Here is a 461,373-nt window from a genome sequence, read left to right as displayed (position 1 = left end):
TCGTCGGCATGATCATGAAGGCCATGGGCCTGGGCCAGCCGAAGGACGCGCACGCCGTGTACCACCAGGCGTCCGCCAAGAGCAGCGAGGTCGTGACCCCCGAGCCGGCCGCCGCCAAGGGCTGACTTCCGTCGAGGGGCGGTCCGGCGGTATCGGCGCCGGACCGCCCCTTGCGCGCGCGTGCGAACCGCGCGGGGCAGAATGCGGTGTGTGAACGCCGAGACCCAGCCAGTCGCGCCGCAGCCACGCATCCATGCGGTCGGGGGTGTGCTGCGACGCCTTTGGGTGCCCGCCGGAGTGCTCACGGCCGTCGGCGCGGCCTTCGCGTACGTCGCCGCCGTGGACCCCAACGAGCCCGGCCACTACCCGGTCTGCCCCCTCTGGCGTTTCACCGGCCTGTACTGCCCCGGTTGCGGCGGTCTGCGCAGCGCGCACTCCTTCGCCCACGGGGACATCGCGACCGCCGTCACCGACAACGCCCTCGCGGTGGCCGGATTCCTGGGCTTCGCGGTGCTGTGGACCGTATGGGTGGTGCGTGTGGCGCGCGGACGACCGATGCGCTTCGCCCTCCGCCCCCTGCAGTTGTGGACGCTCGGTGCGGTGGCACTGGTCTTCACCGTTGTCCGGAACCTTCCGTTCGGCGGCTGGCTCCATCCTTGATCGAATGGCGAATGTCCAGGTAATGGGACCGCCGTCAGCCGGATGCGAGAGCTGCGCCCCGCTCCGGATACCATCGCAGTGAACTGCCAGAACACTGAGAACCGCTCGACTGTCAATACATGACTGTCAATAAGTGACTGTCAAACGTTGTCACCGATCGCAACCGTCTGAAAGGGGGCCGCTCGCGTGAGTGTGCTCGACGAGATCATCGACGGAGTCCGTGCCGACCTCGCGGAGCGGCAGGCGCGCGTCAGCCTCGACGAGCTAAAGGAGCGCGCGGCGAAGGCTCCGGCGGCCAAGGACGGCGCGGCCGCCCTGCGCGGTGACGGCGTCAAGGTGATCTGCGAGGTCAAGCGGTCCAGCCCCTCCAAGGGCGCGCTCGCCGCGATCGCCGACCCGGCCGGCCTGGCGGCCGACTACGAGGCGGGTGGCGCGGCGGTCATCTCCGTCCTCACCGAGCAGCGTCGCTTCGGCGGCTCGCTCGCCGACCTGGAGGCCGTTCGCGCCCGCGTGGACATCCCTGTCCTGCGCAAGGACTTCATCGTCACCTCGTACCAGCTGTGGGAGGCACGGGCGTACGGCGCCGACCTGGCCCTGCTGATCGTCGCGGCCCTCGACCAGTCGGCGCTGGAGTCGTTGATCGAGCGGGCCGAGTCCATCGGGCTCACCCCGCTCGTCGAGGTGCACGACGAGGACGAGGTCGAGCGGGCGGTGGACGCCGGCGCCCGGGTGATCGGTGTCAACGCGCGCAACCTCAAGACGCTCGAGGTCGACCGTTCCACGTTCGAGCGGGTCGCCCCCGAGATCCCCGACTCCATCGTCAAGATCGCCGAGTCCGGCATCCGCGGGCCGCACGACCTCATCGCCTACGCCAACGCCGGCGCCGACGCGGTTCTCGTGGGCGAGTCCCTCGTCACCGGCAAGGACCCCAAGACCGCGGTCGCCGACCTCGTCGCCGCGGGCGAGCACCCGGCGCTGCGGCACGGCCGGAGCTGACCGACCACCATGACCGACCGCACCGTCACCACCGCCGACCGGCCGGGGTCCGACCCGGCCCGGGTGACGGGGTGCGCGGGGGCGGCCCGGTCCGGGGAAGTCACCCACACGGGTGATCCGGGGCCGGTAGGCTGTGCCCCGATGTTCTCGACGTTCTCGATCGCCATGACGACGAGGGACCCCTACGCCCGCCTCGCGCGCGGGTGCCGTCCCCGTGGCTGCCGGGCGCCCGCCCGCCGTGTCCACGGGCGCCGGGTCCGTTACGTCATCGGCGACGAGCCGGGCCAGGTGAACGGCATGCGATGGTCCAGGACACGTACGCGCCCCCTGCGGTGAGCTGAGCCGTATCGGTGTGGTGAACGCCGGGTGCCTCGGCCCCGTCGGCCCTCATGTCTGCCGACAAATCAGGCAGCCCCGCTCCGGAGCGGCACGCGTACGTGATCACTGTGAGCCATAGTCCGACCAACGACGGGGCTACGCCCCTGTGAGGTAACCGCATGTCCAGCGAGTTCTTCATTCCCGACCCGGAGGGTCAGGTCCCCAGCGCCGAGGGGTACTTCGGTGCGTTCGGCGGCAAGTTCATCCCGGAGGCGCTGGTCGCCGCCGTGGACGAGGTGGCCGTGGAGTACGACAAGGCGAAGCACGACCCCGAGTTCGCGCGTGAGCTCGACGATCTGCTCGTCAACTACACCGGGCGGCCCAGCTCGCTCACCGAGGTGCCCCGGTTCGCCGAGCACGCCGGTGGCGCCCGGGTGTTCCTCAAGCGCGAGGACCTCAACCACACCGGATCGCACAAGATCAACAACGTGCTCGGGCAGGCCCTGCTCACCAAGCGCATGGGCAAGACCCGGGTCATCGCCGAGACGGGCGCGGGGCAGCACGGCGTCGCCACCGCCACCGCCTGCGCGCTCTTCGGGCTCGACTGCACGATCTACATGGGTGAGATCGACACCCAGCGGCAGGCGCTCAACGTGGCCCGGATGCGCATGCTCGGGGCCGAGGTCATCGCCGTGAAGTCCGGCTCCCGGACCCTCAAGGACGCCATCAACGAGGCGTTCCGCGACTGGGTCGCCAACGTCGACCACACCCACTATCTCTTCGGTACGGTCGCGGGGCCCCACCCCTTCCCCGCCATGGTGCGGGACTTCCACCGGGTGATCGGTGTCGAGGCTCGGCGGCAGCTGCTGGAGCGCGCTGGGCGGCTTCCCGACGCCGCCGTCGCCTGCGTGGGTGGTGGGTCCAACGCCATCGGGCTGTTCCACGCCTTCATCCCGGACACCGACGTACGCCTCATCGGGTGCGAGCCCGCCGGTCACGGTGTCGAGACCGGTGAGCACGCGGCGACCCTGACCGCCGGTGAGCCGGGCATCCTGCACGGCTCACGGTCGTACGTCCTGCAGGACGAGGAGGGCCAGATCACCGAGCCTTACTCGATCTCGGCGGGGCTCGACTACCCGGGCATCGGGCCCGAGCACTCCTACCTCAAGGACAGCGGGCGCGGCGAGTACCGCGCGGTCACCGACGACGCGGCCATGCAGGCGCTGCGCCTGCTGTCGCGCACCGAGGGCATCATCCCGGCGATCGAGAGCGCCCACGCGCTCGCCGGTGCCCTGGAGGTCGGCAAGGAGCTGGGCAAGGACGGGCTGATCGTCGTCAACCTGTCCGGGCGCGGCGACAAGGACATGGACACGGCCGCACGTTACTTCGGTCTGTACGACACGGCCGCCGACGCCGAGGTGGCCGCCGACGCGGCCGACATCGCGGAGATCGAGGGGGACGCCAAGTGAGCGGGAACATTCAGCTGCTGTCGGACACCCTCTCCGCCGCCAAGGCCGAGGGACGGTCCGCGCTCATCGCCTATCTGCCGGCCGGGTTCCCGACCGTCGACGGCGGGATCGCCGCCATCAAGGCGGTCTTCGAGGGCGGCGCGGATGTCGTCGAGGTCGGGCTGCCGCACAGCGACCCGGTCCTCGACGGGCCGGTCATCCAGACCGCCGACGACATCGCCCTGCGCGGTGGCGTCAAGATCGCGGATGTGATGCGTACGGTGCGGGAGGCCTTCGAGGCCACCGGGAAGCCCGTCCTGGTCATGACGTACTGGAACCCGATCGACCGGTACGGAGTCGAGCGCTTCACCGCCGAGCTCGCTGAGGCGGGCGGGGCCGGGTGCATCCTGCCCGACCTGCCCGTCCAGGAGTCGGCGCTGTGGAGGGAGCACGCCGAGAAGCACGGGCTCGGCACGGTCTTCGTGGTCGCGCCCAGCAGCAAGGACGCCCGCCTCGCCGAGATCACCGCGGTGGGCAGCGGCTTCGTCTACGCCGCCTCGCTGATGGGCGTCACGGGTACCCGCGAGTCGGTGGGCGTGCAGGCCCAGGACCTGGTGCAGCGCACCCGGGCCACCGGCACCGACCTGCCTGTCTGCGTCGGACTCGGTGTCTCCAACGCCGAGCAGGCCGCCGAGGTCGCCGGCTTCGCCGACGGCGTGATCGTCGGGTCCGCGTTCGTGAAGCGGATGCTGGACGCGCCGGACGAGGCAGCCGGCCTGAACGCCGTACGGGAACTGGCGGGCGAGCTCGCAAAGGGCGTGCGCCGGGGCGTCTGAACGGTGCGCGCCCCGGCGTGTGCCACGGCATGCGAGGGGGCGCGTGACGTTCGCCCGTTTGTCGTACGGGGGTGGGTGGACGTAACGGGTCATTCGCTCACTCGAACGGGTGGAAGTGGGATCGGGGAGGCGCGGTGCGCCTCCCCGGTTCGTTCTGCGGGATGTGAGCGAGAAGAACCGTGAGGGAAAGCGCACAGCCCGTGAGCGGCTGGCGGAGGAGCGCGAGAAGCAGAAGGCCGCCGAGAAGCGCCGTCGGGTGTTGATCGTGGGCGCCTCGGTGGTGTGTGTGCTGGGGCTGGCCGCCGTGATCGGCGTCGTGGCGGCGAACGCGGGCAAGGACGACGCCGAGGCCTCGGGCCCGGTCGTCGCGCCCTCGGGGGCCAACGGCGAGGACAGCCTCGCGATCCCCGTCGGGGACGCCGGCGCCACGTCGACCCTCACGGTGTGGGAGGACTTCCGCTGCCCGGCGTGCAAGTCCTTCGAGGACGCGTACCGCTCGACGATCCACGAGCTGACCGAGGCCGGCAAGCTGAAAGTCGAGTACCACCTCGTCACCCTCATCGACGGCAACATGGGCGGCAGCGGCTCCCGCAAGGCCGCCAACGCCGCCGCGTGCGCGCAGAACGAGGACAAGTTCGCCGCGTACCACGACGTGTTGTTCGTGAACCAGCCCGCCGAGACCGACGACGCCTTCGCCGGCGACAGCAAGCTCATCGACCTCGCGAAGAAGGTGGAGGGACTGGACACCTCGGCCTTCCGCACCTGTGTCGAGGACGGCACGCACACCAGCTGGGTCGCGAAGTCGAACGAGGCCTTCCAGAAGGGCGGGTTCTCGGGTACGCCCAGCGTGTTCCTCAACGGCACCAACATCTACGCGGACCGGTCGATGACTCCCGCCAAACTGAAGCAGATGGTGGAGGCGAAGGCCAAGGGATGAGGCCCCTGGGCCAGGCGTTGTCGGGTGGGGCCCGTGTGACGTCAAGGGGCGGATAGTACGGCGTTATGGACCCGTTGCCGGGCTGCCTGCCGTCTGCCGGGCCCGGCAAGGTAGCGTCGACCCTGCCATGGAACTTGCCTACATTCCCAGCCCGTCGCGCGGGGTGCTGTACCTCGGTCCCGTCCCGCTGCGCGGCTACGCTTTCTGCATCATCATCGGTGTCTTCGTAGCGGTCTGGCTCGGCAACAAACGCTGGATCGCGCGAGGTGGGCGGGCCGGTACGGTCGCCGACATCGCGGTCTGGGCCGTGCCCTTCGGCCTCATCGGCGGTCGGCTCTACCACGTGATCACGGACTACGAGCTGTACTTCAGCGAAGGCCGTAACTGGGTGGACGCCTTCAAGGTGTGGGAGGGCGGGCTCGGTATCTGGGGCGCGATCGCCCTCGGTGCCGTGGGGGCGTGGATCGGGTGCCGCCGTCGTGGCATCCCGCTGCCCGCGTACGCCGATGCCGTCGCGCCCGGGATCGCGCTCGCGCAGGCGATCGGGCGGTGGGGCAACTGGTTCAACCAGGAGCTGTACGGGCGGCCGACGGATCTGCCGTGGGCCGTGGAGATCACGTCCTCCACGGACGGGCGGATGCCGGGGACGTACCACCCCACGTTCCTCTACGAGTCGCTGTGGTGCATCGGTGTCGCGGTGCTCGTCATCTGGGCCGACCGGCGGTTCAAGCTCGGGCATGGGCGGGCGTTCGCGTTGTACGTGGCCGCGTACTGTGCCGGGCGGTTCTGGATCGAGTACATGCGGGTCGACGACGCCCACCACATCCTTGGGCTGCGGCTCAACAACTGGACCGCGCTGTTCGTGTTCCTGCTCGCCGTCGTCTACCTCGTGCTGTCGGCCCGGAAGCGGCCGGGGCGGGAGGAAGCCGTGGAGCCGGGCGTCTCCGACGGGGACGGGGACGCGGGCTCGGATTCCGTGGACCTTGAGAAGGGCGAGGACAAGGACTCGGAGTCTGTGGAGCCCTCGGGGAAGGCGGAGGAGAAGTCCGAGGCTGAGGCTGAGGCCGAGGACGGGGATCGGGCTGAGTCCGTCGAGAAGAGCTGAGGTTTCGCTCGGGTTGCTGTGATTCGCCGCTCCACGGCGGATGTTCCCCACCCACCCGCTCTGAAAGGGCGGGTGGGTTTTTGGTCGGGCTCAGGGCTGGGCTGGGGCGGTCAATGTTTGGTGTAGCGGTTGGCCAAGGTCAGGGTTCTGTGGGCGCTTTCCACTACTGCTTGGTCGATGAAGCGGCCGTTGGGGAGGGCTTGGGCGCCGGGGGTGGTGGATGCGGCTTCCAGGATTTCCTCGGCTGACTCGATCTCCTGCCGGGTGGGGGCGTAGGCCCGTTCGATGACGGGGAGCTGGCGGGGGTGAATGGCCGCGCGACCGAGGAAGCCCAGGGTGCGGCCGTGGGCGCAGGAGTGGGCGAGGCCGGCCAGGTCTCTGGTGTCGGGGTAGATCGACTGGGCGGGGGCGGGGAGGCCGGCGGCGCGGGCGGCGACGATCACTCGGGAGCGGGGCCAGTCCAGGGCGGTGTCGTGCTGGACGCACAGGTCGGCGCGGAGGTCGGCCTCGCCCAGGGCCAGGCCGCGGACGGCGGGGTGGGCGGAGGCGATGTCGTAGGCGCGTTCGACGCCCAGGGCCGACTCGACGAGGGCGTACAGGGGGATGGCGCCGCCGTCGGCGGGGGCGGTTCGTTCCGCGATCCGTACGACGTCGGCGGGGGACGTGACCTTGGGCAGACGGAGGGCGGAGAGGCCCGGGAGTGGGGTGAGGGTCTTGAGGTCCGCTGCCGAGCGGGCCGTGTGCAGGGGGTTGACGCGTACGTGGACTGGGACCGGCGGGCGCTCCGAGAGGAGTTCGGCGGTGGCCGAGCGGGCGTACTCCTTGCGGTCGGGGGCGACGGCGTCCTCCAGGTCGACGATCACCACGTCCGCGCCGGAGGACAGGGCCTTGGCCACGACATCCGGGCGGTCTCCGGGGACGTAGAGCCAGGTCAGGGGGAAGGCCGTGGTCTGGGGGATCACAGCGCGCCCTCCTCGCGGAGCGCCGTGACGTCCGTCTCCGTCAGGCCCAGTTCGGTCAGGATCGCTTCCGTGTCGGCGCCGTGCGGACGGCCCGCCCAGCGGATGGCGCCGGGGGTGGCGGAGAGGCGGAAGAGGACATTCTGCATGCGCAACGGGCCCAGTTCGGGATCGTCGATGGTGGTGATGGTCTCCAGGGCCCGGTACTGAGGGTCCGTCATCACCTCTCGTACGTCCTGGATGGGAGCGACCGCCGCCTCCGCCTTCTCGAACGCGTCGATGACCTCCTCACGGGTGTGACGGGCGATCCACGCGCCGACCGCCTCGTCGAGGACATCGGCGTGACGGGCACGGTCGGCGCCTGAGCCGAACCAGGGCTCGTCGATCAGCTCGGGGCGGCCGACCAGGCGCATCACACGCTCGGCGACCGACTGGGCCGAGGTGGAGACCGCGACCCAGGAGCCGTCCGCCGTGCGGTAGGTGTTGCGGGGGGCGTTGTTGGCGGAACGGTTGCCGGTGCGGGGCTGGACGTGGCCGAGCTGGTCGTACCAGAGGGGTTGGGGGCCGAGGACCGTGAGGATCGGCTCGATGATCGCCATGTCGACGACCTGCCCCTCGCCCGTGCGGTCGCGGGCGGCCAGGGCCGTCATCACCGCGTACGCCGTCGCCAGGCCGGCGATGGAGTCGGCGAGGCCGAAGGGCGGGAGGACGGGTGGGGCGTCGGGTTCGCCGGTGATCGCGGCGAAGCCGCTCATCGCCTCGGCGAGGGTGCCGAAGCCGGGGCGATGCGCGTACGGGCCGAACTGGCCGAAACCGGTGACGCGGGCGAGGACCAGGCGGGGGTTCGCGGCGGAGAGTTCCTTCCAGCCCAGGCCCCATTTCTCCAGGGTGCCGGGGCGGAAGTTCTCGATGATCACGTCGCTGGTCGCGGCGAGGCGGAGGAGCGTGTCGCGGCCGCCGGGCTTGGAGAGGTTCAGCGTCAGTGTGCGTTTGTTGCGGCCGAGGAGTTTCCACCACAGGCCCACGCCGTCCTTCGAGGGGCCGTGGCCTCGGGACGGGTCCGGCTTGGTGGGGTGCTCGACCTTGATGACCTCCGCGCCGAAGTCACCGAGCATCGTGGCGGCCAAGGGGCCGGCGAACAAGGTGGCCAGGTCGAGGACCCGGAGGGCGGTGAGCGGGGCCGACGGCGTGTCGTTCACTGCGGGCATGGAAGAGCGGTCTCCCGGAGGGTGAGCTGGGCCAGGGTGTCGAAGCCGATGCCGTTGAAGTCGGCGATGGAGGTGGCCAGACGGTTCTTGAGGGGGGTCGTCCAGCGGTCCGGGAGTGCTTCCGGGCAGCCGGCGAGCAGGCCCGCGATGCTGCCCGCCGTCGCGCCGTTGGAGTCGGTGTCCCAACCGCCGGACACCGCACGGCAGATGGAGGCCGTGAAGTCGCCGTCCGCGTCGGTGAGGGCGGCGGTGAGCAGGGCGGTGTTGGGGATGGCGTGAACCCAGTGGTGATCGGCGTAGGTGGTGTGGAGTTCGTCGACGATCGTGTCGAAGTCGGCGTGGTCCACGGTGAGTTGGAGGGCGTACTCGATCGCTCCGGCCAGGCGGGAGCGCGGGGGGACGACGGTCAGTCCCGTGCGTAGGCAGTGGTGGATGTTGTGGCTGCCGGTCGCCGCCTCGGCGATGGTGGCCGCGATGAACATCGCCGCGTAGACGCCGTTCGCCGTGTGGGTGAGGGTGGCGTCGCGGTGGGCCTGTTCCGCTGCGGCGGCAGGGTTGCCCGGGTTGGTCCAGCCGTGGACGTCCGCGCGGATGAGGGCGCCGATCCATTCGCGGAAGGGGTTGCGGTGGCGGGCTGTGCGGGGTGGGTCGATGCCGGTGAGGAGGTTGCGGTAGGCGATGCGTTCGGCGGTGAAGGTGCGGCCTGCGGGCAGTTCGTCGAGCCAGAGGCGGGCGACGTCGGTGGTGGTGAAGTCGGGGCCGTGGCGCCTGAGGAGGAGCAGGTTGAGGAGGGGGTAGTTGAGGTCGTCGTCCTCGGGCATGCCGTCGATGTTCTCGGCGAGGGAGGTGTTGGCCGAGCGGCGGTTCCAGGGGTGGGCCCGGAGGAGGTCGGCGGGGACTCCGCTGGCGGTGAAGTAGGTGGCCAGGGGCCAGTTGCCGGTGGACTGGGCGAGTTGGCGGATGGCGGAGAGGGGGAGTTTCTCGACGGGTTTGCCCAGGAGGCAGCCGGTGGCTCTGCCCAGCCAGGCGGCTTCCAGGCGGGGGAGGTGGGTGGCTGGGGTGGGGGGAGTGGCGCTGGCCTGCGCCGACAGGGTGCCGGCTGCGCCCACCCTCCCCCGCACTCGGCTCCGCTCTCGGCTCCGCTCTCGGCTCCGCTCGAGCGAGGGGACCCCCATCACCCCAGCGGCACGATTGCCCGCAGTGCGGATGGGCCAGTGTGGACACTGAGCCTTGATCTTGCTCAGCTCCGTCGGCTCGTTCTCCGCCAAGCTGCTCGGCAGGTCTGCCAGTTCGTCCAGCAAGTCTTCGGCCAGCAATCGCAGGTAGCGGGAGGCCGGTTGGGGTGAGGCGCCTGCGCGCACGGGGGCCGCCGGGCCGCCGGCCGCTCGCCAGCGGGCGGCGATGGCCGAGGGTTCGCGGCCGTCCTGGGTCGCCTGGCGGAGTTCGTGGGCGAGGAGGTCCTCGGGTTGGACCCAGGTGAGGCGGAGGGGGGTCACCGGGGGGCCGCCAGGGTGGTGAAGGCGGCCTCGTGGGCGCGGCGGCGGCGTACGTCCCGGTCGTGGATCTCGCGGGTGACCTCCGCCAGCGTCGCGGCGGGGGCGTGCAGGTCCAGGCGGCTTGCCTCCGCCACCGTCTTCGCCCAGTCCGGCGGGATCTCGGAGCCCAACGCACCTGCCAGGGCGCCCGACATCGTGGCGATCGAGTCGCAGTCGCGGCCGTAGTTCACCGAGCCCAGGACCGCGTGGCGGTAGTCGCCGCGGGACACCAGCAACATGCCGAGGGCGATGGGGAGTTCCTCGATCGCGTGGAGGCGGGAGGGGCGGCGGGCGCCGAGGGAGGGGGAACGGTAGTCGGGACCGACCGTGTCGAAGGGCACCACCGCGTCGCGGAGGGGGCGTAGTGCCGACTCGAAGTCCGTGTAGCGGGCCGCCACTTCGCACACCGACTCGATCGCCGCCTGCGTGCCGTCCTTCGCCAGGGACAGACAGGCCTCGATCACCGACTCCGCCGTCGCGCCCGGTGCGCACGCGGCCGCCACCGCCGCGGCGAACGCGCCCGCCGCCTCCCTGCCGTACGACGACTGGTGGGCGCCCGCGATGTCGAGGGCCTCGGCGTACGCGCCCCTCGGGTCGGCCGCGTTGACCAGGCCGACCGGGGCCATGTACATCGCGGCGCCGCAGTTGACGATGTTTCCGACGCCGGCCTCGCGGGGGTCGTTGTGGCCGTAGTGGAGGCGGGCGACCAGCCACTTCTCCGCGAGGAAGACACGGTGCAGGGGGAGGGCCTCCGCCTCCAGCTCCGGGATCCAGCGCGGGGTGGTCATCATGTCGGGCACCAGGTGCTCGGCGACGGCGTACGCGTCCAGGTGGTCGCGGACCTTCGCGTAGACCCGTACCAGCGCGTGGGTCATCAAGGTGTCGTCGGTGACGTGGCCGTCGCCCTTGTGGTACGGGGCGATGGGGCGGGCGGTGCGCCAGTCTTCGCCGTTCCAGGGGCCGACGATGCCGTGGATTCGGCCGCCGTGGCGTTCGGTGATCTGGTCGGGGGAGTAGCCCTCGACCGGGCCGCCGAGGGCGTCGCCGACCGCGGCGCCGACCAGGGCGCCGGTGATGCGGTCTTCGAGCGTCGCGGTGATGGCTGCTTCGGTGGTGGATTCGGTGGTTGATTCGGTGGTTGCTTCCGGATGGGGGTCCATGGGGGGCGTCATGCCCGAATCATCCTCCTGGGGTGGCGAGTTCCGTGGCTGCGAGAAGTTCGGCGAGGTGTACGAGATCCGTACCCGTGAGGCGGGGGAGGGCGCAGCCGGAGAGGGTGCGGCAGGCGTCGCGCCAGGCGTCGGGGATGGCGACGCCGCCGCTGAGTGCGCCGGTCAGGGCGCCGGCGAGGGCGGGGGCGGAGTCGGCGACTCGGGAGAGGCAGGCGGCGGCGGGGACCGCCTCGGCGATTCGGCCGTGGGCTGCGGTGGCGAGGGCGAGGGCCACGGGGACGGTCTCGGCGGCGGCGATGCCGTAGCTGTAGACGTGGTCGACGATCTGGTGCTCCAGGAGCGGGACCAGGGCGAATGTTCCTTCTTTTTTGTGCTGTTGGGCGAGGTGCAGGGCGTGGCGGGCGTTGCGGCCGATCTCCGTTTCCGCCGGTAGTTCGGCGAGAGCGGCGGTCGCGCAGTCGTCCACGTCCGCGCCGACGAGGGCGAGCGCCACGGCGGCGGCCATGGCGCGGGCGCCGTGCACGCCGTCGCCGTCCTGGGTGTAGCGGGCGTCGAACTCGGCGAGGTCGGCGGCGAGTTGGGGGGCGCCCGGGTGGGCGACCGCCAGTACGCAGGCGCGTACGCAGGCCGCGTCGTCGAAGTAGTGCGGGTTGTCGTGGCCGGTGGCGGGTGGGCGGAGGCCGGTGGCGAGGTTGCCGAGGCCGGCGCGTACGGAGATGCGGGCGCGTAGGGGGAGTACGGCGGACTCGACCTCGGGGGCGCGTTCGGCGGCCGCCGCGATTTCGCTGGCCACGGTGTTCCAGGAGAGGTCGATGGAGGCTCGTGTACGGCGTTCCAGGCTGAGGTCGCCGAGGGCGGCCGCGTCGCCGGCGCGGAGGAGGGCCTCCGCGGCGAACGCCGCCCATTCCGCGTCGTCGGAGGGGCCGAGTCGTAGGGGTTCCGGGGGTTGGTTGAGCGCGATCGGGACGGGGAGGGTGGTTGTCGCGTTCTGCTCGGCGAAGGTGTCCAGTTCGCGGGTGAGGCGGCGGGTCCACTCCGGCATGCGTGCGGCGCGGTGCCGTGCGGCGGGCCAGCCGGCGGCGTCGCCTGCGGCCAGGCCGAGGAGGAGGCCTTCGATACGGCGGAGGCCTTCGATACGGCGGGGTTGGGGGCGGAGCCTCTCGGCCTCGGCTTCGCGCTCGGCCTTCGTTTTCCCCACCGCACCACCCGTGCGACTTTCGTGGTCGAGTGCCGGTGGCCCCTGCGGGGCGTCCTCACCGCCGGCGGCCGCGGGTCCGGTCGGCTTCGCCGTGACCGTGAGTTCCATCGCGACAGACGTCGACCCCTCTCCCGGCACGGGCATTGCCGTAGGTGTCGTTTCCTCCCAAGGGGCGGGTGGTGTCATGAAGGGGTCTCCGTGGGGTTGTCCGGGGTGAGGGTGAAGGTGGTGGGGGCCGGGGGTGGCCGGGTGTCGTGGTGCAGGGGGGCCGTGGTGGTGGTCCACTTGCCGCCCTCGCTCGGGACCAGCAGTTCCGCTACGTCCAGGACGTGGTGGCCGGCCATCGAGGGGAGGCAGCCGCCTCGGGCGGGGCCGATGGCCGTGGCCCAGTCGGGAGGGATCGCCGAGGTTCCCCGGGTCGCGCCGGCCAACGCGCCCGCCACCGCCGCCGTCGTGTCGGCGTCGCGGCCCATGTTGACCGCGGTGAGGACGGACTCGGTGAAGTCGCCGTCGGCTGCCGCGTAGGCGCCGAAGGCGAGGGCGACGGCTTCGGGCGCCAGGTCGGTCCAGGGGTAGCCGCCGATGACGACCGCGGAGCGGACCGCTCGTTCGCCGCGGTGGGCGCCGGCGACCGCGCGGCGCAGGGAACGGGCGGTCCAGGAGTCGTCGGGGATCACGGCGAGGGCGGAGGCCACGACGGCGATCGTGGGTGCGCCCGCCATCGCCGCTGCCACGCCCGCGGCGACCGCCTGGCCGCCGTAGATGCCCTCGCCCTCGTGGCTCACCGAGCCGTCGATGGCGACCAGACGGGCGGCCTCGGCGGGGCGGCCCGCCGCGAAGACGCCGAAGGGGGCCGCGCGCATCGCCAGGCCGTCGCTCCAGGCGTGCCGGTGCTGGGCGGAGATCGGTGCGGCCAGGCCCCGGCGGAGGTTCTCCAGGGTGCCGCGTTCGCTGAAGCCGGCGCCGCGGAACGGCCCCTCGTCCTGGTCCGCGATCCACTGGTGCCAGGCCGTCTCCACATGCGTGACGGTGAGCGCCGAGCCGTGCCGGGCCAGCAGCAGCCCGGAGAAGATGGCGTACTCGGTGTCGTCCGTGCCCGAGGGGTTCTCCGCCACGTACCCGGTGATGCGGCCCCAGCGTGCGCGGATCTCGGAGGGCTTCATGTTCTCCGCGGGCGCCCCCAGCGCGTCCCCGACGGCGAGCCCGAGCAGGGCGCCGCGCGCCCGATCGCGCAGATCGATGGCGTCCCCGGGCGTCGGGACCGAAGGAACGCAGGCGATGGAAGGCATACGGTCGCCTCTCTGGCCCTACGGGCAGTCCGGCCCTGTGGGCAATGTCTGGCCCATGGGCAGTCGGCCCTTGTGGGCAGTTGATCCGCTGTGAAGATTTCTCTGTTCTGAGGATTTCTGGATTTCTCTTGGAGATCTCTGCCACATCGGAGGCCTCACCGGCGCCCAGAACGCGCTCGTATCACCCGGTCGACATCTGTGCAGGACCATGTACGAATGAGCGGAAACGATTCCTCGAACAGCCGTGAACCCTCGGCCCGTTCCGGGTAAGTACGGCCTTCCTTGCTGGCAGAAGCGATTTTCCGAGCGTACGTTCGACGTATGGCGATCATTGAAACCGAGGCCGCGCTGCACGAGGCGCACCGTGACAACCACACCCACCGGGACGTGAACGGGGGCTGGTTGCGGCCGGCCGTGTTCGGGGCCATGGACGGGCTCGTGTCCAACCTGGCGCTGATGACCGGTGTCGCGGGCGGGGCGGCGGGGCGGGAGACGATCGTCATTGCCGGGCTCGCGGGCCTCGCCGCCGGTGCCTTCTCCATGGCCGCGGGCGAGTACACCTCCGTCGCCTCGCAGCGTGAACTCGTCGAGGCCGAACTCGACGTCGAGCGCCGGGAGTTGCGCAAGTATCCCAAGGACGAGGAGAAGGAGTTGGCCGCGCTCTACCAGGCCCGCGGTGTCGAGCCGGTGCTCGCCCATGAGGTGGCGCGTCAGCTCTCGCGCGATCCCGAGCAGGCCCTGGAGATCCATGCCAGGGAGGAGCTGGGTATCGACCCCGGCGACCTTCCCTCGCCGACCGTCGCCGCCGTGTCGAGCTTCGGCTCCTTCGCGCTGGGTGCCCTGCTGCCCGTACTGCCGTATCTGCTCGGCGTGGGCGGCCTGTGGCCCGCCGTGCTGGTCGCGCTCCTCGGGCTCTTCGCGTGCGGTGCGGTGGTGGCCAGGGTGACGGCCCGTACCTGGTGGTTCAGCGGGCTGCGACAGCTGGCCCTCGGGGGTGCCGCGGCGGGTGTGACGTACGCCCTGGGCAGCCTGTTCGGAGCCGCCGTATGATGGATCGGATGGCTACGTATGCGACGGCCCGCATAAGTAGCCGTTACTAGGCGGTTTCGAATGCTTAACCGCTGGGCATGAGCCGTAAGCACCGCTGGCAATGACGCCTGCTCCGCAATCTTCCGCAGTACCTCCAGTGGTGGGCGGCACCGCCCTCTGCGCCGAGTCGATGGACATCGATCTGTCCGGTTGGCTCCCCCTTATCCCGCCGCCGTGCGCAGTACCCGCTCCGCACTCGCGGCGTCCCGTATGTTGAAACGAAGTATCCAGTTCCCGAGAACCGTTTCATCATGTAACCTGCACGAAATTTTGCCATTCCGCAGAGGGCCAACGTCGTCCCTCGGCACCTGTATATGCCAGATAGACGACGACGGGAGAGCCGATGCGTACGCCGCGCCAGCCGTCCCAGCACTCCGAGAACGGCCAGAACTGGTCGTTCATGGATGCTCGCCCTGCTGCGCAGGGTATGTACGACCCCCGCAACGAGCGCGACGCCTGTGGCGTCGGCTTTGTGGCCACCCTCACCGGCGAGGCGAGCCATGCGCTGGTCGAGCAGGCGCTCACGGTTCTGCGTAACCTGGAGCACCGAGGGGCGACCGGTTCGGAGCCCGATTCGGGTGACGGCGCCGGCATTCTCTCGCAGGTCCCCGACACGTTCTTCCGTGAGGTGGCCGGATTCGAGTTGCCCGAGGCCGGTGCCTACGCCGCCGGTATCGCCTTCCTGCCCGAGGAGGGCGCGGACGACGCCGCCGCCCGTATCGAGGCCATCGCCGCCGAGGAGGGCCTCACCGTCCTCGGCTGGCGCGAGGTGCCCGTCGCCCCCGAACTGCTCGGCGCCACGGCCCGCTCGACGATGCCCGCCTTCCGGCAGATCTTCGTCAGCGACGGTTCCGCCGCGTCTGTCGCCGGCATCGACCTCGACCGCAAGACGTTCGTGCTGCGCAAGCGCGCCGAGCGCGAGGTCGACGTCTACTTCCCCTCACTGTCCGCGCGGACCATCGTCTACAAGGGCATGCTCACCACCGGCCAGCTGGAGCCCTTCTTCCCGGACCTGTCCGACCGCCGCTTCGCCTCGGCCATCGCGCTCGTCCACTCGCGCTTCTCCACGAACACCTTCCCGTCGTGGCCGCTCGCCCACCCGTACCGCTTCGTCGCGCACAACGGCGAGATCAACACGGTCATGGGCAACCGCAACTGGATGCGCGCCCGTGAGTCGCAGCTGGTGTCCGACCTGTTCGGCCCGCAGGAGAAGCTGGAGCGGATCTTCCCGATCTGTACGCCGGACGCCTCCGACTCCGCCTCGTTCGACGAGGTCCTCGAGCTGCTCCACCTCGGCGGCCGTTCGCTTCCGCACTCCGTGCTGATGATGATTCCGGAGGCGTGGGAGAACCACGACTCCATGGAACCGGCCCGGCGCGCCTTCTACCAGTACCACTCCACGATGATGGAGCCCTGGGACGGCCCGGCCTGTGTCACCTTCACCGACGGCAAGCAGGTCGGCGCCGTTCTCGACCGCAACGGCCTTCGCCCCGGCCGCTACTGGGTCACCGACGACGGCCTCGTCGTCCTCGGCTCCGAGGTCGGCGTCCTCGACATCGAGCCCTCCAAGGTCGTCCGCAAGGGCCGCCTGCAGCCCGGCAAGATGTTCCTCGTCGACACCGTCGAGCACCGCATCATCGAGGACGACGAGATCAAGGCCCAGCTCGCCGCGGAGAACCCGTACGCGGAGTGGCTGGAGGCCGGCGAGATCGAGCTCTCCGACCTGCCCGAGCGCGAGCACATCGTGCACACCCACGCCTCGGTCACCCGCCGCCAGCAGACCTTCGGTTACACCGAAGAGGAGCTGCGCGTCATCCTCGCGCCCATGGCCAAGGCCGGTGCCGAGCCGATCGGCTCCATGGGTACGGACTCGCCGATCGCCGCGCTCTCCTCGCGCCCGCGTCTGCTGTTCGACTACTTCACCCAGCTGTTCGCGCAGGTCACCAACCCGCCGCTGGACGCCATCCGTGAAGAGCTGGTCACTTCTCTGCGCTCCTCGCTGGGCCCCGAGGGCAACATCCTGCAGCCGAGCGCCGCGTCGTGCCGCAGCGTCACCCTGCCCTTCCCGGTGATCGACAACGACGAGCTGGCCAAGCTCATCCACATCAACGCCGACGGCGACATGCCCGGCATGAAGGCCGCCACACTGTCCGGCCTGTACCGGGTGAGCGGCGGTGGCGAGGCGCTGGCCGCCCGTATCGAGGAGATCTACGCCGAGGCCGACGCCGCCATCGACAACGGCGCCCGCCTGATCGTCCTGTCCGACCGCCACTCGGACGCCGAGCATGCGCCGATCCCGTCGCTGCTGCTCACCGCGGCCGTCCACCACCACCTCATCCGCACCAAGCAGCGCACCCAGGTGGGCCTGCTGGTCGAGGCCGGTGACGTCCGCGAGGTCCACCACGTCGCCCTGCTCATCGGCTACGGTGCCGCGGCGGTCAACCCGTACCTCGCGATGGAGTCCGTCGAGGACCTCGTCCGCGCTGGAACGTTCCTCTCCGGCATCGAGCCCGAGCAGGCCATCCGCAACCTGATCTACGCCCTCGGCAAGGGCGTACTGAAGGTCATGTCGAAGATGGGCATCTCGACGGTCGCCTCCTACCGCGGCGCCCAGGTCTTCGAGGCCGTCGGCCTGGCCGACGACTTCGTCGAGAAGTACTTCAACGGCACCGCCACCAAGATCGGCGGCGTCGGCATCGACGTCATCGCCAAGGAGGTCGCCGCCCGCCACGCCAAGGGCTACCCGGCGTCCGGCATCGCGCCGGCCCACCGCGCCCTGGAGATAGGCGGCGAGTACCAGTGGCGCCGCGAGGGCGAGCCGCACCTGTTCGACCCGGAGACGGTCTTCCGCCTCCAGCACTCGACCCGCACCAAGCGCTACGACATCTTCAAGAAGTACACGGACCGCGTGAACGAGCAGTCCGAGCGCCTGATGACGCTGCGCGGCCTGTTCGGCTTCAAGTCGGACCGCCGGCCGGTCCCGATCGACGAGGTCGAGCCGGTCTCCGAGATCGTCAAGCGGTTCTCGACCGGCGCCATGTCGTACGGCTCGATCTCCCGCGAGGCGCACGAGACGCTCGCCATCGCCATGAACCAGCTGGGCGGCAAGTCCAACACCGGTGAGGGCGGCGAGGACCCGGAGCGTCTGTACGACCCGGCGCGTCGGTCCAGCATCAAGCAGGTCGCCTCCGGCCGCTTCGGTGTGACCAGCGAGTACCTGGTCAACGCGGACGACATCCAGATCAAGATGGCCCAGGGCGCCAAGCCCGGTGAGGGCGGTCAGCTGCCCGGCCACAAGGTGTACCCGTGGGTCGCGAAGACGCGTCACTCGACGCCGGGCGTGGGCCTCATCTCCCCGCCGCCGCACCACGACATCTACTCCATCGAGGACCTGGCCCAGCTGATCCACGACCTGAAGAACGCGAACCCGCAGGCGCGGATTCACGTCAAGCTGGTCTCGGAAGTCGGCGTCGGCACGGTCGCGGCGGGTGTGTCGAAGGCGCACGCGGACGTCGTCCTCATCTCCGGCCACGACGGCGGTACGGGTGCCTCGCCCCTTACCTCCCTGAAGCACGCCGGTGGTCCCTGGGAGCTCGGCCTCGCCGAGACCCAGCAGACGCTGCTGCTCAACGGCCTGCGCGACCGCATCGTCGTCCAGACCGACGGCCAGCTGAAGACCGGACGTGACGTGGTCATCGCCGCGCTGCTCGGTGCCGAGGAGTTCGGCTTCGCGACCGCGCCGCTGGTCGTCTCCGGCTGCGTCATGATGCGCGTCTGCCACCTGGACACCTGCCCGGTCGGCATCGCCACGCAGAACCCGACGCTCCGCGACCGGTTCTCCGGCAAGGCCGAGTACGTCGTGAACTTCTTCCAGTTCATCGCCGAAGAGGTCCGCGAGCTCCTCGCCGAGCTGGGCTTCCGCTCCATCGAGGAGGCCGTCGGCCACGCCGAGGCGCTCGACGTGACCCGCGCGGTCGACCACTGGAAGGCGCAGGGCCTGGACCTGGCCCCGCTGTTCCACGTGCCCGAGCTGCCCGAGGGCGCGGTGCGCCACCAGCTGATCGAGCAGGACCACGGTCTGGAGAAGGCGCTCGACAACGAGCTGATCAAGCTCGCCGCCGACGCCCTGGCCGCGAACGACGCGACCGACGCCCAGCCGGTCCGCGCCCAGGTCAAGGTCCGCAACATCAACCGCACGGTCGGCACGATGCTCGGCCACGAGGTGACGAAGAAGTTCGGCGGGGCCGGTCTGCCCGACGACACCATCGACATCACCTTCACCGGCTCGGCGGGCCAGTCCTTCGGCGCCTTCCTCCCGCGTGGTGTCACGCTGCGCCTGGAGGGCGACGCCAACGACTACGTCGGCAAGGGTCTGTCGGGCGGTCGCGTCATCGTCCGCCCGGACCGCGGCGCCGACCACCTCGCCGAGTACTCGACGATCGCGGGCAACACCATCGCCTACGGCGCGACCGGTGGCGAGCTGTTCCTCCGCGGCCGTACGGGCGAGCGGTTCTGTGTCCGTAACTCCGGCGCCCTGGTGGTGTCCGAGGGCGTGGGCGACCACGGCTGCGAGTACATGACCGGCGGTCACGCGGTCGTCCTCGGCGAGACGGGCCGCAACTTCGCGGCCGGTATGTCCGGCGGCATCGCGTACGTCATCGACCTCGACCGCGACAACGTCAACGTCGGCAACGTGGGCGCCATCGAGGCCCTCTCCGACGACGACAAGCAGTGGCTGCACGACGTGGTGCGCCGCCACGCGGAGGAGACCGGTTCGACGGTCGCCGAGAAGCTGCTCGCGGAGTGGGACGAGGCCGTGGCCCGCTTCAGCAAGATCATTCCCAGCACGTACAAGGCAGTGCTCGCCGCCAAGGACGCCGCCGAGCGAGCGGGTCTCTCCGAGACCGAGATCACCGAGAAGATGATGGAGGCGGCGATCAATGGCTGACCCGAAGGGCTTCCTGAACCACGGCCGTGAGGTCGCCAAGTCCCGCCCCGTCGACGTACGCCTGAAGGACTGGAACGAGGTCTACGTCCCCGGCTCCCTGCTGCCGATCATCAGCAAGCAGGCGTCGCGCTGCATGGACTGCGGTATCCCGTTCTGCCACAACGGCTGTCCGCTCGGGAACCTCATCCCGGAGTGGAACGACTACGCCTACCGCGAGGACTGGGCGGCCGCGTCGGAGCGCCTGCACGCCACGAACAACTTCCCGGAGTTCACGGGCCGCCTGTGCCCGGCCCCGTGCGAGTCGGCGTGTGTGCTCGGCATCAACCAGCCGGCCGTGACCATCAAGAACGTCGAGGTCTCGATCATCGACAAGGCGTGGGACGCGGGCGACGTCGCACCGCAGATCCCGGAGCGCCTGTCCGGCAAGACGGTCGCGGTCATCGGCTCGGGCCCGGCGGGCCTGGCGGCCGCCCAGCAGCTGACGCGGGCCGGCCACACGGTCGCCGTGTACGAGCGCGCCGACCGCATCGGCGGTCTGCTCCGCTACGGCATCCCCGAGTTCAAGATGGAGAAGCGGCACATCAACCGCCGTATCGAGCAGATGCGCGCGGAGGGCACCCGCTTCCGTACGGGCATCGAGATCGGCCGCGACCTCAAGGCGACGGACCTGAAGAAGCGGTACGACGCCGTCGTGATCGCCGCGGGGGCCACGACCGCGCGTGACCTCCCGGTCCCCGGCCGCGAGCTCACCGGCATCCACCAGGCCATGGAGTACCTGCCGCTGGCCAACAAGGTCCAGGAGGGCGACTACGTCACCTCCCCGATCTCGGCCGAGGGCAAGCACGTCGTCGTCATCGGCGGCGGTGACACCGGCGCCGACTGTGTGGGCACGGCCCACCGCCAGGGCGCGGCCTCGGTGACGCAGCTGGAGATCATGCCCAAGCCGGGCGAGGACCGTGCCCCGCACCAGCCGTGGCCGACCTTCCCGATGCTCTACAAGGTCACCTCGGCACACGAGGAGGGCGGCGAGCGGGTCTACTCCGTCTCCACCACCCACTTCGAGGGAGACGAGGACGGCAACGTCCAGTGGCTGCACCTCGTCGAGGTCGAGTTCGTCGACGGCAAGCTCACGCAGAAGCCGGGCACGGAGCGCAAGATCCCTGCCCAGCTGGTCACGCTGGCGATGGGCTTCACGGGCACGGACCGTGAGAACGGCCTGGTCGAGCAGTTCGGCCTGGAGCTCGACGAGCGCGGCAACATCGCCCGCGACGCCGACTTCCAGACGAACGTGCCGGGCGTGTTCGTGGCCGGTGACGCGGGTCGTGGCCAGTCGCTCATCGTGTGGGCGATCGCCGAGGGCCGCTCGGCGGCGCGCGGTTGCGACCGCTTCCTCACGGGCGCGAGCGACCTTCCGGCACCGATCCGCCCCACGGACCGTTCGCTGATGGTCTGATCCCCTCAGGCCCCACATACGTCCCGTACAACGGCGTACGGGCGGGTTATCTGGGGGGCATGCCCCCCAGACCCCCCGAGACGGCGCCTGCCCGCCAGTCCCCGACCGGACGACTGGGCAGGCGCCGTCGCATGTCCTGTCACTTCGTGGGCGTCACCCAGGTGACGATGACGGCGGCGGCGACCGCGAGGATGCCGAGGACGGCGAGCCACCTGGCCCACTCGATCAACGTCGAAATCTCCCCGGGGCGTTTGTTCTCGTAGTCCAGCAGCCGGGTCGGCTCCCCGTAGAAGTCCGCCCCTGGGCGGCCGTGGGCGGCGAGCACAGTGAGCCAGGAGGCCACGATCAGGGCCACGAAGCCGCCGGCCAGAAGGGAGATCACCGCCCACCGCGGACAGTCCTGCAGCTTGCTCAGGTCTTCCTGCCCCTTGAGGACGAACACCGCGGTGAGCAGCCCGGTGAGCGAGGCCACGAAGTTGCGGTAGCCCTCGGCCTGCTGGAGTGCCGCCGCCAACTGGCGCTCCGGAAGCATGATCTGTTCCAGGCGGCGCTCGGCGTCGTCCAGTTCGTCGCGCGTGTACGTCATCGAGGGGCCCCATCCGTCGCCGTCCAGGAAGCGATGGTTATCCGTGCGCCACAGCCGACTTCCACCCCGTCGGGGCGGCCCGTGTGCAGGGAGGTGCACAGACACAGGGTGCTGAACGGCTGAGGGCCGGGATCCTTGCGGCGGTGGAAGAGACCGCCGCCCTTGGCCTGGGCGTACTGGCCCGCCGAGTAGCGCCGGGTCATGGTGCAACCGCACACCGGACAGGCGCCGGTGGCCTCGTACACCTCCTTGCCGCCGGATTCCTTGCGGGTCCATTGGAAGGTGACAGGGGTGGTGTGGTGCGGCTCGGCGTTGTACGGGTCGAGGGGGCTCACTTGGCTTCCTGATCGGTTTCCTGGGGCGGGAGTTGGAGTTCAAAGAGGCCGGCGTACCGGCCGAGGATCTCGTGGACCTCTGCCTCCGTCAGGTCCGTTTCCTCCGCGCAGAGGGCGATGTGGTCCTGGGGAACCTCTCCCGAGACTGCGGGGGGACGGCCGGTGAGCTGCCCGGTGAGGACGATGACGTCGGCCCAGTGCGGGATGATCTCGCCTTCCTCCAAGGTCGGTTCGCGGACGGTGACGTCCAGGCCGAGGCAGCGGAAGGGGGCGTACCGGTCGTACGTCTTCCGCAGGGTCCAGCCAAAGCGGCCGGCCACCAGGACGAGTTCCAGGGGGCCCAGGGTGCCGGGGCCGAGGAGGCCTGAGTCGAAGGCGATCTGGTCGAAACCGTCCGGGACGAAGTCGGCGAGGGCTTCGGCGTCGGGACCGGTGAAGTCGCCGGGTGGGGGAGGGGCTCCGATGACGGTGAGTGCGGAAAGCCGGTCGATGGATCGAGGAAGCGTGATACCGAGCCTTACAGCGTGGCTGAGGAGGCGTCGGACGATCGGTACGGAGTGGTCGCCGGTGTCCTCCGACATGGAGTCGTTGTCGGGGAGGAGCAGCCGATCGTATGCCTCGACACGCAGGGGGAGGGCTTCCCGCGGCAGCTCGGGAAGGTCGAGGGGAAGGTGCTTCTCCGCTGCTCGCAGCCGGTGCAGGACGCTGGCGAGTGTCTCGTCCGTGGCAGCGAGGTCCATGCAGTACGTGAGGGGTACAGGCCTGGCGTCGAGAACGTGGTACTCGAACACGGGACTGGATATGCCCACCCGCGGAGCGGCTGCCTGCCGTGTCAATGCCTCGTGGTCCCAGGACGGGTCCTTCGCGAGGAGCCCGCAGGCATCGAGTACGGTCACGGCTTCGCGGAACTCGTCGGCGTCTCGCAGGTTCCGGGCCTGACGGGTGTGTAGATGGGCGCTGACGAGTTCCCAAGGTCCGAACGCCTTCTTCTCCTTCTGCCAGTGCTGCATACAACGGGTGATCCACGATGGTGGTGTCCAATCCGTTGCCCCGGTAGGGACATCAGGAACCCGGATGCCGGTGACGGAGGACGACTCGGAGAGAATCCGTGCCGCCTCACCCAGTGAGATGGACAGTTCTTCCGACGCCTGGACCAGTTGTCGCATGGACACGAATCCCTCCTGCCAGGGATTGCCGACGGACAGGTCGACTCTGAGGAGCAGCCGCTCGGCAGCCGTCAGGGCGGGCTCGATTCGTGGCGTGTCGTGATTTCCCAGCACCGTGAAGCCCAGAGGAGCCAGACGGCGGAGTCGGGGCAGCAGTTCCTCGACGGCCGACCCGCCGTCACCGGCCAGGGAGATGCGCTGCTTGAGGTGCGCGATCGATATGTCACCGGAGTACCAGTGGGTTTTGGAGAACTGACCGAGGCTGGCATCGACGGCCAGTACAGCCGCTTCCGCACGAGTGAAACGCTCCCGTGCGAGTGCCTCGTCGAGGTCCGGGACCGACGGAAGAACGGCGCCCAGAGCGTGGAGATGTCGCAGCAAGGACGTGCACTCGCCGAGAGACAATTGGTGCTCGGCCGAGATGAGCAGCATCGGCGCGTGCAGTGCCGGAGGGCGGAGCCCACGTTTCGGTCTGGCCAGGTACGTGGCATAGAGTTCGGCAGCGGCGAGGTTGACTCCCACGGAGAGCTGTGAGCGGATGTCCGCGACCGAGGGGACGTACGCTCCGGTGATGGCATAGCGGCGCAGCGCCTTGACAGCGGCTCTGACCGGAACTCCCGCCTTCGCCGCGGCTGTCAGAGCGTTGGCCCAGCCCCCGCGCTGCGACGAGTCCTCCATGAAGATCAGTGTGTCGAGGCCGGACGGAGTGGGATATCCCTCTGGGCAGAACTCCTGCTTGAGGCGAGGCGTGTGCTCCAGTTGCGTCATACGCCATCGTTTGAACAGAGAACGGACCAGGCTCTGGTTCACAGCTCCCCTGCGTTGAGAGATGATCCCTTCGTCCAAGGGCAGGCAGCCGGTGGACTTCAACGGCAGCCTTTCTCGCAGCATCCGCGTATCGCTCTCGTGCGGTTCCAGGATTGCCGTCACGTCCGCCCGCAGGGCATCCAGCAGCGCGACGGCCAGGCGAGGCTGCTTTGTGGCGAGCTCCCACAGCCACCGCAACGACACCTCGCTCCACTGCGCCGCAGCCTCCGGCACAGCAGCATGCAGCTCATCCAGCACCATCTCCTCGTCGTACGACAGGAGGTTGTTCCGGTCCACGCTCGGCACCGGCCGGTGCTGCTCCCGAAGGTTGGCGACGAACCCGAAGACACGGGGAGCGTCCGAGACCACCACCCCGTCGAGCAGCAGCTGCCCATCCCCCTGCACGAGCCACACATCGGTCCCCGTCACATGCGCCACGGGCCCCCGCCACCGCGCCACCGCCTGAAGCTTCCCCGGCTCCCACGTCCGGCTCCGCACCTCCTTCCGCCGGTCGTCCCGGTCGTACTCCACCGCCCGCACCGCGTAGTCGCTCACCCACAGCACCGACTGCAGCGTCTCCACCAGCAACGGCGGCTGTTCGTCCTCGGCGAGGGCCAGGTACAGCCGGACCCGCGTCCCCCCGTCACCGGGTGCCCCCTTGCCCGGGGTGATGCGGAGCAGACCGGAGCCGGACTGGATCTCCACGCGGGAGGCGCGGTCGAGGGACTCGCGGAGGCCGTAGCGGTTCACGGGGGCCGTGGTGACGACGATCTCCTCGGCGAGCATGAAGTAGCTGAACACGCCGATGCCGAAACGGGAGTTGAGGGCGATGGGGGTCAGCTCGGCGCGGCGCCACTCGCGGCGCTCCTGCATGAACTCGGGGTCCTGCTCGTACCGCTTGCCGGCCCGAGCGAACATCGAGGTGAGCTTGGCGCGGCTCATCCCGGTGCCGTTGTCCTCGCACTGGATGTAAGGGCGCCCCTCCTCGTCCCAGCCCTGGGTGAAGGTGATCTGGCCGGTCCACTCCTCCTCGGTCTCGCCCTGCTTCCGGCCGTACTGGTGCCGCATGTCCCGCAACCGGCAGGCGTCCAGCGCGTTCTGGTACAGCTCACGGACGGCGAGCAGCTTGTCGCCGTACAGCTGCGCGCCCATGAGGAGGGGGCGGATCTCGTCCTCGGCGAGACGGAATCGCTCCAGTGGGGCGGTGTACTGGCCGGGCTCGGGGACCAGTTGCCGGGCGGTGACCCGTCCGGGCAGGCCGCGCAGGAGGGACGGCAGGCTGGAGCGGTGTTCGAGCCAGCGGCCGCGGATCCTGGCCACCGAGGCGTCGGCCCGGGCGGCGAGTTCCTCGACGGCCGCGTGCAGCGCGGGGTGCGGACAGGGGAAGCGGACGTCGAGTCCGTACGCGCCCGCGGTCAGGTCGCCCACCGCGGCGAGGTCGAACTCGTCGGACAGGACCCGTACGGCCTCGTGCGGGACCAGCGGCTCGTGTGCGCCGAGGTGGTTGACGAGCACACTGGACATCCGGCGCGGATCGGCCGACAACAGGCTGGCCGTCCACAGCAGTTGGGCCAGCTCCTGGGCGCGCCATCTGCCGCCGAGTACGGGAGCGAAGTTGTTCCACGCGTCGTGCTCGGAGTCGTTGATACGGGGCCGGTCGCCGGGCTCGACCGTCAGGTGCCCCAGCACTTGGCGGAGCTGTCCGTCGATGCGTTGCAGCGACAGCTCCGAGTGACCGCCGAGCGGCAGCTCCTCGGCGGAGTCGGCGACCACCCGGGCGAGCTTGCACAGCAGGGCGTCGACGGACCGGTAGTCGCCGGTGCGCTCCCACAGGGGATCCCAGTCCGCGATGAAGCGGTGCCGCAGCCAGTGTTCCGCGGCCCGGGCTTCTGCGGTCAGACCCCGCCCGCGCAGTGTTTCGAGGGTGCCCTGCACCTGCTTGTGCGCCCGGCGTACGTCCTCCACGGCGGCGGCGACCAGCTTGCCGTGCTCATCGAGTCGACCGTGGTCGAGCACCTGCCGCAGCTCCTCAAGGGCGACCGCGGTGATGTCCTCGTGCACCAGGGGCGCCGCCAGCAACACCGCCGTTTCGGCGGGTGACAGCAGCACCCGCGGTTCGCTTCGCCGGATGCGCTCGATCAGCCCGACGAGTCGGCGTTCGAAGCGGGCGGGATATGTCAGATCACGCCAGGGGTCGTCCTGGTGGGCCCGCGACTGCCCCACGTCGCGGCCCACGTATTCCGCCAGCTCCACCAGACCGGCCTTGACCCGCTCGTGGACCGCCTCGCTGCCCGAAGTGTGCTCCCACAGCGTGGACTTCGTGACCATCTCGGCCCAGGGCAGCGGCTCCTTGTACCCCTTGCACAATTCCAGCGTGTCGACGGCCTGTCCGAACGGGGCGAGATGCTTGACCGTCGGCGGATCCACCGGCTCGTCGCCGGCCAGCCGCCGCATCTCCAGCTCGGTGTGCCGCATGATCTCGCCGAACGTGGTCGGCGGAGTGTCGGGGGCGAGCGCCTGTGCCAGGGCTCGGGCGAACCAACTGCCGTGCTCCTGATCGGCGTACGAGCGCTGGCCGGCGCCGCAGCTGTAGAGCCACACCACGTCCTGGGCCGGTACCCGGACACCGGACGAGTCGTCGTCCTGAGGCAGTTCCGCCTCCCGGCAGGCGTCCAGGCAGATGACGGCGGTCACGCCCTTCCGCAGGGCCTCCAGTTGCAGTCCGACGGGGTCGGCGCCGAGCAGGGAACTCTGCATCAGGGTCGGGATGCCGTCGGAGCGCGGGTCGCCGGGCTGGGCGTCGGCCGCGAGCAGGAAGTCGTTGCCGCCGCGCGTCACCCCGTGACAGGAGACGTAGACGAAGGCGGTGTCGCCCGGCTCGCAGGAGGCGAAGAAACGGCGCAGGGCGTGCTGGATGCCGCTCTTACCCAGCTTGAACGCGGGGACGCGCCCGGCATGGTGCTCGGTGATGCCGTAGCCCGACTTCTCCAACGCCTCGGCCACGAGCGAGACGTCCTTCTCCGCGCACGTGAGCTCGGCGTACATGTCGTTGAGCTCTGGCTCCTCCGCGAGGGCCGGAGTCGACGTCACCCCGATCAGCAGCGCCCGTCGCCGTCCCTGGAACTCACCTTGCACCGTGCCCGCGGACCCCACCCAGAACTCCCTCGCCGACCGCGCTGATCAGCGACATGATTCCAGAAGTGCCAGGTTTGCGGAGGGTGTTGGAGTCGGCCACGGCGCCACCTCAAGTCGTCATCGCCGCGACCTTCCCCACGGCCAGTACCACCAACAGCACCAGGATCGCCGCGCACGCCCCCGCCTGGATGACGGCCCGGCGGCGGTCGCGTGGGGCGTAGGCGAAGGCGAGGGCCACGAGGCCGCCGGTCAGGAGGCCGCCGAGGTGGCCCTGCCAGGAGGTGGCGACCGCGGAGATGACGAGCCACAGCAGCAGGCCGATCATGAAGCGGTTGACGCTTGAGGGGTCGGCGCCCAGGCGGCGGGCGAGGACGTAGTAGGCGGTGCAGACACCGAAGATCGCGCCGGAGGCGCCGACCGTGGTGTCGTCCGGGGCGAGGAGGAGGACCAGGACGGCGCCGCCGAGGCCGGAGAGAAGGTAGAGGGCGAGGTAGCGGGCGCGGCCGAGTTGGGCTTCGACGATCCTGCCGACGTTCCACAGGGTGACCATGTTCATCACGATGTGGAGGATGCCGAACGTGCCCTCGGTGGGCGGCAGATGGAGGAACTCGCCGGTGAGGAGGCGGTACCACTCACCGTCGATGACGCCTTCGGGTTGGAAGTCGGCCGGGTAGATGTCCTGCCAGACGTAGTGGAGCCCGTCCGGGCCGAGCAGGCCCCGGCCCAGCATCGCGAAGTCGTCCACGATCTGCGGGCGTATCAGTTCGCCCACGTAGGCCAGGACGTTCAGGGCGATCAGGACGTACGTCACCAGCGGAACCGTCGAGATCCGGCCGCCGAAGGCCGTGCGGGCCTGACGGACCGTCCGGGCGCCTTCCTTCACACACTCCGGGCACTGGTGGCCCACCGCGGCGTCGTGCATGCAGTCGGGGCAGATGAAGCGTTCGCAGCGGGTGCAGCGGACGTACGACTCCACCTTCGGGTGGCGGTAGCAGGTGGTGACGGCGGGCTCGGACGGCGAGGGGGACGGGGACTCGGGTTCCACGACCGGCTCCTTGTTGGGTATGGGACTGATGACGAGCCGGATTGGGACGGCGGCGAACAAAATAGCGAACTGTGGGTGGTGGGTGGGGAGGGGGAGGCGTTTGTCGTTCCGTAGCGTCTCTGATCAGCTAAGTGATCCCTGTTTGATCCGCAGGTGGTGGGATCGTTTGGATCGGTTCCCACCGTGGTGGGGTGGCGTGGGCGTGCAGGTGGAATCCTGCGCCCAGTGCTGCCCCTCGTGGCCGGTTGTGCTGTCATCCGATCAACGACACGACTGCGGAAAGGTCACACATTCGATCCACGTACGCTCATGCGGTCGGCAGGCGGCACATCACTAAAGGTTCCCAAGGGAAGGCGTGAGTCGCGGCCCATCCACGACCTCGGTTTTCCGCCGAAGCCTCTTCCGTCGAACCATCCCGTGCCCCGCCTCAGGAGAACGCCCATGCCCGCCATCAGCCTCACCAAGGTGCAGGACACCGCTCCCGCCCTCGTCGGCCTTTACAAGACCGCCGGGGTCTCCCTCGCCAAGCAGGGGCTGGACGGACTGCGGGCCGCCGTCTATCTCGTCGTCGACTACAGCGGCTCCATGAAGCCGTACTACAAGGACGGCAGTGTCCAGGCCCTCGCCGATCGTGTGCTCGGGCTGTCGGCGCACCTCGACGACGACGGGAGCGTGCCCGTCGTCTTCTTCTCGACGGACATCGACGCCGTGACCGACATCGCCCTGGCCGACCACCAGGGCCGTATCGAGCGGATCGTGGCGGGGCTCGGCCACATGGGCAAGACCAGCTATCACCTGGCCATGGACGCCGTGATCGACCACTACCTGGACCACTACGCCGACGACTCGGAAGACTCCGAAGGTCTCAAGGTCCCCGCTCTCGTCGTCTTCCAGACCGACGGCGGGCCGATCAACAAGCTCGCCGCCGAGCGGTATCTGTGCAAGGCGGCCCGGCTGCCCCTGTTCTGGCAGTTCATCGGGTTCGGGGACAAGGACAGCAAGCAGTTCGACTTTCTGCGGAAGCTGGACGAGCTGGCGGTGCCGGGCAAGCGGGTCGTCGACAACGCCGGGTTCTTCCATGCGGGTGCGGACCCTCGGCGGGTTTCGGACGGGGAGTTGTACGACCGGCTGGTCGGTGAGTTCCCGAAGTGGCTGGTGGAAGCGCGGACCCAGGGAGTCGTCGCATAAGCGGGTAAGCGTTCCAGGTGGATGTCACATAAGCGGACTCTCGGATCGTCGGATAAGGAGTGCGACCCGCGTGGCATAAGTGGGGAGTGGGCCCCATTTACAGCAACGGACGTGGGTGCCACTCTGGGACGAGCCGATGGGAGGCGACGCATGGACGGCGTGCGAGCGGTCGGGACGGACGGCGGCGGTGAAAGGAGCGCCGCGGCGAGCGGCCGGCAACGGCGGGGCGAGATCGGAAAAGGCGAGCGCCTCGCGGACTGGACCGACGGGCGGCTCGGGGTGTACGGCATCGCCAAGGCCAACCTGCGCAAGGTGTTCCCGGACCATCCCTCCTTCATGCTCGGCGAGATCTCCCTCTACAGCTTCCTCATCCTGATCCTCACCGGCGTCTGGCTGACCCTCTTCTTCGAGCCGAGCAGCATCGAGGTCGAGTACAACGGCAGCTACGAGCCGCTGAACGGCGTCCTGATGACACGGGCGTACGAGTCCACGCTGGAGATCAGCTTCGATGTGCGCGGTGGTCTGCTGATCCGGCAGATCCACCACTGGGCGGCGGTGGTCTTCGTCGCCGGGATGATCCTCCACATGATGCGGGTGTTCTTCACCGGCGCGTTCCGCAAGCCGCGCGAGCTGAACTGGGTGTTCGGCTGGACGTTGCTCTTCCTCGGCATCATCACCGGTCTGACCGGCTACTCGCTCCCGGACGACCTGCTCTCCGGCACCGGCCTCCGCTTCGCCCAGGGCGCCGTCCTGTCCGTCCCGATCGTGGGGACGTACCTCTCCTTCTTCCTGTTCGGCGGCGAGTTCCCCGGTGAGGACTTCATCGCGCGGCTCTACCCGATTCATATCCTGCTGCTGCCGGGGATCATGCTGGGCCTGGTCACCGCCCATCTGATCCTGGTCTTCTACCACAAGCACACCCAGTACCCCGGGCCCGGACGGGACCAGAAGTCGGTGGTGGGCATGCCGTTCATGCCGGTCTACATGGCCAAGGCGGGCGGTTTCTTCTTCCTCGTCTTCGGGGTGCTGGCCTTCATGGGCGCGATCGCCACCATCAACCCCGTGTGGGCCTTCGGCCCCTACCGCCCCGACCTGGTCACCACCGGCGCCCAACCCGACTGGTACCTCGGCTTCTCCGAGGGCCTGATCCGGGTGATGCCGGGATGGGAGATCAACGCCTGGGGCCATACCCTCGCCCTCGGCGTCTTCATCCCCTTCTCCCTCTTCCCGCTGATCATGATGGCCATCCTTGTCTATCCGTTCATCGAGGCCTGGATCACCGGCGACAAACGCGAGCACCACATCCTCGACCGGCCACGCAACGTGCCCGTGCGTACCGGACTGGGCGCGGCCTGGCTGAGCCTGTACGGCGTCCTGCTGATCGGTGGCGGCAACGACATCGTCGCCACCCATCTGCATCTCTCCATCAACGCGATCACCTGGTTCGTGCGCATCGGCTTCTTCGTCGTGCCCGTCGCCACCTTCATCATCACGAAACGGATCTGCCTGGGGCTCCAGCGCCGGGACCGCGCCAAAGTGCTGCACGGCCGCGAGACCGGCATCATCAAGCGGCTGCCGCACGGCGAGTTCGTCGAGGTCCATGAGGGGCTCTCGCAGGAGCAGCTGTTCACCCTCACCCAGCACGAGCAGGAACAGCCGTACGAGATCGGCCCGCTCGTCGACGCGGGTGGCGTGCGGCGCCGGGTCAAACCCAGCCAGCGGCTGCGCGCCCACCTGGCCCGGGCCATGTTCGGGCCCGGGACACGCATCCCCAAGCCGACGGTGGAGGAGTACCGGGAGGTCACCAGCGGCGACCACCACCACTGAGGGCTTCGAGGAGGTCGCCTCTGCACTCGGCCGGGCTGCCCCAAGCGGTGCGCAGCGCACGGGCCTTGGTCAGCCACAGCGACAGGTCGTACTCCGCCGTGTAGCCGATCGCGCCGTGCAGTTGCAGCGCGGTACGGGCGGTCGTGTACGCCGCCTCGCAGGCGGTGACCTTGGCGGCGGCCACGTCGGCCGGGTCCAGGGTGACCGCGGCCCCGAGGACCAGCGGGCGCGCGAACTCCAACGCCACCTTCGCATCCGCCAGCCGGTGCTTCACCGCCTGGAACGAGCCTATGGGCACGCCGAACTGGGCTCGCTGCCTGACGTAGGCGACGGTCCGGTCCAGGAGGGCGAGCCCCACACCGAGGGCCTGGGCGGCGACCGCGAGCCGGGCCCAGGTGAGGGCCCGGGCGACGGGCGGGTGCGTGGCGAGGAGCTCGCCGCCGGGAGCGAGGGGGGTCAGACGGCGGGCCGGGTCCAGGGACGGCCGGACCGGGCCGTGGCCGGGGGCCAGTCGCAGTTCGCCGGCGCTCAGGGAGAGGAGGGTCGTCGCCGAATCCCCGTCCAGCGCGTACGACCCCGCAGGCGCGAGCGTGGCCATGGCCTCGCCGGAGACCAGCGCCGGCAGCAGGCGCTTCGCCGGGCCCGGGTCGCCTGATCCGGCCACTTCGCAGAGGAGTACCGCCGCCGTGACCGTCTCCACCAGCGGGCCGGGCACCGCGTGCCGCCCCAACTCCACGAAGGCGACGGCCAGCTCGACGGGGAGAGGGCCTACGCCGTTGTACGCCTCCGGGACGGCCAGGGTGAACACGCCCAGCTCCCCAATACGGGACCACAGCGCCCGTCCCGCCGTGTGCTCGCCCCGCGCCCAGTCCCGTACGACCGCGGGGGTGTCGGCGGCGGTCAGCATCGCGTCCAGCGACTCGGCGAACGCCCGCTGTTCCGTGTCGAGGAGGAAACGCATCGGCGGCGGCATCAGCGGCGGCCCTTCGGCAGGCCGAGGAGGCGCTCGGCGATGATGTCGCGCTGGATCTCGTTGGTACCGGCGTAGATGGGGCCCGCGAGGGAGAAGACATAGCCCTCGGTCCAGTCGGTGTCCGCCAACTCGCCCTTCGTGCCGAGCAGTTCGAGGGCCGTCTCGTGCAGGGCGATGTCGTACTCGGACCAGAACACCTTGTTCAGGCTGGATTCCGGGCCGACCGGGGTGCCCTGGAGGAAGCGGGAGGCGGCCGCGTAGGTGAACAGCTGGTAGGCGCGGGCGCCGATCAGCGCGTCGGCCACGCGGTCACTCGTCGACGCCGGGCAACCCCGCCCGCGCCACAGGTCATGCAGCCGGGACGCGGAGGCGAGGAAACGGCCGGGGGAGCGGAGCATCAGACCGCGCTCGTTGCCCGCGGTGGACATCGCGATGTGCCAGCCCTGGCCGGGCTCGCCGATCACGTCCTCGTCGGGTACGAACACGTCGTCCAGGAAGAGCTCCGCGAAGGCCGGTTTTCCGTCGAGGCGGGCGATGGGACGGACCGTGACGCCGGGTGCGCGTAAGTCGAACATGACGTACGTCAGCCCTTGGTGCGGTTTCGCGGTGCCCGGCTCGCTGCGGAACAGGCCGAACGCCCGGTCCGCGAAGGCGGCCCGCGACGACCAGGTCTTCTGGCCGCTCAAGCGCCAGCCTCCGTCCGTGCGCACGGCTCTGGAGGTGAGTGAGGCGAGGTCCGAGCCGGCCTCGGGCTCCGACCAGGCCTGCGCCCAGACGACCTCGCCGGAGGCCATGGACGGCAGGACACGGGCCCGCTGCTCCTCGGTGCCGTGGTCGAAGAGGGTCGGGGCGAGGAGGTTGATGCCGTTCTGGCTCACCCGGCCGGGGGCGCCCGCCGCGTAGTACTCCTCCTCGAAGATCAGCCAGCGCATCAGGCCCGCGCCGCGTCCGCCGTACGCGGTCGGCCAGCTCACCACCGACCAGCGGTCCACGGCCAGTGCGGCCTCCCAGGCGCGGTGAGCGGCGAAGCCCTCCTCGGTCTCCAGGGAGGGGAGCGGCTCGGGCGGGACATGGGTGCGCAGCCAGGCGCGCGCCTCGGCGCGGAAGGCCTCGTCGGCGGGGGAATGGGCGAGGTCCACGGGCCACCCTCCTTCCCTAACAAGTGTTTGGTAGGTTAGCGTGCTGTCATGAAGAACGTCGAGGGTCCGGCGTACGTTCTCGGGCACGGACTGCTCAGCGGACGCACCGCCGTGATCACCGCGGCGGCCGGGGCGGGCATCGGCGGCGCGACCGCCCGGCGCTTCCTGGAAGAGGGCGCGCGCGTCCTGATCAGCGACGTGCACGCGCGACGGCTCAAGGAGTACGAGGCCGAGCTGGCCGGGGAGTTCGGCGGGGAGCGGGTCGGTGCGGTGCCTTGTGACGTGACCGACGAGGCCCAGGTGCTCGCGCTGTTCGAGGCCGCCGTGAGGGAGCACGGGCGGCTGGACGTCGTGGTCAACAACGCGGGGCTCGGGGGGACGTCGTGTCTCGTCGACATGACCGACGAGCAGTGGGCGAAGGTGCTGGACGTGACGCTGAACGGCACGTTCCGATGCGTACGGGCGGCGCTGCGGGTCTTTTGCGCACAGGAACCCGGTGGCGTCATCGTCAACAACGCCTCCGTCGTCGGCTGGCGCGCCCAGGCCGGGCAGGCGCACTACGCGGCGGCGAAGGCGGGCGTGATGGCGCTGACCAGGTGCGCGGCGGTGGAGGCCGCCGAGTACGGGGTGCGGATCAACGCCGTCTCGCCGAGCCTCGCCATGCACCCCCATCTGGTGAAGGTGACGACGGACGAGCTGCTGGAGGAGCTGACCGCGCGGGAGGCCTTCGGGCGGTACGCCGAACCCTGGGAGGTGGCCAACGTGATCGTGTTCCTGGCGTCCGGCTACTCGTCGTACATGACGGGCGAGGTCGTCTCCGTCAGCAGCCAGCACCCCTAGGGAGACGACAGGACCACAATGGAACCGTGCCGACCAAGAAGCCGACCAAGAAGCCGACCACGACGCCGGCCCAGAAGAAGTCCCAGGTGACCGCCGCGCCCGCCCGTCGCCGTGAACTCCTCGACACCGCCGCCGAGGTCTTCGCCGAGCAGGGCTACAACGCCACCACCGTACGCAAGATCGCGGACCACGCGGGCATGCTCGCGGGCAGCCTCTACTACCACTTCGACTCCAAGGAATCGATGCTGGAGGAGATCCTGCGGACCTTCCTCGACGAGCTCTGGGACGGCTACGACACCGTCCTGGCGACCGAGTCGGGGCCGCGCGAGACGCTGGAGGCGCTGGTCACCGAGTCCTTCCGGGAGATCGACCGGCACCGGGCCGCCGTCGCGATCTACCAGAAGGAGGCGAAGCAGCTGGTCGCGCAGGAACGGTTCGCGTTCCTCGCCGAGTCGCAGCGCAGGTTCGAGATGGCGTGGCTGTCCACGCTGGAGCGCGGCGTCGCGGCACGGGTCTTCCGGGCCGACCTCGACATGCGGCTCACCTACCGGTTCGTACGCGACACCGTGTGGGTCGCCGCGTCCTGGTACCGGCCCGGAGGACAGCACAGCCCCGAGGAGATCGCCCGGCAGTACCTGTCGATGGTGCTGGACGGGATCGCCGTACGCACGTAGCTCGTTCAACTCGATCCAACTCGATCCAACTCGTTCAACTCATTGTGGAGTCAGGGGAGTTGCCATGGCCGAGGCCTACATCGTCGAAGCGGTCCGTACGCCCGTCGGGCGGCGTGGGGGAGGGCTCGGCGCGGTTCATCCGGCTGACCTCGGCGCGCATGTGCTGAAGGAGTTGGTGGCGCGCGTCGGCATCGATCCCGCCGCCGTCGAGGACGTCGTCTTCGGCTGTCTGGACGCGGTGGGGCCGCAGGCCGGTGACATCGCGCGGACCAGTTGGCTGGCCGCCGGGCTGCCGGAGGAGGTGCCCGGGACGACCGTCGACCGGCAGTGCGGCTCCTCTCAGCAGGCCGTGCACTTCGCCGCCCAGGCCGTGCTCTCCGGCACACAGGATCTGGTCGTCGCGGGTGGTGTGCAGAACATGACGATGGTCCCCATCGCCTTCGCCTCCCGTCAGGCCGCCGTGCCGCTCGGGCTCACCGAGGGGCCGTTCGCGGGGAGTGAGGGGTGGCGGGCGCGGTACGGGAAGCGGCCGGTGAACCAGTTCGTCGGGGCCGAGATGATCGCCTCCAAGTGGGGGATCAGCCGGGAGGACCAGGAGGAGTACGCGCTCCGGTCGCATCAGCGGGCGGTGCGGGCCATTGACGAGGGGCGCTTCGAGAAGGAGATCGCCGCGTATCGGGAGGTGGCCGTTGACGAGGGGCCGCGCCGGGACACCTCCCTGGAGAAGATGGCCGGGCTGAAGCCGGTGATCGACGGGGGAACCGTCACCGCCGCGTGCTCCTCCCAGGTGTCCGACGGTGCGGCCGCGCTGCTGCTCGCCTCCGAGCGGGCCGTGCGGGAGCACGGGCTCACGCCGCGTGCCCGGGTTCACCATCTGTCCGTGCGGGGCGAGGATCCCATCCGTATGCTCACCGCGCCGATACCGGCGACCGCGTACGCGCTGAAGAAGACCGGCCTCTCGCTGGACGCCATCGATCTCGTCGAGATCAACGAGGCCTTCGCGCCTGTCGTCCTGGCATGGCTGAAGGAAACGGGGGCGGATCCGGAGAAGGTCAACGTCAACGGGGGCGCCATTGCCCTGGGGCACCCACTGGGTGCGACGGGCGCCAAGCTCATGACGACTCTGCTGCACGAACTGGAGCGCACAGGGGGGCGGTTCGGGCTCCAGACGATGTGCGAGGGCGGGGGGCAGGCGAATGTGACGATCGTCGAGCGGGTCTGAGGGGCTGGCGCCTCGCGATTCAGAGCGAGCGGTACACGTCGCGGCGGTGCCGACCTTGACGACGAGAATGATCAACTGTCCGTCATCGATGTGATAGGCCACGCAAAAGTCTCCGACCCGGAGCCGGTACAAGCCGTCGTGGCCGGAGAGCTTCTTCACGTCGGCGTCGTCGCGGTACGGATCGTCACCGAGTCGTGTGAGCGCGGTCAGGATGCGCATCGCGCTGGTGCGGTCGATGACTCGCAGCTGTCGCTGAGCCGTGGCCGTGAAACGGAACGCGTATTTCACTTAGCGCCCTGCTCCCGCTCCTCGCTGAACAGGTCGGCGAGGAGCTCGGCCATGCTCACCGTCGGCTCGTCCAGGTGCTGCATGCCTCCCGGGCCAGCAGCTCGTCGGCCGCTTCCTCAAGGGCGTCGTATTCGGACCCGGCGCGGGCTTCGCGGATGTTCATGGCCTCGGTCACATGTCTGCTTGGGGCAACGCCCGCAGCACCTGATCGGCCTCCTTCATCACCCGCTCCACCAGCTCCGCGCACGACGGCAGGTCGTCGATCACTCCCGTGACCTGGCCGGCCGCCATGACTCCCAGGTCCGTGCGGCCGTCCACCATCGCGGACTTGAGGAGCATGGGGGTGTTGGCGGCGAGGAGGAGTTGGCTCCACGTGAGGTTCTTGCCGTGCCGGGTGGTGCGGGCGTCGTGGAGGAGTCGGCGCCAGGTCAGGCCGGAGAGTTCGCGGAAGGCTGCCGCGTGGCGGATCGCCTGGGAGAGGGTCCTCAGGCGGCCGGCGTTTTCCAGGGCTGTGACCAGGTCCGTGCGGAGCATGCGGTGCGGGAGGCCGTCGACCGCCCGGGTCACGGTGATGTCCTTGACGGTTGCCGCCAGGTAGCGGGCCTTCACCGGGTCCGGCACCGTCGAGTCCGAGGTGAGCAGGAAACGCGTGCCCATGGCGATGCCGGTCGCGCCGTAGGCGAGTGCCGCGACCAGGCCCCTTCCGTCGAAGAAGCCGCCTGCCGCTACGACAGGGATGTCCACGGCGTCCACGACCTGCGGGAGGAGGACCGTTGTCGCCACTTCGCCGGTGTGGCCGCCGCCCTCGCCGCCCTGCACGATCACCGCGTCCGCGCCCCAGGCCGCGACCTTCTCGGCGTGCCGTCGGGCGCCCACGGAGGGGATGACGACGATGCCCGCCTCCTTGAGCTCCGTGATCAGCTCGGGGGAGGGGGCCAGGGCGAAGGAGGCTACGCGTACGCCCTCCTCGATCATGATGCGTACGCGGTCGCGGGCGTCCGTCGCGTCGGCGCGGAGGTTGACCCCGAAGGGGGCGTCCGTACGGGACTTCACCTCTCGTACCGCCGTACGCAGCTGGTCGAGGGTCATGGTCGCGGAGGCCAGGATTCCGAGCGCGCCGGCGTTGGCCGTGGCGGAGACCAGGCGGGGGCCCGCCACCCAGCCCATGCCGGTCTGGACGAGGGGGTGGCGGACGCCTGTCAGGCGGGTGAGTGCCGTTTCCATCAGGCCTCGACCTCGCGGGTGCGGGTGTTGTGGGGGTCGAGTACTTCGCGGATCAGGTGCAGTTCGGCGGGGGTCGGGGCGCGCGTGTACGGCACTTCGTTCGGGATGGTGACGGCGAAGGCGGTCGCCTCTTTGACCTGCTCGACGGTGACTCCCGGGTGCAGGGACGCCAGCCGCATCGAGTGGTCCGCGGTGGCGAAGTCGAAGACGCCGAGGTCGGAGACGACGCGGGGGATGTGGTGGTGGCGTGCGTCGGGGGCGTGGTCGTAGCCCACTCCGCACACCATGTCGACCTTCTCGACGAAGACACGGCGGGAGTGTTTCGGGATCCAGTAACTGGTGGGGTTGTTGAGGGTGTTGACGGGGGCGCCGCGTACGCCGAGCAGTTGGCGTTTCGGTTTCGTCCAGTCGCCTATGCAGGAGATGTTCTGGTTGCCGTATCGGTCGATCTGGCTCGCGCCCATCATCACGTGGCGTCGGCCGCCGGTGACCAGGGCGAGGTGTTGGCGGTAGGGGAGCCAGCCCTCTACGGTGCCGTCCGGGGTGACCAGCAGGGCCTCGCCGTCGGTGAGGAGCAGGTCCGGGGAGAAGGTGTGGCGGGCCAGGCGGGCGCCGATGGAGGGGATCAGGCCCATCGGGCTCGCGAGGATCTCGCCCGCGTCGCGCCAGGCCTCGGCGCAGGCGATCACGCAGTACTCGGCGCGGCTCACTGCGGTCACGTCGCCTCCTTGACCGCCGACTGGTACGCCTGTTCGTCGCCGCTGAGGAAACGAGCCGCGAACTCGGGCCAGGGGGTCGTCGCGTAGGTCTTCTGGAAGGCTTCGTCGCGGGCGTAGTCGGGGGCGCAGGAGGTGAAGTGCGCGCCGCCCGGGGCTTCGATCACGCCTGTCACGACGTGGCGTTTGAGGAGGAGTGAGGGGGGTGGCGCCTCTTTCGTCAGGTCCGCCGTGTCGACGATGCGTTCGCAGGAGACGTACGCCGTGTCGGCGGCCTCGCAGAAGAGGTCGTCGAAGTACGGGTCCGGGCCCAGGTACTGGCCGTTGCCCTGGCGGTCGGCGCGGTTGACGTGGACGAGCGCCGCGTCCAGGCGGAGGGCGGGCATGGCCACGAAGGTCTCGCCGTCGGCGTAGGGGGAGGTGATGGTGCGTAGCTCCGGGTTGACCCGCATCACGTCCGAGCCGATGCCGGCCCTCACCGGCATGAAGGGGAGGCGGTTGGCGGCCGCGTGCAGGCCCCACATGAACATCGCCTCGTCGATCTCCATCAGCTCGAAGGCGCCCCGCTCGCGCGCCGCGCGGAAGTGGGGTTCCAGCGGGATCGAGTCGAGGGTGGCGAAAGCGGCGATCAGTTTTCGGATGCGCCCGGCAGCGGCGAGCATGCCCACGTCCGGGCCGCCGTACGAGACGACGGTGAGATCGGCGATCTCGGTACGGAGCAGCGCTCGCACCAGGGCCATGGGCTTGCGGCGCGAACCCCAGCCGCCGATGCCGAGGGTCATGCCGCTCTCCAGCCGCGAGACGGCCTCGTCGGCGGTCATCGTCTTGTCACTCACCCGGTTCCCCCCTCAGATCCCTTCGTCTCCGGCTTGCCGAAGGTGTCGCGGAGCTCGTCGGCCACTCCGTCGAGGTTGGCCTCGAAGGTGAAGCCCTGTTCGAAGCGGTAACTGCGGCGGACGTCGACGGGGTCGACGCCGTTGATCGCGGCCTTGGCCAACCGGATCAGCCGGGCGTCCTTGGCGGCTATCTCCCGCGCCAACTCCAGGGCTGCGGCAGGCAGTTCGGCGCGTGGTACGACCTTCCAGACCGAGCCGTGCGCCCGTAGCTCGGCCGCCGTCGCCGTACGCGAGGTGTAGTACAGCGCGCGCATCAGGTGCTGGGGGACCAGCCGGGCCAGATGCGTCGCCGCACCCAGCGCGCCCCGGTCGAGCTCCGGCAGTCCGAACGTGGCGTCGTCGCTCGCCACGATCGCGTCCGCGTTGCCCACCAGCCCGATCCCGCCGCCCAGGCAGAAACCGTGCACCGCGGCGACCACCGGCACCTCGCACTCGTACACGGCGGCGAACGCCTCCGCGCAGCCCTGGTTGGCGCCGATCAGCGCGCGCCGCCCCGCGGCCTGGATCTCCTTGATGTCCACCCCGGCGTTGAACCCGCGCCCTTCCGCCGCCAGCACCACACAGCCGACCGAAGGATCACGCCCCGCCCCGCGCACCGCGTCGGCCAGCTCGAACCAGCCGCGCACCGGCAACGCGTTCACCGGCGGGAAGTCAACCGTGACAACGGAAATCCCCTTTTCGGGGGACGAGGTGGAGACACCCATAGCAGCATCAGCTACCTTCCACCTAACGTTTGTTAGGTACGCCTCTTGGGTGGAAGGTAGCAGCGGATGCGGCTCAACGGGAAGGTCGCCGTCGTCACCGGCGGCACGCGCGGCGTCGGCGCCGGCATCGCCCGTGCCCTCGTCGAAGCGGGCGCCGAGGTCGTCGTGTGCGCCCGCCACCCGCCCGAAGTACCAGTCAAAGGCGCCGAGTTCATACCGGTGGACGTCCGGGACCCCGACACCGTCCACCGTCTGTTCGACGACCTGCCCCGGCTCGACACCCTCGTCAACAACGCGGGCGGCACCCCCTACCGGCCGCTCACCGCAGCCGACGCCCACCGCCACGCCCGCGTCATCGACCTCAATCTCACCGCCCCACTCACCGTCTCCCTCGCCGCCTACGAGCACCTCCGCCGGGCCAGGGGCGCGATCGTGATGATCGGCAGCGTCAGCGGCAGCCGCCCGTCGCCCGGCTCGGCGGCGTACGGCGCGGCCAAGGCCGGCCTGGAGCATCTGGCGCGCTCGATGGCCGTGGAATGGGCCCCGGACATACGCGTCAACACCCTCGTCCTCGGCATGGTCCGCACGGAGCTCTCCCACCTCCACTACGGCGACGCGGACGGCATCGCGGCAGTCGCCCGCACCGTCCCCCTGGGCCGCCTCGCCGAACCGTCCGACGTGGGCGAGGCAGCCGTCTTCCTCGCCTCCGACGCGGCGGCGTACATCACCGGCGCCTCGCTCCACGTCCACGGCGGCGGAGAGCGCCCGCCCTTCCTCGACGCGGCCACGGCCAACCAGCAGCAAGGAGAAACGACGTGAACGCACAACGACTCTGCGAGGGGCGCGTCGTCGTGATCACCGGCGCGGGGCGCGGGCTCGGACGCGCCCACGCCCTCGCATACGCCGCCGAAGGCGCCCGAGTCGTCGTCAACGATCTCGGCATCGGACTGGACGGCACACCGGACGGTGCCCCGGCCCCCGACAGCCCGGCCGCCCGGGTCGCCGAGGAGATCCGCGCGGCGGGAGGGGAAGCGATCGCCCACGGCGGCGACATCGCGACGACCGAGGGCGCCGCGTCCCTGATACGCGCCGCACTGGACACGTACGGCCGCCTCGACACCCTCGTCAACAACGCCGGCTTCCTGCGCGACCGGATGCTCGTCAACCTCGACGAGGACGACTGGGACGCGGTCGTCCGGGTCCACCTGAGGGGCCACTTCCTGCCGCTGAAGCACGCCGCCGCGCACTGGCGGGCCGAGACCAAGGCAGGACGGACGCCGGTGGCACGAGTCGTCAACACCAGCAGTGGCGCGGGCCTGCTGGGCTCCGTCGGGCAGGGCAACTACAGCGCCGCCAAGGCCGGCATCGTGGCCCTGACCCTGGTCGCCGCCGCCGAACTCCAGCGCTACGGCATCCAGGTCAACGCCATCGCCCCCGCCGCGCGGACGAGGATGACGGAGAGCACCTTCGCCGAGACGATGGCCGCCCCCGACACCGGTTTCGACGCCATGGCCCCCGAGAACGTCTCCCCCCTGGTCGTCTGGCTGGGCTCAGCCGCGGGCACAGGCGTCACCGGCCGAGTCTTCGAAACGGAGGCCGGCCGCATCACCGTCATGGAGGGCTGGCGCCCAGGCCCCACCACGAACAAGGGCGCCCGCTGGACCCCAACAGAAGCAGGCGAGGCAGCACGGAAACTCCTCGCGGAGGCGCAGCCACCGGGCCAGGTGTACGGGTCGAGCTGAGCAACCACTTTCCCCGGCCTTGTAACCGAGGGGCACCCAAGGGGCGCGGGGCTGTGTCGATTTGCGGCTCCGCCGCGTGGGCGCGACAAGCCGCCACGAACCCGCACACGCCAACATCCCGCCCCCCCACCCCCTCCCGCGCCCCCAAAAACCTACGTGTCACACTCCAAAACCGTCCGACACAACCCACACCGAGCCCGAACCCGCCCCCGAACCGGCACCCTGATCCTCTGATGACAGGTAGGGCAGGGAAACGACACCCTCAACGGCCCCCCGTCCGGCGTGAACGCATACGACACCCCCACACCGAGCCTGCCCCCCGGCCCAGCCGACCGCAGCTCCATCGCATGGCGCCGATCCCGGGCATACCGCCGCCGCCCCACCCACCCCGCCCCGGTCAACGGCGGCTGCTGCTCGTCCCGCCGAGCCCGCTCCCGGCCCTCCGCGTACGCGGAATACGCCTGCGGACTCGTGAACCACACCGACGGATCCTCCCCGAACACCTGAGCCCGCTTCGCCAGCACATATCCGAACTCCTCCGGCGTCAGATACCCGAGCTTCTGCGACGACGCGGCGTCCTCCCGAAACGCGTCGAGCAGCAGCCAGCCCGCCCCCAGGTACGTCGCCGCCGTGTCCGTGAGGATCTCGTTCTCCCGGGTGCCGGAGAACGACAGCCCGAGGCGGTGCAGATAGACGTGCATCACCTCATGGGCGAGGGCCGCGCCGATGTCCCGGCGATGGGTGCGGAAGCGGTCGTTGAGCTCGATGAAGTACTCGGGGCCCGCGGCCAGTTCGACGCTCGCCGCATGCGTCATCTCACGGAAGCCGATGATCATCCGGGCCTCCGGCAGCCGATAGTGCCGGACCAGCTCGCGCGCCACCCGCTGGGCACCGAGATGAAGATCGTCGGTGTCGCAGAACGCCACGTCGACGGGGGCCACACTGGTGTCGAAGATCTGGATCGTGTCGTACGAGAGCCGCTTGTACAGCGCGGTGATCGACTCCCGCACGAGGTCCAGGTGCGGGTAGCCGTGCTCGACCGGTCCGCCGTTCGCCACGTCCGCACCCCCAGAGACGTCTCGATACGTTCCACTCTAAGCCGGTACGGACGCTCCACGCCGGTACGGACGGCAAGCTCGCCGCCCGTCGTGAGGGCAGCCGAGCCATACGCCTCGCGCCCCGACCACGGCCGCCCCGTAGGGTGACGACCATGACCATCAGCAACACCAACGAGGCGAACAACGGGACGCCGGCCAAAGAGGTCGACGCGGACGTGCGCGAGGAGCTCACACGCCTGCGGGACAGCATCGACAACATCGACGCCGCCGTCGTCCACATGCTCGCCGAGCGCTTCAAGTGCACCCAGCGGGTCGGCCACCTCAAGGCCGCGCATCAGCTGCCCGCCGCCGACCCGGCCCGCGAGGCGCAGCAGATCAACCGACTGCGCGGGCTCGCCGAAAGTGCCAAGCTGGACCCGGCGTTCGCCGAGAAACTGCTGAACTTCATCATCGCCGAGGTCATCCGGCACCACGAGCGCATCGCGGACAACACACTGAACGGCGGCACCACAGGCACGACAGGCACCACAGGAACGACAGGCACCACAGGCGCCACAGACAAGTAGGCCACAGGGGGCCGGCACAGGGGAGTGACATCGCGCCCTCCAACGGGCATCCTGCGTGAGCACTCTTCGCCAGACGATGACCACACGCAGTGAGCAGGCCAGGCCATGCCGTCGGAAACCAAGATCCTCATCGTCGACGACCATGAGGACACCCTGTACGCCCTGGAGAGCGCCCTGGCCCCCCTGGGCTACCGGCTGACCCGCGCCACCAGCGGCGACGCGGCACTCAAGGAAGTCCTGCGCGGCCACGTCGGCCTGCTCCTCCTCGACGTACGCATGCCCGGCGTCAGCGGACTCGACGTCGTCCGCTACATGCGCAAGGTCGAACAGACCCAGCACATCCCCGTCATCCTCCTCACCGGCTTCGGCCCCGACGCCGAACTCACCTCCACCGCCTTCCGCCTCGGCGTCGCCGACCTCGTCATCAAACCCATCGACCCCTGGGCCCTGCGCACCAAGGTCCGCTACCTGTACGACGCCCACGCCCGCTCCCGCGCCCTCGAAAGCGAGCTCCGCACCCTGCGCGCCCGCCTCAAGCACCACGAGACCGACGAGACGGGCAAGGGCGGCGCTGACCACCGGGAACACCGGATGCCGGGCGCACGCGACCGGACATAGGTGGCGTACGGTCGCGTACCCGGCCCGCCCCTGTCCCACGCCCAGGGCATCAGGCAGCATGTCCCCCATGTCCGTACTGACGCGCGACGAAGCGCAGACCCGTGCCAAGCTCCTCGACGTCCACCGCTACGAGATCACCCTCGACCTCACGCGCGGCGACGAGACCTTCGACTCCCGTACCGTCATCCACTTCACCGTACGGGGGAAGAAAAAGGCCACGGACACCTTCGTCGAGCTCAAGCCCGCCGAACTGCGCTCCGCCACCCTCGACGGAGAGCCCCTCGACCCGGGAACCCTCGACGGCAACCGGCTGCCGCTCAAGGGCCTCACCGCGGGCAAGCACGAACTGCGCGTCGACACCGCCATGCGCTACTCCCGCACCGGCGAGGGCATGCACCGCTTCACCGACCCCGCCGACGGCGAGACATACGTCTACTCCAACCTGTTCCTCGACGACGTCCAACGCGTCTTCGCCGCCTTCGACCAGCCCGACCTCAAGGCCGTCTTCGACCTCACCGCCACCGTCCCCGAAGGCTGGACCGTCCTCGCCAACGGCATCACCGAGCAGCAGCACGACGGCAGTTGGCGCGCCGCCACCACCCCGCCGATCTCCACCTACCTCGTCGCCGTCGCCGCCGGCCCCTGGCACTCCGTACGCACCGAACACCGCGGCCTGCCCTTCGGCATCCACTGCCGCCGCTCCCTGGCCCCCTACCTGGACACCGACGCCGACGAGATCCTCGACGTCACCCGCGCCTGCTTCGACCGCTACCACGAGAAATTCGAGGAGCCGTACCCCTTCGACTCCTACGACCAGGCCTTCGTCCCCGAGTTCAACGCCGGCGCCATGGAGAACCCCGGACTCGTCACCTTCCGCGACGAGTTCGTCTACCGCTCCGCCGTCACCGACACCGAACGCCAGACCCGCGCCATGGTCATCGCCCACGAGATGGCCCACATGTGGTTCGGCGACCTCGTCACCCTGCGCTGGTGGGACGACATCTGGCTCAACGAGTCCTTCGCCGAGTACATGGGCTACCAGACCCTCACCGAAGCCACTCGCTTCACGGACACCTGGGTCGACTTCGGCATCGCCCGCAAGGCCTGGGGATACGACGCCGACCAGCGCCCCTCCACCCACCCCGTCGCCCCCGAAGCCGTCGACGACACCGCCGCCGCCCTCCTCAACTTCGACGGCATCTCCTACGCCAAGGGCGCCTCCGCCCTACGACAACTCGTCGCCTGGCTCGGCGAGAAGGACTTCCTCGCCGGCATCAACGCCCACTTCACCCGCCACCGCTTCGGCAACGCCACCCTCGCCGACTTCATCGACAACCTCGCCGGCGCCACCGAACGCGACGTCCACGCCTGGGCCGACGCCTGGCTGCGCACCACCGGCGTCGACACCTTCACCCCCAAGGTCACCCGCGGCGCCGACAGCACCTACACCCTCACCATCGACCACGCCGGCAGCCGCCCCCACCACATCACCGTCGGCCTCTACGACCAGGACCTCGGCGACGAACAGGGCCACCTCACCCTCCGCGACCAGATCGAACTCGACCTCCCCCAGACCGCCGAGCAGCCCATCGGCAAACGCCCCGCACTGCTCCTCCTCAACGACGGCGACCTCACCTACGCCAAGATCCGCTTCGACCCCGACTCCTTCGCCACCATCACCGGCAGCCTCTCCGGACTCCCCGACCCACTCACCCGCGCCGTCGTCTGGAACGCCCTGCGCGACGCCGTACGCGACGCCGAACTCCCGCCCACCGCCTACCTGGAAGCCGCCCGCACCCATCTCCCGCGCGAAACCGACCTCGCCATCGTCCAAGGCGTCCTCGCCTTCGCCACCACCCAGGTCGCCGACCGCTTCCTCACCCCCGACCAGCGCCCCGCCGGCCTCACCACCCTCACCGCCCTGTGCCGCGACCTCATCCGCCGCACCGAGGACGGCGACAACCCCGGCCTGCGCCTGACCGCCGTACGCCACCGCATCGACACCGCCGCCCACCCCGACACCATCGCCGCCTGGCTCGCCGACGGCACGGTTCCGGGCGGCCCCGAACTCGACCCCGAACTGCGCTGGCGCCTCCTCGGCCGGCTCGCCGTCCTCGGCGCGGTCGACGACGCCGCCATCGCCGAGGAACTGGAACGGGACCCCAGCGCCACCGGCCAGGAGGGCGCCGCCCGCTGCCGGGCCGCAATGCCCGATCCGGAGGCCAAGCGCGCCGCCTGGGAGGCCATGTTCGCCTCCGACGACCTCTCCAACTACCTCTTCACGGCCACGGCCCAGGGCTTCTGGCAGCCGGAACAGGCGGACATCCTCCAGGAGTACGTGTCGCGCTACTGGACCGACGCGGTATCGCTCGCCGCCAGGCGAGGGCCGGCTATTGCGGATGCCGCCGGGCGGTGGGCGTTCCCGGTGTACGCGGTGGACTCGGAGACGCTTGCTCTGGGGGAGCGGTGTCTTGGTGAGGCCGAGCTGATTCCGGCTCTTCGGCGGAAGCTGGTGGATCAGCTGGATGACTTGGGGAGGGCGTTGCGGGTGCGGGAGGCGTAGGGATTTGCCGGGGCGCGCCGTTGGGGGCGGGGGCGTCTGCGGGCTGACGGCTGAGTGTGGCTGATCGCGCCCACGCGGTGGAGCCGCACACTGACACAGCCCCGCGCCCCTTTGCGGCGCGCCCCTGCTGAGGGCGCGCTCTCGTACCCTCTTTTGGAGGTAATCAACGGCTTTTTCGGCCTCAGCACCCGATTGGCGTACAAGATGGGACTCCCCGTGCTCGGAGGAACCCCATGCCCATCCCGCCCCTCGCCTCAGGCCCCCAAGGACCCGGCGCACTCCGGCCGTTGCTCGACACGGTGCTCGACGCGTTGCGCGAGGGAGCGGACGTGCGGGGCGGGCCCCTTCCCGCCGGGGGCCCGCAGGCGGTCGCCGCGATGGTGCGGGACGCACTCGGTGAGGTGCTGCCCGTCGAAGGTGAACCGGACGCCCTCCACCGGCTCGTCCGCGCCCTCACGGCCGGCACCGCCGACCCCGCCGACCCCCTCTGTGCGGCCCACCTCCACACCCCGCCCCTGGCCGTCGCCACCGCCGCCGACCTCGCCGCGTCCGCGCTGAACCCGTCGCTCGATTCCTGGGACCAGGCCCCGGCCGCCTCCGCGCTCGAAGCCCTGGTGACGCGGGCCCTGGCCGCGGAAGTGCACGCCGTCGACGCCCTGGTCACCACCGGCGGCACCGAGTCCAACCAGCTCGCGCTCCTCCTCGCCCGAGAGGCACAACGACAGGCACAAGGCCACGGAGCGATACGGCTGGTCTGCGGGGAGAACGCCCATCACTCCCTCCCGCGCGCCGCCTGGCTGCTCGGGCTGCCCGAGCCCGTCACGATCCCCACCCCGGCGGGCACCCTCGACCCCGCCGCCCTGGACGACGCGCTCACCCAGCTGCAGGGGCCCCTCCTGGTCGCCGCCACCGCCGGCACGACCGACGCCGGTCTCATCGACCCCCTCCCCGAGATCGCCGAACTCTGCGAGGCCCATGGCGCCCGCCTCCACATCGACGCCGCATACGGCGGAGGCCTCCTCTTCAGCGACCGCCGGCGTGCCCAGCTCGACGGCCTGACCCGCGCCCACACCATCACCCTCGACCTGCACAAACTCGGCTGGCAGCCCGTCGCCGCAGGCCTCCTCGCCGTACGCGACCAAGCGGACCTCGCCGCGCTGCGGCACCAGGCCGACTACCTCAACGCGGACGACGACACCGAGGCCGGCCTGCCCGACCTCCTCGGCCGCTCAGCGCGCACGACCCGCCGCCCCGACATCCTCAAGATCGCCGTCACCCTGAAAACCCTGGGCCGTACGGGACTCGGCGCGCTCGTCGACCAAGTCTGTGACCTCGCCCAGGAATTCGCCGCCCTCATCGAGACACACCCCGGCTTCGAGCTCTATGACCGGCCCACCATCAGCACGGTCCTCTTCCGGCCGGCCGGCGCCTCCGACGACACCGTGGCCGCCGTACGCCGACAACTCCTCCACGACGGCCGGGCCGTCATAGGCCGCGCCGCACTCGACGGCTGCCGCTGGCTCAAGGCCACCCTCCTCAACCCCCACACCCGACCCGGCGACCTCACCGCCCTGCTGAAACTCGTAGAACTCGCGCAGCACCCGCACCCGTAGGCAGCACTCGCAGAAAGAAACACCCCATGAGCACGCCCCCGGGCCAGGAGCCCGAAGCGCCCCGCGACCTGGTCGGCATCGGCATCGGGCCGGCCAACCTCTCCCTCGCCGCCCTCGCCCACTCACTCGCCGAACTCGACACCGTCTTCTACGAGCAACGCCCCGGCTTCGACTGGCACCCGGGCCTCCTCATCGAGGGCGCCACGGTCCAGGTGCCGTTCCTGGCCGACCTGGTGACACTCGCCGACCCGGTCAGCCCCTGGTCGTTCCTCAACTACCTCCGCACCCGCGACCGGCTCTTCCCGTTCTACTTCGCCGAGCGCTTCCACATCCAGCGCACCGAGTACGACGCCTACTGCCGCTGGGTCAGCCAGAGCCTGCCCGGGCTGTGCTTCGGCCACCGAGTCGACTCCGTGCGCTGGAACCCCGAACGCGACCTGTTCGAGGTCAACTTCACCCGACCCGACACCGAGGGAAAGGACGAGATGCCCGGTCGAACGTACGCACGGAACGTCGTCCTCGGCGTCGGCACCGAACCGTACGTGCCCGAACCCCTCAAGCCCCTCGCCGAAGCACCCGGCGTGCCCGTCATCCACGCCGCCGACTACCTCCGCGAGCGCGACCGACTCCTCGCCGCCGGGCACGTCACCGTCATCGGCGCCGGACAGTCCGGCGCCGAGGTCTTCCTCGACCTGCTGCGCCACCGGCCCACCGGACGCGAGCAGCTGCACTGGCTGGGCCGTACGGAGGCGTTCGCGCCCATGGAGTACTCCAAGCTGGGCCTGGAGCACTTCACACCGGACTACACCCACTACTTCCACGCCCTCACCGAATCCACCCGGGACCGGCTCGTCACCGCACAGTGGCAGCTCCACAAGGGAATCAGCGCCCCCACCATCGCCGCCATCCACGACGAGCTCTACCGCCGCACCCAGGGCGGCGACTGGCCCGACGCCGTCCTCACCCCCGGCGTCCTCGTCCGCACGGCGGGCCGCCTCGCCACCACCAAGGTCGAACTCCACCTCGAACACCTCCAGCAGGGCACCCGCTCCCGCCTCACCACCGACGCCGTCGTCCTCGCCACCGGCTACCGCGAACGCCCCCTCGACCACGTCCTCGCCGGACTCGACCCCTACGTTCGCCGCGACAGCCGCGAGCGCCCCCGCCTCGACGAACGGTTCCGCATGGTCCTCGACCCCTCGGTCACCGCCTCCGGCTGCCACGTCTACGTCCAGAACGCCGACCTCCACACCCACGGCGTCGGCACCCCCGACCTCGGCCTCACCGCCTGGCGCAGCGCCACCATCCTCAACACCCTCACCGGCAAGGAGCCCTACCCCCTCCCCAGCCGCACCGCCTTCACCACCTTCGGCCTCCCACCACGGCCCACTCACGCAAGGTAACCGACGAGCAAAGAAGCGCGGCAGGAATGACGGCGGCGTGAAACCCGAACCCGGCAAACTCCCCACCGCCGCCGACCTCAACACGGGCCTGACCACCCTCGCCGACCGCCGTCACGCCGCCGGGCTCACCGCCATCGGCTCCACCAGCGGCCCCTACCTCGGCGACGACCACCCCTTCGACTGCGATCATCGACATCGCCGCCGCCGTCGCGGACCCCGACCAACCACCAGAATCCGCGACGACTTCAACAGCGGCGACGGCCTCCACGTCAACGACGCCGGCGCGAAAGCCATCGCCGACGCCGTCGACCCGTCACCCCTGGAGCTCTAGAAGACCGGCGTACCGTTCCGCGTCAGCTTCCAGTCCACCGACGCGAACGCCGCCGGATCGATCGACCCCTTCGCCTTCACCCAGGCGATCATCGTGTTACGGATCTCGTCCGAGTTCGACCACAACAGCTGGGCCGCGGCGACATGCGGGAAGTTACCGCCGCCGTTGGCCCGGTAGTTGTTCACCGCGAACACGAACTGCTTGTCGTCCGCCAGCGGCGCACCCTCGAACCGCACATTCGTCACCCGCGACCCCGCCGGCTTCGCGATGTCGATCTCATACGTCAGACCACTCACCGCGTCGTAGTTGTAGTCCGGCGTACCGTTCGCGTTCGTCAGCTTCGCCGGGTCGATCACCGCGTCCGCCGCCGTCTGCACGAAGTAGTTCGCCGAGTACTCCAGATACGCCTTCATCTGCGCACCCGTCATCAGACGCGCCTCCAGCGTGTTCTCGAAGACATACAGACCGGCCACGTCCCGAATGGTGACATTGCCCGCCGGAATGACCGCACTCCGCGAGAACGCCGCCGCCTGCGACAACACCGGCAGCGACGAGTACTCCGTCGATGCCAGCGCCTGCTTCACCGTGTCGGCCTGAATGTGGTTGATCAGATCGATGATCGGGACGTCCTTGTACGGCGCCTCCACCGACCTCATCTCCGCGGCGTTCGTACCGATCACCTGGTTGACGTACGCCACGACCTTCTCGTGCTCGTCACCGAGCATCTTCACGATCTCCGGGTCCTCCTCCACCGTGTTGGAGTTGAGAACCTGCGCCGCCACCTTCTCGACCGTCCAACGACCCTTGCTCCACACCAGGTCGAAGTCGAACAGCGTCAGCCGCTGCCCCCACTTCAAAGGCTCCGACAGCACAACCTGCTTGCCGGTCTCCTTGTTGGTGACGAAGTACTCCGGAATCTCCGTGTGCGCATGCCCCACGAGAATCGCGTCGATACCGGGAACCTGCTCGGCCACCAGCCCCGCCGCGTTCTCGATGTACGGCAGCTGATCACCGTACGACGACGTCCCCGACGAACCACTGTGCGCCGACACGATGACGACATCCGCACCCATCGACCGCAGCTTCGGCACCCACTTCGCCGCCTGCTCCTCCAGCCCCGGGAACGTCATCTTCCCCTGCACATTCGCCTTGTCCCAGATCGCGATACCCGGGTTCGTCAGGCCGAGGACCGCCACCCTCACATCACGACCGTGCGGCGTACACAGCCGGTGCATGCTGTACGGCGGGAAGGCCGGCCGCAGCGTCTTCGCGTCCAGCGCGTTCGCGCCCAGCAGCGGGAAACGGCACTGCTCCTGGAACTTCCGCAGCACCGGAATGCCGTAGTTGAACTCGTGGTTGCCCAGCGCGGCCGCGTCGTAGTCGATCGCGTTCATCGCCTGCGCCATCGGGTGCACCGGACCACCCTTGGCGGTGATCGGGTCGACCTTCGCGTAGTAGTACGACAGCTGCGTGCCCTGGATCGTGTCGCCCGCGTCGATCAGCAGCGTGTTCCGGCGGCCCTTCTCCTTACGGACCTGGTTCACCAGCGTCGAGATCTTCGCCAGACCGACGTCGTTGTGCGCCCTGTCGTCGAACTCCTTGTCCGTGAAGTAGTCCCAGTTGAAGACATTGCCGTGCAGATCGGTCGTCCCCATCACGGTGAACTTGTACCGCTTCGGGGCCTTCTTCCCGTCAGCCTGCACCTCCGCGGCCTGCGCACTCGGCGCCACGGCCGCACCGGCGATGGCCACCCCCGCACCGGTCACAGCAGACTTCTTCAGAAACTTCCGGCGATTCAAGGCCATATCGGGGCACTCCTCGGGGAAACGGATCTCAACGCGCGTAGACAGACGCCGCGCAACAAGCACAGCAGAGAAAGACACACGCGATAACGCGCGTAGATTCTGACCCGTACATTCCCCACGGCAACAGACCCCCCAGGTTTCGATCTGGTGACCTGTCACACCCCCAACCGGGCCACTCCTGACAGAGTGGGACGTATGACCACCAGCCCAGAGGAAGCCCAACCCGCCGCCGTCCCCTACGGCACCCCCGACCAACCCCGCATCGCAGTCCGCGGCGAAGCCCACCTCGAAGTCGACCCCGAAATCGCCCGCATCGAAGTCACCGTCCTCGCCCGAGGCAAAGACCGCCGCACCGCCCTCGACGACCTCACCCGCCGCAACACCACCGTCCTCGACCTCATCAAAACCTACGGCGAAGCAATCGAACGCCTCGAAACAGGCGCCTTCTCCATCACCCCCCAACTCAAGGACAAAAGCCGCGGCGAACGCGTCCACGCCTACCACGGCCGCGCCCACATCAGTGCCGAACTCACCGACTTCACCGCCCTCGGCGAACTCACCACCCACCTCGCCGACCTCGACCTCACCCGAGTCGACGGCCCCTGGTGGTCCCTCCGCCCCACCTCACCCGCCCACAAACACGCACGACAACAAGCCGTACACGAAGCCGTACAACGCGCGAGGGAGTACGCCGAAGCCCTGGGCACCACCCTCGCGGCCCTGATCGAACTCGCCGACATCGGCGCCGAGGACAACAACCAACCCTTCTACGCCGCCGCCCCCGCCCGCAGCATGGCCGCCGTCGAAGACGCCCCCGCCCCCCTCGACCTCGAACCCCAACGCCAACACGTCTACGCCCAGGTCAACGCCCGCTTCACCATGCTGCCGCCCCAACTGTGACCAGCCCCCGCACGGTGCTCCGATACGCTCATCGGAGCACCTGCGCGCACACTTCAATACTTGTCAACTACCCTTCACCAAAAGGCCGTTGAGTAGTCACGCACCACCAAACCCCTACCAACGAGTAAGCCATAGGCTCGAAACATGCGCCGAGCAAAGATCGTCTGCACCCTCGGGCCCGCCACCGACTCGTACGACCAGATCAAAGCCCTGGTCGAAGTCGGAATGGACATCGCCCGCTTCAACCTCAGCCACGGCGACCACGCCGAACACGAGGAGCGCTACCACCACGTCCGCAAGGCCGCCGACGAAACCGGACGCAGCGTCGGCATACTCGCCGACCTTCAAGGCCCGAAGATCCGCCTCGGCCGATTCCTCGAAGGCCCCGTACTCCTTGAACGCGACGACACCTTCACCATCACCGTGGAGGCTGGCGTCGAGGGCAACGGCGAAGTATGCGGCACGACGCACCTGGGTCTGGCAACTGATGTCACGACCGGGGAACGCATCCTCGTCGACGACGGCAAGGTCACGCTGGAAGTCACAGCGGTAGACGGCCCCCGCGTCCACACGAAGGTGGTCGAAGGCGGCGTCATCTCCGACAACAAAGGCCTGAACCTCCCCGGAGTCGCCGTCTCCGTCCCCGCCCTCTCGGAAAAGGACGAGCAAGACCTCCGCTGGGCCCTGCGCACGGGCTTCGACATCATCGCGCTGTCGTTCGTCCGATCCGGCCGGGACATCGAGGACGTCCACCGGATCATGGACGAGGAGGGCCGTCGACTCCCCGTCATCGCCAAGGTGGAGAAACCACAGGCAGTGGACGCGATCGACGACATCGTCGCCGCCTTCGACGGCATCATGGTCGCGCGCGGTGACCTCGGCGTGGAGATGCCGTTGGAACAGGTCCCCCTGGTCCAGAAGCGAGCCATCAAACTGGCCAAGCGCAACGCCAAGCCGGTCATCGTCGCCACCCAGATGCTCGAATCGATGATCAAGAACTCCCGCCCGACCCGGGCGGAGGCGAGCGATGTCGCCAACGCGGTGCTCGACGGTACGGACGCGGTGATGCTGTCGGGCGAGACGAGTGTGGGCAAGTACGCGGTGGAGACGGTCCGCACGATGTCGAAGATCGTCGCGGCGGCGGAGGAGGACATGCTGTCCAAGGGCCTCCCACCCTTGACCGAACACAACAAGCCCCGCACCCAGGGCGGCGCGGTCGCCCGCGCGGCGGCGGAGATCGGCGACTTCCTGAACGCCAAGTTCCTGGTCGCGTTCAGCCAGAGCGGCGACACGGCCCGCCGCCTGTCGCGTTACCGGTCGCCCATCCCTCTGCTGGCCTTCACCCCCGACCCGGCGACGCGTTCGCAGTTGAGCCTGACGTGGGGCGTGGAGACCTTCCTCGGCCCGCGCGTGGATTCGACGGACGCGATGGTCGACCAGGTGGATGAGCTGCTGCTGAAGTACGGCCGCTGCAAGAAGGGTGACGTGGTGGTCATTACGGCGGGCTCGCCGCCCGGGGTCGCGGGCTCGACGAACATGGTGCGGGTGCATCACATTGGGGAGGACGACAGTCCCAAGTAGGGGGTGGGGGTCAGTACTTGGGGCCTACGTGCGTGTCCATGAGGGCGACGGAGGCCTTCTTGGCGACGGAGATGTTGTAGGGGTTGCCGTTGCGGGTGCACTGCGTCCACTTGACGCCGAGCTTGTCGAGGGTGTCCGTATAGAGCTGCCGGATGTCGTCAGAGACGTTGGTAAAGAAGTAGCGGGGGTACTCGTAGCGCTTGCGCTCACCGCTGACGAGTCGGGTCGTCCAGTTGGTGATACGGCAGCCGTCTGAGTGGATGAGGCCCCGGACGAACTCCCAGGGGTGGGCGTCGACGATGTCCTGCTGCCAGGGTTCGAGGGTGATCCGGCGCGCGTGCTTTTTGCCTGGGCCGTGCTGGGGGAACATACAGACCCAGTGCCTCGTGTACGAGTTCACCTCGACGCAGCCGGTCTTGTGGCGCTGGCTGACGTTGGGTTGCGGCATCACCTTGCGCATGGCCTCCGCAGCAGCCGAGATTAGGCCGGTCTGGGTTGCGTTGCAGAAGACGGACAGGTGGTGCTGCTTGCGCTTCGAGATGATGTGGCCGTCGCCGAGATAGAGCCCGAGCAGGTAGGCGTACGCCGCTGCATCGAATGTGCGCCCTGTGCATTGGGGGCAGTCCGTTGGCTGCTCGTACTCTTCGCCCCGCTTTCTGCGGTCCTCACTGCGCCACCAGCCGATGGTCCCGCGCGGGATGTTGAGATGCTCCGCGACGACGCGGTTAGGGACGCCCTGGCGCATCAGTGCGACGGCTTGGGCGCGGATCGAAGGACTGTGCTGTTCCATGCGGACACTCTGCGTTACTGATCGGCGCCGCGCGCAGCGAAAAGCGGAGGTCCACGCGAACGTGGACCTCCGCTTCAGAGGTGCCCGGTGTGGGATTCGAACCCACATGCCCTAAGGCACGGTGGTTTGAGCACCGCGAGTCTGACCAGTTCCTCCAACCGGGCAAGCCATACAGCTCGCAGGAAGTGTACCGGGTCTCCGCAGGTCCTTGCCTCTAGGTAGGCTGCAAGGGCAGCAGTACCTGCCCGGCCCGCAGCAAGGAGCCCCCGTGACCGCCCCCGAGTCGCCCCAGCCCGTAGACGCGCCCGACGACGACAAGTCGCACGTGCCTCCGCTGACGACCCGTGTCGTCATCGCCGAGGACGAGGCGTTGATCCGCCTCGACCTGAAGGAGATGCTCGAAGAGGAGGGCTACAGCGTCGTAGGCGAGGCCGGTGACGGTGAGCAGGCCATCGAGCTGGCCCGGGAGCACCAGCCGGATCTTGTGATCCTCGATGTGAAGATGCCCAAGATGGATGGCATCTCCGCCGCCGAGAAGATCGCCGAGGAGCGCATCGCGCCCGTGCTGATGCTGACGGCGTTCTCGCAGCGCGACCTCGTCGAGCGTGCTCGGGATGCCGGTGCGATGGCGTACCTCGTGAAGCCGTTCAGCAAGAGTGATGTCGTGCCGGCGATCGAGATGGCGGTGTCCCGGTTCACGGAGTTGAAGGAGTTGGAGAAGGAGGTCGCCGACCTCACCCTCCGTCTGGAGACCCGCAAGCTCGTGGACCGGGCGAAGTCGATTCTGCAGACCGAGTACGGGCTGACGGAGCCGGCGGCCTTCCGGTGGATTCAGAAGACCTCCATGGACCGTCGTATGTCGATGCAGCAGGTCGCGGAGGCGGTCATTCAGGACGCCGAGGAGAAGAAGGCCGCGAAGGGCTGACCCGCCCGCGTACGTATACATGCGACGAGGCCCGCACCCCCTTCCACAGGGGTGCGGGCCTCGTCGTATGTGGGCCGGAGGCTAGTCCTCGCCGAGGTACGCCTTGCGGACCGACTCGTCGACCAGCAGGTCGGAGCCCGTGCCGGAGAGGACGATCTTGCCGATTTCCATGACGTGGCCCTGGTCGGCGAGGGAGAGCGCCGCTTGGGCGTTCTGCTCGACGAGCAGGATGGTCGTGCCCTGGGACTTCAGCTCGGCGATGGTGGCCATGATCTTCTGCATCATGATCGGGGAGAGGCCCATGGAGGGCTCGTCGAGCATGAGGAGCTTGGGCTGGGACATGAGCGCGCGGCCCATGGCCAGCATCTGCTGCTCACCACCCGAGAGGGTTCCGGCGGCCTGCTTGCGGCGCTCTCCCAGGATGGGGAAGAGGTCGTAGGCGCGCTGGATGTCCTTCTCGATGCCGGGCTTGTCGCTGCGCAGGAACGCACCGAGGCGGAGGTTGTCCTCGATGGTCATGCGCGGGAAGATGTGCCGCCCTTCGGGGGAGTGGGCGAGTCCGAGCGAGACGATGTTGTGCGCGGGGATCTTCTTGAGCGATCTGCCGTTGAACTTGATCTGGCCGCCGGCGGGCTTCAGGAGACCGGACAGGGTGCGCAGGGTTGTGGTCTTGCCGGCGCCGTTGGTGCCGATGAGGGTGACGACTTCGCCGGCGTTGACCTTGAAGGAGATGCCTTTGACGGCTTCGATCTTGCCGTAGGCGACCCGGAGGTCTTCGACTTCGAGCAGTGCGGTCATCGGTCGTTCTCCTTGCCGGGCGCGGCGTCCGTGGAGGCCTCGGCGTGTGCTTCGGCGGCCTCGACTTCCGCGACTTCCTCCTTGCCGGGTGCGTCTTCGAAGGGTTCGCCGAGGTAGGCGGCGACGACGCGTTCGTCGCCCTGGACGGTGGCGCTGTCGCCTTCGACGAGTTTTTCGCCCTGGACGAGGACGGCGACGCGGTCGCAGAGGTTGAAGATGAACCGCATGTCGTGCTCGATGACGAGGACGGCGATGCCCTTGTCGCGGATGGCGAAGACGAGTTCCTCGGTGGCCCGCGTCTCCTGGGGGTTCATGCCTGCTGTGGGCTCGTCGAGCAGGAGCAGGCCGGGCTCGCTGGCGAGCGCTCGCGCGATCTCCAGTTTGCGCTGTTCGCCGTAGGGGAGGTTGCGGGCGAGGTGTTCGGCCTTGGCGTCGAGGCCGACGAACTCCAGGAGTTCCATGGCCCGTTCGCGGGAGGCCGCCTCGGCCTTGTGGAAGCCGGGGCCGCGCAGCAGCGCGGACCACAGGCCCTCCTTGGTCCTTGTGTGGCGGCCGACGAGCACGTTTTCCAGGACTGTCATGTTGGCGAACAGTCGGATGTTCTGGAACGTGCGCGCGATGCCGGCCGCGGTGACCTTGAAGGACTTGGGTGGCAGGACCTGGCCCTTGTACCGGACTTCGCCTTCGGTGGGGATGTAGAGGCCGGTGAGGCAGTTGAAGAAGGTCGTCTTGCCGGCGCCGTTGGGGCCGATGAGTCCGACGATCTCGCCGCTGTTGACGGTGAGGTTGACGTTGCGTACGGCGGTGAGGCCGCCGAAGCGCATGGTGACGCCGCGGGCGTCGAGCACGGTCTCACCGGTGGCGGTGGTGCCCTTGGTGGTGGTGTCGGTGGTCATGGGTCAGGCCCCTGCCTTGCTGAGGACTGTGGGTGCTTCGGCCTCTTCGTGGAATTCCAGCTGGCGGCGCCGGTTGGGGATGAGGCCCTCGGGGCGGAAGCGCATGAGGATCACGAGTGCCAGGCCGAAGGCGAAGAGCTGGTAGTCGCCGAGGAACTGGAGCTTGGCGGGGATGAGGTAGAGCAGTGCGGCACCGACGAGAGGGCCGCTGATGGTGCCCATGCCGCCGAGGACGACCGCTGCCAGGAGGAACGCCGAGTTCGGCGGGACCACGTGGGCGAACTGGTACTGCTCGGGCGTCACCGTGTAGGTCACGTGGGCCTGAACCGTGCCGGCGAGGCCGGCGAGGGCGGCACCCAGTGCGAACGCGATGAGCTTGACGCGGAAGCCGTTGATGCCCATGGCGAGTGCGGCCGTCTCGTCCTCGCGGATGGCGATCCAGGCGCGGCCGATGCGGGAGTCGCTGCTGCGTCGGAAGACCACCACGACGACGAGCGTGATGAGGAGCATCAGGAAGAAGTAGTTGGCGAATCGCGCGATGGTGAATCCGCCGATGCTGTGCTCTTGGCCGAAGTCGAAGCCGAAGATGTTGAGGTTCGGGATCGAGGAGATGCCGTTGGAGCCGTTGGTGATGTCGGGGCCGGAGGTGCCGTCCATGTTGAGGACGGCGAGGCGGAAGATCTCACCGAAGCCGAGGGTGACGATGGCGAGGTAGTCGCCGCGCAGTCGGAGGGTGGGGGCGCCGATGATGACGCCGAAGATCATGGCGACGACGGCGCCGAGGAGGGCGGAGGCCCAGAACGGCAGGTGGATGTCGAAGGGGGAGGAGGGGGAGCCGGAGACCATGGCCGCGGTGTAGGCGCCGACGCCGAGGAAGGCGACGTATCCGAGGTCGAGGAGGCCGGCGAGGCCGACGACGATGTTGAGGCCGAGTGCGACGGTGGCGAAGATCAGGATGTAGACGCCGATGGTCGCGTACTGGTCGTCGGACTGGGTGAAGGGGAAGGCGGCGGCTGCGAGGAACGCGCCGGTCATGGTGATGGTGCGGTGCTTGCCGGTGATCGCCGAGACCCGGGCCACGAGCCCGGACTTGGCGAGGGCGCCGAAGCCGAAGCCGGCGGTGATGAGGAAGCCGACGAAGAGTTCGTCGTATTCGGTGCCGATGCCGTAGGTGAAGACGATCAGGCCGAGGGCCATGGCCGCGACGATGACGAGGATTTCGGCGTAGGCGGGGAGTGTGCGGGCGGGGGCGGGGGTGCCGGTGGCGAAGCAGGCCTTGACGACGGCCCAGGTGTTGCGGGCGCCGAGTTGGAACTCTTCCCAGGCGGTGTCCTCGGGGTCGGCGATCTCGGGTTCCGGCCGGGTGAAGGGCAGGGCGAGGGCGCCGAGGAAGGCGGCGAGGGTGACGATGGCGGCGATGTAGCCGCCGGGTTCGAGGTTGACGAGGCCGCCGAGCTGGATGCTGATCGCGAGGATCGTGTACCAGGCGGTGACGAAGGTGCCGAGTGCGGCGAGTTTGATGGAGCTGTCGGCGCCGGCGGGGGTGAGCCAGCGCAGGCCCTTGATGCCGTAGGAGGCGAGGCCGAACAGGGCGGTGAGGGCGCCGCCGATGAGGACGAGGACCTGGAGGCCGCCGGGGTAGCCGTAGACGGTGAGGTTGCCGGGGAAGGCGGCGGTCCAGGTCCAGGCGAGGAAGGTGGAGATGACGGCGAGGACGCCGCCGCCGGTGGCGAGGGCGCGGCCGATGTTCTCGGGGATGCCGATGGCGCCCTTGGGGGTGCTGTCGTGCTTGGCCGAGGTGGTGGAGGTGGTGGTCTGTGTGGTCATCGGTGTCACGCCCTGTCCGCCACGCGCTCGCCGAGCAGGCCCTGTGGCCTGAACAGGAGCACGAGGATGAGGAGTACGAACGCCCAGACGTCGGCCCAGGACTGGCTGCCGAACTGTGCCATGCCGGGGATGTCGGCGATGTAGGCGGTGGACAGCGCTTCGGCGAGGCCGAGGACGACACCGCCGAGCATGGCGCCGTAGATGTTGCCGATGCCGCCGAGGACGGCTGCGGTGAAGGCCTTGAGGCCGAGGATGAAGCCCATGCGGAACTGGACCTGGCCGTACTTGAGGCCGTAGGCGACGGCTCCGACGGCGGCGAACGCGGCGCCGAGGGCGAAGGCGATCACGATGATGCGGTCGGTGTTGATGCCCATGAGCTTGGCAGTGTCGGGGTCCTGGGCGGTGGCCTGCATGCCGCGCCCGGTGCGGGTCTTCATGACGAAGTACGCGAGGACCGCCATGCTGATCGGGGCGGCGATCAGCAGGAAGATGTCACCGGTCTGGATGGTGACGTTGCCGATCTCGAAGGGGCCGCCCTCGATCTGCGGGAAGTTGATGGACTCCTTGGCCTCCGGGTACCACGCCCACACGGCCTGCTGGAGTGCCAGGGAGAGGCCGATGGCGGTGATGAGGGGGGCGAGGCGTGGCGCGCTGCGCAGGGGGCGGTAGGCGAGCCGTTCGGCGCCGACGGCGGCGAGTACGGCGACGATGATGCCGCCGAGGAGCATGAGGGGGAGTGCCACCCACATGGTGGTGCCGTCGGGGAGTACGTACAGGTACACCGTGATGGCGCCGAAGCCGCCCAGCATGAAGATCTCACCGTGGGCGAAGTTGATGAGCTGGACGATGCCATAGACCATCGTGTAGCCAATGGCGACCAGCCCGTACATGGATCCTAGTAGCAGGCCGTTGACCAGCTGCTGCGGCAGTTCGTTCACCGCATGTCCTCCGAGACTTTCGGATATTCGACGAATGTGACCGGATGTGAGTCCGCGCGGGGCGCTTTGGTGCAGCGCCCCGCGCGGCTCATGAATGTGCGGGTTGGGTCAGCCGGAGTAGGTGCCGGACTTGACCGCCTTCCACTCCCCGCCCTCGACCTGGTACACGGTGAGCTGCTTGTTGGTCGTGTCGCCGTATTCGTCGAAGGCGACCTTGCCGGTCACGCCGTCGAAGGAGACGTTCTGCATGGCCTCGGTGATCTTGGCGCGGGCGTCGTCGGGAAGCTTGCCGTCGTTGTCCTCGACGACCTTCTTCACGGCTTCGATGATGGCCCACGTGGAGTCGTAGGAGTAGCCGCCGTAGGCGGAGTAGGGCTCCTTGTAGCCCGCGGCCTTGTAGTCGGCGACGAAGTCCTTGGCGGAGGGCAGTTCCTCGACGGGGGCGCCGACGGAGGTGGCGTAGTCGCCGGTGCTGGCGCTGCCGCCGAGGTTGATGTACTCGGGGTCGTACATGCCGTCGCCGCCGACGACGGGGACCTTGGCGCCGGCGGCCTTGATCTGCTTGGTCAGGGGGCCGGACTGCGGGTACTCGCCGCCGTAGTAGACGACGTCGGCGCCGGAGTTCTTGACCTTGGTGGCGACCGCGGAGAAGTCCTTGGTCTCGGGGTTGATGTGCTCGGTGCCGACGACTTCGCCGCCGAGCTTCTTGAATTCGGTGGTGAAGGTGGCGGCGAGGCCGGCGCCGTAGGTCTTCTTGTCGTCGATGACGAAGACCTTCTTCTTCTTGGCGTCGTTGTACAGGTACTGCGCGGCGAACGGGCCCTGGATGGCGTCCGTGGTCGCGGTGCGGAAGTACGACTTGTACGGGCGGACCTTCTTGGTCTGCCAGTCGGCGCCCTGGGTCAGCGTCGGTCCGGTGTTGGCCGGGGAGACCTGGACGAGCTTGGCGTCGTCGAAGACCTTCTGCATCGACTCGGCGACGGAGGAGTTCAGCGGGCCGACGGCGCCGAGGATGTCCTTTTTGGCGACGAAGGTGACCGCGTTCTGCTGGCCGGAGGAGGGCTGGGCCTGGTCGTCGAGGGCTTCGATCTTGAAGGTTATGCCGTCGACGTACTTCTCCTTGTTGGCCGTCTTCGCGGCGAGGTCGGCGGAGTTCTTGATGCCGAGTCCCATGGCGGAGAGGTCACCGGTCAGCGGGGCGTCGACGCCGATGACGACGGTGGTGCCGCTGCCGGCGTCCGAGCCGCCGTTGCCCTCGTCGCGCGAGCCGCAGGCGGTGAGTGTGAGTGCTCCCGCCGCCAGCGCGGCGGTGATGGCGATGAGCGAACGTTGACGCACGATCAGTCCTTTCCCTGGCACGGCCCTTCCTGTTTGGAAGGGGCCGAGTCGAGCGCTGGGCCGAAGACATGGCTTCGATTCCGTTGGCGCGGTGACTGGGCGTGACTCTAAGCGTGTGTAGGGAACGTGGAGGAGAGTCTGGCCAAGGCTGTGACGCTCTTGTTATGACACGAGGTAATGCAGAGCGGTACTCAGTGGGTGGATCCGCGGAATTCAGGCTGATTCGCCCTGTCCGCATGCTGAGAACGTGCAGGACCGGCATGGGTGAGGTCAGGGGTGTTCACGTTTTTGGTGATGACGCGGAATCGTTGCGACAGGCGACCTGAAGGGCGTCGGAGAGGTCCCGCGCATAGCGCTCACCCAAGATGAAACTGTGGACTTGTATTGCGCGCGCATTACGTAGAGTTACGTCGAGGAAAGGCAGTCCGGCGTTCTCCGGCACTTTTCCGCAATCTGTGACGCTCATCGTGATGACGATCTTGCGGGTGTGGCCGCTCTCCGTCCGGAACGGAGGGCGGGGATCCGAGGTCAGGGAGAGGTCGTCGTACGGCTGGGTCATCCGCTCGACCGTGACCGGGGGACCGGACTCCACGGTCAGCTCCGTCTCAAAACCGAAACTCCCGCTCGGCGCGCCCTCGGACGGGCTCGCCGGGCCCAGATAGGCGACCGCGACGACCTGGGAGGGGTACGGCGGGGCGGGTGGCGCCGGCGGCTCGGGGCGGGTGGCATACAGGTAGCCGCCGCCCGCGAGGAGGACGACGGCCGTCGTCGAGGCGAGGACGGTACGGCGGTGCCGCGCGTACAAGCCCGCGAGTGGGCCGGGAGGGGGCGACGGCGCAGGCGCGCTGCTCGCCTCCGGGGTGCTCGCTTCCGGGGTGTCCCACGCGCGCGTGCCCTCGCCGGGCTCGACGGGGCCGACCCCGCTCACTGCCAGGGCCCGTTGCTCGGACCGCCCTCGCGGTACCACTCCTCGCAGCCCGCGCGTGTCCGCCGGTCGATCAGCCGCTCCGCGGCCTTGGTGCCCGCGCGTTTCTGCTCGGCCCGGGCGGCGTCGACTACCTTCCGCAGGATCTCGTACTGGCCGTTCGACAGCCCCATCGACTGGTAGTCCCCGTAGGTGTCGTCGTCCAGTGTCTTCCGTGACCAGTACGCGACGACCTTCGTACACAGTTCCTCGGGTGGTGTGGCGGTGGCCGACGGCGAATCGGTCGGGCCCGCGTTCCCCGACCTGTCCGTCGACCCAGGCCCTGCGGTCGACCCGGACCCGTCCGTCGAACCCGGCTGTCCGCATCCTGTGAGCAGAGCGCCGATCAGCAGCGCCGGCCCGAGCGCGGCCGCCCATCCGCGCACTCCTCCCGTTGCCATGCCTTGACGCTAGGGCCTGTCCGCGGGCCGTGCCAGCCTGCGGGGGCGGGCTTGGCGGCCCTGTCGGTGGAGGTGCCTCGTGTCAGTCGGCCCGACCGTTCACCGCCGGCCGCTGTGCGTCGACCGGGCTGACGTCGCGCAGCAGACAGGTCAGCCGGGCCGTGCACACCCGCTTGCCGCTCTCGTCGCTGATGGCGATCTCGTACGTGGCCGTCGAGCGCCCCCGGTGCAGCGGTGTGGCGACGCCGGTCACCAGCCCGGAGCGGACGCCCCGGTGGTGCGTGCAGTTCAGGTCGACACCCACGGCGATCTTGGAGCTGCCCGCGTGCAGCATGGAGCCGACCGACCCCAGGGTCTCGGCGAGCACGGCGGACGCGCCGCCGTGCAGCAGCCCGTACGGCTGGGTGTTGCCCTCCACCGGCATCGTGCCGACGACGCGGTCGGCCGAGGCCTCCACGATCTGCACGCCCATACGGGTGCCAAGGTGCCCCGCGGAGAACATCGCGACCAGGTCGATGCCCAGGGCCGCGTACTCGTCTATGACCTCTTGCGGGAACTTCACGTGGTGCTGCTCGCCCATGGGGCTCCGTTCTCCGTCGTTCAGTGGGCCGTCGGCGGCCTTCGTCGATCATCGGCCGCCGGCGGTCGCACACCGGCCCTGCTGAGCAAACGCTCAGTCGGTCGACGATTGTTCCAGACGGACCACGACGGACTTGCTGGCCGGGGTGTTGCTGGTGTCGGCGGTGGAGTCCAGCGGGACCAGGACGTTCGTCTCCGGGTAGTAGGCGGCCGCGCAGCCGCGGGCCGTCGGGTAGTGCACGACACGGAAGCCGGGGGCGCGACGCTCCACACCGTCCTTCCACTCGCCGACGAGGTCGACGTAGGAGCCGTCGGCGATGTTCAGCTCCTGGGCGTCCTCGGGGTTGACCAGCACGACCCGGCGGCCGTTCTTGATGCCCCGGTAGCGGTCGTCCAGACCGTAGATCGTGGTGTTGTACTGGTCGTGCGAGCGCAGCGTCTGCAGCAGGAGCCGGCCCTCGGGCAGCCGCGGGTACTCCACGGGGGCGGCCGTGAAGTTGGCCTTGCCGGTGGCCGTGGGGAAGCGGCGCTCGTCGCGCGGGGCGTGCGGGAGGGCGAAGCCGCCGTGGCGACCAGCAGTATCAGTCACGCGCGCGTTGAAGTCCTCGAAACCGGGGACCACGCGCGCGATACGGTCGCGGATCGTCGCGTAGTCCTTCTCGAACTCCTCCCACGGTGTACGGCTGTCCTCGCCGAGGACCCGGCGGGCGAGCCGGCACACGATCGCCGGCTCGGACAGCAGTTGCCCGCTCGCGGGCTCCAGACGGCCGCGTGAGGCGTGCACCATGCCCATCGAGTCCTCGACGGTCACGAACTGCTCTGTGCTTTTCCCGTTCGGGCCGACCTGCAGATCGCGCTCGGTGCGGCCGAGGGTCGGCAGGATCAGCGCCCGCGCGCCCGTGACCGCGTGCGAGCGGTTCAGCTTCGTCGACACGTGCACGGTGAGCCGGGCCCGGCGCATCGCCGCCTCGGTCACCTCCGTGTCGGGGGATGCCGACACGAAGTTGCCACCCATGGCGAAGAACACCTTCGCCTTGTCGTCCCGCATGGCCCTGATGGCCCGTACGACGTCGTAGCCGTGCTCCCGGGGCGGCGTGAAGCCGAACTCCCTCTCCAGGGCGTCCAGGAAGGCCGGGGCGGGCCGCTCGAAGATGCCCATCGTGCGGTCGCCCTGCACGTTCGAGTGACCGCGCACGGGGCACACGCCCGCGCCCGGGCGGCCGATGTTGCCGCGCAGCAGCAGGAAGTTGACGACCTCGCGGATGGTCGGCACGGAGTGCTTGTGCTGGGTGAGGCCCATGGCCCAGCAGACGATGGTGCGCTGGGAGGCGAGGACCATGCGCAGGGCCTGTTGGATCTGTTCCTGGGTGAGTCCGGTCGCGGTGAGCGTCTCGTCCCAGTCGGCGGCGCGGGCGGCTTCGGCGAACTCCTCGAAGCCATGGGTGTGTTCGCGGACGAATGCCTCGTCGACCGCGCCGTCCGTCTCGAGGACCAGCTTGTTGAGGAGGCGGAACAGGGCCTGGTCGCCGCCGATGCGGATCTGCAGGAACAGGTCGGTGAGGGCGGCACCCTTGAACATGCCCTGTGGGGTCTGCGGGTTCTTGAACCGCTCCAGACCGGCCTCGGGCAGCGGATTCACGGTGATGATCTTCGCCCCGTTGGCCTTGGCCTTCTCCAGGGCGGAGAGCATGCGGGGGTGATTGGTCCCCGGGTTCTGCCCGGCGACGACGATCAGGTCGGCCTTGTACAGGTCCTCCAGCAGGACGCTGCCCTTGCCGACGCCGATCGTCTCGGAGAGCGCGGAGCCCGACGACTCGTGGCACATGTTGGAGCAGTCCGGCAGGTTGTTCGTGCCGAACTCGCGGGCGAACAGCTGGTACAGGAACGCGGCCTCGTTGCTCGTCCGCCCCGAGGTGTAGAAGAGGGCCTCGTCCGGGGAACCGAGGGCGCCCAGCTCCTCGGCGACGATGTCGAAGGCACGCTCCCAGGACACCGGCTCGTACCGGTCGCCCCCTTCGGGGAGATACATGGGATGCGTGAGCCGCCCCTGCTGACCCAGCCAGTAGCCACTGCGTGTAGCCAGATCGGCCACCGTATGGGCGGCGAAGAACTCAGGAGTGACCCGGCGCAGGGTGGCCTCCTCGGCGACCGCCTTCGCACCGTTCTCACAGAACTCCGCGGTGTGCCGGTGCTCCGGCTCCGGCCAGGCGCACCCGGGGCAGTCGAACCCGTCCTTCTGATTGACCCGCAACAACGTCAGCGCGGTCCGCTTGACCCCCATCTGCTGCTGCGAGATCCGCAAGGTGTGCCCGATCGCCGGCAACCCCGCCGCCGCATGCTTCGGCCCCGCGACCTGCGGCGCATCCTGAACCGGATCACTCTTCGGCGCCTTCCCGGCCATCGCTGCTCCCCATTCGCGTGACATGTGCTTCAGACATGAGGTACGCCACCGATCCTCGCACGGAGGAGGCGGTGGGTGTGGGGGTGGGGAAGCGCTCGGTCCGGCCCAGGATCCCTGCTCCGGTCGCCGGAGGCGGCGGGCGTGGGTCGGCTGTCAGTGGTACGTGGCAGGATCGGGGTCGTGGCAGAGACAGCATCGAAGAAGACCGAAAGCACCCCCGGCGGCAGCCGTCCCCGGCTCATGCTCATGGACGGGCACTCGCTGGCCTACCGCGCGTTCTTCGCGCTGCCCGCGGAGAACTTCACGACCGCGACGGGCCAGCCGACGAACGCGATCTACGGCTTCGCGTCGATGCTGGCGAACACGCTGCGCGACGAGGCGCCCACCCACTTCGCGGTGGCGTTCGACGTCTCTCGCAAGACCTGGCGCTCGGAGGAGTTCACCGAGTACAAGGCGAACCGCTCGAAGACCCCGGACGAGTTCAAGGGCCAGGTCGAGCTGATCGGCGAGCTGCTGGACGCGATGCACGCGGTCCGCTTCGCGGTCGACGGCTACGAGGCGGACGACATCATCGCCACCCTCGCCACCCAGGCCGAGGCCGAGGGCTTCGAGGTCCTCATCGTCACCGGCGACCGCGACTCCTTCCAGCTCGTCAGCGAGCACACCACCGTGCTCTACCCGACGAAGGGCGTCTCGGAGCTGACCCGCTTCACCCCGGAGAAGGTGTTCGAGAAGTACGGCCTCACCCCGTCCCAGTACCCGGACTTCGCGGCCCTGCGCGGTGACCCGTCCGACAACCTGCCCGGCATCCCCGGCGTCGGTGAGAAGACCGCCGCGAAGTGGATCAACCAGTTCGGTTCGTTCGCGGAGCTGGTCGAGCGCGTCGAGGAGGTCAAGGGCAAGGCCGGGCAGAACCTCCGCGACCACCTGGAGGCGGTCAAGCTCAACCGCCGCCTCACGGAAATGGTGCGCACGGTCGAACTCCCCAAGGGTGTCGCCGACCTGGAGCGTGCGCCGTACGACCGCAAGTCCGTCGCGATGGTCCTGGACACCCTGGAGATCCGCAACCCGTCGCTGCGTGAGCGCCTGCTGGCCGTCGACCCGGGGGCCGAGGAGGCCGACGCCGGACAGCCGGTCGCCGCCGGCGTCGAGGTGGACGGCACGGTGCTCGGCTCCGGCGAGCTCGCCCCGTGGCTCACCGAGCACGGCACGGCGCCCCTCGGCGTCGCCACGGTCGACGCCTGGGCGCTGGGTACCGGCTCGGTCGCCGAGATCGCGCTCGCCGCCGCCGACGGAACGGCCGCCTGGTTCGACCCGACCCAGCTCGACGAGGCGGACGAGAACGCGTGGGCCGCCTGGCTCGCCGACACCGCCAGGCCGAAGGTGTTCCACAACGCCAAGGGCGCGATGCGGGTCTTCGCCGAGCACGGCTGGACCATAGAGGGCATCACCATGGACACCGCCCTCGCCGCCTACCTCGTCAAGCCGGGCCGCCGCTCCTTCGACCTGGACGCCCTGTCCCTGGAGTACCTGGGCCGCGAGCTGGCCCCCGCCGCCACCGCCGACGGTCAGCTGGCCTTCGGCGCGGACGAGGGTGCCGAGGCCGACGCGCTGATGGTGCAGGCCCGCGCGATCCTCGACCTGGGCGAGGCCTTCGAGGCCCGCCTGACGGAGGTCGGCGCGGCGGACCTCCTCCGTGACGTGGAGCTGCCCACCTCCGCGCTGCTGGCCCGCATGGAGCGGCACGGCATCGCTGCGGACCGGGCCCATATGGAGGCCATGGAGCAGATGTTCGCGGGCGCCGTGCAGCAGGCGGTGAAGGAGGCGCACGCGGCGGCCGGGCACGAGTTCAACCTGGGCTCGCCCAAGCAGCTTCAGGAGGTCCTCTTCGGCGAGCTGGCCCTGCCGAAGACGAAGCGCACGAAGACCGGATACACCACGGACGCCGACGCCCTGGCCTGGCTCGCCACCCAGACCGACAACGAACTGCCGGTCATCATGCTCCGCCACCGCGAGCAGGCGAAGCTGCGCGTCACCGTCGAGGGCCTGATCAAGACGATCGCCGCGGACGGCCGCATCCACACGAGCTTCAGCCAGACCGTCGCCGCCACCGGCCGTCTGTCGTCCACGGACCCCAACCTCCAGAACGTCCCGGTTCGCACCGACGAGGGCCGCGCCATCCGCCGCGGCTTCGTCGTCGGCGAGGGCTACGAGTCCCTGATGACGGCGGACTACAGCCAGATCGAGCTCCGCGTCATGGCCCACCTCTCCGAGGACGCGGGCCTGATCGAGGCGTTCACCTCGGGCGAGGACCTGCACACCACGGCCGCCGCCCAGGTGTTCGGGGTCGAGCCCGCGGCGGTGGACGCCGAGATGCGACGCAAGATCAAGGCGATGTCGTACGGCCTGGCCTACGGCCTGTCGGCGTTCGGCCTCTCCCAGCAGCTGAACATCGACGCGGGCGAGGCCCGCACCCTGATCGACGCGTACTTCGAGCGCTACGGCGGCGTACGCGACTATCTGCGCCGGGTCGTGGACGAGGCGAGGGCGACGGGCTACACGGCGACGCTCTTCGGTCGCCGCCGCTACCTCCCCGACCTCAACAGCGACAACCGTCAGCGCCGCGAGGCCGCCGAGCGGATGGCCCTGAACGCGCCCATCCAGGGCACGGCCGCCGACATCGTCAAGATCGCCATGCTGAACGTCGGCCGCGCCCTGGACGAAGCCGGCCTCACCTCCCGCATGCTCCTCCAGGTCCATGACGAAATCGTCCTGGAAATCGCCCCCGGCGAACGCGCCCGCGCCGAGGAACTGGTCCGCCGGGAAATGGCCAACGCCGTACACCTGAGGGCTCCCCTCGATGTCTCCGTCGGCGCCGGCCCGGACTGGGAATCAGCAGCGCACTAGCCTCCGGCGAACGGGCCAGGTCTCATCCGGCGTTCGGAAGACCCCGGAAGACCTGGAGCACAGCGAATTCGGAGGACCCGGCGCACAGCGAAGGGGCCCGGCACAGCAAGACGCCGGGCCCCTTCGCGCGGGTCTCGACCTCTGCTGGGCCGAGGCCGGCATCGTGAACCCTCCGAGCGCTCAGTCCCTCCGCCGCCCCCGACAATCCGCCGCTACGGCGAGCAACCTGCACGACGCTGTCCGGCGGGGCCGAACGGGCCCCGCCCTGGCAAGACGCCGCCGAGCTCCTCCTCGCGGAGCGTCGCGTCACCCGCCTGGCCCTCACCAAGGCGCCCCGGGCGGAGCGTCGGCGTAAGGATGCCCGCATGGGTATACGCACGCTTCACCGCCGTACCGCGACAGGTGCCACCCGCTTCCCCCGGGTGCGAACACGCCTTCCCTGGCGGCGCACCCTCCCGTGGACGCCCTACCTCCGCCGGGCGCGCACCCGGATCCCCTGGGCGCTCACCCACCCCCTGCCGGCGCTGCTCGGCCACGTCCCGCCGTACGCCCCGCGCGCCGCCAAGCCCCGCATCCCCAGCGGAGCGCCCCCGCGTCGCCGGGTGGTCAGCGGTGGACCGAGCTGTCCGCCTCCGCGTCGACTCCGGTCGCCGCAGCGGGAGCGGGGCGCCAGACCCTGACCCCGACGCCGTACAGGACCACCCCGACCACCAGCCCCGCGCCCGCCCCGAAGCACACGGTCGGGATCACCTCGTACGGCTTGGCGATCGAACCCCAGTGCGCCCACCAGTAGCTCACCCGCTGCACCGCCGCCACCAGCGCGCACCCCCCGATGACCACGCCCGACACCCACCGGTCGGCCGAGGAGAGCACCGGCACCCCCACGGGCTCGCCCTCCGGCTGCCGGCGCAGCGCACGGACGACGAACCACGCGATGACGACCGCCGCGACCGCCGAGCCCCCGTACTGCAGATACCAGTACAGCGGCCAGCCCGCGATCTCCTCGCCCAGGACGGGAAACAGCCGCATCCCCCACCGGTCGAGATGAGTGAACGCGTCCCAGACGACATGCGTCAGCGCGCCGAGCGCGGCGGAGACATACCACCACAGGGCCAGTGAGGTACTGAACCGTCGCCTTCCCGCCCCGCAGCGCACCAGCGAGGCCGCCCGCGCCCGCCGCCCGCTCGGCAGCAACGCGACGAGCGGCTCACGGAGCATCAGCCACAACCCCACCAGCGCCCAGGTGATGACGATGTCCACGGTGAAGACCCCGGTGAAGGAGTGCGTGACATCGCCGAACTCCATGGCCCCGGGCAGCACGCCCGCCGCGTAGTAGGTCAGGTCGGGCGCGAACGAACCGGCGACGAGCACCGACGGCACCAGTGGTCCACGCCCGGTTCCGTCCCCGCGCAGGGCGGGCAGCACGGCGGCCGCATGGCTCAGCGTGAAGGGCAAGTCGTCCCCCTGTGACGGATTTTGGCCGGCCCGGCGGGCCCGGCGATCACCGGCTGTCAGTATGCGCGACCGGTTGTCCGCGTACGTGCGCGTACATGCCGGACGCCCCGACGGCAGGAAACCGATAAGGCCAATCGGTGAAAATCGGGCACCAACGGGTGCCCGGGCGACGGAAGTTGTCGTAGGGTCGCCTGGGTTGCCGCGCCGTTGAGTGCGGGGGCCGCCGGACATCCGGAAAACGGAGAGCCGGATCGGGGCAACCAAAAGCGGAAGCCCGGAGTCGGTGTATCAGAGCAGGAAAGCAGCTCCGGACAAAACGGAAAAGCACCTGAGGCAGCACCAAAACGGAAGAACGCCAAGGCGATCGACCACCGGGGAGGGTTCACTCAATGGCGGCGCAGTTCGGTTTGAGGCTCCGCAAGGGAGCGGCGACCACCGCTCTGGCCGCGGCCGCGGTCGCGGCACTGGCCGCCTCCCAGGCTCCGGGAGTGACCACCGACAGCGCAGGCAGACAGACCACCGGTTCGCCCTCGCCCGACGCGAGCCCCCAGGCCGACGACGCCGCATCCGACTCCCGCTATTACACGGACCTTCCGCCCCTCGACAGCCCCACCCCGACGCCCGGCACGGGCGACTCCTCGGGCACGACCGCCGCCGGTGAACTCGGCATACCCGCGACCGTCCTCGACGCCTACAAGAAGGCAGAGGCGTCCCTGCGCGAGTCCAAGCCCGGCTGCAACCTGCCCTGGCAACTCCTCGCCGCCATCGGCAAGGTCGAGTCCGGCCAGGCCAGTGGCGGCCGCGTCGACGCCGACGGCACGACGTACACGAAGATCCTCGGCCCGGTCCTCAACGGCGGCGAGTTCGCGAACATCAGCGACACCGACAACGGCGCGTACGACGGCGACAGCACGTACGACCGGGCGGTCGGCCCCATGCAGTTCATCCCCTCCACCTGGGAGTGGGCGGGCCGCGACGGCAACAGCGACGGCGCCAAGGACCCCAACAACATCTACGACGCCGCCCTCGCCGCCGGCCACTACCTGTGCCGCTTCGACTGGGACCTGTCCAACGACGGCAACCTCCGCAGCGCGATCCTCAGCTACAACAACTCGACGGCGTACTACAACACCGTCATCTCGTGGCTGGAGTCCTACCGCAGGGGCAGCCATGAGATCCCGGACGGCACCGGCTCGCTGCCCGAGACGCCGAGCGGCAACGGCAACAACGGCAACAACAACGGCAACGGCCGCGGCGGCCCCACGACGAGCCCCAGCCCGACGCCGCCGAAGACGGAGAAGCCGGGCACCGACAAGCCGGGCGGCGACAAGCCGGGCACCGACAAGCCGGGCGGCGGTTCCACCACTCCGCCGACCCCACCGCCCACCACCCCACCGCCGCCCACGCCCACCGACACGGTGCACCACCTGGAGGACGCCGGCACGGCGGACCTCACCGCGACGGCCGGCGACACCTTCGCCGGGAAGATCACCGCCCGCACCGAGACCGAGGCGGGCAAGGCCGTCGCGAAGGTCCGGGTCCGCTTCACCATCGTCGGCGACACGGACACCACCTTCACCGGCGGCGAGAGCGTCGCCACCATGGTCACCAACAGCTCCGGCACGGCCACCGCCCCGGCGCTCGTGGCCGGCGAGAAGACCGGCGACGTCACGATCCGCGTCACGGTCGTGGGCCGCTCGGTGGCCGCCCTCGACTACACGGCGACCGTCACCGCCCGCCAGGCCGATGCCCTCGCCCGCACCACCACCACCGCGCTGACCTGCGTCCCGGGCGGCGAGTTCGCCGAACAGGTCGAGGTGAAGGCCACCAACAAGGGCGAGGTCGCCGACAAGGTCGCGGTGAAGGCGACGCTCATCAAGTCGGTCCTCGACCCGACCGCCAACGACAAGGGCCCCTACTTCAAGGACGCCGACGGCAAGCCCGTACGCGCCCTCACGGCCCTCGAAACCGACGAGAACGGCCTGCTCAAGCTGCCGAAGCTGTACGCGGACGACACCGTCGGCACGTTCCTGCTCCGCATCGAGGCCGAGGGCGGCGGGATCATCACCGTCGAACTGAAGGTGGAGGCGGCGGCCGAGTCGGCGTCGCCGAGCCCCAGCGCGTAGTCCGGCCTTACGGTCCTTCATGCTCCATACGACATCCGCGGCGCCACTCTTTCGCAGAGGGGCGCCGCAGGTGTGTGCGACCTGTTCTCATCTCACCCGACCGTTGCTACGGTGCCGGATCTGACGAAGTATCAGTTCCGGTCCGCCAGGAGGCCGTACCGGGAGGCCGTAGTCGGGAGGTCCCATGCGTGCCCTCGTCGCCGCCGCGACCGGTCTCGCCCTGGCGTTCGCCCTGGCCTTCACGATCACACTGCTGGGCTCGACGACCGGCGAGACGTCACCGAAGCCACTGCTGACGACCGTGCCCGCACATCCGTGACCACCCGGGAGATCCGGGAGGGAGGCCGAGATGCGCCGTAGGACAGGCCTGATCCTGCTCGCGCTCGCCGTGTTCTTCGCGGCGCTGTCCCCGCTGCTGCGCTGGTACGTCTTCCCGAGCGTGGCGAAGATCCCCGCCAACCAGTACCAGGACATGGTCCTGGAGGCGAAGGACGCGACCCTCCTCGACTACGGCACGTTCACCGAACGCAAGGTCTCCAAGGTCACCATCGTGCAGACCCTCAAGGGCAACGTGGAGGCCTCCGAGAAGATCGAGAAGACGGCCGGCCGGGACGTCGTCGTCTGGGACGGCCTCTCCTACGTCCAGGGCCCCGACGGCGAGATGGTCTCCAGGATCCCCGAGCGCTACATCTTCGACGCCCACACCCAGGAACCCGTCCACGCCACCGGTGAGATGGTCGACGGCGACCCCGTCCGGCGTGAGGGTCTGGAATTCAAATGGCCCTTCCTCACGGAAAAGAGGGACTACGAGTACTTCGACGCCCAGGCAAGGGTGACCGCCCCGATTCACTACAAAGGGACACAGGACTTCCGGGGCCTGGAGGTCTACTACTTCGAGCAGACCATCCCCTGGACCGAGGTCCCCTTCCCCCGGACCATGCCCGTCGACGGCATCACTCGGGAGACGGTCGCCGAGACGGGCACGACCCGCTGGTACACCACGGTCCGCAAGTTCTGGGTGGAGCCCGTCACCGGGGCCCCCGTGTACGGCGAGGAGATCCACAAGGAGGAACTGCGCGGCGGCACACTCCTCGGCGACCGCGACAAGGTGACCGCCTTCGCCGGCCACGTGAAGATGCGCGAGGACTACATCGAGCACACCGTCGACATGGTCAAGTCCCAGCGCCTCCTCGTCCTCCTGATGACCTCGTACCTGCCCTGGGGCTTCCTGGGCCTGGGCGTCCTCCTCCTGGCCCTCGCCCTCTACGTCGAGGCCCGCGGCCGCAGGCCCGGCGACCCCGAGTCCAGCAAGGCGTCGGCGCCCGAGCCGGTCAGCGCCTGAGCCGCGCGTTCGTGTACCGCGTCGGCTCGGCCGTCGCCGGATCCTCCGGCCACGGGTGCTTGGGATACCGGCCGCGCAACTCCGCCCGTACCGCCCTGTACCCGTCCCGCCAGAACGAGGCCAGATCGGCGGTGACGGCGGCCGGCCGCCCCGCCGGGGACAGCAGGTGCACGAGCACGGGAACCCCCGCCAGCACGGGCGACTCCTGAAGCCCGAACATCTCCTGCAACTTCACCGCGAGCACGGGCTGCTCCGGCCGCGCGTAGTCGACCCGCACCCGGGACCCGCTCGGCACCTCGATCCGCTCGGGCGCCAACTCGTCGAGCCGTACGGCCTCCCCGGAGGCCCACGGCAACAACCGATTCAGCGCCTCCCCGGCGTCGATCCGCCCGAGATCGGCCCGCCGCCGGGCCCGGCTCAACTCGGGCTCCAACCAGTCGTCCACGCGCGCGTGCAGAGCACTGTCGGAGACATCGGGCCAGGGCTCGCCGAGACGCGCGTGGAGAAAGGCGAGCCTCTCCCGCAACCGCTCCGCATCCCGCGACCACCGCAACAGCCCGAGCCCCTCGACACGCAACCCCTCGACCAACGCCTCCCGTACGAGCCCGGCCGCGGCGTCCGTCAACGGCCGCACCGCCAACTCCACAGCCCCCAGCCGCTCGACCCACCGAGCCACGACATCCCCGTCACGCCACCGAACCTCGTCCCCCCGGCCGAGCAAGCCCCCGGCCGCCTCCCGGGCGATCCCCTCGTCGACAACAGCCCCAAGCCGTACACGCGCGTGCCCAGCCCCCACAGGCCGATCAGCCACAGCCGCGGCCAGCCACCGGGCACCCCGCAACCCCGACCCCTCCCCGACCTCGGCCCGCGTCCCGGACGCCATCAGATACGACCCCTTGTCCCCCTTGGCCACCCGCTCAGGAAACGCGAGCGCGACAACAAGCCCCACAGCCCGATCGTCGTCGACGCCCGCCGACTCGCCCGCCCCGGAGTACGCCACCTCCGCGACGCTCCGACGTCCAGCCCCAATGCCCCCGACGCCGGCCGCGTCCCCCGAAACCTCCGCACGACCGCTGCCGCTGTCAGCGCCGCTGTGCGCGTCCGCCCTGTCGCTGCCGCCGCGCCTGTCGCTGCTGCCGCCGCGGTTCGCGCCCAACCTCTCCCTGCCGCCGTTCGTGCCCTGCCTGCTACTGCCGCCGCGGTTTGCGCCTTCCCTCGTGCCGCCCTCGTCCCGTGGAGCGTCGGCGTTCGGTTCGTCCGGGAAAGAGTCGTGGGCGGGTTCTGGGTGGGTAAGGGGCCGCGCCGGAGGCTCGGGCGCCGACGCGGCCCGCAGACGCCGTACCTCCGTACGCCAGCGACCGGCGTAGGCGTCACCCCCGCGCCGGACGCCCCGCAGGACCGCGGCAAGGTCGTCGCCGTACTCCCGCGGGGGCTCCTCGCTCAACAGCGCGACGACCTCCGCCGCCCGGTCCGCTCCCACCAGCGGCGCCGCGTCCAGAAGAGCGCGGGCCAGCCGGGGGTGCAGGCCCAGCCGCGACATGCGTACACCCCGCTCCGTGGCCCGCCCGGCAGGGCCCACCGCACCCACCGCCGACAGAACGTCACGCGCCGCCGCCATCGCCCCGCTCGGCGGCGGGTCCAGCAGAGCGAGCCCCGAGGCTTCGGGATCGCCCCAGCAGGCCGCCTGGAGGGCGAACGCCGTCAGATCGGCCACCTCGATCTCCGGCGCCGGAAAACGCGGCAGACGGCCGTCCTCGGCCTCCGCCCAGCACCGGTACACCGCCCCGGGCGCCTCACGCCCGGCCCGCCCCGCCCGCTGCGACCCGGCCGCCTGCGAGGCCCGTACGGTCGTCAGGGCGCTCAACCCGCGCGCGTGATCGACGCGTGGCTCCCGGGCCAGCCCGGAATCCACGACCACGCGTACCCCCGGCACCGTCAGCGACGACTCCGCCACCGAGGTCGCCAGCACCACCCGCCGCCGCTCCGCCCCGGCCAGCACCGCGTCCTGCACGGCCGCCGGCGCCCGCCCGTGCACCTGGAGCACCTCCACGTCACCGAGCCCCGCCAACTGCCCGGCGACCCGCGCGATCTCACCCACCCCGGGCAGGAAGCACAGCACGTCCCCCGACCGCTCGGCCAGCGCCCGCCGCACCACCGACGCCACATGCGTCAGCAGTGCCGGATCCACCCGCATCCCGTGCGGCGGCCGTACAGGGCGGACCGGCGGCGCCCACACCACCTCGACCGGGTACGACACCCCCTCCGCCGCGGCCACCGGCGCCCCGCCCAGCAACCGCGCCCAGCCCTCCGCGTCCGTCGTCGCCGACGCCGCCACCAGCCGCAGCTCGGGCCGCAGCGCCTCGCGCACGTCGATCAGGAACGCCGCCACCGTGTCCGCGTCCAGATGCCGCTCATGACACTCGTCGAGCACGACCACGTCGACGCCCGGCAACTCCTGGTCCCGCTGCAACCGCTGCAGCAGCACACCGGTCGTGACGACCTCCACGCGCGCGTGCCGCCCGACGACCCGCTCCCCGCGCACCGCGTAGCCGACGCTCTCGCCGACCTTCTCGCCCAGCAGCCACGCCATCCGCCGCGCCGCGGCCCGAGCCGCGATCCGCCGCGGCTCGGCGACGACCACCCGCCGCGCCGGCCCGCCGTCCAGGAGCCCCGCCAGCGCCAGCGGCACCAGCGTCGTCTTGCCGGTGCCGGGCGGCGCCACGAGCACCGCGGCCCCCTGCGTCTCCAGGGCGTCGGTCAGACCGGGCAGGGCACCACGTACGGGCAGCGCGTCCAAGGCGTCGTAACGGATCACGCCCCCAGTGTCGTACGCCCGCGAGATCGCCCTCCACGCGCGCGTGGGACTGTTCTTCGCGTCCGTCGTATCCGTCGCGTCAGTCCCGCTCGCACACGAAGATCGCCGTCCCCGGGATCAGCCCCCCGCGCAGCGGTGACCAGCCGCCCCACTCGGAGGTGTTCCAGGCGGGCCACTCCGGCTCGACCAGGTCGACGAGCCGGAAGTCCGCCGCGACGACGTCACGGACGCGGTCGCCGATCGTGCGGTGGTGCTCGACGTACACGGCACGCCCCGCCTCGTCCTGCTCGACGTACGGCGTGCGGTCGAAGTACGAGCCGGAGACGGACAGGCCCTCCGGGCCGGGCTCGTCGGGAAACGCCCAGCGGATCGGGTGGGTCACCGAGAAGACGAAGCGGCCCCCGGGACGCAGGACACGGCGCACCTCCCGCAGCACCCGCACCGGGTCGGCCACGAACGGCAGCGCCCCGTACGCCGAGCACGCCAGGTCGAAGGAGGCGTCCGCGAAGGGCAGGTCGCCCGCGTCGGCGCACACCAGGGGGAATGATCCGCCGATCCGCAGGGCGTGCTGCAGCTGACGGTGGGAGAGGTCCAGGGCGACCGGACGGGCGCCGTGCGCGGCCAGCCAGCGCGAGCACTGCGCGGCACCGGCGCCGATCTCCAGGACGTCCTTGCCCTTCAGTTCCTCGGGCGGCCCGAGCAGCTCCGCCTCGACCTCGTCGAGCCCTTCCGGGCCCCACACGAAACGGTCGTCCCCGAGGAACGTGCCGTGTTCGATCTGGTACTCGTCCGCGTTCCGGTCCCACCAGCCCCGGTTGGCCCGGGAACTCTCCGCGACCCCTGCCTCGCGCCGGGTGGCGTCCGGTTCGGCGGATACGGCGGACCCGGCGGAAACGCTGCCCTCGGGGGTCTCGGCGGCTTCGTGGACATCGGGCTCTTGGATGATCGGCTCCCTCGTCGTACTCTTCCGTAACCTGCGTGGCGCGACCCGCCCCGGCGGTGTCACGGAAGGGGTGTGTCAGGCCTGCGTGGCCTCATGGGACAGGTTTTGTGCCGGGTATGCGGCGTTCCGCCCCGGGTGTGCGCCTTCGCGCATTGACCCTGCCTGGCTGCCCCCGTATGCTACAAGTTGCGCTGCGGGCCTGCGCACCTCAGACGTAGCAGGCTGCGCTCGCATCTGTTGTATGTCCCCTCGGTTTTCGAGGCGTCAACGGAATGTCCTGGTGATTTTCCTGGTGTGACGCTTCCTTGGCTGTCCGGCTTCTTCAGAGCGATACGGGCTCCCGGCGTAGCAGTACCTACGACTTCAATGTCCGTACCGGAGCCCTTTCCCACATGACGAGCAGCACCGAGACCACCGCCACCACCCCGCAGGTAGCGGTCAACGACATCGGTAACGAGGAAGCCTTCCTCGCCGCGATCGACGAGACGATCAAGTACTTCAACGACGGCGACATCGTCGACGGCGTCATCGTGAAGGTCGACCGGGACGAGGTCCTGCTCGACATCGGTTACAAGACCGAAGGTGTCATCCCGAGCCGCGAACTCTCGATCAAGCACGACGTCGACCCGAACGAGGTCGTCGCCGTCGGTGACGAGATCGAGGCCCTTGTCCTCCAGAAGGAGGACAAGGAAGGCCGCCTGATCCTCTCGAAGAAGCGCGCCCAGTACGAGCGTGCCTGGGGCACCATCGAGAAGATCAAGGAAGAGGACGGCATCGTCACCGGTACCGTCATCGAGGTCGTCAAGGGTGGTCTCATCCTCGACATCGGCCTCCGCGGCTTCCTCCCGGCCTCCCTGGTCGAGATGCGCCGCGTCCGCGACCTCCAGCCCTACGTGGGCAAGGAGCTCGAGGCGAAGATCATCGAGCTGGACAAGAACCGCAACAACGTGGTCCTGTCCCGCCGTGCCTGGCTGGAGCAGACCCAGTCCGAGGTCCGCCAGACGTTCCTCACGACCCTGCAGAAGGGTCAGGTCCGCTCCGGCGTGGTCTCCTCGATCGTCAACTTCGGTGCCTTCGTGGACCTGGGTGGCGTCGACGGTCTGGTCCACGTCTCCGAGCTGTCCTGGAAGCACATCGACCACCCGTCCGAGGTGGTCGAGGTCGGCCAGGAGGTCACCGTCGAGGTCCTCGACGTCGACATGGACCGCGAGCGCGTCTCCCTGTCGCTGAAGGCGACCCAGGAAGACCCGTGGCAGCAGTTCGCCCGCACCCACCAGATCGGCCAGGTCGTGCCCGGCAAGGTCACGAAGCTGGTTCCGTTCGGTGCGTTCGTCCGCGTGGACGAGGGCATCGAGGGTCTGGTCCACATCTCCGAGCTGGCCGAGCGCCACGTGGAGATCCCGGAGCAGGTCGTCCAGGTCAACGACGAGATCTTCGTCAAGGTCATCGACATCGACCTCGAGCGTCGTCGCATCAGCCTCTCGCTGAAGCAGGCCAACGAGTCCTTCGGTGCCGACCCGGCCTCGGTCGAGTTCGACCCGACCCTGTACGGCATGGCCGCGTCCTACGACGACCAGGGCAACTACATCTACCCCGAGGGCTTCGACCCCGAGACCAACGACTGGCTCGAGGGCTACGAGAAGCAGCGTGAGGAGTGGGAGCGCCAGTACGCCGAGGCGCAGACCCGCTTCGAGCAGCACCAGCAGCAGGTCATCAAGTCCCGCGAGGCCGACGCCGCTGCGGCGGCCGAGGGTGGCGACACCGCGGGTGCGGCTCCGGCCGCGGGCGGTGGCTCGTACTCCTCCGAGGGTGCGGACACGTCCGGCGCTCTCGCGTCGGACGAGGCGCTCGCCGCGCTCCGCGAGAAGCTGGCCGGCGGCCAGAGCTGAACGCTCACCGCTGAGGCTTAGCCGATAACGCTTCGGGCCCGCATCCTTCCTGGATGCGGGCCCGAAGTGCGTGGGGATGCCGCGCGAAACATGTGCGACATGCGTGTGGCCGGCGGGTTGTCATCGGTCGCTGGGAGGCTTCCTCGGTCGTTCGTTGGCCATCGAGGTGTTCACCAACGGGGACTGACTCAGCCACACCGTCGCCTGGCAGCACGGCGCGTGCGAGTCCGCCCGGAAGGCCGTGAGCGTGCTCCACGCGCGCGTGCTGCGGGCATGGGACGGATTCCGGGAATGCCGGGCCCCCGCGGCGCGTTGTGAAGTACGAACACGAGGAGGAGCGGTCACAGTGCTTGATCCGCAGGGTTTGTACGCATGGGAGCCGAAGGGCCTGGCAGTCGTCGACACGGCGCTCGCCCAGGAGTCGGCGGGACTTGTCATGCTCTACCACTTCGACGGATACATCGACGCGGGTGAGACCGGCGACCAGATCGTCGAACGGCTGCTCGGCTCACTGCCCCACCAGGTCGTCGCCCGCTTCGACCACGACCGGCTGGTGGACTACCGGGCACGGCGCCCGCTGCTGACGTTCAAGCGCGACCGCTGGACCGAGTACGAGGAGCCGACGCTCGACGTGCGGCTCGTCCAGGACGCCACGGGGGCGCCCTTCCTGCTGCTGTCCGGGCCGGAGCCGGACGTGGAGTGGGAGCGCTTCGCGGTGGCCGTCCAGCAGATCGTGGAGCGGCTCGGCGTCCGCCTCTCGGTGAACTTCCACGGCATCCCCATGGGCGTACCGCACACCCGCCCGGTGGGCCTCACCCCGCACGGCAACCGCGCCGAGCTGGTCCCCGGCCACCGCAGCCCCTTCGAGGAGGCCCAGGTACCCGGCAGCGCCGAGTCACTCCTCGAATACCGCCTCATGCAGGCCGGACACGACGTGCTGGGTGTCGCCGCGCACGTGCCGCACTACATCGCCCGCTCGCCCTACCCGGACGCCGCGCTGACCGTTCTGGAGGCGGTCACGGCGGCCACCGGACTGGTCCTGCCCAGCGTCGCGCATGCCTTGCGCACGGAGGCGCACCGCACGCAGACCGAGATCGACCGGCAGATCCGGGAGGGCGACGACGAGCTCGTCGCTCTCGTACAAGGACTCGAGCACCAGTACGACGCCGCCGCGGGCGCCGAGACGCGGGGCAACATGCTCGCCGAGCCCGTCGAGATCCCGTCCGCCGACGAGATCGGGCTCGAGTTCGAGAAGTTCCTGGCGGAGCGGGAGGGCGAGGGCTGAGGCCTTCGCGTTCCTCCTCCAGAGCCGTGGGAGGCCCTGAGTTTCAGGGCCTCCCACGGCTCTGTCAGTGGCAGGGCATAGGCTTCCGGGCATGCTGAAAGTGGGTCTCACCGGCGGTATCGGCGCCGGCAAGAGCGAGGTGTCGCGGCTGCTCATGGAGTGCGGCGCCGTGCTGATCGACGCGGACCGGATCGCGCGCGAGGTCGTCGAACCCGGCACCCCCGGGCTCGCGGCGGTCGTCGAGGCCTTCGGCGAGGGCGTGCTCGCGCCGGACGGCAGCCTGGACCGGCCCAGGCTGGGCTCCATCGTGTTCGCGGACCCCGCGAAGCTCGCCACGCTGAACACGATCGTGCACCCCCTGGTCGGCGCCCGCTCCAGAGAGCTCGAGAACGCCGCCGCACCGGACGCCGTCGTCGTCCACGACGTCCCCCTCCTCACCGAGAACGGCCTCGCCCCGCTCTACGACCTCGTGGTCGTCGTCGACGCCGCCCCCGAGACCCAGCTCGACCGCCTCGTACGCCTGCGCGGCATGACGCAGGAGGACGCACGCGCGCGGATGGCCGCCCAGGCGACCCGCGAGCAGCGCCTGGAGATCGCGGACATCGTCATCGACAACGACGTACCCCTGGACGACCTGCGCCGACGCGTACGGGACGTATGGGCGGACCTCATACACCGGGCACAGCGGACACAGGAGCCCCGGGAGCGGTCCGAACACTCACAGGAATAGCGGGCTCTCAGCGCGCGTTGAACCGTCGCAGCGAGGGAAGGACTCAGCCGTGCCCGAGATCAGCGGTTCCACCGGACGTACCCCGGAGACGCATGTCATCGACTTCCGCGCTGCCGAGCAACTCCTCGCCGCGAGCGACCCGCGGGGCGCGGTGAAACTGCTCGACCGAGTCATCGCCGAGCACCCCGAGAACACGGCTGCCCGGCTGCTGCGCGCGCGAGCCTTCTTCGCAGCCGCTCAACTGCGGCCCGCCGAGCTGGAGTTCACGATCGTCCTGGAGCGCGAGCCGGACAACGCGTTCGCGCACTTCGCCCTCGCCCGTACCTACCAGCGCCAGGCCCGCCCCGACCAGGCGAAGCGGCACTTCCGGCTCGCCGCCGCACTCGACCCGAACCCGCAGTACCTGGAAGCGGCGCGGTTCGACTCCTGACGACTCAGGGGCCTGAGGGGACCTCCGGTGAGGATCCTTACGGGTGGTGGGGGCCCGGTGGCGGGTACGGCGGGATGTCGCGGCCCGGCTGGTAGTGCGGGCCCTGGCGGATGTGGCGCAGGATCATCACCAGATCCAAGGTGACGATCAGCGACAGCGCGCCACAGGCGACGGCCCAGCCGGGCCGGTCGGCGACGGCGAAGGCCGCCGTTCCGGCGATCGCCCAGATCAGACCCCATACGCTCAACCAGAGCCGCATCCGCAGGGCACTGCGTGCTGTCGTCGGTTCACTGCCGGTACGCATCAGGATCATCGCTCCTAAGGCGAACGTACTCTTCGGCTCATGCGTTCTCCAGGAGACGGGGTGGTGTGAAGGGGGAGGCGCCGTGCTGCTGGATGCGTTGCGAACGGACGAGAAGCTCGCCGAGTGGCTGGAGCGGCTGGAGGAGAGCGAGAACGCCGCGGCGGTGGAGGCTCGGCTTCCGGACGCCGACGAGCTGCCCGATGCCCTGGTGGACCTCGCCGTGCCGTACGAGGACGTCAACGACCTGGTCACGCTGCGGCGCGTACTGGCGGACGACGAGGAGGCGACCCGGCTCCTCGAGCGGTGCGTCGGCGGCCTGGTGCGGGACATGGGGAAGATCGGCAAAGGGCTGGGACTCCCGCCCTTCCCGCTGGAATCGGGTCCGCTGGGTCGCTACTTCCCCGTGTACGTCTTCGTCGCCGCCCTGCCGTACGTACGCGCGTACCACCACGAGCGCGGGATCCCCGACGACGTCTCGCGCCGAACCATGGCCGACCTCGGACGCGGCCTGGTGCTGCACCGCCGGCGGTACGGAGCGGGCGGGTTGGTCGCGCCGACCTGGTTCTCGCTGCACTTCCACGGGGAGTTGTTCCAGCTGGGGCGGCTGCAGTTCCAGCGAGCGCGGCTCGGCGGACGCGAAGGCGTCGCGCTCGCGGCCGCAGGACTGCAACTGCGACCCGGGGACCCGTGCCTCGACCTGCACATACCCGACTACGCGGGACCCCTGACCCCGGAGGCGTGCGACCGGTCGCTGGCACTGGCCCGGGAGTTCTTCGCGCTTCACTTCCCGGAGGAGCGGTACGAGGCGGCCTGCTGTCACTCCTGGCTCCTCGATCCGCAGCTGAAGCGGTATCTGCCGGCGGAGTCCAACATCGTCCGCTTCCAGGAGCGGTTCCGGATCAGCTGCGGGAACCGCGAACCGGAGGACCATCTGCCCGTGCGGTTCGTGTTCGGAGACCCTGACCTGCCGCTGGAGACACTGCCGCGCCGGACCAGCCTCGAACGGGCCGTCGGAGACCATCTGCGGGCGGGGCGCCACTGGTACAGCGGGCATGGGTGGTTCGCGTGGTGAGACACCAGCGTGCCTCGACCGTGCATGTTCACCCCATCGGGTGACCGATGGGCGGAACGCCCAAGCACAGACGGGCCGTTGGACGGATATGAGCATTCAGATGCGTGAGGGCTACAAGGGGACCGGACCCGGTGCGATCACCCCGGACGGCTGCGCGGTCGAGCTGTACTCGCGGCTGCCGGTGGGGGACGAGCCGGAGATCATCGCGGGCGTCGCGCCCAGGGGTGCGCGCATTCTCGAACTGGGGAGCGGGGTGGGCCGCATGACCCATCCACTGATCGAGCGGGGCTTCACCGTCACGGCCGTCGACGAGTCGGCCGAGATGCTGGAACGGGTGCGCGGCGCCCGGACGATATGCAGCCCGATCGAAGGGCTCGCCCTGGATGAGAAGTTCGACGTCGTGCTGCTCGCGTCGTTCCTCGTCCACACCGGAGACCCCGAGGTACGCCGCGGGATGCTCGCCACCTGCCTGCGGCACGTCGCGGACGACGGCTTCGTACTGATCCAGCGGGAAGGGGAGGACTACCACACCAACGTGCCACGGGAGCGGGTCGACCCCCGCGGCTTCACCGTCCGCATAGCCTCGACCGAACCGATCGGAGACGGGGTCAACTCCGTGTTCGTCGAGTACTTCTTCCCGGACGGGGAGTGGACCCAGACGTTCCGTACACGGCCGCTCACCAAGGAACAGTTCGAGGAGGCGATGGACGAGGCGGGGCTGAAGGTGGACCGATACCTGACGGAGGACCGGATCTGGGTGAAGGCGGTGTGCCGGTGGGGTGACGGCGGTGCCGGTGGGGTGAAGGCGGTGCCGGTGGGGTGACGGCCGCTGCCGGCGGGGTGGGGGAGAGGCGGGGCGAGGCGGAGGAGGGCGGGAGGGGAGGGGGGAGAGGGAGAGGGGCGATAAAGGCGGCGCGAATTTACGGCGGGCACCGATGAGTTCGGCGCAGTGCCTCGGTCTACCTCTGTGACAGCAACACGGAACTGCTTCACTCAGGAGAACCCCATGTCCGAGACCACCGCTCCCGTCACCCGAGTCGCCGCCTCCGGCGCGAACGGCACCGCTCGTAGCAGGCGTGCCCGGATCTCGTTGAGCGCTCTGCAGATCGTGCTCGCGCTCTTCTACGCGCTCGCGAGCGCGCTGCCCAAGCTGATCGCGCACCCGTCGGCCGCCGAGTCCTTCGAGACGCTCGGCTGGGGCAGCGCGGGGATGTACACCATCGGCGCGCTCGAACTGGCCGGGGCGATCGGGCTGGTGATCCCCGTGCTGGCCCCGGTCGCGGCGGGGGCGTTGGGCGCGCTGATGGTGGGGGCGTTCATCACCCAGGTCGCCGTCTTCGACGGGGAGTACGCGGCGACTCCGCTCATCCTGATGGTCCCGCTCGTCGTGATCGCGTGGGCGCGGCGCCAGGACGCGGCCGGGCTGGTGCGGCTCGTACGACGGGAGGCGTGATCGCCGCTCATCTGATCGCCGCTCACGTGACCGCCGCGGTGATGTCCGCGCGGAGGACAGCGCCGAGGGGCTTCCCGGTGGAGGACGGGAAGTCCCCCGGCGCTGTCCTGCGGCGGCGCAACACGCGGGCTCAGGAGCCGCCGGTCCCGCCGAAGCCGCGGAGGCGCTCCAGGTCTCGGCGGTCGCGTTTGGTGGGGCGGCCGGTGCCTCGGTCGCGGATCCCTGCGGGGGCGGTGGCCTCGCGGGGCGGGGGCGGCGGTGAGTTGTCGATGTAGCACTCGGCGGCGACGGGCGCGCCGACCCGCTTACGGATCAGACGCTTGACGATGACGATCCGCTCATGCCCCCCGGCCTGGCGCAGCCGTACCTCGTCGCCGACGCGGACCGAGTAAGCGGGCTTGACGCGTTCGCCATTGACCTTGACATGACCGCCCCGGCAAGCAGTGGCGCCCATCGAACGGGTCTTGACCAGACGGACCGACCAGATCCAGCTGTCGATGCGCACGGTCTCGCCGCCCACCGGGCGAGCGGCCTCGGCGGCCGCCGCAGCGCCGGAATCCCGGTTCGTGGTGCCCGGGCCGTGCGCCCGCGCGTCCGTACCTTCAGAAGCCATGCCTCGACCTTAGCTCGCCGCCGTGGCCCGGGGAGGCGATGAAGCCGTCGGTGAATTCAGGCAGCGGGCAGTGCGCGGCAGGCAGCGATTGGCGGATTTGTCCCAGCGGTACGTCGCGAGCGAGGCGCTTTGCCGAGACGAAACTGCCAATCGCCGAGCGCCCACGAGATGCGCCCACGAGATGCGCCCACCGCGTCAGGCGATCAGCCAGCCTCCGGGGAGGCGATCACCGGCCGTACCGTGGAGGCATGGGCAGTGGCGACGGCGGTGGGATCGTTCACCTCGGTCACGGTGGTGACCAGGGGCTGGCCGCGCTCGACGCCCGGATCATCGGGTGCCGTGCCTGTCCCCGGCTGGTCGAGTGGCGGGAGGAGGTGGCCCGGACCAGGCGGGCCGCGTTCGCCGACGAGGAGTACTGGGGGCGGCCGGTGCCGGGCTTCGGGCCGCCCGACGCGGCGCTGCTGATCATCGGGCTCGCTCCCGCCGCGCACGGGGGGAACCGGACCGGGCGGATGTTCACCGGCGACCGCTCGGGCGACGTGCTGTACGCGGCGCTGCACGACGTGGGCCTCGCCTCGCGTGGCACGGCGGTCGGCCTCGACGACGGCTTGGAGCTGTACGGCGTGCGGATCACCTCACCTGTGCACTGCGCACCGCCCGCCAACAAGCCGACCCCCGAGGAAAGGGATACGTGCCGGCCGTGGCTGGTCGGCGAGCTGGAGTTGCTGCGGCCGTCGCTGCGGGCCGTGATCGTGCTCGGTGCCTTCGGCTGGCAGGCCACGCTGCCCGCGCTCGCCGCAGCCGGCTGGGACGTGCCCCGGCCGCGGCCCGTGTTCGGGCACGGCATCCACGTACCGCTCGACGGGCTCGACCTCTTCGGCTGCTTCCATGTGAGCCAGCGCAACACCTTCACCGGCCGGCTGACCCCCGCGATGCTCCGCGAGGTTCTGCGTACGGCGGCCAGGGCGGCGGGGTTGAGCATCACCTCGTAGTCGGGGCCGGCTCGTGACCGGCGGAAAAGCGGCTGCCGACCGGGTCGTATGCCGGTTAGGGTCGCGCAATGCCTCTCTATCCCGAGATCGAACCGTACGACCACGGCATGCTCGACGTCGGTGACGCCAACCACGTGTATTGGGAGGTCAGCGGGAATCCGCGGGGCAAGCCGGCGGTCGTGCTGCACGGTGGGCCGGGTTCCGAGGCCAACGCCTGGTTCCCGCGCCTCTTCGACCCCGAGGCGTATCGGATCGTGCAGCTCGACCAGCGTGGGTGCGGGCGGTCCACGCCGTCGGCCGGCGCCTACGAGACCGACATGAGCGTCAATACGACCGCTCACCTCATCGCCGACCTGGAGCTGTTGCGACGGCACCTGGGGATCGAGCGGTGGCTGGTGTGGGGCGTGTCGTGGGGGTCGGTGCTGGGGCTGCGGTACGCGCAGACGCATCCGGGTGCGGTGACCGAGTTGGTCCTCACCGGGGTCGCCTCCGGTAGCGACGCCGAAGTCGCCCTGCTGACCAGGGGACTCGGGCAGTTCTTCCCGGAGGCCTTCGAACGGTTCCTGGCCGAACTGCCTGAGGACGAGCGCGAGGGGAACGCCGCGGCCGCCTACAACCGGCTGCTCGAGTCGCCCGACGCCGAGGTGCGGGCTCGGGCGGCGCGGGCCTGGACCGACTGGGAGACGGCGATCGCGGCGCAGCCGCCCCGTTCCGTCCCGCGCTACGAGAACCCGGTGTTCCGCTACTCCTTCGCCCGTACCGTCACCCACTACTGGGGCAACGACCACTTCCTCGACCAGACCGACCGCGACGGCGTCGTCCTGCGTGACGCTCCCCTGCTCAAGGGCATCCCCGGCACGCTCGTCCAGGGCAGTCTCGACCCAGGCAATCTCCTCGGTGTCGTCTGGCGCCTCCACCACGCCTGGCCCGGCAGTGAGTTGGTCCTCGTCGACGACGTGGGACACAACGCGGGCGCGCCGGACATGGCGCAGGCGTTGGTGGAGGCGACGGACAAGTACGCCAAGAGCTGAGCGTCAGACGATGCGCTGAGCGTCAGACGACGCGGGCCGCCGAGATGGGCCGGTCGGCGACGGCGTACGTCTTCGCGGAGCTGGAGTTGACGCTCCAGCGGTAGCGGGAGAACTCCCCGGTGGTGTCGGAGGCGTAGAACATCATGTGGCCGATGCCGACGCCCTGGAAGTTCGCGCCGTCGACGTCGCTGACCATGCGGGTGTCCGGATACTGGGCATAGCTGGACAGGCCGTATACGCCATGGGGGTCGGATGTCATGTCGACGACCTCGACGGCGTACTGGGTCTCGCCGCTGAAGTTCACCGACCCGGTGAAGACGTCCTTGACCTGCCGGACCATCACGATGTGGCCGGTGTTGTCGGGGTCGCTGCCGTTGTAGTCGACGGCGATCAGGTCGCCGGGCTGCAGGTCGGTGACCTTGCGGATGCGCTTGAAGTGGGGGCCGCCGGTGCCGTCCGTGAAGGCCTTGCGGTAGTCGGCGGCCTCGGGGATGCGGTCCTGGAAGTACTGCGTGAAATAGGCGTCGCTCGCCCAGCCATAGGTGTCCTTCAGCACCCAGGTGATGAAGGAGGAACAGCGGGCCTTGGCGATCCAGCTGGTCAGGTCGTCGGGCGTGCCCCAGGTGACCGTGGACGCGGAGCCGACCAGGTACTGGTTGTTCAGGTCGGCGGTGCGGCCGCTGATGACGGAGATCTCGTCGGCGCTCAGCACACGGCCGTAGGCCCGTACGTCGTCCACCGAGCCCTTGAAGCGGTTCACCGGTGCGCCGTCCCACTTGGCGCGGCCTATGTTGAAGCCCCGCGTGGCGGCCCAGGACAGCGTGGTGGCGGCGCTGCCCTTCAGTTCGCCGTTCACGTACAGGTGGATCTGCGTGCCGTCCCACACTCCGGTCAGATGTGTCCAGACACCGAGCGCGGCCGGGGTGGTGGCGACGGCGGAGACCTTGGTGCTCTGGTCCTCGCTGCGCACCTTGAACGCCCAGGTGCTGAACGCCGGGTCGTACTGGAGGAGGAAGCGGCTGGCGCTGGTGCCGTCCTGGCTGACCGCGGTGTACATGGTCGCCAGGTCGGCGGGTGAGTCGCCGTCCGCCAGGCGCACCCAGGCCGACACTGTGAAGGGGGCCGTGGTGTCGAGGACGGAGGCCGTGGCCGCGTACGCGTTGGACGTGCCGTCGAAGGTCAGGTCGCCGCCGGCGCGCAAGGTCGACCAGGACGCCCCGGAGCCGAGGGTGACCGGCCGCTCGTGGCCGGACCGGTCGGCGCCCGTGCCGTCCAGCGGCCAGTGCCCGAGGAGGCCGCCCGGCAGATAACCGGAGGCCAGGAGCCGCTGGTAGTGCACCATCCGCTCGGCCTCCGCCAGATGCGGGGCTGTGACGGGGGTGAACGGAGTGTTGAGTGGTGCGTCCGCCGCGGCGGTCCCCGGGCTCTGCACCGCTCCCGTGAACGCACCGACGCCCACGATTGCCGCTCCGCTCAACAACCCACGTCTGCTGACCATGCTGCCGTCCTCACTGCCTGAGTTGAAGGGTCGGCAGAGTGTAGGTGGGAGTGGGGGCGGGAGACCCGGGATTTTTGGGCTGTCGGTGGTGCTTACGAGTCCTGGTCCTCGCCGAACAAGTGCCGCACCGTGGAGCGGTAGTTGGTCCGGACGTGGGTGAGCGCGTGTGCCCGGGCGCGGTCCGGGTCGCCGGAGGCGATCGCCTCGTACATCTCGCGGTGTTCGGCGAGGAGTTGGGGCCACTCGGTGTTCTGGCGGGTGAGCCAGCGCAGTCGGCCGGCGACCGGTTCCATGACGGAGATGAGCAGGCTGTTGCCGGCCATGGCCAGGACACCGTCGTGGAAACGGGTGTTGACGTCGGTGATCGTCTCGGCGTCACCGGCGTGGGTCGCGGCCGCCGCCTGGTCGAGCAGGGCCGACAGCTCCGCCAGGGTCTCCGGGGTGGCGCGGGCGGCGGCGAGCCCGGCGGCGTACACCTCCAACGCCTCGCGCAGCTCGAAGAGTTCCGCGACGTCGGCCGGGGTGAGACGGCGGACGACGGTGCGGCGCGGGGTCTCGAAGAGGACGAAGCCCTCGGCCACCAGGGCGCGGATCGCCTCACGGACGGGGACTCGGGAGACCCCGAAGCGGTCCGCCAGCTCGCGCTCGACGAGCCGGTCGCCGGGGCGCAGGCGGCCCGCGATGATGTCCTGCCGCAGGGTCGCGAGGACGCGCTCGCGCACCGCGCCCAGGGGTTCGATCTTCGCTCCTTGCGGAGCCACGGAGCTCATGGGGCAATCTTCGCCGACCCCTGGGGTGTTTTACACGGCGTTAACAACAGCGACATCGGTCAGACCGGTTGACGGGAGGACCATGTCGGCAGTTTGGTATACCAAAGCCCCCCAGTGCTGGTCCGCTCCATCCTCTCCCCGTCTCCCTCGCACCTGGAGGCCCCGTGTCCCTCGCCGACCATGCCGAAGCCACCGGCACCACAGCGTTCGTCCCCGACCCCCGCCTCACCAACGAAGACCTCGCGCCCGCCGAGAAGCGCAACTGGAAGGTCTTCGACCTCTTCGCCCTGTGGATGTCCGACGTCCACAACCTCGGCAACTACACCTTCGCCGCCGGCCTGCTCGTCCTCGGCATGAACGTCTGGCAGGTCTTCACGTCGCTGCTCGTCGGCTTCGTGATCATCTACGTCGGCATGAACTGGATGGGGAAGATCGGGCAGCGCCACGGCGTGCCGTTCCCCGTGGTCAGCCGCATCAGCTTCGGTATCTGGGGCGCCAACATCCCGGCCGTCATCCGGGCGGTGATCGCCATCATGTGGTACGGCATCCAGACCTACCTCGCGTCCGTCGCCGTCAACATCATGCTGCTCGCCGCCTGGCCGGGCCTGGAGTCCTGGACCCACGACTCCTTCCTCGGCCTGCACCACCTCGGCTGGATCACCTTCGTCGCCCTCTGGCTCATCCAGGCGCTGATCATCAGCCAGGGCATGGAGTCGGTGCGCAAGTTCCAGGACTTCTGCGGTCCCGCGATCTGGATCGTCATGATCGCCCTCGCCGTGTGGATCCTCGCCAAGGCCGACTGGACGATCTCCCTCACCTCGACGCCGAACCCGGTCTCCGTGGGGGAGCAGTGGCGGCAGTGGTTCGGTGCGATCGGACTGGTCCTCGCCACGTACGGCACGCTGATGCTCAACTTCTGCGACTTCTCGCGGTTCGCGCCCGACTACAAGACGGTCAAGCGGGGCAACTTCTGGGGGCTGCCCATCAACTCGACCGCGTTCGTCGTCGTGTCGGTCATCGTCACCGCCGGATCCATCGAGGTCTTCGGCAAGGCGATCACCGATCCGGCCTACCTCGTCGCCGAGATCGGCAACACCTGGATCCTGGTTCTCGGCGCTCTGACCTTCGCCATCGCCACCATGGGCGTCAACATCGTCGCCAACTTCGTCTCACCGGCATACGACCTCGCCAATGTCTGGCCGCAGAAGATCACCTTCAAGGTGGGCGGCATGATCAGCACGGTGGCGGCGCTGGTCGTGACGCCGTGGAATCTGTTCTCCAACCCCACCGTCGTTCAGTACTTCCTCGGCGGGCTCGGGGCGTTCCTCGGGCCGCTGTTCGGTGTGATCATGCTCGACTACTTCTGGGTCAAGCGCGGGCGCATCGACGTCGATGCGCTCTTCAACGCCGAGCCCGGCTCCCGCTACTACTACCGGAAGGGCGTCAACCCCAAGGCGCTGTGGGCGTTCCTGCCCGCCGCGGCGGTCTCGGCGGTGCTCGCGCTGGTGTCGTACTTCAGCGCGGTCGCGCCGTACTCGTGGTTCATCGGTACGGCTCTGGCCGCCGGGTTGTACGCGGTGCTGTGCAGGGATGAGCGTGCGGGGGCGGGTTCGGCCTCGGGTGTGGGCTCGGACAAGGCTGTCGAGCCCACTGTTGCGGAGGGCTGAGCGTGCGCATCGTCGTCACCAACTGCAACACCACGCAGGAGATGACCGAGGAGATCGTGCGAGGTGCCCGGGCCGCCGCAGGCCCGGGCACCACCGTGACCGGGCTGACCCCCGCGTGGGGGCCCGAGTCGGCGGAGGGGTGGCTCGACAGTTACCTCTCGGCGGCCGCCGTTCTCGACACCCTGCGGACCTACGAGGAGCCGTACGACGCTGTCGTCATGGCCGGGTTCGGTGAACATGGACGCGAGGGGGCGCGGGAACTGGTGGACGTTCCCGTCGTCGACATCACCGAGGCCGCGGCCCATCTGGCGTGTCTGCTCGGGCGGCGCTATGGGGTCGTCACCACGTTGGAACGTTCGTGCGGGCAGATCGAGGACAGTCTGGAGGCGGCCGGGGTGGGGCGGAACTGCGCCGCCGTCGTCGGTACCGGGCTCGGTGTGCTCGACCTCGACGACTCCGATCGCACGACGCGAGCCTTCCTCGTTGCCGCGCAGCGGGCGAGGGATGCCGGGGCCGAGGTGCTGGTGCTCGGGTGCGCCGGGATGACCGGGCTGCAGCGGGTGGTCGGGGAGAAACTGGGGGTGCCTGTCGTCGATGGGGTGGGCGCGGCTGTGAAGCTTGCGGAGTCATTGGTGTCGATGGGGCTGATGACCAGCCGGGCGGGGAGTTATGCGAAGCCGTTGGTGAAGAGGCGGGATTGGGGGCGGCCTGGGGTGGGCCGGGGGGCCGTTTCGTAGGGCGGGTGGTCGGTTCGCCGGGTGTCTGTGTACGGGCTGGCCACCCGCCAGCCGTCCTCGCGGGCGACGCGCTCGAAGATCCCGATCTTGTACGCGAGACCCTCCGGCTCGCCGATGTCGCACCAGCGGTCGGCCCGGGCGGCCTCCGTCTCGCCTCGCACCAACGGCAGTCCCCGTACGGCGAGATGCAGCGCCAACGTCGATCGCGCGTACAGACGTACGGTGTCCCGCGGGTCCGGCATGCTCCGGTACTGCTCGGTCTCCCGCAGGCGCAGCCACGCGCCGTCGCGTCCGGCGACGAGGAGCGGAACCATCACTGGTGCTGGGGGATCTGTCGCCGCCGTACCATCGCGGTCCGACGACTCGGGTGAGCCGGTCACCAGCAGCGTCAACTCCTCCCCGTCCTCCCTGACTTCGTACCGCGGCAGATACGACAGCCGGGCCAGTCCCAGTGAATGCTTCCACGAGGTGGTCCACAGGCCGCGGCCCAGGTAGTAACGCACGGAGCTCTGCCAGGTCCAGTGCGTGTCGAGACGGAACCCGTGCAACCCCTCGGCGCGGCAGGCCCCGTAGACCGTGTCCAGCGCGGCCGAGGCGAGTCCCTGTCGCCGGGCGACGGGGTGGACGTAGAGCGAGGAGACTCGCAGGGCGCCGCCGCCCATCGGCCAGGTGTCGACGGCGATCGTCCCGGCGGGGCCGTGACCGCTCGGTGTTCTGATCCAGTACCTCCGTCGGAATTCGTCGTCGTGCGTGCACTCCTGCCCGGTCGCACCCAGCCCGAGCCGCAACCGCTTCTCGCTGGACACCGTCAGCGAGTCCGGGTCGACGCAGCTGCCGAGGGCGCCCTCGGCGAGCGAGGCGAGATCCCAGAGTCCGAAGCGGCGGCCTTCACCGAAGGTGACCGGGTACAGCAGAGGAGAGGTCGCCAGGCGCTCATGCACGCGCAGGGCTTGATCGTCTTTCATGCCTCGGAGCGTAAGGAGGACCTCGCCTCAGTCGCCCCGTCCGGGAAGGGACTTCACGGTGCATTTCACTGAAGAGATGGACCCACTCATTGGTCACACACTCGCTTCTCGCACTCATGTGTGAGGGCGGGATACGCCTCGGCGATGGCCGTGCAGATTCGCTGACGCAGTAGCGTGAGGGCTTCCGCGCGTCCGGAGTTCCGCCCGTGCCCGGGCAGGCCGTCGAGGAGCCGGTCGTAGTGGCTCAACCGGTGGAGGGGATAGTCGACCTTCCAGGGATCGAGCGAAGAGCGGTCGCCGGGGGTGCCGGGCGTATCGCCGGGAGGTCGGGCGAGCCTGTCACCGTGGCTGTCACGGCCGCCGTCACGGCCGCCGTCACGGTTCCATCCCGCTTCCTTCTCCTGGCGTGCCTTGTGCTCCATCGCTCGCAGTGCCAGCCTGCCCGGATCCAGTCGGGGCACCTCGATCGGCTCGCTCCTGATCCGCTCCAGGGTCTCCTCCCTCCGCCGCCGTACCGCGGCCCGTACCGCCTCCGACCTGCGCCCCGAAGAGTCCGCCGCCGCCCGGAACTCCGCGCTCCGCTCGGCTGCCTCGACCCGTTCCAGTCGGTACAGCCGAACCTGTGGCGCACCCCTGACCCGCGGATTCACACTGAGCCGGTCCGCCGCCCCGAGCAGCCGGTGCACCATCGCGCCGGTCCATCCCCGCATCCGCAGCCCGGCCAACGACACATACCGTCGGCCGTCCTCCTCGTAGCCGTCCATCGCGTTGCCTCCCCTGCAGCCCCGGCCCCGGGCGCGCCTCAGCGCAGCCCGAGAGCGCCTCGATCGTCACTCTCTGTGACGATGAATTCATTGAAGCGCACGCCACTGACAATCGGCCGAGGCCGCCGGCCGCAGTGCCACCGGCCCGCAGGTGTCGCCGGTCAGCAGGCGGGTTCAGCGGCGCACCGAGCCCAGTGCGGGACCGGTGAGAACCTTCGGTGGCTACGGTTGAGGTCCTGCACGCCGACGAGGAATGAGCCTGTACGGCTACGGAGAGCGAGGGGGCCTGGTGGACGCGGAGTTGACGGCACTGGCGACGGCGGGTGCGACGGCGCTGCTTCAGCAGATGGTGGGCGACGGGTGGGCCGGGCTCCGCGACCGGGTGGTCGCGCTCTTCGCGCGAGGGCGGGACGAGACAGACGTCCAGGAGGACTTGGAGGAGGTCCGCGCCGATCTGGTCGCCGCGCACGACGCCGGTGACTGAGGCCGTCGCCGATGCGCAGGCCGAATGGCGCAACCGGCTCCGGCGCACGCTCCGCGCGGACCCGGCGGCCGCCGCGGAACTCCGCGTGATGCTCGACGAGTTGGCGCCCGCGACCGATTAGGGTAAGGGGAGCGTCACCAACACCTCCAGCGGTGGCGTCCAGCACGGCACCTTCATCCAGGCCGGCAACATTGGGCGCCTGACGGTCGGCGAGCCGCCGCGATGATGGACGGCGGGGTGGAGTTCTCCACCTCGCCCCAGCGGCCCCAATAACCCTTCGAGAAGATCCGCCTCGCCCTGTTACGGTCTTCCACGTGGCGAAACTCAATCAGATCATCGCAGTCGAGAAGGGCGTCAAGGCCAAGTCCCAGCAGGACCTGACGGCTGTTCACCACGGGCTGCAGAAGCCGGCGTTGCTGGCCGGTATCGCGCGTACGTATCAGCCGAAGGACGAGGAGGGCGAGCAGTTGCCGCCCGAGTCGACCCGGGTGCAGGTGCGGGCCGAGGACGTGCTGCGCGAGACCGCGGCGATCCTCACGCGGCTGTTCGATGTGACCGCCACCAAGGACTGGGCCAACTGCACGGCGCGGGCCGATGTGAAGGTTGAGGGGCGGGTGCTCGTCGCCGATGTGCCCGTGGCCTACCTGCTCTTCCTGGAGAAGCAGCTCGGGGAGATCAACACGCTCATACGCAAGCTGCCCGTGCTCGACGCCTCCGAGGCGTGGTCGCAGGACCCCTCCACCGACGCCTGGAAGACCGAGGCCGTACGCACGGTGCGTACGAAGAAGGTGCCCCGTAACCATGTGAAGGCCGAGGCCACCGACAAGCACCCGGCCCAGGTCGAGGTGTACTACGAGGACATACCCGTCGGTTACTGGACCACCGTGAAGTTCTCCGGCGCCCTGCCCGCCCGGCGCGTGAACGAAATCCTCGACCGCGTCGAGAAGTTGCAGCAGGCCGTGAAGTTCGCGCGGGAGGAAGCGAACGGCGTGGACGTCGTCGACCAGCGGGTCGGTGACGCGGTGTTCGGCTACCTGTTCGGGTAGTCTCACAGACTCCCCGGCCGGCCTGTGTGCCGGACGGGGTGCGCGAGGAGCGCAAGCTGAAGCTGAGGCTTGTCGTGACGGAGCGGTCCGTACCCGCCGAAGAAACCAGGTCGGGCCGTGATCAATCTCAGACTATTGCTCCAGACTCAGTATTCGCCGCCGATCGTCGCAACGACCGGGCCCGGGCCCCGGGACGTCGAAGTGCTGGTTCAAGTCCAGCCCGCGCAGCTCGATGCGCGGTGGTCCAAAGGCAGGACGCGGCGACATGACGACTGACCTGGGTTCTCAACCGTGGCGACGTGCCGAATGGGCGGCATCTCAGGGCCCGGGGGCCGGCTACGCCCTCGGGCCCATCTCATTGCGCCCATCTCATTTCCGGCGCTTTCCGGTGCCTTCCGGCTGCTTCTTCCGGCGCTCCCCGAGCTGTTTCCGAGTTGCGTTCATAAAGAACGTGGCCTTTCCATGCATCGTCACATCGCGGTAATGCAGACGTTCCAATCCCGCCGGACATACGACCTACCGTGAAGGGCACCCGTACCCCCGGCCACCGTCGCCCGAGGACACACCCCGCCCTCGTCCGGACAGGAGCCCTGTGTCTCGCCCCGCCGCCCTCGCTCTTCCGCCCTGGCTCGCCCATGCTCTGCGTGCGCAAAGGGCGCCCGTGCCCTGGAACGCGATGATGCGCGGGGCCCTGGCCGGTGGGCCGTTGTTGCTCCTGGCCGTACTCGTCGGCCGGCCCTCCGTCGGGGTCGTCGCCGCGCTCGGGGCGATGCTCGCCGGGATCAACGACCGGCCCGGGAGCCGGCGCGTCTCCATCAAGCGGCTCGGGGTGCCCGCGCTGGCTGGCGCCCTGGGACTGCTCGTCGGGACGTACGCCGGACAGTACGCGCAGACCTACGCCGGACAGTACGTCGGAGCCGTCGCCCTCACCCTGCTGCTCACCTCGCTCGGGCTGCTCGCCGGCGGCATGAGCGCGGTCGGGCCGGTCGCCTCCGGGGCGGGTACACAGGTGCTCGTGGCCGCCGCGATCGGGGCCGGGATGCCGTTGCCGGAGCCGGGGTGGGAGCGGGCGCTCGCATATCTCGCCGGGGCCGGGTGGCTGCTCGTTCTGCGTCTCGTCCTGCCCACCCCCGCGGCGTTCACCGCCGGTGACTACCGGTTCGACGGGGAACGGGACGCCGTCGCCGCCGTGTACGACGCGATCGCCACGCTCCTCGACGCCGTCGGCAGCCCGCACGCGACCGCTCGGCGGGCCGCACTCACCGCCGCTCTCGACCACGCCCAGGACGCGCTCGCCGGGCCTCGGCTGCGCCGGTACGCCAGTTCGTCGGCCGAGCGGCAGCTGCACGCCCAGTACGCCGCCGCGCTGCCGCTGGCCGAGGCGGCGACCGCGCTGGCGTGGGCCGGGGACGCCGTCGTCGGCCGGGCCTCCGAAGGACCCCGGCGGCTGGCCGCCGCCGTGCGCGACAACACGGCCCCCGGGCCGCTGCCCGCGCCCTTCCTCCCCCACGCTCGACTTCGCTCGCGCGGGGGGACCCTCATCGCACCCGCGGTGCGCGCCCTCGACGATGCGCTGCTGTCCGCCGCCGAGTCCTTCGACCGGGGCGGCGACGCCCAGAACGAGCTGCACACCCGGCGCCGTACCGCCGGCTCGCTCGTCCGGCTCGCCCTCGGCGTCGGCGGACGCGAGTACGGGCTGCGGGTCGCCCTGTCCTTCGGTGCCAGCGCGGCCGTGGCGCAGGTACTGGACCACGAGCACTGGTACTGGCTCCCCGCGACCGCCGTGTTCCTGGTCAAGCCCGACCTCGGACCGCTCGTCTCCCGGGTGCTGTGCCGCGCCGCCGGGACCGTGCTGGGGGCCGTGGTCTTCGCCGGGCTCGCCGCCTTACTGCCCCGGCCGGAAGGGCTTGTCGCGCTCGTCGTGGTCAGCGGCGCCCTCATCCCCGTCGCCACCCGGCACTTCGCCGCCCAGACCGCCGTCGTCACCGTTCTCGTCCTCGCCCTCGTCATGGTCGGCGGCGAGCCCCAGGCCTCCTGGAGCCGCATCGGCGAGACGCTGCTGGCCTGCGCCATCGTCCTGATCGTCGGACACCTGCCGATACCCAAGGGGCAGCGCGGAGGGGGCGTACGCGCCCGGCTCACCGAAGCGGGGACGGCCGCGCACGCGTATCTGCTGCACATCCTGAACGAGGCCCACGAACCCGATGTGCCCGGCGACCGCGCGGCCCGCTGGACCCTGCGCCGCGAGGCCTACCGCACACTTGCCCAGGCCCGCACCACCATCGCCCTCTCCGGTGCCGAACTGCCCGCCCTGGCCCGGCACACCGAGGGCACCGACGAGGTCGCGGCCGTCCTCGAACGGCTGGTCGACACCACCACCGCCTGCGCCGTGGACCTCGACGACGCCGGCCGCCTCACCCCCCGGCACACCGAGCAGCTCACCACCCTCCTCGACGAACTCGCCCGACACCAGCGACAGGCCGGCATCAGCCTTCCGGAGGTACCGGGCGTACGGCTGAGCACCGACCTCACGGCCTGAGCGCCCGGTTCGCCACCCCGGCCGCATGACTCCGTCGTACGGTGGCAGGGTGACCTCACCCGCCGCTGATCTCGTCATCACCGGATGCACCGCCCTCGTCCACGACGAGCACGAGGGCATCGCCTTCGTCGAGGACGCCGCGATCGTCGTACGCGACGGGATGATCGAGAGCATCGGGCCGGCGGCGGAGACAGCCGTGGTCGCGACGGTGGAGCGCATCGACGCCCGTGGCCAGATCGCGATGCCGGGGCTGATCAACTGCCATACGCACTCGCCGATGGTCGCGCTGCGCGGAATCGCCGAGGACATGCCGGCCGAGGAGTGGTTCAACGACGTCATCTGGCCCGTCGAGTCCAACCTGACGGCGAAGGACGTGGAGTTGGGGGCGCGGCTCGCCTGCGCGGAGATGATCCGGGGCGGGGTGACGTGCTTCGCCGACCACTACTTCTCGATGGAGAAGGTCGCCGACGTCGTCGCCGAGTGCGGGATGCGCGCGCACCTGGGGGAGGCCTTCTTCTCCTCCCAGGGGGTCCAAGGCCGGGAGAAGTCCCTGGAGTTCGCGCTACGGCACCGGGGCGCGGCCGGCGGTCGCATCACCACCGCGCTCGCCCCGCACGCCCCCTACACCGTCGACGACGCCGACCTCGCCGCGACCGCCGAACTGGCCCGTGAACACGGGCTTCCGGTGCATCTGCACGCCTCGGAGTCCCGCGACCAGACCGACAACAGCCTGGCCCGGCACGGTGTGACGCCCATCGAGGTCCTGGAGCGCACCGGGCTGCTCGGCCTCGAAGCGGGCGTCCTCATCGCGCACGGCACCGGCATCGTCGACCGCGACCTGCCAGTACTGGAGCGCGCGACGGGGCCCGTGGCCGTGGCGACCGCGCCCCGCACCTACCTCAGGTTCGCCTGGCCCACCACCCCGGTGCGCGCCCTGCGTCGAATCGGCGTCCCCGTCGGGCTCGCCACGGACGGGGCCGCCTCGAACAACTCCCTCGACGTGTGGGAGTCCATGGCCCTCACCGCCCTCGTGCAGAAGTCCACCGAGGGCGACCCGCGGTGGCTGACCTCCCGCCAGGCCCTCCACCACGCCACCCTGCAGAGTGCGAGGGCCGTCGGACTGGGGGAGCGGGTGGGCAGCCTGGCCCCCGGCCGGCGCGCCGACATCGTCCTCGTCGACCTCACCGGTCCGCACACCCAGCCCGTGCACGACCTCGCCGCCACCCTCGTGCACAGCGCCCGCGCGGCCGACGTACGCACCACGATCGTCGACGGCCGCGTCCTCATGCGCGACCGCGAGCTCCTCACCGTCGACGTGCCGGCGACCGTGCGCGAGCTGGAGGAGCGGCTGGCGGCACTCACCGACCGTAGCCACGGGGGACGCATCCAGGACTACGACAAGCCACCGGAGTGACACGCCAGGACACACAGAGTCACCGGAACGTGTGGTTTTCGAGAGGTATCTCGCGGTCCGACGTTGACCACGTGTCAACTACGTCTCAGTACCGTCACTTCGCGAGCTGTTCACCGCATGATTGGCGTTTAACTCTATGAATCACGGGGTTATGAACGGCATGGCATGGAGGTGCATGGTGAACGGGCGAATGGTGCTGGGGCGGTTCCCCGCCGGTGGGCCGCGCGGCTCGTGGCCGGCGGAGGAGTTCGCGCACGCGGCCCGGCTGGAGGGTCAGCAGGCCGAGGTCGTGATGGACATCGCGACGGACATGTTCCTGGTCATCGTGCGCGGCGCCGACAGCGCGGCGGCCACCGCGGTCTGACCTCACCCCGCCTTCGGGGCGGGTACCTTCGCCGCGAACTGTTCCGCCTGGAGCGAGTACAGCTCCGCGTACACCCCGCCCGTGGCCAGCAACTCGTCCGGGGTGCCGGACTCCACGAGCCGGCCCTGGTCGAGGACGTGCACCAGGTCGGCGTGGCGGACCGACGCCAGCCGGTGCGTGATCAGAACGACCGTCTGGCCGGTCCCCGCCAGGGCGCGGATCTTCTCGAAGACCTCCAGCTCGGCGCGGGCGTCCAGGGCCGCGGTCGGCTCGTCCACGATGAGGATGCGGCCCTTCCGGTACGCGGCCCGTGCGATCCCCAGCCGCTGCCACTGGCCGCCCGACAGCTCGTGCCCGCCGCTGAAACCGCGGGCCAGCAGGGTGTCGAGGCCGCGCGGCAGGTCCTCGACCACGTCCTGCGCGCCGGCCTCGGCGACCGACGAGGCGAGGCGTTCCTCGGTCAGCGGCGCCGAGGGGCGGCCGATCGCCATGTTGACGCGGGCGGTGAACGGCCACCGCTTGAAGTCCTGCGCGACCATCGCGATGCGCTCGGCGAGCTGCTGCCGGTCGGCGCTCGCCACATCGACGCCGTCCCACATGATCTTGCCCTGGTCGGGTGTGTACAGCCCGGCGAGCAGCTTGACCAGGGTCGTCTTGCCCGAGCCGTTCTCGCCGACGAGGGCCACGATCTTGCCCAGCGGCACGGTCAGCGTCACATCGCTCAGCGCGGGCCGGGCGGCCTTCCCTGGATAGGTGAAGGTCACGTTCTCCACGCGGATCTCACGCGGGTCCTCGGGCAACGGGTCGCCGCCCACCGGGATCGCACGCTTGGCCGCCTCCACGTACAGGCGCTGCATGTCGCCCACGAACAGGGCCTCCTCGTGCAGGGAGTTCACCTCCAGGACGAGCGTGTCGAGGCTGGCGGAGCCGGTGCGGATGGCGATGACCGCTGTACCCGCCACGGACAGCGCCATGGCGCCGGCGAGCAGCAGACCGCCCAGCGTCGCGTACGTCGCCACGGTGGCCAGCCCGGTCCACACGGCCGCGAACAGCCCCGTACGGGCGGCCAGCCGGGCCAGCCGTGCCTGCTCGCCCTCCGCCGTCTCCGACATGGAGCGGAAGTGACGCAGCAGGAACGGGCCGACACCGTGCACCCGGATCTCCGGGGCCGCCTCCGGCTCGATGAGCAGGGAGCTGATCAGATATCCCGCGCGCGCGTGCTGCACCCAGGCGTGGAAGGACTCGTAGCGGCGGCGGGCGATCGTCAGGGCGCTCCAGGCGCTCGGCAGGGTCATCGTGACCAGGAGCGGGAGCAGCGCCGGGTGCAGCACGGTCAGCACGCCCGCCGCCGCGACCAGCGAGATCAGCGCGTTCACCACACGCGCCGCGTACGTGATCATGCGACGGGCCGACTGCGCGCCGTACTTCGCGGTGTCCAGCAGCTTGTGAAAACCGTCGTCCTCGATCGCGGACAGCTCCACGGCCGCCGCCCGCTCCAGATACAACTCGGTCGCCACCCGCTCCACCTTGGGCTCCAGCCGGCCCGTGGCGTACGTCGAAGCGGCCCGCAGCAGCGTGGCCACCAGCGTCACCGCGGCGATCGTGACCAGCGCGGGAACGGCGCCGCGTAACCGCTCCTCGACCGTGCCCTCCGTCATCAGCCGGGCCAGGATCGCGTTCACCGCGAGCAGCCCCACCGCCTGGGCGAGCCCGCGACCCGTCTCGGCGGCCAGCACGGTCCGGGCGGCCCGCCGGTCCGCCTGCCAGGCCAGCCTGAAACTCGACGCGAGCAGCGACGGCAGCCGCCGGATCATCGCGCGGAAGTTCAGCTCCAGGAACGCGTCGGAGTGCTGCGACCACCCCGTGTCGTACCGCAGCGGCCCTCCGAACAGCAGCAGCTCCGACTCCGACGTCTCCGGCTTCCCTCTGTCCCGCGCCTTCCCCACCCGCGCCCTCCCCCGAGTCGTCGCCTCCGCCACTATCGCGGGGAGGGCCGCCCCTTACCAGGGCGCGCGACGGCTCACACCGCCTTGTACACGGAGCACGACGGGCGCGCGGGGACACAAGAAAGCGCGCAACGGGCGCCTTTCAGGGGCGCGGGGCTGTATCGATTTGCGGCTCCGCCCCGTGGGCGCGACCAGCCCCCGCGGCCCGGCAGCCGCGGACAAGACCGCAGCCCCCACCCCATGAGGCGAGATCCAGGGGCGCAGCCCCTGGCACGAACCCCGCCCAACCGGCGGAGCCCTACGCGCTCAAGGGTCGAGACCACGCCGGCGTAGTCCCCGTAACCCGGCACAACGCGAGGTACAGCGGTATCGGCGGCGTATAAGGAATGGTGCCGTCCGGTCGAAGGATCAGCCCGGGAGCGGTCGAACCGTCGGAGACCAGCGCCCCCGTCGTGTAACGGGCCGGCTCGGGCCACTCCAGCGCGTAGTCGGAGTCGGCGGGCACGAGCCACCACCAGTGCGTCCGGTCGGCATAGACACAGCCCACGCGCGGCAGCCGGGGCAGGACCAGTGGTCCGATGCGGGCCGGGGCCGCGACCGCGTCGCAGCCCATGGGGGTGGTCATGCCCTCGGGCAGAGTGAGGGGGCGGACCGTCGCCGCTGCGAACCGCTGGGCACGGCGCAGACGGGTCAGGGTGTCGAGGCTCACCACGCGGGCCACTCTGCCCGCACCGGCCACCTCGGCGGGCCCGTTCGACACGCTCACACCCTCCCCCAGTCTCGACTTCGCTCGACCGGGGGGACCCCCAGGGCTCCCGTCCGACCTCGTTCGACCGGGGGGACCCCCAGGGCTCCCGTCCGACCTCGTTCAGGCGTCGGCCGGGGCAGATGTGCGGCCTCGGCCTCGGCCTCGTCGCCGCGGTCGTCCGTGGTCGGCTTCTTCGCGCCCCAGCCCAGGTCGGACCAGGCCGCCGTGTCCGGGGCCGCGCCGGGGGAGGCGCCGTTCAGGGCGGCCGTACGGGGCACATCCGCCCAGACCAGAAGCCCCAGCCCGGCCGGTTGTGCTCCCCAGGAGCGGCACATGGCCTCTATGAGGAGCAGTCCTCTCCCGTGCTCCTCCTCGGGGCGCTGCGGCGAGGGATGCGGCTCGCCCGGAGCGCAGCCCTCGTCCCGTACCGCTATGCGCACCAGGTCGTCACCGTCGTGCAGCTCGCAGACGATCTGGTTGCTCGCGGTGTGCACGATCGCGTTGGTCACCAGCTCGGAGACGACCAGGGCGGCCGTGTCGCAGGCGTCCTCGCAGACGGCCCAGCCGGTGAGCTGGGTACGCGTCACGCGACGGGCCTGTGCCACGGCACCGGGGTGCGCGGCCAGCTCGAACCGGAACCGGCGCTCGGCTGCTGTTTCGGGGCGCGCCCCGGCGGCCGGACCGGGACCGACACGGTCTCCGGCGGCGTCTGTTCCTAACGGCGCAGGGGGCGGAATCACGTTTGCCACTATCTCCTCGCCGTGAACACTTGGCAAGTGTCACTCTGAAAATTGCAGAGTGCGTAGGACTCTCTGAACGGTCATGGCACACTGCACGCAACAGCACGTGTAGCGGCGCCAGTTGGAAATCCCTCACACATCGTTCGTATGTACGCACAGTGGTCGTGCGTATACGCGGGACAGGTACAAACCGGGCGGGGACTTTCGAAGGGCGCCGCCGGGCTGTCGGGGCCGGATGTGCCGGGCTTCGTCGAAGTCGGGTGAGTGTTCAGGGTGACGTCAGGTCAGATGGAGGTGCGAGATGAGCGAACCGCGGTCCGCGCCGACGGTCGGCCAGGTCGTACTCGGCCGACGCCTGCTGGACCTGCGTGAGCGCGCGGGCATCAAACGCGAGGAGGCCGCGCGCATCCTGCATGTCGCCCCCGCCACGATCCGCCGCATGGAGACCGCCGAGGTCGCCCTCAAGATCCCCTATCTCCAGCTCCTGCTGCGGGCGTACGGCGTCGACGACGAGGAGGCCGAGACCTTCGTCCGGCTCGCCGAGGAGGCCAACAGACCCGGCTGGTGGCAGCGCTACCACGACATCCTGCCGGGCTGGTTCTCCATGTACGTCAGCCTGGAGGGCGCGGCCTCCCTGATCCGCAGCTACGAGCCGCACTTCGTCCCCGGCCTGCTGCAGTCCGAGGACTACGCGCGCCGCGTCATGTTCTCGGGCGCCATCGGCCAGAACAGCCCCGAGGACATCGAGCGCCACGTCGCCCTGCGCATGCAACGCCAGGAACTGCTCACCCGTGAGGACGCGCCCCGGCTGTGGTTCGTGATGGACGAGACCGCCCTGCGCCGCCCCGTCGGCGGACCGGTGGTCATGCGCGCCCAGCTCGACCGGCTGCTGGAGGTCGTGGAGCTGTCCCATGTGACGCTGCAGGTCACCACGTTCGACACAGGACCGCACCCCGGCACGTACGGGCCGTTCGTCCTGTTCCGATTCGCCGTGCCCGAACTTCCGGACATGGTCTACAGCGAGTACCTGACCGGCGCCGTCTATCTGGACGACCGCTCCGAGGTGGCGACCCACCTCGAGGTCATGGACCGCATGGCGGCACAGGCCGCCACGGCACAACGCACGAAGGAGATCCTCCGGGATCTCCGCAAGGAGCTCTGAAGACACCGAATGGATCGCATCAAGTCGCAGTCGCGCACGCACACGCAGTCGCACGGACACGCACAGGCACACGGACACGCACCCGTCTACAACGGCATGCCCGCCCGCGAGCTGGGTAGTGAGGGCTGGCACAAGCCCTGGAGCGGTGGCAACGGCGGCAACTGCCTGGAGGCCATGAAGCTCGCCGACGGCCGTATCGCCGTACGGCAGTCCACCGACCCCGACGGGCCGGCGCTGATCTACACGCCCGACGAGATGAACGCCTTCATCCAGGGAGCGAAGGAGGGGGCGGCGGACTTCCTGTTGTCCTGAGACCTGTTGCGCACCCCTGTTGTTCTCAATCTCCCCATGCTGGGCCTGAGTTGATCACTTACTGCTGCAGAACCCTATGGAGTTCGTCATGAACGGGCGTCCCCCCGTCGAGATCGACACGAGCAGACCCCATCCCGCGCGGATGTACGACTGGTACCTCGGCGGCAAGGACAACTACCCCGTCGACGAGGCGATGGGCAGGCAGATGCTGGCCCTCGACCCCCGGGTGCCGGTGATGGCGCGGGTCAATCGTGCCTTCATGCACCGGACCACGCGGTGGCTGGCCGAGAACGGGGTACGGCAGTTCCTCGACATCGGCACCGGCATACCCACCGAGCCGAACCTCCACCAGATCGCCCAGCGGGTCGCCGCCGACGCGGTCGTCGTCTACTCCGACAACGACCCCATCGTGCTGGCCCACGCGGCGGCCCTGCTGCGCGGTACGCCCGAAGGGCGGACCGAGTATCTGCAGGCCGACGTGCGCAGCCCGGACGCGGTCATCGAGGGCGCCAGGAAGGTGCTGGACTTCGGCCGGCCCGTGGCCCTCTCCCTGATTGCGCTGCTGCACTTCGTCTCCGACGAGGACGGCGCGCACGATCTGGTCCAGGGGCTGCTGTCCGAGCTGCCCTCCGGCAGCTACCTGGTCGTCAGCCACGCCACCGCCGACTTCACCCCGGAGGAGTCGAAGGCAGCGACGGAGAAGCTCAAGGCCGCTGGCGTCAACCTGGCCCTGCGCTCCCGTGACGAGTTCGCCCGCTTCTTCGACGGCCTGGATCTCGTCGAGCCCGGCGTCGAGGTACCCCACAAGTGGCATCCCGAGCTGGGCGAGCCCGTTCCCGGCCAGGACGACGGGGTCATCCCCGGGTACGGGGCGGTGGGGCGCAAGCCGTAACACAGGTCGCTCTTCGGTCTACAGGTACGACCAGATGCGGCGGGGTGCGTCGACGAAGCGGCTCACCGCCACCACCGGGAGCGGCGGCTTCGCGGTCGCCCGCTCCTCCTCCAGGTTCAGTCCGTAGTAGATCTGCTCGATCGACGGCGGCCCGACCGAGAGGTTGCGCCAGACCGCCGCTCCCGGCTCCGCCTGTCCGGTCCGTACGAGGTACGCCGCCGCCATCGTCCCCGTACGGCCGACGCCGGCGCCGCAGTGCACGAACACCGGCCCGGAGGCCTCGGCGACGGTGTCGAGCAGGCGCTGCACCTGCTCCGGCTTCGGGGTCTGCCCGTCACGGATCGGCAGTCGTAGGACGTCGAGGCCCGCCTTGCGGGGCTCGGCCAGCTGGGCCTCGGACAGGTCCTCGGCGCGCAGGTCGACGACCGTGGTGAAGCCGAGGTCGGCGAGCTCCTGGTAGCCGGCGGGGGAGGGTGCGGCCCCGCGCCACAGCTCGCCGGCGGTGCCGACGGGCTGGAAGTTGTGGATGCCCCGCATCGAGTGGGTCCCCGCGGGCGGCGGATTCTCCTCACGCGCCCAGTACGACAGGGCCAGGATGCCGAGCGTCCCGGTGGCCCACAGGGCGAGGTAGCCGAGCAGGACTCCGACGAGGACATGCGCGACGCGGCGACGGCGCGTGCCCGGGCGGCCGGACTGGGTGGGATTCGGATCTGGGCGTACGGGAGAAGGCGCGAGGGTGACAGACATGAACGACCCGGGGGGTTGGGGACGGGGGCGCGGGAAGGGCCCTGCGGGAGAGGGCCTGCTCGGTAGCGTAACCGGCCCTACCGGGCAATCTGTCCGATTGTGTGCTCAATCACGCCTTTCCTATCGCTTTGCTGGATCTGTCGGGTTCAGTACTCGTCCGCGTCGCCGATACCCACCACGGTGAGATGGGCGCGGTCCACGTCGGCGTCCTCCAGGCAGCCGCGCAGTCGCAGCCGGTCGTGGTCGGTCAGGGCGGGCCGGACGACCCCGGCGAACAGGCCGTCACCCAGGTCGCCGAGCGTGGTCCGGCGCAGGGGCACCGACGTGGAGTTCCGGCAGCGCTCCCACGCCTGGCTCGCGGCCATGGACTGCCGCTCGTTCGTCACGGGCACGCCACGCATGTCGACGCGGACCAGCACAGAGGTCGCCTCGGACCCGTTCGCTCCTTCCTTCCTCGTCTGGGTGAGATCGGCGAGCCCGACGACGAGCGAGGCCAGCAGGGCGGCGCCGACGACCCCCACGGTGATCAGCCGGGCCGTGTGCCTGCCGCCGCTGCCGCCGCCCAGCGGTCGTACGTCCTCGAGGTCGGTGTCCGGGGCCGTGTCGGGTGCGGCGAGGACGGACAGCCGACCCGCGAGACGACGCTCTGCCGTGGGTCGCGCGGCGACCGTCGCGATCCGCTGCACCAGCCAGGCGACACCGGCCAGCAGCACCCCGGTGACCATCAGTACGGGCACGAAGACGTACGTACGGCTCGCTGGGTCCTCCAGCCAGCGGAACCGCTCGTCCCGCTCCCGCACGGTCGGCTGCCGGAGCCGGGCGAGCACGTCCTGCTGCCGTCGGTCGCTCTCCCGTATCCGCTCCTCGATCCGCGCGAGCCGCCCCAGCAGCACGATCCCGAGCAGCAGCACCCCGACGATCAGGAGCAGTACCCCGCAGAGGATGGCCCGCTGCCACTGCCATCGGTAGAGGTAGACGACGAAGTAGACCGCCGCGCCGACCGCCGCGGCGCCCCCGAAGAGATAGGCGAGGCGTCTCATCGCGAGCCTTCCGGTCGTGTGCCGCGTGAGCCTTCCGCCCGTACGTCTCGTCCGTCGTGCGAGTCCCCCTCTGCTCGTCTGTCACGTGAGCCCTCCGCCTGTACGTCTTGCATGTCTTGTACGTCGCCGATGGTGCCGTCGACCGTCAGACGGGTGCCGGGTGGGAAGCGGTGTACCGCGTCGGTGGCGCCGACTACCGTGGGTACGCCGAACTCCCGTGCCAGGATGGCGAGATGGGACAACGGGCTGCCGGTCTGTGCGACCAGTCCCGCGAGGCGGGGCAGCAGCGGGGCGAGCGCCGGGTCGAGCGTGCGGACGACGAGTACGGCGTCCGGGGGCGGCGGTCCGTCGCCGCCCCACGCGGTGCCGATGGCCCGGCCGCCGGACACACCCCGGGCGCCGTCGCCGGATTCCTGGGCCGCGTGCTCGGCGACGACCACACCGCCGTCAGCGAGGCGGAACGCGTCTGGGAGTGGTGCGGAGGCGGCCAGAGGGAGCCGTTCTTCGAGGTCGGAGGGCAACGGCCCACCCTCCAGCGCGCTGACGAACTCCTTCCAGCGCAACAGGCCCGCCCGCCGTGCCTCGCCCAGCGCGCCCCGCACGGTCAGCCTGCGAGCCCCTTCGCGCACCAGCCGGACCTGCAGTTCCTGCACCCAGCGGATGCGCAGCCGCAGGGCCTCGCGCGGCGGGAGGGCGCAGACGGAGGAGCCTCGACGAGGGGAGGTGGGGAGGGTGGCTGTGTTCGTGGGGGCGGTCGCGTCCGTCGGGGCGCGTGCCGCGTCCGTCGGGTGGGTGAAGGGCCGTGGCAGTCGTATGCCGTCCCACAGGCTGGGGGCCGTCAGCGCGAGTACCACGGGTTCGGCGGCGATCAGCCGATGATCGGGCAGACCCTGGACACCCGTCTCCGTGAGCGTCGCGAGGGCGGTGCTCGCCGCCGTGACGCGGGGCTCCGGGAGGAGGGCGCCGGCCAGGGCCTCCTGGGCGTGGAGCGAGACGAGGGTGGCACGGGTCCAGCGGAGGGCCGGGACCAGCTCGGCGGTCGGCAGTTCGGCGGGCGGCGGGATCTCGGTGAGCCGCCGGTCGACGTCCGCCACCAGGTCCGTCGCCAGTCCCGGCAACGTCGAGGCCAGCCGCCCCACCCGCCAGGCCGCGCCGAGTCGCCGGGCGCCCGGCGCCGGGTTGAGCAGCGCGAGCCATCGGTGCCTCGGCGGGACGGCGCCGAGCAGCCGCAGGTCCGCCGCCGCCCGGCCGCCGACCGCAGTGACGACCGGCACCGTCCGCAACAGCCGCCGGGGCGCGGTACCGCCGATGTCCAGCGCCACCGCGAGCCCCCGGGCCATGGGCGCCAGCCACAGGTCCTCCTCCAGCGGCTCCAACTGACCCGGCAACGTCTCCGCCACCGGCCCCGGACCGAGCAACCGGGCCCCACGCGGCGGCCGGGCCGCCATCGCCGTGATCGGTCGGCTCTGGAACAGCCACAGCCGCCCGTCGTCGTCGAAGCCGAACTCGATGTCCTGGGGCCCGCCGAAAACCCGCGCCGCGCGACGCGCGAGACGGGCGAGACGACGCAGCTCGGAGGCTGTGAGGAGGGGATGGCCTGTGGGTGTGGGGCTTGACGGCTCAACTTCCGCCGATTCGGTCTCCGTCTCCGCCGTCTCCGTCCGCAGCAACCGCCCCCACCTGCTCAGCCAGTAGCTGGTCCCCGGCTGATCGCCGCTGACCAGTGTGTCGGGCCCGCCTCGCACCGCGCTGACCAGCAGCCGGTCGGTCCGGCCCGCCACAGGGTCCGCGCCGAACAGCACGCCGCCAGCCCGGGCCCTGAGCATCGGCTGGACGAGCACCGCCATGGGCGCGGTGAACCCGTCGGGCTGCCGCGCCGAGCCGGCCACGGTTCGTACCGCCGCCCGGAACTCCTCCCACCCCCGCACATCGAGCACGGAGTCGAACCGACCCGCCAGAGAGGAGTCCTGTGTGTCCTCGTGCGGCGAGGAGGACCGTACGACGAGGGGGTGCGTGCCATGGCTCGACAACTCCTCCCAGGCGCGCACCACGGAGGGCTCGTCGGCGCTCTCGCACGGGTCGCACGGGTCATGCGGGTCGTGCGAGCCCTGTGGGCCCCGTGGGCCCCGTGGGTTGTACGGGATCACGAAGCCGGGCAGTACCGGCAGTCCCGCGCGAGCCGCTCGCGCGAGATGGGCCGCCTTGGAACCGGCGAGCGGGGGGAGCGAGGCAGTCGGCTGGGCCAGGGATACGACGTGAGAGCCGAGTGTGCCGCCGCCCCGGAACGGCTCCCCGTCGCGGGCACCTTCTTCGTGTTCGCCGTGACGTTCGTCGAGCGTCGTCATCGCGCACCCTCCAGGACCGGCCGCCAACAGGGGGGACGCGCGGGAATGGGCCTACGCCTGACGACGGAACGAAGGATGGGGGCAGATCACCGCCAAGTTGTCGGTCCGCCTGGATGGCGGCGGTGAGGCACCTCCTCGGCCAATGATCCCACCCAGGTCGTTTTCCTGTCGAATGGGGTTTATGTCCCCGGCGCGGTCCTGTTCATGTTCATGCTCATGCTCATGGCCGAGCCGTCCCTTCGGCGGCCTCGGCGGCCTCGGCGGCCTCGGCGGCCTCGGCGGCCTTGGGTGGCAGCACCCCGCACAGTGCCTCCACGGCCGCGCCGTACGCGTGCTCCGGGGGCGTCGCGTACCCCACGACGAGCCCGTCCGGCGCCTCGGTGTCCGTCGCCTCCGGGTGCCGGAACGCGGCCAGCCCGTCGAGCGCGATGCCCTGCCAGGCCGCCGCCTTCACCGCGGACCGCTCCGTTCCGGGCGGCAGCCGCAGTACCGCGTGCAGCCCGGCCGCGATGCCGGTGACCTCGATGTGCGGCGCGTGCGCGGCGAGCGCGGAGACCAGCCGGTCGCGCCGCGCCCGGTACCGCTGCCGCATCCGCCGCACATGACGGTCGTACGACCCCGAGACGAGGAAGTCCGCGAGCGCCAACTGATCGAGGACGCTCACCCAGCCCTCCCGCTCACCCTTCACCTCCAGTACGGCGTCGACGTACCGCTCCGGAAGGACCATCCACCCCAGCCGAAGCGCCGGCGACAGGCTCTTGCTGACCGACCCGATGTGCACGACCCGCTCGGGATCCAGTCCCTGCAAGGCGCCGACGGGCTTGCGGTCGTAGCGGAACTCCCCGTCGTAGTCGTCCTCCAGAATCACCCCGCCACGCGCGCGTGCCCAGTCGACGACAGCGGCCCGCCGCGAGGGATGCAACGGCCCGCCGGTGGGGAACTGGTGCGCGGGCGTGAGCAGCACGGCGTTCTCGCGCCCCAGACCGTCCACGCGCGCGCCGTCCTCGTCCAACGGCAGCGGAACGGTCCGTACGGACGCGGCGCTCAGCAGCTCACGATGGAACGCCAGGCCGTACGACTCCACGGCCAGCGGCCCCCGCAGCACCCGGCCGTGGAAGAGGAGGCGCAGGGCGTGCGCGAAGCCGGAGCAGATCACGATCCGCGAGGGCTCGGTGCGCACTCCACGCGCGCGTGCCAGATACTCGGCGAGCGCCTCACGGAGTTCGCCCCGGCCCGCGGGGTCGCCCGGCCCGAAGGCCTCGTTGGGCGCCTGCGCCAATGCCCTGCGATACGACGTCGCCCAAGCCGCACGCGGGAACGACGACGAGTCCGGAGTGCCCTGCCGCAGGTCGTGCCGCGATCCACGCGCGCGTGGAGGCTCTTTTCGGGGTACGCGGGCGGAGCCGCCCAACGGTTCCGCCCGCTCGGCGACCCGGGTGCCTGACCCCTGCCGCGCGGTCAGCCACCCCTCCGCGACCAGCTCCGCGTACGCGTCGGCGACCGTGTTCCGGGCCACGCCGAGGTCCGCGGCCAGCGAGCGATACGGCGGCAGCCGTGTACCGGGAGCCAGTCGGCCGCTGCGCACCGCGTCCCGCAGCGCCCGGATGAGCGCGGCGCGACGCCCACCGGTACCGGACAGCTCGAGATGCAGATCGGCACCGATCCGCTCCGCCGAATTGACCCACGAATCCACCACAGAAATGCACCCTATGGCAGGTCTTTCCGCCCCATAGATTCATGGTCATGACGACGAACACGGCGAATGACACGACGGCGAATGACACGACGGCGAACGAGGCGACGGCGAACGAGGCGACAGCGAACGAAATGACCCGGCGGCTCGACTTCGCGAAGTCCGCGCCGAAGGTCTTCCGCGCCCTCATCGGCTTCGACGCGGCCGCCCGCGAGGGTCTCGACCCGGCACTGGTCGAACTGATCCAGATCCGCGCCTCCCACCTCAACCACTGCGCCTACTGCCTCCACATGCACACCAACGACGCCCGCAAGGCCGGCGAGAGCGAGGACCGACTCCACATGATCCCGGTGTGGCGCGAGGCCCGGCACTTCTTCACCCCACGCGAACAGGCGGCCCTCGCGCTCACCGAGGCCGTCACCCTCGTAGCCGACAACAGCGTCCCGGACGCCGTCTACGCCGAGGCCGCCACCCACTTCGACGACACCGAGCTCGCCCACGTCCTCGCCCTGATCCTCACGATCAACACCTGGAACCGCATAGCCCTGTCCACGGGCAAGCGCGCAGGCACCGACGACCGCTGAGCGGCCCTACGCCGTCATCGGCCGGTCGTACGGGCCGATCGGCGCCGGTAGGCGCTCCGCGCCGGTCAGTGCGCGGTCGACCGCGGCGGCCACCGCCCGTCCCTCGGCGATCGCCCAGACGATGAGGGACTGCCCGCGGGCGGCGTCCCCGGCGGCGTACACGCCGGGGACGTTGGTCGCGAAGTCCGGCCCCCGGGTGATCGTCCCGCGCGGATCGAGGGCCAGCCCCAGTTGGTCGATGAGCCCGTCGTGGCGGTCCGGCCCCGAGAAGCCGAGGGCGAGCAGGACCAGGTCGACGGGGAGTGTCCGCCCTGTGCCGGGCCGGGGCTGCCGCCGCTCGTCCACCTCGACCAGGTGCAATCCCCGCACATGTCCGTCAGCGTCCCCCGTGAAGCGGAGCGTGGACGCCGCGAACAACCGCGCGTCCGCGTCCGCCGCCGGCGCTGTCTCCAGGTCGCGCGCCTCCTCGTGCGCTGCCGAGAGCCGGTACACCTTCGGATACGTCGGCCATGGATCGACGTCCTCGTCGCGGTCCGCCATCGGCAGCGGATAGATGTCCAACTGCGTCACGGACGCGGCCCCTTCCCGTACCGCCGTCCCCAGACAGTCCGCCCCCGTGTCACCACCCCCGACGATCACGACATGCTTCCCGGCGGCCGACAGCGGCGAGGCGGCCAGATCCCCCTCACACACCCGGTCGGCCAGCGGCAGATACTCCATCGCCTGGTGGATGCCGTCCAACTCCCGCCCTGGCACGTCCAGTTCCCGCCAGGCCGTCGCCCCTGTCGCGATCACCACGGCGTCGTACCGGGACCGCAGCTCAGCCGCCCCGATGTCCTTGCCTATGGCGGTCGACGTACGGAACTTCGTGCCCTCCGCCCGCATCTGCTCCAACCGCCGGTCCAGATGCCGCTTCTCCATCTTGAACGCGGGTATCCCGTACCGCAGCAACCCCCCGATCCGGTCCGCCCGCTCGTACACCGCGACCGTGTGCCCGGCCCGGGTCAGCTGCTGTGCCGCCGCGAGCCCCGTGGGCCCGGAGCCGATCACGGCGACCGTCTTCCCGGTCAACCGGTCCGGCGGGCGCGGCGGCGTGAAACCGTCCTCCCAGGCCCGGTCCGCGATGGCCACCTCGACGTTCTTGATGGTCACCGCGGGCTGATTGATCGCCAGGACGCACCCGGCCTCGCAGGGGGCGGGACACAATCGCCCCGTGAACTCGGGGAAGTTGTTCGTGGCGTGCAACCGGTCGCTCGCCGCGCGCCAGTCCTCCCGCGACACGAGGTCGTTCCACTCGGGGATCAGATTCCCGAGCGGACACGCTTCATGGCAGAACGGGATCCCGCAGTCCATGCAACGGTCGGCCTGCCTGCTGATGATCGGCAACAGCGCCCCGGGAACGTGCACCTCGTTCCAGTCCCGCACCCGCTCCTCCACGGGCCGTCGGGGCCATTCCTCGCGTGGCGTGGTCAGAAAACCCTTGGGATCGGCCATTGCCGTCTCCCTCACGTATTGCGTACGCGTACGGCGTGGCCGTACACCGGCGGACTCGGATCGGGTCGGAATCGACATGAGACGTGAGGCCGTACGCCCTCGGGGGGCACTCTCCTCCCGCCACGATACGACGCGGCCCCCCGCACCCGCCTCAGGTGAGCGCCAGCAGATACGACAGCGCCGCCGCGGCCGCCGCGACCATCCGTATGTGGTTCCACCCCGTCCACTCGCTCACATACGTCCGCCAGTACGCGGCGGCCTCCGGCGTGCCCGCGTCCAGCTTGGCGAGCGCCTCGTTGCGCGGCACGTTCGCCACCATCGTGACCCCGAAGCAGCCGAACAGATACAGCGCGCTGCCGAGCAGCAACTCCACCGTGCCCTCGTCCGGCCACAGCACGAACGTGACGACGGCGAGCACGGCGCACAGCACCGCCGTACCGGCGAACACGAGCATGAAGGCCGGAGTCAGGGCGCTCACATTGATCGCCTGCATCGCGGCGACACCCTGCGCCGGCGGCAGAGAGGCCAGCCCCTTCATCACGAACGTCGAGAACGCGCAGAACACCCCCGCCACCATCGTGGTCCCGAGCAAGCCCAACACCGTCAGCACGAAGTACGGCCCGTCGATCATGTCCGCTCCCACCTGATTTCCCCCGATTCAAAGGATCCCGTACGGCGTCCACCGTCACCACACCCCGCTCATCCCGTCGCCCGCCACTCGCGCAGCCTCGCCTCCACCACCCCCGCGATCCGTCGCCGTGCCGCGTACCGTGCCAAGCCGCTCATGAGGAGCTGGTCGTACGGCGTGTCCACATGCCGTACGGACGCGATGACCGCCGAGGTCACCGCGACCTCCGTCATGGCGCGCCCCGCCGCGCTCCGTCCCACCCGCCCGCTGCCTCGGAGGGAGGCGTGTGCGGCGATTTCCCGTGCTCGCTCGGCCGGGCAGGCGGGGAACAGCCGCCGTATCTCCGTCGCGAACGCGTCCGTGAACCGCACGTCCTCCACGGCCCGCCGCCGCGCGTCCCGGGCTCGGCGTCGCCGTCGGACCTCCGCGTCCGCCAGGCAGCGCTCCTCGGCCCGGGCGAGCGCCGCCTCCTCGACCAGGACGCCCTGTCGCTCGTACCGGCTCTTGCGCCGGTTGAACCGCACGACCACGGCCGACAGTGAGCTCTCCTCCCTCGCTCTGCGCGTGAGTGCGGTGTCGCCGCGCGGCAGGAACACCAGATGCCCGAGGTCCGCGCAGTCGAGACAGCGCGGCACCCCCTCTTCCAGCATGAGCAGCCCCACCGGCCCGCCCCGGCATTCCGCGCAGTGCTTCTTCCTGAGTGCCTGCACGACGACAAGTCCGGTACGGGGCGGGGGTGTAGCGAGCGCGGCCATAAGCGGTTGATTCCCCCTGGTGGCCGCATGGTCACGTGGCTTTCGCGTCGGTCTCCCGACCGGTTCGGGCCCGTTTCGACGCGCGCGGCATCATGGGCCGTGTGCGATTCGACGCGATCACCTGGGAGCGGCTCGGCGATCTCCTCGCCGACCGCCTCCTCGACCTGAAGCCGGCCGACGGCGGCCTCTGGCCGCGCGTCGCCTTCGACGGTGCCCCGGCCGCCCATCCCGGCGACCTCGCCGCACGCGTCTCGGAGGCACTGCGCATACGTGGCCGCTCCTCTCTGGTCGTGGGCACCGAGGGCTTCCTCCGTCCGGCGTCGCTCCGCTTCGAGTACGGTCACGAGGACGTGGAGGCGTACTACAACGGCTGGTTCGACACTCCCGCCCTCTGGCGCGAGGTCTTCGGCCCGCTCGAAGTCGGCGGTACGGGTCGAGTCCTGCCCGACCTCTGGGATCCCACCACCGACCGCGCCACTCGCAGTCCCTACGTCCAACTCCGGCCCGGTGCACTCCTGTTGATGCAAGGCCCCCTCCTCCTCAAGAACTGGTTTCCCTTCGACCTGAGCGTCCATGTCCTCCTCTCCCCGAGCGCCCTGCGCCGCCGCACCCCCGAGAACGAGCACTGGACCCTCCCCGCCTACGAGCGCTATGAGACCGAAACCGCCCCGGCCAACACGGCCGACGTCCTGGTACGCGCCGACGACCCCCGGCACCCGGCCTGGAACGGCTGACAGCGGGGCCCGCAAGCACAGGGCTCGTGTGAGCCGGGACCCGTGTCCCCGACTGCTCCGGGTGCGGTTCCTTCCGGGCGCGGCAAGAATGTAGGGCGCCGGGACTTAGCGGTGTGTCCTGCGCCGCGCCGGCCGTCCGGCAACGGGAGGTACTACATGACCACCGCCGGAGACATCATGCACCGCGGTGCCCAGTGGATTCCCGCCCACGAGACCCTGGACCGCGCCGCCCAGCTGATGCGCCAGCTGAACGTCGGGGCGCTCCCCATCAGCGACCGGAACGAACGGCTCTGCGGCATCCTCACCGACCGCGACATCGTCGTCGGTTGTGTCGCCCTGGGCCGCGACCCGTCCAAAGTCACGGCCGGCGACCTGGCCAAGGGGACACCGCGCTGGATCGACGCGAACGCCGACATCAGCGAGGTGCTCCAGGAGATGAAGGGGCACCAGATCCGCCGGCTTCCGGTGATCGAGAACAAGCGCCTCGTCGGCATGATCAGTGAGGCCGACCTGGCCCGGAACCTGCCGGAGGACCAGATCGCCGACTGGGCCGAGAGCGTCTACGCGAAGACCGCGACGCACTGACCCGGCCGCTGCCCGACCGATCCCGCCGGCCCTGGGGTCACAGCCAGCCGTTGCGCTTGAAGCCCCGGTACAAGGTGGCGCAGGCGGTGGCTATGATCCCCAGGACCAGCGGATAGCCGAACTTCCAGTGCAGCTCGGGCATGTGCTCGAAGTTCATGCCGTAGACCCCGCACACCATGGTCGGTACGGCGATGAGCGCCGCCCACGCCGTGATCTTCCGCATGTCCTCGTTCTGCGCGACGCTGACCTGCGCGAGGTGCGCCTGCAGGATCGAGTTCAGCAGTTCGTCGAACGCGGCTATCTGCTCGGTGGCCCGCAGCAAGTGGTCGGAGACGTCACGGAAGTAGGCCTGTATCTCCGGATCGACCACTCGGATCGGCCGTGAGGTGAGCTCGAGGAGCGGGCGGGCGAGCGGGGCCACCGCTCGCTTCAGTTCGAGCAGTTCACGTTTGAGCTGGTAGATGCGCCCCGGGTCGACGCGTGAGCCGTTCGCGGCGAACACATCCGTCTCGACCTGGTCGATGTCCGCCTGCACCTGGTCCGTGACGGTCAGATAGTCGTCCACCACGTGGTCCGCGATCGCGTGCAGCACCGCGGCCGGGCCCTTGGCGAGCTGCTCCGGGTTCGCCTCCAACTCCTCGCGCAGCGGGCCGAGTGAACCGTGCCGCCCGTGCCGTACCGTGATCACGAAGTCGGGGCCGACGAAGACCATGATCTCGCCGGTGTTCACCACTTCGCTGGTCGCGGTCAGTTCCGTGTGCTCGACATAGCAGACCGTCTTGAACACCGAGAACAGCGTGTCGCCGTACCGCTCCAGCTTCGGGCGCTGGTGGGCCTCGACCGCGTCCTCGACCGCCAGCGGGTGCAGATCGAAGAGCTCGGCGATGCCGGCGAACTCCCGCTCCGTCGGCTCGTGCAGCCCGAGCCAGACGAAGCCGTGGTCGCTCCTGCGAACCTGCCGTATCGCCTCGATGACATCGCGGCCGCCGGGGATCCGAACTCCCTTCTGGTATGTCACGCAGTTCACCACCGCGGTGCCCAGCGGGGACCGGGCCGGATGGCTGAGGTCGACGCGGGCGCGACGCCGTGCCAGCCGTGCCACCTTGCGGAGGCCGCCGACCTTGTCGAGGCCGGTGACCTTCCGCAAATTCCCTGCCATGGACATCTGGATCTCCTTGCGTGGATCTCCTCGCACCGCACTTCGTGCCTTCTCGCGCCAGTTTGCCAGGACCGAATGAGCGGCGGGTAAGGCTGTGGGAACGGAACACTCCGCTTCGTTTTCCGGCGACTCCAGCGCTTTCAGCCCCCGCCGGAGCGGACCTCGCGGACTGCGGGAGCGTCGCGATAAGTGACAAGTCCGTCAAATGGGATGATCGCGGCATGATGCGAACCGACGGATATCTCTTCGACCAGCAGCAGACCGAGACAGGACAAGCCGAGACGGGGCAGCGCTCCGAGGCCTTCGCCACGCTCTTCGACCCCACGACGTTCCGGCACATGGAGGGCTTCGGTCTCGGATCCGGCTGGCGCTGCTGGGAGGTCGGCGCGGGCGGCTCCTCCGTGGTCTCCTGGCTGGCCAAGAAGGTCGGACCGACCGGGAAGGTCATGGCGACCGACACCGATCTCTCGTGGGCCGTCCCCTCGGTCACCCGCCCACCGGTCGAGGTCCGCGTCCACCATGTCGGCGTCGACGGCCCGCCGGGTGAGGGCTTCGACTTCGTCCATGCCCGGCTGGCCCTCGGTCACGCCCCGGACCGCGAGCGGGCGTTGCTGTCGATGATCGATGCCCTGCGTCCGGGCGGACGGCTGCTGATCGAGGACGCCGACCCCGCCCTCCAGCCCCTGGCCTGTCCGGAGGAAACCGGCCCCGAGCAGCAACTGGCCAACCGGCTCCGCCAGGCCGTCCGTACGCTGCTCGCCGAACACGGTGTCGACCTGGCACACGGCCGCAGACTTCCGCGTCTACTACGGGCGGCGGGCTTGCGGGGAGTAGAGGCCGACGCGTACTTCCCCGTCGCCTCACCCGGCTGTGCCGTCCTGGAGCTGACGACGATTCAGCAGCTCCGCGCTGCCCTGGTCACGGCGAACCTCGCCACGGACGAGGAGATCGACCGCCACCTGGCCGACGTGGCCTCCGGCACGATGGACGTCGCCGCCCCACCGCTGATCTCGGCGTGGGGACGGAAGGCGTAGGGGAGGCAACGTCCCATGGCAGCGCCCCAGGGCCCAGTCGGTCAGGGAACACCCGAGGCTCATCGGCCTCTCCGCAGTCGACACACCGAGTCTCAGCCGGCCACCGGCGGCCTTCCGCCCACCTTCTCCACCGCCCGCGCCCCTGCCCCGCATCCCTCGACCGCCGCGTCCTCAGCCTCCGCGCCGGCGAGCAGGGCGGCCAGGAACGCCCCGGTGAAGGCGTCGCCCGCGCCGGTCGTATCGCGGGGCACGGCGGGGGTCGCCGGAACCCTCGACCGCACGCTGCCGCCACGGGCGACCAGGGCGCCGTCGGCCCCCTGCTTGGCGACGACAAGGGGAACGTGGCGGCTCAACTTGGCCGCGGCGTCGGCCGGATCGGGCAGCCCGGTCAGCAGAAACGCCTCGTCCCGGCTGGGCAGCAACACATCGACGCCTTTGACGAGTTCGAGGAAACGGTCCACACCCAGCTTCGTGAGGAACCCCGACGACGCCGGATCCACACTCACCGGCACCCCACGCGCGCGTGCCGACTCCAGCGCCGCCGTGACCAGCGCCCGGCTCGGTTCAGAGAAGAACAAATAGCCCGACAGATGCAGCCGCGCGACCCCGTCGAGCAGGGACGGCGACCAGTCGCCCGGGTCCAGCCGGAGCGAGGCGCCGCTGTCCGTGAGGAACGTACGTTCGGCCGCGTCGCCCATGTCCACCAGACAGATCACCGTCCCCGTCGCCGCCTCCGGATCGACGACCAGGTGGGGCCGCACCCCCGAGGCCCGCAGCTCCCGCTCGTGCCAGGCGACCGCGTCCGTGCCCACCCGCCCCAGCAGCCGTACGTCCGCGCAGCCCCAATGAGCCGCCCAGCAGGCCACGTTGGCTCCCGCCCCGCCCGGCAGCGTCCGGATCACGGAGGCCGTGTCCGTGCCCGGCGCGAGCGGTCCGCGATGCCGGGCGACGACATCCGTGACGACGTCGCCCACGACGAGCAGAGCCCCGCCCGCCCCGGATCCGGCCACCGTCACCTCACGCCCCGGCCCAGGCCGCCGCGATCCGCGAAGCGAGCCGTACGTTCCCTCGTACCGCCGCCAGATTGGCCTTCAGGGAGGCGCCGTCGGTGTGCCGCACCAGATAGCTCAGCAGGAACGGTGTCACCGCCTGCCCGGTGACGCCCTCGGCCTCGCACGCCTGCAGCGCCTCGGCGAGCACATGCGCGTGGAGCTCGGGATCGAGCTGCTCCTCCTCGGGCACGGGGTTGGCGACGATCAGCGCCGACTCCGGGCCACCGAGCGCGTCCTGCGCGCGCATGACGTCCGCGACCTCGCCCGGCGACCCGAGCGTCCACTCCACCGGATAACCCGAGTCGGACAGATAGAAGCCGGGGAAGCGGTCGGTGCCGTAACCGGCGACGGCGACACCCAGCGTCTCCAGGCGCTGCAAGGTCGCCGGCACATCCAGGATCGACTTCACGCCCGCGCACACCACCGTGATCCGGGCGCGCGCCAACAGCCCCAGGTCGGCGGACTCGTCCTGGGTCACCGTCCACTCCCGGTGCACACCCCCGAGCCCGCCCGTCGCGAACACCCGGACGCCCGCCAGGGCCGCCAGCAGGGCGGTCGCGGACACCGTGGTCGCGCCGCTCACTCCGGAGGCCACCGCGAGTGGCAGGTCCCGGTGCCCGAGCTTGCGGATGCCGTCCTCGTTGGCGACCCGCTCCAACTGCCCCTTGTCGAGGCCGATGTGCGGCCGCCCGTCGAGCACGGCGATCGTCGCCGGTACGGCGCCCTCCTGCCGTACGACGTCCTCCAGCTCCAGCGCCACCTGCAGATTGCGCGGGCGGGGCAGCCCGTGCGCGATGATCGTGGACTCCAGCGCCACTACGGGTTGACGCGCGTCAACCGCTTCCCGCACTTCTTCGGACACCACCAGCACGCGCTTGCCTCCTGTCTGTCGTTCTCCCTCATCTCTGGCGGACGGCACGCCCGGCCAAACCCCTGCAAGCTGTGGTGCGGGACACCAACACGGGTCACCACGGCCGAGTGCCTCAGAACAAGGGCTCCGGAAGCACCCCTTCCAGTGCCAGCAGCTTCCGCTTGGTCTCCAGACCGCCGCCGAACCCTCCGATGCCACCGTCGCTCTCGACGACCCGATGGCACGGCACCACCACCGGCAGCGGATTCGACCCCATGGCCATGCCCACCGCCTGTGCGGCGCCCGGCTGCCCCACACGCCGGGCCAGATCGCCGTAACCCACGACCGAGCCGTACGGGACACCGGACGACAGCTCGCGCAGCACCTGGCGGTTGAATCCCGAGATCAGCGACCAGTCCAGCGGCAGCTCGAAGTCGTGCCGCTCGCCCGCGAAGTACGCCTCGACCTGGCGTATCGCCTCGGCCAGCTGAGGGGAGCCGGGGGACTCGACGGGCGCGGTGCCGAGGCGGGACGCGAGCCGGTCGAGCGCCTTGTCGCGCACCGCGTCCGTGGCATGGAACACGACGTTCACCAGGCCGTCGTCCGTCGCGGCCAGCAGCAACGGACCGATGTCCGTACCGACGACGGCCCACACGACCTGCTGCTCGTACTGCCCATGGCTGTTCATGCGACCCACCGTACGACCCACCACTGACACACCCGTGGCGCGCGCCTCGGCCCTGGGTCCTCCTCAGCCCTGAGTGGCCCTCTTGATCACGTCCGGCTTGTTCGTGATGATGCCGTCCACTCCGTAACGCGCCACCCGGCGGGCGTTGGCCGCGTCGTTCACGGTCCAGGTGAGGATCTCCAAGGGCTTTCCGTGCGGTCCCTCGAACGCGTGGATCGTGGAGACGTACGCCTGGGAGATGGTCGTGTAGGAGGAGTTGATCTGGTCGGCGAAGGTCGCGTACTCAGGCAGGTCGGCGATGGCCGGGGCGCCGAGGAAGCCGGTCTTCACAGCGGGGCGCAGCTGGTGCACCTTCCGTACCGTGTCCGCGCTGAAACTCTGGATCACCAGCCGTTTCCTGAGGTGCCACGGGCTGAGCCAGCCCTCGTTGCTGAGCACCTTCAGGGTCTGCCGCTCGATGCCGGGGTAGAGCTGGGGGTTCTTGATCTCCAGGACGAGCTTTTGGTGGTTGCGTGACACACGCCTCATGTACTGCTGCAGTGTCGGCACGCGCGCGCCCGCGTATCGGCTGCTGAACCAGCTGCCCGCGTCCAGCCGGGCGATCTCCGCGGCTGTGAAGTCCCGCACGTTCCAGGGCGCACGCCCCGGATAGATCTCTTCGACATTCGTGGTCCGTGCCAGCGTGGCGTCGTGAAGGACGACGAGCCTGCCGTCCTTGGTGCGCTGGACGTCGTTCTCGACCCAGGCGAAGCCCATGTCGTCGGCCTTGTCGACGGCGGCCAAAGTGTTCTCGGGCGCGTAGGCGGATGCTCCGCGGTGCGCGACGACCAGCGGATTGTCGGCGTCGGGGGCCGCCTGGGCGGCGGAAGTGGGGAGCAGGAGGACTGCGGCCCCCATGAACGCGGTGGTCGAGGCGGCAACTGCGCGCACGTGCATGCGTACTCCTCGCGTCGATCGGTCACGGTCAGCTCCAGCGTGACAGCAGAGGGTCAACGGAAGGAGGGTGCAGGATGGCCATGAATTGAATGGAGTTGCCCAAGTCCGCTCACGGGCACCCCACAAGTGGGGCAAGGCCGTGTTTCTTTGCCGGAAATCGTTCGACCATTCCGGTGGGGGTCATACTCTCTGCGACAACCCTGACCGTTGTGGCGGTCCCGGGGGCGGGGGCATGGCAGTAAATCCAGGGACGCGACAGGGCGGGAAAGGCAGCCGCGAATGCAGGGCACGGTCGACGGCTTCAGCTACGGACTCGTCACACCGGTGGTGGCCTATCTCATGGCCTGCCTCGGCGGTGCGCTCGGCCTGCGCTGTACGACGAGATCGATGCTGGCCGACGGCCGCTGGCGCCTCGGCTGGCTCGCGCTGGGCTCGGCGGCCATCGGGTCCGGCATCTGGACGATGCACTTCGTCGCGATGATGGGGTTCAAGGTCCTCGAGACCCCGATCCACTACGACGCGCTCACCACATTCGCGAGTCTCGCCGTGGCGATCGTCATGGTCGGCATCGGGATCTTCATGGTCGGCTCCAAGGGGGCGACCGGGGCCGCGCTGTTCACGGGCGGCACGATCACTGGCCTGGGCATCGCCTCCATGCACTACCTCGGTATGGCGGGAATGCGCCTCAACGGCAAGCTGGAGTACAACACCGTCACCGTGGCCGCGTCGGTCGTCATCGCCGTGGTGGCCGCGATCGCCGCGCTGTGGGCCGCCGGACAGGTCTGCGGGTTCCTGTGGAGCGTGGGCGCGAGCCTCGTCATGGGGGTCGCGGTCAGCGGCATGCACTACACGGGCATGGCCGCCCTCAAAGTCCATCTGCACAGTGCCGCGAGCGTCGTCCCGGCCGGGGACTCCTCGTCCGCCGAGCTGCTCGCCCCGCTGATGATCGGCCCCCTGGTCTTCCTGCTCCTCGCGGGCGTCGTGGTGATGTTCGACCCGTTCATGATCATGGGCAGGTTCCACGCGAACCCCGTCGAGCGCCGCCCCGGCATCCCCGCCCAGGCCGCCGCCCACGACTGCCGCCACCTGGATTCCCGGGCCGGTCACGAACACGGCGAACGGCGCTTCCGCACCCCGCAGAACCGCTGATCGGAGCCCGTTGTCAGTGCGGGGTCGTACGGTGGATTCCATGCGGCCCGTTTCCCAGATCGAACGCACGGTGGCGCCCTTCGAGGTCGTCAGCCCCTACCAGCCGAGTGGCGACCAGCCCACGGCCATCGCCGAGCTCGCCCAGCGCATAGGAGCAGGTGAGAAGGACGTCGTCCTGCTCGGCGCGACCGGCACCGGCAAGTCCGCCACCACCGCGTGGATGATCGAGAAGCTCCAGCGCCCCACCCTGGTGATGGCGCCGAACAAGACGCTGGCCGCCCAGCTGGCCAACGAGTTCCGCGAGCTCCTGCCGAACAACGCGGTCGAGTACTTCGTCTCGTACTACGACTACTACCAGCCAGAAGCCTACGTCCCGCAGTCGGACACCTACATCGAGAAGGACTCCTCGATCAACGAGGAGGTCGAGCGCCTGCGCCACTCCGCGACCAACTCGCTGCTCACCCGCCGCGACGTCGTCGTGGTCGCCTCCGTCTCCTGTATCTACGGCCTCGGCACGCCACAGGAGTACGTGGACCGCATGGTCCCCCTCAAGGTCGGCGAGGAGATCGACCGGGACGAGCTGCTGCGCCGCTTCGTGGACATCCAGTACACGCGCAACGACCTGGCGTTCACGCGCGGAACCTTCCGGGTGCGCGGCGACACCATCGAGATCTTCCCGGTCTACGAGGAACTCGCCGTCCGCATCGAGATGTTCGGCGACGAGATCGAGGCCCTGTCCACGCTCCACCCGCTCACCGGCGAGATCATCAGCGACGACCAGCAGCTGTACGTCTTCCCGGCCTCCCACTACGTCGCCGGCCCCGAGCGCATGGAGCGGGCCGTCAACGACATCGAGAAGGAGCTCGGGGAGCGCCTGGCGGAGCTGGAGAAGCAGGGCAAGCTCCTGGAGGCCCAGCGCCTGCGGATGCGCACCACATACGACATCGAGATGCTCCGCCAGATCGGCTCCTGCTCCGGCGTGGAGAACTACTCGATGCACTTCGACGGCCGCGAGCCCGGCTCCCCGCCGAACACGCTCCTCGACTACTTCCCGGACGACTTCCTCCTCGTCATCGACGAGTCCCATGTCACCGTGCCCCAGATCGGTGCCATGTACGAGGGCGACGCCTCCCGCAAGCGCACCCTCGTCGACCACGGCTTCCGACTGCCGTCCGCCCTGGACAACCGGCCGCTGAAGTGGGAGGAGTTCCAGGAGCGCATCGGCCAGACGGTCTACCTCTCGGCCACCCCGGGGCAGTACGAGCTGTCCCGCTCCGACGGTCAGGTCGAACAGATCATCCGCCCCACCGGCCTGGTCGACCCCGAGGTCGTCGTCAAGCCCACCGAGGGCCAGATCGACGATCTGGTGCACGAGATCCGCAAGCGCACCGAGAAGGACGAGCGTGTCCTGGTCACCACGCTCACCAAGAAGATGGCCGAGGACCTCACCGACTACTTCCTGGAACTGGGCATCCAGGTCCGCTACCTCCACAGCGACGTCGACACCCTGCGCCGCGTCGAGCTGCTGCGCGAGCTGCGCGCCGGCGACTACGACGTCCTGGTCGGCATCAACCTCCTCCGCGAGGGCCTCGACCTCCCCGAGGTCTCCCTCGTGGCGATCCTGGACGCCGACAAGGAGGGCTTCCTGCGCTCCGGGACCTCACTGATCCAGACCATCGGCCGCGCGGCGCGCAACGTCTCCGGCCAGGTCCACATGTACGCCGACAAGATCACCCCGGCGATGGAGAAGGCCATCGACGAGACCAACCGCCGCCGGGAGAAGCAGGTCGCGTACAACAAGGCCAACGGCATCGACCCCCAGCCGCTCCGCAAGAAGATCAACGACATCGTCGCGCAGATCGCCCGCGAGGACGTCGACACCGAGCAGCTGCTCGGCACGGGCTACCGCAAGGGCAAGGACGGCAAGGGTGCCAAGGCCCCCGTTCCCTCCCTCGGGAGCAAGGCGGCCAAGTCCGCCAAGGGCAAGGGCAAGTCCAAGGAGACCGTCCCGACCGACCGTCCCGCGGCCGACCTCGCCGAGCAGATCGAGGAGATGACCGAGCGGATGCGCGCGGCCGCCGCCGACCTGCAGTTCGAGATCGCCGCCCGGCTGCGCGACGAGGTCTCCGAGATGAAGAAGGAACTGCGGCAGATGAAGGAGGCGGGCCTCGCCTGACGGTCGGCGAGGGTACCGAGGGAGCGGACCGGCCTCCGGCGCGGGCGCGCTGTGTTGCAAGACCGACACAAAGTGCGACACGGGCTGCGGCATTGTCAGTGCCGCTGCGTAAGGTGCTGCACATCCGCGGACTCCGCGGCAACAGGGGACAGTTCGAGAGGGGAATCAGCGCGTGACCGTCAACATGACCAAGGGTCAGGCCATCAGTCTGCAGAAGAACGACGGAGGCAGTCTGACCGCGGTGCGCATGGGTCTCGGCTGGCAGGCTGCCCCCAGGCGCGGCCTGTTCGGGTCCCGCACCCGGGAGATCGACCTCGACGCCTCCGCCGTCCTGTTCGCCGACAAGCAGCCCGTCGACGTCGTCTTCTTCCGTCACCTGGTGAGCGACGACGGCTCGGTCCGCCACACCGGCGACAACCTGGTCGGCGGTGTCGGTCAGGGCGGCGACGACGAGGCGATCCTCGTCGACCTGGCGCGCGTCCCGGTCCACATCGACCAGATCATCTTCACCGTGAACTCCTTCACGGGCCAGACCTTCCAGGAAGTGCAGAACGCCTTCTGCCGCCTGGTCGACGAGACGAACGGCCAGGAACTCGCCCGCTACACCCTCGCGGGCGGCGGCAACTACACGGCCCAGATCATGGCGAAGGTCCACCGTTCCGGCGGGAACTGGACCATGACCGCCATCGGCACACCGGCCAACGGCCGAACCTTCCAGGACCTGATGCCCGCGATCCTGCCGGTCCTGTAGGCAGCCGAGGCACCACGCACCGAGCGACACAGGGGGACGAAGTCGATGACGGCCGAGCTGGTCCGGGGGCAGAACCATCCGCTGCCCGAGGTCCGACTGGAGATCCGCGTCTCGGCCGGTACGCCGGTCGTGGCCGGGGCAACCCTCGGCGACGAGGACGGCCGGGTGCACGGAGTGGAGTGGGTGGCCCATCCGGGCGCGCCCACCCTGCCGGGCCTCGAGGTCTCCAAGCAGGCGGCGGCCGACCACCGCCTCGCCGTGGACCTGGAGGCCCTGTCTCCGTCCGTGCACCGGGTGACCGTGCTGCTCGCGCTGCCGCCCGGGACCGGTGGCCCGGTGCGCTTCGGTGCCGTCGCCACCCCCTTCGTCGCGGTCACCGGCCTCGACGGCACCGAGGTCGCCAGCTACACGATCACCGGTCTGGACGCCGAGTCGGCCGTCGTCGCTCTGGAGCTGTACCGCAGGCAGGGCGCCTGGAAGGTTCGCGCGGTCGGCCAGGGGTACGCGGGCGGTCTCGCGGAGCTGCTCACCGACCAGGGCCTGCCCGAGGCCCGGCAGTTGGCGGGCAGCATCCATGAGGCGGTGGCCCAGGGCCTCGCCCGCTCGGTGGCCGCACCTCCACCCCGCCTGCCGGACGCGGGCCGACCCCGGCAGACCGCATCCCCGACGCCGGGCTCCGACCAGACCCATGGCACGACCCCGCAGGGCGTCTCCGGGAACGCCTCGTCGGCGCAGGGGCCCCAGACCACATCGCCGTACGGCACGTCCGGGTACGGGGCTTCCGGGGCGAGGGACGCCGCACGGCCCGACCACTTGTCCGACCAGCACGGCGGCCCGACACCGGCGGACCCGCCCACCGGCACACCGCCCGCCTCGCCCACGGCCGGCGGCCCCGTCAACTACACCCACCCCGGGCGACAGACCACAGCGCCACCACCGCCCCCGCCGACCGCGCACCCCGCTCAGCCCGGGCAGCCCGCCCAGCCCGTCGCCGGGGACGCGACCGGCTGGTCCATGGACGAGCGGCTCTACAACCAGGTGTGGGGCATGTTCGAGGACCTGGCCCGCACCACGGCCGCGTACCGCAGCGCCGTCGACTTCGCCGAGTCGCGCATGGAACAGGAGCTGGACAAGGTCCTTTCCGACCCGCGCAGCCGCATAGGCGGGCAGGGCGACGCCGCGCGCGAGGCCGCCCGCGCCAAGCACGCCGAACTCGTCGACCAGGCCAGGGCCGCCCTCGACCGGGACCTCGCCCAGCTCCGGGCCGAGGCCGACGTCGTCGAACCCGCGCTGCCCACGGCATACGCGAGCTGGGACAACCCGGTGTGGCACGGCTACCGGGTGCCGATGGAGATACCGATGGCCCTGCGCCTGGGCGACCTTCATCTGCCCGAGAGCGAGGACGTACGCATCCCGATGCTGGTCCGGCTGCCGCTGGAGCGCGGCCTGTGGATCGACAGCGGCCCTTCCGGCTCCCACGACTTGGCTGCCGACTCCGACGAACTGCGCGGCGTCGCGCTGGACACCGCGGTGGCCATCGCCGCGCGGCTGCTCGCGGTCTACCCGCCGGGCGACTTCGGGGTGCACGTCATCGATCCGGCCGGGGCCGGCGCCTCCGCGCTCGCGCCGCTCGTCCAGGCCGGTGTCCTCGCCGGACCGCCCGCCGCCGGAGCAGCGGGAGTCTCGGACGTCCTGGGACGGCTCACTCAGCGGGTCGACCTCGTCCAGATGGCGGTGCGCGGTGGCGCCGCAGACTCCCTCCCCCCTGGCTTCGACACAGCCGAGCAGCTGCTGATCGTCAATGACTTCCCGCACGGGTTCGACGACCGTGCCGTGACCCAGCTGCGCTACCTCGCGGACGAGGGCCCGGCCGTCGGTGTCCACCTGATGATGGTCGCCGACCGGCAGGACGCCGCCGCCTACGGGCCGTTGCTCGACCCGCTGTGGCGTTTGCTGCTGCGACTCACGCCCACCCCCGACAACCACCTGGCCGACCCCTGGGTCGGGCACGCGTGGACGTACGAGCCCTCGCGTGTCCCGCCCGGCAGCCGCGTCCTCCAGCAGGTACTGACCCAGGTCGCGGACGCCCGCCGCTCCTGGAACCGGTGACCGCTCACCCCTCCCCAAGACCTCGTAAAGCTGTCTGACCAGCTGTTTTGATACTTTCTTTGCCTCGCCCTTTACCTTTTCTTGGTGAATGGGTATGCTTTTTTGAGCGGAGGGGAGTACTCCCTGCTTGCTGCGGCGTACCCGTCAATACGGATCAGGACAGATCCCGGGGCGTCGGCCCGGCGGCACCAGACGTTGTGGAACGTCCTGGAGGACCGGGTGGAAGAGACCTCCGGTAGCGACGACGCTGACATTTGCCGTTACGTACTGCCGGAGGCGCAGTGGATGTTTCCACGACCCTGTGGGTCACGACTGTTCTGGGCCTTGCCGCCCTCATCGCGGTCGACTTCTTCATCGGCCGCAAGCCCCATGACGTGTCCATCAAGGAAGCCGGAATCTGGACGGTCGTCTGGATTGTTCTGGCCGCCCTCTTCGGACTCGGGCTGCTCGCTTTCGCCGGTGGCCAGCCGGCCGGAGAGTTCTTCGCGGGCTTCATCACCGAGAAGTCCCTGAGCGTCGACAACCTCTTCGTCTTCGTCCTGATCATGGCGAAGTTCTCGGTGCCCTCGCAGTATCAGCAAAGGGTGCTGCTCGTCGGTGTGCTGATAGCCCTGGTGCTCCGCGCGATATTCATCGCCGCGGGCGCGGCGATCCTCGCCAGCTTCGCCTGGGTCTTCTACATCTTCGGCGCGTTCCTCATCTACACCGCCTGGAAGCTGATCCAGGAGGCCAGGGCCGAGGAGGCGGAGGAGGACTGGGAGGAGAACAAGCTCCTCAAGGCCGCCGAGAAGCGCTTCGGTGTCGCCGACCGCTACCACGGCACCAAGCTGTGGATCGAGCAGAACGGCAAGCGCGTCATGACGCCGATGCTGGTCGTCATGCTCGCCATCGGTACCACCGACGTCCTCTTCGCGCTGGACTCGATCCCGGCGATCTTCGGCCTGACCCAGGACCCGTACATCGTGTTCACGGCCAACGCGTTCGCGCTGATGGGCCTCAGGCAGTTGTACTTCCTGATCGGCGGCCTGCTGAAGAAGCTGGTCCACCTGTCCTACGGCCTGTCGGTCATCCTCGGCTTCATCGGCGTGAAGCTCGTGCTGCACGCGCTGCACGAGTCCGGTGTCCACGTGCCGGAGATCTCCATCCCGGTCTCGCTCGGCGTGATCTGCGCCGTCCTGATCGTCACCACGATCACCAGCCTGATGGCCTCCAAGAAGCAGGCGCAGGCCGAGGCCGGGCAAGCGAAGGCCGAAGGCGCCGAGAAGGACAGCATCGAGGCCTGACGGCGGACGACACCGCACAGCGAACACTGGATGGTGCCGCCCCGCACACCGGCGACGCAGACCACCGCGTCGACCGGAGTGCGGGGCGCTGTGCATCCGCAGCGCCCGTTGGCGTACCACGAACCGGCCTTCTGCTCACCCCGCGGTGGCCTCCGCCGCGCCGGCCGTCGCCGCCGGTACCGGCCGTGTCTCCGGCAGCAGCGCGAAGCAGCCCAGGCTCAGCAGCGCGATCCCGGTCAGGTAGGCGCCCACGCCCCAGGGCACCCGGCCGCCCTGCGCCACGGCGGTGGCCACGATCGGGGTGAGGGCACCGCCGAGCACCCCACCGAGGTTGTAGCCCACCGCGGCGCCCGTGCAGCGCACACGGGGCTCGTACAGCTCCGGAAGGTACGCGGCGATGACGGCGAACATCGTGACGAAAGCGAGCATCGCCACCAGGAAGCCGAGGAACATCAGCAGAGGCTCACCGGTCGACAGCAACGCGACCATGGGAAACATCCACAGCACAGTGGCGGTACAGCCCACCAGGCACATCGGGCGCCGCCCGTAGCGGTCGCCGGCCACCGCCGCCAGCGGTGTGAGAGCGCCCTTCACCACCACGGCGCCCATGATGCAGGTCAGCATGACGGTACGGCTCACCCCCAGCCGCTCGGTCGCGTACGAGAGGGACCAGGTCGTCACCGTGTAGAACACCGCGTACCCGATCGAGAGCGCCCCGGCGGTCAGCAGGACGAGTCGCCAGTGGCCGCGCACCACCTCGGCGAGCGGCACGCGCGCGTGGTCGTCGATCTCAAGGAACTGCGGGCTCTCCATGAGTGACGAACGCAGCCACAGCCCCGCCACCGCCAGCACCCCCGCCGCCCAGAACGGCACCCGCCACCCCCACGTGACGAACTGCGCCTCCGTCAGGCTCGCCGACAGCGTCAGCATCACGCCATTGGCCAACAGGAACCCCACCGCGGGCCCGACCTGCGGGAAGCTCGACCACAAGCCGCGTCGCTCGGCCGGCGCGTGCTCAGCCGTCAGCAGCACCGCGCCGCCCCACTCCCCGCCGAGTCCGAGCCCCTGCAGGAAACGCAAGCCGAGGAGGAGGAAGGGAGCGGTCACGCCGATCGAGTCGAATGTGGGGACGCAGCCCACGGCCACGGTCGCGCCGCCGGTCAGCAGCAGTGAGGCGACGAGGACCGGCCGCCGCCCGTGCCGGTCCCCGATGTGCCCGAACAGCACCGATCCCAACGGTCTTGCCACGAACCCGACCCCGAAGGTCGCGAACGCCGCGAGGGTTCCCGCCAGGGGCGAGAACGTCGGGAAGAACAGCGGCCCCAGGACGAGGGCCGCCGCCGTCCCGTAGACGAAGAAGTCGTAGAACTCGATGGCCGTCCCGGCGAGCGAGGCGGCCGCGAGTCGTGGCATGGAGGGCGGTTTTACGGTGCGTGCAGGTTGCATGCCGCTTCAACTACCCACGGTGACCAAGAGTTACGGGGGCGTGCGGAGGCGCGTTCGACGCCAATGTGTCTCAGGAGGCATCCGTGCGGCTCAGTAGGTCACTGTGATGCGCCGGGCGGGACCGTCCACACGGATCACACCGCCGTAGGGGATGACGACTTGGGGATCGGTGTGGCCGAGATCCACATCGAAGACGATCGTGGTGTCGGGGGCGTACGCCCGCATGGCGCGCAGTACTGCCTCGCGCTGCTCCTCCGCGTAACGCGCCGCTTGCTCGGGCGTGTTGCGCTGCTCGAAGGACCACGTCTTGGCGCGGCCCATCAGCAGGGCGGAGAAGCGCTGGAGCAGCCCGCGCTCACCCATGTTCCGCAGGGTGCGGAAGACCTCCTCGGCGCGCGGCAGTTCCTCCGAGGTCTCCAGGAAGAGCACCCCTCCGTCGAAAACGGACACGTCACGCGGCATCTCGCGGTCGGCCATCAGCAGCCAGCCCAAGATCTCCAGACAACCGCCCCAACCGCGGCCCTCCACCACGCGGTCGGCGTTCACCCAGGTCCATCCGGTGCCGGGCCGGGACTCCGGCTCCGCGTCGAAGGTCGCCCGGGCGGCCCAGTCACGCTCGATGTCGTTGAAGCGCTCGGCGGGCCGCAACTCGTACGGCCCCGAGGTGAACAGCGCCGCGCGCAGGGAATCGGCGGACACGGGGTTCATGGCCCCGGGCCTGCCGAGCGTGGTCATCACCATTCCGCCGTGGTAGCCGACGCCGTACAGGAACGCCAGCAGGTTGCTGTTGTCGCTCATCCCGAAGAACGGCTTGGGGTTGGCCCGCAGCAACTCCCGGTCGAGCAGCGGCAGTACGGTGATCTGGTCGTCGCCGCCGATCGTGGAGAACACGGCCTTGACGTCCGGGTCGGCGAAGGCCGCGTGGATGTCGTCGGCCCGCTCCTGGGGCGTCGTGCCCATCTTCCTCGTCGTCGGGTACTCGACCGGTTCGAGGCCGTACTCCTCACGCAGCCGCTCCAGGCCCAGTTCATAGGGCCGCGGGAACAACTCGGGCAGACCGGCCGAGGGCGAGATGACGGCCACGCGGTCGCCGGGCGAGGGCTTCGGAGGGTACGAGGGCGTGGCCATGCGGGGAGACTACGGCCTCTCGCACTGCCGTTTCACCGTGATAAACCGGGTGCGAGCAGCGGTCCTGACGGGCCGCCCACCCCGAACGGACCGGAGGAACCGTGCCCCGCACCCTCGCCAACGCCCCGATCATGATCCTCAACGGGCCCAACCTGAACCTCCTGGGCCAGCGGCAGCCCGAGATCTACGGCTCCGACACGCTCGCCGACATCGAGGCCATGTGCGCCAAGGCGGCGGCCGCGCACGGCGGCACGGTGGACTTCCGGCAGTCCAACCACGAGGGCGAACTGGTCGACTGGATCCACGAGGCACGCCTCAACCACTGCGGGATCGTCATCAACCCCGGTGCCTACTCGCACACCTCCGTCGCGATCCTGGACGCCCTCAACACCTGCGACGGCCTGCCCGTGCTGGAGGTCCACATCTCCAACATCCACAAGCGCGAGACCTTCCGGCACCACTCCTACGTCTCGCTGCGCGCCGACGGCGTCATCGCCGGGTGCGGGGTGCAGGGTTATGTGTTCGGTGTGGAGCGGGTCGCGGCCCTGGCGGGGACGGGGAAGGCGGAGGCGTAAGTCCCGTTGTCCGGGTGAGCGCTCCTTACAGGCGGCCCGCCTCCACGATCCGTCGCAGGAAGCGTCGTGTGCGCTCCTGCTGCGGATCGCCGAAGATCTCCTCGGCGGTTCCGCGCTCCAGCACCACCCCACCGTCCAGAAAACAGACCTGGTCGGCGACGTCACGCGCGAAGCCCATCTCGTGCGTGGCGAGGACCATGGTCATGCCCTCGTCCTTCAGATCCCGGACGACGGTGAGGACCTCGCCCACGAGTTCCGGATCCAGCGCGGCGGTGATCTCGTCGAGGAGCAGCAGCCGGGGCCGTACGGCCAACGCGCGGACGATCGCGACGCGTTGCTGCTGACCGCCGCTCAGCCGGTCCGGGTACGCGCCCGCCTTCACGCCGAGCCCGAGCCGGTCGAGCAGCTCGCGCGCCCGCTCCTCCGCCTCCGCGCGTCCCACCCCGTGCACCCGGCGAGGGGCGAGGGTGATGTTGTCCAGAACGGTCATGTGCGGGAAGAGGTTGTACGACTGGAAGACCACGCCGATACGGCGCCGGACCGCGTCCTGGTCGACGCGCGGATCGGTGATCTCCTCGCCGTCCAGCCATATCGCCCCGTCGTCGATGTCCTCCAGGAGGTTCGCGCAGCGCAGCAGCGTCGACTTGCCGGACCCGGAAGCTCCGATCAACGCCGTCACGGTGTGCGGGGCGACCTCCAGATCGACGCCCCGCAGGACGACCGACCCGCCGAAGGTCTTGCGGACGGACTCCATCCGCAGTACGGGGGCGGTGGACACCTCGGGTGCCTCGGGCACGGCGTCGCTCATAGCGTCCCTCCTTGGGCCCGCTGCCGGTCCATCCGGGCCGTGACCCAGTCGGTGAGACGGGTCATCGGGATGGTCAGGGCGACGAAGACCAGGCCCGCGACGATGTACGGCGTGTAGTTGAGGCTGCGGCCCACGATGATGTCCGCCGCGCGTACGGCGTCGATCGCGCCGCCGATCGAGACCAGACCGGTGTCCTTCTGCAGTGACACCAGGTCGTTGAGGAGCGGCGGCACCTGACGGCGGACCGCCTGGGGGAGCACGACGTGCCGCAGCGCCTGCCGGTTGTTGAGGCCCAGCGAGCGTGCCGCGGCGCGCTGCGAGGGGTGCACGGACTCGATGCCGGCGCGGAACACCTCGGCGACGTACGCGGAGTACGTCAGCGTCAGCGCGGTGCCGCCGAGCAGCACCGGGTCGACGGTCACCCCCTGGAGCCTGAGCGCCGGGACGCCCAGGACCACGATCATCAGGTTGATGATCAGTGGCAGCCCGCGGAAGAAGTCCGTGTACGCGGCGGCCAGCGCCCGCAGCGGGAAGAAGACGGGGCCGCGCAGGGTCCGCGCGACGGCGATCAGCATGCCGAGGACGAGCACGGCGACGCCGCACACCAGCAGCAGCCGGACGTTGAGCCAGAGCCCTTCGAGGACCTTGGGGAACGCCTCGCGCGCGTACTCCGCGCTGAAGAACGTCTCCTTGGTGCGCGGCCAGCCGGGCGCGTTGACGACGACGAGATAGAGGACGACAGCTGTGACCAGGGTCGACAGGGCGGCGATGGCGGTGGCACGGCGGGCCCGGGCGCGCTTGTAGCGCTCCCGGCCGAGGCGCCGCTGGGAGGGGACGTATCCGTCGTCCGCGCGGGGCGCGTCTCCGCTGTCGTCGGCGCCCTCCGGGCCCGACTGCTCCTTCACGACCGTCACTTGAGTACCGGGGCGTCGACGGCGTCGGAGAGCCACTCCTGCTCGATCTTCGCCAGCGTGCCGTCCTCGCGCAGGGCGTCCACGGCGGCCGTCACACAGGACGTCAGGGCGCTGCCCTTGTCGAGGACGAGACCGAACTGCTCCGGCGTACCGCCCTGGTTCTCGAACTGCCCGACGATCTTCGCGTCCGTCACCTCGGCCGAGGTGATGTAGAAGGCGGTCGGCAGGTCGACGACGATCGCGTCGATCTGGCCGTTCTTGAGCGCGGACTTGGCCTGGTCGTTCTTCGCGTACGCGGCGGCGTCCTGGCTCGGCTGCACCACGTCGTTGATGTAGTTCAGGCTCGTGGTGCCGACCTGGGCGCCCAGGTGCAGGCCCTTGAGGTCCGCGATGCTCGTCGCCTTCGCGGCCTTGGAGTCCTTCAGCGCGATGAGGGCCTGGCGCACGTCGTAGTAGCCCGACGAGAAGTCCACGGCCTTCTTGCGCTCGTCGCTGATCGACACCTGGTTGATGTCGAAGTCGAAGGTTTTCGCACCCGGCGCGAAGGCCTTGTTGAAGGGCACGGTCTGCCAGACGACGTCCGCCTTGTCGTAGCCGAGCTCCTTGGCCACGGCGTACGCGACCGCCGACTCGAAGCCCTCGCCGTTCCTGGGGTCGTCGTCCTTGAACCACGGCTCGTACGCCGGGGAGTCGGTGGCTATCGTCAGCTTCCCGGTGGCCTCCGTGCTCAACTGGCCCTTGGCGCAGGACGCCCCGGACGCGGAGTCGGAGGCAGAGCCGGAAGCAGCCTCCTCCGGCTGCGGAGCGCAGCCCACCGCGATGGTGGCGAGCAGGGCGACGGTAGTGGCGGACGCGGCACGGCGCGGACGACGTGGGGCTCGGAGGGCAAGAGGCATGGCGTGAGATTGACAGCGCGACATCCCGTTTGTCGAGGTCACGTCGACAACTGTCCGCATATTGGGAACGTGTGTTGCAATTTTGTGAACGCTCGGCAGGAGGCCCGGAGAACGCTTGCGGCAGCAAGTGCGGAGAGCGCTCGCGGTGGAACGCGGGCGGGGCCGCCGGCCGAGGGCGGGGATCGGGAGGCCGGCGGCCCATCCACACAGGAGCCGTCATCCCGTGCGGACCTGCCACCAGTGGACTACGCCAGGGCGCACGCCGGGAGCGCGCGCGTGACACCGGCGCGTGTGTTCGATTCACACGGGGTGCGTGCGGGAGTGCCCGCGCGCCCTCCCGTACGCCCTCCCGCAGGTCTCACCAATTGACCTACGGCACGGGGGAGTTCACCAGCCCCGCGCGTGCCATTCCGGCAGCTGCGGGCGCTCCGCGCCGAGCGTCGTGTCGTTGCCGTGGCCCGGGTAGACCCACGTCTCGTCGGGGAGCACGTCGAAGATCTTCGTCTCCACGTCGTGGATCAGACTGGCGAACGCCTTCGGATCCTTACGGGTGTTGCCCACATCGCCCGGGAAGCCCTAGGGTCCTCTCTTCTGAACACTAGGACGCTCCCGCGCCGCACCCTCGTCTTCCTGTACGCGCGGATCTCCGAGGACCCGCGCGACCGTCGACGGGGAGTCAACCGGCAGATGAGCGACCTGCGGACGTTCTCCGAGGAGAACGGCTGGGAGGTCGGCGGCGAGTACGTCGAGAACGATGTGAGCGCGCACTCGGGTGAGGAACGCCCCGAGTACGACCGGCTTATGGCCGACGCCATCGAAGCCGCCCGGGAACCGGGCGTTCGGGTCATCGTGGCCGGCTACCACCCGTCTCGCCTGTGGCGGCGCCGTGTCGAGCGCGCGCAGGCGATCGAGGACTTGCGGCACGCGGGGTGCTGGGTGGCGTTCGAGTCGGGTGGCCTGTTCAACATGGCGAAGGCGTCGGACCGGTCGCAGCTTGCGAACCTCGGAGAGTCCGACACCGCCGAGTCCGAGGTGAAGAGTGAGCGGGTGGCCCGGGCCGCCCTCGAACGCGCCCAGGAGGGCCGAGCGAACGGCGCCGTGGCCTACGGGTGGCGGCGTCAGTACGAGTGCGACGCCCGGGGGCAGATCAGCGGGTTCCATGACGTCGAGGACCCGGTACAGGCCGGGGTTGTCCGGGAGATCGTCACCCGCCTGCTGGCCGGAGGAAGTCTCCTCGGCATCACGGCTGACCTGAACGAGCGTGGTGTGCCGTCGCCCGGTGCCGGGATGCAGCTCAAGCGGCGGGCTGTCGGGCAGAACGCGGACGGGTCGCTGTGGAACAAGACCAGCGTGAAGAAGCTCGCGCTGCGGCCGGCGAACGTGGGGCTCCGCGTGCACCAGGGCGTGGAGTACAAGGCGGCATGGCCGGCGCTCATCACGGACGAGCAGTACGCACAGCTGCGGAACCTCTTCGCGGAGCGGGCCGTGGTGCGGGAGCTGCCGGGGGCGCGGAAGCACCTGCTGACGTGGGGCGAGGTCGCCACGTGCGGGCCGTGCGGGTCGGTGCTCCGGGTTGCGCTGAAGGGGAACGCGTCCCGGGGCAGGAAGCAGCCGACGTACGTCTGCGACGCGAGCGGCTGTGTCGGCCGGAATGAGGAAGCGCTCGACCGGTACGTGGGGCGGGTGGTTGGGGGGGTGCTGTCGCGGCCCGAGGCGGCCGAGGTCTTCCGCGGTGACGACTCGGCGGCCCTGGCGGCCCTTGAACGGGCAGAGGGGTTGAAGGCGCGCCAGGAGGCGGCGGCGGACGACTACGCGGACGGGATCATTACCCGTGAGCAGTTGCGGCGCATCACGGCGAAGCTGGCGAAGCAGATCACGGACGCGCAGAACGAGGCGCGCCGGTTGCGGCCGGCCTTCGACCTCGACGCTTTCGACGGCCTTGTGGGGCCTCGGTCGGCGGAGACGTGGGAAGCGCTCGAGGTGCCGCAGCAGCGGCGGGTCCTGGACGGCCTGGGCCTGCGGTTGAGGGTGCATCCGGTGGCGCGGCGCGGCCCCGGGTTTGACCAGAGCACCATTGAGCTCCACTGGGCGCGGACGGGCGACTGAGCACGCGGATGCCGTGCGGGCCCGGCACGATCATTCGGACCCTGTTGGCGAATTGGCCGGACCCGCCGGAACGAGTCTGCGCTGAGAGGTGAAGCCGCACGGCAGTGGTCGAGTCGGAAGGTTCCGCGAATTCGCCAAGAGCGTCCGGGGTCGGTCGGGCCCCCGGCCGTACCTCACGGCGTGATGTTCAGAGCTTCCTTGGCTTGCCTCCGGAACTTGGCGATCAGTAACTCGTAGAAGTTGATCTCTGCGCGCAGGAGATCCACCTCGGTTGGCGAGGGACTCTCCGGGTGGTCGGGGTCGATCTGCTCCTTCGCTTCCCTGGCGAACAGTTCGAGGCCAGCGCTCAGACGGTGCGCCGAGTCATTGATCTCGCTCGCCCTGTCGGCGATGTCGGACGGACCCTCGAAGGCGACGCGTTCGTACGCGACAGCCAGACCATGCAGCCGCTTGGGCGCCCTCTTGTAGAAGCCCTCACCCAGATCGTCAACCGGGGGGACGTCCCCCACCCATGTCCCGTCGAACATGTCGGCCTGGGGATTACGAGCCATAGCGACGCCGGCAGCGGTCACATTGCGGTTCTCGGACCGAAAAGCCTCTTCGGTCAGGGGGGCGAACGCCCGTGCGGCATCGAGGAAGCCGAGGTACGCGTCCTTGCGGCGGTCGTGGACCCAGTTGTCCCGCAGGGACTTGGCCTGGTGGCGCTGGCCCCTCATGGCGACATAAAGCGCGCCGGAGAACGCGATGCACGCGGCGATGACGGCCCCGGTTGCGGTAATGAAAGGTGCTTCCACAGTCTTCCCCCTTGGTGTTCTGGACAGTGACATCGTCGCCAGAACCCCGCGAACCACAACACGAGTTGAGCAAGTTCAGAGCCCAGCGCCCGCCGGGTGACCCGCGAGCGCGCAGGCCCGGGCCGGAATTCGGACGCTGTTGGTGAATTGCCCGGACTTGCCGGAACGAGTCTGCGCTGAGCGGTGAAGCCGCACGGCAGTGATCGAACGGGACGGTTCCGGAGATTCTCGCCAACAGCGTCGATCATTCGCTGCCAAACCCTCTGAGAACCATGGGAATCACGACGAACCTCTGCAGGTGAAACGCAGTCCTCTTCTCGGCGGTGATCGTCACCATGCGAGCCGGGTCAGAAGGCTGGGAGCTCCGAGCCCGGGGCAACGAACAAGGTCACGGGGGCGGTATCGGATTCCCGCTGACCCGCACCGTCGAACCGTCGGCGGGAAGGCGTCATTCGTTCGTCTCTCCATCATCTCCGCTCAGATGAGCTGCACGTGCACGTTCCCATGTCTGCCGTACCCGTTGGGCCTGACGGTTCACTCGCCGCCCCTCCCACCAGCGGGGAGGAGCTCCGCGTTGGTAGGAACGCCTGATGACCTCGTCAAGCATTCGGCCCAGTTTTCCGGCCTCGTCGACGAACGCCGAACCCCCGTCGGCCCGGTCACCGACATAGTGGTTGATCCAGTCAGGCACGCGAGCCATGGTGCGCAACCCTTCATCCAGGCCCCACAGCTGATAGCGCACCCGTGGACGCACGGTCTTCACAGTCCTGGTCACCGCATTGGCCTTGTCCAGCCAGTTGCGCCGCCGTTGCGCTCCTCCGTCGGTCGTCGCAATAACATTCAGCTCGTGGGCCACCGCTATGGCTTGGGTTATCGCACTCGCCAGTTCGTTCAGATCGCGTGCCAGTAATTCACGGTGCGCCACACGCATCTCGGCCCGTCGACCGAACATCGCTGTCATGTACAGATTGACCACGGAGACAAGTGCAGCGATCAATGCGGCGATCAGCGTTACGGCGTTGCTCGACATCGACATCCCCCAAGACATAGGCAGGGAACAGTGTTCTGAACAACTACCTTCTGTCGTACGCCATTTCGCCTCAACACGCCGAGTAGAGCACTTACACACGACGAGGCCTGAGAGGATGTTTAGAGGTGGATTGCGGTGTTAAGTCGTCCTTGCGGTCAACAGCCTTCGGGGCGATTCGCACCCTACATGCGCCTTCACGGCCTTCCAGGGGGCGACCTGTGCGCCCGCTTGATCCGCTTCTCGGTACTGGATTCCGTCTGGTTTAGCAATGGGGTGCAAGCTCCCTCCCTGTAGGGAGCTTGCAGGCATTTCGGGCTGTGCGCATTGGCAATGAAAATGACAAAACGGATCGAAATGCCCATTACGAATCAACATCAAACGCCCACTGATGCCAGCCCATCCGGCGTAGCCGGTCCGCGAGGCGCTGTCGTGCCTCAGCCCCGTCTGCTCCGGTTCGTCGGGGCAGATGCTTCACCGGGCCGTGTTGTGCCGTTCGGACTCGGTGGCCTGGAAGCGGTAGGACTCGGTGCCGGTCTGGATGAGTGTGACCGCCGCCGAAACGCGGGCCCGCGCCGCCGAAGCCGAGGCCCGCGAGGAGGCCGCGAAGACCGCCAGGGAACAGGCCCTCGTGGACCGCGCCGAAGCCCGAGGCCCGCGCCTCCGAAATGGCGCTGACCGCCGCCGAAACGCGCCGCCGCGACCGACTCGGTTTCGGCGGTCGCGGCGCGCTCCGCGGCGACCAGCTCGGCCCGCGCGCGCGTCTCGGCCTGGCCTGGGGATGGACTGCGGAGTGGTGGGAGGTTCCGCTGCCTGCCAGGTGAACCTCGCCCAGCAGACCGCAGCCCATGGAACAGTCCCCCCGACTCTGGCGGTCACTGCTGCCGGCGTCGGTGACGGAGTTCTGGAGGCCACCGTCCGTGGGGCATGCCCCTCCCCGAGCGCGGACGGGCCTGAACGCGCGACTGTCCCCGCTTCGGTTTCGAAACGGGGACGAGCACCCTCGCATGGTTACCAGCCTCGTGTGCGCCACTCCGCGAGGTGGGGCCGCTCCGTGCCGATGGTGGTGTCGTTGCCGTGGCCGGGGTAGACCCAGGTCTCATCGGGCAGGACGCCGAATACCTTGGTCTCCAGGCCGTCCATCAGGGAGTTGAACTCTTCCGAACGTGTTGTCCGCCCAGGCCCCCCGGGGAAGAGGCAGTCCCCGGTGAACACATGGGGATGCCCGTGCGGGTCGTCGTAGACCAGGGCGATCGAACCCGGCGTGTGTCCCACGAGATGGCGCGCGGTGAGCTCCACGCGCCCCACCCGGATCGTGTCCCCGTCGTCGACGAGTACGTCGGTCGCCACCGGGATGCCCTCGGCATCGTCCCGGCCGGCGTACGTACGGGCGCCCGTGGCCGCCACCACCTCGGCGAGCGCCTGCCAGTGGTCGCCGTGCTGATGCGTGGTGACGACGGACGCGATCCCGTCGTCACCGATCAGCGTGAGCAGCGTGCCGGCGTCGTTCGCCGCGTCGATCAGCAGCTGCTCGTCGGTGGCCCGGCAGCGCAGCAGATAGGCGTTGTTGTCCATCGGGCCGACCGCGACCTTGGAGATCATCAGGTCCCGCAGCTCGTGCACATCCGCAGGGCCGCCGACCTTCACTGCTCCGCTGTACGTCATGGCTCTCAGCCTATAGCGGGGGCAGAGCCGGGAGTGTGCCTCCGTCGACCTGTAGGGCCGAGCCGTCGCGGCGGCCGGCGAGCCAACCCAGCAGATCGGCCCGGCTGCCGCTGACCGTGAGGTGATGGCCGCTTTCGAGCTGTTCCGGGGGGACGGACCCGATGGCTCCGGTAGGGATCAGTCGCCCGTCGTCCTGCTTGATCACCAGCGTGGGCACACCCGGGTGGTTGCGGAACCGCTCGGTCAGGAAGTTGATCTCGCGCTGCGCGAACTCCTCCGGCAAATCCTCCAGCTCGTACCCGATCCCCAGATCCACATGATGGATCTCCACCTCGATCCAGCGCCGGAACGGCACCCGGGACGCCGAGTCCGTGACGCCGTTGCGCAGCTCGACCGTGCGCGACCAGTCCGCTGGGACGGACGCGGCGTCCTGGAAGCGGTTCGCGCTCTGACGTACGTCGGCGAGCTGCGCCTCCAGGGGGCGTGGCGCGTCGCGCTCGATGTCGGTGTCCCGGGCCTCCTCGGAGACGTACATGGGGCGCCCTTCGAGGACGTTCACGAGGGCGTCCGCGTTGCGGGCGAGATGGGCGAGGACATGGCCGCGGGTCCAGCCGGGCAGCCGTGACGGCTCGGCGACGGCGGCGTTGTCCAGCTTGGCGGCTGCGGTGAGGAGCCGGTCGGTCGCTTCGCGTACAGAGGCCAGGTCACGTGCGTGATCCATCATGACGCCGACCCTAACCCCGCCACTCCATCGGGTGAAGGTGGCGGACCGCGGCCCAAAATCGAATGCGCGTGCTATATGGTCAAGTCCTGCGTCGGGCATGCTGGAAGGCCCGGGATTGTTGTGGAACGGGGAAACAGGACCGGCGCTGTCAGTGGCTCCCCCTAGTCTGTGAAGGACCGGGGGCTCCGCTCCTGCTCACTTCACTCAAGAAAGGTGCGGACCGGCGTGGCCGACCGTCTCATCGTCCGTGGCGCGCGCGAGCACAACCTGAAGAACGTCTCGCTCGACCTGCCGCGTGACTCGCTCATCGTCTTCACGGGCCTGTCGGGGTCGGGCAAGTCCTCGCTGGCCTTCGACACCATCTTCGCCGAAGGGCAGCGCCGCTACGTCGAGTCGCTCTCCTCCTACGCCCGCCAGTTCCTCGGGCAGATGGACAAGCCGGACGTCGACTTCATCGAGGGTCTGTCCCCGGCGGTCTCCATCGACCAGAAGTCGACCTCGCGCAACCCGCGCTCCACGGTCGGCACGATCACCGAGGTCTACGACTACCTGCGGCTGCTCTTCGCGCGCATCGGCAAGCCGCACTGTCCCGAGTGCGCCCGCCCGATCTCGCGCCAGTCGCCGCAGGCCATCGTCGACCGAGTGCTGGAGCTGCCGCAGGGCAGCCGCTTCCAGGTGCTCTCCCCGCTGGTGCGCGAGCGCAAGGGCGAGTTCGTCGACCTCTTCGCCGACCTCCAGACCAAGGGTTACAGCCGCGCGCGGGTCGACGGCGAGACCGTCCAGCTTTCCGACCCGCCCACCCTGAAGAAGCAGGAGAAGCACACCATCGAGGTGGTCGTCGACCGCCTCACGGTGAAGGACTCCGCCAAGCGACGCCTCACCGACTCCGTGGAGACCGCCCTCGGCCTCTCCGGCGGCATGGTCGTGCTCGACTTCGTCGACCTCCCCGAGGACGACCCCGAGCGCGAGCGCATGTTCTCGGAGCACCTGTACTGCCCGTACGACGACCTGTCCTTCGAGGAGCTGGAACCCCGCTCCTTCTCGTTCAACTCGCCCTTCGGTGCCTGCCCCGAGTGCACGGGCATCGGTACGCGCATGGAGGTCGACCCCGAGCTGATCGTCCCGGACGAGGACAAGTCGCTCGACGAGGGCGCCATCCACCCCTGGTCGCACGGACACACCAAGGACTACTTCGGCCGCCTCATCGGCGCCCTGGCCGACGCGCTGGGATTCCGGACCGACATCCCCTTCGCCGGTCTCCCGCAGCGGGCGAAGAAGGCCCTCCTCCACGGTCACAAGACGCAGATCGAGGTCCGCTACCGCAACCGGTACGGGCGTGAGCGCGTGTACACCACGGCCTTCGAGGGCGCCGTCCCCTTCGTGAAGCGGCGGCACAGCGAGGCCGAGAGCGACGCCAGCCGCGAGCGCTTCGAGGGCTATATGCGCGAGGTGCCCTGCCCCACCTGCCAGGGCACGCGTCTGAAGCCGATCGTCCTCGCGGTCACGATCATGGAGAAGTCGATCGCCGAGGTCTCCGCCATGTCCATCAGTGACTGCGCGGACTTCCTGGGCGAGCTGAAGCTGGGCGCCCGCGACAAGAAGATCGCCGAGCGCGTACTGAAGGAGGTCAACGAGCGGCTGCGGTTCCTCGTCGACGTAGGCCTGGACTACCTCTCGCTCAACCGCGCGGCCGGCACGCTCTCCGGTGGCGAGGCCCAGCGCATCCGCCTGGCCACCCAGATCGGCTCCGGCCTCGTCGGCGTCCTGTACGTGCTGGACGAGCCCTCCATCGGTCTGCACCAGCGTGACAACCACCGGCTCATCGAGACCCTGGTCCGGCTGCGCGACATGGGCAACACGCTCATCGTCGTCGAGCACGACGAGGACACCATCAAGACCGCCGACTGGGTCGTGGACATCGGCCCCGGCGCCGGCGAGCACGGCGGCAAGGTCGTGCACAGCGGCTCCCTGAAGGAACTGCTGAGCAACGCCGAGTCGCAGACCGGGCAGTACCTGTCGGGCAAGAAGGCCATCCCGCTGCCGGACATCCGCCGCCCCCTCGACCCGACCCGGCAGCTCACCGTGCACGGCGCCCGGGAGAACAACCTCCAGGACATCGACGTCTCCTTCCCGCTCGGCGTCTTCACCGCCGTCACGGGGGTGTCCGGCTCCGGCAAGTCGACGCTGGTCAACGACATCCTGTACACCCACCTCGCCCGCGAGCTGAACGGCGCGAGGAACGTACCGGGGCGGCACACGCGCGTGGACGGCGACGACCTCGTCGACAAGGTCGTCCACGTCGACCAGTCGCCCATCGGCCGCACCCCCCGGTCCAACCCGGCGACGTACACGGGCGTCTTCGACCACGTCCGCAAGCTGTTCGCCGAGACCACCGAGGCGAAGGTCCGCGGCTATCTGCCCGGCCGTTTCTCCTTCAACGTCAAGGGCGGCCGCTGCGAGAACTGCGCGGGCGACGGCACCATCAAGATCGAGATGAACTTCCTCCCGGACGTCTACGTCCCGTGCGAGGTCTGCCACGGCGCCCGGTACAACCGGGAGACCCTGGAGGTCCACTACAAGGGCAAGTCCATCGCCGATGTGCTGAACATGCCGATCGAGGAGGCCACGGACTTCTTCGAGGCCGTCCCCGCGATCGCCCGCCACCTCAACACGCTGAAGGACGTCGGTCTCGGCTACGTCCGCCTCGGCCAGTCCGCGACCACCCTGTCCGGCGGTGAGGCACAGCGCGTCAAGCTCGCCAGCGAGCTGCAGCGCCGGTCCACCGGGCGCACGGTCTACGTCCTGGACGAGCCGACGACCGGTCTGCACTTCGAGGACATCAGCAAGCTCCTCAAGGTGCTCTCCGGCCTCGTGGACAAGGGCAACACGGTCATCGTCATCGAGCACAACCTCGATGTCATCAAGACCGCCGACTGGGTCGTCGACATGGGCCCCGAGGGCGGCGCCGGCGGCGGCCTCGTCATCGCCGAGGGCACCCCCGAGCAGGTCGCCGGGGTCCCGGCCAGCCACACCGGCAAGTTCCTGCGCGAGATCCTCGGCGCCGAGCGCATCAGCGACGCGGCCCCGATGAATCCCTCGAGCAAGGCCTCGGCCGGCAAGACGGTCGCCGCCAGGTCGACGGCCAAGAAGACGGCGACGGCCCGCACGACGAAGGCCGTCAACAACACGGCGACCAAGAAGGCGGCCACGGCCACGAAGAAGACGGCCCCCGCCAAGAAGACGACCACGCGGGCCCGCAAGGCCTGAGAGCGGATCGGTGACAACGGGCACAGCGGGCCGTAGAGCAACAGGCCCCGCCAAGTCCCGAGAAGGTACGGAAAATGCGGCGCCCCGCGGCAACTCCCCGCGGGGCGCCGCGCGTTCCCTCATCAGCCGCCCTGGTCCTGCGGTGACCGCCCATCTGTCATCCGCGGCACGATGCCCCGCTGCACGCTCCGAACGTCGCCGCCCTTGCCGACGAGTTGACGGTCACGGCGGGAGCCGCGTTCACCGAGCGGCTGAACGCCGTACCGGCCATGTCCCTCCGCAACGGGACCGAACTCGTCGAACATCCGCAGACGGGGCGGTTGCGCCTGTCGTACGAGACGCTCGCCCTGCCGGACGACGGCCGGCGCCCTCATGGCCCATCTGCCGGCCGACGAGACCACCGCCACGGCCCCGGACCGCCTCAACGGCCGCAAGCCGGGCGCCCTACGGGCGGTCAGCGGCTGACAGGCCGCCCTGCCGGCCGGGGGTTCGCCTGCGGGAACGCGGCCTAGATCTCGCCCACCTCCGAGGCGTACGGCGGTTCCGCGCCCGCTCGGGAGCAGGTGATCGCGGCGGCGCGGGCGGCGAAGCGCAGGAGGCGGGTCCAGTCGGCCGGGGTCAGAGCGGCGAGGGCGGTCGGGGAGAGGGCGTTACGGGTGGAGAGGCCGTGGAGGAGGGCCGCGTTCACCGTGTCGCCGGCGCCGATGGTGTCCACGACGTCGATCTTCTCGCCCGGTACGGAGTGTTCCGCGCCGTCGCGGGTGTAGGCGGTCAGGCCGTCTCCGCCGTGGGTGATCACCACGGCCGAGGGGCCGGAGGACAGCCACTGGCTCGGGGTGCCGCCCAGCCACTCCGCGTCCTCCTCGGAGAGCTTGAGCAACGACACCGACGGCAGCCAGCTCTTGAACCGGGCCCGGTAGGCGTCCGCGTCGGGGATCAACCCCGGCCGGATGTTCGGGTCGAGGGCGGTGAACACGCCCTGGGCGGCGGTGCGGTGCATCAGCTCCTCGTAGGCGCTCGCGCCCGGTTCCAGGACGAGAGAGCAGGTGCCGAACGACACGGCCCGGGTGCCGTCGGGGAGCCGGTCGGGGGCCTCGAACAGCCGGTCGGCGCTGCCCTCGACGTAGAAGGAGTAGCGGGCCGAGCCGCCCTCGCCGATCGAGGCCAGGGCGAGGGTCGTCGGCTCCGGACCGCGCTGCACGGACGCCACCTCGACGTCCGCCTCGCGCAACGCGTCCAGCAGGGCCTCGCCGTAGACGTCGTACGACACCCGGGAGCAGAAGGCGGTGGGGGAGCCGAGGCGGCCGAGCGCGATCGCGGTGTTGTACGGGCCGCCACCGCGGGCCGGCCGCAGGTCCACCAGCGCGCCCGTGCCCCGGGGGACCAGATCGATCAGGGCTTCACCGGCGACGACGATCACGGCACGGATCCTTTCTCGGGTATCTCGGCCGGAAGGTATCCCAGACGCTTGTTGCACCGCGAGGGCCGGCCTCCCGGGAAGCGGCCGCCCTGTTCCCTCGGGCCTCACCCTCGGCCGGCCCGACCCCTCACTCCCAGTCCCACCCGATCCCCACCATCCCCGTCCGTACCCGTGGCTCGACGAGGTGGACCGAGCGGTGCAGCCGGCTCAGGGTGAGGGACTGGCGGCCGCTGCGGGGGGCCGCGGCCGAGTGCTGGGTGAAACGGTGGCAGCGGACCGGCAGTGCCCGTTCGTCGAAGCGCACCTGGAGGGCGTACTGGCCGCCGGCGGTGCGGAAGCCGCGGACGTACTCGGTGGAGACGCCCGCCGTGCCGTCGTCGAAGCCGTAGCGGAAGAGGAACGTATCGCCGCTGAGCAGCCGCGTGTCGAAGAGGAACTCGGCGACGAGGACCCCGGTGTCGTTGTCCCAGCGCACCCGCCCCCTGCGGCAGTTCTCCAGCGCGCGGACCGCCATCCGCTCCGGTGCGCAGCCCGGATCGCCGTGGTGGACGGCCACATAGCGGTCCACACCGTCCCTGTGGGCGCGCACGATGTGCTGGGACTCGCGCCCCAGCAGCTCCCGGCACGCGCCGACCCGTACCCGCTCGTGATGGCCGACGGTGTGCACCCCGCTGTCGAGCGGCACCTCCAACTCGCCGAGGAGGCGCTCCAGGACCCCGGAGGCCTCCACCACGGCCCGGTACGAGCGGCCGGCGGGGCGTTCCGGCCCGGCGTGCTCGTCCGCGTCGCCGAGCAGCCGTATCAGCGACTCGTCCGGCAGTTGGAGGATCTCCTCCAGGGCCCGCACCGCGCGCAGCGACTCGGGGCGCTGTGGACGCCGGGCGCCCTGCTGCCAGTAACTCAGGCTGGTGACACCGACCTTGACCCCGTAGCGCGACAAGTGGTGCTGCACGCGCTGCAGCGGCAGCCCGCGCGCGGCGATCGCGGCGCGCAGCGCGACATGGAAGGGGCCGCCGCGCAGGACCGACTCCACCTCGGCTGTGGCGTCTTCTGTCGTGGCTACCTCGGCTGTGGCGTCTTCTGTCGTGGCTACCTCGGCTGTGGCGACTCCCGTCGTGGCGACGTCCGCGACATCCGGGACGTCGGCGACCGCCGCGACGTCCGTGTGTTCTGTGACGTGCCGCATGCAGGGGCCTTTCTGTGAGGGCGCGACGGCTGGTCGGACCGCGCGGGCCGATCGGGGCGTCCGGTGGACGCGCGGGGATCCCAGGCCTGCCGGATGTCTTCACATCCGTACGACGGCGTTCCTGTCCCCGAGTTCCCCCGCATTGAAGCGTGTTGACCAAGTCCCGACAACACCTGGCGCGTGACATGGCCGGACACCACCGTCAAGATCCTCAGGTCGCCAAGGACCCGCAGTCGGGCCCCAGCAGGTCGCGCAGGGCCTGTCCCGAGAGCTTCGACTTGTGGAGGAAGCCCCGGGCGGGGCTGGCGGCGACGAGTTCCTGGACGTCGTCGAGTGGGTGTGTGGAGGTCAGGATGATGACGCAGGACGCGGTGCGCGCGAGCCGCGGCGCGAGCTCCAGTCCGCTCTCGCCGCCCAGGTCGATGTCCAACAGGACGAGGTCCGGGGCCAGTTCCACGGTCCGCGCGAGCGCCTGCGCGCCCGTGGAGGCCACGCCTACGACACGGATCCCGTCGCGTTCGAGCAGCGTGCGGGCGACCTCCAGAAACCGGGCACTGTCATCGACGATGAGACAGCGCATGGACATGCTGTCAGCCTCCCAAGGCGCTGATGGGCACACATTCCGGCTAGCGGGAAAGTGTCGCCGGGGCAGGATTCCCGTTAGCCGGGATGTGCTGAATGTGCTGAAGTCCTTTGCCGAATCGATCAGTTCATGTTCACTCAGGGAATCGAAAGCGCCACGAGCAGTAGCATGTCGCTGCTCTGGGGGCCGGGGCGTCCGGTCGAGTGGGGGTGCGCCATGAAGACACCGCGCGGAGGTGTCGGCAGACGCCGGTTCCGTCGTGCCCTGCTGTCGGGGATGTCGGCGGCCGCCTTGCTGCTGGCGGGGTGCAGCGCCGGTGACGGGGACCGGCAGGGCGAGGAGGACAAGGCGGCGGGCGACACGACCTGCGACGGCAGGATCGAGGGCACCGCGCACATCACGATGTGGTTCCACGCGGGCCAGAGCGGTGAGCAGAGCACCCTGCGCAGCCAGGTCGAGGAGTTCAACAAGGCCCAGCGGCAGGTACGGGTCGAACTGGTCACCCTGCCCGAGCAGCGCCCCTACACCGAGCTCGTGCTGTCCGCGGCGGCCAGCGGTGACCTGCCGGATCTCCTCGATTTCGACGGCCCGAACCTCTACAGCTACGCCTGGTCCGGCAAGCTCAGGCCGATCGACTCCTGCGTGCCCGCCGAAGTCCGCGAGGATCTGCTTCCCTCGATCCGGGAGCAGGGCACGTACGACCGGCGGTTGTGGGGCGTCGGCACCTTCGACTCCGGGCTCGGCCTGTACGTACGGCCGTCGGTCCTCGAGGAGGCGGGCGTCCGAATCCCCAGGGGCATCGAGGACGCCTGGACCGCCGACGAGCTGACGGGCATCCTGCGCGAGCTCCGCGCCGAGGGCTACGAGGCGCCGCTGGACCTGAACTTCCACGACTCGAAGCTCGCCGACGAGTGGAACACCTACGCCTTCGCCCCGGCCGTCTGGTCGGCGGGCGGCGACCTCATCGACCCCGAGGAGTTCCGCACTGCCGACGGCTTCCTCAACGGCCCGGAGACCGCCGGGGCGCTCACCACCATGCAGAGTTGGGTGGAGAAGGGGTACGTCGACCGGGGCAAGGACGAGAGCGCGTTCGTAAAGGGCCGCAGCCCCATCTCCTGGATGGGCCACTGGAAGTACGGCGAGTACAGCGAGGCGCACCCGGGCGACATCGCGCTCGTGCCGCTGCCCGACTTCGGCACCGGCACCGTCACCGGAATGGGATCCTGGCAGTGGGGCATCCCCTCGGGCGCGGCCGACGGCGACGCGGTGTGGCGCTTCCTCGAGTACCTGTTGCGGCCGGAGCAGGTACTCAGGATGAGCGAGGCGAACGGCGCGATCCCGGCGACCGAGAGGGCCGTGAAGATGTCGGCGCCGTACGACGAGGACGGCCCGGAGCGGTTGTTCATCGAGCAGTTGCGCGGCGGCGTCGCCCGGCCCCGGCCGCAGACCCCCGCGTACCCGGCGGTCACCCAGGCCTTCGCCCGCGCGGTCGCCGAGGTCGTCTTCGCCGGGGCTCCCGCGAAGAAGACACTGGACCAGGCGGTCGAGGACATCGACAAGGACCTGGCCGCCCACGACGGCTACCCGGAGAGCAAGCCGTGAACCGAGGACACGCCGGCGAGGACCCGCAGCGAGGACCCGCAGCGAGGACCCGCAGCGAGGACCCGCAGCGAAGACGCCTGCACTGAGGCCGCCGCACGCAAGACGCCTGTACCGAAGACGCCCTCACCCGAGATGCCCTCACCGAAGACGCCTGTACCGTCCGCGAGTTCATCGGCATGCTGAGGAAGCTGCGCAAACCGGTCCACGAGGGACCGTCGGCCCTCCGGATACCGTGGGCCGACACCGCAGAGTCGGGCAAGGGCGGGGACACGTGGACGTGAACAAGGACTCCGAGACGCCAGGGGGCACCCACGGTCGGCTCCGCGCCGCCAGGGACTCGGCCGATTGCCTCAGCCACGGCACGGCGGAACCGCACGACCCGCCCACCGCTCCCTGAGGCCGGCCATGCGCCGCTCACCTGCGCAAGGACGAGGCCCGGCTTTGCTCCGCCCACGCCCTCAAGGGCAGGGCGCCGTGCCGTTCCTGTCCCGCCTCCGCGTCGGCCCCAAGCTGATGCTGCTCGTCCTGCTGCCGGTCACCTGCCTGCTGGTGTTCACGGCCCTCGCCGCCGTGGCCCAGTGGGAGGAGGCGCGGACCCTGCGTCACTTCGACGACGCCATCGAGGTGTCGTTCGCGACCGGAGGGGTCTCCGACGCCGTCGCACACGAGCGGATCGCGGCCGTGCGGGCCCGGCTGCGCCCCGGACCGGGCACGTTGCGCGAGCGCTTCGAAGCCGAGCAGGCCACCGACAGCGCGCTGCGAGGGGCCTTCGGGCACGCTGTCGAGCGGCCGGAGGCCGACGTCGCCGGTGTCCTCGACGCCGTCCGCCGGCAACTGCACGCGCTGCGCGTCGAGACGGGCACCACCTCGCTGGAGGCGCCGGTCGTGGCCAGGAGGTACAAGGGCATCGAGACCGATCTGATCGACACCGTCGCCACCCTGGAGTCCGGGCGCCCGACCAGGGCCGCGGGCCGTGCGGCCGACGCCCACATCGCGCTGCTGCGGGCCATCGCCGCCGCCGAACGGGAACGGGCCGAACTCGCCATCCTGTTCGACGCCCCCGCCGGTGAACGCCCCACCGCCGCCGGCCGCTGGACCGAACTGGAGGACGCCCAGCTGCGGGCGTTCCGGCAGACCACGTCCCCGGAGCTGCGGTCCGAGCTGGACAGCGTCGTCTTCCAGGGCCCCGGACGCGCCGTGCGCAAGGTCCGCGACATGCTCGCCGACGCCGACCCCCGGCCCGCCGACTGGCCCTCGTACGACCGCTGGTTGGCCGACTCCGAGAGCTACGTCGACGATCTGCGCGGCATCCAGGAGCGGGCCGAGCGTGAACTCGCCGTCACCGCCGACCGCGAGCTGAGCGCCACCCGGACGCGGGCCTTCACCGAACTGGGCGTCTCCCTGGCCGTCCTGTTCCTCGTCACTCTCCTCGCGCTTGCCCTGCGCCGCTCGATCACCCGTCCCCTGGGGCAGGTGGCCGCCGGCGCCCGGGCCCTGTCGGACGGCGACCTCTCGTACGACATCCGCTACGCGGGACGCGACGAGCTCGGGGACGTCGCCGACACCTTCCGTGAGCTGCGGGTGACCACCGAACGGCTGGCCGAGCAGATCCGGGCCATGAACACGGCGATCGACGCGAACCGGCTCGAACACCGGGCCGACGTCGACTCCTTCGACGGCACCTGGGCCCAACTGCTGGGCGGCATGAACGGCACCATGGCCTCCTTCGCCGCCGCCCACGGGCGCCGCAGACGGGCCGAACAGGAACTGGAGGGCATCTTCAACCTCTCCCTGGACCTGCTGTGCATCAGCGGCATCGACGGCTACTTCAAGCGCGTCAACCCGGCCTTCGAACGCACCCTGGGGTACGTGAGCGAGACGCTGATCGCCCGGCCGTTAATGGAGTTCGTCCACGACGACGACCGGGACCGCACCCGGGAGGCCATAGAGCGGCTGGCGGGCGGCGCCGAGGTCGCCGAGTTCGTGAACCGGTACATCCGCGCGGACGGCACCGAGTGCTGGCTGCAGTGGAGCGCACGGCCGGTCCCCGAGGAAGGCCTCATCTACGCCGCAGCCCGCGACGTCACCGAGAGCCGCCGGGCCGCCCTCGAACAGACCGCGCTGCGCCGGGTCGCCACCGCGGTCGCGCGCGGTGTGCCGCCGTTCGAGGTGTTCGCCAAGGTGGCGGAGGAGGTGGGGTCCCTGCTGAGTACGGCCGCGGCCGTACTGCGCTACGAGCCGGACGGTGCCAACAAGGTCCTCGGTATCGCGCACGCCGACGTCGAGCTGAGCGCGGAGGACGCCCGCCTGGTAGGGAGTGAGGCGGCGGCGCAGGTGGTCGACGAGGTGGCCCGCACCTGGTCCGCGGCCCGGGTCGGCAGTGCCGTGGGCGCGCCCATCGTCGTCGAGGGGCGGCTGTGGGGCGTCGTCGTCGCGGCCTCGCTCCTGGACCCGCTGCCCGAGGGCACCGAATCCCGGCTCGCCGACTTCACCGAACTGATCGCCACCGCCGTCGCCAACGCCGACAGCCGCGACCAGCTGAGAGCCTCACGCGCGCGTGTCGTGGCCGCCGGGGACGCCTCCCGGCGCCGTATCGAACGCGACCTGCACGACGGTGTCCAGCAGCGCCTGGTCTCCCTCCAACTGGAGCTGCGGATGGCGGAGTCCCTGGTCGAGGACGCCTCGTCGGAACTGGCCCGGCAACTGGCACACCTGGGAAAGGGCCTCGACGACACCTTCCAGGACCTCCTCCAGGTGGCCCGGGGCATCCACCCGGCCGTGCTCTCCAAGGGCGGCCTCGGCCCCGCCCTGCGCGCCCTTGCCCGCCGCTGCGCCATACCCGTCGAACTCGACCTGCGGCTCTCCACCGCCCGCTTCCCGGAACAGGCCGAGGTGGCCGCGTACTACGTCATCTCGGAGTGCCTGACCAACGCCGTCAAGCACGCACGCGCGAGCGTGGTGACCGTGGCGGCCGAGGACCAGCAGGGTGTCCTGGAACTGATCGTCCGCGACGACGGCGTCGGGGGAGCCGAGCCGGACAAGGGCTCGGGGTTGATCGGACTGATCGACCGCGTCGAGGCGATCGGCGGCCGGCTGACCGTCGCCAGCCCGCCGGACAGCGGTACGACGATGACGGTACGGCTCCCCGTCACACCGCCGCCGGATACGGAGAGTCACGCATGACCGCCCGGCGCGTACGCGGCGGAGTCCTCTTCAAGGGGGGAGTCGGGGACTCGGCACGCGTACGGTCCGGGCGGTCGGGTCGGACGGCGGAGACTGCCGTCTGACTTCGAGCATGGCGCTCAAACGTTCCGGTGTCCTCCCGGCCTTCCCCCAACTAGGCTTCCGGCTAGCCGTAAGTCCCCAGTTCGGGCAGGCTGTTGGGACGAACCGGACAGGTCGGGCAAGGGGGAAGGCCGAGACCATGGACGCCGATCAGCATCCAGGGCGCGGACGGGTGGTGCTCGCCGATGACGACGTGCTCCTTCGGGAGGGACTGGCGAGCCTCTGCGAGCGCGTCGGCTACGAGGTGGTGGGGCAGGCCGGGGACGCCGACGGGCTCATGGACCTGGTCGAGGCGGAGCAGCCGGACATCGCGATCATCGACATCCGGATGCCGCCGACCCAGTCGACCGAGGGGCTGAAGGTGGCCCGCGAGATCCGGGAGCGGTATCCGGCGGTCGGGATCCTGGTCTTGTCGGCGTTCGTCGAGGTCGAGGATGCGTTGGAGCTGCTGGCCGGTGGGCGCAGCATCGGGTATCTGCTCAAGAGCCGGATCACTGTCGTGGACGAGTTCCTGGAGACGTTGGACCGGATCCGGCGGGGTGGGGCCGTGGTCGATCCGTCCCTGGTGCAGGAACTGGTCGCCGCGCAGCGGCGGGATGACCCCTTGTCGATGCTGAGCAATCGGGAGCGGGAGGTTCTCGGCCTGATGGCCGAGGGGCGGTCCAATGCGGGGATCGGGAAGCGGTTGTGGGTGACTGAGGGCACGGTCGAGAAGCATGTGCGGAGCATTCTGGGCAAGCTGCGGTTGCCTGAGGAGCCGGATGATCACCGGCGGGTGCTGGCTGTGCTGACGTTCTTGGAGACGCGCTAGTTTTTTGGGGACGCGCCAATAGCTCAGGGCTTCATGTCGTCCGGCGGCTGTGGGTCCGTCGTGGCCGGTCGCGCCCACGCGGCGGAGCCGCATATCGATACAGCCCCGCGCCCGTTCAGGGCGCGGCCCCCTTGTTGTCACTCCCCGCCAGTAGGGTGTGGAGCATGGCCGATCCCTCCAGCTATCGCCCCAGTCCGGGGCAGATCCCGGACTCTCCCGGGGTGTACAAGTTCCGTGACGAGCACCGTCGGGTGATCTACGTCGGGAAGGCGAAGAGCCTGCGCCAGCGCCTGGCGAACTACTTCCAGGACCTGGCCGGCCTCCACCCGCGCACCCGGACGATGGTCACCACGGCCGCCTCCGTGGAGTGGACGGTGGTGTCCACGGAGGTCGAGGCGCTGCAGCTGGAGTACTCCTGGATCAAGGAGTTCGACCCCCGGTTCAACGTCAAGTACCGCGACGACAAGAGCTACCCGTACCTCGCGGTCACCATGAACGAGCAGTACCCGCGCGTGCAGGTGATGCGCGGTCACAAGAAGAAGGGCGTCCGGTATTTCGGGCCGTACGCGCACGCGTGGGCCATCCGTGACACGGTCGATCTGCTGCTGCGGGTCTTCCCGGTGCGCACCTGCTCGGCCGGTGTCTTCAAGAACGCGGCCCGCACCGGCCGGCCCTGTCTGCTCGGCTACATCGGCAAGTGCTCGGCGCCCTGCGTGGAGCGGATCTCCGCCGAGGACCACCGTGAACTGGCCGAGGACTTCAGCGACTTCATGGCCGGGCGCACGGGCACGTACATCCGGCGCCTCGAGAAGCAGATGATGGACGCGGCCGAGGAGATGGAGTACGAGCGGGCCGCCCGGCTGCGTGACGACATCGAGGCCCTGAAGAAGGCCATGGAGAAGAACGCGGTCGTGCTCGCCGACGCGACCGACGCCGACCTGATGGCCGTCGCCGAGGACGAACTGGAGGCGGCCGTCCAGATCTTCCACGTACGCGGCGGACGCGTGCGCGGCCAGCGTGGCTGGGTCACCGACAAGGTCGAGGCCGTCACCACCAGTGACCTCGTCGAACACGCCCTCCAGCAGCTCTACGGCGAGGAGACGGGCGACTCCGTGCCCAAGGAAGTCCTCGTCCCGGCGCTGCCCGACCCCGTCGGACCGGTCCAGGAGTGGCTCACCGGGCGCCGCGGGTCCAACGTCTCCCTGCGCATCCCGCAGCGGGGCGACAAGAAGGCGCTCATGGAGACCGTGCAGCGCAACGCCCAGCAGTCCCTCGTCCTGCACAAGACCAAGCGCGCCTCCGACCTCACCACCCGCTCCCGTGCCCTGGAGGAGATCGCAGAGGCCCTCGACCTGGACAGCGCCCCGCTGCGGATCGAGTGCTACGACATCTCCCACCTGCAGGGCGAGGACGTCGTGGCGTCGATGGTCGTCTTCGAGGACGGGCTGGCCCGCAAGAGCGAGTACCGGCGCTTCCAGATCAAGGGTCGTGTCGGAGACACGCAGATCTGGCACGGCGAGGGCCAGGACGACGTCCGGTCCATGCACGAGGTCATCGCCCGCCGCTTCAAGCGGTACCTCGCCGAGAAGGAGAAGACCGGCGAGTGGGTGGAGGACGCCGACGAGTCCGCAGAAGCCGGGGATGGCCTCGGCGGCCCCGCGAACGGCCTCAAGGACGACGACGGCCGCCCCAAGCGCTTCGCCTATCCGCCCCAGCTCGTCGTCGTCGACGGCGGGCAGCCCCAGGTGGCCGCCGCCCGGCGGGCCCTCGACGAGCTGGGCATCGACGACATCGCCGTGTGCGGCCTCGCCAAGCGCCTGGAGGAGGTCTGGGTGCCCGGCGAGGACGACCCGGTGGTCCTGCCCCGCACCAGCGAGGGGCTGTATCTGCTCCAGCGCGTCCGTGACGAGGCCCACCGCTTCGCCATCACCTACCAGCGCACCAAGCGGGCCAAGCGCTTCCGGGCCAGCCCCCTGGACGACGTACCGGGGCTCGGCGACACCCGCAAGCAGGCCCTGCTCAAGCACTTCGGCTCGCTCAAGAGGCTGCGTGCCGCGACGATCGACCAGATCTGCGAGGTCCCCGGCATAGGCCGCAAGACGGCCGAGACGATCGCCGCGGCCCTCGCCCAGGCGGCTCCGGCCGCACCCGCCGTGAACACGGCCACTGGGGAGATCATGGAGGATGAGGAGCCCGGTACGACGGCGGACCCCTCTGGGGAGCCCGTGGCCGCGGGCTCCCCGGACCGGCGGCGAGGGCAGGAGACATGACCGAGCACGACGAGCGCCCAGAACTCCCGGAGCGCCCAGAGCGTCCGGAAGCACAGCACCAAGAGCACACAGCGGAGCGCGGGGAAGCCCAGATCGCGGCGGGTGACCATGCCTCGCAGCACCCAGCGCCACAGGAAGACGGAGCACACGTGAGTACGGGCATCGAAACACCCGGGGTCCCCGAGGCGGCCATCCCCGAGCTGGTCATCATCTCCGGTATGTCCGGCGCCGGACGGTCGACGGCCGCCAAGTGTCTGGAGGACCTCGGCTGGTTCGTCGTCGACAACCTGCCGCCCGCGCTGATCCCCACCATGGTGGAGCTCGGCGCCCGCTCCCAGGGCAACGTGGCGCGGATCGCGGTCGTCGTCGACGTCCGCGGCCGCCGCTTCTTCGACAACCTCCGCGACTCCCTCGCCGACCTGGAGACCAAGAACGTCACCCGGCGGATCGTCTTCCTGGAGTCCTCCGACGACGCCCTCGTCCGCCGCTTCGAGTCGGTGCGCCGCCCGCACCCCCTCCAGGGCGACGGCCGCATCACCGACGGCATCGCCGCCGAGCGCGAGCTGCTGCGCGAGCTGCGCGGCGACGCCGACCTGGTGATCGACACCTCCAGCCTGAACGTGCACGAGCTGCGGGCCAAGATGGACGCCCAGTTCGCCGGCGAGGAGGAGCCCGAGCTGCGGGCCACCGTCATGTCCTTCGGCTTCAAGTACGGCCTCCCCGTCGACGCCGACCTGGTCGTGGACATGCGCTTCCTGCCCAACCCGCACTGGGTCCCGGAGCTGCGCCCGTACACCGGCCTCAACGAGGAGGTCTCCGCGTACGTCTTCAACCAGCCCGGTGCCAAAGAGTTCCTCGACCGCTACACCGAGCTGCTCCAGATGATCGCCGCCGGCTACCGCCGCGAGGGCAAGCGGTACGTGACGATCGCGGTCGGCTGCACCGGAGGCAAGCACCGCTCGGTAGCCACCTCCGAGAAGCTCGCCGCCCGCCTCGCCTCCCAGGGCGTCGAGACCGTGGTCGTACACCGGGACATGGGGCGCGAGTGACCGGACGTGCTGCGCTGCGGCTGAGCAGGCTGCGCCGGGTCACCCCCGAGGGCCGCGCCGACCGGCCCGCCGAGGCGAGGGGGGCGAGGCCCCGCCGCCGGGGCGCCCAGCCCAAGGTCGTCGCGCTCGGCGGCGGCATGGGCCTGTCCGCCTCGCTCGCCGCCCTGCGCCGGATCACCGGCGACCTCACCGCCGTCGTCACCGTGGCCGACGACGGCGGCTCCAGCGGACGCCTCCGCGACGAGCTGGGCGTGCTGCCGCCCGGCGACCTGCGTAAGGCCCTGGCCGCGCTGTGCGGCGACGACGACTGGGGCCAGACCTGGGCCCGCGTCATCCAGCACCGCTTCCAGTCCCAGGGCGCCCTGCACGAACACGCGGTCGGCAATCTGCTGATCGTCGCCCTGTGGGAGCAGCTCGGCGACCATGTCCAGGCCCTCGACCTGGTCGGCAAGCTGCTGGGTGCCCAGGGCCGCGTCCTGCCCATGTCGGCCGTACCGCTGGAGCTCCAGGCCCTGGTCAAGGGCCACGACCCGGCCCGCCCCGACGAGGTCGACACCGTACGGGGGCAGGCCACCGTCGCGCTCACGCCCGGCGATGTGCAGTCCGTGCACGTCGTGCCGCACGACCCGCCCGCCGTGCCCGAGGCCGTGGCGGCGGTCCGCGACGCCGACTGGGTGGTGCTCGGCCCCGGCTCCTGGTTCTCCTCGGTGATCCCGCACCTGCTCGTGCCCGAGCTCCTCGACGCCCTCACCGAGACCAAGGCCCGGCTCGTGCTGTCGCTGAACCTCGCCCCGCAGCCGGGAGAAACCGATGGCTTCTCCCCGCAGCGTCATTTGGAGGTTTTGGCACGACACGCCCCTAAACTCGCCCTGGACGTGGTGCTGGCCGACGAGGCCGCCGTGCCCGACCGCGACTCCCTGACCGACGCCGCCGAACGGTTCGGTGCCGCGGTCGAGCTGGCGCCGGTGGCCCGGACCGATGGATCTCCGCGGCACGATCCGGAGCTGTTGGCCGCCGCGTACGACCGTATTTTTCGGATGCATGGAAGGATCGGCCCATGGCGATGACGGCAGCGGTGAAGGACGAGATCTCCCGGCTACCCGTCACCCGGACCTGCTGCAGAAAGGCGGAGGTCTCGGCGATCCTGCGGTTCGCGGGCGGGCTGCACCTGGTGAGCGGCCGCATCGTGATCGAGGCGGAGCTGGACACCGCGATGGCGGCCCGCCGCCTGAAGCGGGACATCCTGGAGATCTTCGGCCACAGCTCCGAACTGATCGTGATGGCCCCCGGTGGCCTGCGCCGGGGCTCGCGCTATGTCGTGCGCGTGGTCGCCGGCGGCGACCAGCTGGCCCGCCAGACGGGTCTGGTGGACGGCCGGGGCCGCCCCATCCGGGGCCTGCCCCCGCAGGTCGTCTCCGGTGCCACCTGTGACGCCGAGGCGGCCTGGCGTGGTGCGTTCCTGGCACACGGCTCCCTCACGGAGCCCGGACGCTCGTCCTCCCTGGAGGTGACCTGCCCGGGCCCGGAGGCGGCCCTCGCACTGGTCGGCGCGGCCCGGCGGCTGTCGATCGCCGCGAAGGCCCGCGAGGTACGGAGCGTGGACCGGGTCGTCGTACGGGACGGGGACGCGATCGGCGCGCTCCTCACCCGCCTCGGCGCCCACGAGTCCGTGCTGGCCTGGGAGGAGCGGCGGATGCGCCGCGAGGTCCGCGCCACGGCGAACCGGCTCGCCAACTTCGACGACGCCAATCTGCGCCGCTCGGCCCGCGCAGCCGTCGCCGCCGGTGCCCGCGTGGGCCGCGCCCTGGAGATCCTCGGTGACGACGTCCCCGAGCACCTCGCGGCCGCCGGCCGGCTGCGCATGGAGCACAAGCAGGCCTCCCTGGAGGAGCTGGGCGCGCTCGCCGATCCGCCGCTCACCAAGGACGCCGTCGCGGGCCGGATCCGCCGGCTGCTGGCCATGGCCGACAAGCGCGCCTCGGACCTGGGCATCCCGGGGACCGAGGCCAGCCTCACCGAGGACATGGCTGAAAACCTCGTCGGGTGACGACCCGTCAGTAGATCGGCGGACGGTTCAACACGCCGGTGCCGACGCCCAGTTGGGCGGTCGGCACCGGCGTTTCGCATCCGGCGTGAAATCCTTGTGTGGCCTGTGTTACACCCTTGACTTGATCCAGAACTGACATGAGCCTGGCGTCAGTTCGCCACTGTGGCGAACCACTGCAAGGGGGGCTCATGAGACCAAGAGCTGGAACGATCCTTGCCGCGGGCGTGCTCCTGCTCGGTGGCGGCGCAGGACTCGCACCGCTGGCGCAGGCGGCCGACAGCGGCACTTCCACCGACGCGGACGAACTCAAGGTCTTCCGCGCCGAGGTGACGAAAAAGCAGGTACCTCTGCTGCTGGCGGCCGGGCAGGACGGCCATGAACTCAGCGAGACGGTACCGGAGAAGGGCACCGCGGCGGTCGAGGTCTACCTCACCGACAAGCAGGCGGAGGCCCTGGAGAAGCAGGGCGTCGACCTCGACGAGCACCAGCTCACCAAGAAGGCCCAGGCGCGGGTGGCCGCCGCCGGTGACGGGGTCTACCGCCCGTACAGCGGCGCGGGCAACATCAAGGAGGAGATCATCCGGACGGGCCGGGAGAACCCGTCCCTGACCAAGGTGGTCTCGATAGGCAAGTCCCTCCAGGGACAGGACATCCTCGCGGTCAAGGTCACCAAGAACGCGAAGAAGACCAAGGACGGTGCCAAGCCCTCCGTCCTGTACCTGTCCAACCAGCACGCGCGTGAGTGGATCACGCCGGAGATGACCCGGCGGCTGATGCACCACTACCTGGACAACTACAAGACGGACAAGCGGATCAAGAAGATCGTCGACACCACCGAGCTGTGGTTCGTGATCTCCGCCAACCCGGACGGCTACGACTTCACGCACCGGCCCGACGGCAACCGTCAGTGGCGCAAGAACCTGCGGGACATCAACGGCGACGGCTCCATAGCGATCGGCGACGGCGTCGACCTCAACCGCAACTTCGCCTACAAGTGGGGCTACGACGACGAGGGTTCGTCCCCGTTCCCCACCAACGAGACCTACCGCGGCGGCGGCCCCAACTCCGAGCCCGAGACGCGGGCACTGGACGCCTTCGAGAAGCGCATCGGCTTCGAGTACGGCATCAACTACCACTCGGCCGCCGAGCTCATCCTCTACGGGGTCGGCTGGCAGGTGGCGAGCCCCACCCCGGACGACGTGCTCTACGAGTCGCTGGCCGGTACCCCGGAGAAGCCCGCCATCCCCGGCTACCGCCCCCAGCTCTCCTCCGAGCTGTACACCACCAACGGTGAGGCGAACGGGCACGCGTCCAACGTCAACGGCGCGGCGTTCTTCACCCCCGAGATGTCGACGTGCCAGACCGCGTCGAACATCGACCCGGACGACGCCTGGAAGCCCGAGGACTGCGCCTCGGTCTTCACGTTCCCGGACGACGAGAAGCTGATCCAGCAGGAGTTCGAGAAGAACATCCCGTTCGCGCTCTCCCTCGCCGAGTCCGCCGTCAGGCCCGACCAGCCGAAGTCCTCGGTCGGCATCGACGCCCCCGACTTCACCCCGGCGCCCTTCACCACGTCGTACTCGCGCGGCGCCGACCAGGAGATCTCCGTCGTCGTACGCAAGTCCGTGCGCGACAAGGAGATGAAGTACCGCGTCAACGGCGGCCGCACCCACGAGCGGACGCTCAAGGCCTGGAAGGGCGGCGAGACGTTCGGCGGTGAGGACAACCTCTACTTCGACGAGTACCGGGCCAAGGTGCGGCACGGCGAGCCCGGCGACAAGGTCCAGGTCTGGTTCACCGGCAAGACGAAGAGCGGCAAGCCCACCCGTAGCGAGCGCTTCACGTACAAGATCGCCGAGCGGCCCAAGGCCGACACGCTCGTCGTCGCCGAGGAGGGCGCCACCGCGACCCAGGCGCGGACCTACGTGGACGCGCTGAAGGCCAACGGCAAGAAGGCGCTCGTCTGGGACGTCGCGACCCTGGGCGCCCCCGACGCGCTCGGCGTACTGAAGCACTTCAAGCGGGTCGTGCACTACACGGGCGCCGTCCGCCCGGGCGTGGCCACCCAGCTCGAACTGCGCGCCTACCTCAACGAGGGCGGCAAGCTGATCGAGTCCGGTGAGAGCGCCGGCGGCGCCGTCGACCTCGGCGGCGGCACCCTGTCGAACGACTTCAGCCAGTACTACCTGGGCGCCTACAGCCGTACGTCCCTGCCGAACGCCACCTCCTTCGCGGGCAGCGGCAGGCTCGGCGGCTTCACGGGAGCGCTCGGCGGCGCGCCGGGCAACCCGCTGGACACCGCCGGATCGTTCGGCCTCACCTCGGACGCCCTGCCCGTGGAGACGTTCCCGCAGTTCAAGAGCGCGGGGGCGGGCCAGTACCCCGGGACCGTCAACCCGTACGGCCCCTATGAGGGCGCGTCCATGGCCGCCGTCACGCACTCCGACTACGCCTGGAACCGCCTCACCCGCACCATCGACCTCACCTCGGTGAGCGCCGCCGACAAGCCCACCCTGCGCACCCAGCTCCTGTGGAACACGGAGGAGGGCTACGACCACGCGGTCCTGGAGGCGCACACGGCCGGGGCGGACGACTGGACCACGCTGCCGGAGGCCGGCGGCGCCACCTCCACCGCCGTGCCCACCGAGTGCGAGGCCGGGTACCTCATCAAGGCCCACCCGGCCCTGAAGCGGTACCTGACCGCGGGCTCCGGCAGCTGCGCGCCCACCGGCACCAGCGGCTCCTGGAACAGCTTCACCGGGGCGTCCGACGGCTGGCAGCAGGTCGAGTTCGATCTGTCCGCGTACGCCGGCAAGAGGGTCGAGGTGTCGCTGAGCTACATCACCGACCCCGGCTCCGGCGGTCGCGGTCTCCTCGCCGACAACGCCACGGTCGTCACCGGCGGCACGGCCGGTCCCGTCGAGGGCTTCGAGACCTCCCTCGGTACCTGGGCCACCCCCGGCGCGCCCGAGGGCAGCCCGGCGGTCGTGAAGGACTGGGGTCTGTCGGGTGAACTCTTCAAGACATACGGAGCGGTCACCACGGACGACACCGTGCTGCTGGGCTTCGGCCTGGAACAGGTCACCTCGGCGGTCGACCGCAAGGCACTCCTCGGCAAGGCACTGGCGGCCCTGAAGGGCTGAGGAAGCAGAAGGCGAGAACCGTGAGAATCCGGATGAAGCGCCCCTCCTGAACGTCTGAAATCAGATGATCGGATGGGTGCTCAAAAGGTAATCACCTTGCAAAACCTGGGCGGTCCGTATCCCTACTGGCGGGTACGGGCCGCACCGCCATGTATAGGGCATCTCGATGTCACCGGACGGGCCCTGGGGAGGTAGGGTCGTAGGCGGTCGGGGACATCCCATACAGCTCGCCGGCACTGAGCCGGCGTACCAACGAGGAGATCGGTTCGTGACGATCCGCGTAGGCATCAACGGCTTTGGCCGCATCGGTCGTAACTACTTCCGCGCGCTGCTGGAGCAGGGTGCAGACATCGAGATCGTGGCTGTCAACGACCTGGGTGACACCGCGACCACCGCTCACCTGCTGAAGTACGACACCATCCTGGGCCGTCTCAAGGCCGAGGTGTCGCACACCGCCGACACGATCACCGTCGACGGTCACACCATCAAGGTCCTCTCCGAGCGCAACCCCGCGGACATCCCGTGGGGCGAGCTGGGCGTCGACATCGTCATCGAGTCCACCGGCATCTTCACGAAGAAGGCCGACGCCGAGAAGCACCTGGCCGGCGGCGCCAAGAAGGTCCTCATCTCGGCTCCGGCCTCCGACGAGGACATCACCATCGTGATGGGCGTCAACCAGGACAAGTACGACGCGGCCAACCACCACGTCATCTCCAACGCGTCCTGCACCACCAACTGTGTGGCGCCGATGGCCAAGGTCCTCGACGAGGAGTTCGGCATCGTCAAGGGCCTGATGACGACCGTCCACGCGTACACCAACGACCAGCGCATCCTGGACTTCCCGCACAAGGACCTGCGCCGCGCCCGCGCCGCCGCCGAGAACATCATCCCGACCACCACCGGTGCCGCGAAGGCCACCGCCCTGGTCCTCCCGCAGCTCAAGGGCAAGCTGGACGGCATCGCCATGCGCGTCCCGGTTCCGACCGGCTCGGTCACCGACCTGGTCATCGAGCTGGACCGCGAGGTCACCAAGGACGAGGTCAACAACGCCTTCCAGAAGGCCGCCGAGGGCCAGCTCAAGGGCATCCTCGAGTACACCGCGGACCCGATCGTGTCCTCGGACATCGTGAACTGGCCGGCCTCCTGCACCTTCGACTCCTCCCTGACCATGGTCCAGGGCAAGTCCGTCAAGGTCGTCGGCTGGTACGACAACGAGTGGGGCTACTCCAACCGCCTCGTCGACCTCACGGTCTTCGTGGGCAACCAGCTCTGATCGGCAGAGCAGGCACTTGATGTGACGGCAGGGCTCGGGCGGCGCAGTGACGCGCCGCCCGGGCCCTGACTCACGTGCAGATCAGCCCTCTTAAGATCACGAGCACCACGAGTCCTCCCTCAGGAGCCCCTTTCCATGAAGACGATCGACGAACTCCTCGCCGAAGGGGTCACGGGCAAGCGGGTCTTCGTCCGCGCCGACCTCAATGTGCCGCTGTCCGGCACCACCATCACCGACGACGGCCGCATCCGCGCCGTACTGCCCACCGTGAAGGCGCTGGCCGAGGCGGGCGCTCGCGTGGTCGTCGCCTCGCACCTGGGCCGCCCCAAGGGCGCCCCGGACCCGGCCTTCTCGCTCGCCCCGGCAGCCGCCCGCCTCGGTGAACTCCTCGGCGTCGAGGTCCAGTTCGCCACGGACACGGTCGGCGAGTCCGCCGCCTCCACCGTCGCGGGCCTCACCGACGGCCAGGTCGCCGTCGTCGAGAACCTGCGCTTCAACGCCGGTGAGACGGCCAAGGACGACGCCGAGCGCGGCGCCTTCGCGGACCGGCTCGCCGCCCTCGCCGACGTCTACGTGGGCGACGGCTTCGGTGCGGTGCACCGGGGGCACGCCTCGGTCTTCGACCTGCCGGCCCGGCTGCCGCACTACGCCGGGTACCTCATCGCCACCGAGGTCGGCGTCCTGAAGAAGCTCACCGAGGACGTCCAGCGTCCCTACGTGGTCGCCCTCGGCGGCGCCAAGGTCTCCGACAAGCTCGCCGTCATCGACCAGCTGCTCGGCAAGGCCGACCGCATCCTCATCGGCGGCGGCATGGCGTACACCTTCCTCAAGGCCAAGGGCCTTGAGATCGGCAGCTCCCTGCTCCAGGAGGACCAGCTCGGCGCGGTCGCCGAGTACCTGGAGCGCGCGGAGAAGACCGGTGTCGAGCTGGTCCTGCCCGTCGACGCCGTGGTCGCGCCCGCGTTCCCGGACCTGAAGAGCAAGGATCCGGCCGACGCCACCGCGGTCGTCGCGGACGCCATGCCGACCGACCAGATGGGCCTGGACATCGGTCCGGAGTCCCGCAAGCTGTACGCCTCGAAGATCGCCGACGCCGCCACCGTCTTCTGGAACGGCCCCATGGGCGTCTTCGAGCACCCCGATTTCGCCGAGGGCACCAAGGCGGTCGCCCAGGCACTCCTCGACTCCCAGGCCTTCACGGTCGTCGGCGGCGGAGACTCCGCCGCGGCCGTGCGCATCCTGGGCTTCGACGAGAACGCATTCGGCCACATCTCGACCGGTGGCGGCGCCTCCCTCGAATACCTCGAGGGCAAGACGCTCCCCGGCCTCGCCGCACTGGAGGACTGACCTTTGAGCACGCGTACGCCGCTGATGGCGGGCAACTGGAAGATGAACCTCAACCACCTGGAGGCCATCGCCCACGTCCAGAAGCTCGCCTTCGCCCTCGCCGACAAGGACTACGAGGCCTGTGAGGTCGCGGTCCTGCCGCCCTTCACCGACCTGCGCTCGGTCCAGACCCTGGTCGACGGCGACAAGCTCAAGATCAAGTATGGTGCCCAGGACCTCTCGGCCCACGACTCCGGCGCCTACACCGGCGAGATCTCCGGCCCGATGCTGGCCAAGCTCAAGTGCACCTTCGTGGCGATCGGCCACTCCGAGCGCCGCCAGTACCACGACGAGACCGACGAGATCGTCAACGCCAAGGTCAAGGCCGCCTTCAAGCACGGCCTGACCCCGATCCTGTGCGTCGGCGAGGAGCTGGAGGTCCGCGAGGCGGGCAACCACGTCGCCCACACCCTCGCCCAGGTCGAGGGCGGCCTCAAGGACGTCCCCGCCGAGCACGCCGAGACCATCGTGATCGCCTACGAGCCCGTCTGGGCCATCGGCACCGGCAAGGTCTGCGGCGCCGAGGACGCCCAGGAGGTGTGTGCCGCCATCCGGGCCAAGCTCGTCGAGTTGTACGGCCAGGAGCTGGCCGACCAGGTCCGCATCCAGTACGGCGGCTCCGTCAAGGCCGGCAACGTCGCCGAGATCATGGCCCAGGCCGACATCGACGGCGCCCTCGTCGGTGGCGCGTCGCTGGACGCGGACGAGTTCGTCAAGATCGTGCGCTTCCGCGACCAGTGAGCCGCCGGGGCGCGGCCGGTGTCGAGAGGACGAGCGCGCGGAGGCCCGAAGGGCTGAGCACGGTCGGCCTCTCGACACCGGATTGAGCGCCCCGGCGGCGAACCGAAGAGCAGCGAGTATGCGGTAGCGGCGGAACGTCGTACCCTTGCGGGGGCATGGCGCTGCCGCCATGCCCCTGTCGTCCATCCAGATCCGAGGAAGTTGGTCCAGCCGTGGTTATGGGGTTCTCGATCGCCCTGATCGTCTTCAGCGGCCTGCTGATGCTGCTGGTGCTGATGCACAAGGGCAAGGGCGGCGGCCTCTCCGACATGTTCGGTGGCGGCATGCAGTCGTCCGTCGGCGGCTCCTCGGTCGCCGAGCGCAACCTCGACCGGATCACCGTCGTGGTCGGTCTGCTGTGGTTCGCGTGCATTGTCGTACTCGGCATCCTGATGAAGGTCAACAACTGACCTGCGTCACGGACGCACAATCCGTACGTAAAGCCCCATGCTGGGTACGCGACTTCGAGCGCGGCTTATCATGGGGCTTGCGTCTGTGTGCGGGATGTAACTCCAATCACTGGACGCGCGTTGGGCCTTACGTAGACTGAGGCGCTCGCAGCGAAGCGAAACGCCGACTCGCTTCGCCGCACCATCACGCAGGGAGTTACACCGTGGCAAGTGGCAACGCGATCCGAGGAAGCCGGGTCGGGGCGGGGCCGATGGGCGAAGCCGAGCGCGGCGAGTCCGCACCCCGGCTGCGCATCTCCTTCTGGTGCTCCAACGGACACGAGACCCAGCCGAGCTTCGCCAGCGACGCGCAGGTCCCCGAGACCTGGGACTGCCCGCGCTGCGGCTTCCCGGCCGGACAGGACCGGGACAACCCGCCGGACCCACCGCGCACCGAGCCCTACAAGACGCACCTCGCGTATGTGCGGGAGCGCCGCAGCGACGCCGACGGCGAGGCCATCCTCGCCGAGGCACTCGCCAAGCTGCGGGGCGAGATCTAGAAGTCGACACCGGCCGGGCACCAAAGGGTGCCTGGCCGGACGCGTTTACGGCGGCTGTGGCGCTCGACCATGCCCGGATCGCTGCCTGGATCGCCTGTTGATCGCGCCGGCCCTGGTGGACGTATCTGTTGTTGTGCTCTGTTGTTGTGCTCTGTTGTTGAGCCGGGCGACGACGAGGCGACTGTTTCTGTTTCCTTGTGCTCCATTAAGTTGGACCGGCAGCGGGGCAAGGCACGCAGGCAGGACCAGGTAGGAAAGAAGGCTGAAGTCCGAGATGAACGCAGGAAGCCGTACCAGGCTCAACCAGAGGCCCGAGTGGACGGCGCTGGCCGAGCATCGGGAGCAGCTGGGTGATGTGCAGCTGCGAGAGCTGTTCGCGGCCGACCCCGGGCGTGGCGCCGGGTACACGCTGGAGGTCGGCGATCTGCATGTCGACTACTCCAAGCACCTGGTCACGGACGAGACGCTGCGGCTGCTGCGCGAGCTGGCCGCCGCGACCGACGTGTTCGGGCTGCGGGACGCCATGTTCCGCGGCGAGAGGATCAACACCACCGAGGACCGGGCGGTGCTGCACACCGCACTGCGCGCCCCGCGTGACGCGGTGGTCGAGGTCGACGGCGAGAACGTGGTGCCGGGCGTGCACGCGGTGCTCGACAAGATGACCGGCTTCGCCGAGCGCATTCGCTCCGGCGAGTGGACCGGCCACACCGGCAAGCGCATCAAGAACATCGCCAACGTCGGCATCGGCGGCTCCGACCTGGGCCCGGCGATGGCGTACGAGGTGCTGCGCTCCTACACCGATCGCGACCTGGTCGTCCGCTTCGTGTCCAACGTGGACGGGGCCGACCTGCACGAGGCCGTACGGGACCTGGACGCCGCCGAGACGCTGTTCATCATCGCCTCGAAGACGTTCACCACGATCGAGACAATCAGCAACGCCACCTCGGCGCGCGACTGGCTGCTCACCGAGCTGAAGGCCGGCTCCGAGGCCGTCGCCAAGCACTTCGTGGCGCTGTCGACGAACGCCGAGAAGGTGTCGGACTTCGGTATCGACACGGCCAACATGTTCGAGTTCTGGGACTGGGTCGGCGGGCGGTACTCGTACGACTCGGCGATCGGGCTGTCGCTGATGATCGCGATCGGTCCGGACCGCTTCCGGGAGATGCTCGACGGGTTCCGGATCGTCGACGAGCACTTCCGCACGGCGCCCGCCGAGTCCAATGTGCCGCTGCTGCTCGGCCTGTTGGGCATCTGGTACGGCAACTTCCACGACGCCCAGTCGCACGCGGTGCTGCCGTACAGCCACTACCTGTCCAAGTTCACGGCGTATCTGCAGCAGCTGGACATGGAGTCCAACGGCAAGTACGTGGGCCGGGACGGGGTCCCGGTGGAGTGGCAGACGGGCCCGGTGGTGTGGGGCACGCCGGGGACGAACGGGCAGCACGCGTACTACCAGCTGATCCACCAGGGTACGAAGCTGATCCCGGCCGACTTCATCGGTTTCGCCGAGCCGGTCGCCGAGCTCGGTGACCAGCTCAAGGCTCAGCACGACCTGCTCATGGCCAACTTCTTCGCCCAGACCCAGGCGCTGGCCTTCGGCAAGACGCCGGACGAGGTGCGGGCCGAGGGCGTGCCGGAGGAGCTGGTGCCGCACAAGACGTTCAAGGGGAACCACCCGACGACCACGATCCTGGCGAAGGAGCTCACCCCGTCGGTGCTCGGCCAGCTGATCGCGCTGTACGAGCACAAGGTGTTCGTCCAGGGCGCCGTCTGGAACATCGACTCCTTCGACCAGTGGGGCGTCGAGCTGGGCAAGGTCCTCGCCAAGCGTGTCGAACCGGCGCTGACCGAGGGAGCGGAGGTACCGGGGCTGGACGCGTCGACGCGGTCCCTGGTCGCCAAGTACCGGGAGCTGCGCGGCCGGTAGAGGACTTGGTGGTTGTGGGCAGACGGGCGGCGCCAGCCGTCCGCCTGCGACGTCCTCGGGCCGGGCCAGGCGTCCGGCAGGGGTCTGCCGCAGCAGGTTCCGGCGCTGCTCCTCCATGTCCCGGGCACCGAGTTCATGGGTTCGGTGACCGTGCGAAACCGACCAGACCCGCCTTCGCCGCCGCGTAGTTGGTCTGCCCGGCGGCGCCGTGGAGGGCCGCCGTGGAGGAGATCAGCACGATACGGCCATGGCCTTCCCGGAGCATGCCACGCACTGCGCGCTGGGCGGCGCAGCTGAGGTGCCCCGAGCCTGACGGACTGACGGACACGGACCCACGTAGGGTCGGATTCTTCGGGAATTTCGCGCTGCTGACCTTGCAGGCTCCGGTCTTTTTGGCGGAGCCTTTCACCGAGCCCCTGTTGAGGGCGTCGCCCCAGCCGTCGTATGCGGTGACCTCGACGAGACGGTTGTGGGATCCTCCGGCGCCTCCACTGCGGCGCCATGCCCCGGAACAGGCTCATCAGCCGCGTACGCGGTGCTCAGACAGCTGACAAGCAACCCGAGGATGACAGCCCTGAAGACAGCTTCCTCGATCGCAAGTTGTTCCCCCTGATGTTCGATAGACGGCGCGAACACAGCCCTGCTCGTGGGGCGTTCACGCCGGGTCGAAGGGGATCTAAGCAGCCGCAGACCCGGCCGCTCGCGCAGCTGCGCGCGTGGTGGAAGACGAGCGCGATCCTCACCTTCGGGGTGGCCGTCGACGTCATCAACTCCCTCCTCGAGCACGCCCGTTCCGCAGCCGCAGCCGCAGCCGCAGCGATCCGGGCCCGGGTCACCGCCGTGGTCGACGTCGCCCTGGCAGCCGTCCACGTCACCGCGATGGTGTTCGTTCTTCCACCGCCGACACCTGCTCGCCGAAGCCAGCCGTCACCTCGCCCTCGTCCTGCGCGGCCGCCGCCGCGCCCCGGGCCTGGACGAGGAAATCGTGGACGCCGCCATCGCCACGCACTGCCTGGACATCAGCGAGCCGAAGACACTGCGCGGCCGTATGCCGGCCTACCGCCTCTACACCGTCCGATGGACCCTGGCCGACCCGCCCACCCGCCGCCGCCCACAGACGCCGAACCCGATCCGAGCCACCGGCCCCCGGCCGGCCCCGGTGACCCGGACACGCCCCGCCCGCCCCTGGAACCGGGGGAGTGGGACATCCCACGCGTCCCGCTGCTCTACGACCGCGCGGTCATCGCCTCCACCGTTCTCAGCGCCCGGCTGCGTGCCGCGCGCCGCACCGGCCGCGCCCTGTACGGCGACGTCGTGGTGCACCAGCAGGCCCGTGAGCCCGAGCAACTCCTCATCCCGTTCCCGGACGCCGATGCCGAGCCTCGGTCGGCGCTCGACATGGCGGCGCTGCGAGCCCTTAAGGAGTCCCGCACGGACGTGGAAGCCCTCGATCTCACTGCCGACCTGGCACGCGGCCGGCCCCCGCCTCGTCATCATCACCCTCGGCGAACGCGGCGCCCTCGCCGACCAGCGCCCCCTGCTGGAAGAGGCGTTCCCGGGCGCCGCGATCCGCTCCTTCGGGTCCACACCGTCCACCGGCCGCGGACCGTCACCGAGGTCGTCGACGACGACTCCTCGGAGACCATCACCGAACCGGGCAGACCCGGACGGCTGGTCGTCACAGATCTGGGGTGCCGTCTGATGCCGGTGATCCGTTACCCCACCGGTGACCGCGGGGAGTGGGTGGACCGCGGGGCCGGGCGGTTCAGACTGCTCGGCCGCTCCGACGAGTGAGCCCCATCACCCTGTACCTGGAGGATCTGCGTGCCCTCGTGCAGCACGTGGCCCAGGGCCGGTTCCTCATCGGCAGGCAGGTGGTGCAGCGCCGCAAGGACGCCAGGGACGAACTCGTCCTCCGGATCGCGGGCGCCCCCCCGGGGACGGGGACACGGCGGGCAAGGCCATCGCCGCCCGGCTCGACGAGATCCGTCCGATGTTCGCCGAACACGTCGAGGCGGGGTTGATCAATCCGCTGACGGTGGAATGGGTCCAGCCCTCCGGACTCGCCGCCAATTCCCGTACCAGTAAGCTGATCCAGCTCATCGACGAGCGCCTCGCACTGAAGCATCGGGCGCCCCCATGACGGGAGACAACAGCACGTGGACACCACCGAACCACGCACGGCCGAAAACCTTGCCGCACGCTTCCACGACGTCGACTCGTCCGGCGTTCCCGAGGACTTCATCGCCTATCTGCGGAAGATGGAGGAGAGCGAGAGCGGCCGCGCCGTGCGGGAGGTCACCTACCGCGCCCTGGAGGCCGCCGAGGGCAAGGGAGCGGACGTCGGGGCTTCCCACCTGGTGCTACTTCCTCTGGAACCTCTAGATCCCAGTCTCCAGGTGTCCACGATCAAGGGGAAGCTTCACTCCCGCAGCCATCCGGCGGATCGGCCCCAGGAGACTGCAGACATGGCTGACCAACCGTCGCGTCATCCACGCTGACCGCCTCGCCGCCACCGCAGTCCAGGCCGCCGAGCGCCAGCACACCAGCCTGCCCGGAGAGAAGCTGACCGCCCAACTGGTGCCCGCTGGCGATGGAGGTGATGGCCCTCAACCAGCAGGTCGCCGAACTCGACAAGGTTATCGAGGCCCGGTTTCGCGACCACCACAACTTCGACGTGATCACCAGCATGCCCGGCCTGGGCATCATCCTCGGAGCGGAGTTTCTGGCGGCCACTGGCGGCGACATGACCGCCTTCGGCACTCCGGACCGACTCGCCGGCTTCGGAGGCGTCGCGCCAGTGCCACGCGACTCTGGGAAGATCAGCGGAAATCTCCGGCGTCCCCAGCGATACAACCGTCGTCTCCAGCGCGTCTTCTACATCTCTGCGCTGTTCAGCCTCCGCACGTGCGAGGAATCCCGCCGGTTTTACGATCGCAAGCGAGCCGAAGGCAAGCGCCACACCCAGGCCGTGCTTGCCCTTGCCCGCCGCCGAGTCAACGTCCTCTGGGCCCTGTTGCGCGACCAACGGTGCTACGAGCTCACGCCGCCAAGCACTCTCGCGGCTTGACAAACCGCATTAGGAATCACTGGTGGCGGAGGACGAACACGGCTTCATCGTCGACCACCAGCTCCAGCGTGGGAACCCACCCGACGCACCGCAACTGGTGCCGTCGGTGGAGCGCGTCACCACGCTGACCGGCCGTCCGCCAGGCACGGTCGTCGCCGACCGTGGCTTCGGCACCGCGGCCAACGACCGCGCGCTCGAGGAACTCGGCCTCCAGCGGATCGGCCTCCAACGCGCCGGCAAGCCCGGAAAAGCCCGCTGTGAGTACGAACGCAGCCGCTCATTCCGACGGATGCGCAACTGGAGAGTCGGTATCGAAGCCCGGATCAGCCACCTCAAGCGCACTTTCGGACTCCGCCGCACCCGCCTGCGTCGCCTGGACGGCGCGCAGACCTGGACCGGACTCGGGATCTTCGCCTACAACCTCCAGTGGGTGGCCGTCATCAGCCGATGACACGACACCACACGCAGGAGACACCACCACGGTCCGAACTTGGCATCGCCTCTCAGCTGGACAAACCCTTTTCCAGGAGCAAGTAGCTAGGCCGGGGACGCCAGCTCCGCCCTGCTGCTCACCCCCAGTTTGCGGCCGGCTTGCTCGATGAGTCCGGTCACGTCGTGCGGGGTCAGGAGCAGGGCCTGGGCGATCTGACGGTCACTGTGACCTGCGCGGAGCAGCTCGACCAGCCGGTGTTCGGTCGGGGAGAGGCTCGGGGCCGCCGGTGGAGCCGGCTTCGGGCGCACTCCTGCCGCGGCGAGCGCTCCGCGTACTTGGCCGGCCAGCAGGACGCTGCCGCAGGTGTCCGCGAGGTGGAGCGCCTGGGTGAGGGCCTGGCGGGCCTCGTCGGTCTCGCCGCCGCGCATGAGGGCGGTTCCCAGCCCGTAGTGGGCGCGGGCCAGTTCCAGTCGGGCGGGGGACCGTTTCAGCAGGGCCACGGCCTCGCGCAGGAGGGCCTGCCCTCTGTGTCCGCCGTGGATGACGCCCAGACAGCGTGAGGCCACCCCGATCGCTCGCTCGGTGCCCCACCGGTGGGCCAGCTCCAGTTCCTCGGTGGCCAGTTGGAGCGCGTCCGTCCGCTGTCCGAGCGTGAGGTGCAGCAAGGCCGCCCGCGACCGCCAGGGCACCCAGGCCAGGCTCATGACCTGTGCCCGGTTCTCCTGCGCGCCGTACTCGTGCAGGATGGCGAGGGCGGCGGCCGGGTTGCCCCGCGCCGCGTGCAGGCGACTGCGTGCGAGGAGCGCCGGGCCCTGCCAGGTCCAGCCCACCCGGTCGAAGTCGGCGTCCGCGGTGAGCACTGCCGTCGCCGAGGTCAGGTCGCACCGCTCGATCAGCGACTCGCCCACCTGGGTTGTCATCGACAGCCTGACCCGAGGCTCCAAGCCCTGGTCGGCCGTGGTGGCGGGGTGTCCGAAGTCAGCGGTGAGCGGGAGCTGTCGGCCACGGCGGGCCTGGACGAGCAACTGCCAGGTCATCGCGGACGAGACCATCAGGAACGAGCCCCATCGGCCGCCCATGTCGCCGACGCGGTCGAATCGCGCGACCGCGTCGTCGAGCCGGTCGGTGGCCACGAAGGCCAGCCCGGCGAGGCTCACGAACATGTGGGACGCGTCCGCCGCGACCAGTCCGCCTCGCAGGGCCCGGTCGAGGAGGTCGTTGGCGACCTGGGCACTGGCCTCCCCGGTGGTGGCCCAGGCGGACAGCGCGGCCAGGACCACGCACTCACCAGGGGTGTCACCGGCCAGCTTGTGGTCCCGCAGCCGTCGCGCGTGCCGGCGTGCGGCGGGGAGCGTGGACAGCTGGTCGTAGCCGATCAGCAGCATCTGTGCCTGAAGGAACCACGACACCTCACGGGCGAGGCCGATGCCGTCGTCGGTCTGCCCCAGATCGTCCACCGCGCGGGCGAGGACGTCGACGGCGCGCTCGTGCTCGTGGCTGAGGAACAGCGCGCTGGCGAGCAGAGAGGCCGCCTCGGCCAGCGCGTACGGGTCGGCTAACGCCGTCGATGCCTGCGTCAGGTGGTGCCTGGCCGCGCCGACGTCGATCTGTATCTCGTCCTTGCCCAGCTCCAGCAGCAAGGGGCCGCGCTCTTCGACGGGCACCGGCTCGCGCAGAGCCCGGCGCAGATAGGCGGAGGTGACCTCCGGAGCCCCTCGGCCACGAGTCGCCCGCGCCGCCTCCCGCAGGGCGTCCACCCACCAGCTTTCACCGCCCGGTTCGGCCAGCAGCAGATGGGCCGCCACCAGATCGTCGGCCGCGCCGTCGCTCCGCAGCAGTTCGGCTGCCCGCGCGTGACCGGCGGCCAGTTCCACCGGCCCCAGGACGGCTTCGGCGACAGCGGTGCGGACCAGGGCATGCCCGAACCGCACCGGCTCGCCCGGCGCCAGCACACCGATCTGCCGCAGCCTGCGGCCGAGCTCCCGTGCCGTCGACTCGCCCAGCCCCGCCAGCTCGGCAGCGACCTTCCAGGTGGCCTCGTCCCCCAGCACGACCAGGGCCCGCGCCAGGCAAAGGACCGGCTCCGGCTCGTCGGCCAGCCGCTTGACCACGGTTCCGGCCAGGATCCGGCCCCGGAACTCCTCCACCAGATGGGCCTGATCGTCGGTGGCCCCGACCTGGTTGTCGGCCAGGGTCCGCAGCAACTCGTGCAGCAGCAGGGGGTTGCTTTCGGTGGCCGAGGCACACGCGGCGACGAACCGTGGTTCAGCGGGCCCCAGGCTCGCCCGCACCAGGTGGGTCACACTGTCGATGTCCAACCCGGGCAGGCCGACCAGACGGCAGTACGGCTGTCCGGCGATCCGCTCCAGCATCGGCTCGGCCCCGGCCCCGTCCTCCGGCCGCCCCGCCAGCACCAGCAGCAGGGGCAGACCCCGCAGACGCCGCGCCAGGTACTCAAGCCACCGCACCGACGGGACATCCGCCCAGTGCACGTCATCGACCACCAGGGCGACCGGCCCCTCGTCGGCGACATGCACCATCAGCCAGTACAGGCTGTGCAGAAGGCCCAGCGACGCCTCGGGCGACAGCTCACCGGTCCCCTCCACACGCAGCGCGTGCGACGCCAACTGCGCCGGACCCGCCAACAACCGAGCCCGCCCCTCGTCGCCGGCTCGGGCCAGCAAAGGCTCGACCAGCTGCCGCAGCACCGCGAAGGCGAAGCCCTGCTCCAGCTCCGCCCCGCTCGCGGACATCACCAGCATCTCCCGCGGCTGCTGGAGGCTTGCCCACGCATCCAGCAGCGCGGTCTTCCCCATCCCCGCGCCCGCCCGTACCAGCACCACGCCGCCCCGGCCCGCCCGTGCCTCACCGGCCGCACGCTCCAGGACCATCAACTGGTCCCGACGACCGAGCAGGCCGGACGGCGCCGTGCCGTCGTCGGCAGGAGGAATCGTCTGCCTGCCGGGGCGGCCCGCCGCGAGCAACACGGCGGCGTCGGCGTCACTCAGCCCCAGCGCCGACACCAGCGACTGCGCCGTGCGGCGCTGCGGACGCGCCCGCCGGCCGCGCTCCAGATCCCGGATGGACCGGGCCGCCATCCCGGCGGCCTCGGCCAGCTCCTCCTGTGTCAACCCCGCGGCCCGGCGAAAGACCAACAGCATCTCACCGAACGTCGCCAACTCCCCTGCCCCCCGTACCGCCCCGCCTCACGGGACGATCCCCTTCGAGTCCTGCCCGAAGCATCCGGGCGAGGACTCCGAGGCCTCGCCGTTCAGCGGATGGTACTCACCGGCGACCACTGCTTGCCGGTCGCCCTCCCTTTCGAACAGGCGGGTCGGTGAGGTGCTGGTGGGGTGGACGTGGGCGACGCTGATGCCGTCCGCGAAGTGAGGGGGGAGGGTGGGGGAGCGACTTTCGGTAGTGGTCGTCCATCGCGTAACGGAAGACTTCCATCGTGCAGCAGTCGATAGACCGTTGCGAGATACAGCCGCCTTCCCGGCGGCGATATGGGTCATGTCATCGACGAGCTTTTCCCGGGCGCGTCCGCGGTGAAGTTGCGGCCGACGAGGTCCGGCACGCGGCCGGCCGCAGCCTGAGTGGGGTTGAACCTTCTCGGCCGTGGCAGGCAGGGCGCCAGGCCCAGTTCGCGCATGAGGCGGCGGACCAACTCCCCTCGGCCCAGCGGTCGGTCGCCTGCTCCCAGGGGTCGCCGGGCACGCTGACGGTCCACCCTCCGCGCCTGGCTCCGCCGACCCCGCCACGGGCCTGCTGGACGAGGTGGGCGGCTTCGGGGGCCAGCCAGCCGGAACCCGGACGGGGAGCGCGGCCGATAGGCGCCTCGCCGGAAGAACACGTGTGATCCGCCGGCGAACGCCTCGGCGCCCGGACCGCGGGCAAGGGGGTCGGCGGCAGGCCCGGTGTGGACGCGCATGGCGGACAGGTCGGCCCGCAGGCCGTGCTCCGAGGCCGTTCACGGACGACACCTGTACTCGATGAGGAGCGGCTGCTGCTTGACCGCGTGCTGAAGAGCACGGGGGCGGAAGGGGCGACCAGGAAGAACAACGGGAAGGACCACCGGAAGAACCGCGCGGGAACCTTCCGGTGCCGGAGCCGGTCCCATCGCCCCTGCCGGCCGGACCGGAGGCGGCGGCCCGCCCGAGGGACAGGGATCGGGCCGCCCTCGTTGTGCGAAGGGGGAACTTCACCGCGCCAGGAACGATGGCCCGCGCATGGTCCCGCCCAAGGCTCTCGTCGCGCTCGACCGCGTCGGCGTTCACGAGGAACTCACGTGGTGAGCCCGCTGCCGGAGCAGCTGCGGCGAGCTGCCGGCTCTCGTCCCGACAACAGCCTCCAGCGGGGCCGAGAGCCTCGTTCCCTGCGGTCGTCGCGGTCGTCGCGGTCGTCGCGGTCGTTGCGGTCGCACAGTCGTGAAGTACGCGTGGGGCCCGAGTTCCCGTGGAGACTGCCGGATCACGCCGTCGCCAGTACTGCCGCTTTCAATCAACTGCGCTCTTCACACGGCTGTTTGCCGACTACGTTGACGCTCGCTGATCTGGGAGAGACACCGTTCGGCCAGCAGCTGGACTCCGGGGGAACCGTGTTGCAAGGAATAGTCGTCGCATGTCCGACCTCAGCGGCGGAAGACCGGTGAGCGTCGGCGGACCGTTGGTCGTACCGGTCCACCTCGGCGCACTGTGTCTGGCCGACGATCTCGATGTGCGGGGACCGGACAACGACTTCACCCGGCTCCCCTACCGGGATACGGCCACCGGTCTGGATCGGAACGAGGATCTCCCTTACCTCAGCGAGATCATGGTGCGGACCCCCTTCCAGGGGGCCGGGTGGTCGACTGCCCATCGGCGATCTCACCAGGAGCATCGCCGCGGCGCTGGGAGTCGAGTCGCTCGGATTCGGCGACTTCGCCCGGCAGATGATCGAGACGGCCGAGCGGGTGACCTTTCTGAGCTCCTGACCGATTCCGCGACCGCGCCCCCTTCACCCCTCGCCTTTCCCGCGGCCCGAACCGTCCTGGCCCGCGCCCGGAGTCGGCAAGGCGTGCACCCCACGTCCCCCGCCCGCGTACCCGCGTCGCCCCGCCCGGGCGGGAAGACCTCCTCAGACCCCGAGAACGGAACTCCGACATGACCACCTTCCACGTCGCGGTCGACCACCCGGACCCCGACACCCATGACGTCACCACCACCTATCTGGGCACCGTCGACCAGGCCCACGTCGACCGGGTACGCGCCATCGCCGCCCTTCCGGGCTCCGATCGCCACGTCAAGGAACACCCCCGGCACGAGGGCGCCTTCATGGTCCTGCGCGACGACGGCGGCCTGGACGTCTACGAGCCCACCGGCCCGGCCGAGCACGCCGCACACGAGCCCGACCCGCTGCCGAAGACCCACGACGAGAGCGGTGAGGGTTTCGTAGGGACTCTGAGCGGCGAACGCAGCCTGGGCGTTCTGCCGCACAGCGCCTCGGGCCCGGCGTACATCGACGGCGTGACCCGCTTCGGCGCGCAGCGCATCGGAGGACCGATGGACACCCCGCTCGAGCCGCCGCGGGCCGTGTGGCACACCACCGAATCCCCGGCCGGCGGCGACTACTTCATGTCCGTGGCCGCCTACCTGATCCGTGCCGGGGCGGAACCGCAGGTGATCTACTGCCCTGTCACCGACCGGCTGGGCCAGTTCGGGCCCCTGAACCTGTCGTCGAGAGCGCTGAAGAACCACGGCACGAAACGCACGAACCGAACCGGCAGGGTCTGCATCCAGATCGAGGTGCTGGGACGTGCCCGCGCTCCGTGGACGAAGGGTTTCGACCCGAAGACCAAGCCGAACTTCCGGAGGCTGCTCACCGCGATACGCGCGCACGGCATCCCGGACGTGTGGCCCGTCGGGGCCCCGCCGGCCACCGCGGCCGCCGCGACGGAGCGTCCCAGAACCACCTGGGAGAACAAGGGCGGCCACTACGGACACTCCCAGATCCCCGGCCAGAACCACTGGGACCCCGGGGCCATCGACACCGAGATCGTACCGGGCAGGCCCCGCTCCGCCGGCGGGGGAACCACTCCGGACACCGGGCCCGGTACCTACACCGTGAAGGCGGGCGACACCCTGACCTCCATCGCGGCCGCGCACCGCACGACCGTGAGTGCTCTGCTGTCCCTCAACGGCATCAAGGACGCCGACCAGATCTCCGTGGGGCAGAAACTGAAACTGCCGACGGCGGCCCCGGCGAAGCCGCCGACACCGCGGTACGAGCCGTTTCCGGGGACGGCGTTCTTCCACGCCGGCCGCCGCAGCCCCCTGGTCACCGCTCTCGGAAGGCGCCTGGTGGAGCTCGGCTTCGGCAAGCACTACACCTCCGGTCCCGGACCCGAATGGTCGGAGGCGGACAGGCGCAACGTCGCTGACTTCCAGCGCTCCCGGCCCGAGCTGGCGGGCGACGCGGACGGGATCCCGGGCCCCAGGACGTGGGCCGCGCTGAAGATCCCGAAGCTCTGAAGATCCCGAAGCTCTGAAGCGTGCCCAGCCCGACGCACCGGCGCCTACGTGCCCGCCGCGGCAGCGGCGGACGCCTGCTGCAGACGGCGGATGCTCTCCCACGGGATACCCCCAGCGACAGTGCCGGGGTGCGGGCCGCCTGTCGCGGATGCGCATCAGGTGATGGCCGATGGCAGACCCCCTCCGGGCGTCAGCGCCTCCGCGAGCCACTGGGGAACATCACAGTCGGGAAGATTTTCACCCGCGGGAAACGAAAAGTACCTCGTACTGCTGATCTGGGACGACGCACGCCAGGTCCCTGAGCATGCGCAGCAGGGCGCTGGTCGAAGTCGGCGCCGGTCAGGGGCTGTCCGTCGGGCCGGGCACAGTCAAGTTTCAATATCCACATTGGACATCACCACGATTTGAGGGGCCTTGTGTCGTCGCCTGGTGCGCCTGTGCGCGAATCAGTCAGAAGAGGGCGGATCGAGCTGTTCGACGGTTTCCGTCTCCAGGTGGAAGGCACCTGGATCCATCCCGTGACCAATGGCCAACGACTGCTGGCCTTCTTGAGTCTGCTCGGGCCCGCCCCACGGACCGTCGTCGCCGGGACCCTCTGGTCAAACGTGCCCGAGAACCGAGCGCTGGGCAGCCTGCGGACCACCATGTGGCGGCTCAACCACGCCGTACCCGGACTGATCGTGGCGGCGCGGGGTCAGCTGGCCCTGGCCGAGTTCGTCAGGGTCGACGTGACCGAGTTCGTCGCTACCGCGGGCGCCCGGTTCCGCCACCCCGGCGGTACCGGACTGCACGCGCCGGAATTACGGCTGCGCGAGCTCCTACCCGGCTGGGACGACGACTGGGTGATCTTCGAACGGGATCGGCTGCGCCAGCTCCGCCTGCACCAGCTTGAGGCGGCCGCAGCCGATCTGTGCGCTCTGGGAGGCTATGCGATGGCGCTCGACGCCGCGCTTGAAGCGGTCCGCAGCGAACCACTGCGGGAGAGCGCACGCCGCGCTGTGATAGGGGTCCACCTCGCCGAGGGCAACTTCGCCGAGGCACTGCACGAGTACCAACGGTTCCGCGCTCTGCTGGCGGAGCAACTGGGCGTGGAGCCGTCCCTGGACCTCACCGACCTGGTGTTCCGGCGAGAACCTCTTCGGAACCGGACGAAGATGGCTCCGATCTGATGGGGCGGCTTCTCTTTTCGGTTGGAGGACACGGACCTCTGCCCCGACTGCACCATGGGGCGGCTGGACGCGCAGTCACCCCGGATCCCACGCTGCCCCCGCTGTGTTTTGCCCGGTCCTGCAAGAGGGCCGCCGGCCTCCGGGCCGGCATGACTGCTCCCCCCTGTCGAACGGATGAGAACGGATGACCTGGGGGGTGGGGTCACCGGGTCCGGGCGGCGCCGTCGGAGACGCTGATGAGCGCCTCTGTGTGTCAAGCGATCGTGATGTGAGCCTTGTGACGGTCGCGGTTTGAGGGTGCGATAGACAACATTCGAGAGGCGCCGTTTGAGGGCGCTGCGTGCCTCCGCCGGTGTCTTGCCCTCGGCGATCTTGCGCAGGTAGTACTCCTGTCCACGGCCGCCGTCGCGAATCGGGCAGACAGCGACCATGCGCGGCACCGAGTTGAGGGCTCGGTTTCCCCCGGTGTTGAGGCGGTGGCGGGTGTTCTTCCCGCTGGAGGCGTCCAGCGGGCCGTACCGGTATGGCTGGCGAAGTGGTGCTCAGTAGGAAAGCGCGTGACGTGGCCCAGGCGCGATGTTCGACACCGAAGACGTGGGCGTGTTCCTCGGCCTGGACGTCGGCGAGACCACTCACCACGGCCACGGGCTCACCCCGGCCGGGAAGAAATTCCTCGACAAGCAGCTGCCCAACAGCGAGCCGAAACTGCGGGCCGTCTTCGACAAGCTGACGGCGAAGTTCGGCATCGTCCTGGTGATCGTGGACCAGCCCGCCTCGATCGGCGCCCTGCCCCTGACCGTCGCCCAGGCCACCGGCCCCTGCCCGCCCGGTGAAGAACCGCAGTGGCAGGCCCGCGTCCGGGTCCTGGCCGTCGACCTCTTCGTCCCCGGCGACGTCGTCGCCCGCGACCTCGAGCGCCTCGCGGCCGCCACCAAGTTCCCCGCCGCCCTCCTCGGCGTCACCATCGAGGACACCAGCACCCGCGGCATCCTCCGGCCGCGCAACGTCTCCGGCGACCTCGAGGTCATTCGCACAGACCGAGGCGACGCCGACGCCGGCGCCGCCAAGATCGCACGTGCCCGCGCCCTCGTCGGCCGCCGCGTCCTCGTCCACAAGGACATGGAGGGCCTTGCCTCCAACCCCATGCACAAGGTGCGGGGCGCCGTGCGTCTGATGGACCTCGGCCCCGAACTGGAGGCGATCGGCGAGGACGAGGCGAAGAACCACGTCCTCGCCGCCGACGGCGACAAGGACGCTGCCCTGCACGTCTGGAACGGGGCTGGCCTTCCCGAGCGCGGCCCGGTCTCCGCCGAGCAGCTCGGGCGGGCGCTCGCGGCGGTGCCCGTCACGTGACACCCGGTCGGCACCCCGTCAGGCGACCGCGCATGGTGGCCACATGGACTTCGCAGAGCGCCGCACCGGTCGAGCACTGCCCCGGCCAGCTGGAGCTGTTCCCCCCGTCCGTATGACCTCGGTCAAACACTCCGTCACCACAGGTTTTTCACGGGGTACTTGTCATCCATGGCCGGTGCCGTGGCCGTCACGGGGCCGGTGACGCATCAGTGACGGAGCGGTGACGCAGGCCTCACTACGGTCACGCCTGTCCGGGCCTGCTCCCGGACTTCCCGGTACACCCTTCGACAGACCCGAGATGGGGCAGCATGGCGGTTCAGACTTCCTACCCCGGCGTCTACGTCACCGAACTACCGAGCGGGGTACGAACCATCACCGGTGTCGCGACCTCGGTCACCGCCTTCGTTGGCATGACCCGGCGCGGCCCTGTGAACGAGGCCACCGTCATCAACAGCCTGGCCGACTACGACCGCGTCTTCGGCGGGTTGTACAAGGGCAGCACGGTGAGCTTCGCCGTCCGCGACTTCTTCGCCAACGGTGGCGGGCAGGCGGTTGTAGTCCGGCTGGTGAGGACGGACAAGTCCGACGGTGAAAAGAAGCCCGCACCGGCCGAGGGTGAAAAGAAGCCCGCACCGGCCGAGGGTGAAAAGAAGCCCGCACCGGCCGTCGACGAAAAAAAGCCTGCACTGGCCCGGCTGACACTGAAACCGCAGGCTACGACGGACAAGACCGCAAAGGCCGCACCGGCCCGGCGGACACTGACGGAGGCCCCGGAAGACCCGAAGCCTTCGCAGCCCCCGAAGCCCATCGTCCTGCAGGCTACGGACGTAGGAGCCTGGGCGAACGACCTGAGAGCGACCGTCGATCACGACACACCTCCGATGGTGGCCAAGCAACTCGGGGTGGAGCCAGAGGACCTCTTCAACTTGGTTGTCAGGCTTGGTGACAAGGGCCCGCAGGAAGTCTTCCGCAACGTCACCGCGGTCGAGAGTTCCCGGCGGGTGGACGCGGTGCTCCTGGCCGAGTCGCAACTGGTACGGGTAGATGGGGACTTCGACCCGGTTCGTCCTGACCTAATCCCGGACCACAATTCTGCCATTGTGGACGATCCGGACAAGGGTGAGGATGGAGCTGCTCTGGAGCCTGGCGACTACTTCGGCGGTGACACGAGCTCGAACCACGAAGGGCTCTACGCGCTGGACCATGTCGATCTGTTCAACCTGCTGTGCATCCCGCCGCCGACCTTGGACGGGAACACCGACCCCGGCGTCTACCAGGCGGCGCAGACCTACTGCGCGAAGCGCCGCGCTGTGCTGATCGTCGACCCGCCCAAAGACATGACGGTCGCCAACGCGGTCAGCGCACCTTCCGGCAAAAAGAGCAGTCTGGACAATCTCGAGCTCACCGGCGAGGCGGCCCGTAACTCGGTGCTCTACTTCCCCCGGCTGATGCAACCGGATCCGACCGACCGGGGCCGGATCGGCACGTTCGTCGGCTGCGGCGCGATCGCCGGAGTGATCGCCCGCACCGACGCGACGCGCGGAGTGTGGAAGGCCCCCGCCGGTGTCGACGCGACCCTCACCGGGATCTCCGGCCTCGAGGTGAACCTCACCGACGCCGAGAACGGCATGCTGAACCCGCACGGCATCAACTGTCTTCGGACGTTCCCTGGAACCGGCACAGTGCTGTGGGGCGCGCGGACCCTCCGTGGCGCGGACCACCTGGGCGACGAGTACAAGTACCTCCCGGTCCGCCGGCTCGCCCTGCACATCGAGGAGAGCCTCTTCCGCGGCACCCAGTGGGTGGTGTTCGAGCCCAACGACGAACCGCTGTGGGCGCAGATCAGGCTGAACCTGGGTGCGTTCATGCACAACCTGTTCCGGCAGGGCGCGTTCCATGGCACCACCGCGCGGGACGCCTACTTCGTGAAATGCGACCGCGAGACCACCACACCGAACGACGTGAACGCAGGCCAGGTCAACATCGTCGTCGGCTTCGCGCCGGTGCGGCCCGCCGAGTTCGTGGTGCTGCAGATACAGCAGATCGCCCAGGCCCAGGCCTGACAGACACCGAGAGCGGACAAGAATGGCCCAGTTCACTGTCAACGCACAGCGCTTCGACCCGTACAAGAACTTCAAGTTCCGTGTGCGGTGGGACGGTCTCTATGTCGCAGGCGTCAGCAAGGTGGGTGCCCTCACCCGCACCACGGAAGTGGTGTCGCATCGGGACGGCGGGGACCCCAGCAGCAGCCGCAAGTCACCGGGCCGCACCGACTACGCCGCCATCACTCTGGAACGCGGCGTCACCCACGACCCGCACTTCGAGCAGTGGGCGAACAAGGTGCACATGCACGGCGCCGGACTGGCCTCGGAGCTGTCGCTGCGGGACTTCCGCAAGGACATCGTGATCGAGGTCTACAACGAGGCGGGCCAACTCGCCATCGCCTACAAGGTGTTCCGCTGCTGGGTGTCCGAGTACCAGGCGCTGCCCGAACTCGATGCCAACGCCAACGCCGTCGCGATCCAGCACATCAAGCTGGAGAACGAGGGCTGGGAACGCGACGTGGACGTCCCGGAGCCCACAGAGCCCACCTTCGCCGGCTGATGAGCGGCCTCGACCCAGCCTGGACGATCACCGCGTGGGAGCGCGGGGTGCGGGAGGACACGCTCGACCGCGCCGTGACCCTGCTGGCCTCGGCGACCGGGCTGTCACGCGACCAGGCCGAGTCGGCGGACGTGGGCAGCCGTGACGCGGTCCTCGTCGATGTCCTCAGCAGGTTCACGGGCGGGGTCGTGCAGGCGTGCGTGAGGTGCACCGGATGCGGTGAACGGCTCGACGTACCCCTGGACCTGACCGCGTTTCCCAGGACGCCGTGGCGTGAGCCCGGCGCCCTGCTGGAGGCGGAGGTCTCGGGCTCCGGGGTGCGGTTCCGGCTGCCCAGCACCGGCGACCTGCGTCTGCTCCGGGGCCGTGACGCGGTGGCGGGCAGGCGGCTGCTGCTCGCCCGCTGCGTACAGGCCGAGGCCGGCAGTGGCGAGGACCTCGACGAGGAGACCGCCGCCGCGGTGGAAGCGGCCATGGAGGAGGCAGCCCCGGGCGGCGCGGTGACCGTCCGTACGGGCTGCCCCGACTGCGGGGCGGAGACCGCCGCGGCCCTGGACATACCCGCCCTGCTGTGGGCCGAGGTCCAGGCTCAGGCGGTCGCCCTGCTGCACCAGGTGCACGTCCTGGCCACCGCCTACGGCTGGACCGAGCCCGAGGTGCTGGCCCTCAGCCCGGCGCGCCGCGCCGCGTACCTGGAACTGGTGAGACAGTGAGCGGATTCCTGACCCACCTGGTGGAGCGGACCCTCGGGCTCACCCCCGTGCTCGAACCCCGGCCGAGAGGGCGGTTCGAGCCGGTGGCGGACGAACTCCCGGGCTGGGATGAGGGCGAGAACCCAGGGGACGGGCTCGCCGCCGTCGCGCCTTCTGCTCCTGCTGCGGGTGGCGATCGAATCGGCGCAGCCCCTTCTGTTCCGACAAGTGTTGCTCCTGCAAGTACTGCCCCTCCTGTTTCCGGGACCACTGCTCCTACCGCTGCCGCCCCTTCGGCGTCCGCAGGTGTTGCTTCTACCGGCGTCGCCTCTTCGGCGTCCGTAGGCGTTGCTTCCACCGGCATCGCCCCTCCTGTTTCCGCGAGCACTGCTCCTACCGCTGCCGCCCCTTCGGCGTCCGCAGGTGTTGCTCCGACCGGCGTCGCCTCTTCGGCGTCCGCAGGTGTTGCTTCTACCGGCGTCGCCTCTTCGGCGTCCGCAGGTGTTGCTCCGACCGGCGTCGCCTCTTCGGCGTCCGTAGGCGTTGCTTCTACCGGCGTCGCCTCTTCGGCGTCCGCAGGCGTTGCTTCCACCGGCATCGCCCCTTCGGCGTCCGTAAACGTTGCTTCCACCGCCACCACCCCCTCGACATTCGTGGCAACAGGCATGCCTGACCCGGAACGGGAAGCTGTGCCCCCACTCGCGGCAGCCTGGGATGCCCTTGCTGGAGCGAAAGGGGCGCCCTTCCAGCCGTCGCCGGAGCGGCCGGAGATGAGCATCGGCGCACAACTGCCCCCCACCCCCACGTTCTCGGTCCCGGTCCCGGTCCCGCAGATCTCGCCTCCTCCACCCGCACCACTCGCGCCGGAACCCCGGTGGGCCGACGCGCCGGCCCCACTGCCACCGGCATCCCACCGTCCCGTCGTGCTGTCGACCCGCGCGCGAGAACTCACACTCGACGCCGCGTCACCGGAGCGCTCGCCGACGTCATCCGTCGACTCGGTCCGTGCCGCCGACCTCCGCGTGCCCGGGGAGCGTTCGCTCAGGGATGCCGTACGTGATGCCATACCGCCGGTGTTCCGGTCTGCGGAGCAGCCGCCACAGCCGCCCCGGGTGACGGTGAACATCGGGCGGGTGGAGGTACGGACCACACCGGAGCCCGGCCGGTCCGCCGAGTCCCGGCCCCGGCCGCCGCGCCGGGCGCAACCCGACCGTGCGGCCCGACCGCTGTCGCTGGGTGACTATCTGGCCCGCCGTACGGAAGAAGGAGGGCCGCGATGAGCAACCACCTCGCGGTGGCCATGGTGACCGCCGCACTCACCCGGACACTGGTCGAGGCCCTCGCCGACCCCTCCTTGGGCGGTGTGGAGAACACCGCGGTCACCACCCTGCGCCCCCAGTCGCTGGCGGCGACCGATGCGCAGGCCCGGGGGATCAATGTCTACCTGTACCGGGTCACCCCCAACGGCGCCTGGACACTGGCCGATCTGCCGACCCGCGGTGCCGACGGCCAGTCACTCGTGGCGCGTCCTCGGCAGGCGCTCGACCTGCACTATCTGCTGACCTTTTCGGGTGACGAATCCACCCTGGAGCCCCAGCGGCTGCTGGGCCTCACCGTGAGCACGCTCGCCTCACGGCCGGTGCTGAGCCCGGAACTGATCCGCCGGTTCGCGACGGATGCGGTCCCCCCCAATGACTGGCAGCAGCACTCGGACCTGGCGGATCAACCGGACTCGGTGCGCTTCAGCCTGCAACCGATGGACCTGGAGGAGTCGACCAAGCTGTGGTCGTTGCTCTACCCCTCCTCCTACCGGCTGTCGATCGCCTACCAGGCGACGGCGGTCCTGATCGAGGGCCGTGAGGTGCCGACAACTGCCACACCGGTGGCGACCCGCACGATCGACGTGCGGTTGAAGCCACGGAAGGAGTGAGGCGACGTGGACTGGCTCACCGCGAACCAGCGGTATCTGGTGGCCGCACTCGATGTGCTCCGCCTCCGGCTGAGCGGCGGGGACGGCCTGGAGGACGCCGCCCGCCACCGTGACGACCTCCGAAAGGCGATGCCCGCGCCCCCGGCGCTCGAGGACATCGAAGACGGTTTCGAGCTGTCGGACTTCGAGCGGGATCTGCTGCTGATGTGCGCCGGCGTCGCACTGGACACGGACTTCGCCCATGCCTGCGCCGAGGCCCAGAACGCACCGGAGCGCACCTGGGCGACCTTCGGCCTGGGCCTGGCGAAGCTGGCCAACCCGTACTGGACCGCGCTCACTCCGGCGGGGCCGCTGCGGCGCTGGCATCTGGTCGAACTCACCCACCCGGAGACACCGACCGTCAGCGCCCTGCGGATCGACGAGCGGATCCTGCACGCCCTGACCGGGGTTGCCTACCTGGATCCCAGGATTCAACCGCTCACCGTGCGACTCCCCGAGCCGGGTCCGCTCCCTGTGCCGCTGAGGGAGGCGGGCGAGCAGGTGGCGGCCCACTGGTCCCGGGCCGAGTCCGGTTGTGTTCTGCTCTACGGCCGACCGGTCCCGGATCTCAGATCGGCCGCGGTCGGGGCCTGCACGGAATTCCACGCCTCGCCCGTCTGCCTGCGGGCCGCCGACCTCCCCAAGGCCCCGGAGGAACGGGACCTGCTGGCGCGACTGTGCGAGCGGGAGACCGTGCTGAACGGGACCGCCTGGATCATCGAGGTCGACGACACGGTCCCGGACTGCTCCCGCCTCGCCCTCGACCTGGCCGACCGACTCGACGTCCCTACGGTCGTGATCTCACGCGAGCCGATCGTGGGCTCGGGTCCTCGCGTGGAGGTGGGCCCGGCTCGGGCGGACGACGCACGGGCTGTCTGGCGCGAGGCCCTCGGTCCGGCCGCGGCGGGCCTCTCGGCCTGGATCGACCGTGTGGCGGGGCAGTTCGATCTGGGCCTGGAAGCGGTCGACACCGCGGCGGCGGAGGCACTGGCCGCGCCCGAGGCGGGCGCCGCGCTGTGGGATGCCTGCCGGCGGCTGGCCCGCCCCTCGCTGGACGGCCTCGCCCAGGGGATCGAGCCCCGCGCCCGCTGGGCGGACCTGGTCCTGCCCGACCATCAGCTTCGCGTCCTCCATGAGCTGACCGCCCATGTACGGCACCGGGTCACCGTCCTGGAGGACTGGGGCTTCGCCGCCCGTACGGGTCGTGGGCTCGGCACCGCGGCGCTGTTCTCGGGGCCCAGCGGCACCGGGAAGACCCTGGCGGCGGAGGTGATCGCCGGGGAGTTGCGTCTCGACCTGTACCGGGTGGACCTGAGCCAGGTGGTGAGCAAGTACATCGGGGAGACCGAGAAGAACCTGCGCGGGGTCTTCGACGCCGCCGAGGCGGGCGGTGCGGTGCTGCTCTTCGACGAGGCCGACGCGTTGTTCGGCAAACGGAGCGAGGTCAAGGACAGCCACGACCGGTACGCCAACATCGAGGTCGGCTACCTGCTCCAGCGGATCGAGGCCTACCGGGGGCTGGCCGTCCTCACCACCAACCTCAAGGACACCCTCGACCCGGCCTTCCTGCGGCGGCTGCGCTTCGCCGTCCACTTCCCCTTCCCGGACGCCTCTGCCCGGGCCGAGATCTGGCGCAGGGCCTTCCCCCCGGAGACCCCCACCGACGGCCTGGACCCCGCCGCCCTGGCCCAACTCTCCGTCCCCGGCGGCACGATCAGCACCATCGCCCTCTCCGCGGCCTACCTCGCGGCGGACTCCGGCGAACCGGTCCGTATGCACCACCTGCTGGCCGCCGCCCGCACCGAGTACGCCAAGCTCGAACGCCCCCTCACCACCACCGAGGTCACCGGATGGACGACGACGTAACCATCCACATCGACGCTCTCACCATCGACCTCACCCCTGACGCCGTGGCCGCCCTCCTCACCGGTGACCACGACGTTCTCGTCCCGGCGATCCTGGCAGCTCTGCGCGACATGCCCAGCGGAACGCGCTGGAGAACCGTCAGCGAAGGGCAGTCCTAATCTTCCATATCCGAATCCGACTCGTCACCGCTTTCCCCCAGCTCGTTATCCGAAGCCGAGTCATATGCCTGATCCGAGATTTTCACCCCCTTACTGTTCATCCTGACGGCCTTGCTCATACCTTTGATGCCCAGCTTGCCACCCCAATCATCGAGCCATTTTTCGAACTCGTCAGCGCTTGCTCCCAACATGTTGGCGAGTTTCACCAGTCCGGGGGCCGCGGTATGCCAATACCCACCGGGGTGGCGGTTGAAATCGATATCCATGCCTCCTCGAGCAACGGCATAATCCAGAGTTGCCGAGCAGAGTGTACAAGGCCGCTTTTTCCCATATATGTGAGCTTTTCCATCGAATTCCGATCGCTGGAGGGCAAGTACCAGCTTCTGCTCAGCATGGTAGTCTCCCGCCTCCGTCAGAAAGATTATCTTCCCAGTACCACGAGTGCTCTTGATCAGATCACCGATCGAGGAGCCACTCGCCTTCATGATCGGATTGGCCAGGGCCGACTTCTGCAGCCTATGAACCATGTGCTCGGCCCCCTTTCGTGGCTTCCTGGAATTTTTCGGGTCAATCAGCTTGGAGATCTTTTCGGCAGAGTTCTCGGCCCGCGAGTCACCCTGGTTCTGAACCCGAGAGAGAATACTGCGGAGTGGATTTCTGTCAATTTTACCCTCTATGTAGGAATTGAATTCATTGATCAACTTCTCTGCTAGCTCGAAAGTCGAAGAATCCATGTTGCTGGCTACGACTATGCGCTCGTTCACATACATTGCCTGAAACTCCTGCTCCTCCTCGTTCAGTCGGTTCTTGACATACCAGAAGAACTGTGCAGAGAGGTGTCGGAGGATCTGTCGGTCCGGAAGTTTCTTGAATGATTTGGGGCCTCTCACGTTAACCTTCCTCGTCCACATGCCGGCTCCTGAGTGCCCCTTCACGAGCTTCAGAGCCGCAATTCTCCGCTTTATGCCCGCCACGCTGGCACGCCGACGCCTGGGCTTTTTATCCTTCCGTGAATGGCCCTTCGCTCGCTGAATGATGTACGCCCCGGACGATCTCATAACCGGTGCCCTGCCGCCCCCGGCACTCGGCTTCCGTTGCAGCACGGTCGTAGCCGGGCCGGCCATGGCACGCTGGGCGTTGGCGTCCGCCTCGCGTTCGAACCGGTCGGAGGGGTCGCTCACCCGCAGCCCGTCGCCGTGGTCGTTGCCCGCCACGGGACCGCTGCGCTGCTGGAGTACATGGATGAGTTCATGGGCGATGGTGCGCCGGTCCAGAGCGCCTGGACTGGCGACGATGTGTTCGCCAGAGGTGTAGGCACGGGCGCCGACGGCCGTTGCGGAGCGTTCGGCGGCTGGGTCGGAGTGGATCCGTACGGTGGAGAAGTTCGCGCCGAGGCGGGTCTCCATCTCCTGGAGCAGTGGTTCGTCCAACGGGCGTCCCGGGGCGCTCAACACCCTCTGGACCTGTGTGCTGGGGGCAACCTCCGTGTTCGCGAAGGAGTACCGGAGCCCCGAGACGGCAGGGGGCGGCCCGGGGGCGCGTGATTCCTCGGGGCGGTTCGGCACCGAGGTCGACTTGGGTACGCGCTGCAGAGCCTGGGATCTGCGGAGGGACATGGCAGGCCTTCTTTCGGTCAGCTGGCGCCGAGGCGGATGAGCCAGAGAGTGGGGGCGTTGAACTTCACCGCACCGCCCCCCCCGTTCGGCTTCCGGCATCGCATGACAAGCTCGACCCCGCTTTCGCCGCTCGGTATCGAGCATTCCGCGATTGCCACGATCTGGGTCCAGATCGACGTGTTGCCGCTGACGGTAGGGGAAACAAGCCCCATGCCCCAGAAAAGGTCGTTCGTGGCCTCGTGCCCAAGAATTTTCCCGTTGACCCTGATGGCCACGTCCAGAGAAACATTTGAGGCATTCGAGAGCCCGTGACCCTGCCCGACCAGCAGGAACGACGTGTCGGTCTCGACGTTGACAGTCTCCTTGGCCACCATGTGCCAGTCCCCGGACGTTCTTTCGTTCTCCCACTCCAACCCCCGCTGCATCTGGATACCGATCAACTGGCTGTTGAGTTTGGCGGCGTCGACGAGGCGGACCGTCTCGGAGGCGAGGATGTTCCATTCCTTGGAGCGGATGAGGTCACCGGGTTGCTTGTTCGTGAGGTTCTCGTCGAGGGACATGGCTCTCCTTAGCTGAAAACGTTCTCGTCGAATGTCGAGTCGTCGAAGGCACTCTTGACGCGGGCGCGTTCGATCCAGAACCAGAAGGTGAAGTCGGCGCCGCGGACGTCGTCGACGGTGGGAAGGACCACTTCGGTGGTGCCGTCGGGGCGGGGCCGGGTGAGGGCGAGGCCGTTGAGAAGGCGGTCGGGGTGGTCCTTAGCGGTGAGGGCGCGGCCGTTGAGGGTGAGGCGGCAGCGGATGCGGTCGGGCATCTCCTTGTCGAGCAGAAGTGACTGCAGGCGTTTGACAAGGAAAAGGTCCGGTATCCAACGCAATGCGCTACCGGCGTTCTTCAAGACGCCGGCGAGGTCGAAGGACTGGGTGCCCAGGAATTGGCCGGGTGGCAACCGCCAGGCGTCCCGCTCGGCGGGGGACAAGGGGTAGGGCAGGTCGAGGGTGACGGTGAGCACGGATTGGTCGGTGGCGGGCACGGGGGCCGGGACATCGTCGAAGCCCACGACGACAAAGCTGCGGAGGAAGTCGTCCGTGGCGACGCTGGTGTCGTTGCCCAGTTCCCCGTCGTTGGTGTCCTCGTCCATTTCGTTCGTTTCCTTGCGCGGCAGCAGCCGGACGTGCTTCACGTGGAGGCCCGGTGCGGCCGCGGCGAGCGGAGCGAACAGCGCACGGTAGTCGGACACCCGGGTCCACAGACCGCTGACGCGGTCGAGCAGGGCGATGGCGGCGGTGTGGTGCTTGATGCCGTCCGGCAGCTGATAGACCGGGACGCCGTCCTCCCCGCGGGGCCATTCGACGTTTCCGGGGATGTCGGAGTCGAGGTCGGTCAGGGAGAGGGCGGCGGTCCTGGCCGGGATGAGCCAGTAGTCGCCGGTGCGATGGAAGGCGCCCGGCTCGAACTGGACCTGTACGCCGTCCTCCAGCTCGATCCAGTCGCCGGTGATCGGCACCGCGCCCGGGGAGTCCCAGCGGCGTACTACGGCACCGGGGGAGCCGGACAGCCCGAGCGGGTTGCCCACCCAATGAACAACCTTCAGCTCGGTACCAGACACCTCGCCCAGTTGGGCCAGGGCGCCGTGCTCTCCCCGACGGGTGCGGGCATGGTTGGTCACTTCCACCCACTGGCCCATGGAGAAGCCGAGCGCCTCGTCCCGGCCGGGGGAATCGACAGTGATCGCCTGAGGGGACCAGCCGACCAGCCGTGCGGCGACCGTGCCGTTGTCCCGGGACCATACAAAGGACGGGCTGCCGTCGCTGCCCTCGTGGATCTCCACCCGGTACAGCTGGTTCTCCACCCGGCGGTAGCCCGCGTGCGGCGGGACGACGCCCGGCGTGGGGCCGGCCTCCGGCGGCTGCGCCCGCGCGCGGAGCTGCCCGCGGGTCCTGCTGTCGCGCGGTTTCCAGGGTTGGGCGACCTTGTCGGGGGTGGCCTCGGGGTTGGCCATCTGCTCCAGGCGGACCTGCCACACCGTACGGCTTCTGGTGCCCGTGTCCGGGCCGCCGAGGGCGACCTCGCGCAGTTCGGGCCGCTCCAGGGCGGTGAGGTGCTCCCGCCAGACGTCCAGATAGGCGACGAACCGGCCGTCGGCGTCGGGCAGCCCCAGCTCCGGCAGGTCGGGCTGGTTCTCCAGCTGCACCGGGTTGTCGTTCTCGCAGAGAATGCCGTCGACGTAGTAGCGGCCCAGGGACAGCCACAGGTCCTCCGGAGGGCAGTCACGGGGATCGGCGCCCTTGGGATCGGTGATCGCGAATCCGGCGGCGCCCCGCGGTCCGCCATGGGCGCCGATGGCATCCCGCGCGGTGGTCTCGTCGTGGTGGAGCTGGATGTCCAACTGCTCATTCCAGTCGGCGTCAAGCTGCACCCGGCCCTGCTGCATGAGCACGCCGCGGTAGTGGTTCCCGCTGCGGAACGTCCGCCGGGTGAAGTCGCCCTTCATTGCTGTCCTTCCAATAAAGCGTCAGTCGGGTCAGTCGGGTCGGCAAAGAAGACACCCGCTTCCAGACCGAAGCGGAGATAGCGGTCGAGCTGCGCGGTGAGGTCGGCCATCCACCACGGTTGGTGCAGAAAGTGGAAGGCCCCCAGTTCGCCGCCGTCCTCCGCGCCTGTGGCGATTTCGCTCGGGCAGTCCGCAGCCAGTCGGCAGAAGCCGGGGGCTCCCTGCTGTTCGGAGATGAAGCTCGGGGCCACCCGGGCGGCGGCCGCCGGGTCGGCGGGGTGGCAGCGATAGCGCCGGGAGACGGCGGACTTGAGCGGGGCGTAGCTGTACCGCAGATAGCCCTGCTCGTGCTCGCGGCCCCTGCGGACCTTGATGCCGCCGTGCAGGATGCTGTCACTGGCCGTCAGGGTGCGGGCGAGCGTCATTCCGAGGATCGTGCAGGCCTCGATCTCGACGTCTGCGGGGGCAGCGTCCACCGCCGCCCGGCCTCCGTACAAGATGCTGTCCGACAGGCGGAGGCCGGGCAGTGTGCGGCGCAGCGATACCCCTGCGCAGACGGTGCGGATCAGTCGTACGGTCAGACGGGGGTTGTCGGTGGCCCGCAGTTGACCGGTGAGAGTGCAGTCGGCGACCACGAGGCTGTCCAGGTCGCCGGGCCTGGCAGTGATCCCCCCTTCGACCGACAGGCCGTCCAGGATCAGTTCGCCCGGGCGGGCGGCCCGTCCGCGGGGGGCAACCACCTCCAGCGAGCCGACCAGGTGCGGCCGGGGTCCGGCGGCGGCGAAGGGGCCCGGGGCGGAGGCGGGTGTGTCCGGTGGCTGGGGGAGGAGGCCGGACGGCCAGTGGGCGGCGACCAGCAGCAGCCGGTTGCCCGGGGGGATCTCGATCGCCCGCTTGCCCGTGAGGTTCTCTTGGTAGGTGGCGCTGTCCATCACCACGATGACCCCGGTCTGGCCCGGTGCCTGATCCGGCCGGGTGTTCCAGGCCTGCACGGCCTCGTGGAGGGTGGCGACCACCCGCCCGTAGGAGGGCTCGCGTCGGTCCTGGGCGTGGTTGCGGCTCACCCCGATCTGCCAGTCGACGGTGTCCGGCCAGGGTGTTCCGGCAGCCGAGAGCGCGGCGGCGAGGGTCGCCCGCCGGTCGTGGGGACCGGCCCCGATGTCGCCGGGGCTCCCCTGGTTGAAGTCGACCCGCACCCGGTCCGGCTCCATCCCGGGCGGCAGGGTGAACCTGCCCAGCAGCGGGTCCACGGCGACCCATGGAGGGCCGTCAGTGGTCTCGGGCGGCCGGGTCCATTCGCTGAGGTCGGCGGCGATCAGCCGGTGGGGTTCGGGCAGGCCGATCCGGAACACCGGGTCGGGTCCGGAGACAAGCCGCTCCATGTGCTGATGGAGCGTCAGGCGGTGCAGTGGCGCCGGAATCTCCGTCTCCCGGGTGGGGCCGCCACGTGGCCGGGTGAACAGCGGCAGGTCGCGGCCTGCCGGGTCGAAGGTCCAGCGGCCCGCGGCGGCGTCCACGGTGCGGGCGTCGACGTCGGTGTACGGGTGGGAGCTGAGCCGCCACAGATGGAGCCCGACCGCGCCGAGGTTGTAACGGCCCCGCCCGCGGTCGACATGGCGGACGTCGGCGGTACGGGCCACCTGGTCGAAGGGGGTGCCGAGCAGCTGGAGCCGCCCGGTGTCCCGCAGGTCGGGGGTGCGCAGATTACCGAGGCGTGGATGGTTGACGTGCTGGGTGGTGCCGAGCAGTTGGAAGTACTCCACGACCTTGGCGGGCAGCCCGGTGATGTCCTGGGCCAGCTCTTCCAGGGTGGCGGGGGTGCCCTTGCGCCGCCGGTGGCGGAGGGTGTTGGCGATGAAGGCCCGTCTGGGCGCTGCTCCGTCCGGTGACGCGGCCACGGGTTCGACGCCGAGCAGGTCGCCGAGGTAGGGCAGCACCCATTCGGCACAGGTCTCCACGAACCAGTTGTCGTAGAGGCCGTCGATGTCCTCCCGCAGTCTGCGCAGTTCCTCCTCGACCGGTTCGAGCAGGGCGCGCAGCGGGTGGCCGAGTTCGGCGTCGCGGTTGCGGTGCACGGCGGGCAGCAGGTCGTACACCGGCCGGTCCTCGCTCATGACGTCATCACCTCCACGGAGAGCTCCTTCAGGACCAGCAGTTCGGCGGGGACGGCCGTGCCCGAGGCGTCGAGGCGGGCTCCGCGAGCGGGCAGCAGGGGTGTCACTGCGACCGACCCGCCCGTCAGGTGGAGTTCGGTCAGGTTGGCGGCCACCACCCCGGGGACCCGCTGGGTGGTGGCGATCGCTTCGGCGGCGGTCACGGGCTGGGCGAAGTCGCGTCGCTCGAAGGAGTACAGCTCTGCCAGGGCGTGCTCGACCGCGCTGGACACGGTGTCCGGTTCACGGTCCGGTGCGGGCAGGATCGCGACGGCGAGGGTGAAGGGCAGCTCCAGGTAGCTGTCCAGGCCGAGTCGGCGGCCGGGGAGGCCGTCGGTTTCGAGGGCTGCCCGCAGGGCCGTCAGGGTGTCGTCGGGGACGGCGCCGTCCGGGGCCGCCATGGTGAGGTGGAGGAAGGGCATCGGAGCCGGGCGCAGCACGGTCGCCTTGGCCTTGGCGATCCCGGTGAAGTTCCGGGCGAAGGCCTCGTGGTCGTCCAGGGAGACGACCCGGTCGAAGGTGCGGACGGTCAGTGGTGCCCGGGTTCGTACGTCGTCCGGCCGCTCGGGGGCCGTACCGCCGGTCGCCGCCAGGGGGTTGTCGACGGCGCGGATGCCGAGTGGCCGTTTCACGAGCAGGGAGAGGGAGCCGGCCCCGACGTTGCCCTGGGGGCCGATGCCGGTGCGGTAGGTGGCGCGGACGTTCTCCTGTCCGGACGGCAGCCGGGCGCCGCGTTCCCCGTCGCCGAAGACCACGGTCGCGGTGGCGTCGTCCTGGATCCGCACCACATAGGACCGGTCGTGCGGGCCGAGGGGGAACAGGGAGGGGGCCTCGGTCCAGGTGACGCCGTCGACCTGGACGGCCAGGGTGTCGCGCACCCCGCTCGCGGTCGGCGCGGAGACATGGGTGAGGTCCTTGTGCAGCAGGGTGAACCGCTGGTGGGTGGCTCTGCCGTCACCGCTGCCGAGCACCTCTTCGGTGGTCTGCCCGGCGGTCGCGGCGACGACATTACCGAGCAACAGCACCGAGGCCGGGACGAGTGGGTGCTCCAGGGGCCGGTCGAGGACGATCGAGGTGCCGTCCTCCGCCACCGTGTCGATCAGGTGGACGGCGGTGGACGGGACACCCTGGTCGGTGGTGCCGGTCACCACGACGGGTGCCCCGGGTTTCAGTGTCACGGGCCGTTCGAGCCAAAGGCCGGGTCCGGTCACCAGCGTCGTGTCGGGTTCGTCGGCGAGTTGCAGTTTTTCGGACTGGGTGTGGACCACGGTTGCGCGGCGGTCGAACGGTGACACCTTCCCGGTGCCGCGCAGCCGCAGCCGGGTGGTGGTGGAGGTCAGGGTGAAGTCCGCTGCGGCGGACTGGTCGGCCTCGACGACCTTGTACAGCTCGTCCTGCACTCCGGGTGCCCGGAGCACCAGCCAGGAGCCCGGGAGCAGCGCGGGATGAGCGGCATCGAGTTCGATCACCGGGTCGTCATCCTCTTCGGGCGGGTCGGTGAGGGCGAAGCCGGGCCACTGTGTGGCGGAGGCGAGGTGGGCCTGGTCGAGCTGGGCCTGGTCGAACTGGGCCTGGTCGAACGCGGCCGTACCTCGCGGGCCGGCTGCCGCGAGGTAGCTCTCCCGGACCGAGGTGGGCATGGTCCGCCAGTCGGGCGCGTTGTGGCCGAAGAACGAGGCCCGCAGCCGTAGGGCGTATACCTCGACGCCCTTTGAGGTGGGCATGTTGAGGTCCTGGTCCCAGCCGACCACGGTGGTCGGCGGGCGTCCGGTCGGGTCGGTGGGCAGCGGCTCGACGGTGCGCAGGATGCGGAACTGCCAGGCGTGATGCATTGCGGTGGAGCGGATCAGCAGGGCGTCGCCGGGGCGCAGTCCGGTGGTGGTTCCGGCCAGGTGGAGGCGGGTGGTGCCAAGGCCGACCAGCTGCGGGCGGCGCAGCCGCAGGCGGATCGCGTTGTGCTCGGCGACGGCCTGGAGTTCCGCCCCGGTCTCGAAGGTCTGCGGCAGTTCTCCCTGGCCGGGGATGCTCTGCACCGGTGTGCCCGCGGGTACGACGGCGCGGCCGGGCGTCCCCGGGGTGTCCTCCACGGTGAACGAGAGGTAGGCGGAGGCTGCCGCTCCGGGTCGCAGCTCGTAGCCGATCGAGCGGGCGAGTTCCCGTACCGATATGCGTTCGGTGGCGGTGCGTAGAAAGCCCTCGTTGGCGATCCGCTCCTGGTAGAAGGCCACCATGTCGGCGACCGAGGCCCAGGCGTCCAGCAGGGCGACGGCGGGGTCGTCCGTACTGTGCGTGGTGAGTCCGGGCAGCCGTCGCGACACCTCGGCCAGGCTCCGTGCGAGGGTGTCGCCGTGGGTGGTGATCCGGTACGAGAGGGCCGGGCGCCCCGGCGGGTTGGGCACCCCGGGAGCCCCGCCGGGTACGGGGGTGCTCATGAGCCGCCTTCCATGACGAAGTCGATCCGGCCGTGCTCGGGCAGGTTCGGGTCACTGGGGCAGCGAGCCACCTCGTGCGGCCCGATCGGGATCCGGCCCTGCCTCAGTTCCCCGGCGGGCGGGTGTCCCCAGCGCCCGAAGCGGTTGGGTTTGGGTGATGTGTCGTCGGTGTCGATCCACAGCACCCCGTGCACACCCATGGCTGCCTCCACCACCTGGCTCAGATGGACCGGCGCGCCGAGGGCGAAGCGGTCGGGGTGGAAGAAGCCGGGTGTGCCGTCCGATCGCTGTCCGGCGGTGAAGACGTCCTGCAGGGCCCGTTTGACCTCTCCGCGGGGGTGGCCGGGAGCGACCCGTACGGTGATCACGATGTCCAGCGCCACCGGGACGGCAGCGGTCACCCGGACGTCCTCCCCGGCCATCCGGTGGCGCTCCAGACGGCTGCCGACCTGTCGGCGGAAGTACTGGTCGGGGGTAATGCCGCCGGTGCGGTCGACGGTGACGGTCTCGGTGTACCAGGAGCCGGTCCAGCGCCGGGTCGCGACCGCCTGCCGGACCTGCGGTTGCTGTCCGGCGACCTCCGCGTAGTCGTCGTCGGTGACCGCCCGTTGCTGGACCCGGAACGCCTGCGGTGCCCACTGCCGCACCTGTTCCACCGGCTCGGGGTCGGCTCCGCCCCGGGCGGGCATCGGGTTGCGGACGGTGACGCCGCGGAGGGGTTGCGCCAGCTGGGTGAGCGCTTCCCTGCCGACGTTGCCCGCCCGTCCTCCGCCGGTCCGGTAGACCGCCGTGAACGTGGCCCCGGGTGCGGGGGCGCGGCCGTGCACACCGTCGCCGAAGCGCAGGTGGGCTCGGCCGTCGTCGTCGGTCTCCACGGTGCATTCCGGTGCGAAGCGGCTGCCGGAGAGCAGATCGGGCACCACGGTCCAGGAGGTGGCACTGTCCTTCAGTTCGACCATCACGGGCACCGCCTCGGCGGGGCGGATCGTGAGTGCGTCCGTGGCGGGCCGTGCGGTGGCCTGCCGGTGGTCGTAGGGCACGGCATGGGTCAGCCCGGTGTGGACCAGCCGGGGTCGGTACCGCCCCCGGGTCGGCACCTCGGCGGGGGTCAGCGGTTCGGGGCCGACCAGGGCGCCGTGCTCGGCCAGTACGACGTTGCCGCGGACCACGGTGGCCCCGACCGTGGTGTCGCCCCCGCCGGGGAAGCGCCACAGTCGCAGGGGGAAGGGCGGTGCGTCCTCCTGGTCCCAGCTCACCCGCAGCAGATCGGTGTCGGAGACCCGATGGGGCAGCGGGTCGGCGTTGAGACGTACGGCCCAGCGGTGGGACGGATCGGCGCCGGCGGGGTCGCCGCCGCTGCCGAGCACCTCCTCGAACAGCAGCACGTCCCCGGCGCGCAGTTGGAGCGTTGTGTTGCTGCCGACCAGGGTTGTGGTGGTGGCTCCGGCGGGCAGGACGCTGCGTTCCTCGTCCGCGGTGTAGATCTCGATGGTGTTGCGGGCGGCCCGGAGTTCGACGGGGTGCAGGGTGTGGAAGACCACGCTGCCGTCATCGGTGGCGACCTCGGTGCCACTGTTCAGTCTCGCCCCGGCCATGGATTCGTCGACCTGGACCGCCAGCCAGGTCCTGGCCGCGGCTCCTTCGTGCATCCGATAGTCGAGCAGCCGGGCGTGGCGGCGCACCGAGACCCGGCGCCGGGCGGTGCCGAGGTAGGCCTCGGTGGCCACGGCGTCCTGCGCGTAGGCGAGTTGGTCGCCGAGGTAGGCGAAGAGCTCGACCAGGGTGACCGCCGGGTCGGCGGGCCCGCGGTCTTTCCAGCCGGGCAGCAGCAGCGACAGCCGGTCGAGCAGCAGTCGGCGCAGCCCCGCGTAGTCCCGGTGGAGGTAGTCGATCGGCGAGGTGGAGACGGGTGCGGTCGGCAGGGGGCGCGGTGGGCGGGGATCGGAGTCGTTCGGGACGTCGGCTTCCGTCACTGGGGCAGCCTCCGGGTGAACACAGCGGCGGTGGGCCGGTCCATGGCGCGGGTCCGGTAGCTCACCGTCACCCGGAGGGTGGCCTCCTCCGCGGTGATGTCCACGGCCTGTACCTCGACGAGGTCGCCCAGCCACTGCTGGAGCGCACCGTGCGCCATGAGCCGGGTCGCGGTCGCCAGTTCGCCGCCGGTGGGTTCGAATACGAGTCGGTGGAGGCCGCTGCCGAAGGTGGGACGGTTGACCCGTTCGCCGGGGGCGGTGAACAGCACCTGTTCGATCAGGTCGCGAATGTACTGCTCCTCGTCCACCAGGGCGGTCCTGCCGCCGGGGCCGATCCGGAAGGGGAAGCCGATGTTCACCTCAGGTCCCCTTCACCCTGGTCTGGGTAGCCGACACGGTCAGCGGGGTGGCGGTGGGTGTGCACTGGGCCCTCCCGTCGGACAGCACGGCGGGGACCCCGCCGATCCGCACCCGGGTGGCGGTGGACACCCACTGGGCGGTGAGGCAGGGACCGGGGGGTTGCAGGAGTGTGCAGCCCGCGACCGTGTACGGTGCCACCGCTGTCACCGTCGGCATTCCGTTGACCAGCACCCGGGGCTCGGTCTTGGTGGGCTGCGCGGGCCCGGAGTGCGCACACATGACCGTCGCGCCGAGATGCAGTAGCTGACCTGGCATCAGATGACCTCCAGGGCACCGTCGTTGACCGATACGGAGGCTGCGGTCAGCTTGACGCTCGCGGCTCCGTTGGACAGTTCGATTCCGGCGGCCGTCAGGGAGATGGTCAGCGGCGTGGAGACCGCGGGTGGTCCGACCACCAGGGTCACACCACCCGATCCCGGCAGGTCGTTGACCGTGAGGCTCAGTCCGTCGGTCTTGAACACCTTGGTGGTGGGGCCGGCGCCGGGTGCCTGGCCGCTTCCCCAGAAGCAGCCGCCCCAGATCGGCAGAGCCGGGTCGCCGCCCTCGAACTCGACCCAGACATCGGCGCCGATCGGGGGGACGGCGAGCAGACCGACGCCTGGCCCGGCGTACGGCACGCTGGGCATCGCCCACAGGGCTGTCGCGTCGCCGAGCACATCGGGGCAGCTGACCTGGAGGCGGCCCCGCACCATCGGGTCGGCGTTGTTGCTGACCTTGCCCCGGTACTTGCCGAAGTACTGGTTCATGATGCTCCTCCGTTGCCCTGTCCGGTCGGTCCGGACCCGTTCACCCGCTCCTGGCGCTTCATGGCCGCACCACCGGAGTGGTGGAGCCGACGCCTTCCCGGGTCAGCGTGAACTCCTGGGTGTGCCGCCCCCGGGCGATCGAGTGGGTGACCTGCTTGACGTGGTACAGGCCGTCATGCGACCAGCCCGCCCCTCGTACGCCCACCAGGCCCCTGGCCGGGAGCAGTGCACCGTAGCGCTCGGTGTCGAGTCGGCCGGTGACCGTGAGCGAGCCGTCGTTGGACGCCTCGGCCCTGCCCTGAGCCTGGCTGAACGCCTGCGGGGCGGTCATACCGCTCCCCTCCAGCAGGGTGGTGCGCAGATGCCGGTTGACCAGCCAGTCGGGTTCCGCCGCCAGTGGCGGCCGGGTGCTGCCGACACTGCGGACCTGGATCACCGTGTCGGTGAGCCGGTCCTGGACCCGGCCGCGGACCTGGGTGGCGGCCAGGGCGTCGGACCTGAAGGCAAGCTGCTCGACATTGGTAGCCGGCCCGAAGTCGACCGAGAGCGCCGGTGCCGGTCTGCCCACCCGGGTCGGTGGACCCCAGTAGGCGGTACTGGTGAGCGGTAGCGGGCCCGGGGTGATGTGGAAGACATAGCCGAAGCGCCTGGCCATCGCGGTGAGTTGGGCGAGGTCCGTGCCCCGCTGGACCGGGATGTGCTCGATCGGGAGCGACAAGTCGATCACCGGCGGCGGGACCACTCTGGGCACCAACCCGTAGCGTGCGTACCTCAGGATCAGCCGGGCGGCGATGGCGGCCTCGTCCTGCGCCGGATACTCCGCGGTCCGCTCCTCCAGGTCCATCAGCACGCCGAGGTCCTCCCCGGTGACGGTGAAGGTGGCGGAACCCGAGGTCGAGCCCGGGGTGAGCTCCCGATGAGTGATGACCCCGTCCATCAGCACCGTGGGCGTGCCGTGCAGCGTCAGGACGAGCACCACGCGGTCGAAGGGCTGCAGATACCGCTCGGTGAGCAGCGGGTGATCGAGCGCACCCGCCGGACCGCCGCGTCCGGCGGCGATGACCAGCTGGAATCCGGATCTGGCACTGTCGGACATGGTGACCTGCACCTGCTGGAGGTTCTCCACCAGCCGCGGCGGCGCGGGTACGGGCACCGTGGGGCCGAGGAGCACGGTGAGGTAGGTGCTCAGCAGGGCCATGCTCTCTCTCCTTCCACAGGTTTCCTTCCACAGGCCGGTACGGCGGCAGGGGCGCGGTCACGCCAGGGGGAACGGGATGGGGATCCGGGTTCCGATCCGGTCGGCGGCGGTGAGCTCGTCCGGATGGATCACCGGATGCGCGTCGCAGATCCGCCAGAACTGGGTGGGGTCGCCCAGAGCGGCGGCGGCGATCGTGTCCGGTCGGTCCCCGAGGGCGACCGTGTGCTCGGCGAGCGTGTGCGCACTGCCCGGCATGGGGAGCAGCCTGCGGCTCAGGCAGCGGACCTCGCGGCTGCCGCCGGTGCCGTCCGGGACGGTGGCGGTGACCACGTCCAGCGAGGCGTACCGGCTGGTCGGATCGGTCAACGGAACACCCCTCCGATGCCGCCGGTCACGCCCCGGCCCGCCGCCGACCGGGCGGAGAGCGTGGCCATGGCCTCCTTGGCGATCTGGTGGGCCAGGAAGAGATGGTGTCCTGGACTGGTGACCGACAGATCGCTGTAGGAGAGCACCCGCAGTTCCAGGTCCGCCCGGGCCCGGATCGGGTTGAGCTGGGTGTCGTACGCCTGCTCGGTGATCGAGAAGGAGGTCAGCCGCACCGGGAGGACCCGGCCGACTCCCCAGACCAGGAGGGTGAGCGATGCCTCCATCGGTATCAGTTCGATGGTGCCGACCGCCGTCAGTGCCAGGTTCTCCAGGAGCACCGAACTCTTGGGGTAGAGCAGCATTTCGAGCGCTGCCAGCTGGGGATGGATGCCGAGGAGCGCGGCCTCCGGATCACCGTCCGCCAACTGGTCGGTGGCGTCCAGCTCGACCGCCAGGCTGATCGTCTCGATCGGGGCCCCGGTGAGGCGCAGCGCCTCACTGCGGGCACCGCCGGTCCCGTCGTCGCCCTCCGGTGTCCGGGCGACCAGTCGCCGGGTCATTTCGTCGGGGTTGTACTGGAACACCACCAGGCCGGCCAGCGGGTTGGCCGGGTCGACCCCGACCAGCGCGCCGCGGGGAGTCCGGACCGCGTCCGTACGCCCGGTCATCGGCGCATGCCGTTGTCTGTCCGCATTGCGTGATCGTGGCCGACCTCGCGTCACTCCGGCGTCACTGCCGCGTCACCGGCCGACGGCGGGCGAGTCAGGGACAGGACACCGGGCTTGGCTGGGTCCCGAGTTGTTCCAGCTGACGTACCCGGTCATGGATGCGCTCCAGCCCGCCCATGCCCAGCCCTGGCATGCAGGTAATTGATCTGCCAGGCGACTGTGGTGGTCGTGATACGTGGTCGGGCCGGCCGGCGAGGCCGGCATAGGGCGCCAGGAGGATCGAGGGCGTCGGGAGGATCGGGGCAGGGCACGGGAACCCGCTGGACGACGTTGTTGGCGAACCCACCCAGGTTCCAGGGCTGTTCCACCGTGGTTGCCGAGACCGTCTCGGCCGTCCGGCTGCTGGCCGTGCTGGCCGTGCTGGCCGTGCTGGCCTTCGCCGTAGTCCGGCCGCGAGGCTGGCCGGAAGCGGCGGGCGCCGTCCCCGCGGTGACCCTCGCCATGGCGGTGGGCAGGCCCGTGACTTCGCACGAGGCATGGCAGCAGACGCATAGCCTGCTGCCGGTCGTGGTCTTCCTCGTTCTGATCCTCGTCCTGGACCAGCTCTGCGCCGACGAGGGCCTGTTCGAGGCGGCCGGCACCACCGTTGCCCGCCGGTGCGGCTCCGGTGGAGCAGCGCGTTGACGATCTTCCGTTTCCCGTACCGGCCCTCGTGCGAGGCGCGGGTGCTGCACCACGAGGTCAGACGGCGGCCTGATTCGCCAGGCGCCAGTCCTGGGCGCGGCTGCGTTCGGTCCAGAAGGCGGCGTAGCGTCCGCTGTGGTCGAGCAGTTCGTCGTGTGTTCCGGATTCGGCCACGCGGCCGGAGTTCCCAGAAGTAGCGGATCCGAACACGCTGTTGAAAACGAATTCCACCACGAATAACGTGGTGTCGGTCGCGGTGCAATCGGGATGCGGTGGAAGGCGAGAGCGGATGGAGATTGATCACGTCGTGCTGGCCGCCCGGACCAGGGCCGACGCCGAGCAGGTGCTCAGCCGGGCCGGTCTGGGTATCGCCCGCGGCCGGACCATTCCGGGTCTCGGACTGTCCAACCTCGTCGTACCACTGCGGCATGGCCAGTTGCTGGAGATCCACTATCCGAACGGTGAGGCTCCCGCGCCCGGCGCCCCGCCGCTGCTGGAGTTCGATAAGGAAGCCCTTGCCGCGCATCCCTCAGTGCCTCTCGTCCCGATGGCATGGCTGGTGGCGGTCGAGGACGAGCAGCGGCTGCGCGACCTTGCCGCCGCGAACGAGATGTCCGTGGTCGAGGTGCCCGCGGAGGGCCCGGGCTATCCGCCCTACACGCTTGCCGGCTTCGGCCAGAACTTCGACCGGCGCTTCCTGCCGTGCCTCATCCACTGGTCGCAAGGCCATGCTGTCCTCAGTGCCGCGCACCGCCGACAACCGGTGGGCATCACCGGCATCGAGGTGGCCGGCCCGGCCGACGTCATCGAAGGCTGGTGTGGAGTAAAGCCCAACGGCCTGCACACCGTGCCCGGCACCGCGGGTCCCCTACGGGTGGAGGTCGGCTTCGAGGACGGGGAGCCCCTCATGTTGGGCCTTGCCGAGTAGGTCGGAGTTCGCCGCGGTGGACGAGCGGAACGGGCGAGGAGCGGGGCATATGCCGCCGACCCCCGTCATGGCATCGCGAGCGCCCCTTGCATCGAGCGCCTGCGCAGCAACCGACAGGTGTCGGCCGCCCTGAGCTGCATCACCGCCGCTGTCGTCGGCGTCATCGCCAACCTTGCGCTGAACTTCGCCGAACACGCCCTCTTCACAAGCCTGGCCTTGCCGCCCGCCCTCACCGGCCTGCCCGGCACCTGAGCCCCGCCCGACCCCAAGGTCTGCCGTACCCGGTTGCCCACAGGGCCTTGCCGCTTCTGTGGATAACATTGCTCGACTCGGCGCAGAACGCTGCTTACTGGCTTCGATCACTTCCAGCAGCAGTGATCCTGAGGGCAGGGTGCTTCTGGAAGGTTCATGAAGATGTGCGTCACCGTCATGGCACCGCGCCCATGCAGTCACGCCTTGAGTAACACACAGCCGTGACTGACGTGCGACGGCGGTGCCCTGGGCAAACCCGGCCACTCCTGCCAGGCCGCCGCCGACCCGACCCGCGTCCCTGGCGTTGGCGACCGGCTGCGACTCGAGCGGTGCTGCGGTACCGCTTTACGGCGCGGCGCCGCTCTCAGCCAGTCAGCGCGCCTCGCTCGCCGTGGTACGCGACGCCACCGCCGCCTCACCGGCATGGTGACCCTGGACGACCTGCGCGCTCTATCTTCAGCCGCAGGTGGCCTGACCTCCACCAGGCCGTGGTGGTCGGCGACGACGTCGACCCGAACGACATACTGCTTGGGGCGAGAGTGCTCGACGGCGGCCACGCCGACGTCGCCCTCAACGCCGAGACGGGTGCGCGGCCTCCTCGTCGAGGGCGCCGAGCGTCTTCAGATACGCCGGGAAAGCGACGTACGAGAAGAACGCCGCCCAGGCCGTGGCGTTGCGCAGATGGAACTGACGGCGTGCCGCTGGAACGCTCTCCAGTCCTTGGGCCGGGCGTCCACGGCCCCACGCAGCCGGGCCAGCGCGCGCGTTGTGCAGCTCCAACTCCCCGGCGTCCCGGCCCTGCTCCTGGGCGCGTACAAATAAGGACTGCTCGCAGAGGGCGATAGGCGGAGTCGTCTCGATCATGGCATCGCGCGACAGGATCCGCGGATTGGTGCCCCGCAGATAGTCCTTGATCTCGCCGGTCCGGGCGCTGAGCGGCAGTGCGGTGAAGAACTCGTCCTCGTCGAGATCGAGCGCGTCGGCCAGGTGCTGGTTGATGTCGCCGTCGATGGCGAGGAACGGCGCGCCGGAGCGTGCCAGGTGACGGGAGAAGAGGACGGACAGGGTGGTCCAGCCGCTGCAGCCCTTGTCGGCGAAGGCGATGCGCATGGCTAACCGCCACCGCTACTGGACATGGATGCCAAGAGCGCAGGTTGGCAAGGGGGTGGTGCGAGTGTCAAATGACGGGCCCGCCAACTCTCCTTCCATTACCGAGAGTTGGTTCGCCGAATCCGGTGGGGGTGGGCCGGTCGGCCTGGAGGGCCTCGATGCGGGCGCCTGACTGTGCTATAAAAATGGAAACCATTTTCAATAAATTGGGGAAGGGCGCGGATATGAGTGACGCGGCACGCGGCCGTAGGAGCCGTCCGTTCACCCTTGTCGTCTGCGCGTCGTGTCACGCCGAGACCAACGGGCTGATGGACGGGCTGCGTCGCGCCGTCCGGGGCTGCCCCCACGGGGTCATGGTCTCCACCGGTTGCCTGGAGAAAGTTCTGCACTGCCGGTCGGACCGCGGACTGCACGCGGCCGTGCAGCCATGTACGGCGGATCGCAAGCCGGTCGGGGCCGTCGTACGGCTCGGCCCGCTCGTCACCGGGGCCGACGCCGAAGCGGTCGGTGCCTGGCTGAGGGCCGGGATGCCCGACGACGGTACGCTGCCCAACCGGCTCCGCGCGGCGCCCGCCCCGCAGCAAGTCGCCCACCTCAACTGAGGAGCGACGGCGTGCAGAAGGGCCTGTTGAGCGTGGTCGCCGGCAACACCCCCGACATCCGCGGCGTCGGAGTCGAGCAGTTGCTGCGGCTGTCTCCGCGCGCCGTGCTGCTGGCCGTGTCGATCCAGGGCCAGGAGACGGGGTACCCGATCGTCCAGCGTTTCCTGTCGAGCGTCGACGCGTCCGTGCGGGAGGCAACCTGGGGGGCGACGGGAGATCCTGTGGTGATTCTCCGTCAGGACTTGATGTCTCTACGGCGCTGTTCGGGCCCGGTGCACGTGGTTCTCGCCCTGCCCGGGGACGTCGATGTCCTGCCGTTCCTGGTGGAGTTGTGGCGTGCCCGCGTGGCGAGCGGCTCGCTGGGGGACTACTACGAGCCGGCACCCGTGGTGGTCGGAGTCGAGCCGTCGTCATTCATGGTGGACGTAGGTTGCGTTCATCAGGCGGTACGGCTGTGGAGCGGGTGCGAGCGCGGTGAGGCCCTGAGCCCGGCCGAGGCCGCCGTTCGCCAGGTGGAGGCGGCGGACGTACTGCTCGTGCCGGCTCCTGCGGGCGGCGACAGCGAACAGGCGTCTGCCGCAGCCGCGTTGGCCTCCCAGCTCAACCCACGTGCCCGCCTCGTAACACCTTTGGACATTGACGGAGCCGGACCCGAGCTGCCGGCCTCGCTCGTCCGGGCCGCGCCTCCTGGCGCCGAGGCCGAGTGGCAGGCGCGACTGGAGCCGGTGACGGTTCCCTCTACGCGATACGGCGCCGGCCGAGGAGTGGAGACGGTGCTCTGGCGGGCCCGCCGCCCCCTGCACCCCGGGCGGCTGGCGGACGCGCTCCCCACCGCGATGCGCGGTGTTGTCCGCGGCCGAGGCCACCTGTGGCTGTGCAGCCGTCCCGGCTCCGTCGTGACCTGGCGTTCGGCCGGGGCCCACCTGGAGTTGAGGGAGGCAGACCGCTGGCTGGAGCCGGCGGACGCGCGCGCCTGGCAGGCAGCTTCCCCGCAGCGGCGCGCCCTCGCCTCCTGGTTCTGGGACGACTACTACGGCGAACGCCGCAACGAGATCACCCTGACCGGAACCAGCCTCGACGGCCCGGCGATCCGCTCCGCACTGGACGCGGCCCTGCTCACCGACGCCGAGCTGTCCCTGGGCCAGGAGGGCTGGACTACGGTCCCGGACCCGCTCCTCGGCAGTGCCGGTACCCGGTGACCGTGTGCGTCAGGGCAGGTGGACCAGGCTGAGCCGGTACTCCTCGACCTGAGGCAGATGCTGGGCGGCGAGGCCGCTCAGCATCTCCTGGGTCGCCGCCGGAAGGTCGTTGTACATCGGGATGGGAAGGCTGCTGAGCGTATGGGAGGCCAGTACCTGTGCCCCGGGCTGCCACTCGGCGAGCCCCGCCGGATCGGCGCACGTCCACTGCATCCGGGCCTCCACCTTGCTGAGCGCGTCGTGCTGGTCCTGGGTGCCGACGATGCCGGGGCCGGCGGCGGTGGGCGGAGTCGGCGGGGTTGGCGCCGGTGAGTTTGTGGATGCGTTCCAGACGGTAGGCCAGGGCGCGCACGCTGAGGGTGAGGCGTAGGGCGGCCTCGGCGGAGACGCAGCCGGAGTCGAAGTACGCGGTGAGGGTGTCGAGGAAGGGCCGGGGTCGCTGCGGCCGTAGAGGAAATCGTCGATGAACTCCCGGCGGCCGGCCTCTTCCTGGCGTACGGCGACAAGCTGGGCGCGTTCGTTTCCTTCGGCGAAGGCGTCGATGACCTGCTGCACGGCGGCAAGTGAGTCGTCGGCGGAGCCGGGCGTCCCCGGCCAAGTCGTGCGGGCAGCGGTCAGATGCGCGTTGATGAGGGCGCGCAGCCCCGTGGCCGGCCTCGGTGGCCTGCTCGCCCAGGGTGCGGCGGGAGGCGATCTCGTCCCGGGTGAGGCATCGTCCGGTGGCCGATACCTGGCCAGGATCTCGGCGTAACCGGCCAGATACTGCTCGGGAATCTCCCGGTCTGTCACGTCGTCCCCTGGCTTCTTGACGCGCCGGTGACGGTCTCTTAGCGGTCATCGGCATGCAGACCCTCATGAACACTGCCGGGGACCGGCAATGCGCGGCAGGGATCGGGTCGTGCAGCATGGCTTGTGGGGAGCACGGCGGATGGTTTCGGTGCCGGACACCGGCAGGTGCCCGGCATCGAGGCCCGGAACGACCGTGCGCCGTCGGAGACGACTGATGCGCGCCGTGGGCGGAGGGGGACCGGGAGATGCGGATACTTCTGTCAGCGGCCACGGGCATGCCCACGATCCTGCTGACCGCTGCCCTCGTCGTGGTCGTCTGTTTCTGGCTCCTGGCCGCCGTGGGCGTCGCCGGCGTCGACAGCTTCGACACGGACGTGGACCTTCGGGCGTGGCGCATGGGCGGGGTGCCCGTAACGGTCGCCTTCTCGCTGCTGACGGTGCTCGCCTGGTCCTTGAGCGTTGGAGCGGCGGCTCTGCTCGTAGTGTTCGCGCCCCCGGCACCGGTCGCCGGGATGCTGCACTTGGTCGTACCCGTGGGGGCGTTGTTTGTGGCGTGGCCAGCAACCTGCCTGATCGTACGGCCGCTGCACCGCCTCTTCCCGGATGAACCGGGGCCGTCCGTGCCGAGCGAGGCTCGCATGGGCGCCCCTGCCGCGCTGCAGCAGGCCCGCGGCCGGGATCCCTACGGGAGCGTGTCGCGCGACGCCGTGCCCCATGCGCGGAACTGCGCCGCCTGACCCGAAGCGCCGCCGGATCTCACCTCCGGCCTCTCTTCCTCACGCTACAACTCCCTTACGCCTCAAGGACGTATGCCATGGTCACCAGGATCGTGGGCGTCGGCGTGCTCGTCGCCGTCTGTCTGTTCGCTGTACTCGTCGTCGCCCGCCTGTTCCGCAAGGTGGAGCAGGGCAAGGCGCTGATCGTCTCCAGGATGCGGAAGGCCGACGTGACCTTCACCGGGCAGGTCGTGCTGCCGGTGCTGCACAAGGCCGAGGTGATGGACATCTCGGTGAAGACCATCGAGATCACCCGGGCCGGCAAGGAGGGCCTGATCATTTGATCAAGACCCGGACAGACCCACTCGCGAAAGCGCGAGGTTAACGGCTTCAGCGCTGGAGCGCTTCGCGAGTACGGCAAGCGCACGTCGTTCATCACGCCAGACGGCGGCGATCTGTACTGCGTACTGGAAGGTCGGATTGCCCTGGACGACCTGTTGGGGCAGAAGAAGCGTCGCGCGAACCAGACTGGAAGCTGTTCTTCCTGGCACAGCTGGCACTGTCTTGAGTCCATTGCGTTTCCTGCCTTGAGGCGGCGAGCTTGACACGGGGACGCACTCGCCTGTGTAGAGGCGCCGGAGCAGGGAAACGCCGTGGTGCTGTGCGCCTCGTCTGCCGACTGGTCGGCGCCTACCGGCCCCGGCAGTGGGGAGCCGGACGAACCGTTCCCGAGCCCGGTTGACCAACGCTTGGGTCTTCCCGGGCCGGACGCATCGAACGAGGCCGCCCAACCACATTGGTAACTCAAGGCAGTTGTCGTTCAGATGCAGATGAGGCTGAGCCACCCTGTTCTTCACTGTTCCCACCGTGATCGCCCTCTTTCGCCGTCGCCCGGAAGGTTGGTCGTGCAGAACATCGTCCTCGCGGGGTGTTCATCGAGGGCCTGTTGTCTGGGACCTGGTCTGGAGGCTGCCCTTGCCACCGGCGTCGTCTGCGACGAGGGCTCGACCGTGTTCGTCGGCCTCAACGGCCTACGTTTGCGGTGCGGACCCCAAAAGCCCTGGTGCACGCCCTCTATTACGCCATCGAGCAGAGTGAGCTGTGTGCCCACCCTCTGGAGCGGAACCGTCGGAGGGTGCCGAGTCGGTGGCCGTGGTGGACCCCGCGGGCACCAGCTGGGACGGCCACGGTGTCATCAGCTGTTGCTTCCTGCTCGTTCCCACGACACTGAACGGGGCTACCGGGCAACCAGCAGTGTCAGGAGGCCATGGACGAAGCTGTCGTCCCGGAAGCCGATTTCTGCCGCATCCGCAGGGCTGCGCGGCGCAGAAGCGTCGTGCAGGCAAGGCCGATCATGTTCGACATCGTATCGAGGACCTGCGGCGATGAGCAGCTGGGCGACGGCGACGAGCTCACTGTGGTCCAGTGTCCCGGCGGTGAGATGACGTCGGATCACACGGCCGAGCAGGTCCTCGCCAGGTTCCTCCTCCTTCGCCGTGATGAGACGGTCCAGGTAGGCGGACATCGCCGCGTAGGCGGCGCCGATCTCTTCCCGACTGTCAACGGTGGAGGCGATGGGCGCGCATGTGCTGCTGAAGAAGTCGAGATCCTTCGCCGGAGCACCGAGGATGCCGGCGATCATGAGCGCGGGCAGAGGGAGGGCCACCGCTTCGATGAAGTCGGGGGAGGAGTGCGCTCGGCCAGTTCGTCGAAGAGCCGCTCGGCGGTGCTTCGGATGGCGGGGCGCAACTGCTGGATCCTGCGATGGGTGAACTCCGGGGTGACAGCGCGCCGGAGGCGTCCGTGGTCGGGATCGTCCATACACAGGAACGACACCTGGCTGGGTCCGGGCGGCAGCGGCGAGACCCGGGGCAGGCCGGGGTTGCACAGGGCAACCCACTAATAGAAGTGATCGTCATTTTATGGCTGTCGGTTTTCAGTCACCCTTGCGAGATCTGTAACGGCGTGTATGGCCGATAAGTGCGCCGATGTACCGCGCGATGTCGATGCGCAAAAGGCGCGTATGTGGCGTGGTGGGCCTCGCGGTGGATGTCCGGCTTGTGTTTCGGCCAAGGGCGGCGGCGTGTACAGCCTTGCGTCGGTGGCCAGTTCAGATGAAAATGACAATCGTGTTTAACTAGCCTCCGGAGGGTTGCAGTGTTGGATCCGTACGAACGCTCGGCCGAGTACCTCGACCTCATGATCGCCGGGACGTGGCAGTCCCTTGGCCCGGCGCTGGCCGAAGCGCTCCAGCAGGTGAAGGCGGGGCCCGGACCGGTAGTCGATGTCGGGGCTGGTACCGGCCGGGGAGTCCAGGTGATCTGCTCCGCGCTTCCGGGAGACGACCCTGTGTTGGCTGTCGAGCCCTCTTCCGCCATGCGTGCCGTGCTGCTGGCGCGCGTCCACGATGACCCTGAACTGCGCGAGCGGGTCACGGTGCTGGCGGAGGATGCCGCACATGCCTCGCTCCCTGACGGCCTGCGCGCGATGGTCGCGATGAACGTGCTGGGACACCTGCCGCCGGCCGAGCGGCGGGCCCTGTGGGCGAGCGCCTCACGCCGACTCGCACCCGGCGGCGCACTCATCGTCAGTGTCACTCCGCCCTTCGCGCCCGAGCAGGTTCCGCGCACCCGGATGGCTTCGGCGGCCGTGGGCGCCCTCCACTACGAGGGGTGGGCCACCGCGGAGCCCTCGGGGGAGGACGAGATCACCTGGCGCATGGACTACCGCGTCCTGCGGGACGGTATGCCGCTGTCCGAGGTCACGGTCGACTACCGCTGGTGGGTGGCGAGCGAGAACAGGCTGGCCGAGGAGGCCGCCGAAGCCGGGCTGGACATGCGGCTCGTAGGGAAGCCCGATGTCGGGCTGCACCTCCTCACGCGCACGGGTGAGTAATGCCTGATGTTCGTAATGACCCATCACACCGTCCATATTTTCCACGGAGCGGAGGCCGGATGAGTCAGCTCGTCCCTGCCGAAGACACCCTCGCAAGCACCATCGAATGTATCGGCGAAGTCCTCGGCATACAGAGCGACTTGATCACGCCGGACACACCCTTGTCGGCTCTGGGACTCGAGTCGTTCACCGCTGTGCGGCTGCGGCGCCGGATCCGCGAGCGCACCGATGCCGATCTTCCCCTCACGACCTTCCTCAACGGCGCCACGGCTCAGGACATCGCGAACCGGCTCGCCGCCGAAGTGCGGGAGGCACCTGCTCAAGAACAGGCTGGGAGACCGGAGGAGCAAGCAGCGCCGGGCGGCACGCAGGCCCCCGCCTTCACCGGAAGTCCGCAGGACGACGGCGGGCCCTTCCCCCTGACGCCCATTCAGGCGTCGTACTTCGTCGGCCGGCAGGAAGGGCTGCCCCTCGGAGGGGTGGCCACCTTCTACTACTACGAGTACGACCGCGTCGCCGGGGACCCCCTCGCGGATCTCGGGCGCCTCGAAGCAGCCTGGAACCGGCTGATCGAGCACCACCCGATGCTCCGTATGACCGTGGACGAACGCGGACGGCAGCGGATCCTCGCCGATGTCGGGCCCTACCGGATCGGCACCACCGACCTGCGGAACGCCTCCCCGGACGACGCCGACCTCTCACTGTCCCGCCTTCGCCACGAGCGCTCGCACCAGGTGAGGCCGACCGGAACCTGGCCGCTCTTCGACATCCACGCGGCGCTGCTGCCGGACGGCAGGACACGGCTTCACATCGGCGTGGACGTGCTCATCACCGATCTCGCGGGCTGGATGCTCCTGATGCGTCAGTGGGGTCGGCTCGTCACGGATCCCACCGCGCAACTGCCGGTTCCGGAAACGGACTTCGCGCACATGCAGCGGGCCCGTACGACCGATCCGGAATGGTCCGCACGGCGGGCACGCGACCGTGCCTACTGGTCCGAGCGCGCTCCCCGACTCCCCGATGCCCCGCGCCTTCCTGTGCTGCGCGAGGCGGAGGACACCACGCCTCCCCGGTTCGTCCGGAGTGCTGCGGCCCTCGACGCGCCGACGTGGGCCGCCGTCCGTGCCCGCAGCGCGGAATTCGGCGTCACGCCGACCGCCACCCTGCTCGCCGCCTTCGCCGCCCTGCTGGGCCGCTGGGGAGCCGGTGACCGAATATGCCTCAACACCACCCTGTTCGACCGGCCCGAGACATCGGGTGAGGCGGCTGACGCGGTGGGCGACTTCACCACGACCGCCCTCGTGGGCACACCTCCCTTCAAACCCGGCCGCTGGGAAGGGTTCGCGGGCTACGCCGCGGAGGTCAACCGATGTTTCTGGGAAGACCTGGACCACCGTTCCGTCTCCGGGGTGGAGGTGCTCAGGGACCACGTCCCCGCACGGAGCTCCGACACCGCCCCCGCTCCCCGTTACCCGGTGGTGTTCACCAGTGGGGTGGGCCTCTGCGGTGACGACGAGCCGCCCGCCGCGTGGATCGGCGAAGAGGTCTACGGCATCTCCCAGACTCCTCAGGTTCTCCTGGACCACATCGTGTGGGACGAGGGCGGCCGGCTCCGGCTCGCCTGGGACTGGGTCGACGGCGCGTTCCCGGCCGGTTACGTACAGGCGCTGCTCGACGCCCATGTCCGGCTGCTGAGCAGACTGGCGGAGAGCGCCGCATGGCGGGACCCGGCACTGGGCTGGGACCCGACCTTCCGTCCCGAGGAGCCCCTCGACGTCGCGCCCTTCCCCGACGCGGGCCCTCTGCTGCACGCGCCGGTGCAGGAAGCCGCCCGACGGTACTCGCAGCGACCCGCCCTGCACGGGGCCTCCGGTGCCGTCACGCACGGCCGGCTCGCGGAGAACGCCGCCGCCACGGCCGCGCTCCTGACCGCCCATCAGGCCGGGCCCGGTGATCTCGTGGCCGTGGCCTGCGAGAAGGGCGTCGCGCAGATCACGGCAGTCCTCGGGGTCAGCGCCGCCGGGGCGGGCTACCTGCCCATCGAGCCCACGTGGCCCGACGCCCGGGTCGCCGCCGTCTGCGAACGGGCCGGTGTCCGGCACGCGCTGGTCGGCCGCGGGGTGAAGATCGCCTGGCCGCCGGGTGTCACCGTGCATCGCCTGACCGCCACGGGCAGGCCCGCACGCCGTGCCGCCTCCGACGACCTCGTGGCCGCCAAGACGCCGAGCCCGGACGACCTCGCCTACACGATCTTCACCTCCGGCTCCACGGGCAGCCCGAAGGGTGTCGAGATCCAGCACCGCGCGGCCCGCACCACCATCGACGACATCGTGGACCGGTTCGGCATCGGCGCCGACGACCGCGTACTCGCCCTGTCCGCCCTCAGTTTCGACCTCTCGGTCTTCGACATCTACGGAGTCCTGGGCGCCGGCGGCTCCCTGGTACTCCCCGACCCCGCCCGGCAGCGTGACCCGCAGCACTGGCTGGAGCAGGCGGGACGTCACGGCGTCACCGTGTGGAACACCGCCCCAGCCCTGCTGGAGATGCTGGTCGAGTACGCGGAGCTGGAACCGGAAGCGGCCGCCGAGGCCCTGCGCAGCCTGCGCCTGGTGATGCTGTCCGGCGACTGGATCCCCCTGACTCTGCCCGAGCGGCTGCGCAGACTCGCCCCGCAGGCCGAGTTCATGAGCCTGGGCGGCGCCACCGAGGCGTCGATCTGGTCCATCACCTACCCCGTGGAGAACACCGACCCGAACTGGCGCAGCATCCCCTACGGCCGGGCCCTGCGCGGCCAGTCCTTCCACGTCCTGGACGAGCAGGGTGCCCCGTGCCCGGTCGGTGAGGCCGGTGAACTGTTCATCGGCGGTGACGGGCTGGCCCGCGGCTACGCCGGCGATTCCGTCCAGACCGCCGAACGCTTCGCGATCCACCCGGTCCTCGGGCAGCGTCTCTATCGCACCGGCGACCTGGGCAGGTGGACGGTGGACGGGACTATTGAATTCCTCGGCCGCGCCGACCGGCAGGTGAAGATCCGGGGGCATCGCATCGAGCTGGGTGAGATCGAGTCGGTGCTGAGCCGGCATCCCGGCGTGCGGCAGTGCGTCGCCTCGTCCGTGCGGGGACCTGACGGGCGGCCGCGGCTCGTCGCCCATCTGTCACCGAAGGGAACCGCCCAGGCTCCGTCTCCCGAGGACTTGGCGGCCGCGCTGCGAGAGCGGCTGCCCGAGTACATGATCCCCAGCCGGTTCGTCGTCCTGGACCAGCTGCCGGTCACCGCCAACGGCAAGATCGACCATGCGGCCCTCCCGAGCCCGTATCGCGGGCAGGAGGTTCGCAGCGCCGGGCGGCCCGAGACCGCGGAACCCGCGGTCGCCGCCGAGCCGAGATCCGCGGCAGACGTGCCGTCGGAGGAGGCCGGTACCGAGTGGGCCGCCATCGCGCTCGACGAGGCCGCCGCGCTCGGGCTCGAGGCCGCGATCGTCCTCAGGCCCGGCGTGCTTCCCCCCGACCAGGCCCTGGAGGCGACCGCGTACTGGCTGCGACGGGTGCGGCAACTGCCCGGGTCGTCCCGCCTCGAGCCACGGATCGCCGCCGGGGGACTGGCCGAGATCGTCCAGCGTCCGGCTGCCCCGGGCACGGCAGTCGCCGGACCGGTCCCTTCTCCGGGCGCCACGGCCTCCATCGCCCCGGCCGACCCCGTGCGGGACGCCACCGTCTCCGTCCCGCCTGTCGCGCATCATGCCGACCCGGTGCGGGACCAGGCCGTGCTCGACGACGTCACGTCCGTCTTCGCGGATCTCACCGGATCCCCGGTCCAGGCGGACAGCACCTTCGCCGCCCTGGGCGCGACCTCACTCACCCTGGTCCTGGCACATCGCCGGCTCTGCCAGGGCATCGCCCCGCGACTGGCGCTGGGCGACATGTTCGCGCACGCCGACGTCGGCTCGCTCGCCGCGCGGATCAGCGAATTGCACCGCCGGACGCCTGGTGCGCAGCCTGGGACCGTTGAGGCCCCGGCGGGGGGCGGCCCGCGTCACACGGCGCCCTCGGACACCGGTACCGCCGACCTCGTAACCCAGACACGCCGGGCCTCGCGGGTCGCCGCGCGTGCCCTTGCCCGGGAGACCGCCGGATGACCCAGTCCCCTGAACAGAGCTGTCCGTCCGAACAGAGTTACCCGTCGCGGGCGGTGGACCGGGGAGACGACGAACTGATCGCCGTCACCGCCCTCGACTGCCGTTTCCCGGGCGCCCCGGACACCGAGTCCTTCTGGGACCTGCTCGCGGCTGGACGCAGCGGGCTGACCCGGCAGACGGAGCAGGAGCTGGCCGAGAGCGGTCTGCCGGCCCGGCTGCGGCGCAACCCGGCGCATGTGCCGGTGAGTGGACTGATCGACGGCCAAGACCTGTTCGACCCGGAGCCGTTCGGGCTCACCGATGCCGAGGCCGCCCTGATGGATCCTCAGCAGAGACTGTTCCTGGAGGCGTGCTGGCGGGCGCTGGAACGGGCCGGGCACGGATCGGGCGTCGGGGCAGGTGCCGTGGGAGTCTTCGCCGGTGCGGCCCACAGCGACTACCTGACGCGTCACCTCGCCCGCCGCTACGCCGACTCCGCCGCCGACCCGGTGGGCAGTCTCCAAGCGGCGATCTCGGGCGTCGGCGACTACCTGCCGTTGCACGTCGCCCATCGGCTGGCCCTCACCGGACCGGCGATCTCGGTCGGCACCGCCTGCTCCACCTCGCTCGTGGCGATCCATCTGGCGGCGCAGTCCCTGCTGGCGGGGGAGTGCGACACCGCCCTGGCCGGCGGCTCCTCGCTGATCGTCCCGCAGGGCAGGGGCTACCTCCATGTCCCCGACGGAATCTTCTCGGCCGACGGGCGAGTGCGCCCGTTCTCCGCGGAGGGCACCGGCATCGTGCACAGCCAGGGGGTGGGCGTCGCCGTACTGCGCCGCCTGGCGGACGCCCTCGCCGACGGCGACCCGGTCCTCGCCGTCCTGCACGGGTCCGCGGTGAACAACGACGGTGGGGACCGCACCGGTTTCACGGCGCCGTCCCCGCGCGGACAGGCACGCGCGATCTCCGAAGCCCTCGCCCTCGCCGGCGTCACACCGAGGACGATCAGTTACGTCGAGGCCCACGGAACCGCCACCCGACTCGGCGACGTGGTCGAACTCGCGGCCCTGAAGAGGGTCTTCGGCGAGAACGGTCCCGCGTGGTGCGCCCTCGGCTCCGTCAAGAGCAACATCGGGCACGCCAACTCGGCGGCCGGCATCGCCGGCTTCGCCAAGACCGTGCTCGCGCTGCACCACGGCGTGCTTCCCCCCTCCCTCGGTGCCCTGCCCCTGAACCCCGATCTCGAACTGGAGAACTCCCCGTTCACCGTGCCGCACCATGCCGACTCATGGGCGGGACCTCGCTACGCGGGCGTCAGCTCCTTCGGTATCGGCGGCACGAATTGCCACGTGGTGCTGGGGAGTGCGCCACAGCGCACCATGGCCCCCGCCGACCACCGTCCCCAGCTGGTCCTGCTGTCCGCGCACCGCGACGACGCTCTGGAACGTTTGACCGGCGCCACGGCCACTGCCCTGGACCAGCCGGACGTCGATACCGCCGACGCCGCATACACCCTGCACACCGGCCGCGGCGAACAGGCCCACCGGGCCGCCGCGGTGCTCGGTGAGACGCCCGGCGACACCCACCGGGCCCTCGCCTCCGCGTCTCGGCGCGCCGTCCCGCCCACGCGGCCGAGAATCGTCTTCGCCTTCCCCGGCGGCGGCGCCCAGTACCCGGGTATGGGGCGTGAACTCCTCACCGAGGAGCCGGAGTTCGCCCGCACGGTCGAGGAGTGTGCCAAGCTCTTCGACGGGCATGGCGACGGCACCGGCCCTGGTCTTGTCCCACTCCTGGCCGCGGATCCCTCGGACGAGGATGCCGGGAAGCTGCTGCGGGATCCCGTGAACGGGCTCCCGGCACTGTTCACCGTTTCGCTCGCCACGGCGCGCACGCTGCTCTCCTGGGGCATCGAGGCGGACGCGCTCATCGGCCACAGCCTCGGCGAATACGCGGCCGCCGTCGCCTCCGGAGCCCTCCGGCTGGCGGATGCCGTCACCCTGGTCGACGTGCGCTCCCGCGGCATGTCCCGCACCGCGGGCGGAGGCGCGATGCTGACCGTCGCCCTGCCCGAGGACCAGGTCGTGAAGCTGCTCGGCGACCATCCGGACCTGGACCTGGCCGCGGTGAACGCGCCACGGTCCTGCGTGGTCTCCGGACCCGCCGAGGCGGTGACCGCACTCGAGCGCCGGCTGGCCGCCGAGAGCGTCCACACCGCACGGCTGCACCTGGACGCGGCCGCCCACTCGCGGCTGGTCGATCCGGTGCTGCCCGCGCTGCGCGCCGCCGCCGAGGCGACCGTACCCACGGTCCCGGCCGTGCCGCTCGCCACGACGCTCACCGGACAGCTGCTGCTGACCCCGCCCGGGCCCGAGCACTGGGTGCCCCATCTGCGGTCCGTCGTCAGGTTCTCCGACGCCCTGACCACCGCGCTCGGCACGGGACCGGCGATCGTGGTCCAAGCGGGTCCCGGCAGCGGCCTGTTGCAGCTCGTCCGCCAGCACGGGGCGGCGAACGTCGTCGCCACCCTGCCCACCGTGCCGGGGCGCGACGAGCGCCGTGGAGCACGGGCCGCCCTGCTCACAACCGCGGGCGAACTGTGGACCCACGGCATTCGGCTCGCCCCCGAGGCCCTCCACCGGCCCGGCCGGCGCCGGATCGCCTTGCCCGGTCTGCCCTTCGACCGGCGGCGCCTGTGGATCGACGAGCCCGACGACGTACGGCCCGGCCACACGCCCATGCCGTACGCGATCGCCGCCGAACCCGACGAGGAGGAGCCGTTCCAGGTGCCGGTGTGGCACCGGACGCCGCCCGTCGACGCACCCGAGCGACTGGAGGGCCGCTGGCTCGTCGAAGGCGACCCGGACTCACCGCTGCTGAGCAAGGTCCGCGAGGAGCTCGCCGCCGCCGGTGCCCGGCCCGTCACCCTCGCGCAGGCAGCCGCCGAACCGTCACTGCCCTGTGTGGGCCTGGTCCTCGTCGACACGCATGACGAGGACGGCGAGCACACGGACGACCGGGCCCACGAGGAGGCGTCCGCCGATCCGGCCGACCGAGTCACCGAATCGGTGCTGCGGTACGCGCGGCTTGCGCGAGCCGCCGCCCCCTGGGCCGGCAGCGCCCGCCTGCTCCACGTCAGTGTGGGCGCGCACCACGTGGAAAGCGGCGACCGTCCGATACCGGAGGGCGCCGCATCGCTGGCCGTGCCCCGCGTCCTCGCCCAGGAATTTCCAGGACTGCGCTGGCGTACCCTCGACCTCCCGGCCGGACCGGCACGCGGCGAGGACGCCCGGAAAGTGTGCGTGGAGGCAGCTGCCCTCGCTCACGGCGAGCCGAGCGGTGTGGAGGCCGCATACCGCGGCGGACACCGCTGGGTCCGCGGCGTCACGCCCTGGCACCCCACGGCATCCGAACGGGCGCGGCCCGGCGGAACCGCCGTCGTGATCGGCGGACTCGGCGACGTCGGCATGGCCCTCTCCGCTCATCTCGTACGCAACGGCTGGCGAGTCATCGTCACCGGCCGCGACGGACTGCCCTCCGACCCGGTACCGGGAACCCCGCAGGCCGAGCGGGCCGGGGCCGTACGGCGGCTGCGCGAGGACGGCGTCGAACTGGACGTACGGGCCGTCGACGCGGCGGACCCCGACGCCACGGCCGCCCTTCTGCGGACCGTGTCACAGCAGTACGGGCCACTCGACCTGGTGGTGCACGCGGCCGGTGTCGTGGCCTCGGCCGCGGTGGCCCCGCTGCGTGCCGTGGAGGAGGAGACCGTACGAGCGCACGCACGGGCCAAGGTGTCGGCGGCGATGGCGCTGCGGTCCGCCCTGCGCGGGCTGCCTGACGACCTGCGCCCCGCGAACGTTCTGCTGATGTCGTCGGCCACCACCTTCGTCGGCGGCCTGGGACTGGCCCCGTACGCCGCGGCCAACCGCTTTCTCGATGCCTTGGCCGAACGGGAGGACGCCGAACGGAAGGGCTCCGGCGAGCGCTGGACCAGCGTGGCCTGGGACGGCTGGCGGATAGGCCCCGGCGGCACCGAACGGGTGGTCGCCTCACGCCATTCGATCGGTCTGCGGGACGGAATGCGCTCCGTGGACCGGCTGCTCAGCCTCGCCGAAGAGGGCCGCGCCCCCGCGTCCCTGGCGGTGTCTCCGGCCGATCTGGCCGGCCGTACCGCAGACGTCCCGACCGTCGCACCGGGCCGGGAGGCATCGGGCGGCACCTCGCAGCAGGCAGGATCCGCGCCCCGGGGCGCCGCCGAAGAAGTGCTCGCCGCTCTGTGGTCCGAACTGCTCGGCTTCCCCGTGACCGACCGCGACGCCGACTTCTTCGCCCTCGGCGGTCATTCCTTGCTGGCCACCCGCATGCTGGCCAGGCTGCGCGACGAACGGGGAGCCGAACTACGCCTTCAGGACCTGCTGACGCGTCCCACGGTCGCGGCCCTCGCCCCCCTGATATCCGCGCCCGGCGGAGCGGCAGACCCCGGCGGCGATGAGCCGGAAACACCGGCCGTACCACCGGAGACCGAAACCCGCACCGCGCCGAGGCAACCGACCGGTGCCGTGAGCGAGTTCCCGCTCACCCGGGTGCAGCACGCCTACTGGGTCGGCGGCTCGGGAGGCTACCGTCTCGGCGACGTGCCGTGCTCGTTCCACCTGGAATACGACTGCCCAGGCCTGGACACCGCACGCTACGAGGAGGCATGGAACCGGGTGATCGCCCGACACCCCATGCTCCGCGCGGTCATCTCCCCCGAGGGACGCAACCGGGTACTGGACCGGGTGCCCCGCTACCGCATCCGCGTCCAGGACCTGAGCGGGCTGGGCGAGGAAGAGCGTGTCCAAAAGCTCGAACAGATCCGTACCCGCCTCGTCCGCCGGGAGCCGCGTCCCGGGCGCTGGCCACTGGTCGACATCAGGGCGGCCCGCCTGCCCGGCGACGTCGTGCGCCTGTTCGTCAACGTGGACGTCCTCGTGTGCGACACCGCCAGTTACCTGATCTGGGACCGTGAACTGTGCGCCCTGTACCGGGACCCGGAGCTCCAGCTCCCACCGGTACGCACCACGTTCGCCGAGTGCGTGGCCGCGCTGGAGCAGCGCGCCGACTCCCCGGAACGCGCCCGCGCCGCGGCCTACTGGCGGGCGCGGATCGACAGCCTGCCCGGTGCGCCCGCGCTGCCACTGCGCGCCCCGGAGGCCGATACCCGTCCCCGCTTCGGACGCCGCAGCGCACGGCTCGAACCGGACGACTGGGCGTCACTCAAGGCCGAGGCGGCCCGGCGCGGCCTCACACCGACCGCCGTCCTGCTCGCCGCCTATGGGGACGCTCTCGCCGACTGGTCGGGTCAGGACAGGTTCGCCCTCACGCTCACCCTGTTCGACCGGCCGTCCGATCTGCCCGGCGCGGACGAGGTCGTCGGGGACTTCACCTCTCTGATGCTCCACACGGTGGACCGGTCGCACGACACCTCCTTCGCCGATGCGGCCACCCGTGCACAGCGTTCGCTCTTCGAGGATCTGGACCACCGGGAGTTCTCCGCCTTGGAGTTGCTCGCCGAGAAGTCCACCCGCACCGGGCACACCGAATCCGTGCCCGTCGTGTTCACCAGCGCGCTGGGCCTGTCCGGGCCGCTCGGCGGAGGCCACGACCTGGACTGGGCCGGCACTCCGGTGTACGGGGTGAGCAGTACACCGCAGACCTGGCTGGACCATCAGGTGCTCGAACAGCACGGCGCGCTGCTGCTCCAGTGGGACGTCCTGGAAAGCGAGTTGCCCACCGACGAGGCGGACAGGGCGTTCACCTCGTACGTCGCACGCATACGCCACCTGGCTCAGAGCCCTGCCGCCTGGGAAGCCGACGCTCGGCGGTCGGCGGGTGCGGAACCAGGCGGGCGACAGGCGCCCGCCGCCCTGGAACATCGCGCGGCGACGCAGCCGCCGAGGCGGCAGCCGACCGGCCCCGCTTTCCTCAACAGCCCCGATGACCTCGACACCGCACTGCTCCTGCGCGACGGCAACACCGACCGGCCGCTGTTCCTGGTCCACCCCTCCGGTGGCGACGTGCTGTGCTACGGCGAACTGGCCAGGCTGCTCATGGACGGGCGGCGCGTCGTGGCGCTCGCCGATCCGGCACTGACCGGGGGCACGGCAGCCGAGGACATCGCCGGTCTGGCCGACCAGTACCTGGCGGCCCTGCGCCCGTACCAGGCGAACGGCCCCTACCTCCTGGGCGGCTGGTCCATGGGCGGCACGCTCGCCCATGCCATGGCCTGCGAACTGGAGCGTCGGGGAGAGCGAACCGATCTCCTCCTGATGATCGACTCGAATGTGCCGGACCGCATCACGCCGCTCGGCGGAGCGGGCCCCGACGAGGACGCGACGATCGCCGCCGTGCGGTATCTGCGGTCGCTGGAGGCGTTTCTCGACATGGACCTCGGCCTCGGTGCGGACGAAGCCGTCCAGCTGCTCCGTACGCCGTCCCCGGCTGCCCGGTCCGTGGTGGCCGCACGGCTGCGTGAGGCCGGCCTGGTCGGCCCCCGGGAGACCGCCGAGGTACGCCTGGGGGTCTTCGAACGCCACCTCCGTGCCCTGGGCGATCACAAGGCGGGTCGGCTCGCCGACCCCGACACCCGGTTGCTGCTGTTCCGTGCCACCCGGCCGTCCCCGAGCAACGCCGGAGTGGGCATGGGAGTCGACGACGCCCCCGACCTCGCCTGCCTGGGCTGGCTGCCCCATGTGTCCGGCCCCGTCGACGAGGTGGGCGTCGACGGACACCACTACTCGCTGCTGACCGGTCCGGCGGCAGCCCGGATCGCCGCACTGACCGACCGGGCGCTCGCCGCCGTATCCGCCGGGCCGCCCGAGACCAGCTGAGCCGGGCCGGCCGCGTCGGACATCCGCCTCCTCACAGGGAAAGCACGAAACGAACGATGAGACTCAACGCGCCCTCGCGCGCACACCAATCCATTCCTGCGACCCGGCGCGCTCTCCTCACCGTGGCCGGGGCCCTGCTGTTGACCGGATGCTCGTCGTCCGACAGCCCCGGTGACGCCGCCGCGCCCACGGGCAAGCCCGTCGACGGCGGAACCCTCCGCTACGCCGTGACCGGTTCGCCCGCCACGGCGAGCAACGACCCGCACGGCGGCCTCGGCAACGAATCCGACCTGCTGCGCTTCGCCCTCGCCTACGACGTGCTGACCGTCCCCGGCAAGGACGGCGAGCCCAAGCCACGACTGGCCGTCTCCTGGAAACCGAACAAGGCCATGAACCGCTGGACGTTCACGCTCCGGGACGACGCGCAGTTCACCGACGGCCGCCCGGTGCGAGCCGCCGACGTGCTTTACTCCCTGCGGCGCATCGCGGACAAGTCCGCCGAGAACTACGGCCGGCTCGCCGACTTCGACATGAAGGCGTCCAGCGCCGACGGCGACCACACCGTGGTCCTGGCCACCCGCGCGCCCATGGCTCAGGCGGCCAAGGCCCTGGAATCCGTCAGCTTCATCGTCCCCGAGGGCACGAAGGACTTCTCGAAGACGGTCCCCGGCTCAGGTCCCTTCAAGGTGCGGACCTCCGGGGCACAGACGGCCGTACTGGTCCGCAACGACCGCTGGTGGGGCTCGCGCCCGCATCTGGACCGTATAGAGATCCAGGCCATCGCCGACCCCCAGGCCCGAGCCAACGCCGTCACCTCGGGGCAGGCCGACGTCGCCGGAAGCGTGAGCCCCGCCGCCGTCAAGAGCGCGGGAAACAGCGGCGGCCTCCAGGTCGTACGACGCAAGGGCGTCACCGAGTATCCGTTCATCATGCGGATGGACACCAAGCCCTTCGACGATCCGCGGGTCCGAGAGGCGTTCCGTCTGGCCACGGACCGCAAGGCCCTCGTGGACACGGTCTTCCTCGGCTACGGGCAGATCGCCAACGACCTGCCCACCCCGTACGACCCCTCCTACCCCGGCGATCTGCCGCAGCGCGTCCGCGATGTCGCGAAGGCCAAAGAACTGCTCCAACAAGCGGGTCACGCCGACGGGTTGACCATCACCCTGCACACCACGACCGCGTACCCCGGCATGGACACCGCGGCCACCCTGTACGCGCGGCAGCTGTCCGAGATCGGCGTGAAGGCCAACGTCAAGGTCGAACCGGCCGACACCTACTGGACCGCCGTGTACGCCAAGAAGACGTTCTACACCGGCTACTACGGCGGCATCTCCTTCCCCGACCTGGCGCGGGTCGGCCTGCTCTCCACCTCCCCGACCAACGAAACCGCCTGGAAGAACAAGAAGTTCGACACCGGCTTCACCCGGGCCATGGGAACGCTCGACGCCGACCGGCGCAACACCCTGCTCGCCGACATCCAGCGGGACCTGTGGAAGGACGGCGGCTACGTCGTGTGGGGCACCGGCGACGGGCTGGACCTTGCGGCCCGCGGCGTGACCGGACTGCCCGACGGGCCCGGTTTCCAGCGGATGTTCATCGACCAGGTGTGGATGGCGAAGTGACCCTCCGCCCGTTTCTGCGGCCGGTCCTGCTCACCGTGGCGGCGACGGCTGTCGTCTTCACCGCCACCGAGCTGCTGCCCGGCGACGCGGGCGACCTCCGGCGCGCGGGACGGGCCTCCGAGCAGGACATCGCGGACGAACGCGACCGGCTCGGCCTCGACCGGCCGGCCGCGGTCCGCTATATCGACTGGCTGTACGGTGCGGTCCGCGGCGATCTCGGACGGTCCCTGGTGAGCGGCCGCACCGTGACCGGCCTGTTCGCCGAGCGGCTTCCCGCCACGGCCGCCCTCGTCGTCTTCGCGCTGGCCGTCACCGTGCTGCTCACAGCGGCCGCCCTGACCGTCGCGTTTCTGCGCGGCGGCCACGGTGGCGCCCTCGCGACCGGCCTTGCCGCCGTACCGCAGTCCGTTTACGCGGCCGTACTCGGCACGGTCTTCGCCGGGATCCTGGGCTGGCTGCCGGCCGTGTCCCTGCTGCCGCCCGGCGGTTCGCCGTTCGACGCGCCCCAGGCGCTGGTGCTGCCCGGCGTCACTCTGGCGCTTCCCTCGGCGGCGTACGCCACCGCGCTGCTCCGCGGAACGCTCGTCGACACCCTGCGCCGGCCCCATGTGAGCGACGCCCGCACGCGCGGCGTGCCGCCGGCTCTCGTGCTGGCCCGGCACGTCCTGGCCTTCCTGCTGATTCCGGCGCTGCGGGTGACCGCTCTGGTGGCCGGCGGACTGATGGCCGGCACGGCTCTGGTGGAGACGATGTTCGGCTACCCCGGCACCGGCAGCCTGCTGGTGTCCGCGGTCGCCGTGCGCGACGTACCCGTGGTGCAGGCCGCCGCGTTGCCCCCCGTCGTCGTCCTGCTGCTGTGCATGCTCGTCGCCGACCGCCTGGCCGTGCTCCACTCTGGGCGGAGCGGCTCCACCGATCACGGCAGCGGTCCAGCCGTCGCGGCGGCTGTCGGAGGGCGAGCCTGATGCGCTCCTTCACGACCGGCCCGGTTGCCGCTGCCCCGGTCACAGCAGGGGCCGTCGCGCTCCTGGTACTGCTGGGGCGATACGCCGCCCCGCACGACCCGGAACAGCAGATCGGCTCACCCTGGTCACCGCCGGGCTCGGCGGCTCCTCTGGGGACGGACGGCCTCGGACGCGACGTGCTGTCGCGGGTGCTGCACGGGGGCACCGAGCTGCTGACCATCTCGCTGCTCGCCGCGGTGGTGGCCGTGAGCTGCGGCACCGGGCTCGGCCTGGCCGCCGGGTGGGCAGGCGGGCGCACCGCCCGCGCGGTGGCCTGGCTGTGCGACCTGCTCTTGGCGGTCCCCGCCCTCGTCCTCGCCCTGGTGCTGGCCGTCGCACTACCGGGCGGGACGGCGGTCGTGGTGGCGTCCGTGCTCAGTGGCACGCCGCTCACCGCCCGTGTGGTGGCCGGCGAATCGGCCCGGCTGCGCACCAGCGGCCATGTGCACGCCGCCTTGGAGCGGGGCGAGACGGTACCGTCCGTCCTCGCCCGAGAGGTGCTGCCCGCACTGCGCGGCCTGGTGACGGCCGACGCCGGACTCCGGCTGGTGACGGCACTGCAGATCGCCGCCGCGCTCGCCGTACTCGGGCTCGGGCCCCAGCCGCCGGAACCCGACTGGGCGCTGATGCTGAGCGAGAACCTTCCAGGTGCCGCGCTCAACCCCGTGGCGCTGCTGGCGCCCGCCGTGCTGCTGGCCGGCTGTGCCTGGGCCCTGGCCGCCGCGGCACACCGGGCAGGGCCGGGAAGGGACGGAAGCCCATGACCACCCCAGAGCGCGAGTCACCGCTGCTCGCGGCGGACGGGCTGACCGTGCACCGGGCGGCGGACAGTGCCCTCGTCCTGCCGCCGACCGATCTGCGCGCCGCATCCGGACAGGTCGTCGTCATCACCGGGTCCTCGGGGGCAGGCAAGACCACTCTGCTGCACGCTCTCCTCGACACCCTCCCGGCGGGGTTGCGCCGGTCCGCCGGAACCGTGCGCTGGCAGGGCACGCTCCTGAAGCAGGGCCACCCCGCCCGCACATGGCGCCGTATCCGGTGCGGCCTGCTGGGCCAGGACCCCGGCGCCGCGTTGCATCCACTGTGGCGCGTCGGACGCCTGATCGGCGAGGACCTCGTCGGCGACCGCGGTGCCCGAGCGGCACGCGTCGCTGAGCAACTCGACCTCCTGGGCCTGCCGCCCGAGATCGTTTCCCGCCGCGCGGGCGAACTCTCCGGTGGCCAGGCCCAGCGGGTGGCGCTGGCCCGCGCGCTCGCCGCGGACCCGGCTCTCCTCGTCCTCGACGAGCCGACATCGGCCATGGACCCGGCCACGGCGGCCCTGGTGAGGCGGGCCGTCGCGGCCCGGCGCGGCTCACCAGGCCGCTGCGTGGTCCTGGTGACCCACGATGAGCGCCTCTTCGGCGAACTGGCGGACGTGACCGTCCGCGTTGCACCGGCCCCAACGGCCGGTGTGCCCCGCACGCCGTCGGAAGCCGGCCGGTCTGGACCGGGGGTGCTTCCCACACTGCCGCATGCCGACCGCGGCGATCCTGTGGCCGCATCCTCGCCTCTCGTAGGAGACGGCTCCCACACCCAGGCACCTTCCGAGGCCAAGAGCGTCGAGCGGCAACGGGCGCCCCATGTCACCGCAGCGCCCCGGCAGGCCATGGCCCTGTCGGCCCGGGGCCTGCTGCTGACCACCCCTGATGGGACGGTGCTGCTGGAGGACGGCGATCTCGACCTGCCCGCCGGAAGCGCGACCGCCGTGGTCGGCACCTCGGGCGCCGGCAAGACGACGTTGCTGCACGCACTCGTGGGCCGCCGCCCCGCGGCCGCCGGGACGCTGCTGCTGCACGGCACACCGTTGCCGAACTCCACCCGGCACCGCAGCCGGGACCAGCTCCGCGCCGTGCAGCTCGCCGGACAGAGCGCCGTCGACGAACTCAACCCCGCCCAGCGCGTGGGCCGGGCCGTGTCCCGACCGCTGACCGTGCTGCACGGCCAGGACCGGGCCGCTGCCCTGGCCGAGGCCCAGGCGGTGCTGACGGCCGTTGGGCTGCCCCCCGGTAGTGCGGCACGTCGTCCGCACATGCTCTCCGGCGGCCAGCGTCAGCGGGTCGTTCTCGCCAGGGCCCTGGCCGCGCGCCCCGACGTACTGCTGCTCGACGAACCCACCGCTTCCCTCGACGCCGACACCGGCCGATCCGTGCTCGACCTGCTGGATCGAATTCGCGAGACAGGGATCGCGATCCTGGCTGTCACCCACGACCCGGCCGTGGCGGCACGCGCGGACGACGTGCTGGAGATGCGGGACGGCCGCCTCCTCGCGATTCCCCCTGCTTCCCTCGGCTCGCCTGTTCCTTCCGCCCACTCGCCCGCCGCGCCCGCGCGACCCAGCACCGAACGAACGGAGCCTCCCGTTGTCCGATGAAGCGACCACCGACACCACCACCGACGCATCGCAGATCACCGCTCTGATCGCCGACCACCCCTGGGTGGCTGACGCACGCCCCGCACCCGACGGAGTCCTGCTGGTCACCCCCCATCCGAGCGCGACAGCCGTGCTTCCCGCACCAGGCCCCCTGGTCCGCGAGCACCTCGCGCACTGGGCGGAGGTGTACGAGTGGGTGTACGAGACGGGTGAGGGCCGGCACGCCGACGACCTGGACCTGTCCGGCTGGCGCTCCTCCGACACCGGAAAGCCGCTGCCGGCCGCCCATATGCGGGACTGGGTCGACCGCACAGTCGACCTCGTCCTCTCCCAGCGGCCCCGTCGACTGCTCGAACTCGGTTGCGGTACGGGCCTGTTGGCCCACAGACTGCATGCGCGGCTGGACGGCTATGTCGGCACCGACGTGACCGAGGTGGCGGTCGCCCGGCTGCACGCCGCCGGACTGCCCCGTACCGCCTTTGTGCGAGCGGCCGCCCATGAGGCTCAGGCGCCCGCGGTCCGGCAGGCGATGGACCGGGTGTTCGGCCCCGGCGTCCGTCCCGACTGCGTCCTGCTGAACTCCGTCACCCAGTGCTTCCCCAACCTCGTATACCTGACGGCGTTCCTGCATCACGCGGTGGCCGCAGTCGAGGACGGCGGCACGGTGATCGTCGGCGACATCCGCCACTCTGGACTGCTCGAAGACCATTTCGACCGGGTCGAGAGGGCGCGCGACCCCGAAGCGGCCGACGCGGATATCGCCGCGCGGGTCGCCTCGGCCGTGGCGGGGGACGAGGAACTGTCGTTCGCTCCAGAAGCCGTACGCGAGATCCTGGCCGCCCAGCCCCGTACCGTCCGGATGAGCGTCCATGCCCGCACGATGGCCGAGGACACAGAACTCACCCGGTACCGCTACGACCTCGTCCTGCATGTCGGCCCCGCCGCCGGCCTCCTGGACGCGTCCGAGGTGCGCCGACTGCCGTGGCAGGGGCTCGCGGGCCAGGAGCTGCCGACGGTACTGCGCGCGGCGCTGACACCCGGGCCCGCCATCCTGTACAGCATCCCCAACGCCCTCCTCGTGCCGGCCCCGGACGCCGTCACCCCCTACGACCTGCGACAGGCACTGGCCGGTACGGACGCTGCCGTGCTGCTCGACTCGGGCGACCCCAGGATGCTCGCCGTGGCCGCGCCCGCCGACTGCGCCACGGCCGCGTCCCACGGCCCGGTTCGGGCACCGGTCGGCCGCCTGGCCCACGAGCCGCTGCCCGCGTTCGTACGGCGCCGACTGCCGGAAGTCCTGCGCGACCAGGTCCGCCGTACCGCACCCGGCACGGTACCGCCGAAGATCGTGGTGGACGACGCGTCGGCGGGGGAGACGCGATGAGGGTGACGGATATGGCCGACGTCCTGTCCGCACTGCCCGAGGTCACCGCCTGGCAGTGGGTGCCGGGCAGCGAGGGTGACACCCTGCTGGTCGCCGGTCCGGTGGACGACGCACGGACAGACGGCCGGGCCACGGACACCGGCTGGGCCGAGCAGGCCGTGGTCGACGCCGGCGCCTCCGGCGACGCCGCCGTGACCGGTACCGACCTCGCGGAACTCCCCGCCCTGATGCGCCTGCTGGACGAGACCGCGCTGTTGACCATGGCCCGCGTGCTGGACCGCACCCGTCTCTTCCGCGACGCGGCGCCGCACACGGCCGCCGAGGTCGTGGCGGCGCTGGGTACGGCACCCCGCCACGCCTGGATCGTACGGCGCTGGCTGCGCACCCTGGCCGAGGAGAGCCGACTCGTCCTTGACCCGACGACGGGCCACTACCGAGAGCTGACCGCGCCCAGCCGCGCGGAGTACGCCCATGCCCGTCGCACCCTGGACGATGCCCGCAGCGGCATGGGCTACCCGGAGTCCATGACGCGATTCTTCTTCGCCGCGGCCGACCGGCTCCCCCTCCTGCTCCAGGACCGCACGAGCCTGCAGGAAGTGCTCTTCCCCGAGGGCGAGACGGACACGGCCGAAGGCAACTACCGCGACAACGTGCCGAGCCGGTGGGCCAACCACGCCGCCGCCGACCTGATCGCGCGCGAGGCCCGCCGACGAGAAAGAAGGGAAATCGGCGGTCGGCCGCTGCGTGTTCTGGAGGCGGGAGCAGGGGTGGGCGGCACCACGGAAGCGGTGCTGAGCGCTCTCGGCTCCACTCCGGTCGACTATCTGTTCACCGATGTGTCCCGGTTCTTCCTTCAGACCTCGCGTACCCGCTTCGGCACCCATCCCGGCCTGCGTCAGGCGCTGTTCGACATCAACCGCGATCCGACGGCGCAGGGCTTCACCCCCGCTTCCCACGATGTGATCCTCGCGGCGAACGTCCTGCACAACGCGCGCCACGTCGGCTGTGCTCTCGCCGCCCTGCGGGAACTGCTGGTGCCGGACGGCCTGCTGGTGCTCGTCGAATCCTGCCGGGAGCACTACCAGGCACTCACCTCGATGTACCTGCTGATGTCGCCGCAGGCGGACGAGGAGGGCTGGTTCACCGACCTGCGGGCCGGTCAGGACCGGGTCTTCCTCACCGAGGGGGAGTGGGTGCGGCAGCTGGACGCGGCCGGATTTCGGCCCCTGCCGGTCCTGCCGCCCGACGGGCACCCCCTGACCGCCCTCGGCCAGCACGTCGTCGCGGGCCGCGCCCGACCCGGCCACGGCAGGCCCGACCCCGGCCGCGTCACACGGGCGCTCGCCCAGCTGCCCGAGACGGCCCGCCCCGTACGCGTCCACGCCGTGGACCGCGTTCTGCCCACCACCACGTCTGGAGCCAGTCGTTGACTTCTTCGCCCCCAGTTCCCGCACCTGACGCCCTTGACGACCTCGTGCAGTCCGTACGCGGTGTCTGGGCCGACGTCCTGGAAACGGACACCGCGTCGACCCCAGCCGACATCAGCTTCCTGAGCCTGGGCGGAGACTCCGTGCTCGCCGTGCGCATGGCAGCACTGATCCGCAAGCGGCTGGGCGTGAACCTCGCCCTGTCGGACGTACGCGTCGAACACACCGCGGCACATCTGGCGGCGCTCCTCCACGAGCGCGGCACCGCGGGCGGACTGCCCCGCAGCCTGTCCCTGGACCTCCAGCGGCGAAAGGATCCGGACGCGCCCTTCCCCCTTCTGCCGCTCCAACAGGGCTACTTCGTCGGCCAGCAGGACGCCTGGGAGCTGTCCTACCGCTCCGCGCACCACTACGTGGACATCGGCCTTGAGGACATCGACAACGAAGAGATCGCCGAAGCACTCCAGGACGCGCTGGAGCGGCTCGCGGAACACCAGTCCGTACTACGGGCACGCATCCTCCCCGACGGCAGGCAGCGGATCCTGCCCCTCGACGACCCCGCGGCCATGCCGCGGCTGCGCGTGACCGATCTCAGCACCGCGGGGGAGGAGGAGATCGCCACCGCACTCGCGGAGATCCGGCGGGAGATGAGCACCGAGGGCCCCGACCCGGCCGCAGGCTGCGGACTCGACATGCGGCTCACCCTGCTCCCCGGAAACCGCGCCCGGTTGCACTCCTCCACCAGTCTGCTGATCATCGACGGCTGGTCGTCCGGAGTCTTCTACCGGGATCTGTTCGCCCTCGTCTCCGACTACAACGCCGTACTCGCCCCGCTGGAGGTCGACTTCGGAGACTACGTCACGAGCCTGCGCGACCTGCCCGACACCGAGGAGTGGCGCGAGGACCGGGACTGGTGGTGGAACCGCCTAGACGACTTCCCGCTGCCTCCGGCGCTGCCTCTTGTGGCCGATCCGGCCGATGTGCGGCCGACGTTGATGGGCACGCGGCAGGCCGTGCTCGATGCCGGGCGGTGGGCCGCGCTGCGCGCCCACTGCGCCGAGCACGGTGTCACTCCCTCCGCCGCCATGTTCGCCGTGTTCTCCGCCGCCGTGGCCCGCGCCTGCGGACACCGGCGCTTCCTGCTCAACACCCTTCAGCTGAACCGGCTGCCCCTGCACCCGGACGTGCCCCGGCTGGTGGGAGCCTTCTCGTCCACCATGCTCATGCCGGTCGAACTGCCCGAGAACCCCGTCTTCTCCGATCTGGCGATCAGCGCCCAGCAGGCCGTCTCGGACGCGCTCGCGCACCACCTGGTCTCCGGGGTCGAGGTCTCCCGGGAGCTGGGCCGCCGCCGTGGCACCCGGCGTCCGGTCGCCCCGGTGGTCTTCCAGAGCACTCTGGGAGTGGACGCGGCGCTGGGCAGCGAGGTCCCCCATGAGGCAGGTCCGCTCGGCCGGATCGATCTGCTCAGCCATCACCAGCAGCTGAGGACCCCTCAGGTCGCCCTGGAAATACGGCTGTTCGAGTTGCGCGGCGAACTCGTCATCGTCTTCTCGCTGGTGGAGGAGCTCTTCGCCGCCGAGGACGTGGACCGCATGTTCCAGGACGTGGTGAGCACCGTCGAATCCCTGGTGGAGAAGGAGGCATGGTCGGCCCCCGTCACACTCCCCAGCACATGGGACGCACCGCAGTCGGACACCGTCGGTACGGCGCCCGGCGGACGGCTGTCCGTCCCGTCGGCCCAGGAGGTGTCCGTCGAGGAGCCCGGGCCTCCCCGCGACGATCTGGAGCTGGCCGTCGCGGCGGAGTGGGCCGAGATGCTCGAGTGCGCGGTGACCGACAGAGCGTCGGACTTCTTCGCACTGGGCGGGGATTCGCTGCTGGCGGTACGGATGCTCGGCGTACTGGCCCGCAGGGGTGTCGGACGGGTGACGCCGCGCCGTTTCCTCGAACGACCCACGGTGGCCGGTCTCGCCGATGCGGTACGTGACGGCGGACCGGCCGCCGCGGGATGACCACACGCGGCGAGGGCGGCCGCCGGACGACCGTCCGCGGCGGGAGCACCCTGGCGCTCCCGCCGCGGGGCGGGTCAGCCGGCGAGCCCCGCGTCCTCGCGGAAGAGCTCCTGATCCAGCCAAACGGCGGCGCGCGCTCCGTCGGCGGCCCCTGTGATCACAAAGGTGAGCGCGTCCGGGAGCGCCTCCAGGCGGGCGGCATCACCGGCCGCGTAGACGCCGGACACGCTGGTGCGCTGAAACTCGTTCACGCGGATGCAGCCGTCGGGCAGCATCTCGCAGCCGAGTTGCTCGGCGAGTGCGGAGTGCTGCCTGGTGGGGGCCCGGTGGTAGACGGCCTGGCGCTCCAGGACCCGTCCGTCCTCCAGGACCAGCCGCACCTCGCCCTCCTTGCCTTCGATCCGGGAGACCGGGGTCTCGTCGACGGCGATACCGGCGGCGGCGAGCCTGCCCGCCGCCTGCTCGGGCACCGGATGCCCGTCGGTGCACACCACCACGTCGTCGCTGAACCGGTCGGCGATGTACAGCGCCTGCATGACCTGCGGCAGCTCGCGGCCCAGCACGGCGATCGTCATGCCCCGCGTCTCCCAGCCGTGGCAGAAGGGACAGTGGTAGACACCCCGGCCGAAGAGTTCGCCGACTCCCTCCACCTGGTCCAGGACATCGACCTGCCCGGTCGCAAGGATCAATTTGCGAGCCGCCACCCTGCTGCCGTCGGCGAGCGTCAGCGTGAACCCGTTCGCCTTCTCCGCCGCGGCCGTGGCCACCAGCGCCTCCCGGATCTCCACGCTCGGGTAGGCCGCGAGCTGCTCACGGCCTATGCGGCGCAGTTCGGCCGGGGACGCGCCGTCACGGCTGAGGAACATGTGCATTTCGGCGGCCGGTGCGTTGCGTGGTTCACCGCTGTCCAGGAGCAGCACGTTGCGGCGCTGACGGCCCGACACCAGTGCCGCGTTGAGACCGGCGGGGCCCCCACCGACCACGACTACGTCGTACGACATCGTTCTCCTCTGCCCAGAGTGATCACGGTCCACTGCCCAGCATCTTAATGATAATAGTTTTCATTTGTATGTGATGGGGCGTAACTTTCCACGACGAAGGGCGAACTCATGGACTCCACGGCGGCCATCGGCATCCTCGGCGGCTACGGAGCCGTCGGAACCGCAGTAGTACGCCGGCTGTACCGCGCGGGTATCGGCCCGCTCCTGGTGGCCGGCCGGGACCCGGCCCGTGCCGAAGCCTTCGTCGCATCGCTCGACGCGGCCGGGGCGGCTGTCAGTGTCCAGGCCGTCGACCTCTGGGACGCGTCACTGGACTCGTTCCTCGCCCGCTGCCGGCTCGTCGTCAACTGCGCGGGCCCGTCCTACCGTGTGCTGGACACGGTGGCACGGGCAGCACTGCGCCACGGCGTGGACTACGTGGACGCGGCCGGCGACGACCCCCTCCATGCCCGGCTGAGCGCACAGGGCGGCGGCGCCGATGAGTGGGCGGCCGCGAACCGCACCGCCGTCCTCTCCGCCGGAGCGCTGCCGGGACTGTCCGGGCTCCTGCCGCGCGTCCTGCTGGACCAGGCGGCACGGCCGGTCCGGCTGGAGGGATACCTCGGCGGCGTGGCAGCGCTCACCCCCGCCGCCGCGGGAGACGTGCTGCTCGCCCGAGGCCCCGAACACGGCATCCCCTCCGCGGCCTGGGAGGACGGACAGACCCGCGACCGGGCCCTTGAACCACGGCGCGGCCTGACGCTCCCCGCCTTCCCTCGGCCGGTCACCGCCTTCCCCTTCCTGTCCACCGAGGCCGCCCGACTCGCGCAGGCCGCCAGGATCCGCCGGGTGCACTGGTACACCGTCTTCGGCGGTGAGCACCTCGCCGAAGAACTGGCCATGGCCTGGGCCATGGACGACACGGAAACGGCGGGTCTGGTGCAGGCCGCAGACGCGGACGTACGTCGCCACGGCTCCTGGTACGGGCAGGAGTTCCGCCTCTGGAACGGCACGGACGAGGGGCCGCCCACCCGCACCCTCACTCTCCGCGCCGAGGACTCCTACGAACTCAGCGGCTTTCTGTCCGCCACCGCCGCACATCACGTCCTCGCCGGCCATGTGAAGCCCGGTGTTCACTTCGCAGCAGATGTGCTCGACCCGCTGTCGACTGCCCAGGCCCTGGCGACGGACCCGGTGGCCAAGCTGGACATGGCGTGATCCCGGGTCGGCATCTCGCCGCACCGTGGTAGTCGTCCGGCACGGCGGCGCTGGTGCATGCTGTGCCCCAGACGCGTGGGTCGGGCAGGTTGTCAGCGGTAGGCGTGGACGACGGCGTGGCCCTTGCCACGGCCGGTCATCCACTCGTTCACGGGCGTGGTGATCAGGAAGGCGCCGCGAAGCCGCCCAGGAAGGCCGACCAGAACAGCCCGTCGGAAAGGTGAGCGTCCAACGCGCCTTGTGTGAGGGCGAATGATGGCATTGGCGATCAGCTCCATCACGGCGATGGAAACGGTGTCGGCGGCGATCGCCACCTTGATCGCGGTCTGGAAGTCCAGGCTGGCACGGCGCACGGCGCACAGCGTGAACGAGTAGCCGGACACCGGCCCGCGGAGGGGCTCGCGCCGCAGCGTCAGCCCTCCACCCGCCCCCGTGCGCGCCGGGACGGTGTGAAGCCGTACAGGTCGAGCACACCGGGCGGGTCGGCGAGGCCGGGCCCGCCCTGTTCGATCCAGGCGGTGATGTCGGCGGTGGCGTCCGTGTCGTTGACCAGGCCGAGCCACACGGGCCGCCCGCCTGCCGTGCGGCCGGCGGCCGAGGGCTGCACGATGACGACGTTGGCGTGCTCGCAGGCGTCGAGGCAGTCGGTGACGCGGACCGTCGCGGTGCCGTCGAGGGCCCGGCGCAGGCCGCGCAGCTGAGCCGCGTGGTCGAGACCGGGGATCTTCGGTGTGCCGCAGCAGCACCCCCGGCACACGGTGACCGTGCACCGCGGCGCCCCCGTCGACGGGTCGGAGGCGGCAGCGGCGGTACGGCGGGAGCGCCTGCTCACGCGGTGTCCTTCCCGGGGCTGGTCCAGGCGGCCTCGCGCAGCAGGCGCAGGCCGTTGAGGCCGACGATGACGGTGGAGCCTTCGTGCCCGGCGACGCCGAGCGGAAGCGGCAGCGTACCGATCAGGTCCCAGGCGACCAGTACGGTGATGAACGCCCCGGCAATGACGAGGTTCTGGGGCACCAGGCGCCGGGCGGTGCGGGACAGCTGTACGACGGCGGGGATGGTGGCGAGTTCGTCGCGGACCACGACGGCGTCGGCGGTCTCCAGGGCGAGGTCGGAGCCGGCCTTGCCCATGGCGATGCCGGTGTGCGCGGCGGCCAGGGCTGGAGCGTCGTTCACGCCGTCACCGACGACCAGAACCTTCCGGCCTTCCTGCCCCCACTCGCGTACAGCGGCCACCTTCTCCTCCGGCAGCAGCCCGGCGCGGACATAGGTGATGCCGACCTCGGCGGCCAGGTGCCGTGCGGCGCGTTCGTTGTCGCCGGTCAGCAGGGTCGGGGCGCGGCCGGTCAGGGCGGTGAGCGCGGCGATGGTGGCGGCGGCATCGGGCCGCAGCCGGTCAGAGATACCCAGCAGCGGGCCGGACCCCACACCTTCGCGCCGGTTCGCCACACGGCAGCGGTCTGGTATCCGTGTCCTCCGTGGAAGTCTGCCTCCACGTGGGCAATCGGGCCGCTCCGACCAGTAGCTCAAGGTCTGCTCGAAGGCCGGGGACATCACCGTGAATAATTGACCCTCAGGCCCGGCGCCATCGTGGCCGGTAAGCAAACCACTCGGCTCCTCGAGGAGGTGTTCGGTGACAGGCACCAGCCCCATGCGCTGCCGGAGCGGGGCGACAGCCGCTTCCCGAATCCCGGCAGTCTGGCTCCTGAGCAGGTCGAAACTTCCCATGACGGCGCTGAGCTCATACGGCATCCCCGCAGGGTAGCCGCACAGCCGCCCCCACGGAGGTTCGGTTGAAAACGCCCCGCGGCAGGCGTCACTTCAGGCGCTGGTGGTGGGGCGGCCGTCCCGGCATAGGGCGGGGGCGCACGGCGGATGAGCATACGCAGTGTGAGGATCGCAGCGGACAGGCAGAGGGAGAAGTCCACGACCCGGCTGCGCTTCTTGGTACAGCGCCGGGGAGTCGCACGGAGGTGGTTCCGGGAGTCACCTTTGCTGTGAGGCGCTGCCACCAGGTCCGGTACCGCGCCGCCGTCGCTACCACCGCCGCATCCGAAAGCTCCCGCAACCTGGCGGAACGTCAGCCCAGGACACTCGGTCTGTCGTGCAGCGGGTGTGGACATGACAGTCCAGTGCCCTCTTAAATGCCAGGACAAGATCAGCGCTGCCCCCAGCGCTGCCCCCAGCGCCACTCCCGGTGCCCCATGTGCCACCCCCCGGTGCCCACCCCCACACGCGCCCCCACGGCGCCTTGTTCAGGAGACACAAGACACTGATGAGTTGGATACGGCAGCACGTCCGAGGTTCCCGTCTCGCCACCGCCGGCATCGCCTCCACCGCCACACTTCTGGCCGGCTTACTCTCCCCGGCCGCCGACGCGGCCGACGGGCCGACCCGTGCCACCGCGCTCGACAACGCGGCGAGGGTCCTCGCCGACCGGGCCGCGGCCCTGGGCCTCACCTCCGCGCAGGACACCTCTGTGAGTGACGTAATCGTGGACAAGGACGGCGCCCAGCACGTTCGCTACGACCGTACTTACCACCAACTCCCCGTGCTCGGTGGCGACTTCGTCGTCCACATGGCCCCCGACGGCACATACCGCAGCGCTGATCGGGCGACGAGGGCGGCGATCTCGCTGCCGAGCACCACCCCGAAGGTGTCGGCCCCCAAGGCGGCCGACGTCGCCGTGAACGCTCTGCGCGCGGCCAACCTGGGCGACGCGCTGAAGCAGGTGAAGGCCGAGCCCCAGCTCGTCGTCGACGCCCTGCACGGTGCCCCGAGACTGGCCTGGCGCACGAACGCCACCGGGCTGGACTCGCTCGGCAACCCGGTCGCCCGCGCGGTGCTGACCGATGCCCGCACCGGTGCCCACATCGACGCCTGGGACACCATGGAGACGGCCACCGGCGACGGCAAGTCCCTGTACGGCGGCACGCTCGCGCTGGAGACAACCCTCTCGGGATCGACATACCAGCTCAAGGACCCCACGCGCGGCAATACTTACACCGCTGACGCGGCCAACAAGACCGACGTGTGCAGCGGCGGTACCTGCAGCAGCCGCACCCCCGTGTCCCTCTTCACGGACGACGACAACCACTGGGGCACGGGCACGACAGCCGACCGCTCGACAGTCGCTGTCGACGCCCAGTACGGCAGCGATATGACCTGGGACTACTACAAGGACGTCTACGGCCGCAATGGCATCGGCAACGACGGCAAGGGCTCCTACAACCGCGTCCACTACGGCAACAATCTCTCCAACGCCTTCTGGAACGACGACTGCTTCTGCATGACCTACGGCGACGGTAACGGCACCCATTTCGGGCCGATGGTCGGGCTGGACGTGGCCGCCCACGAGATGTCCCACGGCGTGACCTCGAGAACCGCCAGACTGGTCTACTCGGGCGAGTCCGGCGGCCTGAACGAGGCGACGTCCGACATCTTCGGAACGCTGGTCGAGTTCTACGCGGGGAACGCGCAGGACCCCGGCGACTACCTGATCGGCGAGAAGGTCGTCCGCTCCGGCTTCCCGCGGGACGCCCTGCGTTACATGGACAAGCCGAGCAAGGACGGCAGCTCCGCGGACTACTGGAGCCGTTCGGTCGCCAACCTCAGCGTCCACTACTCGTCCGGCGTCGCCAACCACTTCGCCTACCTCCTCGCGGAGGGCAGCGGAGCCAGGACGATCAACGGGGTCACCTACAACTCCCCGACGCACAACGGCTCGACCGTCACGGGCATCGGCCGCGCCAAGCTCGGCGCGATCTGGTACCGCGCCCTGACCGTCTACATGACGTCCTCGACGAACTACGCCGGAGCGAGGACGGCCACCCTGAACGCGGCCCGCGACCTCTACGGCGCGGGCAGCACGGAGTACAACACGGTGGCGGCGGCCTGGAGCGCGGTCAATGTGAACTGAGCGTCAACGTGAACTGAGCGTCAACGCGAACTGAGCGTCACCTTGCGCCGGACGCGTCACGTGGCCGCTCCGGTCCCGAGCCCGGGCCCGGAGCGGCCGTCGGCTGGTGTACCCCCACAGCGTGGACATCCGGGGGACCGCCGGACCCCACTCATGGGGCGTCCCTGCCCGGGGCATCGCGCAGACCCGGCCCCTGTTCGCCCCGGGGACGATGGCGCGGCTCGACGTACCAGGCGCCGCGCGGCTCTCATCCGGCACCTCTCACGTCCTGTTGGACGGCCTTTCACGATCGAGGGCGGTCGGCACCGGACGTACGGCCGGGTGGGCCATCCCTGCGCCCGCGCTGTAGCGCCCTCGGGCTGCGGGGCGGTATCGACTCGCACTCCGCCGCGGGTGCGCGAGCAGCGGCCCTACGCACCCGCGGACCGGAACGGGCTGACCCGGCGGAGCGCTACGGCTTCGGCAGGGTGCACCCGGCGGCGCTCAGGTCCAGCTGGTTGTCGGTCGTGAAGCAGGCCGGGATCTGGTAGGTCTGCTGGCCGTAGTTGATGCCCTTTCGAACGGTGACGTTGCCCCTCTGGTCCACCTCGCAGGGGTTGTTCAACGTGCAGGACGCGCCGTTCTCGTTGCCGGTGTTGTGGACCGCGACGACCTCACCGGTGGCCTGGTCGATCACCGGCGAGCCGGAGGTGCCGCCGATGGTCTGGCAGGCGGAGGTGTAGCGGACCGAGTCCTTCCAGGTCCACTTGCCCTCCTTGAGGCGGTGCACGAACCCGTCGATGTTGCAGTCCAGGAGCTTCTTCCAGGCGCCGGACGCCACGGTGACGGCGGTGCCGGCGGTCGGGTGCGTGTCCCGCACAGTCAGCGCCGACACCCCGTACAAGGTCTTGATCGCCGCGTAGGTGGTGGTGAGCTGGTAGATCGACACGTCCGTGTCGGTCATCGTTCCGTACGCGAGCTTTTCGGCCTTCAGCGTGGCGACCTGGGCGCCTGAGGAGTCGAGCAGGCTGAACGGCCGGTTGGCCGGCCGATTGGTGATGACCTGACCGGGGTCCAGCAAACTGCTGCAGTGGCCGTTGGAGAGCACCAGCGCCGGGTCGGTGTCCACGGAGTTCGGGAAGCGGACGACCGAGCCGGAGCAGTTGCTGAGCGCCACGGTGCCGGCGAGGCTCACGGCCTTGAGCGTCGGCTCGGCCGCCTTGGCCGCGGGCTTGACGCCGACGGGCGCCGCGACCGCGGGCGCCGCGACCGCTCCGGCGACGGCCAAAGCGAAGATCATGGCGACGAGAGGCTTTCTCACGTGGGGGGTCCCCTTTTACGAAAAGGCGACCGGAAACCTTCCGGCCGCCGCAGGTTTGTCATGCGCATTGTTGGTGTAGGGGTGGAAGAGATCAAGGACCGTCTTTCAGCCGCGAGGACAGCGCGGACAGCGCGGACATCAGCAATATCGGCGACATCGGATCCACAACTCACGGGGGCGCCACCCTTGCCTACCGGAGTTCGGCTCGGCACCACGCCGCCCCGGTGCCCTCATGAACTGCTCGCCGGACGGGCCGGTCACCGGCAGCGTGTCGGGCGGCTGCGTGGAGGGTGCGGTGTACGACCTGTGCCGGCAGGTCATCAGGGACGTCGTACCCGTACTCGAACGGTACGGGGTGAGTGACGACGCCGCCGGAGCGGTCGGCCTGACCTGCGGCGGCACGATCGAGGTGTACGTCGAGCATCACCGGCTCCCGGCTCGTACTCCGCCCCCGCGATCGCCGTCTCGTGGTGCTGTACTGGGGCGCTGCGGTTCGGCTACTGATCTGGCGTGTCCGCAGTCGGCGCGAGGTCGGTGGTGCTGAACCAGACGGACCCGTCGCCGCCGTCCACCGGTTCTCCACCGAGGCCGAGCCTTCAGGTGCTGATGTCATGCCTGCGCTGCGGCAGCTGGCCTCCCCGCTGAGGACTACCGGCTGTCCAGAGCGTCAGCGCAGCATGTGAAGCTTCGCGCATGACATGGAGCAGTGAAACCCCGTCGTGGCAGGACGTGGTACAGGCCTTGCGGGATGCCTCAAACGCCGAGGAAAGCGTACGCCTGGGTGAAGGCATGGGGGATGAGGAGATGGACGGCTGGGGTGTTCCAGTGCCCGAGCCGATCCGGGAGATCTGCCGCCGGGCCGGGGTGCTTCAGGTCGGCGGCCATGGTGAGTTCGGGGCTGCGTACCGCTCCGGGGCCGTCAGCGGTGGGGCCGTGTGGCGGTGCGGAAAGCCCGGCTCGTTTCGCGTCGTCCACACCAACGCATGCGCGGAGACCTACTACGTGGACATCGATCGCGTGACGGGCGCGTGGGGCCCGGTGTTCAAGTTCTGGGAGGACCACGGTGCCGAGCTGGTTGCGCCGTCGCTTCAGCACTGGCTGGTGACCGTGACAGAGCTGGTGAAGTGCGCCGCAGAGGATGCAGAGCACTTCGACAGCTTCTCCACCGCTTTCCTCAACTGGTTCTCCGGAGACTTCGCCGATGCCGGCGACGAGTTCCCCGAGGATTCGCCGGCTGCCCTGGCGCGCGCGGCCGGACCCGTGACCGCGATGCCTATCACTGCCGAGGCAGCGCGTGCCTCGGGTGATGCGGTGCTTGCGGACGTCGGCTCTCGGCTGCCCGAGGGCGCGCTCGTGGCCGACCTGCGCGGGGCCGCCGGACCGACGGAGATTCCGTTCGGCCGTCACCCCAGGTGGCCCGGAGGTACTCCCGTCTACGCACGCTTCCACAACGGCACGATCCTCACGGCCGGCGGCGAGCCCTGACCATCGGGGTGGGTGGCGTCCCTGGCGGTGAGCCAGGGACGCCCACCTTCGCCCAGATCGCGGTCCGCACCAGGGCCTGTGCGGAGTCGTGATCAGCGTGCCGGTGGAACATTCGTGTGGTGAGACGCGAACTGGGCGATGATGACTGGGTGTTGGTGGAGCCGTTGCTGCCGATAGGCGGGTACGGGCCGTATCCGCACCGGCTGCGGGACCAGTTCGAGGGCGTGATCTGGCGGTTCCGTACCGGGAGCCAGTGGCGGGAGATGCCGGAGGAGTTCGGGCCTGGTCAACGGTCTACGACCGGTTCTGCCAGTGACGTGACACCGGGGTGTTCCAGGCTCTCATGGAAGGGATGATCGGTGAGGCCGCACGGCGTGGACAGGTGGGCCTCTCGCTGGTCAGCGTGGACTCCACGACCGCCCGTGCGCATCACGACGCGGCGGGCGCACGGCTGAGCGAGGACGTCCTGGCCGCCCTGGAGCAGGCCACCGAGCAGTCAAAGGGGGCCACAGGAAGGGATAAAAGGATCAAGAAGGTGCGGAAGGTGTCGAGGCGGCCGACCTCGCCCGTGCCAGCGGCGCCGGGTTCGCCGACGGCGCCCGCGCACGGCTGAAGGCCGCCGCCCTGGGGCGTTCGCGGGGCGGGCTGACCAGCAAGGTGCACCTCTCATCCGAACGGCGCTGCTGTCCGCTGTCCTTCGTGCTCACCCCCGGGCAGGCCGCCGACAGTCCGCAGTTCATCCCCGTCCTGCGGGGCATCAAGGTCCGCGGCCCGGTGGGCCGGCCGCGCACCCGGCCCGACGCGGTCGCCGGCGACAAGGCGTACTCCTCCCGCCGTAACCGCACCCACCTGCGCATACGTGGGATCAAGGGGGGCCATCCCGGAGAAGGCCGACCAGGCCGCCAACCGGAAGAAGAAGGGCCGCCGCGGCGGACGGCCCGTGACCCACGACGCCGGGCTCTACCGCGACCGCAACACCGTCGAGCGCCTGATCAACAAACTGAAGGCGTGGCGCGGCATCGCCACCCGCTACGACAAGACCCCCGAGAGCTACCTCGCAGCACTTCACCTCCGCGGCGCGATCGTCTGGCTCCGCAGTCTCCGCCCACCGGCACCAGTGACTGGCGCCGGACGCTAAAGAGCGCGCTTGAACCCGTCGTGACTGCGCGCGAAGCCCAGCCCGCCATAGAAGCGGTGCGCATCCTCGCGCCGCTTGTTGCTGGTCAGCTGGACAAGCGCGCAGCCCCGCGTGCGCGCCCGCTCGATCGTGCGCTCCATCAAGATCCGTCCGAGCCCGCCGCCTCGACGGTCCGCGCGGACCCGCACCGCCTCGATCAGGGCCCGCTCGGCCCCGCCCTTGCCCAGGCCCGGGATGTACGTCACCTGCAGACAGCCAACCACCCTGCCGCCATCACCCTGGTCGTCGACGCCTTCGACCAGGACCAAAATTTCGTTACGCGGGTCGGCGTCGATCGCCGCGAAAGCATGCTCGTACGCCTCATCAACTACGAGCGTCGCCGGGTCCATCACCCTCTCCTCGTCAGCGAGCAGAGCGAGCACCGTGGGCAGGTCGGCGCGTGTCGCGGGGCGCAGCGTGAGAGCGGTCGCGTGGACGGATTCAGGGGCAGCTGGCATGGCACCGACCATAACCGCCCCCTCATCGGGACCTTCCACCCTGTTACGAATCCCGCGATGGCGGCAAGACGTTCAGCGAACGCCTGCCTGTGTCCGCCACGGTCGGGCACTGAACGCCGGGGCGTGCGGCGTCAGGGGCTATGCGAAGAGCTGGAAGAACAGGGGGAAGGTTCCGAGGATTCCGAGGGCGATGAGCGCGAGGCTGATGACGAAGGCCCGCACGGTTTCGAACGGCTTGTTGCGCAGTGCGACATAAAGGACGGCCCAGGCCAGCAGCCACACGACTACGGCCAGGATGGTCTTGCCGGACAGCGGGCCGACCGAGTCGCTCCACTCCAGGCCGTCGTGCACCGTCGTGCTGGCCTCGGCGAGCGTGGTGAGAAGCCCCAGTGCGGTGGCTCCGACGCCTGCGGCGATGATCGCTGCCGAGATCGGCCCCTCCACCTTCTCGCTGAGGGGAAAATCCTCTTCCCGTCCGCCTCCGGACGGTGTCGCCGCGTTCCTGGCTTCCATGCCCGCGGCCTCCTTTCAGAGCCTGGGTCACTGCTTGCAGAGCCTGGTCACCGGACGGGTTCCACCTTGGTGATGAAGGCGCCGAATGCCCCGGCCACCGCCGCGAAGGCGAAGGCGAGGACGAACAGGGTGATGGTGGTGCGGCGGACCCGGTTGTGCCGGATCAGGCCGGGGCCGTAGTACCAGACGATGAAGACGACGGTGGTGGCCAGGATCGGGCTGAGCCAGGCGATGTGTTCCTTCCACTCCATGCCGAATTCGTGCCAGTCCGCCGTGTCCGGGTCGGCGAGCAGCTGTGACCTGGGGCTGTCGGGGGTCTTCTCCCGGTACCAGGGATAGACGACCCAGGTGCCGGTGATCACGGTCGCCCATGCCGCCACCGCCATGGCGGTGACCCCGATCCGCACCCGCCGCATCCGCTGCACCACTCCCACTCGCGTCATCAGGGCGGGCTTGAGGCTGTACAGCTCGGCGAGCCCGCCGGCGAAAGCGAGCAGGAAGGCGGCGCCGAGGATCATGCCGTGGACGAGGGTCCACCACTCGCGCTCGGTGAAGTTCACAGCCCATCTCCTGTTCGCACTCGGAGCCGACGCTGCCGTCGGTGTACCTCTCCGATTCGACGCCGATAGAAAAGTGACAATTTGCCCCTATAAGAGAGCGGTGATGACGTTATCGTCATGGTTCAGCTCAGCTGTGCGGGCGCGCCGCGACTACCGTGAGGAGAGGCAGGCCACCGTTGTGCCAGGCCAGCCGACTCCCGGAGGGAGGCCCTCGGTGTCAGCACAAGCGCTCGACGCGAAAACCGTGGCTGCTCTCGTCAGCGACGCCGCAGCCGCACCGTCCATGCACAACGCTCAGCCGTGGAAGTTCCGCTACCTGCGCGGCGCCCGCGCCTTCCACGTCCGGTCGGACCCCGAGCGGGCCATGCCCCATGCCGACCCCACCCACCGCGCCCTGCACATCGGATGCGGCGCGGCCCTGTTCAACCTGCGCGTCAGCGCCGCTCACGTGGGTTGGGAGCCGACCACCCGGCTGCTGCCGGACCCGGCGGACCCGGAGCTGCTCGCGCTGGTGGAGCTGGCCGGTCCCGTACTCCCGGAGACCGACCTTGCGCCGCTGTACCCCGCCATCCGCCGCCGGCACACCAGCCGCTATCCGTTCTCGGACGAGGACATACCCCAGGCCGTACAGGACGCCCTCTGTGGTGCTGCCCTGCGGGAAGGAGCGCGGCTGCTCTTTTCCTCCGAATGGCACGCGGAAACCGTGCTGGACCTGGTCCACGATGCCGAGGGACGTGACTCGCTGGACCCCAGCCAGCTCGAGGACCTCGTCCGCTGGACCCGTATCGGCCCCGACACCGCTGCCGGGTCGGCCGACGGAATCCCCGACTACGCCTTCGGCCCGCGCAAGCGGGACGGAAAGGCCCCGGTACGCGACTTCGCGGGCCGACGCGCCGTGCCCGGCCGCGATGTGGCCACATTCGAGAGCAAGCCACATCTTGCCTTGCTGGGCACCACCGGCGACCGGCCCGAGGACTGGCTGAAGGCGGGGCAGGCGATGGAGCGCGTCCTGCTCGAAGCAACCCTGGACGGGCTGGCGACCTCGCTCACGTCCCACGCCCTCGAGTGGCCGGAACTCCGCTGGGCCGTGCGCGACCCGCAGTCGGCGATGGGGTTCGTCCAGATGGTGCTGCGCCTGGGATACGGCAAGCAGGGTCCCGGGACGCCACGTCGTCCGGTGGAAGACGTGCTCGACATCGAGCCGTAGGGGTGTTTTCAGCGTCGGCGATGCCGATCAGGCCTGCCGCCTGTCCGTCGATAGCGGCGATGACGACGGTGCGGCCGGTGTCGGCCAGTTCCGCGCGGCGGTCGGCCAAGGGGCCGAGGTCCACCCCTTCGCGCAGCGCCAGGCGGCGGTTGCCGACCGCGACCCGGTTGCCGTCGACGACGGCGGTCGAGCCATGGCCGGGGACGTTCTCGAAGTGCCGGGCGCTCGCGGGCCCCACAGCACGGGCGTCGGCATGGCGTACGACGGCTTCGGCCAGCGGATGCTCGGACTCGCGCTCCACCGCCGCGACGAGCCGCAGGAACTCTGCCTCATCGGTGCCGGGGGCGGTGACCACGTCGGTGACTTCCGGTTCGCCCTTGGTCAGGGTGCCGGTCTTGTCCATGACGACGACCTGGATGCCGGCGGATGCCTCCAGCGCGACGGCGTTCTTGAACAGCACGCCTCGTTTCGCCCCGAGGCCGGTGCCCACCATGATGGCCGTCGGGGTCGCAAGTCCCAGGGCGTCCGGGCAGGTGATGACCACGACGGTGATCGCGAACAGCATCGCGGCGCCCAGCGGGCGCTCCGTGGCCGGCAGCCAGACCGCCAAGGTGACGGCGCCGCCGATCAGGGCGACGAAGACCAGCCGGAACGCCGCCCGGTCCGCCGGCCGCTGCCCCGGTGCCTTGGAGTTCTGCGGCTCCTGGACCAGCTTGACGATCTGGGCCAGGGCGGTGTCGGCACCGACCTTGGTGGCGCGTACTCGCAGTGTGCCGTTGGCGTTGATGGTCGCGCCCACCACCTGCGCGCCGGATGCCTTGTGCACCGGCAGGCTCTCGCCGGTGACCATCGACTCGTCGACCTCGCTCTCGCCCTCCTCCACGACTCCGTCGACAGCGATCTTGGCTCCGGGGCGGACCAGCAACAGGTCGCCGACCACGACCTCGGCGGTGGTACCTCGACCGGCACCCCGCCGCGGAGGACGAGGGCCTTGGTCGGGGCGAGATCCAGCAGTGTGCAGATGGCGTCGTTGGCGCCGCCCCGGGCGCGCATCTCGAACCAGTGACCCAGCAGCACGAAGGACGCCAGGACGGTGGCGGCCACGTAGAAGACGTCGCCGCCCCCGGTGAGCGTGATGATCAGGGAGTACAGCCAGCCGGAGCCGACGGCGACCAGCACCATCATGTCCAGAGTGCGGGCGCGCAGGGCCCGCACTTCCGGTCCGGTCCGGTCCGGTCCGGTCCGGTCAGGGCCGGCCCGGACCGGTGTGGTGGTCGTGCTTGTGCAGCGGGTCCTCGTCCCGGTCGTCGCGGTGCTGATCGTGGCCGCCGTGCATGCCCTGACCGTGCATGCTGCGCATCATGAAGAACATCATCAGCGGGCAGGCGGCGACGAGGGCGAGCCAGACCAGGCTTTCCAGGGACGCGCCGACGATCAGTGCGCCGACGACGACGATCGCGGCTGCGAGGGCGTACATGCCGTAGTTGCGCTTGTCGTTCATCACGGGCCTCCTTCGGCGGAGGGCTGTGGGCCGCAATGGGGCGGCCGGGGTTTCAGGTTTTGGGGAGAGGGCCGGAGTGCAGCGCGCTCAGGCGGCGCCGGTACTCCTCTTCGTCGATCTCCCCGCGGGCGAACCGCTCGGCGAGGATCTGCTGCGGTGTGGGTGCGGCGGTGGGGGTGTGGGTGTGTTCGTGGGGCCGGTTGGCGGCACGGAAGACCAGCACGAGGGCTGTGATGATCAGTGCCCAGAACGCGACCATGCCGATCGACATCCCGAACCAGCCCCATCCGCTCATGTCGTGGGCGTGCCAGAACATCATTGCCACTCACCTGCTTCGGCTTATCGACGACCGGGCGCTGGATGGGCTCCCGGGGACTTCTTGCCCTCACGTCCATCGTCCCCCTGGCTGGTGAGGCGGTCTGGGGCCGGACGGCCCATGACCAGTGGGCCGTTCAGCCCCTACCTGGCAGGGGTACCCGAGCGCAGGCTGGACAGTGACCCTCCAAGGGAGGCGAGAAGCCCATGGGTGCCATCGATGTCGTTGTGATCTTGGCGTCGGCCGTGCTGGTCGCTGCGCTCGGGTGGTACTTCTTCGGGCCGCGCCGGGCCGGTGCCGCCCGGCTGGAAGGCGGCGTCCAGCGGGTCGAGGTGACGGTACGGGGCGGCTACAGCCCCGACGTGATCAAGGTCCGCCAGGGCACACCGGTGGAGTTGGTCTTCGACCGGCAGGAGGCCGGCGAGTGCACCTCCCGTGTGGTCTTCCCCGATCTCAAGGTCGGCGCGGGCCTGCCCGCCCACACCCGCACCACCGTGCGGCTGAACCCGGAGCGGCCGGGTTCCTTCGGCTTCGCGTGCGGCATGAACATGATCCACGGCACGCTGCTGGTCGAACCCGCGGAAGGCTCCGCACCGCCCGCCCCGGACGGTCACAGTGCCACGGCTGCCTCTGCTCCTGTGGTCGGCGGGCCGCCGTCGACGGGTGAGGAACGGACGGCGGCCGAGGCGGAGGCCGCGGACGGCGCCGAGCGGCAGACGGAGATCAAGGACCTCACCCGAAGGGTGCTGACCGGCGCCGTGTTCACCGCCCCGGTGCTCTTCGCCGTGATGGCACACGAGCTCTTCGGCGCGGACTGGGTGCCCGGCTGGATGCTGAACCACTGGCTGCAACTGGCGCTGATCACCCCGGTGATGTTCTACACCGGGTGGCCGATCCATATGACGGGCTGGCTGACCCTGCGCCACCGCGCCGCCGACATGAACTCCCTGATCACTCTCGGCACCAGTGCCGCCTACGGGTACAGCCTGCTCGTCACCCTCGCCCCCGGCCTGCTGCCGGAGGACCTGCGGGAGGTCTACTACGAAGCCGTGGGCGTCATCCTGACCCTCATCCTGCTCGGGCGGCTGCTGGAGGCCCGTGCGAAGGCGGGCACCGGCGAGGCCATCCGTGCGCTGCTGGGACTGCAGGCCCGTACCGCCCGCGTGGTGCGCGACGGCACCGAGAGCGAGATACCCATCGAGGACGTCGTGGTCGGAGACGAGATCGTCATCCGGCCGGGGGAGAAGATCCCCGTCGACGCCGAGGTTCTCTCCGGCTCCTCCGCGGTCGACGAGTCGATGGTCACCGGCGAGCCGATACCCGTGACCAAGCGCACCGGGGACACGGTCATCGGGGCCACCGTCAACGGCACCGGGTCTCTGCGGGTGCGGGCGGCCAAGGTCGGCGCGGACACGATGCTGGCCCAGATCATCCGCTTGGTGCAGCAGGCCCAGGCGTCGAAGGCCCCCATCCAGCGGCTCGCCGACGCCGTCTCGGCGTACTTCGTGCCCGCGGTGATCGCCATCGCGATCGGCACCTTCGCGGTCTGGTTCACCCTGGGGCCGTCGCCCGAGCTGACCCTGGCGCTGGTCTCCGCGGTGGCGGTACTGATCATCGCCTGCCCGTGCGCGCTGGGCCTGGCCACTCCGCTGTCGGTGATGGTCGGTACGGGCAAGGGCGCCCAGGCCGGCATCCTCATCCGCTCCGCCGAAGCCCTGGAGACCGCGCACAAGCTGGACACGGTGGTCCTGGACAAGACCGGCACCGTCACCGAGGGCAAGCCGGTCCTGACCGACGTCCACACCGCCGAGGGATTCGACGAGACGCTGCTGCTGCGGCTGGTCGCGGGAGCCGAGGCCGACAGCGAGCACCCGCTCGCGCAAGCCATCATCACCGGCGTCCGCGACCGCGGACTTCGCCCGCCCGTTGCGACCGGCTTCGACTCGGTCACCGGCAAAGGCGTCCAGGCCACCGTCGACGGACGCGCCGTCCTGGTCGGCACCGCCCGGCTCCTGGGCGACGTCGGCATCGACACCACCGCCCTGAACCTCGTCGCGGCCGACCTGTCGGCCGAGGGCAAGACCCCCGTGCTCGCAGCGGTCGACGGATGTCCCGCGGGTGTGCTGGCGGTCGCCGACACGGTCAAGGACGACTCCGTATCCGCCATCGCCGCCCTCCAGCGCCTCGGCATCGACGTCGTCATCATCACCGGCGACAACGCCCGCACGGCTGGGGCGATCGCCGCCCAAGTGGGCGTGGACCGGGTGCTGGCCGAGGTGCTGCCCGAGCACAAGGCCGACGAGATCCGCCGCCTGCAGGGCGAAGGCCGCACCGTCGGCATGGTCGGCGACGGCATCAACGACGCCCCCGCCCTGGCCGCCGCCGATGTCGGCCTGGCCATCGGCACCGGCACCGACGTGGCCATCGAGGCCGCCGACATCACTCTGATCTCCGGCTCGCTGAGCGGAGTCGTCACGGCGATCCGCCTGTCGCGGGCGACCATGCGCAACATCCGACAGAACCTGTTCTTCGCCCTGGTCTACAACGCTGTCGGCGTCCCGCTCGCCGCGGGTGCCCTGTACCCGCTGTGGGGCCTGCGCCTCAGCCCGATCATCGCCGCCGCGGCCATGGCACTCAGCTCCCTGTCGGTCGTCACCAACGCCTCCCGGCTACGCCGCTGGCACACCCAGCCACTGCCCGACGCCCAGCCCGCGAGCGTCCAGCCCCGGGTCGAGTCCGCCGCCGACCGCGCCCCGGCCGGGAGCACGGCCACCACGGCTGATCACGGGCACCACCACCCCGCCTCCAGGGGTGACGGCGACGGCATGGTCACGGACCCCGTGTGCGGCATGCGGCTGGACAAGGCGACCGCTGCCGAACAGCGGCAGAGCGAGCACGGCACCTATTACTTCTGCTCCGCCCACTGCGCCGCCACGTTCGATGACGACCCGGACCGCTATACGGCCCCCACGTCCGGCGGTATGCACGAGGGGAGGTGAAACCCAATGACCACCGTTCCGGCCACCCCTCACCACGCGCACGAACAGCACACCGACGCACCCGGTTACACCAGCCACAAGTACGAACAGCACACCGCCGCACCCGGTTACACCAGCCACAAGACCGACCACCTGGCCCGCCTGAGCAAGATCGAAGGCCAGATACGCGGCATCTCCCGCATGGTCACCGGCGACCGCTACTGCATCGACGTCCTCACCCAGATCAGCGCCGCCAGCCATGCTCTGCAGGAAGTCGCCCTGGGCCTGCTCGACGACCACGTACGCGGCTGCGTCACCGACGCCGCCCGCACCGACACCACCCAAGCTGAGGAGAAGTTCGCAGAACTCAACGACACCCTGCGCCGCGCACTGCGTCTGTAGCCACCGTCGCAACGGGTGTTCCCGTGCCCCGCCGTTCCAGTCGCCCACTTACCCCCGCCCGGGTGTATCGACGCGGGACCGGACGTTTCAGCTCAGCACGGATGGAAGCCATGGCGACAGCCGCTCACCGAGGAGGCGCCGCTGGGGGTGCACTGCTCCGGTGGACAGGCGCTGCCGTCATCGCGCTGGTGGCGACGCCTGCCGTTCTCGTCCACCACGAAACAGCCGCGCCGTCCCCCACGTGCCGCCTGCCCGGGCTTCCGGCACGAGCAACATGGCGGCCATGCACCACGAGGTCACACCAGCGATGCCCGTCCACCCCAGCGGGCACGCCCTCGCCTCCGGCGTCACAGCCCCCGCCGCGGTCCACGACGACGGGGCGTGCTCCGGCACAGCGATGCGCACTGCACCGCCGCCGGCATCGACAGCACGAAGCTCGTGCCTCCACCTCTCCACCGGCTGCGCTCCGGCCATCGATCTCCTGGGTGCTGGAGATCCACCCGGCACTGACTCGGAGGAGAGTCCTGGCGATCCGACTGGCGCTCCTCCAACGCGCGGACCCGTCCGGCCAGCAGTTCGACTGCACCGTGGGCCACGCTGCTGGAGAGCCTGGCCACAGAGGTGGCACGTGTCCGGATCGACTTCACGCAGTACGCCGAGGCCTACTACTTCCATGACGGCGAGGACCACTCGTCCCTGGCGGCCACGATCGGCTACGCCGCTGACCTCGCTCATAGCGGACGAACGGCCCGGCGGCCGGACGTCGCCTGACCGGGGACCTGCTCGCGGGCGCGCTGGAAGACCTCGCCGCCACCCTTGACCAGCGTTTTCTCCACACGGGCGGAACACCGGCGGAACACCGGCGGACGTCTTCGCCGCGTACGCCGCGGACCATGGGCGCGGCCTCATCCCATTGTGATCACTGCGCCCGGGCAGTGTTGAGGCCCGTGCTGTGCTTTTCCGAGCCGTGGGCGAGCGCCCGACGAGGTACCGCATGTCCGCTTCCGGCATGCGTACGGGGTGCGAAGAATCCACACTGGCCTGAAGGAGTGCCGGGCGGGGCTGCCTGGCGCTAGGGGCTCTCCCCGCGCAGATCAAGAGGCTCGAAGGAGATGGCCATGACCACTGCACGAGAGATCATGCATCCCGGTGCCACCTGCATCCAGGAGAGCGAGACGCTGGAGGTCGCGGCGCGCCGGATGAGCGAGCTGGACGTCGGTGCCCTCCCGATCTGCGGGCCGGACGACCGGCTCCACGGGATCATCACCGACCGTGACATCGTGGTGAAGTGTCTCGCCAAGGGCAAGGACCCGAAGACCATGACCGCCGGCATGCTCGAGCAGGGCAAGCCGATCACGATCGACGCCGAGGCGGATACGGACCAGGTCCTGCGGGCCATGGAGGAGCACAAGATCCGGCGGCTGCCGGTCATCGAGAACCATCGTCTGGTGGGCATGATCAGTGAGGCGGATCTCGCACGACGCCTGCCGGAGGAGCAGGTGGGGCACTTCGTCGAGGTCGTCTGCGCGACGAAGTGACCGACCATCCCCAAGGCGCAGTCGGCCACGACCCGCAGAACAACGTAGGGAGGTCTGACCGAGTCGCATGGGTCCCGGGTCGGCGAGTACGGACGGCGACGGGGTTGCACCCGCCGACGTCGCACGATGACGCATCTGCGAGGCGAACGGCCTGATGGAGCGCGACGAAGAGCCCCAGGGGGCCGAGCCGCACATCCCTGACCTCGGGCGTGGACTGGATGCCGAACTGGAGCGGATCGCCGGGCAGTTGCAGGAGCTGGCACGCGCCAAGGACCGGTTGCAGGGCCTGCTGGACGCCGTCATGGCGATCAGCCAGGAGCTGGAACTGCCCGTGGTACTGCGCCGGATCATCACCACCGCCATGGACCTGGTCCATGCCCGCTACGGTGCCCTTGGCGTCCTCGATGAGGAGGGCGAGCAACTGGCTCAGCTCATCCCGGTCGGCCTGACCGAGCAGGAACGGGCCGACCTGGCCGATAGCGAGTTCCCACACGGCGTCGGCCTGCTCGGACACCTGATCCACAACCCCGAACCCCTCCGAGTGGCCGACATCCCCTCTCACCCGCTCTTCGCGGGCTTTCCGGCCGGCCACCCGACGATGCACACCCTGCTGGGCGTCGCGATCAGCGTCCGCGGCGAGATCTACGGAGACCTGTACCTGTGCGACCGGCACGACGGGCAGCCCTTCGACGCCCACGACGAGGACATCGTCGTCGCGCTGGCCGGCGCCGCCGGTGTGGCCATCGAGAACGCCCACCTGTTCGAGCAGCTCCGTGCCGGCGCCGAACAGTTTCAGCGCTTGCTGCTGCCGACGCTGCCCGACCTGCGGCCGTTCTCCGGCGCCGCCGTCTACCGGCCCGCCAGCGCTCCCGCGCACCTGGGAGGGGACTGGTACGACGCTCTCCTGCTGCCCGACCACGCCTGCGCAGCCGTCATCGGTGACGTCGTCGGCCATGACCTGCACGCGGCGGCCGCCATGGCTCAGACCCGGAACATGCTGCGCGCCCTCCTGTACGACCGCCGCACCCCGCCCAGCGCAGTCCTCGCCCAGCTCGACCGCACCCTCCACGCCATCACCGCCAACCCCGTCACCACCGCCTGCCTGGCCCGCATCGAACCCGAAGACAACGCCTGGACCCTGCGCTGGAGCACTGCGGGCCACCTCCCGCCCCTCCTGATCACCCCCGACCGGCACGCCGAGTATCTGCACGCCGACCCCGGCGTCCCGCTCGGCGTCGACATCGGCCAGCCCCGCCCTGACCACACCCACCCGTTGGCTGCGGACACCACCGTGATCTTCTTCACCGACGGATTGATCGAGCACCCGGCCCACCCGATCGACACCGGTCTGGAGGCCCTCGTCCAACTCGCCACCACCCACGCCGACCTGTCGCCGGACGGGCTCGTCCAGACCCTGGTCGCCCACCACCCCAGCGACGGCCACGACGACATGGCCGTTCTCGCACTCCGCACCCCACGGGGCACGCCCGGCCGCTCGTGACGTGCCGCCCAGAGTCAGGTACCGGGTTCCGCACGGAGATCCGGGGGACTCGCGGCTCAGCAGAACTGCGAGCCCATGTCCCCCCAACGCCTCACCTGGGACGAACACTTCGAGTTGATCGGCCTCGCCTGCGCCATGACCAGCGAGGCGCACAGCATCGTTGTCCGGGCGTCAGTACGGGGTTCAGGTACCCATCGCCGGCCGCGCCGGCGGGACGCTGTCATGTCGAGGCTACGCGTACCGCGGTGACCTTGTACTCGAGGCGGGATGTGACGGTGTCCGCGTGGTCGGAGGTGAGGCGGTTCACTCCGCTTGCCGGAAAGTGGAAGGAGCAGAAGGCCTGACCGGGGACTGTCTGTTCGCTGACGCGGGCAATGAGCCGCGCCTGGCCGTGCCGGCTCTCCACGGTGAACTGCCTGCCGTCCCTCACGTCGTACCTGGCGGCGTCGTCTGGGTGGAGGGAGAGGAAGTCGACCGGATCGAGTGCGAGGTTGCCGCCGCGGCGGGTCATGCTGCCGGAGTTGTAGTGGGCCCAGCGCCGTCCGGTGACCAGGACCAGCCGGTAGTCGTCGTCGGGCTGTTCACCGGGTGGGAGATAGGGGGCCGCGGCAAGATGGGCCTGCCCGTCCGGGGTGGCGAACCGCTCGCGGTAGAGCGTGGCCTCGCCGGGGCGGTCGGGGTCCGGGCAGGGCCACGGGGTGGCGCCTTCCCGGTCCAGTCGGTCGTGGGAGAGCCCGGCGAAGACGGGGGCCACGCGTCCGCACTCGCCCAGCGCGTCGGCCGGAGTAGTACAGCGAAGGTCGACTCCCATCAGCGTGGTGAGGGCACGTACGACCTCGAAGTCGCTCCGCGCCTCTCCCAGCGGGGGCACGGCGGGACGCACCCGCTGGAACCGGCGGTCGAAGTTGACGAATGTGCCGTCCTTCTCCAGCCAGGAGGCGACAGACAGCACGACATCTGCGTGGCGGGCCGCTGGCCGGCCTTCCACTCGGTGGCGTACTCCTCGAACCGCATCGCGCCGTACCGGGCGATCCGCTCCACCTTCGCCTGGCCCGGTCGCGAACCCGGACTCCTCCAACTGCTTCCCGGCCGCCGACCGATACCGGATCTTGTACGAGTGAGGGCACTTCGACCACTGCGACCGCGGATGCTCGCACTTCTTGGAAAAACGACCCCGTCCCACGAACCAGGGCTGAACTGATGGCCGCTGGGCGGAAGGCGGTTGGCGTACCGGTCAGTGAACAGTGCCGCGGGGTTGGAGCATGACCAAGCCGGCCCCAGCGGTGGCCGAGGTACTCCGCGATCAGGCCGGTCAGCGGGAAGCTGAGCCCGGCCCCGGTGGCCTGACAGGGGCAGGACGAGCGCTCCATGATGCGCCCGGCAAGGGCCCCACCGCGTTCGGTCGTTGCCGTACTCGTGAGCCCATTGCCACCGCCTGAACCGAGTGCCGTTTCCTGGTTTTCGCGGACTGCGGGATCTGTCGCGGACCCGAAGCTCGCGCGGGCAGAGAGCAGGGGCATTCGACCGGCGCACGCGGGGCGCATGTCGTTATCGCGTCAATCGTGCGCCTGTTCGGTATCGCGATAATGTGTCCCGCAGTGGCCTCCGGAATGGAATTCACGCCGAAATTCGGGGACTTGAGGGCCTTGCGCGGTGCACTGCATCCCTGCACACTCGAATCGTCGACACGGTTCCTTCCTTCCGTACGTTCCGCTGCGAATTGACGAACCCTTGTTCTAGTCATTCCGGAGGATCATGCGCACGGCTTGGCTCGCGCTCGGATACTTTCTCGCCTACATTCCCTATGCCATGCTCGTGAAAGCGATGTCCAGCGGGGTTTCCCCGCTGGCCGGGAGCCCGGTCGACGCTCTGGTGCTGCTACCGGCGACCGCCCTCGGACAACTCGCCGTCATGCCGCTTTTCCTGGCGGTCAGCGGGTGGTGGCGTTACGGCCGGCTGCATGAGATACCCGGGGTGGGCCGGGTCCGCGCGCCGGGAAGGGAAACGCTTCTTGCGGGGTTCTTCACGTCGCTCGTCATCGCCACCACCACGCTGAATTTCACCTTCACCGGAGTCTCGATCCTCCTCGTTCTGCTTCTGATGCGTGGGGGCGTACTGATCATTTCTCCGCTGGTCGACTCGGCGCGTAGGCGAAAGGTCTCAGGTTCCGCGTGGGCCGCTCTCGCTTTCAGCCTGCTGGCGGTATCGGTGGCTCTCGGCGATGTGGACAGCTATCACCTCACCCTGGCGACGGTTTTGAGTGTGCTCGCCTATCTCGTCGGGTACGTGGGGCGATTCGAGATCATGAGCCGTGTGGCCAAGACCGGAGTGAAGGAAATCGATCGCCGCTATTTCGTGGAAGAGCACGCCGCCGCACCCGTTTTCCTGGTCGGGATCCTGGCGGCCGTGGCCCTGGTGGGACAGCCGGAGTTGCGCTCGGGGTTCACCACCTTCCTCGGCACCTCCGCCGCTTGGGGGGCCTTCGGTATCGGCGTGGCCTATGAGGTGCTGTTCGTCTTCGGCACGCTGATCTACCTCGACCGCCGCGTGTACACCTGGTGCGTCCCGGCCAACCGGTGCGCCAGCCTGCTGTCCGGCCTGGTCGCCTCCTACGCCCTCGCCGGGCTGGCCGGGCTGCCGGTCCCGGGGGACGCACAGCTTCTCGCGCTCGTCTTCATCGGCATCGCCATCGGGTCCTTGTCCTACCCCGCGACGGCCTTCTGGTGGCGGGAGCGCGGCATACGTGCGCGGCGGGTGCTGTTCGTCTGCGGCGGCAACACCGCCCGTTCGCCCATGGCCGAGGTCATCGCCAGGGCCCACGCGGCGCAGGCGGGAGCTTCCGCGGGGCGTGTGCGCTTCGGCAGCGCGGGAGTCTCTCCCGCTCGGAGCGGAGCGCCGCTGGCTCCCGCCGCCCGGACCGCGCTCGCCGACCTTGGCATACGGCGGGTGCCGGGCCTCGTACACCCCCGCCGCCACCGGGCGAGGGCGCTCACCCCCCAGCTGTGCCAGGACAGTTCCGTCATCTACTGCATGACGCGCGCGCACCGCGACGCCGTGGTCGCCCTGGCGCCCGACGCGGAGAACCGCACCTTCTGTCTGGACCCGCACGGCGACGTCCCCAACCCCGAAGGGCAGTCGCCCGAGGGCTACCGCCAGTGCGCCCACCACATCGAGGAATTGGTCCGCATCCGTCTGCACGAGTTCCTCGGCGGTGACGCCGGCCCCGACGTCCGCCCGGCCGGCGTGGGTTGAGATGCCGCAAGGAGCAAGGCGCCCATGACGGAACACACCGACCTGGTGTACGACGGCCTGTCCCTGATCGCGTCCCGTCACCGCAGGCGCGCCTGCCTCGACCGGCCGGTGCTCAGGAACGTCCTCGCGCAGGTGCTCCTCGCCGTAGGTCAGGCACCCTTCAGCCGCACTGTCCAGCCGTGGTGGGTGACCGTGGTGACCGGCAGCACCTGGACGCGTTGACCCGCACTTTCCGCGAAGCCCTCGACCACAGAGAGCCTTCACGGCCGGACTGCGTCATCCGGCCGCCGACCCTCGACAACACCGCGGTGGAACGCGCCCGCGCGGCCCCTTCCTGGAGACCGGCCTGTTCCTGCAGAACGTCATGCTCGGGCTGGTCGCCCGGGGGCCTGGGCAGTTGCCCGCAGTTCAGTGTCGCGGGCCGCGCGGACGTGCTGTACCGGAAGCTGGACATCGAGACCCGTCGGATCATCGTCTGCACCCTGGCCGTCGGCTACCCCGAGAGCACTTCATGACCATGCGCTCGGCGGCCGGCGCGGCACCATCGGCCGAGCCGTTTCCACCGGACAGTCCCGACGTCTCGGCCCTGTTGGGTGACTGGCTCGAGGTACCGGCGGCTCTCTGCACCGCGCCCGGCGTGCCGTCCGTGGCCTGGATTCCGAAGGAGCGGGTGTCGACCGCCCGCACCGGCTTCTGTGGGCGTCCTGGGCGCTGGTCGATCGATATGTGGTCCTGATATCCGTTGCCACCTAGCGTGGTGTGTATGCCCGGATCATTCCCGAGTGACCAGTTCATCCTGCGAAGAATGGCGGCACTGACAGTCGGAGCCGCCTTGGCCCTTCTCGCGGCCTGCAGTGGAGCGCCCGGCTCCGCTGCCTCGTCGGCCGTCCCGGTGGTTGCCTCGACCAACGTGTATGGGGACATCGCCGAGCGGATAGGCGGCGCGAAGGTGAAGATCACCTCGATCGTGAGCGACCCCGCGCAGGACCCGCACTCCTACGAGGCCAGCACGCAGAACCAGCTGGCGCTGTCCAAGGCCAGGGTCGTCATCGAGAACGGCGGCGGTTACGACGACTTCATCGACCGGATGCTCAAGAGCGGCGACAACTCATCCGCCCAGGTGATCAACGCGGTGAAGGTCTCCGGGAAGTCCGCCCCGGCAGGCGGGGAGCTCAACGAGCACGTCTGGTACGACTTCCCCGCCATGGGCAAGCTCGCCGACGCGATAGCCGCCGCCCTGGCCAAGGCCCACCCCGACGACGCCGCCGCCTTCACCGAGAACGCGGAAGCCTTCAAGGCCGAGCTGAAGCCGCTGGAGACGAAGGAAGCACAGATCAAGACCGATCACGGAGGTGAGCCGGTGGCCGTCACCGAGCCCGTGCCTCTGTACATGACCGAGGCGAGCGGGCTGAGGAACGAAACCCCCGAGGCGTTCAGCGAGGCCATCGAGGAAGGCGACGACGTTTCCCCGAACACCCTGCGGGAGACGCTCGCGCTTCTCACCGGCAAGAAGGTCGAGGCGCTGGTGTACAACGAGCAGACCTCCGGTCCGCAGACGGAGAAAGTCGAGCAGGCGGCGAGGAGCGCGGGCATTCCCGTCGTACCGGTGACCGAGACCCTGCCCGAGGGCGTGGACTATCCGGACTGGATGACCGCCAACGTCGACGCGCTCGCCGCCGCTCTCGCCAAGTGAGGCATCCGACCATGGCCGTACCCCGGACCCGCCAGGGCAGCACACAGGACAGCGCACAGGACGCCGGCACGGCGGCCGCGGTGGTGCGCATGCGCGGTGCCGCCCTCGCCTACGGAGAGCGCGTGCTGTGGCACGACCTGGATCTCGACCTACGACCCGGGGAGTTTCTGGCCGTCCTCGGGCCGAACGGCTCGGGCAAGACCAGCCTCGTCCGCGCCCTGCTGGGTCAGCGGCAGCTGTCCGCCGGGACCTGTACGGTCCTCGGGCGCGCTCCCCGCAAGGGCGGCCGGCACATCGGATACGTCCCACAGCAGGCGACACTGTCCGCGCACGCGACGCTGCGCGCACGGGACGTGGTCAGGTTCGGGCTCGACGGGCACCGCTTCGGACCGCGACCGGGCGTGGACGGCGTCCGCCGCAGGGTGGATGAGGTCCTTCGGGCGGTGGGGGCCATGGCCTACGCGGACGTCCCGGTCGGCCTGTTGTCGGGCGGTGAACGGCAGCGCGTGCGGATCGGGCAGGCACTGGCGGCGGATCCGCGGCTGCTGCTGTGCGACGAGCCGTTGCTCTCCCTCGATCCGCACCATCAGCGGGCGGTGACGGAGCTCGTGGACGCCCGGCGCCGGTCGCACGGTACGGCGGTGGTGTTCGTGACGCACGAGATCAACCCCGTCCTGGGGCTGGCGGACCGGGTGCTGTACCTGGCCCGGGGCGGTTTCCGGGTCGGGACGCCGAAGGAGGTGTTCACCTCCGACGCCCTGTCGCAGCTGTACGGCACACAGGTCGACGTCGTCCGTGTCCGTGGCCGGATCATGGTCGTCGGCACGCCCGACGAGGCCGCTCCGCCACCACATCACGCCGAAGCGGATGTACCGGGCGGAGCCCGGTCATGACGCTCGCGGAAGGGATCTGGCAGCAGATCTTCGTCTTCGACAACTACGGAGAACTGCTCGCCCTGGTCCGCAACTCGCTCATCGCCGGCGCCGCACTCGGCCTCGTCGGTGGCCTGGTGGGCATCTTCGTGATCATGCGGGACCTGCCGTTCGCGGTGCACGGGATCAGCGAGCTGTCGTTCGCCGGCGCGGCGGCGGCGCTGCTGCTGGGGGTCAACATCGTGGCGGGCTCGATCGTCGGATCGCTGATCGCGGCCGGTGCGATCGGGGTGCTCGGCGCGCGCGCCAGGGACCGCAACTCGGTCATCGGTGTCATCATGCCCTTCGGCCTTGGCCTCGGAGTGCTCTTCCTCGCCCTGTACAAGGGCCGCGCGGCGAACAAGTTCGGCATCCTCACCGGGCAGATCGTCGCCGTCGACACCCCGCAGATGACCTGGCTGCTCGGCACCTCCGCCGTGGTGCTCGCCGCGCTCGCGTTCCTGTGGCGGCCGCTGACGTTCGCCAGTGCCGATCCGGAGGTGGCCGAGGCCCGAGGCGTACCCGTACGCGCGCTGTCGTTCGGATTCATGGTCGTCCTCGGTCTCGCGGTGGCCCTCTCGGTGCAGATCGTCGGCGCGCTGCTGGTTCTCACCCTCGTCGTGACACCGGCCGCGGCCGCCGCCCGGATCACCGTGTCTCCTGTGCTGCTGCCGGTCCTGAGCGTGATCTTCGCGGTCGTCTCCATCGAGGGCGGGATCCTGCTCGCCCTGGGCAGTTCCATCCCCATCAGCCCCTACGTCACGACGATCTCGTTCACGATCTACGTCGTCTGCCGGCTGGTGGGCTCCTACCGGCTCCGGCGGTGGGGAGCCAGGCGAACTGTCCCCGCGACATGAGAAGTTGCCTGCGCAACAAATGCGGTGTAACGGGATGAAGGCGCACAATTGAGGTAGTCGTACGACCCGCCGTACAGCCTGGACGCGGGGAGGTCCTCATGCATCCCGCAGCTCTCGCCGGTGCCACCCTCGGTCGCCTCGCCCACCACGCCGTCTCCGGGCTCGTCGGAGCGGCCCTCCTGCGGGGGGCGAGCAAGGCGGCCCCCAAGGCCAAACCCGCGACGCGCAAAGCGGTGGTCGGCGGCCTCGCCGGTGGGATCGTGGCCGCCCGGTGGCTCGGGTCCGCCGCGGAGGAAGCGCGGCTGAAGGCGGGGGACATGCTGGCGGAGGCCCGCTCCTCACTGGGTGAGGAAGCGCCGCCCCCGTCCGCGGTCGACATCGGCGGCCACGACCACGACCACGAGCACTGATCATGGCCGGCGTCCTGGTCCGCTCCGCCGCCGCGGGCCGCGTGCGGCTGACCGTCCCCTGGCTTCGGGCGCGGCCGGGCTGCGCGGGACTGGTCGACGAGCGGCTCGCCGACCTGCCGGGCTTCAGCGCACTGCGGATCTTCCCGCGCACCGGAAGCGTCGTCATCTGGGTCAAGCCCGACCACCTGGACGTCGACCGGCTGGTCGACGCGCTGCAGGAGGCCCCTCCCCCCTCCGTACCGGAGAAGCGCACCCGGTCCGTGCCCGACTCCTCCACCGGCGAGCTGGCCCGGCTCATCGTGGGCGGGGCCGTGCTCGCCGTGGTGGCCGTACACCGGCTGGTGCTGCGTCGGCCACCGTGGGTCACGGGCGGGCGTTCCGGCTTCCTCGGAGCCGTCACGATCTTCAGTGGTCTGCCGTTCTTCCGGGGTGCGCTACGGACCATGACGGGGCGTCAGCATCCGGGCACCGACACCCTCGTCACGGCCGCGACGGTCATCTCCCTCCTGCTGCGCGAGAACGTGGTCGCTCTCACCGTGCTGTGGCTGCTCAACATCGGCGAGTTCCTCCAGACGATCACACTGCGCCGCACTCGCCGCGCCATCGAGGAACTGCTCAGCATCGGAGAGGAGCGGGTCTGGCTCGTACGCGAAGGTGTCGAGGTGGAAGTCGCTCTCGACGACGTCACACCGGGTGACGTGGTCGCGGTCTACGAGCACCACAAGATTCCGGTCGACGGGACCGTCGTCTCCGGCGAAGCGCTGGTCGACCAGGCCGCGATCACCGGCGAGGCCCTGCCGGTCTACACCCGGGACGGCGCCGAGGCGTACGCCGGCACCCTCGTCACCTCCGGCACCCTCACCGTCCGCGCCACGTCAGTCGGCAGCGACACCACCGTCGGGCGGATCATCAGCCGTGTGGAGGAAGCCCAGGCCGACCGGGCCCCGATCCAGACCGTCGCGACCCGTTTCACCCGCCGCTTCGTCCCCGTGTCCCTGGCCCTGGCGACCGGGACGTACGCCCTCACCCGCGACGCCCGGCGGGCGATGACCATGCTGCTGGTCGCCTGCCCGTGCGCGGCCGGCCTGGCCACGCCCACCGCGATCAGCGCCGCCATCGGCAACGGCGCCCGCCACGGCACCCTGATCAAGGGCGGCACACACCTGGAGGGCGTGGGCCGGGTCACCGCCGTCGTCTTCGACAAGACCGGCACCCTCACCTTCGGCCGCCCGCTGGTCACCAGCGTCGTCGCACTCCATGAGAACGTCACCGCCGACGATGTCCTGAGCCTGGCCGCCTCCGGTGAACTCCACGCCCGCCACCCGCTGGCCCAGGCCATCGTCACCCGTACCGAGGAACAGCACCTCCACATCCCCATCCACCAGGCGTGCGAAGTCGTCCTCGGCATGGGCATGCGCGCCGAACTCGACGGCACCCGCCTCCTGGTCGGCAGCCCCGCCCTGCTGCGCCGGCACGGCCTCGAACTCACCCCGGTGGCCCAGGAGTGGACCGAGCAGCTGCGCCGCAAGGGCGAGACCGTCATCTGCCTCGCCCACGACGAGGCCCTCATCGGGATGCTCGGCGTGTCCGACGCGGTACGCGCCGGAGCCGGCACGGTCGTACGGCAACTGCGCGACCTCGGCGTCCAGCGGATCATCCTGCTGACCGGCGACGCCCCCGAAACCGCCCAAGTCGTCGCCGACGCCCTCGACATCGCCGAGGTGCACGCCCATGCCCTGCCCGAGGCCAAGCTCCAGCTGATCCGCGACCTCCAGGAGGAAGGCCACATGGTGGCCATGGTCGGCGACGGCACCAATGACGCGCCCGCCCTCGCACTGGCAGACGTCGGCATCGCCATGGGCGAACACTCCTCCCACGTCGCCCTGGAGACCGCCGACATCGCCCTCGCCGGCAATGACCTCCGGCAGGTCGCCGCCGTCGTGGAACTCAGCCGCCACACCCTGCGCGTCGTACGGCAGAACTACGGCCTCGCCATCGGCGTCAACCTCGCCGGCCTGCTCGCCGGCGCGGGCGGCTCCCTCAACCCCGTCGCCGCCGCCCTTCTGCACAACACCAGCAGCATCGCCGTCGTCGGCAACTCCGCCCGCCTGGTCAACCACACACCCCACCTGCCCGCCGAGGCAGGCCAGACCGTGCGGGTGGCTCCGCTCGAAGAGGCCCGGGTGCGCTGAATCCAGGTCGTACGGGATCACCCCTGGCCTGTGTGCCCGAGTGGTCGACCCGTTACGACCGGGCCAGCCACAGGTCCGGGCCGAACACCTCGTAGTGGATGTCGGCTGCCGCGATGCCCTTGGCGAGCAGCTGCTCGCGCATCGCGCGCATGAAGGGCAACGGGCCGCACAGGTAGGCGCGGGTGCCGGGGGTGATGGGTACGTCGGTGAGGTCGGCCAGGCCGGAGTGGTGGCCGGCACCCTGCTCGTACCAGAAGTGGGCGGTGCCATCGGGGAGCTTGGCGGTGAGTGCCTCGTGGGTGGCGCGCAGCGCGTGTGTCTCGGGGGAGCGGTCGCCGTGCACGACCGTCACCGGGTGCGGGTGTCCGGCGGCCGCCAACTCCTCCAGCATGGCCAGGATCGGGGTGCAGCCGATGCCTGCCGAGGCCAGCAGAAGCGGTGCTCCGTCGGCCTTCAGGACGAGATCGCCGTACGGCGCCGAGACGTGCAGCCGGTCGCCGGCACGGATGTGGGTGTGCAGGTGGCGCGAGACCTCTCCGTCGGGCGAGCCGTTGGTGCCGTGCACGCGTTTGACCGCGATCGACCGGGTCGCCGCATCGGGAGCGCCGGTGAGGCTGTACTGACGTATCTGCCGTGCGCCATCGGCGAGTTGGACCTGTACGGAGACGTACTGGCCGGCCTTGAAGGCGGGCGCGGGGCCGCCGTCGGCCGGGCGCAGCAGGAAGGAGGCGACGTCGGGGGTCTGCTCGGTGCGGGCCGCGACCTCCCATTCCCGCCACACGGCACCCTCGACCACGTCCTGTTCCGCGTACAGCCGCCCCTCGATGGCGATGAGCGCGTTCGCCATCAGCCAGTAGACCTCGTCCCAGGCACGGGCGACGTCGGGGGTGACCGCGTCGCCGAGCACCTCGGCGATGGCCGCGAAGAGGTGTTCGTGCACGACCGGGTACTGAGCGGCGCGTACTCCGAGCGACGCGTGCTTGTGCGCGATCCGGCTCAGCATCACGTCGGGCCGGTCGTCCGGGTGGTCCACCAGGTACGTGGCGAAGGCCGCGATCGAGCCCGCGAGCGCCTGCCGTTGTGCGCCGGACGCCTGGTTGCCGCGGTTGAACAGGTCACGCAGCAGCTCCGGGTGGGCGGCGAACAGCCTCTCGTAGAAGCGTCTGGAGATCTCCTCGATGGCTGTGCCGACGGTGGGAAGGGTGGCGCGGACGACGGTGACCGACGGGTCGGTGAGCATGAACGGAACTCCTTAATACGCATGTCAGATTCATATTTAACGGTGTGGTGGAGCGCGGTCTGTCCGTGGCGGGGGTGCCTCGGTCAGTCCGCGCCGCGGGTGAGGGAGAGGCTCACCAGGAGCGGTCCCGTCGGTGCCTCGACGAGATCGGCCAGGGTCAGCGGGTCGAGCGAGACGAAGAAGGCCTCCTGTGCCTGACGCAGTGCCCCGCGCAGCCGGCAGGCCGAGCGCAGCGGACAGGGCGTCGTACCCTCGCAGTCCACCACGTCTCCCGGTCCTTCGAGTTCGCGCACGAGGCCGCCGATGGAGGCCGTGCGTCCGGCCGCGGTCAGTGCGAGCCCGCCGCCCCGACCGCGCCGCGCCTCGACCAGCCCCATGTGCTGCAGCCTGGCGACCACCTTCGCGGTGTGCGTGTACGGGACGTCCATGGCGGCCGCGACCTGGCGCGTGGTGGGCAACTCGCCGTCCTCGACGCCGAGACGCATCAGCACGCGCAGGGCGAGATCGGTGAATCGCGTCAGGCGCATGACCGCACCCTAACTAATGTTGCATCTGAAAGGCGAATTATCGTGCGGTCGTCGGCGACCGGGGGCGGGCAGGACGCCCTCGGTGTACTGGGCGCGTCCAAAGCCGAAGGACCAGTGTTGAGGGCCGTCTTCGGGTGGCGTCCGGCTCCTTGCAGGTGCTCGGAGCGCCACGGGCCGTCGACCCATTCCGATGAGCGTGCCAGTTGTTCCAGGCCGCAGTAGGGGCCGAGCGTCGGCCAGACACCGGGGACCGGAACGGAAACCCGCGGGACGGGGTGCCTCTTGGTTAGCACCGGGTGGGCGTTCGCCCGGTAGTAGCCGGTAGTAGTTCGAGCAGACGGAGCATGTACCAGGAGAGCTTCCGCTGCTCGTACCCCGCTGCCTTTCGGGTGCTGGGTGGCCGACGGACACGGCCACGAAGGACCGCACCCGGTCCGGCCGACGCGCGGACATGGACCAGGCCGGCAACGCGCCGCGATCGTGCCCGACGAGGCGGAAGGTGTCGGCCCCCAGCGTGTCGGTGACCGCCCAGAGCGACTCCTCGTCCTTCGCGATGGGGTAGTTCTCCCACCCGTCGGGGATGTCCGAGTCGCCGTGCCCGAGCAGATCCGGGACGATCACCCGGTAGCCCGCCTCCAGCAGCCCGGGCACCTGCCCCCGGTACACGGCGCACGAGTCGGGGATGCCGTGGACCAGCATGACGGTCTCCGGTCCGGAGCCGGCCTCGAAGGCGGCGACGCGATGCCCGTCCACGGAGACGTTGTGCCGCGTCATACCGGTCAGCCGGTGGAAGGGCGCCGTAGGGGTTTCTGAGTGCTGCGCAGGAAGGCCTACGCGTGCGTCGCGCCCGCCGTGACCGGAACCCGGCCGCGTGTGGCGAGGGCCTGGTCCAGGTCGGTCATCAGGTCCTCGGGGTCTTCGAGGCCGATGGAGAGGCGGAGGAGGCCGGCGGTGGGGCGGGCCTCCGGGGCGACGGGGCGGTGGGTCAGGGCGGCGGGGTGCTGGATGAGGGAGTCGACGCCGCCGAGCGACACCGCGTGGGTGAACAGGCTTACGGCTGAAGTGACGTGCTTGGCCTGTTCGTAGCCACCGAGGAGGTCGATGGAGATCATCGCCCCGGTCCCTCTCAATTGGGTGCCGAGCAGACCGTGGGGGTCTCCCGCGATCCCGGGGTAGTGGACGCGGGCCACGCTCGGGTGGGTCGTCAGCCAGGCGGCGACGCGCTGGGCGTTCGCCTGCTGTGCGCGCACCCGGATCGGGAGGGTGGCGAGTCCCCGGTGCAGGAGGTAGGCGCCCAGCGGGTGGAGCAGGCCGCCGGTGACGGCTCGTACTCGGCGTAGTGCGGCTGCCCGTTCCTGGTCGCAGGCGATGACACCGGCGACGACATCGCCGTGTCCGCCGAGGTACTTGGTCGCGCTGTGCAGGACCATCGAGGCGCCGAAGTCGAGGGGATTCTGCAGGATCGGGGTCGCGAAGGTGTTGTCCACGAGCACGGGAACACCGCGGGCGGCCTCGACGACGGCACGGATGTCGACCAGGTCGAGGGTCGGGTTGGCGGGTGTCTCCAGCACGACCAGCGCCGTGTCGGGCCGGACGGAGGCGGCTACGTCGGACGCCGCGCAGTAGGTGACCTCGGTCCCGAGCAGGCCCGATGCCAGCAGGTGATCGGTTCCGCCGTAGAGGGGGCGGACCGCGAGGACGTGGCGGCGGCCGGTCTCCTTCGTCGTCGCCAGGACCGCCGCGGTCATCGCCGCCATGCCCGAGGAGTACGCCACCGCCGCCTCGGCGTTCTCCAGCCGGGCCAGCGCCGACTCGAACCGCGCCACCGTGGGGTTCCACAGCCGCGCGTAGACGGCCCCGCCCTCGGCGTTCGGCATCCCCCCGGACGCCATGGCCTCGTAGGACAGGCCGCCGGACTCGATGTCCGGCAGCGGATTGGTCGACGACAGATCGATGGGCGGAACGTGTACGCCGAGCCCTGCCAAGTCCTCGCGGCCGGCGTGCACGGCGATGGAGTCGAGTTGAAGGCGTGACGAAGTCATGCCCAGACTGTGAGCGGATCCACAAGAATCCGCAAGATATATTGTGGAAAGTCAATCATGGCGCCGAAACCGGTGTGGATTCAGCAAGCGGAGGGCCCGTGGCGGACCAGCAGTCGAAGAAAACACAAGCCGCTCCCGGCGCTCTCGACGGCACCGATCTCGCCATCCTGGCCGCCCTCGTCGAGGACGGCCGGATGACCAACGCGGCGCTCGCCGCACGCGTGGGCGTCGCGGAGTCGACCTGTGCCTATCGTGTACGTGCGCTGCGCGAGTCCGGTGTCCTCACGAGCATCAGCGCCCGTCTCGACCCCGGCGCACTGGGCCGCCCCATCCACGCCATCATCAAGGTCCGGCTGGGCAGCCACAGCCGGGACCATGTCCGCAGCCTGTACGACCGGCTGGTCGAACTGCCGGGAGCGCTCACGGTCTTCCATGTCGGCGGCGCCGACGACTTCCTCCTGCACGTGGCCGTGGCGAGCCCGCAGGCCCTGCGCGACCTCATCCTGGAACACATCACCACCCACCCGATGGTCCGGCAGACGGAGACCCAGCTGGTCTTCGAGGTCCGGGAAGGCCGCGGCGCGTTGCCGGGCTGAGGTCCCTCATGCCCGGCCACTGGACGAGCCTGGCTACTGGAAGAGTTCCCAGTTATGTGAGCCGTCCGCCGTCGCGTTCTGCAGGGTGAGCGGGGACCCGGCGGACGCGCCGGTCAGGTACAGGTTCGGGTTCTTGACCGCCTGCAACTTGTAGAACCCGTCGTCGGTCCGGATGAGGTTCCAGCTGCCGGTGGCGCTGTTGTCGACCCACTGGCCGATCCGCTGGCCGACCGTCGCGTTGCCCGTCCAGATGGCCGCCGCGCGGCCGCCGACTTGTTCAGCAGCGTCACGCCGCCCTTCGGCTCGGTCACCACATGCCAGTACTGGGTGTCCGTGTTCGACACCGAGCCGGGAGCCTCGAGACGGACGTCGGGGACGGCTCCGTTGCCGATGTTCGCGTCATTGGTCCTGCCCCCGGTACCGATCACCTGATCGGTCCTGCGGTTCACCAACTGGTAGTAGGGGCCGTCGGACCGACCGAGGTCGACCTCGGCGTACCCGAGCGTCGACGTGTCCTGGTTGTTGAGGATCACGACGCGACCGGTGCCGTCGACGTACTGCAGATTGCGGCTGTAATCGGCTCGCGACGTCGTCTGGTACTCCTTCCACACCCCGTCGCTGCGCCCGCTCTCGTTGACCCAGACATTGCCGCTGCCGGCCGCGTTGTACACCAGGCGCCCGCTCGGCAGCCTGATGAGCACCGGACTGCCGCCCATGGCCAGGCGCCGGGAGCCGGTGTCGACCGACAGGGAGGTGACACCCTCGCCGGTCGGCGAACCACGGTGGAACTCCAACGGGTTGTCGGCGAGCCGGAACCTGGTGTTGGCCCCGCCGCCCCAGTACTCGTAGGTGAGGAGCCACTTGCCGTCCGTCCGTCCGGACGACGTTCGTCATGCCCGGCCGCCCGCCGCCGATCTCCGTCTCTCCGCCGCCCTTGTCCTGGGTGAGGCCCGCGATGTCGACGACAGGAGCGCTCCACTGCGCGGCGTGCCCGTCCCAGGTCTTGTGCACGAGGATCTGACCGTGCGAGTCGGCTGCCGTGTCGTTCGCGGGGTCGAGGATCGGGACGCCGGTGTTCGGGTTCGAAGCCGGTGTAGTCGTTCTCGTCCGAGTAGTAGCAGACGAGCTTGCCCTTGTGGATCATCAGGTACGGCTCCCACAGGGGATCGACCTGCTTGTGCGTGTTCGCGGCGGCGATGTTCTGCCCCACCGCGCCCGCGCTGCCGCCCTGCCGGCCGCCGGTCGCGATGACGTTGACGACCCGCCAGGTCCGGCCTCCGTCGGTGCTGGAGTACAGGGCGATGGCCAGGTCCGAGCGGTCACCGTCGTTCGACGGCGTCCAGTTCGGGTCGGACGCCTTGTGCTCCGTGCAGTAGTGGTCGTCGCCCGACACGACGCTCGCGAGGAGCAGCGTGCCCTGCTTCAGGTTCCCTACGTCCTGCGGGAGCACGTAGAGGTACGGGTTCGTCCAGTTGCTCGTGTACTTCGCGTACCGGGGATCGCTGGAGAGATACGCCGGGGCCTTGACCTCCGACAGCGGCTGCCACGTCGTGCCGCGCTCCACGGGTCCGCCGGGTACCCGGGCGCGGCGCCGGATAACGGTGGTCACCGTGCCCGAAACGGCGGTCACCGTGCACGAAGAACGTCCGGGCCGACCCCACAGGGGCCGACCCGGACGTCGGGGTCCGACTACGTCGGAGGAGATCAGACCAGGTCGAACCGGTCCAGGTCGGAGACCTTGACCCACGCCGCGACGAAGTCGTTCACGAACTTCTCCTTGGCGTCGTCGCTCGCGTAGACCTCGGCGAGGGCACGGAGCTCGGAGTTCGAACCGAAGACGAGGTCGGCACGGGTGCCGGTCCACTTGACCTCGCCGGTGGCCGCGTCACGGCCCTCGAAGAGGGTCTGGTCCTCGGAGGTCGACTTCCACGTCGTGCCCAGGTCGAGCAGGTTGACGAAGAAGTCGTTGGTCAGCTTGCCCGGGGTCTCGGTGAGGACACCGTGCGTGGACTGGCCGGTGTTGGCGCCCAGGACACGCAGGCCACCGACGAGGGCCGTCATCTCTGGGGCGCTCAGGGTCAGCAGGTTCGCCTTGTCGAGCAGCAGGTACTCGGCGGGGAGGCGGTTGCCCTTGCCGAGGTAGTTGCGGAACCCGTCGGCGGTCGGCTCCAGCGCGGCGAACGACTCGGCGTCCGTGTGCTCCTCGGTCGCGTCCACACGGCCCGGCGTGAAGGGGACCTCCACGTCGAAGCCGGCGTCCTTGGCGGCCTTCTCCACGGCGGCGGCACCGCCGAGGACGATCAGGTCGGCCAGGGAGACCTTCTTGGCGCCGGAGTTGAACTCCGACTGGATGCCCTCGAGGACGCTGAGGACGTGACGCAGCTGGTCGGGGTCGTTCGCCTCCCAGCTGCGCTGCGGCTCCAGGCGGATACGGGCGCCGTTGGCACCGCCGCGCTTGTCGCTGCCGCGGAACGTCGAGGCCGACGCCCACGCGGTGGAGACGAGCTGCGACACGGTCAGCCCCGAGTCGAGGAGCTTGGCCTTGAGCGCCGCGATGTCGGCGCCGTCGATGACCGCGCCCTCGGCCTCCGGCAGCGGGTCCTGCCAGATCAGGGTCTCCGCAGGGACCTCGGGGCCGAGGTACAGCGACTTCGGGCCCATGTCACGGTGGGTCAGCTTGAACCAGGCACGGGCGAAGGCGTCCGCGAACTGGTCGGGGTGCTCGTAGAAGCGACGCGAGATCTCCGCGTAGACCGGGTCGAAGCGGAGCGACAGGTCGGTCGTGAGCATGGTCGGGAGGTGCTTCTTCGACGAGTCGTGCGCGTCGGGGATGATCGCCTCGGCGTCCTTGGCGACCCACTGCTTGGCGCCGGCCGGGGACTCCGTCAGCTCGTACTCGTACTCGAAGAGGTTCTTGAAGAACCCGTTGCTCCACTGGGTCGGCGTGGCCGTCCAGGTGACCTCCAGGCCGGACGTGATGGTGTCGCCACCCTTGCCCGTGCCGTAGGTGCTCTTCCAGCCGAGGCCCTGGTCCTCCAGCGTGGCGGCCTCGGGGTCGGCGCCGACGTGGTCGGCCGGGCCGGCGCCGTGGGTCTTGCCGAAGGTGTGACCACCGGCGATGAGGGCGACGGTCTCCTCGTCGTCCATCGCCATGCGGCGGAACGTCTCACGGATGTCGCGGGCCGCGGCGATCGGGTCCGGGTTGCCGTTCGGGCCCTCCGGGTTGACGTAGATCAGACCCATCTGGACGGCGCCGAGCGGGTTCTCCAGCTCGCGGTCGCCGGAGTAGCGCTGGTCGTCGAGCCAGGTGGTCTCGGGGCCCCAGTAGACGTCCTCCTCGGCCTCCCAGACGTCGGCGCGGCCGCCGCCGAAGCCGAAGGTCTCGAAGCCCATCTGCTCCAGCGCGACGTTACCCGTGAGGATCATGAGGTCGGCCCAGGAGATGGACTGGCCGTACTTCTTCTTGACCGGCCACAGCAGACGGCGGGCCTTGTCCAGGTTGGCGTTGTCCGGCCAGCTGTTCAGCGGGGCGAACCGCTGCTGACCGGCGCCGGCGCCGCCGCGGCCGTCGCTGATGCGGTACGTACCGGCGCTGTGCCAGGCCATACGGATCATCAGCGGGCCGTAGTTGCCGAAGTCGGCCGGCCACCAGTCCTGCGAGCTGGTCAGCACCTCGGCGATGTCCTGTTTGACGGCCGCGAGGTCCAGGTTCTTGAACGCCTCGGCGTAGTCGAACTCCTCACCGAGGGGGTTCGCCACGGCGGGGTTCTTCGCAAGGATCTTCAGGTTGAGCCGCTCCGGCCACCACTGACGGTTCCCGCCGCCCTGGGTCGGGTGCGCGGCGCGCCCGTGAGCGACCGGGCAGCCTCCGGTCTCCTCGGGCTTCGCGTCTGTGACGATCGCGTCGTGGTTCTCAGTCATGGGAGTCCTTCCGGAACTGGTGGATCACGGTGCTGAACTGCTGGTTAGGAACTGCTGGCTTCGGAACACGGGGGGCACAGTCCCCAGTAGATGACCTCGGCCTCGTCGATCGCGAAGCCCTGGTCGTCGGAGGCGGTCAGGCACGGGGCATGCCCGACCGCGCAGTCCACGTCGACCACGGCACCGCACGAGCGGCATACGAGGTGGTGGTGGTTGTCCCCGACACGGCCCTCGTACAGAGCCGGGCTGCCGGGTGGTTCGAGGCGTCGTACGAGCCCGGCGCCGGTGAGCGCGTTCAGGGCCTCGTACACGGCTTGGAGCGATATGTGGCCCACACGGTCCCGCACCCCTGAGGCGATCGCTTCGACGCCGAGGTGGTCTCCGTCCCGGACGGTCTCCAGCAGCGCCACGCGCGCGGCCGTCACCCGCAGGCCGGCACCGCGCAGCTCCTCGGCGGTGTTCGGAGTCTGGGCTGCGGTCATGGCGAACAACCTACCCCCATAAACACGAACAGTTCAAGAAAGCGAATGACCCAACTTTTGTTCGAGGGTGTTGCCCTGACCTGGCCGCGTACGCTCCTGCCCGATATCTCGGGCGTCGACGGGTGTCCGCGCGCCGTCCGCGGCGGTTGTGCCCGGGGGTCCCCGGGTACCCGGCGCGATCGTCCGTGGGCGCCGCCACGGCCCTCGGCCGAGGCTTTCGCCGGGCGAAGTGATCAGGTCGGCGTGAGCAGCACCATCGGATCCGTGATGGATTCGAGGCGGACGGGGTACCCCGGAGAAGTGCCGAGCAGGCTCCCCGTTCCCGGTGAAGGAGGTGGCCGCGGATGAGCCCCACCAAGCACGCGCGCGCCGCGGAGGCCCCGTCGCGAGACGGGCGGGCCTATGACGCGGGACCGTACCTGCCGAGCCGTGGCGGCCTCGCCGCGCACCGGCGGGCCGCGGCCGACTGTCAGGGTTGTCCGCTGTTCGAGGACGCGACCCAGACGGTCTTCGGCAAGGGCGCCGAGTCGGCGCGGCTGGTCCTGGTCGGTGAGCAGCCGGGGGACCAGGAGGACAGGCAGGGCGAGCCCTTCGTCGGCCCGGCCGGGCGGCTCCTCGGGCGGGCCGTGGAGGAGGTCGGGATCGACATGGACACGGCCTATGTGACCAACGCGGTCAAGCACTTCAAGTTCACCCGGCCCCCGGGCGGCGGCAAACGCCGCATTCACAAAGCGCCCGAGCTGCGCGAGGTGGCCGCCTGCCGCCCCTGGCTGCTCGCCGAGCTGCGCCTGCTCCGGCCCGAGGTCGTCGTGGTCCTCGGCGCGACCGCCGCCAAGGCACTGATGGGCAGCTCCTTCCGGGTCACCAAGGACCGGGGCGCCCTGCTGCCCATGCCGCCGGGAGCGCTGGATCAGGACGATCAGCCGTACGTCGTCGCCACCATCCACCCCTCGGCCGTACTCCGCGCCGACGACCGCGACAGCGCGTACGCGGGACTGGTGGCGGACCTGAGGGTGGCCGCAAGCGCTCTCGACGAGGCCGGCGCCTAGCTGTAGCCAGGCCCGGCACGACCTACGGCTTGCGCCCCACCCCGCCGAAGCAGTCCACCTCCCACGGCTCCTCGGAGTCACCCCGCTCGGCCCGCCACTGGGCCACGGACCGCAGCCCCGGCTCCAGCAGCTCCAACCCGTCGAAGAAATGGGCGAGTTGCTCGGGGGAGCGGTTGACGCGCGGGTTGTCGCTCGTCTTGTTCCAGTGCTCGACCATGGCCCGCATCGCCTCCGGCCGGTACACCTCCGTGCTGTCGCCGAACACCAGATGACTTCCGGCGGGCAGGGCGCCCAGCAGCCTGGCAACGATGTCGTACGCGCTCTCGTCGGGCACATGGGCGGCGACGCCGAGCAGGATCAGGGCGACGGGGCGGGTGAGATCCAGCGTGCGGGCGGCCTGTTCGAGGATGGTGTCCGGATCGCGCAGGTCGGCGTCGATGTAGGAGGTGGCGCCCTCGGCGGAACTGGTGAGCAGGGCCGTGGCGTGGGCGAGGACGGTCGGGTCGTGGTCGACGTAGACGATCCGCGTGTCGGGAGCGATGCGCTGGGCGACCTCATGGGTGTTGTCCACCGTGGGCAGACCGGAACCGATGTCGAGGAACTGGCGCAGGCCCGTCTCCTCGGTGAGGTGTGTGACGGCTCGGCGCAGAAACGCCCGCTGGGCGCGGGCGATGTCGACGATCTGGGGGTTCGTCCTGCGGATCTCGTCACCGACCTGCCGGTCGATCTCGTAGCAGTCCTTGCCGCCCAGCCAGTAGTTCCAGATCCGTGCCGAGTGCGGCACTCCGCTGTTGATCACCGGAGGACGGCCATGTGACATGGAAACTCCCCGAGTTGCCGTTTGCAGTCCCCATCCAACGTAGCAAGATCACCGCGCGGATGATCAGTGGGCGGACGACTTGGGCGACCGCCCACCGTCGAGATCCGGCCGCACTCACGCGGGTGAGGTGACGATTCCGCGACGAATGGTGCCGTACTGGTGCGGTCGCGCGCCTATCCGCGCCGGGCGCACGCGGGTACACGTTCTGCATGGGGGACAACGGGGGAAGCCGCCGCCCATGGTGGCGCACGTGGATGAACATGAACACCGACGAGGGCGAGGGCGAGGGCACGGGGGCCGAGCGGTGGCCCGAGAGCCTGATCGACCTCGTCCCGCCGAAGTACGAGAGCCTCTACATCCGGCTCGGGGACGCCTTCCCCGAGCAACTGCTCCAGCTCCAGGTGCTGCACAGCGCCTCGCAGCGGGCCTTCGAGGCCGGCACGCGGAACGCGCTGAGGCGCACCACCGGCTGCGTGCTCCGCGCGGTGCTGCGGGACCCGAGACTCGCCGACTCACCGCCCGACAGACACGTCGGCGAGTACCTCGACGAGGAGATCGTCGGCCTGAAGGCGAGACTCGCTCAGGACCGGGCCGTCGCCATGAGCCGCGGTCTGAACTACGGCCTCGCCGTGGGCGCGTTCGTCAGCACGGTGCTGCTCTGCGTCCCGCTGCTGTGGGGCGCCCGCATCCTCGACGCGCTGGCGGGCGTGACGCTGAGCTGCCCCGACCGCTGGAGCCTCCTCGGGGCCTTCGTCTGCGGTGGCGTCGGCGCCTTCGGCGCGGTGCTGAGCGTCCTGGTCCGGCTCCGCAACAGCGGTGACGAGCTGACCCGACGCAAGGTCAACGGACATGAAGGGGTCGTGGCCCCGGGGGAGTTGTACCGCAGCATGCGGCACGAGGGCGTCTACCGGGTCTTCGTCGGCTGGATCCTCGCCCTCGCTGTGCACTTCCTCCTCACCGCCGGCTTCGTCACCTTCATCGACCTGCCCGCCACGCCCGCCGACATCTGCGCGGCGAACGGAGGCTCCGGCGCCGGCACCGACTTCTGGGGCTTCTGGTGCGCCGTGGGCTTCGTCGCCGGCTTCAACGAACGCTGGGCGTACGGCCTCCTGGGCCGCGAGAGCACCTCGAAGAAGAACAAGCCGTAGCCCGTACTGGTCAGTCGCCGCCGCCGGTCACCAGCACCACCTCGAGCGTGCGCGGACCGTGTACCCCCTCCACCCGGTCGAGCTCGATGTCACTGGTGGCGGATGGGCCGGAGATCCAGGTCAACGGGCGTGTCGGATCGAGGCGTTCGAGGGCCTGGGGGACCGACGAGACGACCTGATCCGGCACGCGTACGACGCAGATGTGATGGTCGGGCACGAGCGTGATCCGGCGGCGGCCCTGGTCGGGGGAGCCGTCGAGGACGATCGTGCCGGTCTCGGCGATGGCGAGGGCGCAGGCGGTGACGACGCTGTCGACCTGGTCCAGCTCGTGGGGAGTGCTCTCCACCCGGTCCGCCACGCGTGCCGCATCGGTCCCCGCCAGCCACTCCTGCGGCAACCCCGGTGGCACGAGGACCGACGAGGACCCGTGCGCGGCGAGCAGCCCGGCGATGGTTCCGGCGAGCCCGTCGGTGTCCGTGCGGTGCACGAGCGCCCGATAGTCCGCCAGGTTCTCCGCCAGCAGCTCCACCGTCTCCTCGACGATCCGGTCACCGTGCTCCCGCAGATAACCGCGCGGAACGGCCTGCTCGTACGGCGTGTCGTCCGGCCGTACGTCGGCGAGGGCGCGCCGCACCCGCCCCAGGATCAGCTCCCTGCTGCTCACTTCGTACCCTCCTGCTTGCCGCCGTTGGTACGTCCGCCGTTCGTACGCTGCCACCAGTCGCGGAACGGCTCCGCGGGCACCGCGGGCAGATCACGGCTCGCGCTCCACGCCTTGCCGGGCCCCGGCAGCGTCCGCGGATGGAGGCGACGGGTGCGGGACGCGAGCCGCTGCCCGGTGCGCAGCGCGCCGGGGTGACTCAGCGCCCAGCGTGCCGCGCGCATCGCCGCCCGCTCGGCGGCATGCCCCTTCGCGGGCTTGAGCACGACCTTGTTGCCCTTCTCCGTCGCCGGGCCGCCCTGCGCGACCCGCTCCCTCAGGTGCACGAGCACCTCCGGGATGTCGATGGCGACCGGGCACACCTCGTAGCAGGCGCCGCACAGCGACGAGGCGTACGGCAGCGAGGCGTCGATCTCGCTTGCCGTGCCCCGGAGTTGAGGGCTGAGGATCGCGCCGATCGGGCCCGGGTAGACCGAGCCGTACGCGTGGCCGCCCGCCCGTTCGTACACCGGGCAGACGTTGAGACACGCCGAGCAGCGGATGCAGCGCAGGGCCTGGCGGCCGACCTCGTCGGCGAGTGTGTCGGTGCGGCCGTTGTCGATGAGGACCAGGTGGAAGGTGCTCGGCCCGTCCTCGTCGGTGGTGCCGGTCCACGTGGAGGTGTACGGGTTCATCCGCTCGGCCGTCGAGGAGCGGGGGAGGGTCTGGAGGAAGACCTCCAGGTCCTGCCACGTCGGCACGATCTTCTCGATGCCGACCACCGAGATGAGCGTCTCGGGGAGGGTGAGGCACATCCGGCCGTTGCCCTCGGACTCCACGACCACCAGCGTGCCGGTCTCGGCGACCATGAAGTTCGCGCCGGAGACCCCGACCTTGGCGCGCAGGAACTTCTCCCGCAGATGCAGCCGCGCGGCCTCGGCCAGCTCGGCGGGCGTGTCGGTGAGGCCCTCGGGGGCCGGGCGGCCCCACTCGCTCATCTCGCGCGCGAAGATGTCCCGGATCTCGCCCCGGTTGCGGTGGATCGCCGGAACGAGGATGTGCGACGGCCGGTCCTTGCCCAACTGCACGATGAGTTCGGCGAGATCGGTCTCGTAGGCGTGGATGCCCTCGGCTTCCAGCGCCTCGTTGAGCCCGATCTCCTGCGTCGCCATCGACTTGACCTTGACGACCTCGCTCTCCCCGGTCGCCTTGACGAGATAGGTGACGATCCGGTTCGCCTCGTCGGCGTCGGCGGCCCAGTGCACGGTGCCGCCCGCCGCCGTGACCGACTCCTCCAACTGCACGAGGTACCGGTCGAGATGACGAAGCGTGTGGTCCTTGATCCGCTTGCCGGCCTCACGCAGCTCCGCCCAGTCCGACACCTCCGTGACGGCCTTGGCGCGTTTGCCGCGGATCGTGTGGGTGGCGTGGCGCAGATTGCCGCGCAGGGTCGTGTTGTGCACGGCCTCGTGCGCGGCCTTCGGGAACGCCGGCATCCCGACGAAGGTCCCGCTCATCCCAGGGGCTCCTCTTCCGTACTCGCCAGAATCTCGGCGATGTGAACCGGACGCATCCCGGTCCGCAGCCGGGCCATCGTGCCGCCGATGTGCATGAGACAGGAGTTGTCGGCGGCGCACAGCACCTCGGCACCCGTCGACTCGGCGTTGCGCACCTTGTCGGCACCCATCGCCGCCGAGACATCTGAGTTCTTCATGGCGAACGTGCCACCGAAGCCGCAGCACTCCTCGGCGCCGGGCAGCTCCACCAACTCCAGCCCCTTCACGGCCTGGAGCAGCCGCCGGGGCCGCTCACCGAGCCCGAGGCCCCGCAGCCCATGACACGTCGGGTGGTAGGTCACCTTGTGCGGGTAGTACGCCCCGACGTCCGTCACTCCCAGCACGTCCACCAGGAACTCGGTCAGCTCGTACGTCTTCGGCACGACCGGCGCGAGCGTCCGGGCCAGGGTGTCCCCGCGCCCCTCCGCCCGGGCCCGCTCACCCATCCGGGGGTACAGCTCCCGCACCATCGCCCCGCAGGAGCCGGACGGCGTCACGATCGCCTCGTACTCCCGGAAGACATCGGAGAACTTCCGGGCCAGCGGCTCCGCCTCATGCCGGTACCCGGTGTTGTAGTGCGCCTGCCCGCAGCAGGTCTGACCCATCGGGAAGTCGACATCGACACCCAACCTGGTCAGCAGCTTCACCACGGCACGGCCGGTGTCCGGATAGAGCGTGTCGTTGACACAGGTCAGGAACAGAGCGACACGCATCGCGGCTCCTCGGGGTCGATCATCGGATGGGTGAAGAGTACGACGCGCACACGCGTACGGGGAGGGGGCCCGCCGACCCTTACCCGGCGGGCCGGGCCGGGTCGGGCTCACTTCTCGGCGAGCCTGGCCTCCGCCGCGTGCCAGGCCGCCGGGTCGCCCTGCGGCTCGTAGCGCACCAGCGGCTGGGTACGGGCGAGGAGTTGCCGCATGGAGGTGCGGTCGCCCACCAGCCCGTGTGTCCGGGCCTGGACGAGGATGTTGCCCAGGGCCGCCGCCTCCGCCGGTCCCGCCACCACCGGCAGCCCGCAGGCGTCGGCGGTGAGCTGGCAGAGCAGGGCGTTGCGGGTGCCGCCGCCGACGATGTGGACGACGTCCACGGGGTGGTCGGCGAGCGCCTGGGCCTCGGCGACGGCCCGCCGGTGGGCGAGCGCCAGCGAGTCGAGGATGCACCGGGTGATCTCGGCGGGCGTCCCGGGAACCGGCTGCCCCGACTCCCGGCACGCCTCGGCGATCCGCTCGGGCATCCGCCCGGGCGCGAGGAACGCCGCGTCACCCGCGTCCACGACCGACCGCAGCGCGGGCACCCCCGCCGCGGCCCGCAGCAGCTCGCCGAGATCCGGGTCGCCCCACTCCCGTACGCACTCCTGGAGCAGCCACAGCCCCATGATGTTCCGCAGGTAGCGGACGGTGCCGTCGAGCCCCAGCTCATTGGTGAAGTTGGCGGCCCGGCTCGCCTCGGTCAGCACCGGCGCGTCCAGCTCCAGGCCCGCCAGGGACCAGGTGCCGGTGCAGATGTACGCGAACCGTTCCCCGGTGGCCGGTACGGCCGCCACCGCGGAGGCGGTGTCGTGCGACCCGACGGTCGTCACCGGCACCGGCCCGCGCAGCCCGGTCTCGTCCAGCACCCGCTGCTGGAGCCACCCCGCCGGATCGCCCGGCCGCCGCAGCGGCGCGAACAGCTCCAGATCGATCCCGAGCCGCGCCGCCACGTCGTACGACCAGTCACGCGTGCGCGGATCGATCAGCTGGGTCGTGGAGGCGTTCGTCAACTCCGTCCCGAACTCACCCGTGAGCCAGTACGTGAGCAGATCCGGGATGAGCAACAACCGCTTGGCACAGGCCAGTTGGGCGGACGACCGGGCGGCGACCAGCTGGTACAGCGTGTTGAACGGCGCGAACTGCAACCCGGTCGCCGCGTACAGCTCGGCGGCCGGCACGGTCGCCCACACCTTCTCCGCGACGCCCTCGGTCCGGGTGTCCCGGTAGTGCACCGGGTTGCCCAGCAGGGCCCCGTCGGCATCCAGCAGCCCGTAGTCCACGGCCCAGCTGTCGATGCCGACGGAGTCGACCTGCCCGGCCGCCTTCAGCCCGTCGAGCACCCCCGCGTACAGGGAGAGGACGTCCCAGCGCAGCCCCTCGGGCGTGCGCACCGGCCGGTTCGGGAACCGGTGCGCCAGGGCGAGCTCCAGCGAGTCCCGTCCCGCGCGGCCGACCATGACCCGCCCGCTGGACGCGCCCAGGTCGACCGCCGCGTACGACTTCACCGACCCGCTCATCGCAGGAAGGCGGCGGCGACGCCGGCGTCGACCGGGACGTGCAGACCGGTGGTGTGCGTCAGCTCTCCGCCCGTCAGCGCGAACACCGCGTTCGCCACGTGCTCCGGCAGCACCTCACGCTTGAGGATGGTCCGCTGCGCGTAGAACTCGCCCAGCTTCTCCTCCTCCACCCCGTACACGGCGGCCCGCTTGGCACCCCAGCCGCCCGCGAAGATCCCGGACCCGCGCACGACCCCGTCCGGGTTGACGCCGTTGACCCGGATGCCGTGCTCACCGAGCTCGGCGGCGAGCAACCGCACCTGGTGCGCCTGGTCGGCCTTGGTGGCGGAGTACGCGATGTTGTTGGGACCGGCGAAGACGGCGTTCTTGGAGGCGATGTAGACGATGTCGCCGCCCAGCCCCTGCGCGATCATCACCCGCGCCGCTTCCCGCGACACGAGGAAGGAACCACGGGCCATGATGTCGTGCTGAAGGTCCCAGTCCTTCGCGGAGGTCTCCAGCAGCGGCTTGGAGATGGAGATACCGGCGTTGTTGACCACCAGGTCCACCCCGCCGAAGGCCAGCGCGGCAGCCTTGAAGGCCGCGCCGATCTGCTCCTCGTCCGTCACGTCGACGGTCACGGCGACGGCCTTGTCCGGTCCGCCCAACTCCTCGGCGACGGCGGCGGCGTTGTCACCGTTGAGATCGGCGACGACGACGCACGCGCCCTCGGCGACGAGCCGATGCGCGATGGCCTTGCCGATCCCGCTGCCCGCACCCGTCACCAGCGCGACCCGCGTCGCGAGCGGCTTCGGCTTCGGCATCCGCTGAAGCTTGGCCTCCTCCAGCGCCCAGTACTCGATGCGGAACTTCTCCGACTCCTCGATCGGCGCGTACGTCGAAACGGCCTCGGCGCCTTGCATGACATTGATCGCGTTGACGTAGAACTCACCCGCGACCCGCGCCGTCTGCTTGTCCTTGCCGAAGCTGAACATGCCCACACCCGGGATCAGCACGATCGCCGGGTCGGCGCCACGCATCGCGGGCGAGTCGGGCTCGGCGTGCCGCTGGTAGTAGGCGGCGTACTCCTCGCGGTAGTCGGCGTGCAGCTCCTTCAGCCGGGCGATCACCGCGTCCAGGTCGGCGGTCGGCGGCAGGTCGAGCACGAGCGGCCGGACCTTCGTACGGAGGAAGTGGTCGGGGCAGGAGGTACCGAGGGCGGCGAGCCGCGGGTGCTCGGCGGCGGCCAGGAAGTCGAGGACGACCTCGGAGTCGTTGAAGTGCCCGACCTGAGGCTTGTCCTGCGAGGCGATGGCCCGGATGTGCGGGGCGAGGGCCGCGGCCCGCTCCCGACGCTCGGCGGTGCCCAGCGCCTCGTACCCCGCGATGACCGGCCCGAAGGGCTCCGCCTTGCCCTTCTCCTCGAGGAAGGCCTCGGCGGTACGGATGATGTGCAGCGAGTTCTTCTCGCACTCCTCGGCGGTGTCCCCCCAGGCGGTGATGCCGTGCCCACCGAGGACGCACCCGATGGCCTGCGGGTTGGCCTCCTTGATGGCAGCGATGTCCAGCCCCAGCTGGAAGCCCGGCCGACGCCAGGGCACCCACACCACACTGTCCCCGAAGCACTCGGCGGTCAGCTTCTCCCCATCGGCGGCACAGGCCAGCGCGATCCCGGAGTCCGGGTGCAGATGATCGACATGCGCCGCGTCCACGAGACCGTGCATGGCCGTGTCGATCGACGGCGCCGCCCCACCCTTCCCATGCAGGCAGTAGTCGAACGCGGCGACCATCTCGTCCTCGCGCTCCACCCCCGGATACACGTCGACGAGCGCCCGCATCCGGTCCAGCCGAAGGACGGCCAGCCCGGCCTCGGTGAGCGTGCCCAGGTCACCCCCGGACCCCTTCACCCACATCAGCTCGACGTCACCACCGGTGACGGGGTCCGTCTCGGTCCCCTTGGCGGACGCGTTTCCGCCGGCGTAGTTGGTGTTACGGGGATCGGCGCCAAGCCGATGGGAACGAGCAAGAAGGGCAGCAGCTTCGGGATGGGTTGCCATGGAGGTTCCTAACTTCTTGAACTTACGTGAGTGGGGTGCGCCCCGAAGGGGCGCGGGGCTGTGTTTGACTTTGCGGCTCCGCCGCGCGGGCGCGACCAGCCACATTCGGCCCGCAGTCCGCACACAACAGATGCAGGCAGACGCTTACGCTCCCCAACCCGCCTGTTCTCCCCCGACCCGCTCCTCAACGATCTTCGAAGCCCATCCGGACCGGCGGTAAGCCTCCATGGGCTCGGGGTCCAGCCCCATCTCTTCCCGCACCTCGCGCAGCAACGGCCGCACATCCGTGTTGTACGCGTCCATCAGCACGGCATTCGCACCGAGCACATCACCGGAAGCCTGAGCTGCGGCCAAGGCCCCCCGGTCCACCAGCAGCGCCTTCGCCGTCGCTTCCTGCACGTTCATCACCGACCGGATGATCGCCGGGATCTTCGCCTCGATGTTGTGGCACTGATCGAGCATGAACGCGACCTCAGGGGTGAACCCACCCCCACGCACGACCTCGTACATGATCCGGAACAGCTGGAACGGGTCGGCCGCACCCACCATCAGATCGTCATCGGCGTAGAAGCGGGAGTTGAAGTCGAACGCCCCGAGCTTCCCCTCCCGCAGCAGCGTCGCCACGATGAACTCGATGTTGGTGCCCGGCGCGTGGTGCCCGGTGTCGACGACGACCTGCGCCTTGGGCCCGAGCTTGAGGCAGTGGGCGTAGGCGGTACCCCAGTCCGGCACATCGGTCGTGTAGAAGGCCGGCTCGAAGAACTTGTACTCCAGCAGCATCCGCTGCCCGTCACCGAGCCGCTCGTACACCTCGGCGAGCCCATCGGCGAGCCGGTCCTGGCGCTCACGGATGTCATCCTGGCCGGGATAGTTCGTACCGTCCGCGAACCACAGTTTCAGATCCCGCGACCCGGTCGCGTCCATGATGTCGATGCACTCCAACAGGTGATCGACGGCCTTGCGGCGGATCGCCGCGTCCGGGTGGCAGATGCTGCCCAGCTTGTAGTCGTCATCCTGGAAGGTGTTCGAGTTGATGGCGCCCAGCTTCACACCACGCTGCTCCGCGTGCTTCGCGAGCTCTGTGTATCCGTCGGAGCCGTCGACCTTGTCCCAGGGGATGTGGAGCGCCACGGTCGGGGCCACGCCGGTGAACTCGTGCACCTTGCCGGCGTCGTCCACCTTCTCCCACGGGGTGCGCGGCACACCCGCCTGAGCGAACACCTTGAAGCGCGTCCCGGAGTTTCCGTACGCCCACGACGGCGTCTCAATGGCCTGTGTCTTGAGGGCGGCCTTCACCGCGGCGAGCTCGGTCACGTCAGGGCTCCTACCGGCTTCGATGTCTGAAACGATTCAGCACGGGAAACTATGAGCGACTCGCCAGACTGTCAACCCCCCCTGGTCGATAGCGCTTTCCGCGACACTGTTGCGCCCTCTCATATCGAAAAAATTTCGGCCGGAACCCATTGACGTGACCTGCGTGTGGTGCCTAACGTCCCGGCAACCAAGTTGAAACCTTTCACGACGCAGTGAGGGCCCTGCCTTCCGCCACCGGCGTCGTCGAGGAGCCCTCATGACCCACCGGTCCGACACGGGTCCGGCCCCCGTCCTCGCGTTGAAGGGCATCTCCAAGTCCTTCGGCGCCGTACGCGCCCTGCGGGACGTGTCCTTCGAACTGTTCCCGGGTGAGGTGCACGCCCTCGCGGGAGAGAACGGCGCGGGCAAGTCGACCCTGATCAAGACCCTCGCCGGGGTGCACCGACCGGACTCCGGTCAGGTGCTCCTCGATGGTGAGCCCACGGTGTTCCACGGTCCGGCCGACGCCCGGGACGCGGGCATCGCCGTCATCTACCAGGAGCCCACGCTCTTCCCCGACCTGTCGATCGCCGAGAACATCTTCATGGGCCGCCAGCCTCGGCGCGCCCTCGGCCGTATCGACCACAAGGCCACCCACGCGGCCACCCTCGCCCTGATGCAGCGGCTCGGCGTCGAACTCGACCCCGACCGCCCCGCGCGCGGCCTCTCCATCGCGGACCAGCAGATCGTCGAGATCGCCAAGGCGCTCTCCTTCGACGCCCGCGTCCTCATCATGGACGAGCCGACCGCCGCCCTCACCGGCAGCGAGGTCGCCCGCCTCTTCGGCGTCGTCCGTACCCTCCGCGAGCAGGGCTCGGCGGTCCTCTTCATCTCGCACCGGCTGGAGGAGATCTTCCAGATCTGCCAGCGGGTGACCACACTCCGGGACGGCGCCTGGATCTCCAGCGAGCTCCTGGACGGCATGACCGAGGACGACCTCGTCCGCCGCATGGTCGGCCGCGACCTCGACGAGCTCTACCCCAAGCAGGAGGTCGAGCCGGGCGAAGTCGCGCTGAGCGTACGCCGGTTGACCCGCGAGGGCGTCTTCACCGATGTCTCCTTCGACGTCCGGCGCGGCGAGATCGTCGGCCTGGCCGGACTCGTCGGCGCCGGTCGTACGGAGGTGGCACGGGCCGTCTTCGGCATCGACCGCTGGGACGCGGGTGAGGTCGACGTCGACGGGAAGGCACTCACGAACGGTGCCCCCTCCACAGCCATGGCCGCCGGCCTCGCGCTGGTCCCCGAGGACCGCCGCGCCCAGGGCCTGGTGATGGACATGTCCATCGAGCGGAACATCGGTCTGACCGGTCTGCGTACGACGGTGAAGGCCGGCCTCATGGACCGCGGCGCCGAGCGCAGCCGCTCCCTCGACTGGGCGGTCAAGCTCCAGGTCAAGTACGCCCGGATCGCCGACACCGTCAACGCCCTGTCCGGCGGAAACCAGCAGAAGGTCGTCCTCGCCAAATGGCTCGCCACCGGGCCGAAGGTGCTGATCGTCGACGAGCCCACCCGAGGCATCGACGTCGGTACGAAGGCCGAGGTGCACCGGCTGCTGAGTGAGCTCGCCGCCGACGGCGTCGCCGTCCTGATGATCTCCTCCGACCTGCCCGAGATCCTCGGCATGGCCGACCGCGTGCTCGTGATGCACGAGGGCCGGCTGACCGCCGAGATCCCTCGCTCCGAAGCCACCGAGGAAACCGTGATGGCCGCAGCCACCGGGAGGGCCGCCGCATGACGGTGACCACCCCTGAGAAAACCCCCGTCGCCGAGGTGCCCAAGTCCAGTGGCACCCGGCTGGTGGACCGCGTCTTCAAGATGCGTGAACTCGCCATCCTGGCCGTCTTTCTGGTGATGATCGTCGTCACCCAGCTCGGCAACAGCGAGTTCCTCACCGAGCAGGGCATCAAGGACCTGCTGCTCAACGCCACCATCCTGGTGCTCGTCGCCGTAGGGCAGTCACTGGTCGTCATCACCCGGAACGTCGACCTGTCGGTCGGCTCCACCCTCGGCATCAGCGCCTTCGCCGCCGGTACGTATCTCCAGGGCGGCGGCAACGCGGTCGTGGCCGTGGCCCTCGCGGTCCTGATGGGCATCGGCTTCGGTCTGCTGAACGGCCTGCTCGTCAGCCTCGGCCAGGTGCCCGCCCTCGTGGTCACCCTCGGCACGCTGTACATCATCCGGGGCATCGACTCCATCTGGGTCGGCTCCCGGCAGATCACCGCGGCCGACCTGCCCGACGGCTTCGTGGACTTCGGCTCCGGCGGTATCTCCGCGGTGCCGTACCTGGCGCTGATCGCCCTGGCGGTGCTGGTGGCGACGGCGTACTACCTGAAGCACTTCGGCAGCGGCCGTGAGCTGTACGCGCTCGGCTCCAACCCCGAGGCCGCCCGCCTCGCCGGTATCCAGGTCCGCAAGCGGATCCTGGTCGCCTACACCTTCTGCGGTGCCCTCGCCGGCCTCGCCGGAGCGCTGTACCTGGCCCGGTTCGGCAACGTCGACTCCAGCACCGGCAACGGCTATGAACTCACCGTCGTCAGCGCGGTCGTGGTCGGCGGCGTGGTCTTCACCGGCGGCTCCGGCAGCGTCTACGGGGCGGCTCTGGGCGCCCTGCTGCTGACCTCCATCAACAGCGTGCTGCCCGCCCTCGGCGTCAGCTCGGTGTGGGTGCTGGCGATCAACGGCATCCTGCTCATCCTCGCCATCGCCGTGGACCGCGTGGTCGCGCTGCGGGTGGCGACCGCCCTGAAGAAGAGGAACGCCCGCCATGGCTGACTCCACCCTGTCGCGCGTGGGTCGCTGGTCCGCCTTGAAAAGGTGGGATTCAGCCGTCGGCGCCCTCCTGATCGTCGTGCTCCTGCTGTCCTTCGGTACGGTCGACGGCTTCGGCAACGCGCTCAACCTGTCCTTCCTCATCGGCAACACGCTGCCGATCGCGCTGATCGCCCTCCCGATGACCCTGCTCGTGGTCTCCGGCGAGATCGATCTGTCGGTCGCCTCCACCGCCGGTCTGTCCGGCGCGGTGATGGGCGCCCTGTGGAACCAGGGCATGACCATCGAGACGATCATCCCGATCTGCCTGCTCCTCGGCGTGGTCTGCGGACTGATCAACGGCCTGCTGGTCACCCGGCTCGGCCTGTCCTCCCTGGCCGTCACCATCGGTACCCTCGCCGCCTACCGGGGCATCGCGCAGATCGTGCTCGGCTCCGACGCGGTGACCGACTTCCCCACGCAGTACCTGGACTTCGCGGCCGGCCGGATCGGCGACAGCTTCGTCCCGCAGGCCTTCATCCCCTTCCTGGTGCTGCTCGTCATCGCCGTGGTGGCCCTGCACCTCACCCCGTTCGGACGCTCCCTCTACGCGATCGGCGCCAGCGAGGAGGCCGCGCGCTTCTCCGGCATCCGCGTCAAGCGACAGAAGCTGGTCCTGTTCACGGTGACCGGTCTGATGGCATCCCTCACCGGCATCTTCTGGGCCCTGCACTACGCCAGCGCCCGCTTCGACAACGCGACGGGGCTCGAACTCTCCGTGGTGGCCGCCGTATTGCTCGGTGGCATCGACTTCGACGGCGGCAAGGGCACGCTCGGCGGCGCGATCGCGGGAGTCTTCCTGCTGGGCACGCTGCAGAACGTGATGAGCCTCTCGGATGTCTCCGCCCAGTCGCAGATCGTCGTCACCGGCGTCCTGCTCGTCCTCTCCGTGCTCGGCCCCCGGGCCGCACGTCAGATCTCCGTCGCGAGAGCCGGCCGTAGAGCGGCCTCAGCGCCGGTGCCAAAGGCGCCCACTCCAGCCTCCTGAACGGCTGGGCCCCCACCGCCGACCTCGTACACGCTCACCCGCCCGTCCTCCGCAACAAAGGAACCCTCATGCGCAAGGCAACCCTCCGCCGCTCCTGTGCGGCCCTCGCCGCCGTCACCTCCTTCGCCCTCGCCGCCACCGCCTGTGGTGGCACCACCAAGGAGGACGTCAAGAGCGACGCCGCCTCGGCGAGCGCCACCGGCAAGGCCGACCCGAACGCCGAGCTGAAGAAGGGCCTGACCGTCGGCTTCCTGCCCAAGCAGGTCAACAACCCGTACTTCACCTCCGCCGACAAGGGCGGCGAGGCGGCCCTGAAGGAGCTGGGCTCCAGCTACAAGGAGGTCGGCCCGTCCAGCGCGACGGACACCTCCGGCCAGGTCTCCTACGTCAACACGCTCACCCAGCAGCAGGTCGACGCGATGGCGGTCTCGGCGCAGGACCCGGGCGCCCTGTGCACCGCCCTCAAGCAGGCCATGAGCAACGACATCAAGGTCGTCACCTACGACTCCGACACCAAGCCGGAGTGCCGCAACGCCTTCGTCTCGCAGGCCGGCGCCGAGGACCTGGGCCGCACCGAGGTCCAGCTGCTCGCCGAGCAGATCGGCTACAAGGGCGAGATCGCGATCCTGTCGGCCGCGCAGACCGCGACGAACCAGAACATCTGGATCGACTTCATGATGGACGAGCTCAAGGACCCGAAGTACAAGGACATCAAGCTCGTCAAGACCGTCTACGGTGACGACGACGCCCAGAAGTCCTTCCAGCAGACCCAGGGCCTGCTCCAGGAGTACCCGAACCTGAAGGGGATCATCTCCCCGACCACGGTCGGCATCAAGGCGGCCGCCCAGTACCTGTCGGGCTCCAAGTACAAGGGCAAGGTCAAGCTGACCGGCCTCGGCACCCCGAACGACATGCGCAAGTACGTCAAGAACGGCACCGTCGAGGCGTTCGAGCTGTGGGACCCGGCGAAGCTCGGCGAGCTGGCCGCCCGTACCTCGGTGGCGCTGGTCTCCGGCCAGATCACCGGTCAGGAGGGCGAGACCTTCACCGCCGGTGACATGGGCGAGTTCACCATCGGCAAGGACGGCGTGATCAGCCTCGGCAAGCCGACCGTCTTCAACAAGGACAACATCGACCAGTTCAACTTCTAGTCGTCAGTCCCCTTCAACACCCCGCAGAGGAGCGGTACCTCATGCAGCGCGTCTGTTTCCTGCTCAAGGTCCGTGAGGACCGGATGGACGAGTACCGCGAGCGGCACGCCGCCGTGTGGCCGGAGATGCTCGAAGCGCTCTCGGCCACCGGCTGGCACAACTACTCCCTCTTCCTGCGCGACGACGGCCTGCTCGTCGGCTACCTGGAGACCGAGGACTTCCAGGCGGCGCAAGCCGGCATGGAGGCCGCCGAGGTCAACGCCCGCTGGCAGAAGGAGATGGCGCCGTTCTTCGAGTCGCTGGACGGCGCCCGGCCCGACGAGGCGATGAAGCCCCTCACCGAGGTCTTCCACCTCGCCTGATCCGCCGGACAGGCCCTTGTCACACACGACTCGCCCCCTCCCCGTTCCCCACCTCGCCCGACAATGGAGTCCCCGAGATGAAGAGACGTACGCTGCTGGGCGCCGCACTCGCCGGTGCCGTGGTGACCCCCGCACTCGGCTCCGCCACCGCCCGCGCCGCCGACCCCGGCCCCTCCGTCACCCAGACCGGCAACACGCTGCTCGACAGCCAGGCCATCTTCTTCGTGTCCTACGACGGCCTGGTCAACAACAACGCGTTCCAGAAGAACGCGCTGCTGACCTACCAGGGCTACCAGTACGCCGTCTGGTACACCGCCGACCGCAACGCCGTCGTCGGCCGCCGCGTCCGCGGCTCCAGCACCTGGTCCACCGTCAAGGTCGGCCACACCCTGCGCTACAATGACTCCCACAACGTGATCTCGATGGGCGTCTCCAAGATCGACGGCCGGCTGCACCTCAACATGGACTCCCACAGCGACGGCTTCACCTACGTCAAGTCCGTGGCCGGCCTGATGGACAACCCGGCCGGGCTGAGCTGGACCACGAGTCGCTTCGGCGCCCCCCAGTCCACCCTGGACGGGCTCGCGCTCACCTCGCAGTTCACGTACCCGCAGTTCATCTCGATGCCCGACGGCAAGCTCCAGCTGAGCTACCGCGCCGGCATCTCGGGCAACGGCCGCAACGCGATCGCCGAGTACAACGGCACCTCCTGGACCAACCTCGGCGAGTGGACGTCCTCCACCGGCACCTACACCAGCGAGCACGGCTCCTCGACGGCCCGCAACATGTACCTGCACGGCATCGACTACGACCGCGACGGGCGCCTGCACGCCATGTTCACGTGGCGTGAGCAGAACGGCGCCGTGATGTGCAACGGCGGCGGCATCACCAACCACGACACGGGCTACGTCTACTCGGACGACCTGGGCCGCACCTGGCGCAACAACGCGGGCACCGTCGTCGGCACCACCGGCGGCTCCGACAAGGTCTCCGTCACCGACGCGGGCCTCGTCGTGGACGCGCTCAACCCCGACCACTCGCTGATGAACCAGGAGAGCCAGTGGACCGACTCCGCCGGCCGACCGCACGCCATCATCAGCTACGTCCCCGGCCGCTTCGGCCAGTGCACGACGAACTACGTCGCCGACCGCACCGCCAACGGCCGTGCCTTCCTCGTCCGCAAGAGCTCCTCCGGCGCCTGGGCGAAGACCGAGATACCGGTGGCGCTGAACTCCAGCCAGCGCACCAAGCTGGTCATGGACAAGTACGACAACGCCTACGCGATCTTCCCGTTCGGCCGGATCGCCGGTGCCTCGGCGGCCTCCGGACACACCGACTGGAAGATCCTTTTCGACGGCTCCGGGCTCAACGCCTTCGGTGAGGTCGTCTTCGACGAGATGCGGATCGCCCAGGACAACGTCCTGTCGGTCATGTACCAGGTGAAGTCCACCGGTACGACGCCGTCCGCGCTCCGCGTCATCGACTTCGCACTGCCCGCCTGATCCCCGTACGACGGGAACGTGCGTTCCTGCACCTGACCGGGTCATTCCTGTGATGGCCACAGGTAATGTGAACGTATGCCCGCCGTCCCGTACCTTCCTGGAGGTCCCCGTCCGATGTCGCAGTCGGTGGGTATCAAGGACGTCGCCGCGGCCGCCGGAGTCTCCGTCGGCACGGTGTCCAACGTCATCAACCGGCCGGATTCGGTGGCCTCCGGGACCCGCGCCCGTGTGCTGGCCGCGATCGACCGCCTCGGTTATGTCCGCAGCGAGTCGGCGCGTCAGCTGCGGGCGGGGCGCAGCCGCATCATGGGGCTGCTCGTGCTCGACATGGGCAACCCCTTCTTCGTCGACGTCGCGCGCGGTGCCGAGCGGGCCGCGCGCGACGCCGGGCTCGGCGTGATGGTCTGCAACAGCGCGCAGAGCGCGGGCGAGGAGTCCGAGTATCTGTCGCTCTTCGCCGAGCAGCGGGTGCGGGGCGTCCTGCTCACGCCCGCCGACGCCACCGGGCGCAACATCGAGGCGTTCCGCCGGCACGGCATCCCCTTCGTTCTCGTCGACCGGGTCGCCGAGGGCACCACCGAGTGCTCGGTGTCCGTCGACGACGTGGCGGGCGGCGCGCTCGCGGTACGGCATCTGGTCGACGCCGGCCACCGCTCCATCGCGTACGTCAGCGGACCGGCGGGCCTCAACCAGGTCCGCGACCGCCGCACGGGCGCTCTGAATGCCCTGCACGAGGCGGGGCTCGGCCCAAAGGCCCTGCGTGAACTGCCCACCGAGCGCCTCGACGTGGCCGCCGGCCGTGACGCGGGTGCCCGCCTCCTCGGCCTCGCCGCCCGCCCGACCGCCGTCTTCTGCGCCAACGACCTGCTCGCCCTCGGCGTGCTCCAGGCCATGTACGCGGCCGGCGTGAGCGTCCCGGACGACCTCGCCATCGTCGGCTACGACGACATCGAGTTCGCCGCCGCGGCCGCCGTCCCCCTCACCTCCGTACGGCAGCCCGCGGTCACCATGGGTGCCCTCGCCGCCGAACTGCTCCTGGAGGAGACCGAGGCCGAGACCGCGCCCGACCGGCACGAGCACCGGCGGGTCGTGCTCCAGCCGGAGTTGGTCGTACGGCGCTCCAGCCTCTCGGCACGCTGAGCAATCTGTGCTGGACTGGACCACGGCCCGGAACCCGCACGTCCAAGGAGCCCTGTTGTCCGTCAGTTACCGGCAGCCCGGTGTCGTGCTCACCGACCGTCGCTTCACCGTCCCCCTCGACCACGACGACCCGGCGGGGGAGCGGATCGAGCTCTACGCGCGGGAAGTCGTCGCGAGCGACAAGGCGAAGGCCGAACTGCCCTGGCTGGTCTACCTCCAGGGCGGCCCCGGCTTCGGAGCGAACCGTTTCATCGGCCGTCAGGCCTGGCTGGAGCGGGCCCTGAAGGAGTACCGGGTGCTGTTGCTGGACCAGCGCGGCACCGGTGCCTCCACCCCCGCCAACCGCCAGACGCTTCCGCTGCGCGGCGGCCCCCGTGAACAGGCCGACTACCTCGCGCACTTCCGCGCCGACTCCATCGTCCGCGACTGCGAGGCCATCCGCCCCGAGGTCACCGGCGGCGCACCCTGGACCGTCCTCGGACAGAGCTTCGGCGGCTTCTGCACGGTCACCTACCTCTCCACCGCGCCCGAGGGGCTGAGCGCCGCCGTCATCACCGGCGGCCTGCCGACCCTGGACGGTCACGCCGACGACGTCTACCGCGCCGCCTACCCGCGCATCGAACGCAAGGTCGCCGCGCACTACGCCCGTTACCCGCAGGACGTGGAGCGGGCCCGCCGGATCGCCGAGTACCTTCTCGAACACGAGCCCGTCCTCAACGGCGGCTACCGGCTCACCGTCGAGGCCTTCCAGTCCCTCGGCATCCTCCTCGGCCGCGGCGACGGCAGCCACCGGCTGCACTTCCTGCTGGAGGACGCCTTCGTCACCACCCCCGATGGCCCCGCCCTCTCCGACGTCTTCCAGGAGGAGGTCCAGAGCCTGCTGTCGTTCGCCGGACACCCCCTCTACGCCCTCGTCCACGAGGCCTGTTACGGCCAGGGCGGGCGCCCCACGGCCTGGTCCGCCGAGCGGGTGCGCGCCGAGTTCCCGCAGTTCGACGCCGCCAAGACGCTCACCGGGGACGGGCCGCTGCTGTTCACCGGAGAGTCCATCCACCCCTGGACCTTCGACACCGATCCGGCGCTGCGCCCCCTGCGCGACACCGCCGAGGAACTGGCCGCCCGTACCGACTGGGCACCCCTGTACGACCCGGCCCGCCTCGCTGCCAACGACGTCCCGGTCGCCGCCGCGATCTACCACGACGACATGTACGTCGACACCGCTCACTCGCTCCGGACGGCCCGCTCGATCAAGGGCCTGCGCACCTGGGTCACCGACGAGTTCGAACACGACGGCGTACGGGCGGGCGGACCGCGCGTGCTCGACCGGTTGCTGGCGCTGGCGCGGGACGAGGAGTGACGGACGGCGTGTGAGCCGGGCCAGGATGTCAGTGGTGCGGGCTACTGTGCGCCCATGACCGACGACCCGCAGAAGGATCAGCCGGACCAGCTCACACCCATGCCCGACGACTGGCGGCGCGCCCTCGCCGTGGTGGCCCACCCGGACGACCTCGAGTACGGCTGCTCGGCGGCCATCGCCGCCTGGACCGACGCCGGCCGCGAGGTCGCGTATGTCCTGGCCACCCGTGGTGAGGCGGGCATCGACACCCTGCCGCCCGCCGAGTGCGGCCCGCTGCGCGAGCGCGAGCAGCGGGCCAGTGCCGCCGTCGTGGGCGTGAGTGAGGTCGAGTTCCTCGACCACAAGGACGGCGTGATCGAGTACGGCCTCGCCCTGCGCCGGGACATCGCGGCCGCCATCCGCAGACACCGCCCCGAACTGGTCATCACCCTCAACCACCGCGACACCTGGGGCGGCGTCGCCTGGAACACCCCGGACCATGTGGCCGTGGGCCGCGCCACCCTGGACGCCGCCGGCGACGCCGGGAACCGTTGGATCTTCCCGGAACTCGTGGAGCAGGGACTGGAACCCTGGAACGGCGTCCGCTGGGTCGCCGTGGCCGGTTCCTCCACCCCCACCCACGCGGTGGACGCCACGCCCGGCCTCGACCGCGCGGTCGCCTCCCTCCTCGAACACCGCACCTACATCGAGGCGTTGACGAGCCAGGACCCGGAGACATACGTACGGGAGTTCCTCACCGGCTACGCACGCACCACCGGGGAGCGCTTCGGCGGCAGACCGGCGGTGGCCTTCGAGGTGTTCGCCCGATGACGGGCCGCCACGACGATCCGGGCGGGGTGCGCCTTGTGCCCTGGTCGGAAGGTGACTTCTGGCTGCTCCGGCGGATCAACAGCCCGAGGATGACCGAATATCTGGGCGGCCCCGAGACAGAGGAGGAACTCGTCGCCCGCCACCGGCGCTATCTGGAAGTGGGGGAGGGGCAGATGTGCCGGATCACGCTGGCCGACACCGGGGAGAGCGCGGGTTCCATCGGCTACTGGGCCCACGAGTGGGAGGGCGACATGGTGTGGGAGACGGGCTGGCAGGTGCTGCCCGAGTTCCAGGGCCGGGGCCTCGCCGCACGGGCCGCCCGCACGGTCGTCGACATGGTCCGGAATACGGGCACCCACCGCTATCTGCACGCGCTTCCCCGAGTGGACAACGCCGCGTCGAACGCGGTGTGCCGCAAAGCCGGGTTCACGCTGCTCGGCGAGATGTCCGTCGAGTATCCGAAGGGGCAGTGGAGCATGTCGAACAACTGGCGGCTGGACCTCGAACGCACATGACCGGCGCGCGGCCGTGTCCCGTTCAGGCGGCGAGCGCGTGACCGAGCGTCCGCTGCGGGGCGACGACACTGCCGTCCGGCAGGAGTTCACCGGTGTCGTCGAAGACGATGGTGCCATTGCACAGGAGGCTCCAGCCCTGCTCGGGGTGGGCGGAGACGATCGCGGCGGTGTGGTGGTGCGGGCTGTCGGCGCTGGGACATACGGGCCGGTGCGTGCACATGATGTCTCCTCAGGGGATGCGTCCGAGGTGGCTTCTTCAGTCGTAGCGGAACTTGTTTTCGGTTGTATTAGGGACCCCTCCGGACCCGAAAACTCATCGGTGAGTTCTCGTTAGGGTGAACCGTATGGAACAAAGATCTGGTGACGTCCTCCAGTTGCACGATCTGCGCGCGGACTGCGGCAGTTGCTTCGGGCTGTGCTGCGTGGCGCTGCCCTTCGCCGCCTCGTCCGACTTCGCCGTCGACAAGGCCGCGGGCAAGCCGTGCGGGAACCTGCGGGACGACTTCCGCTGCGGGATCCACACCCGGCTCCGGGACAAGGGCTTCACCGGTTGTACGGTCTACGACTGCTTCGGCGCCGGGCAGAAGGTCTCCCAGGTCACCTTCGGCGGTCGGGACTGGCGTACGGGCGGCCGGGAGCACGCCCGGCGGATGTTCGACGTGTTCCCGGTCGTACGCCAACTCCACGAACTGCTCTGGTACTTGGCCGAGGCACTGACGCTTCCCGCCGCCCGTCCGGTGCACGCGGACGTACGCCGGGTGCGGGACGAGACCGAGAGGCTGACCGGGCGGACAGCGGGGGAGCTGGCCGAGTTGGATGTCGCCGCACACCGGCAGCGGGTGAACGAGCTGCTGCTGCGGACCAGCGAACTCATGCGGGCGGGCGCCGGGCGCAAGAAGAACCGCCGGAACGCCGACCTCATCGGCGCCCGTCTCAAGGGAGCCGACCTCAGCAGGGCCGATCTCCGTGGCGCCTACCTCATCGCCGCCGACTTGACCGGCGCCGACGTGCGCGGCGCGGATCTCATCGGCGCCGACCTGCGCGACACCGACCTCACGGACGCCGACCTCACAGGCGCCTTCTTCCTCACCCAGCCCCAGCTCGACGCGGCCCGCGGCAGCGCCGGGACTCGCCTCCCGACGTCAGTCACCCGCCCCGGTCACTGGGCGGCGTGAGGCCGCCGACGGCACCCCGCTGTGGCGAACAGAAGTTCTTCTACTGGCGGGTTCTGGTTGGCGTACACCCCCATCTCCGGTAGGTTAGGCAAGGCTTACCTAAGGGAGGTATGGGGATGGGTGACCGTCACACCTGGACGGCCGCGCCCGCCGCGGCGGAGCGTGCCCGCTCGGTGCTCGCGGCGGCGTGGTCCTGCGCGGTGACCGCCGAGGGCGGCCGCGAGGAGTTCGTCGGCGCACACACCGTCACCGAGGACGGCCGGGTGATCCTGTGCGTCCCCGAGGACAGCACGCTCGTCGCCGCCGCGATCTGCGCACCCCGCGGTGAGCCGTCCGCCGTGCTGGAGTTCGCCGACGTCGCGCCCGTCCCCGTGCGAGGCCGTATCCGCGCCCGGCTCTGGCTGGCCGGCTGGTTCGCGCCCAAGGACGGCGACCTGGAGTTCCGGCCCACCCGTATCGTGCTGCGCGAGCCGTCCGGCGCGGTCGTGGTCGACCTCGACGAGTTCGCCGCCGCCGCACCCGACCCGCTGGTCACGGCCGAGTCCCGTCTGCTGACGCACCTCGCCGACGCACACCCCGACGCCGTCGAGCGCCTCACCCGGCTCGTCCCGCACGACAGCCTGCACGGCGCCGTACGCGTCCAGCCGCTCGCCGTCGACCGGCACGGCCTCACCCTGCGCATCGAGCGGGCCCGCGGCAACGGCGACGTACGGCTGACGTTCCACAAGCCCGCCGACACCGTGGCCCAGCTCGCCGAGCGCATGCACATCCTGCTCACCCAGGCCAGCGCCGCCTCCTGCCCCCGCGCCCTACAGCGGCAGCGCACAGACGGCGACGGGTGACGCGAACGGCTCGCCCGCGGACCGCAGTTCACCGCTCTCGCCGTCGACGTGGAAGACCCCGACCGTGCTCGACCGCTGATGTGCGGCGAACAGCAGGCTCCCGTCCGGTGAGAAGGCGATCTGACGGGGGAACCCCCCGCCCGCCGGCACGGTATCCAGGAGCCTCAGCCGGGCACCCCCCTCCTCGACCGCGTAGCGCGTCAGGCTGTCGTGCCCCCGGTTGGCGAGATACGCGTACGAGCCGTTCGGCGTCACGAGGAGCTGCGCCGGATAGCTCGTGCCCGAGCCCGTCCCCGTGGGCTGTGGGTCGCCCGGCGTGAGCTTGCCGCTCCCCGGGTCGTAGGCGCAGACCGCGACCGTGTTGTCGACCTCGTTGGCGAGATAGGCGTATCGCCCCTCGGGATGGAAGGTCAGATGCCGGGGACCCGCCCCCGCCCGCGTCCGCGCGCGCGACACCTCGGTCAGCGTGCCCCGGGATTCGTCCAGCCCGTAGGTGTACACCGCGTCGGTGCCCAGGTCGACGGCGAGGACGTGTCCGCCGTCAGGGCTCGCGGCGATGTAGTGCGCGTGCGGGCCCTCCTGGCCCGGGCCCGGTGCCGGGCTGCGGTGCACGACCAGATCCGTGCGCTCGCCCAGGGCCCCCGAGTCCTCGACGGGGTGCACGGCGACACTGCCCGTGCCGTAGTTGGCACTCAGCAGCCACCGCCCGCTCGGGTGCACCGAGAGATGGCAGGGGGCCTCGCCGCCGCTGCTCCGGGTGTCGAGGACCTTGCGGTCCGACAGCCGTACGGCGGTCACACCGCCCTCCGCCCGCTCGTTGACGGCGTACAACGTCCGTCCGTCCGGATGCGCCGCGAGATACGACGGGTCGCCGACACCGGAGATCGTTCCCTTGCCCGTGATACGGCCGCTTCGGGCGTCGTAGGTGGCGACCCCGATGCCGGTGCCGCCGCCGTCGGCGGAGGTGTACGTGCCGAGGAACAGCGGCCGGGGGCCGGAGAGGGTGGGGGAGGGCGAGGCGGCTGCCGTCTGGGCCCCCGCTTCCGCCGCCGAGGGCGCTGTCGGCGTCGAGGCGCCCCGCGCCGGTGCGGACGGCGTAGGTCCGGCGGCCGTCCCGTCGGAACGGGAGCAACCGGCCAGGGACGCCGGAACGGCCGTCGCCGCCAGCATCCCCAGGACGCGGCGCCTGCTCCAGCCGCCCGGATTCCGTCCCGCCTCACTCGCCATTCGCGCACCTCGGTCGTCGCTCGTCCCCGTCCGTCACCCACCTTGACGGGTACGAGCGGTCCGGTGCAAAGAACGACGGCGGGTGTTGCGCGCCATGCAACACCCGCCGCCGAGGTCTGCCGACCCGCCGTGCGGCGCCCGGATCCGCTGCCGGACCCGTGCTGAGGGTTCGCTACCAGTCGCCGTCCTGGATCGGCCTGCCCGGCGCGTCACCGAGTGGCTCCACCTGGCCGGGAGCGGGTGCCTGCCACGGGTCGAGGTCTGTGCCGAGCCAGTCGCCGACGGGCTTCACGGCGCCCAGTTCGTCCGCCGGGGCGAGGTCGTGGGCGTCGGCGTCGTAGTAGTCGAACCAGGGCAGCCCGGCCCGGGTGTAGGCCGCGCGGTCGACGGGCGAGGGCGGCGGGGCCTCGCCGGTGATCCGCCGCCACTCCGGCGGGGTGACCAGATGCACGAAGACCCGGCCGCCGGGCTCCTCGGCCCAGCTGCCGCGCGGCCGGTCGTCCTTGTAGACCTCCTGGCGCATCGAGCCACCGACGCCGAGCCCCATCGCGGCGGGCGCCCGGGGCGGACCGGCGGGCGCGGGGGCGGCACCGGGCGACGGCATGCCGTACGCGGCCTGAGGCGGAGGCATGGCACCCGGAGGTGCCGGCATCACCCCCGGAGGCGGCAGCGGGGCGCCACCGAATCCCCCGCCGGTCCTCACCGACGGCACATCGCGGCTGTACTGCTCCTCCCGCCACGCCGCCAGCTTCGCGGCGTTCAGCGGGAACGACTGCAACTGCACCCCGCCGAACACCTCCTCGCCGGTGACCTGCCCCTCGACCGTCGCACCGAGCCCAAGCGGGACGGCCACGAACTGGCGGACCGTGCCCTTGCCGGAGTTGATGCCGTCGAGCCACGGCTGACGCGGCAGCACCACATAGTTCTGCGGGTCACGCGTGAGCGTGCTGCTCCACGGCTTGCCCGACACCGCGCACACCTTGCCCACGCCGACCTGGAGCGCGGCCGGTTCCGTCGTCCCCCCGAAGTGCAGCCACATCGCCTCGCGCAGGTACACCGGCAGCATCACACCGCCGCGCGCCCGCATCCGCTCGGGGGTCGTGTGCGGATGGTCCTCGACCCGGCGGATCGGGAAGTCGCCCAGCCCCGGCGGGAGTTGGTGCGTACCTGTCTCGGGCAGGCGCAGCGTGCGCTTGAAGCGCACCTGGACACCGCCCGGCAGATGCAGTGTGGTCCCGTCGATCCGCACGGCGCCGTGGGCCATTCCGTACGCTCCCCTCGATATCGCGTCGTACCTCGTCACTTAGTACGTCCGGCGAGGGCGGACCGGTTCCGCCGAAGGGGAGAAGGGATGCGCAGGCGCTCGCGGAGGCGCGTGAGGCGCGGGGAGCGCTCGCGCTGTTCACGGGTGCAGCGGTCGAGCTCCTCCAGCAGCCGCTGGGAGCGGTGCTCGGTGTCCAGCTCGTCCAGCATGCGGTTGACCTCCGTCAGTACGGCACCGTGCAGCTGCCACTGGCGGGGGTCCCGCTGGATGTCGTCGAGCAGCAGTTGTGCCAGCTTGTCGCGAGTCGCGGCGGCCGTGGACAACTCGGCGGCCAGCCGGGCCTCGGCGGACTCGGCGCTGCGGCTGACGTCGGTGGTGACCAGCACCGCGAAGCTGACCACCGCGTCACCGATCTCGGCCAGCAGCCGTTCGATGGCCGCCCCCACCTGGGGCGAGAACAGCGGCTCGGGCTCCCGCTCCCGGGCGAGGTCGGTGAGGGTACGGGCCAGTACCCGCAGGACCACCGTGCAGATCTCCAGCGTGTCCAGACCGGTGCGCAGGACGACCCGGTGCAGCAGGCCCTCCCGTACGCGTGGATTGAGCTTCAGGCTGTCCTCGGCCTGTTTGAGGGCCGCGTCCACCTCGACGATGTCGAAGTCGAGCTTGCGGGCCTCGTCGAGGTGGGCCGCCGCGGCCTCCACGGGGGTGCGGTCGGCGGCCTCCTCGCCGACGCGGATCATCAGCCGCCGCATCCGGCGGGCCAGGTCCTCGATGGACTCACCGGCGGCCTCGACCCACACCGGGGGAGCGAACAGGAAGTTGAAGGCGAGCCCGACGACCGCGCCGATCAGCGTCTCGAACACGCGCGCCCATGCCGTGTCGCCGACCTCGGTCACGCCGAGCACCAGCATCGCGCTGATCGCCACCTCGGGCACGTACTCGCTGACCCGCACCAGATGGCCGACGGCCAGTGAGGCGAGGATCAGCAGGGCGAGGCTCCACCAGGTGAGACCCACCAGGACGCTGAAGCCGATGGCGATGACGACGCCGGCCACCACCGAGTTCACGCGGCGGATGCCGTTGGTGAGCGTGGCGTAGAGGGTGACCTGCACGACGAGCAGCGCGGTCAGCGGAGCCGTCAGGGGTGCCGCCTCCGAGCTCACCTGCAGGGCCACCACATAGGCCACCGTCGCGGCCGCCGCCGATCGCACGGACTGCACGATCACCGGATCCTGCCGCCATTTTGTGACCTTGGGGCCGATCGCGGCCCACACACCACGTACGTCTCGCATCCCTGCGCTGTTCCCCTTCCGCCGACATCGAACGCATTGTTCGAGGACCTTAACCGGGGTGCTCCCCACCTTGTAGTGGTGGGCCGCCGGACGCGGGACCACTGGCGGCGGGGCTCAGGCGTACAGCTTCTCCAGGAAGGCGGACAGATGGCCCACCGTCCGCGCGATCTGCTCCTCCGTCGTGAGGCTCTCCTCGAAACGGCTCCCGGAGTCGAGGGCCTTCTTGCCGCGTACGTACAGGGAACACGCCAGGTCGGCGCACATGTAGACGCCCACCGAGTTCCCCTCGCGCCCGGCCGCGCCCGCCTTGCGGGCCGTCATCAGCGAGACCCCGTTGCCCCGGTGCGTCGTGAGGCACAGCGAGCACATGCTGCGGTGCAGGAAGCCGCGCTGTCCGGACGGGAAGCGCAGGGTGACGCCGACGAGCCCGTCGGCGCGTTCGGTGACGAGATAGCTGCGATCGGGCGCGCCCGGGTCTCGCCAGCCCAGGAAGTCCAGGTCGTCCCAAGGGCGTCGGTCCAGGTCGCGCGGCAGGGAGATCCGCTTGGCCTCGCCCTTGGAGCAGTTGATGAACGAGGTGCGGATGTCCTGCTCGGTGAGCGGCTTCATGGTGGTCCTCCAGGGATAAGAGCTATGGGCGAAACCTAGGAACTCTAGGTTCGAACCTAAGGTAATAGGCGATCTGGTGAAGGGACCACAGGTTTTCATCCACAGGTTTTCATCCACAGGTTTTCGTAGAGTGGCCCGCACACCGGTTTATGGCAGAGGGGGACTGTGGTGGACGACTGGGAGCGGGCTCGGCTGGTCCTCGCGGCGGCGGGACTGCCGCCGGAGAGCCTCACCGAGCGGCGGTCGCTCGGCGGTGGCACGTACAACACCGTCGAGGAACTGAGCCTCACCGACGGCACCCGCCTCGTCCTCAAGATCCCCCCGCTTCCGACCACTCCCGGCTTGGCCTACGAAAGTGAACTGCTGGGCGCCGAGGCCGAGTTCTGCCGAGCCGCCGAGACGGTGGGAGTCCCCGCGCCACGCGTGGTCGGGGCCGCCCTCGGCGACAGCGCGCCCACCGGCCGCCACCTTCTGCTGACGTACTGCCCGGGCGCCGGGTGGGAGGACCTGGAGGCGGCCCAAGCGGCCGCGCTGCGGCGGGAGCTGGGCGGACTGGTGGCCCGGCTCCACCGGGTGACGGGCCCCGGCTTCGGTTACCCGTCCCAGACCTTCGGCCCCCTGACCCCCGACTGGCGCACCGCCTTCACCGCCATGTACGACGCCCTGCTGGCCGACGCCCGCCGCTACCGGGCCTGGCTGCCCCGGCCCGTGGACGAGGTGGCCCGTACGGCGAAGGCCGCGTACGACTGCCTCGACGACGTGACCGTGCCGAGTCTGGTCCACTTCGACCTGTGGGACGGCAACATCCTCGTGGAGCGCGGGGAGTCCGTGCGGGTGGGCGGTCTGATCGACGGCGAGCGCATGTTCTGGGGCGACCCGATCGCGGACTTCGTCTCGCTCGCGCTGCTGGGTGACATCCGTCGGGACGAGGACTTCCTGGCGGGTTATCAGGAGGCAGGCGGGGAGGTCGAGTTCACCGCGTCGGCCCGGCGGCGGTACGCCCTCTACCGCAGCTACCTCTACCTGATCATGCTGATCGAGTCGGTGCCGCGCGGCTTGGACGACGGGCACCTCGCCTGGCGGCGGGAGCAGGTGGCGCCACAGCTGACGGCGGCCCTCGACGAGTTGACCGAGGGCGACTGACCGGGCCCGTGGTTTGAGCCGATCGGGTCGAGGTACCCGCTCCCGGCGCACGATCAGGAAGGGAGCACGCCGTGACCGATCACCGACTGGAGGCTCCCGGCGAGAACGGTGACCCCGTCCCCAGGGATCTGCCCGACCAGCAGGCGAACGAGGGCGACGACCCGTGGGAGGTCGCTCCGACGCGGGGCTCCGACGACGAGGAGGACGGCGAGCCCGCCACCGATGTGCCCGACACGGACGAGGCGGGCACCGGTAGGCAGGGCGCAGCCCAGTCGGCCGCCGTCAACCCCGAGCAGCCGGTCCCGGACGAGCCGTCCGGCTGACCTGGGGAGACGAGCCGTCCGGCTGACCTGGGGATCTGGCAGCCTTCCGGCCGCCCAAGAACTCGGCGCCTCCCCGGTGGGACCCGGGGAGGCGCCGTCCTGCCGGCCGGGGACGCATGCGGGGCACAGGGCGCGTCCGCCGGTCGCCCTCACCCCACCTTCCGCCCCCGAAGCGGCTCCGTGTCCGCCCCGGCCCCCTGCCGCAGCCCCTCCAGGAACTCCTCTAGCACCTCCACCGCCGTGCGCTCGGGCCGCCAGCCCAGTTCGGCGCGGGCCTTGGTGCAGTCCATCAGCGGCAGCCGCAGTACGGCGTCGAAGAGATGCGGGGAGGCGGGCAGCAGCCGGAGGTTCCATGCGGCGGCGACCGCGGACCGCGCCGCGACCCGCGGCATCCGCAGCGGACGGGAGCCCAGCATCTCGCCGAGCAGCCCCGCGTCCACCGGCGGCTCCGCCGCGAGGTTGAAGGCGCCGTGCACATCGGTGTGCAGCGCCAGCCGGTACGCCTGGGCGGCGTCATCGGTGTGCAGGGCCTGCACCTTCAGGCCGGGGATGTCCGGCATGAACGGCAGCAACTCGGGACGCATCAGCGGCCCCGGCAGGAAACGCCCGCCGAAGATACGCCGCTGCTCGCTCGCCGACTCCCGCTTGAACAGGAACGCGGGCCGCATCCGCACCACCCTGACCCCCGGATGCTCGTACTCGAAGGAGTCCAGGGCACGCTCCAGATAGGCCTTCTCCCGGCAGTACGCGGCGCCCGGCCAGCCGTGCGTGGGCCATGACTCCTCGACCGCGTGATCCTTCGGACCCGGTGAGTACGCGCCGACCGACGAGGCGTGCACCAGCGTCGGGACCTTCGCCGCCGCCACCGCCCCGAAGACCCGGATGCCGCCCAGCACATTGGTCCGCCAGGTCACGGCCGGATCGTGCGTCGGCTGGAACGCCCAGGCGAGATGGACGACCGCGTCCGCCCCCTCGAACTCCTTCACCAGGTCGGCGCCCTCGGACCCGAGGTCCACGGCCGACCACTCCGTCTTCGCGGGCGTCCACTCGGGAACCCGACGGGCCAGTCCTCGCACCTGACCGATCTGCGCGTCCTCCGTGAGCAGACGCACCAGGCTCGTCCCGACATTGCCGGTGGCGCCAGTGATCACGATCCTGCGGCCGGCTTCCTCGCTCATGGTCGGCTCCTCTCGCGCTGCGCATCCTCGGGGCCGCCCACGAATACCCGCGCCGGGCGGATACACGCGACATCCGCCCGGGGTTCGGCCGTCACCCGGTGGTCACTTGGTGAACAGTCGCTCGGTCAACAGCCACTTGGTCGATCCCGGCGGAAACAGGCCGCGCCCACGAGAAGATCACCCCATGACCGAGATCATCCTGATGTCCGACCCGAAGGTGGCGGCCGTCCCCGTCCACGACGTCGACGAGCCGCTCGTCGACGTACGCGGGGACAGCCCGCTGCTGGTCGACGCGCGCAAGACCGATGCCACGGGGGCCTTCGCCCATCTGCGCGCGGGCGTGCTCGACCGGCTGGTCAAGGCCCAGTCGCTGCTGCCGAACGGGTTGCGCCTGCTGTTCGTCGAGGGGTACCGGCCGCCGTCCCTGCAGCGCGCGTACTTCGAGGAGTACGCGTCCGAGATGCGGGCCCTGCACCCCGACTGGGACGCCGACCGCATACGCACGGCGGCCAGCCGCTATGTCTCCCCGCCCGAGATCGCCCCGCACTCGGCGGGCGCCGCCGTGGACCTGACCCTCGTCGACGCCGACGGCCACGAACTCGACTTCGGCACCCGGGTCAACGCCAGCCCCGAGGAGAGCTCCGGCGCCTGCTTCACGGGCGCCGAGAACATCACCCCCGAGGCCCGCGCCCACCGCGAGACACTCGGCGCCGCCCTCACCGCGGTCGGCCTGGTCAACTACCCCACTGAGTGGTGGCACTGGTCGTACGGCGACCGCTACTGGGCCCTGATGACGGGAGCACCGGCCGCGCTCTACGGCCCGCGGGAACGCGCGGACCGAGCCTGACGCGAGGACGGAGTCTGGCGCAAAGAGAAGCCCCGACCGGACGGGGGAATCACGGTCGGGGCAGTCTGTGGCGGGGGAGGTGGGGCGCTCCGCGTCCCCTCCACACCCACGCTTCGTTCAACGGGAAAGTACCAGCGACTGTTCCTTCCGGATCGGGACAATGCCGGTGATCTGCGTCACGCCGTCCGAGGTCGCCCACAGCTGCCCTCACCAGGTCATTCCGTCCGCCCCAGTGGGCTCTCCGCCAGCGTGGCCAGCAGATGCGCCGGATTCCGGAACACCGCCTCCGCACCGGCCGCCTCGAGCTCGGCGCGCGGAATGCCACCACAGAGCACCGCCACACAGCGCACTCCCGCCCGGACGCCGGCCCGCATGTCCCAGACCGTGTCGCCGACGAACACCGATCGCTGGGGAGACGCCCCGACCAGCTCCAGCGCGTGCTCGACCGGGTCGGGCGCGGGCTTGCCCTCGGCCACGTCGTCGGCGCTCGCGGTGGCCGCGATGGCGTCGTCCGCCCCGATCGCACGACGCAGCGCGGACAGCTCCGACCCACCGGCCGACGTGGCCAGCACCACACTCCACCCCTGACCGTCGAGCCGGCGCAGCAACCGCCCCGCCTCGGGCAGCGCGGGCAGCCGATCGAAGTACGTCCCGTACAGACTCTTATGCGCGGCACTGAGGGCGTCCGTCTCGTCCGGGTCGATCTCCTCACCCAGCAGATGCGTGATCAGATCACCCGACGGAAGCCCCACCGCCCGATGGATGTCATGCATCGCCACATGATGCCCACCCTGCCGAAACGCCTCCCACCAGGCGACCACATGCAGATGGTTGGTATCGACAAGCGTCCCGTCGACGTCGAAGACAGCAGCCCGCGCCATGTCACACCCTCTCCCTCTCCCTCTCCCGCGCCCACCCCAGTACCTCCTCCACCCCCCACGTAGTCACCACCCGCTCCGCCGGCACCCCGCACTCCTCCGCCCGGGCACACCCATGGATCTGCCAGGTCAGCTGTCCGGGGGCATGCGCGTCCGTGTCGATCGAGAACAGCACCCCCGCCTCCATGGCCTGCCGCAGCAGCCGTCGAGGCGGATCGAGCCGCTCGGGCCGGGAGTTGATCTCCACGGCCGTCCCGGTCTCCGCGCACGCCGAGAACACCGCGTCCGCGTCGAACTCCGACTCGGGCCGCCCACGTCCGCTGACGAGCCGCCCCGTGCAGTGGCCGAGCACATCGGAGTGCGGGTCGCGAACGGCGGCGACCATACGACGGGTCATCGCACGGGCGTCCATCCGCAGCTTGGAGTGCACGGACACCACGACCACATCGAGCCGGTCCAGCAGCTCGGGTTCCTGGTCCAGCGAGCCGTCGTCGAGGATGTCGCACTCGATACCGGTGAGCAGCCGGAACGGCGCCCACTGTTCGTTGAGCGCGGCCACCACGTCGAGTTGCTCGCGCAGCCGGTCCGAGGACAGCCCACGGGCGACGGTCAGGTGGGGCGAGTGATCGGTGAGCACCGTCCACTCGTGGCCGAGGCGCGCGGCGGCCCGGCCCATCTCCTCGATTCCGCTGCCGCCGTCCGACCAGTCGGAGTGCACATGGCAGTCGCCCCTGATCAGGGCCATCAACCGGTCACCCCGATCGGCGAGCGGGGTCTCGGCCTCCGATTCGAGCTTCCGCAGATAGTCCGGCACCTGCCCGGCCAGCGCCTCCCGCACCACCTTCGCGGTCTTCGGCCCGATCCCCTTCAGCTTCTCCAGTGATCCCGTGGCCGCCCGCTCGGCCACCTCGTCCGCGGGCATGGCGCCCAGCACGGCGGAGGCCGTACGGAACGCCCGTACGCGATAGGTGGGCGCCCGGTCCCGCTCCAGTAGGAAAGCGATGCGGTCCAGGGCCTCGACGGGATCCATGCCACCTCCAGCCTCCGGTCTCCAGCGTCACCCAGTCGCCGGGTACCCGCACACCCGGACTCATCCGGCCGGACCCCGCCCGGCCACACACCGCTGAACCGCTCTACGCTCTAGACATGACGGAAATCGCGAGCCCCTACATTTCCCACCCCCGGGTCATGGTGCTCGGGGTGCAGCCGGGTACGCCGCCGTTCCGGATCGTGGAGATCGACGGCCAGGTGGTCGGCGAGGCGAAGGCGATGACGGACGTGCTGGAAGCCGCGGCGGCGTACGGGATCGCCGTCCACGACCTCGACGACCCCGATCAGGTGCGTTGGGTGGGCGGCGACAAGTTCACTTGGACGCTGCACTAGCGCCCTTGCGGCGGATTCCGCGCAGGCGCCCGGCGAGGCCGCCACGCGGTGCTTTCCGCTGGGCCGGGGCGGCGCCCGGTGGTACGTGCACGGCCCGTCCGAGCCGTCGCCCCAGCAGCAGGTAACCCAGCAGTGCCCCCGTGGTGTTGAGGATGACGTCGTCGATGTCGAACGCGCGGCCCGTGACGACCGCGCCCTGCACCAGTTCCACCAGCAGCATCATCAGTGCGGTCAGCGCGGGCACCCGCAACAGCCCGCGTGCGCCGGGCGCCAGTACCGGCAGCAGGATCCCGAAGGGCACGCCGAGCAGGACGTTCCCGCCGATCTGCTTGAGTGCGTCGCGTGGTGAGGGGTGGTGCCAGTAGAGCTCCAGGGAACTGCCGGGTCGCAGGTTGCTGTGGGTGAGGGCTTCCGACGCCGGGGACGGCTGGAGGGTGAGTCCGGCGAGCACCGCGCCGAACACCACCATGGCCGCGAAGGCCAGTGCCATCACCAGCAGTCGTACGGGCAGCGGAAGTGGTCGGCGGCCGCGTGGTGCCGCCGACGAGCGGCGCCCGGAGGTCGTGGATCGGGAACGTGACGTGGTACGGGCCATGCAACCCTCCCAGTTTCAACTTCCCTTTGTCCCAAGGTGGTTACCCGTGAGGAGCAACCGAAATTCCCGCCCGCACGAGCCGCCGCCGGACCGTCTCGGACGGTTGCCCCGCGCCCGTCGGCGGCACTTGGGGCGGAGAACCGACCAGGGCCGCCCGCGTTCGGGGGATGCCGGGGCGTCGCCCGGGAGCGGGGAGGCGCGGACGTGTGCGGAGGTGACGTATGAACCCGACGTATGAACCCGACGTATGACGCGACCGTCCACCCTGCCCGCGCTGGAACTCCTGGCGTGGTGGGCCGCGCTCGCCGTGCTGTGGCTGGTTCTCATCACCGCCGTGGACGCGCTGGAGCTCGTCGTGGGCGCCGCCGCGGCGGCCGCGGTTCGTCGGCTCCGCCGGGTGCCCGACACGATGACGGCGGTCGCCGCGGTCCTTCTCGCCGGTGCGCTGGCCGTCGGTGTGCTGCGGGGCATCGCCGAGGTGGTGGGCCACGCCGTGCACGGGGCCGAGGCGGCCGGCGGGGGCGACCCAGGGGCCGGCTCCGGGGGAGCGATGGCCCCGCCGCCGCACTGGACCCCCTTGGGTGTCCTGCTCGGCTGTGTCTCGGCGCTGCTCGCCGCCGCGCTCGCGGTCCTCGCCGCGACCCGGTCCTGCCCGAGCCGGGCCGGATCCTGGCGCTGCGCCGCCTGCAGTCCGGCCACATCGGCGACTACGTGGCCTGGCTCCTGGCGGGGGCCACCCTGCTGGGGGTGCTGACGCTGCCGGGGCGCTGGGCGGCTGACGCCCTTGATGGCTCGTCAGGCCCCGTAGGCCAGGAGTCGTCCATCAGGCGCCGAACGTCACCTTCACCTCCTTGAAGCCGAGGGACTTCAGCAGGCCTTCGAGCATGTCGGTGGTGTTGGCTTCGGCGCGGTCCGTGAGCTGGCTCTGCTTCGCCGCGTCGCCGATGTGCTTGACCGCGAGGCGCTGGACGGCCTGTTCACCGTTGGGGTTGTCGGAGAACAGGTCGCCGAGGCGGTCGAGCAGACCGCGCTGCTTGGAGACGGCGTAGGAGTGCTCGGTGTCGAGGGCGGGCTTGCCCAACTGGGCGTGGGGGAGGTTGAGGGTGGCCGACGTCCGGTCCTCGTTGACCTTCACATCGTTCTCGCCGACCTTGCCGAGGTCGACGTAGGCGTCGACGGTGCCCGCGCCGACGTAGAGCGTGCGGGTGCCGCGGATCGCGTCCGGCAGGTACTTGGCGTCCTTCTCCAGGTCGACGACCACCTGGAAGTTGCCGGAGGCGGCGTCGTAGCGGCTCATGTCCTGGATGGACTTGAGCAGTGTGGGCCCCGAGCGGTCGTGTTCCTCGGTGCCGAACACGTCGTCCAGCCCTCCGAACACCAGCATCCGCAGCGCGGCCAGCAACACCACTATGAGGATGATCACGGCGGTGAGCAGTTTGGCCCAGCCGGGCACTCGCGTGCGCTTGATGGACGTCGTCATGTCGACGGCCCTCCTTCCTCTTTCAACGAATGCCCTCAAACTCCTTGGAAGAACGCCGAGTTGGGTGTTTGTCCACACTTCGCCGTAGGGCTGGACGCAGGCCTGGAGGCCAAGCCGTCCAGGTCACCGTACCGAATCGGCGTACGAGTGCCGGCCAGTAGCATGAGCCGCGCAACCCGTAATGATCATGTTCATACGAGGAGCCGACCGTGCGTGACATCGCCGTCTTCACCGGCAGCGCCCATCCCGAACTCGCGGACGAGGTCTGCGCGCACCTCGGGGTGCCGCTGAGCCCGTCCCGGGTGAGCCGGTTCGCCAACGACTGTCTGGAGGTACAGCTCCAGGCCAACTGCCGGGAACGGGACGTGTTCCTGATCCAGCCGTTGGTCGCGCCGGTGCAGGAGCATCTCGTCGAACTGCTGCTGATGTGCGACGCGGCGCGCGGCGCCTCCGCGGGCCGGATCACCGTGGTCATGCCGCACTACTCGTACGCCCGCTCCGACAAGAAGGACGCCCCGCGCATCTCCATCGGCGGCCGCCTCGTGGCCGACCTGCTGGTCTCGGCCGGTGCCAGTCGCGTACTCGCCATGACGCTGCACTCGCCGCAGGTGCACGGCTTCTTCACGGTGCCGGTCGACCATCTGCACGCGCTGCGTGAACTGGCCGCGCACTTCCGTCAGTACGACCTGGCCCGGACGACGGTCGTCTCGCCGGACCTCGGCAACGCCAAGGAGGCGGCGGCGTTCGCGCGGATGATCGGCGCGCAGGTGGCCGCGGGCGCCAAGCAGCGGTTCGCGGACGACCGGGTGAGCATCAGCTCGGTCATCGGCGAGGTGGCGGGCCGGGACGTCATCGTCCTCGACGACGAGATCGCCAAGGGCAGCACGGTCATCGAACTCCTGCAGCGGCTGCGGGAGTTGGGGCCGCGCTCGATCCGGGTGGCCTGCACCCACGGACTCTTCGCGGCGGGCGCCCTGAAGCGGCTCAGTGAACAGCCCGACGTCCTGGAGATCGTGTGCACCAACACCGTGCCGGTCCCGGTCGAGGAGCGCACCGAGAAGCTCAAGATCCTCTCCATCGCCCCCGCCCTGGCCGAGGCCGTGCGCCGCATTCACAACGGCGAGTCCGTCAGCGCCCTGTTCGACGCGCCGCCCGGCGAATGAACCCGATGCCGCAGAGCCCGCCGGGGTAGTGGGTCATAACGTGTGGGACGTGGCCTCGGGCTGTTCCAGGGCCGCGTCCAGTGTCGGGGCGGGCGGCAGCAGGCGGGACAGGCCGGTCACCTTCAGTACGCGCAGGGTGAGCGGGTGCGTGCAGACCAGGCGCAGTTCGCCGCCGCGGTCGAGGACCCGCTGCCGGGCGCGGTAGAGCAGGCGCAGGCCGGAGCAGTCGAAGAACTCGACGTGGCGCAGGTCGATCACGACCCGGGCGTCACGACGGCCCGTCACCGCGTCCAGATGCGGAATGATCTCCACCGCCGCGGCGATGTCGATCTCGCCGTGCAGTTCGAGCACGGTGCGACCGCGGTCCGTGTGGACCCGCAGATACCCGGTCGTGGGCGGTGTGGGGTCGTTCGACACGACGGCATCCCCTCCAACCGGCCCGCGTGAGGCCAAATCCCGTCCCCGCCCTGCAAGTTACCCCCGTCAGAGTGAATTTGAGCATGTTCGATTGACATATGTCTTCGATTTCTTCGGCATCCTGTCCGGAGTTTTTCGCGGGGTCTCCTACGACAGCGCGTGCCAGGCCTTGGACAGGGCTTTCCGGAACTGGTCGGCCTGGTGTGCGGTGAGGTCGCGGATCATGCGTTCCTCCAGGTCGCGCACCTGGTCGGCGACCTGGGCGAGCAGCTCGCGCCCCTCGTCGGTGAGCAGGATCAGCAGCTCGCGCCGGTTGCGCGGATTGCGCTCCCGGCGGACGAGTCCGCGGTTTTCGAGACTGCGAACGAGATCCGCGATGGACTGGGCGGTGACGAACGAGTCGCGGGCGAGCTGTGCGGCCGACAGGCCGTCGTGCCGCTCCAGGACCGTGAGGGACGTGTACTGCAGGGCCGTGATCCCGGCCGGCTTCACCAGCTCGTCCAGGTGTGAGCGGACGACCAGCTCGACCTGCTTGACCATATAGAGGAGGGAGGGGGGTGCCTTGGTGCCGACCATGAGGTCAGCGTAAGGCATTGACAGGAAACCTGTGTGTAATGAAACTGCGAACCACCAGGAATCCTGTTGGTTGAAAACTTGGCGATCAAGGCTGAATCAAGCTGAGGAGTGGGCAATGACGACCACCTTCGAGAGCGAGCCCGGGCGGCTGTTCATCGGTGGACAGTGGCGCGAGGCGACTGACGGGGCACGCACCGACGTGATCGACCCGTCCACGGGTCAGGTGGTCACGACCGCCGCGGAAGCGAGCGCGGCCGACGTCGACGCTGCGGTACAGGCCGCGCGCGAGGCCTTCGACAGCGGCACCTGGTCCGGGCTGAGCGGCCGGGAGCGCGGCCGGATCCTGCACCGCGTCGCCCAGCTGATACGGGAGAACGCCGACGACATAGCCGCCCTGGAGAGCCGTGACGTCGGCAAGCCGATCACCCTGGCCCACGCCGTCGACGTGACCAACGCGGCCAACGACTACGAGTACTACGGCTCCCTCGCCTTCAGCCTGGAGGGCGGCAACCGCGACGTCCCGCTGAACCGCCACGCCTACACCAAGCGCGGCCCGATCGGCGTGGTCGGCGCGATCACCCCGTTCAACTTCCCGCTGATCCTGGCCGGCAGCAAGATCGCCCCCGCGCTCGCGGCCGGCAACACGGTCGTGCACAAGCCCGCCGAGGAGACCCCGCTCAGCGCCCTCTACATGGCGGGCCTGCTGAAGGAGGCCGGTGTTCCGGACGGCGTCTACAACGTCGTCACCGGCACCGGACCCGTCGCGGGCGAGGCCCTGCTGCGCAACCCGGGCGTCGACAAGATCGCCTTCACCGGCTCCACCGCGACCGGCCGGTACGCGGCGAGCGTCGCCGGCGAGAGCCTGAAGCCGGTCACCATGGAACTCGGCGGCAACGCGGCGCACATCGTCTTCGAGGACGCCGACGTCGAGAAGGCCGTCGGCGCCGTCATCAAGGGCTTCGTCTTCAACACCGGCCAGTTCTGCATGGGCGGCCCCCGCCTGCTCGTCGCCCGCCCGCTCTACGACACCCTGGTCGGCATCCTCGCCGACGCCGTGCCCGGCGTGCCCCTCGGTGACCCGCGGCAGCCCGAGACCGTCATCGGCCCGATGGCGGGGGAGCGGCACCTGAAGAAGGTCGAGGAGTACGTCGAGCTGGCCCGCAAGGAGGGCGGCCGCATCGTCTGTGGCGGCGAGCGTCTCGACCTCAACGGCGGCTTCTACTACAAGCCCACCGTCATCGCCGACCTCTCCAACGACTCCCGCGTCGTCCAGGAGGAGATCTTCGGCCCGGTCCTCACCGTGCAGCCCTTCGACTCCGAGGACGAGGCCGTCGAGCTCGCCAACTCCACGCCGTACGGCCTGGCCTCCGGCGTCCAGACCACCAACCTGGCCCGCGCCCACCGCGTCGCCGACCGTCTCCAGGCGGGCATCGTCTGGATCAACGACTGGGCGATGCTCGACCCGGCCGTCCCCTTCGGCGGTGTGAAGGCCTCCGGCTTCGGCCGCGAGTACGGCCCCGAGGCCCTGGAGTCCTACACCAAGGTCAAGTCCGTCGTCGTCTCCCTCGACTGAGCAACCCCCGTACCGACAAAAGGAGTTACCGCGATGTCCACCACCACTCGCGCCGCCGTGGTCGAGTCCGGGGGAGCACCCTTCACCCTCTCCGAGGTCGTCCTCGACGAGCCCGGCCCCCACGAGGCGATCGTCCGCATGGTCGCCACGGGCCTCTGCCACACCGACCTCGGCGTCGCCGGCGGCGGACTGCCCTTCCCGCTCCCCGGCGTCCTCGGCCACGAGGGAGCGGGTGTCGTGGAGGCCGTCGGCTCCGCCGTCACCGGTGTGGCCCCCGGCGACCACGTCGTCCTCTCCTTCACCTCCTGCGGCGGCTGCGCCAACTGCCGCGACGGGCACCCCGCGTACTGCGCCACCTGGCTGCCGCTGAACCTCATCGGCGGCCGCCGCGCCGACGGCACCAGCACCATCAGCCGTGACGGCGAGCCGCTCGGCGGCCACTTCTTCGGCCAGTCCTCGTTCGCCGAGCGCGCCCTGGTCGACGAGCGCAGCCTCGTCAAGGTCGACCCGGACGTACCGCTGGACGCCATCGCCCCCCTCGGCTGCGGTGTGCAGACCGGCGTCGGCGCCGTCTGGAACGTCCTGGAGCCCGGCGCGGGCAGCACCGTCGTCGTCCTCGGCTCCGGAGCCGTCGGCCTCTCCGCCGTGATGGCCGCGGCCCTGACCCCGGCCACCCAGGTGATCGCCGTCGACAAGGTCGCCGAGCGCCTGGAGCTGGCCCTGGAGCTGGGCGCCACCCACACCGTGAACGCGGACGAGGTCGAGGACATCACGGCCGCCCTCATGGAGCTGACCGGCGGCCGGGGAGCCAACGGCATCGTCGAGACCACCGGCAGCGTCTTCGTCCTGCGCAAGGGCGTCGACGCGCTCGCCGCACGCGGCACCCTGGTCATCGTGGGCGCCCCGCCGTTCGGCACCGAGGTATCCCTCGACGTCAACGGCATGCTCGGCGGCAAGCGGGTCGTCGGCCTCACCCTCGGCGACACCGAGACCCAGACCGACATCCCCGTCCTGGTCGACCTGGTCAAGTCGGGCAAGCTCCCGCTGGACCGCCTGATCAGCCGCTACAAGTTCGAGAACATCGACCAGGCCGCCGCGGACATGGGCGGCGGCAAGGCCATCAAGCCGGTACTGATGTTCTGATCCACCGCGGATCCACCACGCCTCCTCCCCGCCGATCATCGAACGTCCGGGGTCCCTCCCACGTCACAGGAGGGGCACCGGACGTTCGGTGCAGGCGGAGAACGGACAGTGAGGAGCGGGGGATGCGGGCAGGACTCGTGGCGACGGCGGCGGTGCTGGCGGTCGCGGCGGTGGGCTGCGGAGGCGGGACCGAGGGCGGTCTGCTGGTCGAGGGCAGCCCTCCGGCCACGCCGTACGAGGGGCCGCTCCACGTGCCGCACCGGGACGTCGATGCGGACGGCGTGCGGGCGATGGAGATCGAGTCCGGCGCGGCCGGACGGGCACTGGAGTGCGACGGCCCCCTCTATTCGGGCGGCGGCGGACCCGGCGGTTGGGGTGCGAACGACGGCGGCGATACACCGGAGGAGGGGCTGAAGGCGTACTTCGACATCGAGGTGCCCGACGTCCCGAGGTCCGGTTACCGGGTCGAGCGCGAGGAGAAGGACCGGGTGCTGTTCTCCTACGACGTCGACGGGAAGACCAAGGTCGCCGTGATCGTCGCCAAAGATCAGAAGGGCAGCCCCGGTTGGGGTCCGGAGACCAGCGCCTCCTGCGACCCGGCGGAGTTCCCGGCGAGCTACACCGAGGCCGAGGGGTACGAGATCTGGACGGACCGCGCCGACCGCCGCGTAGCGACCACGACGGTGAGCAGCTCCGAGGGCGCCGCACACTGCGACTGGGAGACGGCCCACTTCCTGTCGTGGCGCGGCGACGCCGAGGAGGAGGCCCGGCGGTACGCCCGAGACCCCGAGGGTGTCCTGCCCGACGGGATGCTCACCTCCGCCTACGACGGCGACGTACGCATGCCCGAGGAGGCGCGTGACACCGGGTACCGCTACGAGGACCGGGCGCTGTGGCTCGTCGCGGACGACCCGTCGAAGGCGTACGTGCGCACCCCCGACGGCGTCGAGGTGTGGCCCGAGGTGGCCAAGGGCCACGGCTGCGCCTGACCGTGCCCGGTGCTCATCGGCTGCGGTGCAGCGCGACCAGCAACTGCCAGGCCTGGTCGGCGATCTCCTGAGGGGTGGCCTCGATGAGGCCGTGCAGCCAGTCGGCGAGGACGCCCGCGAAGGTGGCCGCCACGGCGGAGGCCACCAGCGGGGCGTCCGCCGCACCGGCGAGCTCGCGCTCGCGCAGGCTGTAGGCACGCAGGTCCCGGTGCAGGACATGGCCGAGCGGGCCGCCGCCTCCGGGGAGCAGCAGGGCGCGGTACAGGCTCGCGTGCGGGGCGAGACCGGCGAAGAACTCCGGCAGCGCCGCCGGCGCCCGCACCGGGTCGGGCCGGCCACGCCACGCGTGCAGGGCCTCCACCGCCTCCCGTACGACATCGGCGCAGGCGTCCACGGCCAGCGCCTCCAGATCCGAGTAGTGCACGTAGAACGTGGCCCGGCCGACCCCCGCCCGGCGGACCAGCGCGGCCACGCTGACCTCGGGCAGTGGACGCCGGGCGCACTCGTCGAGGAGGGCTTCCCGCAGCTTGGCCCGGGTGCGGGCGGCCCGGGGGTCCTCCACGGTCATCCGGCGGCGAGGACGGCGGCCAGCGCGAGCGCGCCGGGAAGCGCTTGGGCGACGAGGATGCGGCGGTTGGCGGTGGCGGCGCCGTACACCCCGGCGACGATCACGCAGCCCAGGAAGAAGATCTGGACCCGGAAGCCGGTCGGGTCACCGGCGATCAGCCCCCACACCAGCCCGGCCGCGAGGAACCCGTTGTAGAGGCCCTGGTTGGCCGCCATCGAGGCGGTGCGCCGAGCCAGCTCCGCGTCGAAGCCGTGGAACCCCATCCCCGGCTTCTTCTGCCACAGGAACATCTCCATCACCAGGATGTACACATGCAGCGCCGCCACCAGCGCGACCAGCACATTCGCCACTATCTCCATGTCAACGGACTCCGTCGTTCACTCGATGCTTCCGCATACTTCTTGGGCAGGTGTCCACTATAGCTGGACAGTCGTCCAGAAAACTACCGGTGATGGTCGGATACGGCCGGCAGGGGTACCCCGGGGGGACGTATGGCTGACCCCACGGAGGAGACATGGCACTGGTACAGGCAGGCCTCGTGGTGCTGGACTGCGCCGAACCCGAGAGGCTCGCCGCGTTCTACACGGAACTGCTCGACGCCGAGGAGACGGACGCGACGGCCAACCGCGTCGAGATCCAGGGCGCCTGCGGCACCCGGCTGGCCTTCCGCCGCGACGTCAACGCCACCCCGCCGAGCTGGCCGCGCCCCGAGAACTCCCTCCAGGCCCACCTGGACTTCTACGTCGAGGACCTCGACGAGGCCGAGCGGCGGATCGTCTCCCTCGGTGGGCGCCCGGTGGACACGAAGGAGCCGACCGGGCCGTTCGAGGAGCGCGGCTACTCCGACCCGGCCGGCCATTCCTTCACGCTGCGCCGCGAACACCCCACGGCACCCAAGTCGGGCTGAGGAACGTCAGTCCCGGCCGCCCTTCTCGGCGGTCGGCCACACCCCGGTGGACCGCTCGATGGCCTTGGCGCCCGTGCGGTCCACCGCGCTGCGTACGACCGCGAAGATCGCGCCCTGCACGGCGGCGGCGAGCAGCACCTCGCCCCAGCCGCGATCCCGGTCCAGCGCGTCGGGCGCGTCGTCCTCGTGGCGGATCGCCTTCCACGTCGCGCGGAACGCCATCGAGGCGAGCGCCCCGCTCACCCAGCCGAGAGCGAAGCCCAGAGGCTTGTAGGCAAGGGGCAGTTTCTTCTTCTTGGCCACTTGGTTCTCCTCCTTCACACAGTGGTTCCGCTCGTTTCAGGGACGCCCTGGCGCGGGCACGACCTCCGCGGCGGGCACCGGCCCCGGCGGCGTCCCGTCGCCGAACGGGCGGCCGCCCAGCTCCTCGCGGTGGTGGGGCGTGAGCCAGCCCGACAGATCGGGGCCGAGCGGCACGATGCCGGTCGGGTTGATGCCCGTGTGCACCCGGTAGTAGTGCCGTTTGATGTGGTCGAAGTCGACCGTGTCACCGAACCCAGGCGTCTGGAAGAGGTCACGGGCGTACGCCCACAGCACCCGGTCCTCCGCCAGCTTCCAGCGGTTGCACTTGAAGTGACCGTGGTAGACGGCGTCGAACCGCACCAGCGTGGTGAACAGCCGGATGTCCGCCTCGGTGATTGTGTCGCCGACGAGATAGCGCCGCCGGGCCAGCCGCTCCGACAGTGCCTGAAGCCGACGGAACACCGCGTCGCAAGCCTCCTCGTACTCCTCCTGGCCCGTGGCGAAGCCCGCCCGGTACACACCGTTGTTGACGTCCTCGTACACCTCGGCCATCACCGCGTCGATCTCGTCGCGCAGCCCCGCCGGATACAGGTCGGGCGCGCCCGCGCGGTGCAGGTCCGTCCACTCGGTGGCGAGGTCGAGCGTGAGCCGCTGGTAGTCGTTGGTGACCAGGTCGCCGCTGGGTACGTCGACGATCGCCGGGACGCTGACACCCCCGGGGTAGTCGCGCTCCCGGGCGTCGTACGCCTCCTTCAGGAACCGGATGCCCAGGACGGGATCGCGGTCGTCCGGGTCCAGGGTGAACCGCCAGCTGCGGTCGTCCTGGATCGGGTCGACCACGGCCATCGACAGCGCCTCCTCCAGGCCGAGCAGCCGCCGGGAGATCACCGCCCGGCTCGCCCATGGACAGGCGCGGCTGACGACCAGCCGATAGCGGCCCGCCTCCACAGGCCAGCCGTCCCGGCCGTCGGCGGTGATCCGGTCCGTGAAGTGGCTCTTGGACCGCTTGAACGCCTTCCTGCCGTACTGCTCGTTCCCCTCGCCGACGCTCATCGCGTCTTCCCTTCCGATCCATCCGGATACGTCTGCTCTCTACGTCCGCACTGGTGAGAGTTCCCCGTTTTCCGCGCACCCCACGGTGTGAGCGGGACCGCTCGGGGCAATCGGCGAAGGTGCACCGGACAGCAGACACGGAGACGACACGGACACGGAGACGACACGGACACGGAGACGACAACGGACAAGGACCAACCGGCGCGAGCCGACCGCAGGACCCGCGTCACCGTCCTGGTCGCCCTCGGCGCGAACCTCCTGATCGCCGTGGCCAAGACCGTCGGCGGACTGCTCGCGGGCTCACCGGCCCTGCTCTCGGAGGCCGCGCACTCGGTGGCCGACAGCATGAACGAGGTCTTCCTCCTCGCCGCACTGCGCCGCAGCCGCCGCCCCGCCGACAGCCGACACCCCTTCGGCTACGGCAAGGAACGGTTCTTCTGGTCCCTGCTCGCCGCCGTCGGCATCTTCGTGATGGGCGGCTGCTTCTCCTTCTTCCAGGCGGTCCACGCCCTCACCGGTGGCTCGGAGGAGTCCTACGACGGCTACGCGGCCGGCCTCGCCGTACTCGGCGTGGCCCTGCTCGCCGAGGGCACCTCGCTGCTGCGCGCCCTGCATCAGGTGCGCCGCCAGGGCGGGGGCCCGGGCGGCCTGCGGGACCCGGCGCTCAGGACGGTCGTCGCCGAGGACGGCACCGCGGTGCTCGGCGTGACCCTCGCGATCGTCGGGATGGCCCTGCACATGGCGACGGGGCAGGCCGTCTGGGAGGCGCTCGCCTCGTTCGCGATCGGGGCGCTCCTCGTGTACGTCGCCTACTGGCTCGGCCGGGACGCCCGCGATCAGCTCATCGGGCGGGCCGCCGATCCCGAACCCAGCCACAGGATCCGCGCCCTGCTGGCGGCGCAGCCCGAGATCGACAGCGTCGAGGCGCTGCTGACCATGCAACTCGGCCTGGATTCCACCCTGGTGGCCGCCCGCGTCGATCTCGTCCCCGGTCTCGACAGCGAGCAGGTCGAGGACGTCGCCGTACGCATCAAACGCTCCATCGCGCACATCGTCGCCGAGGCCGACCAGATCTTCCTCGATGTGACGGACGCGCGGACCGCGAGGAGGGCAGCGGAAAGCCCCGCCGCGACGGGGGAACGCGGCGGGGCCTGATCCTCGGGTGCCCGGTGCGTGAAGGATCATGCGCACCGAATCGAAGATTTTTCTCCGGCTTTTCTCCGGCTTACAAGAAGGTGCTCACTGTCCGGTCGACGGCTCCAGCACGAAGACGGGTATCTCCCGTTCGGTCCGCTTCTGGTAGTCGTCGTACGGCGGGTACGCGGCGACCGCACGCTCCCACCACTCGGCCTTCTCGGAGCCCGTGACCTCACGTGCCGTCATGTCCTGGCGTGCGGTCCCATCCTGGAGTTCGACATGGGGGTCGGACTTCAGGTTGTGGTACCAGACCGGGTGCTTGGGCGCACCGCCCAGCGAGGCCACGACCGCGTACTGCCCGTCGTGCTCCACCCGCATCACCGGAGTCTTGCGGATCTTGCCGCTCTTGGCGCCGCGCGTGGTGAGGATCACGACGGGCAGACCCGTGTCCTTCAGCGTCGTCCCCTTGGTACCGCCCGAGCTCTCGTACAACTCGACCTGCTCGCGCACCCACTGCGTCGGACTCGGCACGTATTCGCCCTCAAGAGGCATGACAACTCCCTTGCTGTCACGTACAGATGCTGTCCCCCGCATTCAACACCGGTCTCCCGCCGATTCATCCGCCCGGCCGGGCCCCGGCTCCTCAGGCCAACGTCACCTCGACCGGGAGCTTCTTGATGCCGTTGACGAAGTTGGAGCGGACGCGGGGCACATCACCGGCGAGGCGGATGTCCGCGAGTCGGGGGATCAGCTCCTCGAACATGATGCGGATCTCGGTCCGGGCGAGCAGATTGCCGAGGCAGAGGTGGGGGCTGCCCTTGCCGAAGGTGACGTGGTCGTTGTCGGTGCGGGTGACGTCGAAGTCGTACGGGTTGCCGAAGACCTCCTCGTCGCGATTGCCGGAGGCGAACCACATGACGACCTTGTCGCCCTCCTTCACCTGCTTGCCACCGAGTTCGACATCGCGGGTCGCCGTGCGGCGGAAGTGGTAGACGGGGGAGGCCCAGCGCAGGAACTCCTCGACCGCAGCCGGGATCAGTGAGGGGTCGTCCTTGAGCCTGGCGAGCTGCTCGGGGTGTTGGAGCAGGGCCAGCATGGAGTGGGAGATGGTGTGCCGGGTGGTCTCGTTGCCGGCCACGACGAGCAGCAGGAAGTAGTTGTCGAAGTCCTGGGCGGAGAGCGGGACTCCGTCGCGCGGGGTGGTGTTGACCAGTTTCGACACCAGATCCGCGCCGTCGCCGCCGCGCCGCTGCCGGGCCAGTTCACGGCCGTACTCGAAGACCTCCAGGGAGGCGGGGGAGCGGAACGGCAGATCGCGGTACTTCTCGCTCTCCGCGCTGTGCAGCAGGACGTCGGCGTAGTCGGGGTCGGTGTTGCCGATGATCCGGTTGCCCCAGTCGATGAGCTTCTGGTTGTCCTCCGGCGGCACGTCCAACAGCCTGGCCAGGACGTTGATGGGGAAGTCGGCGGAGACATCGGCGACGAAGTCGAAGCTGCCCTTGGCGAGGGCCGCGTCGAGCGTGGTCGCGGTCAGACCGCGGAGGAAGTCGGTGTAGCTGTTGATGACGTTCGCGCCGAACTGCCGCTGGATCACGCTGCGGAGCGCGCGGTGGCGGACGCCGTCCAGCTCCAGGATGGAGGCGCGCTTCTTGATCTGGTCGTCGTCGACCTCTTCGAGGTTCACGAACCTCGTGGAGGTGAAGGTCTCGGCGTCGCGGTCCACACGGGCGATGTCCGCGTGCCGGGTCACCGCCCAGAAACCGGAGTTGGGGGCCTCCTCCGGCTGCCAGTGCACCGGGTCCTCGTGGCGCAGGGTGTGGAACATCCGCCACGGGGTGACGCCGTCCGTGAAGTTGTCCAGGTCGGCGAGGTCGACGTCTTCGAGGGGCAGGGGTTCGTTCAGGGCGGCGGAGAGGGTGTCGGTCATCGATGACTCCTTGGCTTCGGATGCGGCTGTCACGAGGGCTGGGGGTGTCACAGGTGGTAGGCGTACTCGGTGAACTCCCAGTCGGTGACGTGCCGTCGGAAGCGCTCGACCTCGTTCCGCTTGTAGGAGAGGAAGGAGGAGACGAAGTCCTTGCCGAGCACCTCGGCCAGGGCGGTGTCCGCCTCCAGCGCGTCGAGGGCGTCGGTCAGGGTCGTGGGCAGCAGAGCGGACCTGCTGGTGTCGTACCCGTAGCCCTCCAGCGGCGCCGGCGGTTCCTCACCGGCCAGGACACCGAGCAGCGCGGCGGCGACGGTGCCCGCGACGGCCAGGTACGGATTGGCACTGGCGTCACCCAGCCGCAGTTCGAGACGGGCGCCGGAACCGCGCTCCGGTGGGATGCGGATCATCGCGCTGCGGTTGTCGAGCCCCCAGTCGATCAGCCAGGGAGCGAGGGTGTCGGGCCCGAAGCGTTTGTACGAGTTGATCGTCGGGTTGAGCAGCGCGGCGAGGGCGGGGGCGTGTGCGACGAGCCCGGCGACCGCGTGGCGGGCCGTGTCGGACAGCCCGTACGGGCCGGAGGCGTCGTCGAAGACATTGCGGCCCTCCGTGTCTTCGCACGACAGGTGGAGGTGGAAGCCGGAGCCGCCCGCGTCGTTGAACGGCTTCGCCATGAAGGTGGCGAGCCTGCCTTCGCGGCGGGCCAGCTCCTTGATCGCGGCCTTGAAGCGGAAGGCGCGGTCGGCGGCCGACAGCGCCTCCGAGTGCACGAGGTTGATCTCGAACTGTCCGCCGTCGAACTCGTGGTTGCCGCTCAGCACCCCGAGGTTCAGGTCGCGGACGTGGCGCAGGGTGCGCAGCAGATGGTTGTCGGGGTCGGCGCGCAGCCCGGCGGTGTAGACGACCCCGGCGTGCCCGCCGTAGCGTCGCCAGCCGCCCGCCGGTCCGGGCTCGGGGTCGCACAGGTAGTACTCGAGCTCCGGGCCGACGACCGGCCGCAGCCCGTGCTCTGCGCACCGGGCGAGCACGGCCCGCAGCAGATCGCGGGGCGACTCCGGCGCGGGTGACCCGGTCGCCGGGTCGATCACCTCGCCGAGACAGGTGGCCACCCCCGGCTCCCACGGCAGCTTCACCAGAGTGTCGAGGTCCGGTCGTACGGAGATGTCGGGCAGCCCGGCGTCGAGACCGCCCGCTACCGGGACGACATCGCCCTGCGGGCTGGTGTGATACACGGCCCGGCAGAAGGCGAGCCCGTGCGTACAGGCCCGGGGCAGCTCCTCCAGCAGCACGTCACGCGCCCGGTCCGTGCCGAGCAGGTCGGGATAGGCCACCCGGACGACGTCGATGCCGTCGGCGGCGAGCCGGGCCGTCTGCCGGCGGACTTCTGAGGTGTCGGATGCGCTCACCGATGTCTCCTCGGACAGGTGATGGGGCACGACGCTGGGCCGTTTCATTTGATGTCAAACGGTATGAGGGGATGGCTCGCCCTGCAAGGGGCGAGAGAAAGAATTTATCCATGGGGATAGGTATTGACCAGGGTTCCAGGTCTGCCTACCTTGTTTGAAGCCAAACGAGTCAGGGGTGCGGTCCCTGGTCCCCTGTGGGCCCCCACCCCTTTGGCCGGGGCCCGGCGCCACCTGTGCGGCCGGGTCCCTCTTCCCCCTTCACCCCCGCTCCGATGCCCGCACCTCCAGGAGGACCGGCCATGAAGGTCGTCGTCGACATGAACAAGTGCCAGGACCACGGCCAGTGCGTCTTCGCCTCCCCCGACGTCTTCTCGATGGACGACGACGGGCATCTGCTGTACGTCGCCGACCCGGACGAATCGTTGCGCGACGAGGTCGAGGAAGCGGCGGACGTGTGCCCGCTCCAGGCCATCCGGATCGAGGCCTGAGGTGACCGGCTCACCTGACGTGACCGGCTCACCTGACGTGACCGGCTCACCTGACGTGACCGGCGCGCCCGCCCCTGGCCGCGGCCCCGACCCCGCACCCGTGCCCGTGACCGGCCGGGTCGTCGTCGCGGGCGCCTCCATGGGGGGTCTGCGCGCCGCCGAGCAACTGCGCGCCGCCGGCTGGACCGGCGCGATCACCGTGGTCGGCGACGAGCCCCACATGCCGTACAACAGGCCGCCGCTGTCCAAGGAGGTCCTGGCGGGCAAGGCGTCCTTCGACTCCCTTGCGTTCACGCCCAAGGCCGCCGCGGCCGACGTCGAATGGCGGCTCGGTACCCCCGTCGCCGCGGCCCGTCTCGCCGAACGGACCCTGGACCTGGCCGACGGATCCACCCTCGCCTTCGACGGCCTGGTCGTCGCCACCGGCATGCGACCGCGCCGACTCGGCTGCCCCGGCCCGACCGCGGGCCGCCACACCGTCCGTACCCTCGCTGACGCCCAAGCCCTGCGCGACGCGCTCACCCGGCCCGGCGTCCGCGTGGTGGTGATCGGTGCCGGCTTCATCGGCTGCGAGGTCGCGGCCACCGCCGTGGGACTCGGCGTCCGCGAGGTGACCGTCGTCGACCCCCTGCCCCTCCCGATGGTCGGTCCCCTCGGCGAAGCCCCCGCCCGAGCCCTGCTGCGGCGCCATGAGGAACGCGGGATGCGCTTCGCGCTCGGCACCGGCGTCGCCGGGTTCGAGGGTGCCGGGGGTGTCGAGGGTGAGGACCGGGTCACCGGCGTCGTACTGAGCGACGGTCGTGTGCTCCCCGCCGACGTGGTCGTCGAGTCCGTCGGCTCGGTCGCCAGCACCGAATGGCTCGACGGCAACGGGCTCGACCTCACCGACGGAGTACTGACCGACGAGCAGCTGAGAGTCGGCGGACTTCCGTACGTCGTCGCGGTGGGTGACGTGGCCCGCTTCCCCAACGCCCGCTACGACGGAGTGCCGCGCCGCGTCGAGCACTGGTCGATTCCCACGGACACCGCCAAGCACGCGGCCAAGGTGCTCACCGCCCAGCTCGCCGGATTCGAGGTCTGCCTGCCGGCCTTCGCGCCGCTGCCGACCTTCTGGAGCGATCAGCACGACTTCCGGTTGCAGTCCTTCGGGGCGCCGGCCCTCGGCAAGGGCGATGTCCGCGTCCTGGACGGCGATCCGGACGGCGACGTCCTGTTCGGCTACCACCGCGGTGGCCACCTGGTCGGTGTCGTCGCCCTCGGCGGACAGGCCGCCGCGATGGGCGCCGCCAAGTACCGCGCCCAGCTGCTCAAGCAGCCCGCCCTCACCGCGTGAGCAAGGTAAGGAACCTCTGTCATGACCAGTGTCCGTGGATACTTCCACCCCAGAACGGCGAGCGGTGCCTCGTCACTCATCCCGTCCCCGCCGTGGCGCTACTCGGGGGACCTGCTGACCGTCGAGTACCGGACCGATCCCGCCCGGGTACGTGAACTGCTGCCCGAGCCACTGGAGTTGGCCGACGAGGACCCGGGTGCGGTCGCGCTGATCTGGGCCGACTGGCAGTCCTGCTCGGCGTCCGGCGCGGAGCTGCTCGATCCGGTGCTCTCCCAGTACAAGGAGGCCTTCGCGGTCGTCCGCTGTCAGTACAAGGGGCGGACGTACTCGCGGTGCGTCTACATCTGGGTCGACAAGGACTTCGCGATCGCCCGCGGGCTGCACCAGGGGTATCCGAAGAAGCTCGGGTCCATCCACCAGACGCGGCCGCATCCGTACGGGCCCGCTCCGCGGATCTCGGCGGGGGCGAAGTTCGGGGCGACCTTGGCTGCCGCCGATCGTCGGTTGGCCCAAGCCGTCGTGACGCTTCGGGAGCCGTCGGAGACGAACGGGTTCGTGAACGGGCATCCCATGGCTCATCACCGGTGGCTGCCGTCGATCGAGAAGGGGAAGGGGTTGGCGCTGGACGAGTTGATCGAGTCCGGGGCGGCCTCGTTCGAGGGCGGGCAGGCGTGGGTCGGTGACGCCGAGTTGGAGTTGTTCGAGGCGCCGACCGAGGAGCTTGCCCGGCTGGAGATACGGGAGCCGATAGCTGCGTATTACCGGCAGGTGGGCGTCGTCTGGGATGGCGGGCGGCTGCTGGAGTCCGGGACGTCGGAAGCGTCTGCCGAGTAGGGCCGGTTTCGGAGCGCGGGTTGTTCGTGGCTGGTCGCGCCCACGCGGCGGAGCCGCATATCGGCACAGTCCCGCGCCCTTGAGGGGCGCGGCCGTTCCCCTCCTTCGTACATCTGGAGCCATCTTCATGTCTGACAAAATCATCGTCGCCGGAGTCTCCGTCGACACCCGGCACTGGATCGGCGGTCGACGTGTCGCCTCCGCCTCCGGTGAGACCTTTCCCGACGTCTCGCCCATCGACGGGCAGCCCCTGGGCGAGATCGCCCGCGGCGGGCCGGTCGAGGCCGAAGCCGCTGTTGCCGCTGCTCGTGAGGCGTTTCCCGTATGGGCGGCGACCTCTCGCGCCGAACGTGCCCGTATTCTGCACGCCATCGCCGAGGGGGTCGACAGGCGGCTCGAAGAGCTGGCGATCGTCGAGACGACCGACAACGGGGCGTTGCTGCGTTCGCACCGGCGGGGTGTGATGCCCCGTGTGGCGCACAATTTCCGGTTCTTCGCGGACTGGTTGCTGTCGCTGGAGCACGAGGACTTCGAGACGCGGGGGCACACCAACCACGTCAGCTGGGATCCGGCGGGCCCGTGTGTGCTGATCACGCCGTGGAACGCGCCGTTGATGCTGGCGACGTGGAAGGTGGCGCCGGCCCTGGCCGCCGGTAACACCGTCGTGCTGAAGCCCGCCGAGTGGTCCCCGCTGACCGCCTCGCTGCTCGCGGACATCGCCGCCGAGGCGGGGCTTCCGGCCGGTGTCCTGAACGTCGTGCAGGGTTACGGCGCCGAGATCGGCGACGCCCTCACCTCGCACCCCGATGTGCGGCGGATCAGCTTCACGGGGTCCGTACCGACCGCCAAGCGCATCGCGGCGTCCGCCGCCGCCCATCTCACGCCGCTCAGCCTCGAACTCGGCGGCAAATCACCGCTGTTGGTGTTCGCGGACGCCGACTTGGACGTCGCCGTGGACCTCGCGGTGGAGCAGTACGACAACGCCGGGCAGGTCTGCCTCGCGGCCACCCGCTTCCTTGTCGAGGAGTCGGTCGCAGAGGAGTTCACCCGCCGGTTCGTCGAGAAGGCGTCCGGTCTGCGACAGGGCGACCCGAGGGACGAGTCCACCGACATCGGGCCCAATATCCACCCGCGCCAGCTGGAGAAGATCGACGGGTTCGTGCGGCGGGCTCTGGCGGCCGGGGCGCGTGCGGTCATCGGCGGGCACCGCAAGGACGGCCAGTACTACGCGCCGACCCTGCTCACCGATGTCGCCCAGGACTCCGAGATCGTCCAGGAGGAGGTCTTCGGACCGGTCCTGACCCTGCAGACCTTCTCCGACGAGGACGAGGCGGTCCGCCTGGCCAACGGCACCCGCTTCGGGCTCGCCGCCACGGTGGCCACCGGCGACCCCGAGCGCGCCGCACGGGTCACCGCGCGGCTGGTCGCGGGCACGGTGTGGGTCAACTGCTTCTTCGTACGCGACCTTCAGGCGCCCTTCGGCGGTTCGCGGCAGTCCGGTGTCGGCCGTGAGGGCGGCACCTGGAGCTTCGACTTCTACTGCGACCTGAAGAACACCGTCACCGCACCTGGAGGGTGGAAATCGCATGGGTGAGATCGTCGGGGCGGGTCTGCTCGCCCACGTCCCCACCATCGTGCTGCCCGAGGCCGACCGCCTGGAGCTCAACGAGGGCAAGGAGATCACCCTCGTCACCGGCCTTCAGGAACTCCGCCGGGACGTCTTCGAGCGGGACGACTACGACACCGTCGTCGTCCTGGACTCCCACTGGGCCACCACCGTCGAGTTCGTCGTCACCGCGCAAGCGCGCCGGGCCGGCTTGTTCACCTCCGAGGAACTGCCGCGCGGCATGTGCCGGATGCCGTACGACTTTCCTGGCGACCCCGAACTCGCCCGGAACATTGAGAAGTTCGCCGACCGGCACGGCACCTGGATCACCGCGATCGAGGACGAGTACCTGCCGATCTACTACGCCACCATCAACCTCTGGAAGTTCCTCGGCGAGGGGCTGCCGGACAAGCGGTGGGTGACCATCGGGGTCTGCCAGACCGGGGACATGGAGGACCATCTCCGGCTCGGGCGGGCGCTCGCCGACGGTATCGCCGCCACCCCGGGGCGGCGCGTGCTGCTGATCGCCTCCGGCGCGCTCTCCCACACCTTCTGGCCGTTGCGCGAGCTGCGTGACCACGAGGCGAGCGACCCGGTGCACATCTTCACGCCGGAAGCCCGCGAGGCGGACTACGAGCGGATCGGCTGGTTCAAGGAGGGCCGGCACGACAAGGTCCTCGACACCATGGACGAGTTCTGGAAGTTCAAGCCCGAGGCGAAGTTCTTCCACTACCTGATGATGGCCGGTGCCCTCGGCGAGCAGGCGTGCGTGGCCAGGGCCCGGCAGTACGGCGAGTACGAGAACTCGATCGGCACCGGCCAGGTCCACCTCTGGTTCGACCGCCCGGACGACGGCTGGACCGGCACCGGCCTCCCGCAGTCCCCACGCACCCCGCACAGCCGCATCTAGGAGTCCTGCCATGCCCGAATACCGCCGCATCCTCCTCGACGGCGCGGTCGTCCAGGTCACCGTCGACGGGGACGAACTCGTCGCCGGGGACGGCCGCCGCGTGAAGACCGAGGAGGCGCACCACCTGCCGCCGGTCGTGCCGTCCAAGGTGATCGCGGTCCACCTCAACCACCGCAGCCGCGTCGACGAGTTCCGGATCGACCTCCCCGACACCCCGACCTACTTCCACAAGCCCACCTCCGCCCTCAACGCGCACAACGGGGCCATCGTGCGCCCCGAGGGCTGCAAGTGGCTCAACTACGAGGGTGAGGTGGCCATTGTCATCGGGAAGACGGCGCGGAACATCGCCCCGGACGAGGCGGGGGAGTACATCGCCGGCTACACGGTCGCCAACGACTACGGCCTGCACGACTTCCGCGACACCGACGCCGGCTCCATGCTCCGGGTCAAGGGCTCCGACACCCTCTGCCCGCTCGGCCCCGGCCTGGTCACCGACTGGGACTTCCACGGCAAGCGGCTGCGGACGTATGTCAACGGCGAGGTCGTCCAGGACGGTTCGACGGACGAGATGAAGTGGGACATGCACTACCTCGTCGCCGACATCGCCCGCACGATCACCCTGCACCCGGGCGACGTGCTGCTGTCCGGCACCCCCGCCAACTCCCGTCCCGTCCAGCCGGGTGACGTCGTCGAGGTGGAGGTCGAGGGCCTCGGCCGGCTCACCAACCGCATTGTCACCGGCCCGACCCCGGTCCGGACCGACGTGGGCGCCCAGCCCACCGAGTCCGAGGAGGTCCTGTCCACCGCGCTCGGCGGCGACTGGGAGTTCCGCGGCGTCAGGGCGCCGCGTCGCTGAGCTGTGCTCCGACTCGTACAACCGACTTGCTCTGGAGGTCCCCATGCCCGCCGCCACCCACGACGAGTGGCTCCGCCGCGCCGAGGCGCTCGTGATACCCGGCGCGCACCACATCGACGGCGCCGGTGAACCGGGTGGCGGCGGAACCTTCGCCGTCGTCTCACCACGCGACGGCCGGGCCGTCGCCGAGGTCGCCGACGCAGGGCCCGCCGAGATCGACGCGGCCGTGGCCGCCGCCCGCCGGGCCTTCGACGCCGGACCCTGGCCGCGCCTGGCACCCGCCGAGCGCGGCCGGATCCTGCTGCGCCTCGCCGAACTGCTCGAAGAACAGCGGGAGTCACTGGCCCTGGCCGTGAGCCTGGAGATGGGCAAACCCATCACGGACGCGTACGGCATCGAACTGCGCGCCGCTATCAACACCTTCCGCTGGTACGGCCAGCTCGCCGACAAACTCACCGACGAGTCCCCGCACACCGCGCGGGACGCCCTCGCCCTCGTCACCCGGGAACCGGCCGGTGTGGTCGGCGCCGTCGTGCCCTGGAACTTCCCCCTCACCTTGGCGAGTTGGAAGGTCGCGCCCGCGCTGGCCGCCGGCTGCACGGTGGTCCTGAAACCATCCGAGAACTCACCTCTGTCGGCCCTCCTCCTCGGCCGCCTCGCGACGCAGGCCGGGCTGCCGCCGGGCGTGCTCAACGTCGTGAACGGCAAGGGGCCGGTGGCGGGCCGGGCCCTCGGGCTCCACCCCGACCTGGACGTCCTGGCCTTCACCGGCTCCACCGCCGTGGGCCGCCACTTCCTCCGCTACTCGGCCGACTCCAACCTCAAGCGCGTCTGGCTGGAGCTGGGCGGCAAGTCACCCAACATCGTCCTCCCGGACGCCCCGGACCTGGACAAGGCCGCCGCCACCGCCGCCTGGGGCATCTTCTTCAACCAGGGCGAGATGTGCACGGCCCCCTCCCGGCTCCTGGTCCACTCCTCCATCGCCGAACAGGTCACCGAGGCCGTCGTACGCCGGGCCCGCGAACTGCGCGTCGGCGACCCGCTCGTCCCGGCCACCGAAATGGGCGCCCTGGTCGGCGAGGACCACCTCACGCGCGTACGGGAGCACATCGGCACAGGCCTGGCGGAGGGCGCGAGGCTGCTCACGGGCGGCTCACGCACCCTCACCGACACCGGCGGCAGCTTCCTGGAGCCGACCGTCTTCGACCACGTGGACCCCGGCATGCGGCTGGCCCGCGAGGAGATCTTCGGACCGGTTCTCTCCGTCCTCGCCTTCGACGACCTCGACGAGGCGGTACGACTGGCCAACGACACCGAGTACGGCCTCGCCGCGGGCCTGTGGACCGCCGACCTGTCCACCGCCCACCAGGTCGCCCGAGCGCTGAAGGCCGGAACCGTCTGGGTCAACTGCTACGAGGAAGGCGACCTCACCGTCCCCTTCGGCGGCATGAAGCAGTCGGGCAACGGACGGGACAAGTCCGCCCACGCCCTGGAGAAGTACACCGAGCTCAAGACCACCTGGATCCAGCTGTGAGCCACCGCGAACCCACTGGTCACACCTCTGTACGGCCGCTGATCGCCATCCCCGCCCGCTTCTCCGCGACGACCTCCGCGCTGCGGTACGCCGCCGAGGTCAACGCCCGTGCGCTGATCGACGCCGTCTGGCGAGCCGGGGGTGAGCCGGCGACCGTCCATCCGGCCGACCCCGAGGGCGCCGACGTGGCTGCCCGTCTCGCCCGCTTCGACGGCGTCCTGCTCCCCGGCGGCGGCGACCTCGCCCCGCACCGCTACGGCGCTGCCGGGGTGCACGAGACCGTCTACGACGTCGACGACCTTCAGGACGCCTTCGACCTGGAAGTCGCCCGCCGCGCACTGGATTCGGGCCTGCCACTGCTGGCGATCTGTCGGGGCCTCCAGGTCGTCAACGTCGCCCTCGGCGGCACCCTGGAACAGGACATGGGCGGTCCGGAGCGGGAGCACCGGCACGTCGTCCACCCGGTGGCGATCCAGCGCGGCACCCTGCTGGAGCGGGCCACCGCCGGGGCGAAGGCCGAGGCGTCCTGTTATCACCACCAGCGGGTGGCCGATCTCGGTACCGGCCTCACGATCACCGCCCGGGCCGCCGACGGCACCGCCGAGGGGCTCGAACTTCCGGGCGCCCGGGGCTGGTTCACCGCCGTCCAGTGGCACCCCGAGGACACCGCTCACGAGGACCCGGCCCAGCAGGGGCTGTTCGACGCGTTCGTGGCGGCGGCCCGGGAACACGGCGGCTGACCAAGGCAGTTGCACCGCGCGCCCGCGCGCCGTGCGGCGGATCAGGCCTTCGGGCGGCGACCGCTGCGGCGCGGTGCGGGCTCGGCGCCGTTCAGCAGGGTCCGGCGGCGCTCCTCGCCGTGCTCCTCGACCTGGAGCACGACCGTGCGGAGCCCCTCCGCGAGGCTCCGGCACTCGGCGTCGCTCAGCCCCGCGGTGACGAACGCCTCCTCCTCGTTGAACTCCGGGAACACCCGCCGCATCAGCTCCTCGCCCTGGTCGGTGAGCGCCAGCAGGACCAGCCGGCCGTCGGTGGGGTGGTCGGACCGCCGCAGCAGGCCACGCGACTCCAGGGTTCGCGCCACGCCCGTGAGCGTGCCCTTGGAGATACCGGCCTCCTCCGCCACGTGCCGGGTCTCGGACTCGCCCCACACCCAGACGACCCACAGCACCACGAAGGCGGTCCAGGTGAGGTCGGAGCCGCGCAGCACGGAGTTCTCCAGGTGCTGCCGTACCGCCGAGGCGGCCCGGTAGATGTTCGCCACCGCGGCCATCTGCTCCCGGCGGATCGGAAAGCCCCCGAGCTTCGCCGCGGCGAGCTTCTCGGCTTCGGTGATGGATCGTTGGCCGGGCACGGGCCGCCCCCTCGTTCGTTCGGACAATTGGTCGTTCGGACTCAAATTGTACGGAGGTCCCGCGGACGCTCAGCGCTCGAAGACGACCCCGCCGTCGAACACCGTCATGTCGACCTCGACCCGAGTGATGTCACGAGGGTCCAGATCCAGCAGTTTCGGAGCCGCCGGGGCCGAGGCCGGGCTCTGTGTAGCTGGTGATGCCGCGCGAGTGGAGTTCGGCGGATCGTTGCGTCATGTCAGTCAGATGGCTGGGCCAGGGTTGGGCGGGCCGGTGTGTCACGGCCGGGTGGACGTCTGGGCGTTGACCCGGCGGACTGGTGTGTCACGGCCGGGTGGACGTCTGGGCGTTGACCCGGCGGGACCCGTGCGCCCCGGTCGGCCAGGCCACTGTGCCACGACCCGGCGGCCCCGTGCGCCCCGGTCGGCCAGACCGCTGGGTCACGACCCGCGCGTACTCCCGCGTCCGGTCCGGTACCCGCGCGTATTCCCGCGTCCGGTCCGGTACCCGCGCGTATTCCCGCGTCCGGTCCGGTACCCGCGCGTATTCCCGCGTCCGGTCCGGTACCCGCGCGTATTCCCGCGTCCGGTCCGGTACCCGCGCGTACTCCCGCGTCCGGTCCGGTACCCGCGCGTACTCCCGCGTCCCGCCCGGCACCCCCGGCGGACCCGCGCCCTCCCGGCCGGCCCGCTGAACCATGTCCCATCGGCCGCCTGCGCCACAGGCCGGCGGACGGCTGCACCACAGCCCGGCCAACCCGGCGTCACGGATCGGTGAATGTCTTGCCACTCATCGCCGGGGCCATATTGTTAGGACCCAAAAGACCTGCATGGTCTCGGGCCGGCCCGGGAGGCTCGTGTGCTCGACCACCACCAGATCGCGGCGGCCACCCGCATCGGCATGAGCCTGCTCGTCGCCGACGAGGCCATAGACGTCCCGGGGCTGGACCCGGCCGAAGTCGTACGCCAGGCGGTCCTCGTGCACGAGGCGCCCGTCCCGCTGCCGTACGGCCTCAGCCCGCGTGAGCTGGAGGTGCTCACCAGGGCGGCCACCGGCCAGACCAACCAGGCCATCGCGCAGGCGCTGTTCCTCTCCCCGCGTACCGTGCACACACACGTCGAACACCTGCTGCGCAAGACCGGCGCGGCCTCACGTGCCGAGGCCACGGCCCTCGCCGTACGGGGCGGGCTGCTCCGGCCGACCGCCGCGGACGTAGAACGCTTCGTCGAGAGAACAGTCGAGAGGACACAAGAGACCACCCGGAGGCTGAGCCCGGTTCAGTAGGGTGCGGCGGGTGACCACGAAACCCTTTCTCTACGTCGTCGTCTGCGCCGCCGGCATCGCCGTCGAGGTGAACAAGCTGATCACGGCGGCTCAGGAGTGCGACTGGGAGGTCGGGGTCATCGCGACGCCCGTCGCCATGGGCGGCTTCTTCGACACGGCGGCCGTCGAGGCGCAGACCGGCCGCCCCATCCGTTCCGCCTGGCGGCGGCCGGGCGACCCGCGCCCCTTCCCGCCGCCGGACGCCGTCGTGGTCGCGCCCGCCACCTTCAACACCGTCAACAAGTGGGCCGCGGGCATATCCGACACCCTCGCCCTGGGCACTCTCTGCGAGGCGTACGGCCTCGGCGTCCCCATAGCCGTACTGCCCTGTGTCGCCGACGCCCTGGCCGTACACCCGGCCTACCGCGCGAGCCTTGAGCGGCTGCGCGGCATGGGCGTCAGGTTCGGGGACCCGTACTCCGGCGAGCCCCAAGAGGACGGCGGGCGCCGGGAGTTCCACTGGGAACGAGCCCTGGAACTGCTGGGGACCCGCGTTCAACCGAACGGTTGAACCGGTCGTCGGCATACGGGCGACGCGGGCCCCCCTTCCCGGCCGGAGACTTGCGGCGCCGTCGTAGCGGCGACGCAGTACAGATCACGCCGTACAGGTCACGCCGCGGAAAGGACTTCCCCCACCCGTGGCCCGCGACTTCAGCAGGCGACGCATCCTCACCACCGGAGCGGGCGCCGCCCTCGGCGGACTCGTCGCCACCGCTGCCGCGCAGGCCGCTCCCGCCGCGCTCCCGCCGCGCGCACGCCAGACCGTACCGGCCTCTCGGCCGGTGCCGAGGAGACCCGTTCGCTCGACGACCTGTACCGCGACGCTGTCGCCGAGGGCGGCAAGCTCGTCATCTACGCGGGCGGAGACACCTCCACCCAGCAGGACTTCATGGCCAATGCCTTCCGCAGCCGCTTCCCGGACATCGACCTGACGGTCGTCGTGTACTACAGCAAGGTCCGCGACTGGGATCGCCGCCCGGACCTCGCCAGGACCCAGGTCCGCACGGTCGTGGACGCGCTCGGCGCCAACCTCGCCGAGACCCGCACCACCATCCGCGACCTCACCCCGCCCGCACTGCAGCACGACGACCTCGCGGCCGCGCTGCGCTCCCTGTGCGCCCGTGATGGCGCCGACGTCGTCCGGCACAGCGGCGATCGCGGTCCCGGCGGCGCCGGCGACACGGACACGCCCGCACGGGTGTTGTTCCGCACCGAGGGCGAACCCGGCGAACTGTTCCCGGCCGGCGCCGCCGCTCTGCTCCGCGTCGCCCAGGGCCTCCTGGCCAACCCCCGCGAACACGCCCGCGCCGGCCACGTCTGGGTCACTCTCGACCACCGCGACGACGCCAGGGTCACGGTGGAGGTACGCGACGACGGCAGGGGGTTCGACGTCGCGTCGGCGATCAGCCCGAGGCCGAACGACCGCGGCCTCGGGCTGATCGCCGGCCGGGAGCGCCTCGGCGCCCTCGGCGGATCGCTCACCATCCGCAGCGCACCCGGACACGGCACGCTCGCCCGCGCCACCCTGCCCCTGAACACGCTCGCCCTGGCGGGCTCCCGGTGACCCACACCCCCGCCACGCCGCTCCGCGTCCTGATCGTGGACGACCACGCCGTCGTACGCGCCGGGCTGCGCGCCCTGCTCACCGGCGAACCCGGCTTCGACGTCATCAGCGAGAGCGGCGACGGCGAAGAGGCCGTACGCCTCGCCGCCCGGCTCCGCACCGACGTGGTCCTCATGGACCTCCGGCTGACGGACGACTCGGCCCCCGGCGACCGTGTGAACGGCCTCGACGCGACCCGGCGCATCACCGTCGGCACCCCGGACACCCGTGGTCGTCCTCACCAGTTACGGCAGCCAGGGCGACGTCGTACGGGCGATGGAGGCCGGAGCCCGCGGTTACATCCTCAAGGCGGGACCGCCCGAGGAACTGTTCCGCGCCGTGCGCGCCGCGGCCGGTGGAGGCATGGCGCTCGCCCCGGAGGTGGCCGGACACCTCGCCGATCCCCTGGCCGATCCGGGAGCCGCCCTGACCGAACGGGAGATCCAGGTCGTACGGCTGCTGGCCCGGGGCCACAGCAACCGGGCGATCGCCGCCTCCCTGTACCTGACCGAGGCGACGATCAAGACCCACTTGGTCCGCGTCTACCGCAAGCTGGGCACGGAGAACCGGGCGAGCACGGTGTCCGAGGCCGTCCGGCGTGGGCTGCTCGAACTGGGCTGATCCGGTGGGCATGGCTCAGGCGGTCAGTGAGCGCCCGCCGGCTCGAACTCGGTGCCGCACGGGCCCGCGCCCTCGCTCTCCGGCAGGGGGACGGGTTCGCCGCTCATCGTCAGCGTGTCGTAGTAGCGCCCGATGCGCTCGGTGGAGCGGCCCACATAGTGGCCGATGAAGGAGCGGCGGAAGCGGTCGGTGGTGCGGTTGGGCTGGGAGCCGTGCACCAGGCTGCCGTTGAAGAAGAGGACGTCGCCCGGCGCCATGTCGACGGGGACGGCGGTCAGACCGGGCGGTGGCGGTACGTACTCGCGCACGAAGGACAGTTCCTCGTCCGCCTGCTCCGGGCAGAACAGGTCCATGCGATGCGTCCCCGGCACGACCTCCAGACCGCCGTTGTCCCGGTCGATCACATCGCAGGCGATCCACGCCGCGACACACGTGCCCGGTTCCACCCGCAGATAGAAGTTGTCCTGGTGCAGTGCCTGCCCCCGGGCCCCCGGCGGCTTGAAGTAGAACATGCTCTGCGCGGCCAGGACCTCCTCCCCGAGCAGCTCTTCGAGGATGTCCCGCAGCCGCGCGTCGAGAAGCACGCGCAGCGACAGGTCGTCGATCCGGTGGGGGTGCATCACGCGAGGGTAGACATGCAGCGGGTCGGCGGCATCGGGGTCGGAGGTACGGGGCTGGAAGTGCCCCGGTATCGGGCCGCCCGCCCGGAGGGCGGCGAAGCGGTCGCAGAGCTCCTCGACCTCGGCGGTGGTGAACAGCCCCCGCACCACCAGATAGCCGTTCTCCTCGAACTCGACCTTGCCTGAGGCTGTCATCCGCGCGTCCCTTCTCACCAGGCTCCACTGTGTCTCACGCTAGGTCCGAGCGCCTTCCGGGAGGATGCCTGTGCGTGCTGATGACTTGCCCGAAACTGCTGCACCCGCCGAGCCTGACACTGCCGCACCCGCCGATCCGTCCCCTCCGCCGGGCCAGGTGATCATCGGCCGCTTCGACGCGCGGCCGCCGTACGCCGTCAACCGGCCGCGCGGCGCGGACAGCTGGCTCTTCACCTGGACCACGGGCGGCGGCGGACTGCTGCGACAGGGCGCGGCCGAGGCGGGATCGTCCCCCGGTGACCTCGTGGTCCTCGGGTCGGGCGTGCCGCAGCACTACGGCGTCGGCCCCGGCGCCGGGCACTGGGCGTTCTGGTGGGTGCACTGCCAGCCGAGGGCGTCCTGGACGACATGGCTGCGCCCGTACGAGACCGGCGACCGGCTGTACGTCGTCACCCGGGCCCCCTATGGCATCCGTAAGCGCGTCAGCGCGGCCTTCCGCCGGATGCTCGCCGACGCCCGCTGGACCGGCGACGGCACACCACCGCCGCCCGAGGCCGATCCCGGGGACGGTGAGATCGCCGTGGCGCACGGGGTGGCGGCCCGCGAGCTCGCCCTGTGCTCACTGGAGGAGGTCGTGCTGCTCGCCGCCGCCCGGGCCGAGCCCCGCCGGTCGGGGGTCGACGCCAGGGTCCGGCGGGCCCAGGACCTGATCACCGCGGACCCCGGCGCCCCGCACACCGTCCACTCCCTCGCCGAACGGGTCTCGCTCTCCCCGTCCCGTTTCGCCCACCTCTTCACCGAACAGCTCGGCCACTCCCCGATGCGCGCCCTCCGCCACGCCCGCCTGCTGCACGCTGCCCGGCTCCTGGAGGCGACCGAACTGCCCGTGGAACGGGTCGCCGCCGCTTCCGGGTTCGGCAGCCCGTACCACTTCAGCAGGGCGTTCCGGGAGCGCTACGGGGTGCCGCCGGGCGCGTACCGAAGCGGAGTACGCGGCGACGGCTGACCCACCGGGAAGGCGGCCATGGACGACTACGGAAGGCAGGGCAGGCTACGGATGGCCCCCACTCCGTCGCCCGTCTCACTCCTCCGACAAAGTCAGCTCCGCCCAGATCGTCTTGCCGTCCTCCGTGTGCCTGCTGCCCCACCGCTGGGTCAGCTGGGCCACCAGCAGCAGCCCGCGCCCGCCCTCGTCTAAGGTCTTGGCCCGGCGCAGATGCGGGGCGGTGCCGCTGCCGTCCGAGACCTCACAGATCAGCGTGGTGCCGTCGTGGATCAGCCGCAGCTGGATCGGCGGGGCGGCGTGCCGGATCGCGTTGGTGACCAGCTCGCTGACCACCAGCTCCGCCGTGAACGCGGCCTCGCTGATGCCCCACAGCGCCATCTGCGTGAGCACATACTGGCGGGTGCGGGCGACGAACGCCGGGTCGGCCGGTATCGCCCAGGTCGCCACCTGCGCGGCCTCGAGCCCACGGGTACGGGCGAGGAGCAGCGCCACGTCGTCGGGGGCGCCGTTCGCGGGCAGCAGGCAGTGGACGACCTCCTGGCAGATGTCGTCCAGTGAGCCCTTGCGGCCGGACAGGGCCCTGGCCAGCAGCTCCTGACCGGCGTCGATGTCCCGGTCCCGGGTCTCGATCAGCCCGTCGGTGTACAGGGCGATGACGGTGCCCTCGGCCAGTTCGAGCTCGGCGGATTCGAAGGGCAGCCCGCCCAGGCCCAGGGGCTGTCCCGAGGGCACATACACCTTCATCGGCCGGCGGTCCGGGTCCAGCACGACCGGCGGCGGATGCCCGGCGCGGGCGAAGGTGCAGCGGCGGGTCACCGGGTCGTACACGGCGTACAGGCAGGTGGCGCCCACCTCACCGGTCACGCCCTCGCTGCCGGCCTCCGCCGAGAGCCGTACGACGAGGTCGTCGAGGTGGGTCAGGAGCTCGTCCGGGGCCAGGTCGACGTCGGCGAGGGTGCGGACGGCGGTGCGCAGGCGCCCCATGGTCGCGGAGGCCTGGACGCCGTGCCCGACGACATCGCCGACGACCATGGCGACCCGCATCCCGGAGAGCGGGATCACGTCGAACCAGTCGCCGCCCACCCCGGCCTGCGCCGCCGGGAGGTAACGCGAGGCCGCCTCCAGGGCGGGCATGTGGGGGAGGGTCTGCGGGAGGAGGCTGCGCTGGAGGGCGAGGGCGGTCTCGCGTTCGCGCGAGTAGCAGCGGGCGTTGTCGATACAGACGGCGGCACGGGCCGTGACCTCCTCGGCCAGCAGCTCGTCGTCCGAGGTGAACGGGTCGACCCGTTTGAAACGGGTCAGGACGGCCACCCCGAGCGTCGTGCCCCGGGCCCGGATCGGCACCGACATGGTCGTGTGGACGCCCAGTTCCTTGGCCCGCGCGCTGCGCAGCGGGTCCCAGGCGAGCCAGTCCGCGAGCGTGTTGGCCGGGTCCGTCGCCACGATCGTGTGCCCGACCGTCAGGGAGGCCGCCTGCGGTGAGCCGACCGGGTAGACATCGGTCCGGCCCAGCTCGACCACGGCCTCGGGGCACCCCGGGTTGATCGACTGGTGGGCGGCACGGCGCAGGGTGAACGGTGCCGAGAGCGGGCCCTCGTGCGGTTCGTCGCCGTGGTCGAGGGCCTCCATGAGGTCGACGCTGACGAAGTCGGCGAGGGCGGGCACGCAGACGTCGGCCAGTTCCTGGGCGGTGCGTCCGACGTCGAGGGTGGTGCCGATGCGGATGCTCGCCTCGTTCACCAACTGCAGCCGCTGGCGGGCCAGGTACTGCTCGGTGATGTCGTGCCCGGTGACACAGACCCCGATCGGCACTCCGGCGTCGTCGGTGAGCGGGGCGATCGCCGCGGACCAGGCGTGGGCCCTGTTCTCGTCGGCGGCCCGCAGAAAGGTCTGCACGTCCTTGCGCCGGCCCAGGGTGAGCACCTCGCGCAGATGCTGCTCCAGCTTCGCGCCCTGCCGTCCGCCCACGATCTCGGACATGTGCAGCCCTCGGAGGTTCTCCTCCGGCATGCCGACGGCGTCCTCCATCACGGCGTTGATCCCGCGCAGCCGGAGCCGGTCGTCGAAGACCGCCATGGCGCACGGCGACTGGACCATGACAGCCGCCGCCAGCGGATCGTCCCGTACCAGGGGCCCGGGATCGTCGAGCGGGCAAAGAATGAGCCAGCCGCCGCTGCCGTCGCCGTCCTTCGGCCCCCGGTGATGGGCGAGCAGCCACGCCGACACCGTACGGCCGTCGCGGTGACGCAGCGCGAGCGTCCCGCTCCAGCTGAGGCTGCCCGATGGCGGCGGCATGAAAGAGGCCCCCGGGGCCAGCAACTCCTTGGCCGGATGCCCGACGACCTCCCCGGCGGGCCAGCCCAGCAGCCGTGTCGCCCCCTCGTTCCACTCGACGACCGTGCCGTCGCCGTCCATGACCGCCCGCGCCGTGGCGGCACCGTCCAGGGCATACGCAGGTGCATCACCGTGCGTTACCTTGCGGCTCCTCATCGTCGCGAGTTCCATTCAGCCGGACCGAACGGGTTTACGGGTGAATTCAAGCCTAGGTGCTCCGCCGGGAAAGCGGACCGGAAACCGCATCCCCGCGGGCTTCGCCCTCCCCGTGTTCGCCGGCGGCATCTACCGCGAGGCACGCCTGGTCGTCACCGAGCCCGTGCATGTGGCCCGCTGGGGCACGTACGTCACCACGCCGGACATCACCGAGGAGCGCGCCGTCGTCCGGGTGTGGACCTCCGTGGGTGAACGCCTCAGGCAGTGCCACGGACGTCGAGGTCGCCTCGCGTGTCGTCGACCCCCGTGGCCGTACCGTCGCCCGCACGTCCTCCACGGTGGCCGTCACCGACACGGCGGCCGAGACCCACGAACTGACCGTTGCCGACCCGAAGTTGTGGGACTTATCGGCCCGCACCGCTACACCCTCAGAACCGAGCTGCGCGTCGGCGGCAGCACGACCGACATCTGTCGCACCACCTTCGGCATCCGCGCCTTCCGCTTCGACCCTGACGAGGGCTTCCCCCTCAACGGCGCCTATCACAAGATCAAGAGTGTCGACCTCCACCACGACCTGGGCGCGCTCGGCGCCGCCGTGAACGCCGACGCCATCCGCAGACAGATGACGATCAGGAAGTCGATGGGTGTCAACGCCTTCCGCACCTCGCACAATCCGCCCTCGCCGGAGACCACCGAGGCGACCGGCGACGACAAGACCTTCACCGACGGCCCCTACCCCGGCAGCTACACCAGCCCCAACGGCAGCGCGGCCAAGCTCCACCTCACCTGGAAGGTGCCGTACGCGCCGGGCGAGTTGAAGGCGGTGGCACGAAGCGGCGGCAGGGTCGTCGCCACCGACGTCCTGCGTACGGCCGGTGCGCCGCACGACCTGAAGATGACGGCACGGGTGGAAGGCATGCGCGCCGGGAAGACGATCGTGCGCGTCACCCCGGCCCGCTCGCAGGCGTCCACCCTGGCCGCCGAGTTCGCCCCGACCACTCGGAAGCGGTCACCCACCGTTCCTTTGGACTGAGTGGGAGTGAGTCCGATCAGCCGCGCGCCCCGAACGGTCTTGGGCGTACTGGTCCCCGGCGTACTCGACCCCGGGGCGGCGACACGGATCCTGTCCGTGGTCCGGGCCCGGGAGGCCCCCGCGGCCGGAGGCCGCTGATGAACGCTGCCCTACGCGACCTGGCCAGGTGGGTACGGCCAGAGGCGACGGGGAGGCCCCGAACCATCACTCCGGTGGAGCGGGGGCCCCGCACACTGGCGCCGTACCCGGCGTCCCAGATCGCACGGTCACCGTGGCCCGAACAGCCCAGGACACCGCAAGCACAGAAGCCGACCATCACACGATCGTGTCAAACCGTCCTCGTTCACGCTCCCCGGCGAGCAGCTGACAACCCCTTCGCGGACGCCAGTTACTCGGGGCGCCCCGACACCCTCCCCGCCGCCATGCTCGACGGTGACCCCGCCACCGGCTGGTCCAACGGTTTCCTCAAGGCGGCCACGGCCCTGTTGCCCGCGTTCAGCGGGCCGCGGCCCGAGGACTGGGTGTCGGTCGACTGGGGGCGGCCCGGCACGGTCGACCGGGTCGAGGTCTCCTTCACCGTCGACGCGGGTCACACGCTTCCCGAGACCGTCGAGGTCGAGGTGTGGGACGGCAAACGGTACGTCCCCGCCGAGGGCGCGAAGATCGACTGGGCCACGGCCTCCGACACCCCCACGGTGATCACGTTCGCCCCGGTGCGCGGCACCCGGGTCCGGCTCACGATGACGAGCCGCCATCCGGGTGAGGCGCGCGGCGCGGTGCGGATCAGCAGGTTGGACGTCCTCGCAGTCTGAACACATGTGGCGCAACGCCAGCGGTCCGACTGCCGAGCGGCCGCTTCGGTCCGGACGGACAACATGTCCTGTCCGGACAGTTGACGGACCGTCAGGTCTCGAACAGCATGGCCAACGTCCGCATCTGGGAGCGCTCCCACGCCGTTGGCACCACCGCTACCGCTGTGCGCCCACCTCCCCCCGAGGAGACAGACGTGAAACGACGCGGAACCACCCTGCTCGCCACAACCGCCCTCCTCGCGGCCGCGCTCACCGCGCTGCCCACCGGCTCGGCCCAGGCCGAGGAGGTCGAACAGGTCAAGAACGGCACTTTCGACAGCACCACCGCGCCCTGGTGGACGACGAGCAATGTCACCGGCGGCCTGGCCGACGGCCGCCTCTGTGCCGACATCCCCGGCGGCACGGCCAACCGCTGGGACGCCGCGATCGGCCAGAACGACATCACCCTCGTCAAGGGCGAGTCGTACCGTTTCAGCTTCACCGCGTCCGGCGTGCCCCAGGGCAACATCCTCCGGGCGATCGTCGGCCTGTCGGTGGCGCCGTACGACACCTACTTCGAGGTGAGCCCCCAGCTGAACGTCTCGGGCGACTCGTACTCCTACACCTTCACCTCGCCCGTAGACACCGCCCAGGGTCAGGTGGGCTTCCAGCTCGGCGGCAACGCCGCCCCGTTCACGTTCTGCATGGACGATGTGTCGCTGCTGGGAGGGGTGCCGCCGGAGGTCTACGAGCCCGACACCGGGCCCCGGGTGCGCGTCAACCAGGTCGCCTATCTGCCCGCCGGGCCGAAGAACGCCACCCTGGTCACCAAGGCCACCGGGAAACTGCCCTGGCAGCTGAAGAACGGCTCGGGCGCCGTGGTCGCCCAGGGCCGGACCACCCCGCGCGGCGTGGACGCCTCCTCCGGGCAGAACGTCCATTCGATCGACTTCGGCTCGTACAGGAAGCGCGGTACCGGCTTCACGCTGGTCGCCGACGGGGAGACCAGCCGCCCGTTCGACATCGACCCGGGCGCCTACGAACGGCTCCGGCTCGACTCGTTGAAGTACTACTACACGCAGCGCAGCGGCACCCCGATCAGCGGCGAACTGCGCCCCGGATACGGCCGCGCCGCAGGTCACATCGATGTCGCACCCAACCGGGGTGACGGGAACGTGCCCTGCCAGCCCGGCGTCTGCGACTACACCCTCGACGTCACCGGCGGCTGGTACGACGCCGGCGACCACGGCAAGTACGTCGTCAACGGCGGTATCTCCACCTGGGAGGTGCTGAGCACCTACGAGCGCGCCCTGCACGCCCGCACGGGGGAGTCCAAGAAGCTCGGCGACGGCTCTCTGAACATCCCCGAGAGCGGCAACAAGGTGCCCGACCTGCTGGACGAGGTCCGCTGGCAACTGGAGTTCCTGCTGAAGATGCAGGTCCCGGACGGGCAGCCGCTCGCCGGTATGGCCCACCACAAGATCCACGACGAGCAGTGGACCGGCCTGCCCCTGATGCCGAGCGACGACCCGCAGAAACGGGAACTGCACCCGCCGAGCACCGCGGCCACCCTCAACCTGGCCGCCACCGCGGCCCAGGCGGCCCGCCTGTACCGCCCGTACGACCGCGCCTTCGCCGCGAAGACCCTCGGCGCGGCACGGACGGCCTGGGCGGCGGCCCTCGAACACCCCGCGAGGTACGCCTCCGAGAGCGACGGCATCGGCGGCGGCACCTACTCCGACACCAACGTCACCGACGAGTTCTACTGGGCGGCAGCCCAGCTCTACCTCACGACGGGGGAGCAGAAGTTCGCCGACTTCGTCCTCGGCTCCCCGGTGCACACCGCCGACATCTTCGGCCCCCTCGGCTTCGACTGGTCCAGGACGGCCGCCGCGGGCCGGCTCGACCTCGCGACCGTCCCGAACAAGCTGCCCGGCCGCGACAAGGTCCGCCAGTCCGTGATCAAGGGCGCCGACCGCTACCTGGACACCCTGAGGGCACACCCGTACGGCATGCCGTACGCGCCCGACCGCAATGTCTACGACTGGGGCTCCAACCACCAGATCCTCAACAACGCGGTCGTCATCGCCACGGCGTACGACATCACCGGCGCGTCCAAGTACCGCGAGGGCGCGCTGCAGAGCATGGACTACCTCTTCGGCCGCAACGCCCTGAACATCTCCTACGTCACCGGCTACGGCGACGTCGACGCCCGCAACCAGCACAGCCGCTGGTATGCCCGCCAACTCGACCCCGCCCTGCCGAACCCGCCCGCCGGCACCCTCGCCGGAGGCCCCAACTCGAGCATCCAGGACCCCTTCGCACAGAGCAAACTCCAGGGCTGCGTCGGTCAGTTCTGCTACATCGACGACATCCAGTCCTGGTCGACGAACGAACACGCGATCAACTGGAACGCGGCGCTGGCCCGGATGGCGTCGTTCGTGGCGGATCAGACCTGAGCGCCTGGACACCTGAGCGCGTTTCCGTGCGGCCGACGTCTTCGGGGCGTCGGCCGCACCTTTTCGGTACCGCTTTGCATCGCCTTTGACCTGCGAATATTTACGGGTAAGTACCCGCGCGGTACCGTTGGTGCATGCCAGCTCTGAATGTGGAGTTCAGCGACCGCGAGCTAGAGGACCTGCGGCAGATAGCCAAGGAGCGCGGTACGTCGATGAAGGCGCTCGTGCGCGAGGCGGCCGCGGCCGACATAGTGCGGCACCGGGCGCTGAAGGAGGGCGCCGAGGCCTTCCGGAAGTTCTTCACCACGCACGCCGACGAGTTCGCCGCCGCCTTCCCGGACGACGAACCCGCCGCCAAGGTGGAAGGACGGGCCGTCTGACCGATGGCTTCCGTCATCCATATCGACGTGCCCTGGCTGCTCCAGCGACACGAAGAGGTCCTGCCCGAGCAGCCCACGATCAACGACTTCTCCGCCCTGGTCGCCGCCGTGGCCCGGCACCGTGTCGACCCGCCTCGCCTCGGCGTCGACTCCGACCCGGCCTGGCGGGCCGCCGCGCTGCTGCACACCCTGGCGCTGCTCAAGCCCCTGCCGGCGGCCAATGTGCGCTTCGCGTGTGCGACGGCCGTCGCATACATGTTCGTCAGCGGTGTCGGTATCAATCCTCCGTACGGGGCCCTGGTCGACCTCGCGCGCGATCTCATCTCCGGGAAGACGGATGTGTACGGAGCGGCGGACCGACTGCGGTCCTGGCAGATCTGAAGGGCCCGCCCGGGGCCGCCGACCGAGGGCGGGAGGATCAAGGTCGGCGGCCCGTTTCGCGCGGGAGAGCCGCCGTTCCGCGCGGGGCCTTTCGAGCGGGCCGTTTTCAGTGAACAGCGAACGCCTGTGCGCCGGGAGCGTGCGCGGGCCACCGGGGTGTGCGCACGGTTCACACGGGGCGCTTGAGACTGCTTGAAACCTTGAATGCCAGAAGATCCGGAAGGCGCCGTCCGGTACATCGGAGGGCCTGATTCCGGTCATCTGACCTGCTAATGGTGATACGGATGTTGCCCAAGTGCCTTGTTAGCCACGAGTAACTTGTGCAAGGGTGAACATCCTGCGCAAGGGGCAATGGCCCGACTCGAAAGGCCAGTTGGCTTTCGGGTCGCCGAAGGGCCCAAAAGGCTCAAGGTCGATGGTCATCGTGCGGCTCGGTCCCCGGCCGCTTTCCCGGCGCCCGCCAAAAAGGTACGCACCAATCCAGGGCCCTTTTCGGCGGCCAACTCCGTGTGCCATCTTGTGCCTTGGAAGGAAACCCGCTCTGTGCACACCCCCCACCCTCCCCGCCCGACTTACGCTCCCGCTCCCGGACCGGTACCCGGGGAGTCGGACGAGACTCTCGCCGCCCGGCTGAGAGGCTGGCCGGAAGGCGGAACCGGCGACCCTGTCGCCCTGTTGATGGCACGGCACTGGCAGCCGACGTACGACTACGCGGTCATCTGCCTCGCCTCCGCGTCGGGCGTCGCCTCGATGGTCACCGCCACCGCGTTCCACCGGGTGCTGGACGGGCTGATGCGGGGCGAATCGGGCGTCGCCCTGCGGCCCCGGCTGCTCGTTACCGCACGGGACACCGTCAAGGACTGGTCCGCGGAAGACCGTATATCCGGTGTGCTGCCCGACTTGAAGAAACCCGCCGGAGGGCGCGGTATGCGGGCGGCGAAGTCCATGACGCCGGAAAATCGCAAGCTCATCGAGCGTTCTTTCCAGGCGCTCCCGGCCGTCTCCCAGTGCCTGCTCTGGCACACCGAGGTGGAAGCCGAAACGATAACCATACCCATTGGTCTGCTGGGTCTGGACGCCGACAGCGCGGTGGCCACCCTGGAACAGGCGCGCGACAAATTCCGTGAGGGCTGCGTCCGCGCCCACCGCGAACTCGCACCCTCCAAGGATTGCCGCTTCTACAACCGGCTCCTCGACGTGCCGATTCGCCGGGGCGGCGCCCTGCTGCCCGATGTCCAGCAGCATCTGCTGGAGTGCCGTTACTGCCGTTACGCCGCCGAGCAACTCAGCCATTTCGAGGGCGGGCTGGGCGGCGTCATCGCCGAGGCCGTGCTCGGCTGGGGCGCCCGGCGCTATCTCGACTCCCGGCCCGGCCGTATGCCGTACAAGGGCAGCTCAAGACGTCCGGGAAGCGGCGGACGCCACCGTCTGCTCTCCCAGATTCCCGCCCAGCGCCGCCGGATCATGTCCGGAACGCGCAAGCCCAGGGCGCTGCTCACGGTCGGCGTCAGCTCCGGCGCCCTGCTCGCCGCCGTCCTCGGTGCGGCCCTGCTCTCGGACGACGGCAGCGGTGCCGACCCCGCCGCCTCCACGAGCGCGTCCGGCGGTGTCGCCACCGCGCCCGACACCGGCGGCGACAACACCTCCACCGTCTCGCCGACCCCGCCCGCCATGGCCGGACGTCCCACGGCACCCCAGCAGACCCGGCTGCGCAACCAGGCAGCCGACCTGTGCCTCGACATCCAGGGCGGCGAGGCCGAGAAGGGCGCCTCGACGGAGCTGGCGGTGTGCTCCTCCGACTGGACCCAGAAGTGGTCGTACGAGGAGGACGGCCTGCTGCGCAGTGTCGCCAACCCCGAACTGTGCCTGGACTCCCAGGTCGACGCCGGTGTCGTCGTCCTCGGTGCCTGCGCCGACGAGGACTCCAAGCGCGGCGACGACGTGCGCTACGACTTCACCGTCCAGGGCGAGTTGCTGCCCCGGTGGAGCGAGGGGCTCGCCGTCGCGCCCATCGAGGCGGACACCGAGGCCGATGTCGTGGTGAAGGGCCGGGACAACTCCGGCGCACAGCGCTGGCTCACCGACGGCGTGGCGGCCAGCCCCGAGTCGCTGTCCGTCTCGGGTTCCGGGGCCCCCGGCACCGAGACCGAGCGGGTCACCGAGGAGCCGGACGCGGGCGAGGCCTCGCCGTCGCCGGATGCGAGGGAAACGGGCGATTCGGACGGCTCTGATGATTCGGGCGGCTCGGGCGACTCGGATGGTTCTGGGTCGGACGGCTCGTCGGAGGCGGAACAGGACGGCTCGATCATGTCGATAGGCGACGGCGCCGGCGCGGAGCCCGAGCGCGGTTCCGGTGCCGCATCCGGGCCGGACTCCCTCGCGCCACTGGTGACGCTCCGACTCGCCGACGTTCTTTCGGAGATCGACCTGTAGGGCGGTGGGTGAGGCCGGCGGGGCCTCACGCCGCTCCACCGTCGAGGCTGTCGGGACCGATCGTGCCGGGGCCGCGGTGCCCGGACAGGGCGAGGGTGAGGTCCAACTCGGCCAGCAGGCAACGGATGACGTGCTCCACACCCGCCTGGCCGTCGAGCGCGAGACCGTACGCATAGGGTCGGCCGACGAGCACGGCCCGGGCGCCGAGCGCGAGGGCTTTGAAGATGTCGTCGCCGGTCCGGACGCCGCTGTCGAAGAGGACGGTCAGCCGTTCGCCGACCGCCTCGGCGACGCGCGGCAGCGCGTCGGCGGCGGCCACACAGCCGGCCACCTGACGGCCGCCGTGGTTGGACACCAGCACCCCGTCCATCCCGGCGTCGGCGGCGAGACGGGCGTCGTCGGGATGCAGAACACCCTTGAGGACGATGGGCCCGTCCCACTGCTCACGCAGGAACGCCAGGTCGGGCCATGTCTTCCCGGGGTCCCCGAACATGCCCGCGAAGTGCATGACGGCCGCGTCGGGATCCTCGTGGACCGGCTTGGCGAGGCCCGCCTGGAACGCCGGGTCGGAGAAGTAGTTGGCGGTGCCCACACCGTGCAGGAACGGCAGATACGCCCGCTCCAGATCGCGGGGCCGCCAGCCGAGCATCGGCGTGTCGAGCGTGACGACGAGCACCGTGTACCCGGCGGTCCTGGCCCGGTTCAGGAAGCTCCGGGTGACCTCGCGGTCCTTGGCCCAGTACAGCTGGAACCAGCGTTCCGCGTCGCCCATCACCTCCGCGACCTGCTCCATGGGCGTGCTGGACGCCGAGGACAGGATGTACGGCACGCCCTGCGCGGCGGCGGCACGGGCGGCCGCGGGCTCCGCGTCCGGGTGCACGATCGACAGGACGCCGACCGGAGCGAGGGCCAGCGGCGCGGGCAGGGCGCGGCCCAACACCTCGACGGACAGGTCGCGTTCGGTGACGTCCCGCAGCAGCCGGGGCACGATCCGGTGGCGCTCCAGGGCGGCCCGGTTGGCGCGGGCGGTGCCGCCGTCGCCCGCGCCGCCCGCCACATAACCGACCGGACCGGCACCGAGCCTGTGCTCGGCCAGTTCCTCCAGCCGGGTCAGGTCGGTGGGCAGCCGGGGCACGGCCCCGGCCGTCCCGCCCAGGTAGATCTCGTACTGGAAGTCAGCCCAGTGCTTGGCCATCCGTCCGTACCGCCCCTCGCCGTCGAGAACGCGTCGCGTCGGGAATGCTCGCGTCGCCGACGATCCTGGCGAGTGCGGACGGTCCCGTCCAGCGTGCCGCACTCGCCGGAGGGGCCGAGGCTCAGCTTTCGGCGATCGATTCGTGCAGGATCCCGGCCAGTTCGCGCGGTCGCGAGAACATCGGCCAGTGCCCGGTGTTCATCTCGACCAGCCGCCAGCGGTCGCTCTTCAGGGCTTCGGCCACGGCGGGCAGGAACTCGTCGCCGTCCAGGAGGCACTTGATGTACGTCGCCGGGAGCTCGCCGATGGGGCGTGCGAGGACGGCGGGTTCGGTGAGCGTGGCACCCGGGTGGGCCGTCGATCCGGTGACGATGCGGTCGATCTGTTCGTCGGTGAGTCCCTGGCCCGCGTAGTAGGGTGCGCCGACGATCGGCCAGAACCCGCCGTTATCGGCTATCGACTGCCTCACCTCGTCGCTCGGCCAGCCCGAGAGAAACGTCTCCCCGTCGACCGGGACGTTCGCGTCGACGAACACCACATGTCTCAGCCGGTCGCCGATCCGCTCGGCGGCCTGGCCCACGGGCACGCCCGAGTAGCTGTGCCCGACCAGGACGACGTCTCGCAGCTCACGGCGCTCCACCTCCTCGACGATGTCCTTGACGTGTGTCTGCTGCCCGGCCGGTACGCCCTGCTTCTCGGCGAGCCCGGACAGCGTGAGCGGATGAACGTCGTGGCCGAACTCCCGCAGGTCGGCGGCCACCTCGTCCCACGCCCACGCACCCAGCCGGGCCCCTGCCACCAATACGAAGTGAGTCATGCCCGCAACGTAGTGGACGGCTCTGACAGTGGCTCGTCGCCGCCTTGGCGGAATGTTTCAGGCCGATTGCTCAGCCATGGCGATTCGGCCATCCGCGGTCGTCAGACGATCAAGAACCGCGCAGATTCGGGCCTCGCGTGTTCGAGTTCTGTGACTTCACGCCACTGATTCAATACTCAAAGTTACTGAAACCTGTGGGTCGGATGTGTGTTCCCGCGTCGTACCCGGCAGACTCACGTTCGCCGATCCGGCACCGAACGGACACGCTTCGTGCACAAGACAGCTGTGGCGAGGCGTCCGGTACTCCAGCAGAGCGGAAGGATGCACACAATGCCGAACACCGCGCGATGGGCAGCGACTCTCACCCTGACGGCCACCGCCGTCTGCGGCCCCTTCGCGGGCTCCGCGCTCGCCGCCCCCGAGCCCGGTGCGGCCGGGCTCTACGCCCCGTCCGCCCTGGTCCTGACCACGGGCCACGGTGAGACGGCCGCTGCCGTGACCCCCGAGCGCGCGGTCACTTTGACCTGTGTGCCGAAGTCGTCCGGCACGCATCCGGCCGCCGCCGAGGCCTGCGCCGAACTCCGGGTGAGCGGCGGTGACTTCGACGCCCTGACCGGCAGGGTCGGGGCGATGTGCAGCAAGCAGTACGACCCGGTGGTCGTCACCGTCCAGGGCGTCTGGCAGGGCAAGCGCGTCACGTACGAGCGCACCTTCGCCAACGAGTGCGTGAAGGACTCCGCCGCGACGGTCCTCTTCGCCTTCTGAGCCTTCTGAGCCTTCTGGGCCTTCTGGGCCTTCTGGCGAAGAGTTTCGAGACCGGGGTCGCGCGGACCCGCGAGTGATGAGCGAGGGCCCGTAACTGGGGAGTGCGAGCCCTGTCGCGGTGCGCCACGTGATCCCCGTCCGGGGGCCGGCCAGGCAGAGTGGGGCTGCGGCCGGCCCCCGGCATCATGCGGAGGTGAGAGTCAGGCGGTCACTCGGACGTGACGGTCCAGCGCCCGACCTGCTGATGGTCGGAGTCGTACAGAGGCTGCCCGTCCCCCGGTTTGATCTCGCAGTGCCGGAGGTTGCCGCCCCAGTACCGCAGGATGCGTTCCAACTCCAGGACAGTGGTGCCCTCGTCCCAGTCCGGGCTGTCCAGGTCGACTTCGAGAAGGAACTTCACTTCGCGCGTCTCCACTTCTGTAGGGCTCGGATTCCGCAAGCCCTTCAATCGTTTCATCGAACTGCTAGTTGAGACTTGGCGGTTGCGGGGAAGGAGGCGTGGGCGGAAGTCCCGGGAGTGGCGGAAAGCGGCCCAACAGACGTGCGGCACGCAGTAGCCGGTGGATGCGGGGCTGGTCGGAGACGAGACGCAGCCGACCGCCGCGCTGCCGGGCGAGGGCCTCGGCCCGGCACAGCACGCGCAGGCCCGAACAGTCGAAGAAGGCCACCCGGCGCAGATCGACGAGCACATCCGGTCGGTCACGTCCGGTGGTGGCGGCCGTCAGATGCTCGGCCACGAAGCCCGCCGACGCCATGTCGATCTCGCCCGACACCTCGACCACGGTGAAGGGGCCGACCCGACGGCTGCGCGCGTACGGGTTCACCGCCGCGAGCCCGGCTCCGGCGGAGGCCGCACTCTCGTGCGGACCCGCGGCACGGTCATGGGCATCCGGAGTCATGGCGGCTCCACCTGGTGAGGGGCAGGGCGCGTTCGGACTCGGTAGCTACCCCGACATGGTCGGGGCCATCCCTCTGTCACCGCTCGCAAGATCTACGGCACTCGAAAAGGTGAACTTTCGTCATGGTCATTGACGAAATCCTGTGCCCCGTGCGGTCAGCGGGCCGGCGTGGCGATGCGGAGCGGTACCGCGCCCGCCGAACTCGACGGCCCGGCCGTGGCCGCCGGGGTCGGGGACGGGATCGCGGCCGGGCAGTCGTCGTGGGTGATCTCCGCCCACCAGGACGGGCCGTCCTCGATGTGCCGTAACAGCACGCCCTCGCGGATCGCCCAGGGGCAGATGGTCACCGTCCTGAGGCCGGTCAGCTTCATGGTGGTGTGGCCGACCAGCGCTCCGGCCAGACTCTGCGCCGCGCGGGGCGCGGAGATGCCCGGGAGGGCGGAACGCTCGGCGGCCGGGATCGTGGCGAGCCGCTCGGCCGCGCGGCGCAGGTCCGACCGGTGCAACTCCCGCTCCACGAACGGGCCGTGGCGGCCCGGCGCGGCCCCGCACAACCTGGCCAGCTGCTGGAAGGTGCGCGAGGTCGCCACGGCGGTGCGCGGCCCCTCCCAGCGGATGCGCGCGGCCACATCCCGGAGTTGATGGCGGACCTTGCGCCGCAGCGCCCTGACGCTCTCCGGCGACGGAGGGTCCTCGCCGTGGAAGAACTCATGGGTGAGCCGACCCGCGCCCAGCGGCAGCGACGCCACGAAGTCCGGCAGCCGCCCCCGGCCGAAGGCCACTTCCAGTGACCCGCCCCCGATGTCGAGCAGCGCGAGCGGCCCCGACCGCCAGCCCATCCACCGCCGCGCCCCGAGGAAGGTGAGCTCCGCCTCCACCTCGCCGGGCAGCGTGCACAGGCGGACGCCGGTGTCGGCGCGCACGGTGCGCAGCACCTCCCGGCAGTTCGGCGCGGAGCGCACCACGGCCGTCGCGAACGCCAGTGGAGTCGAAGCCCCCCAGCGCTCGGCCGTGCCCGCCGCCGCCGTGACGGCCTCGGACAGTCTCCGTACGGCCTCGCCGGGGACATCTCCGCCGGGCGGCACCTGCTCGGACAACCGCAACCGCCACTTGGCGGTGTGCACCGGCAGTGGTACGCCGCCCTCCGCGTCCGCCACCACGAGTCGTACCGTGTTCGATCCCACATCCAGCACGCTCATTCGCATGACCCGGGACTACCCGGAAGCCGCTTGACCACGCGTGTTTCGAACGGCGGCCGGTGGTGTACAGGCAAGTACCGGCCGTCGGGGCGCACCCGCCCACCACCCGGGACCGGATGAGGAATCGAACCCCTGATCATGACGATCAGCCCTATTGCATATGATGTGCAGGTGCATGAATACAGCATCAGGGTGGCAGGGCCCGACGACCTCGACAGTGCCCGGGCGGTGATGCTCGACACCGTCTACCGGGACTTCGGCACCGGTTACGTGCCGCGTTGGCACGGGGACATCATCGACCTCCACAGCGCGTACGTGGCTCCCGTCCGGCATGCGCTCCTGGTGGCGGTCGACGAGCGGGACGAGGTCGTGGCCACCGGTGCGCTGGACTCCCGCGGCCCCGCTCATCCCCCCAACCCCCGCTGGCTCGCCGAGCGTTACCCGTCCGGCGAGACCGCCCAACTACGGCGCATCTACGTGCGCTCCGAGCATCGGCGGCGCGGGCTCGCCCGGCGGATGGTCGCCGCGCTGCTGGACTTCGTCGCGGCCGACGGCGGTTACCGCTGCGTCTATCTGCACACGGACCCGGCGGTGCCCGGCGCGGAGGACTTCTGGCGCTCGCAGGGCGTGGCGGTGTGCGACGAACGCGAGGAGAGCGGGCAGCGGGTCGTGCACTTCGAGATACCCATGCCCGTGACGTCTTCGCCTGTGGTTGTCATGTAGGGCTCCGCACCCGCCCCGTTCCCCGTCCCACCTGCTCCCCACAGAGAACCAAGGACCATGCGCTCTCCCCGCCGCCGTCGCGTCGTCGCCGGCCTGCTCCTTGCCCCCGCGCTGACCGGCTGCTTCGCCTCGGGCGGTGACAGCCCCGGCGGCGACTCGGCCGACGGCTCCCGGCTGCGCGTCGCCCTCGCCTTCCCGCCCGCCGAGAACTTCTCCCCGTACGGCGCCGACGCCACCCTCCTCAGCCGGCTCGGCGTCACCGAGGGACTCACCAAGCTCGACGCCAACGGCGCCGCGGCCCCGGCGCTCGCCGAGTCCTGGACCCGTGAAAACGACCGGAACTGGCTTTTCACCTTGCGTGAGGCCACCTTCCAGGACGGCACCGACGTCACCCCGGACGCGGTCGCCGCCGCCCTCACCCACGCCACCGAGGCCGAGCCCGTCACCGCCGCGCTCTCCGGCATCACGCTCACCGCGAAGAAGAGCGGCGACAACCAGGTGCGCGTCACCACCGAGGACCCGGACCCGGCCCTGCCGCTCCGCCTCTCCAGCCCCGGCCTCGCGATTCTGTCCGAGAAGGCCTACGGCAAGGACCGCCCCACTCCGGTCGGCACCGCCACCGGACCGTTCGAGATCACCAAGGCCAACGGCACCACCGCGGCCACCCTCGACCGCTTCGACGACTACTGGGGCGGCCGCGCCCAGGCCTCCGGCATCGACGCCCGGTTCACAGCCGACGGCACCGCCCGCACCAACGCCCTGCGCACCGACCAGATCGACATCGCCGAGGCCGTCCCCGTCGCCCAGGCGTCGACCCTCGACAAGGGCACCCGTCACGAGACGGCCACCACCCGCACCACCAGCCTCCTCCTCAACACCAAGAGCGGTGCCTTCAAGGACCCGAAGCTCCGGGCCGCCGCCCGTGAGGCCGTCGACACCTCCGTACTCGCCAAGGACGTGTACGAGGGGTACGCCGACCCCGGCGTCGGCATCTTCGGGCCCGCCGTGACCTGGGCCGCGGGCGCGCGAAGCGCGATGAGGGTCCCCCCGGCCGAAGGCTGGGGGAGGGCCGAGCCGACCGGGCGCGCGAAGGCCGCCGACGTCGACGGCACTTCGGTGACCGTCGCCACCTACGACAACCGGCCCGAGCTGCCCGAGGTCGCTCAGGTGCTGCAACAGCAGCTCCAGAAGGCGGGGTTCAAGGTGAAGCTGGAGGTGCGCGAGTACTCGCGGCTGGAGAGCGACGTCCTCGCCGGGAAGTTCGACGCCTTCGTCGGCGCTCGCAACTCCCTGCTCGATACCGGCGACCCCGTCTCCATCCTCGCCAGCGACTTCACCTGCGACGGCAGCTACAACCTCGCGCTGCTGTGCGACAAGAAGGTCGACCAGGCCGTGGCCGAGGCCGAGAAGGAGTCCGACACCGACGAGCGCCGGCAGGCGGCCATGAACGCCGAGGCGGCCGTCCTCGGCACGGACGCGACCGTCCCGCTCGTCCACCAGCGGGTCATCACCGGCGTCGGCACCTCCGTGAAGGGCGTGATCCTCGACCCGTACGAGCGCGCTCTGGTCGGAACGGGGACCCGGCGCTGAGGCGGGCACTCTGGCGCGCCCTGCTCGCCGCCGGCCTGCTGTGCGGCATCGGCCTGCTGCCGTGGCTGTCGCGCACCGACCCGGCGCTCACGGTCCTCAAGGCCCGCTCGGCCGAACGCGAGCCGACGCCCGAGGTGCTGGCGGCGATCCGCGCCGAACTCGGTCTGGACGCGGGCCCGATGAAACTGCTGGGGGAGTGGTTCGGCGGGCTGGCGCGCGGTGACGCGGGCCGTTCGTGGATCTCCGGCGCAGAGGTCACCCCGGCCGTCGTCCAGGCCGTCGGTGTCTCCCTGCTGCTGATGGCGGCCGCGCTCGTCGTCGCCGCGCTGACGGCCGCGGCGGTGTGCTCGCGCACCCTGTGGCTGGGCGCGCGCCGCCGCCTCGACGAGCGCCGCGGCGGCGGCAGCGCGGCGGCGATGGTGGCCGCGCTGCCGGAGTTCCTCACCGCGTCCGTACTCGCCGTCGTGGTCGGCGTGCACCTAGGCTGGCTGCCCGCGCTCGGCTGGTACGGGCCGCGGTGGATGGTGCTGCCCGCCCTCGCGCTCGGCCTGCCCGCCGGAGCGCTGCTCGGCCGGATGCTCGACGACCTGCTGCCCGGCGCTTTCGCCGAACCCTGGGCACTGGCCGCCGCCGCACGCGGCATATCGGGGCGTGCCACAGCCCGCCAAGCCGTGCGCCGCTGCATACCCGGACTGCTCCCGAACGTCGGCCTGTTCGTGGTCGGCCTCACCGGCGGCGCGGTCACCGTCGAGCAGATCTTCGACATTCCCGGCCTCGGCCGCACCACCCTCCAGGCCGCCCTCGCCCAGGACCTCCCCGCCCTCCAGGCCGGCACCCTCGCCCTGGTCCTGCTGGCCGCCCTCGCCGGAGCCCTCACCCGCCTCACCGCCCGCCTCCTCATCGGCCCGGCCCTGCGCGACGGCGCCCTGCACTCCCTGCACCGCCCCAGGCCGCCGGTGCCACGCCGCACTCCTCTGCTCTACGGAACCGTCCTGCTGGCGGTCGTCGCGCTCGGCCTGACCCGCGATCCGCTCGCCCTGGACACCGGCGCCCGGCTCCAACCCCCTTCCTGGGACCACCCGTTGGGCACCGACGCCCTCGGCCGCGACCTCCTCGCCCGCATCGGCCACGGCGCGTTCACCACGCTCGCCCTCGCCGTCGCGATCAGCGCGACCGCCCTGCTCGTGGGCGTCCTGCTGGGGCTGCTGCCCCGCTTCTCCGGACCCCTCGTCGACACCGTCAACGCCGTACCGGCGGTCCTTGCGGGCCTGCTCGTCGCCGGAGTCGCCGGCAGCGGAGCGGCGACACCGGCGCTGGCCGTGGCCGCCGTCGCCTGGGTACCGCTGGCGGCGCACACCACGGCCCTGCTCGAACAGGAGCGGGCCACCACGCACATCACGGCCACCAAGGGCCTGGGCGCGGGCGACGCCTACCTGCTCCGCCGCGAACTCCTCCCCGCCCTACTGCCCCCCGTCGCCCGCCACGCCCTCCTCCGGCTGCCCGGCGTGGCCCTCGCCCTCACCTCCCTCGGCTTCCTCGGCCTCGGCGCCCAGCCGCCCGACCCCGAGTGGGGCCTGCTCCTCGCCGAGAACCAGCCGTACGCCGAACGCGCCCCCTGGGCCGTCCTCGCCCCCGCGGCCGCACTCGCCCTGCTGGGCGCCCTGGCGGTCACGGCGGCGGGCGGAGTGCGCCGGCCGCGCCCGTTCGTCCGGACCGCGGGGCAGCCGAAGACCGCCGTAGCCCTCACCGACGGAGAGACCGCATGACCCAGCAGCAATCGAGCGACGCGAAGACGATGAGTGAGCCGCCCCGGCCGGAATCCGCCCGGCCGTCCCGGCGGCACACCTGGGAGCGGCTCAACCCTCTTCTGCGGTTGCTGATCCTTACCCAGCTCGCCTTCAACCTCGGCTTCTACGCGGTGCTGCCGTTCCTCGCCGAGCACCTCGGTACGGCGATCGGTATGGCCGGCTGGATGGTCGGCTTCGTGCTGGGTCTGCGGACCTTCAGCCAGCAAGGGCTGTTCGTGGTGGGCGGTGCGCTGGCCGACCGTTACGGCGTACGGCCCGTCGTCCTCGCGGGATGTGTGCTGCGCATCGCCGGGTTCGCGTGGCTGGGATACGCGGAGGCGGACTGGTCGGTCATCGGGTCCGTCCTGCTGATCGGATTCGCCGCCGCGCTGTTCTCGCCGGCCGTGGAGTCCGAGGTCGCCCGGCAGGCGGTGGTCTGGGAGGATGCGGGGGGCGGCTCCCGTACGAGCGTCCTCGCGCTGTTCACGGTGGCGGGGCAGGCCGGGGCGTTCGTCGGACCGCTCATCGGGGCGCTGCTGCTGGCCGTGGACTATCGCGTGGTGTGCCTCGCCGGGGCCGGGGTTTTCGTTCTGGTTCTCGCCGGGCACTTCTGGCTGCTGCCGCAGCACATCCCCGGCCGGGAACGGGTCGAGGTGAAGGGCGGGCTGGGAGGGCTGTTGAGCAACCGCCGGTTCCTGGCGCTGTGCTGCACGTACGGGGCGTATCTGCTGGCCTACAACCAGCTGTACCTCCTCCTTCCTGACGAGGTGGAGCGTGCCACGGGCTCTCAGTCGGCGCTGGCGTGGCTGTTCGGGTTGTCCTCGCTGCTCGTCGTGACCGCGCAGCTGCCGGTCACGCGGTGGGCCGCCGAGCGGCTCGACCTGCGGCGGTCCATGACGGCGGGGCTGCTGCTGATCGCCGCCGGGTTCGGGGTGGTGGCGGTGATACGGCCGGCCTCGTGGACGGGGAACGTTGGGCTGCTGCCCGCCGCCGGGTTCGTCGTGCTGCTGACGTTGGGGCAGATGCTCGTGGCGCCGGCGGCGCGGGCGTGGGTGCCGGACCTTGCCGCCTCGGGGCGGCTCGGGCTGTACACGGGGGCGATGTCATCCGTCTCCGGGTTGATCGTGCTGGTGGGCAGTGCGGGTACGGGGTCGCTGATGGACACCGGGTTGCCTGCGGCCGTGCCGTGGCTGGTGCTGGCCGCGATCCCGGTGGCGTCGATCGTGCTCCTGCCGCGCCGCTAGGGCGTGTTGCGAAGTCCCGCCTGCCGCCCGACGCCTGGCACGCTCCCCCACTCTCGGCTTCTTCCCCACTCTCGGCTTAGCTCGAGCGGGGGGGACCCCCATGACGCCGCCCGGCCCGCCCTCCGGGCGGACGACGGGACTTTCTTCTGGCAGGCGGCCTGTCCGGGCTTGGGCGTCATCGCGTGTGCCGCGTCGCTCAGGAGTGCGACCCGGCCGACCGTGTACAAAGGCGGCAGGGTGCAACCAGCCCGGTGAACTCCCGCTCAGGATCCGTCAGTTGCACTCGCGTCACGCAAGAAGATCTACCCTCCAAGGCCGCGCCGCGAGGGCGAAGTCCGGGACTGCCACCGTCGACCTTCGAGCCGAACCAAGCTCAGCCGAGACCGCGATGGGCGGCCCACAACGCCCCGGCACGGCTGGCAGCGCCGGCGACCAGGGCCGCCAGTTCGGGTCTGTCGGGGACAGGGAACGAGACGTATGCGCCGCGACCACCATCGACTGGTCGGCCATAGGCCTTTGCGGCGAGGTGACCGTCCGGGAGAAGCCGGACGTTGAGTGTGGTCAGCGTGAACGCTTCACCGCGTCGAGTGTCCGTCCAGCGGAGCGCCTGCGGGATCGTGACATTGATCGCCAGAGCACTCACTTCCACTTCCAGGTCGCTGCTCATGGACGGATGATCTCACGCAAGTCGCTGCGGGCGGCCGCCACCGGCTTGTGTAGCAGGCAGTTTGATCACGACCGGGGAACCGCGCGACCAGCCCCCGCCCACCCGCACCCGCCAACGCACCACCGACCATCCCGAGCTCGAAGGCGTGGCGGGGGCGAGAAACCGGTCATGCCATCTGGCGGCGGACCAGCTCGTGAAGCCGACCCCCCGTGTTCGCCAACAACCGTCCCGGCGCCCCCACCTCCGCGACCTTGCCGTCCTCCATCACCACCACCCGGTCGGCGTCCATGACCGTGGACAACCGGTGGGCGATGACGACGCGCGTGGCGTTGAGGGCACGCGTGCTCTCGATGACCGTCCGCTGGGTCTCGTTGTCGAGCGCGCTCGTGGCCTCGTCGAAGAAGAGGATGCGGGGCCGGCGGATCAGGGCCTGGGCGATCATCAGGCGCTGCCGCTGGCCGCCGGAGATCGCGCCGTTGCCCTGGACGATGGTGTGCAGCCCCATCGGCATCCGCTTGATGTCCTCGGCGAGCCCCGCCATCTCGGCGGCGGCCATCGCCTCCTCCGGTGTGAACGGCTCGGTGCCGCAGATGACGTCCAGGATCGACCCGGTGAAGGGTTGGGCGTGCTGGAGTACGACACCGCACTGGCGGCGTACGGCGGACTGGTCCAGGGCGGCGAGGTCCTGGCCGTCGTACAGGACGCTGCCCGAGACCGGCTTGTCGAAGCCGATCAGCAGCCTCAGCAGTGTCGACTTGCCGCAGCCGCTCGGGCCGACGATCGCCACGAACTCGCCCGGCCTGATGTCGAAGGACACGTCGTCCAGTACGAGCGGGCCGTCGTCCGCGTACCGGAAGGACAGCCGGCGGGCCTCGATCCCACCCGTCAGTACACCTGGGCGTGTACTCGCCGTACGCACCTCGGGCGTCGCCTCCAGCACCGGCTTGATCTCCTCGAACAACGGCAGCACCGCCACCGCCGAGACGAACGCGCCCGTGAGCTGGGTGACCGACGTCAGCAGCATCGTCACGGACGTGTTGAACGTCAGGAACTCCGCCGCCGACATCGAACCCCGTGCCGGGCCCGCCAGGAGCATGAACATCAGCAGGGTGCACAGCGGCAGATACACCGCGCCGAGCACCGTGTTGAGGTTCTTGATCCCGCCGACCTTCTGCTGGAGCTCCCGGCTGCGCGCGAACTCGCCCGCCCAGGCCGCGTACGCGTAGTTCTCGGCCGCCGCCACCCGCAGCTTCGGCAGCCCGCGCAGGGTCTGGAAGGCCTGGTTGTTCAGCTTGTTGCTCAGCACCACCAGGCGGCGCTGCCAGCGCACCTGCCACAGGCCGAGGCCGAGGAAGACCGCCGCGACGACCACGAGCATCCCGATCGCGGCCAGCGCCATCGGCACGCTGTACCAGAGCAGCAGAGCCAGGTTCACGGCACCGATCGTCACCGACTGGGCGACCACCGGGCCGACCCCCGCGAGCGTCCGACGGATCGCGCTGATGCCCATGGCGGCACTGGCGAGTTCACCGGTCGAGCGGGTCGTGAAGAACTTGGTCGGAAGTCTCAACAGGCGGTCCCAGACCGCCGGTTGGAGCGTCGCCTCGATCCTGCCCTCCAGGCGCAGGATCGTCAGGTTCTGCAACAGCAGGAACGCCGCCGACACCACGCTCGCGAGCATCACCGCCAAGCAGGCCTGCACGATGAGGTTCTCCTGCGCCTTCGGCACGTACTCGCCGAGCACCTTGCCCGTCGCGATCGGTACGAGCGACCCGAGCGCGACCGTCACCAGGCCGCTCAGCAGCAGGCCGGTCATGTCGCCGCCGGTGCCGTGGAGGCTGAACCGCATCAGACGCAGGGGGCTCAGCACCCGCTCGGGCAGCGGGCGGTAGAACATCACGGCACGCGGCTCGAACTCCGCCACGTTCGCCTTCTCGATCGGCGTCTCCCGGCCGGACGACGGCTGCACGGCCACATATCCGCCGCGCCGCCACAGCAGCGCCACCGGCGCGCCGGACAGGGCCCGGTGCCCGACCAGCGGGCCCACGTTCTCCCGCCACCAGCTTCCGGTGAGCCGTACGGCGCGGACCCGGACCCGGGAGGCGAGCGCGATGCGTTCCACCGGGTCGAGCCGGTCGCTCTCCGTGCCGCTCTGCGCGGGTTCGGAGAGAGCGATCCCGGCCGCCTGGGCGACGACCTTGCAGGCCGCGTACGTGGCGTCGGCGTCGGCCGCCGTCGTACGCCGGGTCGCGGACGACTTGCCGATGGACGCGAGCAGGGTTCGGTCGGCCTGGGCGCGGACCGCCTCGCCGGCCTTGATACCCGCCGCCGTACGGTCCTCGTGGGTGCGTTCCAGCTGCTCGATCCAGCGGTCCAGCGTGGCCAGCAGCCGGTACTGCTGGTCGACCATGCTCTGCCAGACCCCGGGGTCCATCAGCAGGTCGGCCGCCGCCTCCGCGCCGTACAGCGAGCCGTACTGGACGCTGCCGGGCGGCACCTGCATCCAGAACACGTCGTCGTCGGTGAGCGCGGCCGCCTGCTCGGTGGCCATCGGCGCCTGGAAGAGGATGGACAGACCACGGCCGACGCCCAGGGCGAGGGCGTACTCCAGCGGGCTCGTCTGCGGGGGTACGAGCTGGGGGTTGCCCCATTCGTCGTACGACCAGGTCTCGGTGTTCACCGGCTGGTACAGCTCGCGCAGCCCGATGCGGCGCACCACGCAGTCCCGCAACGGGCGTGCGACCAGGGTGTGTTGCGGCCCGGCGACCGGGCCGAGCAACAGCGAGCCCGCTTCCAGGCGGCCGAGGTGGTGCCAGTGGCCCTGCTGCTCGGCGTCGACCGCGAACAGGTCCAGGGCGCCGGAGACCACCAGCCACAGCACCTGCGGGCCTTCGAGGTCGAGGCGGGTGTAGCCGGTGCAGTCGAGGGGTGTGCCCATGGCGCCGAGCGCGCCGAGGACGAGGTCGCCCCCGTGGTTCACCTGGCTTCCCTGGACATCCTGGCCCCCGTGGCTGTCGTGTACGGAGGTCATCTCACCGCTCCCTGACCAGTTGGGCGTACGCGCCGCCGCGTGCCACCAGCTCCTCGTGCCGGCCGCGTTCCACGATCGTGCCGTGCTGCAGGACGACGATCTCGTCGCTGTCGCGGACCGTGCTGAGCCGGTGGGCGATCACCACACAGGCGCAGCCGCGCTTGCGCAGGTTGTCCATGACGACCAGCTCGGTCTCGGCGTCGAGCGCGCTCGTCACCTCGTCCAGGACGAGGATGCTGGGCCTGCGCACCAAAGCCCGGGCGATCTCCAGACGTTGGCGCTGCCCGCCGGAGAAGTTGCGGCCGTCCTGCTCGACCCTGCTGTTGATACCGCCCGGGCGACGGGTGACGACGTCGTACAGGGCGGCGTCCCGCAGCGCCTCGACCACGGCCTCGTCCGGGATCGACGGGTCCCACAGGGCCACGTTGTCGCGGACCGTGCCCTCGAAGAGGAAGACCTCCTGGTCGACGAAGGAGACGGAGGTGGCGAGCGCGCCGCGCGGGATGTCCTCAAGTCGTCGGCCGTCGATGCGGATCACGCCCTCCCAGGGGGTGTACAGGCCCGAGATCAGCCTCGACACCGTCGACTTGCCGCTGCCCGAGCCGCCGACCAGAGCCACCTGCTGACCTGGGCCGACGGTGAGGTCGAAGCCCGTGAGCAGGGGTTTGTCGAGGGGGCTGTAGCCGAAGGTGATGTTCTCCAGCTCGACGTGGCCGTGCAGTCGGCGGGTGGACTCGCCGGCGTCCGGGCGGGTGTACAGCGGGTCCGCCTGGAAGTTCTCGACGTCCTTCAGCCGGGCGACGTCCGCCGCGAAGTCCTGGATGCGGCCCGCGACGCCGTTGAGGCGGGTGATCGGCGCGGTGAAGCGGGTGACCAGCGACTGGAAGGCGACCAGGAGGCCGACGGATATGTGGCCCTCGACCGCGCGCATGCCTCCGATCCAGAGGATGAGCGCGCTGTTGAGCGTGGCGAGCGTCGGCGCGACCACGCCCAGCCACGCGCTCGGCACGCCGAGGCGCTGCTGCTCCTCCAGCGTGGTGGCGTGCTGGCCCGCCCACTTGCGGAAGTAGCCCTCCTCGCCGCCGGTCGCCTTCATCGTCTCGATCAACTGCAGGCCGGTGTACGCCGTGTTGGTGAGCCGTGCGCTGTCGGCGCGCAGTTTCGCCGTACGGGTCGCGCGCAGCCGGATCACCACCCGCATCGCCACCACGTTCAGCAGCGCCACCGCGATGCCGACGAAGGTGAGCTGCGGATCGTACGTATAGAGGAGTACGGCGTAGAGGACGACGACGACCGCGTCCACACCGGCCGCCGCGAGGTCGCGGGCCAGGGTCTCGGCGACCACGTCGTTGGACTGGAGCCGCTGGACGAGGTCGGCGGGGCTGCGCTGGGAGAAGAAGGTGACGGGCAGGCGGAGGAGATGCCTGAGGAAGCGGGCGCTGGAGAGGGTGGAGGAGATCAGACGGCCGCGCAGCAGGTTGGCCTGTTGCAGCCAGGTCAGCAGGACCGTCAGCAGCACGCACGCGCCCATCGACGCGAACAGCACGCCCAGCAGCGAGGTCTGGCCGCCGATCAGGAACATGTCGATGTACGTGCGGCTCAGCGCGGGTACCGCCGCGCCGACCGCCACAAGGAGCAGGCTCGCGAGGACGGCGGCGGGCAGGGTGCCGGAGGTGCCGCGCATCCGGGCCGGCATGGCGCCGAGGACGCCGGGCTTGCGGCCGCCCCTCTCGAAGTCGGCGCCGGGCTCCATGACGAGGACGACACCGGTGAAGCTCGCGTCGAAGTCCTCCATCGGCACGAACCGGCGGCCCTTGCCGGGGTCGTTGATGTGCACGCCGCGCCGGCCGAAGCGGCGCCCCATCCCGTCGTAGACGACGTAGTGGTTGAACTCCCAGAACAGGATGGCCGGACCCTTCACCTCCGCGAGGGCGGCCACGTCCATCTGCATGCCCTTGGCGGTCAGGCCGTAACCGCGGGCCGCCTTCAGGAGGTTGCTCGCGCGCGAGCCGTCCCGGGAGACACCGCAGGCGATGCGCAGCTCCTCCAGCGGGATGTGCCGCCCGTAGTGGCCGAGAACCATGGCGAGGGAGGCGGCACCGCACTCCACGGCCTCCATCTGGAGGACGGTGGGCGTACGGACGGTCCGCTGCCTGCTCCTGGGCACCGGGCGCTTCTTCGCCGCCGCCTTGCGCCTGCCGTGCCCCGACGGCGGCGCGGTGTCCTGCGGTGGGGTCACGGGAGCAGCCAATCGATCGGACGCTCGTCGGCCATGCGGATCGAACCCGTGGCCATGGTCATGGAGGACAGCTCGAAGGGCGGCCCGTCCTGCGAGGACCACTTGTAGCCGGACTCGGTCGACGCCTTGCGGTCCAGGCGTACGGTGACGGCCACCGGCCGGCCCTTCCTGGTGAACTGCTCGCCGAGCTGGCTGTCACCGAGGAACGCGCCGATCGACTGCGGTGTCTGGGCGGTGCGGTCCACCTTCTTCACATGACCGCGCAGCACACCGTAGCTCTGGGTGGGCGCCGACTGGACGGTGAGGTCGACTTCGGCGTTCTTCGGGATGGAGGCGGCGTTCTCGGCCGGGACGTACACCGTGGCGTACAGCGGGTCGTCGGCGTCGGCGACCTTCTCGATCGCGGCGACATCGGCGCCGGTCTGGATGATCTGGCCGATCGTGGCGGCGAGCGCGGAGACCCGGCCCGCGGCGACGGAACGTACGACCGTCTCGCCCTCGGCGGTGGCGACCTTCAGGACCGGTGCCTTGGCGGGCAGCCGCTCGCCCTGCTTCGCGAGTACGGCGGTGACCTGGCCGGCGACGGGGCTCTGCAGGATGTAACTGCCCTGCCCGTGGGTGAGGATGGCGGGCGCGCTGACCGTGGAGGTCACCGAACCGGTGACGGCCCACACGGACGCGGCGGCCATGGCGACCACCGTGATGGACAGCACCAGCCAGCCCTGGGGGCGGGCGAAGCGCACCGGAAGGTCGAGCTCCTCCGGTGACTGGAGCTTGGCGAGGGCCTGTTGGCGGAACTGCACGGGACTTCCCTCACCTGCGCGATGTGAGACGAAAGGACTTTCGGGGCGCCCGATGGTGTCCGGGCATCCGAGAGCCCCGGAACCGTCAGGCGGTTCCGGGACTCAGCGGCACTGGGGCTCGATCAGAGACCGGCGACCAGGCTCGTGACCGGGGCGGTGCTCAGGCCGGTGGCACCCTCGACCGTGGTGACGGCCGTGTTGACCAGGCCGGAGACCGGGGCGACGCCGTCCACCAGGCCGGTGACGGTGCCGAGAGCGTTGACCTGCAGGCCGCCGGAGACGGCGTCGAGGGCGGCGTCCGACAGCTCGGCGGTCTCAACCTGGGGGGTGGAGTTCATGATGGAACTTCCCTTCGTATAGCTCTTCATAAGGGGGGGGAGCGGCCCCCTTCTGGGGACAGAACGACGGCCGCACACGTGGGTGCCCACTTCTCGTCTCCGAGAGCTTGGCGGCCCCCGCGGTGCGATGGATCAAAGCAGAGATCCGGGGCGCACATCCAATCAACAGAGCCTCTCACCAGGGAACTTGATGACCATGAGGGCTCATCCGTGCAGGCCTGCGCACGCGGCGGTGCCAAGTTCTTCACACCGGGCGCCGCATCGTCGCAGCCCGCTCGTTGCCAACCGGAAAACGAACTGGACAGTCCCGCCTCAAAGGCGCGGCGCGGTGGCGCCGGCCGTGCAGATCCTTGGTGCGCCGTGACCTGACTGGGTATTCGATGTGGAGATTCGCCGGAGCCGGTTTTTCGATCGGGAACGGGAACGGACGGCTACCGATCGGTAGCGGATCGTGTCTGCTCGCTTGACGTATTGCGCTCAGTTGTCACAGGAGCGCCCTGTCGTCACCCCAGAAGCGCGTAAACCGTGCTCGCCCGGGCCGCGAGCTCCCCCGAACTCCCGGTCGTCATCGCGATGTCGGCGAAAGCCATCCGGCGCCCGAGCTTGGTGAGGACCGCCTCGACGAGTACGTCCTCACCCGTGACCGCTCGCTGGAAGCTGGTCGACTGCTGAACCGTGGTCATCGGTACGAAGGAACCGCGCGCCGCCGACACCGCGATCACCGTCGCCGTGTCCGCCGCGGCCATCAACGCCTGCCCCGACAGGGCGCCGCCCTCGCGTGCGAGCCGGTCGCACCACGGCAGGCGCAGGACCGCGCGTCGCTCGTCCAACTCCACGGCGGTGAGGCCGAGGTCGAGTACCCAAGGGGCGAAGTTGGTGGCGAGGATCTTGTCGGCTTCGGCGGGTGTGAGAGTCATGCCGGCATCGTTCCCAGGGATTCGGGCCGGGGAACGCGGGTGGGAAGTCGTGAAATGCCACCCGAACCGCACTTTGCGAAGCGGAAGATCGGAAACTTTTTCCGAGGCGTTGAACACCCCATCGGAAGCATCCGTACCAACTGGCAACCAGGCGCCCCCAGTTCACCCGCCGACGGCGGCACGGACCCCGCCCCCAGGAGGTCAAGAGTTGAGTCACAAACGAGCCACCAAGCGTAAGGCCTTTATAGCGGCAGGCGGCGTGGCGGCACTCGGAGCGGCGGCCCTCATCCTGCCGAACGCCATGGCGTCCCAGACGGAGTCCAACCAGGCGGCCCCGAAGACGCTCGCCGCGAGTGACGCCTCGGACCTCGCCTCCCAACTCCGGGAAGCGCTCGGTGAAGCGTTCGCAGGCGCGTATTACAACTCGAGTGAGCAGCAGCTCATCATTCAGGTCATCGACGGCATCGAGATCGACGGCGACGACAACAATGTGATCATCCAGGCCCAGGAGGCCGGTGCGAAGGTCCAGGAGGTCGAGAACAGCTGGTCCGAGCTCAAGGCCGGCGCGGCGACGCTGAAGGAGAAGGCGAGCATCCCCGGCACCGCCTGGGCGATCGACCCCCGTACGAACAAGCTCCAGGTCACCGCCGACTCCACGGTCACCGGTGAGAACTGGGACACCATCGAGTCGACGGTCAAGTCGCTCGGCTCGGGCATGGCGGAGATCAAGAAGTCCGCCGGCACCTTCAAGACCTTCCTGGAGGGCGGCGACGCCATCTTCGGCGGCGGCGCGCGCTGCTCCGCAGGCTTCAACGTCGTCAACGCCCAAGGGGCGCCCGCGTTCCTGACCGCCGGTCACTGCGGTGTCGCGGAGGCCGAGTGGTCCGAGGAGGAGGGTGGCGCCCCGATCGGCACGGTCGACGCGGCGACCGCCACGTTCCCCGGCGACGGTGACTTCGCGCTGGTCAACTACAACGACCCGGCGACCCAGGCGGCGAGCACCGTCGACCTCGGCAACGGCGAGACGGTCGACATCAACGCGGCCGGCGAGGCCACGGTCGGTCTCCAGGTGTTCCGCATGGGCAGCACCACCGGTCTCGCCGACGGCCAGGTCACCGGCCTCGACGCGACGGTGAACTACCCGGAGGGCACGGTCACCGGCCTCATCCAGACCAACGTCTGCGCCGAGCCCGGCGACAGCGGCGGCTCGCTGTTCACCCAGGACGGCCAGGCCATCGGCCTGACCTCCGGCGGCAGTGGCGACTGCACCGTCGGCGGCGAGACCTTCTTCCAGCCGGTCACCACCGCCCTGGCCGCGGTCGGCGCCACCCTCGGCGACGGCGGCGCGGGCGCCGGTGAGGAAGCCGCGGGCGGTGCCGGTGACGAGGCCGCCGCCGCTGGTGCCGGTGGCGAGGCCGGCGCGGGTGAGGAAGCCGCCGCCGCCGGTGCCGGTGAGGAAGCCGCCGCTGCGGGTGCTGGTGACGAGGCCGGCGCCGCGGGTGCGGGTGGCGAGGCCGCCGCGGCCGGTGCCGGTGGCGAGGCCGGCGCGGGTGAGGAAGCCGCCGCCGCCGGTGCCGGTGAGGAAGCCGCCGCTGCCGGTGCCGGTGAAGAGGCCGGCGCGGAGCACGAGCAGGGCGTCGTCGAGCACTAGGCCGACACCCGCGAAGACGTGGTGGACGACGGTTCCGGGCTCAGCGGCCACTGATACCGCACCGTCGATCCCACGACCCACCCACCGACCACACCACAGCGGTTCCGGCCGGTGAGTGGAACTCGGTCCGGCCCTCCGGCGGGAGGGTCGGACCGGTGCGTTTCAGGGGTGCTGTGCGGGGCTTTCACCACACCCCCCAGGGGGCGTCGGCGCCCCGGCAGGAGTCACCCGACCTTCGCCGCCCGCAACAGAAGCAGGGCCACGTCGTCCAGCCGCTCCTGCGCGGTCTCCGTCTCCCGGACCAACTCATCGGCGACCGCATCCAACGCCTGCTCCCCGACGGAGGCGAGCCGCTCCCCGAGGTCGGCCAGCGCATCCTCGATGTCCACCCCGGGCGACTCGATCAACCCATCCGTGTAGAGGGCCAGCAGGGAACCCTCGCCCAGCGCCACCTCGGTCGTCGGATACACCGCGTCCGCGTCGATCCCCAGAAGCGGCCCACCCGCGAGGTCCAGCACCTTCACCTTCCCGTCCGGTCTGCGCAGCAACGGCGGTGGATGCCCGGCCCGCGCCATGACGGCCATCCCGTGCTCCGGGTCGAGCCGCAGGTACAGACAGCTGGCGAACAACTCGGAGCCGAGGTCGATCAGCAGCCGGTTGGTACTGCTCATCACGTCCTGCGGCGCCTGACCGACGGTCGTGTACGCGCGTACGGCCGTACGGATCTGCCCCATCAGCCCCGCCGCCGTCACGTTGTGCCCCTGTACGTCGCCGATCACGGCCGAGGCCCGCCCGTGCGAGAGCACGAGGTCGAAGAAGTCGCCGCCGATGTCCATGCCCCGGGTCGCCGGCAGATAGCGGGAGGCCGACTCGATGCCGGGGATCGACGGCAGCGAGTGCGGAAGCAGCGCGGCCTGCAGCCCGTGGGCGAGCTGGTGCTTGGCGTCGTACAGCAGGGCGCGCTCCAGGGCCTGGGAGATGAGCCCGCTGAGGCTGGTCAGCACCGCACGCTCGTCCGCCGGGAACGGATGCGGTTCCGCGTACCCGAGCACACAGGTGCCGACCGGCCGCCCCTGGGCGATGAGCGGCAGATACGCCCAGGCGCCCAGGCCGTCCCGGGTCGTCCGCTGCATCGGATACAGGTGCTCCAACTGCTGTCGGCTCTCGAAGAAGGCGGGCACCCCGCTGCTCAGGACATGCGCGCCGGGGGTCTGCGCGGTGAGCGGCATACCGTCGAAGCCTTCCACGAGGCGCGGATCCGCGTAACCGCGGTGCCCCAGCACATGCAGCCGCCCCGCCCGCGAACCGAGCATCAGCAGTGCCTGCGCGCCGATGGCCGGGACGATCTCGTTGGCGACCAGCTCCACCATGTCCTGCACCCCCACCGCCTCGGTGAGCGCGCTGGCCAGCGCCAGGACATGGTTGATGGTCACCAGGCGGCCCGGCTCGTCGTCATCCCGACGCGCGGCGCCCTCCATCTCGGCGACCGCCCGGGCCCGGGAGATGCGAACGCTCAGCCCGTTCGTGCCCGGGTACAGCCGGAACGACAGCCAGTCGTTCGGCGGCTTGAGCGCCACGAACGACGTGACGTGCTGACTCATCAGCGCGGCCCGGTACCGGTCCTCGTACGAGGGATCGTTCAGCCAGGGCACGGACGCCCACAGCTGGGTGCCGAGCAGCCCGCTGACGGGGATGCCGAGCAGTTCGGCGGTCGCCGCGTTGGCGAAGGAGATCCGCCCGTGCAGATCGAGCGCGCACATCCCGTACGGCAGCCGCGCCACCATCCGCGCCGCCTCCACCGTGCCGAGCGTCCCGGCGACGGTGGTCGCCGACGGCGCCGACAGGTCCGGTTCCGGCAGTACCGGCCGGCCCTCCTCCTCCGCGCGCCGCAGCCGTTTCGCGAGCCGGTCGCAGGCCGAGGTGAGATGGTCCCGCTCACGGTCGCTGAGCTCCGGCGGGTGCGAGCCGGGCCAGGTGAGGAAGACGGCGCCGTAGGTGGTGTCGCGGGTCGCCACCGGCAGGGCGGCCAGGGCGAAGGGGTAGGGCAGGACCACGGCGATACGGGGGTAGCGGCGGGCCATCTGCTCCTCGCCGTTCACCCATACGAGCCGCCGGTCCCGTACGGCCTCGGCGACCGGGACCGGAGTGCTCAGTCCCACCCGCTCCCACGGCGCGGCGAACGATCTCGGCAGCCCCGCCATGACCGCCATCTCCAGCACCGGCTCGTCGGCTGTCAGCAGATACACGGCGCCGGAGTGCGCGTCGACGTCGTCCATCATCGCGGCCAGGGCCAGCGACAGCATCGGATGGCCCAGGCGTGCCGTCTCGACGGTGGTCCGCCCCCGGGACGCGTACACGTCGGACATGCCCGACCACCTCCTCCCACGGCGGCACGACGGCCCCCGGGTCAAGGCTCCCCCCTGACGGCCCGGTACGCACGGCGAGCACTGGGCGGGGGCCGAGCCCCGCTACCCAGCCCCGCGAGCCGTTCCAGCGCGGCCAAAGCCGGGAGCGGACTTGAACGGGATCAGCCGCGGCACGCAGTAGTCCCGTACGGTGGGCCCGATCCGGTCCGCCTTCGCCCTGGTGGCGGAGGCATGCACCTTCCTCGGAAACCTCCCGCCGGGCCGTCTCCTGGCCGGGTACGGCCGCCCCGGCGCGTTCGCCGGCCGACAGCCGGTCCGGTGTCTCGTGGAAGTCCCTGCCGGCGAGCGCGTACGCCTCGTACCGCACCGAAGACGCGCCCCGATCACCACGGAATGGTCGCAGGGGCTGCGCGAGTGGCTGGGAAGCGCTGTAATTGCGACGTGGTGAGTGAGGGTGCGGCGCAGCGCGGAGCGAGGACACAGCGTGCCGAACTCGCCCTCGAGGCCGTCGCCGACGAGCTCGATCCGCACGATCGGCTGCACGCTGTCCTCGAACAGGTACTCGTCTTCACGGATGCGACGGTCGCCGTCGTGTACACCCCCGACGGCGACGGCGATCTGCTGTCGCTGGTCGCGTCGGCCGGCGTACCGAGGAACCTGTACGGGCTGCGCGACAGCTACCCGGCCTCCGGCACCGCCCCGGTCGCCGAGGCGTGCCGCTCCGGGCAGCCGCGCTGGCTCGGCTCCGCGGACCTCCTCCAGGACGCCGACGTACGCCGCTCGCACGCCAAGGAGTTCTCGCTGGCCGTGCTGCCGCTGCGCGAGCGGGGCTGTCTGGTGGCCGTCAGCGACGGCACGGACGGCTTCGACACCGAGGACCGGGAGTGCCTCGGACTCCTCACCGAGGCCGTCGCCCAGGCCGCCCCGGCCCCGCCCGCCGGGGTCGGAGCCTCGTTCGAGTACGCCATGGACACCGGGCGCATCGAGGTCGCCCCCGAACTGCTGGAACTGTTCGGCATCGGCCCCGACGACTTCGACGGCCGGGTCGAGACCCTGATGGCCCTCACCGTGCCCGAGGACCTGCCGGCGCTGATGTCCGTCGTGGAGGCGGACCACATGTACGTCGGTGACCGCGAACTGGAGTTCCGGATCCGCCAGCCCTCCGGCGAACAGCGGTGGCTGTGGCTGCGTGCCCGTCTGGTCCCCGGCGGCGAGGGCCGCCCCGACCGGTTGGTCGGCGCCGTCGCCGACGCCGCCAGCGTGCGCTCCGGCCTCAACGACGTGGCCCGCATCCAGCGCCTCGCCGCCGCCCTGGCCAGGGCGGGCACCGTGCGCGACGTCAGCCAGGCCGTGGTCGCCGCCCTGCGCAAACCGCTCCAGGCCGACCGGATCGCCCTCGCCGAACTGGAGGCCGACCGCCTCGTCGTCACCGTCCTCGACCCGCCCCAGCCGGAGGCCTGGCCCGAGGTGTGGCGCTCCGAGTGGCGCTCCGAATGGCCCGACGCGCCGGTGCGCAGCATGCCGACCCTCGCCGCCGCCCTGCGCGAGGGACGCGCCGCGATCTGGCCCGCCGGCGCCACCCTGGAGCCCGCGCTCGCCGACGTCGGCCCCGGCGGCCTCGCCGTGCTCCCGCTGCCGGGCGGCGGCCGCATGGCCGGGGCCTGCCTGATCGGCTGGGACAGCCCCCACGCCTTCGGCTCCGACGAGCGCGCCCTGCTCACCGCCGCCGCGGGCCTCGCCGGCCAGGCACTGATGCGCGCCCACGCCCTGGACGCCGAGCACGAACTGGTCAGCATGCTCCAGCGCACCCTCCTCCCACGCCGTCTGCCCCAGCTGCCCGGCGCGGTGGCCGTCGCCCGCTACCTGCCCACCACCGCCGGTCTGGAGGTCGGCGGCGACTGGTACGACGTGATCCCGCTGCCCGACAACCACGTCGCCCTCGTCATCGGCGACGTCCAGGGCCACAACGCCGGCGCCGCCACCCTCATGGGCCAGATGCGCACCGCGCTGCGCGCGTACGCGGTCGAAGGGCACCCCCCGGACGTCGTCGTCTCCCACGCCAACCGGCTCCTCGTCGACATGGAGACCGACCTCTTCGCCACCTGCTGCTACGTCGACATCGACATGGAGGAGGGCTCCGCCTGGTACGTCAGGGCCGGCCATGTGCCGCCCGTGCTGCGGCACCCCGACGGCACCGCCGAGATCACCGAGTCGGAGGGCGGACCGCCGCTCGGCGTCGTCCCGCAGGCCGACTTCCCCATGACCCCGCTGCGCCTGGCCCCCGGCACCGTGCTCGCTCTCACCACGGACGGCCTCGTCGAGTCCGCCGCCCTCGACGTCGAGGACGGCCTCGACCAGCTCGCCGACGGACTGTCCGCCGCCGACCCCGCCCACCTCGGCGCCGTCGCCGACAGCCTGCTCCGCAGCGCCAACCGCGACGACGACGTCGCCCTGCTCCTCATGCGCTACGACGGCATGGCCCTGCGCCCGCAGCGCGAGAACTGGACGGTGTGGCGCGTCCCCCAGGCCGTAGGCCAGGCCCGCCGCTACACCAAGCGGGTCCTGCGCGCCTGGGGCATCGACTTCGAGGCGGACACCGTCCTCCTCGTTGTCTCCGAGCTCGTCACCAACGCCCTCGTACACACCGACGGCAAGGTCCGCCTCGACCTCACCCTCCTCGCCGACCGGCTGCGCGTCGCGGTCGCCGACGCCTCACCCCGTACGCCGGCCAAGCCCACCAGCATCGGCTGGGAGGCCACCGGAGGCCGTGGCATCCTCCTCGTGGAGGCCATGTCGACCGCCTGGGGCACGGTGCCGGTGAGCGGCGGCAAACAGGTGTGGGCGGAGATCCCCATCGGGTGACACCCTGACAGGGTGCGTCTGCTGCTGATGTCCGACACCCACCTGCCGGTGCGCGCGAAGGCGCTGCCCGGGCAACTCCTCGACGAACTCCCGCACGCCGACGTGGTCGTCCACGCCGGCGACTGGGTGGACGAGGCCACACTCGACCTTCTCGAAAGCCGTGCCCCACGCCTGATCGGGGTGTACGGCAACAACGACGGCCCCGCCCTGCGCGCCCGCCTCCCCGAAGTGGCGTACGCCGACCTGGCCGGCCTGCGCCTCGCGGTCGTCCATGAGACCGGCCCCGCCCAGGGCCGCGAACGCCGCTGCGCCGACCGCTTCCCCGACACCGACGTCCTGGTCTTCGGCCACAGCCACATCCCCTGGGACACGACCACGGACACCGGGCTGCGCCTCCTCAACCCCGGCTCGCCCACGGACCGCCGCCGACAGCCGCACTGCACGTACATGACGGCGACCGTGACGGACGGCCACCTGACGGACGTACGACTCCACCGGCTGGGGCCCCGCACCTGATGCCTACGCTCCCGGTGGATGAATGGCGCCGTCCGCCGTGGTCAGCGACATCCCGCTGCCACCCCACCGCCTGAGCCGGGCAAAGAACCGGCCGTGACAGGTGAACTGTCCTGAGAAAACGGGTACTTACTCGTGAGTCAGGTGGTATTGACGGCCCGCCTGGTCATTGGGACGGTAGGGACATGTCGAATGTGGTGGACATGTCAAGATTGCGCACACGTCTGCTCGGTGTCTTCGTACTCGTCACCGGCTTCCTGACCACGGCGGGCCCCACCCAGCCCGCCTCCGCTCTCACTGACGAACTCTGGTTCGACGCCCAGGCCGCGGCGACTCTCACCGTCGAAGGCGGCCGCTTCAAGGACGGCCTCGGCCGCGAGGTCGTCCTGCGTGGCTACAACGTCTCCGGCGAGACGAAGCTCAAGGAGAACAATGGGCTGCCCTTCGCCTCGGTCGCCGACGCCAAGAAGTCGGCGACCGCGCTGAGGGCACTCGGCGGCGGCAACTCGGTCCGCTTCCTGCTGTCCTGGGCGTACGCGGAACCGGTGCGCGGGCAGGTGGACACCCGGTACCTCGCGGCGGCCACGGCGCAGATGGGCGCCTTCCTGGACGCGGGGATCCGGGTCTACCCCGACTTCCACCAGGACCTCTACTCCCGCTGGCTGTTCGACTCGGACAGCTGGTACACCGGCGACGGCGCCCCCAAGTGGGCCGTCGACCTCGGCGACTACCCCGACGAGTACTGCGGCATCTGCCCGTTCTGGGGCCAGAACATCACCTCCAACGCGGCCGTGACGGAGTCGATGTACGACTTCTGGCACAACGCCTACGGCCTCCAGGATTCCTTCCTGGACACTGCGCAGAAGACGATGACGTACGTGAAGTCGAACCTCACCGCCACCCAGTTCCAGGGCGTCGTCGGCTTCAACCCGTGGAACGAGCCGCATCCGGGGATCCTCGACTCGGGGCAGACCAGCAGGACGTGGGAGAAGGACGTCCTGTGGCCGTTCTACGTCAAGTTCCGCGCGCGGATGGACGCGGCGGGCTGGCAGAGCAAACCCGCCTTCGTCGAGCCGAACCTCTTCTGGAACGCCAACCTCGACTTCCAGAAGAAGGAGGGCGGACTCCTCGACGCGGGCACGATCGGACCGCGGTTCGTCTTCAACACCCACTTCTACGACCAGAAGGCGATCTCCGGCGTCTTCATGTGGGGCAAGGCGGGGGACGGCCAGTACGTGACCGACTTCGGTACCGTCCGGGACCGGGCCACGGCCAATGGCACCACCGCGATCGTCAGTGAGTTCGGGCACCCGCTCAGCGGCTCGGTCTCCGACAAGGCGCCCACGGTCTACAAGGCCATGTACCAGGCGCTCGACTCCCGGGTGAAGGGCGCCAACTGGTGGGCCGAACCGGCGTCCTCCGGCCCGGTCCTCTCCGGCTCCCAGTGGCAGTGGGACATCTACAACGGCCGCCACAAGGAGCTGATGAACGACAACCCCGACAAGGCGCAGGTCGAGGGCGACGCCTGGAACGGCGAAGATCTGTCGGCCGTACGGCTCGACGACTCCGGTACGGCCGTGCTCCGCCAGGACGCCCGGATGCTCGACCGGATCTACCCGAGCGCCACCGCGGGCAGCGCCGTCGCCTTCACCTACGAGGACCGTTCGCGCGACGGCTCCACGACGCTGACATGGAACCCCGTGCCCAGCTCACTGCCGAACGTCTCCTCGCTCGTCGGCTCGGGCCAGTACGCCCTGCTGGTCTGGCGCTCGGACGGCAGCACCGAACCGACGGAACTGCACCTGCCGGCGTCCTTCCCGACCGCGTCCACGACGGTGGTGTCCGACCTCGGGGTGACGGCCGCCCCGCCGGCGTACACGACGTCGACACCCGTCGCCGCCGCCAGGGAGCCGGGCGCCACCGGCAGCCGCCGGCTGCTGCTCACCGCCGCCGACTCGGGCAAGCTGCACTACGCCCTGGTCACCAACGGCGCGACAGCCCCGCCCGCCGCGCGGTTGAGCGCGGCGCGGACGGAGCTGTCGGGGTGGCTGGCCGCCGAGTTCAACTAGTCAGTCGGAGGGTCCGGTCCAGTCGGCGGGCACCTGTGCCAGCCGCACCCGCTGGGGGTGGTCGCCGACTGCGACGGACACGGTCTTCCTTCCCGTGGCGAAGTCGATCGCCGTGACCTGGTCGGCGCCGCTCTCGGAGACCACGCAGGACTTGCCGTCACCGCTGACGGTCGCCCAGTACGGCTTGGCGACGGTGACGAGCGGGCCCTCCTGCAGGGTCGCACGGTCGACCACGGTCGCGTAGTCGTCCATCGTGCCCGCGACGCACAGCTTCGAGCCGTCCGGCTTCATCGAGATGCCGTGGTGCCGCGAGTCGTTGACGAAGGTCGTACGGTCGTCACTGGTCGCCGGGTTCTTCGACAGGGTCTTGGTACGGGTGATCTTGTCGGTGGCGATGTCGTACTCGAAGAAGCCGTGGAAGAACGACACCTGGAAGTACAGCTTCGTCTCGTCCGGGGAGAACACGGCGGGCCGGACCGCGTCCGAGTAGTCGTTGAGCCCGATCGCGTTGAGCCGGTCCCGCATGTCGATGACCTTGACCTGCTGGAACGTGTTGGCGTCGACGACCGTGATCTTGCGGTCGCCCTTCGTCCAGTCCAGCCAGGGCGCGTCGGTCTGGGTGTTCACATCACCGATCGCCATGTTCCAGATGTACTTGCCGTCGCCGGTGAAGATGTTCTCGTGCGGCTTGTCACCGGTCTTGAACGAACCGAGCTGCCGGCCGGTGACGATGTCCAGGACGTGCACGGTGTTGCCGGTCGACGCGGACACCGCGACCCGCTTGCCGTCGGGGGAGACCGCCATGTGGTCCGAGCGGTAACCCGACACGGGGAAGCGCCAGTTGATGTCGCCGGTGGCCAGGTCGATGGAGACCACATCGGCGAAGCTCGGGCGGGAGACGACCATCGACGAGCCGTCCGGCGTGGAGTACATGTCGTCCACGAACTGGTCGTGACCCTCGCCCACGGTGTTGCGGATCGTCATGAAGGCGATCCACCTGATCGGATTGGCGTTGATCTCCGCCATCCGCTCGTCCTTGTCCGGGATGACGTTGATCCGGCCGATCTTCGCGAAGTCCCCCGACGACTTGATGACGTCCGCGGTGCCGTCCCAGTTGTTGCCCACGAACATCACCTCCCGCAGATCGGCCGCGGCAGTCGCCGGGGTGGCGGTCGCCGCGGCGGAGGCGGTCAGCGCGAGCGCGGCGGCGACGGCGCCCAGGTGCCGGGTTCTGCGGCGGCGGGGGGCGGGGGAGAGGGGCATGTCGATTCCTCCTGCGGGGGGGGAGTCTGAACACCTCAGTGTTCAGAGCATACTTACTGGAAAGTAAGGAACTGGCGTGCTTCACCACAAGACCAGGGACACGACAAAATCAACCGAGGGTCGACCTAGTCGCCGGACGGGCAATGAACAGTTGGATCAGCGAATCGTAGTGATCCTGTGACAGATTGTGACGTGCACGCCCGGCGCCCAGGCGACGTCGGGCACCCTCCTCGGCATGGCCTCACGGCCCGGCCGACCAGCGTCCGGGGGGACGTGCCACGCGGGCTGAGGCTCCGGTTCACAGCACCAGGGCACGAAGGCGATTGACTCAAGCCGCTGAGCAAGCTCAGTTTCGCTAAGCCAATCAGAGACGCTCAAACAGCCGACCGGCCGGTACGGGGGCTGTGCGTCGTGGCGAGGACGCCCTGATTCGGCCTCGCCACGGCGAACCGTCAGCCGCTCGCCGAGCGCGCCACCGCCGCGTCCCACGCCTACGCCGCCGACGTCACCGGTGATCCGCGCCGGTTGCGCATCACCTTCACCGAGATCATCGGCGTCAGCCCCCGCCTGGAACGCCAGCGCCTCGAACGCCGTTCCCGCTGGGTCGACTTCATCTGCGCCGAGGCCGCCGCGGCCGCCGAACAGGGCGAAGCCGTCCCCCGCGACTACCGCCTCGCCGCCACCGCCTTCATCGGCAGCGTCAACGGCCTCCTCCACGACTGGCGGGCCGGCTACGTCGACGCCGCCCTCGACGAGGTGGTCGACGAACTCGTCCACCTCCTGCTCGGGATACTCCGCCCGGCGGGGTGGCGACCCGAGCAGGGGTGAGGCAGCACACCGCCGTCAGGGGAACCGGTTCGCCGTCGTAAGGCAGCCCGGTTCGTCGCCGTCAGGAGAGTTCGTTCACCGCCGTCAGGACCGGGGCCACCCCGTCCTCCGCCCGCAACTCCTCGGCCAGAGCCCGCGCCCGGTGGCCGTACGACGGGTCGCCGGTCGCTCGGCGCAGGGCCGCCGTCAGTTCCGTCGCGGTGAAGCCCCGCAGGGGTACGGCGGCGGGGGAGACGCCGAGGGCGACCAGCCGGGCGGCCCAGAAGGCCTCGTCGAACTGGACGGGGACGGGTACGGCCGGGACCCCGGCGCGCAGGCCGGCCCCCGTGGTGCCGGCGCCCGCGTGATGGACCACCGCGGCCATCCTGGGGAAGAGCAGGGAGTGCGGCACCTCGCCCACCGTGAACATGTCGTCGCCCTCGCCGCGCAGTTCGCCCCAACCCCGCTGGATCACCCCCCGCAGCCCCGCCGCCCGCAGCGCCCGTACGATCTCGGCGCTCATCCGCTCGGGATCGGGCACGGTGGCGCTGCCCAGGCCCACGAAGACCGGAGGAGGCCCGGCGTCGAGGAAGTCCAGCAGGGGGGAGGGGAGCCGGTCCTCGCGGTCGTACGACCACCAGTACCCGGTGACGTCGAGCCCCGCCCGCCAGTCGCCCGGCCTCGGCACCACTCGTGGGCTGTAGCCGTGGAACACCGGCCAGGCCCGACGCTCGCGGGCCCGCCGGGCGGCGACCGGGCCGGCGCGCGGGAGCCCGTACGCGGCGCGCAGCCTGCGCATCTCCTCCGTGAAGATCCACTCCACGGACAGGTTCACCGCGTGCCCGGCCGCCCGGTTCAGGACGGGACCCCACGAGCGCACTCCGGTCATCGGCGGCGCGAACTCCCTTGTGGGGGCCAGTGGTTGGAGGTTCACTCCGAAGCTCGGAATCGACAGCCCCTGGGCGAGGGTGTGGCCGAACGGCGCGAGCGTGCCGGCCAGCAGCAGTACGTCACTGGCGCGGGCGGCGACCTCCAGATCGTGAGACATCCCCCCGACCAGGCTCCGGGCCATACGCACCGCCCGCAGCAGCTTCCCGGCCCCGGTCGTGCTCCGGTGCAACTCCCGCCCGCGCTCCGACTCCAGCTCGGCCCGCGGATCCACCGGCAGGGAACGGAACGCGACCCCCGACCCCGCGACGAGGGACTCGAAGCGGGCGTGCGTCACCAGGGTGACCTCGTGCCCGGCCCGCACCAGCCCATGTCCCAGCCCCGTGTACGGGGCCACGTCGCCCCGGGAGCCGGCCGTCATGATCGCTACCCGCACGCGGCCCAGTATGGCGGCGAAGCGGCGCCGGGTCCGGCGAACGGGACGGCGATGACCTGAAAGAGCCCCTGGCCGACCGCAGGATGACCGATCGGTACGACAGGGGGAGTCGAGCGGTGACGTACGCGCGGAACGAAAGGCGGCCTTCGCCTCCGGGCACGCTGCGTGTTCGCCCAGAGCCCGGGGCCGCCCCGGCGGACCGGGCCCGGCTCCTGGACGACCCAGAACGCAGGGTGCGAGCGGAACTGGCCTGTACCGTGTCCTGGCCGGGTACGCCGGTCACGAGGACCCTGGGTGCGCCAAGCCGTGTGCCGAGTCAGAGACGCCCTGGATCCGACCGCGCGCGAGGCGCTGCTCGCCGACCCCGACGCCGCCGTGCGCCGGGCGGCGGACCGGCAGGCCTGTCGCACCGACGAGCTCCGCACCGACCAAGTCCTTGCCTTCGTCGAGGACTTCGAGCGCCGGGACGTGATCGCGGTCGCCCGACTGCCCCGCGCCACCGCCGAACGACTCATGGACCTCGACGACTCCTACGCCACGGAGGCGCTGGCCGGTAATCCGTCGCTGCCGCCCGAGCTCGTGGCACGGCTCGCCGTGGATCCCGAGCACGGGGTACGACGGGCGGTGCCGGCGCGCCCCGACCTGACGGAGGAGCAGCGCGCGGCCGTCGACTACACGGTCGAGCGCTCGGACGGTCCCCGTTCGCTCGGCTGGGTCCTGGCACTCGGCGGCGACTCGGACGCCCTGCGTGCCTGTAACGGCCTCCGCCCACCGTCGGCTGCGCCGGAGCGCGGCCGTCCACCCGGCGCTCCCGGCCGACCTCGTCGAACTGCTCGCGGAGCACGAGGACTTCGTGGTCCGGCTGTCACGGGCCCGGATCGACGAGTTGCTGCGCGACCCGTGACGGGCCATGGCCATGGAGGCGGCGGCCACAACCCCGTCTCCCGGTGGCCGACATGCACCGGCTCCTGGACCACCTGGGCGTACCCGCCTGACCGTTGACCTAGGAGTCCTCGTCCCAGGCCTGGATCAGCGTTTGGTCGACGATCTTGCCGTCCCGCAGCGAGATCATCGAACTCGCCAGCACCCGCACCCCGTCGGGATACTCGCAGGACTCGGTGTAGGCGACCTGGTCGCCCTGGACGACGCACTGTTCCAGCTTGTGCGTCATGTCCCGGCTGCAGATCTCTTCGAGCATGTCGCCGATCTCGGCCCGCCCGTGCATGACCTTGGGGTGGCTGGGCTGGGTGTTGCGGTCCACGACGCGTATCTCGGCGTCGTCCGCGTAGAGCGACAGCAGTGTCGCCGCGTTCGCCTGCTCCGTGCCCCTGCGCAGCGCTTCGGTGTCGAAGGCGGGGCTTGCCGCAGTGCCCATGGGTGACCTCCTTCGTCCTCTCCTTCGAGGCTCCTCCGCCGCAGGGGACACGGCAAACGCAGTCGGCGGGACAGGGCGGGGCTCTTGACATTCCCCGGCGCCCGGACAGAACATCACGGGACAGTAACGTGAATTGAATTTCACTTTACGAACAAACCCGCACATTGCGTTTCTCCCGCGTACCCCGCGTACAAGTCGTCGATACGTACCCCGAGGAAGCCGCACCATGGCCATAGCCCGTGACCTGTTGATCGGTGGCAAGGACGTGCCCGCCACGTCCGGCCGCACCGCCGAAGACCTCGACCCGTACACCGGGGAGGTGTACGCGACCGTCGCGGCGGCAGGTCCCGAAGACGTCCGGCGGGCCGTGGACGCCGCCGACGCGGCGTTCGAGGAGTGGGCGGCGCTCGCTCCCTTCGCCCGGCGCGCGATCTTCTTCAAGGCCGCCGATCTGCTGGAGGGCCGGGGCGAGCAGGTCGCCGAGATCATGGCACGCGAGGCGGGCGGCACCCGGCCCTGGGCACTGTTCAACGTGATGCTGGCCGCCAACATCCTGCGTGAGGCGGCGGCCGCGATCACCGCGCCGCGCGGTGAGGTGCTCAGCAGCCAGCAACAGGGCGCGCTGGGCCTCGCGGTGCGCGAACCGCTGGGCGTGGTCGCCGCGTTCGCCCCCTGGAACGCGCCCGTCATCCTCGGCGTACGCGCCGTGGCGGCACCGCTCGCCGCGGGCAACACCGTCGTCGTCAAGCCCAGCGAGGACGCGCCCATCGCCTGCGGGCTGCTGGTCGCGGACGTGTTCCGGGAGGCGGGGCTGCCCGACGGCGTGCTCAACGTGGTCACCAACGACCGCGCGGACGCGGCGGAGATCGCCGAGGCGCTGGTCTCGGACCCGCGGGTGCGGGCGGTGAACTTCACCGGCTCCACCGGCGTCGGCCGGATCATCGGTGAGCTCTCGGCACGCCATCTCAAGCCCGCCGTACTGGAGTTGGGCGGCAAGAACGCGGTCATCGTGCTCGACGACGCCGACGTGGACTACGCGGTCGACGCCGTCACCTTCAGCGTCTTCATGAACGCCGGACAGATCTGCATGTCCGGCGACCGGATCCTCGTCCACGAGTCGCTGGCCGAGGAGTTCGCGCAGAAGTTCACCGCCAAGGTCTCCACTCTGCAGTCCGGCGACCCGAACGACCCGCACACGGTGGTCGGACCGCTGGTCAGCGCCTCGGCCGCCGAGCGGATCGCGGCTCTGGTGAAGGACGCGGTCGCCAAGGGCGCCACGGTGCTCACCGGGGGCGGACAGCCGGAGGGCGCCGTACACCCGGCGACCGTGCTCACCAACGTCCCCAAGGACGCCGACCTCTACTACACGGAGTCCTTCGGCCCGCTCTGCGTCCTGGAGACGTTCGCCGCCGACGACACCGCCGTGGAGATCGCGAACGACACCGACAACGGCCTGACCTGCGGCATCATCACCGAGAACGCCACCCACGGCCTGGCCGTCGCGCGCCGGATCCGCACCGGGATCGTGCACATCAACGACCAGTCCGTGGCTGACGAACCGCAGGCCCCCTTCGGCGGCGTGAAGGCCTCCGGCTACGGGCGGTTCGGCGGCCGCTGGGGCATCGAGGCCTTCTCGAACACCCGCTGGCTGACCATCGCCACCCAGCAGGCGCACTACCCCTTCTGATCGCCGTTCTGATCGGACGCCAGGAACTGTGTGGCCGCCAACTCCGCGTACAGCGGGTCGGCGGCCACCAGTTCACGATGGGTGCCGACCGCGCGGACGCGCCCGGCGTCCATGACGACGATGCGGTCGGCCATCGTCACCGTGGACAGCCGGTGGGCGACGACCAGCACCGTGGTCGTACGGGACACATCGGCGACCGTGTCCCGCAGCGCCGCCTCGTTCACCGCGTCCAGCTGACTGGTCGCCTCGTCGAGCAGCAGCAGCCGTGGGCGGCGCAGCAGGGCCCGGGCGATGGCGACGCGCTGACGCTCACCGCCGGAGAGCTTGGTGCCCCGATGGCCGACCAGGGTCTGAAGCCCCTGCGGGAGCTTGGCGACCAGACCGTCGAGCCGGGTCGTCTTCAACACCCGTGCGACATCGTTCTCGCCGGCCTCCGGGTTGCCCAGCAGCAGGTTGTCGCGCAGGGAGCCGGACAGCACGGGCGCGTCCTGCTCCACATAGCCGATCGCCGACCGCAGTTCCGCGAGTTCCCACTCGGTGACATCACAGCCGTCGACCGTGATGACGCCCGCCTCGGGGTCGTAGAACCGCTCGATGAGGGAGAAAACCGTGGTCTTGCCCGCGCCCGAGGGCCCCACGAACGCCGTCATGCCCCGGGCCGGCACCTCGAAGGTCACCCCGTGGTGGACGTACGGAAGGTCGTCGGCGTAGCGGAAACGGACGTCGTCGAAGGCCAGGGCGGCTGGTTCCGCGTCGGGCGCCGGCAGCGGCGCGGGCCGGGCGGCCGGCTCGGCGGGCAGACGCAGCGCCTCCTGGATGCGGGCGAGCGCGGCGGCGCCGGTCTGGTACTGGGTGATCGCGCCCACGACCTGCTGAATGGGCGACATCAGATAGAAGACGTACAGCAGGAACGCCACCAGCGTGCCCACGTCGATCGCGCCGGTCGCGACCCGGGCGCCGCCCACCGCCAGCACGGTGATGAACGCCATCTGCATGGCCAGCCCGGCCGTGTTGCCCGCGGCCGCCGACCACTTGGCGGCCCGTACGCTCTGCCGCCACGACTCCCTGGCCGCCGCGTGGATGGTCTCCTCCTCGCGGTGCTCGGCACCGGACGCCTTGACCGTGCGCAGCGCGCCGAGGATCCGCTCCAGCGAGGCGCCCATCGCGCCGACCGCGTCCTGCGCGGCACGGCTCGCCCGGTTGATGCGCGGCACGATCACCCCGAACACCGTGCCCGCGCCGAGAATCACGCCGAGGGTGACGATCAGCAGCACCGGGTCGACCAGACCCATCAGCACCACCGTCGCGACCAGCGTGAGCCCGCCGGTGCCGAGGCCCACGAGCGTGTCGGTGGTGACCTCGCGCAGCAGGGTGGTGTCGGAGGTTATTCGCGCCATCAGGTCGCCCGGCTCGGTGCGGTCGACCGCCGTGATGCGCAGCCGCAGCAGATACGACGACAGCGCGCGCCGCGCACCGAGCACCACCGACTCCGCCGTGCGCCGCAGTACGTACGAACCCAGCGCGCCCAGCGCCGCGTTGCCGACGACCAGCACCGACATCAGGACCAGGGCCCAGGTGATGGCCCGGTCGTGCGAGAGGTCGTCGATCAGCTCGCGGGCCACCAGGGGCAGTGCGAGACCGGTCGCGCCGGTGACGAGGGACAGCAGTGCGCCCAGCAGAAGTGCCCAACGGTGGGGTCGTACATAGCCGAGCAATTGCCGCCATGCGGGCTGCTGTTCGGCTCTGGTCTCAGGGGTGCTCACGAAGCTCCTCGGCAGATCGGTCGGGGAGTGGGGACGGGGCGCGGAGCTTCAGCCTACGTCGGGGGTGAGGAGCGCCGGGAAGGCCTTTTCGATCGGCAGCCGGCGCCCTCCGGTCCCGCAACTCCCGTACCCGCTACCGCGCTCTGCGGGCGGCGAGCGCGGACAGCGTGGCGTCGAGGTCAGCGGCGCGCGGGCGGTTGTGCGGCAGCTTCCCCAACATCACGGCCATGCCGCAGGTGTTGGTGAGGGCCGAGAACACGAGACCGCCCGCGATCCCCGCCGAGAGCAACTGCCAGGCCGGGTGCAGCAGGCCGAGGCCCAGCCCGACGAGGACGAGCGCACCGGCGGTGAACCGCACCTGCCGCTCCATCGCCCAGGTGGTCCGCGAGCCCCCGGCCGGGCGGTGCAGATCATGACCGGCGGCCGCCCAGGCGCTCGTACCGCCGGTGAGGGTGGCCGCCGCGATACCGTGCTCGGCGAGCAGCGCGCACGCCTTCTCGGACCGGGCCCCCGACGCACACACGACCAGCAGCTCGGCGGCGGACTCCGGCGACTCCTTCAGCGTGGGAAGCGCGCGCTCCAGCTGGTCGAGGGGAACGTTCAGGGCGCCGGGCAGATGCCCGGAGGCGTACTCGCCGGGCGTACGGACATCGACGACGGTCAGCCGCGGCAGCCGCTCGCGGGCCTGCCGGGTGTCGAGGGGGCGGGGAGTGAGGGGAGTGGTCATGGTGTTCCTTGATCCCTTCATGAGTGTGGGTGCGGGGGCGCTAAGATACCCCCAAGGGTATATAGAGGAGTGGGTGACAGTGGATCTGCAGTTCGAAGGTGATGAGCTCAAGTCGGTGCTGAACCGGCTGCGTCGGGCAGAGGGACAGATCTCAGGAGTGATCAAGATGATCGAGGAGGGACGCGACTGCGAGGACGTTGTCACCCAACTCGCGGCCGCCTCGCGCGCCCTCGACCGGGCGGGCTTCGCGATCATCGCCACCGGCTTGCAGCAGTGCATTACCGACGCCCAGAAGAACGAGCGGAACGGGGAGAGCACCGAGCAGATGCGGGCCCGACTGGAGAAGCTGTTCCTGTCGCTGGCGTGAGGGGTCCGGCGCGCGGCCGCGCTGTCCCCAGGGCCAGGCGGTGCGGCCGGGTCACATCATCGCGTCCACCAGCATGAACGCGGCCACCGCCAGCAGTACCCAGGCGAAGATCCGCCGGAGGGTGTCCCCGGAGACCTTGTCGGCCAGCCGCTTGCCGTCCCAGGCGCCGAGGATCGCGGCCCCGGCGAACGGGGCGACGACCGCCCAGTCGAGGCTTTCGGCGGCGCCCGCGCGAGCGGCCAGCGCGGCCAGCGAGTTCACCGTGATGACGAGCAGGCTGGTGCCCACGGCGTCGCGCATGCGCAGCCGCACCACGTTCACCAGGGCCGGTACGGCGAGGAAACCGCCGCCCACCCCGAGCACACCGGTGACCGCGCCGAGCCCGGCCCCGGACAGGGCGACCCGGCTCGTCCGTACGGTCGACTCCTCCCGCCGCGTGGCCGAGGGCCGCAGCATCCGGTACGCGGCCAGCCCCGCCACCACCGCGAAGGCCCCGGTCAGCAGGGCGGGCGGCAGACCCGCGGACAGCGTGCCGCCCAGCACCGAGGGCGCCAGACCCGCCGCCGCGAACAGGGCCCCGCCACGCAGGCGTACCGTCCCCGCCCGGGTGTGCGCGGCCAGTGCGGTCGCCGACGTGACCGTGACGATCACCAGGCTCGCCGTCGTCGCCGCGGCCGGGGTGAAACCGAGCAGATAGATCAGCGCGGGCACCGCGAGCACACTGCCCCCACCGCCCAGCGCTCCGAGCGACAGCCCGATCACGCCCCCGGCGAGCAGGGCGAGAAGGAGAGTGCTCACGCCGCCGGGCCACCGGTCGTGCCGGGCGAGGCCTCGGTGACCACGGGCAGCCCCGCCTCCGCCCACGCCAGCATGCCCCCGCTGACGTCCACCACGTCCGCGCCGCGGGCCCGGAGCAGGGTGGCGGCCTCCTGGGAACGCCGGCCGGAGCGGCAGATCGCGACGAGGGGGCGGTGCTGGGCGTGCCGGGGCAGGGGAGCCCCGGCCGTGAGCGCGGACAACGGGGTGTGCACCGCGGCCGGAGCATGCCCAGCCGCCCATTCCTCCGGCTCACGGACATCGAGGAGTACGGCGTCGCCGTCCGCGCCGGTGCGTTCGTGGGCCCGGACCGGCGTGATGCGCGCCATGGGCAGCCCGGCCTCGGCCGCGGACGCGAATCCGTCGTCCACGGCCACCACGTTCCGCCCGGCCGCGTCGAGCAGCGAGGCGGCGATGCCGGCCCGCATCCCGCCGGCGCAGTGCACCCACACGGTGCCGTCGGGTATCTCGCCGAGCCGGTCGCGCAGCCGGTGCACCGGGATGTGTGTCGAGCCCGCGATATGCCCCGCCGCACGCTCGGAGTCACGCCGGACGTCGAGCACGACCACCCCGTCCCCGTCGCCGTAGGCCTTCGCCAGGTCGGCGAAGGTGCCGCGCGGGAAGGAGCGCGCTCGCTCGCTCTCGCGCAGCCAGTCGACGGGTGAGCCGGTCGCCGCCGCGGCGGGACGGTCGATGCCGACCCGCACCAACTCTCGCTGGGCATCGGCGAGTTGCTCCGCCGACTCGGCGAGCAGCGTCACCGGCTTGCCCCACGGCAGCAGCCAGGCGAGATACGTGGCGAGCTGCCCGTCCGCCTCGAAGTTCACCGTCCCAGCCACATGCCCCTCGGCGAACGCGACCCGGTTGCGCAGGTCCACGACCCACTCACCCGCCGCCAGCCGCGCGGCGATCTCCTCGGCATCCGCCAGGGCCGGCGGGGTCAGGTCCACCGGGGCGGGCCCCTGCGCGTTGGCGGGTCCCATGTGCGTGTAGTACGCCGGTACGTCGTCGAGCGCGGCCAGCAGTTCGGCGACGAACGTCTCCTCGTCCTTGACCAGGGCTTCGTTGGTGACCCGCTCGTGCCCGACGGTCGTGGTGTCGCCCGTCGGCCGCCCGGAGGCACAGAAGCTGCCGAAGCCGTGTGTCGGCAGGACCCGGGTGTCGTCCGGCAGCGTCTCGGCCAGCCGGTGCGCCGAGGCATGCTGGGCGCGGGCCAGCTCGCCGGTCAGCCGGGGCTCGACCAGATCCGGGCGCCCGACCGTGCCGATGAGCAGGGAGCCGCCGGTGAACGCGGCCACCGCACGGCCGCCCTCCTGAAGGACGTACGCGGTGTGGTGCGGGGTGTGCCCCGGGGTGGCCACGGCGCGCAGCGTCAGACCCGCTTCGACCTCCACGGTGTCGCCGTCGTGCACCGGCACCCGCTGGTAGGCCACCCGTGCCGCGGCGGGCACCAGGTAGGCGGCGCCGGTCAGCCGGGCGAGCTCCAGGCCGCCGGTGACGTAGTCGTTGTGGACGTGCGTCTCGACGACGTACGCGATCCGCACGTCCCGCCGGGCAGCGGCCGTGATCATCCGGTCGATGTCCCGCGGTGGATCGACCGCCACGGCGCCGCGCGGGCCGCCCGCCAGATAGCCGCGGTTACCCAGCCCCGGCACCTCGATGGTGTCGACGAAGTACATGGCGGCACTCCTCTCCTCGTTCGGATCCGAAAATACCCCAGGGGGTATGTAGGACACAGTAGCAGGGATACCTAGGGGGGTATCCAGTGGCAGCCTTTTCGGCCACGGTTCCGCACCCGCCGGAGGCCTTACCGGCTGGTCGGTCCGTAGGGTGACCATGGGCGGGCGACCGTCCACCTGGGATCGAAGGAAGGGTTCACCATGGCGCAGGAAGTACGCGGCGTGATCGCACCGGGCAGGAACGAACCGGTGCGGATCGAGACCATCGTCGTCCCCGATCCGGGGCCGGGGGAGGCCGTGGTGCAGGTGCAGGCGTGCGGGGTGTGCCACACCGACCTGCACTACAAGCAGGGGGGCATCAACGACGACTTCCCCTTCCTGCTCGGCCATGAGGCCGCCGGTGTGGTGGAGGCGGTCGGCGCGGGCGTCACGGACGTGGCTCCCGGTGATTTCGTCATCCTCAACTGGCGTGCGGTGTGCGGCAATTGCCGGGCCTGCCGACGTGGGCGGCCCTGGTACTGCTTCGCCACGCACAACGCCACCCAGAAGATGACCCTCGCCTCGACCGGACAGGAACTGTCACCCGCCCTCGGCATCGGCGCCTTCGCGGACAAGACGCTCGTCGCCGCCGGGCAGTGCACCAAGGTCGACCCGGCAGCAGCCCCCGCGGTCGCCGGACTGCTGGGCTGCGGGGTGATGGCCGGTATCGGAGCCGCGATCAACACCGGCAACGTGGGCCGGGGCGACAGCGTCGCCGTCATCGGCTGCGGCGGCGTCGGGGACGCGGCCATCGCCGGGTCCCGGCTGGCCGGCGCCGAGAAGATCATCGCCGTGGACATCGACGACCGGAAGCTGACCACCGCCAAGAACATCGGCGCCACCCACACCGTCAACTCCAAGGACACCGACCCGGTCGAGGCGATCCGCGAGCTGACCGGCGGCTTCGGCGCCGACGTCGTCATCGAGGCGGTCGGCCGCCCCGAGACGTACAAGCAGGCCTTCTACGCCCGCGACCTGGCCGGCACGGTCGTCCTCGTCGGCGTACCGACACCCGAGATGAAACTGGAACTGCCGCTGCTGGACGTCTTCGGCCGCGGCGGCGCGCTCAAGTCGAGTTGGTACGGCGACTGCCTGCCGGACCGGGACTTCCCCATGCTGATCAACCTCTACCTCCAGGGCCGACTGGATCTGGAGGCGTTCGTCACCGAGACCATCGGACTCGACGACGTGGAGAAGGCCTTCGAGCGGATGCACGGCGGCGACGTCCTGCGTTCGGTGGTGACGCTCTGATGGCCGCGCGCATCGAACACCTCGTCACCTCGGGCCAGTTCAGCCTCGACGGCGGCACCTGGGACGTCGACAACAACGTCTGGCTCGTCGGCGACGACCACGAGGTGATCGTCATCGACGCCGCCCACGACGCCGACGCCATCGCCGAGGCGGTCGGCGACCGCAGGCTGTCGGCCATCGTCTGCACCCACGCCCACAACGACCACATCGACGCCGCGCCCGCCCTCGCCGAGCGCACCGGCGCACCGATCTGGCTCCACCCGGACGACCTGCCGCTGTGGAAGCAGACCCACCCCGACCGCCTGCCCGACCACTGGCTGGCCGACGGCCAGATCATCGAGGCCGCCGGCGCCGACCTGACCGTCCTGCACACCCCCGGCCACGCCCCGGGCGCCGTCTGCCTGTACGACCCCGGCCTCGGCACCGTCTTCACCGGCGACACCCTCTTCGCCGGCGGCCCCGGCGCCACCGGCCGCTCCTACTCCCACTTCCCGACCATCATCGACTCCATCCGCGACCGTCTCCTGGCCCTCCCACCGGACACGGTCGTCCGCACCGGCCACGGCGACAGCACGACGATCGGAGCCGAGGCACCGCATCTGGAGGAGTGGATCGCCCGCGGCCACTGAGTACCGACCGGGGCCGACTGCCGCGAAGGCATGGCAGTCGGCCCCGGTCCGAAAACCCGACAGAAGATGTCCGGCTTCCAAGACACCCTCGTGTCGTGGACGCCGACGCACACCAGGCGTCCCTGAAGATCGCAGCCACACACACGGGAGGTCGGACATGACGAAATCGCTGGACGGCAAAGTCGCCCTGGTCGCGGGGGCGTCGCGCGGCGCGGGCCGGGGGATCGCCGTCGAACTGGGCGCGGCCGGAGCCACGGTCTATGTGACCGGCCGCACCACCCGCGCGCACCGCTCCGAGTACGACCGCCCGGAGACCCTGGAGGACACCGCCGACCTGGTCACCGAGGCGGGCGGCCAGGGCATCCCCGTACCCACCGACCATCTCGAACCGTCACAGGTCCGGACCCTGGTGGACCGTATCTCGGACGAGCAGGGCCGGCTCGATGTCCTCGTCAACGACATCTGGGGCGGCGAGAAGCTCTTCGCATGGGACAGCCCGGTCTGGGAGCACGACCTCGACAACGGCCTGCGGCTGCTGCGACTCGCCGTCGAGACGCACGCCATCACCAACCACCACGCGCTGCCCCTGCTCCTGCGCAACCCCGGCGGCCTCGTGGTCGAGATGACCGACGGCACGGACGACTACAACCGCGAGAACTACCGGGTGTCCTTCTTCTACGACCTCGCCAAGTCCTCCGTCCTCCGCATGGCGTTCGCGCTGGGCCACGAACTCGGCCCGCGCGGCGCCACCGCCGTCGCCCTCACCCCCGGGTGGCTGCGCTCGGAGATGATGCTCGACCACTACGACGTCAGCGAGGACAACTGGCGCGACGCCCTCGACCGCGTCCCCCACTTCGCCATCTCCGAGACCCCGCGCTACGTCGGCCGCGCCGTCGCCGCCCTGGCAGCCGACCCCGAAGTCGCCCGCTTCAACGGCGAGTCCCTCTCCAGCGGCGGCCTCGCCCAGGTGTACGGCTTCACCGACCTCGACGGCAGCCGCCCCGACGCGTGGCGTTATCTCGTCGAGGTCCAGGACGCGGGGAAGCCGGCCGACACGACGGGGTACCGCTGAACCGGCCGCCGCTCACCCCCGGTTGACGGACGCCGGCAACGACCAGCGGGCGGAGTGGCCGGGCGGGAGCGCCAGGTCCTTCCGCACCGCGCGGTAGTACCCCTCCCGCCCGGCGCGCTGCCGGTCCAGCAGTGCCTGCCAGGCCGCCGGATCGCGGGTCTCGCCGCGCAGGAACTCCTCCATCTCCATCACCGTGACCACCCACGCCCGCGCCCTCTCCACCACCTCCGGGCTGCCGAGCAGAATCAGCGCCTCACCGGAGGGATCCCGGGCGACCGTCGCCTCGGCCAGGAGGGGCGCGGCCTCCTCCGGGGAGAGCGGATGGGGATGCGGATCGTTGCCGAGGTGGGAGGCGATCCGGTAGGTCAGGGTGACGGACTTCTTCAGGTCGCGTGCGTAGTCGGCGTACACCGCGAGCCGCCGCTCCTCCCAGCGGGCGGTCTGCTCCTGGCGGAACCGGACCCGCTCACCGCGCACGACGACCAGGTAGGAGCCCAGCGCGCCGATGATCACGCCTATCAGGGCCGGGAGTTGCTGGATGAAGGCTGACATGAGCACACAAGGTAGCCGTTCCAAGATCGCGTAGCAGCTGCCTGGGCGATCGCGTGGCATGTCACGCCGATGCCGCGCCCCGTACGTTCGCCGTATGCCTGCGACGACGGGACGCTTCGAAGGGGTACGGGGTGCTCATCACGGGGGCCGCACGCGGTTGTCGGCGCCGTCACCGCCGCTCGCACAGGAGGGCGCCCAAGTGCTCGTCACCGACGTGGACCTGGCCGCGGCCGAGACGACGGTGGCCGACCTGCGGGGGCGGCGCCTGGCGGCGGAGGCGTTCCGGTGCGACGCGGCCCCTTACCGCATGGCCTCCGTGATGCCGTCCCACAGTCGAGACCTCGCCTCCAGCGCGACCACAGCCGTCTCGACGGCCTGCTGCCATCGCACGTCCTCACCCCCGCACAGATCCGCGACCATCGCCATGGCCATCGGCGTGTGCTCCTCCCCGTCCACCTCGATGTGCCGCGCGAGGTAGTCGCAGAATAGCGGAAACCGCTCGGTCCCCTCCTTCTTGATCACCTGATCGAACATATCGGGGATCAGGTCTTCCCGTGAGAACGCGAACGCCGCGGCCCGGCAGTGCAACGGCCGCTCCGAGATGATGCCGAACGTCGTACGGACGAAGTCCGCAGCGGGAGCGGGCACTTGGGCGACCCGAAGCGCCGCGGGCACATCGTGGCCCTCCTCGATCAGCCCCAGGAACGTGTCGAGACGTGATGTGTCCGCGCCCGCCTCGCCCATGCCCGACCGGTACAGCTCGAAGTGACTGGTGAACCCGCCGCCCAACTCGTCGCTCTCCTCGACGAGGACGATGTCGTTGATGAGCCGCCGGCTCACCTCCGACCCGCGCGGCACCCAGGGGACGTCCACACAGGTCAGATCACGCTGAAGGGACTTGAGGAGGGACATGAAGTCCCACACGGCGAATACGTGGTGCTCCATGAAGACGGCCATGTCCGCGCGGCTGTTGATCCGCTGGTAGATCGGGTGCGCGGTCACTTCTTTCCGTACGGGTTCGATCGCGGCGCGAGCCCGGTCGATTCCCTCGTGATTCATATCCCAGTCGTACCTGGACATGGCTCTCCTTCGCTTCCTGCGCTTTCCAGCGGAGCCGGATTGCGATGGTGCGCCTTTTCTCGTTCTTCGGGCAACCGCTTCCAAAGAATCCAAGCAAGTTACCCGGGCGTACTGCTGGGCGTTCTTCTCGACAGAAGCCGTCAAGGAGGATGAAAGCCCTCTCAAAGGTGCGATACGGACAGTTGAAAAAGTTCGTTGAAGATTTGAACGGGGTCGCGGTTCTTCGCGTATTCGACGGCGTGAGCAGGAATCCCGTTACCGTCACCGTCGCGTATCACGTGGTGCCGGGGCGCGAGGCCGACTTCCACTCCTGGGGGTGGGCCGCGCTGCGTACGACCGCGCAGCAGCCGGGTTTTCTGGGGGGAGGCGTACTCGTCGACGGAGAGGCGGAGTGGCATGTGGTCTACCGCTTCGACAGTGAGGAATCGGCCCGGACCTGGGAGAACTCGCTGGCCTGCGCCCAGTGGGCGGCCCGCGCCGAAGGACTCGCCCGGGAGACCGCCCGCCGCAGTGTGGTGGGCTCCAAGGCATGGTTCGACGCCCAGACCGCCCGGGAGCCGGCGCCGGCCGCCCCGCGCCCGCCCCCGAAATGGAAACTGTGGCTGGTGAATATGAGCGCGGTTTTCCCACCCGTGCTCCTGTTCAACCTGGCGGTTCTTCCCTATCTCAACGACCTGAATCCGCTTTTCCGTACACTTCTGTTGTGCCTGTCCGTGACGGCCATCGTCACCTGGATTCTCATGCCGAGACTCCAGAGATTTCTGAAGAAGTGGCTGTATCCGCCGCTGCAGGCGCTGCGCGGCCGGCACAAACGACGGACCGCCTAGGTCCGAGAGCGATCAGAGGGAGGTGGGCGGGTGAAGACTCTGCTCATCGACAATTACGACTCGTACACGTACAACCTGTTCCAGCTGATCGCCGAGGTCAACGGCGAGGAGCCGGTGGTGGTACTGAACGACGCCGCGGCCGACGACATGCCAAAGCTGCGGGAATTCGACAACGTGGTGGTGTCGCCGGGACCGGGCCACCCCGCCGAGCCACGCGACTTCGGTATCGCCGCCCGCGTGATCGCCGAGGCCACGATCCCCGTGCTCGGCGTCTGCCTGGGCCACCAGGGCATCGCGGTGGGGGAGCGGGCCGAGGTCGAGTCGGCCCCGTGGCCCCGCCACGGCCACCTGTCGACCGTCCGGCACGACGGCCGTGACCTGTTCCGCGGTCTGCCGCAGAACTTCACCGTCGTCCGCTACCACTCGCTGTCCGTGCGCGAGCCGCTGCCGTCGACCCTGCAGCCCACGGCCTGGTCCGAGGACGGCGTCCTCATGGGCCTGCGCCACCGTGAACGGCCGCTGTGGGGCGTGCAGTTCCACCCGGAGTCGATCCTCACCGACCACGGCCACCGCCTGCTGGTCAACTTCCGCAATCTCACGGCGGAACGGGCCGGCAGCCCACGGACGAAGAACACCGCGGTCACCTCCCTCACCGGCGCGATCCCCCGTCCCCGACGAGCTCCCGGCCCCGCGTACCGGCTGCACACCCGCCGGATCGCCACCGCCGTCGACGCCGAGGCCGCCTTCACCCGCATGTACGCCGACGCGCCGCGCGCGTTCTGGCTGGACAGCTCGCGTGTCGAGGAGGGCCTGTCCCGGTTCTCGTTCTTCGGCGACGGCAGTGGTCCGCTCGCCGAGTTCGTCCGCTACGACGTCGACAGCGGCCTGTGCGAGATCGAGCGGGAGGGGCGGCCCACGCGCAAGGTCCAGGCGAGCGTCTTCGACTATCTGAAGCGGCAGCTGGCCAGCCGCAAGATCGACGCGTCGAGCCTGCCCTTCGACTTCACCGGCGGCTATGTCGGCTACTTCGGCTACGAGTTGAAGGCCGACACCGGCTCCCCGAACCGGCACACGGCCGAAACCCCGGACGCCTGCTGGCTGTTCGCGGACCGGCTGATCGCCGTCGACCACGAGGAGGGCGCCACCTACGCCGTCTGCCTGGCCGAGGACACCCCGGCAGCCGCCCGCCAGGCCGCAGACTGGCTCGACACCGCGACGGCCCAGCTGACCTTCGTGGCCACGGAGACCCGGGACACCCCGTGCTCCGCCGAGCCGTACCCCCGCGCCGCCGAGCCCTGGCTCGTCCGCGACCGCGCCACCTACCTCGCCGACATCGAGGCCTGCCAGGACGAGCTGAAGGCCGGCACCAGCTACGAGGTCTGCCTGACCAACGCCGTGCGGTTACCCGCGCCGTACGACCCGTACGACTTCTACCGGGTCCTTCGCCGCATCAACCCGGCCCCGTACGCGGCCTACCTCAGGTTCGGCGACCTCGATGTCGCGGGCTCGTCCCCCGAGCGCTTCCTGCGGATCACCCGCGACGGCCTCGCCGAGGCCAAGCCCATCAAGGGCACCGCACCACGTGGTGGAACCCCGGAGGAGGACGACCGGCTGCGCGACGAGCTCGCCAGCGACGCCAAGACGCGCGCCGAGAACCTGATGATCGTCGACCTCCTCCGCAACGACCTGGGCAGGGTGTCGAAGACCGGCACCGTACGCGTCCCGCGCCTCATGGCCACCGAGACCTACGCCACCGTGCACCAACTGGTCTCCACCGTCGAGGGCAGGCTGCGCGAGGGAACCGACGCCGTGGACTGCGTCCGGGCCTGCTTCCCGGGCGGATCCATGACCGGGGCGCCCAAGCTCCGCACCATGGAGATCATCGACGAGTTGGAGACCGAGGCCCGCGGCGTGTACTCGGGAGCGCTCGGCTATCTCGGCTGCGCCGGCGGCGCCGACCTCAACATCGTCATCCGCACCGCCGTGTTCCAGGGCGGCCGTATGCACCTGGGCGCGGGCGGCGCGATCGTCCTCGACTCCGACCCGGCCGCCGAGTACGACGAGATGCTGCTGAAGACCGCCGCCCTGATGCGGGCCCACCGCGAGCACACCCGGGCCCCGGCCGTCACCGAGGAGCCGACGCGATGACAATCATGACGACGTCCCAGCCCGCCCGGCTCCACGCCGACGCCGACGCCCCCGGCAACCTCGCGGCCCACCTCGCCGCACTCGCCGAACGCCACGGCTGGACCGACCGCCCGGCCTTCCACCAGGGCCACCGCGCCCACACCCACGGTGGGATCCACGACCTCGCGTCCCGTGCCGCCACGGTCCTGACCGACCATGGAGTACGCCCGGGAGACCGGGTACTGCTGGCCCTCCCGGACTCCATCGCCTGGGTGACCACATTCCTGGCCGTCGCCCGCCTGGGCGCGGTCGCGGTCCTGGTCAACCCCGAACTCACCCCACCCGAACTCCAGTTCATGGCAGAGGACACAGAGGTAGTTCTGTGGGTGACAGGACCGGGCGCGGACCATCACTTCCCGGCCGGCGGCCACGAAGTCAAGGGCCGCGGGGCTGTGACATTTGCGGCTCCGCCGCGCGGGCGCGACCAGCCACAAACAACCCGCGCTGTCCCCACGACCGTCCCAGCGGCGCGCCTCGGTGCCGACCAACTGATGGCTCTGAGTGCCACGGCCAAGCCCATGAAGACGGCCCATCCCGTCGACGCCCACATGCCTCTCTACATTCAGTACACCTCCGGAACGACAGGCCGCCCCAAGGGAGTCGTCCACGTCCACAGCGACCCCAAGACCTACCACGACCTGATAGGCCGGAGGCTGCTGCGCATCACCCAGGACGACGTCACCCTCTCCGTCTCCCGCCTGTACTTCGCCTACGGCTTCGGCAACGCCTTCGTCTTCCCCCTCTTCTCCGGCTCCAGCGCGGTCCTCACCGACCGCCGCCCCACCCCGGCCGTCGTGGACGAACTCGTCGCCCGTCACCGCGTGACCCTGCTCTACTCGGTGCCGTCGGCGTACGCCGCCCTCGTCACCGACCGGGCCAACGGGCACGAGGACTGCTTCGCCTCGGTGCGCGCGGCGGTGTCGGCCGGCGAGGGAATGCCCGCGGGGCTCGGCAAGCAGGTCACGGAGCTGCTCGGCGCCCCCGTCCTCGAACAGATCGGCTCCACCGAGGCCGGCCACGCGTTCTGCGCCAACAGCTTCGACCACAACCACCCCGGCACGGTCGGCCGCCCCGTACCCGGCTTCGAGGTCGAACTCCGCGACCGCGCGGGCACCCCGGTTCCGGACGGCGAGGCGGGCGAGCTCTGGGTGCGCGGGCCGACGGTGACCCCCGGCTACCTCAACCGGCCCGAGGAGACCGAGCGTGCCCTGGTCGGCGGCTGGCTCAACACCCGGGACCGGGCCCGCCGCGAACCGGACGGCACCTATCGGCACTTGGGCCGGGCCGACGACATGGAGATGGTCGGCGGCATCACCGTCTCCCCGCTGGAGGTGGAGGCCCTGCTGCGCACCCACCCGGCGGTCCGGGACGTCGCCGTCGTGGCCGTCACCGACGAGCGCGGCGCCAGCAAGCTGCGGGCCTTCGTCATTCCCGTACCCCCCATCGCCGTGGGCCTGGAGGCCGAACTCATCTGCATGGCCCGCGACAAGCTGGCCGCCTTCAAGGTCCCCCGCAGCGTGAGCTTCGTCCCCACGTTGCCGCGTACCGCGACCGGCAAGCTCCGCCGTCACCTCGTCCGCCAAGGAGCGTGGTGAGTCATGGCCGACACCTCCACCCCCGCAGAAAGGTCTGGCCATATGCGCGACCAGCATCAGGCCACTCGCCGGCCGGAAACACTCGCCGGGCGCGGCTTCTACCTGGGCTCGATGCTCAGGGAGGCCGCCGACCGCCACGGGCCCGTCTTCGTCACCCTGGACCGCCCTCTCGACGTCAACCCGGCCCTCGGGACCGACCTCACCTACCCGGTCCTCGCCGACGTGGTCGACGAACTCTCCGGCCGTCTCTGGGAAGCGGGCGTGCGCCCCTCCGAGCAGGTCGTGGTCCACAAGACGGACAACGTCGACATCGTGCTGCTGACCTGCGCGGTCTCCCGTATCGGCGCCGTCCCCGTGCTCCTGTCGCCCGGCCTCGCGGGCCCCGTCGTCGGTCAGCTCCTCGAACGCCTCCACAAGCCCTGGCTGATCACCGACCGGGCCAAGCTCGAAGGCCCCCTGAACGACGTCGAACTCACCGGACTCGTACGCCGTACCCTCTCCGTCGACGACGCCCCCGGCGCCGAACCGCTGCGGAAGTACGCCGGCGCCGAGACCCCGGCCGCCGTGCGCCTCCACCCCCGCGACCCCTCGCTCATCACCCACAGCTCGGGCACCACCGGCCTCCCCAAGCTGGCAGTGCACTGCCCGAACACGATGTGGAACCGGCTCGTCCCGCAGAAGGCGATGGGCTGGCCCACCCGGGGCGAGACAGCCGCCCTGCACATGTCCTTCGTGCACTCGCGCTTCTACCATCTGCTCGGTGTCCTGCTGCACTTCGGCAGCCCGCTGGTCCTCATCACCGATCCCGAACCGGCGAACGTGGGCCCGCTGCTGGCCCGCCACCGCCCCGGCATCGTCGAGACCCACCCCAACACCTTCGTCCTGTGGGAGGAACTGGCGGACGCCCCCGGGGCGCCGCTGGCCCGCGTCCGCTCGTACGGCTCCACCTTCGACGCCATCCACCCGCGTACCGTGCAGCGGCTCCTCGACGCGTCCGGGCGGCGCTCGCCGTGGCTCATCCAGCTGTACGGGCAGAGCGAGACCGGCCCGGTCGCCTTCCAGTGGTTCACGCGCCGCAGCGCCGCCCGCGCCGACGGCCGCAGGGTCGGCATCGGCATCCCGGGCTTCACCCGCGTCCGGGTCGCGGACGAGGACGGCCGCCGGGTCCGCCCCGGCGCCCCCGGCCGGATCGAGGCCCGCACCCGGGGCCGTATCCTCACCTACCTCGGCGCCCGCGAGCGCTATCTGCGCCAACTCGACGGCGGCTGGTGGCAGATGGGCGACATGGGCTACCAGAGCCGCTGGGGCGCCCTCTATCTGATCGACCGTGAGATCGACCAGATCGACTCCGTGCACAGCAACCTGGAGGTCGAGGACACCCTGATGTCCCGTCTGGAGGAGCTGCGCGAGGTCGTCATCGTGCCCGGCGTCGACCGCGAACCCGTCCCCGTGGTGTGCGTACGCGGCGAACGCCCCCTGGACCTGCGGCGCTGGCGGGAGGCCACCGCCGACCTGCCGACCATGGCGGAGCCCCGACAGTGGCGGTTCGAGGAGCTGCCCATGACCTCCACCTGGAAGGTCAAACGGGTCGAGATCACCCGCATGCTGACCGAGAGCGCCCGCACATGACGACTTCGCCCGTCCTCGTCGTGGGCGCCGGCCCCGTGGGCCTCTCCGCGGCCCTCGCCCTGCGCGCCCACGACCTCCCCGTCACCCTGCTCGAAGCCGACCCCGAGGGCCGCGAACGCCCGGGTAGCCGCGCCCTGTTCGTCCACCGCGAGACCCTGGAACTCCTCGAAGGGATGCGCCCGGGACTGGCGGCCGAGATCGCCGCGTACGGCCGGACCTGGCAGACCAAGCGGACCCTGTACCGGGGCCGCGAGGTGTACTCCCGCACCTTCCCCCCGCCCACCGGCACTCCGCCCTTCACCAGCCTCCGCCAGGTCGACACCGAGCGCTTCCTGCTCGCCGCCTGCCAGGACGCGGGCGTGGAGTTCGCGTGGGACGCCAGAATCACCGGCGTGCACACCGATCCGACCGGAGTGCGGCTCACCGACGAGGACGGCCGTACCTGGACGGGCACCCACGCCGTGGCCGCCGACGGCGCCCGCTCCGCCGTACGGCGCGAACTGGGCATCCCCCTGGAGGGCACCCATGGCGACGGCTTCCACGTCGTCGCGGACATCGCCGACATCCCCGGAGCCGAGCTGCCCCTGGAGCGGGTCTTCCACTACGAGCACCCGGACCTCGGCGGCCGCAGCGTCATGCGGGTGCCGTTCACCGGAGGTTTCCAGGTCGACCTCCAGTGCCGCGACGACGACGCGGCGCAGGAGTACGGCACCGAGGAGGCCGTACGGCGCTGGCTGCCGAAGGTGGTGGGCGAGGGCTACGGCGAGCGGATCCTGTGGGTGTCCACGTACCGCTTCCTGCGCAAGGTTGCCGCCGCCTTCACCGACCCGCACCGCCGGGTGCTGCTCGTCGGCGAGGCGGCCCACCTCTTCCCGCCGTTCGGGGCCCGCGGCATGAACAGTGGTATCGCGGACGCGGCCGCCGCTGCCGAAGCCGTCGCCGACGGCAGGCCCGAAGCGGTCGCCTCCTTCGCCGCGGTCCGGCGCTCGGCGGGCCTGTTCAACAGCGCCGCCGCCGGCACGGCCCTGGACCATCTGCGGCCCCGGCGCCGTATCCTCCGCGTCAAGCAGCGCGCCGCGGCCGCCCTCGCGCCCGTCGTGCCCCGCTGCGGCGCCTGGCTGGAGCACGCGCCCTACGGACCCCGGCACGGGTCCCCGGCCGTCGCGGGCCGCAAGTACTGAAACGGAAAGACCGATGGAGTACGGAGTGACACAACCGGCCATCGCGGAAGGTCTGTCGACCTGGTCGCCGGGGCGGGGCCTGACCCCTGGCCCGGCGCAGAGCGGACGCCTCCTGGTCGCGGACTCGTGGCTGTTGCGTGACGGACGGGTGCGCGGTTTCGACCGGCACCGGGAGCGGTTCCTGCGGGGCTGCGGCGAGTGCGGAGCACCGCCTCTGGAACAGGTCGTGGAGTTCTGGAAGGACATGACGACCGCGCTGCCGCGCACGGGGGAGTGGTTCCCCCGCGTGGAACTCGCGGCGGGATCACTGGAGTTGAGGCTGCTGCTCCGGCACGCGCCGGCCCTCACCCCGGACGTACGGGTCTGGGCGGCCGGCCAGGCCGACCCGCGTACCGTGCCCCGCCGCAAGGGGCCGGACCTGGACGTCCTGGCCCGGGTGCGGGGACGGGCGGCCGGCACCGGCGCCGACGAGGCCGTACTGATCGCGCCCTCGGGACTGGTCCTGGAGTCCGCCAACTCCAGCATCGTGTGGTGGGAGGACGACACCCTCTGTACGCCGCCGCCACGCCTCCCCGTCCTCGCCGGCGTCACCATGGGGCTCATCCAGGAGCGGGCCGCGACCATCGGCGTCCGCGTCGCCCACCGCGAGCGCTCCCTGGCCGAGCTCGACGGCCGTGAGGTGTGGCTCGTCAACGCCCTCCACGGGATCCGGCCGGTCGCCGCCTGGACCGGGCGGCCGATGACCGCCGGCCCGGCCGTCCACGCTCCGGAATGGCGGGAATGGCTGGACGGCCTGATGGAGCCGCTCCCCGACAACTGAGAAAAAGATACGGATACAGATACGCATACGGATAAGCGCCGGGCCGCATTCGATACGGCCCGGCGTAATTCGGCGTTCCTGAATCAGGGAAATCCGTTCCCGAAGTTCCGGAAGTTTCCCGGAGGGATTCCGGTCTACTTCTGGGCGGGCTGGTAAGCCCCCGGAACCATTCGGGTCGCGATGGCGATCCGGTTGTACGCGTTGATGACGGTGGCAGCCCAGATCAGTGCCGCGATCTGCTCCTCGTCGAAGACCTCGGCGGCCGCCGCGTAGACGGAATCCGGGACATGCCCGTCGTGGACCAGCGTCACCGCCTCGGTCAACGCCAGTGCGGCGCGCTCGCGGGCGGTGAAGAAGGGGGTCTCCTCCCACGCGTTGAGCGCGTAGATCCGCTGCTCGGTCTCGCCCTGGGCGCGGGCGTCCTTGGTGTGCATGTCCAGACAGAACGCGCAGCCGTTGATCTGCGACGCGCGAATGCGGATCAGTTCGAGAATCTCCGGCTCGACCTTCGCGTCCCGCGCCGCGGAAACGGCGGCGGCGTGCAGGGAGCCCATCGCACCGGACACATCAGGGGTGATTTTCTTGAGGGCCACGCGCGTTACGGAATCGCTGTTGCTCATGGGGAGAACTCTATATCCGAAATTCTCGCCGTGTAACTGTTCTGTCTCAACGCGAGCAACGCCACAACCGCCCAGCCCCGCCGCCTGTCTACGTACACACAACGACCGATGCAGGGGAGAGGGAAAGGCTGACCATGGGGGACAGAGGAAGAAGAGGCGCCGTAGCGCTCACGATCACCGGCCTGCTGACACCGCTCGCGCTCGCGCTGGGCACCGCGCCCGCGCAGGCGGCGAGTTGTACGACGCAGACAGGGCCGTACCAGAAGCAGGTGGAGAAGTTCCTCGGCCGCCCGGTCGACGGCAAGCAGTCCGCCGCCGACTGCAAGGCGATCAAGGCCTTCCAGACCAAGCACGGCATCACACCGAACATCGGCTACGCGGGTTCCGTCACCTGGGGCGTGATGGACCTCATGAACAAGCAGAAGGCCGTCGGCAAGAACCCCAACAAGGCCGGCAAGTGCCCGACCAACAAGGGCCGGATAGCCTGCGTCAACCTCACCCTCCAGCTGAGCTGGATCCAGGACGGCAAGAAGCTCGTCTACGGACCCGTGCCCGTCCGTACCGGCCGTGACGGCTACGAGACCCGCACCGGCCTGAAGAAGATCTACTGGCGCGACATCGACCACGTGTCGTCGATCTACGACGTGCCGATGCCGTACAGCCAGTTCTTCGACGGCGGCCAGGCCTTCCACGCCGCCGCCGTCAGCATGTGGAACCCGCCCGGCTCCCGTGGCTGCGTCAACCTGACGAAGACCGACGCCAAGAAGTACTGGTCGCTGCTGAAGAAGGGCGACGACGTCTACGTGTACGGCCGCAAGCCGGGCACCTGACACGCAACCAGGAGCCCGGCTCGCGGAGGGCGGTGAAACGTCACGCCTCGGGCGCGTCCCCGAAGTCCGGGATCTCCAGTCGCACCCCACCCTGCCGCGCGGACTCGTGCGCCACGATGCCCGGCAGGGTGTAGCGGGCCGCCGCCCACGCGTTCACCGACGGCAGGGTCCGTGTGTTGACGGCGGTCACGAAGTCGTCCACCAGGAAGTGGTGGCTGCCCTCGTGACCGTTGTGCAGGTTGTCGAACTCCCGCGGCAGCCGCGACCGGTCGTGCACCGGCGCCGAACCGGAGGTGAAGGCGGCCCGCAGATCCGGCGAGATGTGCTGGAGTGAGGGGTCGTCGGGGGACAAGGTGGGCTTGGGCTCAAGGAGCTCGCTGATGTCCTTCACCCCCTTCTTGTCCTGCCACAACGCCACCGTGGCGAGCTGCTCCATGCTGGCGTCCGTCCCGAAGAACCGGAAACGCGACTCCCGGATCTGCGACGGATAGCCCACCCGCCGGAACTCGTTCGTACGGAACGAACCGCCGCCCGCCACCTCGAACAGCGCGGTCGCGTTGGAGAAGTCGTTGCCGAACTGGCTGACCTCCTTGTCGAAGACACCGTCCCCGCGCCCGTCGACCACCCCGATCGCCGACACGCTCACCGCGTGCGTCTGCCAGGCCCCGAGCACCCCGCCCACCGAGTGCGTCGGGTACAGCAGCGGCGGATAGCTCGCGGTCGCCTTCCAGTTCTCGCCGCCGCTGTACTGGTACGCCTCGTAGAACCCCAGATCCATGTCGTGGACGTAGTCGCCCTCGGCGTAGAAGAGCCGCCCGAAGGCGCCCTCGGCGATCTGGTTGCGGGCGTGTACGGTCGCCGGGTTGTACTGGCTGGTCTCACCCATCATGTACGTCAGCCCGGTCGCCCGGACCGCGTCGATGATCGCCGCTATCTCCTCCGTGGTGATCGCCATGGGGACCGCGGAGTACACGTGCTTGCCGGCGCCCAGGCCCTGGAGCACCAGCGGCCCGTGTGTCCAGCGCTGGGTGAAGATCGCGACGGCGTCCACCGCCTTCGACTCCAGCATCGCCTCGTACGAGGGGAACGTACCGGCGAGTCCCTGTGCGGCGGCGAGTTGCTCGGCCCGCTCGGGCAGCAGATCGGTGACGTAGACGTCACTGACACCCGGGTGGGCCTGGAACAGCGTGGCGAACTGGCCGGAGAACTGGCCGGCGCCGACGATGCCGAGGGAGAACGTCATGTAAGAGGTGTCCTTCACTGATCGAGACACTGGTCGAGTCATGGGTTGTGTCACTGGTCGAGAATCAGGTTGATCTGGGCGTTGGTCTCGTCGAGGCCGCTCACCGGCGCGCTGTTGCCGTAGATGTCCTCCATCGCGGGCTTCATGAGCGCCGTGACGTCCGCCGCGTAGTTGGTGATCGGGTAGGAGAAGGTCCGGAAGTTCTCCGTGTCGGCCACCGGTTCGGTGAAGGCCGAGACGTCGATGCCCTTCTTCTCGTATCCGGCGACGGCGGCCTCGGTGCCGGCCGGCGTGGCCGGGAAGACGACCCCGTACGCGCCGACCACGGTCTGGCACTTGTCGGAGGCCAGATACGCGACCCACTTCCGGGCGCCCGTCTTGTTCTTCGACGGATCGGTGGACTGTTGGAGGCGATGGTCATCGTGGCTCCCTTATCGGCAGGCTCTGCCTCAAGGCCCGTCGGTCACTTACTTTCGTCACGAAAGAATTGAGCCGTCAAGAGGGTGCGGGGCATCTTTTGAAGGGTGAGATCCTGGCCTAGGATGGGCTTGTTGCTTTCAGTCCGAAATAAACGCTGTGTGGGAGTCTGGCGCCCATGACCGCTCTCGCCGATAGTTGGCTGCCGCTCAGTCCCGGGGAACGCTCGGTGGCGATCCAGGTGCTCGTGCACGGACCGCTCTCGCGCACCGAACTCGCCCGGCGCCTCGGCCTGTCCGCCGGCAGCCTCACCCGGCTGACCAAACCGCTGATCGAGTCGGGGCTGCTGATCGAGACCGCCGAGGGCGCCGCGCCTTCTGAAGCCCGTCAGGCCGAAGCCCGTCAGGGACGCCCCTCGCAGCCGCTGGACATCGTCGCCGAGTCCCGCACCTTCATCGGCTTCAAGATCACCGAGGACATGGTGTACGGCGTGGTCACCACGCTCAGGAGCGACATCATCACCCGGTACGACCGCCCGCTCACCACGCATGAGCCGGAGTGCGTCGCCGATCTGCTCGCCGGGATGGCGGCCGAACTGGCGCGCACCCACCCCTCACTCGCCGGCATCGGCATCGGCGTCGGCGGCCTCGTCCAGCGCCGAGCGGTGGTCGGGGAGTCGCCCTTCCTGGAGTGGCGGGACGTGCCCTTGGCCGAACTCGTCGAAGAACGCACCGGGTTGCCGGTGGTCGTCGAGAACGACGTGGCCGCGCTCGTCGAGGCCGAGACATGGTTCGGCGCGGGGCGCGGCCTCGACCGTTTCGTCGTCCTCACCATCGGCGCGGGCATCGGCTACGGGCTGGTCCTGGGCGGCAAACGGGTGCCCTGCGCCGAGGAGGACCGGGGCTTCGGCCGCCACTGGATCATCGACCCCACCGGCCCGCTCACCCCCGACGGCGAACGCGGCAGCGCCGTCTCCCTGCTGAGCATCCCCAGCATCCGCTACCAGGTCCAGGCCGCCACCGGACGCGGGACGACGTACGAGGAGGTCCTCGCCGGGGCCGCCGCCGGTGAGCCCCTGCCGGCGCGGGTCATCGACGAGGCGGGCCGGGCGCTGGGCACGCTCGTGGCGCAGATCGCCAACTTCGTCATGCCACAGAAGATCCTGCTTGCCGGTGAAGGGGTCGGTCTCATGGAGGTGGCGGGCAAAGCCGTGGACGAGGCCGTCCGCGCGGGGCGGCATCCGCTGGCGGCACCGGTGCCGCTGGAGACCAAGGTCTCCGACTTCCACGACTGGGCACAGGGAGCCGCCGTGCTGGCCATTCAGGTGCTCGTGCTCGGGACCGTGGAGTCATGAGCGCCGTGGGCGCCGTAAACACAGAGTGATCAGCTTCACGTTCCGTAATGTCCGAAGTGAGATCTTTACTCACATCGGCTTCACGTTCGGAGCCATATGGTTTACACTATGTCCACCACCCCTGATGTCGTCCTGGAAAGAACGGAACCGATCAGAACGGCCGCCGAGGTCAACGAGGAGATCCGGGCCCTGTGGTTCCGGAGCGGGGGGACGCTGAACAGGGAGCAGCGCAGCGAGTACGAGCGCCTTGTTCTGGAATGGGCCGCAGCCGAGTAGTTCCCCGGCTGCGGGCCCTACGGGGCGCTAGCTCCAGCTCTGTGAGTACTGGCGGCGATAGGCCGCCCTGTCCTGTTCCGTGCGGATGAAGCGGGTTGCCGCCAGGGCGACCATGCTGCCGGCGATGACCAGGAGGCCCGGCCCCACGTTCCGTGGGTCGGCCAGGCGGTCGAGGATGTCGGAGAACGCGCCGGATCCCTCCACCGATTCCACCGCACCCGGCTGGACGGTGCCCGGTGCCGCGGCGCCCTGGGAGCCGGCGTCCGCCGCGCCGGCGGAGGCGGTCGGCTGGGCGGCCTGGGGGAGGCCGGTGAGCTGGACGTCGAGCTCCTCCAGGGCCTCGGTCAGCGGCTGGAAGAACGTCGTACCGCCCTGCGAGCAGTCGCCGTTTCCGCCCGAGGTCACCCCGAGCGCCACTCCCTCGGAGAACAGCGGGCCGCCGCTGTCGCCCGGCTCGGCGCACACCGTGGTCTCGATGAGCCCGCTGACCGTGCCCTCGGGATAGTTGACCGTGGCGTCGAGACCGGTCACCTCGCCGTTGCGGAAGCCGCTGGTGCTGCCGCTGCGGAAGACCCGCTGGCCGACCGCCGCCGCACCGACCGAGGTGATCCGCACCCCGCGGCCGTCACCGACGGACACCACGTTCGAGGAGTTGCTCGGCGCGTCCTGGAGGTACTGGACGAGGGAGAAGTCACCGCCGGGGAAGTTCGACTCGATCGTCCGGCCGATCTCCTGCTGACCCTGGTTGTCCGCGAACCACACGGAACCCGCGGGACCGCAGTGCCCGGCGGTGAGCATGAACTCGTTCTCCCCGTCGGTCACATTGAAGCCGATCGAACAGCGACCGCCCGTGCCGAAGATCGGCTGGGCGCCGTTGAGCCGCATCGTGTACGCGCCCTCGGTGCGCTCCATCCGCACGGAGCCGCCGATCTCCTCGGCCAGGTCCGTCAGCTTCTTCCAGTCCTTGGCGGAGACCGTGCTGTCGGCCCGCACCACGACCTCGTTGGACGCGGGGTCGATCGCCCAGGAGGTGCCCGACACCCGGGGCGCCGAACGCAGCGCCTCCGTGGCGGACCGCAGGTCCTCACCGCTGTACTCGACCATCTTGGCGCGAGCGCCGGCCTGCTTGACCTCGGCCGCCGCCTCCTCGTCGGTGACCGCGACGACGGGTCGGCCGTCGTCGGCGATCCAGCTGCCCGCCGTACGGGAGGAGCCGAGCTCTTCCACCAGACCCGAGCCGGTGCCGGACGCCGCCAGCACCGAACTCCGGGCCGCGGGCGGCGAGGTGGCGGGTTCGGTCGCCATCGCCGCCTGCGTGACCATCAGGCCCCCGCAGAGCACCCCACCGATGGCTGTCAGCCGCGCCACTCGCTTCACGACTCGTCGTCGTGCGTGCCTCATTACCTGGCTCCCGAACCCCGTCCGACACGGTGTCAACACCGCGAGGGCGTCCGGTCCTTGAGCGCCCTCCTCCTATACGTGCGCGCGTGGGCGCGTGTTCACCAGTCGGCGTCGACAAAACCCAACGTCCGGTTCATGGCGATCGCCCTCGCGTTGGCGGGATGATGCAGCGTACGGACCATGCTGACCCCGCACATCCCGGCGAACCCGATGCCGAAGGTCTTCATGGCCACCGAGATGCCCCGGCCCCGGTGGCAGGCCCGCACCCCCGTCATCTCGTTGAACACGAACCCGGACTTCCGCCGGTCCGACGTCGCCGCCATGCCCATCCACCGGTCACCTTCGATCGCCAGCACCACACCGCGCGGATCGTAGGCGGGTACCTCGAAACGGAGCCGGTGGTACTCGTCGTAGTCGAAGAACTCGCCGCGCTCCGGGATGTCCGCCGAGCACTCCCGGTTGAGTTCGTACAGCGCCCGGCGGTGCTCCGGGGTGTCGCCGAGCTCGGAGAGCGTCGTCAGCCGGATGCCGGAGGTACGGCACTTGTCGACGTACGGCTGGAAACGCGCCAGGTCGAAGTCGGTGACGTCCAGTTGCAGCCTGACCCAGTCGATCGTCATCAGCGCTTGCCTCCCACCCCGCAGTACATGGCGACTTCCGCCGTCACTCCCGCCGGTGAGCCGCCGCCGGTCTCCGGGCGCCAGCGGGAACACGACACGACCCCCGGATCGAGAAGGTCGAGCCCGTCGAAGAATCGGGCGACCGCCTCCGGGGTGCGCTGTGTGATCCGCGGGGTGCCGTGCGCGTTCCACCAGGCGACCGCGGCGTCCACCTCGGTCAGTCCCGGAGCGGTGATGGTGTGCGAGAGCACCAGATGACTGCCCGGGGGCAGGCCGTCGACGAGCCGGCGCACGATGCCGTACGGGTCCTCGTCGTCGCCGATGAAGATCACCACGCCGAGCAGCAGCAGGGCGACGGGACGGCTGAAGTCAAGGGTCCGCGCGGATTGTTCGAGGATCGAGTCGACGTTGCGCAGATCCTCGTCGACATGGTCGGTACGGCCCTCGGGCGTGCTCGTCAGCAGGGCCCGGGCGTGCGCCAGGACCAGCGGGTCGTTGTCGACGTAGACGATCCGCGCGTCCGGGGCGATGCGCTGGGCGACCTCGTGGGTGTTCTCCGCCGTCGGCAGCCCGGTCCCGATGTCCAGGAACTGGCGGATCCCGACCTCGGCGGTCAGATGACGCACGGCCCGCCCGAGGAACTCCCGGTCCGCCCGGGCGTAGTCGCTGATGGTCGGAAGCAGCCGGCGTATCTCGTCCCCGGCCACCCGGTCGACCTCGTAGTAGTCCCCACCGCCGAGCCAGTAGTTCCAGATCCGTGCCGTGTGCGGCCGCGTGGTGACGATGCGGCGGTTCAACGACGAGGAGGGGAGGTCCGAGGCTGCCGGGTTGTCTGTCACGGCATCAGCTCCTGGATCTTCGGTGATCTTCTGTGGAGATGTAGGGTCACCGCGCAATGTAGACCCGGCGGTTGGCTTTTGGCGCCACTTCGGCGATCTTCACAGCCGCCAGGTGCGGTCGGTGTCGGGGCCGAGCGCCGCCCAACTGCGTTCGTCGCCCCACACGGAGGAGCCGCTGACGTACGGTCGCAGCAGCGTGGTCAGCTCCGGATCGCCCCGCCCGTTGAGTTCGTCCGAGGCGATCTTGCGCGCGGTGCCGGCGAGGAAGTCGGCGAGCAGGATCCGCGGATCCTCGCCCGCCGGGACCAGCCGCAGACCGGCCAGCCGGGCCCGGTCCTCGATCCGCGCGATGCGCTCCTCGGTCAGCATGTTCTGCCGGTCGTGCACCAGCGTGACGGGCAACCCCGCGCGCCGCCAGTACGCCGAGGTGTGGACGATGGCCGGCATCAGTGGATTGAGCACGGGGAACAGCTCGGGACCGGCGAGGATCCGTGCCCGATGCGCGTCGGCCCGGGCCCGGCCCCGGGCCAGCAGGTCCAGGATCGCGCCCACCGGCTCACCGGAACGCGCCCGGCGCAGCGCGTCCACCGTACGGAAGAACGGTTCGACGGGGGACTCGGCGTCCTCGTTCTTGCGGGTGCGCAGCAGATCGTTGGAGACCTCCAGGAACTCCCTCCACCGCTCGCTCCCGAAGACGGCCCGGCCCTGGCGATGGAGGGCGACGGCGATACCCGGACCCTCGTCGGTCAGGAGGGCCACGACACGGTCCACGACGAAGAACGGCTTCTCCGTCAGGTGCACATGGGCATGGCCGTGGATCGGCCCGGACGGGCCGAGGTACCACTGCAGCACCGCCCGGTGCTTCTCGCGCAGGAGGATGTTCGCCTTGTACTCCTCCGCCGGGGAGCGGATACGGTCGCGGACTTCCTGTACGTACGCGGAGGCCGCCCCCATCGGCAGAAGGACACTGCCGTGCGCGAACACATCGGTGTTCCCGGTGGTGAGGTTCTCGCCGTCCGACCCCGACTCGTCGCAGGCCACCTCCAGCGTCCGCCCGCCCACGACCGCCCCCGTCGGATCCGTACGACTCCGGGTCACGCGCTGCCCCCTGCCTCGTTGTCCCGTGCACATCATCGCGCACGGCGCTCCGGCGGAGACGGTGAACGATCGTCGAGACCCCTCTACCAACCAGTAACTTTCAGGTAGTCTCCCGGCCACTCATGGGCATGACCATGACGAGTGCGGCGACGGTTCGACCAACCTCGCCGCTTTGACATGAGAAGGGGACGAACATGACAAGAAGCGGTGCGGGACGCCGTGTCACGACGGTCGCCGCGGTGGCGGTGCTCGGTATCGGCGGGTCGGTGACCGCCGCCGTTCCGGCGGCCGCGGCGCCGGCCCAGGCGGCGGTGAGCGCGGCCGCGGCCGCCGAGGTCGACTACGCGACCTGGCAGAAGGACGTGAAGGCCGTCATCGACACGGCGACGCCCTATGTGCAGCAGCGCACCGCGAACGCCTCCGGCCAGAAGCTCGCCATCGTCTTCGACATCGACAACACCACGCTGGAGACGCACTACACCCCCTGGTACCAGCTGCCCACCCCGGCGATGAAGCCCTCCCTGGCTCTGGCCAAGTACGCCAAGTCCCGTGGTGTGGACGTCTTCTTCGTCACCGCCCGCCCGGGCATCATCGAGGGCATCACCGAGTGGAACCTGGAGACCGTCGGCTACCCCGTCGACGGCCTCTACGTGCGTGACCTGCCCGACCTGTTCGCCGAGGTCTCCGCCTACAAGACCGCCTCACACGCGGACATCGAGTCGGACGGCTACACGATCATCGCCAACGTCGGCAACAACACCACCGACCTGGTCGGCGGCCACGCCGAGCGCACCTTCAAGCTCCCCGACTACGACGGCCAGCTCGACTGACACCGCCTCGTCGTCACCCGGGTGTACGGCCGCCGGTCACCGCCGGCGGCCGTACACCTAGACTCCCGTCATGGCTGACGTCACCTCGCTCGACGCGCTCGCCGCGGGCAAGTACCTGCTGATCACCACCTACCGCAAGAACGGCACCGCGGTCCCGACCCCGGTCTGGGTGGTACGGGACGGCGACGCGCTCGGGATCTGGACGGTCGCGGACTCCTGGAAGGTCAAGCGCATCCGCAATCGGGCCGATGTCCTCGTCGGCCCCTGCGACCTGCGCGGCAACCCCACCGGTGACTCCGTCCCCGCCCGCGCCGAGATCCTCGACGCGACCGGCTCCGCCCACTACCGCCGCCTCATCGCCCGCAAGTACGGCGTCCTCGGCCGCCTCACCCTCCTCGGCAGCCGACTGCGCCGGGGCACGGACGGAACGGTCGGCATCCGCGTCACGCTGACGAAGTGAGCGTCAGGCTCCAGCGGACGCCGGCCACGCGGACGTGTGGCCCGAGCAGGCAGGCGCGGGCGGAGCCCCGAGGCTCAACTCGCCTGAACCGCCCCCCGGTCGGGCCACCGTCTGGCCGAGCGACTGCTGCTCGGCGGGTAGCTCCCGATTCAGGCGTAGAACGGGCCGGGAGTGCTCCAGGTCGTCGAACCGAAGACGTTCGGGTCGTTGATGGCGACCTTCACGTTCGTCACCTTGAGCCCGTACTGGGTCGCCGTCGTCCCCTCCGGGCAACTCACCTCCACCGCCGGGAAGTTGACGAAGAACGGCGGGCCGAAGTCCCGGTCGGGATAGGTGCGGAACTGGCCGAGCAGCCAGTTGCTGTCCGGTTCGTAGTACACCGGCGACAGCGGCTGTTGTTCGGTGCGGACGACGAAGCTCGTGTTGTGGTCGAAGCTGCCGTCGGGCCGCAGGCAGCCGAAGGTGCGGGCTGTGTCGGCGTAGGCGGTGAAGTAGCCGCCGGCGCTGCTCAGTCCGGCGAGGTAGCCCGGCTGGCTGCGGACATTGTGCAGCCGGACGCCGAGCTCGAAGCCGCCGCAGCCCGGGGTCGCCCAGTACTGGTGGTACCGCAGCTGGCACTGGCGGTCGCCGGAGGAGGCGTTGGGATCAGGGTTGTAGGGCTGGGGAACAACGGCTCGGCGGAACTCCACGGTCGCCGAGATGCCCCCTTCGGTGGACGCCGGTATCTCGACCGTGTCGCTGGCCCGGGCCGCACCCGGCCCGGCGAGGACGAGCCCTGCTCCCGCGAGTAACGCGACGGTCGGTCTCGCCAGTACTGCGCGCATGCTCCGCATAGGTCGGATCCCCCCTCGTGCACCGGGTGCACGCTCACACAAACAGTGACATGGGCACGCTACCGACACAGGGGGCACCCACTCGCCCAAACACCCCAACCCTCACAAACGGAACCTGGTCAGCGGTCGCCCGCGTGCCCCGTCCGCCATGCCCAGGCGGCGATCTCCACGCGGTTCCGGGCGGCAAGCTTCAGCTGGACGCCGGCGAGGTGCGTCTTCACCGTGCAGCTGCTCCTTCTGGCCATCGGGCTGGCCGCGCTGCTGTGGCCCGTCGCGCGGCGGCCCGCATGGCTCGCTCCGGCCGTGCGGACCGGACTGCCACCCCTCGTGACCCTCGCGTACGTGATGATCCTCGTCGGCGCGCGCAGGATGGGGGCCTTCAGCCCCGGTGAGGCGGTGTTGCTGCTGTACCTGCTGGTGTCGCAGTCCGTACCTGTCCACCCCGCTGGGCGCTGGTGTGCGGAGCGCTCAACGGCACCGCCGTCCTCGCGCTGACGCTGCCGTACTTCGCTCTCGACCCCGACGACGGCGGCACGTTCGGGGCCGCGTTCGTGCTCCTGCTGCTGGTCGGCAGCTCGGCGGGGCTGTCTGCCTACCTCCGCACCCTGGACCACCGACGGACCGCCGCCGTCACGGAGATCCGCCGCGCCGAGCGGGTCGCCATGGCCGCCGACCTGCACGACTTCGTGGCCCACCACGTCACCGGGATCCTTGTGCAGACCCAGGTCGCGCGGATGATGGCCGACACCGAACCCGAGAGGCTGGACCCCGTGCTCGCGGGCATCGAGCGTGCGGCCACCGAGGCGCTGGTCTCGACGCGCCGCACGGCCGGGGCGCAGCGCGAGCACGAGGACGACCAGGTCGATGCCGCGCACAGGCGCCCGGTCGGCGACCTGGCGGGCATCTCCGAGCCCGTGCGCGGCTTCGACGGCGTCGGCGGTGTCGACGCACACACGGCCCGGCTGGACCGCGGCCCCTCCGTCCCCGACGACCTGCCGCACGAGGTGCAGGCAGCCGCCTTCCGTGTGGTGCAGGAGTCCCCGACCAATGTCCGCCGGCACGCCGCCGACGCCACCGAGGTCACCGTTCTCGCTCCGCTACGGCCACGGCGACCTCGAGGTCTGGGTGCGCGACGACGGACGGGGCGGTGCCCGGCTCCCGGAGGCGGCCCGGGGCGGTGGCTTCGGGCTCGTCGGCCTCACCGAACGCGCCACCCGGCTCGGCGGCCGTATCCAGGCCCGCTCGCGTGAGGACGGCCCCGGCTGGGAGGTCGTCGCCGTACTTCCGGCCACTCCGGTGGCCGCGAGGTGAGCTGAACCTCCGGGGCGGACTTCCCGTATCTCCTCACGGGGATGGCGGGAGACCGCGTGCACGGAAGGAGATCAGCGTGTCGATACCGCCCGAACCGGGGCAGACGACGAAGCGCCGCACGATCGAGCCCACCTACGTCATGCGCCGACGCCGGACCGAGGCACTGGCGGAGCTGCTGCGTGAGATGGAGCTGTACAAGGGGACGACGGCCCCGAACGACGAGTACGAGACCGTCGCCGTACCGCCGGTGACGGACGCGGCGCCGCCTCCGCCCCCGGCGCGCGAGCGGATCCTGCCCCGGCTGGAGGAGCTCGAGACCGAGGAACTGCCCCCGGTCGTGGTCGGCGAGGACTTCGGCGCCGACGACGTGGTCACCGGCGGGCGGCGGCCGAGGCGGCGCCGGGACCCGGCCGGCGGCAGTACGGGGCTCAAGCGCGCCGCGGTGATCGTGAGCGTCGGCGCGGCCGCCCTCATCGGCTTCGGCGCCGCCCTCCTCGTACCCGGCGGAGACAAGGACACCGAGGTCAAGGCCCCCGCCCCCACGCCGACCCCGTCGGCACCCGCGACCTCCGCCCCGGCCCAGAACGACGCCGTCGACCCGGATGGCCCCGGCACCCTCCGCGAGGGCGACACCGGCCCCGAGGTCACGGAACTCCAGGAACGGCTGCGCCGCATCCCCAACGTGTACGACAACGGCCCCACCTCGGGCCAGTACGACGTCGTCCTGAGGGAAGCCGTGGCCCGCTTCCAGCTCTGGTACGGCATCCGCGGCGACGAGACCGGCGTCTACGGCAACGACACCCGCCAGGACCTCGAATCCCGCACCACCCTCTAGCCGAGCTGCTGCGCCGGACCCCCGTACGTCACGGGGGTATCCGGGTTGTTGCCCCGCCCTGAACGGACCATCCTTGCCATATGGTGACGAAGGGGTCGGGTGCGTCCTGGGCCGCCCCGGGCGGTGAGGCCATGGCGGTGGTCGACGCGCACGGCCTCGTCTCGGGGTGGAGCGAGGGCGCGCGGCGGCTGACCGGGTGGGCGCCCGAGGAGGTGACCGGGCGACCCGCGGCGGAGCTGATCGACGGGGATGTCCCGGCCGCCCGACGCGCGCTGCTGGCGTTCGGCGACGCGCTGGTGACCCTGCGGTACCGGGACGGGCGGCGGCAGACGATGGCGCTGCGGATGTGCCCCCTGCGGGGCGAGGACGGCCGGCGCGGCTTCGTCGTCAGCGCGAACCCCAACCGGGACGAACGGGGCCTCGGAGAGGTGGCCTTCCAACAGGCGTCGATGGCCATGTCCGTCTTCGACACCGGGCAGCACTATCTGCGGATGAACGACTGGGCGTGCATGGTCATGGGGCAGCCCGAGTCGGAGTTCCGGCACCGCTACTTCATGGACACCGTGGAGGACTCCGAGCACAGCCGTGGCTATCTGCGGCACATGGAGATCGTCGTGGAGACCGGACAGCCGGTCCACTACGAGAGCTGGACCCGTTCGCCGTCGGGTCGGCGCATGCACGCCTGGACCACCCAGATGTGGCCGCTGCGGAACCGCGCCGGAGAGCTGCTGGGCACCGGGAACGTGTCGTTCGACAGCAGCGAGCAGTTCTGGGCGCGCCAGCGCCTGGCGATCCTCAACGAGGCCGCCGGGTCCATCGGCACCAAGCTCGACGTCGTCCAGACCGCCGTTGAACTCGCCGACCTGGTCGTGCCCCGGCTCGCCGACTTCGCCAGCGTCGACCTGTTGGAGTCCGTCATCCATGGCGAGGAACCCGAGACGGTCCCGATGGACGGCGGTGTGCAACTGCGCAGGGCCGCCCACCAGTCGCGTACCCCCGGTGTCCCGGAAGCGGCGATCGGCCTCGGCGCCGCTGATGTCTACCCCATCTCCTCGCCACCCGCCCGCGCCCTGCTCACCGGCGAAGCCGTACTTACCCGCACCGGCGACCACGACCTCGACACCTGGCTGGCCCGGCACGACGCCCGCTCGGCCAAACTCCGGGAGGCCGAGGACCACGACCTGTCCCTCATGGCCGTACCCCTGGTCGCCCGCGGCACCACCCTCGGCGTGGCCGTCTTCGTCCGCATACTCACCCCCGAGTCCTCCGACGCCTTCGACCAGGACGACGTCTCCCTCGCCGAGGAACTGTCCAGCCGGGCAGCCGTCTGTGTCGACAACGCCCGCAGATACACCCGGGAACGCACCACCGCGCTGGCTCTGCAGGGCAGCCTGCTGCCCAAGGCGTCGGCCGGGCAGGCGGCCGTCGAGTTCGCCTCCCGCTATCTACCGGCGCTGTCACAGGCCGGGGTCGGCGGCGACTGGTTCGACGTGATCCCGCTGTCCGGGACCCGGGTGGCACTCGTCGTCGGCGACGTCGTCGGGCACGGCCTGCACGCCTCCGTCACCATGGGCCGGCTGCGTACGGCGGTGTGGGCGCTCGCCGACGTCGATCTGCCGCCCGACGAACTCCTCACCCACCTCGACGACCTCGTCGAACACCTCGCGGCCGGAGACGGGGAGATCGGCGCCACCTGCCTGTACGCGGTCTACGACCCGGTCTCCGGCACCTGCTCCATGGCCTCCGCCGGACATCCGCCGCCCGTGGTGGTGCGCCCCGACGGCAGTGTCGAGGTCATCGAGGTGGCCGCCGGACCGCTGCTCGGCGTCGGTGGACTCCCGTTCGAGGCAAGGGAGTTGGAGGTGCCCAAGGGCTCGGTCCTCGCCCTCTACACCGACGGCTTGGTCGAGGCCCGGGACCGCGATGTCGACACCGGCACCGCCGCCCTGTGCGCCACGCTGCGGGGGCCGATGGACAGCCTGGAGCGCGCCTGCGACAGCGTGCTCAAGGACCTCCTGCCCGACACCCCCGCCGACGACGTGGCCCTGCTGCTGGCCCGCACCCGCGCCCTCGACGCGGAACGGGTGGCCGTCTGGAACCTGACCGACGACCCGGCGCTGGTCTCCAACGCGCGCAAACTCGCCACCGACCAGCTCACCCGCTGGGGCCTGGAGGAGGCCGTCTTCGTCACCGAACTCGTGGTGAGCGAACTCGTCACCAACGCCATCCGCTACGGCGGCGCCCCCATCCAGCTGAGGCTCATCCGCGACCGCACCCTCATCTGCGAGGTCTCCGACGCCAGCAGCACCTCACCCCATCTGCGCCGGGCCCGCACCTTCGACGAGGGCGGCCGCGGCCTGCTGCTCGTCGCCCAGCTCACCGACCGCTGGGGCAGCCGCCCGAGTGGCGCGGGCAAGACGATCTGGGCGGAGCAGGCACTGCCGCCGAGCCTGTGAGAACAGCTGTTGGGGGGTGGCCGCAGCCACCCCCCAACAGCCCTGCACGCGAAGGAAGTTACTTCTTCCGCAGGCGCACCGACACACCGTGGGCCGTGAAGACCTGCTCGGCCGTCCAGCCCTCCTCGGCGACGGTGACCTCGGCGAACCGGCCCTGCAGGGACCGCGCCCCGATGACCGCCACCGTACTGCCGTCACGCGGTGCCTGCTTGGCGTCGAAACGGACGACCAGCTTGCTGCCCTTCTCCAGGACCGCACGCCTGTCCACCACGAGGGCGGCGTCGTCGCCCCGGTCCAGCGTCACGTCGAGGACACCGGCCTGGGTGTACCCGCCGCGCACACGGACGGTGTGGTCGCCCGTGCGCAGCGTGCCGCTCGCCACCTTCACATCACCGCGGCCGAAGGCCTCCTTCGAGCCCGCCGCGAGCACACCCGCCTGCACGGTGGTGCCGCCCTTGTACCGGTTGGCGCCGGCCAGCGTCAGCGTGCCGCTGCCCTTCTTCACGAGACCGCCGGAGCCGCAGATGTCGTTGCGCCAGGTGTCGGCCGCGTGGAAACCGCCGAGCGCGGCGTCCATCGTCACGGTGACGTCCGAGCCGAAGGCGCCGAAGGCGTCCGCCGCCGCGAACAGGTTGAGCCGTCCCCACTGCTCCCAGCCGTCCAGCAGCACATACCCGGACGGCAGCGCGGTCGTGCGCAGCACCTCGCGCCGCTGAGCCGCGTCGAGGTACGGCAGCCGCGTCTCCAGCAGAACCTCCGCGCCCTTCGGCACGGTCGGGTCCTCGGAGCGGCCCTCGCGGGTCAGCACGTACGTCAGCTTCGGCTCGACCAGGCGCGCGTTGGCCCTGCGATCGGCGTACGGGTCGCTGTCGATGCCGGCCGAGTGCGCGTACGCGTACAGCGTGTCGGCGGTGGTGCCCGTCTTCGCCCGGAAGTACTCGGCGGCCTGCTTGACCGCGGCGGCCTTCAGCTCGGCGTTCTTCGGGTCGGCGAGCGCGGCGGCGGCCAGAGCGGTGGCCATGACGCGGCCGCCGAGGACGTCGAGCGAGGAGTGCATGCCCGAGACGATCCGGTCGTGGCTCGCCTCGAAGGCGCGGGTCACCATCTCCTGGAAGCGCTCCGGTACGGCATAGGCGTAGGCCAGAGCCGCCAGGTGGAGGGCGTTGGTGTGGCCGCTGGGGAAGCCGCCGTCCGTGGCCGCGTCCTCGCCGCGCTGCCGCAGCAGCTGGGGGACGACGATGACGTCGGACTCGTACACCGGGAACCCGAACTCGTCGGTCCTGCCGGTGTCGACGACCTCGCTGTTCTCGTTCATCCGCCAGGGGCGGGGGTACTGGTAGGAGAACTTGGCGGGGTTGCTCGACGCGAACGGCCCGCGCACGGTGTTGACGAGCTCGGCCACCTTCCCGAGCTCGGACGTGGTCGAGCCGGCGCCGTTCGCGGATCCGGCGGGGGCGTCGGCGGGGACGGAGTCGCTGATCTTGCCCGCCGGGGTGCCGTCGGGGGCGGAGGTGATCGCGGTGACCGCCTTGGCGCCCGTCCGGTACAGCTCCGCGAGGGGGCCGAGACCGCTGATCACCGAGTAGCTCTGGTGCTGCCGGTCGGTGATGAACGCCTCACGGGCCTGCGCCTCGGTGCGCCGGGCGGTGATCCGCGCGCTGTACAACAGGTTGGCGCGAGACACCTCCGGCATGAGCGGGATGCCGGTGTTCCAGGCGTCCCCGGTCTTCCATATCTCCGCGAAGCCACCGAGGGCACGGACGACCGCGTTGGTTTCGGGGGTGAGATTCGCGGTGATGTTGGTGGTGTAGTCGTCCACGAACGCCTTGAACGCGGTCGTGGCCTTGCTCTCGGCCGCGGAGGCCTGCCATACGGTCGCGAGAGTCGGAGCGGCGATCAGGCCGGCCGAGACGCCGAGAGAGGTCCGGAGGAAGACGCGCCGGTTGAGCCTGTGTTGCCCGGCAGATGACGGCATGGAGTGCCGCTCCTTTCGCGGTGGGTGATCGTGCGGGCTGAGCGTGTGCTTGACGTATGACCGGTCGATGTCCGGTCGGCGATGGATCGGTGATCAGGGGGTGACCGGTCGAAGGAGAGATCGTGCGAGTGCCACCGCCCCCTCGACCGGCGGCACTTGCAGAGGGCGCGGCCTCGCGGCGGGCACGGAGTCGGCCAGCGCGGTCGTGAAGGCCGAGTACAGGGCGGGGCGGCGCAGGATCGTGCTGCCCGCCACGGCCACGTCGTCGACCGGCACTCCGCGCAGGGCGAGCCGTTCGACGAGGGAGGCGAGCGCGCGACCGGCGTCGGCGATCACCTGGTGGGCGACGACGGAGCCCTGCTCGGCGGCCTCGAATACCACGGGCGCGTGCCGGCCCCACTCGGCGGACACATCGGTGGCGCTCTCCAATGCCGCGCCGAGAGCGGGGACTTCGTCGACCTCGAAGGCGGCGACGAGCAACCGGGCGAGCGCGTCCGGGGTTTCACCGCGGTCGTGCGCCGCCCAAACGGCACGGGCGGCCTCGCGTACCAGACCGGCGCCGCCGCCCTCGTCGCCGAGGACCGCGCCCCAGCCGCCGACCTGAACCGAACTGCCGTCGGCGAGACGGCCGACGGCCACCGAACCGGTGCCGGCGACAAGGCCCACGCCCTCGTCCAGACCGGCGGCGGGGACCAGCAGCTCGGCGTCGCCCACGATCAGACAGGGCACCTGGAGGCGTTGTTGGAGAAGCAGACGTATCGCCTCGCACTGGCGGGGCGTCTCGCACGCGTGCGCGCCGACGGCCACCGCCGACGGGCGTACGGGCGCGGGCAGCACCTCCTCGATCAACGAGGCCAGCCACTCGGCCGCGTTCGGGTGATCGTGGGGCCGCCAGCCATGGCTCGGGCGGACATGGTCGGCGATCGAGTCCGGCCCCGCGAAGGCGCGGAGCTGGGTCTTGGTACCGCCCACGTCGATCCCGACGGCGACAGGGGTGGAGTCCTGCACGGAATCCCTCTCGTCACTGCACTGAGCTTGCGACGGCGGGCGAGACCGTGCCTGGACACACAGAAGGACAGCTGGTGGGGGGTGCGGCTCGGGAAGCCCCGGGACGGGCCTCTGCTGGGTGCGGCAGGCGAGTACCGCTTGACTTCGTTAGGAAATTAACTAACGAATAGGAGGGCGTCAAGCGGTCCGGACCCGGAAACCGAGACGATTCCGAGCGGCCGGCCGCCGCGGTACGACTGGGGAGAACATGAACCTGAGCGAGAGCGCCCGCGCCGTGTTCGCCGTACTGGCCGAGGCGGGCACCGCGACCCGCCCCCAGCTGGCGGCGGGGGCCGGCCTGTCCAAACCGACGGTCTCCTCCGCCGTGGCCGAACTGGAGGCCGCCGGCCTCGCCGCCTGCTCGGGCACCGCCTCCGGCGGCACCGGCCGCTCCGCCGCCGTCTACGGCCTCGGCCAGGCCGCCGGCGCCGTGCTCGCCGTCGACCTCGGGCCCAGCCGCACCCAGGTCCGCGGCTCCGCCCTCGACGGCACCCTGCTCGCCCAGGGCGCCGGCTCCCGACCGGACGCCGCCGCCGTGGTATGCGACGTCCTCGCGAAACTCCCGGAGGGCGCCCCGCTGCGGACCGTCGTCGTGGCCGTCGGCGACGTCACCGTCCAGGCGGGGGAGGGGGAGCGCCCCGCGACCGCCAAGGCGGGACCTGCCTTCGACGCCATGGCCGTCGCCCTGCCGGCCGGAGTGCCGGTCCACCTGGAGAACAACGTCAACTGCGCCGCCCTCGCCGAACTCCACCAGGGCGCGGCCCGGGGCCGGGACACCTTCGGCTACCTGCGCATCGGCGTCGGCATCGGCCTCGGTGTCGTCATCGGCGGCCAGGTGCTGCGCGGCGCCAACCACGCCGCCGGTGAGGTCGCCCGGCTGCCCTACCCCTGGGACGAGGACCGCCAGCCCCGCCACGAGGGCCTGGAGGCCCACCTCGGCGCACGCTCCCTGCTGCGCCGGGCGTCCGCGGCCTGGTGCGACGGCGACGGCCCCCGACCGCGCACTGTCGAGCGGCTCTTCGCCCTCGCCGACGGCGGACACGCCACTGCCCACGCGGTCGTCGGCCACCACGCCGCCGAGATCGGCCGGCTCGCTGCCGCGGCGACCGCCGTCCTCGACCCCGGCCTCATGATCCTTGGCGGTGACGTCGGCTCGAACCCGCAGCTCCTGCCCGGTGTACGCGCCGAACTGGCTCGACTCAGCTGGCCGACCGAGGTCGTGAGCAGCGCCCTCGGCGACCGTGGCACCGTCCTAGGGGCCACCGAGCTGGCCGTGGCCCGGGGAATCCAAACCGTGACCGAGGGGGTACCGGTGAAGCATTGACGGACTCCACCCGCTTCTGCCAATGTCCGGACAAGCGCTTTCTAAGTCGGCCGGGACGCCGGCTTGGAGCGAGCGTCCCGCCCGTACTCGACGTACGGCAACCGCACGAGGGCGTGCCCGTGCGGTGACGGCCAGGACGGCCGGGGATCCTCGCCCGTACAGGAAGACGCGGCCGGGCGAGGCCGCGCCCCCGGAAAGCGACCTTTCCTGCACACGCACCAGTGCCGCCTCCGTCGGCGCCGTGCTCCGTCCCCTGCGACGAAAAAGGGATCGAAGATGACCAATGTAGGTGTGCGGCGCTCCCGCCGACTCGGCCGCGGCGGTATGCGCCGCCTGGTTCCCCTCGCTGCCGTGGCCACGGCAGGTGCCCTGGTGCTCTCCGCCTGCGGGTCGGGCTCCGAGTCGGGCGGGACCTCCAAGTCGCTGACGTTCTGGATCTCCACGGTTCCGGGGCAGGACGCGGGCTGGAAGAAGATGGTGGCGCAGTACAAGAAGGAAACCGGCGTCGCCATCAAGCTCGTCAACATCCCCTACGACGGCTACACGACGAAGCTGCACAACGCCGCCCAGGCGAACTCCCTGCCCGACGTGGCGGCCGTGCCGGCGCTGGACCCGATCTGGTCGAACAAGCTGATCGACCTCAGCTCCATCGCCAACAAGAAGAGCAACAACATCAACGCCAACTTCCTCGCGAAGGACTCGTCCGGGAAGGTGCTGTCCATCCCCTCGGACGTCACCGCGTCCGGCATGTTCATCAACAAGTCGCTGTTCGAGAAGGCCGGCGTCTCCTTCCCGACCTCGCCCGAGAAGACCTGGACCTGGAAGGAATTCATCAAGGCTGCGAACGAGGTCCGGGAGAAGACCAAGGCCAAGTACTCCCTGACATTCGACCAGTCGCCGTCCAGGCTCCGCGCCATGGTGTACGAGATGGGCGGGAAGTACGTCCACGCGGACGACTCCGGCAAGTTCTCGGCGGACGCGGCGACCAAGAAGGCCGTGAACTACTTCGTCGGACTCAATGACGACAAGACCATGCCGAAGTCGGTGTGGACCAGCGGCGCCGACCCGTCGGCCATGTTCCAGAGCGGCGACGTGGTCGCCTACTGGTCCGGTGTGTGGCAGGTCGCCGCCTTCGCGGACAGCATCAAGAAGTTCGAGTGGGCCAGCGTCCCGACTCCCGCCGAGCCGGTGCAGGCCAGCGACGTCAACGCCGGCGGCATGGTGGTCGGGTTCAACAACAACGCCGACGCGGCCACCGCTGCGAACAAGTTCCTCTCCTGGCTGTACGAGCCGGACCACTACCGCGAGCTGTGTGAGGCGTCCGGGTTCCTGCCTGTCGAGAGCGGTCTGAACCCGGAGTACCCCTTCAAGTCCGAGGCGGCGCAGGCGGCGTTCAAGCTGTACAACGAGTCGATCCCGCTCTACGACCCGATCTCCGGCTACTTCAACAGCGCGCAGACGGACTGGGTGCTGAACGGCAAGAGCCTCACCGAGGACCCGACCAAGACGGAGCTCGGCAAGGCGATCAACGGCCAGCAGTCGGCCGACAAGGCCCTGCAGAACATCGTGGACAGCTACAACCAGCAGGTCGGCGGCTGAGCGTAGGCCGACATGGCCGGGCGGCGGGGTCCAGACACCGCCGCCCGGCCATGGGCGCACACGTGATGCCGGACTCATGGCCTGAGCCCACAGCAATCCAATCCACCAGCACGGAGTCAGGAAGATGACAAAACGCGCCTCGGACGTGTCCGCGAGCCCGCCCAGGAGACGCAGCAAGTACACCCTTGCGCCGCTCGTGCTCATCGCGGCCAATGTCGTGCTCTTCGCGCTGTTCTTCGTCTGGCCGGCGGTGATCGGGCTCATCTACTCCTTCACGAACTACACGGGCGTAGGGGCGTTCCAGCTCGTCGGACTGGACAACTACAGCAACCTGTTCGGGGACTCCACGTTCTACGGCGCGCTGACCCGGACGGTGCTGTACGCCGTGCTCTTCGTACCGCTGAACTTCGCGCTCTCGCTGCTCGCCGCAAACCTGGTGGTGAGCAAGCACGCCAAGGGCTCGTCGGTCGCGCGCGTCATCTTCTTCATCCCATGGCTTTTGTCGCCCATCGTCGTGGGTGTCCTGTGGCGGTGGCTGTTCGGTGAGAACTTCGGACTGGTCAACTACATCTTTGAGAAGCTCGGCGGAAGTGCCGTTCCGTGGCAGTCGAACGCGGACCTGTCGCTGCTGGTGGTGGTGATGGCGGCGGCCTGGATGTGGACGGGTTTCACGATGCTGCTGTTCATCGCGGCGATCAAGAACGTACCGGTGTCCTACTACGAGGCGGCCTCACTCGACGGCGCCGGCCCATGGCGCCAGTTCTTCAGCATCACGCTGCCGAGCATCGCGCCCACCTCGTTCATCGTCATCCTGCTCAACACGATCAACGCGATGAAGGAATACCCGGTGTTCGTCGCCCTCAACAACGGCGGACCCGGCACGTCGAACAACCTGCTGGTCCAGTACATCTATGAGACCGGCTTCAAACGGGGCCAGATCGGATACGCGAGCGCCGCCTCGTTCGTGCTCATGCTCATCCTGATGGCCGTCGCGATCATCCAGCTGATCGTCAACCGGCGGGTGGAGAACCGATGACAACCACAGACATGCCACGCCCGGTCGACGCCGGTCCCGGACGGGCCGTCTCCAAGAAGCAGCCCCGCAGGGCGGGTAGTGGTGGGCTCCGGCAGGCGGTGCCCGCGACGACACTGCTGTGGATTCTGGCGTGCCTGTACGGGTTGCCGGTGCTGTGGTTCATCCTCAGCTCCCTCAAGCCGGCCAGCGACCTGTTCTCCTATCCGCTGACGCTGGTTCCGCACGACATCACCCTGTCGGGCTACCTGACGGCGTGGCGCAGTGCCAACTTCTCCCAGTACTTCATCAACACGACCATCGTGTGCGTGATCACCACGATCCTCACGGTGGGAGTCAGTTGCTGCACGGGGTACGCGCTGGCCAAGTACGACAACAAGTGGCTCAAGGCCTTCTTCCTCTGCATCCTGGCCACCACGATGTTGCCGGGCGAGGTCATGCTCGCCCCGTCGTTCCTGGTGGTCCGCGACCTCGGCCTCTACAACTCGTTCGGCGGCATCATCCTCCCGGCCGTGCTCACCGCGACCGGATGCTTCATGTTCCGCCAGTTCTTCCTGACCGTTCCCGACGAACTCTTGGAAGCCGCACGCATCGACGGCGCGCGTGAGCTGTCGATCTTCCTGCGGATCATGGTGCCGCTCTCCCGGCCCATCATGCTCACCCTCGCCATCCTGTCCTTCCAGTGGCGGTGGAACGACTACATCTGGCCGCTGCTGATGCTCAACGACCCCAACAAGTTCACCGTGCAGATCGGCATCCAGAGCATCGTCGGCGCGCAGAACATCAACTGGTCGGTCCTGCTCGGCGCATCGGTCATCTCCATGATCCCGCTGATCGTCGTCTTCCTGGTGTTCCAGCGTTACGTCATGAACGCCGACATCAATGCCGGACTGAAGGACTGACCTTGCCCACCCCGCTCGACCACGCGTTCGTCCGGTCGGTGGCCCGCGCCGCCGACCGGTCGGCCGCCCCGCTCGCGGCCCGCCCCGACGAGGAACCCGCCGGTGTGCCGCACCGTGGTCTGGCGCGCCGGGTGAAGACCCTGGTCGCGGCGTACCGTTCTCCGGACTCGGCACTGCGCGGCAGCGGGCAGGCCGTCGCTGCCGCGATGACCCATCTCGGCGCTCTACGGGCCGCGCAGACCACCACCGGCCTCTTCGCCGGCGGCGACAACGTGCAGTCACCGCCGGACTCCGCGTTCACCGTCAACGACGTGTGCGACGCACACCTCCTCGCCGCCGGCGCGGGGCCGGAACTGAGCGACGTCACGGCCGCGCTCGCCGAGATCGCCGACGCCGCCTCCGTCAGTCTCCTGACCGGTGGGGTGCACACCCCGAACCACCGCTGGGAGCTGTGCGCGGCGCTGGCCCGGCTGCACCGGTCGTTCCCGGACGACCGGCTGCTCGACCGTGTAGCGGAATGGCTCACCGAGGGCGTCGACCTCGACGCGGAGGGCCTGTACTCGGAACGGAGCGCCAACTACGCGGCCCACGTGTCCAACCCTTCACTGCTGCTGCTGGCCGACGTCCTCGGCCGCGCCGACCTGCTGGACGCCGTCGAACGCAATCTCGCCACGACTCTGGACCTCATCAGGCCGGACGGCACGGTGGAGACCGTCCACTCGCGACGACAGGACCAGAACCACCCGTTCCCGCTGGCGCCCTTCCTGCCGCACTACCGGCTGCTCGCGATCCGCACCGGCCGGGGCGACTTCAGCCGGGCGGCGCGGCTGGCGGCCGCCGACGGCATCGACGACCCCGACCTGCTCGCCCAGACCCTCCTCACCCCGGACCTGTGCCGCCCCCTGCCGGCCCCGACTGGGGAGTCCCTTCCGCGCGACCGGTACCTCACCACCGCACGCCTCGCCGCACGCGCCTCGGCCACCGCGCACACGGTGGTGTACGGCGGCTCCGACGTGCCCGAACACCGGCGCATCCGCTCGGGCCTCGCCTGCAATCCCACCTTCCTGCGCCTGTTCGCCGGCGACGCAGTCCTCGACGCCGTCCGCCTGTCGCGGGGGTTCTTCGATCTGGGCCCGTTCCGCGCCGCCGGCATGCAACAGCTCGCCGACAACCGGTACCGGCTCACCGAGACCCTCACGGCCGCCTACTACCAGCCGCTCCCGACGGACCAGAGGCGGGACGACGGCCTCTACCGGCTGGTGGACGAGGGACGCTTCTCGGCCGCGATGGCCTTCCCGGACCGGCCTCGGGACGAGGTCTCACACACGACCCGCGTCGAGGTGGACGTGAGAGAAGACGGTGCCGACCTGCGGATCGACATCAGCGGACCACGGGTGCCCTGGGCCCTCGAACTGACCTTCCGGCCGGGCGGCGTGCCAGAGGGCGCCGCACCGATCGGCGACGGACGCTGGTGCCTGACGACCGGGCCGATGACCTACCGGGTCGGCGACGACGAGATCCAGGTCGAGGCAGGCGTCGAGGCGGGCGAACCGCTTGCCGGGCCGGACCGGAGCGACGTACTGCGGTACGACCCGGGTCAGGACTACACCGTGGTGGGCGGCACCGATGCGACGACGGGGAACCGCGTCTACGTCGGTGGACTCGGCCCGCACACACTGACCGTCGCACTGCGTGCCCGCCGGCCCGCACCTGTCGTGTGACCCCGACGAACCACGCCATGGCCACCCCAGGCATGAAGGGCTGATCCCCGTGCACCTCACGCCCCCTCCCGTGCACCTCCCACGCCAGCTCGGCGCCCTGCACCACCTCCCCGACACCGCGGAGGCCTACGGCGCCGTCCTCGCCGGCGTCGCCGAGGAGGCCCTGGCCCGGCTCACGCCGGAGGGCAACCTGGAGCACCCCGACTGCGTGGACGACATCGGCGACACGTCCCTCGGCATCACCTCGCTCCTCGCCCTGGCCTGGCACCGCGGCAAGGACCCGCGCCTGCCGGAGGCGGTCCGCCGCAGCACGGACTTCCACCTTCGTGAGCGCGTCTACACCGACGACAACCCCGGCTACCCGAACCTCCGAATCCGCAACTCCGGCCTTCCGTACGCCCGTTACACCCTGGCAGCGGGCGCCCACCCCATCGGCGACTGGCCGAGCACGGTGTGGGCCCTGCTCCAGGCGGTCAACCTGCTCGACCTCGCCGACGGACTCCTCTCCGGCGAACAGACCGACGCCGTACGGGAGATGGCGTGCGGCTACTGGCGCTGGCTGACCGAGGCGACGTTCTTCAACCCGCAGGAGGCCGGCAACCAGGCCATCGGCTGCGTCGTCGGCGGCCTGATGCTGGCCCGCCACCTCCCGCAGGAGGAGGCCGAGAAGGTCCGCGCCCGCGCGCTGGCCCTCTACCTCGACAAGATCCGCGCCCACCGGGTGGCCGACCGGGGCGCACTGCTCCCACCGGAGCACGGCGGCGCGTACGACAACAACTACGGCCCGATCTCGCTCTCCTTCCTGGCCCAGGCCCACCGGATCAGCGGCGAGGAGATCTTCGCCGAGGACGGCGACACCCTCGCCCGCTACATCGACGCCCGTCTGACGGTCGGAGGCTTCGACAACGGCGGACCCCGCTACAGCGAACAGCACTCCGGCTTCGAGTCGGTCCTCGGCCTGCGCTACTTCGGCCACCGCATCGGCGCCGACCTCGGCCGTTACCGCGGCGACACCCGCTGGGGCCGGCACGCGGTCAACCCGGACGGCGGCGTCGACGGCCACTTCGCGTGGATGCTGGTCTGGCAGATCCAGGACACCACACCCTGGCATCGCACACCGTCCACCGAACCGGTCCGGCACCAACTCCGCGCCGGCGGAGTGTCGGTGGCCTTCGACACCAGGATGACGCCGTCGCTGATCGAGGCGGACGGCACCTACTTCCTCCCGGCCGCCGTCAACCGCCAGCACGGCTTCGGCCCGGTCACCGACGGCTTCCTCCTGTGCCGCCCCATGGGCGAGACCCGCGTCCGCGACCTCCGAACCGACGGACTGACGGCCAAGCTGGTCACCAAGCCGGTCGTCACCCGCGACCACGTCCTGCGCCATGTCCAGTCCCTGTACGTCACGGACGGCACCCGCCTCTGGACGACGGTCGCAGTGGAACGCCTCCCCGGCGAGCCCTATCTGCTCGCCGGCCTCCCGTACGTGAGGGACGACGGTGACGGCCTGCGCCGCGTCGCCGAGGCCGAGGTGACGTCGGCGGGCGGCATGCGCCTGACCCACCCGACGACACAAGGCCCGGACTTCTTCGACGCCCGCACCGACACCACTCAGGAACTGGCCGCCTTCGCCCTGGCCGCCGACCCACGCGGCTACGGCAACCCCGACGAGGGCTGGTCCCACCTGATCGCCTCCACGGCGATCGAGGCGACCCCGGTCCCCGACACCCCGTCCGACCTTTCCGACCTCTCCGACCTCGACATCTTCGCCGTACGCTACGGCGGCTCCGGCGACCCCTTCACTCCTGCCTTCGCTCGCACCCCGGAGGGCCTGACGGTCCGCACAGAGGCGTTCACCGCGTTGATCGGGGACCCCGCGGGGGACGAGAACGGCGAACCGGTGCTGACGCTGGGCGGCTGAGCACCGAGTGCGGACATCGCGACGCTGAAATCGCTACGTCCTCGCCTCTACCGTGGGCATCGCCGTCCCCGGCACGACCAGATCCGCCCGCACCCGTGTCCTGGCCACGAGGTCGGCGTTCCGCTGGTCCGTGCCGAGGACCCAGTCGACCGCCACGTTGTGTTCCTTGCCGAACTCCTCGTGGCGGGCGATGAGACGGCGGACGCGTTCGGGCTCGTCGAGTTCGCAGAACCACACCTCGTCGAGGTGGGAGCGGACCCGGGGCCAGGGGGCGTCGTCCAGGAGGAGGTAGTTCCCCTCGGTGACGACCAGGCGGGCCGTGGGCGGGACCGGGATCGAGCCGGCGACGGGCTGTTCCAGGGTGCGTTCGAAGCCGGGGGCGTAGACGATGTCGTGATCGTCCTCGTCCTCGTGGAGTCGGCGGAGCAGGGCCGCGTAGCCCGCCGCGTCGAACGTGTCAGGCGCGCCCTTGCGATTCCGGCGGCCGAGACGGTCCAGCTCCACGTCGGCGAGGTGGAAGCCGTCCATGGGGACGTGGGCGACCCAGGGGTCCCCGTCGCCGTTGAGCGTGCGGGTCAGTCGCTCGGCCAGCGTGGTCTTGCCGGCGCCGGGGCTGCCGGCGATGCCGAGTACGGCCCGGCGGCCGGGGCGGACCAGTGCGGTGGCCCGCCTCAGCAGGTCGTCGAAGGTCAGGGGCATGAGTACGACGGTAGACGGAAACCGGCGTACTCCACATGGCGGGTCAGCCGCGGATCAGCCGCAGAACGCCGACTCCAGCGTGCGGTTCATGGTGGCGTACACCGTGCCGTTGTTGGACGTGTTGGCGAACGAGGTCAGACTGCGCCTGCCGTCCTTCGACGTGAACGCCCAGGTGTAATAGCCCTGCACGGTACCCGTGTGCCCGTACACCGAGATCCCGCACGACAGATCACGCCGACGCAGCCCGAGCCCGTACGCCTGCGTGCTGTTCACCGGCGTCCACCGCACCATCTGCTTCAGCTGGGCGGACGAGGTCAGCTTCCCCTTCATCAGCGCGGTGAGGAACTTGTTCACGTCCTTGGCACTGGACACCAGTGCCCCCGCGCTCTGCGCCCACGACGCCGTCTGCCGCGTCGAGTCGATCTTCCGGCCGGTGGAGTCCGCGGTCATATAGCCGCGGGAGTACGTCCCCGGGATGGTGTTCCGCGGGTGGACGTAGTGCGTGTCCGCCAGCTTCAGCGGCTTGGTGATCCGATCCTGGTACGCGGTCGCCACCGACTTCTTGGTGATCTTCTCGATGAGCATGCCCGCCACGATGAAGTTGGTGTTCGAGTACGAGTACACCGCGCCGGGCTTGTTGGTGAGCGGCTCGGCCAGCGACAGGTCCATCAGCTGGCGGTAGGTGAAGACCTTGTTGCGGACGTTCTCGAAGCCCGGGACCGCGCGGGCGAAGAGGGTGCCCGCGTAGTCGTACAGACCGCTGCGGTGGCTGAGCACATGCCGCACGGTGATCCGCTTGTCGGGCAGCAGCCCCGGCAGATAGGTGTTGACCGGGGTGTCGAGCTTGATCCTGCCCTCGTCGACCAGTTGCAGCAGGACCACCGCCGAGAAGGTCTTGGTGACACTGCCGATGCGGATACGGTCCCCGGTGGCGATGGCCCGCCCGGTACCCCGGTCGGCGACCCCCGCAGCCAGCTGAAGCGCCGTTCCGTTGTCGTCGATCCTCGCGAACGCGCCCGGCGCTCCCTGCGACAGCGCCGTGCGCAGCACTTTTCGTAGCTCGGTCGTGTCCGGTGGCGCCAACGCGGCAGCGGGTGCGGCTGCCTGCGCTGGGACCGTGAAGAGGGACAACACGACCGCGCCCAGTGTCGCCGCGCAGACGCCCACCGTTCTCGAAACCATCCGATTCGTCCTCCCGTTGCCTTTTGCCCGGCAGGTTGCATTGGAGTCGAGCGATCACGGAGAGTCAAGTAGCCTGGTGCGTAGGCGAGTTGAGTGACTCGAACGAGGGAGGAATCCGGCAGACAGGTTTCAGCCGCCGAAGAGCTGCGTCCAGTACGTGCCTGCGGCGCCGCCTCCGGCGAAGCCGACACCTATATGGGTGAAGCCGGGTTTGAGGATGTTCGCGCGGTGCCCGGGGCTGTTCATCCAGCCGCGTACGACTTCGGCGGCGGAGCGTTGCCCGCAGGCGATGTTCTCCCCGATGGACCGCCGGGTGGAGCCGGCGGCGGCCGCCCGGTGCCAGGGTTCGCTGCCGTCGGGGGAGGTGTGCGAGTAGAAGGCGCGCGCCACCATGTCGGCGCTGTGCGCCTGGGCGGCGTTCGTCAGCGGGCGGTCGTGGGAGAGCGGAGGCAGTCCTGCGGCGGCTCGCTCGGCGTTGGTGAGGGTGATGGCCTCGGTGGCTGTTCGCTCCAGACCGGCAGGGGTGAAGGGTTGAGCCCAGAGCGCCGTCCAGAAGACCGTGCCCGAGCGGGGGTCGGTGGCGTGGGCGAGGCCGGTTTCGGTGTACGCGGGTTCGCGGAGTGTTCGCCTGGCTTGTTCGTCGGAGAGGCAGTAGTCGACGAATTCGGCGGGGGTGCGAGGGCCGGAGACGAGGTGTTCACCGATGGCCAGGTATGCGTAGCCGCCCGCGGTGATGCGTTGGTAGAGGGAGAGACCGTCCGCGGCCTCCGACGCGAGTCGGCCTTGCGCGGCCATCGCGGTGGCGTGGGCTTGGGCGGCGGCCGTGAGGCGGGGGTTCAGGGAGACCGGCGGGGAGTTCGACGTGGCGCGGGTGGAGTTGACCAATCCGAGGAAGGGGGGTTTTGGTGAGGGCGAGGATGGGGGTGCCATCGTGCGTACCTGTGTGCGGGTGGGTGGGGGCTGCTCGCGCCCACGCGGCGGAGCCGCACATGTCGCAGCCCCGCGCCCCTGACGGGGCACCGGTGCGGGTGGAGTCGTGGAGGCGTCCTCGACGACGTCCACCCCGAAGTCCCTCGCCACCCCCGCCAGGCCGTCCGCGTAACCCTGCCCCAGTGCCCGTAGCTTCCAGTTCGGGCCGCGGCGGTAGATCTCCGTCAGTAGCAGTACGGTCTCCCGCTGGACCCGTGGTGGGGTGAACCGGGCGATGAGGCGGCCGTCGATCCCCGTGACCTGCAGTGTGGGCGTCGGTAGATGGCCCAGCGGTGTGTGCGGGCCGGCGGGGCTGATGACCACAGTGAGACGCGTCGCCCCGGCGCGCAGCGCGACGGGGTTCACCGTCAGCGCTTCGCCGTTCAGGCGAGCGCCCGGCGCTGTCGGCTGGTTGTAGAAGACGAAGTCGGAGTCGCCGCGTACCTTGCCGGTGTCGTCGGTGATGAGGGCGGAGATGTCGAAGGGGCCCGGCACCCGAATCGTCAGGGGGCCGTTCGGCAGGGGGAGATTGCCCCCGGGTACCAGCTCGCTCATCGGTGCCGTCCGTCGCAGTGACCGTCAGCCCGACAACGTCTCACCCCCGCAGGGCGGTTCCCGTACCGTTCTGCGGCTCGGTGGCCAACTCGCCGTGCCGGCCCGCGCGCATCGACCTCAGCGCCAGCAGCAGGACGCCGATGTCGTCGAGGTACACCGGGTCGGGCACGAGGTCGGTCGGCAGGACCAGGTAGAGGACGGCGCCCCAGAAGACCCACTTGGGGCCGGTCGGCAGTCCGGCCCGGCGCAGTTCACGGCGGGTGCGGACGAGTCGGAGGAGCAGCCACACGGCCACGCCCAGGACGGTGGCCGCGACCACCGCGATGGCGATGATCACACCCCAGGTCCAGGAATCCATCGGTCCCGCCCCCTCGCTCGCGTGTACGCGTACCCTCTCATCCTCTTCCCGTTCCCGGGACGGGCGCCGCCTACCACCGTCCGGTGCGGCGGGTTCAGTGCGCGGCGCGGGCCACGTTGTGGTCCACGAGGGCCTGGCTGACGGCCCTGATGCTGCGGGCGATGTGGTTCAGCTGCATGACCTCGGCCGCGTACATCTTGATCGTGTGCTCGATGACCGACTCGGACATGCCGAGACGGGGGAGTTCGGAGCGGGCGGTCTGCAGCGCCGTGCGGGCGACGCGGATCTCGTGCTGGACCTGGATCTGGGCGTGGCGGGCCAGCAGGACGGGGTGGCGCATCATCGCCGGGTAGCTGCCGTAACGGGCCGGCACCAGCTCGCGCAGCCACTTGGCCGCGGACCGCTCCCAGTCGTAGCTGCCGGGGGTCTTGACCTGACACGGCCAGTCCGTGCGGATCGGCGAGGAGGTGAGGGCCATGTTCAACGCTCCGGTCTTGCATCGACGCCAGTAAGTGCGACTCGGATGGAGTCCTGGCGGCCCCGGTCTAGGGGATGGCCGGGGCCGCCGCGCCCGGGGCGCCGTGGCGGGTAGGAGCGGACGGACCCGGGCGGACGACGTGACGCCGGTGTCCGGCCGGGTCACGATCCGCGAGCAGTATTTATATATACCGATGAGTTTGCAAGGACATGAAAAAATTCATGCCGGGAAAGTTCTGAATAATCCCGTGCTGTCGGTACGTGGTGGGACCCCGTCCGCTTCTGAACGGAGTGTCGGGTTCGGTGGGTTCAGGGGGTTCAGGGGGTTCAGCCCCTGAGGAAGAACTGCTGCTGCTCGGACACCTGCTCGTATGCCTCCAGCCGGGCCTGCGTCCGCTCCGGGTCGGCGTCCGTCATGGCCTGGAGCAGGGCGGAGGACATCATCACGGGGGCCGCATAGGAGTCGAAGACGAGGCGTGAGCCGGTGCCGATGGCGAACACGGCGGCGGCCTCGTCCGCCAGGGGGCCGAGCCCCAGGTCGGTGACCAGGGCGATCTTCAGCCCGGCGCCGCGGGCGACCCGTAGCGCGGTGAGCGTCTCCTGCGCGTGCCGGGGCATGGAGAACGCCAGTACCCAGGTGCCGCCCGCCTCCCGGGACTGCAGCAGGGCGTCGTACGCGACCGTGCCGCCCTTCGTCACCAGCCGGACGTCGGGGTGGATACGGCGGGCGGCGTAGGCGAAGTACTCGGCGAGCGCGCCGGAGATGCGCAGCCCGAGGACGGTCAGGGGAGCCGAGCGGGACAGGGCGCGGCCGATCTCGATCACCTGGTCGGGGTCGGCGAAGTCGCGCCGCAGGTTCTCCAGGTTCTCGATCTCGGCGTCCACGGCCGCCTGGAGCTCGTTGCTGCGGTCCGGCGCGGGGGTGCCCGGGGCGCTGCCGAGGGTGGCGAGCGCGATGGACTGGAGCTGCTCGCGCAGGGCGGGGTAGCCGCTGAAGCCGACGGCCGCGGCGAACCGTGTCACCGAGGGCTGGCTCACCCCGACGCGTTCGGCGAGATCCGTGATCGACAGGAACGCGGCCTCGGTGATGTGCTCGATGAGGTACTGCGCGATGCGCCGCTGCCCGGGGGAGAGGCGGGGCCCGTCGAACAGTTCCCTGAGCCGGGACGTGGGGGACTGCTCGGTCTCCGGGGCGGTCCGCCCGGACGTGATCGCTGATGCCTGCGCACGTGCCTGCTGCGGCGATGGCACCCGCGCGCCTCCTTCGTCTCCCACGACCACTCAACATAGCCCACGGCCCGTGCGGCACCGGGCGGATCGGGTCGGACTCGTGCGACCTGCGCCAACCCTGTTTCGGGCACACCATGGGGGTACCCGCATCCTGCCGTCCACACCAGGGAGGACGCCCGTGACTCTGCCCCGACTGCCTGTGTCCCAGGTCGAGGTCGTGCTCTGCGACTGCTCCGCACAGGACGCCGAACGCGTCTTCGCCTGTCTGTGCGATCATTTCGAGTCGGACCGGCGCATCGACGACCCGCCACACGAGGTCGGCGACGACCGCCCGACCATGTGGACCGGCCACTACGACACGGTCGCCGTCCCCACCGCCGCCGAGGAACACGCCGAACCGCTGTCCGGCCCTGTCACCGTCGACGTACAGGGCAGCCCGCCCGCCGTACGGCTGCTGCGGGCGGTACTGGAGGAGGCGTACACCGTGCGCCAGGTGGGTGTGGACGCCGGTGACCAGGAGGTTCAGCTTCAGCTGCGGGTCGAGGGGCCACGAGGACGTCATTGATCGGGAACTCGGGGGCGGGCGGCCGCGCCGCGCGGCGGGCGGCGACGGAGAGCGCGGCCCGGGCGGGCCTGGCTGCGCGTGGCGTGATCTACCTGCTGGTCGGGGCGCTGGCCCTGCAGATCGCCTTCGGTGACAGCTCGGAACAGGCCGACCGCCAGGGCGCGCTGGCCGAGCTCGCGGAGCAGCCCCTGGGCTCGGTCATGCTGTGGGTCCTGGGTATCGGCCTCGTGGGCATGGCGCTGTGGCGGCTGTCGGAGGTCGTGTTCGGCAAGGCGGGCCCGGACGGCCGTAAGTGGACGAAGCGGTCCGCCTCCGCCGCCCGCTTCGTCTTCTACGCCTTCGTCGCCTACACCGTGCTGACCTTCGCGGCGGCAAACGGCAACGGCGAGGGCGGTGACGGGGGTGGTGGGGGCGGTGGTTCCGGCGACGAGCAGTCCCGGGACGTGACGGCCCGGGTTCTCGACCTCCCCGGCGGCCAGTGGATCCTGGGCGTGGCGGGGGCCGGCATCATCGTCGCGGGCGTGTGGATGGGCGTCCGGGCTCTGCTGCGCACGTTCCACAAGCGCCTCCGGCTCGGTGAGATGTCCCGCCGGACGCGCCGGATCGTCGACGTGACCGGGGTGATCGGCGGGCTCGCGCGCGGCCTGGTCTTCACCGTGGTGGGCGTCTTCGCCGTCCGGGCCGCGAGCGAGTACGAGCCGGACCAGGCCAAGGGCCTGGACGACACCCTCCGTACCTTCGCCGACACCCCCGCGGGCCCCGTGCTCCTCGCCTGCGTCGCGGCGGGCCTCGTCCTGTTCGGGCTGTTCTCCTTCGCCAACGCGGTGGCGGCGGGTCTGAGGTATCCGTGGTCACGGGGTGTGCGGTTCGCTCACGGGAACAGCCGGTCGAGGAAGGCGTTCCCGTACACCCCGTGCGGATCGAGCCGGTCCAGGATCTCCACAGCCCCGTCCCACCCCGGCCCCTCGCCGTCGTCGAAGGACGCCGGCACGACGGTGCCCAGCACTTCCTGGTCGCTCCAGGCGGCCTCGTCGGTGTAACCCCAGCCCTTGGACCACTCGACCCGGGTGAGGGCGTGGCCGCCGTCGTACGTCGTGAGCAGGAACCGCTCCAGTTCCCGGAAGAACGCCTCCGCGTCCGGTGTCCCCGGCAGCGTCAGCACGTCCAGCCACACCGCCGCGTCCCACTCGGGCCGGTCGGCGCGCGGCCGCAGCGCCGACAGCGAGGGGGCACGGGCCCCGGGCACCCCGACGTCCGCCGGATCGTCGAGGCCGCTCACCCGGATCTCGACGGAACCGTTGACGGGGAAGCGCCCCTGGGCGGCGTACGGGCTGAGCCGCTCCCGGTAGAAGGCGGCGAACTCGGAGACGACGCGCTGTACTTGGTCCCTCGAGGTGAGCACCGCGTACCCGTTCGCCGCCACCCGCAGCGTCGTCGGCTTGAGGTACAGCAGGGTGTTCTTCGACGGCCCCCAGATGTCCGCCGACAGCGTGGTCACCAGGCCCAGCGACGCCACACTCAGCTGCGCCTTGCCCAGTACCGGGGCCAGATACCAGGCGTCGTCCGACACCATCCGCCCGACGAGATCGGCGACGACGGGCGGCACATTGTCGGAGAAGGGGTAGTTGTACGGCGACGTCACGCGGCGGGAGGTCAGCGGGCGGGTCGGCGCCACGCTCCACACCTTCAGCCAGGGGACGTCGGTGAACGCGAACCAGATCGCCTCCAGTCGACCCGCCTCGTCCAGGAAGCTCTCGAAGGTACGGCCCTCGGTGCCCGGCGCGGCGAACAGCTCCGCGGCGGGAATGTCGGTCCGGCTCAGGCACCGCAGATGCGTGTTGGCCCCCACCCGGAGCACGAACTCGGTGACCAGCGCGCGGCCGACGTGCGTGAGCAGCGCGGCGCCGTCCGCGTCGTCGCGCGTGAACGTGCGCAGGACGTACGCGTCGCTGTCGGCGTCCCACACCACCGCCGTCAGCGACAGCACGAGATTGCTGAGCGAGCCGTAGGTGTGACCGGGCAGCCGTCTCTCCCCGGCGGCCGGGACGGCCGTGCCGTGGGCGTCGATGGCCAGGGCCCCGCCGATCGACAGGTCACCGGGCGCCGGACACGCCGTCACCCCGAGACCGCGGCCCTCCAGGAAGGTGAGCAGCGCCTCCAACGAGGCACCGGACCCGACCCGGACGGCGGCGGGGTCGGTGGATACGAGGGTCATGCCGGTCAGGTGCGTGGTCGTGTCGACGAGCAACACCGGTGCGCCGGACTCGGTCCCCGGTGTGATGGTCAGCGGTGACCAGCCGTGGGACAGACCGCGCGGACGGACCTTCCAGCCCTCTCGCCGGGCCCAGTTGACGACGGCCACCACCTGGTCCGCGTCGACGGGCGCGCACGCCCACAGGGCGGACGCGGTGACCTCCCCGCCCCAGTTGCGGTACGCGGACCGGTACAGCTCGACGCCCTCCGGGAAACCCGGCAGCTCGGCCGCGGCGGCGGCCGGGTCCTGGCGGACGAACTGCGGCGTGAGCGCGAGCGCGGCGGCGGAGAGCAGGAATCCCCGACGGGACGTGGCTGAAGATTCGGTCACGCAGTCACGCTAGGCCGGATATTGACACAAGCATCCGATACGCCAACTGGATTCACTCGTATAGGTGAAGTGGCTTTGTCTGTGGTGGGTTGTCGGGGTTGTGGCGCCATCCAGGGAAGGGGGCATCGACCGCGCCGGGAGGACGTGCCATGACCGAGGCGAACGACCACCGTGACCGAGGCCGTGACGAGACGGAGGAGGAGCGCGCCGACCGTCGATGGGGTGATCTCATCCAGGAGGTGCGGGTCGCCCAGACCGGGGTGCAGATCCTGTTCGGCTTCCTGCTGACCGTCGTCTTCACACCGCGCTACGAGCAGTTGCCGCAGACCGAGCAGACCATCTACATCGTGACGGTCGTCCTCGGCGCCGCCGCCACCGGCGCCCTTGTCGGACCGGTCTCCTTCCACCGCCTCGTCACCGGCCGACACATCAAACCGGCCACCGTGCGCTGGGCGGGTCGGATGACCGTCGTCGGCCTGATCCTGCTCCTCGCCACGATGACGGCGGCGCTGCTGCTCATCCTGAGGGTGGCGACCGATGACGAGTACGTGCCCTGGCTGGTGGCGTCCGTGCTCGTCTGGTACCTGCTCTGCTGGTTGGCGCTGCCGGCCTGGATCCGGTCCCGTCGCTCCGGCGGATGACATCCGCCGTTGGCGTGAACGGTGCTGTTGCCCCTGGGCTTCGTGATACGCCAGCGTGACATGTCATGGACCGTGACCAGAGCCGCCTCACTCCGTCCCTGACCCGCCGTCAACTCCTCGCCGCCACAGGGGCCGCAGCGGTCCTCGGCACCGCCACCACGACCGCCCCGGCCGTCGCCCGACCCCGCACGGCCCGCACCGGCCTCACCCTCACCTTCACCCGCGCCACCAACGGATCGGCGACCCTCGCCCCCACCGGCGACACGCTGATCGCCGAGATCCAGAGCGGGCTGTGGTCCCTGCCGCGCACCGGCGGCAAGGCGGTCCCCCTCACCCCGGCCGGTCTCGAACCGAACCGGCCCACCCACTCCCCGGACGGCGAACTCATCGCGTTCTGCGCCTACAAAGGCGGCGGCTTCCATCTGTGGACCATGCGCCCCGACGGCTCCGACCTGCGACAGCGCACCGACGGACCCTGGGACGACCGGGGACCGGCCTGGTCGCCCGACGGCACCCGGATCGCCTTCGGCTCCGAACGCGGCGGCGACCCCGGCGGTCCCCTCAACGCATGCCCGTACCGCATCCACGTCCTGAACCTGAGCACCGGCGACATCACCCGCGTCACCGGACTCCCCGGCCAGGACGGCCCTCTCCAGGACGGCAAGTGGGAGGACTTCGACCCCACCTGGTCACCGGACGGCACCCGACTGCTGTTCGTGCGCGCCAAGGTCACCACCACAACCACAGGCCCGAGCGTGGAGTCCCGGACCGTCGCCGCCGTGGCCGCCGACGGCACCGGCCAGGTGACCGTGGAGCACACCGAGACCGCCGCCGCACAGGTCATGACACCCGCCCTCGCCCCCGACGGCCGTCGCCTCGCCCACCTGCGCACCACCGGTTCACCGAACGGCTCCTGCACACTCGTCGTCGACGGCAAGCCCGTCCGGGTCGACGGAGACATCGCACCCGTGCCACCCCGCTGGACGGCGAACGGGCAACTCCTGCTCACCGTCGACGGGCAGTTCACCCTCGTGAACCCCGACGAACCCGCACGGCCCGAGGCCATCCCCTTCGAGGGCGTGCTCCCCGTGGACCGGCCGCGCTACCGGGTCAAAAAGTACGACCTCGGGGAGGCGCGCGTGCGGCCCGTGCGCGGCATCCACCTGCCCGCGCTGTCCCCCGATGGCCGCAGCATCGCTTTCGCCGCCCTCAACTCGCTGTGGCTGGCCGGTACTTCGGGCGGCCGCCCGCCGAAGCGACTGCGGAAGTCGCCGCCCACCCGCTACCTCCTCGCGCCCTCCTGGTCGCACGACGGACGATCCCTCGTCTACGCCGACGACCGCGACGGCCTGCTCGGCGTCTACCGGCACGATCTCGCCACCGGGAAGGAGACCGCCCTCGCCACCGGCGGCCGCGTCATGCCCGCCCTCTCGCCCGACGGGAAGCGGCTGGCCTGCCTCGACATGACCGGACGGCTCGTCGTACACGACCTGGCGAGCGGCGAGGAACGAGTCCTCGTGACGCCGCTGAACGGTGGTGGCATCCCCGGCAGACCGAGCTGGTCGCCCGACGGACGGTACCTCGCCCTGTGCGACCGCAACCGTCTCGGTGCCCGCTTCCGCGAGGGCTACAACCTCGTCCGGATCGTCGACGCGACGAGCGGCGCCGACCGACTGCACGCCGTCGCACCGCATACCTCGATCGCCGACCGCTACGACTCCGGGCCCGTCTGGTCGCCCGACGGCCGCTGGATGGCCGTGATCGTGGAGTCCGCGTTGTGCCTGCTGCCCGTCACCCCGGACGGCACCCCCCGCGGGGAACTCCGCACCCTCACCACCGAACCCGCCGACCACCCCACCTGGTCCGGCGACTCCAAGACCCTGCTCTACCTGTCCGGCACCCGGCTTCGCCTCATAGACATCTCCGGCGGCCACGCCCGCACCGTGCGCGTCCCGCTCGACCGCTCACGCCCCGCACCCGCCGATACGGTCGTCCACGCCGGCCGCCTCTGGGACGGCACCGGCGACACGGTCCGGGACGACGTCGACATCGTCGTACGAGACGGCCGGATCACCGCCGTGGAACCGCATCGGAGCACCCGCCGGGCGGCCCACGGCCACATCGACGCCTCCACGCACACCGTGCTCCCCGGCCTGTGGGACACCCACACCCACCCCTGGCAGAGCACCTACGGCAGCCGCCAGGCCACCGGGCAACTGACCTACGGCGTCACCACCGCCGTCTCCCTCGGCGGCTTCGCCTACGAACAGGTGCGCATCCGTGAGGAGGTGGCGTCCGGCAGGCTCGCCGGACCCCGGCTGCTCACCACCGGTGAACTCCTCGACGGCGCGCGGGTCGCGTACAGCATGGGACGCGCCCACCGGACCAGGGAAGGACTGCGGCGTTCGCTGGAGCGAGGCGCGGCGCTCGACTGGGACTTCGTCAAGACCTATGTCAGGGCGCCGAGTTGGGTCATGAGCGAGGCCGCCCGCTTCGCCCACGAACGGCTCGGCGTACGCACCGGAGGCCATCTGCTCTCACCCGGAGTCCAACTCGGCCAGGACCTGACGACCCATCTGCAGGCCACCCAGCGCGCCGAGTTCGGGCACGCGATCAGCACCGCCGGGCGTGCCCAGCAGGACGTCGTCGAGATCTACAGCGCGCAGGGCGTCGACTTCTCCCTCATCGCCACCCCCTTCACCGCCACACCCCTCCTCGGCGCGGACCCCTCCCTCGCCGACGACCCCCGGGTGAGCGTCGTCATGCCCCCGTGGGACGCCGCCACCGTACGGGAGTCCGCGGGCGTCCCGCCGACTCCCGCCCAACTCGCCACGCTCCGCACCGAGATCGACATCTACCGACGGATCCTGGCGGCGGGCGGCCTCATCGCCCTCGGCACCGACCAGCCCCTCGGCCCCGTCGGGCTCTTCCTGCACCTCGCCCTGCGCGCCCTGCACGACGGCGGACTCACTCCGGCCGAGACCCTGCGCACCGCGACCGTCATGCCGGCCCGGCTGTTCGGCCTCGACGACCATCTCGGCACCGTCGAGACCGGCAAGCTCGCCGACCTGACCGTCGTCGACGGCGACCCTTTCACGGACTTCGCCGACCTGGTCCGTACGGTCTCCGTTCTCAGGGGCGGAATCCCTTACACCACCGAGGAGCTGGTGGCCGCGTACCAGCCGTCGGCGCGGCGCGCGGAAGCCGCCGAGGCCGAGGAGGACTGGCTGGAGGTGGGTCGGCTGATGCGGCGGGACGGGTGCTGCGACGGCCACTGAGGTTCTTCCAAGAGCATGGCGGCCGGGGTCTAGTGGTCGGTGTCCTTGCCGATGAACAGCTCCGCGAAAGTCGCCGCGGCCGCCGGGGAGTCGAGGACACGGCGCAGCCGGGCGGTCGCGGAGCCCGCCCGGAAGGCGTCGCCGGACGACGGCCCGTGCAGCAGCTCGGCCAGCCACTGCGAGAACTCCTGGTAGTGCCAGACTCGGCGCAGACAAGCGTCCGAGTACCCGCGCAGCCCGCTGTCGTCGCCCTTGCCGACGTACGCGATCAGCGCGTCCGCGAGGAGCAGGGCGTCGTGCAGGGCGAGGTTCATGCCCTTGGCGGCGATCGGCGCGACGAGATGGGCGGCGTCGCCCGCGAGGTACAGCCGGCCGTACCTCATCGGCTCGGTGACGTAGTTGTGCATGTCGAGCACCCGCTTCTCGATCAGCGGGCCCTCGGTGAGTGGCCGCGTCCCCGGCACCGCCAGCCGGGCGTGCAGTTCGGACCACACCCGCTCGTCCGGCCAGTTCACCGGGTCGTCGCCGGCCGGGACCTCCAGGTAGTAGCGGGTGACCTCCGGGCTGCGCGCCATGTGGCCGGCGAAACCCCGCGGATGCACGCCGAGTATCACGCAGTCCGACGACGGCGGTGCCTCGGCGAGCAGCGCGAGCCAGCCCACGCCGTGGTCGTGCCGGGCGACCGTGGCGTGCTCCGGCGGCAGGGCGGTCCTCGTCACGCCGCGCGCCCCGTCGCATCCGGCGACGAACTCGCAGTGCAGCAGCCGTCGTTCGCCTGTCTCCGGGTTCGTGTACGACACCGAAGGCCGCTCGCTGTCGAGGTCGTGCGGCTCCACGTCGCGTACGCCGAAGCGGATGTCACCGCCCCGGACGTCCGCGTACTCCCGGACCAGGTCCGTCACCAGGAGGGGCTGCGGGTACACGTAGTGGTGGTGCCCCGTCAGCTCCGTGTACGGGAACCGCCGACGCTCCCCGCCGAAGCGGAACTCGAACTCGGTGTGCGTCGGTGCCTGTTCCACGATCCGGTCGCCCAGGCCGCGCCGCTCCAGCGCACGCACCGCCCACTCCTCCAGGAACCCGGCGCGCGGCCGCCGCTCGATGAACTCCCGGCTCTCGGTCTCCAGCACCACACAGTCCACGGAGGCGGCCCGCAGGATGTTGCCGACGGTCAGCCCGGCCGGTCCCGCGCCGACGATGACGACGGGGGTGCGCTCGGCAGGGGAGGAGGTGGGGGACGTGGGGGCGGTCATTCGAGCATTATGCCGGGAGGGCAAGGCCGTTGAGGCGAGGAGAACACCGGGTTCCTGAGGCCGCTACAGGTCGAATCGCCGCGCCCACTCCATGATGTCCGCCGTGGTGGCGTTGCCCCCGCACACCACCAGGCCCAGCCGGGCCCCGTCGCCGACCCGCTCCACGACCTGCCGGGCCGCGGGCAGCAGACATCCGGCGGCCGGCTCCGCCCACACCTTGGCGTGCTCGGCGAGATCGAGGACGCCCCGTACGGCCTCGGCGTCCGAGACCACGAGGATGTCCTCGACCAGGGCGGACACGTGGTCGTACGTGAGCTGTGAGACGGCAGGCGGGCTGAGCGTGGTGACGATGGAGGAGAGATCGACCGTGACGGGGCCGCCCGCCGCCAGCGCCTCCGCCATGGTGGTGGCGCCCTCGGTCTCGACGCCCCAGACGCGGACGTCCGGGCGCAGTGCCTTGAAGGCGACCGCGACACCGGCGATCAGGCCGCCGCCTCCGATACTGACGACGATGTCCGTCAGTTCGGCGGCGTCCTCGGCGAATTCCAGGCCGACCGTGCCCTGTCCGGCGATCACCAGCGCGTCGTCGAAGGGGTGGACGAGAGTGAGGCCCTCCGCGCGGAGCCGTTCGGTGAGCGCGAACGCCTCCGCCATGCCGTCGGTGAGGCGCAGCGACGCGCCGGTCTCCTCGACGAGGTCGGCGGCCCGCCTGGGGGCGGTCCTGGACATCACCACGGTCGCCTTGATGTGGAGGGCGGCCGCCATGTGCGCCAGCGCGATGCCGTGGTTGCCGCCGCTGACCGCCACGACGCCGGCCGCCCGCTCGGCGTCCGTCAGCGTGAGCAGCTTCGCGGTGGCGCCGCGGGCCTTGAAGGAGCCGGTGCGCTGGAGCAGTTCGAGCTTGGTGGTGACCGGGGTGCCGAGGAACTCGGAGAGTCCTGGGCTGTGGATGGTCGGCGTCCGTACGACATGCCCTCCGATCCGCTCGGCTGCCTCCCGGATGTCGGAGATCCCGATCAACACACCCACCCCGTTTCGCGTTCCATGATTCCTGGACATCAGTATCGTCCTCGCCCCCGCCGGAGAGCTCGGGAGGTTGCGGATGCGGGGCGTCTGCAGGCTTGGTGTGGTTGCTCGCGCAGTGCCCCGCGCCCCTTCAGGGGCACGGGCTGTATCGGGGAGGAACGGGTAGGGGCGGCGGGGGCGAAAACATGGCCGGGAGCTACCGCAGGGGCTCGTGGTCCGGTGTGGGGGCCGTCAGGGGCAGGAAGACCTGGAAGCGGGTGTCGCCGGGGCGGGAGTGGACCTCGATGTGCCCGTGGTGTTTGTTGACGATGATGCGCCAGGAGATGTCGAGGCCGAGCCCGGTGCCCTGACCGACCGGCTTGGTGGTGAAGAAGGGGTCGAAGATGCGGCCCCGGATGTCGGCCGGGATCCCCGGCCCCGTGTCGCGGAACTCGACCAGCAGCCGGTCGCGGTGGTCGAGCGCCGTGCGGACGGTCAGCGTGCCTTCCCCGCCCGCCTCACCGATCGCCGCCACCGCGTTGTCGATCAGGTTCGTCCACACCTGGTTCAGCTCACCGGGGTAGGCGGGGATCCGCGGCAGCGTACGGGCGTACTCCTTCACCACCCGCACGCGGTCGCCGATCTTCCCGGACAGCATCAGCAGGGTGCTGTCGAGGAGTTCGTGCACGTCGGCGTTCTGGTAGGGGGCGCGGTCGAGCTGCGAGTACTGTTTCGCCGCGTCGACCAGCTGACTGACGCGCGTCGTGGAGTCCTCGATCTCGTTCATCAACAGCTCGGTCTCGACCGTGTAGTTGAGCCAGCGGACGGCCCCTTCGAGGGTGTGCTCGTCCACGGCGGCCGCGACTTGGTCCAGCCAGTCGGTGCCGAGGCCGGCCTGGACGAAGTTCGGCGCGAGTTGCCAGCCGCCCGTGATGCCGTGGGCGTCGAGCCAGTCGGTGAGCTCGTCCTCCCGGTCGGCGGCCTCCAGCGGGCTGAGCGGGGTGGCCTTGGAGACCTGTTCGGCCGTCCGCTCCTGGATCTCGACCAGCGACTCCAGCATGGCGCGCTTGTACGGCCCGGCGGCGATGGCGCCGAGCTTGTGCCGCATCCCGGCCACGCGTTCGCGCAGCGCGGAGGTGGCCCGTACGGCCGCCGCGGCGGGGTTGTTGAGCTCGTGGGTGAGCCCGGCGGACAGGGAGCCGAGGGCCAGCAGGCGCTCGCGCTGGTTGATGGCCCGCTGGGTGTTCTGATTGCCGAAGAACAGGCCCTCCAGCAGGTGCACGGCCATGGGGAACCAGTCACGCATGATGGCGGCGAAGGCGGGCGCGGGCAGCACGAAGAACCGCGAGGGCACGGTCACACGCAGGGAGCCCTTGTAGCGCGCCTCGTCCTGCCTGTCGCCCAGATACGCCTGGAAGGCGCCCGCGTACAGCCCGCGCTGTGAGCTGCGGTTGACCTCCACGTCGTCATCGCCGACGCGCCGGGACATCACGACCGTGCCTTCCAGGAGCACGAAGAAGCAGGTGGCGGGCTCGCCCTCCTGGTAGACGGTGCCGGGCTCGAACCGCTCCACCCGGCCTTCGCGGCACAGCCGGTCCAGCTGCTCGGGGTCCAGCTGCTCGAACAGGAACAGCGTGCCCAGCTCAGCCCGGTCGCACGGCATCGGCTGTCCGCTCATGACAGTCCCCTGACGGCCTTCATGACTGTTCCAGGTACCTGTGCACCAACATCACGGCCATCGCTCCCTCTCCCACCGCGGACGCGACCCGCTTGGCGGACTCCGCTCGCGCGTCCCCGGCCACGAACACACCGGGCACATTGGTCTCCAGGTGGTACGGCGGCCGGTCCAGTTCCCAGTCCGCCGGTGGCTGTCCGTCGCCGGTCATGTCGGGCCCGGTCAGGATGAACCCGTGCTCGTCGCGGAGCACGGCCCCCTCCAGCCAGTCGGTCAGCGGCTGGGCTCCGATGAACACGAACAGCCACTGGGCGTCGACGAGTTCCTCGCGCCCGCTCGCCAGGTCCTTCAGGGTCAGCTGCTCCAGTTGCTTCGTACCGTGCGCGGCCTCGACGACCGTGCCGGTGCGCACGAAGATGTTGGGCGCGCCGGCGAGCTGCTGGATGAGGTAGTGCGACATGGACGCCGTCAGCGAGTCACCGCGCACCAGAAGCGTCACCGACTTGGCGCCGCGGGCCAGGTACATCGCGGCCTGGCCCGCCGAGTTGGCGCCGCCCACGATGTACACGTCGTGCCCCTGGCAGGCGGGGGCCTCGGTGAGGGCGGAGCCGTAGAACACACCGCAGCCCGTGAGGTCCGCGCAGCCCGGCGCGTCGAGCTGCCGGTACGACACCCCGGTCGCGAGGATCACGCTGTGCGCGGCGACCGCCGAACCGTCGGAGAACCGGACGGTCCGCGCCGCCCCGTTCACCTCCAGGCCGCTCACCTCGCGCGCGGTGAGGATCTCCGCGCCGAACCGGGTGGCCTGCCGCCGGGCCCGGCCGGTGAGCTGGGCCCCGGACACCCCGTCGGGGAACCCGAGATAGTTCTCGATCCGGGAGCTCTGCCCGGCCTGACCGCCCGTCGCCGACCGCTCGACCAGCAGCGTCCGCAGCCCCTCCGATGCCCCGTAGACGGCCGCGCCGAGCCCGGCCGGCCCGCCGCCGATGACGACGAGGTCGTAGAAAACCGAGGCCGGTGTCGTCGCGAGTCCCACCCGCTCGGCCAGCTCCGGGTCCTCCGGCTCGACCAGCGGCGTGCCGTCCGGGGTGACGACCAGCGGCAGCCGCCGCCCGTCCTCACCTGCCGCCGAGAGCAGCCGCCGTCCCTCCGGCTCGTCGGACGAGAACCAGCGGTACGGCACCTGGTTGCGCGCCAGGAACTCCCGTACGCCCGACGACCTCGCCGACCACCGGTGGCCGACCACCTTGGTGATGCCGACACAGCTCCGATCGGCGGCCCGCCAGGCCTGGAGCAGGTCGTCCAGGACCGGATAGAGCTTCTCCTCGGGCGGGTCCCAGGGCTTGAGCAGATAGTGGTCGAGGTCGATGACGTTGATCGCGTCGATCGCCGCGCTCGTGTCGGCGTACGCGGTGAGCAGGACCCGCCGCGCCCCCGGATACACGTCCAGCGCCTGTTCCAGGAACTCGACGCCGTTCATCTGCGGCATCCGGTAGTCGGCCAGGACCACCGCCACCTGGTCCCCGCGCAGTTTCAGCTCCCGCAGCGCCTCCAGGGCCGCCTGCCCGGACTCCGCCCGCACGATCCGGTACGACTCGCCGTACTTGCGCCTGAGGTCCCGGGCCACCGCACGGGACACCCCGGGATCGTCATCCACGGTGAGGATCACGTTCCGCGCCGGACCGACAGCCCGAGTCATGCGGCTCGCACCCCGAGCACGCAGAACTCGTTGCCCTCCGGGTCCAGGAGCGTGACCCACGGGTACTCGGCCTCGGCGTCCGCGTGCCGGGCGCCGAGGCCGAGGAGGCGGGTGACCTCGGCCCGCTGGTCGTCGGGGCGGAAGTCGAAGTGGAGGCGGTTCTTGCGGTCCTTGGTCTCCGGGACCCGGACGAAGAGCAGGCCCGGCATGCGGTCCGGGGCCGGCCGGATCTCGTACTCCTCGGGGGAGTCGTCGACCACCACCCAGCCCAGCGCCTCGGCCCACCAGCGGCCGAGGGCCACCGGGTCCGACGAGTCCACGATGACTTGTTCCCACCTCAAGGTCATAACGGGCAGGGTAGTGAAGACTTGGCATGTCAGCCATGACGCTTATGCAGAGAGGTGGCCGATGACGACGCGCCCGATCACCGCCGGAGTGGACGGTACGTCCGAGAGCCTCGCCGCGCTGGCGTGGGCCGGCCGGGAGGCCGTACGGCGTGGGCTGCCGCTGCGGGTGGTGCACGCCTGGCAGTGGCAGCCGCACGAGGCGATCACCGTGGACCGGGACGGACAGGCGCAGTGGGCCCGTGAGGCCCTCGCGGAGGCGGCGCGGGGCGTCGCCGAACGGCACCCGGAGCTGGAGGTGACGACGGAGCTGGTGGAGGGGCCTCCCGTCGAGTCGCTGGTCGGTGTCGCGGAGCACGCCGAGACGCTGGTGCTCGGCTCGCGCGGCCACGGCGCCGTCGTCGGCTTCCTCCTGGGCTCCGTCGGGCAGCAGGTGCTCGTCGAGTCCCCGCGTCCCGTCGTGTTCGTGCGCGCCGAGGACAGTCCCGCCGCCGAGGCCGCCGGGCGGGAGGTCGTCGTGGGCCAGCACGGCACACCGGAGGACAGCGCCGACGTGCTGCGGTTCGCGTTCGAGACCGCCGCGGCACGTGGCGCCGCCCTGCGCGCGGTCCGGGCCTGGACGCTGCCGCCGCTGTACGCGTACAGCCCAGGCTCGCTGAGGCTCCTCGACGAGGCGGGCGGGCTGGAGCCGTACGAGAAGAACGCCCTGGCGGCGGCGGTCCAGCCGTGGCGGGAGCGGTTCCCCGATGTGCCGGTGACCCAGCACGTCGAGATGGGCAGCGCCGGTCAGGTGCTGCTGTCCGTGGCCGGGCGGGCCCAGCTGATGGTGGTCGGGCGCCGCGCCCATCGCAGGGCCGTGGGCGCCCGTATCGGCTCGGTCGCCCACGGCGTCCTGCACCACGCGCACTGCCCGGTGGCGGTCGTCCCGCACGAGTGAGCCGTACGCGGAGCCTTGTGTCACATGGGGGTGACGTCGTCCACCGTGGGCGGCAGCACCGCCAGGGCCTTCGGCAGGACGTTGTCGATGTAGTCCTTGACCGCCATGTCCAGGCCGATGTCGTGCTGCGCCCGCTCGGACAGATACCAGCGGTGTTCGAGGAGCTGGTGGTAGATCTCCGCCGGGTCCATGGAGCCGCGCTGCTCCAGCGGCACGGCCCGTACGGTAGGGCGGAACACCTCCCGCACCCAGCGGTGGGCGAGCACCTCGGGCCGGGCGCCGAGCGGGTCGCCCGGGGCGTAGTCGTCCTGGGTGGCCATCCAGCTCTCCAGGTCGGTCAGCAGCCGCCGGGCCTGGTTCTCCTCCGTGTCCAGGCCGGTCAGCCGCAGCAACTGCCGCTGGTGGTGGCCCGCGTCGACGACCTTGGGCACGAAGGTCACCGTGTCACCGTTGCTGGAGTGCTCGATCTGCATCTCGGCCACATCGAAGCCGAGGTCGTTCAGACGGCGGATCCGGCGCTCGATGTAGTGGTACTTACCGGCCGGGTACACGGATGTGCGCGTCAGCTCCTCCCACAGCTTGAGGTAGCGCGCGCAGATCTCGTTGCCGAAGTCGATCGGGTCCACCGAGGGGTGCAGCGCCCCGGACGCCTCCAGGTCCAGCAGCTCTCCGCTGATGTTCACCCGGGCCAGATCCAGGTCGTACTCGCGTTGCCCGACGCTCAGTTGCGGGTGCAGGTCGCCGGTCTCGGCGTCCACGAGGTAGGCGGCGTACGCCCCCGCGTCCCGCCGGAACAGGGTGTTGGACAGCGAGCAGTCGCCCCACGCGAAGCCGGCGAGGTGCAGCCGCACCAGCAGTACGGCCAGCGCGTCCATCAGACGGTGCATGGTGGCCGGGCGCATGGTCGTCTCGAACATCGAGCGGTACGGCATCGAACCGCCCAGGTGCCGGGTGATCAGCACGGACTCCAGCGGCCCGCCGCTCTCGTCGGTGCGGCCGGTGACCACGCCGAGGGCGTCCACGGCGGGGATGCCCAGCCGGTCCAGGTCGCGCAGCAGCTCGTACTCGCGCAGGGCGGGCCGTTCGGCGAGCTCCTTGACGGCGACGACCTCGTCGCCTGCGCGGGCGTAACGCACCACGTGACGGGAGATGCCGCGGGGGAGCGGCACGAGGTGGTGCTCGGGCCACTCCTCCAGGGGCAGGTGCCAGGGCAGTTCGAGGAGCAGCGCGGGGTGTTCCGGGTTGGTGGCGCTGATCTGCAGTGCCATGGGTCCTCTGCCTTCGTCTCACGGTCGTGCGGGTGCCAGGGCCTGTCGTCACATTCCCGTCTGCCTCGGGCGACGAGGGGAATGTGACGACAGGCCCTGGGGCGGGCGGTCTCCCGCCGCTGCCTGGAGCATCTCCGCATCCGGCGGATCGTTTCGTCAACCAGAGGACCGACCTGTGGTCAGGCGGGCGCCGCCACCGGCTCCTGCTTCGGCCGCCTGATCGCGGACCGGACGTTCCAGGCCCCCACGCCCAGACACAGCAGTCCGGTCGCGCCCGGGTACAACCACACGCTGTAGTCCTGCTCGACGGCCGTGGTCGACGTCTCGTCGTCGACCACGACGGGCACCAGCCCGGTGGGCTTGGTCGCGAACGTGGTGTCCACCTCGACCTTGGGGATGACGAACGAGTTGTCGTCGGCCCGGAAGGATCCGCCGCACTTCCACTCGTCGTCGCCGCGCGACTCGGACACCTCGCACTGCGCGGCCATGAACTGCCCGGGTACTCCCGTCAGTTGGGTTTCGAGGCGCAGCACCGCAGCACCGAGGAGAAACACCCCGCCGCCCAGCGCCACCACCGTGGTCAGCGCCTTTCTCGGCCCCATACGCGTCACTGAAATAGCCCCCCTGTTCGATTGGTCGAAGTCGGGGGCAGCGTAGTCGATCAGCGGGGCCGGGTGCGGCGGAATACGTCGTCGGAGTCGTCCCACCCCGCGAGGTCCTCCTGCACGGTTTGGCGGCCGGCCCGCGCCGTCGCGTACATCGCCTCGATCTCGGCCGCGTACTGCCGCACGATGGTGTCGCGGCGCAGCTTCATCGACGGCGTCAGCATGCCGTTGGCGAGGTCGAAGGGCACGGGGAGGATACGGAAGACCCGGATGGACTCCGAGCGGGACACCGTGCTGTTGGCCCCGGCGATCGCCCGCAGCACCTCCTGCCGCAGCGCGTTCTCCTCCCGGGCCTCCCGGCCCAGCAGCTCGTTCGTGTTCGAGGCGCTCAGCGCACCCCGCCAGTGGGCGAGGAACTCCGGGTCCAGCGTGATCAGCGCGCCCACACAGGGCCGGTTGTCGCCCACGACCACCGCCTGGTGGATCAGCGGATGCATCCGCAGCTGCTCCTCCAGCGGCGCCGGGGCCACGCCCTTGCCGCCGCTGGTGATGATGATCTCCTTCTTGCGGCCGGTGATCGACAGATATCCCTCGGAGTCCAGCCGCCCGATGTCCCCGGTGGCGAGCCAGCCGTCCTGGAGCGCCTCACGGGTGCCCGCCTCGTCGTTGACGTAACCGTGGAACACGGACGGCCCGTTGACCAGGATCTCCCCGTCCCGCGCCACCCGGATCTCCGTGCCCGGCAGCGGACGCCCCACGGTGCCGAACTTCTCCCGGCCCACCGGCTGCGCGGTGATGCCCCCGGAGGTCTCGGTGAGGCCGTACCCGTCGTGGACGAGGATGCCGATGCCGGCGTAGAACAGCGTGAGGTCGCGGTTGAGCGGGGAGCCGCCGGAACAGCCGCCGCGGACCCGCCCGCCGAGCGCCGCCCGCAGCTTGCGGTACACGGTCTTCTCGTAGAAGGCGTGCTGGAGCTTCAGGTCCATGCCGGGGCCGGGGCCCGCGGTCAGGCGCTGCCGCTCGGCGGCGAGGGCGTAGTCCTGCGCGGTGCGCACCGCGCGCTCGAACAGGGCGCCGCGGCCCGCCTGCTGGGCCTTGCGCAGGAAGTTCTTGTAGATCTTCTCGAAGACATAGGGCACACCGAAGAGAAACGTGGGCCTGAAGGACAGCAGCGCGGCGGACAGCGCCTCCTCGGTCAACTCCGGCTCGTGCGCCAGGAGCAGCCCGCCGCGCAGGCACATCCCCTGGATCATGAGGCCGTAGACATGCGAGAACGGAAGGAAGGCGAGGATCGCCGGCTGTTGCCCGGGCGCCGCCGCGGTGTGCCGCCAGCCGGCGAGCAGCACGTCGCAGGGGCTGGCCAGGCCGCGATGGGACAGCGCGCACCCCCGGGGATGGCCGGTCGTGCCGGACGTGTACGCGATCACCGCGGTGGAGTCCGGCATGACGATGCGGCGCAGCGAGTCCACCGTCGCGTCCGGCACGTCCCGGCCCGCCTCCACGAGTCGCGCGAGGGAGCCGTCGTCCATCTGCCAGACGTGACGCAGCAGCGGCAGCTGGGCGCAGACCGAGCCGACCGTCATCACGCCCTGCTCGTCCTCGACGACCACGCCCACACAGGCCGCGTCCCGCAGGATCCACTCGACCTGGTCGCGGGAGGACGTCGGATAGATCGGCACGATCTCGGCACCAACCGACCACAGGGCGAAACCGAGCACCGTCCACTCGTAGCGGGTGCGCGCCATGACGGCCACCCGGTTGCCGGGCCGGATCCCGGACGCCACCAACCCCTTGGCGAGATCCACCACTTCGTCCCGCACCTCGGCCGCGCTCACTTGGGTCCAGGTGTCCGGGGCGGACGCGTCTCGGCGCGCGATCTGGGGCAGCGCGGGATCACGGTGCGCCGTCTCGAAGAGCGCGTCGGCGAGGCCCCCGGCCATGACTCGTGCCACCGGTGGAGCGATGCCGAAGTTGCTCATCCGCCACCCCGAACCTTCCCTGCGCGCGATTTCGCCGATGGTGCGGTAACCGGCGGTGATCGAACGTAGCGTACGGCGTCGAAACCCGTGCGGTGAATCGACAAGTCTCCGCCACGTGGCAGCCGCCGCACATCCGCTCCGTGGGCCGTGAACGTGATGTGCGGCACGTACCCGACGCCGTCCGCCGCCCCGTCGCGGGAATCGTCGCTGCACACGGCTTGATCACCGCTGACCGGCGGTAATGGCCCGGATCCGGTACGTCCGGCGGGTGTGGCACTGTGGTCCGCGCGAGCGCGGGAGAGGTCCCGCCGATCTGGAGAGGTGGACGGTGCGCGAGCCCAACGTGATCGGGGACTGGCAGGAGTACGACGGTGATCTGGCCGGCCTGCGTGTGCGCGTCCACGGGGTGGAGTGCGCGGAACCCCCGCGGGGACGCGACGACGCCGCCGAGGGCATGACGTACTTCCGGTTCCGGGTGACGGTGGAGAACCGGGGCACCGACCATGTCGGCCTCCACCTGGAGGACGGGCAACTCGACATCCGCACCGGCCCCGACGGCGAGAGCGCCTTCCTCGACTGGCGCAGCTCCCGGTTCATCGAGGGCTTCGACCTCTACCCCCTGCGCCGCGCCACCGCCGTCCTGTACGCCGCCGCCCCCGAGTCCCTTCTCTTCCAGCTCGACATCCAGGTCCAGCTGCGGGCCGACGAGGAGTGGGCCGAGCGGCATCTGTGGTCGGGCGGCATCGGCGTGGACGAGGATCTCCTCGACCCGGCCGGCGGCACCGGCCGGGAGGGCCTCGCCGGCCAGATCAGCGCGTTCCTGCACGAGGAGGCGGAGCGCGGCGCCGGCTGAGGAGCCATGGCCCTTCTGGTGGGCCCTGGTGGTCCGACCGGCGCGGTTCGTTCCGCGGCTCCTTCCGCGGCGCCGGTTCATGCGTCGACGGTGCGGCCGCGGGTGACCAGCCGCTTCAGCAGCGGCCACGCCAGCAGCACGACGATGATCGCGTACACCGTCACCGCGAACGGCGTGTTGACCAGGCCGGTGACGCTGCCGTCGCTGATCTGCAGGGCACGCCGCAGCTGTTGCTCGGCGTTCGGGCCGAGGATCACACCGATCACGGCCGGCAGCACGGGCAGGCCGTAGCGGCGCATGCCGAAGCCGATCAGGCCGATGACCAGCAGGATCACCAGGTCGATCACCTCACCGCCGACCGCGTACGCCCCGACCGCGGCGAAGAAGAGGATGCCCGCGTAGAGATACGGCCGCGGAATGCGCAGCAGCTTCGCCCACAGCGGCGCCAGCGGGAGGTTCAGGGCGAGCAGCAGGACCATGCCGACGAAGAGGGAGGCGATCAGGCCCCACACCAGGTCGGGTTCGCGCTCGAAGAGCAGGGGACCCGGCTGGATGCCGTACTGCTGGAAGGCGGCCAGCATGACCGCCGCGACCGCCGTGGTGGGCAGGCCGAGCGTCAGCATGGACACGAGGGTGCCCGCCGCCGAGGCCGAGGCCGCCGACTCCGGCCCCGCCACCCCCTCGATCGCGCCCTTGCCCCACTCGTCCTTGTGCTTCGACAGCCGTTTCTCGGTGACGTACGACAGGAAGGTGGGAATCTCGGCGCCGCCCGCCGGGATCGCGCCGAACGGGAAGCCGATGAACGGGCCCCGCACCCAGGACTTCCAGGTCCGCTTCACATCGCCCCGGCCGAGCCACGGCAGGCCCACCGGGATCGGCTCGGCCGGCCTGCGCCGCAGATGGGCGGCGACCCACAGGGCCTCGCCGATGGCGAACAGCCCGACCGCGACGATCACCACGTCGATGCCGTCGGTGAGTTGCAGCGAGCCGAAGGTCAGGCGCTGCTGCCCGGTCATCTGGTCCAGGCCCACCAGACCGATCGTCAGGCCGATGAGCAGGGAGGCGAGACCCCGGATCCGGGACGAGCCCAGGACGGACGTCACGGCGATGAACGCCAGCACCATGATCGCGAAGTAGTCCGGCGCGCCGATGTCCACCGCCAGCTCCGCCACCGTCGGCGCCAGCGCGACCAGCAGCAGCGTGCCGACCATGCCGCCCGCGAAGTGCCCGATGGCGGCGGCCGCGAGCGCCTGCGCGCCACGCCCCGACTTCGCCATCGGGTTGCCCTCCATCGCCGCGACCACGGCGGCGCTCTCCCCGGGGGTGTTGAGGAGGATCGAGGTGGTGGAGCCGCCGAACATCGCGCCGTAGTAGATGCCCGCGAACATGATGAACGCGCCGATGGGATCGAGCCCGTACGTCACCGGCAGCAGCAGCGCGACCGCCATCGCCGGACCGATGCCGGGCAGCACCCCGATCGCCGTGCCGAGCAGGACACCGATCGCCGCCCACAGCAGGTTGACGGGGGTGAGAGCCGTACCGAAGCCGTCCAGAAGGGAGTTGAGGGCGTCCATGTCACAGCACTCCCATCAGCGGGCCGCCGGGCAGTGGTACACCGAGCAGGTTGTTGAAGACGGCGTAGGTCACCAGGGACAGGACGGCCGCGATCAGCGGGTCGCGGTCGAAGCGGCGGCTGCCGAGCGCAAAAGCCGCGCCCCAGAAGAGCAGCGCGCCCGCGACGGGGAAGCCCAGCGGCTCGATGAGGACGGCCGCGCCGAGGAACACCCCGGCGAGCAGCAGCACCGTACGCCAGTCCGCGGGCTCGGACAGGTCGATGTCCTCGCCGGTCTCCGCCTGGCCCCGGCCGCCGCGCAGCACGTCCACGGCGAGCAGGGCGGCTATCAGCAGCAGCCCGGCACCCACGACGACCGGCACGGTCCGCGGGCCGACCGGGCCGCGCTGGGCGATGTCGACGTCCATGGTGAGCGCGTCGGTCAGGACCAGCACGCCGAGGGCCAACAGCAGGACGCAGACGCCGAGTTCGGAGTGGTCGCGCAGCCAGGAGCGGCGCTCGTCCGCGGGTGCCGGGGGAGTGCCGGTGGTGTGCGTCGTCATAGTCCCAGCTCCTTCAGCACCGACACCACGCGCTCGTCCTCCGCCTTCAGGAAGTCGCCGAACTTCTCGCCGGTGAGGAAGGCGTCGTCCCAGCCGTTCTGCCGCATCGACTGCTGCCACTCCGGTGAGTCGTGCAACTCCTCGATCAGCCGGGTGAGTTTGTCGCGCTCGGCCTCGGCGAGACCGGGCGGGGCGACGATGCCGCGCCAGTTGGTGAAGTTCACGTCGTAGCCGGCCTCCTGGAGCGTGGGCGCGTCCAGGCCGTCCACCCGCTCGGGCCCGGTGACCGCGAGCAGCCGCAGCTCGCCCGCCTTGATCTGGTCCAGGTACTCGCCGACCCCGGACACCCCGAAGGCAACCTTGTTGCCGAGGATCGACGCGAGCAGCTCACCACCGCCGTCGAAGGGGATGTAGTTGACCTCCTTCGGCGCGATCCCGGCCGCCCGCGCCATCAGCATCGGCGCCAGATGGTCGGGCCCGCCCGGCGACGACCCACCGCCCACCGGCAGTTTGCCGGGGTTGTCCTTCCACGCGCCGATGAGATCGTCGATCGTCTTGTACGGCGAGTCCTTCGCGACCACCACGACGTCCTGCTCCTCGGTGAGCCGGGCGATCGGGGTGGTGTCGGCGAGGGTCTTGGGTGCGTCGTTGGAGCGGACGGCGCCCACGACACCGAGGCCCATCGACATGGCCAGCTTGCCGTTGCCGTGCTCGCCGACCAGCCGGGTCAGGCCGACGGTGCCGCCGGCGCCGGGCAGGTTGAACACCTCGATGTTGTGGGTGAGCCCGGCGTCCTCGGCGTTCTTCGCCGCCGTACGGGCCGTGATGTCGTAGCCGCCGCCGGGCGTGTTCGGAACCATGAAACGCAGCCCCGGGATCTGCGTGCCCGTCTCGGTGCCGCTGCCGGTCGTCAGCAGCGGAGGTCCCACGAGCACGAGCACGGCGGCCCCGAGCAGGGCGAGGGCGACACGCCCTCGGGGGGTGCGCAGGTGCACGAAGCCACCACCTGTCGGTTGTGTGTATGTGTGGGGGAGAGTGACCTGGGACACATCGTGCCCGCGCTCGGGAGGTCTGACGCCCTTGCGGAAGCAACGAAGGTTGTGGTCGTTGTGGTCACGCCGCTTGTCACCTTATGGGCACTGTCCCCCCACCTCTCTTTCCCTGACCACACCCGAGCGCCATGATTGTGCGACCCGCCGCACAAGCCGGCGTCCGAGCCGCCACACCGCTCGACGCAGCGTCGGCACGAGAGAGAGTCCGTCGTGGTCGCCGAGTTCCGCCGCCATACCCTCGCAGGCGAGATGCTGGTCCTCCAGCTCGCCATCGTCGTAGTGGTCCTGCTCGCCGTCGCCGCGGTCTCCCTCACCCAGTCCGCCGCGACCTTCAACCGGGTCGAGGGCCGCCGTGTCACCGCCCTCGCCGAGCAGCTCGCGGCCAACCCTCTCGTACGCGACCGGCTCGTCCGGCCCGTGGCGCACGAGGCGCTGGCACCCCTGGTGAACTCCACCCAGACCCAGTCCGGCGTGACCTCCGTCACGGTGGCCGACGCAGAAGGCCGCATCGTCAGCTCCACCGACCCCACCGTGATCGGCGACCCGCTGCCGACCGGCGAGGGCGCCACCCCCGGCCGCGGCTGGTCCGGCTCACTGACGCTGGACGGCAGTCACGAACTCGTCGCCCAGGTGCCCGTCCTCGGGGCGACCGACGCGAACCTCGGCCGCCTCCTCGGCACGGTCATGATCGGCGAGGCCTCCCCGACCGTGTGGCAGCGCCTGAGCGGAGCCTCCTCCTACCTGCTCGCCTACCTGGGCATCGCCAGCGGCCTCGGCCTCGTCGGCTCCTGGCTGCTGGCCCGCCGCGTCAAACGCCAGACCCTCGGCCTGGAGCCCCACGAGATCGCCGGCCTCGCCGAACACCGCGAGGCCATGCTGTACGGCATCGCCGAGGGGGTGATCGCCCTGGACCCGCACCACCGGCTCACCCTGGTCAACGAGGTGGGGCGGCGCCTGCTCGACCTGCCCGAGGACTGCGTCGGCAAGAGCCTGGCCGACCTCGGCGTCGAGGGACGGCTGCGGGACGTGCTGGCCGGAGCTGCCGAGGCCGACAAGCGCGACGAGGTCGACAAGTGCCTTGAAGTCGGCAAGCGCGACGAGGTCGGCAAGCGCGACGAGGTCGACAAGCGCGACGAGGTCGTCATCCGCCGGGGCCGGGTGCTGGTGATGAACCGGATGACCGTCACCAAGGACGGCCGTCTCCTCGGCTCGGTCACCACGCTTCGGGACCGCACCGAGCTGGCCCGGCTGGAACGCGAGATCGGCTCCTTCCGCAGCTCCTCGGAGCTGCTGCGCGCCCAGGCCCACGAGTTCGCCAACCAGCTGCACACCATCTCCGGGCTCATCCAGATCGGCGAGCAGGACGAGGTCGTCCGCTACATCCGCGCACTGAGCCGGCGCCGCCACTCCCTCGACGTCACCCTCAGCCGCCGCGTCCGCGACACAGCCGTCGCCGCCCTGCTCATGGCGAAGACCTCCCTCGCCGCCGAACGCAAGGTCACCCTGCGGATCTCCGACGACACCGCGCTGGACCGGCTCGCACCGGAGGACGCCGCCGACGTGGCGACGGTGGTCGGCAACCTCGTCGACAACGCCGTGGACGCCTCAGCGGCCGCCGACGAACCGGGCGACCGCGAGGCCTGGGTCGAGGTGGGGCTGCGCCAGGACGCCTCCAGCGTGGAGATCGTGGTCCGCGACTCGGGCCCCGGCGTGGCCCCCGAACTCGCCCGCGAGGTCTTCTCCCACGGCTTCACCACCAAAGCCGCGCGGGAAGGCGAACGCGGCATCGGCCTGGCCCTCACCCGCCTCGTCTGCGAACGGCACGGCGGTGAGATCTCGGTGACCAACACCCCAGACGGGGCCATGTTCACCGCCCGCATGACCGTCAGCCACCTCACCGACGCGGTGGCGGAAGGAGCGACACCATGAGTACTGGGCCGGGTGCGATCGACGTGCTCGTGGTCGACGACGACTTCATGGTGGCCAGGGTCCACCGCACCTTCGTCGAGCGGGTCGAGCCGTTCCGGGTCGTCGGCGTCGCCAGCACCGGCGAGCAGGCCGTCGCCGCCGTCGACGAGCTCCGCCCCGACCTGGTCCTGCTGGACCTGTACCTCCCGGACGTCTTCGGCCTCGATGTCATACCCCGACTGCGCACGGCCGGACACGACAGCGACGTCATGGTCATCAGCGCCGCCCGGGAGGCCGACACCGTACGCGGCGCCGTCCGGCACGGCGTCGTCGACTACCTCCTCAAACCGTTCGAGTTCGAGGACCTGCGCTCCCGGCTCCAGCGGTACGCCGCCCAGCGCGGCCGGCTGCTCACCACCGTCGTGCACAGCCAGGCCGACGTCGACCGGGTGCTGGCCGGGGCGGGTGCCGTACCGGCGCCGGCGGCCGGTGCCCTGCCCAAGGGCATGAGCGTCGAGACCGCCGAGCTGATCGAACGCACCCTCCGCGGCGCCGACGGCACCCTGTCCGCCACCGAGTGCGCGACCCTCACCGGCATCTCCCGCGTCAGCGCCCGCCGCTACCTGGAGTACTTCCACGGCGTCGGCAGCGCCGACGTGTCCCTGCGCTACGGGGTGGCCGGACGGCCGGAGCGGCGGTACAGCTGGCGGGTGTGACGCCGCCCCCGTCGCGCGTACTACAGGCCCAGACCAAGATGCCGCCGTACGACGTCGACGACCTCCTGCGCCCGGTCGTTGAGGTAGAAGTGACCGCCGGGGAAGACACACACCTCGGTGGGCCCGTCGGTGTGGGCCGTCCACGCGCGGGCCTCGGCCACCGTGGTCATCGGGTCGTCGTCGCCGGTGAGGACGGTGACCGGACAGGTCAGACGGTCGCTGGGGCGCGGCTCGTACGTCTCCAGCGCCTTGTAGTCGCCGCGGATCGCCGGCAGCACCAGCCGCACCAACTCCTCGTCCTCGAACACCTGGCCGTCGGTGCCGTCGAGTCGGCGCACAGCCTCCAGCAGCGCGGTGTCGTCGGCCTTGTGCAGCTCCAGGCCGGCCCGGACGGTGGAGGGCGCGCGCCGCCCCGAGACGAACAGCCGGACCGGGGCACGTCCGGCGGCTTCCAGCCGCAGGGCCACCTCGTAGGCGACGAGGGCGCCCATGCTGTGCCCGAAGAGGGCGAGCGGACGGTCGTCCCCGGTGACGGCCTCGGTGATCCGTTCGGCCAGCTCCAGGATGCTCTCCAGTGGCGGCTCGGAGTACCGGTCCTGGCGGCCCGGATACTGCGCGGCCAGCACATCGGCCGCGGGCGCGAGAGCGCGCACCATGGGGTGGTAGTAGCTCGCCGAGCCGCCCGCGTGCGGCAGACAGAGCAGCCGGACGGCCGCCGCGGGGGCGGGCCGGTAACGACGTATCCACACGGCGCTGTTGACCACTGAGGTCATGAAGAACTCGCTTCCTGATCCTGGTCCCGATCCTGATCCAGATCGGACTGATGCGTACGGTAGGGGAGCCAGGACCGGAACGCCCGCAGCCTGTCCGGGGGACACCGCCCCCGCGCACAGCCGGTGTGCCGTTACAGCCGCACAAGTTGGCCGGCGCATTCACAGGATTGCCCAGCAATGTATGGTCAAAGAACCGAGGGAAAAATCCAGCCGGCTCCCGCGTGTACGCCAGTGCGCTCCCGGCACGCCGGTGCCGTCGGAGGATTCCCTGAAAGACAGCTGAGGTGAGACAAGAGAATGCCGTTCGCAACTGCCTCCATCGAGGTGTCGGAGAGTATTTCCGCGGAGTTATCGGGACCTCGGTGCCGTGCCGTCAGGATCGCCAGGGAATCCCGCCGCAGCTGGCTGAACGGGAATGTGAGAAAGGCGCTCGCTGAAATCGTCGAAGCCAAGCAGGCGAGATGCGACAGTCGCCGCTGCTGCCGACTTCTGGCCACGGCATGGGAAACGGAAGTCTCCATCATGCTGCGCAATTTCGGCAGAGCCGGCCGACTGCTGGAGCAGGAGGCCCCCGCGCACACCGCCGGCGAGGTCCCCCTGCGGGACCGGACCGTCCTGGCCGTGCTCCGGGCGCAGCTGGCGCTCACGACGGGAGACGTGGAGTCCGCGTTCGCCCTGACCGTGGAGGGCCTGGCCGCCGCCGAGCGCGACGGTCTGCGCCAGTGTCACTCCCCGGGCCAGGCCCTGCTGGCGACAGCCGCCCTCCGGAAGGTCGACATCGCGGCGGCGATGACCCATGTGACACGCATCGGCGAGGACGCGATGCTCGGCCGCTCCCTGTACGTGCCCGGGCAGTGCGCCTGGGTGACCGCGCTGGCCTACCGGGCCACACACGACATCGAAGGCGCCCTACGGCTGACCAGGGAACTCGTCGAGCCGGGCCCGGTGAGCCGGGAACTGCTGCTCGCCCAACCGGGAGCCGCGCCCTGGCTGGCCCGGTTCGCCCTCGGCGTCGGCGAACCCGCGCTGGCCCACCGCGCGTTGACGACCGTCGTGACCCTCGCCGCACGGAACCCCTTCTTCCCGACCGTGACCGCCGCGGCCCTGCACACCCGGGGAGTCGTCGAGGCCGGCGTCGACGACCTCAGGCGCGCGGCCGACGCGCACGCGGACCCCTGGGCCAGGGCCTCGGCCCTGGAGGACATCGGCACCCTGCTGGCCGCGAGCCGCACCCAACGCGCGCACGCCGCGGACGTACTCGGCGAGGCGGGCGCCGCCTACCTGGCTTCGGGCTCACTCTACGACTACATGAGGACCACTTCCAGAATTCGCGAACTAGGCGGAATCAACGGAACGAACCCCGCTCCGCCGGTACGAGAGGAACAGCATCCGGAATTCTCCCAGCTGACGAGGAGCGAACAGGCCGTCGCCAAACTCGTGGCCCAGGGAATGACGAACGTTCAGGTCGCCCGCGTGCTTTCTCTGTCACGGCACACAGTGGCGTTCCATTTACGCAAGATATTCCGGAAGCTGGACGTTTCGTCCCGTGTGGAGCTGGCCCACATGTGGGGCAATCGCGGCGCCTGAAGACCCCTCCCGGCGGCCTTCCCGGTCGTCGATCGGCCCGCGAATCTCCGAGAGTGGATTTTTCTGATCCGATTCTGAGAAATCCCTGATCTCTCTCTGATCAGACACGAGCCTCCATGGTCGGTACCCGTTCGAGGACGCCGCCGGCGAACACGTCGTACAGCGGCAGGGATTCCAGGTGGACGTAGCCGATGTGGCAGTCGCAGACGGCCAGCGGGCACGGGCGGGGTGCGAGAGCAACACGGAAGGAGCCGTCGTAGAGGTTGCCCAACTCGTCCTTGACGAAGTGACAGCGCCGTACCGTCCCCTCTCCGTCCACCGACACGACCGTCGAACCGGTACGGCACGCGCGACCCGCCGAGCGGTGCGGATGCCGGCTGAAGGAGAACAAGGGGTCCAACTCGCTCCACAGCGCCGCCTGTTCGTCGGTGTACGTGTGCCCGTCGGCGGCGTTCACCCACAGGTACACCCGCTCCGGCAGCTCCGCGCGCAGCCGCCTGGCCTGGTTCAGATGCTCCGGCAGCCCGACGATCCCCACACTGAAGCGGACGCCGATCCCATCCAGCCGACGCGTCTTGTCGAGGAACCGCTCGTACGGCGTCTGCCCCGGGTGATACGTGCACCACAGCGCCACGGTTTCCAGGTCGGCCTCGGCCAACCACTCCGTACGGCAACTGAGATTGGTCTGGATCGCCACCCGGTCGATATGCGGCTCGTGCGACAACTCCACCAGCGCCCTGCGGTACCAGGAACGCACCAGCCCCTCACCCCAGGGTGTGAAGAGCACCGAGAGCCGGTCGTCGGTCTGCTCCCGCGCCCACGTCGTGAAACGGTCCAGGGCGGCACGGTCGGCCCGCAACTGTGCCGTCGAGTCACGCCGCTTGGCGAAGGGACAGTAGGGGCAGTCGTAGTCGCAGGAAGCGAGCGGCCCACGGTAGAGGAGCGTCAGGTCCATGGCGGCCGTCACTTCAGCTCGTAGGCGGCCATCGCGGCCCGTACGGCGGGGGAGAAGAACTCGGGTCCGATGGCGTCCGAGTACGCGAGCCCCTCGGCGGAAAGCTTCACGAGATCCGCGCCCGCGTCCGCCAGCCAACCGCGCGAGGCCAGCCGCCCCAGCTCCACCGGGAAGTCGTCGTACGGGTCGGTCCCGAACTGCCGCCGGTAGTCGGCCACCGGCAACCCCCACGCCTGGAGCAGCGACTGCAGCAGATACCGACGCCGCGCCTCGTCCTCGTCGACCCGGCGGCCGACGACGGCCCGGCCGAAGTCCTCAGTGGCGGTGTAGTCGTCGATGATCCCGCGGATCTGCCCCATGTTGACCGCGTAGTCGAAGGAGTAGTGCAGCCGGGAGGTGTACGAACGGGCGCCGCAGCCCAGGCCGATCATGCCGTCGGTCTGGCAGGCGTAGTCGTCCGGGCCCTGCGGCGGGGCGTCCGTGCGGCGGAACATCCGCATGGAGACCTGCTCGTAGCCGTGGGCGAGGAGATGGTCGCGGCCCTCGCGGTAGCGGCTCAGCCGGGCCTCGTCCCAGGCGCGGTCCGCGCCCTCCGGGTCGGCGCTACGCCCCAGTCCGGTCAACGGCCGTACGTACAGCGGGTAGAGGTAGATCTCCTCGGGCCGCCAGGCGAGCGCCGCGTCCAGGGACAGCCGCCAACTGGCCGCCGTCTGCCCGTCGATGCCGTAGATCAGGTCGATGTTGAGGACGGGAATGCGGGTGTCGCGGATCCGGGACAGTGCCGCCTCCACATCACTCCGCCGCTGGGGTCGTACGGCCGCACGCGCTTCCTCCTCGACGAAGCTCTGTACGCCGAGGCTCAGCCGCGTCGTGCCCCGCTCGGCCAGCACGGCCAGCCGGTCGGCCGTCGCCGTGGCGGGGGAGGCCTCCACCGACAGCGGGATCGCCCGCAGGTCCGCGCCCATGTGCCGTTCCGCGATGTCGCACAGCCGCGCCAGCTCGGCGGCCTCCAGAAAGGTGGGCGTGCCACCGCCGAACGCGGCGTTCGCGAACCGCACCGGCTCCGCGTCCCCGAGCGCCTCCCGCACCGCGATCGCCTGCCGCTCCAGCGCGTCGAGGTAACGGCCGGTCAGCCCGTCGGGCGCGCCGACACGGGTGAACAGATTGCAGAAGCCGCAGCGGACCTCGCAGAACGGTATGTGCGCGTACAGCGACAGGGCCTGCCTGGATTCCCCGGCCCACAGGTCCGCCAGCCGGGGTTTCTCCTCCAGCTCTCGGTAGGCGGTCTTGTGGGGGTAGGCGTACACGTAGTGCTGGTACGGCCGCGTCCGGGTGGTGGGCAGGTCGATGACGGTCACGCGGACGCCTCCAGGAAGAAGTGGCTGTAGGGGACGGTCCACACGGTCTCGTGGCCGAGCCGGTGCCCGGTGTATCCGTCGTCGCCGTACGCGGTTCCGTGGTCGGAGCAGACGATCGCGAAGCAGCGGCGGCGGGAACTCATCGCGGCGAAGAGCCGGCCGATGTGCCGGTCGATGTACTCCAGGGCGGCCGCGTGCGTGACCAGGCTGTCGCCCGCCTCGCGGGTGGCGCCGGGCAGATGGAACCAGTTGGGCTGGTGCAGCGCCGAGGCGTTGAGGAACAGGAACAGCCGCTGCTCGGCGGGCAGTTCGGCCACGACCCGCTCGGCGCGGGCCACCTGTGACTCGAAGGACGTCGGTGACGCCACCGAGAACTCCGGCTCCCAATGGCTCTCCTGGAACAGGCCCGGCAGCACGTTCCCGAGCGCTCCCCGCTTGTTGAAGAAGCCGACACCGCCGATGCACACCGTGCGATAGCCGTGCTCGGCGAGCGCCGTCACCAGGTCCGGGCTGTCGAAGACGAACGTGCGCCCCGCGGTCGTCTCACTGCCGGCGAACCGGCCCGCGAACAGCCGCGGATGCGGTCCGGGCGCCGCCGGGGTCGGCAGGAAGCCCGCGAACATCGCCTGGTGCGACGCATAGGTGAAGCTGCCGGGCGCGTGCCGCCTCTCCCAGGTGCCGCCCGGCAGACGGGCGGCCAGATTCGGCAGCCGGCCGGCCGCCGTGAGCTCGACGGCCACGTCGTACCGCAAGGTGTCGAGGGTGAGCAGCAGCAGGTCGTCGCGGCCCACGACCTCGTTCATGTCGGGTGGCTGCGTGGTGGCCTCGAAGGGCGGCGCGGGCGCCGTGTCAGAAGGGTGCATGGTCTTTCCTCGGCCGAGGGTCGTGCGAGGGCGTCGGGAGCACCTGGCTCCGCACCGCCGCGATCTGCGCGGCGTACGTGTCCAGGCCTTCCGCCGGGCTGCCCGGCAGGCCGGTCAGCCGGGGCAGCAGGTCTCCGAAGGCGTTGACCTCGCCGACCGCGAACCGACGCCAGCCGATCGCCGGCAGCAGATCGACGCCCACGCACAGCGTGCGGGGGAAACAGGCCGCCGCCTGCTCACAGATGTCGAGCGCCTGCCGCCAGCGGTCGCCCGCCGCGTCGACGACCGACGCCAGATCGCCGCGCGCCCCGCCGAGATGGAGGTTCGTCATGGGGAACCGGCTGGTGCGCACGACGGCGTGCGTCGCGCGGCCCGCCACGACCAGGACCCGCAGATCGGCCGACCTGCCCTGGGCGGACGCCTTCGGCAGCCAGCGCTCGATGTGCAACCCGTCGGGCGCGAGGGCGTCGACGATGCCGGCGATCTCCCCCTCGTCGGTGTACCGGCGGACCCGCAGCGAGTTGTGCAGCCGCGGCGGGGCATGGAGCCGCCCGTCCGCGGCCACCTCGACCGAGGTCGTGGCCCTGATCCGCCCGCTCGCCGACGACTCGACGGCGAGGACCCCGGACGCGGAGGACCCGTGCGCCGGTTTCACGAAGACACGCGGCATGCCGTGCTCCCGCATCGCCGCCCGTACGTCGTCCCAGCCCCGCACCGCCAGCACACCGCCCGAGGTCGGCGACGGCGGCACCGGGACGCCCGTCGCGTCGAGCCGGGCATGGCACAGCCGCTTGTCGAACAGCACCGCCAGATCGTCCGGATCGTCCAGCCGCACCCCGCCACGCAACGACCGGACGGCATCCAGGAAACGGGCGTACCAGGTGGCCGACCCCTCCACACGCGTCGGATCGTCGACGCCGCGCAAGCGCCGGTCCACCTCGGCGTCCTCCCCGGGCGAGTCCAGCCGTACGACCTCGTCGTCGGCGAACTCATGGCCGCCGTCGCGCAGCACGTCCCGCCACTCGACGACCCGCGGCGTGCCGACCCCGGCCGCCCGCGCCGCCGCGACGAACAGCCCGACCCGCCGGTTCTCCCCGTTGCCGACGACCACCCACCTGTACGGCCCGGGCCCCGCACCCGCACCGGTCCCACCGGACACACCGACCCCCCTCACTCGAAACCCCCGAACCCCCCGCGCCGCTACTCGCCCACCGCGACGAAGCGCCACACCGTGCCGTCGTCCTCCTCGTCCTGCTCTGCGTCGTCCGGATCGACATCGACCTGTACGCCCTCGGCCTCCAGGGAGTCCCTCAGCCGGTCGCGTATCTCCGCGCTCAGGTAGTTGTGGTGCAGGTCCAGCGTCGTGAGGTGGGTCAGCGGCTGTCCCGTGAGCAGCGCGGTCGCCCCGTCGTCGGTCAGGACGCCCATCGACACGTCGAGGACGTCGAGGCGGGCCACCACCGGGGCGGAGGCCAACGCCGTGCAGATGTCGTCCTGCATCTCGCTGTTGCGCAGCGCCAGATGCTTGAGAGCCGGCAGCCGGGTGCCCGCCAGGATCGGCGCCAGATCGGCTACCTCGGAGTCACCGCCGTACTCGTCGGTGCCCAGCCACAGGTCCAGGTGGACCAGGGCCGGCAGCTCACAGGCCGCCACACCGCGCACCGCCTCGGCGGGCATGCCACCGGTCTCGACCGTCAGCTTCCGCAGCCGCTCGTGGCGCAGCGCGGGGAAACCGAGCCCGCTGCCGCCGCGCACCCCGAACTCCTCCAACGCCGTGAAGGTGTTCAGCAGTGGGCTCACATCGCCCTGGTTGATCCAGGAGATCTCGCACTCCTCCATCACGATGTCGCCGAGGAACAGTCCCCGCAGCGCGGGCAGCCGGTCCTTCGCCGCCACCAGCGCCTCGATCACCGGCTCGGGGCCGCTGTCGTACGCGTCGCTCCAGGCACCCACCACCAGCGCCCGCACCTTCGTGGTGTCGACGGAGGCGAGGAACCGGGCGAACGCCTCCTCCCACGCCTCGTCGCTCTCGTACGCCGACACGCCGACGCGCCACGCCACCGACTCGGGAGCCGGCAGCTGCGCGGCGCCCTTCGGGCCCTTCACGGAGCTGGGGAAAACACGGA

Annotated in this window: 390 protein-coding genes, 1 tRNA gene and 23 pseudogenes (2 of these 414 running past the window's edge); 220 read left to right on the top strand and 194 right to left on the bottom strand. The window is 70.4% G+C overall.

Translation table 11 applies throughout. From position 1 onward, the window contains the following. From CES90_RS02210 to lgt, 8 genes are all read left to right on the top strand, one after another. A protein-coding gene (locus CES90_RS02210; RefSeq protein WP_189781748.1) for an HGxxPAAW family protein crosses the window boundary here: on the top strand, positions 1-125 show its 3' portion. It extends 148 nt beyond the left edge of the window; 125 of the gene's 273 nt are visible here — the last part of the coding sequence; its start codon lies off the left edge, out of view; it ends in the stop codon at positions 123-125. 76 nt (positions 126-201) lie between these two features. Continuing rightward, positions 202-660 (top strand): DUF2752 domain-containing protein, encoded by a 459-nt coding sequence (locus CES90_RS02205; RefSeq protein ID WP_189781749.1) that lies wholly within the window; start codon positions 202-204, stop codon positions 658-660. Positions 661-846: 186 nt separating this feature from the next. Then, the gene (gene trpC / locus CES90_RS02200) at positions 847-1,656 is read left to right on the top strand and encodes an indole-3-glycerol phosphate synthase TrpC (protein ID WP_189781750.1); all 810 of its coding nucleotides are present in this window, start codon (positions 847-849) and stop codon (positions 1,654-1,656) included. A gap of 141 nt (positions 1,657-1,797) precedes the next feature. Further along, positions 1,798-1,992: a tryptophan biosynthesis modulator TrpM gene (gene trpM, locus CES90_RS51870; protein ID WP_189781891.1), complete on the top strand. Its 195-nt coding sequence runs from the start codon at positions 1,798-1,800 to the stop codon at positions 1,990-1,992. 161 nt (positions 1,993-2,153) lie between these two features. Next, on the top strand, positions 2,154-3,443 hold the full coding sequence (gene trpB / locus CES90_RS02190) for a tryptophan synthase subunit beta (RefSeq protein ID WP_189781751.1): 1,290 nt from the start codon (positions 2,154-2,156) through the stop codon (positions 3,441-3,443). After that, positions 3,440-4,258, top strand: a complete 819-nt coding sequence (trpA, locus tag CES90_RS02185) for a tryptophan synthase subunit alpha (protein WP_189781752.1) — start codon at positions 3,440-3,442, stop codon at positions 4,256-4,258. Before trpB ends, trpA begins: the two co-directional genes overlap by 4 nt. Positions 4,259-4,421: 163 nt before the next feature. Next, positions 4,422-5,195, top strand: a complete 774-nt coding sequence (locus CES90_RS02180) for a DsbA family protein (RefSeq protein WP_189781753.1) — start codon at positions 4,422-4,424, stop codon at positions 5,193-5,195. A gap of 127 nt (positions 5,196-5,322) precedes the next feature. Further along, positions 5,323-6,300 carry a prolipoprotein diacylglyceryl transferase gene (lgt, locus tag CES90_RS02175; RefSeq protein WP_189781754.1) on the top strand — a complete coding sequence of 326 codons (978 nt, stop codon included), beginning with the start codon at positions 5,323-5,325 and terminating at the stop codon, positions 6,298-6,300. Between the two features lie 110 nt (positions 6,301-6,410). Here the strand turns inward: lgt and CES90_RS02170 are convergent, their stop codons facing one another. The 6 genes from CES90_RS02170 to CES90_RS02145 form a co-directional block, all read right to left on the bottom strand. Continuing rightward, positions 6,411-7,262 (bottom strand): HpcH/HpaI aldolase/citrate lyase family protein, encoded by an 852-nt coding sequence (locus tag CES90_RS02170; RefSeq protein ID WP_189781755.1) that lies wholly within the window; start codon positions 7,260-7,262, stop codon positions 6,411-6,413. Further along, entirely contained in the window at positions 7,259-8,467 is a 1,209-nt protein-coding gene (locus CES90_RS02165; protein WP_189781756.1) for a CaiB/BaiF CoA transferase family protein, read from the bottom strand. The genes CES90_RS02170 and CES90_RS02165 overlap by 4 nt, the downstream gene beginning before the upstream one ends. Further along, entirely contained in the window at positions 8,455-9,963 is a 1,509-nt protein-coding gene (locus tag CES90_RS02160) for an ADP-ribosylglycohydrolase family protein (RefSeq protein WP_189781757.1), read from the bottom strand. Before CES90_RS02160 ends, CES90_RS02165 begins: the two co-directional genes overlap by 13 nt. Next, positions 9,960-11,174, bottom strand: coding sequence for an ADP-ribosylglycohydrolase family protein (locus CES90_RS02155; RefSeq protein WP_229913685.1), 1,215 nt, complete (start codon positions 11,172-11,174; stop codon positions 9,960-9,962). The genes CES90_RS02160 and CES90_RS02155 overlap by 4 nt, the downstream gene beginning before the upstream one ends. 7 nt (positions 11,175-11,181) lie before the next feature. After that, positions 11,182-12,480, bottom strand: coding sequence for an ADP-ribosylglycohydrolase family protein (locus CES90_RS02150; protein WP_373313290.1), 1,299 nt, complete (start codon positions 12,478-12,480; stop codon positions 11,182-11,184). Positions 12,481-12,554: 74 nt separating this feature from the next. Continuing rightward, positions 12,555-13,661 carry an ADP-ribosylglycohydrolase family protein gene (locus tag CES90_RS02145; RefSeq protein ID WP_189781759.1) on the bottom strand — a complete coding sequence of 369 codons (1,107 nt, stop codon included), beginning with the start codon at positions 13,659-13,661 and terminating at the stop codon, positions 12,555-12,557. Positions 13,662-13,982: 321 nt separating this feature from the next. Between CES90_RS02145 and CES90_RS02140 the strand changes: the two genes are divergently transcribed. From CES90_RS02140 to CES90_RS02130, 3 genes are all read left to right on the top strand, one after another. Next, positions 13,983-14,711, top strand: coding sequence for a VIT1/CCC1 transporter family protein (locus tag CES90_RS02140; RefSeq protein WP_189781760.1), 729 nt, complete (start codon positions 13,983-13,985; stop codon positions 14,709-14,711). A 382-nt stretch (positions 14,712-15,093) separates the two neighbouring features. Continuing rightward, complete coding sequence (gene gltB / locus CES90_RS02135) at positions 15,094-19,698, top strand: glutamate synthase large subunit (RefSeq protein WP_189781761.1); 4,605 nt, start codon at positions 15,094-15,096, stop codon at positions 19,696-19,698. Beyond that, entirely contained in the window at positions 19,691-21,151 is a 1,461-nt protein-coding gene (locus CES90_RS02130; protein WP_189781762.1) for a glutamate synthase subunit beta, read from the top strand. The genes gltB and CES90_RS02130 overlap by 8 nt, the downstream gene beginning before the upstream one ends. 139 nt (positions 21,152-21,290) lie before the next feature. On the opposite strand, the gene CES90_RS02125 is transcribed toward CES90_RS02130, so the two are convergent. The 4 genes from CES90_RS02125 to CES90_RS02110 all read right to left on the bottom strand — a co-directional run bounded on the left by CES90_RS02125 (position 21,291) and on the right by CES90_RS02110 (position 28,225). Further along, positions 21,291-21,737: a hypothetical protein gene (locus tag CES90_RS02125; protein ID WP_189781763.1), complete on the bottom strand. Its 447-nt coding sequence runs from the start codon at positions 21,735-21,737 to the stop codon at positions 21,291-21,293. Continuing rightward, positions 21,734-22,072, bottom strand: coding sequence for a hypothetical protein (locus tag CES90_RS02120; protein ID WP_189781764.1), 339 nt, complete (start codon positions 22,070-22,072; stop codon positions 21,734-21,736). Before CES90_RS02120 ends, CES90_RS02125 begins: the two co-directional genes overlap by 4 nt. Continuing rightward, the gene (locus CES90_RS02115; RefSeq protein WP_229913686.1) at positions 22,069-27,198 is read right to left on the bottom strand and encodes an HD domain-containing protein; all 5,130 of its coding nucleotides are present in this window, start codon (positions 27,196-27,198) and stop codon (positions 22,069-22,071) included. Before CES90_RS02115 ends, CES90_RS02120 begins: the two co-directional genes overlap by 4 nt. Before the next feature lie 91 nt (positions 27,199-27,289). Continuing rightward, positions 27,290-28,225, bottom strand: a complete 936-nt coding sequence (locus CES90_RS02110) for a rhomboid family intramembrane serine protease (RefSeq protein ID WP_189781765.1) — start codon at positions 28,223-28,225, stop codon at positions 27,290-27,292. A gap of 441 nt (positions 28,226-28,666) precedes the next feature. On the opposite strand from CES90_RS02110, the gene CES90_RS02105 reads away from it, so the two are divergent. Beyond that, a complete protein-coding gene (locus CES90_RS02105) occupies positions 28,667-29,413 on the top strand; it encodes a vWA domain-containing protein (protein WP_189781766.1) in 747 nt (248 codons plus the stop codon). Between the two features lie 150 nt (positions 29,414-29,563). Beyond that, complete coding sequence (qcrB, locus tag CES90_RS02100) at positions 29,564-31,240, top strand: cytochrome bc1 complex cytochrome b subunit (protein WP_189781767.1); 1,677 nt, start codon at positions 29,564-29,566, stop codon at positions 31,238-31,240. Here the strand turns inward: qcrB and CES90_RS02095 are convergent. Both CES90_RS02095 and CES90_RS02090 read right to left on the bottom strand, forming a co-directional pair. Then, complete coding sequence (locus CES90_RS02095) at positions 31,215-32,201, bottom strand: acyl-CoA dehydrogenase family protein (RefSeq protein WP_189781894.1); 987 nt, start codon at positions 32,199-32,201, stop codon at positions 31,215-31,217. The two genes, qcrB and CES90_RS02095, sit on opposite strands and share 26 nt — an antisense overlap. Before the next feature lie 11 nt (positions 32,202-32,212). After that, complete coding sequence (locus CES90_RS02090; RefSeq protein ID WP_189781768.1) at positions 32,213-33,352, bottom strand: acyl-CoA dehydrogenase family protein; 1,140 nt, start codon at positions 33,350-33,352, stop codon at positions 32,213-32,215. A 48-nt stretch (positions 33,353-33,400) separates the two neighbouring features. On the opposite strand from CES90_RS02090, the gene CES90_RS02085 reads away from it, so the two are divergent. From CES90_RS02085 to CES90_RS02075, 3 genes are all read left to right on the top strand, one after another. Then, positions 33,401-34,192, top strand: coding sequence for an SDR family oxidoreductase (locus tag CES90_RS02085; protein ID WP_189781769.1), 792 nt, complete (start codon positions 33,401-33,403; stop codon positions 34,190-34,192). Positions 34,193-34,218: 26 nt separating this feature from the next. After that, the gene (locus CES90_RS02080) at positions 34,219-34,866 is read left to right on the top strand and encodes a TetR/AcrR family transcriptional regulator (RefSeq protein ID WP_373313291.1); all 648 of its coding nucleotides are present in this window, start codon (positions 34,219-34,221) and stop codon (positions 34,864-34,866) included. Between the two features lie 64 nt (positions 34,867-34,930). Beyond that, positions 34,931-36,088: an acetyl-CoA C-acetyltransferase gene (locus tag CES90_RS02075; RefSeq protein ID WP_189781770.1), complete on the top strand. Its 1,158-nt coding sequence runs from the start codon at positions 34,931-34,933 to the stop codon at positions 36,086-36,088. A 19-nt stretch (positions 36,089-36,107) separates the two neighbouring features. Here CES90_RS02075 and CES90_RS02070 read toward each other — a convergent pair. From CES90_RS02070 to CES90_RS02050, 5 genes and pseudogenes are all read right to left on the bottom strand, one after another. After that, a pseudogene (locus CES90_RS02070) lies at positions 36,108-36,376 on the bottom strand (type II toxin-antitoxin system RelE family toxin). A gap of 171 nt (positions 36,377-36,547) precedes the next feature. Beyond that, positions 36,548-37,600, bottom strand: coding sequence for an NAD(P)H-dependent flavin oxidoreductase (locus tag CES90_RS02065; protein ID WP_189781771.1), 1,053 nt, complete (start codon positions 37,598-37,600; stop codon positions 36,548-36,550). Further along, positions 37,600-38,319 carry a CoA-transferase subunit beta gene (locus CES90_RS02060; protein ID WP_189781772.1) on the bottom strand — a complete coding sequence of 240 codons (720 nt, stop codon included), beginning with the start codon at positions 38,317-38,319 and terminating at the stop codon, positions 37,600-37,602. Before CES90_RS02060 ends, CES90_RS02065 begins: the two co-directional genes overlap by 1 nt. Next, positions 38,316-39,152: a CoA transferase subunit A gene (locus CES90_RS02055; RefSeq protein WP_189781773.1), complete on the bottom strand. Its 837-nt coding sequence runs from the start codon at positions 39,150-39,152 to the stop codon at positions 38,316-38,318. The genes CES90_RS02060 and CES90_RS02055 overlap by 4 nt, the downstream gene beginning before the upstream one ends. Then, on the bottom strand, positions 39,149-39,916 hold the full coding sequence (locus CES90_RS02050) for an enoyl-CoA hydratase family protein (protein ID WP_189781774.1): 768 nt from the start codon (positions 39,914-39,916) through the stop codon (positions 39,149-39,151). The genes CES90_RS02055 and CES90_RS02050 overlap by 4 nt, the downstream gene beginning before the upstream one ends. A gap of 66 nt (positions 39,917-39,982) precedes the next feature. Here CES90_RS02050 and CES90_RS02045 point away from each other — a divergent pair, with 66 nt between their 5' ends. Together CES90_RS02045 and CES90_RS02040 are read left to right on the top strand one after the other, a co-directional pair. After that, entirely contained in the window at positions 39,983-40,735 is a 753-nt protein-coding gene (locus CES90_RS02045; protein WP_189781775.1) for an SDR family oxidoreductase, read from the top strand. Further along, on the top strand, positions 40,732-41,658 hold the full coding sequence (locus CES90_RS02040) for an SDR family oxidoreductase (RefSeq protein ID WP_189781776.1): 927 nt from the start codon (positions 40,732-40,734) through the stop codon (positions 41,656-41,658). The genes CES90_RS02045 and CES90_RS02040 overlap by 4 nt, the downstream gene beginning before the upstream one ends. 152 nt (positions 41,659-41,810) lie before the next feature. Here CES90_RS02040 and CES90_RS02035 read toward each other — a convergent pair whose 3' ends face one another. Then, positions 41,811-42,716 carry a hypothetical protein gene (locus CES90_RS02035; RefSeq protein WP_189781777.1) on the bottom strand — a complete coding sequence of 302 codons (906 nt, stop codon included), beginning with the start codon at positions 42,714-42,716 and terminating at the stop codon, positions 41,811-41,813. Positions 42,717-42,868: 152 nt separating this feature from the next. On the opposite strand from CES90_RS02035, the gene CES90_RS02030 reads away from it, so the two are divergent. The 6 genes from CES90_RS02030 (at position 42,869) to CES90_RS02005 (ending at position 49,810) form a co-directional block, all read left to right on the top strand. Then, positions 42,869-43,282 carry a chorismate mutase gene (locus tag CES90_RS02030; RefSeq protein WP_189781778.1) on the top strand — a complete coding sequence of 138 codons (414 nt, stop codon included), beginning with the start codon at positions 42,869-42,871 and terminating at the stop codon, positions 43,280-43,282. A 105-nt stretch (positions 43,283-43,387) separates the two neighbouring features. Continuing rightward, on the top strand, positions 43,388-43,900 hold the full coding sequence (locus CES90_RS02025) for a response regulator (protein ID WP_189781779.1): 513 nt from the start codon (positions 43,388-43,390) through the stop codon (positions 43,898-43,900). A 58-nt stretch (positions 43,901-43,958) separates the two neighbouring features. Next, complete coding sequence (gene pepN / locus CES90_RS02020) at positions 43,959-46,463, top strand: aminopeptidase N (protein WP_189781780.1); 2,505 nt, start codon at positions 43,959-43,961, stop codon at positions 46,461-46,463. A gap of 233 nt (positions 46,464-46,696) precedes the next feature. After that, the gene (locus CES90_RS02015; protein ID WP_189781781.1) at positions 46,697-48,076 is read left to right on the top strand and encodes a pyridoxal phosphate-dependent decarboxylase family protein; all 1,380 of its coding nucleotides are present in this window, start codon (positions 46,697-46,699) and stop codon (positions 48,074-48,076) included. Between the two features lie 26 nt (positions 48,077-48,102). Then, positions 48,103-49,479 (top strand): lysine N(6)-hydroxylase/L-ornithine N(5)-oxygenase family protein, encoded by a 1,377-nt coding sequence (locus CES90_RS02010; RefSeq protein ID WP_189781782.1) that lies wholly within the window; start codon positions 48,103-48,105, stop codon positions 49,477-49,479. Between the two features lie 37 nt (positions 49,480-49,516). Continuing rightward, entirely contained in the window at positions 49,517-49,810 is a 294-nt protein-coding gene (locus CES90_RS02005; protein WP_189781783.1) for an SGNH/GDSL hydrolase family protein, read from the top strand. On the opposite strand, the gene CES90_RS02000 is transcribed toward CES90_RS02005, so the two are convergent. After that, the gene (locus tag CES90_RS02000; protein ID WP_189781784.1) at positions 49,807-51,615 is read right to left on the bottom strand and encodes a bifunctional metallophosphatase/5'-nucleotidase; all 1,809 of its coding nucleotides are present in this window, start codon (positions 51,613-51,615) and stop codon (positions 49,807-49,809) included. The genes CES90_RS02005 and CES90_RS02000 overlap by 4 nt on opposite strands. A gap of 195 nt (positions 51,616-51,810) precedes the next feature. Between CES90_RS02000 and CES90_RS01995 the strand changes: the two genes are divergently transcribed. Further along, a complete protein-coding gene (locus tag CES90_RS01995) occupies positions 51,811-52,515 on the top strand; it encodes an SIMPL domain-containing protein (protein ID WP_189781785.1) in 705 nt (234 codons plus the stop codon). Positions 52,516-52,659: 144 nt separating this feature from the next. After that, complete coding sequence (gene pyk, locus CES90_RS01990) at positions 52,660-54,096, top strand: pyruvate kinase (protein ID WP_189781786.1); 1,437 nt, start codon at positions 52,660-52,662, stop codon at positions 54,094-54,096. Positions 54,097-54,106: 10 nt separating this feature from the next. Here pyk and CES90_RS01985 read toward each other — a convergent pair whose 3' ends face one another. Continuing rightward, complete coding sequence (locus CES90_RS01985; RefSeq protein WP_189781787.1) at positions 54,107-54,886, bottom strand: helix-turn-helix domain-containing protein; 780 nt, start codon at positions 54,884-54,886, stop codon at positions 54,107-54,109. A gap of 81 nt (positions 54,887-54,967) precedes the next feature. Further along, positions 54,968-55,050, bottom strand: a tRNA-Leu gene (locus CES90_RS01980). Positions 55,051-55,154: 104 nt separating this feature from the next. Here CES90_RS01980 and CES90_RS01975 point away from each other — a divergent pair. Beyond that, positions 55,155-55,811, top strand: a complete 657-nt coding sequence (locus CES90_RS01975) for an ANTAR domain-containing response regulator (RefSeq protein WP_189781788.1) — start codon at positions 55,155-55,157, stop codon at positions 55,809-55,811. A gap of 81 nt (positions 55,812-55,892) precedes the next feature. Here the strand turns inward: CES90_RS01975 and CES90_RS01970 are convergent, their stop codons facing one another. From CES90_RS01970 to CES90_RS01930, 9 genes are all read right to left on the bottom strand, one after another. After that, a complete protein-coding gene (locus CES90_RS01970; protein WP_189781789.1) occupies positions 55,893-56,609 on the bottom strand; it encodes an ABC transporter ATP-binding protein in 717 nt (238 codons plus the stop codon). Continuing rightward, positions 56,606-57,505: an ABC transporter ATP-binding protein gene (locus CES90_RS01965; protein ID WP_189781790.1), complete on the bottom strand. Its 900-nt coding sequence runs from the start codon at positions 57,503-57,505 to the stop codon at positions 56,606-56,608. Before CES90_RS01965 ends, CES90_RS01970 begins: the two co-directional genes overlap by 4 nt. 3 nt (positions 57,506-57,508) lie before the next feature. Next, positions 57,509-59,332, bottom strand: a complete 1,824-nt coding sequence (locus CES90_RS01960) for a branched-chain amino acid ABC transporter permease (RefSeq protein WP_189781791.1) — start codon at positions 59,330-59,332, stop codon at positions 57,509-57,511. 5 nt (positions 59,333-59,337) lie between these two features. Beyond that, on the bottom strand, positions 59,338-60,270 hold the full coding sequence (locus CES90_RS01955) for a branched-chain amino acid ABC transporter permease (protein ID WP_189781792.1): 933 nt from the start codon (positions 60,268-60,270) through the stop codon (positions 59,338-59,340). Between the two features lie 108 nt (positions 60,271-60,378). Continuing rightward, positions 60,379-61,608, bottom strand: coding sequence for a branched-chain amino acid ABC transporter substrate-binding protein (locus CES90_RS01950; RefSeq protein ID WP_189781793.1), 1,230 nt, complete (start codon positions 61,606-61,608; stop codon positions 60,379-60,381). A gap of 280 nt (positions 61,609-61,888) precedes the next feature. Then, complete coding sequence (locus CES90_RS01945; protein WP_189781794.1) at positions 61,889-62,536, bottom strand: Tat pathway signal sequence domain protein; 648 nt, start codon at positions 62,534-62,536, stop codon at positions 61,889-61,891. Then, positions 62,533-62,973 carry a hypothetical protein gene (locus CES90_RS01940; RefSeq protein ID WP_189781795.1) on the bottom strand — a complete coding sequence of 147 codons (441 nt, stop codon included), beginning with the start codon at positions 62,971-62,973 and terminating at the stop codon, positions 62,533-62,535. The genes CES90_RS01945 and CES90_RS01940 overlap by 4 nt, the downstream gene beginning before the upstream one ends. Before the next feature lie 82 nt (positions 62,974-63,055). Continuing rightward, a complete protein-coding gene (locus CES90_RS01935) occupies positions 63,056-63,553 on the bottom strand; it encodes a hotdog fold thioesterase (RefSeq protein WP_189781796.1) in 498 nt (165 codons plus the stop codon). Between the two features lie 93 nt (positions 63,554-63,646). After that, positions 63,647-65,953: an FdhF/YdeP family oxidoreductase gene (locus tag CES90_RS01930; RefSeq protein WP_189781797.1), complete on the bottom strand. Its 2,307-nt coding sequence runs from the start codon at positions 65,951-65,953 to the stop codon at positions 63,647-63,649. 180 nt (positions 65,954-66,133) lie between these two features. Between CES90_RS01930 and polA the strand changes: the two genes are divergently transcribed. Continuing rightward, positions 66,134-68,860 (top strand): DNA polymerase I, encoded by a 2,727-nt coding sequence (polA, locus tag CES90_RS01925; protein ID WP_189781798.1) that lies wholly within the window; start codon positions 66,134-66,136, stop codon positions 68,858-68,860. 606 nt (positions 68,861-69,466) lie between these two features. Here the strand turns inward: polA and CES90_RS01920 are convergent. Next, a complete protein-coding gene (locus tag CES90_RS01920) occupies positions 69,467-70,315 on the bottom strand; it encodes a DUF4184 family protein (RefSeq protein WP_189781799.1) in 849 nt (282 codons plus the stop codon). Between the two features lie 389 nt (positions 70,316-70,704). Between CES90_RS01920 and CES90_RS01915 the strand changes: the two genes are divergently transcribed. From CES90_RS01915 to CES90_RS01905, 3 genes are all read left to right on the top strand, one after another. Beyond that, positions 70,705-72,441: a lytic transglycosylase domain-containing protein gene (locus CES90_RS01915; RefSeq protein ID WP_189781800.1), complete on the top strand. Its 1,737-nt coding sequence runs from the start codon at positions 70,705-70,707 to the stop codon at positions 72,439-72,441. 184 nt (positions 72,442-72,625) lie between these two features. Then, positions 72,626-72,760: an SPW_0924 family protein gene (locus CES90_RS01910; RefSeq protein ID WP_189781801.1), complete on the top strand. Its 135-nt coding sequence runs from the start codon at positions 72,626-72,628 to the stop codon at positions 72,758-72,760. Between the two features lie 30 nt (positions 72,761-72,790). Then, on the top strand, positions 72,791-73,783 hold the full coding sequence (locus CES90_RS01905) for a DUF3068 domain-containing protein (RefSeq protein WP_189781802.1): 993 nt from the start codon (positions 72,791-72,793) through the stop codon (positions 73,781-73,783). Here CES90_RS01905 and CES90_RS01900 read toward each other — a convergent pair. Then, positions 73,773-76,598, bottom strand: a complete 2,826-nt coding sequence (locus CES90_RS01900; RefSeq protein ID WP_189781803.1) for an ATP-dependent RNA helicase — start codon at positions 76,596-76,598, stop codon at positions 73,773-73,775. The genes CES90_RS01905 and CES90_RS01900 overlap by 11 nt on opposite strands. A 79-nt stretch (positions 76,599-76,677) precedes the next feature. Further along, the gene (locus CES90_RS01895; RefSeq protein WP_189781804.1) at positions 76,678-77,604 is read right to left on the bottom strand and encodes a class I SAM-dependent methyltransferase; all 927 of its coding nucleotides are present in this window, start codon (positions 77,602-77,604) and stop codon (positions 76,678-76,680) included. Positions 77,605-77,933: 329 nt separating this feature from the next. Here CES90_RS01895 and rpsA point away from each other — a divergent pair, with 329 nt between their 5' ends. The 4 genes from rpsA to CES90_RS01875 all read left to right on the top strand — a co-directional run bounded on the left by rpsA (position 77,934) and on the right by CES90_RS01875 (position 81,875). Further along, complete coding sequence (gene rpsA / locus CES90_RS01890; RefSeq protein WP_031487881.1) at positions 77,934-79,430, top strand: 30S ribosomal protein S1; 1,497 nt, start codon at positions 77,934-77,936, stop codon at positions 79,428-79,430. Between the two features lie 346 nt (positions 79,431-79,776). Beyond that, complete coding sequence (locus CES90_RS01885; protein ID WP_189781805.1) at positions 79,777-80,715, top strand: PAC2 family protein; 939 nt, start codon at positions 79,777-79,779, stop codon at positions 80,713-80,715. A gap of 91 nt (positions 80,716-80,806) precedes the next feature. After that, the gene (gene coaE / locus CES90_RS01880; protein ID WP_189781806.1) at positions 80,807-81,445 is read left to right on the top strand and encodes a dephospho-CoA kinase; all 639 of its coding nucleotides are present in this window, start codon (positions 80,807-80,809) and stop codon (positions 81,443-81,445) included. Between the two features lie 49 nt (positions 81,446-81,494). Further along, a complete protein-coding gene (locus CES90_RS01875) occupies positions 81,495-81,875 on the top strand; it encodes a tetratricopeptide repeat protein (RefSeq protein ID WP_149822745.1) in 381 nt (126 codons plus the stop codon). A 37-nt stretch (positions 81,876-81,912) separates the two neighbouring features. Here the strand turns inward: CES90_RS01875 and CES90_RS01870 are convergent, their stop codons facing one another. Then, the gene (locus tag CES90_RS01870; protein WP_189781807.1) at positions 81,913-82,188 is read right to left on the bottom strand and encodes a DUF6343 family protein; all 276 of its coding nucleotides are present in this window, start codon (positions 82,186-82,188) and stop codon (positions 81,913-81,915) included. A gap of 73 nt (positions 82,189-82,261) precedes the next feature. On the opposite strand from CES90_RS01870, the gene CES90_RS01865 reads away from it, so the two are divergent. From CES90_RS01865 to CES90_RS01855, 3 genes are all read left to right on the top strand, one after another. After that, the gene (locus CES90_RS01865) at positions 82,262-83,251 is read left to right on the top strand and encodes an acyltransferase domain-containing protein (RefSeq protein ID WP_189781808.1); all 990 of its coding nucleotides are present in this window, start codon (positions 82,262-82,264) and stop codon (positions 83,249-83,251) included. 88 nt (positions 83,252-83,339) lie between these two features. Next, positions 83,340-84,074 (top strand): class I SAM-dependent methyltransferase, encoded by a 735-nt coding sequence (locus CES90_RS01860; protein WP_189781809.1) that lies wholly within the window; start codon positions 83,340-83,342, stop codon positions 84,072-84,074. A gap of 183 nt (positions 84,075-84,257) precedes the next feature. After that, on the top strand, positions 84,258-84,704 hold the full coding sequence (locus CES90_RS01855) for a DoxX family protein (RefSeq protein WP_189781810.1): 447 nt from the start codon (positions 84,258-84,260) through the stop codon (positions 84,702-84,704). A gap of 130 nt (positions 84,705-84,834) precedes the next feature. Here CES90_RS01855 and CES90_RS01850 read toward each other — a convergent pair whose 3' ends face one another. Next, positions 84,835-85,317, bottom strand: coding sequence for an RNA-binding S4 domain-containing protein (locus CES90_RS01850; RefSeq protein ID WP_189781811.1), 483 nt, complete (start codon positions 85,315-85,317; stop codon positions 84,835-84,837). Positions 85,318-85,565: 248 nt separating this feature from the next. On the opposite strand from CES90_RS01850, the gene CES90_RS01845 reads away from it, so the two are divergent. Both CES90_RS01845 and pip read left to right on the top strand, forming a co-directional pair. Further along, on the top strand, positions 85,566-86,309 hold the full coding sequence (locus CES90_RS01845) for a uracil-DNA glycosylase (RefSeq protein ID WP_189781812.1): 744 nt from the start codon (positions 85,566-85,568) through the stop codon (positions 86,307-86,309). Between the two features lie 68 nt (positions 86,310-86,377). Beyond that, the gene (pip, locus tag CES90_RS01840; RefSeq protein WP_189781813.1) at positions 86,378-87,340 is read left to right on the top strand and encodes a prolyl aminopeptidase; all 963 of its coding nucleotides are present in this window, start codon (positions 86,378-86,380) and stop codon (positions 87,338-87,340) included. A gap of 22 nt (positions 87,341-87,362) precedes the next feature. On the opposite strand, the gene CES90_RS01835 is transcribed toward pip, so the two are convergent. Together CES90_RS01835 and CES90_RS01830 are read right to left on the bottom strand one after the other, a co-directional pair. Next, positions 87,363-88,838 (bottom strand): LamG domain-containing protein, encoded by a 1,476-nt coding sequence (locus tag CES90_RS01835; RefSeq protein ID WP_189781814.1) that lies wholly within the window; start codon positions 88,836-88,838, stop codon positions 87,363-87,365. A gap of 92 nt (positions 88,839-88,930) precedes the next feature. Continuing rightward, on the bottom strand, positions 88,931-89,608 hold the full coding sequence (locus CES90_RS01830; RefSeq protein WP_189781815.1) for a GntR family transcriptional regulator: 678 nt from the start codon (positions 89,606-89,608) through the stop codon (positions 88,931-88,933). Between the two features lie 164 nt (positions 89,609-89,772). On the opposite strand from CES90_RS01830, the gene CES90_RS01825 reads away from it, so the two are divergent. Both CES90_RS01825 and CES90_RS01820 read left to right on the top strand, forming a co-directional pair. Continuing rightward, positions 89,773-91,275 carry an NCS1 family nucleobase:cation symporter-1 gene (locus tag CES90_RS01825; protein ID WP_189781816.1) on the top strand — a complete coding sequence of 501 codons (1,503 nt, stop codon included), beginning with the start codon at positions 89,773-89,775 and terminating at the stop codon, positions 91,273-91,275. 2 nt (positions 91,276-91,277) lie between these two features. Next, positions 91,278-92,012, top strand: coding sequence for an aspartate/glutamate racemase family protein (locus CES90_RS01820; protein ID WP_189781817.1), 735 nt, complete (start codon positions 91,278-91,280; stop codon positions 92,010-92,012). Here CES90_RS01820 and CES90_RS01815 read toward each other — a convergent pair. Then, positions 91,943-92,977: a GNAT family N-acetyltransferase gene (locus tag CES90_RS01815; protein WP_189781818.1), complete on the bottom strand. Its 1,035-nt coding sequence runs from the start codon at positions 92,975-92,977 to the stop codon at positions 91,943-91,945. The genes CES90_RS01820 and CES90_RS01815 overlap by 70 nt on opposite strands. An 86-nt stretch (positions 92,978-93,063) precedes the next feature. Next, a complete protein-coding gene (locus CES90_RS01810; RefSeq protein WP_229913687.1) occupies positions 93,064-93,741 on the bottom strand; it encodes a hypothetical protein in 678 nt (225 codons plus the stop codon). 253 nt (positions 93,742-93,994) lie between these two features. Here CES90_RS01810 and CES90_RS51555 point away from each other — a divergent pair, with 253 nt between their 5' ends. From CES90_RS51555 to CES90_RS01785, 6 genes are all read left to right on the top strand, one after another. Next, entirely contained in the window at positions 93,995-94,225 is a 231-nt protein-coding gene (locus CES90_RS51555; RefSeq protein WP_308437841.1) for a hypothetical protein, read from the top strand. Next, positions 94,218-94,346, top strand: coding sequence for a hypothetical protein (locus CES90_RS51550; RefSeq protein WP_308437842.1), 129 nt, complete (start codon positions 94,218-94,220; stop codon positions 94,344-94,346). The genes CES90_RS51555 and CES90_RS51550 overlap by 8 nt, the downstream gene beginning before the upstream one ends. A 193-nt stretch (positions 94,347-94,539) precedes the next feature. Next, positions 94,540-95,271, top strand: a complete 732-nt coding sequence (locus CES90_RS01800) for a DUF7873 family protein (protein WP_189781819.1) — start codon at positions 94,540-94,542, stop codon at positions 95,269-95,271. 592 nt (positions 95,272-95,863) lie between these two features. Next, the gene (locus CES90_RS01795; protein WP_189781820.1) at positions 95,864-97,810 is read left to right on the top strand and encodes an FUSC family protein; all 1,947 of its coding nucleotides are present in this window, start codon (positions 95,864-95,866) and stop codon (positions 97,808-97,810) included. A 25-nt stretch (positions 97,811-97,835) separates the two neighbouring features. Next, positions 97,836-99,224 (top strand): amidohydrolase, encoded by a 1,389-nt coding sequence (locus CES90_RS01790; protein WP_189781821.1) that lies wholly within the window; start codon positions 97,836-97,838, stop codon positions 99,222-99,224. Positions 99,225-99,399: 175 nt separating this feature from the next. Beyond that, positions 99,400-99,588 carry a hypothetical protein gene (locus tag CES90_RS01785; protein ID WP_189781822.1) on the top strand — a complete coding sequence of 63 codons (189 nt, stop codon included), beginning with the start codon at positions 99,400-99,402 and terminating at the stop codon, positions 99,586-99,588. A 2-nt stretch (positions 99,589-99,590) separates the two neighbouring features. Here CES90_RS01785 and CES90_RS01780 read toward each other — a convergent pair whose 3' ends face one another. The 3 genes from CES90_RS01780 to CES90_RS01770 form a co-directional block, all read right to left on the bottom strand. After that, positions 99,591-101,534, bottom strand: coding sequence for an ABC transporter ATP-binding protein (locus CES90_RS01780; protein ID WP_189781823.1), 1,944 nt, complete (start codon positions 101,532-101,534; stop codon positions 99,591-99,593). Positions 101,535-101,832: 298 nt separating this feature from the next. Next, positions 101,833-102,246, bottom strand: coding sequence for a hypothetical protein (locus CES90_RS01775; protein WP_189781897.1), 414 nt, complete (start codon positions 102,244-102,246; stop codon positions 101,833-101,835). A gap of 50 nt (positions 102,247-102,296) precedes the next feature. Next, positions 102,297-103,022: an ATP-binding protein gene (locus CES90_RS01770; protein WP_373313292.1), complete on the bottom strand. Its 726-nt coding sequence runs from the start codon at positions 103,020-103,022 to the stop codon at positions 102,297-102,299. 301 nt (positions 103,023-103,323) lie between these two features. Here CES90_RS01770 and CES90_RS01765 point away from each other — a divergent pair, with 301 nt between their 5' ends. From CES90_RS01765 to CES90_RS01755, 3 genes are all read left to right on the top strand, one after another. Beyond that, complete coding sequence (locus CES90_RS01765; protein ID WP_189781825.1) at positions 103,324-104,184, top strand: helix-turn-helix domain-containing protein; 861 nt, start codon at positions 103,324-103,326, stop codon at positions 104,182-104,184. 9 nt (positions 104,185-104,193) lie between these two features. Further along, entirely contained in the window at positions 104,194-104,496 is a 303-nt protein-coding gene (locus CES90_RS01760; RefSeq protein WP_373313293.1) for a DUF397 domain-containing protein, read from the top strand. 76 nt (positions 104,497-104,572) lie between these two features. Continuing rightward, positions 104,573-105,388, top strand: a complete 816-nt coding sequence (locus tag CES90_RS01755) for an SAM-dependent methyltransferase (RefSeq protein WP_189781826.1) — start codon at positions 104,573-104,575, stop codon at positions 105,386-105,388. Between the two features lie 18 nt (positions 105,389-105,406). Here CES90_RS01755 and CES90_RS01750 read toward each other — a convergent pair whose 3' ends face one another. The 4 genes from CES90_RS01750 to pdxR form a co-directional block, all read right to left on the bottom strand. After that, a complete protein-coding gene (locus CES90_RS01750; RefSeq protein ID WP_189781827.1) occupies positions 105,407-106,135 on the bottom strand; it encodes a protein-tyrosine phosphatase family protein in 729 nt (242 codons plus the stop codon). Between the two features lie 146 nt (positions 106,136-106,281). Continuing rightward, complete coding sequence (locus tag CES90_RS01745; protein ID WP_189781828.1) at positions 106,282-107,175, bottom strand: hypothetical protein; 894 nt, start codon at positions 107,173-107,175, stop codon at positions 106,282-106,284. Beyond that, on the bottom strand, positions 107,172-109,520 hold the full coding sequence (locus CES90_RS01740; RefSeq protein WP_189781829.1) for a PEP/pyruvate-binding domain-containing protein: 2,349 nt from the start codon (positions 109,518-109,520) through the stop codon (positions 107,172-107,174). The genes CES90_RS01745 and CES90_RS01740 overlap by 4 nt, the downstream gene beginning before the upstream one ends. A gap of 220 nt (positions 109,521-109,740) precedes the next feature. Next, the gene (gene pdxR, locus CES90_RS01735; protein WP_229913688.1) at positions 109,741-111,216 is read right to left on the bottom strand and encodes a MocR-like pyridoxine biosynthesis transcription factor PdxR; all 1,476 of its coding nucleotides are present in this window, start codon (positions 111,214-111,216) and stop codon (positions 109,741-109,743) included. Between the two features lie 41 nt (positions 111,217-111,257). Between pdxR and CES90_RS01730 the strand changes: the two genes are divergently transcribed. After that, entirely contained in the window at positions 111,258-111,797 is a 540-nt protein-coding gene (locus CES90_RS01730; protein ID WP_373313294.1) for a carboxymuconolactone decarboxylase family protein, read from the top strand. A 6-nt stretch (positions 111,798-111,803) separates the two neighbouring features. On the opposite strand, the gene CES90_RS01725 is transcribed toward CES90_RS01730, so the two are convergent. The 3 genes from CES90_RS01725 to CES90_RS01715 form a co-directional block, all read right to left on the bottom strand. Further along, on the bottom strand, positions 111,804-113,291 hold the full coding sequence (locus CES90_RS01725) for a glutamate synthase subunit beta (protein WP_189781831.1): 1,488 nt from the start codon (positions 113,289-113,291) through the stop codon (positions 111,804-111,806). Positions 113,292-113,442: 151 nt separating this feature from the next. Next, entirely contained in the window at positions 113,443-113,922 is a 480-nt protein-coding gene (locus CES90_RS01720) for an anthrone oxygenase family protein (RefSeq protein WP_189781832.1), read from the bottom strand. A 68-nt stretch (positions 113,923-113,990) separates the two neighbouring features. Beyond that, on the bottom strand, positions 113,991-114,674 hold the full coding sequence (locus CES90_RS01715) for a DUF2293 domain-containing protein (protein WP_189781833.1): 684 nt from the start codon (positions 114,672-114,674) through the stop codon (positions 113,991-113,993). A gap of 92 nt (positions 114,675-114,766) precedes the next feature. Between CES90_RS01715 and CES90_RS01710 the strand changes: the two genes are divergently transcribed. Further along, the gene (locus CES90_RS01710; RefSeq protein ID WP_189781899.1) at positions 114,767-115,408 is read left to right on the top strand and encodes a nucleoside/nucleotide kinase family protein; all 642 of its coding nucleotides are present in this window, start codon (positions 114,767-114,769) and stop codon (positions 115,406-115,408) included. A gap of 156 nt (positions 115,409-115,564) precedes the next feature. Then, complete coding sequence (locus CES90_RS01705; protein ID WP_189781834.1) at positions 115,565-115,993, top strand: CBS domain-containing protein; 429 nt, start codon at positions 115,565-115,567, stop codon at positions 115,991-115,993. A 37-nt stretch (positions 115,994-116,030) separates the two neighbouring features. Here the strand turns inward: CES90_RS01705 and CES90_RS01700 are convergent, their stop codons facing one another. Then, positions 116,031-117,158: a magnesium and cobalt transport protein CorA gene (locus CES90_RS01700; protein WP_189781835.1), complete on the bottom strand. Its 1,128-nt coding sequence runs from the start codon at positions 117,156-117,158 to the stop codon at positions 116,031-116,033. Between the two features lie 215 nt (positions 117,159-117,373). Between CES90_RS01700 and CES90_RS01695 the strand changes: the two genes are divergently transcribed. Continuing rightward, on the top strand, positions 117,374-118,186 hold the full coding sequence (locus CES90_RS01695; RefSeq protein WP_189781836.1) for a methyltransferase domain-containing protein: 813 nt from the start codon (positions 117,374-117,376) through the stop codon (positions 118,184-118,186). Positions 118,187-118,278: 92 nt separating this feature from the next. Here CES90_RS01695 and CES90_RS01690 read toward each other — a convergent pair whose 3' ends face one another. The 4 genes from CES90_RS01690 to CES90_RS01675 all read right to left on the bottom strand — a co-directional run bounded on the left by CES90_RS01690 (position 118,279) and on the right by CES90_RS01675 (position 121,712). Beyond that, a complete protein-coding gene (locus CES90_RS01690) occupies positions 118,279-119,196 on the bottom strand; it encodes a carbohydrate kinase family protein (protein ID WP_189781837.1) in 918 nt (305 codons plus the stop codon). A gap of 7 nt (positions 119,197-119,203) precedes the next feature. Then, positions 119,204-120,109, bottom strand: a complete 906-nt coding sequence (locus tag CES90_RS01685) for a pseudouridine-5'-phosphate glycosidase (RefSeq protein ID WP_189781838.1) — start codon at positions 120,107-120,109, stop codon at positions 119,204-119,206. 112 nt (positions 120,110-120,221) lie between these two features. Continuing rightward, on the bottom strand, positions 120,222-120,776 hold the full coding sequence (locus tag CES90_RS01680) for a methylated-DNA--[protein]-cysteine S-methyltransferase (RefSeq protein ID WP_189781839.1): 555 nt from the start codon (positions 120,774-120,776) through the stop codon (positions 120,222-120,224). 63 nt (positions 120,777-120,839) lie between these two features. Next, positions 120,840-121,712, bottom strand: a complete 873-nt coding sequence (locus CES90_RS01675) for a glycerophosphodiester phosphodiesterase (protein ID WP_189781840.1) — start codon at positions 121,710-121,712, stop codon at positions 120,840-120,842. Between the two features lie 279 nt (positions 121,713-121,991). Between CES90_RS01675 and CES90_RS01670 the strand changes: the two genes are divergently transcribed. The 5 genes from CES90_RS01670 to CES90_RS01650 all read left to right on the top strand — a co-directional run bounded on the left by CES90_RS01670 (position 121,992) and on the right by CES90_RS01650 (position 129,180). Further along, on the top strand, positions 121,992-122,861 hold the full coding sequence (locus CES90_RS01670; RefSeq protein WP_189781841.1) for an MHYT domain-containing protein: 870 nt from the start codon (positions 121,992-121,994) through the stop codon (positions 122,859-122,861). A gap of 40 nt (positions 122,862-122,901) precedes the next feature. Beyond that, a complete protein-coding gene (uvrB, locus tag CES90_RS01665) occupies positions 122,902-125,037 on the top strand; it encodes an excinuclease ABC subunit UvrB (protein WP_189781842.1) in 2,136 nt (711 codons plus the stop codon). Positions 125,038-125,209: 172 nt separating this feature from the next. Beyond that, on the top strand, positions 125,210-125,788 hold the full coding sequence (locus CES90_RS01660; RefSeq protein ID WP_189781843.1) for a TerD family protein: 579 nt from the start codon (positions 125,210-125,212) through the stop codon (positions 125,786-125,788). A gap of 45 nt (positions 125,789-125,833) precedes the next feature. Next, positions 125,834-127,897 carry a TerD family protein gene (locus CES90_RS01655; RefSeq protein ID WP_189781844.1) on the top strand — a complete coding sequence of 688 codons (2,064 nt, stop codon included), beginning with the start codon at positions 125,834-125,836 and terminating at the stop codon, positions 127,895-127,897. 281 nt (positions 127,898-128,178) lie between these two features. Next, positions 128,179-129,180 (top strand): TerC/Alx family metal homeostasis membrane protein, encoded by a 1,002-nt coding sequence (locus CES90_RS01650; protein WP_189781845.1) that lies wholly within the window; start codon positions 128,179-128,181, stop codon positions 129,178-129,180. Positions 129,181-129,315: 135 nt separating this feature from the next. On the opposite strand, the gene CES90_RS01645 is transcribed toward CES90_RS01650, so the two are convergent. Beyond that, positions 129,316-130,593: an MFS transporter gene (locus tag CES90_RS01645; RefSeq protein ID WP_189781846.1), complete on the bottom strand. Its 1,278-nt coding sequence runs from the start codon at positions 130,591-130,593 to the stop codon at positions 129,316-129,318. 123 nt (positions 130,594-130,716) lie between these two features. After that, the gene (locus CES90_RS01640) at positions 130,717-131,754 is read right to left on the bottom strand and encodes a S66 family peptidase (protein WP_189781847.1); all 1,038 of its coding nucleotides are present in this window, start codon (positions 131,752-131,754) and stop codon (positions 130,717-130,719) included. A gap of 101 nt (positions 131,755-131,855) precedes the next feature. Here CES90_RS01640 and aroQ point away from each other — a divergent pair, with 101 nt between their 5' ends. Further along, positions 131,856-132,329 carry a type II 3-dehydroquinate dehydratase gene (gene aroQ, locus CES90_RS01635; protein WP_189781848.1) on the top strand — a complete coding sequence of 158 codons (474 nt, stop codon included), beginning with the start codon at positions 131,856-131,858 and terminating at the stop codon, positions 132,327-132,329. A 25-nt stretch (positions 132,330-132,354) separates the two neighbouring features. Here aroQ and CES90_RS01630 read toward each other — a convergent pair whose 3' ends face one another. The 4 genes and pseudogenes from CES90_RS01630 to CES90_RS01615 all read right to left on the bottom strand — a co-directional run. Further along, positions 132,355-133,137, bottom strand: a complete 783-nt coding sequence (locus CES90_RS01630) for an amino acid ABC transporter ATP-binding protein (protein WP_189781849.1) — start codon at positions 133,135-133,137, stop codon at positions 132,355-132,357. Next, the gene (locus CES90_RS01625) at positions 133,134-134,051 is read right to left on the bottom strand and encodes an amino acid ABC transporter permease (protein WP_189781850.1); all 918 of its coding nucleotides are present in this window, start codon (positions 134,049-134,051) and stop codon (positions 133,134-133,136) included. Before CES90_RS01625 ends, CES90_RS01630 begins: the two co-directional genes overlap by 4 nt. Then, on the bottom strand, positions 134,048-134,947 hold the full coding sequence (locus tag CES90_RS01620; RefSeq protein ID WP_189781851.1) for an ABC transporter substrate-binding protein: 900 nt from the start codon (positions 134,945-134,947) through the stop codon (positions 134,048-134,050). The genes CES90_RS01625 and CES90_RS01620 overlap by 4 nt, the downstream gene beginning before the upstream one ends. A gap of 387 nt (positions 134,948-135,334) precedes the next feature. Continuing rightward, positions 135,335-135,520, bottom strand: a pseudogene (locus CES90_RS01615) (MBL fold metallo-hydrolase); the annotation flags it as partial. Between CES90_RS01615 and CES90_RS01610 the strand changes: the two are divergent. Next, positions 135,461-137,053, top strand: a complete 1,593-nt coding sequence (locus tag CES90_RS01610) for a recombinase family protein (RefSeq protein WP_189781853.1) — start codon at positions 135,461-135,463, stop codon at positions 137,051-137,053. The pseudogene CES90_RS01615 and the gene CES90_RS01610 sit on opposite strands and share 60 nt — an antisense overlap. A 173-nt stretch (positions 137,054-137,226) precedes the next feature. Here CES90_RS01610 and CES90_RS01605 read toward each other — a convergent pair whose 3' ends face one another. The 4 genes from CES90_RS01605 to CES90_RS01590 form a co-directional block, all read right to left on the bottom strand. Beyond that, positions 137,227-137,847, bottom strand: a complete 621-nt coding sequence (locus CES90_RS01605) for a hypothetical protein (RefSeq protein WP_189781854.1) — start codon at positions 137,845-137,847, stop codon at positions 137,227-137,229. Between the two features lie 448 nt (positions 137,848-138,295). Further along, the gene (locus tag CES90_RS01600) at positions 138,296-138,877 is read right to left on the bottom strand and encodes a hypothetical protein (RefSeq protein WP_189781855.1); all 582 of its coding nucleotides are present in this window, start codon (positions 138,875-138,877) and stop codon (positions 138,296-138,298) included. Between the two features lie 1,008 nt (positions 138,878-139,885). Beyond that, entirely contained in the window at positions 139,886-140,539 is a 654-nt protein-coding gene (locus CES90_RS01595) for an MBL fold metallo-hydrolase (RefSeq protein WP_189781856.1), read from the bottom strand. Positions 140,540-140,549: 10 nt separating this feature from the next. Beyond that, positions 140,550-141,263 carry a maleylpyruvate isomerase family mycothiol-dependent enzyme gene (locus CES90_RS01590; RefSeq protein ID WP_189781857.1) on the bottom strand — a complete coding sequence of 238 codons (714 nt, stop codon included), beginning with the start codon at positions 141,261-141,263 and terminating at the stop codon, positions 140,550-140,552. Between the two features lie 225 nt (positions 141,264-141,488). On the opposite strand from CES90_RS01590, the gene uvrA reads away from it, so the two are divergent. Both uvrA and CES90_RS49205 read left to right on the top strand, forming a co-directional pair. After that, positions 141,489-144,530 (top strand): excinuclease ABC subunit UvrA, encoded by a 3,042-nt coding sequence (gene uvrA, locus CES90_RS01585; protein WP_189781858.1) that lies wholly within the window; start codon positions 141,489-141,491, stop codon positions 144,528-144,530. 215 nt (positions 144,531-144,745) lie between these two features. Next, a pseudogene (locus tag CES90_RS49205) lies at positions 144,746-144,835 on the top strand (transcriptional regulator); the annotation flags it as partial. Between the two features lie 203 nt (positions 144,836-145,038). Here the strand turns inward: CES90_RS49205 and CES90_RS01575 are convergent. The 3 genes from CES90_RS01575 to CES90_RS01565 form a co-directional block, all read right to left on the bottom strand. Then, entirely contained in the window at positions 145,039-145,950 is a 912-nt protein-coding gene (locus CES90_RS01575) for a carbohydrate kinase family protein (protein ID WP_189781859.1), read from the bottom strand. A 127-nt stretch (positions 145,951-146,077) separates the two neighbouring features. Next, positions 146,078-147,136, bottom strand: coding sequence for a hypothetical protein (locus CES90_RS01570; RefSeq protein WP_229913689.1), 1,059 nt, complete (start codon positions 147,134-147,136; stop codon positions 146,078-146,080). Between the two features lie 211 nt (positions 147,137-147,347). Then, positions 147,348-147,722: a response regulator gene (locus tag CES90_RS01565; protein WP_189781860.1), complete on the bottom strand. Its 375-nt coding sequence runs from the start codon at positions 147,720-147,722 to the stop codon at positions 147,348-147,350. A gap of 213 nt (positions 147,723-147,935) precedes the next feature. Here CES90_RS01565 and CES90_RS01560 point away from each other — a divergent pair, with 213 nt between their 5' ends. The 14 genes from CES90_RS01560 (at position 147,936) to pgi (ending at position 168,241) form a co-directional block, all read left to right on the top strand. After that, positions 147,936-149,321 (top strand): sugar ABC transporter substrate-binding protein, encoded by a 1,386-nt coding sequence (locus CES90_RS01560; RefSeq protein ID WP_229913690.1) that lies wholly within the window; start codon positions 147,936-147,938, stop codon positions 149,319-149,321. Between the two features lie 405 nt (positions 149,322-149,726). Further along, positions 149,727-152,504, top strand: coding sequence for a nitrate- and nitrite sensing domain-containing protein (locus tag CES90_RS01555; RefSeq protein WP_189781862.1), 2,778 nt, complete (start codon positions 149,727-149,729; stop codon positions 152,502-152,504). A 241-nt stretch (positions 152,505-152,745) separates the two neighbouring features. Beyond that, positions 152,746-153,417, top strand: a complete 672-nt coding sequence (locus tag CES90_RS01550) for a response regulator transcription factor (protein WP_189781863.1) — start codon at positions 152,746-152,748, stop codon at positions 153,415-153,417. A 164-nt stretch (positions 153,418-153,581) separates the two neighbouring features. Continuing rightward, complete coding sequence (gene uvrC / locus CES90_RS01545; RefSeq protein ID WP_189781864.1) at positions 153,582-155,687, top strand: excinuclease ABC subunit UvrC; 2,106 nt, start codon at positions 153,582-153,584, stop codon at positions 155,685-155,687. Continuing rightward, positions 155,684-156,736: an RNase adapter RapZ gene (gene rapZ / locus CES90_RS01540; protein ID WP_189781865.1), complete on the top strand. Its 1,053-nt coding sequence runs from the start codon at positions 155,684-155,686 to the stop codon at positions 156,734-156,736. Before uvrC ends, rapZ begins: the two co-directional genes overlap by 4 nt. After that, positions 156,733-157,803, top strand: a complete 1,071-nt coding sequence (locus CES90_RS01535) for a gluconeogenesis factor YvcK family protein (RefSeq protein WP_189781866.1) — start codon at positions 156,733-156,735, stop codon at positions 157,801-157,803. The genes rapZ and CES90_RS01535 overlap by 4 nt, the downstream gene beginning before the upstream one ends. Beyond that, entirely contained in the window at positions 157,794-158,783 is a 990-nt protein-coding gene (whiA, locus tag CES90_RS01530; RefSeq protein ID WP_149822800.1) for a DNA-binding protein WhiA, read from the top strand. Before CES90_RS01535 ends, whiA begins: the two co-directional genes overlap by 10 nt. Before the next feature lie 188 nt (positions 158,784-158,971). Continuing rightward, complete coding sequence (locus tag CES90_RS01525; protein ID WP_189781867.1) at positions 158,972-161,926, top strand: M14 family metallopeptidase; 2,955 nt, start codon at positions 158,972-158,974, stop codon at positions 161,924-161,926. A 268-nt stretch (positions 161,927-162,194) separates the two neighbouring features. Continuing rightward, on the top strand, positions 162,195-163,199 hold the full coding sequence (gene gap, locus CES90_RS01520) for a type I glyceraldehyde-3-phosphate dehydrogenase (protein WP_189781868.1): 1,005 nt from the start codon (positions 162,195-162,197) through the stop codon (positions 163,197-163,199). Positions 163,200-163,334: 135 nt separating this feature from the next. Further along, on the top strand, positions 163,335-164,546 hold the full coding sequence (locus CES90_RS01515; protein ID WP_189781869.1) for a phosphoglycerate kinase: 1,212 nt from the start codon (positions 163,335-163,337) through the stop codon (positions 164,544-164,546). A gap of 3 nt (positions 164,547-164,549) precedes the next feature. Then, positions 164,550-165,326 carry a triose-phosphate isomerase gene (tpiA, locus tag CES90_RS01510; protein WP_189781870.1) on the top strand — a complete coding sequence of 259 codons (777 nt, stop codon included), beginning with the start codon at positions 164,550-164,552 and terminating at the stop codon, positions 165,324-165,326. Between the two features lie 218 nt (positions 165,327-165,544). Continuing rightward, the gene (secG, locus tag CES90_RS01505) at positions 165,545-165,775 is read left to right on the top strand and encodes a preprotein translocase subunit SecG (protein WP_055514354.1); all 231 of its coding nucleotides are present in this window, start codon (positions 165,545-165,547) and stop codon (positions 165,773-165,775) included. Positions 165,776-166,026: 251 nt separating this feature from the next. Beyond that, positions 166,027-166,314 (top strand): RNA polymerase-binding protein RbpA, encoded by a 288-nt coding sequence (locus CES90_RS01500; RefSeq protein ID WP_007448238.1) that lies wholly within the window; start codon positions 166,027-166,029, stop codon positions 166,312-166,314. Between the two features lie 274 nt (positions 166,315-166,588). Continuing rightward, on the top strand, positions 166,589-168,241 hold the full coding sequence (pgi, locus tag CES90_RS01495; RefSeq protein ID WP_189781871.1) for a glucose-6-phosphate isomerase: 1,653 nt from the start codon (positions 166,589-166,591) through the stop codon (positions 168,239-168,241). A gap of 45 nt (positions 168,242-168,286) precedes the next feature. Here pgi and CES90_RS01490 read toward each other — a convergent pair. Beyond that, positions 168,287-168,527 (bottom strand): annotated as a pseudogene (locus tag CES90_RS01490) (SDR family NAD(P)-dependent oxidoreductase); the annotation flags it as partial. A gap of 585 nt (positions 168,528-169,112) precedes the next feature. Then, positions 169,113-169,250: a hypothetical protein gene (locus CES90_RS01485; RefSeq protein WP_189781872.1), complete on the bottom strand. Its 138-nt coding sequence runs from the start codon at positions 169,248-169,250 to the stop codon at positions 169,113-169,115. A 68-nt stretch (positions 169,251-169,318) separates the two neighbouring features. Between CES90_RS01485 and CES90_RS01480 the strand changes: the two genes are divergently transcribed. The 5 genes and pseudogenes from CES90_RS01480 to CES90_RS01460 form a co-directional block, all read left to right on the top strand. After that, positions 169,319-170,035: a hypothetical protein gene (locus CES90_RS01480; protein WP_189781873.1), complete on the top strand. Its 717-nt coding sequence runs from the start codon at positions 169,319-169,321 to the stop codon at positions 170,033-170,035. A 199-nt stretch (positions 170,036-170,234) separates the two neighbouring features. Further along, positions 170,235-170,384, top strand: a complete 150-nt coding sequence (locus tag CES90_RS01475; RefSeq protein ID WP_189781874.1) for a hypothetical protein — start codon at positions 170,235-170,237, stop codon at positions 170,382-170,384. 16 nt (positions 170,385-170,400) lie between these two features. Continuing rightward, complete coding sequence (locus CES90_RS01470) at positions 170,401-170,742, top strand: hypothetical protein (RefSeq protein ID WP_208921396.1); 342 nt, start codon at positions 170,401-170,403, stop codon at positions 170,740-170,742. After that, positions 170,657-171,311: pseudogene (locus tag CES90_RS01465) on the top strand (transposase); the annotation flags it as partial. The gene CES90_RS01470 and the pseudogene CES90_RS01465, both read left to right, overlap by 86 nt. Positions 171,312-171,327: 16 nt before the next feature. Further along, a pseudogene (locus tag CES90_RS01460) lies at positions 171,328-171,762 on the top strand (transposase); the annotation flags it as partial. 86 nt (positions 171,763-171,848) lie between these two features. Here CES90_RS01460 and CES90_RS01455 read toward each other — a convergent pair. After that, positions 171,849-174,905: an ATP-binding protein gene (locus CES90_RS01455; RefSeq protein WP_189781902.1), complete on the bottom strand. Its 3,057-nt coding sequence runs from the start codon at positions 174,903-174,905 to the stop codon at positions 171,849-171,851. 350 nt (positions 174,906-175,255) lie between these two features. Further along, positions 175,256-175,696 (bottom strand): eCIS core domain-containing protein, encoded by a 441-nt coding sequence (locus tag CES90_RS51865; RefSeq protein WP_373313302.1) that lies wholly within the window; start codon positions 175,694-175,696, stop codon positions 175,256-175,258. Positions 175,697-176,885: 1,189 nt separating this feature from the next. Between CES90_RS51865 and CES90_RS49200 the strand changes: the two genes are divergently transcribed. The 10 genes and pseudogenes from CES90_RS49200 (at position 176,886) to CES90_RS01400 (ending at position 188,064) form a co-directional block, all read left to right on the top strand. Next, positions 176,886-178,253: a LysM peptidoglycan-binding domain-containing protein gene (locus CES90_RS49200; protein ID WP_229913695.1), complete on the top strand. Its 1,368-nt coding sequence runs from the start codon at positions 176,886-176,888 to the stop codon at positions 178,251-178,253. A 437-nt stretch (positions 178,254-178,690) separates the two neighbouring features. Then, positions 178,691-179,422, top strand: coding sequence for an AfsR/SARP family transcriptional regulator (locus CES90_RS01440; protein WP_189781904.1), 732 nt, complete (start codon positions 178,691-178,693; stop codon positions 179,420-179,422). Positions 179,423-179,998: 576 nt separating this feature from the next. Beyond that, positions 179,999-180,238: pseudogene (locus CES90_RS01435) on the top strand (IS110 family transposase); the annotation flags it as partial. A 965-nt stretch (positions 180,239-181,203) separates the two neighbouring features. After that, complete coding sequence (locus tag CES90_RS01430) at positions 181,204-182,838, top strand: phage tail sheath family protein (RefSeq protein WP_308437845.1); 1,635 nt, start codon at positions 181,204-181,206, stop codon at positions 182,836-182,838. A 22-nt stretch (positions 182,839-182,860) separates the two neighbouring features. After that, positions 182,861-183,379, top strand: a complete 519-nt coding sequence (locus tag CES90_RS01425; protein ID WP_189781906.1) for a phage tail protein — start codon at positions 182,861-182,863, stop codon at positions 183,377-183,379. Then, positions 183,379-184,092 (top strand): hypothetical protein, encoded by a 714-nt coding sequence (locus CES90_RS01420; RefSeq protein ID WP_189781907.1) that lies wholly within the window; start codon positions 183,379-183,381, stop codon positions 184,090-184,092. The genes CES90_RS01425 and CES90_RS01420 overlap by 1 nt, the downstream gene beginning before the upstream one ends. 902 nt (positions 184,093-184,994) lie before the next feature. Beyond that, positions 184,995-185,351 carry a hypothetical protein gene (locus CES90_RS01415; protein ID WP_189781908.1) on the top strand — a complete coding sequence of 119 codons (357 nt, stop codon included), beginning with the start codon at positions 184,995-184,997 and terminating at the stop codon, positions 185,349-185,351. Further along, positions 185,348-186,001: a DUF4255 domain-containing protein gene (locus tag CES90_RS01410; RefSeq protein WP_189781909.1), complete on the top strand. Its 654-nt coding sequence runs from the start codon at positions 185,348-185,350 to the stop codon at positions 185,999-186,001. The genes CES90_RS01415 and CES90_RS01410 overlap by 4 nt, the downstream gene beginning before the upstream one ends. Positions 186,002-186,007: 6 nt before the next feature. Next, positions 186,008-187,906: an ATP-binding protein gene (locus CES90_RS49195; protein WP_189781910.1), complete on the top strand. Its 1,899-nt coding sequence runs from the start codon at positions 186,008-186,010 to the stop codon at positions 187,904-187,906. Continuing rightward, positions 187,891-188,064 carry a hypothetical protein gene (locus CES90_RS01400; RefSeq protein ID WP_189781911.1) on the top strand — a complete coding sequence of 58 codons (174 nt, stop codon included), beginning with the start codon at positions 187,891-187,893 and terminating at the stop codon, positions 188,062-188,064. The genes CES90_RS49195 and CES90_RS01400 overlap by 16 nt, the downstream gene beginning before the upstream one ends. Here the strand turns inward: CES90_RS01400 and CES90_RS01395 are convergent. The 12 genes from CES90_RS01395 to CES90_RS01340 are packed head-to-tail and all read right to left on the bottom strand — an operon-like array spanning position 188,061 to position 202,130. Beyond that, positions 188,061-189,680 (bottom strand): eCIS core domain-containing protein, encoded by a 1,620-nt coding sequence (locus CES90_RS01395; protein WP_189781912.1) that lies wholly within the window; start codon positions 189,678-189,680, stop codon positions 188,061-188,063. The two genes, CES90_RS01400 and CES90_RS01395, sit on opposite strands and share 4 nt — an antisense overlap. A gap of 17 nt (positions 189,681-189,697) precedes the next feature. After that, positions 189,698-190,240: a hypothetical protein gene (locus tag CES90_RS01390; protein ID WP_189781913.1), complete on the bottom strand. Its 543-nt coding sequence runs from the start codon at positions 190,238-190,240 to the stop codon at positions 189,698-189,700. 8 nt (positions 190,241-190,248) lie between these two features. Further along, positions 190,249-192,174 (bottom strand): DUF6519 domain-containing protein, encoded by a 1,926-nt coding sequence (locus CES90_RS01385; protein WP_189781914.1) that lies wholly within the window; start codon positions 192,172-192,174, stop codon positions 190,249-190,251. Further along, a complete protein-coding gene (locus CES90_RS01380) occupies positions 192,171-194,288 on the bottom strand; it encodes a phage tail protein (protein ID WP_189781915.1) in 2,118 nt (705 codons plus the stop codon). The genes CES90_RS01385 and CES90_RS01380 overlap by 4 nt, the downstream gene beginning before the upstream one ends. Next, the gene (locus CES90_RS01375; RefSeq protein WP_189781916.1) at positions 194,285-196,759 is read right to left on the bottom strand and encodes a putative baseplate assembly protein; all 2,475 of its coding nucleotides are present in this window, start codon (positions 196,757-196,759) and stop codon (positions 194,285-194,287) included. The genes CES90_RS01380 and CES90_RS01375 overlap by 4 nt, the downstream gene beginning before the upstream one ends. Continuing rightward, complete coding sequence (locus tag CES90_RS01370) at positions 196,756-198,732, bottom strand: baseplate J/gp47 family protein (protein ID WP_189781917.1); 1,977 nt, start codon at positions 198,730-198,732, stop codon at positions 196,756-196,758. The genes CES90_RS01375 and CES90_RS01370 overlap by 4 nt, the downstream gene beginning before the upstream one ends. After that, positions 198,729-199,091, bottom strand: a complete 363-nt coding sequence (locus tag CES90_RS01365; protein WP_189781918.1) for a GPW/gp25 family protein — start codon at positions 199,089-199,091, stop codon at positions 198,729-198,731. Before CES90_RS01365 ends, CES90_RS01370 begins: the two co-directional genes overlap by 4 nt. 1 nt (position 199,092) lies before the next feature. Further along, a complete protein-coding gene (locus tag CES90_RS01360) occupies positions 199,093-199,407 on the bottom strand; it encodes a hypothetical protein (protein ID WP_189781919.1) in 315 nt (104 codons plus the stop codon). Then, positions 199,407-199,898, bottom strand: a complete 492-nt coding sequence (locus CES90_RS01355; RefSeq protein ID WP_189781920.1) for a phage baseplate assembly protein V — start codon at positions 199,896-199,898, stop codon at positions 199,407-199,409. Before CES90_RS01355 ends, CES90_RS01360 begins: the two co-directional genes overlap by 1 nt. A gap of 58 nt (positions 199,899-199,956) precedes the next feature. Then, positions 199,957-201,096, bottom strand: coding sequence for a hypothetical protein (locus CES90_RS01350; RefSeq protein WP_189781921.1), 1,140 nt, complete (start codon positions 201,094-201,096; stop codon positions 199,957-199,959). A gap of 57 nt (positions 201,097-201,153) precedes the next feature. Next, the gene (locus CES90_RS01345; RefSeq protein ID WP_189781922.1) at positions 201,154-201,462 is read right to left on the bottom strand and encodes a LysM domain-containing protein; all 309 of its coding nucleotides are present in this window, start codon (positions 201,460-201,462) and stop codon (positions 201,154-201,156) included. Beyond that, the gene (locus CES90_RS01340) at positions 201,459-202,130 is read right to left on the bottom strand and encodes a hypothetical protein (protein WP_189781923.1); all 672 of its coding nucleotides are present in this window, start codon (positions 202,128-202,130) and stop codon (positions 201,459-201,461) included. The genes CES90_RS01345 and CES90_RS01340 overlap by 4 nt, the downstream gene beginning before the upstream one ends. A gap of 369 nt (positions 202,131-202,499) precedes the next feature. Between CES90_RS01340 and CES90_RS01335 the strand changes: the two genes are divergently transcribed. Continuing rightward, a complete protein-coding gene (locus CES90_RS01335) occupies positions 202,500-202,814 on the top strand; it encodes a hypothetical protein (RefSeq protein WP_189781924.1) in 315 nt (104 codons plus the stop codon). Positions 202,815-202,871: 57 nt separating this feature from the next. Here CES90_RS01335 and CES90_RS01330 read toward each other — a convergent pair whose 3' ends face one another. Continuing rightward, complete coding sequence (locus CES90_RS01330; protein ID WP_189781925.1) at positions 202,872-203,048, bottom strand: hypothetical protein; 177 nt, start codon at positions 203,046-203,048, stop codon at positions 202,872-202,874. A gap of 55 nt (positions 203,049-203,103) precedes the next feature. On the opposite strand from CES90_RS01330, the gene CES90_RS01325 reads away from it, so the two are divergent. Together CES90_RS01325 and CES90_RS51190 are read left to right on the top strand one after the other, a co-directional pair. Next, positions 203,104-203,742, top strand: coding sequence for a VOC family protein (locus CES90_RS01325; protein ID WP_189781926.1), 639 nt, complete (start codon positions 203,104-203,106; stop codon positions 203,740-203,742). A gap of 117 nt (positions 203,743-203,859) precedes the next feature. Then, entirely contained in the window at positions 203,860-203,994 is a 135-nt protein-coding gene (locus CES90_RS51190; protein WP_268257013.1) for a hypothetical protein, read from the top strand. A gap of 843 nt (positions 203,995-204,837) precedes the next feature. Here CES90_RS51190 and CES90_RS52425 read toward each other — a convergent pair. Further along, a pseudogene (locus CES90_RS52425) lies at positions 204,838-205,104 on the bottom strand (ATP-binding protein); the annotation flags it as partial. A gap of 224 nt (positions 205,105-205,328) precedes the next feature. On the opposite strand from CES90_RS52425, the gene CES90_RS01315 reads away from it, so the two are divergent. After that, positions 205,329-205,706 carry a hypothetical protein gene (locus tag CES90_RS01315; RefSeq protein ID WP_189781927.1) on the top strand — a complete coding sequence of 126 codons (378 nt, stop codon included), beginning with the start codon at positions 205,329-205,331 and terminating at the stop codon, positions 205,704-205,706. Between the two features lie 11 nt (positions 205,707-205,717). Beyond that, positions 205,718-206,905, top strand: coding sequence for a GTP-binding protein (locus CES90_RS01310; protein ID WP_189781928.1), 1,188 nt, complete (start codon positions 205,718-205,720; stop codon positions 206,903-206,905). Here the strand turns inward: CES90_RS01310 and CES90_RS52420 are convergent. Further along, positions 206,862-207,269, bottom strand: a pseudogene (locus tag CES90_RS52420) (hypothetical protein); the annotation flags it as partial. The gene CES90_RS01310 and the pseudogene CES90_RS52420 overlap by 44 nt on opposite strands. Before the next feature lie 65 nt (positions 207,270-207,334). Next, positions 207,335-207,694 (bottom strand): annotated as a pseudogene (locus CES90_RS01305) (PucR family transcriptional regulator); the annotation flags it as partial. A gap of 245 nt (positions 207,695-207,939) precedes the next feature. Between CES90_RS01305 and CES90_RS01300 the strand changes: the two are divergent. After that, on the top strand, positions 207,940-208,431 hold the full coding sequence (locus CES90_RS01300; protein ID WP_189781929.1) for a hypothetical protein: 492 nt from the start codon (positions 207,940-207,942) through the stop codon (positions 208,429-208,431). Between the two features lie 77 nt (positions 208,432-208,508). Then, positions 208,509-208,748 (top strand): annotated as a pseudogene (locus CES90_RS01295) (flotillin family protein); the annotation flags it as partial. A gap of 899 nt (positions 208,749-209,647) precedes the next feature. Here the strand turns inward: CES90_RS01295 and CES90_RS01290 are convergent. Then, positions 209,648-210,052, bottom strand: coding sequence for a cytochrome P450 family protein (locus CES90_RS01290; protein WP_189781930.1), 405 nt, complete (start codon positions 210,050-210,052; stop codon positions 209,648-209,650). A gap of 518 nt (positions 210,053-210,570) precedes the next feature. Between CES90_RS01290 and CES90_RS01285 the strand changes: the two genes are divergently transcribed. Genes CES90_RS01285 through CES90_RS01240 form a run of 10 tightly spaced genes read left to right on the top strand, consistent with a single transcriptional unit; the run spans position 210,571 to position 232,157 of the window. Beyond that, positions 210,571-211,305, top strand: coding sequence for a class I SAM-dependent methyltransferase (locus CES90_RS01285; RefSeq protein WP_208921395.1), 735 nt, complete (start codon positions 210,571-210,573; stop codon positions 211,303-211,305). A 59-nt stretch (positions 211,306-211,364) separates the two neighbouring features. Next, positions 211,365-215,441 carry a non-ribosomal peptide synthetase gene (locus CES90_RS01280; protein WP_189781932.1) on the top strand — a complete coding sequence of 1,359 codons (4,077 nt, stop codon included), beginning with the start codon at positions 211,365-211,367 and terminating at the stop codon, positions 215,439-215,441. Beyond that, positions 215,438-222,289: a type I polyketide synthase gene (locus CES90_RS01275; RefSeq protein ID WP_189781933.1), complete on the top strand. Its 6,852-nt coding sequence runs from the start codon at positions 215,438-215,440 to the stop codon at positions 222,287-222,289. The genes CES90_RS01280 and CES90_RS01275 overlap by 4 nt, the downstream gene beginning before the upstream one ends. A gap of 56 nt (positions 222,290-222,345) precedes the next feature. Continuing rightward, complete coding sequence (locus tag CES90_RS01270; RefSeq protein ID WP_189781934.1) at positions 222,346-223,914, top strand: ABC transporter substrate-binding protein; 1,569 nt, start codon at positions 222,346-222,348, stop codon at positions 223,912-223,914. Next, positions 223,911-224,879 (top strand): ABC transporter permease, encoded by a 969-nt coding sequence (locus CES90_RS01265; RefSeq protein WP_189781935.1) that lies wholly within the window; start codon positions 223,911-223,913, stop codon positions 224,877-224,879. The genes CES90_RS01270 and CES90_RS01265 overlap by 4 nt, the downstream gene beginning before the upstream one ends. Further along, complete coding sequence (locus CES90_RS01260) at positions 224,879-225,682, top strand: ABC transporter permease (RefSeq protein ID WP_189781936.1); 804 nt, start codon at positions 224,879-224,881, stop codon at positions 225,680-225,682. The genes CES90_RS01265 and CES90_RS01260 overlap by 1 nt, the downstream gene beginning before the upstream one ends. Continuing rightward, complete coding sequence (locus CES90_RS01255) at positions 225,679-227,331, top strand: ABC transporter ATP-binding protein (protein ID WP_189781937.1); 1,653 nt, start codon at positions 225,679-225,681, stop codon at positions 227,329-227,331. Before CES90_RS01260 ends, CES90_RS01255 begins: the two co-directional genes overlap by 4 nt. Next, a complete protein-coding gene (locus CES90_RS01250) occupies positions 227,321-228,715 on the top strand; it encodes a methyltransferase domain-containing protein (protein ID WP_208921394.1) in 1,395 nt (464 codons plus the stop codon). The genes CES90_RS01255 and CES90_RS01250 overlap by 11 nt, the downstream gene beginning before the upstream one ends. Further along, positions 228,712-230,145 (top strand): class I SAM-dependent methyltransferase, encoded by a 1,434-nt coding sequence (locus CES90_RS01245; RefSeq protein WP_208921393.1) that lies wholly within the window; start codon positions 228,712-228,714, stop codon positions 230,143-230,145. The genes CES90_RS01250 and CES90_RS01245 overlap by 4 nt, the downstream gene beginning before the upstream one ends. Then, positions 230,142-232,157, top strand: coding sequence for a condensation domain-containing protein (locus tag CES90_RS01240; protein ID WP_189781938.1), 2,016 nt, complete (start codon positions 230,142-230,144; stop codon positions 232,155-232,157). The genes CES90_RS01245 and CES90_RS01240 overlap by 4 nt, the downstream gene beginning before the upstream one ends. A gap of 74 nt (positions 232,158-232,231) precedes the next feature. Here CES90_RS01240 and CES90_RS01235 read toward each other — a convergent pair whose 3' ends face one another. Further along, positions 232,232-233,158, bottom strand: a complete 927-nt coding sequence (locus tag CES90_RS01235) for an NAD(P)/FAD-dependent oxidoreductase (RefSeq protein ID WP_189781939.1) — start codon at positions 233,156-233,158, stop codon at positions 232,232-232,234. 108 nt (positions 233,159-233,266) lie between these two features. Between CES90_RS01235 and CES90_RS01230 the strand changes: the two genes are divergently transcribed. Next, positions 233,267-234,355 carry a saccharopine dehydrogenase NADP-binding domain-containing protein gene (locus CES90_RS01230; protein ID WP_189781940.1) on the top strand — a complete coding sequence of 363 codons (1,089 nt, stop codon included), beginning with the start codon at positions 233,267-233,269 and terminating at the stop codon, positions 234,353-234,355. Positions 234,356-234,447: 92 nt separating this feature from the next. Here CES90_RS01230 and CES90_RS01225 read toward each other — a convergent pair whose 3' ends face one another. From CES90_RS01225 to CES90_RS01210, 4 genes and pseudogenes are all read right to left on the bottom strand, one after another. After that, positions 234,448-234,738: a DUF4396 domain-containing protein gene (locus CES90_RS01225; RefSeq protein ID WP_189781941.1), complete on the bottom strand. Its 291-nt coding sequence runs from the start codon at positions 234,736-234,738 to the stop codon at positions 234,448-234,450. Positions 234,739-234,767: 29 nt separating this feature from the next. Beyond that, positions 234,768-235,187 carry a (2Fe-2S) ferredoxin domain-containing protein gene (locus CES90_RS01220; RefSeq protein ID WP_189781942.1) on the bottom strand — a complete coding sequence of 140 codons (420 nt, stop codon included), beginning with the start codon at positions 235,185-235,187 and terminating at the stop codon, positions 234,768-234,770. Beyond that, a pseudogene (locus CES90_RS01215) lies at positions 235,184-235,765 on the bottom strand (HAD-IC family P-type ATPase); the annotation flags it as partial. The pseudogene CES90_RS01215 and the gene CES90_RS01220, both read right to left, overlap by 4 nt. Before the next feature lie 408 nt (positions 235,766-236,173). Then, positions 236,174-236,310: pseudogene (locus CES90_RS01210) on the bottom strand (IS5/IS1182 family transposase); the annotation flags it as partial. A gap of 317 nt (positions 236,311-236,627) precedes the next feature. Between CES90_RS01210 and CES90_RS01205 the strand changes: the two are divergent. Continuing rightward, positions 236,628-238,271, top strand: a complete 1,644-nt coding sequence (locus CES90_RS01205) for a M4 family metallopeptidase (protein ID WP_189781943.1) — start codon at positions 236,628-236,630, stop codon at positions 238,269-238,271. A 451-nt stretch (positions 238,272-238,722) separates the two neighbouring features. On the opposite strand, the gene CES90_RS01200 is transcribed toward CES90_RS01205, so the two are convergent. Beyond that, positions 238,723-239,571, bottom strand: a complete 849-nt coding sequence (locus CES90_RS01200) for a S1 family peptidase (protein WP_189781944.1) — start codon at positions 239,569-239,571, stop codon at positions 238,723-238,725. A gap of 232 nt (positions 239,572-239,803) precedes the next feature. On the opposite strand from CES90_RS01200, the gene CES90_RS51860 reads away from it, so the two are divergent. From CES90_RS51860 to CES90_RS01185, 3 genes and pseudogenes are all read left to right on the top strand, one after another. Continuing rightward, positions 239,804-240,115 (top strand): XdhC family protein, encoded by a 312-nt coding sequence (locus CES90_RS51860; RefSeq protein WP_189781945.1) that lies wholly within the window; start codon positions 239,804-239,806, stop codon positions 240,113-240,115. Between the two features lie 149 nt (positions 240,116-240,264). Continuing rightward, positions 240,265-241,056 (top strand): hypothetical protein, encoded by a 792-nt coding sequence (locus tag CES90_RS01190; RefSeq protein WP_189781946.1) that lies wholly within the window; start codon positions 240,265-240,267, stop codon positions 241,054-241,056. Between the two features lie 116 nt (positions 241,057-241,172). Then, a pseudogene (locus tag CES90_RS01185) lies at positions 241,173-242,194 on the top strand (IS5 family transposase). Here the strand turns inward: CES90_RS01185 and CES90_RS01180 are convergent. The 3 genes from CES90_RS01180 to CES90_RS01170 all read right to left on the bottom strand — a co-directional run bounded on the left by CES90_RS01180 (position 242,191) and on the right by CES90_RS01170 (position 243,764). Continuing rightward, positions 242,191-242,691, bottom strand: coding sequence for a GNAT family N-acetyltransferase (locus CES90_RS01180; RefSeq protein WP_189781947.1), 501 nt, complete (start codon positions 242,689-242,691; stop codon positions 242,191-242,193). The pseudogene CES90_RS01185 and the gene CES90_RS01180 sit on opposite strands and share 4 nt — an antisense overlap. A gap of 138 nt (positions 242,692-242,829) precedes the next feature. After that, a complete protein-coding gene (locus CES90_RS01175) occupies positions 242,830-243,204 on the bottom strand; it encodes a hypothetical protein (RefSeq protein ID WP_189781948.1) in 375 nt (124 codons plus the stop codon). 47 nt (positions 243,205-243,251) lie between these two features. Beyond that, on the bottom strand, positions 243,252-243,764 hold the full coding sequence (locus CES90_RS01170; protein ID WP_189781949.1) for a hypothetical protein: 513 nt from the start codon (positions 243,762-243,764) through the stop codon (positions 243,252-243,254). A 214-nt stretch (positions 243,765-243,978) separates the two neighbouring features. Between CES90_RS01170 and CES90_RS01165 the strand changes: the two genes are divergently transcribed. Further along, the gene (locus tag CES90_RS01165) at positions 243,979-244,971 is read left to right on the top strand and encodes an Acg family FMN-binding oxidoreductase (protein WP_189781950.1); all 993 of its coding nucleotides are present in this window, start codon (positions 243,979-243,981) and stop codon (positions 244,969-244,971) included. A 73-nt stretch (positions 244,972-245,044) separates the two neighbouring features. Here CES90_RS01165 and CES90_RS01160 read toward each other — a convergent pair. The 3 genes and pseudogenes from CES90_RS01160 to CES90_RS01150 form a co-directional block, all read right to left on the bottom strand. Then, positions 245,045-245,911, bottom strand: a pseudogene (locus CES90_RS01160) (HAD-IC family P-type ATPase); the annotation flags it as partial. A 306-nt stretch (positions 245,912-246,217) separates the two neighbouring features. After that, positions 246,218-246,472 carry a DUF2933 domain-containing protein gene (locus CES90_RS01155; protein WP_189781951.1) on the bottom strand — a complete coding sequence of 85 codons (255 nt, stop codon included), beginning with the start codon at positions 246,470-246,472 and terminating at the stop codon, positions 246,218-246,220. 52 nt (positions 246,473-246,524) lie between these two features. Next, positions 246,525-246,791: an SHOCT domain-containing protein gene (locus CES90_RS01150; protein WP_189781952.1), complete on the bottom strand. Its 267-nt coding sequence runs from the start codon at positions 246,789-246,791 to the stop codon at positions 246,525-246,527. Positions 246,792-246,994: 203 nt separating this feature from the next. On the opposite strand from CES90_RS01150, the gene CES90_RS01145 reads away from it, so the two are divergent. The 5 genes from CES90_RS01145 (at position 246,995) to CES90_RS01125 (ending at position 253,207) form a co-directional block, all read left to right on the top strand. Beyond that, positions 246,995-249,787, top strand: coding sequence for a heavy metal translocating P-type ATPase (locus CES90_RS01145; RefSeq protein ID WP_189781953.1), 2,793 nt, complete (start codon positions 246,995-246,997; stop codon positions 249,785-249,787). A 6-nt stretch (positions 249,788-249,793) separates the two neighbouring features. Further along, positions 249,794-250,168, top strand: a complete 375-nt coding sequence (locus CES90_RS01140) for a metal-sensitive transcriptional regulator (protein WP_189781954.1) — start codon at positions 249,794-249,796, stop codon at positions 250,166-250,168. 621 nt (positions 250,169-250,789) lie between these two features. Then, complete coding sequence (locus CES90_RS49185) at positions 250,790-250,939, top strand: hypothetical protein (protein ID WP_229913697.1); 150 nt, start codon at positions 250,790-250,792, stop codon at positions 250,937-250,939. 347 nt (positions 250,940-251,286) lie between these two features. Then, a complete protein-coding gene (locus CES90_RS01130) occupies positions 251,287-251,706 on the top strand; it encodes a CBS domain-containing protein (RefSeq protein ID WP_189781955.1) in 420 nt (139 codons plus the stop codon). A 154-nt stretch (positions 251,707-251,860) separates the two neighbouring features. Then, positions 251,861-253,207: a PP2C family protein-serine/threonine phosphatase gene (locus CES90_RS01125; RefSeq protein WP_189781956.1), complete on the top strand. Its 1,347-nt coding sequence runs from the start codon at positions 251,861-251,863 to the stop codon at positions 253,205-253,207. A gap of 220 nt (positions 253,208-253,427) precedes the next feature. Here the strand turns inward: CES90_RS01125 and CES90_RS01120 are convergent, their stop codons facing one another. Further along, positions 253,428-254,159: a molybdopterin oxidoreductase family protein gene (locus CES90_RS01120; RefSeq protein WP_229913698.1), complete on the bottom strand. Its 732-nt coding sequence runs from the start codon at positions 254,157-254,159 to the stop codon at positions 253,428-253,430. A gap of 803 nt (positions 254,160-254,962) precedes the next feature. On the opposite strand from CES90_RS01120, the gene CES90_RS01115 reads away from it, so the two are divergent. The 9 genes from CES90_RS01115 to CES90_RS01080 all read left to right on the top strand — a co-directional run bounded on the left by CES90_RS01115 (position 254,963) and on the right by CES90_RS01080 (position 262,522). After that, positions 254,963-256,459, top strand: coding sequence for an arsenate reductase/protein-tyrosine-phosphatase family protein (locus tag CES90_RS01115; RefSeq protein WP_189781957.1), 1,497 nt, complete (start codon positions 254,963-254,965; stop codon positions 256,457-256,459). A 24-nt stretch (positions 256,460-256,483) separates the two neighbouring features. Beyond that, on the top strand, positions 256,484-256,681 hold the full coding sequence (locus CES90_RS01110) for a nitroreductase family protein (protein ID WP_189781958.1): 198 nt from the start codon (positions 256,484-256,486) through the stop codon (positions 256,679-256,681). Continuing rightward, positions 256,678-256,974 carry a nitroreductase family protein gene (locus CES90_RS01105; protein WP_189781959.1) on the top strand — a complete coding sequence of 99 codons (297 nt, stop codon included), beginning with the start codon at positions 256,678-256,680 and terminating at the stop codon, positions 256,972-256,974. The genes CES90_RS01110 and CES90_RS01105 overlap by 4 nt, the downstream gene beginning before the upstream one ends. Continuing rightward, complete coding sequence (locus CES90_RS49180; RefSeq protein ID WP_232791316.1) at positions 256,971-257,195, top strand: hypothetical protein; 225 nt, start codon at positions 256,971-256,973, stop codon at positions 257,193-257,195. Before CES90_RS01105 ends, CES90_RS49180 begins: the two co-directional genes overlap by 4 nt. 69 nt (positions 257,196-257,264) lie before the next feature. Then, a complete protein-coding gene (locus CES90_RS01100; protein WP_229913699.1) occupies positions 257,265-258,152 on the top strand; it encodes a metal ABC transporter solute-binding protein, Zn/Mn family in 888 nt (295 codons plus the stop codon). A gap of 11 nt (positions 258,153-258,163) precedes the next feature. Next, on the top strand, positions 258,164-259,045 hold the full coding sequence (locus CES90_RS01095; RefSeq protein WP_189781961.1) for a metal ABC transporter ATP-binding protein: 882 nt from the start codon (positions 258,164-258,166) through the stop codon (positions 259,043-259,045). Continuing rightward, positions 259,042-259,920 (top strand): metal ABC transporter permease, encoded by an 879-nt coding sequence (locus CES90_RS01090; RefSeq protein ID WP_189781962.1) that lies wholly within the window; start codon positions 259,042-259,044, stop codon positions 259,918-259,920. The genes CES90_RS01095 and CES90_RS01090 overlap by 4 nt, the downstream gene beginning before the upstream one ends. A 98-nt stretch (positions 259,921-260,018) precedes the next feature. Beyond that, entirely contained in the window at positions 260,019-260,330 is a 312-nt protein-coding gene (locus CES90_RS01085; protein ID WP_189781963.1) for a DUF1490 family protein, read from the top strand. Between the two features lie 2 nt (positions 260,331-260,332). Continuing rightward, positions 260,333-262,522, top strand: coding sequence for a heavy metal translocating P-type ATPase (locus CES90_RS01080; RefSeq protein WP_189781964.1), 2,190 nt, complete (start codon positions 260,333-260,335; stop codon positions 262,520-262,522). A 52-nt stretch (positions 262,523-262,574) separates the two neighbouring features. Here the strand turns inward: CES90_RS01080 and CES90_RS01075 are convergent, their stop codons facing one another. The 4 genes from CES90_RS01075 to CES90_RS01060 form a co-directional block, all read right to left on the bottom strand. Then, positions 262,575-263,762 (bottom strand): globin domain-containing protein, encoded by a 1,188-nt coding sequence (locus tag CES90_RS01075; RefSeq protein WP_189781965.1) that lies wholly within the window; start codon positions 263,760-263,762, stop codon positions 262,575-262,577. 83 nt (positions 263,763-263,845) lie between these two features. Then, entirely contained in the window at positions 263,846-264,289 is a 444-nt protein-coding gene (locus CES90_RS01070) for an RrF2 family transcriptional regulator (RefSeq protein WP_189781966.1), read from the bottom strand. A 9-nt stretch (positions 264,290-264,298) separates the two neighbouring features. Then, positions 264,299-265,063: an alpha/beta fold hydrolase gene (locus CES90_RS01065; RefSeq protein ID WP_189781967.1), complete on the bottom strand. Its 765-nt coding sequence runs from the start codon at positions 265,061-265,063 to the stop codon at positions 264,299-264,301. Between the two features lie 56 nt (positions 265,064-265,119). Continuing rightward, positions 265,120-266,331, bottom strand: coding sequence for a trans-sulfuration enzyme family protein (locus tag CES90_RS01060; protein ID WP_189781968.1), 1,212 nt, complete (start codon positions 266,329-266,331; stop codon positions 265,120-265,122). A 98-nt stretch (positions 266,332-266,429) separates the two neighbouring features. Between CES90_RS01060 and CES90_RS01055 the strand changes: the two genes are divergently transcribed. Further along, complete coding sequence (locus CES90_RS01055) at positions 266,430-266,927, top strand: Lrp/AsnC family transcriptional regulator (RefSeq protein WP_189781969.1); 498 nt, start codon at positions 266,430-266,432, stop codon at positions 266,925-266,927. A 33-nt stretch (positions 266,928-266,960) separates the two neighbouring features. On the opposite strand, the pseudogene CES90_RS01050 reads toward CES90_RS01055, so the two are convergent. From CES90_RS01050 to CES90_RS01040, 3 genes and pseudogenes are all read right to left on the bottom strand, one after another. After that, a pseudogene (locus CES90_RS01050) lies at positions 266,961-268,488 on the bottom strand (RICIN domain-containing protein); the annotation flags it as partial. Between the two features lie 143 nt (positions 268,489-268,631). Further along, entirely contained in the window at positions 268,632-270,848 is a 2,217-nt protein-coding gene (katG, locus tag CES90_RS01045; RefSeq protein ID WP_189781970.1) for a catalase/peroxidase HPI, read from the bottom strand. 44 nt (positions 270,849-270,892) lie between these two features. Further along, positions 270,893-271,330, bottom strand: a complete 438-nt coding sequence (locus CES90_RS01040) for a Fur family transcriptional regulator (protein ID WP_189781971.1) — start codon at positions 271,328-271,330, stop codon at positions 270,893-270,895. 344 nt (positions 271,331-271,674) lie between these two features. Here CES90_RS01040 and CES90_RS01035 point away from each other — a divergent pair, with 344 nt between their 5' ends. After that, positions 271,675-272,379: a UdgX family uracil-DNA binding protein gene (locus CES90_RS01035; RefSeq protein ID WP_189781972.1), complete on the top strand. Its 705-nt coding sequence runs from the start codon at positions 271,675-271,677 to the stop codon at positions 272,377-272,379. Between the two features lie 22 nt (positions 272,380-272,401). On the opposite strand, the gene CES90_RS01030 is transcribed toward CES90_RS01035, so the two are convergent. Further along, a complete protein-coding gene (locus CES90_RS01030) occupies positions 272,402-273,199 on the bottom strand; it encodes an SAM-dependent methyltransferase (protein WP_189781973.1) in 798 nt (265 codons plus the stop codon). Between the two features lie 254 nt (positions 273,200-273,453). Here CES90_RS01030 and CES90_RS01025 point away from each other — a divergent pair, with 254 nt between their 5' ends. Further along, on the top strand, positions 273,454-274,347 hold the full coding sequence (locus CES90_RS01025; RefSeq protein ID WP_229913700.1) for a hypothetical protein: 894 nt from the start codon (positions 273,454-273,456) through the stop codon (positions 274,345-274,347). A gap of 10 nt (positions 274,348-274,357) precedes the next feature. Here CES90_RS01025 and CES90_RS01020 read toward each other — a convergent pair whose 3' ends face one another. From CES90_RS01020 to rhaI, 6 genes are all read right to left on the bottom strand, one after another. Then, complete coding sequence (locus tag CES90_RS01020) at positions 274,358-275,011, bottom strand: LutC/YkgG family protein (protein WP_189781975.1); 654 nt, start codon at positions 275,009-275,011, stop codon at positions 274,358-274,360. Then, the gene (locus tag CES90_RS01015; RefSeq protein ID WP_189781976.1) at positions 275,008-276,504 is read right to left on the bottom strand and encodes a LutB/LldF family L-lactate oxidation iron-sulfur protein; all 1,497 of its coding nucleotides are present in this window, start codon (positions 276,502-276,504) and stop codon (positions 275,008-275,010) included. Before CES90_RS01015 ends, CES90_RS01020 begins: the two co-directional genes overlap by 4 nt. Then, entirely contained in the window at positions 276,501-277,256 is a 756-nt protein-coding gene (locus CES90_RS01010) for a (Fe-S)-binding protein (protein ID WP_189781977.1), read from the bottom strand. The genes CES90_RS01015 and CES90_RS01010 overlap by 4 nt, the downstream gene beginning before the upstream one ends. Before the next feature lie 107 nt (positions 277,257-277,363). Next, on the bottom strand, positions 277,364-278,812 hold the full coding sequence (locus tag CES90_RS01005; RefSeq protein ID WP_189781978.1) for a rhamnulokinase: 1,449 nt from the start codon (positions 278,810-278,812) through the stop codon (positions 277,364-277,366). After that, complete coding sequence (locus CES90_RS01000; protein ID WP_189781979.1) at positions 278,809-280,848, bottom strand: bifunctional aldolase/short-chain dehydrogenase; 2,040 nt, start codon at positions 280,846-280,848, stop codon at positions 278,809-278,811. Before CES90_RS01000 ends, CES90_RS01005 begins: the two co-directional genes overlap by 4 nt. A 144-nt stretch (positions 280,849-280,992) precedes the next feature. Then, on the bottom strand, positions 280,993-282,162 hold the full coding sequence (rhaI, locus tag CES90_RS00995; protein WP_189781980.1) for an L-rhamnose isomerase: 1,170 nt from the start codon (positions 282,160-282,162) through the stop codon (positions 280,993-280,995). A 256-nt stretch (positions 282,163-282,418) separates the two neighbouring features. Here rhaI and CES90_RS00990 point away from each other — a divergent pair, with 256 nt between their 5' ends. The 10 genes from CES90_RS00990 (at position 282,419) to CES90_RS00945 (ending at position 292,834) form a co-directional block, all read left to right on the top strand. Next, positions 282,419-283,936: a sugar ABC transporter ATP-binding protein gene (locus tag CES90_RS00990; protein WP_189781981.1), complete on the top strand. Its 1,518-nt coding sequence runs from the start codon at positions 282,419-282,421 to the stop codon at positions 283,934-283,936. After that, entirely contained in the window at positions 283,933-284,973 is a 1,041-nt protein-coding gene (locus CES90_RS00985) for an ABC transporter permease (RefSeq protein WP_189781982.1), read from the top strand. Before CES90_RS00990 ends, CES90_RS00985 begins: the two co-directional genes overlap by 4 nt. Continuing rightward, positions 284,966-285,997 (top strand): ABC transporter permease, encoded by a 1,032-nt coding sequence (locus CES90_RS00980; RefSeq protein WP_189781983.1) that lies wholly within the window; start codon positions 284,966-284,968, stop codon positions 285,995-285,997. Before CES90_RS00985 ends, CES90_RS00980 begins: the two co-directional genes overlap by 8 nt. 68 nt (positions 285,998-286,065) lie before the next feature. Continuing rightward, on the top strand, positions 286,066-287,148 hold the full coding sequence (gene rhaS / locus CES90_RS00975) for a rhamnose ABC transporter substrate-binding protein (protein ID WP_189781984.1): 1,083 nt from the start codon (positions 286,066-286,068) through the stop codon (positions 287,146-287,148). A 41-nt stretch (positions 287,149-287,189) separates the two neighbouring features. Beyond that, positions 287,190-287,510 (top strand): L-rhamnose mutarotase, encoded by a 321-nt coding sequence (locus CES90_RS00970; RefSeq protein ID WP_189781985.1) that lies wholly within the window; start codon positions 287,190-287,192, stop codon positions 287,508-287,510. A 77-nt stretch (positions 287,511-287,587) separates the two neighbouring features. Continuing rightward, positions 287,588-289,012, top strand: a complete 1,425-nt coding sequence (locus CES90_RS00965) for a BNR repeat-containing protein (RefSeq protein WP_189781986.1) — start codon at positions 287,588-287,590, stop codon at positions 289,010-289,012. Positions 289,013-289,126: 114 nt separating this feature from the next. Next, on the top strand, positions 289,127-290,152 hold the full coding sequence (locus tag CES90_RS00960; RefSeq protein ID WP_189781987.1) for a LacI family DNA-binding transcriptional regulator: 1,026 nt from the start codon (positions 289,127-289,129) through the stop codon (positions 290,150-290,152). A 55-nt stretch (positions 290,153-290,207) separates the two neighbouring features. Beyond that, on the top strand, positions 290,208-291,509 hold the full coding sequence (locus CES90_RS00955) for an alpha/beta fold hydrolase (RefSeq protein ID WP_189781988.1): 1,302 nt from the start codon (positions 290,208-290,210) through the stop codon (positions 291,507-291,509). 54 nt (positions 291,510-291,563) lie between these two features. Then, complete coding sequence (locus CES90_RS00950; protein WP_189781989.1) at positions 291,564-292,319, top strand: PIG-L deacetylase family protein; 756 nt, start codon at positions 291,564-291,566, stop codon at positions 292,317-292,319. Then, the gene (locus CES90_RS00945) at positions 292,316-292,834 is read left to right on the top strand and encodes a GNAT family N-acetyltransferase (protein ID WP_189781990.1); all 519 of its coding nucleotides are present in this window, start codon (positions 292,316-292,318) and stop codon (positions 292,832-292,834) included. Before CES90_RS00950 ends, CES90_RS00945 begins: the two co-directional genes overlap by 4 nt. A 22-nt stretch (positions 292,835-292,856) precedes the next feature. Here the strand turns inward: CES90_RS00945 and CES90_RS00940 are convergent, their stop codons facing one another. Continuing rightward, entirely contained in the window at positions 292,857-293,054 is a 198-nt protein-coding gene (locus CES90_RS00940; RefSeq protein WP_189781991.1) for a DUF5999 family protein, read from the bottom strand. A 124-nt stretch (positions 293,055-293,178) separates the two neighbouring features. Here CES90_RS00940 and CES90_RS00935 point away from each other — a divergent pair, with 124 nt between their 5' ends. Both CES90_RS00935 and CES90_RS00930 read left to right on the top strand, forming a co-directional pair. Further along, a complete protein-coding gene (locus tag CES90_RS00935) occupies positions 293,179-294,009 on the top strand; it encodes a pentapeptide repeat-containing protein (RefSeq protein ID WP_189781992.1) in 831 nt (276 codons plus the stop codon). 116 nt (positions 294,010-294,125) lie between these two features. After that, the gene (locus CES90_RS00930; RefSeq protein ID WP_189781993.1) at positions 294,126-294,851 is read left to right on the top strand and encodes a DUF2470 domain-containing protein; all 726 of its coding nucleotides are present in this window, start codon (positions 294,126-294,128) and stop codon (positions 294,849-294,851) included. Here CES90_RS00930 and CES90_RS00925 read toward each other — a convergent pair. From CES90_RS00925 to CES90_RS00910, 4 genes are all read right to left on the bottom strand, one after another. Then, positions 294,819-296,078, bottom strand: a complete 1,260-nt coding sequence (locus CES90_RS00925) for a lactonase family protein (RefSeq protein ID WP_189781994.1) — start codon at positions 296,076-296,078, stop codon at positions 294,819-294,821. The genes CES90_RS00930 and CES90_RS00925 overlap by 33 nt on opposite strands. 172 nt (positions 296,079-296,250) lie before the next feature. Next, the gene (locus CES90_RS00920; protein WP_189781995.1) at positions 296,251-297,342 is read right to left on the bottom strand and encodes a hypothetical protein; all 1,092 of its coding nucleotides are present in this window, start codon (positions 297,340-297,342) and stop codon (positions 296,251-296,253) included. Positions 297,343-297,377: 35 nt separating this feature from the next. Next, positions 297,378-298,634, bottom strand: a complete 1,257-nt coding sequence (locus CES90_RS00915; protein ID WP_189781996.1) for an FUSC family protein — start codon at positions 298,632-298,634, stop codon at positions 297,378-297,380. Positions 298,635-298,748: 114 nt separating this feature from the next. After that, on the bottom strand, positions 298,749-299,243 hold the full coding sequence (locus CES90_RS00910; protein ID WP_189781997.1) for an FBP domain-containing protein: 495 nt from the start codon (positions 299,241-299,243) through the stop codon (positions 298,749-298,751). Between the two features lie 168 nt (positions 299,244-299,411). Between CES90_RS00910 and CES90_RS00905 the strand changes: the two genes are divergently transcribed. Both CES90_RS00905 and CES90_RS00900 read left to right on the top strand, forming a co-directional pair. Then, positions 299,412-300,386 (top strand): phosphotransferase family protein, encoded by a 975-nt coding sequence (locus tag CES90_RS00905; RefSeq protein WP_189781998.1) that lies wholly within the window; start codon positions 299,412-299,414, stop codon positions 300,384-300,386. Between the two features lie 71 nt (positions 300,387-300,457). Then, positions 300,458-300,709: a hypothetical protein gene (locus CES90_RS00900; RefSeq protein ID WP_189781999.1), complete on the top strand. Its 252-nt coding sequence runs from the start codon at positions 300,458-300,460 to the stop codon at positions 300,707-300,709. Positions 300,710-300,858: 149 nt separating this feature from the next. Here the strand turns inward: CES90_RS00900 and CES90_RS00895 are convergent, their stop codons facing one another. Beyond that, the gene (locus CES90_RS00895) at positions 300,859-301,887 is read right to left on the bottom strand and encodes an SDR family oxidoreductase (RefSeq protein ID WP_189782000.1); all 1,029 of its coding nucleotides are present in this window, start codon (positions 301,885-301,887) and stop codon (positions 300,859-300,861) included. Between the two features lie 184 nt (positions 301,888-302,071). On the opposite strand from CES90_RS00895, the gene CES90_RS00890 reads away from it, so the two are divergent. Beyond that, positions 302,072-302,734, top strand: a complete 663-nt coding sequence (locus CES90_RS00890; RefSeq protein WP_189782001.1) for a M15 family metallopeptidase — start codon at positions 302,072-302,074, stop codon at positions 302,732-302,734. Positions 302,735-302,949: 215 nt separating this feature from the next. Here CES90_RS00890 and CES90_RS00885 read toward each other — a convergent pair whose 3' ends face one another. Both CES90_RS00885 and CES90_RS00880 read right to left on the bottom strand, forming a co-directional pair. Further along, positions 302,950-303,615 carry an HAD family hydrolase gene (locus CES90_RS00885; RefSeq protein ID WP_189782002.1) on the bottom strand — a complete coding sequence of 222 codons (666 nt, stop codon included), beginning with the start codon at positions 303,613-303,615 and terminating at the stop codon, positions 302,950-302,952. A gap of 1 nt (position 303,616) precedes the next feature. Then, positions 303,617-304,642, bottom strand: coding sequence for a PHP domain-containing protein (locus CES90_RS00880; RefSeq protein WP_189782003.1), 1,026 nt, complete (start codon positions 304,640-304,642; stop codon positions 303,617-303,619). Positions 304,643-304,758: 116 nt separating this feature from the next. On the opposite strand from CES90_RS00880, the gene CES90_RS00875 reads away from it, so the two are divergent. Further along, positions 304,759-304,995 (top strand): type 2 periplasmic-binding domain-containing protein, encoded by a 237-nt coding sequence (locus CES90_RS00875; RefSeq protein WP_189782004.1) that lies wholly within the window; start codon positions 304,759-304,761, stop codon positions 304,993-304,995. On the opposite strand, the gene CES90_RS00870 is transcribed toward CES90_RS00875, so the two are convergent. After that, on the bottom strand, positions 304,976-305,590 hold the full coding sequence (locus tag CES90_RS00870) for a VanZ family protein (RefSeq protein WP_189782005.1): 615 nt from the start codon (positions 305,588-305,590) through the stop codon (positions 304,976-304,978). The genes CES90_RS00875 and CES90_RS00870 overlap by 20 nt on opposite strands. 247 nt (positions 305,591-305,837) lie before the next feature. Here CES90_RS00870 and CES90_RS00865 point away from each other — a divergent pair, with 247 nt between their 5' ends. After that, complete coding sequence (locus tag CES90_RS00865; RefSeq protein WP_189782173.1) at positions 305,838-306,344, top strand: hypothetical protein; 507 nt, start codon at positions 305,838-305,840, stop codon at positions 306,342-306,344. A gap of 69 nt (positions 306,345-306,413) precedes the next feature. On the opposite strand, the gene CES90_RS00860 is transcribed toward CES90_RS00865, so the two are convergent. Further along, positions 306,414-307,070, bottom strand: a complete 657-nt coding sequence (locus CES90_RS00860) for a DUF4230 domain-containing protein (protein WP_189782006.1) — start codon at positions 307,068-307,070, stop codon at positions 306,414-306,416. 209 nt (positions 307,071-307,279) lie between these two features. On the opposite strand from CES90_RS00860, the gene CES90_RS00855 reads away from it, so the two are divergent. After that, positions 307,280-308,233, top strand: coding sequence for a ribose-phosphate diphosphokinase (locus CES90_RS00855; protein WP_189782007.1), 954 nt, complete (start codon positions 307,280-307,282; stop codon positions 308,231-308,233). A gap of 33 nt (positions 308,234-308,266) precedes the next feature. On the opposite strand, the gene CES90_RS00850 is transcribed toward CES90_RS00855, so the two are convergent. After that, a complete protein-coding gene (locus CES90_RS00850; protein WP_189782008.1) occupies positions 308,267-308,650 on the bottom strand; it encodes an anti-sigma factor antagonist in 384 nt (127 codons plus the stop codon). A gap of 147 nt (positions 308,651-308,797) precedes the next feature. Continuing rightward, positions 308,798-309,226 carry a MarR family winged helix-turn-helix transcriptional regulator gene (locus CES90_RS00845; RefSeq protein WP_189782009.1) on the bottom strand — a complete coding sequence of 143 codons (429 nt, stop codon included), beginning with the start codon at positions 309,224-309,226 and terminating at the stop codon, positions 308,798-308,800. Between the two features lie 115 nt (positions 309,227-309,341). On the opposite strand from CES90_RS00845, the gene CES90_RS00840 reads away from it, so the two are divergent. From CES90_RS00840 to CES90_RS00830, 3 genes are all read left to right on the top strand, one after another. Continuing rightward, a complete protein-coding gene (locus tag CES90_RS00840) occupies positions 309,342-310,799 on the top strand; it encodes an aldehyde dehydrogenase family protein (RefSeq protein WP_189782010.1) in 1,458 nt (485 codons plus the stop codon). 33 nt (positions 310,800-310,832) lie between these two features. Then, positions 310,833-311,942, top strand: a complete 1,110-nt coding sequence (locus tag CES90_RS00835) for an NAD(P)-dependent alcohol dehydrogenase (protein WP_189782011.1) — start codon at positions 310,833-310,835, stop codon at positions 311,940-311,942. A 122-nt stretch (positions 311,943-312,064) separates the two neighbouring features. Then, on the top strand, positions 312,065-312,931 hold the full coding sequence (locus CES90_RS00830; protein ID WP_189782012.1) for a hypothetical protein: 867 nt from the start codon (positions 312,065-312,067) through the stop codon (positions 312,929-312,931). Between the two features lie 13 nt (positions 312,932-312,944). Here CES90_RS00830 and CES90_RS00825 read toward each other — a convergent pair whose 3' ends face one another. Together CES90_RS00825 and CES90_RS00820 are read right to left on the bottom strand one after the other, a co-directional pair. After that, entirely contained in the window at positions 312,945-313,499 is a 555-nt protein-coding gene (locus CES90_RS00825; protein ID WP_189782013.1) for a TetR/AcrR family transcriptional regulator, read from the bottom strand. Further along, a complete protein-coding gene (locus CES90_RS00820; RefSeq protein WP_189782014.1) occupies positions 313,496-313,858 on the bottom strand; it encodes a DUF1304 domain-containing protein in 363 nt (120 codons plus the stop codon). Before CES90_RS00820 ends, CES90_RS00825 begins: the two co-directional genes overlap by 4 nt. Positions 313,859-314,013: 155 nt before the next feature. Between CES90_RS00820 and CES90_RS00815 the strand changes: the two genes are divergently transcribed. Further along, positions 314,014-314,406 carry a VOC family protein gene (locus tag CES90_RS00815; protein WP_189782015.1) on the top strand — a complete coding sequence of 131 codons (393 nt, stop codon included), beginning with the start codon at positions 314,014-314,016 and terminating at the stop codon, positions 314,404-314,406. A 6-nt stretch (positions 314,407-314,412) separates the two neighbouring features. Here CES90_RS00815 and CES90_RS00810 read toward each other — a convergent pair whose 3' ends face one another. Both CES90_RS00810 and CES90_RS00805 read right to left on the bottom strand, forming a co-directional pair. Further along, on the bottom strand, positions 314,413-314,709 hold the full coding sequence (locus CES90_RS00810; protein WP_189782016.1) for a DUF4235 domain-containing protein: 297 nt from the start codon (positions 314,707-314,709) through the stop codon (positions 314,413-314,415). A 36-nt stretch (positions 314,710-314,745) separates the two neighbouring features. Continuing rightward, positions 314,746-315,762 carry a glutathione S-transferase family protein gene (locus CES90_RS00805; RefSeq protein WP_189782017.1) on the bottom strand — a complete coding sequence of 339 codons (1,017 nt, stop codon included), beginning with the start codon at positions 315,760-315,762 and terminating at the stop codon, positions 314,746-314,748. Between the two features lie 234 nt (positions 315,763-315,996). On the opposite strand from CES90_RS00805, the gene CES90_RS00800 reads away from it, so the two are divergent. Next, entirely contained in the window at positions 315,997-316,917 is a 921-nt protein-coding gene (locus CES90_RS00800) for a cation diffusion facilitator family transporter (protein ID WP_189782156.1), read from the top strand. An 84-nt stretch (positions 316,918-317,001) separates the two neighbouring features. Here the strand turns inward: CES90_RS00800 and CES90_RS00795 are convergent, their stop codons facing one another. The 3 genes from CES90_RS00795 to CES90_RS00785 all read right to left on the bottom strand — a co-directional run bounded on the left by CES90_RS00795 (position 317,002) and on the right by CES90_RS00785 (position 320,229). After that, positions 317,002-317,451, bottom strand: coding sequence for a nitroreductase family deazaflavin-dependent oxidoreductase (locus CES90_RS00795; protein ID WP_189782018.1), 450 nt, complete (start codon positions 317,449-317,451; stop codon positions 317,002-317,004). 91 nt (positions 317,452-317,542) lie between these two features. Then, complete coding sequence (locus CES90_RS00790) at positions 317,543-318,826, bottom strand: cytochrome P450 (RefSeq protein ID WP_189782019.1); 1,284 nt, start codon at positions 318,824-318,826, stop codon at positions 317,543-317,545. 47 nt (positions 318,827-318,873) lie between these two features. Continuing rightward, positions 318,874-320,229, bottom strand: coding sequence for a glutamine synthetase family protein (locus tag CES90_RS00785; protein WP_189782020.1), 1,356 nt, complete (start codon positions 320,227-320,229; stop codon positions 318,874-318,876). Between the two features lie 299 nt (positions 320,230-320,528). Here CES90_RS00785 and CES90_RS00780 point away from each other — a divergent pair, with 299 nt between their 5' ends. The 8 genes from CES90_RS00780 to CES90_RS00745 all read left to right on the top strand — a co-directional run bounded on the left by CES90_RS00780 (position 320,529) and on the right by CES90_RS00745 (position 328,530). After that, a complete protein-coding gene (locus tag CES90_RS00780; RefSeq protein WP_189782021.1) occupies positions 320,529-320,717 on the top strand; it encodes a ferredoxin in 189 nt (62 codons plus the stop codon). Between the two features lie 106 nt (positions 320,718-320,823). After that, complete coding sequence (locus CES90_RS00775) at positions 320,824-322,050, top strand: NAD(P)/FAD-dependent oxidoreductase (protein WP_189782157.1); 1,227 nt, start codon at positions 320,824-320,826, stop codon at positions 322,048-322,050. A gap of 21 nt (positions 322,051-322,071) precedes the next feature. After that, positions 322,072-322,884: an acetoacetate decarboxylase family protein gene (locus tag CES90_RS00770; RefSeq protein ID WP_189782022.1), complete on the top strand. Its 813-nt coding sequence runs from the start codon at positions 322,072-322,074 to the stop codon at positions 322,882-322,884. A 127-nt stretch (positions 322,885-323,011) separates the two neighbouring features. Further along, positions 323,012-324,478, top strand: a complete 1,467-nt coding sequence (locus CES90_RS00765; protein WP_189782023.1) for an aldehyde dehydrogenase — start codon at positions 323,012-323,014, stop codon at positions 324,476-324,478. After that, complete coding sequence (locus CES90_RS00760; RefSeq protein ID WP_189782024.1) at positions 324,471-325,400, top strand: 3,4-dihydroxyphenylacetate 2,3-dioxygenase; 930 nt, start codon at positions 324,471-324,473, stop codon at positions 325,398-325,400. The genes CES90_RS00765 and CES90_RS00760 overlap by 8 nt, the downstream gene beginning before the upstream one ends. Positions 325,401-325,410: 10 nt before the next feature. Then, positions 325,411-326,256: a fumarylacetoacetate hydrolase family protein gene (locus tag CES90_RS00755; RefSeq protein WP_189782025.1), complete on the top strand. Its 846-nt coding sequence runs from the start codon at positions 325,411-325,413 to the stop codon at positions 326,254-326,256. 43 nt (positions 326,257-326,299) lie between these two features. Beyond that, the gene (locus tag CES90_RS00750) at positions 326,300-327,790 is read left to right on the top strand and encodes an aldehyde dehydrogenase (RefSeq protein WP_189782026.1); all 1,491 of its coding nucleotides are present in this window, start codon (positions 326,300-326,302) and stop codon (positions 327,788-327,790) included. Next, the gene (locus CES90_RS00745) at positions 327,787-328,530 is read left to right on the top strand and encodes a gamma-glutamyl-gamma-aminobutyrate hydrolase family protein (protein WP_189782027.1); all 744 of its coding nucleotides are present in this window, start codon (positions 327,787-327,789) and stop codon (positions 328,528-328,530) included. Before CES90_RS00750 ends, CES90_RS00745 begins: the two co-directional genes overlap by 4 nt. A 41-nt stretch (positions 328,531-328,571) precedes the next feature. Here CES90_RS00745 and CES90_RS00740 read toward each other — a convergent pair whose 3' ends face one another. Further along, positions 328,572-329,144, bottom strand: a complete 573-nt coding sequence (locus CES90_RS00740) for a MarR family winged helix-turn-helix transcriptional regulator (RefSeq protein ID WP_189782028.1) — start codon at positions 329,142-329,144, stop codon at positions 328,572-328,574. Between the two features lie 856 nt (positions 329,145-330,000). Here CES90_RS00740 and CES90_RS49175 point away from each other — a divergent pair. The 4 genes and pseudogenes from CES90_RS49175 to CES90_RS00715 all read left to right on the top strand — a co-directional run bounded on the left by CES90_RS49175 (position 330,001) and on the right by CES90_RS00715 (position 332,689). Beyond that, the gene (locus tag CES90_RS49175; protein WP_229913701.1) at positions 330,001-330,426 is read left to right on the top strand and encodes a response regulator transcription factor; all 426 of its coding nucleotides are present in this window, start codon (positions 330,001-330,003) and stop codon (positions 330,424-330,426) included. Positions 330,427-330,436: 10 nt separating this feature from the next. Beyond that, a complete protein-coding gene (locus CES90_RS00730) occupies positions 330,437-330,976 on the top strand; it encodes a flavoprotein (RefSeq protein ID WP_189782029.1) in 540 nt (179 codons plus the stop codon). Between the two features lie 378 nt (positions 330,977-331,354). Then, the gene (locus CES90_RS00720) at positions 331,355-332,029 is read left to right on the top strand and encodes a sensor histidine kinase (protein WP_229913702.1); all 675 of its coding nucleotides are present in this window, start codon (positions 331,355-331,357) and stop codon (positions 332,027-332,029) included. Further along, positions 332,026-332,689, top strand: a pseudogene (locus CES90_RS00715) (response regulator). Before CES90_RS00720 ends, CES90_RS00715 begins: the two are co-directional and overlap by 4 nt. Before the next feature lie 23 nt (positions 332,690-332,712). Here the strand turns inward: CES90_RS00715 and CES90_RS00710 are convergent. Continuing rightward, positions 332,713-333,504, bottom strand: coding sequence for a phytanoyl-CoA dioxygenase family protein (locus CES90_RS00710; RefSeq protein WP_189782030.1), 792 nt, complete (start codon positions 333,502-333,504; stop codon positions 332,713-332,715). A gap of 64 nt (positions 333,505-333,568) precedes the next feature. Here CES90_RS00710 and CES90_RS00705 point away from each other — a divergent pair, with 64 nt between their 5' ends. Next, entirely contained in the window at positions 333,569-334,510 is a 942-nt protein-coding gene (locus CES90_RS00705) for a helix-turn-helix domain-containing protein (RefSeq protein WP_189782031.1), read from the top strand. Positions 334,511-334,585: 75 nt separating this feature from the next. Here CES90_RS00705 and CES90_RS00700 read toward each other — a convergent pair whose 3' ends face one another. Then, entirely contained in the window at positions 334,586-337,000 is a 2,415-nt protein-coding gene (locus tag CES90_RS00700; RefSeq protein ID WP_189782032.1) for a SpoIIE family protein phosphatase, read from the bottom strand. 124 nt (positions 337,001-337,124) lie between these two features. On the opposite strand from CES90_RS00700, the pseudogene CES90_RS51855 reads away from it, so the two are divergent. From CES90_RS51855 to CES90_RS00670, 5 genes and pseudogenes are all read left to right on the top strand, one after another. After that, positions 337,125-338,818 (top strand): annotated as a pseudogene (locus CES90_RS51855) (discoidin domain-containing protein); the annotation flags it as partial. 221 nt (positions 338,819-339,039) lie between these two features. Beyond that, on the top strand, positions 339,040-341,283 hold the full coding sequence (locus CES90_RS00685) for a glycoside hydrolase family 9 protein (protein WP_189782033.1): 2,244 nt from the start codon (positions 339,040-339,042) through the stop codon (positions 341,281-341,283). Between the two features lie 134 nt (positions 341,284-341,417). Then, positions 341,418-341,663 carry a hypothetical protein gene (locus tag CES90_RS00680; RefSeq protein WP_189782034.1) on the top strand — a complete coding sequence of 82 codons (246 nt, stop codon included), beginning with the start codon at positions 341,418-341,420 and terminating at the stop codon, positions 341,661-341,663. Between the two features lie 3 nt (positions 341,664-341,666). Next, positions 341,667-342,044: a toxin Doc gene (locus CES90_RS00675; protein WP_189782035.1), complete on the top strand. Its 378-nt coding sequence runs from the start codon at positions 341,667-341,669 to the stop codon at positions 342,042-342,044. Between the two features lie 543 nt (positions 342,045-342,587). Continuing rightward, on the top strand, positions 342,588-344,477 hold the full coding sequence (locus CES90_RS00670; RefSeq protein WP_189782036.1) for an RICIN domain-containing protein: 1,890 nt from the start codon (positions 342,588-342,590) through the stop codon (positions 344,475-344,477). 25 nt (positions 344,478-344,502) lie between these two features. Here CES90_RS00670 and CES90_RS00665 read toward each other — a convergent pair whose 3' ends face one another. Together CES90_RS00665 and CES90_RS00660 are read right to left on the bottom strand one after the other, a co-directional pair. Then, the gene (locus CES90_RS00665) at positions 344,503-345,672 is read right to left on the bottom strand and encodes an alpha-hydroxy-acid oxidizing protein (protein WP_189782037.1); all 1,170 of its coding nucleotides are present in this window, start codon (positions 345,670-345,672) and stop codon (positions 344,503-344,505) included. 121 nt (positions 345,673-345,793) lie between these two features. Continuing rightward, positions 345,794-346,489 (bottom strand): alpha/beta fold hydrolase, encoded by a 696-nt coding sequence (locus CES90_RS00660; RefSeq protein WP_189782038.1) that lies wholly within the window; start codon positions 346,487-346,489, stop codon positions 345,794-345,796. Between the two features lie 330 nt (positions 346,490-346,819). Between CES90_RS00660 and CES90_RS00655 the strand changes: the two genes are divergently transcribed. Continuing rightward, positions 346,820-347,254 carry a protease inhibitor gene (locus tag CES90_RS00655; protein WP_189782039.1) on the top strand — a complete coding sequence of 145 codons (435 nt, stop codon included), beginning with the start codon at positions 346,820-346,822 and terminating at the stop codon, positions 347,252-347,254. A 208-nt stretch (positions 347,255-347,462) separates the two neighbouring features. Here the strand turns inward: CES90_RS00655 and CES90_RS00650 are convergent, their stop codons facing one another. The 3 genes from CES90_RS00650 to CES90_RS00640 form a co-directional block, all read right to left on the bottom strand. Next, a complete protein-coding gene (locus CES90_RS00650; RefSeq protein ID WP_189782040.1) occupies positions 347,463-347,654 on the bottom strand; it encodes a hypothetical protein in 192 nt (63 codons plus the stop codon). Between the two features lie 64 nt (positions 347,655-347,718). After that, positions 347,719-348,153 (bottom strand): STAS domain-containing protein, encoded by a 435-nt coding sequence (locus CES90_RS00645; protein ID WP_189782041.1) that lies wholly within the window; start codon positions 348,151-348,153, stop codon positions 347,719-347,721. A gap of 155 nt (positions 348,154-348,308) precedes the next feature. Continuing rightward, positions 348,309-349,358, bottom strand: coding sequence for a Ppx/GppA phosphatase family protein (locus CES90_RS00640; RefSeq protein ID WP_189782042.1), 1,050 nt, complete (start codon positions 349,356-349,358; stop codon positions 348,309-348,311). A 165-nt stretch (positions 349,359-349,523) separates the two neighbouring features. Here CES90_RS00640 and CES90_RS00635 point away from each other — a divergent pair, with 165 nt between their 5' ends. The 4 genes from CES90_RS00635 to CES90_RS00620 all read left to right on the top strand — a co-directional run bounded on the left by CES90_RS00635 (position 349,524) and on the right by CES90_RS00620 (position 354,696). Then, the gene (locus tag CES90_RS00635; RefSeq protein ID WP_189782043.1) at positions 349,524-350,075 is read left to right on the top strand and encodes a GNAT family N-acetyltransferase; all 552 of its coding nucleotides are present in this window, start codon (positions 349,524-349,526) and stop codon (positions 350,073-350,075) included. Positions 350,076-350,132: 57 nt separating this feature from the next. After that, positions 350,133-351,665: an ABC transporter substrate-binding protein gene (locus CES90_RS00630; RefSeq protein ID WP_189782044.1), complete on the top strand. Its 1,533-nt coding sequence runs from the start codon at positions 350,133-350,135 to the stop codon at positions 351,663-351,665. A gap of 299 nt (positions 351,666-351,964) precedes the next feature. Continuing rightward, positions 351,965-353,431 (top strand): ABC transporter permease subunit, encoded by a 1,467-nt coding sequence (locus tag CES90_RS00625; RefSeq protein WP_189782159.1) that lies wholly within the window; start codon positions 351,965-351,967, stop codon positions 353,429-353,431. 29 nt (positions 353,432-353,460) lie between these two features. Then, a complete protein-coding gene (locus CES90_RS00620) occupies positions 353,461-354,696 on the top strand; it encodes an MDR family MFS transporter (RefSeq protein ID WP_189782160.1) in 1,236 nt (411 codons plus the stop codon). A gap of 373 nt (positions 354,697-355,069) precedes the next feature. Here the strand turns inward: CES90_RS00620 and CES90_RS00615 are convergent, their stop codons facing one another. The 6 genes from CES90_RS00615 to CES90_RS00590 all read right to left on the bottom strand — a co-directional run bounded on the left by CES90_RS00615 (position 355,070) and on the right by CES90_RS00590 (position 362,691). Continuing rightward, entirely contained in the window at positions 355,070-355,363 is a 294-nt protein-coding gene (locus CES90_RS00615) for a hypothetical protein (protein WP_189782045.1), read from the bottom strand. Positions 355,364-355,529: 166 nt separating this feature from the next. Further along, positions 355,530-358,301 (bottom strand): NHLP bacteriocin export ABC transporter permease/ATPase subunit, encoded by a 2,772-nt coding sequence (locus CES90_RS00610; protein WP_189782161.1) that lies wholly within the window; start codon positions 358,299-358,301, stop codon positions 355,530-355,532. Between the two features lie 94 nt (positions 358,302-358,395). Beyond that, positions 358,396-360,633: an NHLP family bacteriocin export ABC transporter peptidase/permease/ATPase subunit gene (locus CES90_RS00605; protein WP_373313300.1), complete on the bottom strand. Its 2,238-nt coding sequence runs from the start codon at positions 360,631-360,633 to the stop codon at positions 358,396-358,398. Further along, the gene (locus CES90_RS00600) at positions 360,630-361,436 is read right to left on the bottom strand and encodes an HlyD family efflux transporter periplasmic adaptor subunit (RefSeq protein WP_189782046.1); all 807 of its coding nucleotides are present in this window, start codon (positions 361,434-361,436) and stop codon (positions 360,630-360,632) included. The genes CES90_RS00605 and CES90_RS00600 overlap by 4 nt, the downstream gene beginning before the upstream one ends. 122 nt (positions 361,437-361,558) lie before the next feature. Beyond that, positions 361,559-361,774: a type A2 lantipeptide gene (locus CES90_RS00595; RefSeq protein WP_189782047.1), complete on the bottom strand. Its 216-nt coding sequence runs from the start codon at positions 361,772-361,774 to the stop codon at positions 361,559-361,561. 503 nt (positions 361,775-362,277) lie between these two features. Beyond that, entirely contained in the window at positions 362,278-362,691 is a 414-nt protein-coding gene (locus CES90_RS00590) for a PaaI family thioesterase (protein WP_189782048.1), read from the bottom strand. A gap of 259 nt (positions 362,692-362,950) precedes the next feature. On the opposite strand from CES90_RS00590, the gene CES90_RS00585 reads away from it, so the two are divergent. Beyond that, positions 362,951-364,342 (top strand): S1 family peptidase, encoded by a 1,392-nt coding sequence (locus tag CES90_RS00585; RefSeq protein ID WP_189782049.1) that lies wholly within the window; start codon positions 362,951-362,953, stop codon positions 364,340-364,342. Between the two features lie 224 nt (positions 364,343-364,566). On the opposite strand, the gene CES90_RS00580 is transcribed toward CES90_RS00585, so the two are convergent. Then, positions 364,567-366,708, bottom strand: a complete 2,142-nt coding sequence (locus CES90_RS00580) for a SpoIIE family protein phosphatase (protein ID WP_189782050.1) — start codon at positions 366,706-366,708, stop codon at positions 364,567-364,569. 441 nt (positions 366,709-367,149) lie between these two features. Here CES90_RS00580 and CES90_RS00575 point away from each other — a divergent pair, with 441 nt between their 5' ends. From CES90_RS00575 to CES90_RS00565, 3 genes are all read left to right on the top strand, one after another. Continuing rightward, on the top strand, positions 367,150-369,570 hold the full coding sequence (locus CES90_RS00575) for a SpoIIE family protein phosphatase (RefSeq protein WP_189782051.1): 2,421 nt from the start codon (positions 367,150-367,152) through the stop codon (positions 369,568-369,570). A 12-nt stretch (positions 369,571-369,582) separates the two neighbouring features. Further along, the gene (locus tag CES90_RS00570; protein ID WP_189782052.1) at positions 369,583-370,086 is read left to right on the top strand and encodes a metallophosphoesterase family protein; all 504 of its coding nucleotides are present in this window, start codon (positions 369,583-369,585) and stop codon (positions 370,084-370,086) included. A 200-nt stretch (positions 370,087-370,286) separates the two neighbouring features. Next, positions 370,287-372,152, top strand: coding sequence for a cellulase family glycosylhydrolase (locus tag CES90_RS00565; protein ID WP_189782163.1), 1,866 nt, complete (start codon positions 370,287-370,289; stop codon positions 372,150-372,152). On the opposite strand, the gene CES90_RS00560 is transcribed toward CES90_RS00565, so the two are convergent. Further along, a complete protein-coding gene (locus CES90_RS00560; RefSeq protein ID WP_189782053.1) occupies positions 372,153-373,415 on the bottom strand; it encodes a YncE family protein in 1,263 nt (420 codons plus the stop codon). Positions 373,416-373,850: 435 nt separating this feature from the next. Here CES90_RS00560 and CES90_RS00555 point away from each other — a divergent pair. Continuing rightward, positions 373,851-374,243: pseudogene (locus CES90_RS00555) on the top strand (TetR/AcrR family transcriptional regulator); the annotation flags it as partial. 61 nt (positions 374,244-374,304) lie between these two features. Here the strand turns inward: CES90_RS00555 and CES90_RS00550 are convergent. Continuing rightward, on the bottom strand, positions 374,305-375,531 hold the full coding sequence (locus CES90_RS00550; protein ID WP_189782164.1) for a glycosyltransferase: 1,227 nt from the start codon (positions 375,529-375,531) through the stop codon (positions 374,305-374,307). Between the two features lie 321 nt (positions 375,532-375,852). Between CES90_RS00550 and CES90_RS00545 the strand changes: the two genes are divergently transcribed. Continuing rightward, positions 375,853-376,548, top strand: coding sequence for a hypothetical protein (locus CES90_RS00545; RefSeq protein ID WP_189782054.1), 696 nt, complete (start codon positions 375,853-375,855; stop codon positions 376,546-376,548). Position 376,549: 1 nt separating this feature from the next. On the opposite strand, the gene CES90_RS00540 is transcribed toward CES90_RS00545, so the two are convergent. Further along, positions 376,550-376,921, bottom strand: coding sequence for a nuclear transport factor 2 family protein (locus CES90_RS00540; protein WP_189782055.1), 372 nt, complete (start codon positions 376,919-376,921; stop codon positions 376,550-376,552). A 226-nt stretch (positions 376,922-377,147) separates the two neighbouring features. On the opposite strand from CES90_RS00540, the gene CES90_RS00535 reads away from it, so the two are divergent. Beyond that, on the top strand, positions 377,148-378,608 hold the full coding sequence (locus CES90_RS00535) for an aldehyde dehydrogenase family protein (RefSeq protein ID WP_189782056.1): 1,461 nt from the start codon (positions 377,148-377,150) through the stop codon (positions 378,606-378,608). On the opposite strand, the gene CES90_RS00530 is transcribed toward CES90_RS00535, so the two are convergent. After that, a complete protein-coding gene (locus tag CES90_RS00530) occupies positions 378,596-380,371 on the bottom strand; it encodes an ABC transporter ATP-binding protein (protein ID WP_189782057.1) in 1,776 nt (591 codons plus the stop codon). The two genes, CES90_RS00535 and CES90_RS00530, sit on opposite strands and share 13 nt — an antisense overlap. A gap of 133 nt (positions 380,372-380,504) precedes the next feature. Beyond that, entirely contained in the window at positions 380,505-381,098 is a 594-nt protein-coding gene (locus tag CES90_RS00525; RefSeq protein ID WP_189782058.1) for a rhodanese-like domain-containing protein, read from the bottom strand. Between the two features lie 79 nt (positions 381,099-381,177). Between CES90_RS00525 and CES90_RS00520 the strand changes: the two genes are divergently transcribed. After that, on the top strand, positions 381,178-381,465 hold the full coding sequence (locus tag CES90_RS00520; protein ID WP_189782165.1) for a metal-sensitive transcriptional regulator: 288 nt from the start codon (positions 381,178-381,180) through the stop codon (positions 381,463-381,465). Between the two features lie 51 nt (positions 381,466-381,516). Here CES90_RS00520 and CES90_RS00515 read toward each other — a convergent pair whose 3' ends face one another. The 3 genes and pseudogenes from CES90_RS00515 to CES90_RS00510 form a co-directional block, all read right to left on the bottom strand. Continuing rightward, a complete protein-coding gene (locus CES90_RS00515) occupies positions 381,517-382,263 on the bottom strand; it encodes a sulfite exporter TauE/SafE family protein (protein ID WP_189782059.1) in 747 nt (248 codons plus the stop codon). Next, the gene (locus CES90_RS49165) at positions 382,260-382,610 is read right to left on the bottom strand and encodes a rhodanese-like domain-containing protein (protein WP_229913713.1); all 351 of its coding nucleotides are present in this window, start codon (positions 382,608-382,610) and stop codon (positions 382,260-382,262) included. The genes CES90_RS00515 and CES90_RS49165 overlap by 4 nt, the downstream gene beginning before the upstream one ends. 3 nt (positions 382,611-382,613) lie before the next feature. Next, positions 382,614-383,960: pseudogene (locus CES90_RS00510) on the bottom strand (MBL fold metallo-hydrolase); the annotation flags it as partial. Positions 383,961-384,161: 201 nt separating this feature from the next. Between CES90_RS00510 and CES90_RS00505 the strand changes: the two are divergent. The 3 genes from CES90_RS00505 (at position 384,162) to CES90_RS00495 (ending at position 386,951) form a co-directional block, all read left to right on the top strand. After that, complete coding sequence (locus CES90_RS00505; protein WP_189782061.1) at positions 384,162-385,250, top strand: S-(hydroxymethyl)mycothiol dehydrogenase; 1,089 nt, start codon at positions 384,162-384,164, stop codon at positions 385,248-385,250. Beyond that, positions 385,250-385,879: an MBL fold metallo-hydrolase gene (locus CES90_RS00500; RefSeq protein WP_189782062.1), complete on the top strand. Its 630-nt coding sequence runs from the start codon at positions 385,250-385,252 to the stop codon at positions 385,877-385,879. Before CES90_RS00505 ends, CES90_RS00500 begins: the two co-directional genes overlap by 1 nt. 157 nt (positions 385,880-386,036) lie before the next feature. Then, positions 386,037-386,951, top strand: a complete 915-nt coding sequence (locus CES90_RS00495; RefSeq protein ID WP_189782063.1) for an SDR family oxidoreductase — start codon at positions 386,037-386,039, stop codon at positions 386,949-386,951. 12 nt (positions 386,952-386,963) lie between these two features. Here the strand turns inward: CES90_RS00495 and CES90_RS00490 are convergent, their stop codons facing one another. Together CES90_RS00490 and CES90_RS00485 are read right to left on the bottom strand one after the other, a co-directional pair. Further along, entirely contained in the window at positions 386,964-387,503 is a 540-nt protein-coding gene (locus CES90_RS00490; RefSeq protein ID WP_189782064.1) for a hypothetical protein, read from the bottom strand. A gap of 300 nt (positions 387,504-387,803) precedes the next feature. After that, complete coding sequence (locus CES90_RS00485; RefSeq protein WP_229913703.1) at positions 387,804-388,562, bottom strand: DUF3050 domain-containing protein; 759 nt, start codon at positions 388,560-388,562, stop codon at positions 387,804-387,806. Positions 388,563-388,732: 170 nt separating this feature from the next. Here CES90_RS00485 and CES90_RS00480 point away from each other — a divergent pair, with 170 nt between their 5' ends. Genes CES90_RS00480 through CES90_RS00455 form a run of 6 tightly spaced genes read left to right on the top strand, consistent with a single transcriptional unit; the run spans position 388,733 to position 396,822 of the window. Continuing rightward, positions 388,733-389,410 carry an antibiotic biosynthesis monooxygenase gene (locus CES90_RS00480; protein ID WP_229913704.1) on the top strand — a complete coding sequence of 226 codons (678 nt, stop codon included), beginning with the start codon at positions 388,733-388,735 and terminating at the stop codon, positions 389,408-389,410. 30 nt (positions 389,411-389,440) lie between these two features. Next, the gene (gene pabB / locus CES90_RS00475) at positions 389,441-391,558 is read left to right on the top strand and encodes an aminodeoxychorismate synthase component I (protein WP_189782066.1); all 2,118 of its coding nucleotides are present in this window, start codon (positions 389,441-389,443) and stop codon (positions 391,556-391,558) included. After that, positions 391,555-393,192, top strand: coding sequence for an AMP-binding protein (locus CES90_RS00470; protein WP_189782067.1), 1,638 nt, complete (start codon positions 391,555-391,557; stop codon positions 393,190-393,192). Before pabB ends, CES90_RS00470 begins: the two co-directional genes overlap by 4 nt. A gap of 3 nt (positions 393,193-393,195) precedes the next feature. Further along, positions 393,196-394,821 carry a class I adenylate-forming enzyme family protein gene (locus CES90_RS00465; RefSeq protein ID WP_189782068.1) on the top strand — a complete coding sequence of 542 codons (1,626 nt, stop codon included), beginning with the start codon at positions 393,196-393,198 and terminating at the stop codon, positions 394,819-394,821. Next, positions 394,818-396,002, top strand: a complete 1,185-nt coding sequence (locus tag CES90_RS00460; RefSeq protein WP_189782069.1) for an FAD-dependent monooxygenase — start codon at positions 394,818-394,820, stop codon at positions 396,000-396,002. The genes CES90_RS00465 and CES90_RS00460 overlap by 4 nt, the downstream gene beginning before the upstream one ends. A gap of 25 nt (positions 396,003-396,027) precedes the next feature. Further along, on the top strand, positions 396,028-396,822 hold the full coding sequence (locus CES90_RS00455; protein WP_189782070.1) for an aminotransferase class IV: 795 nt from the start codon (positions 396,028-396,030) through the stop codon (positions 396,820-396,822). Positions 396,823-396,956: 134 nt separating this feature from the next. On the opposite strand, the gene CES90_RS00450 is transcribed toward CES90_RS00455, so the two are convergent. Beyond that, the gene (locus CES90_RS00450) at positions 396,957-397,442 is read right to left on the bottom strand and encodes a carboxymuconolactone decarboxylase family protein (protein ID WP_189782071.1); all 486 of its coding nucleotides are present in this window, start codon (positions 397,440-397,442) and stop codon (positions 396,957-396,959) included. 134 nt (positions 397,443-397,576) lie between these two features. Between CES90_RS00450 and CES90_RS00445 the strand changes: the two genes are divergently transcribed. Continuing rightward, entirely contained in the window at positions 397,577-398,272 is a 696-nt protein-coding gene (locus CES90_RS00445) for a L,D-transpeptidase family protein (RefSeq protein WP_189782072.1), read from the top strand. A 40-nt stretch (positions 398,273-398,312) separates the two neighbouring features. Here the strand turns inward: CES90_RS00445 and CES90_RS00440 are convergent, their stop codons facing one another. Continuing rightward, complete coding sequence (locus tag CES90_RS00440) at positions 398,313-399,515, bottom strand: Gfo/Idh/MocA family protein (RefSeq protein ID WP_189782073.1); 1,203 nt, start codon at positions 399,513-399,515, stop codon at positions 398,313-398,315. A 50-nt stretch (positions 399,516-399,565) separates the two neighbouring features. Next, a pseudogene (locus tag CES90_RS00435) lies at positions 399,566-399,904 on the bottom strand (sugar ABC transporter substrate-binding protein); the annotation flags it as partial. Between the two features lie 206 nt (positions 399,905-400,110). Between CES90_RS00435 and CES90_RS00430 the strand changes: the two are divergent. Continuing rightward, positions 400,111-401,286 (top strand): ROK family transcriptional regulator, encoded by a 1,176-nt coding sequence (locus CES90_RS00430; protein ID WP_189782074.1) that lies wholly within the window; start codon positions 400,111-400,113, stop codon positions 401,284-401,286. Between the two features lie 108 nt (positions 401,287-401,394). Then, a complete protein-coding gene (locus CES90_RS00425) occupies positions 401,395-401,562 on the top strand; it encodes a hypothetical protein (RefSeq protein ID WP_229913705.1) in 168 nt (55 codons plus the stop codon). Between the two features lie 27 nt (positions 401,563-401,589). On the opposite strand, the gene CES90_RS00420 is transcribed toward CES90_RS00425, so the two are convergent. From CES90_RS00420 to CES90_RS00405, 4 genes are all read right to left on the bottom strand, one after another. Next, entirely contained in the window at positions 401,590-402,963 is a 1,374-nt protein-coding gene (locus CES90_RS00420) for a S1 family peptidase (RefSeq protein ID WP_189782075.1), read from the bottom strand. A gap of 98 nt (positions 402,964-403,061) precedes the next feature. Next, complete coding sequence (locus CES90_RS00415) at positions 403,062-403,583, bottom strand: GNAT family N-acetyltransferase (protein ID WP_189782076.1); 522 nt, start codon at positions 403,581-403,583, stop codon at positions 403,062-403,064. Beyond that, positions 403,583-404,422 (bottom strand): SAM-dependent methyltransferase, encoded by an 840-nt coding sequence (locus CES90_RS00410; protein WP_189782077.1) that lies wholly within the window; start codon positions 404,420-404,422, stop codon positions 403,583-403,585. Before CES90_RS00410 ends, CES90_RS00415 begins: the two co-directional genes overlap by 1 nt. A 99-nt stretch (positions 404,423-404,521) precedes the next feature. After that, a complete protein-coding gene (locus CES90_RS00405) occupies positions 404,522-405,520 on the bottom strand; it encodes a hypothetical protein (protein WP_189782078.1) in 999 nt (332 codons plus the stop codon). Positions 405,521-405,714: 194 nt separating this feature from the next. Between CES90_RS00405 and CES90_RS00400 the strand changes: the two genes are divergently transcribed. Both CES90_RS00400 and CES90_RS00395 read left to right on the top strand, forming a co-directional pair. Continuing rightward, positions 405,715-406,350, top strand: a complete 636-nt coding sequence (locus tag CES90_RS00400) for an HAD family acid phosphatase (protein ID WP_189782079.1) — start codon at positions 405,715-405,717, stop codon at positions 406,348-406,350. Positions 406,351-406,420: 70 nt separating this feature from the next. Beyond that, positions 406,421-406,810, top strand: coding sequence for a PPOX class F420-dependent oxidoreductase (locus CES90_RS00395; protein ID WP_189782080.1), 390 nt, complete (start codon positions 406,421-406,423; stop codon positions 406,808-406,810). A 149-nt stretch (positions 406,811-406,959) separates the two neighbouring features. On the opposite strand, the gene CES90_RS00390 is transcribed toward CES90_RS00395, so the two are convergent. Further along, complete coding sequence (locus CES90_RS00390) at positions 406,960-407,634, bottom strand: hypothetical protein (protein ID WP_189782081.1); 675 nt, start codon at positions 407,632-407,634, stop codon at positions 406,960-406,962. 128 nt (positions 407,635-407,762) lie between these two features. After that, a pseudogene (locus CES90_RS49160) lies at positions 407,763-407,876 on the bottom strand (DNA-binding response regulator); the annotation flags it as partial. On the opposite strand from CES90_RS49160, the gene CES90_RS49155 reads away from it, so the two are divergent. The 4 genes from CES90_RS49155 (at position 407,866) to CES90_RS00375 (ending at position 412,245) form a co-directional block, all read left to right on the top strand. Beyond that, positions 407,866-408,138, top strand: a complete 273-nt coding sequence (locus CES90_RS49155) for a hypothetical protein (RefSeq protein WP_229913706.1) — start codon at positions 407,866-407,868, stop codon at positions 408,136-408,138. The pseudogene CES90_RS49160 and the gene CES90_RS49155 overlap by 11 nt on opposite strands. Further along, a complete protein-coding gene (locus CES90_RS00385) occupies positions 408,099-408,893 on the top strand; it encodes a sensor histidine kinase (RefSeq protein WP_229913707.1) in 795 nt (264 codons plus the stop codon). Before CES90_RS49155 ends, CES90_RS00385 begins: the two co-directional genes overlap by 40 nt. A gap of 137 nt (positions 408,894-409,030) precedes the next feature. Beyond that, positions 409,031-409,789, top strand: coding sequence for a peptidoglycan-binding domain-containing protein (locus CES90_RS00380; protein ID WP_189782082.1), 759 nt, complete (start codon positions 409,031-409,033; stop codon positions 409,787-409,789). A gap of 80 nt (positions 409,790-409,869) precedes the next feature. Next, complete coding sequence (locus tag CES90_RS00375; protein WP_189782083.1) at positions 409,870-412,245, top strand: SpoIIE family protein phosphatase; 2,376 nt, start codon at positions 409,870-409,872, stop codon at positions 412,243-412,245. Positions 412,246-412,303: 58 nt separating this feature from the next. Here CES90_RS00375 and CES90_RS00370 read toward each other — a convergent pair whose 3' ends face one another. Both CES90_RS00370 and CES90_RS00365 read right to left on the bottom strand, forming a co-directional pair. Beyond that, positions 412,304-414,220: a phosphatase PAP2 family protein gene (locus CES90_RS00370; RefSeq protein ID WP_189782084.1), complete on the bottom strand. Its 1,917-nt coding sequence runs from the start codon at positions 414,218-414,220 to the stop codon at positions 412,304-412,306. 93 nt (positions 414,221-414,313) lie between these two features. After that, positions 414,314-415,228 carry an N-acetylglucosamine kinase gene (locus CES90_RS00365; protein WP_189782085.1) on the bottom strand — a complete coding sequence of 305 codons (915 nt, stop codon included), beginning with the start codon at positions 415,226-415,228 and terminating at the stop codon, positions 414,314-414,316. Positions 415,229-415,475: 247 nt separating this feature from the next. Here CES90_RS00365 and CES90_RS00360 point away from each other — a divergent pair, with 247 nt between their 5' ends. The 6 genes from CES90_RS00360 (at position 415,476) to CES90_RS00335 (ending at position 423,767) form a co-directional block, all read left to right on the top strand. Next, positions 415,476-416,591: an ROK family protein gene (locus CES90_RS00360; RefSeq protein WP_189782086.1), complete on the top strand. Its 1,116-nt coding sequence runs from the start codon at positions 415,476-415,478 to the stop codon at positions 416,589-416,591. A 276-nt stretch (positions 416,592-416,867) separates the two neighbouring features. Next, positions 416,868-418,190 carry an extracellular solute-binding protein gene (locus CES90_RS00355; RefSeq protein WP_189782087.1) on the top strand — a complete coding sequence of 441 codons (1,323 nt, stop codon included), beginning with the start codon at positions 416,868-416,870 and terminating at the stop codon, positions 418,188-418,190. A 124-nt stretch (positions 418,191-418,314) separates the two neighbouring features. Continuing rightward, positions 418,315-419,226 (top strand): carbohydrate ABC transporter permease, encoded by a 912-nt coding sequence (locus tag CES90_RS00350; protein WP_189782088.1) that lies wholly within the window; start codon positions 418,315-418,317, stop codon positions 419,224-419,226. Beyond that, entirely contained in the window at positions 419,223-420,125 is a 903-nt protein-coding gene (locus tag CES90_RS00345) for a carbohydrate ABC transporter permease (protein WP_189782089.1), read from the top strand. Before CES90_RS00350 ends, CES90_RS00345 begins: the two co-directional genes overlap by 4 nt. A gap of 2 nt (positions 420,126-420,127) precedes the next feature. Then, positions 420,128-421,846 carry a hypothetical protein gene (locus CES90_RS00340; protein WP_189782090.1) on the top strand — a complete coding sequence of 573 codons (1,719 nt, stop codon included), beginning with the start codon at positions 420,128-420,130 and terminating at the stop codon, positions 421,844-421,846. 70 nt (positions 421,847-421,916) lie between these two features. Continuing rightward, positions 421,917-423,767 (top strand): hypothetical protein, encoded by a 1,851-nt coding sequence (locus CES90_RS00335; protein WP_189782091.1) that lies wholly within the window; start codon positions 421,917-421,919, stop codon positions 423,765-423,767. A 33-nt stretch (positions 423,768-423,800) separates the two neighbouring features. Here the strand turns inward: CES90_RS00335 and CES90_RS00330 are convergent, their stop codons facing one another. From CES90_RS00330 to CES90_RS00305, 6 genes are all read right to left on the bottom strand, one after another. Beyond that, positions 423,801-424,466, bottom strand: a complete 666-nt coding sequence (locus CES90_RS00330) for a nucleoside/nucleotide kinase family protein (RefSeq protein WP_189782092.1) — start codon at positions 424,464-424,466, stop codon at positions 423,801-423,803. A 54-nt stretch (positions 424,467-424,520) separates the two neighbouring features. Beyond that, positions 424,521-425,648 (bottom strand): serine hydrolase domain-containing protein, encoded by a 1,128-nt coding sequence (locus CES90_RS00325; protein ID WP_189782093.1) that lies wholly within the window; start codon positions 425,646-425,648, stop codon positions 424,521-424,523. Between the two features lie 129 nt (positions 425,649-425,777). Then, entirely contained in the window at positions 425,778-427,172 is a 1,395-nt protein-coding gene (locus tag CES90_RS00320) for a CAP domain-containing protein (protein WP_189782094.1), read from the bottom strand. Between the two features lie 40 nt (positions 427,173-427,212). Further along, positions 427,213-427,530, bottom strand: a complete 318-nt coding sequence (locus CES90_RS00315; RefSeq protein ID WP_189782095.1) for a YkvA family protein — start codon at positions 427,528-427,530, stop codon at positions 427,213-427,215. Between the two features lie 94 nt (positions 427,531-427,624). Next, positions 427,625-428,008: a hypothetical protein gene (locus CES90_RS00310; protein ID WP_189782096.1), complete on the bottom strand. Its 384-nt coding sequence runs from the start codon at positions 428,006-428,008 to the stop codon at positions 427,625-427,627. A gap of 326 nt (positions 428,009-428,334) precedes the next feature. Continuing rightward, complete coding sequence (locus CES90_RS00305) at positions 428,335-429,258, bottom strand: MurR/RpiR family transcriptional regulator (protein WP_189782097.1); 924 nt, start codon at positions 429,256-429,258, stop codon at positions 428,335-428,337. 157 nt (positions 429,259-429,415) lie between these two features. On the opposite strand from CES90_RS00305, the gene CES90_RS00300 reads away from it, so the two are divergent. Continuing rightward, positions 429,416-429,802, top strand: a complete 387-nt coding sequence (locus CES90_RS00300) for a hypothetical protein (RefSeq protein WP_189782098.1) — start codon at positions 429,416-429,418, stop codon at positions 429,800-429,802. Further along, a pseudogene (locus tag CES90_RS00295) lies at positions 429,799-430,642 on the top strand (DUF1206 domain-containing protein). Before CES90_RS00300 ends, CES90_RS00295 begins: the two are co-directional and overlap by 4 nt. 31 nt (positions 430,643-430,673) lie before the next feature. On the opposite strand, the gene CES90_RS00290 reads toward CES90_RS00295, so the two are convergent. Continuing rightward, positions 430,674-432,386, bottom strand: coding sequence for a cholesterol oxidase substrate-binding domain-containing protein (locus tag CES90_RS00290; RefSeq protein ID WP_189782099.1), 1,713 nt, complete (start codon positions 432,384-432,386; stop codon positions 430,674-430,676). A 149-nt stretch (positions 432,387-432,535) separates the two neighbouring features. Here CES90_RS00290 and CES90_RS00285 point away from each other — a divergent pair, with 149 nt between their 5' ends. Both CES90_RS00285 and CES90_RS00280 read left to right on the top strand, forming a co-directional pair. Continuing rightward, a complete protein-coding gene (locus tag CES90_RS00285) occupies positions 432,536-433,027 on the top strand; it encodes a DUF6328 family protein (protein ID WP_189782100.1) in 492 nt (163 codons plus the stop codon). Between the two features lie 65 nt (positions 433,028-433,092). Then, positions 433,093-436,305 (top strand): amidohydrolase family protein, encoded by a 3,213-nt coding sequence (locus CES90_RS00280; protein ID WP_189782101.1) that lies wholly within the window; start codon positions 433,093-433,095, stop codon positions 436,303-436,305. A 29-nt stretch (positions 436,306-436,334) separates the two neighbouring features. Here CES90_RS00280 and CES90_RS00275 read toward each other — a convergent pair whose 3' ends face one another. The 5 genes from CES90_RS00275 to CES90_RS00255 form a co-directional block, all read right to left on the bottom strand. Further along, positions 436,335-437,555 carry a 4-hydroxybenzoate 3-monooxygenase gene (locus CES90_RS00275; protein ID WP_189782102.1) on the bottom strand — a complete coding sequence of 407 codons (1,221 nt, stop codon included), beginning with the start codon at positions 437,553-437,555 and terminating at the stop codon, positions 436,335-436,337. A 63-nt stretch (positions 437,556-437,618) separates the two neighbouring features. After that, on the bottom strand, positions 437,619-438,575 hold the full coding sequence (locus tag CES90_RS00270; protein WP_189782167.1) for a threonine/serine dehydratase: 957 nt from the start codon (positions 438,573-438,575) through the stop codon (positions 437,619-437,621). Between the two features lie 202 nt (positions 438,576-438,777). Next, positions 438,778-440,238, bottom strand: a complete 1,461-nt coding sequence (locus CES90_RS00265; RefSeq protein WP_189782103.1) for an ATP-binding protein — start codon at positions 440,236-440,238, stop codon at positions 438,778-438,780. Between the two features lie 19 nt (positions 440,239-440,257). Further along, positions 440,258-441,934 (bottom strand): FAD-dependent oxidoreductase, encoded by a 1,677-nt coding sequence (locus tag CES90_RS00260; RefSeq protein WP_189782104.1) that lies wholly within the window; start codon positions 441,932-441,934, stop codon positions 440,258-440,260. Further along, positions 441,931-442,281: a VOC family protein gene (locus CES90_RS00255; RefSeq protein WP_189782105.1), complete on the bottom strand. Its 351-nt coding sequence runs from the start codon at positions 442,279-442,281 to the stop codon at positions 441,931-441,933. Before CES90_RS00255 ends, CES90_RS00260 begins: the two co-directional genes overlap by 4 nt. A gap of 61 nt (positions 442,282-442,342) precedes the next feature. Here CES90_RS00255 and CES90_RS00250 point away from each other — a divergent pair, with 61 nt between their 5' ends. After that, on the top strand, positions 442,343-443,215 hold the full coding sequence (locus CES90_RS00250; RefSeq protein WP_189782106.1) for a universal stress protein: 873 nt from the start codon (positions 442,343-442,345) through the stop codon (positions 443,213-443,215). Positions 443,216-443,235: 20 nt separating this feature from the next. Here CES90_RS00250 and CES90_RS00245 read toward each other — a convergent pair whose 3' ends face one another. The 3 genes from CES90_RS00245 to CES90_RS00235 form a co-directional block, all read right to left on the bottom strand. After that, a complete protein-coding gene (locus tag CES90_RS00245; RefSeq protein WP_189782107.1) occupies positions 443,236-444,483 on the bottom strand; it encodes a DUF4032 domain-containing protein in 1,248 nt (415 codons plus the stop codon). Positions 444,484-444,662: 179 nt separating this feature from the next. Next, positions 444,663-445,085: a hypothetical protein gene (locus tag CES90_RS00240; protein WP_189782108.1), complete on the bottom strand. Its 423-nt coding sequence runs from the start codon at positions 445,083-445,085 to the stop codon at positions 444,663-444,665. A 59-nt stretch (positions 445,086-445,144) separates the two neighbouring features. After that, positions 445,145-447,067: an AMP-dependent synthetase/ligase gene (locus tag CES90_RS00235; protein ID WP_189782109.1), complete on the bottom strand. Its 1,923-nt coding sequence runs from the start codon at positions 447,065-447,067 to the stop codon at positions 445,145-445,147. A gap of 328 nt (positions 447,068-447,395) precedes the next feature. On the opposite strand from CES90_RS00235, the gene CES90_RS00230 reads away from it, so the two are divergent. Beyond that, positions 447,396-447,920 (top strand): hypothetical protein, encoded by a 525-nt coding sequence (locus CES90_RS00230; RefSeq protein WP_189782110.1) that lies wholly within the window; start codon positions 447,396-447,398, stop codon positions 447,918-447,920. A 77-nt stretch (positions 447,921-447,997) separates the two neighbouring features. Here the strand turns inward: CES90_RS00230 and CES90_RS00225 are convergent, their stop codons facing one another. From CES90_RS00225 to CES90_RS00215, 3 genes are read right to left on the bottom strand one after another with little or no spacing between them, the layout of a single operon-like run. Beyond that, entirely contained in the window at positions 447,998-449,494 is a 1,497-nt protein-coding gene (locus CES90_RS00225; RefSeq protein WP_189782111.1) for a tripartite tricarboxylate transporter permease, read from the bottom strand. Between the two features lies 1 nt (position 449,495). Beyond that, complete coding sequence (locus CES90_RS00220; protein WP_189782112.1) at positions 449,496-450,035, bottom strand: tripartite tricarboxylate transporter TctB family protein; 540 nt, start codon at positions 450,033-450,035, stop codon at positions 449,496-449,498. After that, a complete protein-coding gene (locus CES90_RS00215; RefSeq protein ID WP_189782113.1) occupies positions 450,032-451,030 on the bottom strand; it encodes a Bug family tripartite tricarboxylate transporter substrate binding protein in 999 nt (332 codons plus the stop codon). The genes CES90_RS00220 and CES90_RS00215 overlap by 4 nt, the downstream gene beginning before the upstream one ends. A gap of 267 nt (positions 451,031-451,297) precedes the next feature. Here CES90_RS00215 and CES90_RS00210 point away from each other — a divergent pair, with 267 nt between their 5' ends. Next, on the top strand, positions 451,298-453,016 hold the full coding sequence (locus tag CES90_RS00210) for a sensor histidine kinase (protein WP_189782114.1): 1,719 nt from the start codon (positions 451,298-451,300) through the stop codon (positions 453,014-453,016). Next, positions 453,013-453,711, top strand: a complete 699-nt coding sequence (locus tag CES90_RS00205; protein WP_189782115.1) for a response regulator — start codon at positions 453,013-453,015, stop codon at positions 453,709-453,711. The genes CES90_RS00210 and CES90_RS00205 overlap by 4 nt, the downstream gene beginning before the upstream one ends. A 20-nt stretch (positions 453,712-453,731) precedes the next feature. On the opposite strand, the gene CES90_RS00200 is transcribed toward CES90_RS00205, so the two are convergent. Further along, positions 453,732-454,484, bottom strand: a complete 753-nt coding sequence (locus tag CES90_RS00200; protein ID WP_269801940.1) for a thioesterase II family protein — start codon at positions 454,482-454,484, stop codon at positions 453,732-453,734. Between the two features lie 522 nt (positions 454,485-455,006). On the opposite strand from CES90_RS00200, the gene CES90_RS00195 reads away from it, so the two are divergent. Then, complete coding sequence (locus CES90_RS00195) at positions 455,007-456,071, top strand: helix-turn-helix transcriptional regulator (RefSeq protein WP_189782116.1); 1,065 nt, start codon at positions 455,007-455,009, stop codon at positions 456,069-456,071. Positions 456,072-456,171: 100 nt separating this feature from the next. Here the strand turns inward: CES90_RS00195 and CES90_RS00190 are convergent, their stop codons facing one another. The 5 genes in view from CES90_RS00190 to CES90_RS00170 are tightly spaced (at most 46 nt apart) and all read right to left on the bottom strand, a layout consistent with a single transcriptional unit that may run on beyond the window. Beyond that, complete coding sequence (locus CES90_RS00190) at positions 456,172-457,026, bottom strand: STM4011 family radical SAM protein (RefSeq protein WP_189782117.1); 855 nt, start codon at positions 457,024-457,026, stop codon at positions 456,172-456,174. Between the two features lie 8 nt (positions 457,027-457,034). Beyond that, positions 457,035-458,384 (bottom strand): STM4012 family radical SAM protein, encoded by a 1,350-nt coding sequence (locus CES90_RS00185; RefSeq protein ID WP_189782118.1) that lies wholly within the window; start codon positions 458,382-458,384, stop codon positions 457,035-457,037. Further along, complete coding sequence (locus CES90_RS00180) at positions 458,381-459,187, bottom strand: STM4013/SEN3800 family hydrolase (RefSeq protein ID WP_189782169.1); 807 nt, start codon at positions 459,185-459,187, stop codon at positions 458,381-458,383. Before CES90_RS00180 ends, CES90_RS00185 begins: the two co-directional genes overlap by 4 nt. Positions 459,188-459,233: 46 nt before the next feature. Next, positions 459,234-460,406, bottom strand: a complete 1,173-nt coding sequence (locus CES90_RS00175; RefSeq protein WP_189782119.1) for an STM4014 family protein — start codon at positions 460,404-460,406, stop codon at positions 459,234-459,236. A gap of 41 nt (positions 460,407-460,447) precedes the next feature. Next, positions 460,448-461,373, bottom strand: the 3' portion of a protein-coding gene (locus CES90_RS00170; RefSeq protein WP_189782120.1) for an STM4015 family protein. The gene runs 43 nt beyond the window's last position; only the last 926 of its 969 coding nucleotides appear in the window; its start codon lies beyond the right edge, outside the window; its stop codon occupies positions 460,448-460,450.

The sequence above is a fragment of the Streptomyces capitiformicae genome, assembly GCF_002214185.1.
GTDB classification, from domain to species: domain Bacteria; phylum Actinomycetota; class Actinomycetes; order Streptomycetales; family Streptomycetaceae; genus Streptomyces; species Streptomyces capitiformicae.
The sequence above is the reverse complement of the archived record's forward strand: the minus strand, read 5'-3'. Positions and strand labels throughout refer to the sequence as shown.

Excerpts from the sequence above, each read along its gene's own strand:
- CES90_RS01315 (WP_189781927.1), top strand. The coding sequence starts at position 205,329 with ATGAGTGACGCGGCACGCGGCCGTAGGAGCCGTCCGTTCACCCTTGTC.
- CES90_RS01850 (WP_189781811.1), bottom strand. The coding sequence starts at position 85,317 with ATGGCTTCTGAAGGTACGGACGCGCGGGCGCACGGCCCGGGCACCACG.
- CES90_RS00660 (WP_189782038.1), bottom strand. The coding sequence starts at position 346,489 with ATGACTCACTTCGTATTGGTGGCAGGGGCCCGGCTGGGTGCGTGGGCG.
- CES90_RS00890 (WP_189782001.1), top strand. The coding sequence starts at position 302,072 with ATGACCGAGATCATCCTGATGTCCGACCCGAAGGTGGCGGCCGTCCCC.
- CES90_RS01340 (WP_189781923.1), bottom strand. The coding sequence starts at position 202,130 with ATGACCGGGCGTACGGACGCGGTCCGGACTCCCCGCGGCGCGCTGGTC.
- CES90_RS01230 (WP_189781940.1), top strand. The coding sequence starts at position 233,267 with ATGGACTCCACGGCGGCCATCGGCATCCTCGGCGGCTACGGAGCCGTC.
- CES90_RS01125 (WP_189781956.1), top strand. The coding sequence starts at position 251,861 with ATGGAGCGCGACGAAGAGCCCCAGGGGGCCGAGCCGCACATCCCTGAC.
- CES90_RS00770 (WP_189782022.1), top strand. The coding sequence starts at position 322,072 with ATGACCAGTGTCCGTGGATACTTCCACCCCAGAACGGCGAGCGGTGCC.
- CES90_RS00885 (WP_189782002.1), bottom strand. The coding sequence starts at position 303,615 with ATGGCGCGGGCTGCTGTCTTCGACGTCGACGGGACGCTTGTCGATACC.
- CES90_RS01085 (WP_189781963.1), top strand. The coding sequence starts at position 260,019 with ATGCATCCCGCAGCTCTCGCCGGTGCCACCCTCGGTCGCCTCGCCCAC.
- CES90_RS01145 (WP_189781953.1), top strand. The coding sequence starts at position 246,995 with ATGGGTGCCATCGATGTCGTTGTGATCTTGGCGTCGGCCGTGCTGGTC.
- CES90_RS02145 (WP_189781759.1), bottom strand. The coding sequence starts at position 13,661 with ATGCCTTCCATCGCCTGCGTTCCTTCGGTCCCGACGCCCGGGGACGCC.
- CES90_RS00705 (WP_189782031.1), top strand. The coding sequence starts at position 333,569 with ATGCCTGTGCGTGCTGATGACTTGCCCGAAACTGCTGCACCCGCCGAG.
- CES90_RS02085 (WP_189781769.1), top strand. The coding sequence starts at position 33,401 with ATGAAGAACGTCGAGGGTCCGGCGTACGTTCTCGGGCACGGACTGCTC.
- CES90_RS01905 (WP_189781802.1), top strand. The coding sequence starts at position 72,791 with ATGCGCCGTAGGACAGGCCTGATCCTGCTCGCGCTCGCCGTGTTCTTC.
- CES90_RS00590 (WP_189782048.1), bottom strand. The coding sequence starts at position 362,691 with ATGACTCTCACACCCGCCGAAGCCGACAAGATCCTCGCCACCAACTTC.
- coaE (WP_189781806.1), top strand. The coding sequence starts at position 80,807 with ATGCTGAAAGTGGGTCTCACCGGCGGTATCGGCGCCGGCAAGAGCGAG.
- CES90_RS01475 (WP_189781874.1), top strand. The coding sequence starts at position 170,235 with ATGTTCGCCGAACACGTCGAGGCGGGGTTGATCAATCCGCTGACGGTG.
- CES90_RS00280 (WP_189782101.1), top strand. The coding sequence starts at position 433,093 with ATGGACCGTGACCAGAGCCGCCTCACTCCGTCCCTGACCCGCCGTCAA.
- CES90_RS00350 (WP_189782088.1), top strand. The coding sequence starts at position 418,315 with ATGACAAAACGCGCCTCGGACGTGTCCGCGAGCCCGCCCAGGAGACGC.
- CES90_RS01525 (WP_189781867.1), top strand. The coding sequence starts at position 158,972 with ATGAGACCAAGAGCTGGAACGATCCTTGCCGCGGGCGTGCTCCTGCTC.
- CES90_RS01870 (WP_189781807.1), bottom strand. The coding sequence starts at position 82,188 with ATGATCCTGATGCGTACCGGCAGTGAACCGACGACAGCACGCAGTGCC.
- CES90_RS01550 (WP_189781863.1), top strand. The coding sequence starts at position 152,746 with ATGGACGCCGATCAGCATCCAGGGCGCGGACGGGTGGTGCTCGCCGAT.
- CES90_RS01960 (WP_189781791.1), bottom strand. The coding sequence starts at position 59,332 with ATGACCACACAGACCACCACCTCCACCACCTCGGCCAAGCACGACAGC.
- CES90_RS00525 (WP_189782058.1), bottom strand. The coding sequence starts at position 381,098 with ATGACCACTCCCCTCACTCCCCGCCCCCTCGACACCCGGCAGGCCCGC.
- CES90_RS01720 (WP_189781832.1), bottom strand. The coding sequence starts at position 113,922 with ATGATCGACGGGCCGTACTTCGTGCTGACGGTGTTGGGCTTGCTCGGG.
- CES90_RS01380 (WP_189781915.1), bottom strand. The coding sequence starts at position 194,288 with ATGAGCGAGGACCGGCCGGTGTACGACCTGCTGCCCGCCGTGCACCGC.
- CES90_RS01130 (WP_189781955.1), top strand. The coding sequence starts at position 251,287 with ATGACCACTGCACGAGAGATCATGCATCCCGGTGCCACCTGCATCCAG.
- CES90_RS00580 (WP_189782050.1), bottom strand. The coding sequence starts at position 366,708 with ATGTCCGACGTGTACGCGTCCCGGGGGCGGACCACCGTCGAGACGGCA.
- CES90_RS00330 (WP_189782092.1), bottom strand. The coding sequence starts at position 424,466 with ATGCCCCTGACCTTCGACGACCTGCTGAGGCGGGCCACCGCACTGGTC.
- CES90_RS01590 (WP_189781857.1), bottom strand. The coding sequence starts at position 141,263 with ATGATGGATCACGCACGTGACCTGGCCTCTGTACGCGAAGCGACCGAC.
- CES90_RS01970 (WP_189781789.1), bottom strand. The coding sequence starts at position 56,609 with ATGACCGCACTGCTCGAAGTCGAAGACCTCCGGGTCGCCTACGGCAAG.
- uvrB (WP_189781842.1), top strand. The coding sequence starts at position 122,902 with ATGCGGCCCGTTTCCCAGATCGAACGCACGGTGGCGCCCTTCGAGGTC.
- katG (WP_189781970.1), bottom strand. The coding sequence starts at position 270,848 with ATGACTGAGAACCACGACGCGATCGTCACAGACGCGAAGCCCGAGGAG.
- CES90_RS02150 (WP_373313290.1), bottom strand. The coding sequence starts at position 12,480 with ATGGAACTCACGGTCACGGCGAAGCCGACCGGACCCGCGGCCGCCGGC.
- CES90_RS00245 (WP_189782107.1), bottom strand. The coding sequence starts at position 444,483 with ATGGCACTGCAGATCAGCGCCACCAACCCGGAACACCCCGCGCTGCTC.
- CES90_RS02030 (WP_189781778.1), top strand. The coding sequence starts at position 42,869 with ATGACCATCAGCAACACCAACGAGGCGAACAACGGGACGCCGGCCAAA.
- CES90_RS01015 (WP_189781976.1), bottom strand. The coding sequence starts at position 276,504 with ATGAGCGGGACCTTCGTCGGGATGCCGGCGTTCCCGAAGGCCGCGCAC.
- CES90_RS01790 (WP_189781821.1), top strand. The coding sequence starts at position 97,836 with ATGACTCCGTCGTACGGTGGCAGGGTGACCTCACCCGCCGCTGATCTC.
- CES90_RS01010 (WP_189781977.1), bottom strand. The coding sequence starts at position 277,256 with ATGCGTGTCGCTCTGTTCCTGACCTGTGTCAACGACACGCTCTATCCG.
- CES90_RS01420 (WP_189781907.1), top strand. The coding sequence starts at position 183,379 with ATGAGCGGCCTCGACCCAGCCTGGACGATCACCGCGTGGGAGCGCGGG.
- rhaS (WP_189781984.1), top strand. The coding sequence starts at position 286,066 with ATGCGCAAGGCAACCCTCCGCCGCTCCTGTGCGGCCCTCGCCGCCGTC.
- CES90_RS00865 (WP_189782173.1), top strand. The coding sequence starts at position 305,838 with ATGACGCGACCGTCCACCCTGCCCGCGCTGGAACTCCTGGCGTGGTGG.
- CES90_RS01835 (WP_189781814.1), bottom strand. The coding sequence starts at position 88,838 with ATGGTCAGCAGACGTGGGTTGTTGAGCGGAGCGGCAATCGTGGGCGTC.
- CES90_RS01730 (WP_373313294.1), top strand. The coding sequence starts at position 111,258 with ATGGTCATGACGACGAACACGGCGAATGACACGACGGCGAATGACACG.
- CES90_RS02095 (WP_189781894.1), bottom strand. The coding sequence starts at position 32,201 with ATGCGTTTCCTCCTCGACACGGAACAGCGGGCGTTCGCCGAGTCGCTG.
- CES90_RS00700 (WP_189782032.1), bottom strand. The coding sequence starts at position 337,000 with ATGAGGAGCCGCAAGGTAACGCACGGTGATGCACCTGCGTATGCCCTG.
- CES90_RS00375 (WP_189782083.1), top strand. The coding sequence starts at position 409,870 with ATGGTGACGAAGGGGTCGGGTGCGTCCTGGGCCGCCCCGGGCGGTGAG.
- rpsA (WP_031487881.1), top strand. The coding sequence starts at position 77,934 with ATGACGAGCAGCACCGAGACCACCGCCACCACCCCGCAGGTAGCGGTC.
- CES90_RS01600 (WP_189781855.1), bottom strand. The coding sequence starts at position 138,877 with ATGTCGAGCAACGCCGTAACGCTGATCGCCGCATTGATCGCTGCACTT.
- CES90_RS00495 (WP_189782063.1), top strand. The coding sequence starts at position 386,037 with ATGACGAAATCGCTGGACGGCAAAGTCGCCCTGGTCGCGGGGGCGTCG.
- CES90_RS01565 (WP_189781860.1), bottom strand. The coding sequence starts at position 147,722 with ATGTCCATGCGCTGTCTCATCGTCGATGACAGTGCCCGGTTTCTGGAG.
- CES90_RS01115 (WP_189781957.1), top strand. The coding sequence starts at position 254,963 with ATGCGCACGGCTTGGCTCGCGCTCGGATACTTTCTCGCCTACATTCCC.
- CES90_RS00430 (WP_189782074.1), top strand. The coding sequence starts at position 400,111 with ATGACCGCTCTCGCCGATAGTTGGCTGCCGCTCAGTCCCGGGGAACGC.
- CES90_RS00445 (WP_189782072.1), top strand. The coding sequence starts at position 397,577 with ATGGGGGACAGAGGAAGAAGAGGCGCCGTAGCGCTCACGATCACCGGC.
- CES90_RS51555 (WP_308437841.1), top strand. The coding sequence starts at position 93,995 with ATGAGCCTGTACGGCTACGGAGAGCGAGGGGGCCTGGTGGACGCGGAG.
- CES90_RS49165 (WP_229913713.1), bottom strand. The coding sequence starts at position 382,610 with ATGGCGCGCATCACGCCGGTCCGGGCCCACGAACGCACCGGCGCGGAC.
- CES90_RS01645 (WP_189781846.1), bottom strand. The coding sequence starts at position 130,593 with ATGCCACGACTCGCGGCCGCCTCGCTCGCCGGGACGGCCATCGAGTTC.
- CES90_RS00760 (WP_189782024.1), top strand. The coding sequence starts at position 324,471 with ATGGGTGAGATCGTCGGGGCGGGTCTGCTCGCCCACGTCCCCACCATC.
- CES90_RS01765 (WP_189781825.1), top strand. The coding sequence starts at position 103,324 with ATGAGCGAACCGCGGTCCGCGCCGACGGTCGGCCAGGTCGTACTCGGC.
- CES90_RS02105 (WP_189781766.1), top strand. The coding sequence starts at position 28,667 with ATGCCCGCCATCAGCCTCACCAAGGTGCAGGACACCGCTCCCGCCCTC.
- CES90_RS00645 (WP_189782041.1), bottom strand. The coding sequence starts at position 348,153 with ATGACTCCGGATGCCCATGACCGTGCCGCGGGTCCGCACGAGAGTGCG.
- CES90_RS02045 (WP_189781775.1), top strand. The coding sequence starts at position 39,983 with ATGCGGCTCAACGGGAAGGTCGCCGTCGTCACCGGCGGCACGCGCGGC.
- CES90_RS49200 (WP_229913695.1), top strand. The coding sequence starts at position 176,886 with ATGACCACCTTCCACGTCGCGGTCGACCACCCGGACCCCGACACCCAT.
- CES90_RS00275 (WP_189782102.1), bottom strand. The coding sequence starts at position 437,555 with ATGACCGCCCCCACGTCCCCCACCTCCTCCCCTGCCGAGCGCACCCCC.
- CES90_RS00675 (WP_189782035.1), top strand. The coding sequence starts at position 341,667 with ATGGCTTCCGTCATCCATATCGACGTGCCCTGGCTGCTCCAGCGACAC.
- CES90_RS01175 (WP_189781948.1), bottom strand. The coding sequence starts at position 243,204 with ATGGAAGCCAGGAACGCGGCGACACCGTCCGGAGGCGGACGGGAAGAG.
- CES90_RS00895 (WP_189782000.1), bottom strand. The coding sequence starts at position 301,887 with ATGAGCGAGGAAGCCGGCCGCAGGATCGTGATCACTGGCGCCACCGGC.
- CES90_RS00915 (WP_189781996.1), bottom strand. The coding sequence starts at position 298,634 with ATGCGAGACGTACGTGGTGTGTGGGCCGCGATCGGCCCCAAGGTCACA.
- CES90_RS00935 (WP_189781992.1), top strand. The coding sequence starts at position 293,179 with ATGGAACAAAGATCTGGTGACGTCCTCCAGTTGCACGATCTGCGCGCG.
- secG (WP_055514354.1), top strand. The coding sequence starts at position 165,545 with ATGGGGTTCTCGATCGCCCTGATCGTCTTCAGCGGCCTGCTGATGCTG.
- CES90_RS01425 (WP_189781906.1), top strand. The coding sequence starts at position 182,861 with ATGGCCCAGTTCACTGTCAACGCACAGCGCTTCGACCCGTACAAGAAC.
- CES90_RS01815 (WP_189781818.1), bottom strand. The coding sequence starts at position 92,977 with ATGAAAGACGATCAAGCCCTGCGCGTGCATGAGCGCCTGGCGACCTCT.
- CES90_RS01155 (WP_189781951.1), bottom strand. The coding sequence starts at position 246,472 with ATGAACGACAAGCGCAACTACGGCATGTACGCCCTCGCAGCCGCGATC.
- CES90_RS02165 (WP_189781756.1), bottom strand. The coding sequence starts at position 8,467 with ATGCCCGCAGTGAACGACACGCCGTCGGCCCCGCTCACCGCCCTCCGG.
- CES90_RS00595 (WP_189782047.1), bottom strand. The coding sequence starts at position 361,774 with ATGAACTCCACCCCCCAGGTTGAGACCGCCGAGCTGTCGGACGCCGCC.
- CES90_RS00720 (WP_229913702.1), top strand. The coding sequence starts at position 331,355 with ATGGCCAATGCCTTCCGCAGCCGCTTCCCGGACATCGACCTGACGGTC.
- CES90_RS00765 (WP_189782023.1), top strand. The coding sequence starts at position 323,012 with ATGTCTGACAAAATCATCGTCGCCGGAGTCTCCGTCGACACCCGGCAC.
- CES90_RS00835 (WP_189782011.1), top strand. The coding sequence starts at position 310,833 with ATGTCCACCACCACTCGCGCCGCCGTGGTCGAGTCCGGGGGAGCACCC.
- CES90_RS00315 (WP_189782095.1), bottom strand. The coding sequence starts at position 427,530 with ATGGATTCCTGGACCTGGGGTGTGATCATCGCCATCGCGGTGGTCGCG.
- CES90_RS01760 (WP_373313293.1), top strand. The coding sequence starts at position 104,194 with ATGGATCGCATCAAGTCGCAGTCGCGCACGCACACGCAGTCGCACGGA.
- whiA (WP_149822800.1), top strand. The coding sequence starts at position 157,794 with ATGGCGATGACGGCAGCGGTGAAGGACGAGATCTCCCGGCTACCCGTC.
- CES90_RS00680 (WP_189782034.1), top strand. The coding sequence starts at position 341,418 with ATGCCAGCTCTGAATGTGGAGTTCAGCGACCGCGAGCTAGAGGACCTG.
- CES90_RS00750 (WP_189782026.1), top strand. The coding sequence starts at position 326,300 with ATGCCCGCCGCCACCCACGACGAGTGGCTCCGCCGCGCCGAGGCGCTC.
- CES90_RS00235 (WP_189782109.1), bottom strand. The coding sequence starts at position 447,067 with ATGAGCAACTTCGGCATCGCTCCACCGGTGGCACGAGTCATGGCCGGG.
- CES90_RS00255 (WP_189782105.1), bottom strand. The coding sequence starts at position 442,281 with ATGACCTTGAGGTGGGAACAAGTCATCGTGGACTCGTCGGACCCGGTG.
- CES90_RS00880 (WP_189782003.1), bottom strand. The coding sequence starts at position 304,642 with ATGGATCCCGTCGAGGCCCTGGACCGCATCGCTTTCCTACTGGAGCGG.
- CES90_RS00325 (WP_189782093.1), bottom strand. The coding sequence starts at position 425,648 with ATGGTTTCGAGAACGGTGGGCGTCTGCGCGGCGACACTGGGCGCGGTC.
- CES90_RS00470 (WP_189782067.1), top strand. The coding sequence starts at position 391,555 with ATGACAATCATGACGACGTCCCAGCCCGCCCGGCTCCACGCCGACGCC.
- CES90_RS01075 (WP_189781965.1), bottom strand. The coding sequence starts at position 263,762 with ATGCTCACCGACCCGTCGGTCACCGTCGTCCGCGCCACCCTTCCCACC.
- CES90_RS00360 (WP_189782086.1), top strand. The coding sequence starts at position 415,476 with ATGAACCTGAGCGAGAGCGCCCGCGCCGTGTTCGCCGTACTGGCCGAG.
- CES90_RS00815 (WP_189782015.1), top strand. The coding sequence starts at position 314,014 with ATGGCACTGGTACAGGCAGGCCTCGTGGTGCTGGACTGCGCCGAACCC.
- CES90_RS00875 (WP_189782004.1), top strand. The coding sequence starts at position 304,759 with ATGACGGAAATCGCGAGCCCCTACATTTCCCACCCCCGGGTCATGGTG.
- CES90_RS01655 (WP_189781844.1), top strand. The coding sequence starts at position 125,834 with ATGACGGCCGAGCTGGTCCGGGGGCAGAACCATCCGCTGCCCGAGGTC.
- CES90_RS01705 (WP_189781834.1), top strand. The coding sequence starts at position 115,565 with ATGACCACCGCCGGAGACATCATGCACCGCGGTGCCCAGTGGATTCCC.
- CES90_RS00925 (WP_189781994.1), bottom strand. The coding sequence starts at position 296,078 with ATGGCGAGTGAGGCGGGACGGAATCCGGGCGGCTGGAGCAGGCGCCGC.
- CES90_RS01005 (WP_189781978.1), bottom strand. The coding sequence starts at position 278,812 with ATGAGCGGGTCGGTGAAGTCGTACGCGGCGGTCGACCTGGGCGCGTCC.
- CES90_RS00790 (WP_189782019.1), bottom strand. The coding sequence starts at position 318,826 with ATGACCGACACCCTCTCCGCCGCCCTGAACGAACCCCTGCCCCTCGAA.
- CES90_RS00180 (WP_189782169.1), bottom strand. The coding sequence starts at position 459,187 with ATGAACGAGGTCGTGGGCCGCGACGACCTGCTGCTGCTCACCCTCGAC.
- CES90_RS01940 (WP_189781795.1), bottom strand. The coding sequence starts at position 62,973 with ATGGCAACGGGAGGAGTGCGCGGATGGGCGGCCGCGCTCGGGCCGGCG.
- qcrB (WP_189781767.1), top strand. The coding sequence starts at position 29,564 with ATGGACGGCGTGCGAGCGGTCGGGACGGACGGCGGCGGTGAAAGGAGC.
- CES90_RS00250 (WP_189782106.1), top strand. The coding sequence starts at position 442,343 with ATGACGACGCGCCCGATCACCGCCGGAGTGGACGGTACGTCCGAGAGC.
- CES90_RS01300 (WP_189781929.1), top strand. The coding sequence starts at position 207,940 with ATGCGGATACTTCTGTCAGCGGCCACGGGCATGCCCACGATCCTGCTG.
- CES90_RS01395 (WP_189781912.1), bottom strand. The coding sequence starts at position 189,680 with ATGTCCCTCCGCAGATCCCAGGCTCTGCAGCGCGTACCCAAGTCGACC.
- CES90_RS00500 (WP_189782062.1), top strand. The coding sequence starts at position 385,250 with ATGGCCGCGCGCATCGAACACCTCGTCACCTCGGGCCAGTTCAGCCTC.
- CES90_RS01100 (WP_229913699.1), top strand. The coding sequence starts at position 257,265 with ATGGCGGCACTGACAGTCGGAGCCGCCTTGGCCCTTCTCGCGGCCTGC.
- CES90_RS01235 (WP_189781939.1), bottom strand. The coding sequence starts at position 233,158 with ATGTCGTACGACGTAGTCGTGGTCGGTGGGGGCCCCGCCGGTCTCAAC.
- CES90_RS49180 (WP_232791316.1), top strand. The coding sequence starts at position 256,971 with ATGACCATGCGCTCGGCGGCCGGCGCGGCACCATCGGCCGAGCCGTTT.
- CES90_RS00710 (WP_189782030.1), bottom strand. The coding sequence starts at position 333,504 with ATGACAGCCTCAGGCAAGGTCGAGTTCGAGGAGAACGGCTATCTGGTG.
- CES90_RS00535 (WP_189782056.1), top strand. The coding sequence starts at position 377,148 with ATGGCCATAGCCCGTGACCTGTTGATCGGTGGCAAGGACGTGCCCGCC.
- CES90_RS01035 (WP_189781972.1), top strand. The coding sequence starts at position 271,675 with ATGAGCCCCACCAAGCACGCGCGCGCCGCGGAGGCCCCGTCGCGAGAC.
- CES90_RS01290 (WP_189781930.1), bottom strand. The coding sequence starts at position 210,052 with ATGATCGCCGGCATCCTCGGTGCTCCGGCGAAGGATCTCGACTTCTTC.
- CES90_RS00195 (WP_189782116.1), top strand. The coding sequence starts at position 455,007 with ATGCTGCGCAATTTCGGCAGAGCCGGCCGACTGCTGGAGCAGGAGGCC.
- CES90_RS01555 (WP_189781862.1), top strand. The coding sequence starts at position 149,727 with ATGCGCCGCTCACCTGCGCAAGGACGAGGCCCGGCTTTGCTCCGCCCA.
- CES90_RS01280 (WP_189781932.1), top strand. The coding sequence starts at position 211,365 with ATGAGTCAGCTCGTCCCTGCCGAAGACACCCTCGCAAGCACCATCGAA.
- CES90_RS00540 (WP_189782055.1), bottom strand. The coding sequence starts at position 376,921 with ATGGGCACTGCGGCAAGCCCCGCCTTCGACACCGAAGCGCTGCGCAGG.
- CES90_RS02075 (WP_189781770.1), top strand. The coding sequence starts at position 34,931 with ATGGCCGAGGCCTACATCGTCGAAGCGGTCCGTACGCCCGTCGGGCGG.
- CES90_RS01715 (WP_189781833.1), bottom strand. The coding sequence starts at position 114,674 with ATGGCCGCGCTCGCTACACCCCCGCCCCGTACCGGACTTGTCGTCGTG.
- CES90_RS00355 (WP_189782087.1), top strand. The coding sequence starts at position 416,868 with ATGACCAATGTAGGTGTGCGGCGCTCCCGCCGACTCGGCCGCGGCGGT.
- CES90_RS01205 (WP_189781943.1), top strand. The coding sequence starts at position 236,628 with ATGAGTTGGATACGGCAGCACGTCCGAGGTTCCCGTCTCGCCACCGCC.
- CES90_RS01910 (WP_189781801.1), top strand. The coding sequence starts at position 72,626 with ATGCGTGCCCTCGTCGCCGCCGCGACCGGTCTCGCCCTGGCGTTCGCC.
- CES90_RS01710 (WP_189781899.1), top strand. The coding sequence starts at position 114,767 with ATGGGCCGTGTGCGATTCGACGCGATCACCTGGGAGCGGCTCGGCGAT.
- CES90_RS00920 (WP_189781995.1), bottom strand. The coding sequence starts at position 297,342 with ATGGCCCACGGCGCCGTGCGGATCGACGGGACCACACTGCATCTGCCG.
- CES90_RS01860 (WP_189781809.1), top strand. The coding sequence starts at position 83,340 with ATGAGCATTCAGATGCGTGAGGGCTACAAGGGGACCGGACCCGGTGCG.
- CES90_RS00190 (WP_189782117.1), bottom strand. The coding sequence starts at position 457,026 with ATGGACCTGACGCTCCTCTACCGTGGGCCGCTCGCTTCCTGCGACTAC.
- CES90_RS01040 (WP_189781971.1), bottom strand. The coding sequence starts at position 271,330 with ATGACCGCAGCCCAGACTCCGAACACCGCCGAGGAGCTGCGCGGTGCC.
- CES90_RS00285 (WP_189782100.1), top strand. The coding sequence starts at position 432,536 with ATGACCGAGGCGAACGACCACCGTGACCGAGGCCGTGACGAGACGGAG.
- CES90_RS01255 (WP_189781937.1), top strand. The coding sequence starts at position 225,679 with ATGACCACCCCAGAGCGCGAGTCACCGCTGCTCGCGGCGGACGGGCTG.
- CES90_RS00840 (WP_189782010.1), top strand. The coding sequence starts at position 309,342 with ATGACGACCACCTTCGAGAGCGAGCCCGGGCGGCTGTTCATCGGTGGA.
- CES90_RS01680 (WP_189781839.1), bottom strand. The coding sequence starts at position 120,776 with ATGAACAGCCATGGGCAGTACGAGCAGCAGGTCGTGTGGGCCGTCGTC.
- CES90_RS00870 (WP_189782005.1), bottom strand. The coding sequence starts at position 305,590 with ATGGCCCGTACCACGTCACGTTCCCGATCCACGACCTCCGGGCGCCGC.
- CES90_RS01915 (WP_189781800.1), top strand. The coding sequence starts at position 70,705 with ATGGCGGCGCAGTTCGGTTTGAGGCTCCGCAAGGGAGCGGCGACCACC.
- CES90_RS01695 (WP_189781836.1), top strand. The coding sequence starts at position 117,374 with ATGATGCGAACCGACGGATATCTCTTCGACCAGCAGCAGACCGAGACA.
- CES90_RS01935 (WP_189781796.1), bottom strand. The coding sequence starts at position 63,553 with ATGGGCGAGCAGCACCACGTGAAGTTCCCGCAAGAGGTCATAGACGAG.
- CES90_RS00465 (WP_189782068.1), top strand. The coding sequence starts at position 393,196 with ATGGCCGACACCTCCACCCCCGCAGAAAGGTCTGGCCATATGCGCGAC.
- CES90_RS01595 (WP_189781856.1), bottom strand. The coding sequence starts at position 140,539 with ATGACGTACAGCGGAGCAGTGAAGGTCGGCGGCCCTGCGGATGTGCAC.
- CES90_RS00945 (WP_189781990.1), top strand. The coding sequence starts at position 292,316 with ATGACGGGCCGCCACGACGATCCGGGCGGGGTGCGCCTTGTGCCCTGG.
- CES90_RS00825 (WP_189782013.1), bottom strand. The coding sequence starts at position 313,499 with ATGACCGTGGAGGACCCCCGGGCCGCCCGCACCCGGGCCAAGCTGCGG.
- uvrC (WP_189781864.1), top strand. The coding sequence starts at position 153,582 with ATGGCCGATCCCTCCAGCTATCGCCCCAGTCCGGGGCAGATCCCGGAC.
- CES90_RS00505 (WP_189782061.1), top strand. The coding sequence starts at position 384,162 with ATGGCGCAGGAAGTACGCGGCGTGATCGCACCGGGCAGGAACGAACCG.
- CES90_RS00940 (WP_189781991.1), bottom strand. The coding sequence starts at position 293,054 with ATGTGCACGCACCGGCCCGTATGTCCCAGCGCCGACAGCCCGCACCAC.
- CES90_RS00220 (WP_189782112.1), bottom strand. The coding sequence starts at position 450,035 with ATGACGACGCACACCACCGGCACTCCCCCGGCACCCGCGGACGAGCGC.
- CES90_RS00310 (WP_189782096.1), bottom strand. The coding sequence starts at position 428,008 with ATGGCCCTCACCTCCTCGCCGATCCGCACGGACTGGCCGTGTCAGGTC.
- CES90_RS01150 (WP_189781952.1), bottom strand. The coding sequence starts at position 246,791 with ATGATGTTCTGGCACGCCCACGACATGAGCGGATGGGGCTGGTTCGGG.
- CES90_RS00845 (WP_189782009.1), bottom strand. The coding sequence starts at position 309,226 with ATGGTCGGCACCAAGGCACCCCCCTCCCTCCTCTATATGGTCAAGCAG.
- CES90_RS00620 (WP_189782160.1), top strand. The coding sequence starts at position 353,461 with ATGAGTGAGCCGCCCCGGCCGGAATCCGCCCGGCCGTCCCGGCGGCAC.
- lgt (WP_189781754.1), top strand. The coding sequence starts at position 5,323 with ATGGAACTTGCCTACATTCCCAGCCCGTCGCGCGGGGTGCTGTACCTC.
- CES90_RS00930 (WP_189781993.1), top strand. The coding sequence starts at position 294,126 with ATGGGTGACCGTCACACCTGGACGGCCGCGCCCGCCGCGGCGGAGCGT.
- CES90_RS00970 (WP_189781985.1), top strand. The coding sequence starts at position 287,190 with ATGCAGCGCGTCTGTTTCCTGCTCAAGGTCCGTGAGGACCGGATGGAC.
- pgi (WP_189781871.1), top strand. The coding sequence starts at position 166,589 with ATGAACGCAGGAAGCCGTACCAGGCTCAACCAGAGGCCCGAGTGGACG.
- CES90_RS01745 (WP_189781828.1), bottom strand. The coding sequence starts at position 107,175 with ATGAGACGCCTCGCCTATCTCTTCGGGGGCGCCGCGGCGGTCGGCGCG.
- CES90_RS01350 (WP_189781921.1), bottom strand. The coding sequence starts at position 201,096 with ATGGCCCTGCTGAGCACCTACCTCACCGTGCTCCTCGGCCCCACGGTG.
- CES90_RS00440 (WP_189782073.1), bottom strand. The coding sequence starts at position 399,515 with ATGACGTTCTCCCTCGGCATCGTCGGCGCCGGCCAGTTCTCCGGCCAG.
- CES90_RS02155 (WP_229913685.1), bottom strand. The coding sequence starts at position 11,174 with ATGACGCCCCCCATGGACCCCCATCCGGAAGCAACCACCGAATCAACC.
- CES90_RS00415 (WP_189782076.1), bottom strand. The coding sequence starts at position 403,583 with ATGACGATCGACTGGGTCAGGCTGCAACTGGACGTCACCGACTTCGAC.
- CES90_RS01325 (WP_189781926.1), top strand. The coding sequence starts at position 203,104 with ATGGAGATTGATCACGTCGTGCTGGCCGCCCGGACCAGGGCCGACGCC.
- CES90_RS01845 (WP_189781812.1), top strand. The coding sequence starts at position 85,566 with ATGGGCAGTGGCGACGGCGGTGGGATCGTTCACCTCGGTCACGGTGGT.
- CES90_RS00985 (WP_189781982.1), top strand. The coding sequence starts at position 283,933 with ATGACGGTGACCACCCCTGAGAAAACCCCCGTCGCCGAGGTGCCCAAG.
- CES90_RS01245 (WP_208921393.1), top strand. The coding sequence starts at position 228,712 with ATGAGGGTGACGGATATGGCCGACGTCCTGTCCGCACTGCCCGAGGTC.
- CES90_RS00205 (WP_189782115.1), top strand. The coding sequence starts at position 453,013 with ATGAGTACTGGGCCGGGTGCGATCGACGTGCTCGTGGTCGACGACGAC.
- CES90_RS01190 (WP_189781946.1), top strand. The coding sequence starts at position 240,265 with ATGACATGGAGCAGTGAAACCCCGTCGTGGCAGGACGTGGTACAGGCC.
- CES90_RS01385 (WP_189781914.1), bottom strand. The coding sequence starts at position 192,174 with ATGAAGGGCGACTTCACCCGGCGGACGTTCCGCAGCGGGAACCACTAC.
- CES90_RS00960 (WP_189781987.1), top strand. The coding sequence starts at position 289,127 with ATGTCGCAGTCGGTGGGTATCAAGGACGTCGCCGCGGCCGCCGGAGTC.
- CES90_RS01360 (WP_189781919.1), bottom strand. The coding sequence starts at position 199,407 with ATGCCAGGTCAGCTACTGCATCTCGGCGCGACGGTCATGTGTGCGCAC.
- CES90_RS02130 (WP_189781762.1), top strand. The coding sequence starts at position 19,691 with ATGGCTGACCCGAAGGGCTTCCTGAACCACGGCCGTGAGGTCGCCAAG.
- CES90_RS00950 (WP_189781989.1), top strand. The coding sequence starts at position 291,564 with ATGACCGACGACCCGCAGAAGGATCAGCCGGACCAGCTCACACCCATG.
- CES90_RS01855 (WP_189781810.1), top strand. The coding sequence starts at position 84,258 with ATGTCCGAGACCACCGCTCCCGTCACCCGAGTCGCCGCCTCCGGCGCG.
- CES90_RS00260 (WP_189782104.1), bottom strand. The coding sequence starts at position 441,934 with ATGACTCGGGCTGTCGGTCCGGCGCGGAACGTGATCCTCACCGTGGAT.
- CES90_RS00965 (WP_189781986.1), top strand. The coding sequence starts at position 287,588 with ATGAAGAGACGTACGCTGCTGGGCGCCGCACTCGCCGGTGCCGTGGTG.
- CES90_RS00990 (WP_189781981.1), top strand. The coding sequence starts at position 282,419 with ATGACCCACCGGTCCGACACGGGTCCGGCCCCCGTCCTCGCGTTGAAG.
- CES90_RS01025 (WP_229913700.1), top strand. The coding sequence starts at position 273,454 with ATGAACATGAACACCGACGAGGGCGAGGGCGAGGGCACGGGGGCCGAG.
- CES90_RS00910 (WP_189781997.1), bottom strand. The coding sequence starts at position 299,243 with ATGAAGCCGCTCACCGAGCAGGACATCCGCACCTCGTTCATCAACTGC.
- CES90_RS00265 (WP_189782103.1), bottom strand. The coding sequence starts at position 440,238 with ATGAGCGGACAGCCGATGCCGTGCGACCGGGCTGAGCTGGGCACGCTG.
- pepN (WP_189781780.1), top strand. The coding sequence starts at position 43,959 with ATGTCCCCCATGTCCGTACTGACGCGCGACGAAGCGCAGACCCGTGCC.
- CES90_RS02050 (WP_189781774.1), bottom strand. The coding sequence starts at position 39,916 with ATGGGTGTCTCCACCTCGTCCCCCGAAAAGGGGATTTCCGTTGTCACG.
- CES90_RS02025 (WP_189781779.1), top strand. The coding sequence starts at position 43,388 with ATGCCGTCGGAAACCAAGATCCTCATCGTCGACGACCATGAGGACACC.
- CES90_RS01965 (WP_189781790.1), bottom strand. The coding sequence starts at position 57,505 with ATGACCACCGACACCACCACCAAGGGCACCACCGCCACCGGTGAGACC.
- CES90_RS00820 (WP_189782014.1), bottom strand. The coding sequence starts at position 313,858 with ATGGAGATAGTGGCGAATGTGCTGGTCGCGCTGGTGGCGGCGCTGCAT.
- CES90_RS00345 (WP_189782089.1), top strand. The coding sequence starts at position 419,223 with ATGACAACCACAGACATGCCACGCCCGGTCGACGCCGGTCCCGGACGG.
- CES90_RS00480 (WP_229913704.1), top strand. The coding sequence starts at position 388,733 with ATGAAAGCCCTCTCAAAGGTGCGATACGGACAGTTGAAAAAGTTCGTT.
- CES90_RS02140 (WP_189781760.1), top strand. The coding sequence starts at position 13,983 with ATGGCGATCATTGAAACCGAGGCCGCGCTGCACGAGGCGCACCGTGAC.
- CES90_RS01110 (WP_189781958.1), top strand. The coding sequence starts at position 256,484 with ATGACGGAACACACCGACCTGGTGTACGACGGCCTGTCCCTGATCGCG.
- trpM (WP_189781891.1), top strand. The coding sequence starts at position 1,798 with ATGTTCTCGACGTTCTCGATCGCCATGACGACGAGGGACCCCTACGCC.
- CES90_RS02015 (WP_189781781.1), top strand. The coding sequence starts at position 46,697 with ATGCCCATCCCGCCCCTCGCCTCAGGCCCCCAAGGACCCGGCGCACTC.
- CES90_RS00830 (WP_189782012.1), top strand. The coding sequence starts at position 312,065 with ATGCGGGCAGGACTCGTGGCGACGGCGGCGGTGCTGGCGGTCGCGGCG.
- CES90_RS01090 (WP_189781962.1), top strand. The coding sequence starts at position 259,042 with ATGACGCTCGCGGAAGGGATCTGGCAGCAGATCTTCGTCTTCGACAAC.
- trpB (WP_189781751.1), top strand. The coding sequence starts at position 2,154 with ATGTCCAGCGAGTTCTTCATTCCCGACCCGGAGGGTCAGGTCCCCAGC.
- CES90_RS01140 (WP_189781954.1), top strand. The coding sequence starts at position 249,794 with ATGACCACCGTTCCGGCCACCCCTCACCACGCGCACGAACAGCACACC.
- pip (WP_189781813.1), top strand. The coding sequence starts at position 86,378 with ATGCCTCTCTATCCCGAGATCGAACCGTACGACCACGGCATGCTCGAC.
- rapZ (WP_189781865.1), top strand. The coding sequence starts at position 155,684 with ATGACCGAGCACGACGAGCGCCCAGAACTCCCGGAGCGCCCAGAGCGT.
- CES90_RS01355 (WP_189781920.1), bottom strand. The coding sequence starts at position 199,898 with ATGAACCAGTACTTCGGCAAGTACCGGGGCAAGGTCAGCAACAACGCC.
- CES90_RS01095 (WP_189781961.1), top strand. The coding sequence starts at position 258,164 with ATGGCCGTACCCCGGACCCGCCAGGGCAGCACACAGGACAGCGCACAG.
- CES90_RS01740 (WP_189781829.1), bottom strand. The coding sequence starts at position 109,520 with ATGACGACGCTCGACGAACGTCACGGCGAACACGAAGAAGGTGCCCGC.
- CES90_RS00490 (WP_189782064.1), bottom strand. The coding sequence starts at position 387,503 with ATGTCAGCCTTCATCCAGCAACTCCCGGCCCTGATAGGCGTGATCATC.
- CES90_RS01570 (WP_229913689.1), bottom strand. The coding sequence starts at position 147,136 with ATGCGGCACGTCACAGAACACACGGACGTCGCGGCGGTCGCCGACGTC.
- CES90_RS01375 (WP_189781916.1), bottom strand. The coding sequence starts at position 196,759 with ATGAGCACCCCCGTACCCGGCGGGGCTCCCGGGGTGCCCAACCCGCCG.
- CES90_RS01070 (WP_189781966.1), bottom strand. The coding sequence starts at position 264,289 with ATGCGCCTGACGCGATTCACCGATCTCGCCCTGCGCGTGCTGATGCGT.
- CES90_RS00320 (WP_189782094.1), bottom strand. The coding sequence starts at position 427,172 with ATGAGCGAGCTGGTACCCGGGGGCAATCTCCCCCTGCCGAACGGCCCC.
- CES90_RS00615 (WP_189782045.1), bottom strand. The coding sequence starts at position 355,363 with ATGAGCAGCGACCTGGAAGTGGAAGTGAGTGCTCTGGCGATCAATGTC.
- CES90_RS00565 (WP_189782163.1), top strand. The coding sequence starts at position 370,287 with ATGTCAAGATTGCGCACACGTCTGCTCGGTGTCTTCGTACTCGTCACC.
- CES90_RS00795 (WP_189782018.1), bottom strand. The coding sequence starts at position 317,451 with ATGCCTCTTGAGGGCGAATACGTGCCGAGTCCGACGCAGTGGGTGCGC.
- CES90_RS00485 (WP_229913703.1), bottom strand. The coding sequence starts at position 388,562 with ATGAATCACGAGGGAATCGACCGGGCTCGCGCCGCGATCGAACCCGTA.
- CES90_RS01080 (WP_189781964.1), top strand. The coding sequence starts at position 260,333 with ATGGCCGGCGTCCTGGTCCGCTCCGCCGCCGCGGGCCGCGTGCGGCTG.
- CES90_RS00640 (WP_189782042.1), bottom strand. The coding sequence starts at position 349,358 with ATGCGAATGAGCGTGCTGGATGTGGGATCGAACACGGTACGACTCGTG.
- CES90_RS01270 (WP_189781934.1), top strand. The coding sequence starts at position 222,346 with ATGAGACTCAACGCGCCCTCGCGCGCACACCAATCCATTCCTGCGACC.
- CES90_RS51860 (WP_189781945.1), top strand. The coding sequence starts at position 239,804 with ATGAACTGCTCGCCGGACGGGCCGGTCACCGGCAGCGTGTCGGGCGGC.
- CES90_RS01700 (WP_189781835.1), bottom strand. The coding sequence starts at position 117,158 with ATGTCCATGGCAGGGAATTTGCGGAAGGTCACCGGCCTCGACAAGGTC.
- CES90_RS01640 (WP_189781847.1), bottom strand. The coding sequence starts at position 131,754 with ATGGCCACGCCCTCGTACCCTCCGAAGCCCTCGCCCGGCGACCGCGTG.
- CES90_RS02065 (WP_189781771.1), bottom strand. The coding sequence starts at position 37,600 with ATGGAAACGGCACTCACCCGCCTGACAGGCGTCCGCCACCCCCTCGTC.
- CES90_RS01180 (WP_189781947.1), bottom strand. The coding sequence starts at position 242,691 with ATGCCAGCTGCCCCTGAATCCGTCCACGCGACCGCTCTCACGCTGCGC.
- CES90_RS01390 (WP_189781913.1), bottom strand. The coding sequence starts at position 190,240 with ATGTCCCTCGACGAGAACCTCACGAACAAGCAACCCGGTGACCTCATC.
- pyk (WP_189781786.1), top strand. The coding sequence starts at position 52,660 with ATGCGCCGAGCAAAGATCGTCTGCACCCTCGGGCCCGCCACCGACTCG.
- CES90_RS01260 (WP_189781936.1), top strand. The coding sequence starts at position 224,879 with ATGCGCTCCTTCACGACCGGCCCGGTTGCCGCTGCCCCGGTCACAGCA.
- CES90_RS00630 (WP_189782044.1), top strand. The coding sequence starts at position 350,133 with ATGCGCTCTCCCCGCCGCCGTCGCGTCGTCGCCGGCCTGCTCCTTGCC.
- CES90_RS01620 (WP_189781851.1), bottom strand. The coding sequence starts at position 134,947 with ATGCCTCTTGCCCTCCGAGCCCCACGTCGTCCGCGCCGTGCCGCGTCC.
- CES90_RS00550 (WP_189782164.1), bottom strand. The coding sequence starts at position 375,531 with ATGACGGCCGGCTCCCGGGGCGACGTGGCCCCGTACACGGGGCTGGGA.
- CES90_RS02010 (WP_189781782.1), top strand. The coding sequence starts at position 48,103 with ATGAGCACGCCCCCGGGCCAGGAGCCCGAAGCGCCCCGCGACCTGGTC.
- CES90_RS00980 (WP_189781983.1), top strand. The coding sequence starts at position 284,966 with ATGGCTGACTCCACCCTGTCGCGCGTGGGTCGCTGGTCCGCCTTGAAA.
- CES90_RS00425 (WP_229913705.1), top strand. The coding sequence starts at position 401,395 with ATGTCCACCACCCCTGATGTCGTCCTGGAAAGAACGGAACCGATCAGA.
- CES90_RS01515 (WP_189781869.1), top strand. The coding sequence starts at position 163,335 with ATGAAGACGATCGACGAACTCCTCGCCGAAGGGGTCACGGGCAAGCGG.
- CES90_RS01000 (WP_189781979.1), bottom strand. The coding sequence starts at position 280,848 with ATGGCAACCCATCCCGAAGCTGCTGCCCTTCTTGCTCGTTCCCATCGG.
- CES90_RS01930 (WP_189781797.1), bottom strand. The coding sequence starts at position 65,953 with ATGGCCGGGAAGGCGCCGAAGAGTGATCCGGTTCAGGATGCGCCGCAG.
- CES90_RS01985 (WP_189781787.1), bottom strand. The coding sequence starts at position 54,886 with ATGGAACAGCACAGTCCTTCGATCCGCGCCCAAGCCGTCGCACTGATG.
- CES90_RS01785 (WP_189781822.1), top strand. The coding sequence starts at position 99,400 with ATGGTGAACGGGCGAATGGTGCTGGGGCGGTTCCCCGCCGGTGGGCCG.
- CES90_RS01750 (WP_189781827.1), bottom strand. The coding sequence starts at position 106,135 with ATGTCTGTCACCCTCGCGCCTTCTCCCGTACGCCCAGATCCGAATCCC.
- CES90_RS00860 (WP_189782006.1), bottom strand. The coding sequence starts at position 307,070 with ATGACGACGTCCATCAAGCGCACGCGAGTGCCCGGCTGGGCCAAACTG.
- CES90_RS01725 (WP_189781831.1), bottom strand. The coding sequence starts at position 113,291 with ATGGCCGATCCCAAGGGTTTTCTGACCACGCCACGCGAGGAATGGCCC.
- CES90_RS02000 (WP_189781784.1), bottom strand. The coding sequence starts at position 51,615 with ATGGCCTTGAATCGCCGGAAGTTTCTGAAGAAGTCTGCTGTGACCGGT.
- CES90_RS01030 (WP_189781973.1), bottom strand. The coding sequence starts at position 273,199 with ATGTCACATGGCCGTCCTCCGGTGATCAACAGCGGAGTGCCGCACTCG.
- CES90_RS00240 (WP_189782108.1), bottom strand. The coding sequence starts at position 445,085 with ATGGGGCCGAGAAAGGCGCTGACCACGGTGGTGGCGCTGGGCGGCGGG.
- CES90_RS00420 (WP_189782075.1), bottom strand. The coding sequence starts at position 402,963 with ATGAGGCACGCACGACGACGAGTCGTGAAGCGAGTGGCGCGGCTGACA.
- CES90_RS00460 (WP_189782069.1), top strand. The coding sequence starts at position 394,818 with ATGACGACTTCGCCCGTCCTCGTCGTGGGCGCCGGCCCCGTGGGCCTC.
- CES90_RS00625 (WP_189782159.1), top strand. The coding sequence starts at position 351,965 with ATGGCGGCCGCGCTCGTCGTCGCCGCGCTGACGGCCGCGGCGGTGTGC.
- CES90_RS01675 (WP_189781840.1), bottom strand. The coding sequence starts at position 121,712 with ATGCACGTGCGCGCAGTTGCCGCCTCGACCACCGCGTTCATGGGGGCC.
- CES90_RS00805 (WP_189782017.1), bottom strand. The coding sequence starts at position 315,762 with ATGAGCGTCGGCGAGGGGAACGAGCAGTACGGCAGGAAGGCGTTCAAG.
- CES90_RS01830 (WP_189781815.1), bottom strand. The coding sequence starts at position 89,608 with ATGAGCTCCGTGGCTCCGCAAGGAGCGAAGATCGAACCCCTGGGCGCG.
- CES90_RS00390 (WP_189782081.1), bottom strand. The coding sequence starts at position 407,634 with ATGCGCGCAGTACTGGCGAGACCGACCGTCGCGTTACTCGCGGGAGCA.
- CES90_RS00225 (WP_189782111.1), bottom strand. The coding sequence starts at position 449,494 with ATGGACGCCCTCAACTCCCTTCTGGACGGCTTCGGTACGGCTCTCACC.
- CES90_RS00665 (WP_189782037.1), bottom strand. The coding sequence starts at position 345,672 with ATGGCCAAGCACTGGGCTGACTTCCAGTACGAGATCTACCTGGGCGGG.
- CES90_RS00395 (WP_189782080.1), top strand. The coding sequence starts at position 406,421 with ATGGCTGACGTCACCTCGCTCGACGCGCTCGCCGCGGGCAAGTACCTG.
- CES90_RS01400 (WP_189781911.1), top strand. The coding sequence starts at position 187,891 with ATGGACGACGACGTAACCATCCACATCGACGCTCTCACCATCGACCTC.
- CES90_RS01060 (WP_189781968.1), bottom strand. The coding sequence starts at position 266,331 with ATGACTTCGTCACGCCTTCAACTCGACTCCATCGCCGTGCACGCCGGC.
- CES90_RS01810 (WP_229913687.1), bottom strand. The coding sequence starts at position 93,741 with ATGGACGGCTACGAGGAGGACGGCCGACGGTATGTGTCGTTGGCCGGG.
- gltB (WP_189781761.1), top strand. The coding sequence starts at position 15,094 with ATGCGTACGCCGCGCCAGCCGTCCCAGCACTCCGAGAACGGCCAGAAC.
- CES90_RS01630 (WP_189781849.1), bottom strand. The coding sequence starts at position 133,137 with ATGAGCGACGCCGTGCCCGAGGCACCCGAGGTGTCCACCGCCCCCGTA.
- CES90_RS00370 (WP_189782084.1), bottom strand. The coding sequence starts at position 414,220 with ATGCCGTCATCTGCCGGGCAACACAGGCTCAACCGGCGCGTCTTCCTC.
- CES90_RS01410 (WP_189781909.1), top strand. The coding sequence starts at position 185,348 with ATGAGCAACCACCTCGCGGTGGCCATGGTGACCGCCGCACTCACCCGG.
- CES90_RS00610 (WP_189782161.1), bottom strand. The coding sequence starts at position 358,301 with ATGGGCACACCCCTCGACTGCACCGGCTACACCCGCCTCGACCTCGAA.
- CES90_RS00780 (WP_189782021.1), top strand. The coding sequence starts at position 320,529 with ATGAAGGTCGTCGTCGACATGAACAAGTGCCAGGACCACGGCCAGTGC.
- CES90_RS01560 (WP_229913690.1), top strand. The coding sequence starts at position 147,936 with ATGAAGACACCGCGCGGAGGTGTCGGCAGACGCCGGTTCCGTCGTGCC.
- CES90_RS01065 (WP_189781967.1), bottom strand. The coding sequence starts at position 265,063 with ATGACGCGGCACAACGTCTCCGTGGACGGGCATCGCGTCGCCGCCTTC.
- CES90_RS00200 (WP_269801940.1), bottom strand. The coding sequence starts at position 454,484 with ATGACCTCAGTGGTCAACAGCGCCGTGTGGATACGTCGTTACCGGCCC.
- CES90_RS00655 (WP_189782039.1), top strand. The coding sequence starts at position 346,820 with ATGCCGAACACCGCGCGATGGGCAGCGACTCTCACCCTGACGGCCACC.
- CES90_RS00755 (WP_189782025.1), top strand. The coding sequence starts at position 325,411 with ATGCCCGAATACCGCCGCATCCTCCTCGACGGCGCGGTCGTCCAGGTC.
- CES90_RS01670 (WP_189781841.1), top strand. The coding sequence starts at position 121,992 with ATGCAGGGCACGGTCGACGGCTTCAGCTACGGACTCGTCACACCGGTG.
- CES90_RS01275 (WP_189781933.1), top strand. The coding sequence starts at position 215,438 with ATGACCCAGTCCCCTGAACAGAGCTGTCCGTCCGAACAGAGTTACCCG.
- CES90_RS01995 (WP_189781785.1), top strand. The coding sequence starts at position 51,811 with ATGACCACCAGCCCAGAGGAAGCCCAACCCGCCGCCGTCCCCTACGGC.
- CES90_RS02205 (WP_189781749.1), top strand. The coding sequence starts at position 202 with ATGCGGTGTGTGAACGCCGAGACCCAGCCAGTCGCGCCGCAGCCACGC.
- CES90_RS01480 (WP_189781873.1), top strand. The coding sequence starts at position 169,319 with ATGGACCCTGGCCGACCCGCCCACCCGCCGCCGCCCACAGACGCCGAA.
- CES90_RS00450 (WP_189782071.1), bottom strand. The coding sequence starts at position 397,442 with ATGAGCAACAGCGATTCCGTAACGCGCGTGGCCCTCAAGAAAATCACC.
- CES90_RS01455 (WP_189781902.1), bottom strand. The coding sequence starts at position 174,905 with ATGCTGTTGGTCTTTCGCCGGGCCGCGGGGTTGACACAGGAGGAGCTG.
- CES90_RS01500 (WP_007448238.1), top strand. The coding sequence starts at position 166,027 with ATGGGCGAAGCCGAGCGCGGCGAGTCCGCACCCCGGCTGCGCATCTCC.
- CES90_RS00400 (WP_189782079.1), top strand. The coding sequence starts at position 405,715 with ATGACAAGAAGCGGTGCGGGACGCCGTGTCACGACGGTCGCCGCGGTG.
- CES90_RS00560 (WP_189782053.1), bottom strand. The coding sequence starts at position 373,415 with ATGCCCCTCTCCCCCGCCCCCCGCCGCCGCAGAACCCGGCACCTGGGC.
- CES90_RS02125 (WP_189781763.1), bottom strand. The coding sequence starts at position 21,737 with ATGACGTACACGCGCGACGAACTGGACGACGCCGAGCGCCGCCTGGAA.
- CES90_RS01755 (WP_189781826.1), top strand. The coding sequence starts at position 104,573 with ATGGAGTTCGTCATGAACGGGCGTCCCCCCGTCGAGATCGACACGAGC.